420 protein-coding genes, 1 tRNA gene and 8 pseudogenes (2 of these 429 running past the window's edge) are annotated in these 456090 nt (G+C 67.5%); 219 read left to right on the top strand and 210 right to left on the bottom strand.

Going from position 1 to position 456090, the window contains the following annotated elements; all coding sequences use genetic code 11:
* The 3 genes from CFB41_RS25955 to CFB41_RS25975 all read left to right on the top strand — a co-directional run.
* Window positions 1-613, top strand: the end of a protein-coding gene (locus CFB41_RS25955; RefSeq protein WP_089458421.1) for a S8 family peptidase. It extends 1034 nt beyond the left edge of the window; only the last 613 of its 1647 coding nucleotides appear in the window; the start codon falls outside the window, past its left edge; the stop codon is at window positions 611-613.
* Window positions 614-1333: 720 nt separating this feature from the next.
* On the top strand, window positions 1334-4099 hold the full coding sequence (gene mgtA, locus CFB41_RS25970; protein ID WP_089442254.1) for a magnesium-translocating P-type ATPase: 2766 nt from the start codon (window positions 1334-1336) through the stop codon (window positions 4097-4099).
* Window positions 4100-4179: 80 nt separating this feature from the next.
* Complete coding sequence (locus CFB41_RS25975; RefSeq protein WP_089458424.1) at window positions 4180-4923, top strand: transporter; 744 nt, start codon at window positions 4180-4182, stop codon at window positions 4921-4923.
* 58 nt (window positions 4924-4981) lie between these two features.
* Here the strand turns inward: CFB41_RS25975 and CFB41_RS25980 are convergent, their stop codons facing one another.
* From CFB41_RS25980 to CFB41_RS38985, 3 genes are all read right to left on the bottom strand, one after another.
* The gene (locus tag CFB41_RS25980) at window positions 4982-5266 is read right to left on the bottom strand and encodes a transcriptional regulator (RefSeq protein WP_069251804.1); all 285 of its coding nucleotides are present in this window, start codon (window positions 5264-5266) and stop codon (window positions 4982-4984) included.
* Window positions 5267-5345: 79 nt separating this feature from the next.
* A complete protein-coding gene (locus tag CFB41_RS25985; protein ID WP_089458425.1) occupies window positions 5346-6221 on the bottom strand; it encodes a LysR family transcriptional regulator in 876 nt (291 codons plus the stop codon).
* Between the two features lie 77 nt (window positions 6222-6298).
* The gene (locus tag CFB41_RS38985; protein WP_179250166.1) at window positions 6299-6700 is read right to left on the bottom strand and encodes a hypothetical protein; all 402 of its coding nucleotides are present in this window, start codon (window positions 6698-6700) and stop codon (window positions 6299-6301) included.
* Between the two features lie 114 nt (window positions 6701-6814).
* Here CFB41_RS38985 and CFB41_RS25995 point away from each other — a divergent pair, with 114 nt between their 5' ends.
* The 5 genes from CFB41_RS25995 (at window position 6815) to CFB41_RS26015 (ending at window position 10805) form a co-directional block, all read left to right on the top strand.
* A complete protein-coding gene (locus tag CFB41_RS25995; protein ID WP_089458427.1) occupies window positions 6815-7915 on the top strand; it encodes a serine hydrolase in 1101 nt (366 codons plus the stop codon).
* A gap of 45 nt (window positions 7916-7960) precedes the next feature.
* Window positions 7961-8194: a hypothetical protein gene (locus CFB41_RS26000; protein WP_089458428.1), complete on the top strand. Its 234-nt coding sequence runs from the start codon at window positions 7961-7963 to the stop codon at window positions 8192-8194.
* A 73-nt stretch (window positions 8195-8267) separates the two neighbouring features.
* Window positions 8268-8723 carry a MarR family winged helix-turn-helix transcriptional regulator gene (locus CFB41_RS26005; protein ID WP_089442248.1) on the top strand — a complete coding sequence of 152 codons (456 nt, stop codon included), beginning with the start codon at window positions 8268-8270 and terminating at the stop codon, window positions 8721-8723.
* Between the two features lie 67 nt (window positions 8724-8790).
* A complete protein-coding gene (locus tag CFB41_RS26010) occupies window positions 8791-9354 on the top strand; it encodes an isochorismatase family protein (protein ID WP_089458429.1) in 564 nt (187 codons plus the stop codon).
* Window positions 9351-10805 (top strand): DHA2 family efflux MFS transporter permease subunit, encoded by a 1455-nt coding sequence (locus CFB41_RS26015; RefSeq protein ID WP_089458430.1) that lies wholly within the window; start codon window positions 9351-9353, stop codon window positions 10803-10805. The genes CFB41_RS26010 and CFB41_RS26015 overlap by 4 nt, the downstream gene beginning before the upstream one ends.
* A 128-nt stretch (window positions 10806-10933) precedes the next feature.
* On the opposite strand, the gene CFB41_RS26020 is transcribed toward CFB41_RS26015, so the two are convergent.
* Window positions 10934-12652 carry a SulP family inorganic anion transporter gene (locus CFB41_RS26020; RefSeq protein WP_089458431.1) on the bottom strand — a complete coding sequence of 573 codons (1719 nt, stop codon included), beginning with the start codon at window positions 12650-12652 and terminating at the stop codon, window positions 10934-10936.
* Between the two features lie 494 nt (window positions 12653-13146).
* On the opposite strand from CFB41_RS26020, the gene CFB41_RS26025 reads away from it, so the two are divergent.
* Complete coding sequence (locus tag CFB41_RS26025; protein WP_089458432.1) at window positions 13147-14397, top strand: mechanosensitive ion channel family protein; 1251 nt, start codon at window positions 13147-13149, stop codon at window positions 14395-14397.
* Between the two features lie 54 nt (window positions 14398-14451).
* Here CFB41_RS26025 and CFB41_RS26030 read toward each other — a convergent pair whose 3' ends face one another.
* Window positions 14452-15873 (bottom strand): PLP-dependent aminotransferase family protein, encoded by a 1422-nt coding sequence (locus CFB41_RS26030; protein WP_089458433.1) that lies wholly within the window; start codon window positions 15871-15873, stop codon window positions 14452-14454.
* A 155-nt stretch (window positions 15874-16028) separates the two neighbouring features.
* On the opposite strand from CFB41_RS26030, the gene CFB41_RS26040 reads away from it, so the two are divergent.
* Window positions 16029-18353 carry an FdhF/YdeP family oxidoreductase gene (locus tag CFB41_RS26040; protein WP_089458434.1) on the top strand — a complete coding sequence of 775 codons (2325 nt, stop codon included), beginning with the start codon at window positions 16029-16031 and terminating at the stop codon, window positions 18351-18353.
* 12 nt (window positions 18354-18365) lie between these two features.
* On the top strand, window positions 18366-19286 hold the full coding sequence (locus CFB41_RS26045) for a bestrophin family protein (protein ID WP_089458435.1): 921 nt from the start codon (window positions 18366-18368) through the stop codon (window positions 19284-19286).
* A gap of 220 nt (window positions 19287-19506) precedes the next feature.
* On the opposite strand, the gene CFB41_RS26050 is transcribed toward CFB41_RS26045, so the two are convergent.
* Both CFB41_RS26050 and CFB41_RS26055 read right to left on the bottom strand, forming a co-directional pair.
* Window positions 19507-20358 carry a hypothetical protein gene (locus tag CFB41_RS26050; protein ID WP_089458436.1) on the bottom strand — a complete coding sequence of 284 codons (852 nt, stop codon included), beginning with the start codon at window positions 20356-20358 and terminating at the stop codon, window positions 19507-19509.
* Window positions 20359-20670: 312 nt separating this feature from the next.
* Window positions 20671-22701, bottom strand: a complete 2031-nt coding sequence (locus CFB41_RS26055; RefSeq protein ID WP_089458437.1) for an FUSC family protein — start codon at window positions 22699-22701, stop codon at window positions 20671-20673.
* 145 nt (window positions 22702-22846) lie between these two features.
* Here CFB41_RS26055 and CFB41_RS26060 point away from each other — a divergent pair, with 145 nt between their 5' ends.
* From CFB41_RS26060 to CFB41_RS26085, 6 genes are all read left to right on the top strand, one after another.
* Window positions 22847-23749: a LysR family transcriptional regulator gene (locus CFB41_RS26060; RefSeq protein ID WP_089427243.1), complete on the top strand. Its 903-nt coding sequence runs from the start codon at window positions 22847-22849 to the stop codon at window positions 23747-23749.
* A 398-nt stretch (window positions 23750-24147) separates the two neighbouring features.
* Window positions 24148-25707 (top strand): DHA2 family efflux MFS transporter permease subunit, encoded by a 1560-nt coding sequence (locus tag CFB41_RS26065; RefSeq protein ID WP_089458438.1) that lies wholly within the window; start codon window positions 24148-24150, stop codon window positions 25705-25707.
* Window positions 25708-25882: 175 nt separating this feature from the next.
* Window positions 25883-26212, top strand: a complete 330-nt coding sequence (locus CFB41_RS26070; RefSeq protein ID WP_089442213.1) for a hypothetical protein — start codon at window positions 25883-25885, stop codon at window positions 26210-26212.
* A gap of 257 nt (window positions 26213-26469) precedes the next feature.
* Window positions 26470-26811, top strand: coding sequence for a sugar ABC transporter ATPase (locus CFB41_RS26075; RefSeq protein WP_089442212.1), 342 nt, complete (start codon window positions 26470-26472; stop codon window positions 26809-26811).
* 136 nt (window positions 26812-26947) lie between these two features.
* Entirely contained in the window at window positions 26948-28537 is a 1590-nt protein-coding gene (locus tag CFB41_RS26080; RefSeq protein ID WP_089458439.1) for an ABC transporter substrate-binding protein, read from the top strand.
* A gap of 94 nt (window positions 28538-28631) precedes the next feature.
* Window positions 28632-30059 (top strand): hypothetical protein, encoded by a 1428-nt coding sequence (locus CFB41_RS26085; RefSeq protein ID WP_256941195.1) that lies wholly within the window; start codon window positions 28632-28634, stop codon window positions 30057-30059.
* 19 nt (window positions 30060-30078) lie between these two features.
* Here the strand turns inward: CFB41_RS26085 and CFB41_RS26090 are convergent, their stop codons facing one another.
* Together CFB41_RS26090 and CFB41_RS26095 are read right to left on the bottom strand one after the other, a co-directional pair.
* The gene (locus CFB41_RS26090; protein ID WP_089458440.1) at window positions 30079-31386 is read right to left on the bottom strand and encodes an Nramp family divalent metal transporter; all 1308 of its coding nucleotides are present in this window, start codon (window positions 31384-31386) and stop codon (window positions 30079-30081) included.
* Window positions 31387-31470: 84 nt separating this feature from the next.
* Window positions 31471-32727, bottom strand: coding sequence for an oxalate decarboxylase family bicupin (locus tag CFB41_RS26095; protein ID WP_089442208.1), 1257 nt, complete (start codon window positions 32725-32727; stop codon window positions 31471-31473).
* A gap of 453 nt (window positions 32728-33180) precedes the next feature.
* On the opposite strand from CFB41_RS26095, the gene sapR reads away from it, so the two are divergent.
* The 9 genes from sapR to CFB41_RS26140 all read left to right on the top strand — a co-directional run bounded on the left by sapR (window position 33181) and on the right by CFB41_RS26140 (window position 41147).
* Window positions 33181-34062: a sap1 transcriptional regulator SapR gene (gene sapR, locus CFB41_RS26100; protein ID WP_089458441.1), complete on the top strand. Its 882-nt coding sequence runs from the start codon at window positions 33181-33183 to the stop codon at window positions 34060-34062.
* 24 nt (window positions 34063-34086) lie between these two features.
* A complete protein-coding gene (gene ddpX / locus CFB41_RS26105; protein ID WP_089458442.1) occupies window positions 34087-34650 on the top strand; it encodes a D-alanyl-D-alanine dipeptidase in 564 nt (187 codons plus the stop codon).
* 46 nt (window positions 34651-34696) lie between these two features.
* Window positions 34697-36298 (top strand): ABC transporter substrate-binding protein, encoded by a 1602-nt coding sequence (locus tag CFB41_RS26110; protein WP_089458443.1) that lies wholly within the window; start codon window positions 34697-34699, stop codon window positions 36296-36298.
* Between the two features lie 10 nt (window positions 36299-36308).
* Window positions 36309-37379: an ABC transporter permease gene (locus tag CFB41_RS26115; protein ID WP_089458444.1), complete on the top strand. Its 1071-nt coding sequence runs from the start codon at window positions 36309-36311 to the stop codon at window positions 37377-37379.
* A gap of 66 nt (window positions 37380-37445) precedes the next feature.
* Complete coding sequence (gene nikC, locus CFB41_RS26120) at window positions 37446-38360, top strand: nickel transporter permease (RefSeq protein ID WP_089442203.1); 915 nt, start codon at window positions 37446-37448, stop codon at window positions 38358-38360.
* A gap of 1 nt (window position 38361) precedes the next feature.
* Complete coding sequence (locus tag CFB41_RS26125; RefSeq protein ID WP_089458445.1) at window positions 38362-39276, top strand: ABC transporter ATP-binding protein; 915 nt, start codon at window positions 38362-38364, stop codon at window positions 39274-39276.
* A complete protein-coding gene (locus tag CFB41_RS26130; RefSeq protein ID WP_089442201.1) occupies window positions 39273-40049 on the top strand; it encodes an ABC transporter ATP-binding protein in 777 nt (258 codons plus the stop codon). The genes CFB41_RS26125 and CFB41_RS26130 overlap by 4 nt, the downstream gene beginning before the upstream one ends.
* Window positions 40050-40177: 128 nt before the next feature.
* Entirely contained in the window at window positions 40178-40432 is a 255-nt protein-coding gene (locus tag CFB41_RS26135) for a GlsB/YeaQ/YmgE family stress response membrane protein (RefSeq protein ID WP_089442200.1), read from the top strand.
* Between the two features lie 379 nt (window positions 40433-40811).
* Window positions 40812-41147, top strand: coding sequence for a type 1 fimbrial protein (locus CFB41_RS26140; protein ID WP_089458446.1), 336 nt, complete (start codon window positions 40812-40814; stop codon window positions 41145-41147).
* A gap of 67 nt (window positions 41148-41214) precedes the next feature.
* Here the strand turns inward: CFB41_RS26140 and CFB41_RS26145 are convergent, their stop codons facing one another.
* The 3 genes from CFB41_RS26145 to CFB41_RS26155 all read right to left on the bottom strand — a co-directional run bounded on the left by CFB41_RS26145 (window position 41215) and on the right by CFB41_RS26155 (window position 44164).
* Window positions 41215-42087 (bottom strand): LysR substrate-binding domain-containing protein, encoded by an 873-nt coding sequence (locus tag CFB41_RS26145; protein ID WP_089442238.1) that lies wholly within the window; start codon window positions 42085-42087, stop codon window positions 41215-41217.
* 106 nt (window positions 42088-42193) lie between these two features.
* Window positions 42194-43093: a class A beta-lactamase gene (gene bla, locus CFB41_RS26150; protein ID WP_089458447.1), complete on the bottom strand. Its 900-nt coding sequence runs from the start codon at window positions 43091-43093 to the stop codon at window positions 42194-42196.
* A 210-nt stretch (window positions 43094-43303) separates the two neighbouring features.
* Complete coding sequence (locus CFB41_RS26155) at window positions 43304-44164, bottom strand: peptidoglycan DD-metalloendopeptidase family protein (protein ID WP_089458448.1); 861 nt, start codon at window positions 44162-44164, stop codon at window positions 43304-43306.
* Window positions 44165-44675: 511 nt separating this feature from the next.
* On the opposite strand from CFB41_RS26155, the gene CFB41_RS26160 reads away from it, so the two are divergent.
* From CFB41_RS26160 to CFB41_RS26170, 3 genes are all read left to right on the top strand, one after another.
* Window positions 44676-45572, top strand: coding sequence for a LysR substrate-binding domain-containing protein (locus CFB41_RS26160; protein ID WP_089458449.1), 897 nt, complete (start codon window positions 44676-44678; stop codon window positions 45570-45572).
* A 46-nt stretch (window positions 45573-45618) separates the two neighbouring features.
* Entirely contained in the window at window positions 45619-46005 is a 387-nt protein-coding gene (locus CFB41_RS26165; protein ID WP_089458450.1) for an ester cyclase, read from the top strand.
* Window positions 46006-46500: 495 nt separating this feature from the next.
* The gene (locus CFB41_RS26170) at window positions 46501-48675 is read left to right on the top strand and encodes a hypothetical protein (RefSeq protein ID WP_089458451.1); all 2175 of its coding nucleotides are present in this window, start codon (window positions 46501-46503) and stop codon (window positions 48673-48675) included.
* Window positions 48676-48787: 112 nt separating this feature from the next.
* Here CFB41_RS26170 and CFB41_RS26175 read toward each other — a convergent pair whose 3' ends face one another.
* Both CFB41_RS26175 and CFB41_RS26180 read right to left on the bottom strand, forming a co-directional pair.
* Window positions 48788-49528 carry a sulfite exporter TauE/SafE family protein gene (locus tag CFB41_RS26175; RefSeq protein WP_179250168.1) on the bottom strand — a complete coding sequence of 247 codons (741 nt, stop codon included), beginning with the start codon at window positions 49526-49528 and terminating at the stop codon, window positions 48788-48790.
* 202 nt (window positions 49529-49730) lie between these two features.
* Window positions 49731-50747 carry an aldo/keto reductase gene (locus CFB41_RS26180; RefSeq protein ID WP_089458453.1) on the bottom strand — a complete coding sequence of 339 codons (1017 nt, stop codon included), beginning with the start codon at window positions 50745-50747 and terminating at the stop codon, window positions 49731-49733.
* 137 nt (window positions 50748-50884) lie between these two features.
* Here CFB41_RS26180 and CFB41_RS26185 point away from each other — a divergent pair, with 137 nt between their 5' ends.
* Window positions 50885-51796, top strand: coding sequence for a LysR family transcriptional regulator (locus tag CFB41_RS26185; protein WP_089458454.1), 912 nt, complete (start codon window positions 50885-50887; stop codon window positions 51794-51796).
* A 49-nt stretch (window positions 51797-51845) separates the two neighbouring features.
* Here the strand turns inward: CFB41_RS26185 and CFB41_RS26190 are convergent, their stop codons facing one another.
* Window positions 51846-53000 (bottom strand): porin, encoded by a 1155-nt coding sequence (locus tag CFB41_RS26190; RefSeq protein ID WP_089458455.1) that lies wholly within the window; start codon window positions 52998-53000, stop codon window positions 51846-51848.
* Window positions 53001-53382: 382 nt separating this feature from the next.
* On the opposite strand from CFB41_RS26190, the gene CFB41_RS26195 reads away from it, so the two are divergent.
* Window positions 53383-54480, top strand: a complete 1098-nt coding sequence (locus tag CFB41_RS26195) for an OpgC domain-containing protein (RefSeq protein WP_046548090.1) — start codon at window positions 53383-53385, stop codon at window positions 54478-54480.
* A 61-nt stretch (window positions 54481-54541) separates the two neighbouring features.
* Window positions 54542-55474: an esterase family protein gene (locus CFB41_RS26200; protein WP_089458456.1), complete on the top strand. Its 933-nt coding sequence runs from the start codon at window positions 54542-54544 to the stop codon at window positions 55472-55474.
* Between the two features lie 167 nt (window positions 55475-55641).
* Here CFB41_RS26200 and CFB41_RS26205 read toward each other — a convergent pair whose 3' ends face one another.
* Window positions 55642-56856 carry an FAD-dependent monooxygenase gene (locus CFB41_RS26205; RefSeq protein WP_089458457.1) on the bottom strand — a complete coding sequence of 405 codons (1215 nt, stop codon included), beginning with the start codon at window positions 56854-56856 and terminating at the stop codon, window positions 55642-55644.
* Between the two features lie 166 nt (window positions 56857-57022).
* Between CFB41_RS26205 and CFB41_RS26210 the strand changes: the two genes are divergently transcribed.
* The 3 genes from CFB41_RS26210 (at window position 57023) to CFB41_RS26220 (ending at window position 59132) form a co-directional block, all read left to right on the top strand.
* The gene (locus CFB41_RS26210; RefSeq protein WP_089458458.1) at window positions 57023-57967 is read left to right on the top strand and encodes a LysR family transcriptional regulator; all 945 of its coding nucleotides are present in this window, start codon (window positions 57023-57025) and stop codon (window positions 57965-57967) included.
* A 140-nt stretch (window positions 57968-58107) separates the two neighbouring features.
* Window positions 58108-58866, top strand: coding sequence for an SDR family oxidoreductase (locus CFB41_RS26215; RefSeq protein WP_089458459.1), 759 nt, complete (start codon window positions 58108-58110; stop codon window positions 58864-58866).
* Between the two features lie 11 nt (window positions 58867-58877).
* Entirely contained in the window at window positions 58878-59132 is a 255-nt protein-coding gene (locus tag CFB41_RS26220) for a hypothetical protein (RefSeq protein WP_089458460.1), read from the top strand.
* Between the two features lie 14 nt (window positions 59133-59146).
* On the opposite strand, the gene CFB41_RS26225 is transcribed toward CFB41_RS26220, so the two are convergent.
* Window positions 59147-59482, bottom strand: a complete 336-nt coding sequence (locus CFB41_RS26225) for an H-NS family nucleoid-associated regulatory protein (protein WP_089458461.1) — start codon at window positions 59480-59482, stop codon at window positions 59147-59149.
* A 332-nt stretch (window positions 59483-59814) separates the two neighbouring features.
* Between CFB41_RS26225 and CFB41_RS26230 the strand changes: the two genes are divergently transcribed.
* Complete coding sequence (locus CFB41_RS26230; RefSeq protein ID WP_089442184.1) at window positions 59815-60441, top strand: TetR/AcrR family transcriptional regulator; 627 nt, start codon at window positions 59815-59817, stop codon at window positions 60439-60441.
* 327 nt (window positions 60442-60768) lie between these two features.
* Here CFB41_RS26230 and CFB41_RS26235 read toward each other — a convergent pair whose 3' ends face one another.
* Window positions 60769-61863 carry a TrkA family potassium uptake protein gene (locus CFB41_RS26235; RefSeq protein WP_089458462.1) on the bottom strand — a complete coding sequence of 365 codons (1095 nt, stop codon included), beginning with the start codon at window positions 61861-61863 and terminating at the stop codon, window positions 60769-60771.
* 106 nt (window positions 61864-61969) lie between these two features.
* The gene (locus CFB41_RS26240) at window positions 61970-63304 is read right to left on the bottom strand and encodes an FAD-binding oxidoreductase (RefSeq protein WP_089458463.1); all 1335 of its coding nucleotides are present in this window, start codon (window positions 63302-63304) and stop codon (window positions 61970-61972) included.
* 224 nt (window positions 63305-63528) lie between these two features.
* Here CFB41_RS26240 and CFB41_RS26245 point away from each other — a divergent pair, with 224 nt between their 5' ends.
* Both CFB41_RS26245 and CFB41_RS26250 read left to right on the top strand, forming a co-directional pair.
* On the top strand, window positions 63529-64383 hold the full coding sequence (locus tag CFB41_RS26245; protein ID WP_006485970.1) for a helix-turn-helix domain-containing protein: 855 nt from the start codon (window positions 63529-63531) through the stop codon (window positions 64381-64383).
* Window positions 64384-64509: 126 nt separating this feature from the next.
* Complete coding sequence (locus CFB41_RS26250) at window positions 64510-66177, top strand: ATP-dependent helicase (RefSeq protein ID WP_089458464.1); 1668 nt, start codon at window positions 64510-64512, stop codon at window positions 66175-66177.
* Window positions 66178-66232: 55 nt separating this feature from the next.
* Here the strand turns inward: CFB41_RS26250 and CFB41_RS26255 are convergent, their stop codons facing one another.
* On the bottom strand, window positions 66233-67792 hold the full coding sequence (locus CFB41_RS26255; RefSeq protein ID WP_089458465.1) for a methyl-accepting chemotaxis protein: 1560 nt from the start codon (window positions 67790-67792) through the stop codon (window positions 66233-66235).
* 230 nt (window positions 67793-68022) lie between these two features.
* Between CFB41_RS26255 and CFB41_RS26260 the strand changes: the two genes are divergently transcribed.
* Window positions 68023-69537: an MDR family MFS transporter gene (locus CFB41_RS26260; RefSeq protein ID WP_089458466.1), complete on the top strand. Its 1515-nt coding sequence runs from the start codon at window positions 68023-68025 to the stop codon at window positions 69535-69537.
* Between the two features lie 58 nt (window positions 69538-69595).
* Here the strand turns inward: CFB41_RS26260 and CFB41_RS26265 are convergent, their stop codons facing one another.
* Window positions 69596-70594, bottom strand: a complete 999-nt coding sequence (locus tag CFB41_RS26265) for a quinone oxidoreductase (RefSeq protein ID WP_089458467.1) — start codon at window positions 70592-70594, stop codon at window positions 69596-69598.
* Window positions 70595-70725: 131 nt separating this feature from the next.
* Between CFB41_RS26265 and CFB41_RS26270 the strand changes: the two genes are divergently transcribed.
* The 6 genes from CFB41_RS26270 to CFB41_RS26295 all read left to right on the top strand — a co-directional run bounded on the left by CFB41_RS26270 (window position 70726) and on the right by CFB41_RS26295 (window position 75312).
* On the top strand, window positions 70726-71598 hold the full coding sequence (locus tag CFB41_RS26270) for a LysR family transcriptional regulator (protein ID WP_089458468.1): 873 nt from the start codon (window positions 70726-70728) through the stop codon (window positions 71596-71598).
* A 79-nt stretch (window positions 71599-71677) separates the two neighbouring features.
* The gene (locus CFB41_RS26275) at window positions 71678-72238 is read left to right on the top strand and encodes a GNAT family N-acetyltransferase (RefSeq protein WP_089458469.1); all 561 of its coding nucleotides are present in this window, start codon (window positions 71678-71680) and stop codon (window positions 72236-72238) included.
* Between the two features lie 9 nt (window positions 72239-72247).
* On the top strand, window positions 72248-73087 hold the full coding sequence (locus CFB41_RS26280) for a MerR family transcriptional regulator (protein WP_089442177.1): 840 nt from the start codon (window positions 72248-72250) through the stop codon (window positions 73085-73087).
* A gap of 123 nt (window positions 73088-73210) precedes the next feature.
* The gene (locus CFB41_RS26285; RefSeq protein ID WP_089458470.1) at window positions 73211-74194 is read left to right on the top strand and encodes a sulfonate ABC transporter substrate-binding protein; all 984 of its coding nucleotides are present in this window, start codon (window positions 73211-73213) and stop codon (window positions 74192-74194) included.
* A gap of 413 nt (window positions 74195-74607) precedes the next feature.
* Entirely contained in the window at window positions 74608-74811 is a 204-nt protein-coding gene (locus CFB41_RS26290; protein WP_006485974.1) for a cold-shock protein, read from the top strand.
* Window positions 74812-75087: 276 nt separating this feature from the next.
* Window positions 75088-75312 (top strand): hypothetical protein, encoded by a 225-nt coding sequence (locus CFB41_RS26295; protein WP_089427204.1) that lies wholly within the window; start codon window positions 75088-75090, stop codon window positions 75310-75312.
* A gap of 311 nt (window positions 75313-75623) precedes the next feature.
* Here CFB41_RS26295 and CFB41_RS26300 read toward each other — a convergent pair whose 3' ends face one another.
* The gene (locus CFB41_RS26300; RefSeq protein WP_089458471.1) at window positions 75624-77057 is read right to left on the bottom strand and encodes a CoA transferase; all 1434 of its coding nucleotides are present in this window, start codon (window positions 77055-77057) and stop codon (window positions 75624-75626) included.
* A 103-nt stretch (window positions 77058-77160) separates the two neighbouring features.
* Here CFB41_RS26300 and CFB41_RS26305 point away from each other — a divergent pair, with 103 nt between their 5' ends.
* Complete coding sequence (locus CFB41_RS26305; protein ID WP_089458998.1) at window positions 77161-78456, top strand: citrate synthase family protein; 1296 nt, start codon at window positions 77161-77163, stop codon at window positions 78454-78456.
* 227 nt (window positions 78457-78683) lie between these two features.
* Here the strand turns inward: CFB41_RS26305 and speB are convergent, their stop codons facing one another.
* Window positions 78684-79652 carry an agmatinase gene (gene speB, locus CFB41_RS26310; RefSeq protein ID WP_089458472.1) on the bottom strand — a complete coding sequence of 323 codons (969 nt, stop codon included), beginning with the start codon at window positions 79650-79652 and terminating at the stop codon, window positions 78684-78686.
* A gap of 435 nt (window positions 79653-80087) precedes the next feature.
* Here speB and CFB41_RS26320 point away from each other — a divergent pair, with 435 nt between their 5' ends.
* From CFB41_RS26320 to CFB41_RS26340, 5 genes are all read left to right on the top strand, one after another.
* A complete protein-coding gene (locus tag CFB41_RS26320; RefSeq protein WP_089458474.1) occupies window positions 80088-80759 on the top strand; it encodes a lysoplasmalogenase in 672 nt (223 codons plus the stop codon).
* A 246-nt stretch (window positions 80760-81005) separates the two neighbouring features.
* A complete protein-coding gene (locus CFB41_RS26325; protein ID WP_089458475.1) occupies window positions 81006-82595 on the top strand; it encodes an NAD(P)/FAD-dependent oxidoreductase in 1590 nt (529 codons plus the stop codon).
* Between the two features lie 21 nt (window positions 82596-82616).
* Window positions 82617-83549, top strand: coding sequence for an SDR family oxidoreductase (locus CFB41_RS26330; RefSeq protein WP_089458476.1), 933 nt, complete (start codon window positions 82617-82619; stop codon window positions 83547-83549).
* Entirely contained in the window at window positions 83546-84451 is a 906-nt protein-coding gene (locus CFB41_RS26335; RefSeq protein WP_089458477.1) for a metal-dependent hydrolase, read from the top strand. The genes CFB41_RS26330 and CFB41_RS26335 overlap by 4 nt, the downstream gene beginning before the upstream one ends.
* Before the next feature lie 4 nt (window positions 84452-84455).
* Window positions 84456-85379, top strand: a complete 924-nt coding sequence (locus CFB41_RS26340) for an alpha/beta fold hydrolase (protein ID WP_089458478.1) — start codon at window positions 84456-84458, stop codon at window positions 85377-85379.
* Here CFB41_RS26340 and CFB41_RS26345 read toward each other — a convergent pair.
* Window positions 85328-85894: a putative glycolipid-binding domain-containing protein gene (locus CFB41_RS26345; RefSeq protein ID WP_089458479.1), complete on the bottom strand. Its 567-nt coding sequence runs from the start codon at window positions 85892-85894 to the stop codon at window positions 85328-85330. The two genes, CFB41_RS26340 and CFB41_RS26345, sit on opposite strands and share 52 nt — an antisense overlap.
* A gap of 255 nt (window positions 85895-86149) precedes the next feature.
* Between CFB41_RS26345 and CFB41_RS26350 the strand changes: the two genes are divergently transcribed.
* The 4 genes from CFB41_RS26350 to CFB41_RS26365 all read left to right on the top strand — a co-directional run bounded on the left by CFB41_RS26350 (window position 86150) and on the right by CFB41_RS26365 (window position 93069).
* Window positions 86150-87043, top strand: a complete 894-nt coding sequence (locus CFB41_RS26350; RefSeq protein WP_089458480.1) for an urea transporter — start codon at window positions 86150-86152, stop codon at window positions 87041-87043.
* Entirely contained in the window at window positions 87018-87794 is a 777-nt protein-coding gene (locus CFB41_RS26355) for a class II aldolase/adducin family protein (RefSeq protein ID WP_089458481.1), read from the top strand. The genes CFB41_RS26350 and CFB41_RS26355 overlap by 26 nt, the downstream gene beginning before the upstream one ends.
* 52 nt (window positions 87795-87846) lie before the next feature.
* The gene (locus CFB41_RS26360; protein ID WP_089458482.1) at window positions 87847-88035 is read left to right on the top strand and encodes a 4-oxalocrotonate tautomerase; all 189 of its coding nucleotides are present in this window, start codon (window positions 87847-87849) and stop codon (window positions 88033-88035) included.
* A gap of 192 nt (window positions 88036-88227) precedes the next feature.
* A complete protein-coding gene (locus CFB41_RS26365) occupies window positions 88228-93069 on the top strand; it encodes an NAD-glutamate dehydrogenase (RefSeq protein ID WP_089458483.1) in 4842 nt (1613 codons plus the stop codon).
* Window positions 93070-93109: 40 nt separating this feature from the next.
* On the opposite strand, the gene CFB41_RS26370 is transcribed toward CFB41_RS26365, so the two are convergent.
* The 6 genes from CFB41_RS26370 to CFB41_RS26395 all read right to left on the bottom strand — a co-directional run bounded on the left by CFB41_RS26370 (window position 93110) and on the right by CFB41_RS26395 (window position 98007).
* Window positions 93110-93970, bottom strand: coding sequence for a class I SAM-dependent methyltransferase (locus tag CFB41_RS26370; RefSeq protein ID WP_089458484.1), 861 nt, complete (start codon window positions 93968-93970; stop codon window positions 93110-93112).
* Between the two features lie 7 nt (window positions 93971-93977).
* Window positions 93978-94328 (bottom strand): glyoxalase/bleomycin resistance/extradiol dioxygenase family protein, encoded by a 351-nt coding sequence (locus CFB41_RS26375; protein WP_089458485.1) that lies wholly within the window; start codon window positions 94326-94328, stop codon window positions 93978-93980.
* Between the two features lies 1 nt (window position 94329).
* Window positions 94330-94506, bottom strand: a complete 177-nt coding sequence (locus CFB41_RS26380; protein WP_089458486.1) for a ribbon-helix-helix domain-containing protein — start codon at window positions 94504-94506, stop codon at window positions 94330-94332.
* Between the two features lie 90 nt (window positions 94507-94596).
* Complete coding sequence (locus CFB41_RS26385; RefSeq protein ID WP_089458487.1) at window positions 94597-95427, bottom strand: arylamine N-acetyltransferase; 831 nt, start codon at window positions 95425-95427, stop codon at window positions 94597-94599.
* 121 nt (window positions 95428-95548) lie between these two features.
* Window positions 95549-96235 (bottom strand): hypothetical protein, encoded by a 687-nt coding sequence (locus CFB41_RS26390; protein WP_089442160.1) that lies wholly within the window; start codon window positions 96233-96235, stop codon window positions 95549-95551.
* Between the two features lie 287 nt (window positions 96236-96522).
* Window positions 96523-98007: an amidase gene (locus CFB41_RS26395; protein WP_089458488.1), complete on the bottom strand. Its 1485-nt coding sequence runs from the start codon at window positions 98005-98007 to the stop codon at window positions 96523-96525.
* Window positions 98008-98375: 368 nt separating this feature from the next.
* Between CFB41_RS26395 and CFB41_RS26400 the strand changes: the two genes are divergently transcribed.
* Both CFB41_RS26400 and CFB41_RS26405 read left to right on the top strand, forming a co-directional pair.
* The gene (locus tag CFB41_RS26400; RefSeq protein WP_089442158.1) at window positions 98376-98810 is read left to right on the top strand and encodes a universal stress protein; all 435 of its coding nucleotides are present in this window, start codon (window positions 98376-98378) and stop codon (window positions 98808-98810) included.
* Window positions 98811-99438: 628 nt separating this feature from the next.
* On the top strand, window positions 99439-99687 hold the full coding sequence (locus CFB41_RS26405) for an adhesin (RefSeq protein ID WP_089458489.1): 249 nt from the start codon (window positions 99439-99441) through the stop codon (window positions 99685-99687).
* Between the two features lie 57 nt (window positions 99688-99744).
* Here the strand turns inward: CFB41_RS26405 and CFB41_RS26410 are convergent, their stop codons facing one another.
* Entirely contained in the window at window positions 99745-101127 is a 1383-nt protein-coding gene (locus CFB41_RS26410; RefSeq protein ID WP_089458490.1) for a lysozyme inhibitor LprI family protein, read from the bottom strand.
* A gap of 224 nt (window positions 101128-101351) precedes the next feature.
* Between CFB41_RS26410 and CFB41_RS26415 the strand changes: the two genes are divergently transcribed.
* Both CFB41_RS26415 and acnB read left to right on the top strand, forming a co-directional pair.
* Window positions 101352-101825 carry a nuclear transport factor 2 family protein gene (locus tag CFB41_RS26415; RefSeq protein WP_089458491.1) on the top strand — a complete coding sequence of 158 codons (474 nt, stop codon included), beginning with the start codon at window positions 101352-101354 and terminating at the stop codon, window positions 101823-101825.
* A 547-nt stretch (window positions 101826-102372) separates the two neighbouring features.
* The gene (acnB, locus tag CFB41_RS26420; protein ID WP_069251885.1) at window positions 102373-104958 is read left to right on the top strand and encodes a bifunctional aconitate hydratase 2/2-methylisocitrate dehydratase; all 2586 of its coding nucleotides are present in this window, start codon (window positions 102373-102375) and stop codon (window positions 104956-104958) included.
* A 118-nt stretch (window positions 104959-105076) separates the two neighbouring features.
* On the opposite strand, the gene CFB41_RS26425 is transcribed toward acnB, so the two are convergent.
* From CFB41_RS26425 to CFB41_RS26505, 17 genes are all read right to left on the bottom strand, one after another.
* Window positions 105077-105586, bottom strand: a complete 510-nt coding sequence (locus CFB41_RS26425; protein WP_089458492.1) for a DUF4274 domain-containing protein — start codon at window positions 105584-105586, stop codon at window positions 105077-105079.
* A gap of 76 nt (window positions 105587-105662) precedes the next feature.
* A complete protein-coding gene (locus CFB41_RS26430) occupies window positions 105663-106076 on the bottom strand; it encodes a PPC domain-containing DNA-binding protein (protein WP_089458493.1) in 414 nt (137 codons plus the stop codon).
* A 66-nt stretch (window positions 106077-106142) separates the two neighbouring features.
* On the bottom strand, window positions 106143-106694 hold the full coding sequence (locus CFB41_RS26435; RefSeq protein ID WP_089458494.1) for a GNAT family N-acetyltransferase: 552 nt from the start codon (window positions 106692-106694) through the stop codon (window positions 106143-106145).
* A gap of 170 nt (window positions 106695-106864) precedes the next feature.
* The gene (locus CFB41_RS26440) at window positions 106865-108265 is read right to left on the bottom strand and encodes an MFS transporter (protein WP_089442151.1); all 1401 of its coding nucleotides are present in this window, start codon (window positions 108263-108265) and stop codon (window positions 106865-106867) included.
* 30 nt (window positions 108266-108295) lie between these two features.
* Window positions 108296-109540 carry an NAD(P)/FAD-dependent oxidoreductase gene (locus CFB41_RS26445; RefSeq protein WP_089458495.1) on the bottom strand — a complete coding sequence of 415 codons (1245 nt, stop codon included), beginning with the start codon at window positions 109538-109540 and terminating at the stop codon, window positions 108296-108298.
* Window positions 109537-110499 (bottom strand): VOC family protein, encoded by a 963-nt coding sequence (locus CFB41_RS26450; RefSeq protein WP_089458496.1) that lies wholly within the window; start codon window positions 110497-110499, stop codon window positions 109537-109539. Before CFB41_RS26450 ends, CFB41_RS26445 begins: the two co-directional genes overlap by 4 nt.
* A gap of 18 nt (window positions 110500-110517) precedes the next feature.
* Window positions 110518-112008: an aldehyde dehydrogenase gene (locus CFB41_RS26455; RefSeq protein WP_089458497.1), complete on the bottom strand. Its 1491-nt coding sequence runs from the start codon at window positions 112006-112008 to the stop codon at window positions 110518-110520.
* 72 nt (window positions 112009-112080) lie between these two features.
* Window positions 112081-112908 (bottom strand): aspartate dehydrogenase, encoded by an 828-nt coding sequence (locus CFB41_RS26460; protein WP_089458498.1) that lies wholly within the window; start codon window positions 112906-112908, stop codon window positions 112081-112083.
* On the bottom strand, window positions 112901-114568 hold the full coding sequence (locus CFB41_RS26465; RefSeq protein WP_089458499.1) for a thiamine pyrophosphate-binding protein: 1668 nt from the start codon (window positions 114566-114568) through the stop codon (window positions 112901-112903). Before CFB41_RS26465 ends, CFB41_RS26460 begins: the two co-directional genes overlap by 8 nt.
* Entirely contained in the window at window positions 114561-115358 is a 798-nt protein-coding gene (locus CFB41_RS26470; protein ID WP_089458500.1) for an SDR family oxidoreductase, read from the bottom strand. Before CFB41_RS26470 ends, CFB41_RS26465 begins: the two co-directional genes overlap by 8 nt.
* Complete coding sequence (locus CFB41_RS26475) at window positions 115355-116212, bottom strand: IclR family transcriptional regulator (protein WP_089458501.1); 858 nt, start codon at window positions 116210-116212, stop codon at window positions 115355-115357. The genes CFB41_RS26470 and CFB41_RS26475 overlap by 4 nt, the downstream gene beginning before the upstream one ends.
* Window positions 116209-117105, bottom strand: a complete 897-nt coding sequence (locus tag CFB41_RS26480; protein WP_089458502.1) for an alpha/beta fold hydrolase — start codon at window positions 117103-117105, stop codon at window positions 116209-116211. Before CFB41_RS26480 ends, CFB41_RS26475 begins: the two co-directional genes overlap by 4 nt.
* An 18-nt stretch (window positions 117106-117123) precedes the next feature.
* Window positions 117124-117651, bottom strand: a complete 528-nt coding sequence (locus CFB41_RS26485; RefSeq protein ID WP_043177345.1) for a cupin domain-containing protein — start codon at window positions 117649-117651, stop codon at window positions 117124-117126.
* Window positions 117652-117688: 37 nt separating this feature from the next.
* Complete coding sequence (locus tag CFB41_RS26490; protein WP_089458503.1) at window positions 117689-118459, bottom strand: SDR family oxidoreductase; 771 nt, start codon at window positions 118457-118459, stop codon at window positions 117689-117691.
* Window positions 118452-119528: an aromatic ring-hydroxylating dioxygenase subunit alpha gene (locus tag CFB41_RS26495; RefSeq protein WP_089458504.1), complete on the bottom strand. Its 1077-nt coding sequence runs from the start codon at window positions 119526-119528 to the stop codon at window positions 118452-118454. The genes CFB41_RS26490 and CFB41_RS26495 overlap by 8 nt, the downstream gene beginning before the upstream one ends.
* Window positions 119529-119580: 52 nt before the next feature.
* A complete protein-coding gene (locus CFB41_RS26500) occupies window positions 119581-119892 on the bottom strand; it encodes a recombinase-like helix-turn-helix domain-containing protein (protein ID WP_089427169.1) in 312 nt (103 codons plus the stop codon).
* A gap of 1 nt (window position 119893) precedes the next feature.
* Entirely contained in the window at window positions 119894-120211 is a 318-nt protein-coding gene (locus CFB41_RS26505) for a non-heme iron oxygenase ferredoxin subunit (RefSeq protein ID WP_011354710.1), read from the bottom strand.
* A 444-nt stretch (window positions 120212-120655) separates the two neighbouring features.
* On the opposite strand from CFB41_RS26505, the gene CFB41_RS26510 reads away from it, so the two are divergent.
* Window positions 120656-121735: a porin gene (locus CFB41_RS26510; protein ID WP_039344086.1), complete on the top strand. Its 1080-nt coding sequence runs from the start codon at window positions 120656-120658 to the stop codon at window positions 121733-121735.
* A 110-nt stretch (window positions 121736-121845) separates the two neighbouring features.
* Here the strand turns inward: CFB41_RS26510 and CFB41_RS26515 are convergent, their stop codons facing one another.
* From CFB41_RS26515 to CFB41_RS26535, 5 genes are all read right to left on the bottom strand, one after another.
* The gene (locus CFB41_RS26515) at window positions 121846-122739 is read right to left on the bottom strand and encodes an IclR family transcriptional regulator (protein WP_089442139.1); all 894 of its coding nucleotides are present in this window, start codon (window positions 122737-122739) and stop codon (window positions 121846-121848) included.
* A 277-nt stretch (window positions 122740-123016) separates the two neighbouring features.
* Window positions 123017-123553, bottom strand: coding sequence for a type 6 secretion system effector deamidase TecA (gene tecA, locus CFB41_RS26520; protein WP_256941199.1), 537 nt, complete (start codon window positions 123551-123553; stop codon window positions 123017-123019).
* Window positions 123554-123559: 6 nt separating this feature from the next.
* Window positions 123560-123895 carry a type II secretion system protein gene (locus CFB41_RS38990; protein WP_373453164.1) on the bottom strand — a complete coding sequence of 112 codons (336 nt, stop codon included), beginning with the start codon at window positions 123893-123895 and terminating at the stop codon, window positions 123560-123562.
* A gap of 305 nt (window positions 123896-124200) precedes the next feature.
* On the bottom strand, window positions 124201-124407 hold the full coding sequence (locus CFB41_RS26530) for a hypothetical protein (protein WP_089429068.1): 207 nt from the start codon (window positions 124405-124407) through the stop codon (window positions 124201-124203).
* 339 nt (window positions 124408-124746) lie between these two features.
* Complete coding sequence (locus tag CFB41_RS26535) at window positions 124747-125391, bottom strand: alpha-ketoglutarate-dependent dioxygenase AlkB (protein ID WP_089458505.1); 645 nt, start codon at window positions 125389-125391, stop codon at window positions 124747-124749.
* A 62-nt stretch (window positions 125392-125453) separates the two neighbouring features.
* On the opposite strand from CFB41_RS26535, the pseudogene CFB41_RS26540 reads away from it, so the two are divergent.
* Window positions 125454-125638: pseudogene (locus tag CFB41_RS26540) on the top strand (nitroreductase family protein); the annotation flags it as partial.
* A gap of 71 nt (window positions 125639-125709) precedes the next feature.
* On the opposite strand, the gene CFB41_RS26545 reads toward CFB41_RS26540, so the two are convergent.
* On the bottom strand, window positions 125710-126858 hold the full coding sequence (locus CFB41_RS26545) for a metallophosphoesterase (RefSeq protein WP_089458506.1): 1149 nt from the start codon (window positions 126856-126858) through the stop codon (window positions 125710-125712).
* Window positions 126859-127699: 841 nt separating this feature from the next.
* On the opposite strand from CFB41_RS26545, the gene CFB41_RS26550 reads away from it, so the two are divergent.
* The 5 genes from CFB41_RS26550 (at window position 127700) to CFB41_RS26575 (ending at window position 133633) form a co-directional block, all read left to right on the top strand.
* A complete protein-coding gene (locus CFB41_RS26550) occupies window positions 127700-127993 on the top strand; it encodes a hypothetical protein (protein WP_011354664.1) in 294 nt (97 codons plus the stop codon).
* A complete protein-coding gene (gene mdtN / locus CFB41_RS26555; RefSeq protein ID WP_089442106.1) occupies window positions 127990-129039 on the top strand; it encodes a multidrug transporter subunit MdtN in 1050 nt (349 codons plus the stop codon). Before CFB41_RS26550 ends, mdtN begins: the two co-directional genes overlap by 4 nt.
* Window positions 129020-131089, top strand: a complete 2070-nt coding sequence (locus tag CFB41_RS26560) for an FUSC family protein (protein WP_089458507.1) — start codon at window positions 129020-129022, stop codon at window positions 131087-131089. Before mdtN ends, CFB41_RS26560 begins: the two co-directional genes overlap by 20 nt.
* A complete protein-coding gene (locus CFB41_RS26565; protein WP_089458508.1) occupies window positions 131076-132620 on the top strand; it encodes a TolC family protein in 1545 nt (514 codons plus the stop codon). Before CFB41_RS26560 ends, CFB41_RS26565 begins: the two co-directional genes overlap by 14 nt.
* A 305-nt stretch (window positions 132621-132925) precedes the next feature.
* Window positions 132926-133633 carry an MgtC/SapB family protein gene (locus tag CFB41_RS26575; protein ID WP_011354660.1) on the top strand — a complete coding sequence of 236 codons (708 nt, stop codon included), beginning with the start codon at window positions 132926-132928 and terminating at the stop codon, window positions 133631-133633.
* Window positions 133634-133679: 46 nt separating this feature from the next.
* Here the strand turns inward: CFB41_RS26575 and CFB41_RS26580 are convergent, their stop codons facing one another.
* A complete protein-coding gene (locus CFB41_RS26580) occupies window positions 133680-134399 on the bottom strand; it encodes an autoinducer binding domain-containing protein (protein ID WP_089442103.1) in 720 nt (239 codons plus the stop codon).
* A gap of 72 nt (window positions 134400-134471) precedes the next feature.
* Here CFB41_RS26580 and CFB41_RS26585 point away from each other — a divergent pair, with 72 nt between their 5' ends.
* The 3 genes from CFB41_RS26585 to CFB41_RS26595 all read left to right on the top strand — a co-directional run bounded on the left by CFB41_RS26585 (window position 134472) and on the right by CFB41_RS26595 (window position 136554).
* The gene (locus CFB41_RS26585; protein ID WP_089458509.1) at window positions 134472-134915 is read left to right on the top strand and encodes a DUF4902 domain-containing protein; all 444 of its coding nucleotides are present in this window, start codon (window positions 134472-134474) and stop codon (window positions 134913-134915) included.
* 214 nt (window positions 134916-135129) lie between these two features.
* Window positions 135130-135738, top strand: coding sequence for an acyl-homoserine-lactone synthase (locus CFB41_RS26590; protein WP_089442101.1), 609 nt, complete (start codon window positions 135130-135132; stop codon window positions 135736-135738).
* Between the two features lie 51 nt (window positions 135739-135789).
* On the top strand, window positions 135790-136554 hold the full coding sequence (locus CFB41_RS26595; RefSeq protein WP_089458510.1) for a hypothetical protein: 765 nt from the start codon (window positions 135790-135792) through the stop codon (window positions 136552-136554).
* Window positions 136555-136726: 172 nt separating this feature from the next.
* Here the strand turns inward: CFB41_RS26595 and CFB41_RS26600 are convergent, their stop codons facing one another.
* Window positions 136727-137017, bottom strand: coding sequence for a hypothetical protein (locus tag CFB41_RS26600; protein ID WP_089442099.1), 291 nt, complete (start codon window positions 137015-137017; stop codon window positions 136727-136729).
* A 296-nt stretch (window positions 137018-137313) separates the two neighbouring features.
* Between CFB41_RS26600 and CFB41_RS26605 the strand changes: the two genes are divergently transcribed.
* Window positions 137314-137700 (top strand): VOC family protein, encoded by a 387-nt coding sequence (locus tag CFB41_RS26605; protein ID WP_089427154.1) that lies wholly within the window; start codon window positions 137314-137316, stop codon window positions 137698-137700.
* 21 nt (window positions 137701-137721) lie between these two features.
* On the opposite strand, the gene CFB41_RS26610 is transcribed toward CFB41_RS26605, so the two are convergent.
* Both CFB41_RS26610 and ribA read right to left on the bottom strand, forming a co-directional pair.
* Entirely contained in the window at window positions 137722-138288 is a 567-nt protein-coding gene (locus CFB41_RS26610) for a GNAT family N-acetyltransferase (protein WP_089458511.1), read from the bottom strand.
* Window positions 138289-138449: 161 nt separating this feature from the next.
* Window positions 138450-139100 (bottom strand): GTP cyclohydrolase II, encoded by a 651-nt coding sequence (ribA, locus tag CFB41_RS26615; RefSeq protein WP_071332315.1) that lies wholly within the window; start codon window positions 139098-139100, stop codon window positions 138450-138452.
* Between the two features lie 177 nt (window positions 139101-139277).
* Between ribA and CFB41_RS26620 the strand changes: the two genes are divergently transcribed.
* Complete coding sequence (locus CFB41_RS26620; RefSeq protein ID WP_089458512.1) at window positions 139278-139739, top strand: CBS domain-containing protein; 462 nt, start codon at window positions 139278-139280, stop codon at window positions 139737-139739.
* Window positions 139740-139892: 153 nt separating this feature from the next.
* Here CFB41_RS26620 and CFB41_RS26625 read toward each other — a convergent pair whose 3' ends face one another.
* A complete protein-coding gene (locus tag CFB41_RS26625) occupies window positions 139893-140222 on the bottom strand; it encodes a DUF4148 domain-containing protein (protein WP_089442096.1) in 330 nt (109 codons plus the stop codon).
* Window positions 140223-140734: 512 nt separating this feature from the next.
* Here CFB41_RS26625 and CFB41_RS26630 point away from each other — a divergent pair.
* Window positions 140735-141133 (top strand): GreA/GreB family elongation factor, encoded by a 399-nt coding sequence (locus tag CFB41_RS26630; RefSeq protein WP_089458513.1) that lies wholly within the window; start codon window positions 140735-140737, stop codon window positions 141131-141133.
* A 173-nt stretch (window positions 141134-141306) separates the two neighbouring features.
* On the opposite strand, the gene CFB41_RS26635 is transcribed toward CFB41_RS26630, so the two are convergent.
* Window positions 141307-142425, bottom strand: a complete 1119-nt coding sequence (locus CFB41_RS26635; protein ID WP_089442094.1) for a porin — start codon at window positions 142423-142425, stop codon at window positions 141307-141309.
* Window positions 142426-143034: 609 nt separating this feature from the next.
* Here CFB41_RS26635 and CFB41_RS26640 point away from each other — a divergent pair.
* Complete coding sequence (locus CFB41_RS26640) at window positions 143035-143409, top strand: YXWGXW repeat-containing protein (RefSeq protein WP_089442093.1); 375 nt, start codon at window positions 143035-143037, stop codon at window positions 143407-143409.
* A 462-nt stretch (window positions 143410-143871) separates the two neighbouring features.
* Here CFB41_RS26640 and CFB41_RS26645 read toward each other — a convergent pair whose 3' ends face one another.
* Complete coding sequence (locus tag CFB41_RS26645) at window positions 143872-144258, bottom strand: helix-turn-helix domain-containing protein (protein ID WP_089458514.1); 387 nt, start codon at window positions 144256-144258, stop codon at window positions 143872-143874.
* A gap of 329 nt (window positions 144259-144587) precedes the next feature.
* On the opposite strand from CFB41_RS26645, the gene CFB41_RS26650 reads away from it, so the two are divergent.
* The 3 genes from CFB41_RS26650 (at window position 144588) to CFB41_RS26660 (ending at window position 148158) form a co-directional block, all read left to right on the top strand.
* Complete coding sequence (locus CFB41_RS26650; protein ID WP_089458515.1) at window positions 144588-145064, top strand: nuclear transport factor 2 family protein; 477 nt, start codon at window positions 144588-144590, stop codon at window positions 145062-145064.
* Between the two features lie 233 nt (window positions 145065-145297).
* Window positions 145298-146113 carry a helix-turn-helix transcriptional regulator gene (locus CFB41_RS26655; RefSeq protein ID WP_089458516.1) on the top strand — a complete coding sequence of 272 codons (816 nt, stop codon included), beginning with the start codon at window positions 145298-145300 and terminating at the stop codon, window positions 146111-146113.
* Between the two features lie 419 nt (window positions 146114-146532).
* Window positions 146533-148158, top strand: a complete 1626-nt coding sequence (locus tag CFB41_RS26660; RefSeq protein WP_089458517.1) for an amidohydrolase — start codon at window positions 146533-146535, stop codon at window positions 148156-148158.
* A gap of 24 nt (window positions 148159-148182) precedes the next feature.
* Here the strand turns inward: CFB41_RS26660 and CFB41_RS26665 are convergent, their stop codons facing one another.
* The 4 genes from CFB41_RS26665 to CFB41_RS26680 all read right to left on the bottom strand — a co-directional run bounded on the left by CFB41_RS26665 (window position 148183) and on the right by CFB41_RS26680 (window position 152740).
* A complete protein-coding gene (locus CFB41_RS26665) occupies window positions 148183-148794 on the bottom strand; it encodes a cysteine hydrolase family protein (protein ID WP_089458518.1) in 612 nt (203 codons plus the stop codon).
* Between the two features lie 173 nt (window positions 148795-148967).
* Window positions 148968-150218: an MFS transporter gene (locus tag CFB41_RS26670; protein ID WP_089458519.1), complete on the bottom strand. Its 1251-nt coding sequence runs from the start codon at window positions 150216-150218 to the stop codon at window positions 148968-148970.
* Between the two features lie 218 nt (window positions 150219-150436).
* On the bottom strand, window positions 150437-151261 hold the full coding sequence (locus tag CFB41_RS26675; protein ID WP_218828701.1) for a hypothetical protein: 825 nt from the start codon (window positions 151259-151261) through the stop codon (window positions 150437-150439).
* A gap of 162 nt (window positions 151262-151423) precedes the next feature.
* The gene (locus CFB41_RS26680; RefSeq protein WP_089458520.1) at window positions 151424-152740 is read right to left on the bottom strand and encodes an MFS transporter; all 1317 of its coding nucleotides are present in this window, start codon (window positions 152738-152740) and stop codon (window positions 151424-151426) included.
* Between the two features lie 331 nt (window positions 152741-153071).
* On the opposite strand from CFB41_RS26680, the gene CFB41_RS26685 reads away from it, so the two are divergent.
* The 3 genes from CFB41_RS26685 to CFB41_RS26695 all read left to right on the top strand — a co-directional run bounded on the left by CFB41_RS26685 (window position 153072) and on the right by CFB41_RS26695 (window position 155529).
* Window positions 153072-153989 carry a LysR family transcriptional regulator gene (locus CFB41_RS26685; RefSeq protein ID WP_089458521.1) on the top strand — a complete coding sequence of 306 codons (918 nt, stop codon included), beginning with the start codon at window positions 153072-153074 and terminating at the stop codon, window positions 153987-153989.
* A gap of 206 nt (window positions 153990-154195) precedes the next feature.
* A complete protein-coding gene (locus tag CFB41_RS26690) occupies window positions 154196-154732 on the top strand; it encodes a VOC family protein (RefSeq protein WP_089458522.1) in 537 nt (178 codons plus the stop codon).
* A 41-nt stretch (window positions 154733-154773) separates the two neighbouring features.
* Window positions 154774-155529 carry a glucose 1-dehydrogenase gene (locus CFB41_RS26695; RefSeq protein WP_089458523.1) on the top strand — a complete coding sequence of 252 codons (756 nt, stop codon included), beginning with the start codon at window positions 154774-154776 and terminating at the stop codon, window positions 155527-155529.
* Window positions 155530-155706: 177 nt separating this feature from the next.
* On the opposite strand, the gene CFB41_RS26700 is transcribed toward CFB41_RS26695, so the two are convergent.
* Together CFB41_RS26700 and CFB41_RS26705 are read right to left on the bottom strand one after the other, a co-directional pair.
* Window positions 155707-157224 (bottom strand): cytosine permease, encoded by a 1518-nt coding sequence (locus CFB41_RS26700; RefSeq protein WP_089458524.1) that lies wholly within the window; start codon window positions 157222-157224, stop codon window positions 155707-155709.
* 202 nt (window positions 157225-157426) lie between these two features.
* A complete protein-coding gene (locus CFB41_RS26705) occupies window positions 157427-158074 on the bottom strand; it encodes a glutathione S-transferase family protein (protein WP_089458525.1) in 648 nt (215 codons plus the stop codon).
* A gap of 105 nt (window positions 158075-158179) precedes the next feature.
* Here CFB41_RS26705 and CFB41_RS26710 point away from each other — a divergent pair, with 105 nt between their 5' ends.
* Window positions 158180-159298 (top strand): pyruvate dehydrogenase, encoded by a 1119-nt coding sequence (locus CFB41_RS26710; RefSeq protein WP_089458526.1) that lies wholly within the window; start codon window positions 158180-158182, stop codon window positions 159296-159298.
* 2 nt (window positions 159299-159300) lie between these two features.
* Here the strand turns inward: CFB41_RS26710 and CFB41_RS26715 are convergent, their stop codons facing one another.
* Window positions 159301-159756 carry a MarR family winged helix-turn-helix transcriptional regulator gene (locus tag CFB41_RS26715; protein WP_089458527.1) on the bottom strand — a complete coding sequence of 152 codons (456 nt, stop codon included), beginning with the start codon at window positions 159754-159756 and terminating at the stop codon, window positions 159301-159303.
* Window positions 159757-159929: 173 nt separating this feature from the next.
* Here CFB41_RS26715 and aceE point away from each other — a divergent pair, with 173 nt between their 5' ends.
* A complete protein-coding gene (gene aceE, locus CFB41_RS26720) occupies window positions 159930-162614 on the top strand; it encodes a pyruvate dehydrogenase (acetyl-transferring), homodimeric type (RefSeq protein WP_089458528.1) in 2685 nt (894 codons plus the stop codon).
* A 59-nt stretch (window positions 162615-162673) separates the two neighbouring features.
* Here the strand turns inward: aceE and CFB41_RS26725 are convergent, their stop codons facing one another.
* From CFB41_RS26725 to CFB41_RS26735, 3 genes are read right to left on the bottom strand one after another with little or no spacing between them, the layout of a single operon-like run.
* A complete protein-coding gene (locus tag CFB41_RS26725) occupies window positions 162674-164203 on the bottom strand; it encodes an efflux transporter outer membrane subunit (RefSeq protein ID WP_089458529.1) in 1530 nt (509 codons plus the stop codon).
* Window positions 164200-167373 (bottom strand): efflux RND transporter permease subunit, encoded by a 3174-nt coding sequence (locus CFB41_RS26730; protein ID WP_089458530.1) that lies wholly within the window; start codon window positions 167371-167373, stop codon window positions 164200-164202. Before CFB41_RS26730 ends, CFB41_RS26725 begins: the two co-directional genes overlap by 4 nt.
* A 13-nt stretch (window positions 167374-167386) precedes the next feature.
* On the bottom strand, window positions 167387-168601 hold the full coding sequence (locus CFB41_RS26735) for an efflux RND transporter periplasmic adaptor subunit (RefSeq protein WP_089458531.1): 1215 nt from the start codon (window positions 168599-168601) through the stop codon (window positions 167387-167389).
* 80 nt (window positions 168602-168681) lie between these two features.
* Here CFB41_RS26735 and soxR point away from each other — a divergent pair, with 80 nt between their 5' ends.
* Window positions 168682-169161, top strand: coding sequence for a redox-sensitive transcriptional activator SoxR (gene soxR / locus CFB41_RS26740; protein ID WP_089442076.1), 480 nt, complete (start codon window positions 168682-168684; stop codon window positions 169159-169161).
* Window positions 169162-169219: 58 nt separating this feature from the next.
* Here soxR and CFB41_RS26745 read toward each other — a convergent pair whose 3' ends face one another.
* Window positions 169220-169981: an SDR family NAD(P)-dependent oxidoreductase gene (locus CFB41_RS26745; RefSeq protein WP_089458532.1), complete on the bottom strand. Its 762-nt coding sequence runs from the start codon at window positions 169979-169981 to the stop codon at window positions 169220-169222.
* Window positions 169982-170089: 108 nt separating this feature from the next.
* Between CFB41_RS26745 and CFB41_RS26750 the strand changes: the two genes are divergently transcribed.
* Window positions 170090-171001, top strand: a complete 912-nt coding sequence (locus CFB41_RS26750) for a LysR family transcriptional regulator (protein WP_089458533.1) — start codon at window positions 170090-170092, stop codon at window positions 170999-171001.
* Window positions 171002-171023: 22 nt separating this feature from the next.
* Here CFB41_RS26750 and CFB41_RS26755 read toward each other — a convergent pair whose 3' ends face one another.
* Window positions 171024-171677 carry a TetR/AcrR family transcriptional regulator gene (locus CFB41_RS26755; RefSeq protein WP_089442075.1) on the bottom strand — a complete coding sequence of 218 codons (654 nt, stop codon included), beginning with the start codon at window positions 171675-171677 and terminating at the stop codon, window positions 171024-171026.
* 149 nt (window positions 171678-171826) lie between these two features.
* Between CFB41_RS26755 and CFB41_RS26760 the strand changes: the two genes are divergently transcribed.
* Both CFB41_RS26760 and CFB41_RS26765 read left to right on the top strand, forming a co-directional pair.
* Window positions 171827-173119 (top strand): NAD(P)/FAD-dependent oxidoreductase, encoded by a 1293-nt coding sequence (locus CFB41_RS26760; RefSeq protein ID WP_089458534.1) that lies wholly within the window; start codon window positions 171827-171829, stop codon window positions 173117-173119.
* A gap of 44 nt (window positions 173120-173163) precedes the next feature.
* Entirely contained in the window at window positions 173164-173562 is a 399-nt protein-coding gene (locus tag CFB41_RS26765; RefSeq protein ID WP_089442073.1) for a DUF3331 domain-containing protein, read from the top strand.
* A gap of 29 nt (window positions 173563-173591) precedes the next feature.
* Here the strand turns inward: CFB41_RS26765 and CFB41_RS26770 are convergent, their stop codons facing one another.
* Both CFB41_RS26770 and ggt read right to left on the bottom strand, forming a co-directional pair.
* On the bottom strand, window positions 173592-174920 hold the full coding sequence (locus CFB41_RS26770; RefSeq protein WP_089458535.1) for a dicarboxylate/amino acid:cation symporter: 1329 nt from the start codon (window positions 174918-174920) through the stop codon (window positions 173592-173594).
* Between the two features lie 234 nt (window positions 174921-175154).
* Window positions 175155-176906, bottom strand: a complete 1752-nt coding sequence (ggt, locus tag CFB41_RS26775) for a gamma-glutamyltransferase (protein ID WP_089442071.1) — start codon at window positions 176904-176906, stop codon at window positions 175155-175157.
* Window positions 176907-177269: 363 nt separating this feature from the next.
* Between ggt and CFB41_RS26780 the strand changes: the two genes are divergently transcribed.
* Entirely contained in the window at window positions 177270-178148 is an 879-nt protein-coding gene (locus CFB41_RS26780) for a MurR/RpiR family transcriptional regulator (RefSeq protein ID WP_089458536.1), read from the top strand.
* Between the two features lie 27 nt (window positions 178149-178175).
* Here the strand turns inward: CFB41_RS26780 and CFB41_RS26785 are convergent, their stop codons facing one another.
* The 3 genes from CFB41_RS26785 to CFB41_RS26795 form a co-directional block, all read right to left on the bottom strand.
* Entirely contained in the window at window positions 178176-179522 is a 1347-nt protein-coding gene (locus CFB41_RS26785) for an AAA-associated domain-containing protein (RefSeq protein ID WP_089458537.1), read from the bottom strand.
* Between the two features lie 11 nt (window positions 179523-179533).
* Window positions 179534-181288 (bottom strand): ABC transporter permease subunit, encoded by a 1755-nt coding sequence (locus tag CFB41_RS26790; RefSeq protein ID WP_089458538.1) that lies wholly within the window; start codon window positions 181286-181288, stop codon window positions 179534-179536.
* Between the two features lie 81 nt (window positions 181289-181369).
* Complete coding sequence (locus CFB41_RS26795) at window positions 181370-182959, bottom strand: inorganic phosphate transporter (protein ID WP_089458539.1); 1590 nt, start codon at window positions 182957-182959, stop codon at window positions 181370-181372.
* 255 nt (window positions 182960-183214) lie between these two features.
* Here CFB41_RS26795 and CFB41_RS26800 point away from each other — a divergent pair, with 255 nt between their 5' ends.
* From CFB41_RS26800 to CFB41_RS26810, 3 genes are all read left to right on the top strand, one after another.
* Entirely contained in the window at window positions 183215-184159 is a 945-nt protein-coding gene (locus CFB41_RS26800) for a metallophosphoesterase (RefSeq protein WP_089458540.1), read from the top strand.
* A gap of 25 nt (window positions 184160-184184) precedes the next feature.
* Entirely contained in the window at window positions 184185-184517 is a 333-nt protein-coding gene (locus CFB41_RS26805; RefSeq protein WP_089458541.1) for a cupredoxin family copper-binding protein, read from the top strand.
* Window positions 184518-184674: 157 nt separating this feature from the next.
* Entirely contained in the window at window positions 184675-185814 is a 1140-nt protein-coding gene (locus tag CFB41_RS26810; RefSeq protein WP_089458542.1) for a patatin-like phospholipase family protein, read from the top strand.
* Window positions 185815-186094: 280 nt separating this feature from the next.
* Here CFB41_RS26810 and CFB41_RS26815 read toward each other — a convergent pair.
* Window positions 186095-187060: pseudogene (locus CFB41_RS26815) on the bottom strand (D-2-hydroxyacid dehydrogenase family protein); the annotation flags it as partial.
* A gap of 128 nt (window positions 187061-187188) precedes the next feature.
* Window positions 187189-188355, bottom strand: a complete 1167-nt coding sequence (locus CFB41_RS26820) for an alpha/beta fold hydrolase (RefSeq protein WP_089458544.1) — start codon at window positions 188353-188355, stop codon at window positions 187189-187191.
* 249 nt (window positions 188356-188604) lie between these two features.
* On the opposite strand from CFB41_RS26820, the gene CFB41_RS26825 reads away from it, so the two are divergent.
* Together CFB41_RS26825 and CFB41_RS26830 are read left to right on the top strand one after the other, a co-directional pair.
* On the top strand, window positions 188605-188913 hold the full coding sequence (locus CFB41_RS26825) for a helix-turn-helix transcriptional regulator (RefSeq protein WP_089458545.1): 309 nt from the start codon (window positions 188605-188607) through the stop codon (window positions 188911-188913).
* 83 nt (window positions 188914-188996) lie between these two features.
* Window positions 188997-190058 carry an alkene reductase gene (locus CFB41_RS26830; protein WP_089458546.1) on the top strand — a complete coding sequence of 354 codons (1062 nt, stop codon included), beginning with the start codon at window positions 188997-188999 and terminating at the stop codon, window positions 190056-190058.
* An 18-nt stretch (window positions 190059-190076) separates the two neighbouring features.
* Here CFB41_RS26830 and CFB41_RS26835 read toward each other — a convergent pair whose 3' ends face one another.
* A complete protein-coding gene (locus CFB41_RS26835) occupies window positions 190077-190604 on the bottom strand; it encodes a GNAT family N-acetyltransferase (RefSeq protein ID WP_089458547.1) in 528 nt (175 codons plus the stop codon).
* Window positions 190605-190691: 87 nt separating this feature from the next.
* On the opposite strand from CFB41_RS26835, the gene CFB41_RS26840 reads away from it, so the two are divergent.
* Window positions 190692-191303, top strand: coding sequence for a LysE family translocator (locus CFB41_RS26840; RefSeq protein WP_089458548.1), 612 nt, complete (start codon window positions 190692-190694; stop codon window positions 191301-191303).
* A 56-nt stretch (window positions 191304-191359) separates the two neighbouring features.
* A complete protein-coding gene (locus CFB41_RS26845; RefSeq protein ID WP_089458549.1) occupies window positions 191360-192316 on the top strand; it encodes a serine aminopeptidase domain-containing protein in 957 nt (318 codons plus the stop codon).
* Here the strand turns inward: CFB41_RS26845 and CFB41_RS26850 are convergent.
* Entirely contained in the window at window positions 192313-193233 is a 921-nt protein-coding gene (locus CFB41_RS26850) for a phosphatidylinositol-specific phospholipase C (protein ID WP_179250170.1), read from the bottom strand. The two genes, CFB41_RS26845 and CFB41_RS26850, sit on opposite strands and share 4 nt — an antisense overlap.
* Before the next feature lie 6 nt (window positions 193234-193239).
* On the opposite strand from CFB41_RS26850, the gene CFB41_RS26855 reads away from it, so the two are divergent.
* A complete protein-coding gene (locus tag CFB41_RS26855) occupies window positions 193240-194262 on the top strand; it encodes a LacI family DNA-binding transcriptional regulator (RefSeq protein ID WP_089458551.1) in 1023 nt (340 codons plus the stop codon).
* A 32-nt stretch (window positions 194263-194294) separates the two neighbouring features.
* Here CFB41_RS26855 and CFB41_RS26860 read toward each other — a convergent pair whose 3' ends face one another.
* The 11 genes from CFB41_RS26860 to CFB41_RS26910 form a co-directional block, all read right to left on the bottom strand.
* Entirely contained in the window at window positions 194295-195155 is an 861-nt protein-coding gene (locus CFB41_RS26860) for a carbohydrate ABC transporter permease (protein ID WP_089442230.1), read from the bottom strand.
* Window positions 195152-196021 carry a carbohydrate ABC transporter permease gene (locus tag CFB41_RS26865; protein ID WP_089458552.1) on the bottom strand — a complete coding sequence of 290 codons (870 nt, stop codon included), beginning with the start codon at window positions 196019-196021 and terminating at the stop codon, window positions 195152-195154. Before CFB41_RS26865 ends, CFB41_RS26860 begins: the two co-directional genes overlap by 4 nt.
* A 34-nt stretch (window positions 196022-196055) precedes the next feature.
* A complete protein-coding gene (locus tag CFB41_RS26870; protein ID WP_046548265.1) occupies window positions 196056-197294 on the bottom strand; it encodes an ABC transporter substrate-binding protein in 1239 nt (412 codons plus the stop codon).
* Window positions 197295-197583: 289 nt separating this feature from the next.
* The gene (locus tag CFB41_RS26875) at window positions 197584-198792 is read right to left on the bottom strand and encodes a porin (protein ID WP_089458553.1); all 1209 of its coding nucleotides are present in this window, start codon (window positions 198790-198792) and stop codon (window positions 197584-197586) included.
* Between the two features lie 167 nt (window positions 198793-198959).
* Complete coding sequence (locus CFB41_RS26880) at window positions 198960-199898, bottom strand: helix-turn-helix domain-containing protein (protein ID WP_089459000.1); 939 nt, start codon at window positions 199896-199898, stop codon at window positions 198960-198962.
* A gap of 61 nt (window positions 199899-199959) precedes the next feature.
* Window positions 199960-200547: a DUF3156 family protein gene (locus tag CFB41_RS26885; protein ID WP_089458554.1), complete on the bottom strand. Its 588-nt coding sequence runs from the start codon at window positions 200545-200547 to the stop codon at window positions 199960-199962.
* Window positions 200544-202046, bottom strand: a complete 1503-nt coding sequence (locus CFB41_RS26890; RefSeq protein WP_089427102.1) for an APC family permease — start codon at window positions 202044-202046, stop codon at window positions 200544-200546. Before CFB41_RS26890 ends, CFB41_RS26885 begins: the two co-directional genes overlap by 4 nt.
* A 236-nt stretch (window positions 202047-202282) precedes the next feature.
* Window positions 202283-203623, bottom strand: a complete 1341-nt coding sequence (locus CFB41_RS26895) for an aspartate aminotransferase family protein (protein WP_089458555.1) — start codon at window positions 203621-203623, stop codon at window positions 202283-202285.
* A gap of 42 nt (window positions 203624-203665) precedes the next feature.
* On the bottom strand, window positions 203666-205168 hold the full coding sequence (locus tag CFB41_RS26900; protein ID WP_089458556.1) for an aldehyde dehydrogenase family protein: 1503 nt from the start codon (window positions 205166-205168) through the stop codon (window positions 203666-203668).
* Between the two features lie 196 nt (window positions 205169-205364).
* On the bottom strand, window positions 205365-206105 hold the full coding sequence (locus CFB41_RS26905) for a LuxR C-terminal-related transcriptional regulator (RefSeq protein ID WP_089458557.1): 741 nt from the start codon (window positions 206103-206105) through the stop codon (window positions 205365-205367).
* A gap of 163 nt (window positions 206106-206268) precedes the next feature.
* Window positions 206269-207150: a neutral zinc metallopeptidase gene (locus CFB41_RS26910; RefSeq protein WP_089458558.1), complete on the bottom strand. Its 882-nt coding sequence runs from the start codon at window positions 207148-207150 to the stop codon at window positions 206269-206271.
* A 400-nt stretch (window positions 207151-207550) separates the two neighbouring features.
* Between CFB41_RS26910 and CFB41_RS26915 the strand changes: the two genes are divergently transcribed.
* The 5 genes from CFB41_RS26915 (at window position 207551) to CFB41_RS26935 (ending at window position 212511) form a co-directional block, all read left to right on the top strand.
* Entirely contained in the window at window positions 207551-208342 is a 792-nt protein-coding gene (locus CFB41_RS26915) for an SDR family NAD(P)-dependent oxidoreductase (protein WP_089458559.1), read from the top strand.
* A 191-nt stretch (window positions 208343-208533) separates the two neighbouring features.
* Window positions 208534-209568: a LysR family transcriptional regulator gene (locus CFB41_RS26920; RefSeq protein ID WP_089458560.1), complete on the top strand. Its 1035-nt coding sequence runs from the start codon at window positions 208534-208536 to the stop codon at window positions 209566-209568.
* A gap of 102 nt (window positions 209569-209670) precedes the next feature.
* On the top strand, window positions 209671-210357 hold the full coding sequence (locus tag CFB41_RS26925; protein ID WP_089458561.1) for a DUF4286 family protein: 687 nt from the start codon (window positions 209671-209673) through the stop codon (window positions 210355-210357).
* A 91-nt stretch (window positions 210358-210448) separates the two neighbouring features.
* On the top strand, window positions 210449-211756 hold the full coding sequence (locus CFB41_RS26930; RefSeq protein WP_089458562.1) for an MFS transporter: 1308 nt from the start codon (window positions 210449-210451) through the stop codon (window positions 211754-211756).
* A gap of 53 nt (window positions 211757-211809) precedes the next feature.
* Window positions 211810-212511 (top strand): DUF2848 domain-containing protein, encoded by a 702-nt coding sequence (locus CFB41_RS26935; RefSeq protein WP_089458563.1) that lies wholly within the window; start codon window positions 211810-211812, stop codon window positions 212509-212511.
* Window positions 212512-212858: 347 nt separating this feature from the next.
* Here the strand turns inward: CFB41_RS26935 and CFB41_RS26940 are convergent, their stop codons facing one another.
* Window positions 212859-213842 (bottom strand): NAD-dependent epimerase/dehydratase family protein, encoded by a 984-nt coding sequence (locus CFB41_RS26940; protein ID WP_089458564.1) that lies wholly within the window; start codon window positions 213840-213842, stop codon window positions 212859-212861.
* Between the two features lie 98 nt (window positions 213843-213940).
* On the opposite strand from CFB41_RS26940, the gene CFB41_RS26945 reads away from it, so the two are divergent.
* Complete coding sequence (locus CFB41_RS26945; protein ID WP_089458565.1) at window positions 213941-214843, top strand: LysR family transcriptional regulator; 903 nt, start codon at window positions 213941-213943, stop codon at window positions 214841-214843.
* 50 nt (window positions 214844-214893) lie between these two features.
* Here the strand turns inward: CFB41_RS26945 and CFB41_RS26950 are convergent, their stop codons facing one another.
* Both CFB41_RS26950 and CFB41_RS26955 read right to left on the bottom strand, forming a co-directional pair.
* Window positions 214894-215214 (bottom strand): hypothetical protein, encoded by a 321-nt coding sequence (locus CFB41_RS26950; RefSeq protein WP_089458566.1) that lies wholly within the window; start codon window positions 215212-215214, stop codon window positions 214894-214896.
* Between the two features lie 57 nt (window positions 215215-215271).
* The gene (locus CFB41_RS26955) at window positions 215272-216144 is read right to left on the bottom strand and encodes a LysR family transcriptional regulator (RefSeq protein ID WP_089429065.1); all 873 of its coding nucleotides are present in this window, start codon (window positions 216142-216144) and stop codon (window positions 215272-215274) included.
* A gap of 170 nt (window positions 216145-216314) precedes the next feature.
* On the opposite strand from CFB41_RS26955, the gene CFB41_RS26960 reads away from it, so the two are divergent.
* The gene (locus tag CFB41_RS26960) at window positions 216315-217775 is read left to right on the top strand and encodes an MFS transporter (protein WP_089458567.1); all 1461 of its coding nucleotides are present in this window, start codon (window positions 216315-216317) and stop codon (window positions 217773-217775) included.
* Between the two features lie 78 nt (window positions 217776-217853).
* Here CFB41_RS26960 and CFB41_RS26965 read toward each other — a convergent pair whose 3' ends face one another.
* Complete coding sequence (locus CFB41_RS26965) at window positions 217854-218051, bottom strand: oxidoreductase-like domain-containing protein (protein ID WP_089442227.1); 198 nt, start codon at window positions 218049-218051, stop codon at window positions 217854-217856.
* Window positions 218052-218133: 82 nt separating this feature from the next.
* Window positions 218134-218274, bottom strand: coding sequence for a hypothetical protein (locus CFB41_RS38295; protein WP_179250172.1), 141 nt, complete (start codon window positions 218272-218274; stop codon window positions 218134-218136).
* A 203-nt stretch (window positions 218275-218477) separates the two neighbouring features.
* Here CFB41_RS38295 and CFB41_RS26970 point away from each other — a divergent pair, with 203 nt between their 5' ends.
* Window positions 218478-218900: a RidA family protein gene (locus CFB41_RS26970; protein WP_089458568.1), complete on the top strand. Its 423-nt coding sequence runs from the start codon at window positions 218478-218480 to the stop codon at window positions 218898-218900.
* 87 nt (window positions 218901-218987) lie between these two features.
* Here the strand turns inward: CFB41_RS26970 and creD are convergent, their stop codons facing one another.
* The 5 genes from creD to CFB41_RS26995 all read right to left on the bottom strand — a co-directional run bounded on the left by creD (window position 218988) and on the right by CFB41_RS26995 (window position 224492).
* The gene (creD, locus tag CFB41_RS26975) at window positions 218988-220379 is read right to left on the bottom strand and encodes a cell envelope integrity protein CreD (RefSeq protein WP_089458569.1); all 1392 of its coding nucleotides are present in this window, start codon (window positions 220377-220379) and stop codon (window positions 218988-218990) included.
* Between the two features lie 110 nt (window positions 220380-220489).
* On the bottom strand, window positions 220490-221941 hold the full coding sequence (creC, locus tag CFB41_RS26980; RefSeq protein ID WP_089442022.1) for a two-component system sensor histidine kinase CreC: 1452 nt from the start codon (window positions 221939-221941) through the stop codon (window positions 220490-220492).
* Between the two features lie 15 nt (window positions 221942-221956).
* Complete coding sequence (gene creB, locus CFB41_RS26985; protein WP_089458570.1) at window positions 221957-222673, bottom strand: two-component system response regulator CreB; 717 nt, start codon at window positions 222671-222673, stop codon at window positions 221957-221959.
* A 90-nt stretch (window positions 222674-222763) separates the two neighbouring features.
* Window positions 222764-223477 carry an SDR family NAD(P)-dependent oxidoreductase gene (locus tag CFB41_RS26990; RefSeq protein ID WP_071332246.1) on the bottom strand — a complete coding sequence of 238 codons (714 nt, stop codon included), beginning with the start codon at window positions 223475-223477 and terminating at the stop codon, window positions 222764-222766.
* Between the two features lie 106 nt (window positions 223478-223583).
* Window positions 223584-224492, bottom strand: a complete 909-nt coding sequence (locus tag CFB41_RS26995; protein ID WP_089459001.1) for a sterol desaturase family protein — start codon at window positions 224490-224492, stop codon at window positions 223584-223586.
* Between the two features lie 851 nt (window positions 224493-225343).
* Here CFB41_RS26995 and CFB41_RS27000 point away from each other — a divergent pair.
* The 6 genes from CFB41_RS27000 to CFB41_RS27030 all read left to right on the top strand — a co-directional run bounded on the left by CFB41_RS27000 (window position 225344) and on the right by CFB41_RS27030 (window position 230991).
* Window positions 225344-226408 (top strand): hypothetical protein, encoded by a 1065-nt coding sequence (locus CFB41_RS27000; protein ID WP_089458571.1) that lies wholly within the window; start codon window positions 225344-225346, stop codon window positions 226406-226408.
* A 94-nt stretch (window positions 226409-226502) separates the two neighbouring features.
* On the top strand, window positions 226503-226808 hold the full coding sequence (locus CFB41_RS27005; RefSeq protein ID WP_089442017.1) for an EF-hand domain-containing protein: 306 nt from the start codon (window positions 226503-226505) through the stop codon (window positions 226806-226808).
* A gap of 43 nt (window positions 226809-226851) precedes the next feature.
* Complete coding sequence (locus CFB41_RS27010) at window positions 226852-227565, top strand: response regulator (protein ID WP_089458572.1); 714 nt, start codon at window positions 226852-226854, stop codon at window positions 227563-227565.
* On the top strand, window positions 227565-228911 hold the full coding sequence (locus CFB41_RS27015; RefSeq protein ID WP_089458573.1) for an ATP-binding protein: 1347 nt from the start codon (window positions 227565-227567) through the stop codon (window positions 228909-228911). Before CFB41_RS27010 ends, CFB41_RS27015 begins: the two co-directional genes overlap by 1 nt.
* Window positions 228912-229371: 460 nt before the next feature.
* A complete protein-coding gene (locus CFB41_RS27025) occupies window positions 229372-230139 on the top strand; it encodes a DUF4410 domain-containing protein (protein ID WP_089458574.1) in 768 nt (255 codons plus the stop codon).
* A 159-nt stretch (window positions 230140-230298) separates the two neighbouring features.
* Window positions 230299-230991 (top strand): dihydrodipicolinate reductase, encoded by a 693-nt coding sequence (locus tag CFB41_RS27030; protein ID WP_089458575.1) that lies wholly within the window; start codon window positions 230299-230301, stop codon window positions 230989-230991.
* A 493-nt stretch (window positions 230992-231484) separates the two neighbouring features.
* On the opposite strand, the gene CFB41_RS27035 is transcribed toward CFB41_RS27030, so the two are convergent.
* Together CFB41_RS27035 and CFB41_RS27040 are read right to left on the bottom strand one after the other, a co-directional pair.
* Entirely contained in the window at window positions 231485-232294 is an 810-nt protein-coding gene (locus CFB41_RS27035) for an SDR family oxidoreductase (RefSeq protein ID WP_089458576.1), read from the bottom strand.
* Entirely contained in the window at window positions 232291-233124 is an 834-nt protein-coding gene (locus tag CFB41_RS27040) for a molybdenum cofactor biosynthesis F family protein (RefSeq protein WP_089459002.1), read from the bottom strand. Before CFB41_RS27040 ends, CFB41_RS27035 begins: the two co-directional genes overlap by 4 nt.
* Window positions 233125-233294: 170 nt before the next feature.
* On the opposite strand from CFB41_RS27040, the gene CFB41_RS27045 reads away from it, so the two are divergent.
* From CFB41_RS27045 to CFB41_RS27055, 3 genes are all read left to right on the top strand, one after another.
* Window positions 233295-234089, top strand: a complete 795-nt coding sequence (locus tag CFB41_RS27045) for an AraC family transcriptional regulator (protein ID WP_089458577.1) — start codon at window positions 233295-233297, stop codon at window positions 234087-234089.
* 223 nt (window positions 234090-234312) lie between these two features.
* The gene (locus CFB41_RS27050) at window positions 234313-235281 is read left to right on the top strand and encodes a DMT family transporter (protein ID WP_256941206.1); all 969 of its coding nucleotides are present in this window, start codon (window positions 234313-234315) and stop codon (window positions 235279-235281) included.
* 248 nt (window positions 235282-235529) lie between these two features.
* Window positions 235530-236078 carry a permease gene (locus tag CFB41_RS27055; RefSeq protein WP_089442008.1) on the top strand — a complete coding sequence of 183 codons (549 nt, stop codon included), beginning with the start codon at window positions 235530-235532 and terminating at the stop codon, window positions 236076-236078.
* Window positions 236079-236178: 100 nt separating this feature from the next.
* Here CFB41_RS27055 and CFB41_RS27060 read toward each other — a convergent pair whose 3' ends face one another.
* Window positions 236179-236313 (bottom strand): entericidin A/B family lipoprotein, encoded by a 135-nt coding sequence (locus tag CFB41_RS27060; protein ID WP_006485835.1) that lies wholly within the window; start codon window positions 236311-236313, stop codon window positions 236179-236181.
* Window positions 236314-236546: 233 nt separating this feature from the next.
* Here CFB41_RS27060 and CFB41_RS27065 point away from each other — a divergent pair, with 233 nt between their 5' ends.
* The 8 genes from CFB41_RS27065 to CFB41_RS38305 all read left to right on the top strand — a co-directional run bounded on the left by CFB41_RS27065 (window position 236547) and on the right by CFB41_RS38305 (window position 244557).
* Entirely contained in the window at window positions 236547-237842 is a 1296-nt protein-coding gene (locus tag CFB41_RS27065) for an aspartate carbamoyltransferase (RefSeq protein ID WP_089427078.1), read from the top strand.
* A gap of 439 nt (window positions 237843-238281) precedes the next feature.
* A complete protein-coding gene (locus CFB41_RS38300) occupies window positions 238282-238437 on the top strand; it encodes a hypothetical protein (protein WP_179250174.1) in 156 nt (51 codons plus the stop codon).
* Between the two features lie 382 nt (window positions 238438-238819).
* Window positions 238820-241063: a TonB-dependent siderophore receptor gene (locus CFB41_RS27075; protein ID WP_089458580.1), complete on the top strand. Its 2244-nt coding sequence runs from the start codon at window positions 238820-238822 to the stop codon at window positions 241061-241063.
* A gap of 3 nt (window positions 241064-241066) precedes the next feature.
* On the top strand, window positions 241067-241834 hold the full coding sequence (locus tag CFB41_RS27080; protein WP_089458581.1) for a tetratricopeptide repeat protein: 768 nt from the start codon (window positions 241067-241069) through the stop codon (window positions 241832-241834).
* The gene (locus CFB41_RS27085) at window positions 241831-242514 is read left to right on the top strand and encodes a Fe2+-dependent dioxygenase (protein ID WP_089458582.1); all 684 of its coding nucleotides are present in this window, start codon (window positions 241831-241833) and stop codon (window positions 242512-242514) included. Before CFB41_RS27080 ends, CFB41_RS27085 begins: the two co-directional genes overlap by 4 nt.
* Before the next feature lie 330 nt (window positions 242515-242844).
* Window positions 242845-243525, top strand: a complete 681-nt coding sequence (locus CFB41_RS27090; protein ID WP_256941207.1) for a M15 family metallopeptidase — start codon at window positions 242845-242847, stop codon at window positions 243523-243525.
* Between the two features lie 103 nt (window positions 243526-243628).
* Window positions 243629-244213 carry an NTP transferase domain-containing protein gene (locus CFB41_RS27095; protein WP_089458584.1) on the top strand — a complete coding sequence of 195 codons (585 nt, stop codon included), beginning with the start codon at window positions 243629-243631 and terminating at the stop codon, window positions 244211-244213.
* Between the two features lie 203 nt (window positions 244214-244416).
* Window positions 244417-244557 (top strand): hypothetical protein, encoded by a 141-nt coding sequence (locus CFB41_RS38305; protein WP_021158153.1) that lies wholly within the window; start codon window positions 244417-244419, stop codon window positions 244555-244557.
* A gap of 71 nt (window positions 244558-244628) precedes the next feature.
* Here CFB41_RS38305 and CFB41_RS27100 read toward each other — a convergent pair whose 3' ends face one another.
* From CFB41_RS27100 to panE, 8 genes are all read right to left on the bottom strand, one after another.
* Window positions 244629-245387: an SDR family oxidoreductase gene (locus CFB41_RS27100; protein ID WP_089441999.1), complete on the bottom strand. Its 759-nt coding sequence runs from the start codon at window positions 245385-245387 to the stop codon at window positions 244629-244631.
* Complete coding sequence (locus tag CFB41_RS27105) at window positions 245384-246931, bottom strand: FGGY-family carbohydrate kinase (RefSeq protein ID WP_089458585.1); 1548 nt, start codon at window positions 246929-246931, stop codon at window positions 245384-245386. Before CFB41_RS27105 ends, CFB41_RS27100 begins: the two co-directional genes overlap by 4 nt.
* A gap of 29 nt (window positions 246932-246960) precedes the next feature.
* Entirely contained in the window at window positions 246961-248049 is a 1089-nt protein-coding gene (locus tag CFB41_RS27110; RefSeq protein WP_089458586.1) for an alcohol dehydrogenase catalytic domain-containing protein, read from the bottom strand.
* Window positions 248050-248095: 46 nt separating this feature from the next.
* Window positions 248096-249109, bottom strand: coding sequence for an ABC transporter permease (locus CFB41_RS27115; RefSeq protein ID WP_089458587.1), 1014 nt, complete (start codon window positions 249107-249109; stop codon window positions 248096-248098).
* Window positions 249096-250616 (bottom strand): sugar ABC transporter ATP-binding protein, encoded by a 1521-nt coding sequence (locus CFB41_RS27120; protein ID WP_089459003.1) that lies wholly within the window; start codon window positions 250614-250616, stop codon window positions 249096-249098. The genes CFB41_RS27115 and CFB41_RS27120 overlap by 14 nt, the downstream gene beginning before the upstream one ends.
* A 62-nt stretch (window positions 250617-250678) precedes the next feature.
* A complete protein-coding gene (locus CFB41_RS27125; protein WP_089458588.1) occupies window positions 250679-251623 on the bottom strand; it encodes a substrate-binding domain-containing protein in 945 nt (314 codons plus the stop codon).
* 121 nt (window positions 251624-251744) lie between these two features.
* Window positions 251745-252704: an AraC family transcriptional regulator gene (locus CFB41_RS27130; protein ID WP_089458589.1), complete on the bottom strand. Its 960-nt coding sequence runs from the start codon at window positions 252702-252704 to the stop codon at window positions 251745-251747.
* A 238-nt stretch (window positions 252705-252942) separates the two neighbouring features.
* Complete coding sequence (gene panE / locus CFB41_RS27135; protein ID WP_089458590.1) at window positions 252943-253890, bottom strand: 2-dehydropantoate 2-reductase; 948 nt, start codon at window positions 253888-253890, stop codon at window positions 252943-252945.
* Between the two features lie 251 nt (window positions 253891-254141).
* Between panE and CFB41_RS27140 the strand changes: the two genes are divergently transcribed.
* The gene (locus tag CFB41_RS27140) at window positions 254142-255695 is read left to right on the top strand and encodes a methyl-accepting chemotaxis protein (RefSeq protein WP_089458591.1); all 1554 of its coding nucleotides are present in this window, start codon (window positions 254142-254144) and stop codon (window positions 255693-255695) included.
* A gap of 25 nt (window positions 255696-255720) precedes the next feature.
* Here the strand turns inward: CFB41_RS27140 and CFB41_RS27145 are convergent, their stop codons facing one another.
* Window positions 255721-256398: a response regulator transcription factor gene (locus CFB41_RS27145; RefSeq protein WP_089459004.1), complete on the bottom strand. Its 678-nt coding sequence runs from the start codon at window positions 256396-256398 to the stop codon at window positions 255721-255723.
* Between the two features lie 394 nt (window positions 256399-256792).
* On the opposite strand from CFB41_RS27145, the gene CFB41_RS27155 reads away from it, so the two are divergent.
* Window positions 256793-257287: a hypothetical protein gene (locus tag CFB41_RS27155; RefSeq protein ID WP_069252109.1), complete on the top strand. Its 495-nt coding sequence runs from the start codon at window positions 256793-256795 to the stop codon at window positions 257285-257287.
* Window positions 257288-257314: 27 nt separating this feature from the next.
* On the opposite strand, the gene CFB41_RS27160 is transcribed toward CFB41_RS27155, so the two are convergent.
* The 7 genes from CFB41_RS27160 to CFB41_RS27190 form a co-directional block, all read right to left on the bottom strand.
* Window positions 257315-257821, bottom strand: coding sequence for a hypothetical protein (locus CFB41_RS27160; RefSeq protein ID WP_089458592.1), 507 nt, complete (start codon window positions 257819-257821; stop codon window positions 257315-257317).
* Between the two features lie 133 nt (window positions 257822-257954).
* A complete protein-coding gene (locus CFB41_RS27165) occupies window positions 257955-259376 on the bottom strand; it encodes a sigma-54 dependent transcriptional regulator (RefSeq protein WP_089458593.1) in 1422 nt (473 codons plus the stop codon).
* Between the two features lie 111 nt (window positions 259377-259487).
* On the bottom strand, window positions 259488-260072 hold the full coding sequence (locus tag CFB41_RS27170) for a hypothetical protein (RefSeq protein WP_089458594.1): 585 nt from the start codon (window positions 260070-260072) through the stop codon (window positions 259488-259490).
* A gap of 156 nt (window positions 260073-260228) precedes the next feature.
* On the bottom strand, window positions 260229-262022 hold the full coding sequence (locus CFB41_RS27175) for a chemotaxis protein CheA (RefSeq protein WP_089458595.1): 1794 nt from the start codon (window positions 262020-262022) through the stop codon (window positions 260229-260231).
* Window positions 262023-262066: 44 nt separating this feature from the next.
* Window positions 262067-262348, bottom strand: a complete 282-nt coding sequence (locus tag CFB41_RS27180; protein WP_089441983.1) for a hypothetical protein — start codon at window positions 262346-262348, stop codon at window positions 262067-262069.
* Between the two features lie 74 nt (window positions 262349-262422).
* Entirely contained in the window at window positions 262423-263013 is a 591-nt protein-coding gene (locus CFB41_RS27185) for a hypothetical protein (protein ID WP_089441982.1), read from the bottom strand.
* A 112-nt stretch (window positions 263014-263125) separates the two neighbouring features.
* A complete protein-coding gene (locus CFB41_RS27190; protein ID WP_089458596.1) occupies window positions 263126-263449 on the bottom strand; it encodes a hypothetical protein in 324 nt (107 codons plus the stop codon).
* A 1666-nt stretch (window positions 263450-265115) separates the two neighbouring features.
* Here CFB41_RS27190 and CFB41_RS27205 point away from each other — a divergent pair.
* Genes CFB41_RS27205 through CFB41_RS27225 form a run of 5 tightly spaced genes read left to right on the top strand, consistent with a single transcriptional unit; the run spans window position 265116 to window position 271665 of the window.
* Window positions 265116-265553: a hypothetical protein gene (locus CFB41_RS27205; RefSeq protein WP_242808612.1), complete on the top strand. Its 438-nt coding sequence runs from the start codon at window positions 265116-265118 to the stop codon at window positions 265551-265553.
* A complete protein-coding gene (locus CFB41_RS27210) occupies window positions 265546-266553 on the top strand; it encodes a UDP-glucuronic acid decarboxylase family protein (RefSeq protein WP_089441979.1) in 1008 nt (335 codons plus the stop codon). Before CFB41_RS27205 ends, CFB41_RS27210 begins: the two co-directional genes overlap by 8 nt.
* A complete protein-coding gene (gene galE / locus CFB41_RS27215; RefSeq protein ID WP_089458598.1) occupies window positions 266550-267539 on the top strand; it encodes a UDP-glucose 4-epimerase GalE in 990 nt (329 codons plus the stop codon). Before CFB41_RS27210 ends, galE begins: the two co-directional genes overlap by 4 nt.
* A gap of 35 nt (window positions 267540-267574) precedes the next feature.
* Window positions 267575-268978 carry a UDP-glucose/GDP-mannose dehydrogenase family protein gene (locus tag CFB41_RS27220; RefSeq protein ID WP_089458599.1) on the top strand — a complete coding sequence of 468 codons (1404 nt, stop codon included), beginning with the start codon at window positions 267575-267577 and terminating at the stop codon, window positions 268976-268978.
* A gap of 26 nt (window positions 268979-269004) precedes the next feature.
* Window positions 269005-271665 carry a glycosyltransferase gene (locus tag CFB41_RS27225; RefSeq protein ID WP_089458600.1) on the top strand — a complete coding sequence of 887 codons (2661 nt, stop codon included), beginning with the start codon at window positions 269005-269007 and terminating at the stop codon, window positions 271663-271665.
* Between the two features lie 45 nt (window positions 271666-271710).
* Here CFB41_RS27225 and CFB41_RS27230 read toward each other — a convergent pair whose 3' ends face one another.
* On the bottom strand, window positions 271711-272634 hold the full coding sequence (locus tag CFB41_RS27230; RefSeq protein ID WP_089458601.1) for an AraC family transcriptional regulator: 924 nt from the start codon (window positions 272632-272634) through the stop codon (window positions 271711-271713).
* A gap of 467 nt (window positions 272635-273101) precedes the next feature.
* Between CFB41_RS27230 and CFB41_RS27235 the strand changes: the two genes are divergently transcribed.
* From CFB41_RS27235 to CFB41_RS27250, 4 genes and pseudogenes are all read left to right on the top strand, one after another.
* A complete protein-coding gene (locus tag CFB41_RS27235; protein ID WP_006480868.1) occupies window positions 273102-273563 on the top strand; it encodes a (2Fe-2S)-binding protein in 462 nt (153 codons plus the stop codon).
* A 2-nt stretch (window positions 273564-273565) separates the two neighbouring features.
* On the top strand, window positions 273566-275776 hold the full coding sequence (locus CFB41_RS27240; protein ID WP_089458602.1) for a xanthine dehydrogenase family protein molybdopterin-binding subunit: 2211 nt from the start codon (window positions 273566-273568) through the stop codon (window positions 275774-275776).
* A gap of 466 nt (window positions 275777-276242) precedes the next feature.
* Entirely contained in the window at window positions 276243-276641 is a 399-nt protein-coding gene (locus CFB41_RS27245) for a winged helix-turn-helix domain-containing protein (RefSeq protein WP_089458603.1), read from the top strand.
* A 512-nt stretch (window positions 276642-277153) separates the two neighbouring features.
* Window positions 277154-277345 (top strand): annotated as a pseudogene (locus CFB41_RS27250) (lytic transglycosylase); the annotation flags it as partial.
* 19 nt (window positions 277346-277364) lie between these two features.
* Here the strand turns inward: CFB41_RS27250 and asnB are convergent.
* The gene (asnB, locus tag CFB41_RS27255; protein WP_089458604.1) at window positions 277365-279332 is read right to left on the bottom strand and encodes an asparagine synthase (glutamine-hydrolyzing); all 1968 of its coding nucleotides are present in this window, start codon (window positions 279330-279332) and stop codon (window positions 277365-277367) included.
* A gap of 265 nt (window positions 279333-279597) precedes the next feature.
* Window positions 279598-280431 (bottom strand): autoinducer binding domain-containing protein, encoded by an 834-nt coding sequence (locus tag CFB41_RS27260; protein ID WP_089458605.1) that lies wholly within the window; start codon window positions 280429-280431, stop codon window positions 279598-279600.
* A gap of 283 nt (window positions 280432-280714) precedes the next feature.
* On the opposite strand from CFB41_RS27260, the gene CFB41_RS27265 reads away from it, so the two are divergent.
* Window positions 280715-281620: a LuxR family transcriptional regulator gene (locus tag CFB41_RS27265; RefSeq protein ID WP_089458606.1), complete on the top strand. Its 906-nt coding sequence runs from the start codon at window positions 280715-280717 to the stop codon at window positions 281618-281620.
* 127 nt (window positions 281621-281747) lie between these two features.
* On the opposite strand, the gene CFB41_RS27270 is transcribed toward CFB41_RS27265, so the two are convergent.
* On the bottom strand, window positions 281748-283394 hold the full coding sequence (locus CFB41_RS27270) for an NRAMP family divalent metal transporter (protein WP_089458607.1): 1647 nt from the start codon (window positions 283392-283394) through the stop codon (window positions 281748-281750).
* Between the two features lie 119 nt (window positions 283395-283513).
* Window positions 283514-283651, bottom strand: a complete 138-nt coding sequence (locus tag CFB41_RS38310; protein ID WP_179243746.1) for a hypothetical protein — start codon at window positions 283649-283651, stop codon at window positions 283514-283516.
* Window positions 283652-284775: 1124 nt separating this feature from the next.
* Between CFB41_RS38310 and CFB41_RS27275 the strand changes: the two genes are divergently transcribed.
* Complete coding sequence (locus CFB41_RS27275) at window positions 284776-285045, top strand: hypothetical protein (protein WP_089432988.1); 270 nt, start codon at window positions 284776-284778, stop codon at window positions 285043-285045.
* 125 nt (window positions 285046-285170) lie between these two features.
* Window positions 285171-286658: a carbohydrate porin gene (locus CFB41_RS27280; RefSeq protein ID WP_089458608.1), complete on the top strand. Its 1488-nt coding sequence runs from the start codon at window positions 285171-285173 to the stop codon at window positions 286656-286658.
* A gap of 94 nt (window positions 286659-286752) precedes the next feature.
* Here CFB41_RS27280 and treA read toward each other — a convergent pair whose 3' ends face one another.
* A complete protein-coding gene (treA, locus tag CFB41_RS27285) occupies window positions 286753-288531 on the bottom strand; it encodes an alpha,alpha-trehalase TreA (RefSeq protein ID WP_089458609.1) in 1779 nt (592 codons plus the stop codon).
* Between the two features lie 377 nt (window positions 288532-288908).
* Between treA and CFB41_RS27290 the strand changes: the two genes are divergently transcribed.
* Together CFB41_RS27290 and CFB41_RS27295 are read left to right on the top strand one after the other, a co-directional pair.
* Window positions 288909-290297 carry an MFS transporter gene (locus tag CFB41_RS27290; RefSeq protein WP_089441966.1) on the top strand — a complete coding sequence of 463 codons (1389 nt, stop codon included), beginning with the start codon at window positions 288909-288911 and terminating at the stop codon, window positions 290295-290297.
* A gap of 389 nt (window positions 290298-290686) precedes the next feature.
* Window positions 290687-291901 carry a winged helix-turn-helix domain-containing protein gene (locus tag CFB41_RS27295; protein ID WP_089458610.1) on the top strand — a complete coding sequence of 405 codons (1215 nt, stop codon included), beginning with the start codon at window positions 290687-290689 and terminating at the stop codon, window positions 291899-291901.
* 58 nt (window positions 291902-291959) lie between these two features.
* Here the strand turns inward: CFB41_RS27295 and CFB41_RS38765 are convergent, their stop codons facing one another.
* Entirely contained in the window at window positions 291960-292178 is a 219-nt protein-coding gene (locus tag CFB41_RS38765) for a DUF1653 domain-containing protein (protein WP_006480837.1), read from the bottom strand.
* A 57-nt stretch (window positions 292179-292235) separates the two neighbouring features.
* Window positions 292236-292688, bottom strand: a complete 453-nt coding sequence (locus CFB41_RS38770; RefSeq protein WP_089462289.1) for a GNAT family N-acetyltransferase — start codon at window positions 292686-292688, stop codon at window positions 292236-292238.
* Between the two features lie 223 nt (window positions 292689-292911).
* On the opposite strand from CFB41_RS38770, the gene CFB41_RS27305 reads away from it, so the two are divergent.
* Window positions 292912-293172, top strand: coding sequence for a type II toxin-antitoxin system Phd/YefM family antitoxin (locus CFB41_RS27305; protein ID WP_089441963.1), 261 nt, complete (start codon window positions 292912-292914; stop codon window positions 293170-293172).
* Complete coding sequence (locus CFB41_RS27310; protein ID WP_011354451.1) at window positions 293169-293435, top strand: Txe/YoeB family addiction module toxin; 267 nt, start codon at window positions 293169-293171, stop codon at window positions 293433-293435. The genes CFB41_RS27305 and CFB41_RS27310 overlap by 4 nt, the downstream gene beginning before the upstream one ends.
* A 14-nt stretch (window positions 293436-293449) precedes the next feature.
* Here the strand turns inward: CFB41_RS27310 and CFB41_RS27315 are convergent, their stop codons facing one another.
* Window positions 293450-293890 carry a DUF4087 domain-containing protein gene (locus CFB41_RS27315; RefSeq protein WP_179250176.1) on the bottom strand — a complete coding sequence of 147 codons (441 nt, stop codon included), beginning with the start codon at window positions 293888-293890 and terminating at the stop codon, window positions 293450-293452.
* Window positions 293891-294027: 137 nt separating this feature from the next.
* Between CFB41_RS27315 and CFB41_RS27320 the strand changes: the two genes are divergently transcribed.
* Both CFB41_RS27320 and CFB41_RS27325 read left to right on the top strand, forming a co-directional pair.
* A complete protein-coding gene (locus tag CFB41_RS27320) occupies window positions 294028-294651 on the top strand; it encodes an HAD hydrolase-like protein (RefSeq protein WP_089441961.1) in 624 nt (207 codons plus the stop codon).
* Between the two features lie 395 nt (window positions 294652-295046).
* A complete protein-coding gene (locus tag CFB41_RS27325; RefSeq protein ID WP_089458612.1) occupies window positions 295047-295625 on the top strand; it encodes a DUF4142 domain-containing protein in 579 nt (192 codons plus the stop codon).
* A 113-nt stretch (window positions 295626-295738) separates the two neighbouring features.
* On the opposite strand, the gene CFB41_RS27330 is transcribed toward CFB41_RS27325, so the two are convergent.
* Both CFB41_RS27330 and CFB41_RS27335 read right to left on the bottom strand, forming a co-directional pair.
* Window positions 295739-296338, bottom strand: a complete 600-nt coding sequence (locus tag CFB41_RS27330; protein WP_089459005.1) for a GNAT family N-acetyltransferase — start codon at window positions 296336-296338, stop codon at window positions 295739-295741.
* A gap of 54 nt (window positions 296339-296392) precedes the next feature.
* Window positions 296393-297307, bottom strand: a complete 915-nt coding sequence (locus CFB41_RS27335) for a LysR family transcriptional regulator (protein ID WP_089458613.1) — start codon at window positions 297305-297307, stop codon at window positions 296393-296395.
* A gap of 109 nt (window positions 297308-297416) precedes the next feature.
* Between CFB41_RS27335 and lysA the strand changes: the two genes are divergently transcribed.
* Entirely contained in the window at window positions 297417-298655 is a 1239-nt protein-coding gene (gene lysA, locus CFB41_RS27340) for a diaminopimelate decarboxylase (protein WP_089441958.1), read from the top strand.
* 79 nt (window positions 298656-298734) lie between these two features.
* Here lysA and CFB41_RS27345 read toward each other — a convergent pair whose 3' ends face one another.
* Complete coding sequence (locus tag CFB41_RS27345) at window positions 298735-299622, bottom strand: DMT family transporter (RefSeq protein ID WP_089458614.1); 888 nt, start codon at window positions 299620-299622, stop codon at window positions 298735-298737.
* 126 nt (window positions 299623-299748) lie between these two features.
* On the opposite strand from CFB41_RS27345, the gene CFB41_RS27350 reads away from it, so the two are divergent.
* Window positions 299749-301206 carry a PLP-dependent aminotransferase family protein gene (locus CFB41_RS27350; RefSeq protein WP_089458615.1) on the top strand — a complete coding sequence of 486 codons (1458 nt, stop codon included), beginning with the start codon at window positions 299749-299751 and terminating at the stop codon, window positions 301204-301206.
* 13 nt (window positions 301207-301219) lie between these two features.
* Here the strand turns inward: CFB41_RS27350 and CFB41_RS27355 are convergent, their stop codons facing one another.
* Window positions 301220-302128, bottom strand: coding sequence for a LysR family transcriptional regulator (locus tag CFB41_RS27355; protein WP_089459006.1), 909 nt, complete (start codon window positions 302126-302128; stop codon window positions 301220-301222).
* Between the two features lie 154 nt (window positions 302129-302282).
* Here CFB41_RS27355 and CFB41_RS27360 point away from each other — a divergent pair, with 154 nt between their 5' ends.
* A complete protein-coding gene (locus CFB41_RS27360) occupies window positions 302283-303149 on the top strand; it encodes an NmrA family NAD(P)-binding protein (RefSeq protein ID WP_089458616.1) in 867 nt (288 codons plus the stop codon).
* Window positions 303150-303185: 36 nt separating this feature from the next.
* Here CFB41_RS27360 and CFB41_RS27365 read toward each other — a convergent pair whose 3' ends face one another.
* Both CFB41_RS27365 and CFB41_RS27370 read right to left on the bottom strand, forming a co-directional pair.
* Complete coding sequence (locus CFB41_RS27365) at window positions 303186-304619, bottom strand: nicotinate phosphoribosyltransferase (protein WP_089458617.1); 1434 nt, start codon at window positions 304617-304619, stop codon at window positions 303186-303188.
* A 73-nt stretch (window positions 304620-304692) separates the two neighbouring features.
* On the bottom strand, window positions 304693-305733 hold the full coding sequence (locus tag CFB41_RS27370; protein ID WP_089458618.1) for a bifunctional nicotinamide-nucleotide adenylyltransferase/Nudix hydroxylase: 1041 nt from the start codon (window positions 305731-305733) through the stop codon (window positions 304693-304695).
* 191 nt (window positions 305734-305924) lie between these two features.
* Here CFB41_RS27370 and CFB41_RS27375 point away from each other — a divergent pair, with 191 nt between their 5' ends.
* From CFB41_RS27375 to CFB41_RS27385, 3 genes are all read left to right on the top strand, one after another.
* Window positions 305925-306377 (top strand): type II toxin-antitoxin system RatA family toxin, encoded by a 453-nt coding sequence (locus CFB41_RS27375; protein ID WP_027789550.1) that lies wholly within the window; start codon window positions 305925-305927, stop codon window positions 306375-306377.
* 214 nt (window positions 306378-306591) lie between these two features.
* Window positions 306592-307479, top strand: a complete 888-nt coding sequence (locus CFB41_RS27380) for a DUF4261 domain-containing protein (RefSeq protein ID WP_089458619.1) — start codon at window positions 306592-306594, stop codon at window positions 307477-307479.
* A gap of 121 nt (window positions 307480-307600) precedes the next feature.
* Entirely contained in the window at window positions 307601-308389 is a 789-nt protein-coding gene (locus CFB41_RS27385) for a lysozyme inhibitor LprI family protein (protein ID WP_089458620.1), read from the top strand.
* Between the two features lie 141 nt (window positions 308390-308530).
* On the opposite strand, the gene CFB41_RS27390 is transcribed toward CFB41_RS27385, so the two are convergent.
* Genes CFB41_RS27390 through CFB41_RS27410 form a run of 6 tightly spaced genes read right to left on the bottom strand, consistent with a single transcriptional unit; the run spans window position 308531 to window position 312454 of the window.
* The gene (locus CFB41_RS27390) at window positions 308531-308950 is read right to left on the bottom strand and encodes a hypothetical protein (RefSeq protein WP_256941210.1); all 420 of its coding nucleotides are present in this window, start codon (window positions 308948-308950) and stop codon (window positions 308531-308533) included.
* Window positions 308947-309330 (bottom strand): adenosylmethionine decarboxylase, encoded by a 384-nt coding sequence (gene speD / locus CFB41_RS27395; RefSeq protein ID WP_089458622.1) that lies wholly within the window; start codon window positions 309328-309330, stop codon window positions 308947-308949. The genes CFB41_RS27390 and speD overlap by 4 nt, the downstream gene beginning before the upstream one ends.
* Window positions 309327-309476, bottom strand: coding sequence for a hypothetical protein (locus CFB41_RS38315; RefSeq protein ID WP_155291822.1), 150 nt, complete (start codon window positions 309474-309476; stop codon window positions 309327-309329). Before CFB41_RS38315 ends, speD begins: the two co-directional genes overlap by 4 nt.
* The gene (locus tag CFB41_RS27400; RefSeq protein ID WP_089458623.1) at window positions 309473-310990 is read right to left on the bottom strand and encodes a DUF4178 domain-containing protein; all 1518 of its coding nucleotides are present in this window, start codon (window positions 310988-310990) and stop codon (window positions 309473-309475) included. Before CFB41_RS27400 ends, CFB41_RS38315 begins: the two co-directional genes overlap by 4 nt.
* 9 nt (window positions 310991-310999) lie before the next feature.
* Window positions 311000-312040 (bottom strand): SPFH domain-containing protein, encoded by a 1041-nt coding sequence (locus CFB41_RS27405; protein ID WP_089458624.1) that lies wholly within the window; start codon window positions 312038-312040, stop codon window positions 311000-311002.
* Window positions 312041-312067: 27 nt separating this feature from the next.
* A complete protein-coding gene (locus CFB41_RS27410) occupies window positions 312068-312454 on the bottom strand; it encodes a DUF350 domain-containing protein (protein WP_021163477.1) in 387 nt (128 codons plus the stop codon).
* A gap of 121 nt (window positions 312455-312575) precedes the next feature.
* Between CFB41_RS27410 and CFB41_RS27415 the strand changes: the two genes are divergently transcribed.
* The 6 genes from CFB41_RS27415 to CFB41_RS27440 all read left to right on the top strand — a co-directional run bounded on the left by CFB41_RS27415 (window position 312576) and on the right by CFB41_RS27440 (window position 318286).
* Window positions 312576-314090, top strand: coding sequence for a polyamine aminopropyltransferase (locus CFB41_RS27415; protein WP_089458625.1), 1515 nt, complete (start codon window positions 312576-312578; stop codon window positions 314088-314090).
* A complete protein-coding gene (locus CFB41_RS27420; RefSeq protein ID WP_089458626.1) occupies window positions 314090-315709 on the top strand; it encodes an NAD(P)/FAD-dependent oxidoreductase in 1620 nt (539 codons plus the stop codon). Before CFB41_RS27415 ends, CFB41_RS27420 begins: the two co-directional genes overlap by 1 nt.
* A gap of 124 nt (window positions 315710-315833) precedes the next feature.
* Complete coding sequence (locus CFB41_RS27425; RefSeq protein WP_089458627.1) at window positions 315834-316580, top strand: N-acetylmuramoyl-L-alanine amidase; 747 nt, start codon at window positions 315834-315836, stop codon at window positions 316578-316580.
* Window positions 316581-316634: 54 nt separating this feature from the next.
* Entirely contained in the window at window positions 316635-317024 is a 390-nt protein-coding gene (locus tag CFB41_RS27430) for a lysozyme inhibitor LprI family protein (RefSeq protein ID WP_047849625.1), read from the top strand.
* 54 nt (window positions 317025-317078) lie between these two features.
* Entirely contained in the window at window positions 317079-317696 is a 618-nt protein-coding gene (locus CFB41_RS27435) for a hypothetical protein (protein ID WP_256941211.1), read from the top strand.
* A 50-nt stretch (window positions 317697-317746) separates the two neighbouring features.
* The gene (locus CFB41_RS27440; RefSeq protein WP_089458629.1) at window positions 317747-318286 is read left to right on the top strand and encodes an N-acetyltransferase; all 540 of its coding nucleotides are present in this window, start codon (window positions 317747-317749) and stop codon (window positions 318284-318286) included.
* Here CFB41_RS27440 and CFB41_RS27445 read toward each other — a convergent pair.
* Window positions 318281-319201 carry a LysR family transcriptional regulator gene (locus tag CFB41_RS27445; protein ID WP_089459007.1) on the bottom strand — a complete coding sequence of 307 codons (921 nt, stop codon included), beginning with the start codon at window positions 319199-319201 and terminating at the stop codon, window positions 318281-318283. The genes CFB41_RS27440 and CFB41_RS27445 overlap by 6 nt on opposite strands.
* Window positions 319202-319354: 153 nt before the next feature.
* Here CFB41_RS27445 and CFB41_RS27450 point away from each other — a divergent pair, with 153 nt between their 5' ends.
* On the top strand, window positions 319355-320548 hold the full coding sequence (locus CFB41_RS27450; protein ID WP_089458630.1) for an FAD-dependent oxidoreductase: 1194 nt from the start codon (window positions 319355-319357) through the stop codon (window positions 320546-320548).
* A gap of 26 nt (window positions 320549-320574) precedes the next feature.
* Here the strand turns inward: CFB41_RS27450 and CFB41_RS27455 are convergent, their stop codons facing one another.
* The 3 genes from CFB41_RS27455 to CFB41_RS27465 all read right to left on the bottom strand — a co-directional run bounded on the left by CFB41_RS27455 (window position 320575) and on the right by CFB41_RS27465 (window position 323938).
* A complete protein-coding gene (locus CFB41_RS27455) occupies window positions 320575-321921 on the bottom strand; it encodes a glutamine synthetase family protein (protein ID WP_089458631.1) in 1347 nt (448 codons plus the stop codon).
* A gap of 152 nt (window positions 321922-322073) precedes the next feature.
* Complete coding sequence (locus tag CFB41_RS27460; protein WP_089427004.1) at window positions 322074-322631, bottom strand: helix-turn-helix domain-containing protein; 558 nt, start codon at window positions 322629-322631, stop codon at window positions 322074-322076.
* Window positions 322632-322648: 17 nt separating this feature from the next.
* Window positions 322649-323938, bottom strand: coding sequence for an FAD-binding oxidoreductase (locus CFB41_RS27465; protein WP_089458632.1), 1290 nt, complete (start codon window positions 323936-323938; stop codon window positions 322649-322651).
* A 331-nt stretch (window positions 323939-324269) separates the two neighbouring features.
* Here CFB41_RS27465 and codB point away from each other — a divergent pair, with 331 nt between their 5' ends.
* Genes codB through CFB41_RS27480 form a run of 3 tightly spaced genes read left to right on the top strand, consistent with a single transcriptional unit; the run spans window position 324270 to window position 327581 of the window.
* Window positions 324270-325565: a cytosine permease gene (gene codB, locus CFB41_RS27470; RefSeq protein ID WP_373558629.1), complete on the top strand. Its 1296-nt coding sequence runs from the start codon at window positions 324270-324272 to the stop codon at window positions 325563-325565.
* 44 nt (window positions 325566-325609) lie between these two features.
* Window positions 325610-326863 carry a cytosine deaminase gene (codA, locus tag CFB41_RS27475; RefSeq protein WP_089458633.1) on the top strand — a complete coding sequence of 418 codons (1254 nt, stop codon included), beginning with the start codon at window positions 325610-325612 and terminating at the stop codon, window positions 326861-326863.
* Between the two features lie 40 nt (window positions 326864-326903).
* Entirely contained in the window at window positions 326904-327581 is a 678-nt protein-coding gene (locus tag CFB41_RS27480; RefSeq protein WP_089441927.1) for a TetR/AcrR family transcriptional regulator, read from the top strand.
* 72 nt (window positions 327582-327653) lie between these two features.
* On the opposite strand, the gene CFB41_RS27485 is transcribed toward CFB41_RS27480, so the two are convergent.
* Both CFB41_RS27485 and CFB41_RS27490 read right to left on the bottom strand, forming a co-directional pair.
* Window positions 327654-328076 carry a hypothetical protein gene (locus CFB41_RS27485; RefSeq protein WP_089458634.1) on the bottom strand — a complete coding sequence of 141 codons (423 nt, stop codon included), beginning with the start codon at window positions 328074-328076 and terminating at the stop codon, window positions 327654-327656.
* A gap of 166 nt (window positions 328077-328242) precedes the next feature.
* Window positions 328243-329169, bottom strand: coding sequence for a LysR family transcriptional regulator (locus CFB41_RS27490; RefSeq protein WP_089458635.1), 927 nt, complete (start codon window positions 329167-329169; stop codon window positions 328243-328245).
* A gap of 113 nt (window positions 329170-329282) precedes the next feature.
* Here CFB41_RS27490 and CFB41_RS27495 point away from each other — a divergent pair, with 113 nt between their 5' ends.
* From CFB41_RS27495 to CFB41_RS38320, 3 genes and pseudogenes are all read left to right on the top strand, one after another.
* Window positions 329283-329948 carry a DsbA family oxidoreductase gene (locus CFB41_RS27495; RefSeq protein WP_089458636.1) on the top strand — a complete coding sequence of 222 codons (666 nt, stop codon included), beginning with the start codon at window positions 329283-329285 and terminating at the stop codon, window positions 329946-329948.
* A gap of 96 nt (window positions 329949-330044) precedes the next feature.
* Window positions 330045-331217, top strand: a complete 1173-nt coding sequence (locus CFB41_RS27500) for an FAD binding domain-containing protein (RefSeq protein ID WP_089459009.1) — start codon at window positions 330045-330047, stop codon at window positions 331215-331217.
* A 76-nt stretch (window positions 331218-331293) separates the two neighbouring features.
* Window positions 331294-331524, top strand: a pseudogene (locus CFB41_RS38320) (DUF488 family protein); the annotation flags it as partial.
* Between the two features lie 69 nt (window positions 331525-331593).
* Here the strand turns inward: CFB41_RS38320 and CFB41_RS27510 are convergent.
* Window positions 331594-332889: a nitrous oxide reductase family maturation protein NosD gene (locus CFB41_RS27510; RefSeq protein WP_089458637.1), complete on the bottom strand. Its 1296-nt coding sequence runs from the start codon at window positions 332887-332889 to the stop codon at window positions 331594-331596.
* A 623-nt stretch (window positions 332890-333512) separates the two neighbouring features.
* Here CFB41_RS27510 and CFB41_RS27515 point away from each other — a divergent pair.
* Window positions 333513-334250 (top strand): sulfite exporter TauE/SafE family protein, encoded by a 738-nt coding sequence (locus tag CFB41_RS27515; RefSeq protein ID WP_089458638.1) that lies wholly within the window; start codon window positions 333513-333515, stop codon window positions 334248-334250.
* Between the two features lie 100 nt (window positions 334251-334350).
* On the opposite strand, the gene CFB41_RS27520 is transcribed toward CFB41_RS27515, so the two are convergent.
* The 5 genes and pseudogenes from CFB41_RS27520 to CFB41_RS37770 all read right to left on the bottom strand — a co-directional run.
* On the bottom strand, window positions 334351-334929 hold the full coding sequence (locus CFB41_RS27520) for an NnrU family protein (RefSeq protein WP_089458639.1): 579 nt from the start codon (window positions 334927-334929) through the stop codon (window positions 334351-334353).
* Window positions 334930-335241: 312 nt separating this feature from the next.
* Window positions 335242-335781 (bottom strand): TfoX/Sxy family protein, encoded by a 540-nt coding sequence (locus CFB41_RS27525; protein WP_089459010.1) that lies wholly within the window; start codon window positions 335779-335781, stop codon window positions 335242-335244.
* On the bottom strand, window positions 335778-336887 hold the full coding sequence (locus CFB41_RS27530) for a malate/lactate/ureidoglycolate dehydrogenase (RefSeq protein ID WP_089458640.1): 1110 nt from the start codon (window positions 336885-336887) through the stop codon (window positions 335778-335780). The genes CFB41_RS27525 and CFB41_RS27530 overlap by 4 nt, the downstream gene beginning before the upstream one ends.
* 55 nt (window positions 336888-336942) lie before the next feature.
* Window positions 336943-338397 carry a M20 family metallopeptidase gene (locus tag CFB41_RS27535; RefSeq protein ID WP_046548379.1) on the bottom strand — a complete coding sequence of 485 codons (1455 nt, stop codon included), beginning with the start codon at window positions 338395-338397 and terminating at the stop codon, window positions 336943-336945.
* A 116-nt stretch (window positions 338398-338513) separates the two neighbouring features.
* Window positions 338514-338627 (bottom strand): annotated as a pseudogene (locus tag CFB41_RS37770) (2-nitropropane dioxygenase); the annotation flags it as partial.
* Window positions 338628-339056: 429 nt separating this feature from the next.
* Between CFB41_RS37770 and adiC the strand changes: the two are divergent.
* Window positions 339057-340589, top strand: coding sequence for an arginine/agmatine antiporter (adiC, locus tag CFB41_RS27540; protein ID WP_089441921.1), 1533 nt, complete (start codon window positions 339057-339059; stop codon window positions 340587-340589).
* A gap of 3 nt (window positions 340590-340592) precedes the next feature.
* Window positions 340593-342932: an Orn/Lys/Arg decarboxylase N-terminal domain-containing protein gene (locus tag CFB41_RS27545; protein WP_089458641.1), complete on the top strand. Its 2340-nt coding sequence runs from the start codon at window positions 340593-340595 to the stop codon at window positions 342930-342932.
* Window positions 342933-343092: 160 nt separating this feature from the next.
* Here CFB41_RS27545 and ftrA read toward each other — a convergent pair whose 3' ends face one another.
* Window positions 343093-344067: a transcriptional regulator FtrA gene (gene ftrA, locus CFB41_RS27550; protein ID WP_039360717.1), complete on the bottom strand. Its 975-nt coding sequence runs from the start codon at window positions 344065-344067 to the stop codon at window positions 343093-343095.
* Window positions 344068-344177: 110 nt separating this feature from the next.
* Here ftrA and CFB41_RS27555 point away from each other — a divergent pair, with 110 nt between their 5' ends.
* Complete coding sequence (locus CFB41_RS27555) at window positions 344178-344597, top strand: rhodanese-like domain-containing protein (RefSeq protein ID WP_089458642.1); 420 nt, start codon at window positions 344178-344180, stop codon at window positions 344595-344597.
* 101 nt (window positions 344598-344698) lie between these two features.
* Window positions 344699-345025, top strand: a complete 327-nt coding sequence (locus CFB41_RS27560; protein WP_059728940.1) for a superinfection immunity protein — start codon at window positions 344699-344701, stop codon at window positions 345023-345025.
* Between the two features lie 15 nt (window positions 345026-345040).
* Here CFB41_RS27560 and CFB41_RS27565 read toward each other — a convergent pair whose 3' ends face one another.
* Window positions 345041-346216 (bottom strand): cytochrome P450, encoded by a 1176-nt coding sequence (locus CFB41_RS27565; protein WP_089459011.1) that lies wholly within the window; start codon window positions 346214-346216, stop codon window positions 345041-345043.
* A 101-nt stretch (window positions 346217-346317) separates the two neighbouring features.
* Window positions 346318-346584 (bottom strand): YodC family protein, encoded by a 267-nt coding sequence (locus CFB41_RS27570; protein WP_089441916.1) that lies wholly within the window; start codon window positions 346582-346584, stop codon window positions 346318-346320.
* Window positions 346585-346721: 137 nt separating this feature from the next.
* Between CFB41_RS27570 and CFB41_RS38325 the strand changes: the two genes are divergently transcribed.
* Window positions 346722-346871 carry a hypothetical protein gene (locus CFB41_RS38325; protein WP_179250178.1) on the top strand — a complete coding sequence of 50 codons (150 nt, stop codon included), beginning with the start codon at window positions 346722-346724 and terminating at the stop codon, window positions 346869-346871.
* A 50-nt stretch (window positions 346872-346921) separates the two neighbouring features.
* Here CFB41_RS38325 and CFB41_RS27575 read toward each other — a convergent pair whose 3' ends face one another.
* The 5 genes from CFB41_RS27575 to CFB41_RS27595 form a co-directional block, all read right to left on the bottom strand.
* Window positions 346922-347782 carry an isocitrate lyase/phosphoenolpyruvate mutase family protein gene (locus CFB41_RS27575; RefSeq protein ID WP_089458643.1) on the bottom strand — a complete coding sequence of 287 codons (861 nt, stop codon included), beginning with the start codon at window positions 347780-347782 and terminating at the stop codon, window positions 346922-346924.
* 175 nt (window positions 347783-347957) lie between these two features.
* A complete protein-coding gene (locus CFB41_RS27580) occupies window positions 347958-349625 on the bottom strand; it encodes an ankyrin repeat domain-containing protein (RefSeq protein ID WP_089458644.1) in 1668 nt (555 codons plus the stop codon).
* A 193-nt stretch (window positions 349626-349818) separates the two neighbouring features.
* A complete protein-coding gene (locus tag CFB41_RS27585; protein ID WP_089441913.1) occupies window positions 349819-350244 on the bottom strand; it encodes an N-acetyltransferase in 426 nt (141 codons plus the stop codon).
* 55 nt (window positions 350245-350299) lie between these two features.
* Window positions 350300-351160, bottom strand: coding sequence for a MurR/RpiR family transcriptional regulator (locus CFB41_RS27590; RefSeq protein WP_089426983.1), 861 nt, complete (start codon window positions 351158-351160; stop codon window positions 350300-350302).
* Between the two features lie 55 nt (window positions 351161-351215).
* Window positions 351216-351569 (bottom strand): YgiW/YdeI family stress tolerance OB fold protein, encoded by a 354-nt coding sequence (locus CFB41_RS27595; protein WP_089458645.1) that lies wholly within the window; start codon window positions 351567-351569, stop codon window positions 351216-351218.
* Window positions 351570-351801: 232 nt separating this feature from the next.
* On the opposite strand from CFB41_RS27595, the gene CFB41_RS27600 reads away from it, so the two are divergent.
* On the top strand, window positions 351802-352464 hold the full coding sequence (locus CFB41_RS27600) for a response regulator (RefSeq protein WP_089441911.1): 663 nt from the start codon (window positions 351802-351804) through the stop codon (window positions 352462-352464).
* Complete coding sequence (locus CFB41_RS27605; protein WP_089458646.1) at window positions 352461-353837, top strand: ATP-binding protein; 1377 nt, start codon at window positions 352461-352463, stop codon at window positions 353835-353837. Before CFB41_RS27600 ends, CFB41_RS27605 begins: the two co-directional genes overlap by 4 nt.
* Before the next feature lie 310 nt (window positions 353838-354147).
* Here the strand turns inward: CFB41_RS27605 and CFB41_RS27610 are convergent, their stop codons facing one another.
* Window positions 354148-354840 carry an NAD(P)-dependent oxidoreductase gene (locus CFB41_RS27610; protein WP_089458647.1) on the bottom strand — a complete coding sequence of 231 codons (693 nt, stop codon included), beginning with the start codon at window positions 354838-354840 and terminating at the stop codon, window positions 354148-354150.
* Between the two features lie 191 nt (window positions 354841-355031).
* Between CFB41_RS27610 and CFB41_RS27615 the strand changes: the two genes are divergently transcribed.
* The 3 genes from CFB41_RS27615 (at window position 355032) to CFB41_RS27625 (ending at window position 356646) form a co-directional block, all read left to right on the top strand.
* Window positions 355032-355478, top strand: coding sequence for a MarR family winged helix-turn-helix transcriptional regulator (locus CFB41_RS27615; protein WP_089458648.1), 447 nt, complete (start codon window positions 355032-355034; stop codon window positions 355476-355478).
* 26 nt (window positions 355479-355504) lie between these two features.
* On the top strand, window positions 355505-355873 hold the full coding sequence (locus CFB41_RS27620) for an antibiotic biosynthesis monooxygenase (protein ID WP_039366539.1): 369 nt from the start codon (window positions 355505-355507) through the stop codon (window positions 355871-355873).
* A gap of 572 nt (window positions 355874-356445) precedes the next feature.
* Complete coding sequence (locus CFB41_RS27625; RefSeq protein WP_046548390.1) at window positions 356446-356646, top strand: membrane protein; 201 nt, start codon at window positions 356446-356448, stop codon at window positions 356644-356646.
* A 479-nt stretch (window positions 356647-357125) separates the two neighbouring features.
* Here CFB41_RS27625 and blaPEN-bcc read toward each other — a convergent pair whose 3' ends face one another.
* Entirely contained in the window at window positions 357126-358064 is a 939-nt protein-coding gene (blaPEN-bcc, locus tag CFB41_RS27635; protein ID WP_089458650.1) for a PEN family class A beta-lactamase, Bcc-type, read from the bottom strand.
* Between the two features lie 128 nt (window positions 358065-358192).
* On the opposite strand from blaPEN-bcc, the gene penR reads away from it, so the two are divergent.
* Window positions 358193-359083 (top strand): beta-lactamase transcriptional regulator PenR, encoded by an 891-nt coding sequence (penR, locus tag CFB41_RS27640; protein ID WP_089433036.1) that lies wholly within the window; start codon window positions 358193-358195, stop codon window positions 359081-359083.
* A gap of 501 nt (window positions 359084-359584) precedes the next feature.
* Here penR and CFB41_RS27645 read toward each other — a convergent pair.
* The 4 genes from CFB41_RS27645 to CFB41_RS27660 form a co-directional block, all read right to left on the bottom strand.
* Window positions 359585-359836 (bottom strand): hypothetical protein, encoded by a 252-nt coding sequence (locus tag CFB41_RS27645; RefSeq protein ID WP_011354368.1) that lies wholly within the window; start codon window positions 359834-359836, stop codon window positions 359585-359587.
* A gap of 96 nt (window positions 359837-359932) precedes the next feature.
* Complete coding sequence (locus CFB41_RS27650) at window positions 359933-362155, bottom strand: amylo-alpha-1,6-glucosidase (protein ID WP_089458651.1); 2223 nt, start codon at window positions 362153-362155, stop codon at window positions 359933-359935.
* Between the two features lie 138 nt (window positions 362156-362293).
* Complete coding sequence (locus CFB41_RS27655; protein ID WP_089458652.1) at window positions 362294-362953, bottom strand: YdcF family protein; 660 nt, start codon at window positions 362951-362953, stop codon at window positions 362294-362296.
* A gap of 233 nt (window positions 362954-363186) precedes the next feature.
* Window positions 363187-364227 carry a rod shape-determining protein gene (locus CFB41_RS27660; RefSeq protein WP_089441899.1) on the bottom strand — a complete coding sequence of 347 codons (1041 nt, stop codon included), beginning with the start codon at window positions 364225-364227 and terminating at the stop codon, window positions 363187-363189.
* A 269-nt stretch (window positions 364228-364496) separates the two neighbouring features.
* Here CFB41_RS27660 and CFB41_RS27665 point away from each other — a divergent pair, with 269 nt between their 5' ends.
* Window positions 364497-366920, top strand: coding sequence for a patatin-like phospholipase family protein (locus CFB41_RS27665; protein ID WP_089458653.1), 2424 nt, complete (start codon window positions 364497-364499; stop codon window positions 366918-366920).
* A 57-nt stretch (window positions 366921-366977) separates the two neighbouring features.
* Here the strand turns inward: CFB41_RS27665 and CFB41_RS27670 are convergent, their stop codons facing one another.
* From CFB41_RS27670 to CFB41_RS27680, 3 genes are all read right to left on the bottom strand, one after another.
* Window positions 366978-367601 carry an FMN-dependent NADH-azoreductase gene (locus CFB41_RS27670; RefSeq protein ID WP_089458654.1) on the bottom strand — a complete coding sequence of 208 codons (624 nt, stop codon included), beginning with the start codon at window positions 367599-367601 and terminating at the stop codon, window positions 366978-366980.
* 316 nt (window positions 367602-367917) lie between these two features.
* On the bottom strand, window positions 367918-369048 hold the full coding sequence (locus tag CFB41_RS27675; RefSeq protein WP_089458655.1) for an ATP-binding protein: 1131 nt from the start codon (window positions 369046-369048) through the stop codon (window positions 367918-367920).
* Between the two features lie 64 nt (window positions 369049-369112).
* Window positions 369113-369823, bottom strand: a complete 711-nt coding sequence (locus CFB41_RS27680) for a response regulator (RefSeq protein ID WP_039366515.1) — start codon at window positions 369821-369823, stop codon at window positions 369113-369115.
* A gap of 222 nt (window positions 369824-370045) precedes the next feature.
* Here CFB41_RS27680 and CFB41_RS27685 point away from each other — a divergent pair, with 222 nt between their 5' ends.
* Both CFB41_RS27685 and CFB41_RS27690 read left to right on the top strand, forming a co-directional pair.
* Complete coding sequence (locus tag CFB41_RS27685) at window positions 370046-370960, top strand: glutaminase (RefSeq protein WP_089458656.1); 915 nt, start codon at window positions 370046-370048, stop codon at window positions 370958-370960.
* A gap of 141 nt (window positions 370961-371101) precedes the next feature.
* Window positions 371102-371476 (top strand): cytochrome c, encoded by a 375-nt coding sequence (locus CFB41_RS27690; RefSeq protein WP_089458657.1) that lies wholly within the window; start codon window positions 371102-371104, stop codon window positions 371474-371476.
* A gap of 172 nt (window positions 371477-371648) precedes the next feature.
* Here the strand turns inward: CFB41_RS27690 and CFB41_RS27695 are convergent, their stop codons facing one another.
* A complete protein-coding gene (locus CFB41_RS27695; RefSeq protein WP_089458658.1) occupies window positions 371649-372590 on the bottom strand; it encodes a LysR family transcriptional regulator in 942 nt (313 codons plus the stop codon).
* 106 nt (window positions 372591-372696) lie between these two features.
* On the opposite strand from CFB41_RS27695, the gene CFB41_RS27700 reads away from it, so the two are divergent.
* The 6 genes and pseudogenes from CFB41_RS27700 (at window position 372697) to CFB41_RS27720 (ending at window position 376958) form a co-directional block, all read left to right on the top strand.
* Window positions 372697-373431 carry an SDR family NAD(P)-dependent oxidoreductase gene (locus tag CFB41_RS27700; protein ID WP_089459012.1) on the top strand — a complete coding sequence of 245 codons (735 nt, stop codon included), beginning with the start codon at window positions 372697-372699 and terminating at the stop codon, window positions 373429-373431.
* A 13-nt stretch (window positions 373432-373444) separates the two neighbouring features.
* Window positions 373445-374212 (top strand): SDR family NAD(P)-dependent oxidoreductase, encoded by a 768-nt coding sequence (locus CFB41_RS27705; protein ID WP_089458659.1) that lies wholly within the window; start codon window positions 373445-373447, stop codon window positions 374210-374212.
* Between the two features lie 27 nt (window positions 374213-374239).
* Window positions 374240-374836, top strand: coding sequence for an NADPH-dependent F420 reductase (locus tag CFB41_RS27710; protein ID WP_089458660.1), 597 nt, complete (start codon window positions 374240-374242; stop codon window positions 374834-374836).
* A gap of 279 nt (window positions 374837-375115) precedes the next feature.
* Window positions 375116-375751 carry an isochorismatase family cysteine hydrolase gene (locus CFB41_RS27715; RefSeq protein ID WP_089458661.1) on the top strand — a complete coding sequence of 212 codons (636 nt, stop codon included), beginning with the start codon at window positions 375116-375118 and terminating at the stop codon, window positions 375749-375751.
* 33 nt (window positions 375752-375784) lie between these two features.
* Window positions 375785-375913: pseudogene (locus CFB41_RS38995) on the top strand (hypothetical protein); the annotation flags it as partial.
* A gap of 91 nt (window positions 375914-376004) precedes the next feature.
* A complete protein-coding gene (locus CFB41_RS27720; RefSeq protein ID WP_089458662.1) occupies window positions 376005-376958 on the top strand; it encodes a fatty acid desaturase family protein in 954 nt (317 codons plus the stop codon).
* A gap of 21 nt (window positions 376959-376979) precedes the next feature.
* On the opposite strand, the gene CFB41_RS27725 is transcribed toward CFB41_RS27720, so the two are convergent.
* Genes CFB41_RS27725 through CFB41_RS27735 form a run of 3 tightly spaced genes read right to left on the bottom strand, consistent with a single transcriptional unit; the run spans window position 376980 to window position 380657 of the window.
* Complete coding sequence (locus CFB41_RS27725; RefSeq protein WP_256941216.1) at window positions 376980-378107, bottom strand: aromatic ring-hydroxylating dioxygenase subunit alpha; 1128 nt, start codon at window positions 378105-378107, stop codon at window positions 376980-376982.
* Window positions 378108-378120: 13 nt separating this feature from the next.
* Complete coding sequence (locus CFB41_RS27730) at window positions 378121-379719, bottom strand: GH3 auxin-responsive promoter family protein (protein ID WP_089458664.1); 1599 nt, start codon at window positions 379717-379719, stop codon at window positions 378121-378123.
* Window positions 379719-380657: a fatty acid desaturase gene (locus CFB41_RS27735; protein WP_089458665.1), complete on the bottom strand. Its 939-nt coding sequence runs from the start codon at window positions 380655-380657 to the stop codon at window positions 379719-379721. The genes CFB41_RS27730 and CFB41_RS27735 overlap by 1 nt, the downstream gene beginning before the upstream one ends.
* A gap of 140 nt (window positions 380658-380797) precedes the next feature.
* On the opposite strand from CFB41_RS27735, the gene CFB41_RS27740 reads away from it, so the two are divergent.
* Together CFB41_RS27740 and CFB41_RS27745 are read left to right on the top strand one after the other, a co-directional pair.
* Window positions 380798-381640, top strand: coding sequence for a metal-dependent hydrolase (locus tag CFB41_RS27740; RefSeq protein WP_256941217.1), 843 nt, complete (start codon window positions 380798-380800; stop codon window positions 381638-381640).
* Window positions 381637-382536, top strand: a complete 900-nt coding sequence (locus tag CFB41_RS27745; RefSeq protein ID WP_089458667.1) for a hypothetical protein — start codon at window positions 381637-381639, stop codon at window positions 382534-382536. Before CFB41_RS27740 ends, CFB41_RS27745 begins: the two co-directional genes overlap by 4 nt.
* On the opposite strand, the gene CFB41_RS27750 is transcribed toward CFB41_RS27745, so the two are convergent.
* Entirely contained in the window at window positions 382524-383639 is a 1116-nt protein-coding gene (locus CFB41_RS27750) for a hypothetical protein (RefSeq protein ID WP_089458668.1), read from the bottom strand. The two genes, CFB41_RS27745 and CFB41_RS27750, sit on opposite strands and share 13 nt — an antisense overlap.
* 9 nt (window positions 383640-383648) lie before the next feature.
* Window positions 383649-384359 (bottom strand): hypothetical protein, encoded by a 711-nt coding sequence (locus CFB41_RS27755; protein ID WP_089458669.1) that lies wholly within the window; start codon window positions 384357-384359, stop codon window positions 383649-383651.
* 61 nt (window positions 384360-384420) lie between these two features.
* Here CFB41_RS27755 and CFB41_RS27760 point away from each other — a divergent pair, with 61 nt between their 5' ends.
* A complete protein-coding gene (locus CFB41_RS27760) occupies window positions 384421-385881 on the top strand; it encodes a fatty acid desaturase family protein (RefSeq protein WP_089458670.1) in 1461 nt (486 codons plus the stop codon).
* A 48-nt stretch (window positions 385882-385929) separates the two neighbouring features.
* Here the strand turns inward: CFB41_RS27760 and CFB41_RS27765 are convergent, their stop codons facing one another.
* The 3 genes from CFB41_RS27765 to CFB41_RS27775 form a co-directional block, all read right to left on the bottom strand.
* Window positions 385930-386661 (bottom strand): ribonuclease T2, encoded by a 732-nt coding sequence (locus tag CFB41_RS27765; RefSeq protein ID WP_069252254.1) that lies wholly within the window; start codon window positions 386659-386661, stop codon window positions 385930-385932.
* Between the two features lie 210 nt (window positions 386662-386871).
* Window positions 386872-387450, bottom strand: a complete 579-nt coding sequence (locus CFB41_RS27770) for a hypothetical protein (protein WP_089458671.1) — start codon at window positions 387448-387450, stop codon at window positions 386872-386874.
* Between the two features lie 96 nt (window positions 387451-387546).
* Window positions 387547-388950, bottom strand: coding sequence for an HdeD family acid-resistance protein (locus CFB41_RS27775; protein WP_089458672.1), 1404 nt, complete (start codon window positions 388948-388950; stop codon window positions 387547-387549).
* Window positions 388951-389283: 333 nt separating this feature from the next.
* Between CFB41_RS27775 and CFB41_RS27780 the strand changes: the two genes are divergently transcribed.
* The 8 genes and pseudogenes from CFB41_RS27780 (at window position 389284) to CFB41_RS27810 (ending at window position 396717) form a co-directional block, all read left to right on the top strand.
* On the top strand, window positions 389284-389961 hold the full coding sequence (locus CFB41_RS27780; RefSeq protein ID WP_089458673.1) for a hypothetical protein: 678 nt from the start codon (window positions 389284-389286) through the stop codon (window positions 389959-389961).
* 65 nt (window positions 389962-390026) lie between these two features.
* Window positions 390027-390593, top strand: coding sequence for a helix-turn-helix transcriptional regulator (locus CFB41_RS27785; RefSeq protein ID WP_089459013.1), 567 nt, complete (start codon window positions 390027-390029; stop codon window positions 390591-390593).
* Window positions 390594-390710: 117 nt separating this feature from the next.
* Window positions 390711-390920, top strand: a complete 210-nt coding sequence (locus CFB41_RS27790) for a hypothetical protein (RefSeq protein WP_089458674.1) — start codon at window positions 390711-390713, stop codon at window positions 390918-390920.
* 95 nt (window positions 390921-391015) lie between these two features.
* Window positions 391016-391597 (top strand): HD domain-containing protein, encoded by a 582-nt coding sequence (locus tag CFB41_RS27795; protein WP_089458675.1) that lies wholly within the window; start codon window positions 391016-391018, stop codon window positions 391595-391597.
* A 30-nt stretch (window positions 391598-391627) separates the two neighbouring features.
* Window positions 391628-391777, top strand: a pseudogene (locus tag CFB41_RS37780) (SAM-dependent methyltransferase); the annotation flags it as partial.
* A gap of 299 nt (window positions 391778-392076) precedes the next feature.
* Entirely contained in the window at window positions 392077-393258 is a 1182-nt protein-coding gene (gene macA / locus CFB41_RS27800) for a macrolide transporter subunit MacA (protein ID WP_089458676.1), read from the top strand.
* 2 nt (window positions 393259-393260) lie between these two features.
* On the top strand, window positions 393261-395330 hold the full coding sequence (locus tag CFB41_RS27805; RefSeq protein WP_089458677.1) for a MacB family efflux pump subunit: 2070 nt from the start codon (window positions 393261-393263) through the stop codon (window positions 395328-395330).
* Between the two features lie 13 nt (window positions 395331-395343).
* Window positions 395344-396717, top strand: a complete 1374-nt coding sequence (locus CFB41_RS27810; RefSeq protein WP_089458678.1) for an efflux transporter outer membrane subunit — start codon at window positions 395344-395346, stop codon at window positions 396715-396717.
* Between the two features lie 42 nt (window positions 396718-396759).
* Here the strand turns inward: CFB41_RS27810 and CFB41_RS27815 are convergent, their stop codons facing one another.
* Window positions 396760-398298, bottom strand: coding sequence for an MFS transporter (locus CFB41_RS27815; protein WP_089458679.1), 1539 nt, complete (start codon window positions 398296-398298; stop codon window positions 396760-396762).
* Window positions 398299-398475: 177 nt separating this feature from the next.
* Here CFB41_RS27815 and CFB41_RS27820 point away from each other — a divergent pair, with 177 nt between their 5' ends.
* Window positions 398476-399381 carry a LysR family transcriptional regulator gene (locus CFB41_RS27820; RefSeq protein ID WP_089458680.1) on the top strand — a complete coding sequence of 302 codons (906 nt, stop codon included), beginning with the start codon at window positions 398476-398478 and terminating at the stop codon, window positions 399379-399381.
* Window positions 399382-399436: 55 nt separating this feature from the next.
* On the opposite strand, the gene CFB41_RS27825 is transcribed toward CFB41_RS27820, so the two are convergent.
* The 6 genes from CFB41_RS27825 to CFB41_RS27850 form a co-directional block, all read right to left on the bottom strand.
* On the bottom strand, window positions 399437-400576 hold the full coding sequence (locus CFB41_RS27825) for an enoyl-CoA hydratase/isomerase family protein (protein WP_089441878.1): 1140 nt from the start codon (window positions 400574-400576) through the stop codon (window positions 399437-399439).
* Window positions 400573-401364: an enoyl-CoA hydratase gene (locus tag CFB41_RS27830; protein ID WP_089458681.1), complete on the bottom strand. Its 792-nt coding sequence runs from the start codon at window positions 401362-401364 to the stop codon at window positions 400573-400575. The genes CFB41_RS27825 and CFB41_RS27830 overlap by 4 nt, the downstream gene beginning before the upstream one ends.
* On the bottom strand, window positions 401364-402263 hold the full coding sequence (gene mmsB / locus CFB41_RS27835) for a 3-hydroxyisobutyrate dehydrogenase (protein ID WP_069252269.1): 900 nt from the start codon (window positions 402261-402263) through the stop codon (window positions 401364-401366). The genes CFB41_RS27830 and mmsB overlap by 1 nt, the downstream gene beginning before the upstream one ends.
* Window positions 402264-402281: 18 nt before the next feature.
* Window positions 402282-403796 carry a CoA-acylating methylmalonate-semialdehyde dehydrogenase gene (locus CFB41_RS27840; protein WP_089458682.1) on the bottom strand — a complete coding sequence of 505 codons (1515 nt, stop codon included), beginning with the start codon at window positions 403794-403796 and terminating at the stop codon, window positions 402282-402284.
* A 115-nt stretch (window positions 403797-403911) separates the two neighbouring features.
* Window positions 403912-405618 (bottom strand): AMP-binding protein, encoded by a 1707-nt coding sequence (locus CFB41_RS27845; RefSeq protein ID WP_089458683.1) that lies wholly within the window; start codon window positions 405616-405618, stop codon window positions 403912-403914.
* A 159-nt stretch (window positions 405619-405777) separates the two neighbouring features.
* A complete protein-coding gene (locus CFB41_RS27850; protein ID WP_023477775.1) occupies window positions 405778-406911 on the bottom strand; it encodes an acyl-CoA dehydrogenase family protein in 1134 nt (377 codons plus the stop codon).
* Window positions 406912-407048: 137 nt separating this feature from the next.
* Here CFB41_RS27850 and CFB41_RS27855 point away from each other — a divergent pair, with 137 nt between their 5' ends.
* The 5 genes from CFB41_RS27855 to CFB41_RS38775 all read left to right on the top strand — a co-directional run bounded on the left by CFB41_RS27855 (window position 407049) and on the right by CFB41_RS38775 (window position 411655).
* Complete coding sequence (locus CFB41_RS27855; protein ID WP_089458684.1) at window positions 407049-408083, top strand: AraC family transcriptional regulator; 1035 nt, start codon at window positions 407049-407051, stop codon at window positions 408081-408083.
* Window positions 408084-408204: 121 nt separating this feature from the next.
* Window positions 408205-409785: a nodulation protein NfeD gene (locus CFB41_RS27860; protein WP_089458685.1), complete on the top strand. Its 1581-nt coding sequence runs from the start codon at window positions 408205-408207 to the stop codon at window positions 409783-409785.
* Window positions 409782-410555: a slipin family protein gene (locus CFB41_RS27865; protein ID WP_089441872.1), complete on the top strand. Its 774-nt coding sequence runs from the start codon at window positions 409782-409784 to the stop codon at window positions 410553-410555. Before CFB41_RS27860 ends, CFB41_RS27865 begins: the two co-directional genes overlap by 4 nt.
* 217 nt (window positions 410556-410772) lie before the next feature.
* Entirely contained in the window at window positions 410773-411462 is a 690-nt protein-coding gene (locus CFB41_RS27870; protein WP_256941221.1) for an Abi family protein, read from the top strand.
* Complete coding sequence (locus CFB41_RS38775; protein ID WP_256941222.1) at window positions 411452-411655, top strand: hypothetical protein; 204 nt, start codon at window positions 411452-411454, stop codon at window positions 411653-411655. Before CFB41_RS27870 ends, CFB41_RS38775 begins: the two co-directional genes overlap by 11 nt.
* Window positions 411656-412083: 428 nt before the next feature.
* On the opposite strand, the gene CFB41_RS27875 is transcribed toward CFB41_RS38775, so the two are convergent.
* Complete coding sequence (locus CFB41_RS27875; protein WP_089441870.1) at window positions 412084-413361, bottom strand: haloacid dehalogenase-like hydrolase; 1278 nt, start codon at window positions 413359-413361, stop codon at window positions 412084-412086.
* Window positions 413362-413866: 505 nt separating this feature from the next.
* Here CFB41_RS27875 and CFB41_RS27880 point away from each other — a divergent pair.
* The 6 genes from CFB41_RS27880 to CFB41_RS27900 all read left to right on the top strand — a co-directional run bounded on the left by CFB41_RS27880 (window position 413867) and on the right by CFB41_RS27900 (window position 419261).
* Window positions 413867-414766 (top strand): M24 family metallopeptidase, encoded by a 900-nt coding sequence (locus CFB41_RS27880; RefSeq protein WP_089458686.1) that lies wholly within the window; start codon window positions 413867-413869, stop codon window positions 414764-414766.
* A gap of 45 nt (window positions 414767-414811) precedes the next feature.
* Window positions 414812-416599, top strand: a complete 1788-nt coding sequence (locus CFB41_RS27885) for an SDR family oxidoreductase (protein WP_089458687.1) — start codon at window positions 414812-414814, stop codon at window positions 416597-416599.
* A gap of 30 nt (window positions 416600-416629) precedes the next feature.
* Window positions 416630-417535, top strand: a complete 906-nt coding sequence (locus CFB41_RS27890; protein ID WP_046548452.1) for a metal-dependent hydrolase — start codon at window positions 416630-416632, stop codon at window positions 417533-417535.
* Between the two features lie 78 nt (window positions 417536-417613).
* Window positions 417614-417901, top strand: coding sequence for a hypothetical protein (locus CFB41_RS27895; RefSeq protein ID WP_089458688.1), 288 nt, complete (start codon window positions 417614-417616; stop codon window positions 417899-417901).
* 457 nt (window positions 417902-418358) lie between these two features.
* Window positions 418359-418517, top strand: coding sequence for a hypothetical protein (locus tag CFB41_RS38330; protein ID WP_179250180.1), 159 nt, complete (start codon window positions 418359-418361; stop codon window positions 418515-418517).
* Window positions 418518-418631: 114 nt separating this feature from the next.
* Window positions 418632-419261, top strand: a complete 630-nt coding sequence (locus CFB41_RS27900) for a DsbC family protein (RefSeq protein ID WP_144029968.1) — start codon at window positions 418632-418634, stop codon at window positions 419259-419261.
* Window positions 419262-419391: 130 nt separating this feature from the next.
* On the opposite strand, the gene CFB41_RS27905 is transcribed toward CFB41_RS27900, so the two are convergent.
* Window positions 419392-419670 carry a hypothetical protein gene (locus CFB41_RS27905; RefSeq protein WP_011354312.1) on the bottom strand — a complete coding sequence of 93 codons (279 nt, stop codon included), beginning with the start codon at window positions 419668-419670 and terminating at the stop codon, window positions 419392-419394.
* A gap of 238 nt (window positions 419671-419908) precedes the next feature.
* Window positions 419909-420319 carry a hypothetical protein gene (locus CFB41_RS38780; protein ID WP_256941225.1) on the bottom strand — a complete coding sequence of 137 codons (411 nt, stop codon included), beginning with the start codon at window positions 420317-420319 and terminating at the stop codon, window positions 419909-419911.
* A gap of 140 nt (window positions 420320-420459) precedes the next feature.
* Between CFB41_RS38780 and CFB41_RS27920 the strand changes: the two genes are divergently transcribed.
* Window positions 420460-421761: an NCS2 family permease gene (locus CFB41_RS27920; RefSeq protein ID WP_046548457.1), complete on the top strand. Its 1302-nt coding sequence runs from the start codon at window positions 420460-420462 to the stop codon at window positions 421759-421761.
* 98 nt (window positions 421762-421859) lie between these two features.
* Here CFB41_RS27920 and CFB41_RS27925 read toward each other — a convergent pair whose 3' ends face one another.
* The 3 genes from CFB41_RS27925 to CFB41_RS38785 all read right to left on the bottom strand — a co-directional run bounded on the left by CFB41_RS27925 (window position 421860) and on the right by CFB41_RS38785 (window position 424853).
* Window positions 421860-423818, bottom strand: a complete 1959-nt coding sequence (locus tag CFB41_RS27925) for a serine protease (protein WP_089458690.1) — start codon at window positions 423816-423818, stop codon at window positions 421860-421862.
* Window positions 423819-424047: 229 nt separating this feature from the next.
* A complete protein-coding gene (locus CFB41_RS27930) occupies window positions 424048-424338 on the bottom strand; it encodes a DUF1488 domain-containing protein (protein ID WP_039366385.1) in 291 nt (96 codons plus the stop codon).
* Between the two features lie 239 nt (window positions 424339-424577).
* A complete protein-coding gene (locus CFB41_RS38785) occupies window positions 424578-424853 on the bottom strand; it encodes a DUF2964 domain-containing protein (protein WP_256946735.1) in 276 nt (91 codons plus the stop codon).
* A 384-nt stretch (window positions 424854-425237) separates the two neighbouring features.
* Between CFB41_RS38785 and CFB41_RS27940 the strand changes: the two genes are divergently transcribed.
* The 8 genes from CFB41_RS27940 (at window position 425238) to CFB41_RS27980 (ending at window position 430666) form a co-directional block, all read left to right on the top strand.
* On the top strand, window positions 425238-427142 hold the full coding sequence (locus CFB41_RS27940; protein WP_089458691.1) for a sigma-54-dependent Fis family transcriptional regulator: 1905 nt from the start codon (window positions 425238-425240) through the stop codon (window positions 427140-427142).
* 71 nt (window positions 427143-427213) lie between these two features.
* Entirely contained in the window at window positions 427214-427516 is a 303-nt protein-coding gene (locus CFB41_RS27945) for a 2Fe-2S iron-sulfur cluster-binding protein (RefSeq protein ID WP_089426933.1), read from the top strand.
* A gap of 56 nt (window positions 427517-427572) precedes the next feature.
* Window positions 427573-428067 carry an SRPBCC family protein gene (locus CFB41_RS27950; protein WP_089458692.1) on the top strand — a complete coding sequence of 165 codons (495 nt, stop codon included), beginning with the start codon at window positions 427573-427575 and terminating at the stop codon, window positions 428065-428067.
* 92 nt (window positions 428068-428159) lie between these two features.
* Window positions 428160-428537, top strand: coding sequence for a DUF2946 domain-containing protein (locus CFB41_RS27955; protein WP_089458693.1), 378 nt, complete (start codon window positions 428160-428162; stop codon window positions 428535-428537).
* Window positions 428538-428839: 302 nt separating this feature from the next.
* Window positions 428840-429205, top strand: coding sequence for a copper homeostasis periplasmic binding protein CopC (gene copC / locus CFB41_RS27965; RefSeq protein ID WP_089458695.1), 366 nt, complete (start codon window positions 428840-428842; stop codon window positions 429203-429205).
* A gap of 80 nt (window positions 429206-429285) precedes the next feature.
* Window positions 429286-429732 carry a copper chaperone PCu(A)C gene (locus tag CFB41_RS27970; protein ID WP_089458696.1) on the top strand — a complete coding sequence of 149 codons (447 nt, stop codon included), beginning with the start codon at window positions 429286-429288 and terminating at the stop codon, window positions 429730-429732.
* A 31-nt stretch (window positions 429733-429763) separates the two neighbouring features.
* Window positions 429764-429937 (top strand): hypothetical protein, encoded by a 174-nt coding sequence (locus tag CFB41_RS38335; RefSeq protein WP_171026713.1) that lies wholly within the window; start codon window positions 429764-429766, stop codon window positions 429935-429937.
* Between the two features lie 99 nt (window positions 429938-430036).
* Window positions 430037-430666: a LysE family translocator gene (locus CFB41_RS27980; protein ID WP_089458697.1), complete on the top strand. Its 630-nt coding sequence runs from the start codon at window positions 430037-430039 to the stop codon at window positions 430664-430666.
* Window positions 430667-430681: 15 nt separating this feature from the next.
* On the opposite strand, the gene CFB41_RS27985 is transcribed toward CFB41_RS27980, so the two are convergent.
* The gene (locus CFB41_RS27985) at window positions 430682-432007 is read right to left on the bottom strand and encodes a leucine-rich repeat-containing protein kinase family protein (RefSeq protein ID WP_089459015.1); all 1326 of its coding nucleotides are present in this window, start codon (window positions 432005-432007) and stop codon (window positions 430682-430684) included.
* A 141-nt stretch (window positions 432008-432148) separates the two neighbouring features.
* On the opposite strand from CFB41_RS27985, the gene CFB41_RS27990 reads away from it, so the two are divergent.
* Window positions 432149-432233 (top strand) — tRNA-Leu (locus CFB41_RS27990).
* A gap of 150 nt (window positions 432234-432383) precedes the next feature.
* Here CFB41_RS27990 and CFB41_RS38340 read toward each other — a convergent pair.
* Together CFB41_RS38340 and CFB41_RS28000 are read right to left on the bottom strand one after the other, a co-directional pair.
* Window positions 432384-433424 carry a T6SS immunity protein Tli4 family protein gene (locus CFB41_RS38340; protein ID WP_179250182.1) on the bottom strand — a complete coding sequence of 347 codons (1041 nt, stop codon included), beginning with the start codon at window positions 433422-433424 and terminating at the stop codon, window positions 432384-432386.
* Window positions 433425-433530: 106 nt separating this feature from the next.
* On the bottom strand, window positions 433531-434415 hold the full coding sequence (locus tag CFB41_RS28000) for a LysR family transcriptional regulator (RefSeq protein ID WP_179250184.1): 885 nt from the start codon (window positions 434413-434415) through the stop codon (window positions 433531-433533).
* Window positions 434416-434492: 77 nt separating this feature from the next.
* On the opposite strand from CFB41_RS28000, the gene CFB41_RS28005 reads away from it, so the two are divergent.
* A complete protein-coding gene (locus CFB41_RS28005) occupies window positions 434493-435794 on the top strand; it encodes an aspartate aminotransferase family protein (RefSeq protein ID WP_089458699.1) in 1302 nt (433 codons plus the stop codon).
* A 35-nt stretch (window positions 435795-435829) separates the two neighbouring features.
* Here CFB41_RS28005 and CFB41_RS28010 read toward each other — a convergent pair whose 3' ends face one another.
* Entirely contained in the window at window positions 435830-436912 is a 1083-nt protein-coding gene (locus CFB41_RS28010) for a LuxR C-terminal-related transcriptional regulator (protein ID WP_089441853.1), read from the bottom strand.
* Between the two features lie 488 nt (window positions 436913-437400).
* On the opposite strand from CFB41_RS28010, the gene CFB41_RS28015 reads away from it, so the two are divergent.
* Complete coding sequence (locus tag CFB41_RS28015; RefSeq protein WP_089441852.1) at window positions 437401-437673, top strand: hypothetical protein; 273 nt, start codon at window positions 437401-437403, stop codon at window positions 437671-437673.
* Between the two features lie 291 nt (window positions 437674-437964).
* Here the strand turns inward: CFB41_RS28015 and CFB41_RS28020 are convergent, their stop codons facing one another.
* Entirely contained in the window at window positions 437965-438714 is a 750-nt protein-coding gene (locus CFB41_RS28020) for an SDR family oxidoreductase (RefSeq protein WP_089458700.1), read from the bottom strand.
* A gap of 45 nt (window positions 438715-438759) precedes the next feature.
* Between CFB41_RS28020 and CFB41_RS28025 the strand changes: the two genes are divergently transcribed.
* From CFB41_RS28025 to CFB41_RS28035, 3 genes are all read left to right on the top strand, one after another.
* Complete coding sequence (locus tag CFB41_RS28025) at window positions 438760-439737, top strand: AraC family transcriptional regulator (protein ID WP_089458701.1); 978 nt, start codon at window positions 438760-438762, stop codon at window positions 439735-439737.
* 73 nt (window positions 439738-439810) lie between these two features.
* Window positions 439811-440668, top strand: a complete 858-nt coding sequence (locus tag CFB41_RS28030) for an AraC family transcriptional regulator (RefSeq protein ID WP_089458702.1) — start codon at window positions 439811-439813, stop codon at window positions 440666-440668.
* 44 nt (window positions 440669-440712) lie between these two features.
* A complete protein-coding gene (locus CFB41_RS28035) occupies window positions 440713-441120 on the top strand; it encodes a DUF2000 domain-containing protein (RefSeq protein WP_089458703.1) in 408 nt (135 codons plus the stop codon).
* Window positions 441121-441150: 30 nt separating this feature from the next.
* Here CFB41_RS28035 and CFB41_RS28040 read toward each other — a convergent pair whose 3' ends face one another.
* The 3 genes and pseudogenes from CFB41_RS28040 to CFB41_RS38345 form a co-directional block, all read right to left on the bottom strand.
* Entirely contained in the window at window positions 441151-441501 is a 351-nt protein-coding gene (locus CFB41_RS28040; protein WP_089458704.1) for a VOC family protein, read from the bottom strand.
* 66 nt (window positions 441502-441567) lie between these two features.
* Window positions 441568-442491, bottom strand: a complete 924-nt coding sequence (locus CFB41_RS28045; protein ID WP_089458705.1) for a DMT family transporter — start codon at window positions 442489-442491, stop codon at window positions 441568-441570.
* A 13-nt stretch (window positions 442492-442504) separates the two neighbouring features.
* Window positions 442505-442621 (bottom strand): annotated as a pseudogene (locus tag CFB41_RS38345) (2OG-Fe(II) oxygenase); the annotation flags it as partial.
* A 393-nt stretch (window positions 442622-443014) separates the two neighbouring features.
* Here CFB41_RS38345 and CFB41_RS28055 point away from each other — a divergent pair.
* Complete coding sequence (locus CFB41_RS28055; RefSeq protein WP_089433083.1) at window positions 443015-443866, top strand: LysR substrate-binding domain-containing protein; 852 nt, start codon at window positions 443015-443017, stop codon at window positions 443864-443866.
* A gap of 82 nt (window positions 443867-443948) precedes the next feature.
* Here the strand turns inward: CFB41_RS28055 and CFB41_RS28060 are convergent, their stop codons facing one another.
* The 5 genes from CFB41_RS28060 to CFB41_RS28080 form a co-directional block, all read right to left on the bottom strand.
* On the bottom strand, window positions 443949-444650 hold the full coding sequence (locus CFB41_RS28060) for an ABC transporter ATP-binding protein (RefSeq protein ID WP_039366289.1): 702 nt from the start codon (window positions 444648-444650) through the stop codon (window positions 443949-443951).
* On the bottom strand, window positions 444650-445423 hold the full coding sequence (gene livG, locus CFB41_RS28065; RefSeq protein WP_069252315.1) for a high-affinity branched-chain amino acid ABC transporter ATP-binding protein LivG: 774 nt from the start codon (window positions 445421-445423) through the stop codon (window positions 444650-444652). Before livG ends, CFB41_RS28060 begins: the two co-directional genes overlap by 1 nt.
* Entirely contained in the window at window positions 445420-446691 is a 1272-nt protein-coding gene (locus tag CFB41_RS28070) for a high-affinity branched-chain amino acid ABC transporter permease LivM (RefSeq protein WP_089433085.1), read from the bottom strand. The genes livG and CFB41_RS28070 overlap by 4 nt, the downstream gene beginning before the upstream one ends.
* Before the next feature lie 11 nt (window positions 446692-446702).
* Window positions 446703-447629, bottom strand: a complete 927-nt coding sequence (livH, locus tag CFB41_RS28075) for a high-affinity branched-chain amino acid ABC transporter permease LivH (protein WP_041493199.1) — start codon at window positions 447627-447629, stop codon at window positions 446703-446705.
* 182 nt (window positions 447630-447811) lie between these two features.
* On the bottom strand, window positions 447812-448927 hold the full coding sequence (locus CFB41_RS28080; RefSeq protein ID WP_089426904.1) for a branched-chain amino acid ABC transporter substrate-binding protein: 1116 nt from the start codon (window positions 448925-448927) through the stop codon (window positions 447812-447814).
* 813 nt (window positions 448928-449740) lie between these two features.
* On the opposite strand from CFB41_RS28080, the gene CFB41_RS28085 reads away from it, so the two are divergent.
* Window positions 449741-450367, top strand: a complete 627-nt coding sequence (locus CFB41_RS28085; RefSeq protein ID WP_089458707.1) for a hypothetical protein — start codon at window positions 449741-449743, stop codon at window positions 450365-450367.
* A 621-nt stretch (window positions 450368-450988) separates the two neighbouring features.
* Here CFB41_RS28085 and CFB41_RS28090 read toward each other — a convergent pair.
* The 3 genes in view from CFB41_RS28090 to CFB41_RS28100 are tightly spaced (at most 11 nt apart) and all read right to left on the bottom strand, a layout consistent with a single transcriptional unit that may run on beyond the window.
* Window positions 450989-451429: a hypothetical protein gene (locus tag CFB41_RS28090; RefSeq protein ID WP_256941229.1), complete on the bottom strand. Its 441-nt coding sequence runs from the start codon at window positions 451427-451429 to the stop codon at window positions 450989-450991.
* 11 nt (window positions 451430-451440) lie between these two features.
* Complete coding sequence (locus CFB41_RS28095) at window positions 451441-456051, bottom strand: PAAR/RHS domain-containing protein (RefSeq protein WP_256941230.1); 4611 nt, start codon at window positions 456049-456051, stop codon at window positions 451441-451443.
* A 7-nt stretch (window positions 456052-456058) separates the two neighbouring features.
* Window positions 456059-456090: the 3' end of a DcrB-related protein gene (locus CFB41_RS28100; protein WP_089458709.1), read on the bottom strand. It continues 391 nt past the right edge of the window; the window shows 32 of its 423 coding nt (coding positions 392-423); its start codon lies beyond the right edge, outside the window; its stop codon occupies window positions 456059-456061.

Below are 456090 nucleotides of genomic sequence, written 5' to 3' on the forward strand. Positions count from 1 at the left end.
CGGCAAGTGCGGCGGCACGACGAGCGACATCGCCGACGGGATGCGCTGGGCCGCCGGCATCGCGGTGAACGGCGTGCCGAACAACCCGCGCCCCGCGAAGGTCATCAACCTGAGCCTCGGTGGTATCGGCGCGTGCAGCACGACGTTCCAGCAGGCCATCGACGACGTGACCGCGAAGGGCGTGACCGTCGTCGTCGCGGCCGGCAACGACGGCCTGTCGACCGGGCTCGACCAGCCCGCGAACTGCCGCGGCGTGATCAGCGTCGGCGCAACCGACGCGACCGGCCGCCGCGCGTCGTTCAGCAACTTCGGCCCCGATGTCTCGCTGAGCGCACCGGGCGTCAACATCCTGTCGACGTCGAATACCGGCACGACGACCCCGGGCTCGGACACCTACGGCCTCGCGAACGGCACCAGCCTCGCCACGCCGCAAGTGACGGGGGTTGCCGCGCTGATGTTGTCGGTGAACGGCAACCTCACGCCCGCGCAGATCCAGCAGAAGCTGCAGGGCGGCACGCGCACGGCCAAGCTCGCGGCCGGCACGTCGTGCACCGCGATGCCGGCGGGCTCGGGCATCCTCGATGCAGGGGCCGCGGTCGCATCGGCCCACTGATACGCCCCCTTTGCCTCGCTCCGGCCGCGCGCATGCCGATCGTGCATGCGCGCGGCCGTTTCATTGGCGTCGATCCGACGGCGCGCCGCGCACCCATCGCCCCGATTACATTTCTCGAAATAACGACTGACAAAAGGGTTGACGCTTCGCACAGCGACCCATTACCATCGCTCCCGTCTAATTACATGGAGTGTTCTGTGAACACCGATGCGAGTTGTAGTTGGTCCTCGACCAACTTGACTGCTGCCTGAGGAAAACGCGCAGAGCCTCGTCTTCTGCCGCATCCCGGGAAGCAGGATGCGGCGTCCTTCCGGCCTGACTTGACTGGCCAGATCTCCCGCCGAATTTTCATGGTTGTCGAATGCACGCGATGCGCCGTCGCGCGCGTGCGTTCGTGTTGCGCGCAGCGTCAGCCGCGTGCGCCTTCCGTTCGCGTGCCGTCCGGCCGCGCGCCTTCGCGCGTGCGTCGCCGTCGATCGCCCGTGCCGACTATCCGCAACCGACAGGAGTGCTGATGAACTCAGACGACAGTAGTCGATTACCGCTCGCCGGTGCGACGCTGCGCACCGCCCCTCCGGCCGCACCGCACGCGCCGGCGAGCGTTCCCGCCTTCACCGATCCACAGCCGATCGCGCCTGACGCGACGCGGCGGGGAGCGCTCGTGCGTCGATAACGTCACGGTCGCTCCCCGCCCGCCGCCTCGTGCGCAAGGAGCGACTCATGACGACACGACACAACACATCGCACAAGAAACAGCGCGGCTTCATCAAGGCCGGCGGCGCCCAGCAAAACGATCCGCGCATCATGCGCGCCGCGCAGGAAGCGGCCCGTCCACTCGAAGACACGCTGAAGTCACTGAACACCAGCACGCGCGGCCTCACCTACGACCAGGCCGCCGACCGCCTGCAGCACTACGGCCCGAACGAAATCGCGCACGACAAGCCGCCGCACTGGACCCGCCAGTTGCTGCTCTCGTTCCACAACCCGTTCGTCTACGTGCTGCTGGTACTCGCCGCCATCAGCTTCTTCACCGACGTCTACTTCGCCGCGCCCGACGATCGCGACTACGTCGGCATGACGATCCTGCTGACGATGGTCACGATCAGCGCGCTGCTGCGCTTCGTGCAGGAATTCCGTTCGCTGCGCGCGGCCGAGAAGCTCAAGGCGATGGTCCGCACGACGGCCACCGTGCAGCGTGCCATGACCGACACGTCCGAGCCGACACGCCGCGAGGTGCCGATGCGCGAAGTCGTGGCCGGCGACATCGTGCACCTGTCGGCCGGCGACATGATCCCGGCGGACGTGCGCCTGCTCGCGTCGCGCGACCTGTTCATCAGCCAGGCCGTGCTGACCGGCGAGGCGCTGCCCGTCGAGAAGTACGACACGCTCGGCGCGGTCGCCGGCAAATCCGCCAGCACGCGCGCGGCCGACTCCGCGACCGATACGTCGGCATCGCTGCTCGATCTCGAGAACGTCTGCTTCATGGGCACCAACGTCGTCAGCGGCACGGCGACGGCCGTCGTCGTCGCGACCGGCGAGGACACCTACTTCGGCTCGCTCGCGCGCAACGTCGTGAGCCACAAGCGCATCGAGACGAGCTTCGACCGCGGCGTCGCGAGCGTGAGCTGGCTGCTGATCAAGTTCATGTTCGTGATGGTGCCGATCGTGTTCATGATCAACGGGCTGACCAAGGGCGACTGGCTGAGCGCGCTCACGTTCGCCCTCGCGGTGGCCGTGGGCCTCACGCCCGAGATGCTGCCGATGATCGTCAGCGCGAACCTCGCGCGCGGCGCGGTTGCGATGGCGCGCCGCAAGGTCGTCGTCAAGCGGCTGAACTCGGTGCAGAACTTCGGCGCGATGGACGTGCTGTGCACCGACAAGACCGGCACGCTCACGCAGGACAAGATCATCCTCGAACATCACCTCGACCTGTCGGGCTACAAGGACGAGGAAATCCTGCGGCTCGGCTGGCTGAACAGCTTCCACCAGAGCGGCCAGAAGAACCTGATCGACATCGCGGTCGTCGCGCGTGCCGACGAGATCGGCGAGCGCGTGAAGCCGCAGGGCTACAAGAAGATCGACGAACTGCCGTTCGACTTCGTGCGGCGCCGCCTGTCGGTCGTCGTCGAGGACACGCGCGGCACGCACCTGCTGATCTGCAAGGGCGCGGTCGAGGAAATGCTGGCCGTCTCCACGCACGTGCAGGATGAGGACGGCGTGCGCCCGCTCGACTTCGTCGCGCGCAAGCGGCTGCTCGAACAGGCCAGCGCCTACAACGAGGACGGCTTCCGCGTGCTCGTGCTCGCCACGCGTGCGATCCCGCGCGGCGACGAGCGCCAGCAGTACCGCACCGCCGACGAACGCGACCTCGTCGTGCGCGGCTTCCTGACCTTCCTCGATCCGCCGAAGGAATCGGCCGCGCCGGCGCTCGCCGCGCTGCGCGAAAACGGCGTCGCAGTGAAGGTGCTGACGGGCGACAACCCGATCGTCACGATGAAGGTGTGCCGCCAGGTCGGCCTCGAACCCGGCAAGCCGATGCTCGGCACGGAAATCGAAGCGCTCGACGACGCGACGCTCGCGGAAGTCGTCGAACGCACGACCGTGTTCGCGAAGCTCACGCCGCTGCAGAAGGCGCGCATCGTCAAGGCGCTGCAGGCGAACGGCCACACGGTCGGCTTCCTCGGCGACGGCATCAACGATGCGCCCGCGCTGCGCGATGCCGACGTCGGCATCTCGGTCGACAGCGGCGCCGACATCGCGAAGGAAACCGCCGACATCATCCTGCTCGAAAAGAGCCTGATGGTGCTCGAGGAAGGCGTGATCAAGGGCCGCGAGACGTTCGGCAACATCCTGAAGTACCTGAACATGACGGCCAGCTCGAACTTCGGCAACGTGTTCTCGGTGCTCGTCGCCAGCGCGTTCCTGCCGTGGGAGCCGATGCTCGCGACGCAGCTGCTCGTGCTGAACCTGATCTACGACACGTCGCAGATGCTGCTGCCGTGGGACAAGATGGATCCCGAGTTCCTGAAGAAGCCGCGCAAGTGGGAAGCCGGCAACATCAGCCGCTTCATGCTGTGGGTCGGGCCGACGTCGTCGGTGTTCGACATCACGACGTACATCCTGATGTGGACCGTGTTCGGCGCGGGTGCGATGTATCACCTGAACGGCGGCACCGGCGGCCAGATCGTGATGAACTCGGGCTGGTTCATCGAGAGCCTGGTATCGCAGACGCTCGTCGTGCACCTGCTGCGCACGCAGAAGATCCCGTTCCTGCAGAGCACGGCCGCGCTGCCGGTGCTGCTGTCGACGTTCACCGCGATCGCGATCGGCTGCTGGCTGCCGTTCTCGCCGTTCGCCGAATCGCTCGGCTTCATGCACCTGCCGGGCACCTTCTGGCTGTGGCTCGCCGCGACGATGGTCGGCTACATCCTGCTCGCGCAGATCGTCAAGACGATCTACGTGCGCCGCTACAAGCAGTGGTTCTGAGCGTCCCCGCTTGAAGGCGTCGTGCCGGCCCGCGCCATCCGCGCGGGCCGGCAGGCACGCCACGCACGACAGGTGATCCCTTGAAAAGAATGCTTCCGCTCGCAGCCGCGAGCGCCTTCCTCGCGCCGTTCGACGCGTTCGCCACCCACCCGCTCGTCAGCGACGATACGGGCACGCAGGGCAACGCGAACTGGCAGTTCGAGTTCAACGCCGAGGAAACCTCGAAACAGGAAGAAAACGGCCGCCACCAGCTGTGGAACGCGACGCTCACGCGCGGATTCGGCGAGCACGTCGATCTCTACGTGAACGCGCCTTACACGCATCTGCAAACGCGCACCGACCAGAATGGCGCCGGCGTCGGCGATGTCGAGATCGGCATGAAATGGCGGTTCGTCGAGCGCGGCCCGCTGTCGATCGCGCTGAAGCCGAAACTGACCACGCCGACCGGCAACGACCGGCGCGGGCTCGGCACCGGCCGCGTGGGCGCCGGCGCAACGCTGCTCGCGCAGCTCGACGTCGCACGGTTTTCGTTCCTCGCGAATGCGGGCATGACGTACCAGCCGAATCGCCAGGGCGACCTGACGTCGATCTGGGCCGTGTCGGGCGCGGCGATCTACAAGGCGACCGACACGTTGCAGATCGTGGCCGACATCGGCACGTCGCGCCACACGGAAAGCAGCGCAAGCGCGAATCCCGCCTTCGTGATCGCGGGCGCGATCTATTCACCGAAGCCGTGGCTCGATCTCGACCTCGGCTACCGGCGCGGGCTGAACGACCAGACCTACGATCATTCGGTGATGGGCGGCGTGACGGTGCGGTGGTAGCGCATCGACGCCGCGTGTCGAACCGCAAGACGACGGGCCGCTTCCAGCGGCCCGTTTTTCATTGTGCGTCGTTCGCGCCGAACAGTTGCGCGCAGACCGCACGCCCTTCGTCGGTCAGCGCGGCGCTGCCGGTGCCGTCCTCGTTCAACGTCGTCGCGCTCAGGCCCGCGGCGTCGAGCTGCGTCAGCACGCGGCGCAGCGTGCTCATCGGCAGTTGCGCGCGTTTCGCGATCTTCGGCAGCGACCAGGTCTTGCCGGCCGGATCGCTCGCGGCGTCGTTCAGCGTCGCAAGCGTCGCGACGAGTGCGGGATCGAGCGGGGCGTCGTCGGATTCTGAAGTCATGGGCGGCCGTTGTTGAGCGAGACTGGGGCTGGCGATCGGGCGACCGCTGCCGGCTGAGGACACTATACCGCTTCGTCCATCATGCATTCTTGATCGCGGCACGCATGAACGACACGAAGCGTGTGGTGACGGGATCGTCGCGATCCGACAGCCATGCGAGCCCGACACGCCACTTCGCATCCCGGCCGTCGAGCGGCAATACCGTCGCGTCGCGCAGCAGATATTGCGCACGCGACGGAATGAACGCGACGCCCGCGCCGGCCGCGACCGACGCGAGCACCGACTGCACGTCCTCGGCCTGCTGCGTCACGTGCGGCACGAAACGGCGCTCGACGCACCACCGGTCGACCTGCGCGGCCAACCCTTGGCCGCGTGCGCGCTGCAACGCGATGAAGCCGATCTCGTTGAGCGTGCCGAGATCGGTCGGCACGCGCTTCAGGCCGAGATGGGGCGGCACCGCCAGCGCCAGCGCCTCGTCGATCACCTTGAACGACGACAAACCTTCGTCCGACGGCAGACGCAGGAATCCCGCATCGAGCTTGCCCGCACGAAGCCGACGCGTCTGCTCCGCGGACGACAGGTCGCTCAACGTCACGGCAATGCCGGGATTCCGGCTGCGAAACTCCGCGACGAGCTTCGGGACGAGCGTCAGCACCGACAGGCAGATGCCCAGCCGCAAATGGCCGCGCTGCCCGCTCGACAATTCGCGCGCGCGGGTGAGAATCTCGTCCGCATCGCGCACCAGCGCCTGCGCATCGGGCAGGAAGCGCTCGCCGAACGCGGTGAGTTCCGCGCCGTGCCGGCCGCGCTCGAACAGCTTGCCGCCGAGGCTCGCCTCGAGCGCGCCGATCTGCTTGCTCAATGCCGGCTGGCTCATGTGCAGCGCATCGGCCGCGCGGCTGAAATGGCTCAGCTCGGTGACCGTCAGGAAGGTTCGCAGCAGCTTCAATTCCATTCTTAAAAGGAATCGTAACGATCGAAACATTCATTTTACCGATCGAATGCGATGGCGTTCAATACGGACATGCCCTTTCAGGAATCGACCGTCATGTCCGCTGATCTCGTCTGTGAATGCCCGCCCGACGACACGTCGTGCGCACCGGCCGCCCTCGATGAGCGCGCCGCAACGGCCGATCCGCGCGCGCCGAAGCGTCGTGCCGAAAGCGCTGACGGCCGCGGCCGCCGCTTTCGTTTCGGCGATGCGGTGGATGCGATGAGCGCGACGAAAGACGCGCCGCCGCGCCCCGTGACCGGCTCGATCGCGATCAGCTTCGCGGTGGTGTCGCGGCGCAACTGGCCGCGTTGAGCATCGGCGCTATCGATCCACGATCGCGCCGCGTATCGCTTCATCAATAGAGCGACCGCGAGCGCGCACGCCGCTACGCCCTCGTCAAATCGCCAGGCCGCGCTTCCCAAACTCACCGAATCGCGCATCTTTTCCCGCCTTCAATCGTCATCGCCCCGCGATCGACCGTATAATTTTCCGCATCCCGCTGACCGCCCACGCATTTCACGCAGCCTCGCCACGCGTGAAAAGGAGACTTTCGCTTGACCGGCCTCATCGCGCGCCTGCCTCTCGCCCGGACCATCCTGCTCGTCGCCCTGTCGATGCTGATGTTCGCCTTCTCGACGAACGCGTCGTCCGCACAACGTCACGCGCCGCAGCGCGTCGCGCATGGGCAGCCGCATGCGAAAAAGGTCGTCAAGAAAGCCGTCAAGAAAAAGCCCGCGCAGCGTAAGCAGAAGGCCGTCAAGCACCGCCGCCCGCGTGTGAAGCACCAGGCAGTCAAGCGCCAGGCGGCACCGGCCCCGCAGCAGCGCCGCGCCAAGCGCACGACCGCCGTGCGCCCGCGCCCGGCGGCCGCCAGGCCGCGCCTGATGGCAAGCTGCGGCTATAACCCGCGCGCAGTCAACTCGCTCCATTCACGCGCCGCCTACGTGCTCGACGTCGACTCCGGCACGCCGCTGCTGGCCCGCAACGCACGCACGGTGCGGCCGATCGCGTCGATCTCGAAGCTGATGACGGCCGTCGTCGCGCGCGACGCCGCCCGCCCGCTGAACGGCGTGCTGCGCGTCACCGCGCACGACCGCGACACGATCAAGTTCACCGGGTCGCGCCTGCAGGTCGGCTCGGAACTGTCGCGCCGCGAGATGTTCCATATCGCGCTGATGTCGTCGGAAAACCGCGCGGCCGCCGCGCTGAGCCGCGACTATCCGGGCGGACGTGCCGCGTTCGTCAAGGCAATGAACCGCGAAGCGCGCCGCCTCGGCATGCGCCACACGCACTTCCGCGAGCCCACCGGCCTGTCGCCGCACAACGTATCGACGGCGGAGGATCTCGCGAAGCTCGTCGGTGCGGCCGCGCAGGATCCGCTGATCCGCTATTTCTCGACGGATACGTCGACCACCGTGCGCCCGGGCGACGGCGAGCTGCTGTACGTAAATTCCGACCCGCTCGTCCGCTATCGCCGCCTGCCGATCCGGCTGCAGAAGACCGGCTTCATCAACGAGTCGGGGCACGGCGTCGTGATGCGCATGCGTGTGAAGGGCCGCCGCGAAACGGTCGTGCTGCTCGGTGCGCCGACGCGCGCGGGCGTCTCGAGCGATGCCATCAAGATCCACCGCTGGCTGTCCTGCTCGATCCAGTAAGCGCGCACGGGCCGGCCGGCGCGTTCACCCTCACGGAGCGATGCCATGCAGGACGAATACCACTTCAACGCATTTGGCCGGCTACTCGCAGTCGTACGCAAGAACGACCGCTGGATCGTGTTTGCTCTCGGCGCCGAAGGCAAGCGGCGCCCCGCTGACCTGCACATTCCGTCCGCGCTTGCCGCCGACGAACTCGCGCAATACCTCGGCGACCTGCTGCACGAAAGCGCGACCCCGCGATACAGCGAAGTCGTACCGGTCCCGCTCCCCGGCGCGTAACCACCCGCCCGGCTGCACCGCGGTCCGGCGATCAATTCGACAGTTAAACTTGCAAGTTTAACTGTCGTGTCCTATGATCCGCCGCATGAACCCGCCACGCAAATCCGGCGTTTCCGCCGACATCGTCGCCGCCGATCTGACCCTCGCGGTCGGCCAGTTGATCCGCCGGCTCCGCTCCGAAATCGAATCCGGCGGCCTCGGCATGTCCCAGACGAGCGCGCTCGCGCGGCTCCAGCGACACGGGCCGATGACGACCGCCGACCTCGCGCGCGCCGAAGCGATGAAGCCGCAGTCGATGAAGGCGACGCTTGCCAGCCTCGAGGAAGACGGTCTCGTCGAACGCGAACCGCATCCGACCGACGGCCGCCAGATCCTGTTCCGGCTGACCGCGGCCGGGCTCGACGCACGGCTCAAGCGCAACGCCGCGAAACACAAATGGCTCGGCGCCGCGATCGCGCAGCTCGATCCCGAAGACATCGCCACCCTCGCCGCCGCGATCCCGCTGATCCGCCGCATCGGCGAGCAATGAATCCGGCCGGCGCGCCCGGCGGCATTCGCGCGCACGGCTTCCTTCGCCCCTTTCACGGAGTCCCATCATGAGCGCAACCCGTCTCGATACGAACACGGCCCTCGTCGTCATCGACCTGCAGAAAGGCATCGTCGCCCTCCCCACCGCGCACCCGGTCGAACCGGTGATCGCGCACACCCGCACGCTGCTCGACGCATTCCGCAGCCGCGGCCTGCCGGTCGTGCTGGTCAACGTCGCGGGCGGCGCACCGGGTCGCACCGAGCAACCGCCGCGCACGGCACAGCTCCCGGCCGACTGGGCCGAGCTCGTGCCCGAACTGAACCGGCAGCCGGGCGACCACCTCGTGACGAAAAAGACCTGGGGTGCCTTCACCGGCACCGACCTCGACGCGCACCTGAAGGCCGCCGGCGTCACGCAGATCGTGCTGACCGGCGTCGCGACGAGCATCGGCGTCGAATCGACCGCACGGCAGGCGCATGAACTCGGCTACAACGTCACGCTCGCCGTCGATGCGATGACCGACCTCAACGCGGATGCGCATGTGAACAGCATCGAGCGCCTGTTCCCGCGCCTCGGCGAGACGGGCACGACGCAGGACATCGTCGCGCTGCTCGACCGGCGCGGCGCGTGAGCGATCCACGCACTCGGCCGGCGCGGGACCGCGCGGCCGGCCGGCTCGATCCGTCGATCTGGAAGGTCAGCGCAGTCGCGGTGCTGGGCTCGTTGCTGTCGCAACTCGACGCGACGATCGTCAACGTGTCGCTGTCGAGTCTCGCGACCGACCTGCACGCGAATCTCGCGACGATCCAGTGGGTGACGAGCGGCTACCTGCTCGCGCTCACGCTGGTGCTGCCGCTGAACGGCTGGCTCGTCGACCGGATCGGCGCGAAGGCGCTGTACCTGTGGTGCTTCTCGGCGTTCACGCTCACGTCGGCGCTGTGCGGGCTCGCGTGGTCCGCGCCCTCGCTGATCGCCTTCCGCGTGCTGCAAGGCATGAGCGGTGGGCTGCTCGCGCCGATGGCGCAGATGATGATCGCGCGTGTCGCCGGCCAGCAGATGGCGCGCGTGATCGGCTACGCGGCCGTGCCCGTGCTGATCGCGCCGATCCTCGGCCCGGTCGTTGCCGGCGCGATCCTGCAGCACACATCGTGGCGCTGGCTGTTTCTCGTGAACCTGCCCGTCGGCGTGCTGGCGCTTGCGCTGGCCGTGCGGTTCCTGCCCGGCGACCGCGACGACACGCAGCCGCGCGAGCTCGACTGGGTCGGCCTCGCGCTGCTGTCGCCGGGGCTCGTGCTGTTCCTGTACGGGATCGAGCGGATCAACGAAGCGCTCGGCATCGCGGCGATCGTCGCGGCGGCGCTGGTGCTCGCGGCGTTCCTGCGGATCGAAACGCGCAAGGGCGACCGCGCGTTGATCGACCTGGCGCTGTTTCGCCGGAAGGTGTTCGGCGCGGCCGCGTCGACGCAGTTCCTGTCGAACGGCGCGCTGTTCGCGGGCCAGATGCTGATCCCGGTGTTCCTGATCCAGGCGTGCGGCCGCACACCCGGCGAAATGGGCTGGCTGCTCGCGCCGATGGGGCTCGGCATGCTGGTCACCTACCCGTCGATGGGCGCGCTCACGAGCCGGTTCGGCGTGCGCCGGCTGGCCGCCGCAGGCGCCCTGCTCGCGCTGTTCGCGACGCTGCCGTTCGTGTTTCTCGCGCTGACCGGCTACGATCCGTACTTGCTCGTGCCGGCGCTGTTTCTGCGCGGCATGGGCCAGAGCGCGATCGGCGCGCCGTCGATTTCCGCCGCGTATGCGTCGGTCGAGCGCCGCAACCTGCCGATGGCGACGACCTCGCTCAATATCGTGCAGCGTCTCGGCGGCCCGACGTTCACGACGATCTGCTCGCTGTTCCTCGCGTGGCGGCTGCAGGCCGAATCGGGGGCGAGCGGCGGCACGCAGGCGAACGCGTACGCGTGGGCGTTCGCGCTGCTTTGCGTGCTGCACGCGGCGAGCTTCGTCACGACGCTGCGGCTGCCGCTGTGGTCGGCCGGCGCGGGCGGGAAACCTGCCGGCACCGCGCGCGCCGGTTCGCGCTGACTGCGGGTGCGGCGTCACGCCGCGCCGCCCCCCGCGCGGCGTCGCGACGGCAGCCACATCGGCACGATCGACGCTACCCGCGCAACGGCTTCGCGCGCGTGCGGGCGGCGGCCTAGCGCCGGCTCCCGCTACACGATGCCCGGTTCCTGCGGCGCCGGCGTCGTGCCTGCAGCCTCCAGGGCCTGGTGCAGTGTCGGGAAGATGCACGACGCGCCGACGATCTCCGTGATCCGGTGACGATCCATGTCCGCGCGCAGGTAACGGTTGACGCGCCCGAACAGCACACCGATCCCGCGGGCCTGCAGCATCCTGATGAGATCGGTCAGCGTTCGCGCGGCCGAGTAGTCGATATCGGTGATCGCGCCCGCATCGACGACAAACCAGCGCGTCGGCACCGGCGCCGCATCGACGAGCTCGGTCACTTCGGCGGTGAACAGATGATCGTTCGCGAAGAACAGGTCGGAGCCGAACCGGTAGACGATCAGCCCCGGCGCCGTCATCGCGCCTGGCCGCGTGGGCACCGGCTGCCACCGCCCGTTGCCTTCGACCGGTTCGAGCACCATCGTGTGCGGCTGGTAGCTGTGGCGCACGTGCCGCATCAGCGACAGCGCGACGGCCAGCAGGATGCCGTGCTCCACGCCAACCGTCACGACGGCCAGTGCCGTCACCAGCGCGAGCGTGAACTCGCCGGGGCTTTCCTTGCGGATCGCGGCGAGACTGCGCACGTTGATCAGCCCGAGCGCGATCGTGAACACGATGCCGGCCAGCACCGCGTGCGGCAGGTACTGCAGAGTGGTGCTGAAGAACAGCAGGACCACGGCCACCACGGCCGCGAACGCGAGGTGCCCGATCTGGCTGCGCACGCCCGCGCCGTCGGCCATCGCCGTCTGCGTCGGGCTGCCGTTGACGACGAACGCGCCGCCCACCGCCGCCGCCGCATTCGCGGCCGCGAGGCCGAGGATGTCGGCGTTGGTGTCGACCTCCTCGTCGTACTGCTGCGCGAACACGCGTGCGGCGGCCGCACTCTGCGCGATGATCATCACGAAGCAGGAAGCGGCGACCGGCACGAGATCGAGGCACTGCTGCCACGTGACGGACGGCCAGCGCAGCGGCGGCAGCCCGCCGGCGACCGGCCCGAGCACCGCGATGCCGTGCGCGGCGAACCCGAACGCGTAACTTGCGGCGATGCTGCCCACGACCACGATCATCGGCATCGGCACACGCGGCAGGAACCGCTTGCACGCGAGAATCGCGACGACGACGAGCGCCGCGAGCGCGAACGTCGGCCGGTTCGCGTGGACGAGATGCGTGACGACGTAGTCGAGCTGCGCCAGGCTGCGCGACGCCGGGTACGGCACGGCCAGCCCGAGCATGTCGCCGAGCATCGCGATCGACACCTGCACGCCGACGCCGGCGAGAAAGCCGACCAGCACCGTGCGCGACAGGAAATCGGCGAGAAAGCCGAGCTTGAAGAGGCGCGCGAGCAGCAGCATCGCGGCGGTCAGCAGCGCAACCATGCCGGCCAGCGCCACGTACTCGGCGCTGCCGGCTGCCGCCATCGACGACAGCCGGCTCGCGAAGATCGTCGCGGTCGCGGAATCGGCGGCCACCACCAGATGCCGCGACGCGCCGAAGCACGCGAACGCGACGAGCGGCAGGAACACCGTGTAGAGGCCCGTGACGGCCGGCATGCCGGCGATGCGCGCATAGCCCAGCACCTGCGGGATGTCCATCGACGCGAGCGACAGGCCCGCGAACACGTCGCGGATGGCCCCGCCACGGCGGATCGGGAGGATGCCTTTCAGCAGCCGCACGCCTGACGGGCGGCTTTCGTTGGTATCTTGCATGCGTGGAATGCGTGAATACGGGGTGACGGGGTTCGCGAAGTCGTTCGCGCATCGTGCCCCGGGCAGGCGTCACATGGCAAGTGCGCGAAGGTGGCCCATGTCGCTCACCGTCGGCGATGTGCCGCACGCGAAGGCGAGCGTTACGTGCGCCGGCACGGGCGACGCCCGCATGATTGCATGGATCGCCGTTCACGCGCATTGAAGCGCAAAGGCCCGCTGGAGCGGGCCCCAGCCGATCCCCGGCCAGTGCGCGACGCATCCGGCAACATGCGCGTGCGGCGGCTCGCGGTGATGCGCTTTCACCACCTATCCTCACCCGATTACAGAGGAAACCTACGCAATGGTGAGGAGATTCGGGAGCCGCGCACCATGCACCCGCAGTAACGCGCCCGGAACCCGATGGCACAATCACGGTCCCTTTCATGTGCCCTTCACCGGGCGCGCGCCGCGCCGCGGCGCCGATTCAACGCACGAGAAGGCCCCTGTTTGCCCCTATGACCCTGAACGAATCCTGGTTTGCGCCGCTCGTCGGCACCCTCATCCTGCTTGCCGCCGCCGGTGCGATCACCGCCGTCGTCCATTTCCTGTTGTTCCGCGTGGTCGCGCGACTCGCGCGGCTGTCCGCCACGCGCGTCGACGACGCGCTGTTCGAGTTCGGCGCATTCAAATGGCTGAACCGCATCGTCCCGTTCGTCGTGATCAAGTTCGGGCTCGGCGCGGTGCCCGGCATCCCCGAAACGGCCGCGGAGATCGCCGACAAGGTGCTGTTCGCGTTGATCGTGTTCCTCGTGACGATGACCGTCAGCGCGACGCTGTCGGCGCTCGAGCACACGCATCGCACGTACCAGCGCGATCAGCGCGGCCAGCCGCACCTGTCGCTGAAAGGCGCGATGCAGCTCGTCAAGCTCGTGATGTTCATCACGGCCGCGCTGGTCGTGATCGGCGACGCGACCGGCAAGCAGATCGGCCTGCTGCTGTCGGGCATCGGCGCGATGTCCGCGGTGCTGATGCTGATCTTCAAGGACACGCTGCTCGGCCTGGTCGCGGGCGTGCAGCTGTCGTCGAACGACATGCTGCGGATCGGCGACTGGATCACGATGCCGTCGGCCGGCGCGGACGGCACCGTGATCGACATCACGCTGAACACCGTCAAGGTCGCGAACTTCGATCACACGATCATCACCGTACCGACCTGGAAGCTGATCACCGAGAGCTACCAGAACTGGCGCGGGATGACCGAAGCGGGCGGGCGCCGCATCAAGCGCGCGCTGTTCGTCGACGCGACGAGCGTGCGTTTTCTCTCCCCTGACGAGATCGAACGGCTCGAACGCCTGACGCTGCTGAAGGACTATCTCGAGGACAAGGTCGACGCGATCGAGCAATGGAACGGCACGCTCGGCGCGGCCGGCGACTGCCCGGCAAACCGCCGCCAGCTGACGAACCTCGGCACGTTCCGCGCGTATGTCGCGAACTACCTGAAGGGCCATCCGCGCATCCGCCGCGACATGACCTGCATGGCGCGGCAACTGCCGCTCACGGCCGAAGGCATTCCGCTCGAACTGTACTGCTTCACCGACACGACGACGTGGGTCGACTACGAGGCCATCCAGTCCGACCTGTTCGATCACCTGATCGCGGTGCTGCCGGAGTTCGGGCTGCGCGTGTACCAGCACCCGTCGGGCTTCGACATGCGGCAGATGGTCGGCGCCGCGCAAGCCGGGCTGCAGGCGCCGCACGCGGGGTGAGGCATGCGGTGGCGGCCGATCATCGGCCGTCGCCTGCCGCGTGGCCCCCTGCACTCAGCGCGCCGCGCACTCCGATGCGAGCCGCCCGAGCACCTTCAACGCATCCTCGATCTGCCGCGACCACGGATAGCTGTAGTTGAGCCGGATGAAATGCCGGTAATCGGTGCTCGCCGAGAACATGTGTCCGGGGCCGACCGTGATCCCTTGCGCGAGTGCGACCGCATACAACTTCATCGCATCGACCTGCCGCGGCAGCTCGACCCACAGCACGTACCCGCCCTGCGGCTGCGACAGCCGCGTGCCTTCCGGGAAGAAACGCCGCACCATCGCGCTCATCAGGCTCGCCTGCTGCGCGTACTGCTTGCGCATGCGCCGCAGGTGGAAATCGTAGCCGTCGTATTTCAGGTACTCGGCAATCGCGAGCTGCTCGATCGCGGGCGTGGCCAGCGTGTTCAGGAATTTCAGCTTCTCGACCTGATCGCGGTAGCGGCCCGGCATCGCCCAGCCGATCCGGTAGCGCGGCGACAGGCTCTTCGTGAACGACGCACAATGCAGCACGAGCCCGTCGCGGTCGAACGACTTCAGCGCGCTCGGCGTCGCGTCGCCGAAGTGCAGCTCGTGATAGACGTCGCTCTCGATCGCCGGCACGCCATGCTTCGCCAGCAATTCGACGAGCGCACGCTTGCGCGTGTCGGGCATCTGGAATCCGAGCGGATTCTGGAAGTTCGGCATCACCATGCACGCGGCGATGCGTTCGCGTTCGAGGACGCGTTCGAGCGCATCGAGATCGATGCCGTCGACCGGGTGCGTCGCGACTTCCAGCGCGCGCATGCCCATCCGCTCGATCGCGTGCAGCATCGCGTAGAAGGTCGGCGACTCGACGGCGATCGTGTCGCCCGGCTTCGCGACCGCCTGCAGGCACAGGTTGATCGCCTCGGTCGCGCCGATCGTCACCACGATCTCGCCGGGTTCGACCACGATCCCGCGCTCCGCATAGCGCCGCGCGATCTGCCGGATCAGCTCCTGGTTGCCGGGCGGCAGATCGTCGATCACGCCCCAGCGCGTGCGGCGGCGGCCGATCGTCTGCGCATAGCGCGCGAGACGCTGCACCGGAAACTGCGACGCATCGGGATACGGCGAGCCGAGCGGCACCGCGTCGTCGCGCGCGATCGAGCGCAGCGTCGACAGCACGAGCCGGCTTACGTCCACGGCCGACGGCTCGGCGGCCGGCGCCGACATGTGCAGCTCGGCCTCGGCCGGTGCCGATGCGCGCGCACGGACGAAATAGCCCGATTGCGGCCGGCTCTCGATCAAGCCGCGGCTTTCCAGCACGAGGTACGCGCGCAGCACGGTCGTGACGCTGAGCTGCTGCTGCCGGCTCGCCTGCCGCACCGACGGAATCCGCTCGCCGGGCCGGTACACGCCACGCTCGATCTGCGCCTGGAGATCGTCGGCCAGTTGTTCGTAACGCTTCACGCGCCTCCCTTTCAACTTCCCTTCAACGATACAGTTGCGATCCGCACTGTCTGAATGGCCGCAACTGTACTCTTTTTTGGAGTGAACAGGTGTACACACAGCCGGATGGGGGCCGCGCGTACTCTGCACCCATCGACCCCGACACCCGCTGCATCATGAAAAAGAAATCCGCCACCGCGCGCATCGAACCGTACACCCACCCGGCCGCCGGCTGGGGCGCGCTGAAAGCCGTCACGATCAACCTGATCAAGGAAAAGGTCGCCGGCGGCAACTACCGTACGCTGCTGCGCCAGAACCAGCCGGACGGCTTCGACTGCCCGGGCTGCGCGTGGCCCGATCGGCAGCACGCATCGACGTTCGAATTCTGCGAAAACGGCGTGAAGGCCGTGGCCGCGGAAGCGACGAGCAAGCGCGTGACGCCCGAATTCTTCGCCGCGCACACGGTCACCGAGCTGCTCGAACAGTCGGATTTCGAACTCGAGCAGCACGGCCGGCTCACCGACCCGATGGTGTACGACGCGCAGACGGACCGCTACGTGCCGATCGCGTGGGACGACGCCTTCGCGCTGATCGCACGCCACCTGCGGGCACTGCCCGACCCGAACCAGGCCGCGTTCTACACGTCCGGCCGCGCCAGCAACGAAGCGGCGTTCCTGTACCAGCTGCTCGTGCGCCTGTACGGCACCAACAACTTCCCCGACTGCTCGAACATGTGCCACGAGGCGACGAGCCGCGGGCTGCCGGCGTCGGTCGGCGTCGGCAAGGGCACCGTCACGCTCGACGATTTCGAACACGCGGACACGCTGCTGATCTTCGGCCAGAACCCGGCCACCAACCACCCGCGGATGATGGGCGAGCTGCGCGAGTGCGCGAAGCGCGGCGCGACGATCGTGTCGATCAACCCGCTGAAGGAGCGCGGCCTCGAACGCTTCGCCGATCCGCAAAGCCCGATCGAAATGCTGACGATGTCGGGCACGAAGATCGCGTCGACGTTCATCCAGCCGACGATCGGCGGCGATTTCGCGCTGATCAAGGGGATGGCGAAACGCGTGCTCGAACTCGACGACGCCGCGCGCGCCGCCGGAGCGCCGCGCGTGCTCGACACCGCGTTCATCGGCGAGCACACGGCCGGTTTCGACGCATTCGCCGACGACCTGCGCAACGAAAGCTGGTCGGCGCTGACGGCCGAAAGCGGCGTGCCGTACGAACAGATCGACAGCCTCGCGCGGCTCTATGCGCGCAGCGAGCGCGTGATCGCGACGTGGGGCATGGGCATCACGCAACACAAGCATTCGGTCGCGACCGTGCAGATGCTGACGAACCTGATGCTGATGCGCGGCAACATCGGCCGCCCCGGCGCGGGCCTGTGCCCGGTGCGCGGCCACTCGAACGTGCAGGGCAACCGCACGGTCGGCATCGAGGAAAAACCGTCGCAGGCATTCCTCGACCGGCTCGGCCACGTGTTCGACTTCGAACCGCCGCGCCACCATGGCTACGACGTCGTCGAGACGATCGAAGGGATGCTCGAGGGCCACGTGAAGGTGCTGATCGGCCTCGGCGGCAACTTCGCGATGGCGACGCCCGACACGCCGCGCACGTGGGAAGGCATGCGCCGCTGCGACCTCTCCGTGCACATCACGACGAAGCTGAACCGCAGCCACCTGATCCACGGCCGCGACGCGCTGATCCTGCCGACGCTCGGCCGCACCGAGATCGACCTGCAGGACAACGTCGCGCAAGGCGTGACGGTCGAGGATTCGATGAGCATGGTCCACGTGTCGTACGGGATGAACAAGCCGGCGTCGCCGAACCTGATGTCGGAGCCCGCGATCGTCGCGCACATGGGCCATGCGCTGTTCGGCAGCGGCAAGATCGACTGGCTTGCCTACAAGGACGACTACGCGAAGATCCGCGACGCGATCGAGGCGACGCTCGACGGCTTCTACGACTACAACACGCGCATCGCGCGGCCGGGCGGCTTCCATCTGCGCGTGGCGTCGCGCGACCGCGAATGGCTCACGCCGACGGGCAAGGCGAACTTCATCGCGCACGCGCTGCCGGCCGACACGCCGATCCAGCGTGCCCGCGCGCTGCACGGCGAGCGCCTGATGACGCTGATGACGACGCGTTCCCACGACCAGTACAACACGACCGTCTACGGGCTCGACGACCGCTATCGCGGCGTGTTCGGCCAGCGCCGCGTGGTGTTCGCCAACCGCGACGATCTCGCGATGTTGGGCCTTGCGGCCGGCGACTGGGTCGACCTGGAAACCGTATGGCACGACGGCATCGAGCGGCGCGCGGCGGGCTTCCTGCTCGTCGAGTACGACATCCCGCGCGGCTGCATCGGCGCGTACTACCCGGAAACCAACCCGCTCGTGCCGCTCGACAGCGTCGGCGACGTGTGCAACACGCCGACGTCGAAGTCGATTCCGGTGCTGCTGCATCGCGCGGCCGCGCCGGCGTCGATCGCCGCCTGACGGAGCGCCGCGATGATCGTTCGTCCGCGCGAGCACTGGCTGCGGATGCTGCTCGTCTGGAACGGCTCGGTGCTGCCGACCATCCTGCCGCAGCTCGTGCTGACGCTCGCGATCAGCGTCGTCGCGGTCTGGGGCGGCGGCCGCGTGCTCGGCGAGAAGGTGCCGCTGAACCCGACGCCGTTCACGCTGATCGGCCTCACGCTCGCGATCTTCGCGGGGTTTCGCAACAACGCGAGCTACGAACGCTATCGCGAAGGCCGGCAACTGTGGGGCGGCGTGCTGACCGCCTCGCGCACGCTGGTGTCGCAGGCGCTCTGCTACGGTGCGATCGACCGTGACGACGCATCGCGACGCGCGTTCGTGCGGACGGTCGTCGCGTACGTTTATGCGCTCAAGCATCAACTGCGCGGCACCGATCCGGCCGCCGACCTGCGCGGGCTGCTCGACGGCGCCGCTTACGATCGCGTTGCCGCTGCGCGCTTTCGCCCGGTCGTCATCGTGCACGCGCTGCGCGAAGCGTTCGCCGCGCGCGCCGATGCGGGCCATCTCTCCGACACGCGGCTGTGGATGCTCGATGCGCGCCTCGACGATCTCGTCGCGATGGTGAGCGGCTGCGAGCGGATTGCGTCCACGCCGATCCCCTTTTCATACGACGTGCTGCTGCACCGGACCATCTACGCGTACTGCGTGCTGCTGCCGTTCGGTCTCGTCGATTCGATCGGCGCGGCAACGCCGTTCGTCAGTGTGTTCGTCGCCTATACGCTGATCGCGCTCGACGCAATCGCGCATGCGATCGCCGAGCCGTTCGGCGACGGGCCGAATCATCTCGCACTCGATGCGATGACGCGGCAGATCGAGCGCACGCTGCTCGAGCTGAACCGCGAGCCGCTGCCGGCGGAGGTGACGCCGGGCAAGGCCTGGCGGCTCAGTTGATCCGGCCGACTCAACTCGACAGTGGCGCCCGTGACGGCTTCCGCACCGGCTGCCACACGGCGAAGTCCTGCATAGCGCACGCGGATGATGCAGCAGTACCTGCATCAGGCCTGACAAGACTACAGAGAAAAAGCTACGCTAAAGCCCACGCCGCCGAATTGACGGAGGCACCTTTCCCTCTCCATGCCTGCAAGGTGTCGGTGTGCCTTCGGTCACTGGATCAGAGCCGCTCGAGAAATTCGAGGAAGAGCAATACGACGATGAGGGCGCCAAGCCATCTCACCGTTACATTGAGGTTGGCAAGCTTGAGGCCCAGCGTGACCATGGAATCCGCGACGAGTTTCGTCGCACCATTGTCTTTCTGGTCTACGCCCTGCTCGGTGCCGCGCAATGATGTTGTCGCAAAGTCGATCCGAAGGCCGGTGACATAGCCCGTTGCAATAGTCGGCCATTCGATCGTGTCGTCGCTGTCGTTGGGTTTGAGAAAAAGTCGAGACTGCCGTACGAGGGCAGCGGTCGGGCGTTCGGCCACATACAAATGCCGCATGGTCAATCCCAACTCTACCGCGCCAAGCTGGCCATCCGAGCTTGCCTTCGCGAGCACCTGCAGGCAGGCGTCGGGAATATGGCAGGCGAGCCACCATTGATCGGGCTCGTCGACTTCGTCGTCGGCACGATTGAAGCCTAGCCGGGCACTGCCGAGCGCGACGTCGGACAACGAGGTCCCCAGTTCGTCTTCCAACGCACGCAGACCCAGCCGGTCGGCCGTGGTGACGTCGCGCGCCTCAAAAGACACCTGAAGCGTGCGCGTCGAACCTTGCGTGTCGCCCAAGATCGACAACTCCTGCCCCTCGATACTCGCCACGCCGTGCAGCGAGGTGGAAAGTGTCGGCTGCTTGCCCATGTCCAGCGGCTCGACGAGCTGTTGCACGATCTGAAGCTGCTCCAGCTTCAACCACATGGACGTCGCCGCGTAGTACGTCTGTTTCTGGTTGTCGGACCCGACATGTTCAACGATGTGAGCCCGCTGCCCAATGGGACTCACCGCAACCCCTTTTTCCAGAAAATCCATGACGTGCCCCCGCTGCCACCTATTACATCAAACCCCTCGCCGGCGAAAAAAGACGCGAGTGTTATCCGTCTGACCACGTGATTGGATCATCCGTGGTTTCATGGCGCTTCGCATTAGGGGAATACGTGGCATTTTTCTCGCCCCCCGCCTTCGCCAACCGTGTACTGAATTGGCACGATTTTGAGGCTGGCCCAATTTCCGTCCCAGTCCTGGTTGGAAAATTCCGGCTCTTCGGGGCGGGCCGAATCGGCCCGATCGGTGCACTGGCGGGCGAAGCACGCCGGCCACGACAGCCGCACGTCGAACCCTCCGTCAATCCTCGCGGCCTCGCAGGAAGCCATCGTGCGCGGCTGCCGTCTCCGCGATCGTTCTCAGCAGCACCGCACCGCGCAGCAGCGCGCGACCGTCGTCGCTATCAACCTCCGTCACGCGCCGCAGCAGCATACGGGCCGCCGCGTTGCCGGCCCGCGCCAGCCGCGCGAAATCCGCGCGCCCGACCCGCCCCCGCACCAACACGACCGCGCGCCGCGCCGCCGGCTCGCGCGCGGCCAGCTCGGCGAGCGCCAACAGGCTGTCGCCGATCGTCCAGGCCGCGAGCAGATCGCGCAGGTCGCGCTCGATGAGCGTGGGTGACAAACGGCCCGCGAAACCGAGTTCGCGCCCGAGACGGTCGGCCGTGCGGCTCAGCCACGCGCTCGCCCGCCACGCCCGTGGATTGCGTGCGATGCGCACCAGATCGTCGCGCACCGCGCGATGCAGGCGCCGTCGGCTCGTGCCGGGATCGCCGGGAAACACGAGCGCGAACACCAGCGCCCCGAACGCGATGCCGAGCAGCGTGGCGAGCGCCGAATTGAGAAACGCGGCATCGCCGATGCGCGCCGTATTGTCCGGCGACGTGAAATTCCAGAAGAAGATCGAGAAGCCGCTGCCGATGCCGGCCGTGCGCGGATTGCGCATCGCGATGCCCGTGCCGATCATGAACACGCCAAGGATATAGGCGAGCATCTCGAAGCCCGACACCGCCGGCAGCAGCACGAAATTGCAGAGCGCGCCCGCGACCGCCGCGCAGGCCGCCCCTTTCAGGAAGCCGACGGTGGCGCCAACCGAGTTCGGGCGCGTCGAGAACAGCGCGCAGACCACGCCCGTGATCGCGACGAACCCGGCACCCGACGGCCACGCGGTGACGATCCAGAGCGCCGACGCGACCAGCACGGCGACGAACGCGCGAATCCCGTTGTGCCATGCGAGCACCGGATCATGGTGGAACGCATAGCGCACGCGCGACGCCGGCGGATTCGGCCGGTCCATCTGCGCCTTGCCCGCAAAGGCGGCGTCGAACCCGGCCAGCAGCGCCGCCAGCCGGTCGAGCGTGAGCAGGCGCGACGGGTCCGAGCCGGCCGGCTCCGCGGCCTCGGCACGCACCGCGTCGTCCACGCGCGCACGCAACGCGGTCAACTCGGATCCGGCTTCGCCCGACACGGCCACGCCGTCGAGCACCCGCGCGGCATCGGCGACCAGCGGGTCCGGCGTGCCGCCGCTGCGTGCCGCGTGCTCGTGCAACGCCTGCCCGGCGGCTTGCGCGGACAGCACACCCAGCACCGCCGCACGCAGATGCCCGATCGCGTTGCGCATCGGCGGCGCGCCGGCCGCTGCATACTCTGCCGCCGTGTCGAGTTCGAGCGCATCCGCGAACAGCCGGTGCACGGCCGCACCGTTCGGCTCGCGGCGCAGCGCGCCCGCACCGACGGCCACCGCGCGGTCGAGATAGCGCGCGAGCCGGGTGCGGACGTCGGCCAGCGGTGAACCGGGCGCGAACACCGTCTCGAACGCCGCGCCGCACAGGATGCCGACCACCACGTACAGGAAGCGCGCGGTCGCGATATCGAATGCGTGCAGCGGCGCGGAAACGGCGTCCATCGCGATGATCGCCGCCGTATAGCCCGCGAGCACCGCCGCATACGCGCGGAAATTGCGCAGGAAGGTCGCGACGCCCGCGCACAGGCCGATCCACGCGGCGAGCGCCGGCAGGAACAGTTCGGGCGTCTGCGCGAAGGCGCCGGTCAGCACGAGCGCGACGGCCGCGCCGATCGCGGTGCCGAGAATCCGGTACTGGCTCTTCGACAAGCCCATCCCGCGGCTGCCCTGCGCGACGATCCACACCGTCGACGCGGCCCATTTCGGGTCGTCGAGATTCATCCGGAACGCGATGTAGAGCGCGAGGAGCGACGCGGCCGTGTTGCGCAACGCGAAGCCGAGGGCGCCTGGCGGCAGCGTGGGCCGGGCGTCGCGCAGCGCGGTGCGCACGGCCGCGAGCGGCGGCAGAGAGGGCAAGGCGAATTTCATGCGGCGAGCATACCGGGGAGCGCCGCCGCCACTAAGGGCCGCGGACAGGATGCGTTATTGCACCGGGCAGGATAATCGCCGCCGCGCGAAGCAATTCGGCCGGCACAGGTAAGATGCCCGCAGGTCGAACACTGAAGCACCTCGTATGGACTTCGAAAGCATCCGGATATTCCTGCGCGTGGTCGAACGCGGCAACTTCACCGCCGCCGCCACGCACCTCGACATGCCGCTCAGCCGCGTGAGCCGCAAGGTCAAGCAGCTCGAGGACGATCTCGGCGTCCAGCTGCTGTACCGCACCACGCGGCGTGTGTCCGTCACCGAAGCCGGACGCGACTACTACGAGCGCTGCCTGCGCGCCGAGGACATCCTGCTCGACGCCGACCGCCAGGCCCGCGCGCTGCGCACGGCGCCGGAGGGCATGCTGCGCGTGCTGGTGCCCTACTCGATCGGCCTGTTCGAACTGGAGCCGGCGCTCGCGGAGTTTCGGCGGCGCTATCCGCTGGTCCAGCTCGTGCTGATCTACGACAACAACCCGCTCGATCTGGTCGAGCACGGTTTCGACGTGGCGCTGCGCGCGGGCGTGCTGACCGACTCCAGCTACATCGCGCGCTCACTCGGCTGGTCGCAGGCGAAGCTCGCCGCGAGCCCCGCGTATCTCGACCGCGTCGGCCGGCCCGCCACGCCGCAGGATCTCGCGCAGCACGACCTGCTGCTCGTCGGCCGCGACGCGCCCGGCCTGACGCTGCGGCTCACCAATGCGGCCGGCGAAGTGGCCGACGTGCCGGTGCGGCCGGTGCTGATCACCAACGAATCGGTGACGGTGCTGCGCCAGGCCGCGAGCGGCGGCGGCATCGCGCTAGTCTCGACGCACTACACGGCCCGCCGGCTCGAGCGGAACGAGCTCGAAATCGTGCTGCCCGACTGGCACCGGACCGACGACGTCGAGCTGCACGTGCTGTATCCGCGGCGCGCGACGCTCGACAGCAAGGTGCGCGCATTCGTCGAATTCCTCGCGGAAGTGTTCGACGATTGGCGCACCGCGCCGTAACCGGCACGGTGCGCCCAGCGATTATTGCAGCAAGCGAAATCGATTAATGAGCCGGCCCGTGTTGATGGCGGCTCGCCACATCGTTAGCCTGTCGCGATGCAAAACCATTCCACACGCGACGGCAGCCGCCTGACCGCTGCCCGCAGGCGCGTCACGCGCGTCCCGCCCTCCTGACCGGCAGCATTCCGCCTTCAGAAGCCCGCCACGGCTTCATGCATTCGATCGAGCAGCACGTCGCACGCATCGGCCCCCTCTACCGGGCCGCGTCGCGCGCGCCGTGCTTCCTTCCGTTCAGCCGCCGCGCCGTCCGTGCGTCGCTTTCGCGCGCGCGTGCCCGCCGCAACGGGTCGCATCCGTTCCGCACCTTACGCTCCTTACGTCGCTTACGCAGGAAACCCATGTCCTCTCCGTCCACTCCAGCGCCGCTATCCGGCGGCCGCCTCGCGATCGGCACGATCGCGGTATCGCTCGCGATGTTCATGAACGTGCTCGACTCGTCGATCGCGAACGTCGCCATTCCGACGATCTCGGGCGACCTCGGCGTGTCGGTCGACGAAGGCACGTGGGTGATCACGATCTTCGCGGCCGCGAACGCGGTGTCGATTCCGCTGACCGGCTGGCTCACGCAGCGCTTCGGCCAGGTGCGCCTGTTCGTCACGTCGATCCTGCTGTTCGTGTTCGCGTCGTGGCTGTGCGGGATCGCGCCGAACCTGCCGACGCTGCTCGCCGCGCGGATCCTGCAGGGCGCGGTCGCCGGGCCGCTCGCGCCGCTGTCGCAGGCGCTGCTGCTCGGCGCGTGGCCGCGACAGAAATCGTCGAGCGCGCTGGCGCTGTGGTCGATGACGGCGCTCGTCGGGCCGATCGCGGGGCCGTCGCTCGGCGGCTGGATCACGTACGACTACAACTGGTCGTGGATCTTCTACATCAACATCCCGGTCGGCTTCTTCGCGGCCGCCGTCACGTGGATCGTGTTCCGCGACCGCGAGTCGGCCACGAAGCGCATGCCGATCGATACGATCGGCCTGTTGCTGCTCGTGCTGTGGGTCGCCTCGCTGCAGATCATGCTCGACAAGGGCAAGGATCTCGACTGGTTCAACTCGCCCGTCGTGGTCGCGCTCGGCATCGTCGCACTGATCGGCTTCGCATTCTTCCTCGTGTGGGAGCTTCACGAGGCAAACCCGATCGTCGACCTGCGGCTGTTCACGCAGCGCAATTTCGCGGGCGGCACGATCGCGATCTCGGTCGCGTACGGGATGTTCTTCGGCACGCTGGTGCTGCTGCCGCAGTGGATGCAGGGCTATCTCGGCTACCGCGCGGTCGATTCCGGGCTCGCCACCGCGCCGCTCGGCGTGTTCGCGATTCTGCTTACGCCCGTCATGGGACGCCTGCTGCCGCGCACCGATCCGCGCTACATCGCGACGCTCGCGTTCGTCGGCTTCGCGGTCGTGTTCATGATGCGCACGACCTTCTACACCGACGTGTCGCGCTGGGATCTCGTGCTGCCGACGCTGCTGCAGGGCATCCCGATGGCGATGTTCTTCGTCCCGCTGACGTCGATCATCCTGTCCGGGCTGCCGCCGGAGAAGATCCCCGCCGCCGCCGGCCTGTCGAATTTCGGCCGCACGTTCTGCGGCGCGGTGGGCACGTCGCTGATCAGCAACGCATGGAACGACCGCACGATTCTGCATCACGTGCGGCTCACCGAACAGGCGAGCGTCACCAATCCGGTCTTCACGCAGCAGGTCGACGCGACGCGCTCACTGCTGCACCTCGGCCCCGATTCGGCACTCGCGTTCTTCAACGCCTCGGTCGATTCGCAGGCGGCCGTGATGGGGTTGAACGACATCTTCTACGTGTCGGCGATCATCTTCATCGCGATCATTCCGCTGATCTGGATCACGAAACCGAAGCGCTCGGGCGGCGGCGATGCCGATGCGGCGGCGGCCGGCGCGCATTGATCCGCGTGCGCGACAGTCGAGCCCCGTCCTGCACGCGCCGGGGCTCACACCGCCGCGCGCCGACGTAATAAAGACTTGCAATCGATACAGGCGGAAACGTCAACAGCCGGTGCCCGCTCCGCGTTTTTTTGGACAAGCGCCCACGATCCGGAGCGCAACGACAGGAGAAAACACCATGCGAGCCCTTACCCGCCATCTCGCGATTGCCGCGACCCTGATGTCGGTGCTGACCGGTACCGCGTTCGCCGACACGCCGTGGCAACAGGCGCACCCGCGCCGCGAAGAAGTCAACCAGCGCCTCGCCAACCAGAATCGCCGGATCCATCACGAAGTGAAGGAAGGCGAAATGTCGCACGCCGAGGCCGCGCGCCTGCACCGTGACGACCGCAAGATCCGCCGGGAAGAGCGGGACATGGCTGCGCAGGATCACAGCCACATCACGAAGAGCGAAAAGCACGTGCTGAACCAGCAGGAAAATGCGGTCAGCCACCAGATCGGCCAATAAGATCGACAACACCGGCAAGTGCCCATTCGCCATCACCTGAAACGCCCGCTGCCGCGATGCGGTAGCGGGTGCTTGTTGTGTATCGAATCGTTTCAACGCGCCGACGGCTTCAAACGCTGCGGGTATACTCCGTCGTCAGCCGCCTGTCGCATCGTCATCCGTCAAAAACGGCCCGATTCCGGGCGGTTTCGTCGCGAAGCTTCGCGTTTCGCCTACCCCGCGCCCCAGCCTCGATACGAGACCCACGACGACCCATCATGAAACGATTCCTGCTGCTCCTTCCCGCCGCCCTGCTCGCCGCCTGCGGTTCCGCGCCCTCGTCCGACCCGGGCTCCGCCTCCGCCTCCGGGGCAGCGCCGATGATCTACGTGTCGTCGCAACGTCCGGCCTACGCGGTCGCCAACTGCCTCGACAGCCGCCTGTCGGGCACCGAGCAATCGCAGCACAACGGCGTGACCGACATCGCGGTCGGCTCGAACTCCTACTTCGTCACGCTGACGCCATCGGGCAACGGTTCGGTCATCAAGGTCGTACGCGGCTCGGGCAACGAGCCGGCCGAGGAAGCGATGCGCTTCGCGGTCGCGCGCTGCGCGATCTGATTCGCATCCGCCGACGCCGGGCGCCCGCCCGGCTCGCGGCTGCGCGCCACCCTGCCGGCGCGCACGCCGAATATTTTCATCCGGGCAGCCGTCGATGAGAGAATCGCACCCACGATTCCCTTTCAACGGAGCCCGCATGAAGCACCTGCTGTCCCGGCTGTTCGTCAGCGCCGCGCTCGTCGCGCTTGTTCCGGCATGGCCGGCGCAGGCGGCCACGCCGCCCGGCATCTTCGTCGTCGCCACGCAGCTCGGCGAATTCACGACCCTCGACCCGAGCGGGATCTACGAGCTGGTGCCGTCCGAATACGTCGCGAACACCTACGAACGCCTGGTGCGCGTCGACCTGAAGGACCCGACGCGCTTCGACGGGCAGATCGCGCAATCGTGGACGGTCGGCGCCGACGGCGTGACCTACACGTTCAAGCTGCGCCCCGGCCTCACGTTCCACTCCGGCAACCCGGTGACCGCCGACGACGTCGCGTGGTCGCTGCAGCGCACCATCCTGCTCGACAAGGGGCCGGCCGGCGTGCTCGCCGATCTCGGCCTCACGAAGGCGAACGTGATGCAGAAGGTGCGCGTGGTCGATCCGCAGACCGTCGTGCTCGAAACCGACCGCAAGTACGCACCGAGCTTCGTGCTCAACGTGCTGAGCGCGTGCCCGGCCTCGGTCTTCGACAAGAAGCTGCTGCTGTCGCATCAGCAAGGCAACGATTTCGGCGGCGCGTGGCTGCGAACCAACGACGCGGGCTCGGGCCCGTACCAGCTCGTCAAGTGGACGCCCAACGAGACCATCGTGCTGCAGCGCTTCGAGAAATACCGCACGCCGTACCCGATGAAGCGCGTCGTGCTGCGTCACGTGCCGGAAGCCTCCGCGCAACGGCTGCTGCTGGAGAACGGCGACGCCGACGCCGCGCGCAACCTGAGCCCCGACAGCCTCGCCGCGCTGACGAAGGCCGGCAAGATCAAGGTCGCGTCGTGGCCGGTGTCCGCGCTGCTGTACCTGAGCCTGAACACGAAGAACCCGAACCTCGCGAAACCCGAGGTGCAGCAGGCAATGAAATGGCTCGTCGACTACGACGGCATCCAGCGCAACATCGTCAGCACGACCTACAAGGTGCACGAAACCTTCCTGCCCGAAGGCTTCCTCGGTGCGTCGAACGCGCGGCCGTACAAGCAGGACGTCGCGAAGGCGAAGGCGCTGCTCGCCAAGGCCGGCTTGCCGAACGGCTTCGACGTGACGATGGACATGCCGAACGACTACCCGTACCTCGAGATCGCGCAGGCGTTGCAGGCGAACTTCGCGCAGGGCGGCATCCGCGTGAAGCTGATTCCGGGCGATGCGAAGCAGGCGATCGGCAAGTATCGCGCGCGCCAGCACGACATCTTCATCGGTGAATGGTCGCCCGACTACATGGACCCGAACAGCAATGCGCGCGGCTTCGCGTGGAATCCGGACAACTCCGACCAGTCGCCGACGAAGATGCTCGCGTGGCGCAACAGCTGGGACATTCCGCAACTGACGAAGGACACCGAGGCCGCACTCGTCGAGCCGTCGCCCGCGAAGCGCGCGCAGCGTTACGAAGCGCTGCAGAAGGCCGTGCTCGCGAACTCGCCGTTCATCATCATGTTCGAGAAGGTCGTGCAGGTCGCGACGCGCCCCGGCGTGACCGGGCCGGAGATCGGGCCGATCAACGACCTCGTGTCATACCGCACGCTCGCGAAGTAATGGGCGCTGCCCGCGCGGCCGGCCCTGCCGGCGCGCGGGTAATCGGCGCCACCGCCGCGCCGGCGCCTGGGCGTGGGGCGGCCGGCGATCTACAATGGCCGGCACCGCGGCGGCCGGCGGGTCCCGGCGATGGCACCAGGCCGTGTTCCAGTGGCGGTGGGACAACAAGCCGTTTCATATTGCGTATCACGACAGCCGCGGCTGCGGCGCGGTCGTCTGCGAGCGCCACGTCGGCGACTGCGTCGGGCGCGCACATCGGGGAAAGAACATGCATTCGAGCGAGCACGCGGTCTGCGTGGCGATCAACGACAACAACCGCGCGTGGTACGAAATGCTCGTACCGTTCCTGCTGTCGCTGCGGCACACCGGCTACGACGGCCGGATCGCGGTGATCGGCTACGGCCTCTCCGAACGCAAGCGGCAGATCCTCGCGAGCCAGGCGGTCGACGTGATCGAAGCATCGGGCGCGTATGCGCTGCCGGTCGGCCGCTTCATCGAGGCCGCCGAGTATTGCGCCCGCCACCCGCAGATCCGCAAGCTCGCGCTGTACGACGCCGACATCTGGTTCTGCGCGCCGGGGTTCGACCTGTTCTCGCAGATCGGCGACGACCGGATCCACGCATGCCCCGACCCGCTGTTCTGCACGTTCGTCATCACGCCGCTGATCGGCGAGCGGCGCGACCATCACTGGCGTCTCGTCGTCGACGAAGTGTCCGCACGCCACGGCGGCGCATTGCAGGCCGGGCTCGTGGCCGGGACCGCCGATGCCTGGGCACGCTACGCCAGCCACCTGCGCGACTGCATGGCCCGCATCGGCACCGATTTCCAGGAATGCTTCGGAATCGATACGACCTTCCTGCACCTGTGGAGCGCTCAGGGTCAAACGGCGCTGCTCGATCCGGTCCAGAACTTCGTCAGCAAGTACGGCATTCACGAAGCGTTCGATGCGAGCACCGGCACGACGACGCTCCGGTATCACGGCGAGCCGATCCGCGCGCTGCACATGACCGGCGATATCCGCTTCCTCGACCGGTGGCGCTACTACGCGAACCACACCGACGCCGCGCTGCGCGACGGCATGCCGTTCGCGCTGTCGGACGGCACGCCGGTGCAATCCGATACGGTTGCCGCGCGCATCGCGGCGACCGGCTACGTGCAATCGGCCGGGCTGACCGTTGTGTCCGCCGCGATCGAGGAAAGCGCGGGCGCCTACCTGCAGGCGATCGACGAACCCGGCGGCACGATGCTGATCGGCAGCGGAAACCACGAAATCGTGCTCACCGCGACCCGCGACATCGCGCGGTTGAACGTCTACGTCACGCATCCATCCGGCTCGCCGTCGCCGCTGCTGTGCGAAGTGCTGGTCGACGGGCGGGCGCAGCGCAAGGGCACCGAGCTGATGGCGCATTTCTGGTATCAGGTCGTGGCCGGCACCGTCATCACGCTGCGCTCGACGAGCCTCGGCGGCCAGCAATGCAACGTGATCTGGCGGCTTCGCGAGGCGCCCGACATGCAGCAGTAGGCTGCCGGCCCATGGCCGTTCAATTGAAGGCCGCCCACACCAGGTACGCATTCAACCCGACGATCACGACCGTCGCCGCACCGGCGACGATCCGCAGCGGCGGCCGCATCGCGTAGGCACCCATCACGTCCGCACGCGCCGACAGCAACAGCAGCGCGATCATCGGCAGCGGCAGCACGAAACTCAGCACGACCTGGCTCGCGACCATCGCGCGCGTCACGTCGCAGCCGAGCGCGACCACCGCGAACGCCGGCACGACCGTCACAGCGCGCCGCACCCAGACCGGCACGCGGCGATGGATGAAACCCTGCATCACGACCTGCCCGGCCATCGTGCCGACCACCGAACTCGATACGCCCGACGTCAGCAGCGCGACGAGAAACAGCGCGCCGGCCGCCGGCCCGAGCACCGGGATCAGCGTGTGATACGCGTCGCCGATGTCGGTCATGCCCGGCGCGCTCGCGTGAAACGCCGACGACGCCATCATCACCATCGCGAGATTCACGAACCCGGCCAGCCCGAGCGCGACGACGACTTCGCGATTCGAGAAGCGCACGAGCCGCCGCCGCTCCGTGTCGTCGCGCGGCGCGGTGCGATCCTGCGTGAGACCCGAATGCAGATACAGCGTGTGCGGCATGATCGTCGCGCCGATGATCCCGACCGCGATCGTCAACGCCGCGTGATCCGGAATCTGCGGGACGACCAGGTGGAACGCGGCCGCACGCCAGTCCTGCGGCGCGATCAGCAGCTCGCCGAGATAACACGCGCCGATCACGCCGACCAGCGCCGCGATCGCGGCTTCCAGCGGCCGGAAGCCGCGCTTTTCGAGCGCGAGGATCGCGCCGGTCGCGAGCGCCGTCGCGATCATCCCCGCGAACAGCGACAGGTGGCACAACAGCCCGAATGCGAGCGCGCCGCCGAGGAATTCGGCGAGGTCGGTCGCCATCGCGGCGATCTCGGACGCGACCCACATGCCCCACACGACCGGCGCGGGAAAGCGGTCGCGGCACAGCTCCGCGAGATTGCGGCCGGTCACGATGCCGAGCTTCGCGGACATCGCCTGGAACAGCATCGCGATCGCGTTCGCGGCCAGCACGACCCACAGCAGCCGGTAGCCGTACGCGGCGCCGGCCTGGATGTTGGTCGCGAAGTTGCCGGGATCCATGTAGCCGATCGACGCGATCACGGCCGGGCCGACGAACGGCAGCAGCGCGGCGACGCCGGTGCGGCGCCCTTCCAGCGCGGCGCGCGCCGCGCCGTCGGGGTGCCCGGTGGACAGCTCCGGCAGCGCGAAGCCGCCGGCACGTTTGCTCGTGACGGGAATCATGATGAGGTTCCGTTCGAATGAGGAAGGATTCCTGAATTTCTGGCGCCTTGGCCGGCATGCCGCCTGCCGGCCGAGGCGGCGGCGTTACAGCGGCACGACGTCGGGACGGTTGCGCGGAAACTGCGCGATCACGTCCGGCGCGACGTTCAGGTGCGCTTCGACGAGCTGCGGCGGTGTATGCGCGAGCCAGTCGGACAGCGACACTTCCGCATAGCGGTCGGTCTTGAAGATCTCGAGGAACACCAGATCGGTGCTGCCGGTGTTCTGCACGTAGTGCCCCAGGCTCTTCTTCACGTAGCCGACGTCGCCCGCGCGGAAGTCGGCCGTCTGCGCCTTTGGCCCCGTGTCGAACACGGTCATCCGTGCGTCGCCCTGCAGGTAGTACTGCCATTCGTCCGCGTTCGGGTGCCAGTGCAGCTCGCGCATGCCGCCCGGATGCACGGTGACGAGCGCCGCCGCGACCGTGGTCGACACAGTGAAGTTCGTGCTGTCCGCGATCCGCACTTCGCCGCCGCGGGTCTTCCTGACCGGCTTCATGTCGCCGAGCGAGAAGATGAACGGATGCGGCGGCGCACCGGCCGACGACGCGGACGCGCGCTGCGCTTGCGCGAGCGGGCCCGGTTCGTCGCCCTGGAAGATCCACAGGTTGTCGAGCGGAATGTTCCTGAACGCGTCGGCCGGCACGCCGAAGTTGAGCGCGAGCACGTCGGGCGGCGTGTGCGCGATCCAGTCGGTCAGCAGCAGCGTGTTGAATTCGGACGCGCGGCCGTTGTCGAACGCGAGCAGGAATTCGGCGCCATCGGTGCCGAGGCCCTGCAGCGAATGCGGCAGGCCGGGCGGGAAATACCAGAGATCGCCGGTCTTCACGTCCTGCACCGATGGCCTGCCGAGTTCGTCGAGTACCGTGATCCGGCAGCGGCCGTCGAGCATGATGGCCCACTCGGCCTGCTGGTGCCAGTGCATCTCGCGAATGCCGCCGCGTGTGAGGCGCATGTTGACGCCGGAAATGGTTTCGGAAATCGCAAAATCGTCCTGCGTGACTTCACGCGCCCATCCGCCATTTTGAATGCGTTTATGGGCGTTATTGAATGACGCCCAGAATAATGGCATCCCGTTGATATCGGTAGCCGGCGGGTCCTGAAAGGACGGGAATTGATTGGCGATTGCCGGGTTCTGGGGCCCCGGGTCGGTCAGGCTCTGGCGGTTGCGTGCATTCACCGCGCCTTCCGGCGGGCGGTCCGGATTACCGAACGAGGCCGCCTTGGCCGATACGGCGATACCCGCCGCGGCAATGGCGCCGGCCGTTCCAGCCAGCATCTTGCGTCGAGAAAGATTCGTCATGATTTCCTCTTCATGCCTGCGATTGAGCGAATTTCAATTGACGGAACACATGCCGTTTTTCGGATTATCGAAAATCGAACATCCCGTGACGCAAGTTAAATCCATATTCATCTAAAAATTAAATGAATTATTAACCTGAATTAATGAGTTAATCTGATTCGCTTTAACTTTGTAATGATTGAGGATGCGGGACGCAGGCGAACCGGTCGGAGCAAATGAGGGGAGAAATTCAACCGTCGGTGTCGGGTATTTCCGTCAGGCATAAACGCAAATTATTCCTGACAGGCATAAACGCAAAATATGCCTGACAGGAATAATCCACCGCCCCGCTCACGCCCCCTTCCGCCCCTATCGCCTATCCTCAAACCATAGTTTTTATCCGCTGGCGCAGATGATTTTGGCTTTGTTAGATGGATGACATTCGATCACCAGACGACAACGATCTAACAGCCGATGACCTGCGCGTTTGCCCGTACCGTCGAATCCCGCTATGCCGAGCTGACGCCGACCGCCAAGCGCATCGCGAGCTACATGCTCGCGAACCTCGACCGGCTCGGGCTCGAGACGGCCGACCAGATCGCGCAGCAGGCCGGCACCAGCGGCATCTCGGTCGGGCGCTTCCTGCGCAGCGTCGGCTACCGCAACCTCGACGACCTGAAGCGCGAACTGCGCGGCGGCGGCGACCGCCCGTGGATGATCACCGACCGGCTCGACGAATACCGCCGCGTCGCCGGCACGCCACCGGCCGGAGCCGGCGGCAACGACAGTGAAGGCCCGCTCGCGTCGTCGCTCGAGCGCGAGCTCGATGCGATCCGCCACGTGTACCGGCTCGCCGAAGGCCCGGTGTTCGCGCAGGTGGCCGACCGGATCGCGCAGGCGGACGCCGTGTTCATCCTCGGCATCCAGTCGACGCGCGGGATCAGCAACGCGTTCAGCAGCTACCTCGAGTACCTGCGCCCGCGCGTGTTCTATTCGGACGGCCAGTCGGGCTCGTACGTCGATTCGCTGAACTCCGAATTCGAGCGGCCGTACTGCATCGTCACCGATACACGCGCGTATTCGCGCAGCGCGCGCCGCTATTGCCAGGCGGCCGCCGAGCGCGGGCAGCCGTTCGCGCTGGTTACCGATCTCTCGTGCCCGTGGGCGCGCGACTGGCCGGCCGACCTGCTGCAGGTGAAGACCGACGTCGGCCAGTTCTGGGATTCGCTCGCGCCGCTCACCTGCCTGTTCAACCTGCTGATCACGGCCGTGGTCGACCGCCTCGGCCCCGCGATCGACCGGCGCGTCGCGCGCAACCGCGAACTGCAGCGCACGTTCGATCAATTCGAATCCTGAATGCGAGTGCCTTCCGAACCGCCGATGAACGCTCACCGCCTCGTTGAAATCACGTCCGCCACGCATCGCGTCGACATCGATCTCGTCTACGCGACCGACCGCAACCTGACCGGCAGGCCGATCTACCGCCGCGCGCACTGCCTGCTGCTGGCGCCGGCCGAAGCCGCGCTGCGCCGCGCGGTGAACATCGCGGCGCAAGCCGGCTTCACGCTGCGCATCTACGACGCGTACCGGCCGCCGCAGGCGCTGCAGGTGCTGTGGGACTTCCTGCCCGACCCGAACTTCATCGCCGATCTCGGGCGCGGCTCGAATCACAGCCGCGGCACCGCGCTCGACCTGACGCTCGTCGGCGCGGATGGCGCGCCGCTCGACATGGGCACCGGCTTCGACGAGATGGTCGCCGCCTCCGGTCACTTCCACGCGGGGTTGCCCGAAGCGGTGCAACGCAACCGCCTGCTGCTGCTCGGCGTGATGCACGCGGCCGGCTTCGCGCACATCGACAGCGAGTGGTGGCACTACGAATTGCCGGGCTCGCGCGCGCTGCCGCAAATCGACAATGCGGACAGCGGCCCGTGGCACCTGATGTGATGCACGTCCCCCTTCCCGTTCACGTTCGACAACCGATGGAGCGCACATGAAATTGCTGACGTCCCGGCGCGTCGCGGCGCTGGCCGCCGCGTCCGTTCTCGCCGCCGTTCCGCTTTCCGCCGCGCGTGCGGAAACGCCGAAAGACATGTTCGTGATGGCGACGCTGCTCGACGAATTCACGACGCTGGATCCGGGCGAGATCTACGAGCTGGTGCCGGAGGAATACGTCGCGAACACGTACGACCGCCTGGTGCGCGTCGACCTGCGCGACCCGTCGAAATTCAACGGCGACGTCGCCCAGTCATGGACGGTGAGCACCGACGGGCTGACCTACACGTTCAAGCTGCGCCCCGGCCTCAAGTTCCACTCGGGCAATCCGCTGACGGCCGACGACGTCGCGTGGTCGATCCAGCGCGCGGTGCTGCTCGACAAGGGCCCGGCCGCCGTGCTGACCGGCATCGGGCTCACGAAGGCGAACGTCGTCGCCAACGTGAAGAAGCTCGACGACCTGACGGTATCGGTCACGACCGACCAGAAGTACGCTCCGACCTTCGTGCTGAACGTGCTCGGCTCGTGGCCCGCCTCGGTGGTCGACAAGAAGCTGCTGCTGGCGCACCAGCAGGGCAATGACTTCGGCAACGCCTGGCTGAAGACCAACGAAGCCGGCTCCGGCGGCTACAAGCTCGTGAAATGGACGGCCGGCGACAGCGTCGTGCTGCAACGCTTCGAGGGCTACCGTCTGCCGCTCGCGATGAAGCGCATCGTGCTGCGCCACGTGCCCGAAGCAGCCAGCCAGCGCCTGTTGCTGGAAAACGGCGACGTCGACGCGGCGCGCGACCTGAGCCCCGACGATCTGGCGTCGGTCGTGAAATCCGGCAAGGCGAAGGTGTCGGCCTCGCCGCAGGCGACGCTGCTGTATCTCGGCCTGAACACGAAGAACCCGACGCTCGCGAAACCCGACGTGCAGGAAGCACTGAAGTGGCTGGTCGACTATGCGGGCATCCAGGCCAACGTGGTGAAGACGACCTACAAGGTGCACCAGACCTTCCTGCCCGAAGGCTTCCTCGGCACGCTGAACGCGAACCCCTACAAGCTCGACGTCGCGAAGGCGAAGGCGCTGCTCGCGAAGGCCGGCGTGCCGAACGGTTTTTCGGTGACGATGGACGTGCGCAACGACTATCCGTACACCGAAATCGCGCAGGCCGTGCAGGCCAACTTCGCGCAGGCCGGCATCAAGGTGCAGCTGATTCCCGGCGACAACAAGCAGACGCTCGCGAAATACCGCGCGCGCCAGCACGACATCTACATCGGCGAATGGTCGGCCGACTACATCGACCCGCACAGCAACGCGCAGGGTTTTGCATGGAACCCGGACAATTCCGACAAGTCGAGCTATAAAATGCTGGCCTGGCGCAACAGCTGGGACATCCCGCAACTGACGAAGGAAACCGACGCCGCGCTCGCCGAACCGACCGCCGCGAAACGTGCGCAACGGTATCAGGCGATGCAGAAGGAGATGCTCGCGCGCTCGCCGTTCGTGATCATGTTCGAGAAAGTCGCGCAGGTTGCGACGCGGCCCGGCGTGAGCGGGCTCGACGTCGGGCCGATCAACGATCTCGTGTCGTACCGCAACCTGAAGAAGCAATAAGATTCGCCGCATGTCGACTCCCGCCTCCTCCCTCGAAGCACTGCGCACGCTGCCCGCGCGACGCCCGGCCGTGCGCTGGGCGCTGCGCGTGCTGCGCTGGGCGCTCACGCTCGCCGTCACGTTCGCGGGGCTGCTCGCGCTGACGTTCGTGATCGGCCGCAAGGTGCCGATCGACCCCGTGCTCGCGATCCTCGGCGATCGCGCGTCGGCCGACGCGTACGCGGCCGAACGCATCGCGCTCGGCCTCGACAAGCCGCTCGCCACGCAATTCCTGATCTATGCGCGCGACGTGCTGCACGGCAATCTCGGCATGTCGCTGCTGACCGCGAACCCCGTGCTCGACGACATCAGGCGCGTGTTCCCGGCCACGCTCGAACTGGCGACGATCGCGACGCTGATCGGCATCGCGATCGGCGTGCCGCTCGGCGTCGCGGCCGCCGTCAAGCACAACCGGCCGATCGACCACGTCGCGCGCTTCGTCGGGCTGATCGGCAATTCGGTGCCGGTGTTCTGGCTCGGGCTGATGGGGCTGCTGCTGTTCTACGCGCGGCTGCACTGGGTCGGCGGGCCCGGCCGGCTCGATCCCGCGTACGACGGGATGGTCGACACGCGCACGGGCAGCCTGCTGATCGACGCGGCGCTCGCGGGCGAGTGGGACGTGTTCCGCAACGCGGTGTCGCACATCGCGCTGCCGGCCGCGATCCTCGGCTACTACTCGGTCGCGTACCTGAGCCGGATGACGCGCTCGTTCATGCTCGACCAGCTGAGCCAGGAATACATCGTCACCGCACGCGCGAAGGGCTTGTCGGAACGGCGCGTGATCTGGCGGCATGCATTCGGCAACATCATGGTGCCGCTGCTCACCGTGATCGCGCTCACGTACAGCAACCTGCTCGAAGGCTCGGTGCTGACCGAGATCGTGTTCGCGTGGCCCGGGCTCGGCTCGTACCTGACCGGCGCGCTGCTGAACGCCGACATGAACGCGGTGCTCGGCGCGACGCTCGTGATCGGCGCGATGTTCATCACCGTCAACCTGCTGACCGACGCGCTGTACCGCGTGTTCGATCCGCGTGCGCGCTGAGGGCCGACCCGACATGACCGCTTCCACCCTGCTTCTTTCATCGCCCATGCCGAAGGTCGTCCAGTCATGAATGCCGAGCGTCTCACCCTGCGTACGTGGCTGCTCTCCGACGCGCCCGCATCGCGCTCGCAGGCCGCACTCGGCCTCGCGTACCGGCGCTGGCGTCGTTTCGCCGCGAATCCGCTCAACCTGTTCGGGCTCGCGATTCTCGTCGCGCTGATCGTCGTCGCGATCGTCGGCCCGCTGATCATGCCGCACGACCCGCTGCGCCAGGTGCTGTCCGACCGGCTGCTGCCGCCCGGCTCGCCGTCGCACTGGCTCGGCACCGACCAGCTCGGCCGCGACATCCTTTCGCGGCTGATCGCCGGTTCGCGCCTCACGCTCGGCATCGCCATCCTCGTCGTCGTGATCGTCGTGCCGATCGGCCTCCTGATCGGCACGACGGCCGGCTACTGCGGCGGCTTCGTCGACAGCGTGCTGATGCGCATCACCGACATCGCGCTCGCGTTCCCGAAGATCGTGCTCGCGCTCGCGTTCGCCGCCGCGCTCGGGCCGGGCGTGATCAACGCGGTCGTCGCGATCTCGATCACCGCGTGGCCCGCGTATGCGCGGCTCGCGCGCGCCGAGACGATCCGCATCGCGCAGGCCGACTTCATCCACGCCGCGCGCCTGCAGGGTGCGTCGGGCCCGCGCATCCTGCTGCGCTACATCATGCCGCTGTGCATGTCGTCGGTGATCGTGCGCGCGACGCTCGACATGGCCGGCATCATCCTGACCGTCGCGGGCCTCGGCTTCCTCGGCCTCGGCGCGCAGCCGCCGAGCCCCGAATGGGGCTTCATGGTCGCGTCGGGCCGCAACGTGCTGCTCGACGCGTGGTGGGTCGCGACGCTGCCCGGCTGCGCGATCCTGCTCGTGAGCCTTGCGTTCAACCTGCTCGGCGACGGGCTGCGCGACGTCTTCGATCCCCGCCATGGAGCGTGACATGCCCATGAATCCCGCCCCCTCGTCCGCGCCGCTCTGCGAGATCGACGGCCTGAAGATCGGCTTTCGCGGCCATGACGGCACCGTCACCGACGCCGTGCGCGACCTGTCGCTGACGCTCGCGCCCGGCGAACGGCTCGGCATCGTCGGCGAATCGGGCTCGGGCAAGTCGCTGACGGGCCGCGCACTGCTCGGCCTGCTGCCCGACGCCGCGCGCTGGTCGGCCCGCACGATGCGCTTCGCGGGCCACGACCTGCTCGCGATGTCGCCGGGCGAACGCCGGCGGCTGTGCGGCAGCCAGATGGGCATGATCCTGCAGGATCCGAAATATTCGCTGAACCCGGTGATGACGGTCGCGAAGCAGATGGGCGAGGCGTTCCGGCTGCACGAGCCGGGCCTGCGCGGCCGCGCGCTGCGCGAACGGATCGTCGACGCGCTCGCGGCCGTGCAGATCCGCGACCCCGCACGCGTCGCCGATGCGTATCCGCACGAGCTGTCGGGCGGCATGGGCCAGCGCGTGATGATCGCGATGATGGTGTCGACCGGCCCGCGCCTGCTGATCGCCGACGAGCCGACTTCCGCGCTCGACGTCGCCGTGTCGATGCAGGTGCTCGCGGTGCTCGACGCGATGATCGCGCGACACGACACGGGCCTGATGTTCATCAGCCACGACCTGCCGCTCGTGATGTCGTTCTGCGATCGCGTCGCGGTGATGTACGCGGGCCGCGTGGTCGAAACCTGCGCCGCGCGCGACCTGCGCGACGCATCCCATCCCTATACGCGCGGGCTGCTCGCGGCGAACCCGCCGCTCGCAAACCCGCCGGACGAACTGCCCGTGCTGCAGCGCGATCCGGCGTGGCTCGAGCCCACGCCGCACGCCGGCACGCCCGCCGATCGACAGGAGGCCGCACGATGATCGACGTCGATCACGCATCGATCCGTTTCCCGACCCGCACGGGTCACGTCGACGCCGTGCGCGATGCGAGCTTCGCGGTGCGCGACGGCGAGGTGTTCGGGCTCGTCGGCGAATCGGGTTCCGGCAAGTCGACGCTGCTGCGCGCGCTGACGGGCCTCGTGCCGCTCGCGTCCGGCAGCCTGTCGATCGACGGACGGCCGGTGGGCGGCACGCCCGATCGCGCCTTTCGCCGTCACGTGCAGATGGTGTTCCAGGATCCGTACGCGTCACTGCATCCGCGCTTCACGGTCGACCAGACGCTGCGCGAGCCGCTGTCGATCCATGGCATCGGCGACACCGATGCGCGCATCGCCCGCGCGCTGTCCGAGGTCGGCCTCGGCCCCGCGTTCCGGTTCCGCTATCCGCACCAGCTGTCGGGCGGCCAGCGACAGCGCGTCGCGATCGCGCGCGCGCTGATCGTCGAGCCGCGCGTGCTGCTGCTCGACGAGCCGACGTCGGCGCTCGACGTGTCGGTGCAGGCGGAGATCCTGAACCTGCTGCGCCGCCTGCATCGCGAACGCAACCTGACGATGATCCTCGTCAGCCACAACCTCGCGGTGATCGGCTTCCTGTGCCAGCGCGTCGCGGTGATGCAGCATGGCGAGATCGTCGAACAGCTGCGGGTCGAGGACGTACGCGCCGGGCGGGTGGCGCGCGACTACACGCGCACGCTGCTGAACGCGACCGAAGGCTATCGCCGTCTCGACCCGGTGGCGGGCGCGCCGGCGGCCTGACATCTGCGCGCCGCGCCGGCGTGCGATACTCCGCACGCCACGCGCCGCCCTGCCGCGCATGGAACCCTTGTGCGCCGCACGGGTCAACTTCCTTTCGTCAACAGCTCAACCGCAATAGGGAGGCGTTCATGCTGCAATTCATCGAAACCCTGGTCGTCGGGCTCATCGTCGGCCTCCTCGCCCGCGCGCTCAAGCCCGGCGACGACAAGATGGGGATCCTGATGACCATCGTGCTCGGCATCGTCGGCTCGCTGCTCGCCGGCTACGTCGGCCGCGCGGCCGGCTGGTACGCACCGGGCCAGGGCGCGGGCTGGATCGCGTCGATCATCGGCGCGATCGTGCTGCTCGTGGTCGTCGGCGCGGTACGCAAGCGCACGGCCTGAACGGCGCACCTTCGGCTTCAACACAAAACGGCCGCTCGGAAACGAGCGGCCGTTTTCTTTTGGATCGCCGATATTCACCTGCGCATCATTTCCACGATTCGTAAACTCGTTGACTTCGCAACGACCTGTCGGGACGACCCGCATCGGACGTCCGCTTTCCAGTCGAGCGTACAGCACCGGCATTACCCTGATTTGATATCTCGCAAATCAGGCATAGATTGAATTCAGCAATACGAAATCGTTTGTTGTTATCCCAAATTTGCAATTTTCCACTCAAGAGTTTCGATGGTTTTGCCGTTTACGCATACAGCATCGCAGCGTTAGACGGACTGCCACCCGAGCGGCCCCGCTGCGACGCGCTTCCTCTCTGGAGCCTGTCATGAAGCATCGCCCTATCGCCGCCTCGTTCGTCCTGGCTGCTTCGCTTCTGGCCACTTCCTCGTCCTTCGCCGCCGGCGCGTCCGGCACCATCTATTTTTCCGGCATGATCGTCGAGCCACCCTGCTCGTTCGCGGTCGATACGGCCGATGTCGCTCGCGGGCAGGTCCGTCCTGACTGTCCGCGCCCGGCCTCCGGCCAGATCGCGTTCGTCGACGCGGCGAGCCAGCAGGCCATCAAGACCACGACCTTTACCCAGGCCTCGCGCGCAATCGTTTTACCGAACCGTCCGGGCAACAACCACGCGCCGATGATCGCCGTCGTGACGTACCAGTAAAGCCGTCCGCCGGCGCGGGATCCAGCGGATTCCGCGCGCCGGTTCGGCGTAGCTGCGTGATCGCCGGTCAATCGCGATGGCGCGCGATCCAGTCGCTGAACGCGCGGATCTTCTGCTGGTTGCCGAGGTTCTCGGGATAGACGAAGAAATAGCGCGCGCCCGTCTCGAGCACGATGTCGAACGGACGCTCCAGCCGGCGCGCGCTGACGTCGTCGTCGACGAGCGTCACGTCGCCGATCGCGACGCCGAAGCCCTGCATCGCCGCGTTCGTCGCGAGATCGAGCGTGTCGAACGTCGGCCCGCGCGCGGGATCGACGCCGCGCTCGCCGGCGTGATCGAGCCACGCGCGCCAGTCGCGGTGGTCACGCGTCGGATGCAGCAACGTATGGCGCGCGAGATCGCCGACCGCGTCGAGCGGCGACGTCTGCCGCAATTCGGGCGCGCAGACGGGCGTCAGCCGCTCGTCGAACAGCGGCAGCGCGAACACGCCGGCGCCCGGCGACGTGCCGTAGACAACGGCCGCATCGAACGGCTCCGTCGAGAAATCGACGACGTGCTGCCACGCGGTCGTGATCTGCACATGGAGATCGGGATGCTCGCCCTGGAAGCGCATGATGCGCGGCAGCATCCAGCGCATCACGCAGGTCGGCACCTTCAGCGCGAGATCGGTGCGCTGCCGCGTGAGCCGCATCGAAATATCCTCGATCCGCGCGAAGCTCTCGTTGACCACCGGCAGCAACTGCTCGCCCTCCGCCGTCAGCGTGAGGCCCTTCGCATGCCGCTTGAACAACGGGAAACCGTAATGCGCCTCGAGCGTCTGGATCTGCCGGCTTACCGCGCCCTGCGTGATGCACAGCTGCTCGGCCGCGCGCGTGAAGCTGCGGTGGCGGGCCACCGTCGAGAAGATCTGCAGCGCGTGCAGGGGCGGAAGTCGGCGCATGAAGAAGGCAAACGGAAAAACGGCGCGGAAGAACCGCGCGCCGACCCCGGCGCGCACTGTCCGACACGATAAGCCAAACGCCCGCTTTGCGCGAGGCGCGGGACGCTCAGGCCGTCGCGGTGAGCGCGCCCGCCACGATGCGCGCCGCCGACGCGACGACGTCCGCGCGGGCCGCCGCGGCGGCCTGCGGCTGCGTGAACGACACGGCCATCACGATCGGCGCACGCGACGGCGGCCACAGCACGGCGACGTCGGTCGTCGTGCCGTAGCCGCCCGTGCCGGCCTTGTCGGCGATGCGCCAGCCGGGCGGCACGCCTGCCGCGATGCCGGTCGCGCCGCGCGCGCCGCCGACCATCCATTCCGTCAGTCGCGCGCGCTGCGGCTCCTGCAGCGTGTTGCCGAGCAGCAGCCGCTGCAGCGTGTCGACCATCTCGACCGGCGTGGATGTATCGCGTTCGTCGCCGGGCGCGGCGTTGTTCAGTTCGGGTTCCCAGTGATCGAGGCGGAACGACATGTCACCGCTTGTGCGCGCGAACGCCGTGACGGCCTGCGGGCCGCCGAGTACGCCCATCAGCAGGTTGCCGGCACCCTTGTCGCCCGACTGCAGCATCGCCGCGCACAGCTGCTCGATCGTCATGCCCGTGTCGACGTGGCTTTCCGTGATCGGCGAGCCCGCAACGATTTCATAGCGGCGGTACAGGATGCGGCGCGGCAGCAGCGACGCGTCGAGCGAGCCGCGCGCGAGCATCGCGGCCGCCGCGGCGACCGCATACGTGCCGCACAGCGGGAAGCGCTCGCGCGCATGGTGCGCGATGCGCACGCCGTTCGACGTATCGAGCGCGGCGACGCCGAGCCGGCCATTCGAGGCCTTCTCGAGCGTGGTCAATTCAGCCTGGGCGGTGTGGGCGCGCCCCTGGTCGGCGACCGGCGCGGACGTGCACGCGGCAACGAACGGCGCGGCAACGGCGGCAAGCAACAGCGAGCGGCGTGTCGGAGAGTGTTCCATGAATGTCGTGAGTTCTGTCGGAATCGGTGGCACGAAGCAGCTCGGGCACGCGTCGAAGCAGCGTGCCCGTTCACGCCGGCGGCCGGCCCGCGACGGCCTACGCCGCGCATCCCCGAAAGACGACCGCCGGCCCCGCGAAGCGCGGGACTTGCATGAACAGACCCTAGCGTAGCAGCGACCGCCGCGCCGTTCCAGCGAAACGGCCCGGCGTCACCCTTGCGACGAAGGCAGATACGGCATCGGATTGACCGGCTTGCCGTCGCGTCGCACTTCGAACAGCAGCGCGACACGCGAGTTGTCGAGGTCGCCCATCTCGGCGATCTCGTCGCCCTGGCGCACGATGTCGCCCGTCTTCACGAGCAGCTTGCGGTTGTGCGCATACGCGGTCAGGAAATCCGCGTTGTGCTGGACGATGATCAGGCTGCCGTAGTCGTTCAGGCCGGTGCCCGCGTACATCACGCGGCCGTCGGCCGCGGCGCGGACCGGGTCGCCCGGCCGGCCGGCGATCTGGATGCCGCGGTTCTGTCCCGGCCGGAAGCCGTCGACGATCTTGCCGCTCGCCGGCCACTTGAGCGCGACGCCGCCCGCATGCCGCTTCGTTTCCTTGACGACCTGACGGTCGCTCGCATTCGACGCGGTGGTCTGCGCGGCGGCCGGGTTGCTCGCCGCATCGTTGCCCGACGCCGACGATGCGGCCACCTGCGTGCCGGCCGCGCCCGGCGCCGGCAACGGCTGCTGCTTGACGATGCGCAGCACCTGCCCCATGCGCAGCCTGCCGTTCGCGCCCAGCTTGTTCCAGGTGCGCAGGTCGGCCACGCTGCAGCCGTTCGCGGACGCGATGCCCGTCAGCGTGTCGCCGCGCTTCACGACGTACTTCTGCGCGACGAGAATCGGCGCCGGCGGCGGCGTACTGGCCGACGGCGCAGCGGCGGGCTGGCTCGACGGCGAAGGCTGTCCCGCCAGCGTGTCGCTCGGCGGAACGGACTGCGTGCTTGCACAACCGGCCATGACGAGCACGACTGCCAGGCCTGGCAGCCACGCCGCGTTGCGGTGAATCTCGCGCGTTTTCATGGACGATCCGACTCCGGTTTGACAATCTTTCAAGCATCTCAAAAACGGAACGGCCGACGTGTAACCGGATGCAAACAATGATGACAAACGATCACGAACCGGATGCCGGCCGGCATTCGCTACCGGTAATACGGTCCGATTCAGGAAAACTTGATGGTCTTTTGGCAGGAAGGCGGAAGAATTTTCGTCGCGGGAAACTATGACGATTGAATTTCAATAGGCACTAGGCAGCCATCGCCGCGACGTTCAACGCAACCACGCGGCGAATTCGGAACACGCCCACGCGATGCCGATGCACAGGAACAGCACGTGCAACGCGATCTTGAACGACACGCCCCACGACGGATCGATCTGCATGACAGGCTCCCCGGTTGATGTGCGGCCATGATCCGTCAACGATCGCGCCCCGAAAATGCGGAACCGGCGAATCGGGCCTCAAGCTGCGCCTGAGACCCCGGCCGCGGTTCCCTGCTAACTTAACGGCCATTCCAATACGATTGCCCCACCCATCATGCGCTTCGACCTGACCGACCTGCGGCTTTTCCTGAACATCTGCGAGGCCGGCACGATCACGAGCGGCGCCGAGCGGACTCACATCACGCTGCAGGCCGCGAGCGAGCGCATCCGCGGCATGGAGGACGAGCTCGGCGTGCCGCTGCTGCACCGGACCAAGTCGGGCGCGCAGGCCACCGATGCGGGCCGCGCGCTCGAACACCACGCGCGCACCGTGCTGCAGCAGATCGACCACATGCGCGGCGAACTGCAGCAATACGGCCAGGGGCTGCGCGGACATATCCGGCTGCTGTGCAACACGGCGTCGCTGAGCGAATACCTGCCCGACGCGCTGGCCGACTACCTGCCGCATCATCCGAAGCTGTCGATCAGCGTCGAGGAACGCTCGAGCCAGGAGATCGTGCATGCGATCCGCAACAAGACGGCCGAGGTCGGCATCGTCGCCGATTCGGTCGGGCTCGGCGGGCTCGAACAGAAGCCGTTCCGCGAGGACTGGCTGATCGTCGTCGTGCCGGCCGCGCATCCGCTCGCGTCGCAGGAGAAGATTGCATTCGACTCGATCGTCCATGCCGACTTCATCGGCCTCACCGACGGCAGCGCACTGCAGGTGCATCTCGCCGACCAGGCGCGCGTGCTCGGCAAGCGGATCCGCTATCGTGTGCAGTTGAAGAGCTTCGATGCGATCTGCCGCGTGATCGCGAGCGGCGTGGGCATCGGCATCGTGTCGCGCCATGCGGCCGAGCGCGCGATGCAGACGATGGACGTGCGGCTCGTCGAGCTGTCCGATGCGTGGAGCCATCGTCGGCTGAAGCTGTGCGCGCGGTCGTTCGATGCGCTGCCGAAGTACACGCGGGAGTTCGTCGCGTTCCTGTCCGGCGAAACCACGCCGCAGTGACACGCGCCGCATCCGACTCATCTCGTCGATACAAGGAGGCACGGCCATGACCGACACCGATCTCGCAACCCGCTACCGCGCATACATCGACTGCCTGAACCGGCAGGACTGGCCGGCGCTCGGCGAATATGTCGCCGACCACGTGATCCACAACGACCGGCCGCTCGGCCTCGCCGGTTACCGCGCGATGCTGGAACAGGACTTCCGCGACATTCCCGATCTCCGTTTCGACATCCGGCTGCTCGTGTGCGAGCCGCCGCGCATCGCCTGCCGGCTGCGCTTCGCCTGTTCGCCGAGCGGGACGTTCATGGGGCTCGCCGTCGACGGCCGGAAGGTCACGTTCTGCGAGAACGTGTTCTACGAGTTTCACGACGGCAAGATCCGCCAGGTCTGGTCGGTGATCGACAAGACGGCGATCGAGGCACAGCTTTAGGCTCGACGGAACGGCGTGGCAGCCGGTCGCCATCGCGCCCGATGTCCGTCGAATTCATCCCGATCCTTATGGATAACGTTTTCTTTCGAAATTCAGCGAACCCGCATCGGCGCACATTCCTTCTAGCCATCGCTTCCGAATCGGCGTCCTTCGCCGCACCCTGCCTCACCAAGAAGAAATACCGGTAAATCCTGCAACATTTCGTTCTCCCCCTTCACTCCCGCCTTCCCACCATCCGGGTTTTTCCCGCCCCGCCAGACGTGAAAGTTCATTGACATCACGCCGATCGCTGCATAAATTAGGAAAACGTTTTCCATCAACGCAGCGCGACGCTCATCACAGCCCGTGCAGGGAGAACGCTTGCCCGCTCGATAAGTGATTCAGGCCGTCCGTCTTCAGGGATCAGGGTTGCAGGACGGCGGCCGGGTACGGGCATCGAGCGCGGCAACGGCCACACCCGCCCGTGCTTCATCACTATTCAAAACTGGAGACACAATGCATCCGCGCAGCAGATTCGCGCTCGGCGCCGCGCTCAGCGCCCTTTCCGTCCTGTTCGTCAGCGCCTGCGGCGGCAACGACGTGACCGACACACCGCCACCGTCGTCATCTTCGCCGCCCCCGTCCACGACACCGACACTCGCGCCGAACTCGCTGCAGGCGCTCGTCTACGGCGCACCCGACACCAGCGTGCCGGCCGGCGCGAACATTCCGGTCACGATGATGGGCCAGATGCGCGCACTGTTCGACCTGATCCGGAAATCGCCCGACTTCACGCAGGTCGTGATGGATCTCGGCGACGGCACGCCGGTCCACGTGCTCGACACGAACACCGGCGACAAATTCCTGCCGGGCAAGCTCGCGCTCGGCCTGTCGTACATCCTGATCGACATGAAGTCGAAGAACGATCCGCAGTACGCCAGCTACCTCGCGACGTACCAGACGATCACGACCGCGATGATGGCGCAGTCGGGCAGCAACTACACGTACGCGAATACGTCCTGGGGCGAGTACTACTACCTCGTCGCGCTGAACAACCTGAAAGCGCACGGGATGCTCAACGAAGTCTTCAGCGATGCGATGCTCGCGACGCTGCAGCAACGCCTCACCTTCTGCGACATGTTCGGCCCCGATGCGAGCGGCAAGACCAATACGTGCCCCGCCGCCGGCACGCCGATCGACATCGCATCACTCAACACCGCACAGAACTACTATGCGGTGTCCTACGGAATTGCCGGGCTGCGTCAGAAGCTCGGCTGGAGCAGCCCGTCGTTTGCATCGAAGACCGATCCGTCGGTCGCGACGATGGGCGCGCGCGACGCGCTGTTGTACACGCTCACGAACCATATCCGTAACGACTCGTCGGGCGGGTTCTCGGACGAAGCGTCGAACACGCACACGACCTACTACGACCAGGCGCGCTTCGACCGCTACAGCACGCTGCTGATCGGAGAAGTGACCGAGCGCACGTTCGAGATGGGTAACGAGGCGAACCTCACGCCCGAGCTGAAGGGCTACCTGCGCAAGTCGGTCGACCTGATCCTGCCGCAGCTGAACGCGAACGGCCAGGGCTTCAACTACGGCCGCTCGATCGGCCCGTACGGCGATTCGGCGTTCATGGAAGTGCTGACGGCCGCGGCCAATGCCGGCGTGCTGACCGACCAGGAAAAGCAGGTTGCATACAAGTTCATCTACCAGGCCGCGCAGCGTTTCGACACATACTGGTACGACCCGTCGCTGCCGACGCCGTCGGTGAACATGTGGGTCAAGGGCCGCGGCACGGACGCGTATCGCGGCAAGCCGCGCGTGATGGGCGAGAACTTCAGCCTGCTGCACCAGTACCTGTACGTGAACGCGTGGTGGAACAAGCTCGGCTTCGGCGGCAAGGCGCCGATGGCCGATACGGACTACAACGCGTGGCTCGACGCGCTGCCGCACTACACGCTCACCTGGTACAACCAGCCGGGCGACACCGCGCATCCGTACAGCGCGGCGCTCGTCACCGTGCGCGACGGCCGGCGCGTGATCAACCTGAACCTCAGCCAGGCGCCCGACTACAACTCGTACACGCCGTACTACCCGGTGCCGTTCTCCGACAAGCTGATCTACGGCACGACCGATCTCGGCTACGCGCTGCTGGTGCCGCAGGTGTCGTACAACGGGAAGACCTACATTCCCGTCACGTACTACAAGAACCTGAACGTCCAGCAAGGCAACGGGCAGGTGATCGTGTCGTTCGATACCGCGAAGTTCCGGCTCGCGTCGAAGAATGCGGCATACACGACGGATCTCGACCTGCAGGTGCATACGGTGCTGACGTTCGCGCACGGTTCGGTCGCCCGCAGCGATACGCTGAGCACGGGTACGCTCACCGGCAACCTGTCGGTCGAAACGGACTTCACGTCGTTCGCGGATTTCGCGTCGACGCAGGCGAACGGCGACGGCGTGTCGGTCACCTACGCGAACAGCGCCGCGACCGGCTATGCGGCGTCCGGGTTCGACACCTGCGCGCTGTCGGCCTTCGACACGGTGAACGGCACGACGAATCCGCTGTCGACGACGCCGATCGGCCAGTTGCATTCGAACTTCGCCTGCACGACGAAGCCGTTTGCCCTCGGCGCGGGCGCGACCCGCACGTTCGGGTGGACGCTGAAGTACGCCGATCCGGCCTGAGCGAGGTGACCTACGTCCGGTGAACGCGCCTGAAGCCCGCGGTTGTCGAAACCGGCTTCGGGCGCGTCACGGACAGCGGACCGCGGGCATCGCGCTCGTCAGCGAGGCCCGCTTACAGCCACCCCGAAGCCGCCATATACGCGCCGAGCGCGATCAGCCCGACGAAGAAGCAGCGCTTGAACGCCTTCTCGCTCATCACACGCCGAGCATATTGCCCGCCGGCCATGCCCGCCAGCGCCGGCACGAGTGCGAGCGCCGACACGCCGAGATCGACCGTCTCCAGTGTGCCCGTCACACGCAACTGCAGGCCGAGCACGATCGTCGATGCGGTGAACGACAGCCCGAGCGCCTGGATCAGGTCGTCCTTCGACAGCCGCAGCGCCTGCAGGTACGGCACGGCCGGCACGACGAACACGCCGGTCGCGGCCGTCACGACACCCGTCAGGTAGCCGACCACGGCCGACAGCCATGTTTCATGGCGACCCGGCGCGGGCAGCCGCGCGGCGGCCAGCCCCCACAGCCCGTAGAGGATCAGCACCACGCCGAGCGCCGCATGCGTCCAGGTGCTGCCGGCCGCGAGCGCAGGCAGCCCGCCTGTCAGCGTGCCGATCGTCAGGCCGGCGAGCAGCGGCCACAGCCGGCGCAGCAACGGCCCGAACGACGGGCCGAGCCACAACTGCCACACGTTGGTGACGAACGACGGCACGAGCAGCAGGCTCGCGGCGGCCGACGGCGGCATCGCGAGCGTCAGCAGCCCCATCGCGATCGTCGGCAGCCCGAGCCCGATCATCCCCTTGACCGCGCCGGCCAGCAGGAAGACCACCGCGATGATCGTCAGCGTATGAACTTGCATGAAAGGCATTCCGTCCGGTTGAGTACGGCGCCGATGGTGAACCCCGATCGCGCCGCTCGCCATCTGGTTTTGCCTGAGGCTGGCTAGGGCTTGCCGGATGGGGCGGCGGCGCGGTTATGGCGATGGGCCCAGCCCCAGCCCCAGCCCTCAGATTCGAGCCGAATACGGAGCCTGTGCCGAAACCATTGCCGATCCGCGCCGATCAGTCCCCGTGAGAGGCCCCCTGTCCCTGCTCGCTATCGAGGTGCGCCATCTGTGCGGCCGGATAACGCTCGCCGGCAGCCGCCCCGGCGGGAACCGCCGCTTCGATGCGAGCGATGTCATTGACCGTTAGTTGCATTTCAGACGCCTGCAACGCATCCTGAAGCTGCGTGCGCTTGCGCGCGCCGATCAGCGGCACGATATCGCCGCCGCGCGACAGCACCCACGCGATCGCGACCTGCGCCGGATTGCTGCCCTTCTCGTCGGCGACTGCACGCAGCGCGTCGACGAGCGCGAGGTTGTGCGCGAGGTTCTCGCCCTGGAAGCGCGGGCTCGCCGCGCGGAAATCGCGCTCGCCTTCCCGCGCGGTGCTCCAGCGTCCGCCCAGCAGCCCGCGCGACAACACGCCGTAAGCCGTCACGCCGATCCCGAGTGCGCGGCACGCGGGCAGGATCCCGGCCTCGATGCCGCGCGACAACAGCGAATACTCGATCTGCAGGTCGGAGATCGGCGCGACGGCGGCCGCGCGGCGGATCGTGTCGACGCCGGCTTCCGACAGGCCGATGTGGCGCACGTACCCGGCCTTCACGAGATCGGCGATCGCACCGATCGTCTCCTCGATCGGCACGGCCGGATCGACGCGCGCCGGCCGATAGATGTCGATGTAGTCGGTGCCGAGCCGTTTCAGCGAGTACGCGACGAAGTTGCGGATCGCCACCGGCCGCGCGTCGTAGCCGGCAAACCCGCCGGCCGGATCGCGCAGCGCACCGAATTTCACGCTGATCAGCACCTGGTCGCGTGCCCGGCCGCGCAGCGCGTCGCGGATCAGCATCTCGTTGTCGCCCATCCCGTAGAAATCGCCGGTGTCGAGCATCGTGATGCCGTGGTCGAGCGCCGCGTGCAGCGTCGCGATGCTTTCGTCGCGGTCGGCCGGGCCGTAGAAGTCCGACATCCCCATGCAGCCGAGCGCAATTGCCGACACCCGCGGGCCGGTCCGGCCCAGTTCACGCGTTTCCATATCCGTTTCCTCGAGTGATGAATGAACAGGCCGGATTCTGGGCGCATCGCGGCGCGCGATAAACGCGAAACACTCAACCAAACCATTCGACGCTGATTAACAATGGAGCCTGCTCTCCACCCACGCACCCGCCCCGCATGGATCATCTGCAAGCAATGCGCATCTTCGCGCGCGTCGCCCATCTCGGCAGCTTCACGAAAGCGGCCGAACAGCTGCACCTGCCGCGCCCGACGGTCAGCAACGCCGTCCAGTATCTGGAAAAGCACCTGAAGGTCCGCCTGCTGCAGCGCACGACGCGGCGCGTCGCGCTGACGGCCGAAGGCGCGACCTACTACGAGCGCTGCATGCGGCTGCTGGCCGATCTGGACGACGCGGAAACGCTGTTCGAGGACGCCGGCACGACGCCGCGCGGCGCGATCCGCGTCGACCTGCCCGAACGTTTCGCGCTGAACCAGGTGATTCCGGCGCTGCCGGGTTTCCATGCGCGCTACCCCGACCTGCGCGTCGTGATCGGCACGACCGACCGCTTCGTCGATCTCGTCGCCGACGGCATCGACTGCGCGGTACGGGTCGGCGCGATGTCCGATACGTCGCTCGTCGCGCGGCGCATCGGCGAACTGGCGCAGATCAATTGCGCGGCGCCCGCGTATCTCGAGCGGCACGGCACGCCGCGCTCGCCTGACGAGTTGCCGGACCACGTCGCGGTCGGCTATTTCTCGAGCCGCACGGGCCGCGAGCTGGACTGGGAATATGCGGATATGGATTCGGGCCAGCTGCACGCGGTCAAGATGCGCAGCGTCGTATCGGTCAACAGCTCGCAGGCGTATCTCGCATGCTGCCTCGCGGGCCTCGGGCTGATCCAGGCGCCGCGCGAAGGGCTCGGGCCGCTGCTCGCCGACGGCTCGCTGGTGGAGGTACTGCCGGAATGGAATGCCAGGCCGCTGCCCGTGTCGGTGGTGTTTCCGACCGGCCGGCATCTCGCGCCGCGCGTGCGGATCTTCGTCGACTGGCTCGCGGATACGCTCGGGAGCAACCCGCGGGCAGACTGACGGCAGCGGGCGCCGAGGCGCTCGGCCTCGGCACTGCCCGCCCACCCGATCAGAACTTGTGGCGGATCGCGGCGCGCACCGCGAACTGGTTCGACGACGCCGACGGGCCGTCCGTGCCGACCACGTAGCCGCCGTCGGCCGCCGTGCCGGTCTTGTCGCCGCCCACCTTCTGCCAGGCGCCCTGCAGGTACACATCGGTGCGCTTCGACAGGCTGTAGTCGGCCATCAGGCCGACCGTGTGGTATTTCGGCTTGAACGTTCCGGCCGCGGCATCGTACTTGCCGTCCGTGTACACGTACTGCGCGCCGAGATAGAAATCGGGCGTGAGCTGGTACTTGCCGTTGATCTCGAAGTTCTGGAACTTCGTCGCGGTCAGCCCGAGGCCGGCGAACGTCGACGCCGGCAGGTAGACGGTCGACACCGGGTTCTTCACGTCCGTCTTCGTGTAGACGAAGCCGAGCGTAGCCGGGCCGAACGTGTAGTTGACGCCGCCGCCGAAGATCCGCAGGCGATCGGCGACGAAGTTGGCGTCATCCGCCGAGATCGCGCCCGCGCTGCCGATACCCGGGTTGTTCGCCTGCAGGTACGCCGCCGCCACCTGCAGCCCGGCCAGCGAATACTGCGCGCCGAGGCTGTACTGACGGTTGTTCGAGAAGCCGGTGCTGTTGCTGAAGCTGTACGTGCCGCCGAACGTCAGGCCGTTCCAGTCGGCGCTCGCATACTTGACCGTGTTGTTGACGCGGAACGAATTGTCCGTGTTGTCGTTGTCGAACGGGTGCGAGAACAGCGTGCCGCCCCAGTTGCCGTTCGCCGTGAGCGGCGCGAGATAGTCGACGACAGAATCGTACTGACGGCCGAAGGTCAGCGTGCCGAAGCGCGGCGCGCTCAGCCCGACGAACGCCTGGCGGCCGAACATGCGGCCGCCCTGGCCGAGCCGGCCGTTGTTCACGTCAAAGCCGTTTTCCAGCGTGAAGATCGCCTTCAGCCCGCCGCCGAGATCCTCGCTGCCCTTCAGGCCCCAGCGGCTGCCCTGCGCATAGCCGCTCGCCAGCTGGTAATTCGTTTTTCCGACCCCATTGACGTTGACGTTGTTCGTGTAATTGAAGCCTTCATCGATCACACCGTACAGCGTCACACTGTTCTGGGCGAAGACCGGCGCGGCGAAAGCGGCTAGCGCGGCGGTAAAAATGATGTGCTTCTTCATGACGGTTCTCCGGAGCCGGGGGCCGGGCAGGGTCGAGTGCCCGGCGAATGTTTGGTCTGTTTTAGGTGTGGCCCGCAGGGCGGACGACGCGGTGTGCGGCCGCGTGAGGTCAAAATGGTGTCACGTCGCAAACCGTCCGTCCATCGGGGTAGATGAACCCTGCGCAAACCGTTGCGCTCGTCCAACTGCCCCGTTGCGTGGACTGCCTGACCCGGCTTATCGGCAGCAGCACGACGGCCGACCATTCGCGTAAACCCGAGGTGCACCGCATCGGTGGCACAATGCGCATCCGTTCGTCATTTCTTCACGAAGTCATGCTTCCCCCCGATTCATGCGCGGCGCGTGCCGGCCGCGCCCGCGGCCCGCGCCGGGAGGCGGTCCGATGACCGCACCGGCCCGGGCCGGCCGTTACGCCGAGCTCGATTTCTTCCGCGGCCTCGTGCTGCTCGTCATCGTCGTCGACCACATCGGCGGCAGCATCCTGTCGCGCGTGACGCTGCACGCTTACGCGCTGTGCGACGCGGCCGAGGTCTTCGTGTTCCTCGGCGGCTTCGCCACCGCGATCGCGTACAACTCGCTCGCCGAACGGCACGACGAAGCCGCCGCGCGCCAGCGCTTCATCCGGCGCGCGTTCGAGATCTACCGCGCGTTCCTCGTGACGGCCGGCCTGATGCTGCTGATCACGGCCGCGCTGAACGCGTTCGCGATCGACGGCCCGAACATGCCGACCAACGATCTCGACGGCCTGCTCCACAAGCCGCTCGCCGCGCTGCGCGACATCCTGCTGTTCCGCCGCCAGCCGTACCTCGCGTCGGTGCTGCCGATGTACGCGTTCTTCGCGCTGCTCGTGCCGCTCACGCTGCCGCTCGCGCGCACGCAGCCGTGGCTGTTGCTCGCGTTCAGCGGGTCGCTGTGGTACGCCGCACCGCACGTCGCGCGCTTTTTGCCGACCGTGGAAGGCGCGCCGTGGGACTTCAATCCGTTCGCATGGCAATTCCTGTTCGTGCTCGGCGTGATCGCGCGCTGCCAGCCCGTCTACCAGACGCTCGCGCCGAAGCCGCAGGGCTGGCTGCTGACGGCCGCGGCGCTCGCGATCGTCGCGGCCGGCGCGTACTACCGGCTGCGCATCGAGCCGTTCCCGACCGATCCGTCGATCAAGCAGAACCTCGGTGCGCTGCGGCTCGCGAACTTCCTCGCGATCGCGTGGCTCGCAGCCAAGCTGGTCCACCTCGGCTGGATGAAGAAGGTTGCGCACGCGATGCCGTGGATCGGCACGATCGGCCGGCAGGGCCTGCTGTGCTTCGTCGCGGGCACCGCCATTTCGCTCGCGGTCGATTCGGTGCTCTACCAGGCGACCGAAGGCTATCTCGACGTGAAGCTCGGCCTGATTGCCGACGTCGTCGCGATGGGCCTGCTGTATCTTGTCGCCAAGCTCTACGGGCCGCTCGTCGCGCGGCTGCCGTTCCGTTCGCGGCGATGACGCGCCGCGCCGTCATGCGCCGCTGCTACGATAGCCGGCGCCTCTCCTGAAACGATTCGACATGCGCCGACTCGCCCTTGCGTTCGCCCCCGCCCTGATCGCCGGCTCCATCGCCACCGCCCGCGCCACGCCGCCCGCGCCGGTGGCAGCGCCCGCGCCGCCGCCGGCCGTCCAGACCGCGACGACCCCGTCGGCCGCCCAGGAGAGCGCGCTCAATCCGGGCAGCAGCGTCGTGCTGCGCACGTTCCGGTCGGCGTCGCTGAAGCGCGACTGGTCGTACACGGTCTACCTGCCGCCCGGCTACAACCCGGAAGGCGCGCGCTACCCCGTGATGTACCTGCTGCACGGCAACGCCGGCAACGCGAACGACTGGGTCACGCAGGGCCGGCTACAGGCCACCGCCGACACGCTGATCGAGCGCCGCGAGATCCCGCCGGTCGTGATCGTGATGCCGCAGGGCGGCACCGACTGGTACGTCGACCGCAAGGAGAAGATGCAGAGCGCGTTCCTCAACGACCTGCTGCCCGAGGTCGAAGCGCACTTCGCGGTGTCGAACCAGCGCGCGGGCCGCGCGATCGGCGGCGTGTCGATGGGCGGCTTCGGCGCGCTGCGCTTCTCGCTGCTCGAACCCGGCCTGTTCTGCGGCGCGATGCTGCTGAGCCCCGCGATCTATGCGAACGAGCCGCCGCTCAATTCCGCCGCGCGCTACGTCGGCGTGTTCGGCGACCGGCAGTTCGACCCGCGCGTGTGGCACGAGCTCAACTACCCGGCGCTGATGCGCGGCTATTTCGCGCGCAGCTGGCGGATCCCGATGTTCATCGCGGCCGGCGACGACGACCTGACCATCCAGGCCGAATCGAGCGTGCTGTACACGCAGCTGCGCCGTGCGCAGAACCCGGCCGAGTTGCGCATCGTCGACGGCGGGCATACGTGGGATGTATGGCGCGGCCTGCTCGGACAGGGGTTGAAGTACGCGCTCGAATGCGTGAAGTGACGGCGGACGGGCGCTGCCCCGCCCGTTTTCGTCAGGCTGGCCGGTGACCGGCGGGCCGCCGGCCGTCGCCCCCTGTCATGCCAGGCGCATGCAATCCCGGCGAGCCTGTCGCGCCTGAGGGCGCACGCGTGGCGCTGGTCGCCGCGCCCCTGATCCCGACGGCAGGCTCAAAGCCAGGTGCCGCCCTGCCGCTCGCTCGGCTCCTGCGCCAACGCGTCGAAATCGTGAATCCAGTCCAGGTGATGCAGCACGCTGTCGCGCTCGGCCAGACGCGCATTGCGCGCCTGCGCGGCCGGCCCGTCCGGCAGATGCAACACATCGGCCACCGAGATCGACGCGTACTGCACCTTGCGCGTGCGGCCGCGACGCAGCCGCTCATACGCTTCCTGCGCTTCGCGCCAGTTGCCCGGCCCGGCCTGCGCCAGTTGCGCGGCCAGCACCACCGCATCCTCGATCGACTGGTTCGCGCCCTGCCCGTGGTGCGGCACCAGCGCATGCGCGGCGTCGCCGATCAGCGTCACGCGCCCGCGGCTCCAGCGGCCGAGCGGCGGCCGGTGGAACAGCCCCCAGCGCTGGCTGATCGGCACGGCGGTGATCATCTGCACCACCGCCGGATGCCAGTCCCTGAACACGCGCAGCTGCTCGCCCTCTTCCGACGGCATCACCCAGTCGCGCGACGGCCACGGTGACGGATGACGCTCGACCAGCAGGAAATTCTGGTCGCCGTCGTCGCCGATCGGATAGTGCAGCAGGTGCCCGTGCGGCCCAATCCAGTACTGCAGCGTCTCGGGATCGGGCAGCAGGCTCAGCCGCGCAGCCGGCACCACGCCGCGAAACCCCGAACACCCGGAATACAGCGCATCGTCGTAGCCGAGCATCCAGCGCCGCGTGATCGAGCGCGCGCCGTCCGCGCCGATCACGAGATCGGCGTCGACGCGCACACCGTTGTCGAACGACAGCGTGACGCGATCGGGATGCTGCGCGAGATCGGTCAGCCGATGGCCGAGATGGATGGACTCGAGGCCGACCGCCTGCGACAGCACGGCCTGAAGATCCGCGCGATGCACGCCCCAGTACGCGCCGCCGAATTGCCGGCGATAGTCGGGGTCGCCGCGATGATGGCCGATCACCGCGCCGCTGCGGCCGTCGCGATAGACGAGCCCCGGGATGTCCGCGCACACCGCATCGAAGGCCGCCCGCAATCCCGTCCGTTCGTAGAAGCGCGTCGCATTGGCCGACAGCGCGACGGCCGCGCCGACTTCGCGCAACACCTCCGTCTGTTCGTAGAGCTGCGCGTCGATGCCGTGCTCGCGCAGCGCAAGCGCGAGCGTCAGGCCGCCGATCCCGGCGCCGACGATCGCAATCTTCAGGTTCGTCTGCATGATGAAGGTGTCTCCGATGTTCCGATGTGGGGTCTGCGGCATGCGCAGCGGTCATGTCGAATGCATGGGCCGTATCGGTATTCTCGGGAGCGGACTTTCATCCCGCAATAAAATGACCGGAATCTGCTTCATCACTGGATGCAATGAACCCGGCGAGGCCACACCGATGGAACTGAGCGATATCGACCTCAACCTGCTGCTGCTTTTCCAGCGGCTGATGCAGGAACGGCGCGTGTCGAGCGTCGCCGAGCAGATGAACATGAGCCAGCCGGGCGTGAGCAATGCGCTCGCGAAGCTGCGCCGCCGGCTCGGCGATCCGCTGTTCGTGCGCGGGCCCGGTGGCGTGGTGCCGACGCCGTTCGCGCTGCGCCTCGCGGAACCCGTGTCGCACGCGCTCGCGACGCTGCACGCCGCGCTCAATCCCGAGACCGGTTTCGATCCGCAGCGCGCCACGCGCACGCTGACGATCGGCATGACCGATATCGGCGAGGTCGTGTTCCTGCCCGCGCTGCTCGAACACCTGTCGCGAACGGCGCCGGGCCTCGCGCTCAATACCGTGCGCGACACGAGCGTCAACCTCGGCGACGCAATGGCCGACGGCCGCGTCGATCTCGCGATCGGCCTGCTGCCGCAGCTCAAGGGCGGCTTCTATCAGCGCCGGCTGTTCGATCAGCGCTATGTGTGCCTGTTCCGGCGCGGGCATCCGCTCGAGGACGCGCCGCTGACGGTCGACGCATGGCGCAATGCCGAGCACCTGGTCGTGGTGTCGGCCGGCACCGGTCACGGGCAGGTGGACGAATGGCTGAAGCGCCGCCGCGTGGCGCGCCAGGTGCGGCTCACGGTGCCGCACTTCATGAGCGTCGGCTACATCCTGCAGCGCACCGACCTGATCGCGACGGTGCCCGAGCATCTCGCGCAGCAGCTTGCCGCACCGTTCTCGCTCGGCTGGCGCGCGTTGCCCGTCACGCTGCCGGGCGCGCCGATTCACATGCTCTGGCATACGCGGGTCAATCAGGACGAAGGGAACACGTGGCTGCGCGACGTGGTGGTCGATCTGTTCGCGGAGACAGGCACGCGGGCGCGGAAGGCCATACCTGGCCGGAAGAGGTAGCCGAGGTCATCACGTTGTCGAGCGTGCCCGACGATGCCACTTGAACATGTACGCCGCGCATTTCGACTACATTGCCGAAGTGGCGATGATCGCGATCGTCGGCCACCTCGCCCCTCTTTCAACCCGCAGGAAATCAAGCCATGTCTGTCTCGAAGAAATTCGCAGCCGTCACCGGCGCCGGCTCCGGCATCGGTCGCGCGGCGGCCATCGCGCTCGCCCAGGCCGGTTTCACCGTCGCGCTGCTCGGACGCACCGAGGAATCGTTGCGCGACACCCAGGACGCGATCCGCACCGCCGGTGGCGACGCGCACGTGTTTCCTGCGGACGTCACCGACGAAGCGGCGGTCGACCACGCGTTCGCCCGGATCGCGCAGCAGTTCGGCCGGCTCGACGTGCTGTTCAACAATGCCGGCCGCAACGCGCCGCCGGTTTCCCTCGACGAATACGATTTCGCCCTGTGGAACAGCGTCGTCGCGACGAACCTGACCGGCGTCTTCCTGTGCGCGCGAGCCGCGTGGCGCCTGATGAAAGCACAAACGCCGCAGGGCGGCCGAATCATCAACAACGGCTCGATCTCGGCCCATGCGCCGCGCCCCGACACCATCGCGTACACGGCCACCAAGCATGCGGTGACCGGGATCACCAGGTCGCTGGCGCTCGACGGCCGCCGGTACAACATCGCGTGCGGCCAGATCGACATCGGCAACGCAGCGACGTCGCTCACGGAACGGATGACCCAAGGCGTCCCGCAGGCCGACGGCAGCCTCGCACCCGAAGCGCGGATGGACGTCACGCATGTCGCGAACGCGATCGTCCAGATGGCGAACCTGCCGCTCGACACGAACATCCTGAACATGACGATCATGGCGACGGCCATGCCGTTCGTCGGCCGGGGATAAACGAAACGCACGTGACGCCCGACTCCGTCCGGCTCGCATTGCGCGACGCCACCCGCGCCATGATTGCGGACGACGTCACGTGCTGTCGGGCGAACGCGAGTTGCACGTCGAGCACGGCGAGCCGACGCGGTTGCGCGCCGGTGAGCGCGCGCGCTTCTCTTCGCATCGACGCGCATGCGTACGTGGCGCCGTCGCCGGAAGGCGCGACGCTGCGCGTGGTGCTCACGCCGCCCGGTCAGGCATCGGCGAAGCCGCTGTCGCCGTAGCCCGACGCCCGCGGTCAGTTGCACCTGCTTTTCTTGCCGGTGGACGGCGGCTTGACGATGACGAACTGACGACGATCCTTGCCCCTGATCCAGAGCGGCGCATTCCCGCGCCCGCTCCACTCCTTTCCGCTCACCGGATCGCGATAGCGCGCCGGCAGCACTTTCACGACGTACGCCCCCCGGCTGCCGTTGCGGCCGACCAGGTCGCGGTGCTTGATCGCGTAGGTATCCATCAGCGAGTGAACCTCCGCGATCGCATCGACGCGTTCGCGCGCGCGTGCGCGCTCGATTTCCTCGTCCAGTTCGGCCAGCTCGACGACGAGCTGTGCATAGGTCTTGCTCGCGTTCATCTTCTGCTTCCTGCCCCCGCATCCGCATCTGCATGCGAACCGGCATGATTCCCATGACTAACCGACTATTTCACGACGTTCCGTGACGGCCACATTCACTCGATCGGCAAGCCGCTCGCGCCGGCGCAACGAAGCACGCGACACGAGAACAGCGACACGCCGCCACACACCGGCACACCGTGCGCGCCCCCGCGTCGACCCGATCGCCCGCCCGGGGCCCCGCTGCAGACGTTCGGCGACACAATCGCGCCCGGCATTTCAAATATCGAGTGATATCTGGAATGCGATCGTAATGGTATCCATCTCAAATATCAACTGATATCCTGCCGGCCATGAACATGGTTCCCCCTCCCCCGCGGCTGAGCCGCGAAGAAAGCCGCCAGCAGACCCGCGCCCATTTGCTCGCCGCGGCGAAGCGGCTGTTCGTCGACCGCGGGTTCGGCGGCACGTCGCTCAGGGATATCGCGGCCGAGGCCGGCTATACGCAAGGCGCGTTCTATTCGAATTTCGCGAGCAAGGAGGCATTGTTCGTCGAGCTGATGCGGGAGCGCTCGCAGACGCAAGTGGCCGACATCGCCCGGGTGCTGAGCGACCCCGCGGCGTCCGGGGAGGACATCCTGAATGCGCTGGAGGTCTGGTCGCGGACCGTCGATGCCGAGCCCGAGTGGTCGGTGCTGGGTGTCGAATTCAAGCTTCAGGGGCGGCGCAACCCCGCTTTCGCCATGGCGTCGCAGGCGTTGCTGGACGCCCACCGCGATGGCCTCGCCTATTGCATCGAACAGATTTTCGCGCGGCTGAAGAAGGTACCGCCCGAACCGCCGGCCGTCCTGGCCGTTGCGTTCATGGGGCTCTCGCAGGGCCTGTCGCTGCAGCAGTCGATCCTGTCCGAGGTGCCGATCGGGCACATGATCATGGTGTTCCTGCGCAGCCTGCTGGCCACGGCCGAGCCGGTGCGTTGACCGGGGAAGATCGCCCCGTTCGCAGCGACGACGATCCGGCGTAAGGGTGGCTGCGCCGGCAGATCGCGGAGATTGCGCAGGACATCGCGCCGTGGCGCTCGACCGCCCCTGGCGTAGGCCAATCACCCAACCGATGCACGCCATGTGTGCGTGAACGGCAGCGATTTCCGCGCGCCTTCCTGTCGGACGATCAAGTGTGCACGGCCCGTCACATTCGGTTGACGCTGATCGCCTGCATTGCGCCTACACGACGAGGAGCACATCGACACTCGCGCGGCAAGACATCGTCAAGCGTTTGGAAACGCGCCTTCACTTGATACCGAATGCTTAGACATCCGGATCCGGAATCCGCGCAGACTGGATCACGACCAGCGTGTCCCCTTTCTCGATCCGGCACGGCGGGTCTTCATAGAACGAAAAGATCTTCCCGCAGCGATCGAGCCCGACGACGATCGCGCCCGGCACCACGTTCGTCATGCAGCCGACCTCCTGCGGCATCGCCTCGCGCTCCAGCAGCGTCGCGCGGCCGCGCGTCGACAGCATGTCGTTCACGAACGGCACGATGTAGCGGCTATGCACGGCGTCCGCGAGCAGCAGCGCGCCGATCTTCGTCGACGACACGATCACGTCGGCGCCCGCCTGCCGCAGTTGCCGCTGGTACAGGTTCTCCTGGATCCGCACGACGATCTTCGTATCGGGCGCGATGCTGCGCACCGACAACGTGAGCAGGATCGCGGTCGGATCATCGGTCACCGAAATGATCACGGCCTTCGCTTCGCGCACCTGTGCCTGCTGCAGCAGATCCTCGTGCGCGGGATCGCCGAGCAATCCCGCCACGCCGAGCGACGTCGCGGCCTCGATCGCCTGCTGCTGCGAATCGATCACGATGAGCGTCGTCGGATCGACGCCGCTCTCGAGCAGTTCGCGCACGGCGATCGAGCCGGACAGGCCATAACCGCAGACGACGATGTGATCGGACAACTGCTTCTGCAGGCGTTTCATGCGGAATTCCTCGATGACGCGCTGGATCACGAACTGATACGCCGTGCCCAGGAAAATGAACCAGATGACGATGCGGATCGGCACGATGAAGAACGCATCGATCAGGCGCGCCCGCGCGGTGACCGGCACGATATCGCCATAGCCGACCGTCGCGACCGTGACCATCGTGAAGTACACCAGATCGGCGACGGTCATCGGCGTGCTCTTGGTCGAATCGCGCAACCCGTCGCGATCGAGATACAGCACGAGGAACGCGAGCATGCACAGCAGCACGACCGCGCCGACACGGAACAGCAGCGTGCGCCGCGGCGACGTCGCGGGACGCGTGAACAGCGTGCGCGCACGCGGCGCCTGCCACGGATTGCGGGCGCGACGCAGGCGTGAGCGCAACGAGCGGCGCTGGGCGGAGGGCGAAGCCAACGGGGGATCTCCTGAAGGATGCGGGCTCGATTCTACGATGGGTCGGCCGCGGCCGGCCGACGTCATCGCGTCATCGCGTCATCGCGTCATCGCGTCGATGCGTCGGTTACAGCATGCTGCGCGGCCGCACCATCGTGCCGTCGACGAAGCGCTGCGCACGAAACGCCGACAGGTCGAGCGACGGCGCCCCCGTGTCGATCCATTCGGCCAGCAGCCGCCCGACGATCGGCCCCATCGCGAAACCGTGGCCGCAGAACCCCGTCGCGATCGCGAGCCCGGACGGCGTGCCCGGCGCATCGATCACCGGAATGCCGTCGGGCAGCACGTCGATCAGGCCGGCCCAGGCCTCGACGATCTGCGCGTCCTTCAGCGCGGGAAAGATCGCCTTGAGTTTCGCAAGCGCCCGCGGCGCATGCGCACGATTCGGCTGCGGCTGCGGATCGCGCGGCTCGATCGGTCCGGTCGCCCCGTTAATACGTGCCAGCGCATCGCGCCACGCGGCCCCGTTCACGTGCAGCCGGAATTTGTCGCGCTGCGACCAGAACTCCGGCCAGAACAGGCTCAACCCGCGCAGGTGGCCGAGCGTCAGGTCGACGTCGACCTGCATGTCGTCGGCAAGATTGATCGCACCGTTCTTGCGCTGCCGGATACCGAGGCCGTGGCCCCACACCGTCGACGCCGATACCGGCGGCACCACATTGGTGCGCATGCAGGTGCCGCGCACGGCCTGTTGCGGGAGCCGGATGCCGACGCCATCGAGCAGCCGGAAGCTGGTCGCGCCGGCCGCGCAGATCACGCGCCGCGTGCGGATCGTGCCGCGCTCGGTCACGACGCCGACCACCGCGCCGCCAGCCGTCTCGATCGCGGTCACGCCGCAGCCTTCGAAGAAGCGCGCGCCCGCCTCGGCGGCACGCGCGGCGAACGCGGCGGCCACGCGACGCGGCTCGGCCTGCCCGTCGGTCGCGGTGTACAGCCCGCCGAGCGTGCGTGCGTCCGGCGAAAGGCCGCTGACGCGCTCGTCGATCTGCGCGCGCGTCAGCGTACGTGTGTCGAGCCCGTGCTCGCGCGCGACGGCGAGCCACGCGTTGAACGACGCCCAGTCCGTTTCGTTGTCCGCAATATAAAGACAGCCGCCCTGCCGCCATTCGAGATCGAAACCGAGGGTTTCCTCTAACCCCTCCCAGATCTTGATGCCGGCCATCATCAGCGGCACCTCGGCCGCTTCGCGCCCCTGCTGCCGCACGAAGCCCCACGCACGGGTCGACTGCTGTCCGGCGATGCGCGACTTGTCGAGCACGACGGCCTTCAGGCCGCGCAGGCCCAGGTAATACGCGGCTGCGCAGCCCATGATGCCGGCGCCGGCGATCACGACGTCGGCGTCGGGCGGGAATGGCGTGTCGGCGAGGGTCAGGGAATCATGCAGCGGATAGGTTGTCGTCATTGTTTCCTGTCAGGCGTTAATGCATTCGAATGTGGGCAGCGGTGGTAACGTCGTGACACACCTTTCACACAAACGCACCTTTCGCCACGCTGAATAACGACCATTTTGCGGTAAAGTTATCTTTTCCGCGCGTGGCCGGTCGGCTCGCCCCTGGACGTCATGAAGACTGTCCGTCGAGACTGCCGCAAGGCGTCGTTCTGAACGTCACGATCCGTTCCCGTAGCATGACCACTGAAGCAATCACCACGGATTCCCTCGCGGTTGCCGAGCGCGTGCGCGAGCTGATGACCCGCAACGGCATCGGCAAGCGCCAGCAGACCACCGAGCTGTGCCGCATCCTCGACCTGAGTTTCTCGCAAGGCCACCGCAAGCTGCGCGGCAGCAGCCCCTGGACGCTCGCGCAGATCAAGAAAGTCGCCGAAGCGTACGGCGAACCCGCCGCGCAGCTGTTCGGCGCGCAAACGCTCGACCCCGGCATGGTCGGCGCCTATTCGCAGGAGGCCGTCCTTTACGCGGGCGTCGCCGAGATTCCGTGCACCGCCTGGATCGGCGCGCCGCTCGAAGCCGGCGCGCGCCCCGAATTCGTCGCGTACGAACAAAACGGCCGCTGGCGCGTGCTGCGCCACACCGGCGTGCTGTACCAGAACGCGTACGACGTGCACAAGATCGAGATCTATCCGCGCCGCGCGGAGAGCGACAAGCTCGTCGTCGCGGTGATCGACCCCGATCGCGTCAGCGCGACCGAGCTGTGCCGCTATCTCGAACGCCAGGGTTTCGCGACCGCCGCATTCGACGGCCTCGCGCCGTTCGTCGACGCGCTGCAGGGCCAGGCGTTCGACGCGGTCCTGACCGAATGGCTGTTCGACGACAGCACGGCCGCCACCGCGATCAAGGCCGTGCGCACGTCCGACAACCCGGGCGCACCGATCTTCGTGCTGACCGGCGACCTGCTCACCGGCCGCGCGAGCGAGGCCGACATCAGCGAAGTGATCCGCGCGTTCGACGTCGTCTGCTACGAAAAGCCCGCGCGCATGGCGATCCTCAGCGCCGATCTCGCGAAACGGCTCGCCCGCGGGTAACGTCCGCGGGCCGTTCTTCCTCCTGACGGCCAACGTCCGCGCGGCACGGCGGTCGTGAACCGGTGCATAGCTCAGTACAATAGCCGCACCCGTTCACGCCCACGCCGGCTTCCGCCGCCCGACGCCATGGCCCGCCTCATCCCCGACGACTGGAAAAGCCTCGCCGCGACCGGCGCGGCCGAACGCGAGCGCGAAACGCTCGCCGCGCTCGAACACGCGCTGCCCGACAGCTACACCGTATATCACGGCGTGCACTGGACCCGCGCCGACCAGGCGTTCTCGGTGTTCGGCGAGGCCGCGTTCGTCGTCGTGAGCCCGGCCGGCCGCGTGCTGCTGATCGAGCAGAAGGCCGGCTTCCTGCGCGAAACGCCGAAGGGGCTCGTGAAGGTCTATCTGCAGAAGGAACGCAATGTCCCGATCCAGCTCGCACGCACGCAGGAAACGCTGCATCGGCGCCTGACGGCCGCGCTCGGCGCGGGTGTCTACGGCGTCGAGGCGCTCCTGTACTGCCCCGACTACTCGATCCGCGACGCGTCGATCGCCGGCGTCGCGGCCGACCGCATCGTCGATGCGTCGCGCAAGGCGCAGCTCGCGCAGGTGATCCTGCAGATCCTGCCGGAAGACGACGAACCCTTCTCGAACGCGCCGAAACTGCACCACTTCCTCGCGGACGAGCTCGCGCTCACGCCCGACACGAGCGCGCTCGTCGGGCAGGCCGGCACGCTCGTCACGCGGCTGTCGGGCGGGCTCGCCGCGTGGGCGCGCCAGCTCGAATTCGCGCCGTTCCGGCTGCGCGTCACCGGCACGGCCGGCTCGGGCAAGACGCAGCTCGCCGTGCAGGCGATGCGCGATGCGGTCGCCGCCGGCAAGCGCGTGCTCTACGTGTGCTTCAACCGGCCGCTCGCCGACTACATCGCGCGCATCGCGCCGCCCGGCGCGAAGATCGCGAACTACCACCAGCTGTGCGACTGGGTCGCGCGCGACGGCGGCTACACGCCCGACTTCCAGGTACCCGGCGAGTTCGAACGGCTCGAGGCGCGCTTCGCGGCAACGCCGATTCCCGCGCACTGGCGCTTCGACGTGCTGGTCGTCGACGAAGGACAGGATTTCCATGCGCCGTGGGCGGCCGCCCTGGCGCGCTTGCTGGCGCCGGAAGGCGCATGGTGGTGGCTGGAAGATCCGCTGCAGAACCTGTACATGCGCGAGCCCGTCGCGCTGCCGGGCTGGGTCACGCTGAAGGCGCTCACGAACTACCGCAGCCCGCGCGACCTGCTCGAATTCGTGCGCGACATCGTCAGTCGGGTCGAGCCGCTGGCGGCCGAGCTGCGCTCGGGCAGCCCGTTCGACGGTTCGGATCCGTCGGTGTCGTCGTACGGGGAAGAAGGCGCGTCGGCAGACGCACTGGCCGACGCCTGCATCGACGCGACCAAGCGGGCGATCACGCACGCGCTGTCGCTCGGCTTCCGCAAGCAGGACATCGCGGTGCTGTCGTATCGCGGCCGCGAAGGCTCGGTGCTCGCGCCGCTCGACCAGCTCGGCCCGCACCGGCTCAAGAGCTTTACCGGCAAGTACGACCTGTTCGGCAACCCGGAGTATCGCGAAGGCGACGTGCTGCTCGATTCGATCTACCGCTTCAAGGGCCAGTCGGCGCCGTGCGTGATCCTCACCGAGGTCGACTTCGACACGCTCGACGCGCGTGCCGCGCGCAAGCTGTTCGTCGGCGCAACGCGGGCGACGATGAAGCTGCTGATCGTCGCGTCGTCGCGCGCGGCCGCGCAACTCTCGGCCGTGTGATGTAACGGGCGGACGGACGGCGGGCCAGCGCCCGCCCGTCGCCGGCCGCCGTCGATCAGGCGACGCGGAACGCGCCGACCGCGCGGCGCAGCCCGTCGGCCTGCTCTTCCAGCGACGCGGCCGCGGCCGCGGCCTGCTCGACGAGCGCCGCGTTCTGCTGCGACACCTGGTCCATCTGCGACACCGCGCGGTTCACCTGCTCGATCCCGTCGCGCTGCTCGTTCGACGCAGCCGCGATCTCGGTCATGATGCCCGTCACGCGGCCGATCGCCTGCTGGATGTCCTGCATCGTCGCGCCGGCCGTGCCGACGAGCCGCGAGCCGGTCGCGACGCGTTCCACCGATTCGCCGATCAGCGTGCGGATTTCCTTCGCTGCCGACGCCGAGCGTTGCGCAAGCGTGCGCACCTCGCCCGCGACCACCGCGAAACCGCGGCCCTGCTCGCCGGCGCGCGCGGCTTCGACCGCCGCATTCAGCGCGAGGATGTTGGTCTGGAACGCGATGCCCTCGATCGTCCCGATGATGTCGGCGACCTTCTGCGAGCTCTGGTCGATCTCGTTCATCGTGCCGATCACTTCGCCGACCACCGTCGCGCCGCGCGTGGCGATCTCGCTCGCGGTATCCGCGCAGGCCTGCGCCTGCATCGCATTGTCCGCGTTCTGCTTCACGGTCGCGGTGAGCTGTTCCATGCTCGCGGCCGTTTCCTGCAGCGCGGACGCCTGTTCCTCGGTGCGCTGCGACAGGTCGGTGTTGCCGGCCGCGATCTGGTGCGTCGCCGTCGAGATCGCTTCGGAACCCTGGCTGACCTGGCGGACCGTATCCGCGAGGCTGCGCTGCATGCCGGTCACGCCCTTGACCAGTTCGGCCATCTCGTCACGCGACGACCAGCGCACTTCCGACGTCAGGTCGCCTTCCGACAGGCGGCGGAAATGCGACAGCAGCCGGTTCACCGGCTGGGTGATCGCGCAATGCAGGCCGATCGCGCAGCCGAGGCACGCGGCCAGGCCGAACGCGATACCGGCGATCGCGCCCGCGCGCATCCAGCCGTAATAAGTCTGCGCGGTGTCGTACACGTCCTTGCCGCGTGCGACCTGGTACGCGTCGAGCGCATCGGTCGCCTGCGTGAGCGCGACCGACAGCGGCGGCGCAACCGACATCAGCAGCCGGTCGGCCTCGTCGCGACGGCCGTCGCGGACCGCGTCGATCATCGGCTTCAGCGCCTGCCCGATCAGCGCCTGGCGCACGGCGTCGAGGCGGCTCGCGAGCGGGCCTTCGTCGCCGTCGTGCGGCATCGACGCGTAGCCGCGCCAGGCGGTGTCGGCCTTCGCGAGATAGCTCTCGGCCTTCTTGACGAGATCGGGCACTTCCGGCGCTTCCGGATGCAGCATCGCGCGGTCGAGCGTCGTGCGCACGATCGTCAGGTTCAGGCTGGCCGCCGACAGCGCGGTCTTCGCCGCCAGTTGCTGCGTATAAGCCTCGTCGAGCGCGCGGTTCGAGCTCTGCATGCCGGCGAGGCCGATCAGCCCCGATACGACGAGCAGCGCGGCAACGAGGCCGAGCGTGGAGAAAATCCGCGTACGGATCGAGAAACGGGAAAACAGGGCGTTCAGGTTCATGACGGGACGTGAGCGGTGAAAAGTGCCGCGGCAATCGGTCCGCAGCACTCTGTATTACGGTTTGCCTGCAAAAAACTTGAGTCCGTCCCCGCTTTCCCGTGATCCTGGTCAATTTTCCGGGCCGGCAATCTCCTGTTACGGTTGCAACACATCGAGGCTGGGCAGAAATTGACTAGTCAACTATCAGTCGCTATAGTTCGACACAATTCCCTGCCCTGGCAGATATCTCGATGACAACCCACACCCTCCTCACTCCGCCGGCCGCCGAAACGGCCCGCCGCGACGCGCCGACCGGGCTGATCGTCGCCGCGCTGCTGCTCGTCATGCTGCTGTCCGCACTCGACCAGACGATCGTGTCGACCGCGCTGCCGACGATCGTCGGCGAGCTCGGCGGGCTCGACCAGTTGTCGTGGGTCGTCACCGCGTACCTGCTCTCCTCCACCGTCGTGCTGCCGCTGTACGGCAAGCTCGGCGACCTGTACGGCCGCAAGATCGTGCTGCAGGCCGCGATCGTGCTGTTCCTCGCGGGCTCCGCGCTGTGCGGCGTCGCGCAGGACATGACGCAGCTGATCGTGCTGCGTGCGCTGCAGGGGCTGGGGGGCGGCGGCCTGATGGTCGTCACGATGGCCGCGATCGGCGATCTGGTGCCGCCCGATCGCCGCGCGCGCTACCAGGGGATGTTCGGCGGCGTGTACGGCCTCGCGACGATCATCGGCCCGCTGCTCGGCGGCTTCCTGGTCGAGCACCTGTCGTGGCGGTGGATCTTCACGATCAACCTGCCGCTCGGCTTTCTCGCGCTCGCGGTGATCGGCGTCGCGTTCCGGCCGCACACCGCGCACGTGAAGCACCGGATCGACTACATGGGCGCCGGGTTCCTCGCCACCGCCCTCACCTGCGTGATCCTGTTCACGAGCGAAGGCGGCTCGCTGCTGCCGTGGACGTCGCCGCAACTGTGGATGACGCTCGTGCTCGGCGTCGTCGCGATCGGCGGCTTCATCTATGAAGAGCGGCTCGCGGCCGAGCCGATCATGCCGCTCGAGCTGTTCCGCCATCGCACCTTCGTGCTGGTCAGCCTGATCGGCTTCGTCGTCGGCATCGCGCTGTTCGGCTCGGTCACGTTCATCCCGCTCTACCTGCAGGTCGTGAAAGGCTCGACGCCGTCGCAGGCCGGGATGCAGCTGCTGCCGATGATGGGCGGGATGCTCGTGACGTCGATCGTCAGCGGCCGGCTGATCTCACGGCTCGGCTCGTACCGGATGTTCCCGATCCTCGGCACGCTGACCGGCGCCATCGCGATGGCGCTGCTGTCGACGCTGACGCTCGATACGCCGCTGCACACGATGTACGCGTACATGGCGCTGCTCGGGATCGGCCTCGGCATGGTGATGCCCGTGCTCACGCTCGCCGTGCAGAACACGGTCGAATTCCGGCACATGGGCGTCGCGACGTCGGGCGCGACGCTATTCCGCTCGATCGGCGGTTCGCTCGGGGTCGCGGCGTTCGGCGCGCTGTTCTCGCACGGGCTGCAGTCGCGGGTGATGGCGGCGCTGCCGGCCGGCTCGGAGCTGCCGCCCGCGCTCGGCCCGGCCGCCGTCCACCAGTTGCCGGATGCCGTGCGCGACGCGTACCTGCACGCGTTCGCCGGTTCGCTGCATGTCGTGTATCTGGCCGCGGCGACGGTCATCGCGATCGCCTTCGTGCTTGCGTGGTTCGTCGAGGATGCGCCGCTGCGCAAGCACCACTGAGCCTCCCGTGGATCGCGACGCAAGCGCTGAGCCGCCTCGCGATCCCCATCCCCCGCCATCACGGCACCAGCACGACCCCACCCGTCGTCGCACGCGACTCCAGCAACCGGTGCGCATCGGCCGCCTGTTCCAGCGGCAGCCGTGCGCCGATCTCCACATGCATGCCGCCCGCGAGCCGTTCGAGCGTCGCGCGCGCAGCCGCCCGATATCCGTCGACGTCACGCGCGATGAAGCCCAGCACGCTCGGCCGTGCCAGCGCGATCGACCGCGCCGGCCCCAGTTCGTCGAGATCGAACGTCTGCCGCGCACCGATCGCGGCCACTTGCCCGATGCTCGCGACCATCCCGAACGGACGAACCGCGCCGAGCGTGCGCGTCAGCACGTCGCCGCCGATCCCGTCGATCGCGTAATCGACCCCTGTACCGCCGCCGAACGCGCGGGCCGCCGCGACGAAATCCTCCTCCCGGTAATCGACGACCGCGTCGGCACCGTGCGTGCGAACAAGCGCGGCTTTCGAGGCCGACCCGACCGTGCCGATCACCCGCGCGCCGAGCGCACGCGCCCATTGCGTCGCCAGCAGCCCGACGCCGCCGGCCGCCGCATGCACGAGCACCGTGTCGCCGGCGCCGACCTGGCGCACGCGATGCAGCAGCATGTAAACGGTGATCCCCTTCAGCAGCCCGGCCGCGACGGCTTCGTCGCTCAAGCCGTCGGGAATCGGCAGCACACGCCCGGCCGGCATCGTACGCAGGCTCGCATAGCTGCCGGTCGGCATGCCCGCATACGCGACGCGCTGGCCGGGAACGAGATCCGTCACGCCCGGCCCGACCGCATCGATCACGCCGGCCGCTTCGACACCGAGCGCATCCGGCAGCGCCGGCAACGCGTGCGCGCCCGACCTGAAATAGATGTCGACGAAATTCACGCCGATCGCGGTCTGGCGAATCCGTACTTCGCCGGCACCGGGCGGCGCGACGGGCGCATCGACGCGGCGCAGTACGCCGGCGTCGCCGTAACGGTCGATCCCGATCCGGATGGCGGTGGCAGTCTGGGTCATGACGTTCCTCGTAATCGAATGAAGTGACACGATCATCCCATCGTGCATAATCGAACGGAATTCCCGCCAATCGCCCATCTACTGTGCAAAATTCGACCGATCTAGATCCCGGTTCCGCGTCCGCGCTGCCGATGAGCTGGGACGACATCCGTTATTTCCTCGCGGTGATGCGGGGCGGCAGCCTGTCGGCCGCCGCGCGGGCGCTGCAGGTTCAGCACTCGACGGTCGCCCGGCGCATCGACGCGCTGGAATCCGCGCTCGGCATCCGGCTGTTCGACCGGCTACCGCGCGGCTGGCCGCCGACCGACGAAGGGCTGCACCTCGCCGAGCACGCGGCACGCATCGAAACCGACGCACACGCGTTCGCGCGCGCCGCCCAGGGCGCGGCGGCGCTCGACGGCGTGGTGCGCGTATCGGCGTCGCCGGTGTTCGCCAGCCACTTCCTCGCGCCGCGGCTCGCCCGCGCGCAGCGCGCATGGCCGGCGCTGCGGATCGACCTGCTGGGCGAGATGCACGCGGCGAACCTGTACGCGCGCGAAGCCGATCTCGCGGTGCGGCTGTCGCGGCCGACGGAGCCGGGGCTCGCCGCGCGCCGGCTCGGCACGATGCGCTTCGCGCTGTGCGCGTCGCCGGAGTGGGCCGATGCACCGCCCGGCACCTGGCCGTTCGTCGGCTACGACGACGCGCTCGCGCAAACGCCGCAGCATCAGTGGCTCGCCCGCTTCGCGGCCGGTCGCCGTTTCGCGTTCGTCACCAACGACCTGGCCGCGCAGCATCGCGCGTGCGCGGCCGGCGCCGGCGTCGCGCTGCTGCCGCGGTTTCTCGTCGACGATCCGGCCGCGCGTGCGGGCGCGCCGCTCGTCGAGCTGACGGCTGCGCCACGCTGCGACATCGAGCGCGAGATCTGGCTCGTGGTCCACCCGGACGTGCGCCGGTCGCCGCGCGTGCAGCGCGTCGCCGACGCGATCGCCGAAGCCGTTCACGCGGCGGATGGACGGCTGTAGGCGACCGCCGCCGAACAAGGCTTTGCCATGCGCGCCAGCGACCGGCATAGTGGCGCTTTGCATTCACCGGACTGCCGCCATGCCTACCACCCCCGCCTGTGTCGTTCGCGACGCAACCGACGCCGACCTCGATGCGATCCGCGCGATCTATGCGCACCACGTGCACCACAGCGTCGCGTCGTTCGAGGAAACGCCGCCCGATGTCGCCGAACTGCGCGCGCGCCGTGACGCGGTGCTACGCGACGGGCTGCCGTATCTCGTCGCCGAATGCGACGGCCGCGTGGCCGGCTACGCGTACGCGACGCCGTATCGCACCCGCCGTGCGTACCGCTTCACGATCGAGGACTCGATCTACATCGACGAGGCGCAGCGCGGGCGCGGAATCGGCCGCGCACTGCTCGCCGCGCTGATCGAACGCTGCGAGGCCGGCCCGTGGCGGCAGATGATCGCGGTGATCGCCGACGGCGGTACCGGCGGCTCGACGTCGCTGCATCGCGCGTTCGGTTTCGAGCCGGCCGGCGTGCTGAAGGCGGTCGGTTTCAAGCACGGCCGCTGGATCGATACGGCGCTGCTGCAGCGCCCGCTCGGCGACGGCGCGCGCACGCTCCCCGCCTCGCCGGAGCCTCCCACGTCGCGCTAGAATGGCCGCATGTCAAAACAGACTCATTCCACTCCCGACGAGGCGGCGCCGGACGCCCGCAACGAGTACACGGTCGACGAACTTGCACGCGTGTCCGACACGACCGTGCGCAACGTCCGCGCGTACCAGGATCGCGGTTTGCTCGCGCCGCCGGAAAAGCGCGGCCGCGTCGGCATCTACGACGACACGCACGTCGCACGCCTGAAGCTGATCAACCATCTGCTCGCGCGCGGCTACACGCTGTCGAACATCCAGGACCTGATCAAGGCGATCGACGAAGGCCACGACCTGCGCTCGATCCTCGGTCTCGAAAACGCGATCGGCGGCCGCTGGTCGCACGAACTGCCGAAGACCTATTCGCTTGCCGCGCTCGCGCAGATGTTCGGCCCGCAGGCCACCACGCAGCTGTCGCGCGTGACCGAACTCGGCCTGCTCGAACGGCGCGGCCTGTCGTTCGTCGCCAAGAGCCCCGCGCTGCTCGAAGCGGCCGCCGCGATGACGAAGGAAGGCATTCCGCCGCGCGAGCTGCTCGACGTGATCAGCCTCGCACGGCCGCATTTCGACGCGATCGCGCGACTGCTCGTCGATCTCGTCGTGAAGCGGCTCGACCGCTACGACGCGGGCACGCTGCCGCCCGCCACCGACGTGCCCGAACTGGTCGACGCGATCTGGCGCCTGCGCCCGCTCGCGGCCGTGTTCGTCGAAGGCGAGACGAACCGCGCACTGGAGACCGCGGCAAGCGCGTATCTCGGCGGCCGCGTCGCGACGATCCTCGACAAGAAGCTCAGCGACGAGGCCGCGCGGCAGTCCGGCACACCTTCACCGGAACACGGCAGCGACGAAGCATAGGCGCGCCGCCGTCATATTGATATCGACAATGCTTGGTTTGCGGGCGTGATCGCCCATGCGACGATTCTTCCAACTGAGCGGCACCGCCGCTCGCCCGAAGACGTTTTGCATGGAGTCCGTTCGATGATTCGTTTCACCCGCTGGATCGCCCGCACCGCCGCCGTCACCACGCTCGTCGCGCTGTCCGCCGCGTCGGCGTTCGCGCAAGGCAGCGCCGACAAGGTCGTGCGCATCGGCTACCAGAAGGCCGGCCTGCTGTCGGTCATCAAGGCGCAAGGTTCGCTCGAAGCACGGCTCAAGCCGCTCGGCTATGGCGTGCAGTGGTTCGAATTCCCGGCCGGCCCGCAACTGCTCGAAGCGCTGAACGCGAACAGCATCGACTTCGGCTACACGGGCGCGCCGCCGCCCGTGTTCGCCCAGGCGGCTGGCGTGCACTTCGTCTATGTCGGCGCGGAACCGCCGGCGCCGCACAACGAAGCCGTGCTCGTGAAGGCCGATTCGCCGATCCGTTCGGTCGCCGGCCTGCGCGGCAAGAAGATCGCACTGCAGAAGGGCTCCAGCGCGAACTACCTGCTGCTCGAAGCGTTGAAGCAGGCCGGCGTGCGCTACGACGAAATCCGCCCCGTGTATCTTCCGCCCGCCGACGCGCGCGCCGCATTCGAGAGCGGTAACGTCGATGCGTGGGTCGTCTGGGATCCGTACTATGCAGCCGCGCAAAACACGCTGAAGGTGCGTACGCTGTCCGACTACACGGGCCTCACTGCAACCAACAACTTCTACGAAGCCACGCGGGACTTCGCGCAGCAGCATCCCGACGTGGTCGGCGCGATCCTGAAGCAGGCACGCGAAACGGGCCAGTGGGTCAACGCGCATCCGGCCGACACGGCCGCGCTGATCGCACCGAAGGTCGGCCTGCCGCAACCGCTCGTCGAGACGTGGCTCAAGCGTGTCCCGTTCGGCGCGGTGCCGATCGACGAAAAGATCGTCGCGACCCAGCAAGGCGTCGCCGATGCGTTTTATGCGGCGAAGCTGATTCCGCAGAAGCTGAACGTGGCCGACAACGCATGGGTCGACCAAGGCGCGCAGCGTGCGCTCGCGGCGAAGTAGCGGGAACGTCGCGCGCAACTTGTCGATGGCCGCCGGGCATACGGCTCGGCGGCCTTTCTTGTTCTTGTCGAATGTTCGGGAAACGCGGGACGCACTGTCGGCGTTCGCGCCAGCGCGCGAGTCTCGCGTGTGCGTTTATCTTGGACGCCCCTGCAGGCCAAGCCGCGCCGCACGCTCAGCCAGACAGGGCCACATCGCTTCATCCGCAATACGGGCCGCGAAGTGAAACAGTTACAAGTTAATGATTGACGCCACCGCTGCCCAGCGGTTAATGTCCCGGTCGAAGTTCAAGAAGTCCGATTGCTGTTCATCAATTGATCGCTCCTCAGCGGTATTCGTTGTCCTCTCCCTCCTTGACGCTTCCAGCGCTCTATTCAGAGCAAATCTTCATATTTTTTTCTCAAGGAATCTTCATGGATACCGGTATCGTCAAGTGGTTCAACGACAGCAAAGGCTTTGGCTTCATCACGCCCGACAACGGCGGCGACGACCTCTTCGCTCACTTCTCCGAAATTCGCGCCGACGGCTTCAAGACGCTGGCTGAAAACCAGAAAGTGAGCTTCGAAACGAAGCAAGGCCCGAAGGGTCTGCAAGCGGCCAACATCAAGCCGCTGTAAAGTTTGAAGGACCCGGCGCCCCCTATCGGGCGCCGGGTTGCAGCGACATCCTCGCGGAGCCTGGTCTCCCAAAGTTGGCGCGATTGCTCTTGGCTGCATCGGTTCATTGAGCAGCTCGCCGCGCGCCACACGCCTCGTTGCACTTCATTCCCCCTCTGGCTGCCAAGCCCTTTTTCGCTTTACGACTGCGTCAGATTCGGCTCGCAATGGCTTTGAATCGGCATATCCGTGCACATCCGCACGGCACGCGCGCACTCGAACATGATTAAAATTAAAATGCATAACGAACAAATTCATCAATACAACGGCTATGCCGTCCAACCCTCGGCGCATCGTTTGCCCGACGGTAGTTTTTCGTCCAACCTGCTGCTTGAACGCGCCGGCAGCCCTCGCACCGAAGGCCGCTACCAGTTCTATTCGCTCGATTACTTCACGAGCGAGGAGCAGGCGTTGCAGCATTCGGCCCGCTGGGCACGCAACTGGGTCGACACGCGCGGTTAAACACAACGCCCGGCCCTCGATTCAGCGACGCGCAACGCGCCGGCGGTCTTCGCCGGCCGACTGGTTTCACTAGCCTGCCCCCTCTCCGCCGAACGCGTTCCGTCCATCAGGCACATCCTGGTCGGCGGCCAGGGCGCGGCGGGGGCGCATCGGGAAACATGCCGCCGATCACTTCGGCCACGTGTTCCATCACGTTCGCGCTGTCCGATGATGACGACGCGCGCATTGCGCTGAGCAAAATGCATCGCCGTGGCCAGGTCGATTCCCGTCCCGTCGCCACTCACCGACACCAGCCGACTCATCGCATCGCGTCACAGATCGTCGTTCGACGGCAACCATTCGGGCTCGTATGCACCCAGCGCGCGCGCCGGATAAAGCCATCGGAGCGGCGCATCGTCGATCCGCACGGGCGGAAGGAGCCGGGATGCCGGCCCCCATGACGTCGATTCAACGTGTTCCGCATGATCACGCTGATCATCGGCAACCAGTTCGACCACCTCGCTCATCGGCTCCGACCGCAACTTCAACTCGGCCGCCGTGCGCGCCAGCGAAGCGCGCACCTCGGTACCGACACCCTCCTTCATTCGCATCGTCAGCCCGCGTATCGCGGCGGTCGCCATCAGGTAACCCGTCGCATGGTCGATCGCCTGAACGGGCAAGTTCACCGGCTCATCACGGCCCATCACGCGCATAGCCGCCTCGGCGATTCCCGTGCTCATTTGAATGAGGCTGTCGAAGCCGCGCCGGTAACGCCATTCACCACTCCAGCCATAAGCGTCGAGCGACACGTCGATGAGCGCGGGATTCAGTTCGCGCCGATGCGCGGCATCGAGCCCGAGGCGCGCGAGTGCATCGGCCCGGTAACCGTGCACGACGATATCCGCGCTGCCGAGCAACCGCTTGAGCGTATCGAGATCCGCGGCATCCTTCAGGTTCAGCCGCGCACACCGCTTGCCGAGGACGACTTCGGGCACCGTGCCCGGCTCTTCCCAGCCGTACGGATCGATGCGCAGCACGTCGGCGCCCAGGCCCGCAAGAAACCGTGTCGCCACGGGGCCGGCGAGAATGCGCGTCAGGTCGAGCACGCGAATGCCGCGCAACGGCCGGTTTTTCGAAGGCCGCCAGTCGTGCGCGACGGCATCAGTCGCGGCACGGGCATGCAGCAACGGCTCGGTTGCGACTGCGTTGCCCTGCGGATGCCCGGCCCACTCCTGCGCCGAGTACATTGCCGCGGCACAACCGCCGCGCTCGACGATCGCCGCTTCGAGCGCGGCGGCATCCCAGCGATTCACCGCTTGCGCGACCGACTGCGCATCGGCGGCGCAGCCGAGCACCGACAACGCGGCCAGCCGATGATGCGGCGCGTTCGTGTGCAACCGGATCCAGCGATCGCGTGCCCGATAGTTGCCGGCCACCGGATCCCATTGCGGCGGCATCGACCAGCCTTGCGGACGCAGCGACGTGCCGAACCATAGCGACGCCATGCGCCGGTCGACCCGAACCGCCGGCAACGTCCCGGTCGACGCATGCAGCAATTCGGCAACGGACGTTCCTGCCGCACCGATCGCCGCCGTGGCCAGGTCGGTTACGCGAAATGCCGAAACCAGTTCGCCCGACCCGCTGAAGCTGCACGACTCGAGAAAAGCCTGAGACCCACCCGCTGCTAGCCAGAACGCCTCTAGATGAGGCGACACCCGCTCGTCATCGGCTGCGGCCCGGTCCCTCGACATTTGATCGACACCCATGTTCGCCTCGCATGAATTCGGTGAGGCAAAGATCGTCCCGCTCGCATTTGCTGTCAACGTTGATTATCCTGATCAACCTGTCGAACGATTCCCCCTGCGCACGATGTCGAACTACCTGAATTCGACCGCAGCCGCGGCAAGGCTCGGTGTCTCGCGGCAAACCCTCTACGCGTACGTCAGCCGCGGCCTGCTTCGCGCGGAACCGGGCAACAACCACCGTGAAAGCCGCTACCTCGCGGCCGATGTCGAGCGCCTCGCGGATCAACGCGCACGCGGCCGCAAGCCGAAGGAAGTGGCGAAGGCCGCGTTGAACTGGGGGTCGCCCGTGCTCGAATCGAGCATCACGTTGATCGATGGCGGCCGGCTTTTCTATCGCGGCGTGGATGCACTCGATCTCGCTGCCCGCGCGAGTCTCGAGGAAGTCGCGGCGCTGCTGTGGCGATGCGACGAGCAGACCGCTTTCGGCCGTCACGTCCCCACGGCGCCATCAGTACTGCGAACGCTCTTCAGGCACTACGCCGGTCAACGCACCGAGCAAGCACTGCTGCCGCTCTTCACCGTTGCAAGCGAGGACGCGCCCACGGCGATCTGGCATCAGTCGGCCGATCGTCAGGCGCAGGGCTGCGGCGATCTCGTGCGGATTCTGGCGGCGTGCCTGCTGCGCACCCGGATCGATACCGCCCCGATCCACGCGCAATGCGCGCGAGCATGGGGCGTCGGGCCGGCGGGCGCCGAGCTGATCAGGATGGCGCTCGTGCTGTGCGCGGATCACGAACTGAACGCGTCGAGCTTCACGGGGCGGTGCATCGCGTCGACGAACGCGAGCTTGCGCGCCGTCGTGGTCGGCGGCCTGGCCGGCTTGTCGGGCGAGCGGCACGGCGCCACCACCGCGCGTGGCGAAGCACTGTGGGACGAACTGGGCAAAAGGGACGTCGAGCAAAAAATGGGCGCGCGTCTCGCCCGGGGAGACGGCTTGCCGGGCTTCGGACATGCGCTCTATCCCGATGGCGACGTGCGCGCGACGTATCTGTTGTCGCGGATCCTGCCGCGACATCCTCAGTGGAAAAGGATGATCGATACCGGGAGCGCGCTCGTCGGCCAGAAGCCCTCGCTGGATCTCGCGCTGGTGGCGTTACGCAGACATTTGCGGCTTCCCGTCGGCGCGGCATTCGGCCTGTTCGCGCTCGGCCGCTCGATCGGCTGGATCGCGCACGGGCTGGAGCAGCGCGAGCAATCCGATCTCATCCGGCCGCGTGCGGTTTATACGGGGGCCTGGCCAGATGACGCCGGCGCCGGGGCGGATCACGCTCGTTCTCGCGGACGGTCGGGAAAACAGCAAACAACGCAACCGGCAGCGCCGAAAGACGACATGCTTGCGGCTTTTTTCAGGCGCAAATAGGTTTTTGCTTGATGAAATCGCGGCATGTCATCGGGGATACGCTAACGCCTCGCTGGTGAACGGAAGCAGCTACCCGCCAACCTTTCGCGGATGTCGCCGACGGGTCGGCAAGGCCCTTCCACGAGAATCCGCGAGGCCTTCTTTCGCCCGCTACGTGACAGGCAAACTGCACACGGCACCTCGATCCGGCAATGCGCGCACCGCCCCTGCGGCACGCGCATGCCGACTTACTCCAGCGCCCCCGCCACCTTCTTCTGCCGCCACAGACACAGCAAGTCACACGCGACATGCGCGGCCGCAATCGCCGTGATGTCCGCGTGGTCGTACGCGGGCGCGACCTCGACCACATCCGCGCCGATCAGGTTCACCGCGCCGAGCGCACGCACGATCGCGAGCGCCTGCGCCGATGACAACCCGCCCGCGACCGGCGTGCCGGTGCCGGGCGCGAACGCCGGATCGAGACAATCGATATCGAACGTCAGGTATGCCGGCCGCGCGCCGACGATATCGACGATCCGCTCGACCGCCGCACGCGCGCCATGGTCATGCACCCACGCCGCATCGAGCCGCTCGATCCCGAGAAAGTCGTCGTTCCACGTGCGAATCCCGACCTGCACCGACGTCGCCGGATCGATCAGCCCTTCCTTCACGGCCTTGTAGAACATCGTCCCGTGATTGAGGCTGTCCGGATCGTCGTCGGCCCACGTATCGCAGTGCGCGTCGAAATGGATCAGCGACAGCGGCTTGCCGTAGCGCTCCGCATGCGCGACCAGCAGCGGATACGTGATGTAGTGATCGCCGCCGAGCGTCAGCATCTTCGCGCCGGAACCGAGGATCGTGCGCGCATGCTCGACGATCGCGGGCTTGATCGACAGCGGGTTGTGCGCGTCGAACCAGCAGTCGCCGTAGTCGACGGCCGCGAGATCGTCGAACGGGTTGAAGCCCCACGGATACGGATGAAGCTCCGCGAGCTGCACGCTCGCCGCGCGAATCGCCGCCGGGCCGAGCCGCGCGCCGGAGCGGTAGGTCGTCGCGAGGTCGAGCGGCACGCCGGAGATCGCGACGTCGACGCCGTCGAGCGCGCGCGAATAGTTGCGGCGCATGAACGACAGCACGCCCGCGTAGGTGTTTTCGATCGACGAGCCGTACGGCGTCGTGCGACGGATCGCGCCGTCGCCGTGGAGAAGTTCGGTCATGGTCGGACCTGTTTTCGTGGGGAAGGCCAGCCCGCCCCGCTTCGCATCAGCGCTCGGGCCGGGCACGGCCGGGATTCATCGGGCCCGCTCCGGCTTGCGCATCCAGTCGCGCGGCCGGGCGGAAACAACGACAACGACGGCAACAACCACATCGACAACGACAATACCGCGGCGATCATAGCAAGCCGAATTGCAGTCGTTGCCCCGGTTCGACCGGGGCAACGCGCGGAGAAATCCGGCGGCCGCGCCCACGCACCGGAGCCCGGCATCGCCGGATTGCTGCGCCGACGGGCAATCCTCGTGCATCGCGATCCCGGTCGTTTCCTAGAAGGATTCGCCGGTTTTGGCACGCCCTTTCTTCCGGATAATGGCCGACAGCCGCGCCTCGACCGCGCGCCGTCCACCGCAGACAACAACAAACCGGAGACACCCGCCTTGATCGCCACGCTTCCCGCCCCCTACCGCCGGCTCTGGCCGCTCGCCGTCGTCGCCGCGCTGCTATATGGACTGTCGCTCGCCGCCGCGCCCTATCCCGGCCAGGCCGCCGCGAAAGCCGCGATGGGCCTCCTGTTGCTCGCGGCGGGCAGCACCTGCGCCGCACCGCGCGAACGCGCGTGGCTGTGCGCGGCGCTCGTGACGGCCGTGCTCGGCGACGTACTGCTCGCGCTGCCCGACTGGCCGCTGTCGTTCGTCCTCGGCCTCGGCGCGTTCCTGCTCACGCACCTGTGCTACTGCGCGATCTTCATGCGCTGGCGCGCGCGGCCGCACGGCTGGCGCATCGTCGCGCTCGTCGGGCTGTGGATCGCCGCGCCGGCGTTCTACGCGGCGTTCTTCCCGCACCTCGGCGAGCTGATGGCGCCGGTCGCCGTCTACATGCTCGTGCTGTGCGCGATGGCGAGCTTCGCACTCGCCGCCCGCACGCGTGGCCCGCTGGTGGCCATCGGCAGCCTGATTTTCGTCGGCTCCGATACGCTGATCGGCGTCGGCCGCTTCCTCGGCGGTTTTCCGGGAATCGATTACCTGATCTGGGGTCTCTACGCGCTCGCGCAGGTCACGATCGTGGCCGGGGTTTTCCATGAGACAGCCGCTCGGCCGATCCGTCCCTGATACCGTTTCAAACAGGCCGCCGCGCGCCGGCGGTCTCGCCCGCACCCTCTCACGCCCTGTCGACGGCCCGTTCCGCGTATCCCGCATTGCGGAAACCGGCCCGTTCCAAACCCCGCTCAGCCTTTTCCCGTCAGGCTTCCGGCCCTTAGAGCGCCCCTTCTAGCCTCTTGCGATTTCCGGGCTCACCCACTATCGTTACATCAATCAATGTAACATTCAAAAATGAGCCAAATCGGAGACACCCGGATGAATGCTCGCACGTTGCCTTTCGGTCCGCCCGGCCACGACGGCCTGGACGAAACCATCGACATCGCCATCATCGGCACCGGCTTCGCCGGCCTCGGGATGGCGATCCGCCTGCGTCAGACAGGCGTGACCGACTTCGTCGTCCTCGAGAAGGCCGCGTCGGTCGGCGGCACGTGGCGCGACAATCATTACCCCGGGTGTGCCTGCGACGTGCAATCGCACGTCTATTCGTTCTCGTTCGCGCCGAACCCGCGCTGGACGCGCATGTTCGCGCCGCAGCCGGAAATCCGCGCCTATCTGGAAGACTGCGTGCAGCGCTTCGGCGTCGGCCCGCACCTGCGCCTGAACCACGAACTGCAGCGCGCCGAGTACGACGAGGCCGCGCAACGCTGGCGCCTCACTTTCGCGAACGGCAAGCGGCTGTCCGCACGCGTGCTGGTGTCGGGGATGGGCGGCCTGTCGCGCGCCGCGCTGCCGTCGATTCCCGGCGTCGAGACCTTCAAGGGCCGCGCGTTCCACTCGCAGCAGTGGGATCACGACTATCCGCTCGAAGGCAAGCGCGTCGCGGTGATCGGCACCGGTGCGAGCGCGATCCAGTTCGTGCCGCAGATCGCGCCGCGCGTGAAGGCGCTCGCGCTGTTCCAGCGCACGCCGCCGTGGATCATGCCGAAGCCCGATCGCAACCTGACCGGGTTCGAGAAGTGGCTGTTCCGCACGCTGCCGTTCACGCAGAAGGCCGTGCGCAGCGGCATCTACTGGATGCTCGAATCGCGCGTGCTCGGCTTCGCGATCCATCCGTCGCTGATGAAGAACGTGCAGAAGCTCGCGCTGCGCCACATCCGCAAGCAGATTCCCGATCCGGAGCTGCGCAAGACCGTCACGCCGAACTACACGCTCGGCTGCAAGCGCGTGCTGATCTCCAACGACTACTACCCGGCGCTGTCGCGCAAGAACGTCGACGTGGTCACGACCGGCATCGACCACATCGAAGCCGACGCGGTCGTGACGACCGACGGCAAGCGTCATGAAGTCGACTGCCTGATCTACGGCACCGGCTTCCAGGTGGCCGATCCGTATCCGCGCGGCGCGATCATCGGCCGCGGCGGGCTCGACATCGTCGACGCCTGGCGCGACGGCGCGCACGCGTATCTCGGCTCGACGCTGCCCGGCTACCCGAACTTCTTCATGATCGTCGGCCCGAACACGGGCCTCGGCCACAACTCGATGGTGTTCATGATCGAGTCGCAGATCGAATACATCCTCGGTGCACTGCAGGCGATGCGTCGCGAACGGGCGGACGCGATCGAGGTACGCCCGCTCGTCGAGGCACAGTTCAACAGCGACCTGCAAGGCAAGCTCAAGAAGGCGATCTGGTCGACGGGCGGCTGCAAGAGCTGGTACCTCGATCCGCGCACCGGCAAGAACACGACGCTGTGGCCGGGTTTCACGTGGCGTTTCCGGCAGGCGACCGCGCACTTCTCGATCGCCGACTACCACGCGTATCGCGCGCCGCAACACGACACGACCGCGCGGGCCGCCGCCGCGCCCGCCGCTTCCGCTTCGACTTCCCCGTCCGCCGAAGCGGCCTGAGCCAGACAAGGAGCCACCGACATGAGAGATTTCGCCAACAAGGTCGCTGCGATCACGGGCGCCGGCTCGGGCATGGGCCGCGCGCTCGCGATCCAGCTCGCGCAGGCCGGCTGCCACGTATCGCTCGCCGACAAGAACGGCGTGGGCCTCGCCGAAACCGAACGGATCGTCCGCGCGATCGCGCCGAACGTGCGCGTGTCGACGCGCGTGCTGGACGTCGGCGACCGCGACGCGATGTTCGCATGGGCCGACGACACCGCGAAGGAACACGGCAAGGTCAACCTGATCTTCAACAACGCGGGCGTCGCGCTGTCGAGCACGATCGAAGGAATGGAATACAGCGATCTCGAGTGGATCGTGAACATCAACTTCTGGGGCGTCGTGCACGGCACGAAGGCGTTCCTGCCGCACCTGAAGGCGTCGGGCGAAGGCCACGTGATCAACACGTCGAGCATCTTCGGGATCTTCGCGCAGCCGGGCATGAGCGGCTACAACGCGACCAAGTTCGCGGTGCGCGGCTTAACCGAATCGCTGCGCCAGGAACTCGACATGATGAAGTGCGGTGTGTCGGCCACCTGCGTGCATCCGGGCGGCATCCGCACGAACATCGCGCAATCGAGCCGCGTCGCGAAGAACATGGTCGGCTTCATCGTCGAGAGCGAACAGCAAGGCAAGGACAGCTTCGAGAAGTTCTTCATCACGACCGCCGACGAGGCCGCACGCACGATCCTTGCCGGCGTGCGCAAGAACAAGCGCCGCGTCCTGATCGGCCGCGACGCGAAGGGCGCGGACTGGATGGCGCGCATCCTGCCCGCCGCGTACCAGGCGCTCGTCGTGCTCGCGACGCGCCGCGAGGCCGCAAAGGCCCGCCGCGCCGCGCGCGGCACGCCGGCGGCCGCGCCGCTGCACGCCACCTACAACAATGCAGGCAACCAGGGAGGAGAACAATCATGACGACCCCGAACATGATGCCCGTGCGGCGCGACATCCGTTTCGCGCTGCCCCCCGAACGCGCGCGCGACTGGCACGTGCAGGGCGTACCGGTCACGCACTTCATGAACGCGCTGTCGCTGCTGTTCCCGGCCGGCGAACGCTTTTTCATGGATTCGGTGCGCAACTACCGCGACCGGATCGAGGACCCGGAGCTGAAGAAGCAGGTGCTCGGCTTCATCGGCCAGGAAGCGATGCACACGCGCGAGCACATCGAGTACAACGACCTGCTGCAGGCGTCCGGCCTGCCCGCGCACAAGCTCGACAAGCGCCTGTGGACGATCCTCGGCTGGTTCAAGAAGGTGCTGCCGCACTCGATGCAGCTCGCGATCACGATCGCGCTCGAGCACTACACGGCGATCCTCGCGAACCAGTTGCTGTCCGGCCACGAGCACCGCATCGACGGCTCGGTCGAAGGCTACCAGCAGATGTGGATGTGGCACGCGATGGAGGAAACCGAGCACAAGGCGGTGTCCTACGACGTGTGGCGCACCGTGATGAAGCCGGGCCTCGGCAGCTACCTGCTGCGCACCGGCACGATGCTGACGACCACCGTGTTCTTCTGGGCCATCGTGTTCGACTTCCACGTGCGCCTGATGCGCGCGCACCGTCGCGAGCACGGCAAGTTCGGCGGCATGTGGCGCCTCGTGAAGTACCTGTACAGCCCGAAGCACGGCGTGTTCCCGAGCATCGCACGCGAATGGCTCGACTACTTCCGCCCGGGTTTCCATCCGTGGGACCACGACAACCATCAGTACCTGCAGGAGCTCGACACGCTGCTCGAGAACATCGACGCGACCAACGCGCGCTACGCCGCGCAAGCCGCCCCGCGCCGCGTGCCGCTGCACTCGGTGGCGCAGGCATGACGCCATGGCGCGCGCCCACGAGATGCTGACCGTCCAGTCCGGCGACGTGAAACTCGCCGTCTACGTGAGCGGGTCGCGTCGCGCCCCGCCGCTGATCCTCGTACACGGCTACCCGGATTCGGCGGCCGTGTGGGCGCCGATCCGCGCGCGGCTCGCGAAGCGCTACCGCGTGATCGCGTACGACGTGCGCGGCGCCGGGGCGTCCGATGCGCCGCGCCGCCGCGCCGACTACACGCTCGAGCGGCTCGCCGCCGACCTGAGGGCGGTGGCCGACGCAACCTGCGGCGGCCGGCCGTTCCATCTCGTCGGCCACGACTGGGGGTCGATCCAGTGCTGGGAGGCCGTGACCGACCCCGCGTTCCGCGGCCGGATCGCGTCGTACACGTCGATCTCGGGCCCGTGCCTCGATCACGTGTTCCGCGCGAAGATGCGGCTCAAGCAGAGCCTGAAGTCGTGGTACATCGCGTTCTTCCACCTGCCGCTCGTGCCGTCGCTGGTATGGCGGCTCGCCGGCGCCGCGCTGTGGCCGCGCTGGCTGCAGCTCACCGAGCGCGTGCGGGCGGAGCGCGATCCCGTGCAACTGAAGAACGCGCTGAACGGGCTGCAGCTGTACCGCGCGAACTTCATCGCACGGGCCCGCAAGCCGCGCGAGCGGTACGCGCAGGCGCCCGTGCAGATCCTGGTGCCGGTGCGCGACCGCTACGTGACGCCCGAGATGTCGGTCGACCTCGACCGCTGGCTCGGCGACCACGTGCGCGAGGAAATCGACGGCACGCACTGGGTCGTGCTGCGCCACCCCGACCTGATCGCGTCGCGGATCGACCGCTTCGCGTCCGCGCAGGAGCGGCCGGCGCTCGCCCCGGTCGCGGCCCGGGATCAGCGCGCCGCGGGCGCCAGCGCCGGCAGGCGTCTGAACAGCGTCTCGTAATCGACGACGAGCCCGTCGTCGTCGATCTCCATCTCGGCCGTGAAGTCGCGGAAAATCCCTTCGTAGCGATAGCGCCGGCCCGGCTCGAGACACGCATAGGCCTGCTTGACCGGCGTGACCTTCAGGTCCGGCGTCGAGATGTACGCGACGTCGATCGGCCGCCGCTCGCCGCGCGCGAGGCCCAGGCGGCCGATCGGCAGCGAATTCGTGAACGGTGTCGCCGCGATGTCGATGTCGATGCAACCATCGAGTTCCGGCAGTGCGCGGCCCGAGCCGTCGCGCCAGTGGCCCGCGCCGTCGCCGCGCAATTCGAGCGTGCCGCCGCCCATCACCTTGAGCACCGCATAGGTCACGCGCCAGTGCGCATCGCACTCGACGCGATACGCGAGCCCGTACGCCCGGCCGTACCGCTGGCCGACCACCGCGCTTTCGACGACGATCCCGCCGCCGCTCCGGTCGAACGTCAGATGTTCGACTCCGTCGCCTTCGAGCGACGCCCAACGCACTTCGCGCATCTTTCCGTCTCCCGGTAATCCCGATGCGAGGCATCGTCGCACGAATCGCTCGGCGAAAGTGCCGGCCAGCGCACGGATTCGAGTTCCGAACGGGCCACCCGCCGAAAGCGCCCGCGGCGCGGCGTTCGGGCACGAATCGACCGCCGGATTCACCGTTTCGGGGCATCGACCACAAATCCTGACTATCCAGAATTCCCTATTTCGGTGCATCGGATTGTGTCCTATGCTCGCGGCTCGTCCTGTTCCGCCGCCATCATGCCTACCGCCCGCCCCGTTTCGCCGTCGATCGACCTGCGTATCCTGCTGCGCGGCATCGGGCAGATCGTGCTGCAGGCGAATGCGCTCACCGGCGCGCTGCTGCTCGCCGCACTGGCGCTGACCGACCTGCGGCTCGCGAGCGCGGCGCTGGTCGGCTCGGCCGCCGCCAGCATGACGGCGGTGCTGACGGGCGCCGAGCGCCGCGACGTCGAACAGGGGCTGCACGGCTTCAACGGCGCGCTCGCCGCGCTGATCGCCGTGCTGTTCGCGCCCCATCAACTTGCCGCCATCGTGCTGGTGCCGCTGGCCTCGATCGGCGCGGCGCTCGTGCAGCGCGCGATGCGCGTGCCGCTCGCACGCTGGCGGCAGTGCCCGTATTCGAGCCCGTGCCTCGCCGTCACCGCGCTGTGGTTTCCGTTTGTCGCATTGCAGCAGGCAGGCGGCGCGACGGCCGGCCCGGCGCTGACGTTTTCATCCGCGGCCGATGCGCTGCTCTCGGGCGTCGCGCAGGCCACTTTCGCGCAAGGCGCATGGGCCGGCGCGCTGATCGTCGTCGGCCTCGCCGCGGCATCGCGCCGTGCGGCCGCATTCGCGCTCGGCGGCGCGCTGGTATCGACCGTGCTGCTGGTCGCGCTCGGCGCGAGCGGCGCATCGTTCGCCGACGGCCTGCTCGGCTTCAACGGCGCGCTCGCCGCACTCGCGCTGATGCCGCGCGGCCCGCGCGCGGCGCTCGCGGCCGCCGCACTCGCCGCGCTGATCCAGTGGCTCGCGACGCACGCCGGCATTCCCGCGTTCACGGCCCCGTTCGCGCTCGCGTCGTGGGTCATGGTGATCGTCGCGCGCCGCTTCACCTTCGGAGAACCCGATGTCGTCATTCGCACACCGTCCTGATGCCGTGCAACCCGGCGGCCCGATCTCGGACGCCGAACGCCGGATGCGCGTCGACCTCGCCGCCGCGTACCGGCTCGTCGCGCTGAACGGCTGGGACGACCTGATCTACACGCACCTGTCCGCGACCGTGCCCGGCGAGCCCGGCCACTTCCTGATCAACCCGTTCGGCCTCACGTTCGACGAAGTCCGCGCGTCGAATCTCGTGAAGATCGACCTGGCCGGCAACCGGATCGGCGACAGCGAGCATGCGGTCAACGTGACGGGCTTCGCGCTGCACGCGGCCGTGCATGCCGCCCGCGCCGACGCGGTATGCGTGATGCATCTGCACAATACGGCCGGCATCGCCGTGTCGATCCAGCGCGACGGGCTGCTGCCCGCTTCGCAGCACGCGCTGCGGTTTCACGGCGACCTCGCGTACCACGACTACGAGGCGCTCGCGTTCTCGCCGGCCGAAGGCGTGCGGCTGACCGCGAGCCTCGGCGCGAAATCCGCGATGCTGCTGCGCAACCACGGCACGCTGACGGTCGGCCGCACCGTGGCCGAAGCCTATGTGCTGATGGATACGCTGATCAAGGCGTGCGATATCCAGGTGCGCGCGCAGGCCGGCGGCGGGCCGCTCGTGCTGCCCGACCCGGCCGTCGCCGACCGAACCGCCGAACAGCTGCGCGACGGCGGCGCGATCGAGGGCGAACTGGAGTGGCCGGCGCTGCTGCGACGGCTCGACCGGATCGATCCGACGTATCGCGACTGACGCCGCCGGCGCCCAACGCCTCACTCATCCCAACCAATCGGAGCACTCCGTCATGCCGACTTTCAATATCCAGCTCTTCGAAGGCCGCACCGTCGACCAGAAGCGCGCATTCGTCGAAGCCATCACGCGCGTCACGTGCGAGACGCTCGGCTGCGAACCGGGCTCGGTCGACATCATCCTGACCGACGTGAAGAAGGAGAACTGGGCGACGGCCGGCAAGCTGTGGAGCGACAAGCGCTGAGCGTCAACGGCGGTAGCGCTTCGGCGCTGCCGGCCCTGCACTGACACTCACGCTGCAGCGCTCGCAACGGGCGCTGCACGCGGCCTCCTCCAGCCGCCGCTCGTTGTGCGCCCGCACATCGCTTTGTCACGCAATCGGCGCATAATGCCGGACAGACGCAGCAGCCGATGGCCACCCGACGAGGAGACCGCCATGGAAGCGAAGAACGAGGAAGTCGTCGCACACCTGCTCTCGGACGTCGTCGAATTCGCGCGCGGGCGCCTGCCCGAAGCCACCTTCCGGATCGTCGAACCGTTCCTGCGTCATTACTACGATTTCGTCGATGCCGACGATCTGCAAAGCCGCAGCATCGCCGATCTCTACGGCGCCGCGATGGCGCACTGGCAGACCGCCCAGAAATTCGTGCCCGGCAGCGAGCGGCTGCGCGTGTACAACCCGATCCTCGAACAGCACGGCTGGCATTCCGATCACACGGTCATCGAGATCGTCAACGACGACATGCCGTTCCTCGTCGATTCGGTGACGATGGCCGTCAACCGTCTCGGGCTCGCGCTGCATTCGGCGCTGCACCCGGTATTCCGCATCTGGCGCGGCCGCGACGGCGGCATCGAGCGCGTCGATGCAGGCGGCGCGACACCCGGCGACGGCCAGTCGCAGCTCGCGTCGTTCATCCATTTCGAAGTCGACCGCTGCGGCGATGCCGCGCTGCTCAACACGTTGCGCAACGACATCGCGCACGTGCTCGGCGACGTGCGCGCGTCGGTGGAAGACTGGCCGAAGATCGTCGACATCGCGCGCGCGACGATCAAGGAAATGAAGGCGCGCGAATCGACCGCGGAAGACATCGAGGCGCGCGCCTTCCTCGAATGGATGGCCGCCGATCATTTCACGTTCCTCGGCCAGCGCGACTACGCGCTGGTATCGGACGGCACGGGCTTCGGGCTGCGCGGCATCGAAGGCACCGGCTTCGGCATCCTGCGCGAATCGCTGCGCACGTCGGACGCGCCCGACGTCACGCCGCTACCGCCCGCCGCGGCCGACATCATCACCGGCGCTTGGCCGATCTTCCTGACCAAGGCGAATTCGCGCGCAACCGTGCACCGGCCCGGCTATCTCGACTATATCGGCGTGAAACTCGTCGGCCCCGACGGCAAGGTCGCGGGCGAGCGCCGCTTCATCGGGCTCTATACGTCGACGGCCTATTTCGGCTCGTATGCGGATATCCCGATCGTGCGCCGCAAGTGCGCGAACATCGTGCGGCGCGCGGGCTTCCTGCCGAAGGGGCACCTCGGCAAGTCGCTCGTGACGGTGCTCGAAACCTATCCGCGCGACGAGCTGTTCCAGGCCGATGAGGACCAGCTCTACGACATCGCACTCGGCATCCTGCGGCTGCAGGAGCACCAGCGCACGCGCCTGTTCGTGCGTCGCGACCGCTTCGACCGCTTCGTGTCGTGCCTCGTGTTCGTGCCGCGCGACAAGTACAACACCGACCTGCGCCGGCGCATCGCGAAGCTGCTCATCGATGCGTACAACGGCGTGAACGTCGAGTTCACGCCGCTGCTGTCGGAATCGGCGATCGCGCGGATTCATTTCGTCGTGCACGCGGAACCGGGCACGATGCCCGACGTCGACACGCGCGAGCTCGAAACGCGGCTCGTGCAGGCCACGCGCCGCTGGCAGGACGACCTCGCCGACGCACTGCTCGATGCGTTCGGCGAAGAGCAAGGCAACCGCCTGCTGCAGCGCTATGCCGATTCGTTCCCGGCCGGCTATCGCGACGACTATCCGGCGCGCACGGCCGTGCGCGACATCGAGCTGATCGAGCGCGTGAAGGACTCGGGGCAGCTCGCGATGAACCTGTACCGGCCGATCGAAGCCGAGGCGCGCGCGTTCCGCTTCAAGGTCTATCGCGCGGGCGACCCGATCGCGCTGTCGCGCAGCCTGCCGATGCTCGAGCATCTCGGCGTGCGCGTCGACGAGGAACGGCCGTACCGGATCCAGACGCAGGACGCCGCGCATGCGTGGGTACACGACTTCGGCCTCGAACTCGCGGACGATACCGAATTCGACATCGAGCGCGTGAAGGGCCTGTTCGAGGATGCGTTCGACCAGATCTGGAGCGGCCGGATCGAGAACGACGACTTCAACCGCCTCGTGCTGCGCGCCCATCTGAGCGCACGCGAAGTGACGATCCTGCGCGCGTATGCGAAGTACCTGCGGCAAGTCGGCTCGACCTTCAGCGACGCGTATATCGAGCGCGCGCTGACCGGCAACCCGGCGATCGCGCGGCAGCTCGTCGAGCTGTTCCTGCTGCGGTTCGACCCGGCCACCGGCGACACGCGCGACGTGCAGGCCGAGCGGCTACTGAAGGCGATCGAAGGCGCGCTCGACCAGGTGCCGAACCTCGACGAGGACCGCATCCTGCGCCAGTTCCTCGGCGTGATCAACGCGACCGAGCGCACGAACTACTTCCTCGCCGATGCGAACGGCGAACCGAAGCCGTACCTGTCGTTCAAGTTCAATCCGGCGAAAGTGCCGGGCCTGCCCGAACCGAAGCCGATGTTCGAGATCTGGGTGTACTCGCCGCGTGTCGAGGGCGTGCACCTGCGCGGCGGACGCGTCGCGCGCGGCGGCCTGCGCTGGTCGGATCGCCGCGAGGATTTCCGCACCGAAGTGCTCGGGCTGATGAAGGCGCAGATGGTGAAGAACGTCGTGATCGTGCCGGTCGGCTCGAAAGGCGGCTTCGTCGTGAAGAACCCGCCGCCGCCGAGCGATCGCGAAGCGTGGATGCGCGAAGGCATCGCGTGCTACCAGACCTTCCTGCGCGGCCTGCTCGACCTGACCGACAACCTCGTGAGCAACGCGATCGTGCCGCCGCCCGACGTGGTTCGACACGATCCGGATGACCCGTACCTGGTCGTCGCCGCCGACAAGGGCACGGCCACCTTCTCCGACTACGCGAACGCGATCTCGCACGAATACGGCTTCTGGCTCGACGACGCCTTCGCGTCCGGCGGCTCGGTCGGCTACGACCACAAGAAGATGGCGATCACCGCGCGCGGCGCGTGGGAATCGGTGAAGCGGCACTTCCGCGAGATGGGCATCGATACGCAGACGACCGACTTCACGGTGGTCGGCGTCGGCGACATGTCGGGCGACGTGTTCGGCAACGGGATGCTGCTGTCGCCGCATATCCGGCTGGTCGCCGCGTTCGATCACCGGCACGTGTTCCTCGACCCGAACCCCGATCCCGCGACGAGCTTCGCCGAGCGCGCGCGCCTGTTCGCGCTCGAACGCTCGAGCTGGGCCGACTACGATCCGGCCGCGATTTCTGCGGGCGGCGGCGTCTACCCGCGCACCGCGAAGACGATCCCTCTGTCGCCGGCCGTGCAGGCCGCGCTCGGCATCGACGCGCACGCGCTGCCGCCGGCCGAGCTGATCCGCGCGATCCTGCAGGCGCCGGTCGACCTGCTGTACAACGGCGGGATCGGCACCTACGTGAAGGCCGCGCGCGAAACCCACCTGCAGGTCGGCGATCGCGCGAACGACGCGGTGCGCGTGAACGGCGCGGACCTGCGCTGCAAGGTGGTCGGCGAAGGCGGCAATCTCGGCTGCACGCAGTTCGGCCGGATCGAGTTCGCGCAACGCGGCGGCCGCATCAACACCGATGCGATCGACAACTCGGCCGGCGTCGATTGTTCGGATCACGAAGTCAACATCAAGATCCTGCTCGGGCTCGTCGTGTCCGACGGCGAGATGACCGAGAAGCAGCGCAATGCGCTGCTCGCGGAGATGACCGACGAAGTCGGGTTGCTCGTGCTGCGCGACAACTACTACCAGACGCAGGCGCTGTCTATCGCCGGCCGCTACGCGGTCGAGCTGCTCGATGCCGAGGCGCGCCTGATGCGCTGGCTCGAACGCGCGGGCCGCCTGAACCGCGTGATCGAATTCCTGCCGACCGATGACGAAGTCGCCGAACGGCAGGCCGCGAAGCTCGGCCTCACGTCGCCGGAACGCGCGGTGCTGCTCGCGTACAGCAAGATGTGGCTATACGACGCGCTGCTCGAATCCGACGTGCCCGAGGATCCGCTGGTGGCCGCGATGCTCGTCGACTACTTCCCGAAGCCGCTGCAGCAGCGCTTCAGCGAACCGATGCGCCGCCATCCGCTGCGCCGCGAGATCCTCGCGACGCACCTGACCAACGCGCTGGTGAACCGCGTCGGCTGCGCGTTCGTGCACCGGCTGATGGAGGAGACCGACGCGAAGCCCGGCGACATCGTGCGCGCCTGCATCATGGCGCGCGACGTGTTCGACCTCGATGCGGTGTGGCGTGACATCGACGCGCTCGACAACCGCGTCGCCGACGACGTGCAGGCGCGCATGTTCGTCGACGTCGCAAGGTTGCTGGAGCGCGCGGCGCTGTGGTTCCTGCGGCACCTGCAGTCCGGCGCGGTGGCCGATGGTGGCGTCACCGAGCTGATCGCGCGCTGCCGCGACGCGGCGGAGCGGCTCGCGCCGCAACTGCCGTCGCTGCTGCCGGCCGACGATCTCGAAGCATTGTCCGAACGGCAGCGCGTGCTGGTCGAAGCCGGTGTCGACAGCGCGCTTGCGGTGCGCGTCGCGAGCGGCGACATCTCGGCCGCGCTGCTCGACATCGCCGAAGTGGCCGCGACCAGCCACCGCAGCCTCGAACTCGTCGCGGGCGTCTATTTCTCGCTCGGCACGCTGCTCAATTACAGCTGGATCGGCGAGCGCGCGGCGACGCTGCCGACGCCGACGCACTGGGACATGCTGGCGCGCGCGGCCGCGCTCGCGGAAGTCGCGCGTCTCAAGCGCACGCTGGCGACGAGCGCACTCGCGGAATCGCCGGATTCGACCACGCCGGAGACGATCGTCGGCGCGTGGCGCGCGCGCCGCGAAGCCGCGCTCGCGCGCTACGAGCACCTGCTCGCGGACCTGCGCGCATCGGGCGGCGCGAGCCTCGCGGTGCTGCTGGTGGTCGTGCGGGAAATGGCCGTGCTCGAACGCGCGTGAGGGTCGCTGTGGCCCCGGTGGTCGCTATGGTCGCGACAGCTCAGACCGTCGCGACCAGCAGCTCTTCCGCGTTGTTCGGCGGCCGCAGGCCGTCGGTGCGATCGGCGAAGTAACGGCGCGTCAGTTCGGCGGCCGATACGTGCGCGGCTTGCGCGAAACCGGCTTCCCGCGCGAGCGCCTGGATCTGCGCCGGCATGAAGAAGCTGATGAACGGCGTGCCGCTGGCGCGCGCGCCCTTCGCGGCCATTTCCAGCCCGGGGCGCACATCCGGATCCGCCTGCTCCAGCGGCAGCAGGAACGTCATCGCGAGCGTCAAGCCCGGCGCGAGCGACGCGACTTCGCGCAACGCGGCCGCATTCGCTTCGTGCGTCAGGTACATGCTGACGCCGGTCGACACCACGACCGCCGGCTTGCCGGCATCGAAGCCCGCGCCGACCAGCGCGGCACGCCACGACTGCTTCGCCTCGAAATCGACCGGCACGAAACGCAGCCAGTCGGGCACGCCGAAACCGAGCTCGACCAGGCGGCGCTGCTTCCAGGCCTGCGGCGCGGGCGGATCGACTTCGAAGACGGTCACGCGCGACGCCATGTCGGGCCGGCGCTGCACGAAGCTGTCGAGACCCGCGCCGAGGATCACGTACTGGCTCAGCCCGCGCGCGGCCTGTTCGACGACGAGATCCTCGATGAAGCGCGCCCGCGCGACGATCGACGCACGGAACGGCCGCGTGAACTGCGGATCCATGTCGCCGCGCTGCTGCCAGCCGCGTTCCGGTGCGAGCAATTGCAGCCCGACTTCATCGGCGAGCACGTGCGGCGGCGCGTCGAGTTCGACGTGCAGGGCGCGCCACAGCGCGACGCGCGCGGCCGTGCTGTCGGGGGCGCTTTCGCGGGGTTCGGTCATGATCGCCTCACGCGCCCTGCTTGCCCGGCGCCTGCAGGCGCCATACGCGGCCGTCCGGGTCGCGCACGGTCATGTCGCGCGTGCCCCAGTGGGTATCTTCGAACGGCGTGACGACGTCGACGATCGGCTGCGGCTGAACCGCCTGCTCATCCGCCACCTTGAGCACCACCTGCATGGCCGGCGTCTCGCCCGGCGGCACTTCGGCGATGAACAGAAAGGGGCCGTCGCCGCTGCGCAGCTGGCCCGAGTGGTGATCGGTTTCGAACTCCAGCTTGAAGCCCAGCGCCTGGAAGAACTTCGCCGACTTGCCCCAGTTGTGCGTCGTCAGGTACACGGCTTCGATTCGCTCGGATGACATGTCACTCCTCCTTGGTGGACGGCTCCGCACCCGGCGGCGGCGCGGCCAGGTACGCGCGCAATGCGTCGGCCACCAGCGCGGACAGCGACTGCTCCGTTTCGATGGCGCGATGCTTGACCTGCCGGATCAGGCTGAGCGGCAGGTACACGTTGAACTGCTTCACTTCTTCATCGGTCATGGTTACTAGTATGCTAGCAATCTAGCAGAAGTCAACCGTAAGAGCGGCCCGTGGATGCGGGCCGCCGTTGGCTATCGATCGTGATCCGGGTTATGCGGCGGCGGGCGCCGCCAGTCGCGCAAACAGCGCGTCGAGATCGAATCCCGTCGTGTCGATGCCGATCGTGTCGCGCAGGCACGCGCCCCAGGCGGCCGCATCGTCGAACGTGACGGCGCGCCCGACGCCCGCCGCGTCCCGGATCGTCAGCGTGGTGTTGCGCAGCGCCGCACGGCCTTCCGGCAGCACGCGGCAGGCGATCAGGTTATGCAGAAAGATCGATTCGGGATACGTCGACGTGAACCAGTTCGCGGCGTCGTAATCGATCCATTCGACCCGCTTCGGCTGGAAGCGATAGGTGGTCTGCCAGCCGTCGGGCGTCTCGATCTGCATGTCGAACTCACCGTCGACCGGCGCGGCGACGACACGAAACGCGCCATGCGGCGTCAGTTGCCGCTCGTCCGGCACGAAACGCAGCGGCGCGGTGAGCGTCGCGCTGCCGAAGCCGATGTCCGCGAGCCAGGCCGCGCCGTCGAGATCGATGCGCAGCAGCATGTGCGTATGCGCGGTGGCGACTTCCGGCGGCAGCATCCAGCGCACGCGCGCGATCATCGGCGTCACGCGAAAGCCGATCGCCGTGAGCGCGGTGTAGAACAGCTTGTTGAGTTCGAAGCAGTAGCCGCCGCGGCGATGCGCGAGCACCTTGTCGACGATCGACGGCAGATCGAGCGCGACGGGCGCGCCGGTCAGCGGATTGAGGTTTTCGAACGGAATCGCCTGCGGGTGCAGCAGATGCAGCCGGCGCAGCACGTCGAGCGTCGGCTCGACCGGGCCGTCGTAGCCGATGCGGGAGAAATAGCGCGAGAGGTCAAACGAGTCTGTCATGAACCTGCACCGAAAAAAGGGACACGCCACGATAGCATCGTGCGCCATCCCCATGTTGGGCGGGGCCATCTTCGTGTCGCGCGCGATGCCGGCACCGCATCGCGCACGGCCCCGCGCAACGTTACGGCAGCAGCTTCAGCGCCGACGAGGCGACCGACGGCACCGAAATGCCCTGGCGCGTCGCGAACTGCACGGCCTGGCTGAGCGTCGTCGCGAGCGACTGCAACTGGCCCGGCGCGTTTTGCGCGATATACGACGCAGCCTGCATGTTCTGCGGATTCAGGCCCGACTGCAACAGCGACGCCGCGCTCGTCGAACCGAGATTGCCGAGCCCCGACTGCAGTTGCGAATACTGCGTGAGCCCCTGCCCGAGCGACGCGAGGCCGTTGCTGAATGCCTGCTTGTCGATCGGGCCGTGCGTCGCACCGCCGCTCGCGAAGGCCTGGCCGAGCGCCTGCGATACCGATTGCTGCGCGCCGCCCATCTGCGACAGCGCGGCCGGCGTCAGCGTATCGCCGCCGGCGAGCTGGCTCGCGGCCTGCTGCGCCTGCCCGGCCGCGCCGGTCAGCCCCATCGCCGACGCGAGCGACGACTGGCCGGTCAGCACCTGCTGGTTCGCGCCAACATAGGCCTGCAGCAATTGCGCGACGCCGCCCTGCGCGGGCGCCGCCTGCTGCTGCCCGCCGCCGAGCAGCGATGCGCCGAGCGACTGCAGGTCGAGCTGCGCGTGTGCGGCGCCGCTTGCCAGGATGCCGAACGCAATGCCTGCCGAGGCCAGGTGACGGCCCGTCGCGCGAATCTGCTTCATGTGTTGTCCTCGTGCCCGAATGGTTGAGCCCGATATTGTCGAAGCGCGCCGCGCGCGGCCGCAACGACTGAAACACATCGAAACGAAATCACGCCGCGCGGCCACTTGCAATTGCGCGCGTCACGTATGTGCTCGACGGGATTCGTCGGCGATTGCGCGCGATTTCGGGCGGGGGCTGGAATTCGTTCGCGAGCCGCATGAATGGCAGTGGCGGCGGAGGTTGGCAAAGTGAGGCGGCCGGTGGTCGGCCACCCGCTTTCGGCTATCGGCTTTCGGCCGGCGCCGCGCTACGCAGCCATCCACGCCGGCAACCGCCCGCCGACCCGGTCAGCCGCCTGCTCGTAGCCGCGCGCAAGCTGCAACACGGCGAGATCGGCGCGCGGACGCCCGATCAGCTGCATCCCCATCGGCAGCCCCGCGTCGTTGAAGCCGACCGGCACGCTGATCACCGGGCAGCCGGCCAGCGTCCACGGCACGACCGTTTCCATCCAGCGGTGGTACGTATCCATCGCACGGCCCGCGATCTCCTTCGGCCAGCGCTGGTCGACGTCGAACGGGAACACCTGCGCGGTCGGCGCCGCGATGAAGTCGTAGCGGTCGAAGAAGCTCAGCACGGCCTGATACCACGCGGTGCGCTCGACGCTCGCGTCGAACACCGCTGCGCCCTGCATCGCGAGCAGCCCTTCGACCTCGTAGATCGCCTCGGGCTTCAGCAGCGCGCGCCGCGCCGGGTCGCGATAGTGCGCAAGCAGCCCGCCGCCGGACAGCAGGTGCCGGTGCGTGAGCCACAGGCGCCAGATCCGCTCGGGCGCGAACGCCGGCAGCGTGGCATCGACGTCGCAGCCGATCTCGCGCAGCGTCGCCAGCCCCTGTTCGCACAGCGCGAGCACGCCCGCCTCGGTCGCGAGATAACCGTTCCAGTCGCCGACCCACGCGATGCGCTTGCCGCGCAGGTCGGCGTCGAGCGGCTGCGCGAACACGGCCGGATCGTCCGCGAGCGACAGCGGATCGTTGCGGTCGTAGCCGGCCTGGATCGCGAGCAGTTGCGCGACGTCGCCGACGGTACGGCCCATCGGGCCTTCGATGCCGAGCTGCTGCACGAACACGTCGACGCCCGGCCAGCGCGGCACGCGGCCCTGCGACGGGCGGAAGCCGTAGATGTTGCAGAACGCCGCCGGGTTGCGCAGCGAGCCGCCGAAATCGCTGCCGTCCGCCACCGGCAGCATCCGCGACGCAAGCGCCGCCGCCGTGCCGCCGCTGCTGCCGCCCGCGCTCTTCGTCAGGTCGTACGGGTTGCGCGTCGCGCCGTAGACCTCGTTGAACGTATGCGAGCCGAGCCCGAATTCGGGCGTATTGGTCTTGCCGATGAAGATCGCGCCGGCCGCGCGCATCCGCGCCACGCCCACGGAATCCGCCTGCGGCACGTTCTCGCGGAAGATCGGCGAGCCGTAGGTCGTCCGCAGCCCCTTCGTCATCGCCAGATCCTTCGGCGCCTGCGGCATCCCGTGCATCCAGCCGTGGTACTCGCCGCGCGCCAGCGCGGCATCCTTTTCCGCGGCTTCGGCGAGCAGTGCGTCGCGATCGCGCAGCGCGACGATCGCGTTGACCGCGCCGTTCACGCGCTCGACGTGGTCGAGATACGCACGCATCGTCTCGACGCACGACACGGCCTTGCCGCGGATCGCCGACGCGAGCTCGCCCGCCGACAGGCGCACGATCGGGTCGACGGGGATGGAAGCGGGAGCGAGAAGCTGCGGGGCGCCGTGCGGCATGCGGAGTCTCCTGGAATCGGAATGGAATGACGGGCCGCATGGCGGCAGTCGCGCCCGAACCGGCCGGGAGCGGCCGCGCCGCGGCCGATGCACTACTCTACGCGACGACCGATCAGCGACCTCCGATATTTTCCGCCGCGATTCATTGCGGTTCCGACTGAATCGGAGCGGCCGGCGCCCGTTTCGCACGCGCCGCCCCGGCCGATGAAATCGTTTATGCGCATAAACTTAAATTTCTTATATTTCTATTAGGCGCGGCACGAGGCAGCGCGCGTTAACGACATTTTTACGCGATCGTCCGCTCTCTTTAGATTGTTCGGCCCGGCGGCGCGCTACGCTGGAATCATCTCGTTTCCTGGACAACATTCATGCTCAAGCTGCTGGTTCCGGTCGGCCACTCTCCCCGCTCGCTTCAGGCGGTTCGTCACGCGACCTTCCTGTACCGCGAACGGTGTGCGTCGGAAATCGTGCTGATCAACGTCCAGGCGCCGCTCGAATCGACGCGGCTCGAGGCCTACCATCCGCTGTCGCGGCTGCGTTCGATCGAGGAGAAGTTCGCGTCCGACGATCTGGCCATGGCCGAGCGGATCCTGCAGGAAGCCGGCGTCAAGTACAGCGTCGTGATGAAAGTGGGCCCGGTGGCCGATACGATCGCGTCCGTGGCGGCAGAGACGGGCTGCGACGAGATCGTGGTCGTCGCGCCGCGGCACGACCCGTTGCATGCGCTGCTGTCGGTGTTCCGTCGCAGCGTGATGAGCCGGCTGGTGCGGATTTCGAATGTGCCGGTCACGGCCGTGCAATGACGGCGATGACGCGCGACGCTGCGGCAGCGGCCCGTTCGTCGACGGGCCGCGGGTTTGCGACGCGCGGTGCGACACGTGTGCGCGTTGCCGCTCACCCGTGTTGCATCGGCGTTCCCGCAGCGCTTAGTCGATGACCTTGCGCACGAACACGAAATAGGCGGCGGCCGAAGACGCCACGAGCAGGATGGCCCACATCGGGGCGAGGCTGATCAGGACGGAAGAGACGTTAAGCATTTGGATTCCTCACTAATTCGATAGCGATGTTCAACTCGCACCTGCTTGCCGGAACCGATGCATGCCTCCGCGATCGCGTTCCGTCAAATCATGTATTCATGCTATCGCTTTGAACCGCTGCGCGACCGCCCCCTCCCGTCCGTAACCTGACATTCGTCAAACTCCCGTGAATCGCGCGCCTGTCGCGCAAAAAACTGCCGTACCCATGTGTCGCCGTCCGTCCGGCTGCGCCTGCCACGCGCGTTGACGTTGCGCTCTTCTCCCGCAGGTCTGCCTCGAAAAACGGGACAGGATCACCCGGCACGCCCTCATTTCAGCAGACGTTTACCGGGGGAACCCCCAAGTGCTTCGTCGAACGGGTCCGCGTTACGCTTGAGCCACGAGGAGACGAACCATGAGACGAGCCGTACATATCGCTGTTTTCGCGCTGCTGGCGTATCTCATTGGTGATCGCGCGATCCTGCATGCGCAGGGCCACGACACCAGCCCGCTCGCGTGCGAGCAAGGTGCCGCGCAGGTGAAGGTCGACGCGCTCGGCCGCGGCTTCGGCGAAGCAGCCGCCAGCAGCCAGAGCGAAGCCTTCATGTCGGGCTGTCTGGTGACGGGCCGCGGCAACCAGGACGTCGCACTGGCGAACCGCTAAAGGGTGCCCGTTGACGCTCCGGTCACGACGGCTGAACCGGAGCCGCGCACGCCTGCCTCAATTCCCGCTGTTGACGGTCATTTTCTCGATCGAAGTCGCAAAGGATGTCACGGTCCGGATGCCGCTCACGCTGAACGTCTGCTCGCGGCCCGACTCGTCGCCGGGAAGACGCATCGACAACTGCGCGACCAGGCCATCCTTCCGGTAATCGCCGAACCAGTCGATCAACCGGCCGATATAGCATTTATCGCCGACCTGAACCCCCATGTCACCGACGATCTCGTACGCATAGTGGCCGGGCCCGTAGTTCGCGTATTCGCTGCGATCGTCGCCCTGCACCGAAGGCGGGATCGGGCACAGCGGCGTGTCGGAGCCCGCATCGCGCGCGGTGTTGTCGTTCACGTCGTGCAGCGCTTTTTCGAGCGCCGCATGCAGCTTGCCGTCGAGCACCGTCGAACCACGCTGGCCTTCATTGTGTTGCTCGATCGGTACCGACAGGCGGTAACGGTAATGCACCGTCAGTTTCGACACCTCGCCGACGACGGTAAACGGCCGCAGCAGGTAAAACTCGTCCATGCCGTAGTGACTGTCGCGATACAACGCATAGACGCGCCCGCGCAAGCGAATCCATTCTCCGGCCTGATTCGCGCCGCGGCCATTCGTCGTGTACAAGCTGCGGTCGAGTGCCTCGTTCGAATCGCCGGATACCTCGAACTTGCCGCCCTTGCGGCGCAACACATCGACCGACGACCACAAGCCGGTTCCGTTCGCCGCCGATTCGACGACCAGATCGCGCTGCCCGTCGCCGTCGAGATCGATCAGCGTGTACGACGCCCCCGTCGCGGTGTCGTCCGCACCGCTCGGCGACGCCTTCAACGCCCGCCACTCGTCGGCCGTCACGCCACCCGGCCGCGCGGTCGGCCACACCGGGCCCTGCCCGTCGCCGGCGTCGCTCGAAAAGCGCGTCACGCCGTTCGTGATCCGCAACCGGTCGATCACTTGCTCGACCGGCGAACTGGAATCCGTGCGGCGCGCCTGGTCGACGAGCGTGCGCAAGTCGTCGAGCGCCGCCTTGTCTTCGGCGTCCGGGCGATAGGCGAGCACTGTGGCGAGCTGCGATTGCAGGTCGCCGATCCGCGTCAGGTAGCGCTGTTCGAGGCAACCGTGATCGGCGCCGCATTGATCGCGGGCCTTCAGCCAGCCGAGCTGCGCGGTGCGCAACGCGGCACGCTGCCCCTGCGGCAATGCATCGGACAGTCTCCGGTAGAAGGCCGACAGCCGGCCGTCGTCCAGATGCAGGTCGTTCGATGCGCAGATGGCTTTTTCCGTCGGGCTGGATGCCTGTACGCAGTCGAGCCCTGCCGCGAAAGCATGGGGCGCGTGAGCAAGCAGCACGAGCAGGAACGCGCGCCGCAGCGGGATTTCAAGGCGGAATGTCATGAGTGGGTTCCTGGCAGTCGATGCGCGCGCTCGGGTCGAGGCGCGATCGGCCTTCAGCGCCGGATTGTCCGTCAATTGCCCGGCCGGCGGAACAGCCGCAAGGACCGACGCGCGCACCCGCTGCCATGGGCGACAGCCGGTTTGATTTCCGCTACAGTGGCGTGCCCGGCATCCGGCCGCCGCGTCGAGACCCCGCTTCATCGCCAACGACAACACGCCCACAGATGAGCCACCCGCACACCGAATTGATCCAGCGCTTCTATACGGCGTTCCAGCAGCGCGACATCGACGGGATGCTCGCCTGCTATGCCGATGACGTCGTCTTCAGCGATCCCGCATTCGGCGAGTTGCGCGGCGACCTCGCACGCGACATGTGGCGCATGCTGGTGGCGCGTGCACAGGATTTTTCATTGACGTTCGGCGACGTCGCCGCGGATCAACAAACCGGGCGCGCCGAGTGGATCGCCCAGTACCGCTTCACCGCGACCGGCCGGATGGTGGTCAACCGGATCGATGCACGATTCCGGTTCCGCGACGGACGCATCGTCGAGCATCGCGACAGCTTCGACCTGTGGCGCTGGGCGCGTCAGGCGCTGGGGCTGAAAGGCGCCCTGCTCGGCTGGACGCCTTTCGTGCAACGCGCGATCCGCGCGCAGGCGCGCAAGAACCTCGACGCGTATCGCGCCAAGCGGAAATAGCGCACACCGTCATGGCTTCATCGGCCTGTGCTCGATCGACTGGATTCAGGGGCTCGCGGTCTTCCACGCTATTCCATGACAGGCGAGCGGGACGCAACGATGCCCGCGCCGTCTTTTGAAATCAAATTGAAAGTCGCGTGAACTAGCGCGCAGGCACGCGGAGGCGGCCTGTGTGTAACGGTTCTTGCATGCTTGCGCAGAGCCATGCTCCGCCGGCACCCAGGCTCCCGAGGCTTCGTTACCGGTAGCGCACCGCGCCGCCCTCCGCACCTCCCGCACCGCCCCTCCCGCAGCCCTGGCCAGAACCACCCGGAACACCTTGCTCGCATCCGCCCCCCCCAGCCGAGCCTCCGGAACACGCCCCCCAAACACCGCCGCCCCGTGCCACCGACCTTCTCCGCATCTCGTTCGCCAACTCTTATATAAGACATAAGACATTTGACGTTAAAGATCATTGAGATTAGAATCCCGCTCAAAGCAGTGTCTGGAACAGCCCCGGAGTGCCGGCAAGGCCTTCCCCTCAAACGCAATATCAGCAGGTCTCCCCATGCTTGAAAACTTTCGTGCTCACGTGGCCGCCCGCGCCGCGCTCGGTATTCCTCCCCTGCCGCTGACGGCTCAGCAGACCGCCGAACTGGTGGAACTGCTGACCAACCCGCCCGCCGGCGAAGAGCAGACGCTGCTCGACCTGATCACCCATCGCGTGCCTGCCGGCGTCGACGAAGCCGCCCGCGTGAAGGCCGGCTTCCTGGCCGCCGTGGCCAAGGGCGAGACCGCCTGCCCGCTGATCTCGCGCGAACGCGCGACCGAACTGCTCGGCACGATGCTCGGCGGCTACAACATCCAGCCGCTGATCGAGCTGCTGTCCGATGAAGCCGTCGCAGCCGTGGCCGCCGACGCACTGAAGAAAACCCTGCTGATGTTCGACCAGTTCCATGACGTCAAGGAACTCGCCGACAAGGGCAACGCGCACGCGAAGGCCGTGCTGCAGAGCTGGGCCGACGCCGAATGGTTCACGAGCCGTCCGGAAGTGCCGCAAAGCCTGACCATCACCGTGTTCAAGGTGACGGGCGAAACCAACACCGACGACCTGTCGCCGGCCCCGGACGCCACCACCCGCCCGGACATCCCGATGCACGCACTGGCGATGCTGAAGAACGCACGCCCGGGCATCACGCCGGAAGAAGACGGCAAGCGCGGCCCGGTCAAGTTCATCGAATCGCTGAAGGAAAAGGGTCACCTGGTCGCCTACGTGGGCGACGTGGTCGGCACCGGCTCCTCGCGCAAGTCGGCCACCAACTCGGTGCTGTGGTTCACCGGCGAAGACATCCCGTTCGTCCCGAACAAGCGCTTCGGCGGCGTGTGCCTCGGCGGCAAGATCGCCCCGATCTTCTACAACACGATGGAAGACGCCGGCGCGCTGCCGATCGAGCTCGACGTGTCGCAGATGGAAATGGGCGACGTGGTCGAGCTGCGTCCGTACGAAGGCAAGGCGCTGAAGGACGGCAAGGTCATCGCCGAATTCCAGGTCAAGTCCGACGTGCTGTTCGACGAAGTGCGCGCCGGCGGCCGCATTCCGCTGATCATCGGCCGCGGCCTGACCGCGAAGGCGCGTGAAGCGCTCGGCCTCGCGCCGTCGACGCTGTTCCGCCTGCCGCACCAGCCGGCCGACAGCGGCAAGGGCTTCTCGCTCGCGCAGAAGATGGTCGGCCGCGCCTGCGGTTTGCCGGAAGGCCAGGGCGTGCGCCCGGGCACGTACTGCGAACCGAAGATGACCTCGGTCGGCTCGCAGGACACCACGGGCCCGATGACCCGCGACGAACTGAAGGATCTCGCGTGCCTCGGCTTCTCGGCCGACCTCGTGATGCAATCGTTCTGCCACACCGCCGCTTATCCGAAGCCGGTCGACGTGAAGACGCACCAGACGCTGCCGAACTTCATCAGCACGCGCGGCGGTATCGCGCTGCGCCCGGGCGACGGCGTGATCCACTCGTGGCTGAACCGCATGCTGCTGCCCGATACCGTCGGCACCGGCGGCGATTCGCACACGCGCTTCCCGATCGGCATCAGCTTCCCGGCAGGTTCGGGCCTGGTCGCGTTCGCGGCCGCCACCGGCACGATGCCGCTGGACATGCCGGAATCGGTGCTGGTCCGCTTCAAGGGCAAGATGCAGCCGGGCGTCACGCTGCGTGACCTCGTCAACGCGATTCCGCTGTACGCGATCAAGCAAGGCATGCTGACGGTCGCCAAGCAAGGCAAGAAGAACATCTTCTCGGGCCGCATCCTCGAAATCGAAGGCCTGCCGGACCTGAAGGTCGAGCAAGCGTTCGAGCTGTCGGATGCCTCGGCCGAGCGTTCGGCTGCCGGTTGCTCGGTCCGCCTGAACAAGGAACCGATCATCGAGTACCTGAACAGCAACATCACGCTGCTGAAGTGGATGATCGCGCAGGGCTACCAGGATCCGCGCAGCCTGCAGCGCCGTATCCAGGCGATGGAGCAGTGGCTGGCCGACCCGCAACTGCTGTCGCCGGACGCCGACGCCGAGTACGCGGCCGTCATCGAGATCGACCTCGCCGACATCCACGAGCCGATCGTCGCGTGCCCGAACGACCCGGACGACGTGAAGACGCTGTCCGATGTCGCAGGTGCGAAGATCGACGAAGTGTTCATCGGCTCGTGCATGACCAACATCGGTCACTTCCGTGCCGCGTCGAAGCTGCTCGAAGGCAAGCGCGACATCCCGGTCAAGCTGTGGGTCGCGCCGCCGACCAAGATGGACCAGAAGCAACTGACCGAAGAAGGCCACTACGGCGTGTTCGGCACGGCCGGCGCGCGTACCGAAATGCCGGGCTGCTCGCTGTGCATGGGTAACCAGGCTCAGGTGCGCGAAGGCGCGACGGTCATGTCGACGTCGACCCGCAACTTCCCGAACCGTCTCGGCAAGAACACGAACGTGTATCTCGGCTCGGCGGAACTGGCGGCGATCTGCTCGCGTCTGGGCAAGATCCCGACCAAGGAAGAGTACATGGCCGACATGGGCGTGCTGAACGCGAACGGCGACCAGATCTACAAGTACATGAACTTCGACCAGATCGAAGACTTCAAGGAAGTGGCCGACACCGTGCAGATGTAAGCACGCAGTCGGGCTGCGACGGGTGGTCGACGTCGCAGCACGCCGCGCAATGGCGTCGCAGGCTGAATGCCCGCGGCGCCATTTTTTTATGCGGCGCCGGTTGACCGACCCGGCCCGGTCAGTCGTAAAGCGCGAAAATCCGTTCGGCCACCTCGAACGGCAAGCCTTCGTCGTACCCTTCCTCGTCGAGATCGACATACTCGCGGCCGTCGGTCGGCTTCAGCATCAGCGCAGGAACCGGCCGGGCGACCGGGACATCGGGATAGTCGTTCGGGCCCGCGCCGTCGAAGTCGTGTGGATCGAACCAGATGCCGTGATCGGCGTAGTAGCCTTCCGTGTACCGCTGTTCGACTTCGCGCACAAGCCGGAACGTGTCCAGCTGATACGACGCGTCGCCCAGGTCACTTTCATTCGCATACTGCACGAACCACGCGGCACCGAGATTCCAGTAGATCAGCAGCGCGGTGGCGCGATCGACGTGGCGGTTGTCGAGCAGCCAGCGCAACGCGCGGCCGTTGCCGTCGTAATTGGAGCGCGCGGCGAACCGGTGCCATTGCTCGGGCGTTGCGCCCTCGAGCCAGGTGCGCACGATTTCCCACACCTTGTGTTCGATTTCGGAATCATCCATGGATGGCGGCCTCGCGGAAATGTGAATGGTGGACATGCGTCGAATGACCGGCGATTCTAGCGCCGCCGCGCGACATTCACGCGGCATCGCCACCCGGTTCGCGGCGGATCACCAGTTCGTTGAAGCCGGTGTGCGGATCGGGTTCGCGCGCAAAGCGATGCCCGGGCAGCACGGCCAGCAGGATCTCGGCGGTCGTGCGCACCACGCAACCGCTGGCCACATGGCCACCCGTCACGCGGCCGGCCGCATCCGAGATCGACATATGCAGATGCGCGCCGTCCGGCGATACCGAGCCGGCCAGCGTCAGGATTTCGAGGTCGCCGCGCAGTTCGGTCGGCTGGTCCGCGCCGGCGAAACGCAACTGCGCGACGCTCAGGCTGCCGATGCCCTGGATCACGAAGGCCGCGTGCGATGCGTGGCCGCGCAACGCTTGCTCGATCGCGCCGCGCAAATCGTCGCCGGGGGAAAGACGCAGAGGATGAGCTTGCATGGTCGAGGACCTGCCGATGGAAGATGGTGTCGGCCAAGGGTACGTTCGCGCCGTGAATCCGGCAAGTCACCCGCGCCGGTCGCTCGCCAGCAACCCATACAGCGCGCTGTCCGACACTTCGTCGCCGACGATCCAGCGTTCACGCAGCAGCCCTTCCCGTGCGAAGCCCAGCCGTTCGAGCAGCCCCGCGGACGCGACGTTGCGCGGATCGATATCGGCCTCGAGCCGGTTCAGCCGCAGCGCGCCGAACGCGTGGTCGATCATGGCCGATGCCGCCTCGCGCATGTATCCGCCGCGCCAGTACTTCCGCCGCAGGCTGAAGCCGATCTCGGCGCGCCGGCATTGCTCGTTCGCATGGAACAGCGCGCATTCGCCGAGCGCTTCGCCGGTTTCCCGCAATTCGAGCACGCAGGCCAGACTCTCCCCGCTCGCGGACGTCTGCACGTTGCGCGCGACGCGCGCGTCGGCCTGCTCGATATGCGTCATCGGCGAGAACGAGAAATAGCGCATCGCTTCCGCATCCGACCAGATCTCGAAGAACGCATGCGCATCGGCTTCGCGCAGCGGCCGCAGGACGAGGCGGGAGGTATCCAGCGTGACGGGTTCGAACAGGGGCATGGCGACGGTCGGTCTAAAAACGGGATCGTGAATTAGAACATGCACGGCGCAAGTAGGCCATTTCGTGCATCCGCACGCCCCACACCTCCGCTGCAATCGGATCGCCGCCCAACAAAAAGGCCCGGACATCGCCCGGGCCGCTTCACCTCATCCGTTACCGCCGCCGGCGCTTATGCTTCGAGCGCTTCGAGCACCTTGCCCTTCGTCTCGATCCCGACGAAGTGCACGGTCACCGCCGCGATCAGCGGCACGATGCCGATCAGGTAGAACGCCGGCGCGAGGTTGCCGCCGATGATCGCGTGCGGCACCACCATCGGCGCGACGAACGACGCGATCTTCAGCCATGCGCTGCCGAGCCCGCAGCCCGACGCGCGGATGCTCGTCGGATACTGCTCCGGCGTATAGACGTACGCGGTAATGAACCCCGACGCCATCAACCCGAGCGACAGCGAGCAGAAGATCGACACGACGTACACCGACGACGCGTGATAGAAGCCCGCGAACGCCAGCGACAGCGCGCACAGCACGAACGACCACACGATCACCGGCTTGCGGCCGAGCTTGTCGACGAGCAGCGCCGACGCCAGCGACCCGAGCACGCCCATCACCGAGCCGATCACCGCGAGGTTCAGCGCGAGCTGCAACGGCGCGTGATAGAAGTTCTTGTAGATCGTCGGCAGCCACGTCGACAGCCCGTACTGGATGAACCCGCAGGTCGCCCACAACGTCGCCACCGCGAGCGTGCGCTTTCGATACGCGGCGCTGAACAGGTCGCTCATCTTGCGCTTCGGATGCTGGCGCACCATCTCGTCGAACGCCGCTGCCTGCGTGACCGGCGGCAACTCGCCGCGCACCGACGCTTCAAACGCACCGACCGCTCGCCCTGCTTCGGCCAGCCGCCCGCGCGACGCGAGCCAGCGCGGCGATTCCGGTACGAGACGCGTGAGCACCAGCGACAGGATCAGCGGCAGCCCGCCGACGAAGTACATGATTTCCCAGCCGAAGCGCGGCACGAGCCACGCACCGAGCGCCATCGACACGAGCAGGCCGATCGGGAACACGATCTCGTACAGCAGCACGAAACGGCCGCGGCCATGAGCGCGCGTGATCTCGTTGATGTACGTCGCGGCGACCGGCAGCTCGCCGCCCAGCCCCAGGCCCTGCAAAATCCGCAGCAGTACGAAGATCTCGAAGGTCGGCGCGAAGCCGCACGCGATGCTCGTGATGCCGATCACGGCCGAACTCCACGCGATCGCCTTCACGCGGCCATGCTTCTCCGCCAGCGCGGGAAACAGGAAGGCGCCGATCAGCTGGCCGATCGCGCCGGACGCGATCAGCATGCCGATCTGCGTCGGCGACAGCCCCCATTTGTGAATCAACAGCGGCAGCGTCGCCGCGATCGTGATCACGTCGAAGCCGTCGAAGAACGTCGCGGTGCCGATCAGCACGCGCGCGCGGATCTGCATCGCGTTGGCGGGAAGCCGCTCGAGCCGCGCGATGATCGCGCCGGGCGTGGAGGCGGCAGCTTCCATCGTGGCGCGACCGGCCACGACATTGTCAAAAGTGCTCATGCGGGGGGTCTCCTGTGTCTCGTCGCCCGGTCAGGCCAGTGTCTTGCTCGTGTCTGCCAGCGCTTCCGTATCCACTGCCCGGCCCTGGTTCATCCACTTGCGCGCGAGCTTCAGCTCACGTGCGTTGTTGACGGCGATGACACCTCTCACATGTCCTTCGCCTACGAAAAACAGCGTCGCGCGTCGCGCGGCAAGCTCGCCGCGCACGACGAGCTGCGCATCGGCCGGCAGATCACCGAGGATCTGCAGGTTCACGTCGTACTGATCGGACCAGAACCACGGAATCTCCGCGTACGGGGCACGCACGCCGAGCACGGCCTTCGCCGCCGCGATCGCCTGGTTCTGCGCGTTGGCCCACGACTCGAGCCGCACGCGCCGCTTCAGCCAGCCGTTGTGATGGTTCGCGACGTCGCCGCACGCGAAGATCGCCGGGTCGCTCGTCGCGCCGAATTCGTCGACGACGATGCCGTCGTCGATCGCCAGCCCCGCGTCGCTCGCGAGCGACGCGTTCAGCGCGAGGCCGATGCCGGCCACCGCGAAATCGGCGTCGATCGTCGTGCCGTCGGCGAGCGTTGCACGCACCTTCGACGCGTCGTCCGGCTGCGCGTCGAGCGACGCGAGCGCCGCGCCGAGGCGGACGTCGACACCGTTCGCGCGGTGCAGGTCGAGCAGGAAATCCGACACGATCTGCGGCACCGAGCGGCCGCACAGCCGCGGCGCGCCTTCGACGACCACGGCTTCGACGCCAAGCTTGCGCGCGGTCGCCGCGACTTCGAGGCCGATCCAGCCGCCGCCGATCACGAGCACGCGCCGGCTTGCGCGCAGCTTCTCGCCGAGCGCCGCCGCTTCGTCGAGCGTGCGCAGGTAATGCAGGTTCGGGGTCCTCACGAGTGCGTCCGGCAGGCGGCGCGACGTGCCGCCGGTCGCGATCACGAGACGGTCGTATTCGATCTCGCGGCCGCTTTCGGTCGTCACGACGCGGCGCGCACGGTCGATCGATGCGGCGCGCTCCGGCTGCCACGCCTCGACGTTCAGCGCGTCGAATTCGTCCGGACGCACGACGCGCACGGTTTCGATGTCGGCGTCCCCGGCCAGCACGGCCTTCGACAGCGGCGGGCGCTCGTACGGCAGATGCGGTTCGTCAGCGATCATCACGAGGCGGCCCGCAAAGCCTTCCGCGCGCAGTGTCTTCAACACCCAGCCGGCGGCCTGGCCGCCGCCGATCACGACGACCGTGCCGGGCGCGGCATGCACCTGTGCATTCCCTTCGCTCATGATTTTCGCTCCGTCATGAACTTGCCTTCCGGCGCCTTCGCGTTCTTCTGCCGGCGCGTATTGCCGTCGAGACCGCCGTCGACGGCCCATTCGGCGAACACGGTCGGGCCCGGTTCGAACTCGCGCGGCTGCCATTCGGGTGTCAGCACGTCTTCATCCGCGTAGTACTCGATCAGCGCGCCGGCCGGGTTCTGGAAGTACCAGAAGTACGCGGACGACACCGGATGACGGCCCGGGCCGAGTTGCGTTTCCCAGCCGCAGCGGTCGATGTGCATGCCGCCGCCGAACACCTCGTGGATGTCGCGCACGGTGAACGCGACGTGGTTCAGGCCGCGTTTGCCGTTCGGCAGCGCGAGCAGGAACAGGTCGTGGTGGCCGCCGTGCGGTGCGCAACGCATGAACGCGCCGCGCCCCGGGTAACGGTCGGACGTCTCGAAGCCCAGCAGCTCGTGATAGAACTTTTCCTGCGCGTCGAGGCAGTTCGTGAAGAACACCACGTGCCCGACCTCGACCGGCTCCGCGCGCGCATAGATCGGGCTCGGCTGGTCGACGCGCAGCGTCTGGCCCCACACGTTCGACGGCGAGCCCGTGATGTCGAGTGCGCGCTTGCGCGTGACTTCGATGCGGATCGCCATCCCGTTCGGGTCGATGCAGCCGACCGCATCGTCCTGCGCGTAGTAGCCGGGCTGGCCGGCAAGCTTCGTGCGCAGCGCGTCGAGTTCCTGCCGCGTCGCGACGCCCCACGTGACTTCCCGCAGCGTCGGCCCCGCCTCGAACGCGGGCGGCAGCGACGGATCGTCGGCCTTGACGGCCAGCACCGTGCAGCCGTTCAGCGTCTCGAAGCGTGCGCGCGTGTCGTCGTGCGAGACTTCCTTCATCCCCCAGTCGGCGAAAAAGCGTCGGCAGGTCGCGAGGTCGTCGACGCCGTACGTGATCTGCTCGATTCCCAAAATGCTCATTGCGTCATTCCCCTTCGCTCAGTTCGCCCACGGCAGCGGCGCGTCGTTCAAGCCCCAGTAGAGGCTCTTCTGCTGCATGTACTCGCGGATGCCGAGACGCCCCTTCTCGCGCCCCATCCCGCTCTCCTTCCAGCCCGAGAACGGCGTGGAGATCGAGAACAGCTTGTACGTGTTGATCCAGACGGTGCCCGTCTCCAGCGCACGCGCGAGGCGCCACGCACGCTTGTAGTCGCGTGTCCAGATGCCGGCCGCCAGGCCGAACACGCTGTCGTTCGCCTGCGCGATCAGCGACGCTTCGTCGTCGAACGGCATCGCGACGAGCACGGGCCCGAAGATCTCTTCCTGGCAGATGCGCGCGCTGTTCGGCAGCCCTTCGAGAATCGTCGGCTGATAGAAGAAGCCGTTCTCGCGCCCGTCGCCCGACGGCCGCTCGCCGCCGCACAGCAGGCGGCCGCCTTCCTCGAGGCCGAGCGCCACGTAGCGCTCCACCGATTCGCGATGCTTCGCGGTGATCAACGGCCCCATCTGCGTGTCGGGGCGCGTCGGATCGCCCACGCGCAGCTTGCGTGCACCCGCGACCAGGCGCTTCATGAATTCGTCGTACACCGAACGTTGCACGAACAACCGCGAGCCCGCGATGCACGCTTCGCCCGACGAGCTGAAGATGCCGTACAGCACGCCGTTGACCGCGTGGTCGAGATCGGCGTCGTCGCATACGATGGTCGGCGACTTGCCGCCGAGTTCGAGGGACACGGGCATCAGCTTCTCGGCCGCGATGCGCGCAATGCCGCGGCCCACTTCGGTGCCGCCGGTGAACGACACCTTCTTCACCAGCGGATGGCGCACGAGCACGTCGCCGATCACCGAGCCCTTGCCCGGCAGCACGCTCAGCACGCCCTTCGGCACGCCCGCTTCCTCGCAGATGCGCGCCAGCGCGAGCGACACGAGCGGCGTGACTTCGGCCGGCTTCAGCACCACCGCGTTGCCGCCCGCCAGCGCCGGCGCGAGCTTCTGCGCATCGGACGCGATCGGCGAATTCCACGGCGTGATCGCCGCGATCACGCCGATCGGCTCGTACACGCTCATCGTCAGGTAGTCGCCGCGCGACGGCGTCAGCTCCTCGTCGAGCGTTTCGAGGCACGCCGCGAAATAGCGAAACGTGTTCGCGGCGCTCGCCACCAGCACGCGCGTCTCGCCGATCGGCTTGCCGTTGTCGCGGCGCTGCAGGTTCGCGAGCGCCTCGTGGCGCTGCATGATCAGGTCGGCGATGCGGTACAGCACCTGCGCGCGCAGGTGCGGCTTCAGCCCGGCCCAGTCGGCGCGGCGCCATGCGGCGTCCGCCGCCACGACGGCTTCGGCCGCGTCGTCCGCATTCGCGGTCGACACTTCCATGTTCAGCGACTGGTCGGCCGGATAGATGCTCGCGTAAGGCGCGCCACGGCCGCGCCGCCATTCGCCGCCGATCAGGATGTTGCCGTCGGGTACGAGGCTCGTATCGAAAGGAGTCATGTCACAAGTCCCACAAATCTGTCTCTGCACGCCCGCCCTCGCCGTGGCGCGGGCAGGCATTCAATGGCCCGGTCAGATCACGCAGCGGGCCGCGCGGTTGCGCAGCGCGCGGATCGCGCTGTACGCCGTCAGCGCGGACGTCTTCGGGTTGTCGGGCAGCGGCTTGCCGCTCATTTCCAGCGACATCTCGCCGAATGCACCGCGCGCGGTGATGCGGTGCACGTTGCGCTCGACCGCCGGATCGGCGATCAGGCGCACGTGCGTCGCGTCGAGGCCGAGGCCCGCGAGCGCGACGGTGGCCGCGACGTTCGCGTTCTTCGGATACAGGCGCGCGGCGTCGCGCGCGCTGCCTTCGAAGATCACCTTTTCCCCAGTCATCGCACGCAAGTCGCAAAGTTCCTCGGCGGGCGTGCCGAGCCAGCCGAGCGGCGGCTTGCGGCCCACGTACAGCACTTCGTCGAGGCCGCCCTGCTTCGCGGACGCCAGCGCGTCGATCCCGCCGATCGCGCCGGACAGCAGCGTGACCGTCGCGTCGCCCTCGTCGGCCGCCTGTGCGAGCACGTCGAGCAGCGCGAGATCGGACAGCGCGCCGATCGACGCGACCGCACAATCGGTGCCGGCCTTCAGCAGCGGCACGACGTGATCGACGAGTGCGCTGTGGCCCGCGCATTCGAGCGCGAACTCGGGGCGGCGGGCCAGTGCGTCGACCGACGACACAACCTCCACCGCACCGCCCAGCACGCCCTGCACCGCCGCGCGCTGGTGTTCCGGCACGATCACGTGCGCGACGCGCAGCGACGCATCGTGCTCGACCGCGTGGTACACGGCCGCGCCGATCGCACCGAAGCCGATCATCGCGACGTCGACGGGTGCATGGGCCCGCTTTTGCCCGTTAAGCATATTGGCGCTCCGACGGCTCTTCCTTCTTCACCGGCGGGCCCGCGAAGTTCGATGCGAACGCGCCGACCGACAGCATGTCGACCTCGACCATCACCGGGCCTGCCTTCGCCATCCCTTCGCGCACGATCGCTTCCGCCTGGTCGAGCGACGTGATCCGGTAGTGCGTGAGGCCGAAGCTCGCGCAGAACTGCGCGAAGTCGGGCTGGTGCAGCTGCACGAAGCAGCGGCGGCCACCGTAGTGCGCGTCCTGGATGTTGCGGATCACGCCGTAGCACTGGTCGTTCATCAGCACGATCATCACGTTCGCGTTTTCCTGCACGGCCGTGACGAGCTCGCCGACGTTGACCATCAGCCCGCCGTCGCCGACGAGGCACACCGTCTTCGCCGCCGCACCCGCCAGCGCCGCGCCGATGCCCATCTGGATGCCCTGGCCGATGCCGCCGCCGAGCGCATGCACGCCGGAGCGCGGCTCGAAGATCTTCAGCAGGCGGTTGCCCCACGTGCTGTTCGAGATCGTCACGTCGCGCACCCAGTTGTAGTCGCGGCCGACCGCGCCCTGCAGCGTATCGACGAGCTGCTTGTACGGCCCGAGGCCCTTTGACACGTCGGCCACCGCCTGCTCGCGGGCGGCCGCGAGATCGGACGCGAACTGCGGATCGACCGCCAGGCGGCCCTCGAGACGGTCGGCCAGCTCGGCCAGCACGCGCTTCGAATCGCCATGCACGAACAGTTCGTTGCGATAGCCGCGGTTGTCGGCGAGCGCGTCGGCGTCGATGCGGAACAGCGGCTGCGGCAGCGCGAGCTTGTACTTCAGCGTTTCGTTGCCGCGCAGGCGCGAGCCGACGACGACGAGCGCATCGCAGGTCTTGTAGAACGCTTCGACGGACGCATGCACGTTGAACGCGCCGAGCGTCGCCGGGTGATCTTCGGGCAGCACGCCGCGGCCCTGCACGCTCGTCACGACGCCGAAGCCGAGCTTCACGAGGCGCTCGACTTCCTCCCGTGCGTGGCGCGCGCCGCCGCCGAGCCACAGCAGCGGGCGGCGCTTGGCCGCGAGGGCGTCGGCCAGCTTCGCGACGCGTGCGGCGTCGTGCTCGCGCACGGCGACGTGGGCCGGCGCGAGGTCTTCCGGCCATTCGATTTCAGCGGCCTGGATGTCGATCGGAATTTCGACCGACACGGGGCCCGTCGGCGCGGTCTGCGCGATGCGCACGGCTTCGCGGATTGTCGGCAGCACGGTTTCGACGGTACGCACGCGGAACGCGGCCTTCGAGATCGAATGCAGCATCGACAGCTGGTCCGGCGCTTCGTGGATGTACGCGAGATCCTGGTCGAGGTACGGCGTCTCGATCTGCCCGGTGACGTGCAGCAGCGCGGTGCCGGCCGTCAGCGCCTCGACCATCGCGCCGGCCGCGTTGCCCGCCGCCGTGCCCGTGCTGGTAAACGCGACGCCGAGGCCGCCCGACACGCGGGCCAGGCCGTCGGCCATGTTCAACGCGCCGGCTTCGCCGCGTGCACCGACATACCGGATGTTGCCGCGCGAATTGATCGCGTCGAGGATCGGCATGTTGTGGATCGAGATGACACCGAATGCGGTCTTCACGCCGCACTGCTCGAGAAAGGCGGCAATCAGCTCGCCAACCGTGGTTTTTTTAGACATGGCGTGCAAAGCCTCCAGAAACGTCGATATGGCTGCCCGTCGTGTACGACGACAGATGCGTTGCGAGATAAAAGAGTGCCCAGGCGGCCTCGTCAGGCTTGCCGAAGCGGTTCAGCGGAATGTTCTTCGTGCGGGCGATCGCGCCCGTCCAGTCCTCCCAGCTTTCACCGGACTGCGCCTGCGTTTCGTAACGGCGGCGCCACTGGCCCGACTCGACGATGCCGATCAGGATCGAGTTCACGCGGATGCGCTGCGGCGCGAGTTCGGTCGCGAGCGACTTCACGAGGCTCAGCACGCCCGCGCGCGCCGACGACGTCGCGACCATGTGCGGCTCCGGCTGCAGCGCGAGCAGCGAGTTCACGCAGGTGATCGTCGCCGCCTGCGCGTCGCGCAGCAGCGGCAGGAACGCGCGCGTCGGGCGGATGATGCTGAAATACTTCAGTTCGAGTTCTTCGCGCCATGCGTCGTCGGTCGTGTCGGCGAAGGTCGACACGCGGCCCTGGCCGGCGTTGTTGACCAGCATGTCGGCCCGGCCGAAGCGCGCCGATACGGCTTGCGCAAACGCGGCCACATCGGCTTCGTCGAGCACGTTGCAGCGCGCGGCGAGCAGTTGCGCGCCCGGATACTTTTCAACGAGCATCGCTTCGGCGCGAGCGAGGCGCTCGCTGTCGCGGCCGCAAATCGCGACCGACGCGCCCGCCTGCAGGAACCGTTCGGCGGTCGCGAGGCCGATGCCGGACGAACCGCCCGTCACCACCGCCACCTGCCCGGTCAGATCGATCTGAATCATCGGAGTCCTAATGCCTTGAGAAACGTGTGCTCGTCATCCGAGCGGTAATTGAGCCGCCGCGACAGTTCCGCCGCCGCGCGCTGGACCTTGTCAATCAGGCCGTCCGCGATCAGCGCCGCGTCGATCTCCGGCCTCGGCACCGTCACGGTGATGCACGCGACGATCTTCTGCGTCTCGTTGCGCACCGGCGCGGTGACCACCGAGATGCCGCGCTCGAACGACGAATTGCTGACGCCGTAGCCGCGCAGCGCATCCTCGCGGATCACTTCGTACAACGCGTCGACCGTTTCCGGCGTCGCGTTCGTCATCCGGTTCAGCGCGCCTTCCGGATACAGCGCATGCAGCTCCTTCAGCGACAGGTCGCCCATCAGCACGTGGCCGTGCGTCGTCGCATGCGCGGGCAAGCGCGTGCCGACGTTCACGCGGATCGAGCTGAACACCGGCGCCTGGCTCTGCGCCTTCGCGACGAACACGACGTCGCGGCCGTCGCGGATCACGATGTGCGTCGTGAAGCCGGTTGCATCGCGCAGGCTCTCGATCACGGGCAGGCCGAGATCGGTCAGCTCCAGCGAGCTCAGGTATTCGAAGCCGAGCCGCAGCACGGCGATGCCGAGCTTGTAGTTGCGATCCTTGTCCGCGCGCTCGAGGAAGCCGAGCGATTCGAGCGTCTGCAGCAGACGGAACACCGTCGTGCGCGGAATGCCGAGCCGCTTCGACAATTCGGGCGCGCCGAGCACGGGCTCGCGCGGCGAGAATTCGGCGAGAATCCGCAGCCCGCGTTCGAGGCCGGGGACCACGTAGCTGGCTTCGGCCTTGCCGTTTTCGGTATCGGGTTGTTGCAGCGGTTCGGTCATGCCAGTCCCCGCTGTGGGTCGCACTGACGGCAGAACGTGTCGATCAGCGCGGAATAGACGGCCGGTGCTTCCACGTAGCCGGCATGGCCTGCTTGCGGAATCACCTGCAGCCCGACGTGCGCGGCCGCGGCGATCCGCTCGCATGCGGCGGGCGGCGTGATCGCGTCGTTCGCGCCGACGGCCACGGCCGTGCGGCCGCGAAAGCCGGCGAGATCGGTGGCGAGATCGGCGTTCGCAAGCAGATGCGTGGCCTGCGTGTAGCCGGCCGGCACGATGCGCGCCATGTTCCAGCGCACCCAGGCACGCGCATCCTCGTTCGCGAAACCGGACAGCATGTTGCCGCTGCGCTGCTCGGCGAGCCCGGTCGGGCCGAGTTCGGCGAGCATCGCGAGCCGCGCGTCGCGGCGCGATTCGCGTGTTTCAGCCGGTGCGCTGCCGTAGCCGCCCGCGGGCGACACCAGCAGCAGGCCGGCGATCCGCGCGGGCATCACGCGGACGAGACCGCCCGCGATGATCGCGCCGAGCGAATGACCGACCAGCACGCAGCGTTCGATGCCGAGTGCCTCGAGCCACGCGTTCAGCGATGCCGCGTAGTCGGCGGCTGCGGGCGACGCGCCGCGCACCGGCGTCGACACGCCGTAACCGGGCGCATCCCACGCGAGCACGCGCCGCGATGCGCCGAGCGAGTCGAGCTGGCGGACCCACGATGCAGCGCCCGAGCCGATGCCGTGCAGCAGCACGACGGGCAACGCACGGCCCGCATGCTGCGCGCCGGCCTCGCGATAACCGATCGTGCCCGCCGCGCCGGCCGCGCAACGCCGTTCGGGAAACTGCCCGAGCAGCGCGGCGAACGCCGCGGTGCGGTCGCGTTCACGTTTGTCGATGACACTCATTGCTTCACCTGCCCCGTCTCAACGCTTGATCTTCGCGAGCGGCGAATCGGGCGGATACGTCGGCGTGATCGGTTTCGGCGAACCGAGCATCACGCACATCAGCGCGTCTTCCTCGCCGATGTTGATTTCCGTGCGATACACGCCCGGCGGCACCGAGATCAGGTCGCGCTCGCCGAGGATCGCTTCCCACGTCTCGCCGTCACGCTCGCAGATCACCTTCATCTTGCCGCGCAGCACGAAGAAGATTTCCTCGACGTCCATGTGGATGTGGCTCGGGCCGATGTTGCCGGCCGGGATGACCATCGTCGAAAACGTGAAGCCGCCGGCCGGCACCGTGTTGACGTCCTTCGCGACGCCCGTGCCGCCCGTGCCGACGTAGCGCATCTGCGCACGGCGGTACTTCGGGTCGTAGTCGGCCTGGAACTTCAGTGCGTCCCAGTCGTAGCGACGCGTCGCATAGCGCGCCACGCGCCCTTCCATCCAGTCGTTGAAGCTTGCGCCTTCCGGCTGGTCCCACGACTTGCGTTCGAGATCGGCGTCCGCCATCGTCCTCTCCTTCATCAGAGTGAAAACTTCAATTCAATCAATTCATCACGAAGCCGCCGTTCACCGGCAGCAGTTGACCCGTCACGAAGCGCGCACCGTCCGACAGCAGGAACAGCACGGGGCCCGTCACGTCGTCGGGCACCTGCGCGCGCGTGAGCGCGCGGCCCTGCAGGTAGAACGCGTGACGCTCGGCCGGCACGTAGGCGGTCGCCTCGACCTCGGTCAGCCCCGGCGCGATCGCATTGACCGTCACGCCGTGCGCGCCGAACTCGCGTGCCTGCGCATGCGTCATCGCGATCACCGCGCCCTTGCTCGCGACGTACGCGAGCAGCTTCGGCGCGCCCCACAGCGCGGTGTCCGACGCGAGGTTCACGATCGCGCCGCGGCCCGACTGCGCGAGATACGGCAGCGCTGCATTGCTGACGAGCCACACGCCGCGCACGTTCACGTTCATCACGGCGTCCCACGTCGACACGTCGAGCTCGGTCGACAGCTTGCCGCCCGAGTTCGTGATCGCCGCGTTGTTGATCAGCGCGTCGATGCCGCCGAGCGCCGCCGAGCCCTGTGCGACGAACGCGGTGACGCTCGCCGGATCGGCGAGATCGAGTGCGAAGCAATGCGCGACGTGGCCGGCTTCGGCAAGTTGCGCGGCCAGCGCGCGGCCTTCGTCGAGCAGCACGTCGCCGAACGCGACCTGCGCGCCCGCTTCGACGAGCGCCTTCACGAACGCCGCGCCGAGCCCGCGCGCGCCACCCGTGACGAGCACGCGGCGCCCCGCGAGCGACACGACCGGAGCGCGCTCAGCCATTTGCCGGCTCCGCTGCGGCCTGCGCCTGCGCCGCGCGATGCGCGTCGAGCGCCGCAAGATGCTCCTGCGCACGGGTGCGCAGCATCCGGCGCACGCGCGTCATGCCGACGTCGTGCTGGTACAGGTATTCGTGATCGCGCGCATTCGGCGCGAGGCTTTCGAGGACGTAGCGGTCCTGCTCGAGCACGTCCCAGTGCAGGCCCTCGAGGCGGTTGCGGTACATGAAGCGCCACACGTCGCGCTGCCAGCCGCTGACCTTGCGGGTGCGCCAGAAGTAGACCTGGCAGTTGTCGCCGTCGACCGGCGTCGCGAAGCCGATGATCCCGAAGTTGCCGCCCGGGCCGAACTTCTGCTTGTACGGGATCGCGAGGCGCATCCACAGGCAGCCCGTTTCACCGAGCTCGACCCAGTCGAAGTTCACGTCGCGCTGGCCGATCTTCTCGAACATCAGGCCCGTTTCCGTCTTGCGCACGCGCATCTCGGCCTGCTTGTCGCCTTCGGCCATCGAGTGCGAGGTGGCATGCAGGTACGCGCCGTGCATCGGGTCCATCACGTTGTCGATCGCATACTGGTAATTGCACTTCCAGTTCGACACGCACAGGAAGTGGCCGTACGCGTCGTCGACCAGTTCCTCGGGCAGGTTCAGCGGCGCCGGCTCGCCGTGCGCTTCGTCACCGAACCACAGGAAGATCGCGCCCGCCTTCTCCTCGACCGGGTACGACTTCACGCACTTCGTGCCTTCGAGCGGACAGTTCGATACGGCCGGCACGCGGTTGACCGTGCCGCCGCCGTCGACTTCGATGCCGTGATACCAGCAGGCGATGTTGCCGCCGAGGTTCCAGCCGAGCGACAGGCGTGCGCCGCGGTGCGGGCAGCGATCCTCGAGCGCGTGGACCTTGCCGTCGTGATCGCGCCACAGCACGATCTGCTCGGACAGGCGCGTGAGCCCGACCGGTGCATTCGACACCTGCCAGCTCGGCGCGACGGGATACCAGTAGTTCTTGATGCCGCGGTCGAGATAGGCACGGACCGGGTCGTGTTGTGCTGCGTGTTGTTCGGGGGACGTCATCAGTGTGCTCCGGATGCGGTTGTCGTCGGATCGGCGGTCGGCGCTTACGCGGTCATTCCGCGAGCGAGGCCATTTCGGCGCGGAAGCGCTCAGGTGTCCAGACCGTGCCGTCCGGCGCGCGGAAGCCGATGCGGTTCAGGCCCGCGACGACCTCGTCCAGCTCGATCGCGCCGGCTTCGAACACGCGTTCGAGCGCATCGCCGAGGTCGTTTTCGTACTGGGTCGGCGCGGCCTTGCGGTTCTGCCAGACCTGGTTCTCGACCTGGCCGGGGATCTCGATCTGCCCCTTGCCCGCGACGTTGTTCGGCTGCGGCGCCACCCACGGCTTCAGGAAGGGGTTGAAATTCACGGTCGCTTCTTTCATGTCACTCCACCTTGATCTGGATTTCCTCGCCGGCGAGCCGCACCGCGTACTGCTTCAGTGCGCGTCCGCCCGGACCCTTCAGGCATTCGCCCGTCTTGATGTCGAACACGGCCTCGTGCAGCGGGCATTCGACCGTGCCTTCGTCGACGAACCCCTGCGTCAGCAGCGCGTACGCATGCGGGCACACGTTCTCGAGCGCATACACGTCGTCGCCGACGCGGTAGATCCCGATTTCGACGCCGTCGGTCCGCTTGAACTCGATCGGCGTGTCTTCCGACAGCGCGCCGGCGTGCCCGGCGCAAACCCATTGTTCAGACATCTCACACCCTTCCTTCTGATCGACTCTCGGTTTGTTCCGATTTGTTCCATACCCGGAACAGCAGTTTATGGATGGTGATTATAGGAGCGACTTTCCACGAGTAAAACAAAAAGCTGCTCGCCCTAGGGAAAACACTGACCGCCGGGTCGGCAATCGCGTTCACCCACCACATCAAATGAAATTTTTTGTTATGCGACGGGGCTTTACCGGGTTTACGCGAGTTTTGTGCAGCGACGCCGGGCGTCGGCTGGAAACCCATCCGTCCCGAAAAAATTATTTTTGATACGGTGCGAGACGCCCCTATACTCCATTCCATCAGAGGCACACTGTTCCTTATATGGAACATACGAATGCCCACCCGATGGCGAAAACGCGCGACGGCCGGCCGTTCCCGCGCATGCCGCCACGGCACGTATTCATCAGGTTGGAGATTCAGGAGATCAAATGGTCAAGCATGCGGTAGCAGCAGCAGTGATCGGAGTGGGCGCCGTGTCGGGCGCGTGGGCGCAGAGCAGCGTGACGCTGTACGGCAGCATGGATGCGGGCGTCGCATACGTGAACAACGTCGGCGGCCATGCGAAGTGGGCGATGATCCAGGGCAATACGCAGCCCGACCGGTGGGGCCTGAAGGGCAAGGAAGACCTCGGCGACGGCCTGTCGGCGATCTTCCAGCTCGAAAACGGCTTCTATACGAACAACGGCCAGTTCGCGACCGCGAACACGATCTGGAACCGCGCGGCCTTCGTCGGCCTCGGCTCGGAACGCTACGGCACGCTGACGCTCGGCCGCCAGACGCCGCTGTCGTTCGATTATCTCGATCCGCTCAGCACGGCCTACCTCGCGATGAGCTGGTACGCGTTCCACCCCGGCAACATCGACGGGCTCGCCGCGACCGGCAACGTGCCGTACAACAACTCGGTCAAGTACCGCTCACCGACCTTCGCGGGCTTCTCGGCCGCGGCGACGATGGCGCTCGGCAACACGACGAACTTCTCGACCGGCAAGTCGGTCGGCGTCGCGCTGAACTATGCGAACGGGCCGTTCAAGGCGTCGGCCGTGTACTCGAACGAGCACGACCGCTCGATCCTGATCAGCACGACCGGCATCACGTCGTTCCAGGGCCAGAACACCGCGAACGGCTACACCGCGAGCAAGGTCGAGAACATCGGGGCGGGCGCGTCCTACCAGTTCGGCGACTTCCTCGTGCACGGCCTGTATACGCGCACGAAGATGCAGTCGAACGGCTTTTCGGACACGTTCCAGAGCTACGACGCGGGCGTGAACTACCGCAGCAGCGCGTTCAACACGATCGCGGGCGGCGCGGCGACCACGACGCTGGCCGGCCGCCGCTGGACGCAGGTCGAGCTCGGCGACATCTATGCGCTGTCGAAGCGCACGCAGCTTTATGCGAACGTGTTGTACGAGCACGGTTCGGGCGGTGCGAAGGCCGCGTTCTTCACGGCGGGTGTATCGAGCACGGCGAACCAGGTGATCGTGCTCACCGGGATCCACCACTCGTTCTGACGTTCTGAACGAAGTCGGGCGGGTGTCGCCCGAAACGACAAAAGCGGCCCGCGGGCCGCTTTTTTCTTACGCGTTGCATTTGCACGGCCGCCGGCCGCGCATCGGCGCACTCAGAACATCGCGACCTTGTGGCGCGCGTGCGCGAAGGTCGGATCGCTTTCGAGCGGACGATAGTTCAGCCGCTGTGACAGGTCGACCGCCGCGCCGCACACGGCTTCCACGAGCCGCTCCTTCTCGCGGGCCTCGCCGATTTCCGAGCGCGGCACGGTCGCGGTGATCGCCGCGACGATCGAGCCCGAATGATCGCGTACGGGCGCGGTCACGGCCGAAATGCCGCTCTCGAACGCCGCCTCGCTCACCGCGTAGCCGAGCCGCGCGTAGTGGCGCACGCGTTCGTACAGTTCGTCGACGGTGCCCGGCGTGCGCTCGGTGAACTGCTCGAGCCGCTTTTCTGGATACAGCTGGCGCAGTGCGTCGCGCGTCAGGTCGCCCATCAGCACGTGGCCGTGCACGGTCGCATGCGCGGGCAGGCGCGTGCCGACGTGCACCTTTACCGAACCGAACATCGACGCGTTGCTCTGCGCCTTCGCGACGAACACGACGTCGCGCTGGTCTCGAATCAGCAGATGCGTCGACAGGCCGGTCGCATCGCGCAGCCGTTCGAGCACGGGCGTGCCGAGATCGGTCAGTTCGAGCGAATTCAGGTATTCGAAGCCGAGCCGCAGCACGCCGACGCCGAGCCGGAAATAACGGTCGCCGTTCACGCGCTCGAGGAAACCGAGCGCTTCCAGCGTCTGCAGCAGACGGAACGTGGTCGTGCGCGGAATGCCGATGCGCTTCGACAGCTCCGGCGCGCCGAGCACCGGCTCGCGCGCGGAGAATTCGGCGAGGATCCGCAGCCCGCGTTCGAGCCCCGGCACCAGATAGGACGACGCGCCGCCGGACGATTCGTCGTCGCCGGGCGCCGCGGTTTCAGGTGCGTCGCTCATCGTTGTCTTGACCATGTGGACATGGACGGTAGGAAATCAGTCACGAAACAGGTCACGGATCGTCGTGGATATTCAGTCATGCTACCTCAGCGCGCGCGGCGTTCACACCGCGTGCATCGCCGCACCGCAGCATGCGGATCGCGACGCCGTGGAGAGTCAATCACGGTCGAGAGGATAGCAGCGATGGACCACGCCACGCCATGCCGGAGTGGCCGGCAGCGCGGGACGGCAGCCGCGTACGTGGTGCCCGGCCGACGCGTGGCGGCTGGCGTGGCAGGCAAGGCCGGGCGGCCTACAGGCGCGACAGATGTACCCGGATGTTCGCGCGATCGTATGTGAAGCCGCCGGCCGCATCCGGCTCGAGCACGCGCGCCAGGTCGACCGCATACATCCATCCGCTGCCCAGGCGGCCCCCGTTGATCGCCCGGATCCGGCTGCCGCCGACGGCGATCGCCGCATGAAAGACCGTGCCGCCGCGCGAGAAGCCGACCGCGGTTCCCGCCGGAATGCTCGCGCGCCCGTCCCATTCACCGCCAGTCTCGAAGTTGAAACGGGTTCGCCAGTGCTGGCCGATCGTGTCGAGCAGCGCGCCGGGCGCGATCATCGCATCGCTGCGCAGCAGGTACCGGACATAAGCCGCGGCGTCGTAGCAGACGCCGCCGGAAACATACTCGTTGATGTCGGCCATGCCGAACATCAGCGCCTGGGCGTGCTTCTGCCGTTCGGCGAAACCGGACTGGGCGACATGCCCGCCTAGCTGGGAGAGTTGCATGGGTGGCTCCTGGTGAAGAAGCAGGACATCATCGTCCCGCCTACGCAATAACGTCATATGTTATTACGATATCGTGCCACTTCCGGACACGGCCCCGTGCGTCACGGCATGCGGGCCGCCGACGCCGGCACGCGGCGGCCGCATCAGGATTCGGCGCGAGCCGCAGGCGCACGCGCAACGGCTGCAGCATGTCGGGCGGCGGCTCGCCGACGATCGCACCCGAGATCCGACAGCGCGTGCACGTCCGGCGCCGATCGCACGCATCACGGCGCCCAGCGCCACGGCGACGATCGCCAGCGCGATCAGCACCTCGATCAGCGTGAATCCCCGTTCCGGCGCCCGCGCCGTGCGCGATCCGCCGCGCGCATGGCGGTTGTAGTCGGTTCTGTCGTCGCACATGACCTGCGTTCGTGTCGATGGGTCGGCGTGCGGCGTCCGGCATTCCAATCGCGGCGCGAAGCCGCATCGCCGGCGCGACCGACGCCGTGCACGGACGTTAAGCGCGGCGTATGGCACACGCGTGTCGAATGGTACGGACCATTTGGCGCGGCGAACCCGGGCGGACGGGCGCGCAAGCGCGCGGCACGCGCCATCGCGCAGAGCGCGACAGGCGACGGAAAACGGAAAACGATCGGGAAGAGCCACCCGGCGCGGGCGGCAAGCGATGAAGACGATCCTCGGGCGGCGGGATCGACGCGACGGCGTCAGGCCGTCACGGCGGCGTCATACGCGGCGCGGGCAAGCTGGCCGGCGGCGTAGGCCTCGGCCTCGCCGCGAAAGCCGTCCCGGCTGAACGCAACGACTTTCACGCCAACGCCGGTCGCCCGCTTCACCGTCAGCGCCCATTGCCATCCGCCGTCTTGTTCAAAGACGTGCAGCGAGGGTTCGAAGGAAGGGTCGAATACGGTCACGCGTTTTGCTCCTGCCCCCTTGCGCACCGCATCGGCACCGCTTGGGGCATGTCGAAAGGATCGCGCCGGGATGCGACGCGCTTCTGCCATTCGACAGTCTAGTCAAGGTTTGTTGCGACGCACCATCAGAGGTTTCACTCATCTATCGGAACCGGGCGGTCGATCAAATTTCCTGAAACCCCATATGGCACGGGCCTCAGCAGCCTTTCAACGCACGTGGCCCGGCAGTCGTGCGGCAACGTGCCGCACACGCGACCGCTTGCCTGTATCGATCGCCCATGAATCGCAAAACGGGGCGCGCATCGCCCGACGATCCACGCACGTCGGCGATGGGCGGGGTTACCGGCCCGTCCCCGCCGGCATCACGCGCCGAAACGTCAGGTTCACGCGCTCGCCCTGCACGCCCGGCGCCTTCGGCACGCGATGCTGCCATTCGGCCTGAGTGCGCCCGCGCATCACGAGCAGGCTGCCATGCCCGAGGCGATACGCATGGATAACACCGGTCTTGCGATGGCGAAGGTCGAACACGCGCATCGCCCCGAGGCTCACCGATGCGATCACCGGCGCATCGCCCAGCTCGGGCTCGTTGTCCGCATGCCAGCCGAGGCTGTCCTGCCCATTGCGGTAGCGGTTGAGCAGCACGCTGTTGAAGCGCACGCCGCACGTCGTCTCAACCGCGTGTTTCAGGTCGAGCACGGCCGGCGTCCACGGCGCCGGCACGTTGCGGATCCCCGAATATACGTAGACGGCATCCGGCTCGCCCTGCCATGCGGTCCGCCGCGGCAACGGAATGCGCCCGCGCGGCGTACGGATCGTGTCCTGCTGCCACGCGACTTCCCCGATCAACGCGGCCAGCGCGCGATCGGCATCGGACGGCGCCAGCCAGTCCGGGTACCAGTCCACGTCGGGTGCGGGCGTGTCAGCGAAAAAATCGGGTGTCGACATGTCGGGAGAAACGGGAGAAGAATGGAGCGAACGGGGCATGCCTGCATACTAGCCAACGGCGTCGCGCACTGCCATGCGCTGTCATTCGCGGATAAGAGTAGTCGCGCGCACCCGGCCTCGACGCGGGCCTGATGCCCGGCTTCGACGGCGCGAAGGTCGATGCCGCGTTCTTCGCGGCACCGCGATCAAACGCAACTTCCTCGTGAATCTCGGCTATGGCGACTCAGCCGGCCTGTTCCCGCATTGCCCGCGCTTCGATTGCGACGATATCGCCCGCATCGAGTGATGGCCGCGTGCCAGGGCCGGTGCCGCCAATGACGGCCCGGCGCAGGCCTTTTCCAAACAGGGAAACGTGCGCTACCCGCCCCGCGTCAGCCGGATCAGCGTGATCTCGGACGGCACGCCGAAACGGTTCGGCGGCCCCCAGTATCCGGTGCCGCGGCTCGTGTAGAGCCACAGATTGCCGATGCGGCTCAGCCCGCCGATCACCGGCTGCTGCAGCCGCACGAACGGCGGCCAGGGCAGAAACTGACCGCCGTGCGTATGCCCCGACAACTGCAAGGTAAAGCCGGCGCGGTTCGCCGCTTCCGCGCTGCGCGGCTGGTGGGCGAGCAGGATCTTCGTACCGACGTCATGCGGCGCACCCGCCAGCGCCTGCACGGGATCGCTGCGATGAGCGGGATCGAACCCGCCCGCCGTGAAATCGGTGACGCCCGCGAGCACCGCGTGCGCACCGTCATGTTCGATGAGCACGTGCTCGTTGAGCAGCACCGTGAGCCCGATGCGCCGGAACTCGTCGATCCACGCATGCGCGCCCGCGTAATACTCGTGGTTGCCCGTCACCAGGAAGCTGCCGTGCCGCGACCGCATGCGGCCGAGCGGCGCCGTGTGGTCGCGCAGGCGCTTGACCGAGCCGTCGACCACATCGCCCGTCACGACGACGAGGTCGGCATCGAGCGCGTTGACCGCGCGCACGATCCGTTCGACGTAGGGCCGCTTGATCGTCGGCCCGACGTGGATGTCGGACAGCTGCACGATCGTCAGCCCGTCGAGCCCGGCCGGCAACCCCGCGACCGGGATCGACACGCGCTTGACCGCCGCCGTGCGGCGCGCACCGACGAACCCGATCACGGTGACGAACACCGCACCGGCCAGCACGCCGATCGCCGTGTCGGTCGCCGCGCCGGGCCACGCACCGTCGTGCCCGAGATGCCGCCATCCGGACACGCCGAGCAGCACGAATTCGCGGAGGAGCGTCAGCAGGAGCAGCGACGAGAAGAAGCCCATCACGAGCGAGCCGGCCCAGCCGGCCAGCGTCGCGGCCCGGCCTTCGTCGAAGCGGCGCGAGAACATGCCGACCGGGATCAGCACGACGAAGCTCGCCAGCACGAGCGCCGCGATCGTGCGCGCGACCGGCGACGTGAATGCATCGGGAATGATTCGAATCCCGACGTACAGATGGAACAGCACGCCGATTGCAATGAACCGGACAAAGAAACTTCGCATGGAACGTTCACCTTCGTTGCGATACCGATACCGCTTCCGCGTTGCGTGTTGCACGCGGCCGTGAGGCTCCGTGCCGCGCGTCGCGCCATACGTACGATGGTACACAGATCGCGGCCGTGACGACCGGTCGCCGGCCAGGCTTCGACGCCGCTCGGCGCACCGCTCGACCGCGCCTTCATCGGGCCGCCCGACGCGAGCGACGTCGACGCTTTCCCGAAGCCCGTCGTTACCGACATGCACCGCACGCTGCGCTTGCACATCCCGATCAGCCACGTCGAGAACGGCGGCCGGATGATCGATGCGAACGTCCGCGTCTTGCCCGAAGGCACTGCGTGTCGCCGCTCTCGCAGGCGAGCAAAAAAGCAGACAGCTCAGGCCAAACGCCCGCCGCAGATCTGTGGCCCGATCACCACGCGCTGCCGCGCCTCACACGCAATCCGGTCGACCCACTCGTCAACATTGCCCTCCATCCGTCGAATCGCCCCTATTCCCCTGCCTTCGAACGGCAATCGGCCTTTTCCGTCCCGATTCGGCGCTGTCGACACGACAAATCGGCCGCCCTTCGTTCGTCTGACGATTCTTTACAGTCCGTTAGCAACCCTACACGAGTGCGCGCTGGCAGAATCGCGACAGTCCGGTTTCGGTGGCCGAAACGCGATGCCGGACATGTCGACGCGCCCCCCCGACCGGCGCCCTCCACCCCGCGATGTACGGGGCGGGTGGCTGGCGGTCCGCATCGCGCTGATTTATTATCGGCTCCGTATCCCGGAATCGTCGTCGCGGCGGCGATTCGCATTGCGCCGCGCCCGGCATCCACCCCCAACGTCGAGCTCGTCACACCATGAGAAAAACAACGCCGCGCGCGCCCTTGCGCGTCGCCGCCGTCCTGGCGCCAGCCCTGCCGCTCGCGGGCTGTGCATCGCGCGGCGCACCGTCGTACGTCCTGTTCGGCGCGTATTTCCCGCTTTGGCTCGTCAGCGCGATCGTCGGCGTCATCGGCGCGATCGTCGCGCACCGCGTCTTCGTCGCGACCGGCTGGGCAGCCACGGTGCCCTACCAGCTGGCCGTCTGCACCGCGATCGGGCTCGTGGTCGCGGTGATCGTGTGGCTCACCGGCACGGGGCCGTTCGCATGAAGGCCGCAGGTATCGCCCGCCCCTCCGTCAAAGGCCGCGTGATCGCCCTGGCGATCGTCGCGCTCGGCATCGCGGCACTCGTGTACGCGTACCACCGCACGACGGCCTACCCGTCCACCGACGATGCGTCGATCGACGCGGACGTCGTACACGTCGCGTCGCCGGTCGGCGGCCGCATCGTGCAACTCGCGGTACATGAAAACCAGCGCGTCGCGAAAGGCGACCTGCTGTACGTCATCGATCCGGTGCCGTACCGGCTGACGGTGGCGCAGGCGCAGGCCGATCTCGAACTCGCGCGCGCATCGCTCGACACGCGCCGCCGTTCGCTGATCGGCGAGCGCTCGAATGCCGCCGTGGCCGCCGAGCAGGTCAAGCGCGCGACGCAAAACGCCGACCTCGCGACCCGCGACGTGAACCGCCTCGCGCCGCTCGCCGCGCAGGGCTACGTCAGCGCGCAGCAGTTCGACCAGGCGAAGGTCCGCCAGCGCGACGCGGCCGTGTCGCTCGCGCAGGCACAGGAACAGCAGCGCGCGTCCGCGCAGACGATCGGCGACGACGCCGACGCGATCGCGACGCTGCATGCGCGCGAGGCCGCGCTGGCCCGCGCGCAGCATGCGCTCGAAGACACCGTCGTGCGTGCGCCGCACGATGGGCTCGTCACGGGCCTGAGCGTGCTCGCCGGCGAAACCCTTGCGCCGAACCAGTCGATCTTCACGCTGATCGACGCGAGCGAATGGTTCGCCGTCGGCAACTTCCGCGAGACGTCGCTGAGCCGCATCGAGGTCGGCGACTGCGCGACCGTCTATTCGATGATCGACCGCAGCCGCCCGCTGACGGGCAAGGTCGTCGGCGTCGGCGCAGGCATTGCCGACAGCGCCCGCATCAACCTGCCGCGCACGCTGCCGATCGTGCAGAACTCGGTGAACTGGGTGCACGTCGCGCAGCGCTTCCCGGTGCGCGTGAAGCTCGACGAACCCGACGGCAAGCTCGTGCGTGTCGGCGCCAGCGCGATCGTCGAGGTCCGGCATGGCACTGCCTGCCGCTGAGGTTCGCTCGCCGGGCCCGCGCGAAGTCCTGCGACTGCTCGCGCCGTTTCCGGGGCGCACGTCGATTGCCGTGCGGGTTGCGCTGATCTGCGCGCTGACCGCGCTCGTGACGGCCGCCTACGGCACGCCCGAAGCCGCGCTGTCCGCGTACGTCGTGTTCTTCATGATCCGGGCCGACCGCGTGACGAGCGTCGTGCTGGCGGCCGCGCTGCTGGTGATCGTCACGATCGTGATCGGGCTCGTGCTCGGCATCGCGATCTTCAGCATCGACTATTCGATCCTGCGGGTCGCGTGCATGGCCGTGCTGTCGGTCGGCCTCCTCTATCTGACGTCGGCCAGCAAGCTGCGCCCGGTTGGCGCAATCCTCGCGATGATCGTCGGCTTCGGGCTCGACCAGCTCGGCCTCGCGCCGTTCGGCGAAGCTGCCACGCGCGCGCTGCTGTACATCTGGCTGACGATCGCGATTCCGGTCGGGGTCGCGATCGTCGTCAACCTGCTGATCGCGCCGTCGCCGCGCAAGCTCGCGCACGCGCAACTCGCGAAGCGCTTGCGGCTCGCCGCGCAGCGGCTGCGCGGTGACGATGCCGCGCGCGACGCATTCAATGCCAGCCTGCACGAAGGCGACAAGCAGCTGCTCACGTGGCTCAAGCTGTCGAAACTCGAGGGCTCGTCGTCCGCCGCCGACTTCGCGGCGTTGCGGCAGGCCGTGGCTTCCAGCACCGCACTGCTCGTCGGCGTCGCGCTGGCCGATCGCGAACCGGATGCACGGCTGCCCGACGCATTTGCCATCCCGATTGCCGCGACGCTCGACGAGATGGCCGACATCCTCGACCAGGGCGGCTACCCGGTCGACGTGACGCTCGCGCTCCCGCCGACCGACACGCTGCCGCCGCTCGCGCGGGTTGCTGCGACGGATCTCCAGGCTGCGATCACGCATTTCGCGGAACCGGCTGCGACGACCGACGTCGCTTCGTCGGCTTCGTCGGCTTCGTCGGCTTCGTCGGCTTCGGCAACAGCCTCCAGCGCCCCCGAATCCGTCTCGCCCCCCACCCCGCGCGGCGGCTTCTTCCTGCCCGACGCGCGCACCAATCCCGACCATATCCGCTACGCGCTGAAGACGACGGCCGCGGCGATCTTCTGCTACCTGCTGTACTCACAGCTCGACTGGTCGGGCATCCACACCTGCGTCGTCACCTGCTACATCGTGTCGCTCGGCTCGACGGCCGAGACGGTCGAGAAGCTCACGCTGCGGATCTTCGGCTGCATCGTCGGCGCGCTGCTCGGCACGGCGGCACTGGTGTTCGTCGTGCCGTCGCTATCGTCGGTCGGGCACCTGATGGCGCTGGTGTTCGCCGGCGGGTGGCTCGCCGCGTGGGTCGCGTTCGGCTCGCCGCGCATCGCGTATGCCGGCTTCCAGATCGCGTTCGCGTTTTTCCTGTGCGTGATTCAAGGCGCCGGCCCCGGCTTCGACCTGACGATCGCGCGCGATCGCACGATCGGTATCCTGCTCGGCAACGTCGTCGTGTATCTCGTGTTCACGCGCATCTGGCCCGTCAGCATCGGCAAGCAGATCGACGCCGGGCTCGCCGCGCTGATCGACCAGTGGCGGCGCCTCGTGCAGGTCGCGCAGCCGGCCGAACGACGCGCGCTCGCGGCTGAGGCGTTCGCCCGCCACGGCGCGATCACGCAGGAGCTCGGGCTGGTCCACTACGAACCGTCGTGGGTACGGCCGGCCGCGTCGTGGCTCGCCACCCGACGCCGTGCGCTCGCGGAACTGGGCGCGCTCGAAGGGCCGCTGTTCCTGCTCGCCGAACGCAAGCCCGGCGACGCAGCGATCGGCGCGCAGCTCGCCCGCGTGACCGAACCGCGCGACGACGCCACCGCGCCTCATCGAGAACCCTCCGCGCCGCCGGCCACCCCGCCGCGCGCAGCCCCCGCCGACCCCGCGCGCGACGCGCTGCTGAACCTGATCGACACGCGGCTCGCGCACATCGCCGATACCGCCCGTCAAGCCACACCGAAGGAGCCTGCCCCCCATGCGCCTACCTGAACCGCCGGCCGCCTCGATCGCCGCCGCCGCCCTCGCGACCGTCGTCGCGCTGGCCGGCTGCGCGACGTCGTCGATCGATCTGGCGCCGGAGGCGTCCGACCGCCCGTGGCAGCCGCAAACGTCCGCCGCAGGCGACATCGTGCCGGGCCCGCCGCGCGCGTCCGCGCAAGGTTCGCACGACTACACGCTGCCCGCGTCGCCGGCGCTCGCGTCCGTCTCGCCGCCGGCCGCGCTCGATGCCGCGCACGCGTACACGCTGCCCGAACTGATCGATCTCGCCGAATCGGCGAACCCGCTGACCCGTATCGCATGGAACGACGCGCGTAACGCCGCGCTCGCGGTCGGCCTGGCCAAGACGGCCTACCTGCCGAAGCTGTCCGCGACGGCCATGGGCGGGTACCAGGCAAACCACGGGTCGACGTCGTCGTTCCTCGGCGACTCGTCGAGCAACTCCACCGTGCACGGCACCATCTCGGCGCTGTCGCTGCAATGGCTGCTGTTCGATTTCGGCGGCCGCGCGGCGCGCGTCGAAGCGGCCGAACAGGCGTCGATCGCGTCGAATGTCGCGTTTACGGCCGTCCACCAGCAGGTGATCCACGACGTGACCGTCGCGTACTACCGCTACGAAGCCGCACGCTCGCGCGCGCTCAGCGCCCAGCAGGGCCTCGCGAACGCGGACGCGATCCTCGCGGCCTCCCGCGCGCGGCTCAAGCACGGCGTCGGCACGGTCGTCGAACTCGCGCAGGCGACGCAGAACCGCGCGCAGGCCAACCTCGCGCTCGTGCAGGCGAACGGTACGGAGAGCGACGGCTATCTCGCCCTCGTCTCCGCGCTCGGCATCTCGCCGCTGTCGAAGCCGACCGTCGCCGCGCTGCCGAAGCGGCCACTGCCACCCTCGCTCGGCTCGTCGGTCGACGCGATCGTATCGGATGCGATCGCGCGCCGGCCCGACCTGCAGGGCGCGTTCGCGCTCGAAAAGGCCAATCGCGCGAAGATCAAGGCTGCGGAAGCCGCGTTCATGCCGAAGATTTTCCTGTCCGCGTCGACGTCGTACGCGAGCGGCGGCACGTCCATCTCCGCGCTGCCCGCGATCGGCGACCAGGCGCCGACCGTCAACCTGAACGGCAGCCGCTACGGCGGCGGCGTGTTCCTCGGCGTGACGATTCCGCTGTACGACGGCGGCCTGCGCTCGGCGGTGCTGATGCAAGCGCGCAACGACGCGGAAAGCGCCTCCGCGCGCCTCACGCGGACCAAGGAGGAAGCGGTCCGCCAGGTGGTCGCCGCGCAGAACGCGGTACAGACGAGCCTCGCGTCGCACGACGCCGCACAGGCGCTCGTCGACGCCGCGCAGACGAGTTACGACGCGGCGCTGACCGCGTACCGGAACGGCGTCGGTTCGGTCACCGACGCGACGATCGCGCAAAGCCAGTTGCTCGCCGCCCGCAACGCGGAGGTCGACAGCTATGCCGGTGCACTCTCGGCCGCGGCCGCGCTCGCGCTTGCGACGGGAACGATCGGCTCGGCGCAGTAGCGCGGCCGCCGCGAGGCGGTTGACGCATGCGCTCGCCGCCTACTAGAATGCCGCCCATTCTTCCTTCAGGAACCATCGTGGACAGTTGCAGCACTCCGTTGCGTGCGCCGCTTGCCGCCTGAACGCCTGTCCGACGCAGTTCTCCTGCCCGGCTCGCGTTCCGCGAGCCGCACGCCACCCGTTTCACACTGAATGACGCATTCGCGCGGTACAGTACCGCGCGATGACGGCTATCTTCGTGTCGCCTTCGGCCTTGCGCCGCCGCGACGCGAAACGGCACGCGCTCCTTGCACGGCAGGACAACCATGACTTTCGATTTCGCACTCCGTCTTTTCACCGCGTTCGCCTGCGGCGTCGCCATCGGCATCGAACGCCAGATGCGCCAGCGCACGGCCGGCCTGCGCACCATCACGCTCGTCGCGAGCGGCGCGTGCCTGTTCGTCACGCTCGGCGTGCTGACCGGCAACGGTGTCGCGGGCGTCACGCAGATCGCCGCCTACGTCGTGTCGGGCGTCGGCTTCCTCGGCGGCGGCGTGATCATGCGCGACAAGGGCTCGATCCAGGGCATCAACACCGCCGCGACCCTGTGGTGCTCGGCCGCCGTCGGCGTGCTGTCCGGTTCCGGTCATTACGTGCCGGCGCTCGCCGGCACCGGCGTCGTGCTGCTCACCAATACGCTGTTGCGCAGCGTCAGCCAGGCGATCAACGCGACGCCGGTATCGAACGCCGATCTCGTGCGCGAATACCAGATCACCGTGATCTGCCTGGCCTCCGACGAAGTGCACATTCGCACGCTGCTGTCGAACTCGATGTATGCGAAGCCGCTGTCGTTCCAGAGCCTCACGAGCGAGGACGTGCCCGACCAGCCGGACCGGCTGAAGGTGACCGCGACACTGAAGCTGCATCCGAAGGATCAGCAGAAGCTCGAGCAGATCGCGAGCCGGATGAGCATGGAGAAGAGCATTTCCAGCGTGAGCTGGACCGCGAAGGAAGCGGAGCCGATGATGGAGTGAGCGGGCGGGCGGCAGCCGCAGGTCGCGCTGCCGCCTTCACGCCCTGTCAGGGCGTCTCGATCAGCCCGGCCGAGATGGCCTTGACGACCGCCTGGACCTTGTTCGTCGCGCCCAGCTTCTCGAGGATGTTGTTGACGTGGAAGTTGACCGTCCGCTCCGAGATGCTGAGGATCTGGCCGATTTCGCACGCGGTCTTGCCCTCGGCCGTCCAGCACAGCACCTCGCGCTCGCGCGCGGTCAGCGTGACGCCCGCCGCCGGCGCCAGCTTCGGCACCATGAAGCGGCTCATCAGCGAATGCGACAGGTTCGCGAGCCAATTGGTCTGCAACGTCAGCATGTTGATCTCGGCCGGCGTCAGCCGGTCGGCATGGCGGGCGATGCTCAGCAGGCCGAACGCGCCGCGCGGCGCCCAGCTCGACTGCGCGACGCCCACCGACAACCCGCAATCACGTGCGTCCTGCCACAGCGGGCACGGTTCGATCTGGTCGACGTCCGGCCAGACGATCATGTTGGTGCTGAGCGCGCCGTCGCGAACCGTCGAGTCGATCTCGATGTAGTTCTGCGCCTGGTAGTGCGCCATCCAGCCGTCCGGATAGGTATCGAAGATCGCGACCGCGGGCTTCGATACGGGCAGCGGGACGCGAATGCCGTAACAGCAGTATTCGAATCCCAGCCGCTTGGAATAGGCGGCGATCCGCTGGAAGAGCTGCTGCTCGTCTTCCGCGGCGCTGAATTGTTGATAGGCATCCTGCCAGCGCAGTTCCATTCATTCTCCGACAACGTCACGCTGTCATACTTGTCAGGTTCCAGACCCGTTCGAGGCTGATACATTCCGCGCATGACTTCACCTTTGCTGCACTCGGTCCCCGGCCCGTCCCCGGACGGCTACGTACGCCTGTCAGAAAGCGCACTGGCCGTGCTTGCGCTCGACCATGTCGCAAGCGGCCTCGACGCATCGCTGCTCGAGGAATTGCGCGACAGCGCCATCGACGCACGCCTCGCCGGCTACACCGAATGGCATCGCCCGGCCAGTGCCGGCGTCGCTTACGTGACGGTCGGCTGGGACTGGTACCTAGAACGCGCGACGGGCGCGTTCGTGATCGCGGGCGGCGACGTCCGCAGCAACGTGATGGTCACCGACGCCACGGACGCCGACATCGGCATGTTCCGCACGGCCGCCGCGCTCGCCGCTCGGCTCGCGTGCATCGACTGGTCCGCCGCGGTCGCGTCGGCCCTGCTCGGGCACAACGACGCCTATCATGCCGGTCCGACGCTCCAGTGACAACTGGCTGCGCCTCTATTCCTCTGACTATTTCCGCCAGGCTGGCGCTCTTTATAAGCAAAAGCGCCACGGTTTTCAATCCCGTTGATCAAGAAACCGTTACCACGTCCTAAATGACGTCTTTCCGACGTCATCCTGTAAGAGTTACCAGTTACCGCCCCCTCGTGCTGCGCGATGTAATGCACGCATACAAAAGCACAGATCCGAGGACACCATGCGGACCTTCGTTCACGAGGAAGGGCGGTTGCCACACGAACTTGCGGCGGATCTCGGGCGCTATCGGCGCCGTGTGTTCGTCGAGCAGCTCGGCTGGGCACTCCCGTCGGCGAACGAAAGCTTCGAGCGCGACCAGTTCGATCGCGACGATACCGTGTACGTGTTCGCGCGGAACGCCGGCGGCGACATGTGCGGATGTGCGCGCCTGCTGCCGACGACGCGTCCGTATCTGCTGAAGTCGCTGTTCGCCGACCTGATCGCCGAAGACATGCCGTTGCCGCATTCGGCTGCCGTCTGGGAGTTGTCCCGGTTTGCGGCAACCGACGACGAAGGCGGGCCGGGCAATGCCGAATGGGCCGTGCGCCCGATGCTCGCGGCCGTCGTCGAATGCGCGGCGCAGCTTGGCGCGCGGCAGTTGATCGGCGTGACGTTCGCGAGCATGGAGCGGCTGTTCCGCCGGATCGGCATACACGCGCACCGCGCAGGGCGGCCGAAACAGGTAGACGGACGTCTGGTGGTCGCATGTTGGATCGACATCGATCCGCAAACGTTTGCCGCACTAGGAATCGAGCCGGGGCAGGCCGCCCGGCAAGCCATCGCCGCCTGAACCGGAACGCACGTTTCTGTCCGGGCGGTATCGTAACGAAGGAGAATCAACGTGGACCAGTCTCAGGTCTTTCGCGCGATGATGCCCGGGTTGACGAGCGCCAACGGCGCCCGCATCGCGGTTGCCTACCCGTCGTTTCCCCGGCCGCTGCCGCTCGTGCGGCTCGACCGTCGCGGGCTCGTGTTCCGTGCGGCCGGCGCCGCGCCGCTCGTCTGCGGGCTGCCGCGCGCGGCGACGCTGCTGGTCGCGGACGAGCCGCTCTGCTCGCTGCGCCTCGTGATCCGCGACATCGCGCCGGCCGGCGAAGGGCGGCATGACCTGACGATGCAGCCGTCCGGCGCCGCCGGCGACGAATTGCTGTGGCATGCGTTGCGTGATCGCGAGCCGTACCGCCAGATTCAGCAGCCGCTTGCGCCCGTCGACGCGTCCATCGCCACCGACGGCGACCCGCACGCGTCGGCCGGCGAAGCCGGGCCGCGCCCGTCGCGCAGCGCGGCCTTCCGGCTGCCGTGCCACAGCGACGCGCTGTTCTTTGCCGACTGGCTCGAATATCACTTCGACGAACTGCGTGCGCTGTCGCAACAGCATGGGCCGCAACTGCAGCTCAACCAGCTCGAGCGGCAGGTGGCCGACGACGAGGTCGGCGTGCGCTTCGTCTACGACATCGATGGCCATGCGACGCGGCACGCGCTGACCGACTGCGCGCGCGAGGCCTGTGCATGGATCGAGACGGAGATGCGCGACAAGTACGCGCTACCGGTTGCGCAGGAGCGTTTCAGCGCGTTTGCGGCGCACGCGCGGGCAGGCGGCATGTGAGTGCGATGCAACACGAAGTTGTATCGATACAACTAGGGCTTGCCATGCCTCGGGTTTTCCCTTAAATTTACGTCTGTCTCCTCCATGTCTCCAAACATGGATTCAGCCCGCTCAATGTAGCGGGCTTTTTCTTGCCCGCGCGAATTACGGGGACAGACCATCTTCCGCTCGCTCAACCTCCCCGGCGCACACCAGACGGCCACGGCCAGAAGTGGTGCAGCGCAAATATCAGCACCACCACCCCGATCACGACCAGCAGCAGGTACAACCAGCCCTTTTTGGTCGTTGGCAGATCCGCCAGCGCACTCACGTCGCCCGTCAGGGCCGCCAGCGCGACCATGCCGAGTCCGACCAGCACCATCGTTCCCTTGGCCACCCATCCAAAGGCTGTCTCCAACGCCCCCGCCCATCGCGACTGACGATAAGGGCCGGTAACCGGCCGACGGAGATCGGGCTTACTCATTTGCGCCCTCTCGTCCGGGATATGCGCATACGCTCATCGCTCGACAGACTGAGGCGAAAACAGCACGTCGAAGATTGTCCTGACAAGCACCGGATGCAAAGGGGTGCGCGCATTTGATCGGGAGCGGCATGTTTTTTCTTTCACGAGACGAGGGTCGACGGTTCGATTCGTTTGGCCGGAAGGAGCCCATATCGTTCGATACGATGGACCACGCCGAAACGCGCCTCGTTCGTCACACGCAATCCGGATCGGCCGGCTTATCATTGACCGGCCCGCCACTCGCCCCCGAGGCCATCTTGCACGCCCATCTGCGCATTGCCCGCCCGGTCAGCAACCTCGCCCGCACCGAGCGCATGTATCGCGACGCCCTCGAACTCTCCGTTCTTGCGCGCTTTGAAGATCACGACGGGTTTTCCGGCGTGATGCTCGGGCGCGATGGCCTCGACTATCACTTCGAATTCACGCACTGCCCCGACCACCCGATCGCGCCGTCACCGACGCCCGAAGACCTGATCGTGTTCTACCTGCCCGATCGGCCGGAATGGGAAGCTGCATGCGCGCGCGCCACGGAGCATGGCTTCATGCCGGTGACGTCGTTCAATCCGTACTGGGAAATATCCGGCCAGACTTTCGAGGATGCCGACGGCTACCGGATCGTGCTGCAGAACGGCACGTGGCGCTGACAGGCGAACACGCGTGAATCGTTACGCGCCGGCCACGCCGGCGGTGCGGGCGGCATACACGACGTGCCGACGCAGCGCGTGCCCTTCCGGCAACGCAGGATGGTCGAAATCGTGCGCGGGCTGACGCTGCATGCCGAGCCGCTGCATCACGTGCCGTGATCGCAGGTTGGTGTCGGCCGTCCACGCGAAGATCTCGCCGAGCCCGATCCGGTCGAACCCGTCGGCCAATGCGGCGGCGGCCGCTTCGACAACGTAGCCATGCCCCCAGGCGTGACGCGCCTGCCGCCACACGATCTCGACGCACGGTGCCATCGGATGCGTTGCACGCGCTTCGTGCGACAGGCCGCACACCCCGATCAGCATCGCGTCGGCGCGGCGCTCGATGGCCCACGGGCCGAAACCGTGTGCATCGAAATGCGCGTCGAAGCGCGCGATGACGTCGCTCGCCTCGTCAACGGACATCGGGCCGCGCGCGAGCCATGCGGTCACGTCTGGATCCTCATGCATCGCCGATAGCGCACCCGCATCCGTCGGCCGCCAGCGACGCAGCGTCAAACGCTCGGTTTCGATTTTCGACGGTGTGGGCATAGGGGCGATGGATCGTTCTGGCGGCGTAACGCGAGCGCCGTCACACACTCGAAAGCGGAACGGACGGAAGAGAGACGGAGGGTAAATGGAAATCGTCGCCATTGCCGGCGACGATCCAGGGAACAGATGGCGAGAAACGGGCGCCGGCGCGCTCGCTGCGATTACTCGTTTTCTTCGAAGTAGTGCCCAAACTTCGTCTGCTTCGTGCGGATATAACGCTCGTTTTCCTCGCGCACGGGCACCGCAAGCGCCACGCGTTCGCAAACCGGAATACCGTGCTTCGCGAGCGTATCGAACTTCGCCGGGTTGTTGCTCATCAGCCGCACCGACGTCACACCGAGGATCCGGAGAATCGCGGCAGCCGAGTCATATTCGCGGGCGTCGTCGGGCAGGCCGAGGTCGAGGTTTGCCTCGACGGTGTCGCGCCCCTGCTCCTGCAGCGCATACGCGCGGATCTTGTTGCTCAGGCCGATCCCGCGCCCTTCATGGCCGCGCAGATACAGCAGCACGCCGCGGTCTTCCGCCGCGATGTAACGCAACGCGAGATCGAGCTGCTCGCCGCAGTCGCAGCGGTACGAGCCGAATACATCGCCGGTCAGGCACTCGGAATGAAGGCGCGTCAGCACGGACTGCTCGCCGGCCACGTCGCCCATCACGAGCGCGAGATGTTCGGCATCGCTGCCCGATACGCGAAACGCGTATGACTTGAACGTACCGTAGCGCGTAGGCAGCGACGCGGTGGCGACGAGTGTCACGCATTCGTCGGCCTGGTCGTTGCCCGGCGTGGGCGATTGGGGACGCGAAGACATCATGAATTCAATCGAAACGTTCAGGAATGTAGGAGTTGTGTGGATAGTGCGTGACCGGAGTTTACCGCTAATCTGGAATCGTCACGCGACTGCCGCCACCTGCGCGGCTATACTGGGCTCATCGGGTGACAAGCATCACACCCTGCCTGCCCAGCATCGACCTGCACACGGAGAAAGCGAATGAGTACGACTGTCGCGCAACTTCTCAAGGCCAAGCCGGATTCGGGCCGCACCATCTACACCGTCACGAAGAGCGACCTCGTCTACGACGCCATCAAGCTGATGGCCGAAAAAGGCATCGGCGCACTACTGGTCGTGGACGGCGACGACATCGCGGGCATCGTCACCGAGCGTGACTACGCGCGCAAGGTGGTCCTGCAGGACCGCTCGTCGAAAGCCACCCGCGTCGAGGAAATCATGACGGCGAAGGTGCGCTACGTCGAACCGTCGCAATCCACCGACGAGTGCATGGCGCTGATGACCGAGCACCGGATGCGCCACCTGCCCGTCCTCGACGGCGGCAAGCTGGTCGGCCTCATCTCGATCGGCGACCTCGTCAAGAGCGTGATTGCCGATCAGCAGTTCACGATCAGCCAGCTCGAACACTATATCCACGGCACGCCCGCGGTCACGTCCACCTGACCCGCCCAGCAAAAAAGGCCCAAACGCGCGAGCGTCTGGGCGGAAAGCCGCCGGAATGCGGCGACGGAGGTTCTGCTCCTGCGGGCGAATGACGCGCACAACGGATGCGCGTCTCGTCGATTAAGCGGTGCGCTCGGGCAGACCCGGGGACGTTCAGTTGCCGAAATAGACCGAGTTCACGGGATTCGGTGCTTCACGCGTCATGCGGCGGCCGGCTTGGCCTGCACCCGTCGCCACGGCACCGTAGCCGCTCGTATCGGCTTGCGCGAGCGTCGGCTGGTTCGGTTGAATGCGTTGTTCAGCGGCCTGGATGTTGTCCGGATATTGCGAATCGCTCGCGAGCGGCTTGTAGCCGTTCTGTTCGAGTTGCACGAGCTCGGCCTTGACCTGGTCGCGCGTCAGCCCCTGCTCGGACTGTGCAAACGACGCGATCGGGGCGGCAAGGACGGATGCGGCGATAGCTGCGTAGATGACCGACTTCATGATTTACCTCCGGTATATGTTCTCGTTTGGCGTCGCCTCGGCAGGACTGTCTGAAGCGATTGAATCCAGTGTAGTGCTCGCCAATCCAAGGGGAAACCCTTAGTTTGAATATACAGCGTTGCGATTTTGACAAAAATCACTCGCACATCCCGGACGATATCGCGGCGACTTGCTTCACTCGCACAACAATCCCTGACAAAATGCCGACAACCGAATCACATATCCCGAAGGTTGTGTTGTAGAATCGTAAGGTTATATTCGTCTGTCGATCTTCCATCCACCATGTACGCGCTCACGCCCCTTTCGGTTTCGCCGTCCGGCCCGGCCGGCGTGCGCGCGCGCGCCGGTCATCCGGCGCATCCCCTCGCTCGACGCACGGCCCAGGCGCCGCTCGCCCCTGCCCGGCGCCTGATCTGACGGCTCGGTCTCCTCCCGGAGCCAGGTCAGACAGGCTCCGGGCGATCCCCATAGGCACGCCACGCCTGCCCTTGCCGATCATTTGGAGAACTGCCATGAAACAACGCCTTTACCAGTTGACCGAACTCGACGTTGCTCGCCTCGAGAAGCACGCCGAACACAACCCGCGCTTTCAGACGATGCTCGATACGCTTCTTGAGCGCGCCGACATCGTCCAGCCCGACGCCATCAAGGCGAACGTCGTCACGATGAACTCGCAGATCACGCTGCTCGACGAAGCGACCCAGGAACAGGCCACCTGGACGATTGTTTATCCGGACGCCGCCAATCTCGAGCTCGGCCGCCTGAACGTCTTCTCGCCCGTCGGCATGGCATTGCTGGGCACCCAGCGCGGCCAGATGGTCAAGGTGATGCAGCCGAGCGGCACCGAAAAGCAGATGAAGGTGGCCGCGATCGTGTTCCAGCCCGAAGCCAACGGCGAATACACGCGCTGAGCCCCTGCCGTCGGCGCCGCGCCGTAGCGGCGCACAGCGAAAAAGCGAGGCACAGGCCTCGCTTTTTTGCATCCGGACGACATGAATCGCCGACATCGCATTCCGCACACGAAAAAAAGGCGCCCGAAGGCGCCTTTTTCGATGCTGCGTAGCGGGTTACCCCGCCGTCACGCTTAGAAGCGGTGACGCAGACCAACCGTTGCTGCGGTTTGGTTGATCGACGAGCTCGGCAGGTTGTCGCTGAAGTTGCTGCCGTTGTAGATCGATGCGCCGATGCCGTTCTTCGCTGCACGCTGGTACACAGCTTGTGCGTAGACGTCCGTGCGCTTCGACAGAGCGTAGTCAGCTTGCAGGCCGAACTGGTTCCAGTGCGTGCTGCCGTTGTTGATCTTCGCGTTCGTGTACGTGTAAGCAGCACCCAGGCCGAGAGCCGGCGTCAGGTTGTACTTTGCGTTGACTTCGTAGTTGTCGGTGCGCAGCGTGCCGACGCCGACTGCGTTGTTGTCGAGGCGAGCTTGCGTCCATGCAGCGCCGACTTGTGCCGGGCCGAATGCGTAGCCAGCAGCAGCACCGTACGTGCGGACGCGGCCTTGGCTAGCGATGCCACCGATTGCCGACGACGTTGCGCCGTTTGCGTTCGTACCGTCACCCAGGTTCGCTTGCGAGTATGCACCCGCCAGCTTCAGGCCTTGGAACTGGTATGCAACGCCTGCGCTGTACGCACGGTTGTTACCGAAGTTCGTGTTGTTCGAGAACGAGTACGTGCCGCCGAATTGCAGGCCAGCGTAGTTAGCGCTCGTGAACTTGATCGTGTTGTTCTGAGCGACATCACCGTTCGTGCTCAGACGATCCAGGTTCAGCGGGTGCGCGAAGTACGTGCCGCCCCACGAGCCCGTTGCCGTCAGCGGCGCCAGGTAGTCTTGCGTTGCGTCATACTGCTTACCCAGCGTGACCGTGCCGTACTGGCTCGACAGGCCGACGAAAGCTTGGCGGTTGAACATGCCGTTGCTGTTCGCGAACTTGCCGTTACCGATGTTGAAGCCGCTTTCCAACGTGAAGATTGCCTTCAGGCCGCCACCCAGGTCTTCCGAGCCACGCAGGCCGAAACGGCTCTGGTCAATGCCCGAACCCATCGCCCAACGCGACTTGCCAGCTTGGCCGAGTGCCGGCTGGACGTTGCTCGTGTAGGTGATGCCTGCGTCCAGCACGCCGTACAGCGTGACGCTGCTTTGTGCGTGAGCGACGGTAGCAAACGATGCTGCAGCTGCTGCAACGATCAGAGTCTTGTTCATTCGTGGAGCTCCCTTCTAAAAAGAGGCAGGTCTCGCGACCTTGTTCATAAACGGTCTGCAACCGCCCGGGAGCGCCATCGATCCTGCTGGCCGCGCCCGGATAGTTGCCCGTTTGGGAACCGTGAGTTTAGGGGTGTACCCTAGGGGAGCGATCCGCAAATAAAGAAATAAGCTTTTCCAGAACTAGAAATAATGAAAGTGGGGCCGAGTTATAAGTATTTGTTTTGACGTTTGTTTTTGACTTCTTGACGGAGGCTTTTTGGAGCCTTTCATCGCACCATTCTTACATGTCATCGTCTTGACGGTTGCATAGAAACAACAAACGAATTCGGCGCGACCCTCCGGAATCGGCAAATTTTACCCAATTTGATCTCGAATTTCTGGCCTCGGGCACCTAAAACGCATTCGTCGGCCAGTAAACAGGGCTCGACAGTCGTTCAGCGGGTCACATGCACCGGCAACCATCCATATAGAAAGGCCAGCTTCCACCTGCCGACGGTTCACCCCACCTGCCGTGACACACGGTAACAGCGTTAACCGCTCGCGTAACCCGGCCGGCCCACTGGCAGGCTAATGTAAGGCAGCCTCGAATACAGAACAGGACACGCCATGAATCGACGCTCGTTGTTACGCGCCATCGGATTGACCGCCGCCTTCGTCGGCACCGGCGGCTGGCTCCGCGCCGCCTCGGCCCAGCCCGCGCCGCCCGTGTACCGGCCGTCCGGCCCGAATCGCGTGCCCGGCGGCCCGCCCTATCCGGACCGCCCGGGCTTCGCACCGCCGGCCGCCCGGCACGACCGCCGTCCGCCGCCGCCACGGCCGCATGGCTATATATGGACCGACGGCTACTGGCGCTGGCAGCGTGGCCGCTATATATGGATGCCGGGGCGCTGGGTCGCACGGCGCCCCGGGCGTCGGTGGGTGCCCGGCTACTGGCGCCGCCAGGGACGGGTATGGATCTACGTCGACGGTACGTGGCGATAGGCAGCCACCGGGCTGCCCGGCCGGTAGCTCGCCCGGGGCGGGCAGCGCGAGCGAACCCGTGCCGTTCTGCCGCGACATCATCATCACGATGCCCGGCTGGCGCTCCCACGAATCCTGCCCGCCGCCCCAATGCCGACGGGCAAACCGGGGGATGCTTCCGGTCACGCAACCTCGACCTTCGACGTTACTCGCCGGTCTACCGCACACCATCCCGCCTCTACCGAACCCTGCCACGCCCTTCGCCGCCGTCTCGGTCGCCCCGTACCTGCCCTTGTTGAACGGAGCATCGCCAGCGCATTGCCATATACGGGACGAATGGAACGCACCGCCTCGTTCAATCCGACGAAATCATTCGGACGACGAAATCATGCAATGGCGATGCACCGGCAACTACGCCACGCCTCGTCGCATCGCACCGAACACAGCACAACGCCCAGCGACAAGGCGGCGCAAGCGCCCCGCTCAGCGCCCGCCGCCCTCGATTTCCCGCGCACGGCGTCGCGCGACGCAGATCGCGCGATGATGTTCGTCGGCCCACCGGATCATCGCCTGCATCGGCGTCAGGAACGAACGCCCAAGGTCGGTCAGTGCATATTCGACACGCGGCGGCACTTCGGCGTACAGCGTGCGACTGACGAAGCCGTCCTGCTCGAGCCGCTTGAGCGTGCGCGACAGCATCTGGTTCGACACATCGCCGATCGTACGGCCGAGTTCGTTGAAACGCATCGTCCCGCCGGACAACGTTTCGAGCACGAGCAGGCTCCACTGATCACCGATGCGGTCGAGCACATCGCGAATCGGGCATGGCTGATCGAGTTCGACGGATTCATCGGCGGGCGGGAACGGCATGACTGGATTCTCTTTCAAGGGCAACGCATGGTCAGCGCGGTGTGACCTGTTTACACCGCGCTGACTTCTTGTGACGGGTTCGCGGCAACTGTACCATTCGATCGGCCCGACAGCCGCGCGGATTCGCCAGTTCAACGAAGTATGACGAAGGCGCGCGGCTTCTACCGGCCCGTGTCGTCACGATACGGGCCGGGCGGAAAACCCCTCGCGGCGGCAACGCGCGTGTATCCGCAACCATGCACCGTCGCCCGCCAATCGCCGCGGCAGGCTCGACCCGCCGTCGCGCACCGCGCACCCACCCACGCTTCGTCAGACAAGGAACCCGCTACATGTCATCGCTCCGCTCCTCCGTTCGCGCCGTGGCCGCGCTCGTCCTGCTGGCCGCGTCGACGGCCGCGCTGGCCGCCGCCCCAGCCACGCGCGACCTGGTCGCCGAGGAAGCCAACCGCCAGCTCGTGCTGACGTTCTACGACCGCTTCTTCAACAAGCACGAAGCCGTCGAAGCCGCCGTCGTCGTCGCGGACGACTACAAGCAGCACAACCCGCACGTGCCGGACGGCAAGAAGCCGTTCGTGTCGTACTTCGTCGGCGCGTTCCAGAAGAACCCGGCATCGCGCGCGCGCATCGTGCGCAGCGCAACCGACGGCGACCTCGTCTACCTGCACGTGCATGCGACCGAGCGTCCGGGAGACCGCGGTGAAGCGGTCGTCGACATCTTCCGCGTCAACGACGGCAAGATCGTCGAACACTGGGACGTGATCCAGCCGGTACCGGAACAGTCCGCGAACGCGAACACGATGTTCTGACGCGCAGGCCGACACGAGGTGCGCCACGATGCGCACCACCCGTCGACGGACGATCGGCCGCCCGCCGGGCAAGCGCGCGTGCCCCGCGGCGGCGAACTCCCCTACAATCGAGCTTCGCCGCCGCGCCGGCCTCCGTCCCGCATGACCGCACCGCCAGCCGCCGCGCCGCCGGCGCGCCGTCATCCGCGAAGCACGGCCGGCACGGGCGGCCGTTCGCGCAGACGGTGTCAACGATGAGCCCCGCCCAAATTTCCCTCAGCAATGCCGGCGACCTGGTCGCCAGCCTCGGCAGTCCGCAGTTTCCCGCCCGGCTCTGGGCATGGCTGCGCGAAACCGTCGATCCGCAGTCCCATTACAGCGTCGCGACGCGCTACCGCCGCGATGCGCCGTCGCAGTCGGTCGACAGTGTCGACGTGCTGTTCTTCGCGGGCGGCGACGATCCCGACGGCACGCGCCACGCGCTCGATCTCTATACCCAGGGCGACTGGCGCACCGACACACTGCTCCCGCATATCGAGCGCGCCACCGATTCGCAGCTCGTGTTCTCGTGCAACGAGGACATCGATACGGCAACCGAATACGGCCGCCATTTCGCGCTCGGCGATCTCGGCGAAGACTGCACGCTGCTCGGCAGCGAGCGCGACTATGTCTATGCGTTCTCGTTGTTCCGCCGACGCGGCCAGCCGTCCTATACGCTGGCCGAGCTGGCGCTGCTGCGGCAGCTCGGCGATTTCGTGCTGCCGCTCCTGATCCAGCATGCACGGCTCGCCCGCCTGACGCCGCGTTCGGACGACGGCGCGTTGCTGCAGCGGTTCGAACAGCGCCTGTCGGCCAGCAGCGCGGTGCTGTCGCAGCGCGAACGGCTCGTGTGCCGCGCGGTGCTGCAAGGCCAGCCTGTCCCGCAGATCGCCGATACCCTCGCACTCAAGCCCAGCAGCGTGCGCACCTATCTCGGGCGCGCGCTCGCGAAGCTCGGCGTGGCGAACCGGGCCGGACTGTTCGCGTGGTGCGTGACCGAAGAGGAACCGCCGGGGGACCGCGGCCAATAGATGCCCCCCCCGCATCGCTGCACGCGTACTCACCCCCGCGTTCTTTGTCGCGTCTTGTCCTCAAAACGATGACAGACAGCCGCCCGCCCCGCTCCTAGTATCTGACTCACCCGACGACCGGAACGCGTCGGATATCACGGAGACACGGCATGCCGAATACCGGATGGACGCCGGCCCGCACGGCCGCGCGCGCGTCGCCCATCGATTCGCCGATTCAGACCTGGCGGCGCGATCGGCATGAAGCTCCGGCGACAGCCGGCCTTCACCACGACGCATCGCCGCGCCCGCCGCGCAACACCGGCACCTAGCCGCCCCGCATCTCATTCCAACCCGACCGGGTTCACGCGACCGGACGAGCCAGACGGCCCGCCCGCCGGACACGTGCGCCCGTCGAACCTTCCCCCATCCGGAGGAGACACATGCAACACGCCGATACCGTCTATCTGAACGGCCTGCTTTACACGGGCGATGCGCAACGCCGCTTCGCTCGGGCGCTCGCCGCCAAAGACGGCAAGATCGTCGCCGTCGGCCGCGACGACGACATCCGCCCGCTGGCCGGCCCCGCGACGCGCATCGTCGACCTGGCCGGCAGGCTGATGCTGCCGGGCCTCATCGACGGCCACGTGCACCCGCTCGAAGGCCACCAGATCCTCGGTGACTTCGACCTGTCCGGCATCAACGATCCCGACACGATCCTGCAGCGCATTCGCGCATGCGCCGATGCGACGCCGAACGAACCGTGGGTCTATCTCGGCGGCGCCAACCTGGCCGCATTCGGCGCGTATCCGACCCGCGAGCTGCTCGACCGGATCGTGCCCGACCGGCCGCTGCTCGTGGTCGGCTTCGACGTGCACAGCGGCTGCCTCAACACGAAAGGGCTCGAAGCGGCCGGCATTTACGCCGATACGCCGGACCCGGCCGGCGGCGTGTACGAGCGCGACGCGTCCGGCGCGCCGAATGGCGTCGTGCACGAAGCGGCGTTCTACCGCGTGTGCCCGATCATTCCGCAACTGAGCCCGGCCGGCTACCCGAAGTCGCTCGCGAAAGCGCATGCGATGGCGCACGGTTACGGCCTCACCGGCTGGTTCGACGCGCGCGTCGAGGAGGCCGAACTCAAGGCGTATGCCGACGCGCAGCGCGCGGGCACGCTGAAGGTGTACATGAGCGCCGGCCTCTATGCGAACCCGCGCCGCGATCCGCGCGAGCAGATCGAGCGCTTCGCCAGATGGCGTCGCGAATACGAATGCGACAACCTGCGCCTGCATACGGTGAAGATCTTCGTCGACGGCGTGCCCGAATCGAAGACGGCCGCGCTGCTCGAGCCGTACGCCGGCACCGACGATTGCGGCCTCGCGCTGTGGAGCCAGGACGCGCTGAACGAGATCTGCCTGCTCGCCGACACGGCCGGCTTCGACCTGCACTTCCACACGCTCGCCGACCGCGCGGTGCGCATGACGCTCGACGCGCTCGAATACGTCCAGATCCGCAACGGCATGCGCGACCGGCGCGCGCAGCTCGCGCACCTGCAGCTCGTCGATCCGGCCGACATGAGCCGCTTCAACCAGCTCGGCGCGATCGCCAGCGTCCAGACGCTGTGGACGGCCGCGCGCGAGGAGCAGCAGCAGCTCTATCGCGACCTGCTCGGCGCCGAGCGCACCGCGCGCAACTATCCATTCCGCAGCCTGCGCAACGCGGGCGCGATGCTCGCGGCCGGCTCCGACTGGTCGGTCAGTACGATGGACCCGATGCAGATCATCCAGACCGGCGTCACGCACTTGCTGATCGACCAGCCCGACAGCCCGCCGTGGAATCCGCACGAACGCCTCGACCTGCTCACGATGCTCGAGGCCTATACGGTGAACACCGCGTATGCGCTGCGCTTCGACGACTGTACGGGTTCGCTCGAAGCGGGCAAGGACGCGAGCTTCGCGATCCTCGACCGCAATCCGTTCGCACACCCGGTCGAGACGTTCGCGCAAACCCGTGTGATCGAGACGTGCTTCCGCGGCGAAGTCGTATACGCCGCGCCGGGCTGGGCGGACTGAAGCACGCATCCGGCGGCGGTGCCGTCAGGCGACGGCCAGCGCCAGCACCTGCTCGGTCGTCAGCACGTCGCCGAACGTGTCCGACAACGCGGCCAGCGTCGCGCGATGGAGGTCGCGGTGCGATACCGTGCCGCCGTCCGCGAGGTCGAGGTCGCGCGTCGCGCATGCGTCGTCGACGACGATCACCGCGTAGCCGAGCGGCACCGCATCGCGTGCCGCGCCGGCGACGCATGCATGCGTCATCAACCCCGTGACGATCAGCATGTCGACACCGGCCGCCTTCAGGCGCGCGTCGATGTCCGTCGTCGGGAACACGCTCACCGACGTCTTCTTCACGACCGTGTGATGCGCCGCCGGCTGCAGGTGCGCGTGAAAGCGGAAGCCGTCGCTGCCGTCGGCGAAGATCGGGCCGTCGGCCGCATCGACGTGCTGCACGTGAAACACCGGCATGCCCGCGCGGTCGGCGAACGCGATCACGCGCTGCGCGTTGCCCAGCGCGCGCGGCCCGTCCGGAATCGGCAGGCGGCCGCTGAAATATTCATTCTGGAAATCGATCACCAGCAGCGCGGTGCGGGCGGCGGCGATCGATGTCGGCGCGCTCGCGCCCGCCAGGGTACGGATGGTCGGATGTTGCATGGGTCGCTCTCTCGGTTGGCATGTCGAAGGAACGGCGCGCCGGGCCAGCCGGCGCCGCCGGACGCGGCCCGGATGCTCCCGGGACGCGAGGCGCCAGTGTCGGGCCGCGCGGCCTGGCGCGACAGCGGTGCGCGGGACAACGTCCGACAGGATCGGGCCAACGTGCAAACCGCCTACGACAGCGCGGCTGTTCGCGCGCCTGGCTGCGTGCGGCCATACGCGACCATCATCGCGAAGCTGAGCAGGAAGCCCGCACCACCGATCAGTAGCAGGCCGATCTCGCCGAACACCGGCAGCAGGTTCGTGAGCGCGCCCGTCACGACCCACGCGACGGCCATCACCGAGCCCGCGACGCCGAGCGCCCAGCCTTGCCGGCCCTCGCTGACCGCGTCGGAGAACGCCGTATACATCGTCGTGTACGCAACCATGTCGAAGCAGCCGACGACCATCGCGAGCGACCACAGCACCGGCTCGTGCGGGAACAGCGCGGACAGGACCTGGCCGACGCCCGCGACGAGCAGGCCCGTCTTCGCGATGTCGACCACGCGCCACACGCGCAGCAATCGCCGTACGACGAACAGCAGCCCGAACACGAAACAAAGGCCGATCACGCCGCTGAACAGCCCGAGCCGCGCGCTCGTGTAGCCGAATCTCGCCTGCAGCAGCAGCATGATGGTCTGCAGGTAGAGCCCGTAGCCGACCTGCATCAGGAAGAACACCACCGACAGGAACGCGACGTTGCGCTGGCGCACGGCCTCCCCGATGATCCGCAGCGGCAGCAGCGGATCGATGCGCGTGTCGCCGCGCGGTGCGGCCGAATCGCGGTACGACGCCCAGGTCCAGCACGCGCAGGCCAGCGACAGCGCGGCGACCAGCACGAACGGCGTGCCGTAGTCGAACAGCGGCGAAATCGTGCGATCGGACGTCACGCCGCCGAGCACGGGGCCGACGATCACGCCCGCGCTGAACGCGAGCGACATGATGCTCATGTTGTGCGCCTTGTTCTCCGGCGTGCTCAGGTCGGTGATCGCTGCCTGCGCGATGCCCTGGCAGCCCGCCATCAGCCCGGTGAGCCCCCGGCCCGTCAGCAGCAGCGCGACGCTCGCATGCCAGGCACCGGCCGCCATCATCGCGTAGCCGGCCGCGAGGCCGAGCACGCACAGCAGCAGGATCCTGCGGCGGCCGTAGCGATCGGACAGGTCGCCCATCAGCGACGAGCCGAAGAACATGCACAACGGGTAGATCCCGTAGCCGAGACCGAGGTAGAAATTGCGCGCATGCGCGCCGGCGTCGGCCGGCAGGATGCCCGCGTGCGGATCGCTGAAGATCGCGGACATCATCGGATAGACGAGCCCGAAGCCCATCGCGTCGATCGCGATCGCGAGCAGGCAGGGGCCGAGCAGCTTGTAGTCGAGCCGGGACATGGCGACCTTCCGGACAGAGTGGATGATCGCCCAAGCGTAACGATGGGGCGGCGGCCGCGGTAGGCCGCCGCCCGCGATGCTAAGCATCGGCTCGCCCGATACCCGAACCGACGCGGCAACCGATCGATCGCGTCGACGCCCGGCTCCGGGCGCCCGGGGCCGGTCCGATCAGCCCCGCAGGGCGGCCTCGGAGCCGGCCCGGAGACCCGCGTCGTTCTTCACATCGACAGCCGGACGATCCCGTACGGATTGAACTTGAAGTCATCCTCGTCGTGAGCTCCGTCGTCGACCAGCCACGCATCGCGTGCGTGCAACGTCGCATCGATCCCCTGTTGCACCATCTCGTCGGCCACGGCATCCATGACGGCCACGGAGTCGCGATCGGTTCCGCGCGAGCGCGGCACCTGCACGTCCGGCAGGCCGACCAGATGAAAGCCCACGCTGTCAAAGTAACCGTCCGATCCCAGCGGGCGCCGCGCGAACGCCAGCCGGCACACCCGATTCTGCGCAAGCGTGTCGTCGCGATCAGTCGCGACCGCGGCCATCCGGATCAGCTCCCGCCAGCGGTGCAGCCCGTGCGCCACGCCCGCGCTCTCGCCCTTGACCGCCACGGCACCGGCATCGATCAGCCGATCGACCAGGAACAGCGCACCGATCGACGCACGCACGGCGTTGTCCCGCGTCATGCGCGGGCCGAGCACATACAGCACCGACTGATGCGCGCCGACGGCTTCGGCGTCCGCCCGCGTCCATGCATCCGGTTCGACGCGGTCGCGGCAGATCTCGAACGAAGGGCCCATCCGCTCGTCCGGCGCGGCGGCGGAATACGCGTCGTCGACGCCGAACCCCGTCGCGAATTCGGCAATTGCCGCGTGCGTCGCGTCGCGCAGGCGCTGCAGTTCGCGTTCCGCGCCGAGAACGCACAGCACGTGCCGCGGCTGCACCGGCGATTCGCCCGACCAGGCGGCCCGCCGGTCCGTTTGCTGCACGGCGGCCTCTCGCGCCGCCCCGCCGCCGAGCCGTTTCTTCAACCTTGAAAACATCCGCCATCTCCCATGCCGACCTTGCGTGCCGCCATGATAGCGACCTGCGAAGTCACGGGAGCGACGGCGTCGACGCGTTCGACCACGGCATCCGTATCGGGCGGTGCCTGCCTGCGTGCCGGAATCGAACGGCAGCCGCCCGCGGGACAGCCGCATCCGCCGCTACTTGGCGCTCAACGGCTCGCCCCGAAACTGCCGGCGCGCGAGCACGCACGGCGCGCCGTCGTGCATGAACACGCTCGCGAGCAGCCCGAACGACGCCGCGAACAACACGTACCATGCGGGCGCGACGGGCGACCCGCTCGCGTGCGTCAGCCACGTGACGATGAACGGCGCGAAGCCGCCGAACACCATCACCGCGACGTTGTACGCGAGTGCGATGCCCGTGGAGCGCGAACGCGTCGCGAACTGCTCGGCGAGCGTGGTCGGCGCGGGCCCGTAGCAGATGCCGATGATCGTGCAGATCACGAGCTGCATCACGAGCAGTCGCCCGATGCCCGGCGCCGCAGCCAGCCACGTGAACAGCGGATACGTGACCGTCAGCAGCGCCAGCGAACCGGCGATCAGCACGGGACGCCGGCCGATGCGGTCGGACACGAGCGCCGCGAACGGAATCGTCACCGTCAGCAGCGCAACCGCCGCCATCTGCACCTTGAAGACCTGGTCGAGCGGCAGCCCGAAGGTCTTGTGCACGAACGTCGGCATGTTGACGAGCATCACGTAGAACACGGCCGTGCCGGTGATCGTCTGCCCCATCGACACCAGCACGCCGCGCAGGTTGTCACGCAGCACGCCCGACACGCTCGCCGGCGGCTCGATGGTCGACTTGCTCGCCGCGACGAACGCCTCGGTCTCTTCCATATGCCGGCGGATCCACAGGCCGACCGGCCCGATCAGCAGCCCGAGCGCGAACGGCACGCGCCAGCCCCAGCTATGCAGCGCGGCGTCCGACAGCGACTGCGTGGCCCACGCGCCCATCGCGGCGCCCGAGAACACCGCGAGACACTGGCCGATCAGTTGCCACGATCCGTACAGGCCGCGCCGGTTCTCCGGCGCGCTTTCCACGAGAAACGCGGTCGCGCTCGCGTACTCGCCGCCCGTCGCGAAGCCCTGCAGCAACCGCGCGACGACGATCAGGATCGGCGCTGCCGGACCGATCACGGCGTACGACGGCGCGAACGTGATCAGCGCGATCGACAGCGTCATCAGGAAGATGATGAGCTGCATCGCGGCCTTGCGGCCCTTGCGGTCCGCATAGAGCCCGAGCAGGATGCCGCCCACCGGGCGCATGAAGAAGCCGACGCCGAAGGTCGCGAGCGACATCAGCAGCGACGCGTACTGGCTCTCGGCGGGAAAGAACAGCCGCGCGATGATGCCGGAGAAGAAACCGTAAACGATGAAGTCGTACCACTCGAGGGTGTTGCCGACGACAGCGGCCACCACCTGCCGATGCCGCGAGTTCCGACGTGAGTCGCGCATGCTTGTCTCTCCTGCAGTCTCATGGCGCCGCGCCGCATGTGTGCCGTGTTGCTTGGCACGCATGGGCGAACCGGGTGTTCGTATCGCCGGCCGGCAAGGCGCGGGCACGGACCCGCACCATCGGAACCTCGCGGCCTGCCCGTACGACCGGCGTGAAACGATCATAGGGACGCCGAAAACCCGCATCAATTAACGCCCGCGGCGGATGATTAGCCGGAGATTAAATGTTGCCGCGCCGGGCGCCGCCACGCGGAAACCCCGGAAATCCGCGCATTGTTGCAGCCCCTGTTCTGCGGCAGAATCGACGGCCGCCCTTCCCGTCGCCCGGACCATGCGCAACCGCATCAACGAAGAGATCACGTTCCGCAAGCTCGAGGTGCTGCTCGCCTTCATGGAAGCCGGCAGCCTCGCGAAGGCCGCCGAGGCGCTGGGCGTGAGCACGGTCAGCGTGCACCGCGCGTTGCACACGCTCGAGGAAGGGATGCACTGCGCGCTGTTTCGCCACGAGGGGCGGAACCTGATTCCGACCGACGCCGCGCAGGTGCTCGCCGAAGTCGCGGGCGAAGTGCTCAAGACGATGACGGACGGAATCCGCTCGACACGCGAGGCGGCCGGCTACGGCGCCGGCCAGTTGAAGATCGGTTCGCTCTACTCGCTGACGATCCGCACCGTGCCCGAAGTCGTGATCGCGTTGAAGGAGCGCCGCCCCGAGCTGCAGGCCGAGCTCGTGCTCGGCTCGAATGCCGACCTGCTCGACAAGCTCCGGCAAGGCGCGATCGACGCAACGCTGATGGCGCTGCCCGAACCGGACGCCGAGATCGAATCGATCGCGCTGTTCGAGGACGAGATGTTCTTCGCCGCGCCGGTCGACTCGCCGTACGCGCGGCACGATGCCATCGATCTGTGCTCGTGCGGCGACGCGCCGTTCGTGTCGCTCGGCGAAGGCTTCGCGACGCATCATGGCTTCACGGAAGCGTTTCGTTCGGCCGGCGTCGCGCCCAACGTCGTGATGCGGGTGGGCGACATCTTCTCGCTGATCAATCTCGTGTCGGGCGGCGTCGGCTGCTCGCTGCTGCCCGGGCGCGTGCGCGACCTGTTCGCGCACAAGATCGCGCTCGTGCCGCTCGCCGGCCCGACGATCCGCCAGACGATCGGCCTGAGCTTCCTGCACCGGCGCGAACGCGACCCGAACCTGCTTGCGCTGGCAACCGTGTGCCGGCTGACGGTCAAGGGGCCGAACACGCGGTAACGCGCGGATCGCCCAGCCGGAAACGCCCCTTCTCCGTTCCGCTTCGCATTCCGGCATCGTCGCGCCCCGGCGCACCCACTCGCCCGCCACGCCACGACGAAGCGCGCGAGGTCATCCGTTTGGACGGCACACCGCGCGCGCTTTGTTGCGATCATGACCGTCAATCATCGCGCGGCACATCTACGTGTGTCCGCCACGGAGACGCCATGAACGATCCCATGCTCGGCCCCATCGACCAGATCGGCTACGTGGTCGCGGATCTCGACCGCAGCATCGCGCGCTGGCGCGAACGCCATGACGTCGGGCCGTGGACCGTATTCCGCAACGTGCGCCTCGACGGCTTCCATCTCGGCGAACCCGTCACGGTCACGATGGACGTCGGGCTTGCGTATCGCGGCGATCTGCAGATCGAACTGATTCACGTAACGAACGAGGCCCGCTCGCCGTACCGCGATGCGCACGGGCAGCCGCTCGTCGGGTTGCATCACGTCGCGTGGGTCGTCGACGATCTCGATGCCGCGCTCGCGCAGCTCATGGCCCGCGGCCTACGTGTCGTGTTCGACGCGCGCAACCCGGCCACGCGCGTCGCCTATCTCGACGATGCCGACGATCCCGGCGTACGCGTCGAAGTGATCGAAGGCGCCGGCATGCGCGACATGATCGCGCGCGGCATCGCCGAAGCCCGTGCATGGGATGGCGTCGATCCGGTTCGCATCATCGACGCGGCGGGCACCTCCGCGTAAGCGGCCCCCGCGCGTCCCTCTCACTCACAGGAGCACGTAGCATGAAACGACTCGAAGGCAAGGTGGCGCTGATCACGGGCGGTGCCCGCGGCCAGGGCGAAGCGGAAGCGCGCAGGTTCGTCGCCGAAGGCGCGCGCGTGGTGATCGCCGACGTGCTGGACGAAGCCGGCCAGCGCGTCGCGGCACAACTCGGCGACGCCGCACGTTTCCAGAATCTCGACGTGACCCGCGAAGCCGACTGGCAGGCTGCCGTCGATGCGACGCTCGCGCAGTTCGGCCGCCTCGACATCCTCGTGAACAACGCGGCGATCCTGAAGCTCGTGCCGATCGAAGCGTGCTCGCTCGACGACTATCGCAAGGTGATCGACGTGAACCAGGTCGGCTGCTGGCTCGGCATGAAGTCGGCGCTGGGCGCGCTGAAGGCGGCGGGTGGCGGCTCGATCGTCAATGTATCGTCGACGGCCGGGATGGAAGGCGTCGCGGGCGGCAGCGCGTACGTATCGAGCAAGTTCGCGGTGCGCGGGATGACGAAGGCCGCCGCGCTCGAATTCGGCCGCTACGGCATTCGCGTGAACTCGGTACATCCAGGTGGCATCGATACGGTGATGGCGCGCCCGCCCGAGTTCGCGGACTTCGATCCGTCGTCGATCTACAGCGGCCTGCCGATCGCGCGCATCGGCAAGCCCGATGAAGTGGCCAATCTCGTGCTGTTCCTCGCGTCCGACGAATCCGCGTATTGCACCGGGTCGGAATTCATCGTCGACGGCGGAATGCTCGCCGGCAGTTCATTCCACTGAACCGCATCCACGTCGACGCGCGCGCGCCAATCCGGCGGGCGCTTTCGTTTGTGCAGCGCTGCGTGGAGCGTACAGCCGCCCCCTCTGGCAACCACACGCCCGAAAACGACAATGCCGCCGGCGGCTGTCCCGCGCGGCGGCATCGTCATGGGCGGCGCTACGCACCACGCGTCGCGCTTACCCCCTCGACTGGATCGCCGGCGCGCCATTGCCGCGCGCCGCCTGCCGGCCGCCGCCACGCACGAAGCGTCGCCCGTGCGGACCGTACACGCCATCCGGTTCCGGATACAACATCAGCAGCACGAAATACAGCACGCCGCCCACCACCAGCGACACCGGCACGCTCAGATCGAGCCCGCCCGCGAGGTTGCCGAGCGGCCCGACGAACTGCCCCGGCAGGTTCACGAACGACAACCCGACGAACGCGGCCGGCAGCCACGCGCCCATCGCGCGCACGTTCCAGCCGTGCGTGAACCAGTAGTGGCCGCCGCGCAGCCCGCGGTTGAACACCTGCAGGTCGTCCGCGAGATAGTAGCCGCGCCGCGTCACGTAGCCGATCACCATGATCGCCATCCATGGGCAGCTGAACGTATCGATCAGCGTCGAGAACGTCGCGACGCTTTCGACGAGGTTGAACCAGAAGCGCCCGACGAAGATGAACGCGATCGCGATCGTGCCGATCAGCAGCGTCGCACGCACGCGGTTCAGCAGGCGCGGGAACATGCTCGACACGTCGAGGCCGGTGCCGTACAGCGCGGTCGTGCCGGTCGACATCCCGCCGATGATCGCGATCAGGCACATCGGCAGCAGGAACCAGCGCGGCGAGATCGCGAGCAGCCCGCCGACGTAGTCGTTCGACGCGATGAACGCGGGCGCCTTCGTCGCGATGATCGTCGCGGTCGCGAGGCCGAAGAAGAACGGTACGAAGGTCGCGATCTGCGCGGCGAACACGGCGCCCATCACGCGATGCTTCGGTGTGCGCTGCGGGATGTAACGCGCCCAGTCGCCGAGCGTCGACGCGAACGACACCGGGTTGCTGAGCGCCACCAGCACCGCGCCGACGAACGCGGCCCAGAAGCCCGCGCTGCCCTGCTGCACCGTGCCGGCATAGCTCACGTCGAACAGGCCGGCGAACGCGAACAGGCCCGCGACGAACAGCACGCTCGCGGCCCACACGGCGATCTTGTTGACCCACAGCATGAAGCGGAAGCCGTAGATACAGACGATCAGCACGAGCACCGCGAACACCATGTACGCCGCGCCGAGCGTGAAGCCGTTGACCGGTACGCCGACCATGTTGTGCGCGCCGCCGACGAGCGCGTCGCCCGAGCTCCACACCGCGAGCGAGAAGAACGCGATCGACGTGAGCAGCGCGAGGAACGAGCCGACGATCCGGCCGTGGATGCCGAAATGCGCGCCGGACGACACCGGGTCGCTCGTCCCGTTGCGCGGGCCGAACAGGCTCATCGGCGCGAGGATGCAGGTGCCGGCGAGCACGCCGAGCACGATCGCGCAGACCCCCGCCTTGAACGATAGCCCGACCAGCACGGGAAAACTGCCGAGCACCGACGTGGAAAAGGTATTGCAGCCGCCAAACAACAACCTGAACAGATCGATCGGCCGCGCGTAGCGCGATGCATCGGGAATGCGCTCGAAACCGAACGACTCGACCTGCGTAATCCTGCCTTCACTCATTTGTCTCCTACTCCTCTGGTGCGTCTGTACCGCCCGGGACTGCGGCGATACGACACATCGTCATCGATTCGCGGCCACTCTAAACCGGATCGCGCGGCGCAAATATCACGCATTCGAGACGTTTACGACGAAGGGGAACAATGTTTCCCGGCAGGCCGGCGGGCGGCGCCCGCGCCATCCGTCCGGCGCGGGCGATGCGAGGTCAGTGCGCGCCCTCCTCCGCCGGCGCGCGGCAGGCGATCAGGCCCCGCTGAACGGCTTGCCGCGCCTCGATGCCGGCGAGCCAGCGCTCGACGTGCGGGTAGTCGGCCAGATCGAGATCGAGTTCAGGCGCCGCGCGCAGCCACGGAAACGCGGCGACGTCGGCGATCGAGTAGCGCGGCGACGCGAGATACGCCGATTCCGCCAAGCGGCCGTTCACGACGCCATAGAGACGCCGCGCCTCGTTCCGGTAGCGCTCGAGCGCTTGCGCATTGACCGTCTTCGATGCATGCAGGAACCACCAGAGCTGGCCGAGCATCGGCCCGATTCCGCCGATCTGGAAGTGCAGCCACTGCTGGACGGCCGTGCGCTCGGCCAGCGTGTCGGGATGCAGAACGCCCGTTTTCGCGGCGAGATAGCTGAGGATCGCGCCGGATTCGAACACGGTCAGCCCGGCGTCGTGGTCGACGATGGCCGGGATCTTGCCGTTCGGGTTGATCGCGAGGAACGCCGGGCTGCGCTGCTCGCCGGCGGAAAGATTCACGTGCACGCGGTCGTAGGCGAGCCCGGCCTCTTCCAGGTAAATGGCGACCTTGTGCCCGTTCGGCGTGTTGGCCGTATAAAACGTGAGGGGATGCGTCGAGATCATGGTGGTCCTTGTCTTCCGGTTATCGTTGCAACTACAATCGTTGCAATTGCAATCCTATGCCGGAACCGATAGACCCGGCGACATGCCAGTACTCGAAGGAGGGACATGCAGACTGCGCGATCCGGTCCGCCCGTGCGGACACCCGACACCCGCCGCGCCGCGGCGGCCTGCCTCGACAGGCTGATCACGCAGCGGCTCGCGCCACGTGGCCGAGCGGTGTCGCCGCTCGCCGCGATGCGCGCGGCCGCCGATTGCCTCGAACGCGATGCGGCGACCGCGGAACGTGTCTGGATCGTGCGAGCCGATGCGCGGGAGCCGTCCGCGGACGTGGGGGCACATCGCCGCATCAGTGCGTGGCCGCTACGGTTTCTCGATGCGCGCAAGCGGTTCGAGAAGCCGCTGCTGTACCTGCTGCATGCGCGCGCGACCGACCGGTTGCGGCTGGCGTCGGTCGAAACCATCGATCGCGGGATCTTCGTCAACGATGCCGAAACGGTCGCATCGTGCTGGCCGAAAGGCGTGACACCCGACGTCCCGCACTGGCTCGCCGCGAACCCCGCGTGCACGCCGTACGACCCGGCGTCGGGACATGAGGCGATCGCGATCCTGCGCCACGCGCTGCGCACGCTCTATGTCGCCGGCCAGCCGGGATTCTGCTACCTCGCGAGCCACGACGACCTCGTAGCCGATGCGAAACCGCTGTCGGCCACCGCGGCCCGCGATGCGTTCAGCGGCATGGTGCGGGCCGGCCGGCGCACGGCGGCCGGCGCGGCTGCACAGATCCGGCTGTGCGGCGCGGGCAGCACGCTCGCGCAAGTGCTGGAGGCGGCCGACTTGCTGCACGACGAGTGGCGCATCGATGCGACGATCTGGAGCTGCCCGAGCTACACGCAGCTCGCCCGCGACGGTCATGCAGCCGACCGGTGGAACCTGCTGCATCCGCACGACGAACCGCAGGTCGCGCATGTGCGCCGATGCCTCGGCGACAGCCGCACGCCGGTGCTCGCGGTGACAGGCTATGCGCGGCACGTCGCCGCGCAGATCGGCGCGTTCGTCCCGGCCCGCTTCGCGGCGCTCGGCGCGGACCTGGCCGGCCCGGGCCCCGGCACACGCGCGCCGAATGCCCGCTGGATCGTCGCGGTCGCGCTTCGGCTGCTGGCCGACGACGGCCGCGTGCCGGCCGACTGGGCCGCGCAGGCGATGCGCCGCTGTGCGAGCGGCTGACGCTACTTCGCGTCGGCGCCCGCGTCGCGCGCCGCGGCGGTCGCACGGTCGAGCGCGGCGGCCATCGCCGCCTGCTCCTTGCCGCCGAACTGATCGAGGAAAAGCTCCGACACCGTCGACTGGTACACCTTCCACATCTTCTTGCGCAGCGCCCGCCCCTTGTCGGTGATGCTCGCATAGGCGGCGCGGCCGTCGTCCGCCGAACGGGCGCGCGTAACGAGCCCCTCCTGTTCGAGCCGGTCGACGAGCCGCGTGAGGTTGTAGCGCTCGATCGCGAGCACGTCGGCCAGCTCGTGCATGCGGCGCGTGCCGTCGGGCCCGCTTTCGAGCCCCCACAACGCGTCGTACCACGCATAGGCCGGCAGGCCGGCCGCCGCGAGGCGGCGCTCGATCTCGCGAATCATCGTCCGGTGCGCGCGGACGAACGAGAACCACAGATCGGGTTCGGGTGCGCTCATGTCAGGTCGTTCCTCTCGTTGAATTGCAGTTGCAATTAAATTCTACCTCGATAACAATTGCCCTCATACGATTGCAATTGCAACCATCTGCCCGCCGATCGGCGGGCGTTCCATCGCGCGTCGCGGCGCTACGACCGTCGCCCCGCGCAGCCTTATGCTTCTGGAGACATTGCATGACCGCACCGCTCGCGCTACCCGACATCGACCCGCAGGAAACCCGCGAATGGCTCGATGCGCTCGAATCCGTGATCGCGCTCGAAGGCCGCCCGCGCGCGCACTACCTGCTCGACCAGCTTTCCGATCTCGACGCGGCACGCCACGGCGACCTGCACGGCCGCGTGACGACCGCGTACGTGAACACGGTGCCGCGTGAACGGCAGCCGGCCTACCCGGGCGATCTTGCGCTCGAACGGCGCCTGAACGCGATGATCCGCTGGAACGCGATGGTGATGGTGCTGCGCGCCGGACGGCATTCGAACGTCGGCGGGCATATCGCGACCTACCAGTCGGCCGCGGTGCTGTACGACGTCGGCTTCGATCACTTCTTACGCGGCCGCACCGACACTTTCGACGGCGACATGGTCTACATCCAGGGCCATTCGGCGCCGGGCATCTATGGCCGCGCGTACCTGGAAGGCCGCATCACGGACGCGCAACTCGACAACTTCCGCCGCGAGACCGGCCGGGAAGCGGGACGCGACGGGCTGTCGTCGTATCCGCATCCGCGGCTGATGCCGGATTTCTGGCAATTCCCCACCGTGTCGATGGGGCTCGGGCCGCTGACGGCCGCGTATCAGGCGCGCTTCATGCGCTACCTCGAATATCGCGGGCTGAAAGCGCATCAGGGCCGCAAGGTCTGGGCATTCCTCGGCGACGGCGAAATGGATCAGCCGGAATCGCTCGCCGCGATCTCGCTCGCCGGGCGCGAACAGCTCGACAACCTGATCTTCGTCGTCAACTGCAACCTGCAGCGCCTCGACGGCCCCGTGCGCGGCAACGGCAAGGTCATCCAGGAACTCGAAGGCACGTTCCGCGCGGCGGGCTGGAACGTCATCAAGGTGATCTGGGGCGCCGGCTGGGATCGTCTGCTCGAACGCGACACGACGGGCCTGCTGCGCCAGCGCATGATGGAATGCGTCGACGGCGACTACCAGACCTTCAAGTCGCAGAGCGGCGCGTACGTGCGCGAGCATTTCTTCGGCAAGTATCCCGAGTTGCTCGACCTCGTCGCGGACCTGTCCGACGACGACATCTGGAAACTGGCACGCGGCGGCCACGATCCGGAAAAGGTGCATGCGGCCTATGCGCAGGCGATGCGCGCGGACGGACGGCCGACCGTCGTGCTCGCGAAGACGGTCAAGGGCTTCGGGATGGGCGAAGCCGGCGAAGGCCAGAACGTGAACCACCAGTTGAAGAAGATGAGCGCGGATGCGGTACGCGCGTTTCGCGACCGCTTCGCGCTGCCGGTCAGCGATGCGCAGCTCGACGAACTGCCGTACCTGAAGCCGGAGCCGGGCAGCGCCGAGGCTCGCTACTTCGCCGAACGCCGTGCCGCCCTCGGCGGCCACGTGCCGGCCCGCTTCAGCACCGTGGCGCCGCTGCCGGTGCCGCCGCTCGCCGCATTCGACGGGCAGCTCAAGGACAGCGGCGAGCGCGGGCTGTCGACGACGATGGCATTCGTGCGCATCCTCGGCACGCTGCTGAAGGATCCGGCACTCGGCAAGCTCGTCGTGCCGATCGTGCCGGACGAATCGCGCACGTTCGGGATGGAGGGCCTGTTCCGCCAGATCGGCATCCACTCGCATCTCGGCCAGCTCTATACGCCGCAGGACGCCGGCCAGCTCAGCTACTACAAGGAAGCGAAGGACGGGCAGATCCTGCAGGAAGGCATCAACGAATCGGGCGCGATCGCGTCGTGGATCGCGGCCGGCACCGCGTACAGCAACCACGGCCTGCCGACGATCCCGTTCTACATCTTCTATTCGATGTTCGGGCTGCAACGCGTCGGCGATCTCGCGTGGGCGGCCGGCGACGCGCGTACGCGCGGCTTCCTGCTCGGCGCGACGTCGGGCCGCACGACGCTGATGGGCGAAGGGTTGCAGCACGACGACGGGCACAGCCACGTGTTGTCGTCGGTGATCCCGAACTGCGTGTCGTACGACCCGACCTATGCATACGAGCTCGCGGTAATCGTGCGCGACGGGCTGCGGCGGATGTTCGCGGAACAGGAGGATGTCTACTACTACATCACGCTGCTCAACGAGAACTACCCGCATCCGGCGCTGCCGGACGGCGCCGAGGCCGGCATTCTCAAGGGGCTTTACCTGCTGCGCGAAGGCACGTCACACACGGCCGATGCGCCGCATCTGCAGTTGATGGGCAGCGGCGCGATCCTGCGCGAAGTGATCGCCGCGAGCGACCTGCTCGCGCAGGACTTCGGCGTATCGAGCGACGTGTGGAGCGCGACGAGCCTGAACGAGTTGCGCCGCGACGGGCTTGCCGCGGAACGCTGGAACCTGCTGCATCCCGAGCAGGCGCCGCGCGTGCCGTACGTGCAGCAATGTCTCGACGGCCGCACGGGGCCGGTGGTGGTGGCGACCGACTACATGAAGATCGTCGGCGACCAGATCCGCGGGTTCGTCGACGGCCGGCGCTTCGTGTCGCTCGGCACCGACGGTTTCGGCCGCTCGGATACGCGCGACGCGCTGCGCACGTTCTTCGAGGTCGATCGGCACTTCATCGTGATCGCGGCGCTGAAGGCGCTCGCCGACGACGGCGCGATTCCGCGTGCACGCGTCGGCGAAGCCATCCGGCGCTACGGCATCGACATCGACAAGGTCGATCCGGCCAGCGTGTAATCGGGCGGCGTGCGGCAGGCGGGATTGCTCCGGCCTGCCGCGCCGCCGCCCCGTCCGCGCTACTGCGCCGGCTGCCCCGCCTGCGCGAGCGGACCGTGCTGCCGGCCCTGCCCCGTTCCCGACGGCCAGCCGCCCGCCAGCGCCTTGTACAACGCCACCGTCGACGCCGCGCTGCGCATCTGCCCGTCGGCCGCCGCATCCTGCGCCTGCAGCAGCGTGCGTTGCGCGTCGAGCACCTCGTAATAGTCGATCGCACCCGCCGAAAACCGCGCCTGCGCCAGTTGCGCGGCACGCGCGCTGTCGGTCGCGGCCTGCACCAGATGGCCCGTCTCGTCACGCGTGCGGGCGGCCCGCAGCAGCGCGTTCTCCGTTTCCTCCAGCGCCCCGAGCACGGTCTGCCGGTACTGCGCGAGCTGGCCGGCCGCTTCCGCATCGCTCGCGGCGATCCGCGCCCGCACGCGGCCGACGTCGAGGAACGACCAGTCGATGCCGAGCGCGATCAGGTTCGTGTCGCTGCCCGCGCGGAAGAACCCGTAGCTGCTCGTCGCACTGCCGAGCAGCCCCGACAGCGTAAAACGCGGAAACAGGTCGGCCGTCGCGACGCCCACGCGTGCGGTCGCCGCGTGCAGCCGCGCCTCGGCCGCCGCGACGTCGGGCCGCCGCCGCAGCAGGTCGCCCGGCGTGCCGGGATCGATGTCGGCGGCCAGCGCCGGCAGCGGCACCGGCGTGCCCGCCGACGCGGCGGCCTTCGGGAGATCGAAGCGGCCGATCAGCGCGTCCGGCGTCTGCCCGGTCAGCACCGCGAGCCGGTGCTCGTCGACGCCGATCGCCGCTTCGTACACGGCAATCCGCGACGTCGTCGATTCGTACTGCGCGCGCGCCCGCGCCGCATCGAGTTCGGAGCCTCTCCCCGCGCCGACACGCGCATTGATCAGCGCGAGCGTCTGCTTCTGGTTGTCGGCGTTCTCGCGCGCGATCCGCAGCCGCTCCTGCGAGCCGCGCAGATCGACGTACGTGCTCGCCACTTCGCCGGCGATCGCGACGCGCACCGCGCGCACGTCCGCCGCGCTGGCGGCCGTTTCCGCACGCTGCGACTCGATCGAACGACGCACGCGGCCGAACAGGTCGAGCTCCCACGCCGCATTGATCCCGACGCTGGACGTCGGCGTATCGCGCTGGCTGCGCGGCGCGCCGAACGCCTGGTCCTTGCTCATCAGCCGATGGCCGATCTGCCCGCTCGCGGTGATCGTCGGGTAGCGATCGAACGTCGCCTGCGACAGCAGCGCATTCGATGCGTCGTAGCGCGACACGGCGACCTGCAGATCCTGGTTCGCCGCGAGCGCCGTGTCGATCAGCTGCGTCAGCACCGGATCGCCGAAGCCGCGCCAGAACGCGGCATCGGCATCGGCCGACGCGTCGGGCGGCATATCCGGCGTCTCCGGCGTCGTACCGGCCGACTCCGCCGGATGCGCATCGCGCGCGAACCGCGCGGCCGTGGCCGTGTCGGGCCGCTTGAAATCGGGGCCGACCGCGCACGCGGCAAGCGTCACCGACATCGCGAGCGCGGAAAGACGGAAAGCGGCGCTCATCGGTTTTCTCCTTCGAGGGTGCCGTGGTGTTCGCTCCACACGGCCGGCGTGCCGCCCGCGAGCTTGCGGATCGCCACATAGAACACGGGCGTCAGGAACAGCCCGAACAGCGTGACGCCCAGCATCCCCGCGAACACGGTGATGCCGGTGGCCGCGCGCACTTCGCTGCCCGCGCCGCCGCCGATCAGCAGCGGCACCGAGCCCGCGATGAACGCGACCGACGTCATCACGATCGGGCGCAGCCGCAGCTTGCACGCTTCGAGCGCGGCGTCGATCACGCCCTTGCCCTGGATTTCGAGTTCGCGCGCGAACTCGACGATCAGGATCGCGTTCTTGCACGCCAGCCCCATCAGCACGACGAGACCGACCTGCACGAACACGTTGTTGTCGCCGCCCGACAGCCACACGCCGAACAGCGCGGCGCAGATGCACACGGGCACGATCAGGATCACCGCAAGCGGCAGCGTCCAGCTCTCGTACAGCGACGCGAGCACGAGGAACACGAGCATCACCGCGAGCGGGAACACGACGATCGCCGCGTTGCTCTGCGTGACCTGCTGGTAGCTGAGGTCGGTCCATTCGAGCGTGATGCCCGGCGGCAGCACGTCCTTCGCGATCTGCTGCAGCTTCTCGATCGCCTGCGACGACGACATCACCTTCGGATCGGCATCGCCGATCAGGTTCGCGGCCGGATAGCCGTTGTAGCGCACCACCGGGTCGGGCCCGTACGCCGGCGCCACCGTCACCATCGAGCCGATCGGCACCATCTCGCCCTTCGCGTTGCGCGTGCGCAGGTTCGCGATGTCAGCGGCCGTCTGCCGGTGGCCGGCATCGGCTTGCGCCATCACGCGGTACACGCGGCCGAACAGGTTGAAGTCGTTCACGTACATCGAGCCGAGATAGACCTGCAGCGTGCTGAACAGGTCGGTCAGCGCGACGCCCTGCGCCTTCGCCTTCAACCGGTCGACCTTCACCTCGAGCTGCGGGATGTTCGCCTGGTACGAGCTGACCGGGTAGCTCATCCCCGGCGTCTTCGCGACCGCGCCCTGGAACGCGGTGAGCGCATTCTGCAAGGCGCCGTAGCCGAGGCCGCCGCGATCCTCCAGATACAGCGAATAGCCCGAACCATTGCCGAGGCCCTGGATCGGCGGCGGCATCAGCGCATAGGTGATGCCGCCGCCGATGGCCGAGAAGCGCGCGTTCAGGTCCGCGTTGATCTGCGCGGCGCTGCGGTGGCGCTGGTCGAACGGCTTCAGGATCACATACGAGTTCGTGATGTTTGGCGTGTTCACACCCTGCAGCGCGTTCAGCCCGGCAAACGCCGGCACCATCTCGACACCCTCGGTGCCGAGCGCGATCTTCGTCATCTGCTCGGTCACCTCGCTGGTGCGCGCGAGCGACGCGCCTTCCGGCAGCTTCGCCCCCGCGAACAGGTACAGCTTGTCCTGCACGGGGATGAAGCCTCCCGGCACCGCGTTGAGCAGCAGCGCGGTGGCCGCGAGCAGCGCCGCATAGACCGCGAACACCACGCCGCGCCGCTTCAGCGTGCGGCCGACGAAGCCGTGATAGCGATCGGAACTGCGGTCGAAGAAGCGGTTGAACGGATGGAACAGCCAGCCAAACGCGTGATCGAGCCCGCGCGTGAGCGCATCCTTCGGCGCATCGTGCGGACGCAGCAGCTTCGCGGCGAGCGCGGGCGACAGCGTCAGCGAGTTGATCGCGGAGATCACCGTCGAGATCGCGATCGTCACCGCGAACTGCCGGTAGAACTGGCCCGTGACGCCGGACATGAACGCCATCGGCACGAACACCGCGCACAGCACGAGCGCGATCGCGACGATCGGCCCCGACACCTCGCGCATCGCCTGGTGCGCGGCGTCGCGCGGGCTCAGGCCCTGCGCGATGTTGCGCTCGACGTTCTCGACGACCACGATCGCATCGTCGACGACGATCCCGATCGCGAGCACGAGCCCGAACAGCGTCAGCGTGTTGATCGAATAGCCGAGCAGATAGAGCCACGCGAACGTGCCGACCACCGACACGGGCACCGCGACGAGCGGGATGATCGACGCGCGCCACGTCTGCAGGAACAGGATCACGACGAGCACGACCAGCACGACGGCCTCGATCAGCGTGTGCTGCACCGCGCGGATCGATTCGCGCACGAACACCGTCGGATCCCACACGGGCCGGTACGCGACGCCGGGCGGGAAGCGCTTCGACAGTTCGTCGAACTTCGCATACACGGCCTTCGCGACCTCGAGCGCGTTCGCGCCCGGCGACAGGAAGATGCCGATCACCGCCGACGGCTTGTCGTTGAAATACGAGCGCAGCGTGTAGTCGCCCGCGCCGAGCTCGATGCGCGCGACGTCGGACAGCTTCACGACCTGCCCGTCGTCGCCGGTGCGCAGCACGATGTCGCCGAACTCCTGCACCGTGCGCAGCCGGCCGCGCACGTTGATCGACAGCAGGAAGTCGTTCTTCTTCGGCGACGGCTCCGCGCCGAGCTGCCCGGCCGACACCTGCACGTTCTGTTCGCGCACGGCGGCGATCACGTCGCTCGCGGTCAGCCCGCGCGACGCGAGCCGGTTCGGGTCGAGCCACAGCCGCATCGCATAGTCGCCGGCCCCATACACGCCGACGTCGCCGATCCCGGTGAGTCGCGACAGCTCGTCCTTCACGTGCAGCGTCAGGTAGTTGCGCAGGTACAGCGAATCGCGGCTGTTGTCCGGCGAATAGAGGCTCACGTACATCAGCGGCGTGGGCGACTGCTTCTGCGTGGTCACGCCGTACTGGCGCACCTCGTCGGGCAGCCGCGACAGCGCCTGGCTCACGCGGTTCTGCACGCGCACGGCGGCCGTGTCGGGATCGACGCCCTGCAGGAACGTGACGACCACCTGCAGGCTGCCGTCGGAACCGGCGACCGACTTCATGTACATGATGCCTTCGACGCCGTTGATCGCCTCCTCCAGCGGTTCGGCGACCGATTCGGCGATTTCCTTCGGGTTCGCGCCCGGATACGTCGCTCGCACGACGACGCTCGGCGGCACGACTTCCGGGTATTCGCCGGCGGGCAGCATCGGAATCGAGATCAGGCCGATCGCGAAGATGACGATCGACAGCACGACCGCGAAGATCGGCCGGTCGATGAAGAATCGGGAGAAATCCATTGGCTGTCTCCCGTCACTGCGCGGCCGGCGCGCCGGCATCGGCTACGGCCTGCGTGCCGTTGCCCGCGCCATTGCCGGCACCGGCATCGGCGCGTGCGGGCAGCGTCTTCGGCTTCACCTGCGCGCCCGGATAGTAGATCCGCTGCACGCCGTCGACGACCACGCGGTCACCCGCCTGGATCCCCCTCTCGATGATCCGCTCGCCCTCCACCCCGCGGCCGATCGTCACGTCGCGGCGCAGCGCCTTGTCGCCGGGCCCGATCACGTACACGTACTTGCGGTCCTGGTCGGTGAGCACGGCCTTGTCGTCGACGAGCAGCGCATCCTGGTCGCGGCCGCTGACGAGCTGCACGCGCGCATACAGGCCCGGCGTAAACGTATGGTCCGCATTCGGCAGCCGCACGCGCGCGCGGATCGTGCCGGTTTGCGGATCGAGCCGGTTGTCGAGGAAATCGACGGTGCCCGCATGCGGGAAGCCCGTCTCGTTCGCGAGGCCCACGCGCACCGGATCGGCACCGATCGCGCGATGTTTCGGATCGGCGCGCCGCGCGTTGTAGCGCAGGTAGCTCTGTTCGTCGCAATCGAAATACACGTAGACGGGGTTCTGCGACACGACGGTCGTCAGCAGCGTGTCGTCCGCGCGCGCCAGGTTGCCGACGGTGGCGACCGCGCGGCCGACGCGGCCCGCGATCGGCGCGCGCACTTCGGTGAAGCCGAGATTGAGCTTCGCATCGGCGACGGCCGCGTCGGCCGCCTGCAGGTCCGCACGCGCCTGCTCGGCGGTGGCGCGCGCGTTGTCGAGTTCTTCCTGCGACGTCGCATGCGCATCGATCAGCGTCTGCACGCGCTTGAGCTGCACGTTCGCGAGGCTCGCGGCCGCACGCGCCCGCTGCAGCTGCGCATTGGCGCGATCGAGCGCGATCCGGTACGGGCGCGGGTCGATCTCGAACAGCAGCGCGCCCTGCGCGACCAGGTCGCCCTCCTTGTAGGCGACGCGCTGCAGGTAGCCGCTCACGCGCGGCCGCAGTTCGACCGCGTCGACCGCTTCGACGCGTCCGTTGAATTCGTCCGCGAGGCGGATCGTGCGGGGCGCGATGGTGGCGACGCCGACTTCGGGAAGGGATTGAGCCGACGATGCGCCTTTGCCGTCGTGACAGCCCGACAACGCCAGCAGCAGTGCGCAGGCCGCGCCCAAAGGCGACGTCCTGCGTAGGGAAAAGGAGAGCATGATGCCTCGCGACGGGTTAAACTGCCGCGTAGCATAAAAGTTGAAGTTAACTTCAAGTCAAGCTTTCCCGGAGGGGCGACATGGGTATCCAGGAAACACCGCAATGGCCGCTGATGTCGATCCGCGAAGTGGCCGCGCGCAGCGGCGTGCCGGCGTCGACACTACGGTTCTACGAGACGCGCGGGCTCATCAAGTCGCACCGCAACGGCTCGAGCCATCGCCACTATTCGCGCGCGGTGCTGCGGCTGATCGCGTTCATCGTGTTCGCGCAGAAGATCGGCTATTCGCTCGACGAGATCGCCGAGCAGCTCGTCAGCCTCCCCGAGGACACCGCGCCGAGCAACAAGGACTGGCAGCGGCTGTCGCGCGGCTGGAAGCAGCGCGTCGCGAGCCGGATCGAGGAGTTGCAGCGCCTGTACATCAACCTCGACGAATGCATCGGCTGCGGCTGCCTGTCGCTGAAGCGCTGCAAGCTGACGAACCCGGAGGATCGCGCGGGCCGCAACGGGCCCGGCGCGCGCCGCTGGCTCGGCGACAAGCCGCCCGTGGATATCGAATGACCGGCGGACCGGATGTGGCGCGCGATGCCGCCGCATCCGGCCATCTGGGTCGATTGCGTCACCCGACCCGCCAGCCGCCGTTCACCGCGATCGTCGCACCGGTGACGAACGACGCACGCGGCCCGGCGAGCCACGCAACCGCGTCCGCGATATCGTCCGGATGCCCGGCGCGGCCGGCCGGCGTCTGTTCGCGGATCGTCGCCGCAATGGCCGGCGCGACGCCGCTTTCGCCGAAGAAGCGTGTGTCGGCGATATAGCCGGGCGCGACCGTATTGACCGTGGCGCCGCGCGGCCCGAGTTCGCGCGCGAGCGCGACGGTGAACCCTTCGACGCCGGCCTTCGCCGCCGCGTACGCCAGGCCACCCGGCAGCAAGCTGCCGGCGCGCGCCGCGATCGAACCGATGTTGACGATCCGCGCCCCCTGCTCGGCCAGGTGCGGCAGCACGGCCAGGGTCGTCACGAACAGGCTCTTCAGGTTCGCGTCGAGCACGGCGTCCCACACGCGCTCGGCCTCGCCCGCCTCGGTATCCGCACCGACGCGGCCGGTCAGCCCCGCGTTGTTGACCAGCACATCGATGCAAGACCACTGCCCGATGATCGCGGCCACCGCCGCCTCCGCCTCCCGTCTCACGCTCAGGTCGGCGGCCTGCCCGATCGCCGCGCCGCCAAGCCGCGCGACGGCTGCTTCCAGCCGTGCCGCGTCGCGCCCGACGATGGCGACGCGATACCCGTCTTCCACCAGCCGGCGCGCGATCGCAAAGCCGATCCCGCTCGACCCGCCCGTGACGATTGCCGTTCGCTGCTGTTCGATCCCTGTCATGACCTGCCCTCCCGAATGTCGACCGTTGATGACAAGGCCATTCTGGGCAGCATAGTGTGATAGGTAAAATACGAATTCGATGATCCACTGATACGCAAAAGGTATCGCATGATCGATCTACGCCAGTTCAGGCAATTCATCGCGGTCGCCGAGACGCTCAGTTTCCGGCGTGCGGCCGAGCGGCTGCACATGGCGCAACCGCCGCTCAGCGCGGCGATCCGCAAGCTCGAGGACGAGCTGGGCGTCGTGCTGCTCGAGCGCGACAACCGCGGCACGGCGCTCACACCGGCCGGCGACGCGTTCCTGCTCGAAGCACGGCGTGCGCTCGAACAGGCCGAGCGCGCGGTGGCCGTAGCCCGCCGCGCGGGCGCCGGCCTCGGCGGCACGCTACGGTTGCGTTTCGTCGACAGCACGGTCAACGCGCTGCTGCCGCTGATCCTCCGCGCGTTCCAGGAACGCCATCCGGACGTCGATTTCCAGCTCGAGGAAGGCACGACCGCCGAGCAGGTACTCGCGCTGCGCCAGGACCGCACGGACGTCGGCCTCGTCGTGCTGCCGGTGGCCGATGCGGGCGACGTGCGCGTCGAGCCGCTGCTGCGCGACCGGATGGTCGCCGCGCTGCCCGACGGTCACCGGCTCGCACACCGCCGGCGCATTGCGCTTGCCGAACTGGCGGACGAACCGTGGGTCATGTTTGCCGCGCACCACGGGCCCGGCATGCACGCGCTGATCGTGACCGCATGCGCGCAGGCCGGCTTCGCGCCGCGCATCGTCCAGCAGCCGCGCCAGATGCAGACGACGGCCGGGCTCGTCGCGGGCGGCATCGGCGTCGCGCTGATGCCGCGCCTGTTCGTGCCGATGCAGCCGCAAGGCATTACGTTCTGCGAACTGAAGGATGCAGGCAGCCCGCTCGCGTACGAGCTGGCGATCGCGTACCGGACGCCCTCGCCGCTCGTCGATGCGTTGCGCGAGACCGCGCGAAGCGCGGTGCGCGAACTGGGGCTGGCGCTGGCGACGTGACCGCGCGCGTCACGCGCGGCGCTCAGCCGCCGACGACGTTGAACGCAATGTCCACCACGGCCTGCCGGAACGCGTCCTGCCGCGTGGGCAGCGACGTGTACTCCAGCATCATGTGACTGTATGACACAGTGGTGCCGATCGCGCTCGCGATCATGAAGAACAGCACCGTCGGCTCGACCGGGCGAATCACGCCGGCCTCTACCGCCTCCGACAGCAGCGGGAACATCACGTCGTAATACGGGCGCACGAGCCGCTCCTGCAACCGGTCGAGCCGCCCGCCCTCCTCGGTCGCCGCCGTCGAGAAAAACATGCCCAGGTCGGGCTCGTCGAACTCGTGCTCGACGCACAGCTCGATCGCGCGCCGTACACGCTCGCGATGTGGCAGCGACGACGTGCGCAGCGCGCGCATTGCGTCGAACATCGGCTCGGCCAGCTCGGCGATCTGCTCGACGACCGCCAGCCACAACGTTTCCTTCGTCCCGAAATGGTGCGCGATCAGCGCCGCGTCGACGCCCAGCTCGCGCGCGACTTCGCGCACGCTCGTGGCGTCGTAGCCGCGCTTCGCGAACGTGCGGCGCGCGGCCCGCAATATCACGTCCGGCCCCACGGACGCCCCGGCCAGCGGCCGCCCTCGCATACGCCGCTTGGCCGGCGCGCGCTCAGTGACTTCAGCCACGTCTTCCTGCTCTCCTTGAATGACTCGAATACCCCTGTTCCGGCCCCGCTCGAGCGACGCCGAACACCGGGTGACCTGCCCCGCTCCGTTGACACGCGAAGCCGGGAAGCGCTAGGATCATACCTTATTCATCACGTGATGATTTATCCATGACAACCCCTACACGCATCGTCATCGTCGGTGGCGGGATCGCCGGCCTGCAGCTCGCCACCCGCCTGGGCGAGCGCCTCGGCCGGTCCGGGCGCGCCCAGGTGACCGTCGTCGACCGCAGCCCGACCCACATCTGGAAGCCGATGCTGCACACGATCGCGGCCGGGACGCGCGACGTGCAGCAGCAGCAGGTGATCTTCCTCGCCCATGCACGTGATCACGGTTACACGTACCAGCCCGGCGAACTGACGGGGCTCGATCGCGCGCGCCGCCGCGTGCAGCTCGGCGAGATCCGCTCGCAGGACGGCGAACTCGTGCTCGACGCGCGCGAACTCGAATACGACGTGCTGATCTTCGCGCTCGGCAGCCAGGCCAACGATTTCGGCGTGCCGGGCGTGCGCGAGCACTGCTACTTCATCGACAGCCAGAAGCAGGCCGAGACCTTCAACGAAGCGTTGCGGATGCGCGTATTTCGCAGCATCGCGCGCGACGAACCGTTCCGCGTCGCGATCGTCGGCGCGGGCGCGACCGGCGTGGAACTCGCGGCGGAGCTGAGCCGCTTGCTGGAAGTGGCGCAGGCGTACGGTGACGCGACGGTGCGCGAGCGGCTGCAGCTCACGCTGCTCGAGAGCGGCCCGCGCATCCTCGCCGCGTTTCCGCCGCGGATTTCCGCGTCGGCGCAGCGGCGGCTCGAACAGATCGGCTTTCATGTGCTGACGTCCACCCGCGTCACGTCGGCCGACGCAAACGGCTTTCACTACGGCGACGGTTCGTTCGCGGAAGCGGACCTGATGGTGTGGGCAGCCGGCGTGAAGGCGCCCGATTTCATGCAGGCGCTCGACGGGCTCGACACGAATCGCGCGAACCAGGTCGTCGTCGGGCCGACGCTGCAGGCCACCGGCGACGAGCACGTGTTCGCGATCGGCGACTGCGCGAGCCTGCTGCCCGACGGCCACGAACGGCCGCTGCCGCCCACCGCGCAAGTCGCGACGCAGCAGGCCGAGCATCTCGCGAAGCACCTGCCCGCGTGGCTCGACGGCCAGCCGATTCCACCGTTCGCGTTCCACGATTTCGGTGCGCTCGTGTCGATCAGCGACTACGACGCGTTCGGCACGCTCGGGCAGTTCGGGTTCTTTCGCGGCGGCTTCATCCAGGGGCGTTTCGCGCAGTTCAGCCACCTGATGCTCTACCGGCGGCACCAGCAGGCGCTGCACGGCTTCTCCAAGGCGACCCTGCTGTGGATCGCCGAACGGATCAACGGCTGCGTGCAGCCGCGCATCCGCCTGTCGTGATACCGCACGTGGCGGTGTCGCATAACGTTTCGAGGAAAACCGACATGAACAACCGTTTAGCGCCCTGGCTCATGACCGTTGCCGCGATCAGCAGCTTCGACATGCCGTCCGTCTCGTGGGGCGCGCCGCGGCGGCGCAGCGTCACGCGCGACCGGCTGCCGTCGTGGGACATGACGAGCAAGCCGTCCATCAGCGTGCTCGAGCGGCCCACGGCCGACACCGTGATGATTTCATGGCGCGACGCCTGCACCGGGCACTACGGTTATCAGAAGTGGCGGCTGTTCACCACGCGCAAGCGCGGCGTGTGCGCGCTGTCGGGGCAGCCGATCGAGATCGGCGACAGCGTCTATGCGCCGCAATTGCTCGGCTCGACGCCGGGCAACGCCGCCGCGATGGTGCTGGCCGCGTGCATCGACGCGGCCCGCCCCGCCGAGGCGGCCTGACAGCCCGGGAGTCGACCCGGGGCTCCGCTTCAGCCAGAGGTGACGCGATCCGTATCGCGAACCGCCTCGTTCATGCGTGCTTCGGCTTCCGCATCCAGCCGTGCCGCATTCGCTTCGGCTTCTGCTTCCGGCATCAGCTCGCCTTCCCATTTCGCGACCACCGCGCTGGCGATCGAGTTGCCCACCGCGTTCGTGGCCGAACGGCCCATGTCGAGGAACGTATCGACGCCCAGAATCAGCAGCAGCCCGGCTTCCGGGATGTTGAACTGGTGCAGCGTCGCGGCGATCACGACGAGCGACGCGCGCGGCACGCCGGCCATGCCCTTCGACGTCAGCATCAGGATCAGCAGCATCGTGACCTGCGTGCCGAGCGACAGGTGAATGCCGTACGCCTGCGCGATGAACAGCGACGCGAACGTGCAGTACATCATCGAGCCGTCGAGGTTGAACGAATAGCCCATCGGCATCACGAAGCTCGAGATCTTGCGACGCACGCCGAAACGGTCGAGCGCATCGAGGATCTTCGGATACGCGGCTTCCGAGCTCGCGGTCGCGAACGACAGCATGAACGCTTCCTTGATCAGCACCAGCAGCTTGAACACGCGGCGGCCGAGGAACAGCAGCCCGGCCGCGACGAGCGTGCCCCACAGCAGGAACAGGCTCAGGTAGAAGTCGCCCATGAACACCGCGAACTTCAGCAGGATCGACAGCCCGTTGATCGCGACGGTCGACGCCATCGCCGCCAGCACCGCGAGCGGCGCAAGTTTCATCACGTAGCCGGTGATCTTCAGCATCACGTGCGCGAGCTGGTCGATCGCCGCGACGAGGATCTTGCCGCGTTCGCCGAGCGACGCGAGCGCCACGCCGAAGAACATCGAGAACACGACGATCTGCAGGATCTCGTTGTTCGCCATCGCCTCGGCGATCGATTTCGGCACCATGTGGCCGACGAAATCCTTCAGCGTGAACTTGGACGTCGCCAGATGCGCGGACGCGCCGATATCCGGCAGCGGCAGCCCGAGGTTTTCGCCCGGGCGCAGCAGGTTCGCCATCAGCAGGCCGAGCAGCAGCGAGATCAGCGACGCGGTGATGAACCAGCCGAGCGCCTTCACGAACACGCGGCCCACCGACGACGCGTCGCCCATGTGCGCGATGCCGACGACCAGCGTCGAGAACACCAGCGGGCCGATCACCATCTTGATCAGCCGCAGGAACACGTCGGACACCAGCGAGATGTAGCCGGCGATTTCCGCCGCCGACTGTTTGTCCGGCAGCTGCGTGTAGATCATGTAGCCGATCAGGATGCCGGCCGCCATCGCGAGCAGGATCCAGCCTGCCGCGGACATTCGTTTGTTCATATCGGAATTGGATGCACGGGAAGAAGTTGACGGATGAAAGGCGCGCACGCCCGTGCCGTGCAGGGTGCGCGCGTGGCGAACCGGTCGTGCCCGGTGTATCGGGCACGGTCGCCGGCGCCGGTCGGCTCGCGGATCTCCACGAACCGACGTGCTGCCGCCGCAACGGCATTCGCGCGAGGGCGAGCGCCGTTGCGGCGGCAGCGATTCAGCATGATGCGATCAGGTCGGCTCGGGTCAGTAACCGATTGCCGAGCCGGCCGGACGGCGCGGGTCGTTGTAGCCGTAGATGAAGCCGACCCGCACGTTCCCGGACACCGACGAATCGTTCCCGGAACTCTGGCGGCTCGCCGCTTCGGTGCCCGGCAGGCCGACCATGATCAGCTCGGCGGCGCCCCACGGCGTCTGTTCGACCATCTTGTAGCCCATGTTGCGCAGGATCGCGAGCGTGTCGGGCGACAGGCCGTAGGTTTCGTAATAGACCTCGTCGGGCAGCCACTGGTGGTGGATGCGCGGCGCGGTGACCGCGTCCTGCGGCGTCATCCCGTAGTCGATCACGTTCAGCACCGTCTGCAGCGTGATCGTGATGATGCGCGAGCCGCCCGGCGAGCCGACCACCATGAACACCTTGCCGTCCTTCTTCACGATGGTCGGCGCCATCGAAGACAGCGGACGCTTGCCCGGCGCGATCGAGTTGCGCGTGCCCTGCACGAGGCCGAACAGGTTCTGCGCGCCGACCTTCACGGTGAAGTCGTCCATCTCGTCGTTCAGGAAGAAGCCCGTGCCCGGCGCGATGACTACCGCGCCGAAGCGGCCGTTGACCGTGTAGGTCGTCGACACCGCGTTGCCGTCGTGGTCGACGATCGAATAGTGGGTCGTCTCCGGCTTCTCGTGCACGCCGACGCCCGGCTGCACGTCGACCGACGGCGTCGCCGTATCCGAATGGATACTCTTGCGGATCTGCGCCGCGTAGTCCTTGCTCGTCAGCTTCGCGACCGGGTTGTCGATGAAGTTCGGGTCGCCGAGCAGCGTGTTGCGATCTTCGTATGCGTGGCGCATCGCTTCGGTCATGTAGTGCACCGCCGCGGCCGAATGGTAGCCGAGCTTGCGCATGTCATACCCTTCGAGGATGTTCAGCGTCTCGCACATCGTCACGCCGCCCGAGCTCGGCGGCGGGGCCGACACGAGCTCGTAGCCGCGATACGTGCACGTCAGCGGCGCCATGTCCTGCGCACGGTACGACGCGAAATCCGCCGCCGTGATCAGGCCGCCGCCCTTCCTGGCCGCCGCCTCGACGATCTTCGGAATCTCGCCGTGATAGAACGCGTCGGGGCCCTGCTCCGCAATACGCTCGAGCGTGCGCGCCAGGTCCTTCTGCACCAGGCGATCGCCCGGCTGCAGCGGCGTGCCGTCCGGACGCAGGAAGATGCGGGCCGCTTCCGGATCCTTCTTGAAGCGGTCGATCGTCGTGTCGAGGATGTCCGTATCGGCACGCGTCAGCACGAAGCCGTCGCGCGCGAGCCGGATCGCCGGCTCCATCACCTGCTTGCGCGTGAGCTTGCCGTACTTGCGCTGCGCGAGATCGAGGCCCGCAACCGTGCCGGGCACGCCCACTGCGCGATAGCCGTACAGGCTGTCGTCAGGAATGACGTTGCCCTTCGCATCGAGATACATGTTCGCGGAAGCCGCGGCCGGCGCGGTTTCGCGGAAATTGATGAAGCGGTCGCGGCCGTCGGCCAGGTGGACGGTCATGAAACCGCCGCCGCCGATGTTGCCGCAGCACGGGTTGGTCACGGCCTGCGCGTAGCCGACCGCCACCGCGGCGTCCACCGCGTTACCGCCTTCCTTCAGGATGTCGACGCCGATTTGCGACGCGAAGTGCTGCGACGAAACGACCATGCCGTTCTTCGCTTCGACCGCGGGGTCCGATGCGGCGAACGCGCACACGCTCATGGCCGACAACAGGGTGAGTACTACGAGCCGCCTCATGACGGGATCCTCCAGACAAATAAAACCGTGGCATGCCGGAACGCGACGCCGCATCGGGGTATGTCGACGCGCCAATCGAGTGTGTAATAAACAATACATTCCAGCGAGGCCGCGATCATAGCACTCACTTTTTTGCACCAAAACCTAGGGTTATTACTAGACCAAGAACGAATATGAGCCGAATGGATCGTTTCTCAATGTTTGTTTTATTACAATGGTGAATGAGCCGGTCCACCGCGCGATGCGTCCCTCTAATTTCGGAGCGTGCACGGCCCGCCTGATGTCGATCGGCTAACATGCGTGGAGTCGCCGGCAGACACCCGTCTGCCGTTTGTCATTCAGATACGAGAGTTGGAGTGCCCGATGGGGACGAGCATCAGGGCGTTGCTGTTATCCCAGATGGATAGCTTCACGCCGTCGGAACAGAAGGTCGCGCAGGCGTTGCTGGACCGCTACCCGAGTCTCGGGCTCGGGCCGATTGCGAGCTTCGCCAAACAGGCGGAAGTGAGCGATCCGACCGTGTTTCGCTTCGTCGTCCGGATCGGCTTTCCGAATTACTCGTCGTTCCAGCAGGCGCTGTACGGCGAGATCGATACGGCGATGAACTCGCCGCTCGCGCGGATGGATGCGTTCCACTCGTCCGGGGGCATGCGTGACAGCCATTCGGCGATTTTCCAGCGGCTGTCCGCGTCGCTGGCGGCCACGATCGAAGGGCTCGATGCGGCGGCGTTCGACGCCGCGGTGGCGCTGCTGGCCAATCCGGATGCGCGTGTCTTCTGCGGCGGCGGGCGTTACACGGCGCCGCTCGCATCGCTGTTTTCGTTCACCCTCGCCTACGCGCGGCCCCATGTTCAGTATGTCGAGCCGAACGTGAACCTCGCGTCGGTCGCGCTGGCGGACATGGGCCCCGGCGACGTGCTCGTCATTTTCGATTTCCGTCGTTATCAGCGGGACAGCATCCGGTTCGCGCAGGCCGCGCATCGGCTCGGCACGCGTGTGCTGCTGGTCACGGACGAATGGCATTCGCCGATCGGCGAATTTGCCGAGATCGTGCTGCGGATCCGGGGGCAGCCGTTTGCGATGCTGCAGACCAATGTGCCCGCGCTCGCACTCGCCGAAGCGCTCGTGATCGGTGTGACGAATCAATTGCCGGAGCTGGCAAGGCAGCGGATGGAGAAGATCGAACATCTCAACACCGGCGGCATCGGGCAGGACACCAACCAGCGCGATTTGCCCGAATGACGATGGCTCGCCATTCGGGCGACGGCTTCAGCTCTCGACATCCTCGAGACTGAACACCTCCGTCTTGTCGTTGTACGAGAACACTTCCCCGTAACGGCCCCAGTCGATCACCGCATCGAGCGTTTCCTCGGCCGCTTCGTCCGACAGGAAATCCTCCAGCTCCTGCTCGAAGCGCACGCGCGGCGCCCGATGTCCCGGGCGCTCGTTCAATACCTTCCGAATACGCGCAGCAAGCGGCACGTGCTTCAGCAGGTGATCTGCAAACATCAGCTTGCGCTCCTGCGTGCCGAATTCCGCGAACACGCGCGCGGGCGGCGTCAGGAACACGTCCCCTTCCCGCACGTCCGCGAAGCCGAGGTACTGCAGCACTTCGGCGATCGGAAACAGCTCGTCGACTTCCAGATGCAGCGTGCGCGCGATTTCCGGCATGTCCGCGCGGCCGTGGTACGGCGCCATCGCGAGCGTCTCGATCAGACCGGACATCAGGTTGGTCGACACGCGCGGCAGCCAGCTGCCGAGCTCAAGGCCCTTCTTCGTCGCCTCGTTGGTCGCACGCGCGGTCATCTTCGCGTAGATGTCGTCGACGAGCTTGCGGAAATCGGTGTCGAGACGGTTGCGCGGATGCTTGAACGGCACCTTGATCTCGGCGATCACCCGGCCCGGGTTCGACGACAGCACGAGGATCCGGTCGCACATGAACACCGCTTCCTCGATGTTGTGCGTGACGATCAGCACCGACTTGATCGGCATGCGGCCTTGCGTCCATAGATCGAGCAGGTCGGTACGCAGCGTCTCGGCCGTCAGCACGTCGAGCGCGGAGAACGGCTCGTCCATCAGCAGAATCGTCGGATCGACGACGAGCGCGCGCGCAAAGCCCACGCGCTGGCGCATGCCGCCCGACAGCTCGCGCGGGTATGCGTTCTCGAAGCCGTCGAGACCGATCAGGTCGATCGCGGCCAGCGCACGCTCGCGTCGCTCGCGCGCGCCGACGCCGAGCGCCTCGAGGCCGGCTTCCACGTTCTGCAGCACGGTGAGCCACGGGAACAGCGCGAAGGTCTGGAACACCATCGCGACGCCTTCGGCCGGCCCGCGCAGCGGCTGGCCGAGATAGGTCACCTCGCCGCCGGTCGGCTCGATCAGGCCGGCGATGATGCGCAGCAGCGTCGACTTGCCCGAGCCGGAACGGCCGAGCAGCCCGACGATCTCGCCTTCGCGCAGCGACAGGTTCGCATCGTCGAGCACGAGCAATTCGCCCTGCGACTTGTTGAAGCCGCGGTTCACGTGCTCGACGCGCAGGATTTCGTCACCGAGGCGCGGCGGCTGCAGCGGCTGGGACGTCTTGGCGGGGGCGTTGATAACGGTCGAATTTTGCATCGCGCTTACTCTCAATCGAGACGGAGCCGGGATTCCGCATAGGCGTACATCGGACGCCACAGCAGACGGTTGAACAAGGTAACGAACAGGGACATCACGGCGATGCCCAGGATGATCTTCGGGAAATCGCCGGCGGCGGTGGTCTGCGCGATGTACGCGCCGAGGCCGTGCGCGACGACCTTCGTGTCGCCCCACTGCACGAACTCGGACACGATGCTCGCGTTCCACGCGCCGCCCGATGCGGTGATGGCGCCGGTCACGTAGTACGGGAAGATGCCGGGCAGGATCGCCTGCCGCCACCACTGCCAACCGCGGATGCGGAAATTCTTCGTCGCTTCCTTGTAGTCGTTCGGATAGGACATCGCGCCGGCGATCACGTTGAAGAGGATGTACCACTGCGTGCCGAGCACGATCAGCGGCGACAGCCAGATGTCCGCGTTCAGGTGGAAGTGGACGATCACGATCACGAACACCGGGAACAGCAGGTTCGCCGGGAATGCCGCGAGGAACTGCGCGAGCGGCTGGATCTTCTCGGCCAGCGCGGGACGCAGCCCGATCAGCACGCCGAGCGGCACCCAGATCACCGACGCGATCGCGATCAGCACCAGCACGCGCAGCAGCGTGATGAGACCGAGCACGACCACGTGCCCGACTTCGCTCATCGTCACGCCGGTCGCGACGAACGTGACGACGCGCCACACGACGTACGCCGTCAGCAGGATCACGAACGCGCCCCACACGATGTCGCCGATGCGCGACGCGCCGCGCGACGATGCGCCGCGCGTACGCGCGCTTTTCAGCGCCGGAAAGCGCAGCGGAATCCGCGCGGCCTGCGACAGCAGCCAGCCGGCCGGCACGAGCAGCTGATGGATCAGGTGCGTACGGCGCATCATGTCGAGCAGCCAGGATTGCGGCGCATCGCCCGACGCGGTGTTTTCCATCCGGAACTTGTCGGCCCACGCGACCAGCGGGCGGAACAGGAACTGGTCGTAGGCGAGGATCACGACCGACATCGCGACGATCACCCAGCCCACCGCGCCGAGATTCTTGTCCGAGATCGCCTGCGCGAGATAGGCGCCGATGCCCGGCAGCGTGATGGTCTGGTTGCCGACGGTGATCGCCTCCGATGCGACGACGAAGAACCAGCCGCCCGACATCGACATCATCATGTTCCAGATCAGCCCCGGCATCGAGAACGGCACCTCGAGCTTCCAGAAGCGTTGCCACTGCGTCAGGTGAAAGCCGCGCGACACTTCGCTCAGGTCGCGCGGCACCGTGCGCAGCGACTGGTAGAAGCTGAACGTCATGTTCCACGCCTGGCTCGTGAAGATCGCGAAGATCGCAGCCAGCTCCGCACCGAGCACGCGGCCCGGAAACAGCGCGAGGAAGAACGTGACGGTAAACGAGATGTAGCCGAGCACCGGCACCGACTGCAGGATGTCGAGGATCGGGATCAGCACCATGCCCGCGCGGCGGCTCTTCGCGGCGAGCGTGCCGTAGACGAGCGTGAACACGAGCGATGCGACCATCGCGGCAAGCATCCGCAGCGTGGTGCGCAACGCGTATTCGGGCAGGTTCGACGGGTCGAGCGAGATCTTCTGCGTCTGCAGCACGCCGATCGGCGCCATCGTCTGGTGGAAGCCGACGATCGCCATCGCGAGTATGCCGATGATCAGCGGAAACGCGACCACGTCCCAGCGGTTGGGCAGCACGCGCCACGCGGACGCGTTGGCGGTGCGATTCGGATCGAAGAAACTGATATCCATCGGTAGCGTCTTGTGTTGAATTGAAAATCGATGGGACCGGCCGCGCACCGCGCGGCCGGACGTCGCGCCCCCCGGCGCGGGTCAGAACAATCCGTGCAGCAGCCAGTAAAGGGCGGCAGACAGCGCGATCGAAGCGGGCAGCGTCAGCACCCACGCGAGCACGAGGTTGCGCACCGTATCCCAGCGCAGGCCCGCGCCGCTGGCCGTCATCGTGCCGGCCACGCCCGACGCGAGCACGTGCGTCGTCGATACCGGCAGCCCGTACGCGTCGGCCATCCCGATCGTCAGCATCGCGACGGCCTCGGCCGATGCGCCCTGCCCGTAGGTGAGATGCGACTTGCCGATCTTCTCGCCGACCGTCACGACGATCCGCTTCCACCCGACCATCGTGCCGAGGCCGAGCGCGATCGCGACCGCGACCTTCACCCACGTCGGGATGAATTTCGTCGCGCGGTCCATCTGCTTCTTGAACGCTTCGAGTGCGCTCGCGTCCTCGACCGAGAACGCCGGCGCCTTCGCCTTCTCCATCAACCGGATCGCCTCGGACGCGACGTACATGTTGTTGCGCACGTTGTCGACGAGGTTCTGCGGCACGCTCGAGATGCCGCCGGCCTGCGCGACCTGGTCGGCAATGGTGTCGGTGAGCTTGCCCAGTGCGGGAATCGTCGCCGGCGTCAGCTTGTGCGTGCGCACGTAGGCCTCGACATCGGCGCGCGGGTCGGCCGTCCGGGCAGCCGGGTCCGCATATTTGACGAGCGTCGTCGACGCGTGGCGCGCCACCGCGACGAACGTGCTCGTCTGATCGGGCGTCACGGCCTTGTTCAGCGCATACGCGGTCGGCATCACGCCGATCAGGATCAGCATGATCAGCCCCATGCCCTTCTGCCCGTCGTTCGAGCCGTGCGCGAACGATACGCCCGTGCAGGTGAGAATCAGCAGCAGGCGGATCCAGAACGGCGGCGGCTTGTTGCCCTTCGGCTCCTGGTACAGCGCCGGCACGCGCACGAGCGCCTTCAGGAGCAGCAGCACGAGCGCGGACAGCACGAAGCCGATCAGCGGCGAGAACAGCAAAGCCTTGCCGACGCCGAGCGCCTGGTTCCAGTCGACGCCGCTCGTGCCCGACGGGCCGCTGACGATCTGGTTCATCAGGCCCACGCCGATGATCGAACCCACGAGCGTATGCGAACTCGACGACGGCAATCCGAAATACCAGGTCGCGAGGTTCCACGTGACGGCCGCGATCAGCAGCGAGAACACCATCGCGAAGCCCGAGCCGCTGCCCACCTGCAGGATCAGCTCGACCGGCAGCAACTGCAGGATCCCAAATGCGACGGCGCCGCTCGACACGAGCACGCCGAACAGGTTCCAGAGGCCGGACCACACGACGGCCAGGTGCGGGTCGAGCGAGTGCGTGTAGATGACGGTCGCGACCGCGTTCGCCGTGTCGTGGAAGCCGTTGACGAATTCGAAGCCGAGCGCGATCAGCAGCGCGACGATCAGCAGCAGGAACGGGAGAGCCGAGCTTTCCTTGACGGGACTGAGGTCCGCGCTCAGGTGGATACCGACGTAGACGATGCCGCAGGCAATGATCAGAAAAAACAGCGCGAGGCTGATGGTGCGCGTGCGACTGCTGACCGCACCGCTGGTTTCCGTTGCCGCGAGATTCGGCATGAAGGGGCTCCGGAGAGGTGACTCGGAGTGGCAGGCTATCGATCGGTCGTGACGCAAATGTGACGTGTCACTTACAGGACATTGACAAGCCATCTGGCAGGAATCGCGTCGCGCCGCGCAAGCCGCAAACACGGGCGGTCGACCTTGTAACCGGCGGGAATAAATTCGCCGCTGCGCCGGTATGGCACGCGAAGGCGCCGGCTTATTCCAGGACGATCCGGCCGTCCGGTTTCGTCACACGAATGCGAGGCTCACATGTCTTCATCGACCCCCACCAACCCGTCGCGCCGCAAGGCGCTGCAATGCATGGCCTTCGGCGGCCTCGGCACGCTGTTTACGCTGTCGGGCGGCGTCCTGACGCCGTTCGACCTCGCGCTCGCGCAGACCGGCGACGCGCTCCCGGCCAACGCGGGCCGCCCGCTGTTCGTGCAGATCAGCGACACGCACATCGGCTTCAACAAGGACGCGAATCCCGACGTATCGGCCACGCTGAAGCAGACGATCGACCTCGTCAACGGCATGCCGGCGATGCCCGCGCTGGCGATCCATACCGGCGACATCACGCACCTGTCCAAGCCCGAGGAGTTCGACCACGCGTCGCAACTGCTCGCCGCGCTGCGCGTGCCGGAACTGCATACGGTGCCCGGCGAGCACGACGTCACCGACGGTTCGGGCGCCGAGTATTTCGGCCGGTTCGGCAAGGCGTCGGACAACCGCGGCTATTACAGCTTCGACCACGCGGGCGTGCACTTCATCGGCCTCGTCAACGTGATGCACTTCAAGCCGAACGGGCTCGGCAGCTTCGGCGACGACCAGCTCGCGTGGCTCGCGCAGGATCTCAAGGGCCGCTCGTCGAGCACGCCGATCGTCGTGTTCTCGCACATGCCGATGTGGACCATCTACGAGCCGTGGGGCTGGGGCACCGGCGACGCGCCGCAGACGATGGAACTACTGCGCCGCTTCGGCTCGGTCACCGTATTGAACGGGCACATCCACCAGATCGTGTCGAAGGTCGAGGGCAACGTGACGTTCCACACCGCGCGCTCCACCGCGTTCCCGCAACCGACGGCCGGCAACGGCCCGGGCCCCGTGCCGCTCACCGTGCCGCGCGACCGGCTGCCGTCGATGCTCGGCGTGACGACCGTCGAATTCGCGGGCCATCCGGTCGCGTCGTCGCTGCGCGATGCAACGCTGGCCTGACGCACCGAACCCCAGGGAGACCGACATGACCCGCTTCAAGCCATCCCGCCTCATCGCGGCGCTGCTGCTGTGCGCCACCGCCCCGCTCACCGCGTTCGCACAGGGCCCCGACGGCACCCTCGTGACGATCCGCAATTTCATGTTTTCGCCGATGTCGACGACGATCAAGGCCGGCACGACGATCACGTGGAAGAACCTCGACGCGGAACCGCACACCGTCGTCAACGACGCGGGCATCTTTCATTCGAAGGCGCTCGACCAGGACGAGACGTACGCGTTCCGCTTCGACAAGCCGGGCGTCTACAAGGTGTTCTGCGGAATTCACCCGTACATGAAGGAGACCATCACGGTCGAATGACGCGGCGCGTCACGACACGCGCTTGAGGGTCGGAAACGACCGACGTCGAAGCAAACGCGGCCGCCCGTTGCACTGCGGGCGGCCCTGCGCCGCCGATCGCCTAAACTGAATCGATCCGTTCGGACCCGACCCACCCTCATACGCAGCGAGGCCAGCCATGACCGCAAGCCAGCCGGCACGCATGGATCTCCCCGGGCAAGTGGTGCTCGTGCTCCAGGGCGGCGGCGCACTGGGCGCATTCCAGCTCGGTGTCTTTCAGGCGATGGACGAAGCCGGAATCCGCCCCGACTGGGTGGTCGGGACATCGATCGGCGCGATCAACGCGGCGCTGATCGCCGGGAACCCGCCGGCGCAGCGTTACGACAAGCTGTCGGCATTCTGGCGCCGCGTGACCGAACGGACCCGTTTCGACACTGCGCCGCTGCTGCCCGGCTGGAACCGGACGCTGGCCGAGCTGATGATCATCGGCGGCGGCATCGCGGGATTCTTCCAGCCCAATCCGGCCTCGTGGCTCGGGCCGATGGTTCGCCTCGGCGTCGATCGCGCGTCGTATTACCGGATCGCGCCGCTGCGCGACACCCTGGCGTCGCTGATCGATCCCGAGCTGCTGAACGCGGGCCATCCGCGCCTGACCGTCAGCGCGGTCAATGCATGCTCGGGCACGATGCGCTATTTCGATTCACGCGATACGCGACTGTCGCTCGAGCACATCATGAGCTCCGGCGCGCTGCCGCCCGCGTTCCCGGCGATCAGGATCGACGGCGAGCCGTACTGGGATGGTGGCGTGTATTCGAACACGCCGGTCGAGGTCGTGCTCGACGACAATCCGCGCCGCAGCTCGATCATCTTCTCGGTCCAGATGTGGAACCCGGCCGGCCCCGAGCCCCAGAGCATCTGGCAGGTGTCGGAGCGGCAGAAGGACATCCAGTACGCGAGCCGCACCGACAGCCACATCGCGCGGCAGCAGCAAATTCACCGGCTGCGCCACGTGATCCGCGAACTGGCGCGGCACGTGCCGGAAGCCGAACACGCGTCGCCGGCCGTGCGCCGGCTCGCCGCGTGGGGATGCGAAACCACGATGCATCTGATCAAGCTCGCGGCACCGCGACTCGCCGACGACAATCAGTTCAAGGACATCGATTTCACGCCGGCCGGCATCGAGGCCCGCCGGCAGGCCGGCTACGAGGCCGCGCAACGGGCCATCGCGGCGCGTCCGTGGGAGACACCGACGGACCCGACGGAAGGCCTGACGGTATTCGACGCCAGCGGGCCGCCGATCACGGAAGATCCGGCATGACACGCGGCACCGCTATCGCGCGCCGACGGCACCGGCACGATCACATGCGCCCGGCGGCCTGAAGGCAGGCCCGGCCGGCCGCATTCACCTCGACCATCGCCACGCCGTCCCGCGCGGGGTGCCGGACCACGTAGCCGCGCGTGCAGGCTTCCTCCCACACCGGCAGGCGCGGGCACGACGTGCGCCACACATCGATCACTTCGTCATAGGGCCGCCCGGCGGGCCCGATCCATTCGAGCAGGTCGAGGATCAGCGACTCGATCGACGCCGATTCGCGCTCGAGCACGGCCGGATTGACCACGTGGATCGGCTGCCCGGCCGCATACGACACGATCTGGTCGAATACATCCGCGAACTGCGTCTCGTATTCGTCCTCCGTCACGTAGCCGATGTGCGGCGTGCATACGACATTCGGCAAACGCAGCAGCGGATGCCGCGGGTCGTGCAACGGCTCCGTCTCGTAGACGTCCACCGCCGCCATCCCGGGTCGGCCGGCCTGCAACGCCGCTTCGAGCGCGCCCGGTGCGACGAGGCCCGCGCGGCTCGTGTTCACCAGCAGCGCGCCCGGTTTCATCCGGCCCAGATCCGCGGCCGCCACGATGCCGCGCGTGGCCGGCACGAGTCGCAAATGCAGCGAAAGCACATCGCAGGTTTCGAAGAAGGCGGGCTTGTCCGGCGCCGTGCTCCACCCGTCGTCGCGCGCACGCTGCAGCGACGTTTCGCGCGCCCAGACCAGCACGTTCATCCCGAACGCGGCGCCGTACCGCGCAACCTCCGCACCAATCCGGCCATAGCCGTAAATCCCCAGCGTGCGCCCGCGCAGCGTCCGCCCGACGCCGATCTGCCAGTCACCGGCCTGCAGCGCGCGCATCTGCTGCGGAATCTGGCGCATCGCGGCGAGCACGAGACCCCACGTGAGCTCCGCGGCCGCAAAGGAGGGCGTGCCCGCATGCTGGTTCGACGACACGATCACGCCGTGTGCGGTACATGCGTCGATGTCGATGTGCGGATAGACGCTGCGCTGGCTGATCAGCCGCAGCTTCGGCAGCCGCGCGACCAGCGGCGCGCGAATCTGCGTGCGTTCGCGGATCAGCACCAGCACTTCCGTGTCGCGCAGGCGCTCGGCCAGCGCGTCGACGTCCTGCACGTGATCGTTCCAGATCGTGACCGCGTGCCCGTCGAGCTTACGAAAGCACGGCAGCGTGCGCAGCGTGTCGAAATAATCGTCGAGGATCGTGATGTTCATGGCGAACGCTCCTGGCAACGCCGTCATCCTGAACCGGGAACGCTTCGCAGGGAAATGAATTTATCTTGCCGATTCCTGCATTTTTCTGATCGATCGATGTTCGCCCTGCGCGGACTTCGCACGTACGCTCACTGCCCTGCCGCGCGCATGTCCGGCGCCGTGCCGGCAACGACCGGACACGATTGCGGCAACGCCTGCCCGAACAGCACGGCCAGCCCGCAAGCGGACGTGAACATGCCGAGGCCGTCATGCCCGACGCCCGGCACTTCGACGACCTGCTGCGCGAGATCGTCAGGATGCCGTTTCTTCAGGTAATCGAAATACGCGAGCCCGCGTGCGAGCCGGTACGGGCCTTGCGCCATGGCCGCGCATGAGCGGTCGATGAAGTGGGTGTAAGGGTTCGTGTCGGCCAGGCCGAGCAGGTACACGACGTGACGCGCGACATAGCGTGTTTCGAGATCCCGCACGTCCTGCGACGCAACATAAGGCGGCGCCGACTTCAGCCCGTATTTCCACTCGGTCGCGCTCGGGCAGGTTCCGCCTGCGATCGCCTGGCCGTCCGGCCGCTCGTCGTCGAAATACAGGTAGCTCGACGGGTTCGCGACCACATAGCGCACCGCGATGCCGGCCCGCGCGAGCGCATCGCCTTCGTGCCCGGCCACCGCATAGCGCTGCAGCAACTGCGCGCCGGCGGAGTGGCCGATCACGACGACCGTCGACAACGCGGGATACAGGCTGCGGTCGGCGAAATGCGCGAGCAATGCGTCGAGCGCGGTGAACGAACTGATCGGGGCGGGCTGGCGTGCCGGTTCGCCGCCCTTCCATCCTTCCTGGGTCCAGGCGAGCGTCGGCGCGGGCAGCGAGAACGCACGCGTATCGGCGCGTGTCAGGAATTGCGGCGCGACGACCATCGTGCCCTGGCCCGCCGCACCGGCCTTCTCGACGACCTTGAGCCCCGATGCGAAATAAGCGTCGGCGTTGCGCAGCGTCCCGTGAATCACGATGAACACACGCGTGACGTCGGGTACCGCCTTGTCGACGGGATGGTCGGCATAGACGGGCAACATCGCGCTGCCCTGCGGCGTGTCGACGGTCAAGCGCTGGTCGGCGACTGCCTTCACCGGTGCTTCGAGGCGTTCGCGCTGGGTGGGCGTGGCGGCTTCGGCCGGGCGCGCGGCGCCCAGGACGCCGATGGCTGCCGCAACCGAAATCGCGAACGCCAGGGTTCGGGTGGCCGGCAACACGCGTGAGCGCCGGATACTTGCAAAGGCACAGGCAACGGAAATGAGTGACATGGCGGCGGATCGAGTGGCGGACATGACTTCAACGGCGATGGTCGCAGAATCCGTCGCGCGCTGCCGGACGGTTACGGGAAGCGCGCAGCCGCCCCGCACGCCCTCGAGAGTCGCCCCGATCCATCCCCGTTATTGCGTTTCGCTATCAACCCCATTGCCAGCAATGCTTTCAAACATATCGTCAAGTTCCGATATAAGATTCGCCCATCGACGATACCTGTTTGCCTGACTGAAACGCCCGCCCGATCCATGCCGCCCGAACTCGACATCGAAGCCATCCTGAAAGCGCTCTCGAACCCCGTGCGCCGGGAAATCCTCCTCTGGCTGAAAACGCCGGGCGAGCATTTCCCGAACCAGACGCTGCCGTATGAACACGGCGTCTGCGCGGGCCAGATCGACGCGCGCTGCGGGCTGTCGCAGTCGACCGTCTCCGCGCACCTCGCGACGCTCCAGCGCGCGGGGCTCGTGACGTCGACACGGATCGGCCAGTGGGCGTTCTTTCAACGCAACGAGGCCGTCATCGACGCATTTCACGACGCCCTGCGCCGCGAACTCTAGTCAACACGGCCGAACCCGGCCATGCGGAGCGCTGTCGCCCATGACGCGACGGTTTCCCGCCTTTCGTGAAGAGGTTATTTGCCATGCCCACCCTGTTCGATCCCGTCACCCTCGGCGACCTGACCCTGCCGAACCGCATCGTGATGGCGCCGCTCACCCGCTCCCGTGCCGGCGCGACGCGCGTGCCGAACGCGCTGATGGCTCGCTACTACGCCGAGCGCGCAACCGCCGGCCTGATCATTACCGAGGCAACGTCGGTCACGCCGCAGGGCGTCGGCTACGCGGATACCCCCGGCATCTGGTCCGACGAGCAGGTCGAGGGCTGGAAACAGGTGACGCAGGCCGTGCATGCGGCCGGTGGGCGCATCGTGCTACAACTCTGGCACGTCGGCCGGATCTCCGACCCGGTGTTCCTGAACGGCGACCTGCCGGTCGCGCCGAGCGCGATCGCCGCCGGCGGCCACGTGAGCCTCGTGCGTCCGCAGCGCCCGTACGTGACGCCGCGCGCACTCGAACTCGACGAAATCCCGGGCATCGTCGCCGCGTACCGCAAGGGGGCGGAAAACGCGAAGGCCGCCGGCTTCGACGGCGTCGAAATCCACGGCGCGAACGGCTACCTGCTCGACCAGTTCCTGCAGGACAGCACCAACCACCGCACCGATGCGTATGGCGGCCCGATCGAGAACCGCGCACGCCTGCTGCTCGAAGTGGTCGATGCGGCGATCGACGTGTGGGGCGCCGGCCGCGTCGGCGTGCACCTTGCCCCGCGCGGCGACGCGCACACGATGGGCGATTCCGATCCGGCGGCAACCTTCGGCTATGTCGCGCGCGAACTCGGCCGCCGCAAGATCGCGTTCATCTTCACGCGTGAGTCGTATTCGGGCGACCATCTGAGCCCGCGCCTGAAGGAAGCGTTCGGCGGCCCGCTGATCGCGAACGAGCAGTTCACGCTCGACACCGCGCAGGCCGCGCTCGCAGGCGGCAGCGCCGACGCGATCGCATGGGGCAAGCTGTTCATCGCGAACCCCGACCTGCCGCGCCGCCTCGAACTCGGCGCGCCGCTCAACAAGCCGGTGCCGGAGACGTTCTACGCCGAAGGCGAAACGGGTTATACCGATTACCCGGCGCTGAGCGACGCGGCCTGACGGCCCGGCAGCGCGTGTTCAGCGGCGCACGTCCGCCCGCATGAACACGCGCTGCGTCTCGTCGAGCCCGAGCGCGACGTGATGCGCGCGGATCGCGCGCAGCGTGTCGTCGAGCGCGGCGGCGTCGACGATGCTGAAACCGAGGCGCGCGTAGTACGGCGCATTCCACGGCGCGTCGCGAAACGTCGACAGCACGATCTCCACGATCTCCTCCTGCGCCGCGCGCGCCCTCACCTGTTCGATCAGGCGCGCGCCGATCCGCTGTCCGGCATGCGACGGCGCGACATCCAGCTCTTCCAGATAAAGCCGCTGCGCATCGAGCCGCCGGTAGAACGCAAATCCGACGCACGCCCCCTGCGCATCGACCGCCACATACGCGCGACCGTCGTCGATGCGCTCGAGCACGGCCGTCGCATCGGTCGGCTCGCCTTCGGCGATGCGGGTCATGCCGATTGCGCGGAACCGCTGCGCGGCGGCGACTTCGACCGCGGCCATCGCGGCCGCGTCTTCCCGCGTGGCGGGACGGATCAGGATCGATGCAGTCATCACGGCAATTCAGGCAGGCAGTCTGGAACGGCCGTCACTATAATCGAAACCTCATACGTTTCGAATGCCCCACCCACGAGGTTTGTCATGACGTTGTCCGCGCTCGCCGTCTTCGCCGTCACCCTGCTCGTCACCGCCGGCACGCCCGGCCCGAGTGTCGCCGCGCTGGTCGCGCGCGTGCTGACGAACGGCGTGCGCGACGTGCTGCCGTTCCTCGTGGCCATGTGGGTCGGTGAAGCGCTGTGGCTCACGCTCGCGGTCGCGGGGCTGTCCGCGTTCGCGCGCACGTTCGCGGCCGGGCTGATCGTGCTGAAGCTGCTCGGCGTCGCGTACCTGCTGTTCCTTGCATGGAAGATGTGGACCGCGCCGACCGCGACCGGCGCCGACGACCTGCCGCGCGGCCAGTCGCCGTGGCGCATGTTCGTCGCGGGCATGCTCGTTACGCTCGGCAACCCGAAGATCATGGTGTTCTATCTCGCGCTGCTGCCGACGATCGTCGATCTCTCGCACGTGGGTGTGACCGCATGGGGCGAGCTGGTCGGCACGATGCTCGCGGTCCTGATCCTTGCCGACTGCTTCTGGTCGCTGCTGGCGTCACGCGCACGGGCGTTCCTGACGTCGGCACGCGCGAAGCGGTTCGCCAACCGCACGAGCGCGACCGCGATGGCCGGTGCGGCGGTGGCGATCGCGACGCGCTGAGCGCCACTGTCCGACGCCCGTCGCGCCGCGGCCCCTCCACTGCCCGGGGAATCGACATGAAAACCTGGCTTTCGGCTGCCCTGCTCTGCCTGTCCGCCACGCTCGCGCACGCGGCCGGCATCAAGTTCGTCACCATCCCGGCCGACGCGGCCGGCCCCGAGCTGCGCGCCGTCATCTGGACGCCCTGCGCAACCCCCGCGCAGTCGCTCACGATCGGCCCGTTCGTGCTGAAAGGGCAACGCAACTGCCCGACCGTCGGCGACAAGCTGCCGCTCGTCGTGATTTCGCACGGCCACGCCGGTACCTACTTCGGGCACCACGACCTCGCCGAAACGCTCGCCGACGCAGGCTACGTCGTCGCGGCGATCAACCATCCCGGCGACACGCATACCGACATGAGCCGCGCGGCCGACCTGCGGGAGCTGGTCGAGCGGCCGGATGACATCAAGCGCCTGGTCGACTACATGCTGGCCGACGGGCCCGACGCCACGCATATCGATCCCGCGCGGATCGGCTTCTTCGGCTTTTCGCGCGGCGGCTATACGGGCCTCGTGCTGGCCGGCGCCAATCCGGATTTCGTCCACGCGCACGTGGCCTGCCCGGACCCGACCTGGCTGATCTGCAAGCAGATCCGCGACCGTGACCTGCCGCGCCGGCCACTGACGCACGATCCGCGGATCAAGGCCTACGTGATCGCCGACCCGATGAACGAATTCCCGAGCGCCGATACGCTCAAGGACGTGCACGCGCCGATCCAGCTCTGGGGTTCCGAAGCGGGCGGCGACCGCGTGGAGCCGGAAACGGTCCCCGCGCTGGCCGGCATGCTGCCGCAACGGCCGGAATTCCACGTCGTGCCGAATTCTGCGCATTTCGCGTTTCTCGCGCCGTGCTCCGACCAGCTGGCGCAGGTCTCGCCTGAAGTCTGTACCGATGCGAAGGGATTCGATCGCGCGGCCTTCCACGACACGCTCGACGCGAAGGCGCTCGCGTTCTTCAGCGCGAATCTGCGCTAACAGCGAAACGTCTTGCGCCAGACGCCCTGCACCGGCACATGGTCGTTGCACGCGATCAGCGCGCGCACCAGCGCCCAGTCGTCGTCATCGCAGAAGTCGAGCAGCATCGTGCCATACGGGCCGGGCTGCTCGCGCAGCCGCTCGGCCAGCCGCGCATGAATGCCCCGCACCCTGCCGTCGCCGTGCGCGACCACCGAAGGATTCGCGCCCATCCCGGTCCCGCTGCAGAAGTTGATCGCCCAGCGGCCGCTGTCCGGCGACGGCAGGTCCGTCAGCAGCGCGTCGATCGCCCGCCACTTCCAGCCGATCGACGCGGCCACCGGCACGCGGTATTCGTCCTGGATCACGAACGCGCCGTCGGGGTGGTCGATCGTGAACGTCGCGTTGTCGGGCCACGCGGTCAAATCGATGCCGAGCGGCCGGCTGCTGCGAAAGCGCCGCAGCAGCACGATTGCGCCGCGCACGTCGCCGAGCGCGGGCAGCGTGCCGCCGGCATGCCAGCGCAGCCGCGGATGCCGTTCGCGATGCGCGTCGAACGTCGCATCGAAACTGCGCGTGCACGCGTGCGCCGGCCATTCGTCCTTCACCGACATGACGATGCATTCGCGCGGATGCGCGTCGAGAAAACGCGCACAGGTGGCCAGCACGTCGTCGAACGTCATGCCGAGCGCGATGCCGCCGTGATGGATGTCGAACGCATCGCGCACGTGCCGGCAGCGGATGTCGAGGAGCCGCACGCCATGCGCGAGCTGGGCATCGAGCGGCGCATGCTGGGTGCGCACGAGCCGATCGTCGACGGTATACGCACAGGTGTCATGGCTGCCCGGTAGGGTCAGCGTATGCAGCAGCCGCGCATCGTCGAGCGCCGACATCCAGTCGGCGGGCGGCATGCACGTATCGTGGCTCGAAGGGATCATGAATCGATGAATGACAAGGAAAGAAAGCCGTGGGTCACGGCGTCGGACGTCGCGGCGCGCGCCGGCGTGTCGCGCTCCGCGGTCTCGCGTGCATTCTCGCCGACGGCGAGCATCGCCCCGCAGACGCGTGAGCGCGTGATGGTCGCCGCGCGCGCGCTCGGCTACCAGGTCAACCTGATCGCGCGCGACATGATCACGCAGCGCAGCAGCATGATCGGCGTCGTGACGGCCGGGTTCGAGAATCCGTTTCGCGCCCGGCTGCTGTCGGACCTGATGGCCGCGCTCGGGCAGCGCGCGCTCACGCCGCTCGTGACCAATGCGGAAGATCCGCGTCAGGTCCGGCAATCGCTCGAACAGTTGCTCAGCTACCGGATCGCGGGCCTCGTGATGACGTCCGCGTCGCCGCCGCTGTCGGTGGCGCAGCAGTATCTCGAACACCGGATTCCGGTCGTGATGATCAACCGCGAGGCGAACCTGCCGGGCGCGGACATCGTCGTCAGCGACAACGCGGCGGGCGCCGCCCATGCGGCGCAGCGGCTCGTGCGGGCCGGCGCGCGCCGGCTCGCGTTCGTCGGGCCGCGCGGCGCGAGCTACAGCGCGCAGTCGCGTGCTACCGCGTTCGAACAAGCGATCGGGCGCGGCGATGCATTCGACGCGACACTCGCACACGTGCTCGACACGCCGTCCGACACGCATGCAAGCGGCGTCGACGCCGCGCGGCAACTGTTCGCGAACGGCAAGCGGCCCGACGGCGTGTTCTGCTCGTCCGACCTGCTCGCGCTCGGCGTGATCGACGTCGCGCGCAGCGAATTCGGGTTGCGCGTGCCGGACGACGTTCGCGTGATCGGCTTCGACGACATCCCGGCCGCCGATTACGATGCGTACCGGCTCACGACGCTGCGGCAGGACACGCGCGGCCTCGCGCAAGCGGCGGTCGACCTGCTCGCCGACCGGATGCAGGCGTTCGACGGCCCGTCGCGCACGCGCATCGTGCCGGTCACGCAGGTGGTGCGGGCCAGCTGCGCATAACCAGGGAGAATTGGGCGCGGCGACGCCGCGCGTCACTTCAGCCCGCCCGCGAACCCGCGCAACAGGTAGCGCTGCACATAGCCGGCCACGGCCAGCGTGGGCAGCGACGCCATCAGCCCCGCGCTCATCAGGTCGCCCCAGTCGATGCCGTTCTCCGTCACGTAGCCGGCAATCGCGAGCGGCAGCGTGAAGCGGCTCGGCGTCGACACGAACAGCAGCGCGATCAGGAATTCGTTCCACGCGGCGATGAACACGAAGATCGCGGTTGCGATCAGCCCCGGCGCGCATAGCGGCAGCACGATCTGCACGAGGCGGCGCGCGAGCCCCGCGCCGTCGATGCAGGCGGCTTCCTCGTATTCGATCGGCACGTCGCGCACGAACGCGAGCAGCATCCAGATCGCCATCGGCAGCGCGTAGATCTGGTACGCGAGCATCAGGCCGAGCGTCGAATCGAGCAGGTGCAGCCGCTTCGCGAGCGCGAACAGCGGCACCGCGATCGTGATCGGCGGCATCAGCTTCAACGCGAGCACGAGCACCAGGAACAGCAGGTCGAGCCGCGCCGGAAACCGCAGCCGCACGAGCGCATACGCGGCCGGAAACGCGAGCGCCAACGCGAGCAGCGTCGTGCCGAAGCCGACCAGCAGCGAATTGAACAGCGGTGCGCCGATGCCGTTCGACCAGACCGACGCGAAATGTTCGAAGGTCGGCGCGGCCGGCCAGATCCGCAACGGATGATCGAGCCGTTCGAGTGTCGGCATGAACGCCGCGCCGGCCATCCACAGGCACGGCAGCAGCAACAGCGCGAGCGCGGCGATGCGCAACGCCCACGGCATCGCGCGACCGAAAGCGGCGCCCGTTCGCGCGCCCGTGATGCGAGCGGATTGCGCCGTCATGCGCGCCGCTTGCGAACCGTCTGCCATACGTACCCCGAGACCAGCAGCGCGGACGCCGCGAGCATCAGCACCGACGCGGCGCTCGCCGGCCCGACGTTGAAGAAGCGGAAGCCCGTGTCGTAGATATAGGTCGACAGCGTCTGCGTCGCGTTGCCGGGGCCGCCGCCCGTCAGCGCATAGACCTTGTCGAACAGCTTGAACGTGTCGATCGAACGCAGCAGCAGCGCGAGGCCGATCTGCGGCGCCGCGAGCGGCAGCGTGATGTCGCGCAGGCATTGCCACTCGCTCGCGCCGTCGGTGCGCGCGGCTTCGTACAGCTCCTGAGGGATCGACTGCAGCCCGGCGAGCACGATCAGGAACGCCATCGGCGTCCACTGCCACACGTCGACGAGCGCGAGCGACCACAGCGCGAGATGCGGATCGGACAGCCAGCGTACGCCTTCGATGCCGAACGCCGCGAGCAGCGTGTTCAGGAAGCCGTCGAAGTTGAGCCAGTTGCGCCAGATCGCCGAACACACGAGCGTGGACAGCATCATCGGCAGGATCGCGAGCGGCAGCGCGATGCGCCGCCCCGGAAACGCACGCACGAACAGCAGCGCGAGGCCGAAGCCCAGCGCGACTTCGGCGAGCGACGCGACGATCGTGAAGCGCAGCGTGTTGCCGAAGCCGGCCGTGAACGCGTCGTCGCCGAGCACCGCGCGATAGTTCGCGAGCCCGACGAACGCGCGCCGGCCGGCCGAGTAGTCGACCCGGCAGAACGAATCGATCAGCACCTGCGCGACCGGATACAGCGCGAGCGCGGCGAGCACCAGCAGCGCGGGCCCGAGCAGCGCGACGAACGGCAGGCTGCGGCCGAAGGCTTTCATGCGCTGTGTTCCGGCGAGGGTTCGAGGCGCGTGGTCACTTGCCGGCCGCGGCCGTCGCCTGCGCGATCTTCTGCTGCGCCTGGCGCAACGCGGCGTCGGGGGCGGCCTGCCCGGTCAGCGCGAGCTGCAGCTGGTCGCCGAGAATGCTCTCGACCTGCTGCCAGTCATTCACGCGCGGCCGCGCACGGCCGGCCTCGAGCGCCTTCAGCTGATCCGGATACCAGCGGTACTGGCGCACCAGCGCCGGATCGTTGAACACGCTGCGGCGGGTCGGCGGAATGCCGATGCCGGCGAGGCGCGTCTGCGTGTCGCGGGCGGTCAGGTACGCGAGGAAATCCTGCGCGAGCTTCGCGTGCGGCGCGTCCTTCGGGATGCCCATCTGCCAGATGCCGAGCATCGGCGCCGGGCCGGCGGTCTGCCCGGGCGGCGGCTGCAGCGCGATCTGCCCGACCACGCGCGACTGCTTCGGATCGTCGAGCGCCGGCACCCACGCCGGCCATACCTCGATCGACTGCGCGGCCGTGCCGCGCTGCAGCGCATCGCGCACTTCTGCTGCGCCATATACGTCGACGTCCTTCGGCGCGGACGCCTTCAGCGCGAGGAAGGTCTTCAGCGCGGCCTGCGCCTCACGCGAATCGATCGTCACGTTGCCGGCACGGTCGAACACGTCGCCGCCGTAGGCCCACAGGATCGGCAGGAAGCCCGTCACGACCGGGTTGCCCTTCGTGCCGCGGAACACGACGCCCGACACGCTCTTGTCCGCGCCGCCGACGGTCTGCGCGATCTTCAGCACGTCGTCCCAGTTGCGCGGCGGCTGCAGCTTGTACTTCGCGAGCAGGTCCTTGCGGTACGCGAACATCTCGACGTTGCCGACGATCGGCAGCGCGTACAGCGCCCCGGCCGCGTTGCGGCCGAGCGCGACGGTGGACGGCACGAGATCGGCATCCGCGAGCGACGCGGGCAGCGGCTTGAGCCAGCCGTTGCCGATGAATTCGGGCGCCCACGTGTCGTCCATCATCACGAGGTCGTACGCGCCGGTGCCTTCGCGCATCGACAGCTTGAGCTTCTGGTACAGGTTCGCGTTCGGCAGCTTGAGCAGCTCGATCTCGGTGCCCGGGTGCAGCTTGTTGAAGCCGGCGACGGCGTCGGCCAGCCCCTTGCCGTAGATGTCGTCGCGGCCTGCGATGACGAGATCCGCGGCAACGGCGTGCGTGGCGGCGAAGGACAGCGCAAGGGCGGCGGACAGCGCCCGCAGGCGGCTCAGCAAGGTCATGAGGTCTCTCTCGTTCGGCGTGGTGGCGGGACGGCCGGGTGTTGCACACGTGTGCAACGCGGGGGATGCTTCCGGCCGCCTGTAGCGAACGCCATTGTTCACGCCGATCGTTAAGAATTTATGGCACGCGGCGATCGCCGGTGCGCGGCGCCTGCCGAGCGCTTGCCACGGCGAATCGGGCGGCAACCCGGCCGCCCGCCAACCGCCTGCTGCTCGCCGCCCGTTGCCCGTTGCCCGTTGCTCGTCGCCGGCCGCCCGCGTTCCGCGCGCCGTGTCGCATGCCCTGCGCTTAAAAGTTCACACGAATGCCCGCCATCACCGCCAGTTGCCGGCTCGAGTTGCTGTTCGCGAGCACCGGGATCTGCGCGTAGTTCACCGCGTTGCCGTCCGCGTCGGTGCCGAGCCCCTTGCCGCTCGCGATCTGGCCGATCGCGACCGCATACAGCGCCGTGCGCTTCGACAGGCTGTAGTTCGTGCCGACGTTCACCTGGTGGAACCGCGTCGTGCCGCGCCCGTCGGTATGCGCGGCGTTGAAGATGTAGGCGACGCCGCCCTGCAGCGCGGGTGTGAACATGTACGTGGCGTTCAGCTCGCCGATATCGAACGTGAACGCCTGCGTGCGCGGCTGCGCAGTGGTCGAGAAATAACGGCTGTCGCCGAGGCGCGTATGCGTATAGGTGAGCGCGATCGTCGCGTCGCCGAACGTGACCGAGCCGCCCGCGCCGAACGCGCGCATCGAACCCGCATCCTGCAGCAGGCAATACATCGCCCCTGGGTTGCTGCACGCGAAATCGCCGATATAGCCGTTCGCGCCGCCGAGCGCCGCGTCCAGCGGCTGGTGCAGGTCGAGGTAGCCGACCGAGAATGCGACCGGCGCACGCGTGTACGTCACGGCCACCGCGTAACCGCGCTTCGCGGAGAAATCGCCAGCCTGCCCGCCGAAGCTGAACGTGCCGCCGAACGTGAGGCCGTTGAAATCGGCGCTGGTGAACTTCACCGCGTTGTTGAAGTTGAACGCGGCGTTCAGGTTGTCGACGTCGCCGAGATGCGAGCCGTACGGCGTCGCCCAGTTGTTGCTCGACACGTACGCGCCGAGCATGTCGGTGTACGAGTCGTACTGGCGGCCGAGACCGAGCGTGCCGATCCCGTCCTGGCGCAGCCCGACCCATGCCTGCCGGCTGAAGGCCGTGCCGCCCTGCAGCGCCTGCCCGTTCGCGGACAGGAACTGCTGCTCGAGCGTGAACACCGCATTGAGCCCGCCGCCGAGCGGCTCGGCGCCCTGGAAGCCGAACCGCGACGGCACGAGGTTGCCGCCGCCCATCTGCCATGCGTGGCCGCCGCCCGTGCTGCCGTCGGCGCGCGTGAACTGCTGGTTCGTCGAGTAGATGATGCCGGTATCCACGGTGCCGTACAGCGTCACGCTGCCCGAGGTCTGCGCGTGCGCGTGCATGCAACCCAGCGTCGCCGCCGCCGCGGCCAGTCGTCGTCCGATCTTCATGTCCCGCCCCTCTGTTGTCATCGATTCGCAGTGCAGATCGATGAGGTTATCGATATGGGTGACAGGACTCTATCCAGCGAAAATTCAGGACCTCTATCGCAAATCGGCAAACGGTCGCACGCGTTGCTTGCGACGGTGCTCGGCGGCGCCGGTTCGGCGCGCGTGCGTCATTCGGGGCGCGTCGTCTTCGACGGCAACTCGCCGAATAGATCGCGATACTCGCGCGCGAAATAGCCGAGGTGCGTGAACCCCCAGCTCGCGGCGGCCTCGCCGACGCCGAGCTGCTGCACGGGCGTCGTGCGCAGCATGCGGCGCACCGCGTTCAGCCGGATCGTGCGCAGATAGCCCACCGGCGTAACGTCGGCCACGCGTTGAAAACTCGTTTGCAGCGTGCGGCGGCTGCAGCGCAGCGCGCGACACAGTTCGAGCACGGTGACGGGTTCCTCGGGCCGGTCGCGCAGATGCTTCTCGCAACGGCTCACGATGTCGCTGTAGGTGGCGTGCGTGATGTCGCGACGCTCGACGCCGATGCCCTGCTCGAGCGCATCGAGGAACATGCCGAGCATCGCGTCGCGGAACATCTTGCGGGTAGCCGCGTATTCGAGGTGGCCCGGGTTGCGCTGCGCATCGTCGATCAGCGACGACAGCCGCGCGCCGAGCGCGACGCCCTGCTCGTCGGACAGCCGCGTCACGTGGCGTAGCTTGCGCGCGCCGGACGCGCCGAATTCGGCTTCGCACAGCTCGTCGACCATGTCGGACGCCGCGCTGATCCCGACGAGCCCCATCCCTTCCGGCGTGTGGAATTCGAAATCCTCGCCGGCGCGCAGCGCGAGCAGCGCATAGCCGTCGACGGGCTGGCCCTGAAACGTGCCCGCGAGCGGCACGGACAGCGGCACCGCGAGCGACGTGCGCCCGGCCGGCGCGAGCCCGGTTTGCGCGACGCGCCGGTTGGTCGTTTCGCGGAAGAAGTGAAAATCGTCGTACAGCACCTGCGTGACGGTGCCCTTGAAGCGGCCCGGCGTCATCTGGCGGTACACCTGATGCCAGCCCGCGATCGCGAGCCCGTGATCGTGCACGTCTTCGTGTGAGCGTGACTGGAACAGCATCGGCATCTCCGGTAAAACCCTTAAACGCGGCCGCCGGTTCCCCGGCGCGCAACGCCACAGCTTACCCGTGCAAAATCCTGCGTAGTGCGGTTTCGAACGCAAGACAGGCCGCCAACAGCGCGGCGGCCTGCTCGCCCGTCAGGCGGACGTAGCGGCGAAACGACGGCATCCGGTTCACGACCTCGCTGCCGCCGAACGGCACGATCGCGAGCGTCCAGCGGCCGTCGCGCGCGTCGATCGTGCAGTCGGTCAGGTGCAGCGGCCGCAGCGCGTCGGCCAGCGACGGCTCGGCGACCAGTGCGGCCAGCGTGTCGGCGAATCCGGGGTCGCATCCTGGAGCGGCCAGCCCGTCGATACCCGTGCAGCGCAGCCAGCCGGTCTGCCGCACGCGCGCACTGCCCTGCACGGCCGGGCCGCACGCGGTGGCCGCCACCTTCACGCTGACCGTGTGCATCAGGAACTGGCGGTCGACGCGCTCGTCGATGCTCACGCGCACGCCGTTCGGCAGCCTCGCCGTCGGACTGCCGACGTGATCGGCATCGCGCTCGGCGCCCAAATCCGCCAGCACGCGCGCGGCGATCGCGCCGGGCCGGTGGCCGGGCGGCGGCGCATCGGGCGCCATGCGCAAGCGGGCGAGCACGGCCTTCACGATGCGACGTGCTCGTTGCGCAGTACTTCCTCGACCGGCACCGGCTTGAACGGATGCCGGCGCTGCACGACGAGCGTCCAGAACAGCGCGTACAGCGCGGTGAGCCCGAGCATCGCGCCGAACGGCACGTAGATGTCGCGCGCGTTCATGCCCGGCGGCGTGATGTACCAGATCGCCAGGATGATGCCGACGCTCGACACGATCTGCGGCAGCGGGAACAGCGGCGAACGGTACGGGCGAGGCAGGTCCGGGCGGCGAATCCGCAGCATCACGACCGACGCGGTGACGAGCAGGTACGCGGTGCCCCATGCGCAGGTCGCGGCGAGCACGAGATGCAGGATGCTGTCGAGATTGCCGTTGATCAGCCATGCATGGAAGATCGGCACGATCGCCGCCGCCACGATGCCGACCACCGGCGTCTTGAAGCGCGGATGCAGGTACGCGAAGCAGCGCGGCAGCGCGCCGTCGATCGCCATCCCGTACAGGATGCGCGGCAGCCCGGCCATCAGCGTGTTGATCGTCGCGGCGCCCGCACAGAGGAACGCGATGCCGAACCAGATGCGGCCGAACGGCCCGAGCACCTGCAGCGCGAACGCGGGAATCGCGCCCGGCGTGTCGAGCAAATGCGTGAGGCCGTCGGCGCTCACCGGCACGTTCGCGACCTGGCGGCGGATCGCCGCGCCATACAGGAACATGCAGATCGCGACGCCGACGAGGCCCAGCGCCATCGCACGCGGAATCGTCTTGCCCGGCGCCTTCATTTCCGGCGCGAGCGGCGTGACGAATTCGCAGCCGACGAACATGAACATCGCCATCCCGACCAGCGACAGCACGGCCGGCACCGACGTGCCGACTTCCGAGCCGCCGAACCAGCCGTCGAGATGCACGGCCGGCGCGGCCGCGAGCCCGAGGATCCCGAAGATCATCAGCGACAGCCACATGCCGGCCGTCAGCACGATCTCGAGCTTGCTGAACACCTTGATGCCGATGATGTTGGTGATCGCGAACGTGACGACGAGGCCGACGCCGACGAGCCACGAACTGTTGTGCTTCTCGAACGCGGCATTCAGCGATTCGAAATTGACGAGCGCCATGATGCCGCTCAGGATCGTTTCGGCCGTGCCGGCGAACACGTGCACGAGGAAATACGCGGAGATCGTGCCGGTGATCGCCCAGAAGCGGCCGAGCCCGCACGACAGGTAATCGTAAACCGAGCCGGCCGTCGGCAGCATCGCGGCGGCTTCGGAGAAGGTGGTCGCCTGCGCCTGCATCATCACGAACGCGATGATCATCGCGACCGCGAACGCCCAGCCGCCCATCCCGAAGCCCGACGTCGCGGTGAGAATCACCGGGCTGGCCATGATGAGGCCGACGGCGCTCGCCAGCGCGGTCGGAAAGCCGACCGCACCCGCCTTCAGCGCCGTGCCGCCCCCCGCTTCAGCCGGCGTGCCGGCGGGCGTGTCGCCCGCTGCGCCGGTAACTCCAGACCATCCCGACATCCCTGTCTCCTTCCTGTGTCGACCCCGGCCGCCGCTTCGTCGGCGGCCGGGGTTCCATGGCTATGCGGTCGGCCCGGGCGGCGCTTCAGCGCTTCGATTCCCGGGCCCCTAGTCGATCACACCTCGATCCGATGTCGAAAAAATACGCAGGCAAAATAATCCGGTCATAGCGCAAATTGGCAAACCGGCGGCGGCCACGCTGCCCGCCGCCGGCGCGCCGTCACGCGGTCACACCGTCACGCGAACGGCACGGACTCGAAGCCCGCCGCGAGCGCGTCGACGATCCGGTCGAGCTGCTCGCGCTGGATCACGAGCGGCGGCGACAGGATGATCTTCGTGCCGACCGGGCGCACCAGCACGCCGTTCTCGCGCGCGACTTCCGCGACCGCGTTCGCATAGCCCGAGAGCGGGTCGATCGGCTCGCGCGTATCCTTGTTCGCGACCAGGTCGAGCGCGAGCATCAGCCCCTTGCCGCGCACTTCGCCGACCGCCGCGAAGCGTTCCGCGAACGGCTTCAACGCCTCGAGCAGATACGCGCCCTGCTTCGCTGCGTTGACCGGCAAGTCCTCCTTCACGACGATGTCGAGGCTCGCGATCGCGGCCGCGCACGCGACCGGATGGCCCGCATACGTGTAGCCGTGCATGATCGCGCCGCCGAAATCGGCGTTCGCGGCGAACGCGTCCTCGATCCGTGCGTTCACGACGGTCGCGCCGAGCGGCACGTAGCCCGACGAGATGCCCTTCGCGAGACACATGAGGTCCGGGCGCACGCCCCAGCCGCGGCTGCCGAACATACTGCCGCTGCGGCCGAAGCCCGTCACGACTTCGTCGGCGATCAGCAGGACGCCGTAACGGTCGCACACCTCGCGCACCAGCGGCCAGTAGTTGGCCGGCGGCACGATCACGCCGCCCGCGCCCTGGATCGGCTCCGCGATGAACGCGGCCACCGTGTCGGGGCTCTGGAACTGGATCTCGCGCTCCAGCATCTCCGCGCAAATCCGGCCGAGTGCTTCGGGATCCTGTGTAAACGGGTTGCGGTACAGCCACGGCGTCTCGACGTGGAAGCAGCCCGGCAGGTTCGGCTCGTAGTTGCGGCGGAACACCGTGTTGCCGTTCACCGACGCACCGCCGAAGTGCGTGCCGTGATAGCCCTGCTTCAGCGAGATGAACTTCGTGCGGTCGGCCTGGCCGCGCACCTTCCAGTACTGGCGCGCGATCTTCAGTGCGGTCTCGATCGAATCGGACCCGCCCGAGCTGTACAGCACGCGGCGCATGCCCTCCGGTTCGAGCATGTCGATCACCTTCTTCGACAGCTCCTCCGCGCGCGGATGCGAAATGCCGTCGAACAGCTGGAAGTATTCGAGCTCGTCGAGCTGGCGCACGATCGCGTCCTTCACTTCCTGGCGGTTGTGGCCGACGTTCACGTTCCACAGGCCCGCGACGCCGTCGACGAGCTTGCGGCCCTGTTCGTCGAATACGTAGCAGCCGTCGCCGCGCACGATGCGGATCGGCTTGCGCTGTTTCATCTCGTTCGGGTGCAGCATCGGGTGCCAGAATTTCGCTTCGTTGTAGCTCATTGCAGTCTCCACTGTCGGATCGTTTGAGGTTGATACCGCGCGTCAGTGCGCGATGCAGACGGATTTGGTTTCGGTGAAGCCTTCGATCGCGTACTGGCCGAATTCGCGGCCGATGCCCGATTGCTTGTAGCCGCCGAACGGCATCGACGGGTCGAGCGGAATATGGCAATTCACCCATACGGTGCCGGCCTCGATCTGCGGCACGAGGTTCATCACGCGCTTCAGGTCGTTGCTCCAAAGGCTCGCGGCGAGGCCGTACGGCGACGCGTTCGCGAGGCGCACTGCGTCGGCCGCGTCGTCGAACGGCACGACGACGATCACCGGGCCGAACACTTCGTCGCGCACGATCGCGCTGTCCGGATGCGGATCGGCGATCACGGCCGGCTTCACGTAGTAGCCGGGCAGGTCGTCGGCCGGCGTGCCGCCCGCGAGGAACGTCAGGCCCGCGCGGCGCGCGCCTTCGATGTGCTGGACGACCTTGTCGCGGTGGTGCGCGGACACCAGCGGGTTGATCTGCGCGGTCGTGTCGAGGCCCGCGCCGAGCTTCATCGACTGCGCGACGCCCGCGAGGCCGTCGGCGAGCTGCGCGAACTTGCTGCGATGCACATAGATGCGCGAGGCGGCCGCGCACACCTGCCCCTGGTTGAAGAACGCGCCGGCCGCGACACCGTCGAGCGCCTGCGCGACGTCGATGTCGTCGAGCATCACGATCGGGTTCTTGCCGCCGAGCTCCAGCGAGAAGCGGGTCATGTTCTGCACGGCCGCCGCGCCGACCAGCTTGCCGGTCGCGGTCGAGCCCGTGAACGAGATCTTCGCGATCGACGGGTGGCTCGCGAGCGCAGCACCGCACACGCGGCCGCCGGTGACGACGTTGAACACGCCGGGCGGCACGCCGGCCTCGCGGGCGAGCTCGGCCAGGCGCAGCGCGGTGAGCGGCGTTTCCGGCGACGGCTTCAGCACGATCGTGCAGCCGGCCGCGAGCGCGGGAATCAGCTTCCACACCGCAATCATCAACGGGAAATTCCACGGCACGATCGCGGCGACCACGCCGACCGGCTCCTTGCGCGTATAGGCCGTATAGCGCGCGCCGGGCGGGAACGGGATCGACACGTCGAGCGTCTGGCCGGTGATCTTGGTCGCCCAGCCGGCCATGTAGCGCACGTATTCGACGCTCGCGCCGACCTCGATCGCGCGCGACACGTGGATCGACTTGCCTTGGTTCAGCGTTTCGAGCTGCGCGAGCGTTTCGGCGTCGGCTTCGATCAGGTCGGCGAGTTTCAGCAGGATGCGTTCGCGGTCGGCCGGGCGCAGGCCGCTCCACACACGGGTGTCGAATGCGCGCTTCGCGCTGGCGACCGCGCGGTCGACGTCGTGTGCGTCGGCGTCCGCGACGGTCGCAAGCCGCTCGCCCGTCGCGGGGTCGTACACGTCGAGCCGCGCGGCCGCGTGGGCGGGCTGCATTTCACCGTCGATGAAGAGGCCGAAGTCGCGCGCAACGAAGGTGCGCACGGTGTCGCTGACGGCGACGAAATTCGTGGTGCTCATGGGCGTCTCGGGGATTGTCGTGGCTGGACCGCGTGCGCACGGGCACGCGGGCGTCGTTCCACTGTATCGACGAGGGTTCGCGCCCGGTGAGCGCAAATTGGCAGCGCGTGGGCGGTGGGGAGGCGCGGGTTTGAACCGTGCGGGATGGCTGGCAATCGCGAAAGGTTCGAAGTCCAGACCGCAATTATCCGATGAATTACAGAAACAACGCCCCCACCAGTTCCGTGCGGTTCGACACGCCGAGCTTGCGATACATGCGCATCAGGTGCGTCTTGACGGTCGGCTGGCCCAGCGCGAGATCGCGCGCGATCTCCTTGTTCGAGCGGCCGTCGCGCACGAGGCGCGCGATCTGCTCCTCGCGGTAGGTCAGCCGCTCCTCGCAGCCGATCCGGTGAATTCCACGCCGCTCGCGCAGCAGCGGGCTCAGCGCGGCTTCGGCCACGGGCTGCAGCCGCGCGAGCGCATCGATTTCGCCGGGCGCGAACCGCCCGGCCGTGCTGTTGCCGGCCACGCCGCCGCGCGTGTCGCCCGACCCGAAGCGCAGCAGCGAGAACGCGCCGACCGTGCGGCCCGCGTCGCGCAGCCAGATCTCGACGACGTCGGCCACGTCGTGCCGCCGCAGGAAGCGGGTCCAGTACGCGGACGCGTCGCGTCTTTCGTCAGGCAATTGGGAAGCGAGCGTGACGACCGCACGCTCGCCGGCCGCACAGCGCGACGGATGCAGCGGATCGAGCATCCGGTAGCGCGCGACATAGGTGCGATGCATCGATTCCGGCATCCCGAACAGCTCGAAATCGGCCGGTTCGCCGCTTTGGTCGAGCCGGTAGAACACGATCGCGGACGGGCTCGCGAACGCGTCGAACGCGTCCACGCACGCGCGCAGCGCGCGTGGCCAGTCGGCGGCGGCCGGGTCGGCGGGAGCGGATGAGGTCGGCATGGTGGAGTCGGCTGGCGGGCGAACTTATTGAAGATCGAAGTTCGGGCCAGCCTACCGACGCCGAAAAGCGCCGGTGAGCACAAATCGGCAAATCGTCCCGGCCCGGCCGCCATCGCGGGTCAGGCCGGGGCGATGCGGGCGCGCGACGGTACGCGCGCCGCTTTCAGCGTGCGTTCGCGGCGAACGTGTCGCAGGCGCTCAGTTCGCCCGATTGCATCCCGCGCCGCAGCCAGTACACGCGCTGGTCGCTGGTGCCGTGCGTGAAGCTCTCGGGCACGACATAGCCCTGCCCTTGCTGCTGCAGCCGGTCGTCGCCGATCGCGGCCGCCGCCTTCAGCCCCTGCTCGAAATCGCCGGGTTCGATCAGCCGCTGGTTCGCGCGCTGCGCGTTGTTCGCCCACACGCCGGCGAAGCAGTCGGCCTGCAGCTCCATCCGCACCGACAGCGCGTTCGAGTGGGCCTGGCTCGCCCGCCGGCGTGCGGCGTCGACCTTGTCGGAAATGCCGAGCAGGTTCTGCACATGGTGGCCGACCTCGTGCGCGATCACGTAAGCCTGCGCGAAATCGCCGCCCGCGCCGAAACGCTTGCGCAGTTCGTCGTAGAAACCGAGATCGATGTACACCTTGCGGTCGCCCGGGCAGTAGAACGGCCCCATCGCCGTCTGTCCGGTGCCGCATGCGGTCGGCGTCGAGTTCGTGAACATCACGAGCGTCGGCGGCTGGTACTGCGCATGCAGCTGGGTATTGAACACGCCCGTCCACGTGCGCTCGATATTGCCGAGCACCTTGCGCGTGAACACCACGTTCGGTTCGTTCGCCGCCGCGCCCTGCCGCTGCGCGGGCGCGGGCTGCGCCTGCTGCTGGCGGCCCTGCAGCGCCGACGCGCCTTCGAGTATCACGCGCGGGTCGATCCCGAAGAAATACGACGCGGCGAACGCAACCACGATCGTGCCGATGCCGATCGTCGCGCCACGCCCGCCGCCGAACCCGCCGGCACCGCGCCGATCCTCGACGTTCGTGCTTTCCGTTTCGTCGTCCAGCCTCATAGCCGGCCCTCCCTGTTCTTGTCGATGGTCCGGCACGCGAGCGCGCACCGGGCGATAGGTTGTCGTGACACGATCCCCTGCCGATGCAAGAGCCGCGCACGGGGGTGCGTACTCCTGCCGGGATCGTCGGCCTGCCGCTCCGCTCGCACGACGGAATCGGCCGGCCGATGCGCCGCGCGTCGATGCACGGCCCGCCCGCGCTATTCTGCCGGGCTTTCGTGACTTATCGCAAAAATGTGGAGGATAGAGCGATTCGGCGCCGCACATCGTCAGCCTTTGCAAAATGGCCCGCGGCCACGCCAATCGCCCGGACGCCGCCCGCGTTCATCCTTTCGGCTGATACCAGCGCGCGCCGGCGCCACCTAAAGTGACCGGAAACGACACCTTTCCGGAGCACGACATGACCCACCCGCCACCCCGCACGATCGCGATCACCGGCGCGGGCACCGGTATCGGCGCCGCGTGCGCGCGCCGCTTCGCCCGCCGCGGCGACCGCGTCGTGCTGATCGGGCGGCGCCAGGCACCGCTCGACGCGCTGGCCGCCGAAACGGGCGGCCTCGCGCTGGCCGGCGACGCCGCGAGCACCGCCGACTGGGCCCGCTTTCTGCCGCAGGTCGCCGAACGCTTCGGCCGCGTCGACGCGCTCGTCGCATGCGCGGGCGGCCACGGCCTCGGCCGCGCGGACGAAACCGACGACGCGCAATGGCGCGACGCGATGCACGCTAACCTCGACACCGCGTTCGTCAGCGCGCGTGCGTGCCTGCCCGACCTGATCGCGCAGCGCGGCAGCATCGTGCTGGTCGCATCGATCGCCGCGCTCGCGGCCGGGCCCGGCGTGTGCGGCTACACGGTCGGCAAGCACGCGCTGCTCGGGCTCGCGCGGTCGCTCGCACGTGACTACGGGCCGCACGGCGTGCGGGCGAATGCGGTGTGCCCCGGCTGGGTCCGCACGCCGATGGCCGACGCGGAGATGGAACCGCTGATGTCGGCTCACGATGACACGCTCGACGGCGCGTATGCGCGCGTCAGCGCCGACGTGCCGCTGCGGCGCGCCGCAGACCCGGACGAGATCGCGGCCGTATGCGCGTTCCTCGCGTCGCCGGACGCGTCGTTCGTGACCGGCGCAACGCTCGTCGCCGACGGCGGCGCGATGGTCGTCGACGTGCCGACGCTCGCGTTCGACAAGCTTTGATGCGCGCGGGTGCGCCGCTCGCGTGACGTACGCGTCGCGGGCGGCGTTGCGCGCACGTCCTCTCGTCCTCCCGCTCCAGCGCCTGCCCACGCACGCGCGCCGCGCCGCCCGCTTGTTTCCCGTCCCCGAAAATCCGCTACCATCGACCGATCCCGCCGCCCGCCCGGCCCCGCCTCACGGTTCGAACGTCGATGAACATCCGGTTTCTTGAAACCTTCGTCTGGCTCGCGAAGCTGGAAAATTTCCGGCTCACCGCCGAAAAACTGCACACCACACAGGCCGCCGTATCGAGCCGCATCGCGTCGCTCGAGGACGCATTCGACGTGCGCCTGTTCGACCGCAACACGCGCTCGGCCACGCTCACGCCCGCCGGGCGCCGCATGCTCGCGTACGCGGAGCGGATCGTGCGGCTCGACGGCGAAATGCGCCGCGACATCGATGCGGCGAGCGATGCGGGCCTGATCCGGATTGGCGTGATCGAATCGATCGTGCACAGCTGGTTTCCCGCGCTGATGGCGCAACTGCGCGAGCGCTATCCGCGCCTCGACGTCGAGATCACGAGCGACACGACGTTGCACCTGATCCGCCTGCTCAGCACCGACGGCGTCGACCTGATCCTGCAGACCGACCCGGTGCCCGGCCCCGATTTCACGAACCTGCCGCTGTGCGAATTCCCGGTACGCTGGGTGGCCAGCCCGCGCCTCGGGCTCGGCGGCCAGGCGCTCGACGTTGCGCGCCTCGCGGAATTCCCGATCATCAGCTTCTCGCGCCACTCGGGCCCGCACGCAACGATCGAGCGGCTGTTCGCGGCCGTCGAGCGGCCGGCCAGCATCAACTGCATCACGTCGGTCGCCGCGATGATCCGCCTCGTCGCCGACGGCTTCGGCGTGGCCGCGCTGCCGCCCGCGATCATCGGGCGCGAGCTGCACGAAGGCACACTCGAACTGCTCGATGTCGAACCCGAATTCCCCGCGCTGCCGCTCGTCGCGACGTACCGCAGCCAGGGCCTGCCGGTGGCCGCGCGCATCGCGGAGCTGGCCAGCGAAGTCGCGCGTGCAATGTCGGCCGCCGCGCATCACGCGAAGACGGCCGCGCCCGACAGCGCGGACAAAACAGCCGCCCGTCCCGCGACAAAAGCCAAAGCGAAAGCGAAAGCACCGGCAAAAGCGAAGCGCACGACACCATCCGCCCCGCCCGCCGCGAAACGCAGCCCGCGCCGCTCATAAGAAAACCTGTTCACCGCGAATTTGTTTTCTTGTTGGACGGGCGCGGCCCGTCTTCGGGAAACTGAGGTTCCTGACACCCCCCCCGTCACGAGGAACCCCGCGATGACCCGCCTTTCCCTTCCGCACGGCCAGCTTTGCGTCTGGACGGATATCGACCCCGCGCACGAAGCCGATTTCAACGCGTGGTACGACCGCGAGCACATGCAGGAACGTGTCGCGATTCCCGGCTTCACGCATGCACGGCGCTTTCGCGCGACCGATCGCGGCCCGCGCCAGTACCTCGCGCTGTACGTGACGGACGCGCTCGACGTGTTCCAAGGCGACGCGTACCGACGCGCATTCACGCAGCAGACCGCATGGTCGCTCGCGAACTTCGAGCGCATGACGGGCACGCAGCGACGCGTCGGAGAACTGACGATCGAGGCCGGCGACGGCGAAGGCGCGCATCTCGCGCTGTTCGTGCTGCCGCCGGATCGCATCGACGTGCCGCAGCTGCGCGAGCGTTTCGACGACGTGCTGCACGAACCGGGCATCCACGCGGCACGACTGTTTTGCACCGCGCCCGAACTGTCTGCGCCGATCGGCGCCGCTGCGGCCGCGCGCCCGGCCGCCGATGCGCTCGTGCTGATCGAAGGCAGCGATGCGGCCGCGACCCGCCGCGTGGCTGCCACGCTCGCCGGGCACGACGACGTGCGCACCTTCGCGCTGCTGTGGCGCGCCGCCGCGCCGCTGCATGTCGCGCGCGGCGACGTCGAAACCGAACCCGCTGCCGCGGCATGTTCGGCCTGATCGCCCACGCCGGCCGCACAGCAGGCGCGACGCACACCCACGCATCGGTCCGGCATTTCATCCCGTTCCCCATCACGACACGCCCGACACCATGAACACGCTCGCCCAGCCCGCCGCCCACGCGCCCCGCCGCGTCCGCACCAGCCGACTCGCGACCGCGAGCATGATCGGCACGTCGCTCGAGTGGTACGACTTCACGATCTACAACACGCTCGCCGCACTCGTCTTCAACCACCTGTTCTTTCCGTCGGTCGATCCGCTGGCCGGCACGATCCTCGCGTTCTCGACCTATGCGGTCGGCTACGTGTCGCGCCCGCTCGGCGGCTTCGTGTTCGGCAATCTCGGCGACCGCATCGGCCGCCGCGCGGTGCTGATGCTCACGCTCGTGCTGATGGGCGTGACGACCGCGTTGATGGGCGCGCTGCCGACCTACGCGCAGGCCGGCATCCTGAGCCCGATCCTGCTCGTCGCGCTGCGCTTCGTGCAGGGCGTCGCGCTCGGCGGCGAATGGGCAGGCGCAGTGCTGCTGTCGGTCGAGCACGGCGACCAGAAGCGGCGCGGGCTGTCCGCATCGTGGACGCAGATCGGCCCGTCGTTCGGCACGCTGCTCGGCACCGGCTGCATCGCGCTCGTGACGCTGTCGACCACGTCCGGCGATTTCCTGGCGTGGGGCTGGCGCGTACCGTTCGCGGCGAGCGCGCTGCTCGTCGTGTTCGGCTTCTGGCTGCGGCGCGGCGTCGACGAAACGCCGCAGTTCGAGCAGCTCGCCGAATCGCACGCGACCGCCGAGGTGCCCGTCGCGGACGTGCTGAAGTATCACTGGAAGCGCCTGCTGATCGCGGGTGGCTCGCGGATTGGCTCCGACGTGCTGTATGCGCTGATCGTCGTGTTCACGCTCACCTACGTGACGACCGTGCTGCACCTGTCGCGCCCCGTCGCCCTGACGGCCGTGATGATCGGCACGGCGTGCAACGCGCTCGCGGTGCCGTTCTTCGGCGCGCTGTCGGACCGCTTCGGCCGCCGGCCCGTATATCTCGCCGGCGCGCTCGCCGGCATCGTGTGGGCGTTCGTGTTCTTCACGCTGCTCGATTCGGCGCGCCCCGGCGCGATCGTCGCGGCCGTCGCGATCGGCCTGGTGATCCACGCGGTGATGTACGGCCCGCAAGGCGCGTTCGTGACCGAACAGTTCCCGACCCGCGTGCGCTACGCGGGCTCGTCGCTCGCGTACACGCTAGCCGGCATCGTCGGCGGCGGCTTCGCGCCGCTCGTGATCGCCGCGCTGTTCCGGCAGACGGGCACGACGACGGCCGTGTCGCTGTATGTCACCGGCGCGCTCGTCGTCACGTCGATCGCGCTCCTCGTCGCACGCGAAACCGCGCACAAGCCGCTCGCGGATTGAACGTCGCCGCCGGTAAGCCGTTTCATTCCTTCGCACTTCAAACTGATACGCATATGCCAACCCTGTCGTTCAATGTCATTCCCCGGAAAGGGGCGCCGGCCACCGTCGACGTCGAGATCGCGCGCGTCGTGATCGCCGGCTGGGCCGGCCGCGATCCGGTTGCGATCCAGACGCATATCGACGAACTCGCCGCGCTCGGCGTCGCGCCGCCGTCGACCACTCCGTGCTTCTATCGCGTGTCGGCCGCGCTGCTCACGCAGGCGCCTACGATCGGCGTGCTCGGCGCACGCTCGGGCGGCGAGATCGAATGCGTGCTGGTCGACAGCCCGGCCGGCACGCTCGTGACCGTCGGCTCCGATCATACGGATCGTGAGGTCGAAGCCTACGGCGTCGCAGTGTCGAAGCAGGTGTGCGCGAAACCGCTCGGCCGCGACGCGTGGCTTTATGCGGAAGTAGCGGATCACTGGGATGCGATCGAGATGCGTTCGTGGCTGATTTCGCGCGACGGCGAGCGGACGGCGTACCAGCACGGCGTGGTGAGTGGCCTGCTTGCGCCCGAGGTGCTGTGGCAGCGCTTCGACGACCGCCGGACGATGCCCGCGCGCGGCGCGATGTATGGCGGCACGGTTGCCGTGCATGGCCCGATCGCGGCGATGGGCGACGGCGACGCGTTCGAGATGGAGCTGCACGATCCGGTGCTCGGGCGCAGCCTTCGGCACCGCTACGCCGTGGAAGTGTTACCGGTCGTGGCATAACGGGCAACGAGGCGCGGCAGATGGGCACGACACCGTTCTGTCGCCGCGCCGGCTCCCGCGACTACGCCTAAAAGCAGTGATAGTCGGGAAAGTTGAGCTGCGAGTTGCCGCAATACAGCACACCAGCCAGGTTGGTACACCCGCTCAATGCAAGCATCATTGCGCCCGCAACCGACACTTTCCATCCGAAATGCAACATTGCGCCCCCGTTTCCGCCTGATCGACATGAGCCGACATGATGCGCATCGGACGTGCCCGGGTATGTGGAGAATTGTTGTGCCGCAGGTGCTGCGGTTCGCCATCGTGCCCGCCCGTACCGGAGCATGGACCCAGGCACGGGCCGTTGCTCACTTGAGACACCCGAGCCCCGCCAGCGTCGCCTCGACTGCCGTGTCGAGCGGCGTCACCGGCTCACGGCCGAGCACCGCGGTCACCCGCGTGTTGTCGAGCCGGATCGGCTCGCGCCACAGGTAGCGCATCTCGAGCAATTCGCGCAGCGTCGTGACGAACGGCGCCGCCGCCCACACGAACCACCACGGGAACTTGCGCACCGTCGGCCGCAGCCCGTGCCGCTGCGCGACGCGGCGCACGGCCTCCGCCATCTGCGTGCCGTCCGCATCCCAATGCCCGCCGAGATGAAAGCGCGCGAACGGTTCCAGCGTGTCGCGCCGCTCGATCAGCTCGACCATCGCGCGCGCGGCGTCCGGCACATACGACCATTGGTGCCCGATGCCATCCCGTCCCGGCACGCTGATGGACGCAACCGGCTGCCCGGCCTTGACGAACCCCGCCGCAAACCAGCTGTTGCCGGTCAGCTTCGGCCCGAAGAAATCGCCGGCCCGCACGATGATCGTGCGAACGCCCTCCCGGGCCGCGTCCTGCAGCCGGCGCTCCAGCTCGACGCGAATCGCGCCCTTGCGCGTCGACGGATGCTGCGGCGCGTCTTCGACCAGCACCGGAAACGCATCGGCGCCGTAGTTGTAGACGGTGCCCGGCAGCACGACGGTGGCCCGCTCCGCCTTCGCCGCCGCGATCGTGTTGTCGATCATCGGAAGCACCTGCCCGGCCCAGTTCCGGTAGCCCGGCGGATTCACCGCGTGGACGATCACGCTGCAGCCGCGCGCGGCGCGGACGACCGCGTCACGATCCATCGCGTCGCCGCGCATCCACGTGATGCCGTCGCGCTCCACGACTTCGGCGTCGAGCCCGCGCTTCAACCCGCGCACCTGCCAGCCCGCATCACGCAACTGCCGCGCGACTTCCCCGCCAATTCCGCCGCTCGCGCCGAGCACGAGTGCCTTTCGTTGCGTCCCGCCTGCGTGAGTCGTCATTGCCGCTCTCCTTGAATGAACCGTGATGACACGCATTCTGGCGCGGCTTCGGCTATCAAGGAATTGCCCAACCTGATGGATCAGCTATACATTTATGTATGACCATCGATCTGAACTGGGAACGCTACCGCACCTTCCTCGCCGTGCTGACGGAAGGCTCGCTGTCGGGCGCGGCGCGCGCGCTCGGCATCACGCAGCCGACGGCCGGCCGCCACGTCGCGGCGCTGGAGGCCGCGTTCGGCCAGACGCTGTTCACGCGCTCGCCGTCCGGCCTGTTGCCGACCGAGGCGGCGCTCGCGCTGCGCGGCCATGCGGAGGCGCTGCGCAGCGCGGCCGCGGCGTTCGAGCGCGCGGCTGCGAGCCACGGCGCCGGCGTGCGCGGCATCGTGCGGATCTCGGCCAGCGACGTGATCGCCGTCGAAGTGCTACCGCCGATGCTCGCGCAATTGCGGCGCAATCATCCGGGGCTCGTCATCGAACTGGTACCGACCGACCGCCTCCAGGACGTGCTCAAGCGCGAGGCCGACATCGCGGTACGGATGGCGCCGCCCACGCAGGAGGCGCTCGTCGCGCGCCGTATCGGCGCGGTCGATGTCGGGCTGTATGCGCGCGACGATTATCTGGCGCACAACGGGGTGCCCGAGACGACCGACGAACTCGCGCATCACGCGCTGATCGGCTTCGATACGGTCACGCCGTTCATCCGCTCGATGAGCCGCAGCATGCCGCTGTGGAAGCGCGATGCGTTCTCGCTGCGCACCGACAGCAACCTCGCCCAGCTCGCGATGATCCGCGCCGGCTACGGGATCGGCTTCTGCCAGAGCGGGCTCGCGAAACGCGACGCGCGGCTCGTGCGCGTGCTGCCGGACACACTCGCGATGCAGCTGGAAACCTGGGTCGTGATGCACGAGGACCTGCGGTCGAGCCCGCGCTGCCGCGCGGTGTTCGATGCACTGGCCGACGGGCTGCGTGCGTATGTGAGCGGCGAAACCGTCGAATAAACCGTGCGCGGCGACGGCACGAACGCAGGGAACGAAGCGCCCGCGCGGCGCTATTCGTAGATTTTCCCGGCGAACAGGATGTCCGCCATGCGCCGCCACGGATTGTCGGGCACGTCGTAGAAACGCAGCCCTTCCTCCGACACCTCGGCCCAGTCGACCATCGCGTCGAGATACTCGCCGATCGAGCGGTTTTCCCAGCCGAGCGCGGCGCGGGCGTACGGCGACGGCGGCACGTCGGCCTCGAGCTGGCGCTCCGTGTTCCAGTCGTGGCCGAGCACGCGCAGGAAGTGGATCAGCGAGCGTTCGTCGACCACGCGCTCCAGCGCATCCTGCAGCTTCGCGGCCATCTGGCGTTGCAGTTCGTCATTCATTTTTTGTCCCCTGGCGCGCCTCTCACCACGCGCCGCCGCAAATCGTGCGGCCCGGTTTTACATCAGCAATTGCCGCGACAGCACCTCGCGCGCCTGCGTGACGGCTTCGCGTTCGCCGGGCATCGGCGGCGTCAGCGAAAACACCGCGTCGGGCAGCGGCGGCAGCCGGTATTTCGCGCCGAGCCGCATCATGCCGTCGCCGATCGCCGACGCGCACAGGCAGCCCACCCCGAGCCCCGCCGCCAGCATCGACTGCAGCCCCGCCACCCCCGACGCGCTGTGCACGAGCCGGTACGGCATGTGCTGCTCGTCGAGCGAGCGCACCGCGACCTGATGCATCATGCAGTCGTCCGGCAGCAGCACGAGCGGCAGCGGCTCGGGCAACTGCTCGGCGAGCGCGGGCGATGCGACCCACGACAGCGGCTCGCGCCGCAACACCCAGCGCGTATCGGCCGACGCCGGCCGGAACGGCCCGCTCGACAGGTTCATCACCACGCCGAGATCGACCTGCCCGCGCGCATGCGCGGCCTCGATATCGGCGCTCTTCATCGCGCTGACGTGCAGGCTCAGTTGCGGGTAGCACTCCCGCAGCCGCGCGAGCAGCCCCGCGACTTCGTTGGTCCGGTAGTAATCGGTGATCGCGACGCGCAGCTCGCCCTTGATCGCCTGCCCGCGCACTTCGTCGAACGCGGCCTCGTTCAGCGCGACGATGCGCCGCGCGTGCTGCAGCAGCCGCGAGCCGGCCGGCGTCGGCTCGACTCCGCGCTTGCTGCGCACGAACAGCGGCACGCCGGCGCGCGATTCGAGCTTGCGCACCTGCTCGCTGACCGTCGACTGCGACAGGTGCAGCAGCGGCGCGGCGGCCGTCAGGCTGCCGGCGTCCGCGACCGCCGCGAAAGTACGCAACTGATCCAGGTCGAAACCGCGCATCGCCATTCCCCATCCATCGATTAACCCGATGGATGCTACCACTAATTCCCGCTTTTCCGATTTATCGCCACCACCGAGAATGGGGGTCAATCGCCCGCCCACGGCCGAACCGGCGCTTCTGTCGTCGCATCCGGCGTGAATGTGGCACTCATTCTTTCGGACCTGCTTCCATGACGAACGACACCCTTGCCCCCTGCGGGCCGGCCGGCACGGCCGCCGCAGCGACGCCGCGCAGCCACCACGGCTGGGCGCTGGTGGTCCTGCTGGTTGGCGCGATTTTGCCGCCGCTCGACTACTTCATTGTGAATCTCGCGCTGCCGGCCATCCGCGACGGCATCGGCGCACGCCCGGCCGAGTTGCAGCTGGTCGTATCGGCGTACGCGTGCGCGAACGCGGTCGTGCAGATCACCGGCGGCCGGCTCGGCGACCTGTACGGCCGCAAGCGGATGTTCATGATCGGGATGGCCGGCTTCGTCGTCGCGTCGACGCTGTGCGGGCTTGCCGGTAGCGGCGCGGTGCTGGTCGGCGGCCGCGTGCTGCAGGGCCTGTTCGCCGCGATCCTCGCGCCGCAGGTGCTCGCGACGATCCGCAGCGTGTTCAGCCCGCAGGAGCAGGTGCGCGTGATGGGCTTCTACGGTTTCGTGTTCGGTCTCGCGGCCGTGATCGGCCAGCTCGGCGGCGGCGCGTTGATCAGCCTGCATCCGTTCGGGCTCGGCTGGCGCGCGATCTTCCTCGTCAACCTGCCGATCGGCATCCTCGCGCTGATCGGCAGCTGGCGCTTCATCCCGGAGAGCCGGCCGCCGAAAGGCCACCGCATCGACGTGCCGGGCATGGTGCTGCTGTCGCTGTTCCTGCTGATGCTCGTCTACCCGCTCACGCACGGGCGCGAGGCCGGCTGGCCGCTGTGGATGGTCGCGTGCCTCGTCGGCGCGCTGCCGATGCTTGGCGCGCTGCTGGCGGTCGAGGCGCGCCGTCTCGCGGGCGGCCACGATCCGCTGCTCGACGTGCGCCTGTTCCGCAATCCCGTCGTCGCGCTCGGGCTCGTGCTGGCGTTCCTGTTCTATACGCTGAGCGCGTTCTTCCTGAGCTACGGCATCTACCTGCAGGGCTGCCTGAACTGGTCGCCGCTCGCGTCGGGGCTCGCGATCCTGCCGCTCGGGCTCGGCTTCCTGTCGAGCCCGCTGCTGATGCCGCGACTCGTCGGCCGGTTCGGCGGCTATCGCGTGCTCACGCTCGGTTTCGCGATGCTCGCGGCCGGCGTCGCGACGGCCGCCGCGCTGGCGGGTGCCGCCACGCCGGGCATCGGCTTTTACGTGGGGATCGCGGCGATCGGGATCGGCCAGGGCCTCGTGCTGCCGTCGGTCGTGCGGATCGTGCTCGCGGAAGTCGACACGGCGCGCGCCGGTGTCGCCTCCGGCATGGTCACCGCGATGCTGCAGATCGGCGCGGCCGTCGGCGCGGCGACGCTCGGCGGCGTGTTCTTCGCCCGGCTCGGCGCGCATCCGGCCGCACTCGATTACGTGCAGGGCTTCAGGACGTCGATGTTCGCGCTGACGGCCGTGTTGCTCGTGTGCATCGCGCTGTCGGCGATGCTCGGGCCGCTGCATCGGCGGCTGCATGCAGGCACGTAAGCGCGGCGGGAATCGCGTTGCGGCGGCAGGGTCCGACGCGGAAAGCGCTGCCGATGCAGCCGCTTGCCGGCATCCGGCTCACGCGTGAGGCTGGCGTTGCGCCTGGCGCGCCTCCCATTCGGCCAGCTCGACGCGATAGCGCGCGAGGGCTTCGTCGTAGAGATCGAAGACGCACGGTGAACAGCCGCTGTTGCAGCAGTCTTCGAGTTCGGGCTGGATGGGCGGGGTCGGACGAGGATCGTCGACGGACGGATCCGGAGAGACAGTGTTGGGCACGGCGAAAATCGAATGAATGGACGCGTTCAGTATAAGCGGATGCCGCACGGCATGCGTGCCGCGCGGGTCATACCATGCTGCGTCATATCCCCAGTATCGTCACCTGGTCGTGGCGGATCCGGACCTCGCGCGTCCATGCATCGATTTCGGCAATCACTTCCGCAAGCGCGGCGCAACGCGTGTCCAGACGGTCGATGAAATCCTGCCGCGAATCGCGGAACACGAAGCCGAGCCGCTCGAGTGCCGTCGTTCGCTACGTGGCGTCGCTCACGCTTCGCCGGGCGCTGATCCATAATGGCGCGATTGTCGGCGAACCCGGCGACGCCGTCGATGTCTCGCTTCCATCGCGTTCCGGCCGGCGCACGACCCGGACCCACCACGACGCTCGCCGCCGCATCCTCGTCATCGCCCCACAGGAGCCGCACGATGGCCGAAGCAGTGAATCCGCCGGAAGTCTGGGCGCCGTTCGGCGCGTTCTCGATGGCCGTGATCCAGGGCGATGGCCGGATCGTGCATCTGAAGGGGCAAGTGTCGCTCGACCGCGACGGCCGGGTGGTCGGCCACGGCGACATGCGCACGCAGGTGCGTCAGACGCTCGACAACATCCGCACCGTGCTCAACGCGATGGGTGGACAGATGCAGGACGTGATCTCGCTCGTTCACTACGCGACCGACATCGACGCCTTCATGCAGGCAGGCGACATCCGCAAGACCTACTTCGCCGAGCCTTATCCCGTGACGACGACCGTCCAGGTCGAGCGTCTCTACCATCCCGATCTGCTGATCGAGATCACCGCTGTTGCCGAAATTCCGCTGGCACGGTTTCGGCGGCCTGCACCGCGCGCGTGAATCAGCGATGTGGCGATGTGGTACCGCGCCGTATGACGCGCCGGCCGTCACCTTCCCGACCGGCGCGCCTGCCCACACCCCGAGCGCTTACTTCCCCTGCGCACCCGGCTTCGCGGCACCCGCACCCGCCTTGTCGGCCAGCGGCTGCCACGCGGCGCCGAGCGAATACCAGTCGACGCGGCGCGTGAGCGTCATGATGCCGGCGAGGATCGCGAACAGCAGCAGCGAACCGAGCATCAGCGCATTGTCCTCCGACAGCAGCAACCCGTAGAGCGCCGCGTACAGCACCGCGAGCAACACCGCGAACACCGCCCCGCGCTTCACGCTGTGCAGCACGAACGACAGGTAGAAGGCGAGCAACCCGATGCAGGCGCCGCTCGCCGCGAGGTACGCATACGCGAACTTGATGTGTTCGGACAGGCTCAGCAGCAACAGGAAGAACAGCGCGAGCGACAGGCCGACCAGCGTGTACTGGATCGGGTGAATGCGCAGCCGCTTCACGAGCTCGTACATGAAGAAGCTTGCAAACGTGAGCATCACGAACAGCGCGCCGTACTTCGTCGCACGCTCGGCCTGCAGGTAGACGTTCACGGGTTCGATCACCGACACCGACGCCATTTCGATCGCGCCTTCCCCGTCGCCGGAGATGATCTGCTCACGCGCTTTCGTATTGAACGACGTCACACGCCAGTTGCCGGTGAAGCCGCGCGCATCGACCGTGCGGTTGTTCGGCAGGAACGCGCCGTCGAAGCTCGGATGCGGCCACGTCGATTTCAGCGAGAAATCGTTCTGGTCGCCCACCGGCGCGAACGCGACGGAATCCGCACCGCGCAACGGCAGGTCGACGCTGAACGGCACGACCGCCCCCGCGTTTGCGTCCGCCAGCGCCGCGAGATCGACGTTCGCGTGCACGCCCTGGCGCAGGCTGTCCAGCCGCGTGCCCTGCTCGACGTCGAAGCGCGTGCCGCCGATGCGCAGGTCGGGCTGCGCGGTCAGCCCGCGAATGTCGCCGATGCCGATCGACACATAGGCATCGTCGATCTTGAAGCTCACGTGGCCGTCCGCCTGCGGCAGCTTCTTCAGGTCCGGCAACGGCAGCGTGCCGGTCATCCGGCTTGCCAGCTCGTACACCAGCGCCTTGTGGATGCCGCGATAGCGGACGCTGGTCGTCAGCGTGCCGTCGACGTTCAGCGTCTTCGGAAACACGAGCAGGCGCTTCGTCTCGCTGCGCAGGCTCGTCTTCGTCGCGCCGCCGGCCGCCGAATCGTCGCGCACCCGCGTGACTTCCGTGTAGTGCACGACGAGCACGGGGCCCGCCACCGTCTGCGGCCCCGCATAGCTCGACCAGATGCTCTGCAGCGCATCCCGGCGATACGCGGCCCGTTCATGCACGATGCTTTGCACCATCTGCAACGGGATCAGGATCAGCAGCGCGAGAAACGCGGTGATCGCGAATTTGAACAACAGGACTCGATTCATGGCCGACAGGTACCGGAGTAAAAGGGTACGGTCAGCATGAGCCGCCCCGGTGAAGGGCGATTGAAGCCGGTGTGAAGCGAAGGTGTGGCGAACGTGAAGTCGAGGTGTGTTCAGCCCGCCGACGGCAGCGTGAGCGTCGCGCACGCGCCGCCTTCGTCGCGGTTCGCAAGCGCGACCTGGCCGCGGTGCAGCATCGCGACCTCGCGGACGAAACACAGCCCGAGGCCCGTGCTGCGATCCTGGCCGTCGGGGCGCGGCAGCGAATAGAAGCGCTCGAACACGCGCGCCAGTGCGTAGTCGGGCACGCCGGGGCCGTCGTCGGCCACGCGCACGACCGCGACGTGCGCCCTGCCCGCCGGCTGCCGTTCGAGCGCGATGCGGATCGTGCTGCCCTGCGGCGCGAAATCCAGCGCGTTGTCGAGCAGGTTGCCGAGCGCCTGGCGCAGCAGGAACGGATCGCCTTCGACGATCGCCGGATCGGCCGCGTCGTGCGCGTCGATCGCGAGGTTCACGCCGCGCTGCCGCGCGCGCGGCTCGATATCGTCGACGAGCTGTTCGAGCACCGGCCGCAGCGCGACCGGTTCGCGCACCGACAGGCGCTGCTTCTGCTCGACTTCGGCGAGCGCGAGCAGCTTGCGGATCATCTGTTCGAGGCGGCCGGCCTGGCGGCGGATGTTCTCGGTGAAGCGCCGCCGGTTCGCGACCGGCATCTCCTCCTGCAGCAGTTCGGCCGCGCCGCTGATCGCCGCCAGCGGGCTCTTCATCTCGTGCGTGAGCGTGTGGATGTAGGTCTCGACGTACTGCCGGTCCTCCAGCCGCTGATGCATGCTTTCCACCGCGCGCCCGAGCTCGGCCAGTTCGCTCGCGCCCTGCAGCGGCATGTCGGCGCGCTCGCCCGCCGCGATCGCGCGCGCATAGCGCTGCAGGCGCCGCAGCCCGACCACCAGCCACCACGTGCAGGCCACGCCGATCAGGATCGCGCCGCCCATCAGCAATGCGCCGTACAGCATGATCTTGCGCTGGCTGCGCGCGATGAACGGCGCGACCGTCTGGTTCGGCTTCGCGATCGTCAGCACGCCGATGATCGCGTTGCCGTGCCGGATCGGCGCCGCCACGTGCATCACGGTGCTGCTGTCGTCGTTCGGATCGCTACGCGTGCTGCGCGCGCCGTACTCGCCGCGCAGCGTCCGGTACACGTCGTTCCAGCGCGAATAGTCCTGCCCGAGCGCGCGGCCGGACGAGTCGTAGCGCACGATGCCGTGCGCGTCGGTGATGTAGAGGCGGTAGCCGATCGTGTTCTTCTGCACGCCCCATACGTTCGCGCTGATCGGGCGTTCGTGCAGCTTCGACAGTTGCCGCGCGAACGCGCCGTCGGCGATGTGGCCGTTCGCCATGTCGTCGGCGGCCAGCGTCGCGAGCACTTGCGCGGTATCGACGAGCGTGTCCTCCATCGCCTCGCGCACGCCCGGCTTCACCTCCTGCACGAACACGCGCAGCGTGATCAGCGCAGCCAGGCCGACGATCAGGAAAAAACCGAAGAAGATGCGCAGGCCGATATGCATGGGCGGTGCCGGTCGTTACGGTTGCAGCGAATAACCCATCCCGCGATGCGTGCGGATCGGGTCGCGCTCGGGGTCGATCGCGCGCAGCTTCGCGCGCAATGTCTTGATGTGCGTGTCGACCGTGCGGTCGGCCGAATCGAAGGCCTCGTGCCACACGAGGTCCATTAGCTGTTCGCGCGAATAGATGCGCCCCGGATGCCGGACCAGCAGCGCCAGCAGCCCGAACTCGTAGCGCGTGAGGTCCAGTGCGTGGCCGAGCCACGATACGCGGGCGCCGTCGGTGTCGAGTGTGAAACCCGGTGCGGTTGTCTCGGCCTGTGCGGGTGATGTTGCAGGCGCGGATGCCGCTTCGGGCGCGGCCGTCCGGTAGAAGCGCCGCAGGATCACGCGCACCCGCGCCGCCAGCTCGCGCGGCGAAAACGGCTTGACCACGTAATCGTCGGCGCCGATCTCAAGCCCGACGATCCGGTCGATTTCATCGTGCCGCGCGGTGAGGAAGATCACCGGCACGTCGGAGAACGTGCGGAGCCGCCGGCACACCTCGAAGCCGCTGAGATCCGGCAGGCCGACGTCGAGCACCACGAGATCGACGCGCGTGTCGCGCAGGTGGTCGAGCGCCGCCTGGCCGAGCATGCAGTGGACGGTCTGCATGCCGTCGGTGCCGAGGGCATAGATGATCGTGTCCGCGATCGCCACTTCATCTTCGACGATCAGGATAGTGGGCTGATGCATGGTCTCAGGCTGGGCTCGCGCAATCCGGTGCGACATTGTACGCACGGCCGGCCGTGGCGCGAGCCCCTGCCTTGCCCTTGCCCTGCCGCGCTATGCCACGCGGCCGGTCACTGGAATCGACGCGCCGGTGATCGCCTGCGCATCGGCCGACAGCAGGAAGCCGATCGTCGCCGCGATCTGCTCCGGCTTCACCCAGCGCGTGAAATCCGCGTCCGGCATGTCGGCGCGGTTCGGCGGCGTATCGATGATGCTCGGCAGGATCGCGTTCACCGTCACGCCGCGGTCGAGCAGCTCGGCCGCCAGCGCCTCGGTGAGCCGCGCGACGCCGGCCTTCGCGGCCGCGTAGGCGCCCATCCCCGTGCCGGCCTTGAACGCCGCGCCCGCGCCGATATTGACGATGCGCCCGGCCGGGTTCGCCAGCAGGTGCGGCAGCGCGGCCTTCGATGCGTTCAGCGCGGTCTTCACGTTCAGTTCGTACATGCGGTCCCACGTGGCGGCGTCGCCGTCGGCGATCGTCTGCCACACGAACGCGCCTGCGATGTTCAGCAGCGCATCGACCCGGCCGAATTCGCGCTGCACGGTGTCGAGCGCCTGCGCGGCGGCCTGCGGATCGACGAGATCGATGCCGCCGATGCGCAGCGCGTCGGCCGGCACGCCGGGCAGTGCCTGCGCCGCCGGGGCCGCGCCGCGGCCGATCAGCGCGACGCGTGCGCCGCGCGCGCCGAGCCACGCGGCCGTCGCGACGCCCAGATGGCCGAATCCGCCGGTGATCGCGACGGCCTTGCCCTTGAAATCGTGTTCCATCGATGTTTTCTCCTGGATCGAGGGTTGCTTGATGATGCGTGTCGCATGAGCAATGCCGGCCGCGGCATGCATGCGCGGCCGGCAATGTGCCACAGGGTAGCGCCGTTCACGCATCCGTGCGCACCGCGACGAGGCTGCGACGGCGCAGTTCTTCCGTCGTTTCGCCCTGGTTGTCGGGGCGCCAGCCTGGCGGCAGCAGCACGAAGCGGATCGCGGTCCACACGTCGCGGGCGGTTGCGACGTCGCGGGCAAGGCTCGCCCAGTGCTCGAGCTCGACGACGAACGGGTTGCGCGAGCGGGTCGGCGTGACGAGGCCGAAACGGCACGGCTCGTCGGCGCGCTCGGCGACGTAGGTGCCGAACAGCCGGTCGAACACGACCAGCACGCCGCCGTAGTTCGCATCGAGATAGTCGAGGTTCGACGCGTGGTGCACGCGGTGCGCGGACGGCGTGTTGAATACGGTTTCGAGCCAGCCGAGCTTCGGCATCCACGTGTTGTGCAGCCAGAACTGGTACATCAGGTTGAACGACAGGATCGCGAGCACGGCTTCCGGACGCACGCCGAGCCACACGAGCGGCGTGAAGAACATCGCGGCGCCGGCGATCTTGCCGGTCCAGCCAAGACGAAACGCGGACGACAGCGTCAACTGGTTCGGCGAATGATGCACCGCATGGGTCGACCAGAAGAACCGCACGCGGTGCGACGCACGGTGATACCAGTAGTAGCAGAACTCCTGGCCGACGAACACGAGCAGCGCGAGTGCAATGCTGTGGAGCGGGATCGTGAAGAGCCGGTGCGCCCATGCGAGGTCGAACAGCGGTGTGGCGAGTGACAGCGGCACCAGCGCGAGCAGCTTGCGGCCCGCGAGATCGACGAGCGACAGCCACACCTCGTTCCAGTCGAACGGTTCCGGCCCGCGGGCGCGGCGCCAGGTGAGCACGGCCGCCTCGACGAGCGAGACGGCGACGATGAAGAGCGTGACGTAGTACGCGAGCTTTCCTGTGGTGGTGAGCATGATGGACCTTTCCTCCGGTTGAGTCGGACGCGTCATCGGCGGCACGGGCTGCCATCGCGTCGAATGGAACGCACTGTAGTGGGCGCGGAACGGAAAGACCACGCGGGAAATATGTCGCCGTATGTCGTGGGGGAAGGCGCTCGGATGAGGTGCGGCGGGCGGAGGCGCTTGCGGGCTGGAGCGGGGCCGATTTCGGGCTGCGCGTTCGTGTGTCATGCGGGAAATGTGTCACCGCATGTCGCGGTGAAATGCGTCCGGGCGGTAAGCGGCGCTCGCGTGCGCTCATGGGTTGAAAACCGGCCCGCTTGTGCGTGCGCGCTTGCATGTCCGGCGAGCAATGTATCGCCGCCTGTCGCGCCGAAACCGGTCGACGCTGCACGCAACCGGCGGCGACGGATGCGGCTGCGCGACACATGCATGCGACAGGTGCCGATCGGAAGCCGATTCGTCGGACGGCATGCGATTACGGCTTCAGGAAGGAGAAGCCGGTTCCGGTCGCACGTGGCGCACTGCCCGCGTTCGGGTCGCGCGATTCACCGCAATGCATGCATGAATCGGCCGGCAAATATGTCGCCGCATGTCGCCGCGACACATTTGCGCGCTGCGCAAGACAGGTTCGGCCCCCGTGCCGCGCCACCCCGCTCTCACGCAATTGCATCGCCGACAGCCTTGCCCGGCACGGCATGCCCGCGATCGGCGCGGCCGGCACACGCATTCGTCGCACTTCGAATCGGCACGCCACGTGTAACACCGCGACATCTTTTATGACGCGACGAGCGCGTGTCATCGCCCTAAAGTTCGTCCCGTCGCCACGCCACTGCGTGCACCGAAACGAACCGCAAGGACACCCGATGAAAACCCGCCTTCTCGTCATAGCCACTGCCCTCACCCTCGCCTGCGCGCCGGCTTTCGCCGGCTGGTCCGGCCACGGCACCGCGTACACGCCGCGCGGCACCTACAACGGCGCACACGCCGGCTCGTGCGGCGGCGGCAGCTGCTCGCATGCGGGTAGCGTGATCGGCCCCGGCGGCGGTATCGCGACCAACACGGGCACCGTCACGCGCACCGCGCCCGGCCAGTTCTCGAACAACGGCACGGCCGTCGGCCCGAACGGGCGCTCGGTCGAACACAGCGGCGACACGAGCTGCGCGGGCGGCACCTGCTCGCACACCGGTTCGCTGACGGGCTCGGACGGCCGCAGCGCCACGACGTCGGGCAGCGTGACGCGCAACGGCCCGGGCCAGTATTCGTCGAGCGGCACGATCACGGGCGCGAACGGCAACACGGCCAGCCACACGGCATCGACGAATTGCGCGGGCTCGACCTGCTCGCGCTCGGGCACCGTGACGGGCACCGACGGTGGAACCGTCACGCATTCCGGCAGCGCGACGCGCGTGGCGCCGGGTGTCGTGACGACGTCGGGCGGCTCGGCGGTCGTGCACGGCGGCACGGTGTCGACCGGTGGCACGGCCGTGATCCACGGCAGCACGACGGCGGGCGGCACGGTCGTCGTGGCCGGCGGGACGGTGCCGGTGCCCGTCGTGGCGCCCGCGCCTGCTGCCGTGGTCGTGACGGCCCCGCCGCCCGTCGCCACCGTCGCTGCCGCGGCACCGGCGCCCGCACCGGCCGCCGTCGTGGTCACGCCCCCGCCGCCTCCGCCCGCCGTCATCGTCACGCCGCCGCCCCCGCCGAAGGTCGCGCGTGTTGCGGCGCCGAAGGCCGTCGTCGTCACACCCGCGCCGCGCGTCGTCTACGTCGCCCCGCCGCCGCCGAAGGTCCTGTACCTCGCGCCGCCGTTGCCGCGCTCCGTGTACGTCGCGCCGCGCGCCGTGTATGTCGCTCATCCGCCGCGCGCCGTCATCTGGGTGCCCGCCCACTGGGCCGGCCGCGTGTGGGTGCCTGCGCACTGGGCATAACGCGGACCCGCTTCGTTTCGCTTCGTTTCATTTTCCATCCGTTTCATCAACCACCCGGCCGGCGCAGACCGTCGGCCACGCAAGGAGAAACCCCATGAAGTCCATCAAGAAGATGATTGCCGTCGTCGTTTTGTGTATCGTCTCAGCAGCAGCGTCGGCCCAGCAGATGCCGCCCGGCGCGGCGAACGGCGGTGCACGCGTCGAACGTGCGCTGATGCAGTTGCAGACCCGCTTCGCCAGCGCGAACACGACGCACGACGGCAAGCTGACCCGCGAACAGGCGGCCGCGGGCATGCCGATGGTCGCGCAGCATTTCGACGAAATCGACACGCAGCACAACGGCTACGTCACGCTCGAGCAGCTCGCCGGCTTCATGCGCCAGCGCATGGCGGCCCGTTGAGCCCGCACGACGATCCGGCCGCGCACGCACCGGGAGGCAAGCGATGGAACAGTCCTGCAGGATCGTCGTGCTCGACGACGAAGCCGAGCTGCGCAACATGCTGCAGCGCTTCCTGACCAGCCACGGCTTCCAGGTGCGCGCGGTCGCCGACGGCAAGCGGCTCGACCGCCTGCTCCAGCGCGAACCGTACGACCTGCTGGTGCTCGACCTGATGATGGAGCCCGAGGACGGCCTGAGCGTGTGCCGGCGCCTGCGCGCCGAAGGCCAGACGCTGCCGATCCTGATGCTCACCGCGAAAGGCGACGCCGCGGACAAGGTCGTCGGCCTCGAGACGGGCGCCGACGATTACCTGGCGAAGCCGTTTCTCCCCGACGAACTCGTGGCCCGCGTCCGCGCGCTGCTGCGGCGACAGAAGATGGCGGCCGGCGAGCCGACGGTCACGTCGCAGCGGTTGCGTTTCGGCACGTTCACGTTCGACGTCGGCCAGCAGACGCTGATGCGCGACGGCACACCCGTGGAAATCCATTCGGCGCAGATGCTGCTGTTGCACGCGCTCGGCTCGTCGCCGAACCGCGCGGTGAGCCGCGAGAACCTGCTCGCCCGCGCGCGCGGCCGAGACCATGACGCACTCGACCGCAGCGTCGACGTGCAGATCCTGCGGCTGCGGCAGATCGTCGAGGACGACCCCGGCAAGCCGCGCTTCATCAAGACCGTCTGGGGCATCGGCTACATGCTGGTGGCCGGCATCGAGTCGTGATGCGCATCCCGCTGCCGCGCTCGCTGCTCGCGCGCAACATCGCGCTGCTGGTGGCGCTCGTCGCGCTGTCGCTCGTCTGTTCGCTCACCGTGCTGCTGCACTACGTGCAGCGTCCACGCATCGAGCGGGCGTCGATCGTCTTCTCCGACTACGTGCAGTTGCTCGACCGCACGCTCGCTGCCCTGCCGCCGGACGCCGGCCGCACGGTCATCGCGCAGTTCGGCGGCCAGGCCGCATTGCCGCCCGCCGCACCGCCACAAACGCCGAACCTGGCGGCTTTCTTCCGCACCTGGCAGCGCGACGTGTTCATGCAGGCGCTCGAGCGCCACCTGCCGCCCGACCTCCCGGCGCGCTGGCAATCGGGCGACGACGAGCGCCTGTGGATCCGCCTGCACGTGGCCGGCTCGCCCGTGTGGGTGCCGCTGCCGATGGCCGCCGACGCGCAGGCGAGCGGCATCACGACGGCGCTCGTGCTGTCGGTCGGGCTGGCGCTGCTCGCGGCGCTGACCGGCTACCTGATCCAGCTCCACCTGAACCGGCCGCTCGATGCGCTGGCACGGGCGGCGCAGCGCGTCAGCGCGGGCGAGCGCCCGCCGCCGCTGCCCACCGACGGCCCGACCGAAATCGCCGACGTCAGCCGCGCATTCAACCAGATGGCCGACGCGCTGCAACAGGCGGACGCGACCCGCTCGCTGATGCTGGCCGGCGTGTCGCACGACATCCGCACGCCGCTCACCAAGCTGCGCCTGGCGATCGCGATGGCGCTGCCGCGCGGCACGCACGACGCGCTCACCACGTCGACCGAGCATTACCTCGACCAGATCGATACGATCCTGCAGCAATTCATGGACTACGCAGGCAGCGGCGAGCGCGAAACGCCGCAAACCGGCGACCTGAATGCGCTGATCGGCCAGCTCGTCGCGGATTTCGCGGGGCTCGGCCATGAATTCGATTTCGACGAAGGCGAGGTACCCGCGTTCGCGTTCCGTCCGATCAGCCTGATGCGGCTGCTGATGAACCTGATGCAGAACGCGGTCGTCTATGGCCGGACAGGGCTCGGCGTGCGTACGTGGGCCGAGCGCGGCATCGCGTACGCGGTGGTCAGCGATCGCGGCAACGGTATCGGCGCGGCCGAACTCGAACGGCTCAAGGCGCCGTTCAGCCGGGGCGCGAATGCGCGCAGTCATGCGGGCGGCACGGGCCTCGGACTCGCGATCGTCGAGCGGATCGCCCGCCTGCACGGCGGATCGCTGACGTTCCGCGACCGGGATGGCGGCGGGCTGGAGGCGGTCGTTGCGCTGCCGCTTGATTCGTCAGGGGCGGTGCGGCGGTCGATGTCGGTCTGAGGGGTTGTTTGGCTTTTGGCTTTTGGCTTTTGGCTTTTGGCTTTTGGCTTTTGGCTTTTGGCTTTTGGCTTTTGGCTTTTGGCTTTTGGCTTTTGGCTTTTGGCTTTTGGCTTTTGGCTTTTGGCTTTTGGCTTTTGGCTGCTGCCCGCTGCCCGAGGTGTGCAGTGTGCGGCGTGGCCGCCTGACCGTCTGACCATCTGCCATCTGGCCTTTTATCCGACTGTCTACCTGTCCGCGCCAACGCCACACGACCTCGCGTATCCGCGCACCGCAGCACGTGACATGCGCCGACATAATTCCTGCGTGGCGCATCACGCCCGACCTCCGCATACTTGCGCCTGCGTGTTGCGCAACGGCATGAAACCTCTCCCCAGCCAGCGATCACGCCCCGCTTCCGATCGTTCGCGTTCCTGAATGCCGCGACAGTATCGGCACCTTCATCCAGGCCACGGAGATCGACATGTTTTCTTCCCTTCACGCACTTGCCGCCCACGCCAAACGTCTGACCAGTGTCGCGCTGATCGCCGGCACCGTCGCGATGACCGGCTGCGCATCGACCGCGACCACGTCCATGACCGCCGCGCCGGCAACTCGCACGCAGCCGCAGGTTCATGCGGACGTCGTGTATGTATCCACGTTCGACGTGGACACGACCGACGTCAAGGTCGACGGCGGAATGATCAGCAAGATCGCGACCCTCGCGAGCGGATCGTCCGCCGACGTACAGCGCCAGCAGAGCGCGCTTAAAACTCGCGAGCAGCTCGCCGACGCACTCGTGCGTGAACTCCGGTCGCAAGGCATCCCCGCGCTGCGCGGCCCGGTGCCGGACGGACGCGACGCGCTGGTCGTCGAGGGCCGGTTCGAGTCGATCGACGCGGGCAACCGCCGCCGCCGCACGCTGATCGGGCTCGGCGCGGGCAAGAGCGAAGTGAAGGCGTCGGTCACCGTGCTGTTCCAGCCGGCGCATGGCGCGCCGCAGCCGCTCGGCACGTTCTCGTCCAGCGCGAACAGCGGCCACCTGCCCGGCATGGTGGAAACCGCCGGGGTCGGCGCGGCGGCCGGCCGCCTCGCGACGTCGGCAGCGGTTGGCGCCGGCCTGCATGGCGTGTCGGAAGTAAAGCACGATACGGTGGCGTCCGATACGGACCGCCTCGCGCGCTCGATCGCGAAACAACTCGCGACGCAGAACGCGGCAAATGCGTGGCTGCCGACGGTGTCGGCGAGCTGACGCACCGGGCCGCCGCCTGCGCGGCCCGGCGGGCACGCAGGCGAGCGGCCGGGCATAATGCGCGAGGCCGGTCCGGCGCACGCGCCGCGACCGTGCCGAGCCACCCGACGGCCCGCATCACGGCCCGTCCCGAATCCTGAACCTCAATCCGTGAATGTCATGCAAGTACTCGTCGTAGGAACCGGCAAGCTGGCCAGCGAACTGCTCGACGCGCACCGGCTCGACCCGGCCACCTATCGCGTGATCCCCTGGTCGGACAGCGCGCGCGACGACGCGCAGCGCAGCGACGCCCGAACGATCGTCGTGCATGCCGGTTCCGGCCGCGAACTCCCCGCCGTGATCGCGTTCTGCGCGGCCACCGGATCGCCACTCGTCGAACTGTCGACCGGCTCCGAGCTCGAAACCGGCTCGCACGCTTTCCCGGTCGTGCTGTGTCCGAACACGAACATCCTGATGCTCAAGTTCATGAGCATGCTGGAAACCAGCGGCCATCTGTTTCACGACTGCCGAATCACCCTGACGGAGTCGCATCAGGCCGGCAAGACGTCCGTCCCCGGCACGGCCGTCGGGATCGGCCAGTCGCTCGGCGTGCGGCCGGAAGACATCCGCTCCGTGCGCGACCCGGACGTGCAGCGCAGCGAATTCGCGGTCGCCGACGATCAACTCGGCCGCCACGCGATACACCGGATCCGCATCGACGACGGCGCGTGCAGCCTGCAGTTCGAATCGCGTGTGGTGGGCGCGACCCCGTACGCCGACGGTGTATCGCGCATCGTCGACGCTGTTCGACAGCACGATCTCGAGCACCGCCGCTATTTGATCGTCGAGTTCATCCGCAACGGCTGGCTGTAGCCGCGGCGATGCGCGGCGGGCGGCACGCACGCGTGGCGACGCAGACGTTTTTTGCGCAACGCAAGACCAGGTTCTGCGCCGATTTCCGGGGATATCGTCGATCGCCCGATCCGCGGTATCCGGGCCGCCATGAATCTCGCCGACCGCGCCTGACGTCCCGCATTGGCAGCGTTCAACATTGCGCCAACCGGCTTCGTCGCCACGGCTGCCAGGAAAATTCGACGAGCAATCGTCCTGCCGCATTCGCTGGCAAGTTATCGGCCGAGGTTCATTCGCCGGGAGGGGGCGCGAGGCACCGCTAACGCCGGCGCCTGAACCGCTCCCCGCGCGGACCGCTGGGTGGACTGGCCCGACAGGCCACTCGGGGACCATGACGGGAAGCCGGACTGACGCCTGCGCAGATTCGCCCGACGAATCCCGCCAAGCCCGCTGCGCGAATTCGAAGCGTGCCGCCGGAACCGCCCTGTTCCGCCAGTTGTTGCCCGGCCCACCGTCACTCGCCGCCAAGCACCGCCCCGCTCTCGGGCAACGTCGCGCCGCCGTCGACGACGATCGTCTGCCCGGTGATGTAAGCGGCATCCGCCGACGCGAGAAACAGCATCGCGTTCGCGATATCTTCCGGTTCGCCCATCCGCGCGAGCGGAATGTCGCGCGCGATCTGCGCGGCGACCGACGCGTCGCCGAGATTGCCGGCCGCCGGCGTGCGGATCATGCCCGGCTCGACGCCGTTGACCGTCACGTTGCGGCGCGCGAGTTCCAGCGCCGCCGCGCGAATGAAGCCGTTCACGCCGGCCTTCGACGCCGCGTAATGCGCGAGCCCCGGATACACGACACGCGGCCCCGTCACCGACGACGTGACGAGCAGCCGCCCCGCTCCCGCGCGCTCGAATGCCGGTAGCGCAGCCTGCGCGAGCCAGAACAGCGCCGACAGGTTGACCGACAGCGTCCGGTCGAGCGTCGGCTCGTCGATCTGCGTGAACGGCGTCAGCGGAAAATACGCGGCATTGTGGACGACCACATCGAGCCGGCCGCCGTCGCGCTCGACCGCCGCGACCAGTGCGCGCAGTTCATCGCGGCTCGCGGCATCCACCCGATAGGCGCGCGCCTCGCCGCCCGTGCTCGCGAGCGCATCGGCCTGCGCGGCGGCCGCCTCGCCGTTCAGGTCGGCAAGCGCGACGAACGCGTCGGATTCCGCGAACCGGCGGGCGATCGCCGCGCCGATTCCCTGCGCGGCGCCCGTGACGAGCACGACGCGCCCGCTGAAATCCGCCCGCAGACGGCCGCTGCCCGGCACGGCATTCATCGCTGCGCCTCGCCGCCGAGCGGATGCACGGTTTCGTTGAGCACCTGTGCGTGCGCGCCGACGGGGAAGTTCGACAGCGTGCCGAAATCGCCGCCCTGATAGCCGAAGATCTTGCCGTCCGTCTTGCGCTGCGCGAGGTCGATCAGGACGACGCCGAGCGTCGGCACCACCTTTTCTCGCCACACGAACAGATACAGTTCGTCCGCAATCCTGAAGTAATGACAGCGGTCGACATCGGCCAGCCCGCCTTCGACACCCTGCAGGCACTGCCACGCGTAGAAATTCTCGTTCAGATAGATGTGCTCATAGCATTCGGTCGGGCTGTAGCGATACATCGTCCGCTTGCCGATCAGCTCGCGCGTGGGCTTGTGCAACGGCCCCGGCTGCGTATGGCCGCCGAGCGTGCCGTGCCGGAACTCGGCCTCGACGCCCGTCAGCGGCAGCCCGCGCGCAACCCGTGTGAACGCGTCGATGCGCGTGTCGGCTTCGGTCGGCAGCGCGCCGACGACCGACGTCCATACGCCGTTGTCGAGATCGATCACGAGACTGACCGACGTCGCGCGGGCGGCCGAATCGATGTAGTCGACGAAGTACAGCCCGTCGCGCAGCCGCGTCACGCGGCACGGCTCGCGGCCGCCCGTGTCGGTCGCCGCATCGCGCCACTGCAGTGCGCCGGGCTCGAACGTATAGACGCGCCACGCGCCCGATGCGTCGCCGAGCGCAAGCGTCCGCCCGGCGAGCGCGTCGACGGATGCGAGGATGTTCGCTTCCGGCGCGAAGCCGTCCGCGAGCGCGCCAACCTGAATGAATACCGGATCCTGTCGTTCCACCTGCCGTCTCCCGCGCAGCTTCAGGCCCGGCGGGCCGTGTACGCTGCTCATGTGCACATGGTGCGGGCTGCGCGCGCCGCGCGGTATCGGCCAAAAGGATGAAGGGCGCGCGGCGCCGGAACGCGCTAAAGTGCACGACATCCGCGCCGCGCCCGGCGCGAGGAGCGCACATGCACCGCGTCACCCATTACCGACGGACCGACGAAGGCATCGAGGCAATCAGCCTCGAATCCGACCGTGCATTTCCACGCCACGCGCACGACGAATTCGGGGTCGGCGTGATCCTCAGCGGCGCACATCGGTCGTGGAGCGGCCGCGGGCAGGTCGACGCACTGGCCGGCGACGCGATCATGGTCAACCCGGGCGAGATGCACGACGGCTCGCCGATCGAGGCCGGCACGGGCCGGCGCTGGCGAATGCTGTACCTCACACCCGCGCTGGTTGCTGGCGTGGCGGTGGAAGAAGGCCTCGGCGGCATCGAACTGGCGCATCCGGCGGTACGCGACGCGCGGCTCGCGGCCGCCGTCGGCCAGCTGCATGCACGTATCGTCGCGGGAGAATCCCAGCCGCTCGCCCGCGACGAGGCGCTCGTGATGCTCGTCGCCGGGCTGCTCGCCCGGCATGCGAACCGCACGCTGCCGGCGGCGGGCGTCGCACCGGCGATCCGCCTCGCCCGCGAGCGGCTCGACGCGGCGCCGGCCGCGCCCGTTTCGCTCGCCGAGCTGGCCGACCTGAGCGGCGTCAGCCGCTTCCAGCTGCTGCGCGGGTTTGCCCGCGAACTCGGCATCACACCGCACGCGTACCTGATCCAGTCGCGTGCGCGGCTGGCGCGCGCGCTGCTTGCCAGCGGCTTGCCGATCGCCGATGCCGCGGCCGAAGCCGGCTTTGCCGATCAAAGCCATTTGACGCGTGCGTTCGCGCGCCAGTTCGGGATCACGCCGGGGCGGTTCACGCAGGCCGTTTGACGCCGCTGCCATCCTGCAGGGCCCGTTGCCAAACATACTGACCTCGAAGGCTGCGACCACGTCGACTACTGCGACGGCACGCCACGCCGTGCGCTGCTCGCGGTGAGCGTCGCCGCCCCGGTCGTCCGAGCATGCCGAATCGCGCGCTCCGTATTCGACACGCCCGCGCACGCTGCAATTTCGTTCAAGACGTGCACGGCCGCCGTACGCGACGATGCGGCGCATGAAGACACGACTGATCGGCTATCTCTATCTCGCGGCCGCCATGGCGGGCGTCGGCAGCACCGTCATCGCGAGCCGTCTCGCGGCCGGCGGCCTGCCGCCGTTCGCGGCCACCGCGCTGCGCTTCCTGATCGCGACACCGCTGCTGTTCGCGCTGATGCGCGCGCAGCGCATGCGCTGGCCACGCCTCTCCACGCGCGACGCCGTGCTGCTCGTCATCCAGGCGGCGGCGGGCGGTGTCGGTTATACGGTGCTGCTGATCTGCGGCACGAAGCTGTCGTCGCCGCTCGACGCGGGCGTGATGCTCGGCACACTGCCCGCGATGTCGACGCTGATTGCGGCCGTCGTGCTGCGCGAGCGGCAGACGCCGCGCGACTGGGTGGCCGCCGCGCTCGCTACGGCCGGCGTGCTGTTCGTCACGTTCGCGCCCGGCCAGGCCCTGCCGTCGCTCCGCACGCTCGCCGGCGACGCGCTGGTGCTGGCCGCCGTCGCCTGCGAGGCCGTATTCATCCTGCTCAACCGGCGGCTGGCCGCACCGTTGCCGCCGCTGGCGCTGTCCACCGCGATGTCCGGTCTCGGCCTCGTGCTCGCCCTTGTGCCCGCCGCGTTCGAATGGCACGCGGTGGCGACCGGCTGGACTGTCGGCGCGGTGTCGGCGATCGCCTATTACGCGCTGGTGCCGACCGTGCTCGGCTACCTGTGCTGGTATGCGGGCTCGGCGCGCACGAGCGGAACCGAGGCCGCGCTGTTCACGGCGGTCGCGCCGGTCTCGGCGGTGCTGTTCGCGGTCGCGCTATTCGGCGAAACGCTCAGCGGAACGCGTATCGCGGGTATCGCGCTCGTCGTCGCCGGCATGGTCGTCGGCGCGACGCGGCGACGCGAACCGCCAGCCGAAGTACGCGATACGCACCCGGAAAATCCCGGTCGGCCGTCCCGCCCCGCGCCCGCCGCGCAAACAGCCACCGACTGACTCGCGCTCCTCGCGTCGTTGCGTCGTTGCGTCGTTGCGTCGTTGCGCCGTTGCGCCGTTGCGCCGTTGCGGAAACGGCGGCGGCTCCGCCCCGCCGTGTAACCGGCCGATCCCCGCGTTTCCCCCGTGCGGCCGGCAACTGTAGGAATGTGTCCGCGCACCGCAAAACCGTTGCGCCCCACCCCGCAAGATGCAATATTCGCGTGGCCGAGACCTTTGACAACCATCGAACAACAATCCGCCACGCAATGAACAGGAAGGAAGCCAGAACAAGAATCGCGGTGCTGCTGTCCGCGGGAACGAGGAAGGCCGACGCATTGGCCGAACTGTCCGGACAAGGACTCAAGGATCGCGTGCTTGCGCACCTGATCGCGTCGCACCCCGATCCCGAACGCTGCCGCCGGAACAAGCTGCACGTCCGGATCCTGGTCGCGCTCGGCATCGCCCAGCTCGCAATCAGCCTCATGCTCGCGTACTACTTCTTCGCCACCGGCGCCGGCAACGGCCTCGTGCTGGTGTTCCTGGCGCTGACCGTGCCGCTGTCGCTGCTGTTCATCTGGGGCTTTGCAACCCATCGTGTCGGCGCGTACCACGCGTTCATCCTGCTGTCGCTGCTGCAGGTGCCGAAGACCATCGCCGCGCTCGGACGCGATCCGTCGACCGCGCTGCCGAGCCTCGCGATCACGGTCCTGCTAGTGGGCTATGTCTGGTTCGTCCGCAACCGCCTGTTCCCCGACTACGGCTGGTTCACGCCGCGCAAGGTCGAAGGCCGTTACGCGTTCGTCGAGCACGCCTGACGTCATCGGCATCGAGTGCCGGCCGCAAGAAAAAAAGGCGCCGGGCCGCCCCGCAATCGCGGGACGGCCCGGCGCCTTCTGCATTCCGGAACCGCTCGGCTTACTTGGCCTTTTCAGCCGAATCGCTGATCGCCTGGCCGCCCTTCGAAATGTCCTGCCCCACACCGGCGACCGTGTTGCAACCGGCAAGCGCGGCGGTCACCACCAGCAGCATTGCAGCAATCGTACGCGTCATTCTCATTCTCCTTGGAATCAACAAGCCCGACGGGCGAAACGTGTGCGGCGTCGCGCCCGGCAAGATACCGGGCACGGGGCCTGACCTGATTATACGGAGACGGCCGCCGCGCGCCAGTCCGAACCCGCCGCCTGTCACATGGGCCACACAGCCGGTTCGCGCAGATTTTCCTTGACTTCAACGCGCCACGAACTAATATACGCACCGCGTATATTTTTCGTCAGGAGCCGCCGATGACCGTTCCCCAGCAAGCCTTCCTCCGCGACGCCATGCGCCGCCTCAACATGACGCGCGAAGCGTTCGCCAGCCGCATCGGTGTGAGCCGGCGCGCGCTGGATACCTGGCTGCTGCCCGACGATTCGCAGGAATCGCGCGGGATGCCCGAGATCGTCGAACGCTTCGTGTCGGAAATCGTCGAGCGCTCGGTACCGGAAGGCGGCAACTATACGCAAAGCGTAGATAACCAGGGGCTCGCCAAGCAGTTCTTTTTCGAGGGCAAGCCGCAACTGCTGTCGGTCGACCAGTTCTCGCGGGAATCGGTCGAGGCGCTGTTTCGCGTGGCCGACGTGATGCAGCCGATCGCGCGCCGCCACAAGATTTCGCGCGTGCTGGAAGGCGCGGTGCTCGGCAACCTGTTCTTCGAGGCCAGCACGCGTACGCGCGTGTCGTTCGGCGCCGCCTTCTGCCGGCTCGGCGGTTCGGTGTGCGACACGACGGGCTTCACGTTCTCGTCGATGGCCAAGGGCGAATCGATCTACGACACGAGCCGCGTGATGGCCGGCTATGTCGACGCGCTCGTGATCCGCCATCCGGAGAAAGGCTCGGTGGCCGAATTCGCGCGCGCGACCAACCTGCCCGTGATCAACGGCGGCGACGGCCCCGGCGAGCACCCGAGCCAGGCGCTGCTCGATCTCTATACGATCCAGCGCGAGTTCTCGCGGCTCGGCAAGATCGTCGACGGCGCGCACATCGCGCTGGTCGGCGACCTCAAGTACGGCCGCACCGTGCACTCGCTCGTCAAGCTGCTCGCGCTGTACCGCGGGCTCAAGTTCACGCTCGTGTCGCCGCCGACGCTCGAGATGCCGGCCTACATCGTCGACCAGATCGCGACGAACGGCCATGTGATCGAGCAGACGACCGATCTCGCAGCCGGGCTGCGCGGCGCTGACGTCGTCTATGCGACGCGGATCCAGAAGGAGCGCTTCACCGACGAGTCGTTCGAAGGCTACACGCCGGATTTCCAGATCAACCAGGCGCTCGTCGATTCGGTGTGCAAGCCGGACACGCTGATCATGCATCCGCTGCCGCGCGACAGCCGGCCCGGCGCGAACGACCTGTCGGTCGACCTGAACCGCGACCCGCGCCTCGCGATCTTCCGCCAGACCGACAACGGCATTCCGGTGCGGATGGCGATCTTCGCGGTGCTGCTCGGTGTGGAGAACCTCGTCCAGCATTCGATGCGCGACGCGACGTGGCGCCCGCCGGCGTATCTCGGGCCGGAGGATGCGGTGTTTCACGGCGTGGATTGACGTCGGGGTGACGGCGAGATTCGGACGCCGCCACTCATCCCATCAACAGGACGACCCTTGATTCGCCGAGCATCGGCGGATCGGTTGTCCGCCCGGATCTACCTCGATGCTCGTGTCAGTAATCGACTGCAGGTACATCCCATATGGCCCGGTCTGTGCCACGACGTTCAACATGCCACGGGGGGCGTCTGGCGAAAGCCCCCAACGCCCCCCACAGATCTTCACATGCTCTCGAAGAAACGGGGCATCAAACGCAACACCGAACCTGCAGTTCTTCCAGCCATCGGTACGCGTGTACTCAACTCGGTAAGTCTGGGTTGCCGTAGCAGTCAACCGCGGCAGGGCCTGAAGCGCGCTCCAGATCAACCAAAATCCGATTCCAGCCCCAGCGGCGAGATTTCCCAACGCGTGAACCAATGGATTCTCCAGTGGCTTCCGCATGCTCCTGAACATCCACAAGCTGCCGAGTGCGGCGGCAATTGCACCAATTGTCGCGCACTGGATCACCGGTACGCCTGGTCCGGCAAACGAATCCTGCGACAGCACGGAGAACATAAAGGCCATCAAAATGACCGCAGAAATGGCGCCTAGTTGAAACACAAGGAATCGATTGTCAGGATTCAGAACGCCCCCCTTGGCGTGCGTTGAAGATCTGCCAATGTGCCATGGTTGCGGCACACCTTGTCTCATAAGGCACCCAGCGACTGCAAAACAATCCCGGCTTTCTCATCAACGCCCCCACCACTTCCCCAGGCACGAACCGAGGTCCATCACCGTCTCGGACCACACGATCCCGTGCTCACAACCACCCGCCACATTCGCTAACAATTTCCCAACAAACGCTAACAAGAACGCTTCTCATTCAACAGAAAATTACATAGAATGCCGCCTGAAAACAAATCGTAATAATTCCCGGCGGCATGCACACTTCCGTAGCGCACCGCCCCCGGGGCCACACCGCGAGGTCGAAGCGCACCATGAAGTCACGTCCCGACGAGCTGAAGCTCGGCAAATTCACCACCCTGTGCAGCGTGCTCGCCGCAAGCCCGGCCTTCGCGGCGGACGGCACGCCGCCGCCCGCCCCGGCCGGCACCGAAGGCCATCTCGCGCCGATCGAGGTCCAGGGCAAGGCCGAGCACAGCTACAAGGCCGACTTCTCCGCTTCGGCGAAATTCACCGCGCCGCTCGTCGACACGCCGAAGTCCGTCACCGTGATCCCGCAGGAACTGATCCAGAACAGCGGCGCGTCGACGCTGACCGAAGCGCTGCGCACCGTGCCCGGCATCACGTTCGGCGCCGGCGAAGGCGGCAACCCGCTCGGCGATCGCCCGTTCATCCGCGGCTACGACACGCAGGGCAGCATGTTCGTCGACGGCATGCGCGACACCGGTGCGACGACGCGCGAGATCTTCAACACCGAGCGCATCGAGATCACCAAGGGTTCCGACGGCGCGTACGGCGGCCGCGGCGGCGCGGGCGGCAGCATCAACCTGATCACGAAGGCCCCGCACCTCGGCACCACCGCCGCCGCGAGCGCGGGCCTCGGCACCGACCGCTATCGCCGCTTCACGGCCGACGGCAACTGGCAGTTCGCCGACCACGCCGCGTTCCGCCTGAACCTGATGAGCCACAACAACGACGTCGCCGGCCGCGACGCGGTGAACAACGAGCGCTGGGGCGTCGCCCCGTCGATCGCGTTCGGCCTCGGCACGTCGACGCGCGTCGTCGCGAGCTACTACCACCTGCAGACGGACGACCTGCCCGACGGCGGCATCCCGTACTACTACGGCTTCAACCTCCCGAAAGGCGTCGCCACCGACGGCCCGGCGCCCGTCGACCGCCACAACTTCTACGGCCTGACCAACCGCGATTTCCGCAAGACGACGTCGGACATCAGCACGCTGAAGATCGAGCACGACCTCACGTCGTCGCTGACGATCCGCAACACCACGCGCTATACGGAATCGACGCAGGACTACATCTGGACGCAGCCCGACGACAGCCAGGGCAACGTGGTCAACGGCAAGGTCTGGCGGCGCGCGAACAACCGCAACAGCGCAATCAACAGCATCGCGAACCAGACCGAACTGTTCGGCGAATTCCGCACCGGCCCGTTCAAGCACAGCTTCACGACCGGTATCGAGCTGTCGCGCGAATGGGGCAAGCGCGACACGTACAACGTCGCCGCCGCGAACGGCAAGATCTGCCAGAACGGTGTCGGTGCCGCGTCCGGCTACAACTGCACGAGCCTGTGGTCGCCGAACCCGAACGACCCGTGGGCCGGCTCGATCACGCGCAACAACGACTACGCGTATGCGCGCACCGTGACGAAGTCGATCTACGGCTTCGACACGATCGAGATCACGCCGCGCTGGCAGGTCAACGGCGGCGTGCGCATCGACGACTACTCGACCCGCTTCACCGACACCAAGGCCAACGGCGGCAAGACCACCACGCGTGACGACACGCTCGTGAACTGGCAGGCCGGCCTCGTGTTCAAGCCCGCGCAGAACGGCAGCATCTATGCGTCGTACGCGACGTCGTCGACGCCGGCCGGCATGCTGCTCGGTGAAGGCAGCGAAACGCAGTCGCTCACGCCGGGCCGCGGCGGCGTCGGCTCGAACGCCGATCAGCTGTCGCCGGAAAAAAACCGCAGCATCGAGCTCGGCACGAAGTGGAACGTGCTGAACGACAAGCTCGCGCTGACGGCCGCGCTGTTCCAGATCGATACGACGAATGCGCGCGTGACGCTGCCGAACAACCAATATGCGATGGTGGGCAACAAGCGCGTGCAGGGTCTCGAACTCGGCGTCGCGGGCCAGATCACGAAGCAGTGGCAGTTGTTCGGCGGCTATACGTACATGAAGAGCGAACTGCGCGACAACGGCAAGGACACCGCGAACAACGGCAACCGGTTCCCGAACACGCCGAAGCACAGCTTCACGATGTGGTCGAACTACGACGTGACGCCGAAGTTCACCGTCGGCGGCGGCGCGTTCTACATGTCGCAGGTGTTCGGCGATCCCGCGAACCAGCACGCGGTGCCGTCGTACTGGCGCTTCGATGCGATGGCGCAGTACCGCATCAACAAGAAGCTCGACCTGCAGCTGAACGTGAACAACCTGTTCAACCGCACCTACTTCGACCAGGCGTATCCGGCGCACTACGCGTCGATCGCACCGGGCCGCTCGGCGTTCGTCACGCTGAACGCGCGCTACTGATCGATGGAGGCCGTGTCGCTGAAGGCGCTCGCGTCGGTTTCGCCGCGCGAGTTCGCCGACATCCTGGCCGGGCCGGCCGAGCGCGCCGCCGCGTGGGTCGCGGCGGCGGCCGACAACGGCATCGTCGATGCACAGGCCGTCTACGGGCAATACCTGCTCGACGGGCACGGCGTCGCGCGCGATCCGGCGGCCGCGTTCAACTGGTTCCGGCACGCGGCGCGCGCCGGCCACACGATGGCGATGAACATGCTCGGCCGCTGCTACGAGTTCGGCTGGGGCACGGCCGCGTGCGCGCCGGTTGCCGTGTACTGGTACCGGCTCGCCGCGCAGGCAGGGCTCGACTGGGGCATGTACAACTACGCGACGGCGCTCGCGCTCGGTAACGGCGTCGACGAGAACCGCGCCGAGGCGCTCGACTGGTTTCAGCGCGCGGCCGCACTCGGCCATGCGAAATCGATCAACCTGATCGGCGGCTTTTACGAGGACGGCTGGGTCGTGCCGGTCGACCGCGACGCCGCGTTCGACCACTATCGACGCGCCGCCGTGGCCGGCGACTTCCGCGGCCAGTTCAACCTTGCGCGGCTGCTCGCCGAGCGCGGGCGCATCGACGAAGCGCTCGCGTGGCTTGCACGCGTGCCGGCCACCGCTACCCCCGCGTTCGTCGCGAAGATGCGCGCGTATCTCGCGTCGTCGCCGATCGACGCGTTTCGTGCGGCGGCGCTGCAGTTGCCACCCCAGCCGCAGCCACATTGTATGGACACCGCATCATGATGCTTCACATCCCCGGCGTACTGACGAAAGCACAGGTCGCGCAATGTCGCGAACTGCTCGATGCGGCCGAATGGGTCGACGGCAATGCGACGTCCGGCACGCAGTCGGCGCTCGCGAAACGCAACCGGCAATTGCCGGAAGGCGCGCCGGCCGCACGCGCGGTGGGCGACGCGATCCAGGACGCGCTCGCACGTCATCCGCTGTTCTTCTCGGCGGCGCTGCCGCTCAAGGTGTTTCCGCCGCTGTTCAATCGCTACGAAGGCGGCGAGACGTTCGGCACGCACGTCGACAACGCGATCCGGCTGCTGCGCGGCACGGATTTCCGCGTGCGCAGCGACCTGTCGGCGACGCTGTTTCTCGAAGAACCCGATGCGTACGACGGCGGCGAGCTGTGTGTCGAGGATACGTACGGCACCCATCGCGCGAAGCTGCCGGCGGGCGACCTCGTGCTGTATCCGGCGTCGAGCCTGCATCACGTCACGCCCGTGACGCGCGGCGCGCGCGTCGCGTCGTTCTTCTGGATTCAGAGCATGGTGCGCGACGACGGCGACCGCACGCTGCTGTTCCAGCTCGATACGCAAATTCAGGCGCTTTCCGCGGAAAAAGGCGCGAAGGATCCGATGGTCATCTCGTTGACGGGGATTTATCACAACCTGTTGAGGAAGTGGGCGGATGCATAACCAACGATATGCAAGGCAGCCGCTGGACGTATTGCGCGGCTCGGTCGTGCGCTACGACGGTCCCGTCGATCCAATCGAGGAAAGCGGTTGGGAGGCGCCGTCACACGACACGCGAAACGACGGCGTCCACGCGGGCACGACCATCGATACGCGAGGATAAGAGGCTCACGCCCCCGCAGCGGAAACCGCGACACATCCTCCGCCGGAGTCTGGCATATTGGCGATTCGTCTGACCAAATCAACCACGAGCACCCGGCCTCGCGCAACCGCGCTTCCTGCTGCCAGCCGGACGTGGCCCGCAACCGTCATTGCGCCACTTCGTCCACTATCGTGATTTCGCTCTCCGATCCCGTTGTCCGGTCCATTACCCTGCTGGAGTCGCACGAAGGGTTTGTCGATCTCGCAGGTTTCCATGCACGCATTGCCGTCGATCTCGGCCGCCGCGACATCGAAAGCAGAAGCCCGCATTTCCTGAAAGTGCGTCGTGGCGTGGCCGAACGGCTGATCGCCGCCGCGCAAGCGCTCCCCGCCGGCCTGCGCCTATACGTCAAGGAAGGCTATCGCCCGCTGGCCCTGCAGCGCGACTACTTCTCCGCACACCTCGCGCATCTGCGCCGCACGTTGAATCCGCTTCCGGACGAAGACGCGTTGATCGCCCTGACGAGCCACCACGTCGCGCCGCCGGAAGTCGCCGCGCACCCAACGGGTGCAGCCATCGACCTCACACTGATCTCGGCAGAAGGCATCGAGCTCGACATGGGCTGCATCATGAACGCCACCGACCAGGAATCCTCCGGCGCGTGCTACACGCACAACCCGTTCATCAGCCGCGCAGCCGCCCGCAACCGTCAGGTGCTGATCACCGCGCTGTCGGGCGCCGGCCTGACCAATTACCCGTCGGAATGGTGGCATTGGTCGTTCGGCGACCGCTATTGGGCCGTGATGCACGATCAATCGCACGCCATCTACGGCGCCATCGAGGAAAACATGCTCGACGAAGCCTCACGCTGACATTCTTTCCGACGAAACGCGCCCGGCTCGGTAACATCCTCACTTGTCGATCCCTGCCCGCTCCCGCACAATCGCAGCACCTGCATCACTCTCCCCCGCGCCGATGTCCTATGCGTCACTCGCCACCGGCGTCCTCCTCGCGGGCGGCCTCGGTCAGCGCTTCGACCCGAGCGGCCTGCACAGCAAGCTGCTCGCGCTGCTTCCCGACGGCACGCCGGTGGCGGTCGCGGCCGCCCGCCATCTCGCGGCGGCCACGGCCGACGTGATCGCCGTCGTGCGTCCCGGTGCCGAAAAACTCGCGATGCTGCTGAACGAAGCCGGCTGCCACGTCGTCTATGCGCCCGACGCCGTGCGCGGCATGGGCGCGAGCCTCGCGGCCGGCGTGCGCGCGACGCCCGACGCGAACGGCTGGCTCGTCGCGCTCGGCGACATGCCGTGGATCGCGGCGTCCACCTACGAAACCGTCACGCGCGCGCTCGACGCCGACGACGCGTCGATCGTCGCACCCGCGCACCACGGCGTGCGCGGCCATCCGGTCGGGTTCGCCGCGCACCATTTCGATGCGCTCGCCGCGCTCGACGGCGACACGGGCGCCCGCGCGCTGTTCGCCAGCGCGGCGGTCAGGCTGCTCGACGTCGACGATCCCGGCATCGTGCGCGACGTCGATACACCGGCGGATTTGCGCTGACCGGGATCGCACCACGCGCGCGGTGCAAAGCAGCGCCAGCGCCGCGCCCAGCGGGCTCCTGCTGAAACCCGTCCATCCGCGGCTTGCACCGACGACACACCACCCGCCGCCACAATCCCGCTGCAAACGCGCACCCGATTGGCTATAACGGAGACGAGGCGCCCCTGCCGCGCCACCGCCGTCACGCACTGCGCGAGTTCACCATGACCGATCACACGACCCCGACGCCCGAGCCACCGGCCGACCCGAACCGCGACCCGGAGGACGATCCGCTGTCGTCGCCGCCCGGCCATCACGACAACCCGCAGCAACCCGACGGACCGCCGAGCAAGGATCCGGTCTAGCCGCAAGGCGACCGTTCCACCCATTCGCCGCGCGGTTCCCGTCGTCATGCGCCATCGCCGCATGACGTTGCCTAGCGCGCCGTATACCCGCCGTCGATCGGCAGCGACACACCGCTGACCATCGACGCCGCATCGCTGAGCAGGAACAGGATCGGTTCGACGACCTCGCCCGGCTCCGCGAATCGCCCGAGCGGAATCGCGGCCAGCATCGGCGCCCGCTTTTCCGGTTCGCTCCACGCGAACTGCGCCATCGGCGTGAGCGTGACGGTCGGGTTCACGCTGTTCACACGAATGCCGTGCGGCCCGAGTTCGATGCACAGCACGCGCGTGATCGCGTCCATCGCCGCCTTCGACGCGCAGTAACTCAGATGCGCGGGCAACCCGACGAGCGCGGCCTGGCTCGATACGTTGACGATGCTGCCCCGCGCCTGCGCGACGCCACGCGCGTCGCGCGCGATCATCTTCCGTGCGACGGCCCGGGCAACGAGCGCCGCGCCGCGCGCATTGACGGCCATCACGCGATCGAAGTGCGCGGCGCTCACGTCGAGCGCCGACTCGAGCGATGCAATCCCCGCGCAATTCACGAGGCCGTCGAATGCCTCATGCGCGGCGAGCGCCGTATCGATCGCATGCTCGTCGCCACCGACGTCGAGCCGCATCGTCTCGCACGCGGCCTCCCCGGCCAGCGCATCGAGCGCGGCCAGGTCGCGCCCGGCCGCGACGACCTGCGCGCCCGCCCGCGCCAGCGCGACCGCGCATGCGCGCCCGATCCCGCTCGATGCCCCCGTGACGAGCACCCGCGAACCGCCGAAATCGAATCGTGTCTTCATGATGGCGTGTGCAACCCGTGCATGATCGGTTTGAGCGCCGGATACAGCGCCGTATAAAGCGCAAAGCGCGCCGCGTACGCTTTCGCGCGTTCGGCATCCGGCCGTGCGCGCTCGACGAGCGTGACCCAGCCGCCTTGCGCGTCGTCGTGTGATACGAGCCCTGCCCCGACGCCCGCGAGCAAGGCGGCCCCCATCGCGGCTTCGACATCCTGCTCGATCGTCCACACCGGAAAGCCCGTCACGTCCGCGATGATCTGCATCCACAGCGCCGAATGCGCGGCACCGCCCACGACGATCAGCCTGCCATCCAGCGCCACCGCGCCGCGTCGGCCGGCCTCGATGTTGTGCCGCAACGCAAACGCGACACCTTCGAGCACCGCGCGATACAGGTGCGCCCGTGTATGCGCGAGACTCAGCCCGACGAACGCGCCGCTCGCCTTCGCGTCCCATACGGGGCTGCGCTCGCCCATCAGGTACGGCAGGAACAGCACGCCGTCGGCGCCCGGCGGCACGCGTTCGGCCGCTTCCTCGAGCAGCACGTGCGGATCGCCGTGCGGCAGCAGGCGTGCCGCTTCGATTTCCGCGTGGCAGAACTGGTCGCGAAACCAGGCGACCGACGCGCCGGCCGTGATCGCGCCGCCGAACACGTACAGGTCGCGCTGCCCGTTGAACACGTGCGGCATGCTGACGAGCCCGTGACGCGCATCGACGTGCGGGCTCACGTAACCCCAGCACATGCTGGTGCCGATCATCGCGACATGCTGCCCCGTGCGCGTCGCGCCGGCCGCGAAGGTCGCGACGGCCGCATCGACGCCGCCGGCGACGACCGGCGTGCCGGCCGGCAGCCCGAGCGGCTCCGTCCATTGCGACAACAGCCCGCCGACGATGTCCGTCGATTCGACGAGCCGCTCGGGCATCATCGTCGCCGGAATGCCGAGCATGTCGAGCGCGTCGTCGGACCACTCGCGGCGCGCAACGTCGTACACGCCGCCGATATTGCCGGCCGAACTGTGATCGACCGCGACCTCGCCGGTCAGCAGGTAGATCACGTACGCGTTCGGCGGCAGGAAATAGCGCACGTTCGCCCACACGTCCGGCCGCTGGTCGCGCAGCCACAGCATCTTCGTGAAGCCGTAGTAGCTGTCGACGCCGTTGCCCGTGATCACGCGCAGACGCTCGACGTTCACGTTCGCGTCGACCCAGTCGACTTCCGCGGTCGCGCGCCGGTCCATCCAGATCAGGCACGGATGGAGCGGCCGCATGTCGATGTCGACCGGAATGCCCGAGCCGCCGTACAGGCTGCCCACGCACACCGCGCGGATCGCATCGGCCGGCACGCCCTGCGCGCGCGCATCGCTCACGCAGCCGGCGATGCACGCGAGCACCGCGTCGAACCACACCTGCGGCCATTGCTCGGCCCACAGCGGGCGCGGCGTATCGGGCTGGTAGCCGGCCGAGCGCCGCGCGACGATCGTGCCGTGCCGGTCGACGAGCAGCGCCTTGGTGCTCTGCGTGCCGATGTCGACGCCTATGACGTATTCCATGATGTCTCCGGTGAGGCGCACGCCGGCCGTCAGCGGGCCGGCTTCAGCAGCACCTTGATCGATTCGGGCGATTTCGCGACGCGGATCGCGTCGTCCCAGTCCTCGAGCGCGAAATCGTGCGTGACGATGCCTTTCGACGTGACGAGCCCGCGCGCGAGCAGGTCGATCGCGATCGGGTAGCAGTATGGCCCCAGGTGCGCGCCGCGTACGTCGAGCTCCTTGCGATCGCCGATGATCGACCAGTCGACGGTCGCATCCTCGCCGAACACGCTGAATTCGACGAAGCGGCCGAGCTTGCGGATCAGGTCGAGCCCCTGGCTCACGCCAACCGGCGCGCCGGTCGTCTCGATGTAGACGTCGCAACCGTAGCCGTCGGTGAGCGACCGGACGATCTCGCGCGCGTCGTCGCGCGTCGGGTTGATCGTCACGTCCGCACCATACTCGCGCGCGAGTTCGAGCCGCTCGTCGATCAGGTCGATCACGACGAGCTTCTTCGGCGTCTTCAGGTGCGCGACCTGCGTCATCATCAGCCCGAGCGGGCCCGCACCGGCGATCACGACCACGTCGTCGAGCTGGACATCGCCGCGGTTCACCGTATGGATCGCGCACGACAGCGGCTCGATGATCGCGGCATCCTCGAGCGACACGCCGAGCGGGATCTTGTGGACGATCGCGGTCGGCGGAATGCGCATGTATTCGGCCATCCCGCCGTCGGCCACTTCGCGCTGGAAACCGAAGATGTTGTGCACTTCGCACATCCAGTACTGGCCCGACTTGCAATAGCGGCACTTGCCGCACGGCACGATCTGCTCGGCGATCACGCGGTCGCCCACCGCCACGCCGAAATGCCCGGCCGCGCCGTCGCCGAGCGCTTCGACATGGCCGAAGAATTCGTGGCCGGGAATCACGGGCGCCTTTACCCACGGGCTCGGGCCGCCCCAGAACATCTTCGCGCCCGTGTAACACTTGCAGTCGCTCGCGCAGATCCCGCATGCGGCGATGCGGATCACGAGCTCGTTCGCGCCGGGGTGCGGCTTCGCGACCTGTTCGACGCGATAGTCCTCGGGGCCGTGGCAGACGACCGCGGTCATCCGCGGGGGGGCTTCGGGTGTCGTCATGGATAGTCTCTTTCGTGGATGATCTGGATGACTGATGAATTGACCATTACCGCGACCGTTCGCGGCTGATGTAGATCGCGAGCAGGATGATTCCGCCCTTGATCACGTTCTGCACATACGGGTTCACGCCGATCATGTTCAGCCCGTTGTTGAGCACGCCGAGCAGCAGCGCACCGACCAGCGTGCCGAGGATCGCACCGCGCCCGCCGGAGATCGACGTGCCGCCCATCACGACGGCCGCGATCGCGTCGAGTTCGAAGCCCACGCCCGCGTTCGGCTGACCGCTCATCAGGCGCCCGGTCAGCACGATCGCGGCGAGCGCCGACGTGAGCCCGGCCAGCGTGTAGACGATCAGCTTCACGCGCGCGACCCGCACGCCGGTGAGCCGCGTCGCCTGCTCGTTGCCGCCGATCGCATACACGTAGCGGCCGAACGGCATCCGGTCGAGCAGCAGCCACGCGATCGCATAGACCACCAGCATGATCAGCACGGGTGCCTGGATGCCGAACACCTTGCCGCTGCCGAAGAACGCGACCCAGTCGGGCAAGCCGTCGATCGGATAGCCGCCCGTGTAGATCAATGCGAGGCCGCGCGCGATGCCCATCGTCGCGAGCGTGACGATGATCGGCGGCATCCCCGCGAACGCGACGAACACGCCGTTCAGGAAGCCGAAACCAAAGCCGACCGCGATGCCGATCGCGAGCGCGGCAACCGCGTTCACGCCCGCGACCATCAGCCCGGCCGCCAGCGTGCCCGACAGCGCCATCACCGAACCGACCGACAGGTCGATCCCGCCGGTCAGGATCACACAGGTCATGCCGACCGCGATGATCGCGTTGATCGACACCTGGCGCAGCACGTTTTCCAGGTTCGCGGCGGACAGGAAGCTCGGGCTCGCGATCATCATCGCGATGCACACGACGATCAGGCCGACGAGCGGATAGAACAGCGTCGAGCGCCGCAGCTGCGCCCACCTCGCGCGTGGCGGCGGGGCGTCGCCGTTTCCGGCGGTGGCCGTGAGCGTCGTGGAAGGCGTGGAAGAAGAATCAGGCAGGTTCATGGGTCGCTCCTCGCGTGCCGGCCGTGGCATAGGTCATGACCGTGTCGGGATCGATCTCGTCGCCGTCGAGCGTCGCCTCGATGCGGCCCTGCCGGAACACGGCGACGCGATCGCACATGCCGACGATTTCCGGCAGCTCGGACGAGATCATGATGATGGCGTAGCCGCGCGCGGTAAGTTCGCGCATCAGCCCGTATATTTCGGCTTTCGCGCCGACGTCGATGCCGCGCGTCGGCTCGTCGAAGATCAGCACCGACGTGTGATGGTTCAGCCAGCGCGCGATCACGACCTTCTGCTGGTTGCCGCCGGACAGCGTCGCGACCTCGGTGTGGATCGACGGCGCCTTCACGCCGACGCGCCGCATCACGTCGAGCGTCGTGCGCGCCTCGCCGCGCCGGTCGATCAGCCAGCGCATCGACCGGTACTTGCCGAGGTTGTTCAGCGAGATGTTGTCGCGGATCGAGAACGACGTGACGAGCCCTTCCGTCTTGCGGCTCTCCGGCAGGATGCCGATGCCCGCGCGCAGCGCGTCGGCCGGATCGGCGAGCTTCGCCGCCGCGCCGCGCACGCGCACGTCCTTGCGGTGCGCACGCGTCGCGCCGATCACCGCGAGCGCAGTTTCCGTGCGGCCCGAGCCGACCAGCCCGGCGAAGCCGAGGATCTCGCCGGCATGCAGCGTGAAGCGGTTCACCGGGCCGCCGCGCTCGATCTGCAGTTCGTTGACCTCCAGCACCCGCGGCGCATCGGCCGCGCGCGCCGGCTTCGGCGGAAAGCTGCTTTCGATCCGGCGGCCGACCATCATCCGTACCAGTTGCTCGACGTCCGTGCGCGCGACGTCGGTCGTCGCCACGTACTGGCCGTCGCGCAGCACCGTGATGCGGTCGCACACCGCGAAGATCTCGTCGAGGTGATGCGAGATGAAGATCATCGCGACGCCCTGCCGCTTCAGCTCGCGCATGATCGCGAACAGGTGCTCGGCCTCGGCCGGCGTGAGCGTGGCGGTCGGTTCGTCGAGGATCAGGATGCGCGCGTCGAGCGACAGCGCCTTGCCGATCTCGACGAACTGTTGCTGCGCGACCGACAGCGCACGGATCGGCGCATCGAGATCGATCGCGACGCCGAGCCGCGCGAAGATCGCGGCCGCCGCGTGCCGCATCCGCTTGCGGTCGCGCGCGCCCCACCGGTTGCGCAGCTCGCGGCCGAGGAACAGGTTGTCGACGGCGTCGAGGTGCGGAATCAGGCTGAATTCCTGGAACACGATGCCGACGCCCGCCGCGACCGCATCGTGATAGTCCGCGAAATGGCGGGCGGTGCCGTCGATCTCGATCGTGCCGGCATCCGGCTGATGAATGCCGCACAGGATCTTCATCAGCGTCGACTTGCCCGCGCCGTTCTCGCCGAGCAGCGCGTGGATCTCGCCGCGCGCGATCTCCAGATCGATGTCGGACAGCGCCTGCACGCCCGGAAAGCTTTTCGTGATGTGGCTGAGCCTGAGTATCGTGTCCATTGGCGCCTCCGTGCGAAGGGCGCCGGCCGTGCCGCCGTCCTTCGCGTCGCATCGCACGTCGTTCACCAGCTGAAACCCTTCGCGTTGCCGCGATCGACCACCTTCACGTCGACGGGAATCGCCTTCGGCACCGTCGCGCCCCACTTGCGCGCGATCGCGATGCCGAGCGCGATGCGCACCTGGTCGGCCGGGAACTGCGCGGTCGTCTCGATGAACTTCGAATTCGGCTTCTGGATCGCGGCGATCGCCTCGGGCGCGCCGTCGACGCTCGTCAGCTTGATGTCCTTGCCCGAGCTCTCGATCGCGGCGAGCGAGCCCATCGCGCCGCCGTCGTTCACGCTGAAGATGCCCTTCAGGTTCGGATGCGCGGAGATCATGTTTTCCGTGACCGACAGCGCGGTCGCGCGCTCCTGCTTGCCGTTCTGCGTATCGACGAGCTTCACGTTCGGGTATTTCGCGAGCCCGGCCTTGCAGCCGCGCACGCGTTCGAGAATCGGCACGACCGGGATGCCGTCGAGAATGGCGACCTCGCCGCTGCCGCCGATCGCCTTCGCGAGGTAGTCGCACGACATCACGCCCGCGTCGTAGTTCTTCGAGCCGACGAACGAATCGACCGGGCCGTTCGCGTTCGCATCGACGGCCACCACCACCGCACCGGCCTTCTTCGCCTGCGTGATTGCCGACTGGATGCCGGTCGAATCGGTCGGGTTCACGAGCAGGATGTCGATCTTCTTCTGCAGCATGTCCTCGACGTCGCTCACCTGCTTGCTGACGTCGTGATGCGCGTCGGTGACGACGACCTGCGCGCCGATCGACGCGGCCGCGTCGTTCAGCGCTTTCTGCATCGTCACGAAATACGGGTTGTTCAGCTCCTGGAACGTCATGCCGATGCGCAACGGCGCGGCCTGCACGGCGACGGCGGGCAGCCAGGCCGCGGCGGCGAGCGCGGCAATCACCGCCATGCGGGCGGCGCGGCGGGGGGATGAAGCGGGCGATGCATGCGTCATGACGGTGTCTCCGGTTATGTGTGCGGCTTTTTCGTGGGTGAACGCGCCCCTCGCGACGTGGGCGACGCGATTGCGCTGGGTGAAACGGTGCGGAAAATTCAGGCGGGCCGAGGCCCCGCGATCATCCGGGCTGCGGTGCGAGCGCCGGGATGCCGGGTGTGACGACACGCGGCGGCAGCGGATTGCCGGTGGGCGCCGCGTGCAGCGCGAGTTCGCGGCTGCGCGCGTTCAGGCGCTGCAGCGCGCGGAATTCGGACGGCGCCATTCCCTTCACCGCGCGGAACTGGCGGTTGAAGTTCGACACGTTGTTGAAGCCGGCCTGGAAACAGATATCGGTGATGCTCGCGTCGTCGGCGAGCAGCATCTGGCACGCGGACTCGATCCGCAGACGATTCACGTACTGCACGAACGGCATGCCCGTCTGGCGGTGGAACGCACGCGAGAACGCGCTGATGCTCTGCCCGGTCAGTTGCGCGAGATCGGATTCGCGCAGCTCGGACGCGAGGTTCTTGCCGATGTACGACAGCGCATGGCTGAGCCGCGTAGGCGTGACGTCGGCCTGGTCGTACGCGGGGCTCGCGAGCAGCGTGCGTTCGGCCGCTCCGCACAGCCGTTCGAGGATCGTCATGAACAGTGCGATGCGGCGCATGCCGCGCGCGCCCAGCAGTTCGTCGAACAGCGGCGCGATCGCGGCGCTGGTGGCCGCGTCGAAACCGACGCCGCGCCGCGCATCGTCGAGCAGTGCCTGCGCGTCGCGGCATTCGGGAAACGCGTCCATGCAACGGCGCACGAACGCAGGGTCGAACTGGATCACGAGATTGCGGCGCTCGACGGTTTCGCCTTCGGCCATGTCGCTGACCCAGTTGTGCGGCAGGTTCGGGCCGAGCAGCACGAGATGGCCGGGGCCGAACGAACCGATGTGGTCGCCGACGAAATACTTGCCGCGCGTCGCGACGATCAGGTGCAGTTCGAATTCGGGATGGAAGTGCCAGCGGATCGTGCGGTACGGATAGCCGTGCGACCAGACCTTGAACGACTCGTCGCGTCGCACGTCGACCACTTCCAGATCGGGGTGCATCATGTTGGCGTCTCCATTCCCATGTCTCGCTGGCCGGCCTGTTCGGCTGCTTGCGCGTCACCGCGCATTTCACGCGGCGACGCGACCGGTCGCATGGGAAGCAATGTAGGTCGATCGAGCGCGCGGCTCCACCAACTTTACGCCTGATTTCCGATACTTTTTTGCGCATTCCGGCCATACAGGGCGCCGGACGGCAAATTTGTGCAGCGCGGAACGGCCGCGCGGCCGCCCGCGCCGATGCTCATGCGGCCGCGTGCTCGCGCGCCGTCCGCACTTCGTATGCCTTCAGGTGGTTGTACGCGATCCGCAGCAGCGACAATGCATCGGCCGCCTGCGGGTCGCGACGCGCGAGCAGATCACCGATCACGTGATCGGCTTCGACGCGCGCATGGTTCTCGACGTCGCGCAGCATCGATGCGGTCAGCGGCGACGGCGTCAGCACCATCCGCTGCATCCGCTCGATGGCGGCCGGGTCGGGCCGGTGGCCATTGTGCTCGGCAATCGCGCTGCATTCGCCGAGCATCGTCTCGAGCAGGCGGCGGCCGTCCGGCGCGGCGAGAATGTCGCCCACCGAGCCGCGGAACAGCGACGTGCTCGCGGCGAGCGTCGCGAGGAACACCCATTTTTCCCACATCCGCGCAACCACGTTGTCGCTGAGCGTCGCATCGAACCCCGCGCCGCCGAGCACGTCGGCCACCGCGCGCACGCGCGGCGATTCGCCGCCCGCGAGTTCGCCGAAGGTGACCCCGTGCGTGTCGTTGAGGTGCACGATGCGCTGCTCGCGATCGAGCGTCGCCGCGATCACGCACAGCCCGCCGAGCACCCGAGCGGCGCCGAACCGGTCGCGCAGCACGTCGAGATGACGCATCCCGTTGAGCATCGGCAGGATCAGCGTCTGCGGGCCGACGAACGGCGCGAGCGACTGAATCGCGTCGTCGAGGCTGTACGCCTTGCAACTCAGCAGCACGAGATCGAACGGCGCGACGCCGGCACCCGCATCGCCCGCGCGCACGGTCTGCACGTTCGCGAGCGTCAGGTCGCCGCGCGGGCTGCGGATCAGCAGCCCGTCGCGCGCCAGCGCGGCCGCGCGGCCGTCGCGCACCAGGAACGTCACGTCGCGCCCCGCCGCGGCCAGCCGGCCGCCGAAATACCCGCCGACCGCGCCGGCCCCTACTACCAGAATTCGCATCGTTGCCTCCTTTCGGTTTCATTTGCCGCCGCGCCGCCGAACCGGACGGGCGGCGCGCACGCCATCGCCCCGTGAGTATAGCGACACCCGTTATGCATATGCATAGATACCCTTGTCGGGATGACAGGCATGCGTCCTCGGTACCGGTTCCTAGGGATAACCCGTCTACGGTGACGCCCGTCTGACGCCGTCAAGACACTTACCCCGTCACGCCGTTCCGGGGAGCATCCACGACTGACCGACCACACACCATGCGCAACCTTTCCCTGAATCAGAAACTCGCCTCGATGATCGTCATCCTCTGGCTTGGCCTGCTTGTGATCGCCGGACTCGGCGCATGGCAGACGCGCGCATCGATGATCACGGACCGCCGCGAACAGCTCGCGTCGCTGGTCGCGCAGGCCGCAAGCGTGACCGACCATTTCTACAAGCTGTCGCAGCAGAACGCGCTGCCGGAAGCCGAAGCGAAGCAGAAGGCGATCGAGGCGATCGCCGCGATGCGCCACGGCGCCGACGGCTACATCTCGATCAACGACTCGAAGCCGGTGATCGTGATGCATCCGATCAAGTCCGAGCTCAACGGCAAGGATGTGTCGAATTTCACCGATCCGAACGGCAAGCACCTGTTCGTCGAGATCGTGAAGGCCGGCAACCTGGAAGGCGGCAAGGGCTTCGTCGAGTATCTGTGGCCGAAGCCGGGCGCCGACAAGCCGCAGGACAAAACCAGCGCGGTGCAGCGCTTCGCGCCGTGGGACTGGTATCTCGTGACCGGCATGTACATGAACGACGTCCGCTCGGCCGTGCTCGAAAGCGTCGGCCGCTGGCTCGCGATGACGGCCGTGCTCGGCGGGATCGCGACCGCCGTGATGGTGCTGGTGCTGAAGAGCGTGCGCGCGAACCTCGGCGGCGAGCTGGAAGTCGCGCTCGACGCCGCGCAGCGCATCGCGCAGGGCGACCTGACCGCGCGCGTGACCGTGAAGCAGGACGATCGCGGCAGCCTGCTGCATGCGCTGCACACGATGCAGGGCGGGCTGATCGACATGGTGTCGCGCGTGCGGATGGGCACCGAGAACATCAACGTCGGCGCGAGCGAGATCGCGTCCGGCAACACGGACCTGTCGCAGCGCACCGAGGAACAGGCGGCCGCGCTCGTCCAGACCGCGTCGAGCATGGACCAGATGACCGCTAACGTGAAGCAGAACGCGGACAGCGCCGCGCACGCCGCGTCGCTCGCCGACCAGGCCGCGCAGGTAGCGACGCGCGGCAGCGCGGTGGTCGACGACGTCGTGCGCACGATGAACGAGATCACCGACCGCTCGCACAAGATCGGCGACATCATCGGCGTGATCGACGGGATCGCGTTCCAGACCAACATCCTCGCGCTGAACGCGGCGGTTGAGGCGGCGCGCGCCGGCGAACAGGGCCGCGGCTTCGCGGTGGTCGCGGCCGAGGTGCGCTCGCTCGCGCAACGCTCGGCGACGGCGGCGAAGGAGATCAAGTCGCTGATCGTGTCGTCGAACGAGACCGTCGAACAAGGCGCGGCGCTCGTCACGCATGCGGGCGAGACGATGGCCGAGATCGTGCAGTCGGTGCGGCGCGTGAACGAGATCCTCGACGAGATCAGCCATGCGTCGCGCGAACAGAGCGCCGGGATCGAGCAGGTCAATCGCGCGGTGGGCGAAATGGACCAGGTGACGCAGCAGAACGCGGCGCTCGTCGAACAAGCCGCGGCCGCCGCGCATTCGCTGCGCGATCAGGCCGAAGCGCTGCGGGATGCGGTGACGCGGTTTGCGTTGCCGGTTTGACGGTGGCCGCCCGGCGCACGCGTGCTCACGCGGCGCGGCCGGGCCGTGACGCGGTCAGGCCAGTGCCAAGCCCCAACCCCGCCGCCCGCTGGATCAGCTCGACGTCGTTGCTCACACCGAGCTTCTTCATCGCACTGATCTTCTGCGCGCTGACCGTCTGCTTGCCCTTGCTCAGACGCTGCGCGATCGTCTTGATCGGCACCCCCGACAGATACAGGCGAATGACCTCGATCTCGCGCGCCGACAGCTTCACGGGCGCCTCGCCGCGCTCGCCGAATGCATCGACCGCGCGCCTGACGAGCGGCGACAGGTAACGTCCGCCGCTGTAGCTCGAATGAATGGCCGTGACGATATGGCCGACCTCGTCGAACTTGCTGACGATGCTCACACCGCCGATCGCGAGGATCGACCCGAAGATCAGCGGATTCTCGTTCGCGACCAGCGCGACGATCCCGACGTTCGGACGCGTGCGCCGCAGCCAGTCGAACATCGCGAGGCCGTCCATCTGCTCGTCTGCCCGGATCGCATAGTCGACCAGCACGACATCGCAGTCGACGCCGCCGAGCGACGCGACCAGTTCGGCCACGCTCCGGTACACCGCGACGATCTCGATCGCACAGCCGCTGCCCGCGACCTGCTCGATGCCGGCCAGCGTCAACGGCCAGTCGTACGCGAAAACGACGCGAACATTGAATTTCCTCATGCGCAGTTCCAGGTGATTCATCGGCCGCGCGACACCGGACACGGGGCACGCACGGCCGATTTGGCGTTGAAAGGACATTCAGGCTATTTTTAGCCTGAATGTCGATTCTATGAAGCTGCGCGCAGGCGGGATATCGGACGGCATCGGGATCGGTCGTCCGGGACGTAATACGAGTTTGATATTTGAGCCGGTTCGAACGCCCGACACGAGGCGGCCGGTCGCCGCTGACATCCGCCGAATGGCCAGCGTGGCGGCCGATCCGGGCCAAGCGACCGGCCAGCAGGTAAAATCGACGCCTTTGCATCCCGCGCCGGGCCACCGGCGGCGAGCGACGCGCCGATGCCGGCCGCGCGCCGCCGCCCGTTTGCCGGCTGCCCGTACCCCCGCTTTCCCCATGACCGAATCCGACCTGCAACCCGACGACACCTCCATCCACGAAGACGGCCTCTGGCGCGACAACGGCTGGACGGCCCGCATCATCAAGAACGAAGACGACGACGGCTGGGCCGTCGAGATGATCAAGGACGGCGAGTCCGAGCCCGCGCTCGTCGGGCCGTGGACCATGGGCCGCGACAAGAAGAACCCGAAGCCGATGGACGCGAACGCGTTCCGCACGCTCGTGAAGACCGCGACCGAGGTGCTGATGCGGCACGAGCAGCAGCGGCGCGCGATGCTGCACAAGGAAGTGACGGTTCAGGGCGAGGACGACCAGGATGTGTCGGTGACGCTCGACATCGTGCCGGACGAATTCGAGCCGTACGCGCAGCTCAAGGCATTCGATCCGTATGGCGAGCTGCTGGCCGAAGCGAAGGTGTCGGCCGGGTTCAAGCTCAACAAGGCCAGCGCCGAGCGCTGGGTCGCATCGGGCTTCGAGCGGCCGGCCGCCTGATCGCGCGCCGCGCGCCGGGCCGCGCGCTCAGGCGCCGACGCCCTGCCGTGCGCGCCGCAGCCGGCGCGCCGCCAGCTTGCGCCGCACGAGCTGTTCGAACTGCTGCGTCGCGACCGCCGGGTCGCGCGCGGCCAGCCCGAGCGCGTTGCGCACGAGCTGGATCGGCGTCAGCACGAGGCCCCACGGCACCCCCCACCAGCCGAACGCGGCCGAGGCCAGCAGCGCGACCGCCTGCTTCCTGCGGCCGCAACGCCGGCAGCACACATGGCGTCGCGTCGCCCAGCGCGTGACGAACAGCAGCGACACGACGCGATGCGACGCATGGACATCCACCGGCTGGTCGTCGCGACCGCAGATCGGGCACGGCCCGTAACGCCAGTCGTGCACGTACTCCCAGACTTTCGCGTCGGGCACCCGTTCCGCCTCGACGACGATCGGATGCGCTTGCGCGCACGCCGCACGGCAATAGCGGCGGCCGTCGATCGACCGCCCGCCGGCCAGGAACGTCCTGCCGCAGTGACTGCACTCTGCCACGGTAACCTCGGATGAGCGTGATGCGCCGCGTGCCGGCCGTGCGCAGCATGGCTGCACCGGCGGTCCGGACGGGCCGTTTACTGTCTTAACGGCCGGCATCGCACGGTCTTGAGCGGCGGTGTGCCGCCGCGCGTCAGGCGTGCAGCCCGTGCGCGGTCATCAGCCGGTACAGCGTCGCGCGCGAGATGCCCAGCTCGGCCGCCACGTCCGCATGCTGGTGGCGGTGGCGCATCAGCGTTTCCTCGATCGCGTGCCGCTCGGCCTGCCGGCGCGCTTCCGCGAGCGTCGGCGGCCGCCGCGACGTGTACGGGTGCAGTTCGAGATCCGCGGCCGAGATCAGCGGGCCGTTCGTCATCACGACCGCGAACCGGATCCGGTTGATCAGCTCGCGCACGTTGCCGGGCCATGGATAGTTGTGGATCGCTTCGACCGCGCACGGCGTGAAGCCGCGAATCCGGTGCGAACAGTCGCCGCGATAGCGCCGCAGCACGTAGTCGGCGAGCAGCATGATGTCGCGGCCGCGCACGCGCAGCGGCGGCTCGTCGATGCGCAGCACGCACAGGCGGTAGTACAGGTCGGCACGGAACCGCCCCGCCTGCATCGCGGCCTCGAGATCGACGTGGGTCGCCGACACGATCCGCACGTCCACCGGAATCGACGCGTGCCCGCCGAGCCGCTCGATCGTGCCTTCCTGCAGGAAGCGCAGCAGGCTCGCCTGGCTCTCGAACGGCATGTCGCCGATTTCGTCGAGAAACAGCGTGCCGCCGTGCGCGGCCTCGATCCGGCCGATCTTGCGCTGGTGCGCGCCCGTGAACGCGCCGCGCTCGTGGCCGAACAGTTCGGCTTGCAGCAGCGTCGACGGAATGGCCGCGCAGTTCACGGCGACGAAGGGCGCGTCGGCGCGCGGCGACTGCTGGTGGATCGCCGCCGCCGTCAGCTCCTTGCCGGTGCCGGATTCGCCGGCGACGAAGACGGTGGCGTCCGTGTTCGCGACCTTGCGGATCGTCGCGAACAGCCGTCGCATGGCGTCGCATGCGCCGATCATCGTGCCGCCGGGGGGCGCCGCAGCGGCGTCCGGGCTGCCGTCCGCGAGCTTCAGCATCCCGTATGCATGACCGACCAGATAGCCGATCGTCGTATAGGCGTTCGCATTGCGCACGTAGTCGAAGCAGCAGTGGCGAATCAGGCGCGCGACGGTGAGATCCCGCAGGCGCTCATGGTCGGCGAGTGCGACCCAGCCGACGCGCGGATCGCGCAGCAGCGTTTCGAACGACATGACGTCGAGCGACGCGAAGCTGCCGAAGTCGACGATGCCCGCATGGGGGCGATTCACCCTGACGAGATTCAGTGCGTCCGCAACGGTTTTCGCGCGCCACACGTCCCAGCCGCGTGACGCGAGGCAGTCGACGAGCGCGGCATCGTGCTGCTGCGACAGGTAGACGAGTGGCCGCGGCGGCACGACATGGTTGCGCCGGACGGCAACGAACGGCGCCGGTCCTGCCTCGCGTTCGAGATCCTGCGGGCCCGACACCCTGATCTGGCAGCAATAGTTCACGATGGCCTCGTCGCTTGGATGGGTGGTCGAAACGGCCGTTGCCGGATCGCGCGGGGCGGGACATCGTGGTCCCGCGGCGCAGCGCCGGGCCGTCCTCGGATTGACGTTTCGTTATCGGCAGAACACGACGCGCTGCGTGTAGATCTGCGGCTCGACGACCGGCTTCGCGGCACGGTTGAGGTCGTCACGATAGGCGCGGTAGGTCTTGCCGTTCACCGTCACCTCCGTCGCAGGGGCCGTCTCGATCGAGCCGAGCCCGTTGCGCTGCCACCCGCTCACCCGCTCCGCCGCCGTCACGCTCGACTCGCCGGCGATCTTCTGCGTGATCGCGCTGCCGTCGCTCCATGGCTGCGTCTGCATGTCCTCGGCATGCTGCATCGCGCCGATCGTCTTGCCGGTCGATGTCGGCCCCTTCTGCGCTTCGAACGGTGCGCCACGGCCGTACACCGGCGATTGCCACGACGGGGCGTGGCCTTCCTCCGGCATCATGTAGATCATCTGCGGATCGCCGATCATCATCATCGGCGCGCATGCCGTGTTGTCGGCGCGACCGAGCGTCGACAGCGCCTGCTGAACGCTCACGGCGTTCGCGGCGGTCTGCTCGCCCAGGATCACGAAGACCGCCGGGTTCTGAAATACCGACTGCGCCGCGGCTTGTGCGCTGTACAACAACAGAGCGATCAAAAAGATCCTCATGATTGAGGCCTCCTTGCATCCTCGTCAGGCAAAAAGAGGTGTTGACCTCGGGGATGGGATCAACACCCGTCAAACAGGAAACGACCGTCGGGCATCGAGTCCGAACGTCTCCCGTGCGGCCGGTGTTCCGGTCACACGGGAAACCGACCCGCATGCTTACGACGACGTGCTCGTCGAGATGACGGCCGGAGCCGGCACGACCGGTACAGCCGGGGCGGCCTGCTGGTCGACCGAAGCCGGCGGCAATGCTTGCGCCGGATCGGACAACGCCGGCATGTCGGCGGGCTGCGCAGCCGCTGCTTCCGGCGCCTTCGCGTCGGCGGCCGGCATGTCGGCAGGCGTCGCGGCGACGGCCGGCTGCGCGGCTTCCGGTGCGGGCGCTTCCGCGGCGACCGGCGCCGGCTCGGCGGCCTTCGCATCGGCTGCCGGCGCGGGCATCGCGGCTTCAGCCGCGGGCGCCGCAACGACGGCCGCCGCCGGCGTCGGGTCCGCAGCCGGCGCGGCAGCGGCCTGCGCTGCGTTGTCGGTCGCGGCCGGCATCGGCTCCGGCGCCTTGTCGGCGACGGGCTGCACGGGCTCGGGGGTCTTGTCGGCGACCGCCGGTGCGGGTTCCGGCGCCTTGTCGGCGACTGCCGGTGCGGGTTCCGGTGCCTTGTCGGCAACCGCCGGTGCGGGTTCCGGTGCCTTGTCGGCGACCACCGGTACGGGTTCGGGCGCCTTGTCGGCCACCACCGGTGCGGGTTCGGGCGCCTTGTCGGCGACCACCGGTGCCGGTTCCGGTGCCTTGTCGGCGACCGGTTGCACGGGCTCGGGGGCCTTCGTTTCGGCGACCGGTGTGACAGGCGCTTGCGATGCCTTGTCCGCGACTGCCGGTGCGGCGATCACGGCGGCAGCCGGCACGGCCGCAATCGCAGCAGCCGGGACGATCGACGCCGCAGGTGCGGCAGCCACCGCAGGTGCGGCGGCTACGGCCGGTGCCGCGGCGGCTACAGCGGGGGCGGCTACGGCCGGTGCGGCCGCAACAGCAGGCGCTGCCACTGCCGGTGCGGCGGCTGCGACAGCCGGCGCAGCAACAGCCGGCGCCGCGGCAACCGGCGCCATCGACGGCACGGGCACCGGTACCGGCACCGACACGGGTGCTGCCTGCACAAAATTCGTCGCCACCGGACGGGGCTGAGCCGGTGCCGGCGCGGCAGCGCCGAGCGGCGGCAAGCCCATGCGGTCGCGCACGATCGGATCGCGATACTTCACGTCGTCGGCGACCGTCGCTTCCACGCTCGGCGCCACGTTCGAACGGGCGAGCGGCGCGGTCGTGCCCGGGCACAGGTGCCCGGTCGCTTCCACCGCACGCCGGTTCGCGTCGCTCTGGCAGAGCAGCGCGAGCGCCACGTCGGTCAGGCCCATCGCACGGAATTCACGCGCATCGAGACGTCGCACGCAGGCCTGGTCGACCAGCGTCGTGCCGCCCGTCGCGCCGAAGCCCGGGAACGACACACCGACGCTCACCGAGCCCATGCAGGTATCGGACAGCGTGGTCGTGAGGCCCGGCGCCTGGATCGAGGGGTTCGTCTTGATCGTCTGCGTCCCGGAGTAATTGACGTTTTCCGAGGTCTGGGTGTTGTACGGGTTGGTGCCGGGCGCGCCGGACGACTGCAGCGAACTCACGCTCTGCGGCGTCACGTTCGAACCGCCACTCGTGCCGGACGGCATCGTCACGTTCACGTTCACGCTCGAATTGCCGCTGCCGCGGACCCCGCTGGAGCTGGTGGCATTGCCGCCGCGCGAGCTCGTGGTGTTCGTGTTCATGCTCGAGCCGCCGCCCTGGCTGATGGCCGTCGAGCCGCTCGACGACTGCGAGCTCGAAGTCGAGTCGGCGGTTTGCGCCTGGGCGCCGATCGTGGTCATCGCGAACATCGCAGCGCATGCCACCTTGATCCTGTTGCTGTTCATTTCACTCTCCGGACGAGGTTTGACCTCCCACCCAGGCAACCGTACTAGTTCCCCTGATTCCCTTCAGCTTTGCCTGCTTCCCCGAACTGTTTCCAGCCGTTGCCCAGCTGGGACCATGAGCCTGCCGACATGCCCTGCCACTGCTGGGCGTCGGATCCGCCGATGGCACTGCCCGAAGAAAGCGTTTGTTGTTCTGACGGTTTGGTTGTCTGGTCAGGTTTGTTTGACGTCTGCAAATTCGATTGCACGTCGTCGGCAATACGGTCAGCGCCATACGCCGTCAGAGACGCGAGCATCAGAGCGGCGGCAATCAGTTTCTGCTTCATGCCAACTCCTTACGTGACAACAATGTGGGGAAAAGAGACCAGCGTCGCTGGGAAACTGGTCCCCCCACACCTGACTAATGACTGCTTCCGGTCGCACTTGAACTGCCCTGGCTTCCACCCGATGCGGACGGCGAGCCGGCCGGACCCGTACTCCACACGGTCGACGAGTTGTAGTGATTCGAACCCGCGATCGCGCCCGAACCGCCACTGCCCGTCAGGCCAGCGGCCCCCGCGTTGGCATTGCCCTGGTCGTTTCCGCCCGTTGCCGTGTAGTGGTTCGCGCCGAGTACGATCGTGGCGGTTACCCCTCCCGATAGCGCATTCGCGTTCTCGTTCGTGCTGCTGTTTCCACCGTACGAGCCTGCGGCACCGATACCGCCGCCTGCCGCAAATGCGCCTCCGTTCGTGCCCGAACCACTGGCCGTCGAAGTCGAGTTGTGGAAAGCGGATGCCGTGCCGGCGGAACCAGCGGGTGTGACGGTACTGCCTGCATTCGCGCCCGCCGTCGAAGTCGAATTGCTGGTATAGCTACCGGAACCGACCAGCACCGACCCTGAAACACCGGCCGCAACGGATTGCGTCTGGTTGGTCGTGGACGAACCCGCTGCCAATGCAGCCGACGATAAGACGGTGAGCGCTGTCGCTAATATGACGTTGGCTTTCATAGCAATCCCTTGCTGTGATGAAGTTCAGCGGTGGCGGAGCCGGGCCTGCCCCCCATCGGACGAAACCCGGCATCCGTACCGCCAGCCAATGACGAACGCTGCGCGTCGCGGCTTAGTGGTGATACGTCCAGCCGATTGAACCGGCATTCGCACCGCTGGTGCCACCTGCCTGTGCGCCGCCGAAGCCGAAGCCGCCCACTTGCGAAGTGTTGGTGTGGTCCGTGTACGAGATCGAGCTGCTGCTGCCATGGCCGGCCGTGGCGCCAGCTGCACCGAGCGCTGCACCGGAATCGGTCGCGCCGAAAACGCCGAACCCGACGACCCCGGCCGCCGTCGAACCGCCGCTCGACGAGTTGCTGCTCGACACCGTGCCGCTACCTGCGAACGCTGCACCCGAAACCGCCAGAACTGCTGCTGCAATCAGAAGCTTCTTCATGGTCGACTCCAAAACGGCGTGGACGGAGTGAATCAGGAAGATCGCACGCCTTCAATCTTCCCGACTTGAGCAATCCTCAAAATTAAGGATCACTATCTAATAAATAAAATCTCATTGCCTTTTAAATCACGTTTTTATGTTTTTGCCAGACGAAGCTTAGCTTCGAGATTTTTCGTTATCCAAATTTTTTTGGTAGGTGTTTTCTATTATTTTTATGAACATTGGCCTTGCACCGAAAACTCCCTTGCTTGATATGCCGGAACGATGCGCACATCTTTCCGGCTGGCGATATTCGATACCCCGCCGGACGGCATGTCATGAATCGACATCCCGTTTCCGGAATCGAAAATTCGCGAATACATTAACCACCGCAAATCGCAGCGCCGCTTGAAATACACCTTTTACGCGGGCGACAAGAGCCTGCATTGCAGCCGGGTGGCCTGTGTTCTCCCTGAGCTATCGACGAAGCGTCTTCCGGATAATCCGGCCGACAGGCTGTTCGGTCTAATCCGGCCGGCGCCGGCATGGGCCAGGCGCGATCGGAGCGGCCCTGCATGGCCGGGGACGAATCGGCATCACGCTGTCCGGCACGAACAGCCTGATCCATCCGGGTGAACTGAATGAGAGCGAGTACCGCTGTCGCCCGACTGCCGTGCGGCGCGACAACCGCGACAACCGCGCCAGCAGGCGGCGCGCGCGGCGGGCAAGAAACCGGGACAGCGCAACCCGCGAAGCTGGCACAGCGTCGCGAGCGTCACCCCGGCCTTTCCGACTACCCCAGTGATGCGTAAAGTACGCACCGATCAAGCCACTGCTTATGGTCTTCATCGCCGTTTCCCCGACTGCTTATTGACGAGTTGGCCGCCCCACCGCTTTGTTACATCGTTTCAGCCGCCCGCCGGTGCGTCGAATACCGCAAGCAGCGTGCCACGCGATATTCCACCGCAGCTTGCGCGCGGCACACGGCCGCCATGGCGGCCCACAGCGCCGGGAACGACATTTTTTGTTTCAGGAATGTATCGCAATAACAGTCTGACACCCGCTCCGATCGTTGAGCACCGCGACGCAATCGCCGGATTAGACGGACGAATCCGGCCCGCAGGCCCGCACCGGGCGGCCTGATGAACGAGTGTTTCAAACTTGAGAACGGGGCTGCCGCGCAAGGCCGGCGGCGCGGGCATTTCCGCCGGCAAACCGTGGGGCGCGGCGTGTGCGGCCCCTTCCCGTGCCATCACAAACGAGAATCGATTCGCCCGACACCGGGCACCGAAAGCCCGACACGGCAGCCTCGGGCGCGCCTTCGACATGCGTTTCTCCCGATGACCGAAACGGATTTGATTCATCCGTGAAAATACCGACAGGATCACGCACCGCTCGAGGGCCGAAATAGACCGTAAAAAAGAAAATTTTTGTGGCGGCGTAATCATTCAAATGAATGCAAACTCGGGCCTCGTCATGCCGCACGTCATTTTTTCACCTTCATTCGCTCCGCCTTTCACGCACCGAATCGTCCGATTCGCGTCACATTCGGGAAGCGCCTTGAATCGTTTAGCGATGCATTTCTCACCGATGAAACATTCAAGCTCAACACCTGTTCGACGACGCCATTTCAGAAAAAGCCTGATTCATCATGCGTTGCGTCGTATCGAATCGCATCGACCCGGCAATGGAATCGCCCGCTTTTCTGTCCCCACGATACATGCATGAAACAGAAGCGCGCATATCGCGCGGCAATTGCGCCGCCGCTCCCGTGCGCATCGCGGCGGCATCGTTCATGGCATGCCGATTGCCTTGTTTCCGGCTCTCACCGAGCGGCACGTCGAAGCACAAGATCACGGACGGCGGCCGGCTCGTCAATCAGCGTATCGGGGAAAAGGCGATGAAGATCACCACCGGGCGATCGACGTGCGCGTCGTTCAGGCATCAACGGGGTAGCCAACGAAACCGGAGCGCCTGTCGCGGCGCTTCGTCGACCTCGGCCCATGCGAGCCGGCGCTTGCCGAAGCGCTACCCGTGCGGCGGGATGGAACGCGTGCGCACCGCCGTCGAGCAAATCGACGTGTGGTTCCTCGATCTGCTCGACGAAGGTGAAAGCCATGAATGACCGGGTCGCGCTCGAGACGCGCGCCGGTCAGCGCGTCCTGGTGACGGGCGGCGCCGGCTTTCTCGGCAGCTACGTATGCGAACGCCTGGTCATGGAAGGCGCGTGCGTCACGTGCATCGACAGCCTGCTGACGGGGCGCAAGCTCAACGTCGCCGACCTGAAGGCGTCCGGCCGCTTCGAATTCGTGAAGGGCGACGTCTCGCTCGGCCTGCCGCAACTGCAGGTGGACGAGATCTGGAATCTCGCGTGCGCGGCATCGCCGCCCACCTACCAGATCGATCCCGTCCATACGATGATGACCAACGTGCTCGGCATGAACCACTGCCTCATGCTCGCGCGCAAGACGGGCGCCCGCGTGTTCCAGGCGTCGACCAGCGAGATCTACGGCGACCCGGACGTGCATCCGCAGACGGAAACCTATCGCGGCAACGTGAACACGATCGGCCCGCGCGCGTGCTACGACGAGGGCAAGCGCGCGGCCGAAGCGCTGTGCTACGACTACTACCGCACGCACGGCGTCGACGTGCGCGTCGCGCGCATCTTCAACACCTACGGCCCGCGGATGTCGCCGCGCGACGGCCGCGTCGTGTCGAACTTCATCGTCGGCGCGCTCAACGGCGCGCCGCTCGAGATCTACGGCGACGGCCGGCAGACGCGCTCGTTCTGCTTCGCCAGCGACCTGATCGACGGCTTCTTCTGCCTGATGAACGCCGAGCGCAACGTCGGCACGCCGGTCAACATCGGCAACCCCGGCGAATTCACGATGATCGAGCTCGCGGAGAAAGTGCTCGCGATGACGGGCTCGACATCGGAAATCGTGTTCCGGCCGCTGCCGATCGACGATCCGCACCAGCGCAAGCCCGACATCTCGGTCGCGTCGGCCGAGCTCGGCTGGCGGCCGGCCATCGATCTCGACGAAGGGCTGCGCCGGACCGTCGACTATTTCAGCCGCGAACTGTGGCTCGAGCCGGTGCTGCGCGTGACCGGGGCCCCGGCATGAAAGTGCTCGTGACAGGCGGAGCGGGCTATATCGGCAGCCATACCTGCAAGGCGCTCGCGGCAGCGGGACACGAACCGGTCGCCTACGACAACCTGTCGACCGGCCATCGCGATGCGGTGCGCTGGGGGCCGCTCGTCGCGGCCGACATTCTCGACCGCGACGCGCTGTCGAAGGCGTTCGCCGTGCATCGGCCCGACGTCGTGATCCATTTCGCGGCGCTCGCGTACGTCGGCGATTCGGTGCTCGCGCCCGACCGCTATTACACGGTCAACGTCACCGGCACCTGCACGCTGCTGAGCGCGATGCACGCGGCGGGCATCGGCCGGATCGTGATGTCGTCGTCGTGCGCGACGTACGGCATTCCGGACGGGCTGCCGATCTCGGAGCGCACGCCGCAGCAGCCGATCAATCCGTACGGTTTCACGAAGTACGCGATGGAACGGATGGCCGCCGATTTCGAGCGCGCGTACGGGCTGAAGTGGGTCGCGCTGCGCTACTTCAACGCGGCCGGTGCGGACCCTGACGGCGAGATCGGCGAATGCCACGAACCGGAAACGCACGCGCTGCCGCTCGCGATCCGCGCGGCACTCGGCACCGGCCGTGCATTCCAGGTGATGGGCACCGACTACCCGACCCCCGACGGCTCGGCGATTCGCGACTACGTGCATGTGAGCGACCTCGCCGACGCGCACCTGAAAGCGACCGCCTATCTGTGCGGCGGCGGCCATAGCGTCGCCCTGAATCTCGGCACCGGCAAGGGAACGTCGGTGCTCGAGGCGTTGCGCGCCGTCGAAGCCGTGACGGGCCGCCGCGTGCCGACGGTAACGGCCGCGCGCCGCCCGGGCGACCCGCCCGAACTGTACGCCGACGCCACGAAAGCCGCGCTCGTGCTCGGCTGGCGGCCGCGTTTCACCGCGATCGAACCGATGGTCGAACATGCCGCGGCGTGGTTTCAGAAAGCACTGCAATTCGAATCCGGCAATTGAGCAAGTTTCCTTGAACGCCACGCGGGGGAATCACCATGAAGGTACGGATCGCCATCGTCGGCACGGGCTACGTCGGGCTGGTCAGCGGCGCGTGCTTTGCGGATCTCGGGCATGACGTCGTCTGCATCGACAACAATCGCGGCAAGATCGACGCGCTGAACGAAGGCCGCATGCCGATCTACGAACCGGGCCTCGACGCCGTCGTCGCCCGCAACGTCGAACGCGGCACGCTGCGCTTCAGCAGCGACCTCGCGACGAGCGTGCGCGATCGCGACGCGGTATTCATCGCGGTCGGCACGCCGACGCTGCCGGGCACCGACCAGGCGGACCTGCAATACGTCGAGGCGGCCGCGCGCGAGATCGCGTCGAACCTGACCGGCTTCGCGGTCGTCGTCACGAAGTCGACGGTGCCGGTGGGCACCAACCGGATCGTCAAGCAGATCATCGAACGCTGCGCGCCGGACGGCATCGACGCGGCGATCGCATCGAACCCGGAGTTCCTGCGCGAAGGCTCGGCAATCGACGATTTCATGCACCCTGACCGCGTCGTGTTCGGCGCCGAGCATCCGCGCGCGATCGAGATCATGAAGGCCATCTATGCACCGCTGGAGGCGATGGGCCATCTCGTGCTCGCGACCGAGATCGAAACGGCCGAACTGGTGAAGTACGCGGCGAACGCGTTCCTCGCGGTGAAGATCAGCTACATCAACGAGATCTCGGACCTGTGCGAAGCCGTCGGCGCCGATGTCGAACTGGTCGCGAACGGAATGGGCCTCGACCGCCGCATCGGCGCATCGTTCCTGAAGGCCGGCCCCGGCTGGGGCGGCTCGTGCTTCCCGAAGGACACGCGCGCGCTGAAGGCAACGGCGTCCGAACATGCGGTGCCGCTGCGCATCGTCAGCGCGGCGATCGAATCGAATGCGCTGCGCAAGGAGCAGATCCTGCGCCGCATCGAGAAGGCCTGCGGCGGCTCGATCAAGGACAAGCGCATCGCGGTGCTCGGCCTCACCTTCAAAGGCCAGACCGACGACGTGCGCGAAAGCCCGAGCATCGACGTGATCCAGCTGCTCGTCGGCGCGGGCGCGCATATCCGTGCGTACGACCCGGCGCGTCCGCATGAAGCGTCGCGGCTGCTGCCGCAGGTCTTCATGGAGGGCTCCGCGATCGACGCGGTGCGCAGCGCGGACGCCGTCGTCGTGATGACCGAATGGAAAGCGTTCGAGGCACTCGATCTCGCCGACCTCGCGGATCACATGGCCGATCCCGTGATGCTCGACATGCGCAACCTGTTCAGCGAGCGGCTCGCCGTCGACAGCGGCTTTCGCCGCTATGAGCGCGTGGGCCGCGCGTGCGGCGAACGCACGCCGGCCGACCCGGCATCGGAACAACCGCCCGCCAGCGAGGACACCCGGCTGCCACGCAGCCTGCTTCAAGACTGATGATCTGACCTTGACGGGAGAGCACCATGAAGAAGCTGGTTGCGTCGCTTGCGGGCGGCCTTGCGCCGGATACCGCCGACACCATCGACACCCCCTCCTCCGACGCGGATCGCGCCGCCTCGACGAGCGCGGACGTGCCGCTCGTCGTCCCGTTGATGGACAGCGGCACCCGCATCGTCTTCCACCTCCTCGCGCTGGGCTGGTTCGTCGCGCTGGGCATCTTCTGGCGCTGGTGGTTGCGCGACGAGCACTACGTCGACGCCTTCCGCTTCGGCGTCAACTGCTTCGTGCTGTTCTGGACCACCTTCATTCCCGGCTACTTCATCTTCATCATCCGCTCGGCGGTCGTGCCGAACCCCGCGCTGCCGGTGCCGCGAGACTGGCGCGTCGCGATGGTCGTCACCAAGGCGCCGTCCGAGCCGTTCGACATCGTCCGCACGACGCTGCTCGCGATGCTCGACCAGACCTACCCGCACGATACGTGGCTCGCCGATGAGGATCCGTCGCCCGAGACGCTCGACTGGTGCCGCGCGCACGGCGTATTCGTGTCGACGCGGCGCGGCGTCGCCGCGTACCACCGGACGAGCTGGCCGCGCCGGACCAAGTGCAAGGAAGGCAATCTCGCGTACTTCTACGACAAGGTCGGCTACGACAACTACGATTTCGTGTCGCAGCTCGATGCCGACCATGTGCCGACCCGCACCTATCTCGAGGAGATGCTGCGGCCGTTCGTCGATCCGGCCGTCGGCTACGTGTCGGCGCCGAGCATCTGCGACAGCAACGCGGCCACGAGCTGGAGCGCACGCGGGCGCGTGAACGTCGAGGGGCCGCTGCACGGCACGATGCAGGCCGGCTATGCGGGCGGCCTCGCGCCGCTGTGCATCGGCTCGCACTATGCGGTGCGCTGCCGCGCGCTGCGCGAGATCGGCGGGCTCGGGCCCGAGCTCGCCGAGGATCACTCGACCACGATGATCTTCAATTCGAAGGGCTGGCGCGGCATGCATGCGCTGAACGCGATCGCGAACGGCGAAGGGCCGCGCACGTTCGGCGACCTGGCCACGCAGGAATTCCAGTGGTCCAAGAGTGTGATGATCATCATGCTGCGCTACACGCGCCGCTATTTCATGGGGTTGCCGCTGAAGCTGAAGGCGCAGTTCCTGTTCTGCCAGCTGTGGTATCCGCTGTGCGCGCTCGCGATGGCCGGCGGCGTCGTGATTCCGGTCGTCGCGCTGCTGACCGGCCGCGTGTGGGCGCACGTCGACTACCTCACGTACCTCACCTACGCGCTGCCGCTGGCCGTGCTGCTGCTGTGCGTCGTGACCTGGGCCACGCGTTCGACCCAGTCGTGCCGCCCGCTGAATACGAAACTGCTGTCGTGGGAAGGCCTGTCGTTCGTGTTCGCACGCTGGCCGTGGGTCGTGCTCGGCTGCGTATCGGCGGTGCTCGACTGCGTGCGCGGCAAGGAATTCCCGTTCAAGGTCACGCCGAAAGGCGGCGCGGTCGAACAGGACGCGCCGCTGCGCGTGGTCGCCCCGTATCTGCTGATCTCGCTGTTCTGCAGCCTGCCCGTCGTCACGGTCGAGGATCCGCGCAACGCCGCCGGCTTCTATCTGTTCTCGACGCTGACGAGCATCCTGTATCTGGTGATCGCGGCCGTCGTCGCGGTGAATCATGGCCGCGAGCAAGGGCTCGCGTGGTCGGCTTTCAGGCAGATGTTCTTCAGCCGCCTGCCCGTGCGCAACGCGCTGTTCGTGGTCGCGCTCGCGATGCTGCTGTCGGGCATCGGGCTGCGCGCGCCAAGAGGCTGGCAGGCGATGATGTGGCGCTCGGGGTTGCCGGCCGTGGTCGCGCCCGTGCCGGGCGAACCGGTGAAGCAGCCCGAACTCGGCGCCTACGACCCCGAGAACACGCTCGCGGGCGAGCGGAATCTCGCGTTCGATCATGTGTTCGTGTCGTGGAACGCGCCCGACATCCGTGCGGAAATCGACGATGCGTACCGGCGCGCGCAGGCGCACAACCGCGCGCTGATGCTGACCGTCGAGCCCTGGGCGGCCGGCGACACGCGACAAGGCGCGCTGCTCGACGATATCGCGCACGGGCGCTACGACGCGCGGATCGCGGCCACCTGCTCGGCAATCGCGGCGTTGAAAAGCCCCGTGTTCGTGCGCTGGGGCCACGAGATGGAGGCCGACACCGGGCGCTATCCGTGGGCCATCGGCGATGCATCGGCTTACGTGCAGGCATACCGGCGGGTCGTGACCGCCTGCCGCGCGATGACCGACCAGATCCGCTTCGTGTGGTCGCCGGCCGGCAACCGGAACCTCGACGACTATTTCCCCGGCCGCGGCTATGTGGACGACGTCGGCCTGTCCGTGTTCGACTGCCCGCGCTGCGCGGTCTGGCCGGCCGGCGGCCACGCGTCCGCCGCGAGCATCCTGCGGACCAAGTACGAGCGGGTGGCCGACTACGGGCTGCCGGTGATGGTCACGGAGCTCGGCGTCGACGGGTCGAGTTCGCGCAAGCGCGAGGCACTCGACGAATTCCAGCGGTCGCTGTGGCGCTATCCGCTGCTGAAGGCCGTGGTGTATTTCAACGCGGTCGACACGCCCGGCGCGTGGCCCGCGCATTACGTGCCGGACTGGCGGATCGCGCCGGCCGTCCTGCAGACGACGGTGGTCGCCCGGTGACACGCGCGGCGAGCGACCGCGCGCCGGCTTTCCGGCGATCCGCCGTCAGCCGAGCAGTTCCTTCCTGCGCAGCTGCACGACGTCGCGCATCGGCGGCGCGCCGAACAGCCGGCTGTATTCGCGGCTGAACTGAGACGCGCTTTCGTAGCCGACGACGGCGGCCACCGACCCGACGTCGCCGCCCTGCCGCAACAGCAGCCGCCGCGCCTCGTGCAGCCGCAACTGCTTCTGGTACTGCAGCGGGCTCAGCGTCGTCACGTGCTTGAAATGATGATGCAGCGACGACACGCTCATGTTGACCGCCTGCGCGAGCGACTCGACGCGCATCGGTTCGGCGAAGTGATCGCGAATCCATTCGATCGCGCGGGCGATCCGGTGCGTCTGGCTGCCCGCGATCGCCATGTGCCGCAGCCGCGTGCCCTGCCCGCTCGTCATCAGCCGGTACAGCAGTTCCTTTTCGATCAGGGGCGCGACGACCGCAATGTCGGCCGGCGTATCGAGCAGCCGCATCAGCCGCAGCGCGGCATCGAGCAGCGGCGGCGTCAGCTCGGCGAGCGCGATCCCCTCGCCTTCGGGGCCCGCATCGGGTTCGGGCAGCCGCATCTCGGCCGCGAGTTCGACGATGCGCTGCGGATCGAGCGTCAGCGACAGGCACAAATACGGCGCGTCCGGCGACGCGCTCGTCACGCGCGACAGGATCGGCAAGTCGATGGAGGTAATCAGGCAATTCTGCGCGTCGTACTCGTAAGCCTGACCGGCCACGATCACGCGCTTCGAGCCTTGGGCGGCGATCACGAGCGCGGCCCGCGACACGCCGCAGCCGAGATCGACCGGCCGCGTGTGCCGGTGCAGCATCAACCCCGGCACGGCCGTTGAATGCGAGCCGTCCGCGGGCGCGAAGCGGCTGATCAGCGTCGCCAGCTCGCGCTGCCCGGATTCGCGCGACGTCACGATATCGGTCATGTCCATGACGCTTCCTCGATCAATTTCCTCATGTCGCGGGAGCATAGCGAAACCGCCCACCGCCTGCCGGGGATTTGCAGGATTGTTCAATAAATTTGCAGGATTGGGTAGACGCAAAAACCAGCTGCTCGCGCACACTCAGGGCCTGCTCACGCTCATAGCGGGCTTGCGAACGTGCGTTGCCGGTCGTAGTGCAAGGAGTGAGGAGCGCCGTTTGGCCAAGCCAAACAAGCGACGATCGACGCCGCAATACGGCCGGCAACGCACGTTCCCCTGTTTTGGATAAATTCATTCGTGGGGCTGGCCCCCAGAAGGGCCGATCGCGGCGTCATGCTCCTTGCGAATACGTCGAGTATTCGCTGCGTCGCATTCCTTGCGCTCGGCCCTTCTGGGGGCCAGCGCAAGCCCGCTATGAGCGTGAGCAGACCCTGTGACCGGGCGTATGCCGGGTTTTCCCCACGGAGACAATCACAATGCCTACCTCCTTTGTCCTGAACGGCAAGAACGTCACGCTCGACGCCGATCCGTCGATGCCCGTCCTCTGGGCGATTCGCGAACACGCGGGACTGACCGGCACGAAGTTCGGCTGCGGCATGGCGCAGTGCGGCGCGTGCACCGTGCATCTCGAAGGCCAGGCCGTCCGCTCGTGCGTGCTGCCGCTCGCCGGCATCGCGGGCAAGCACGTCACGACGATCGAAGGCCTGCAGAGCAAGCCCGCGCAGGCCGTGCAGGCCGCCTGGGTCAAGCTGCAGGTGCCGCAGTGCGGCTACTGCCAGTCCGGCCAGATCATGTCCGCCACCGCGCTGCTCGAACAGAACCCGAAGCCGACCGACGCGGACATCGACGCCGCGATGAACGGCAACCTGTGCCGCTGTGCGACCTACGCCCGCATCCGGGCGGCGATCCACGACGCGGCCGCAACGCTGGGAGCCTGACCATGACGATCGAACTCGACAACACCGGTTCGGTGCGTCCGTCGCGCCGCACGTTCCTGAAGGCCGCGGGCGCCGCGGCCGCCGTCAGCCTGACCATCGGCTTCGACTTCAGCGGCTTCGGCCGCCGCGCGCTCGCCGCGCCCGCGCCCGCCGCCGACTTCGCGCCGAATGCGTTCTTGCGCATCACGCCCGACGGCACCGTCACGGTCATCGCGAAGCACGTCGAAATGGGCCAGGGTGCGTATACGGGCATCGCGACGATCGTCGCCGAGGAGCTCGACGCCGACTGGTCGCACGTGCGCGTCGAAAGCGCGCCCGCCGATGCGAAACGCTACGCGAACCTCGCGTTCGGCACGATGCAGGGCACGGGCGGCAGCTCGGCCATGTCGAACTCGTGGCAGCAACTGCGCGAAGCCGGCGGCAAGGCCCGCGCGATGCTGGTATCGGCCGCGGCGGCCCGCTGGAAGGTGCCGCCGAGCGAGCTGACGACCGCCAACGGCGTCGTCACGCATGCGAAGAGCGGCAAGACGGCCGCATACGGCACGCTCGTCGCCGACGCGTCGACGCTGCCGGTGCCGGACAAGGTCACGCTGAAGCAGCCGGCCAATTTCAAGCTGATCGGTCACGCCATTCCGCGCGTCGACGCGTCGGCGAAATCGAACGGCACCGCGCATTTCACGCTCGACACAACCGTCCCCGGCATGCGCGTCGCGCTGCTGCAGCGCCCGCCCCGCTTCGGCGCGAAGGTGAAGTCGTTCGACGCGACGGCGGCCAAGGCCGTGCCGGGCGTCGTGTCGGTCGTGCAGGTGCCGGGCGGGATCGCCGTCGTCGGCACCGGCTTCTGGGCCGCGAAGCAGGGCCGCGACGCGCTGAAGATCGAATGGGACGAAACGAACGCCGAAAAGCGCGGCTCGGACGAGATCATGCGCGAATACCGGCAGCTCGCCGACAAGCCGGGCACGTCGGCGCGCAAGGACGGCGATGCCGACGCGGCGATCACGGGCGCCGCGCGCAAGATCAGCGCGACGTACGAATTCCCGTATCTCGCGCACGCGCCGATGGAGCCGCTCGACGCGGTCGTCAAGCTGACGGCGAACAGCTGCGAGATCTGGGCCGGCGACCAGTTCCAGACCGTCGACCAGGCCAACGCGGCCCGGACGGCCGGCCTGAAGCCCGAGCAGGTGCAGATCCACACGCTGTACGCGGGCGGCAGCTTCGGCCGGCGCGCGAACGCATGGTCGGACTACGTGGTCGAGGCCGTGTCGATCGCCAAGGCGCTCGGCGCGGACGGCAAGCCCGTCAAGCTGCAGTGGACGCGCGAGGACGACATCCAGGGCGGCTTCTACCGGCCGATGTACTTCCACAAGCTCGACGCGGGGCTGACCGCGGACGGCAAGCTGGTCGGCTGGCGCCACCGGATCGTCGGCCAGTCGATCCTAGCCGGCACGCCGTTCGCGGCGTTCATGGTGAAGAACGGGATCGACGCCACCTCGGTCGAGGGCGCGGCGAACCTGCCGTACGCGGTGCCGAACGTGTCGGTCGAGCTCACCACCACCCAGGTCGGCCTGCCCGTGCTGTGGTGGCGCGTGGTCGGCAGCTCGCACACGGCGTACGCGGTCGAGGCGTTCATCGACGAAGCCGCGCACACGGCCGGTAAAGATCCGTACGCGTTCCGCCGCGACCTGCTCGCGAAGGAGCCGCGCATGCGCGCGGTGCTGGACCTGGCCGCGCAGAAGGCCGGCTGGGATCCGGCCAAGCCGCTGCCGAAGGGCCGCGGGCGCGGGATCGCGGTCGCCGAGGCGTTCAAGAGCTATGTCGCGCAGGTGGCCGAGGTGTCGGTCGACGCGGACGGCAAGGTGAAGGTCGAGCGCGTGGTGTGCGCGGTCGATTGCGGGATCGCGATCAATCCCGACATCGTCGCCGCGCAGATGGAAGGCGGCATCGGCTTCGGGCTCGGCGCGGCGATGCACAGCGCGATCACGCTGAAGGACGGCCAGGTCGAGCAGCGCAACTTCGACGGCTACCACGTGCTGCGGATGGCCGAGATGCCGAAGGTCGAAGTGCATATCGTGCCGTCGGCCGAAGCGCCGACCGGGGTCGGCGAGCCGGGCGTCGCGCCGATCGGGCCGGCGGTCGCGAACGCGATCTTCGCGGCGACGGGCAAGCGGCATTACGTGCTGCCGTTCGATTCGGCGGATAGCGCGAAGGCTTGAGGATGGCCTGGAACGCCGGCCGCGGGCGGAGACGTCTCGCGGCCGGCGTTTTTTAATTCAGGAGGCTGGCAATGTAGGGTTCGATGTCGGCAAAAAACACCCGTAACACATTGATTCGTATGAACAATCCATCGACCCATGTAGGGTTCGATGTAGGGTTCGATATCGGGTTCGCCATTCGGCTGCAGCGGCACTCCGCCGGCCCGCCGCCCGCCTCGCCCCGCACGTTACGTCGGACGTAACGCCCGTAACGTCGCCGGCCGATGCTACGTAACAATCCTTCAAAGTTATCCCGCCCCCGTTTCTCTCCGCCCCGCGCCTCCCGTTAAAATTTCTTTTAAATTCAAGGCTGCCGCGCCGCCTGCACGGGCGCCGCCTCCGGTCGATCCCCGACGATCCGCTCCCTGGCCCGAAAGTTGCAGCACAGGACCCGCAAACACTCCTTTATGGACATGCGAGGGCCACCATGGATTGCAAATACCTGTACATCGACAACATAAAAATCAACTTCGTGCGCCGCACGATCGAAATCGACAACAAGATCATTGATGTGACGCCGCGTGAATTCGACGTCGTCGAATTCCTGCTCGACAACATGAACAAGATCGTGCCGCGGCAGGCAATCCAGGAAGCCGTGTGGGGTCGTGAGCTCGGCGTGTCGTCGCGCACGCTCGACACCCATATCTCGCGTATCCGTTCGAAGCTGCAGCTCGATCACGACAAGAACCTGCGGATCATCCCGATCTACGCGGTCGGCTATCGTCTCGTGCTGTTCGGTGCGGCGATGACGCACGTCGAGCGCCACGAAGCCGCGCCGATCCTGCGCGTGGCGCCGCCGGCCGTGATGGCCGCCGACTACGCCTGACGCTTTCCCCGCGCCGCTCGCACACGGCGCGCCGGTCACGCTCCCCCCAACGCGCTGCGGCGATCCGCAGCGCCTCGCGGCCCGCCCGTCGGGCGCGGCCTGCACGCCGCCCGGCCCGCCAGCCAGTCGCGACCCGACCGCCGCCTCCGGGCGGCGGTCGCTTTTGCGCGCCGGCAGCCGGACGTCCTCGCGCATCACGCTTCGTCGCGCCCGCTCCGTCCATCGCCGCCCATGCCACCGTCCATGCCCGTGACGACGGATTCCGGCGTGACACTCGGCCTGCGTCGTCCCTACAATCGACGCAGCAGCCGCGCGCCCTTCGCGCCGCCGGCCCCGGAACGAACGGAATGACCATGAAAATGCGCGCGTCGCGAACCGTTGTCGCCTGCCTGTATGCGCTGGTTGCGCTCATGTGCGCCACGCCGCCACCCGTTGCGCATGCAGCCGACGACGGCGCGCTGCACGTCGCGTCGATGACGTCCGGCAATCCCGATGAAGATAGCGCCGGGCGCGACACGCCGCCCGCACGCCAGCGACGGATGGATGCCGCCGCGACCACCCCGCCCGAGCGCGCACGCCGGCAGGCGTCGTCCGCGGCGTCCGCCGATCCGCCTTCGTGCCATGCGCGGCCCGTGATGACGATGTGCCGCGGCCTGCACTCGAACGCCGCGAAGCAGCGCTGCATGCGCTGCCTCGACGAGTGACGACGCGCGGTGCACCGCCTTATGCGGCGCGCTGCGCCTCCAGCCACGCCTGGAACATCAGCACCGTCCACAACTGGTGCTGCCAGTTCATCCGGCCGGTCACGTGCTGCCGCCACAGGCGCTCGACCGCGGCCGCATCGAAGAAGCCTTCCTCGCGCAACCGCGACGGCCGCAGCAGCGCCTCGGCCCAATCCCGCAGCGCGCCGCGCAACCAGTGGTCGACGGGCGCGCAGAAGCCCTGCTTCGGCCGGTCGATCAGCGCGGACGGCACGTACCGGTCGAGCAGCCGGCGCAGCAGCGCCTTCGATTGCCCTTCCGGCAAACGCACCGCCGCCGGCACGCGCCACGCGAATTCGACGACGTGATGATCGAGGAACGGCATGCGCGTTTCGAGGCTCACGGCCATCGCCGCGCGATCGACTTTCGCGAGGATGTCGGTCGGCAGGTACGTGAGCGTATCGATCGCCATCGCCTGCTCGGCGAAGCTCAGGTGCGCGGGCCACGCGGATGCGGTGTCGAGCGGCGTCGCCGGCTCCTGCCCCGACAGCGCGAGGCGCTCGGGATGATGCACCGACGACATCAGCAGCCGGTACAGCCCGATGCGGCTCTCGGCCGTCATCACGTGGCCGAGCTTGTGCAGGCGATCGCCGATGCGCGCGGCCGATTCGCGTGCCTCCACGCCGCCCCACGCACCCTGCGCGACGGCCGCGAGCTGGTCCGCATGATCCGGCCGCAACGCATGCAGCGCGGCGGCGATCCGGGCGCGCACGGCGCCGGGGACCCGATGCAGCTTGCGCCACAGGCGCGGCGTCAGGAAGTAGCGCGTATAGCCGCCGAACAGCTCGTCGCCGCCGTCGCCGGACAGGCTCACCTTCACGTGCCGGCGCGTCAGCTCGGACACGAGAAAGGTCGGGATCTGCGACGCATCGGAGAACGGCTCGTCGTAGATCGACGGCAGCTTCGGCACGACGCCGAGCGCGTGGTCGGCCGTGACGTAGAGCTCGGTATGACGCGTGCCGAGGTGACGCGCAACCGCCTTCGCATACCCGGCTTCGTCGTAGCCGGCTTCATGGAAGCCGATCGTGAACGTATCGACCGGCGTCGACGATTGCGCCTGCATCAGCGCGACGATCGTCGACGAATCGACGCCGCCCGACAGGAACGCACCAAGCGGCACGTCGGCCTCCATCTGCCGCGCGACGGCCTGGCGCAAGACCGTGTCGAGCTGGCCGACGGCCTCGTCGGCGTTGCCCTCGAACGGCTGCGCGCGACCGTCCTCGATCGCCTGATCGAGCGTCCAGTACGCACGCAGGCGCGGCGTATCGCGCGCATGCTCGAACTGGATATACGTGCCGGGCGGCAACTTGCGGATGCCACGATAGATCGTATGCGGCGCGGGCACGCTCGACTGGCGCAGATACAGGCACAACGCGTCGCGATCGATCGCGCCGTCGAAGCCCGGATAGCCGCGCAGCGCCTTCAGCTCGGACGCGAACACGAGCGCGTCGCCGATCCGGCCATAGTAGAGCGGCTTCTCGCCGATCCGGTCGCGCGCGAGCGTCAGCACCCGCGATTCGCGATTCCACAGCGCGATCGCGAACATGCCGGTCGCGCGCCGCAACGTCGCCTCGACACCCCACGCGACGATCGCCGCGATCAGCACCTCGCTGTCGGAGTGGCCACGCCACGCCGGTGCGCGCCCCGCGCGCTCGAGCTCCGCGCGCAGTTCGCGATGGTTGTAGATTTCGCCATTGAAGACGATGACGTAGCGGCCGCACGCGGATGCCATCGGCTGTCGGCCGTGGACCGACAGGTCGACGATCGCGAGCCGCCGGTGGCCGAGCGCGATGCCGGCTTCCGGATCGACCCAGATCCCCTGTCCGTCCGGCCCGCGATGCGCGAGGCTTGCCGTCATGCGCGCGAGCGTGCCGCGTGCTGTCTCCTCATCGAAGGCGACGCTATTCAGAAAGCCGTCGATTCCGCACATTGATTTGTCTGCCCCTGTTGACCAGTTCCGTCACGCATGGCGCAACCTCGCGGCCCGCCGTCCGGCGTGACGGTCGAGCCATATTACGAAGAAATAAATCAGCAATAATTCACTGGTGAATGCTGCAATCACTCGAAAAAAACGCTGTCAAGCAGCGTGCGTGCATCACGACGGTACGCGCGGCCGACGTGCCCCGCCGGGCCGGCCACGGACGGGCCGGCCCGGCGATCATCGGGTCACGCGGAAAAACGGGGAACGGACCGCGTCAGGACGGCAGCCGGCGCGCCGCCAGATACGCAAGCTGCGCGCGGTTCTGCACGTTGAAGAGTTTTTCGAGCGAGCGGATATGGTGACCGACCTTGTGCAGCGACGTGCGCAGCGCGCTCGCGATCTCCTGGTCGGACAGCCCATGCACGAGACGGTCGAGCACCTGCTGTTGCTCGTCGCCGAGTGCGAAGCCGCGCATCCGTGCGATGCGTGCCTCGAGGAACGGCAACGCGACACGATGCACGGCGAGGCTCACCGACAGCGCACCGCCGATCACGCGATCGTCGATCCAGTCGGTGCCGTGCGTCTCCGACGTCACGTTCACCGCGACACGCAAATCGAGACGCGGCGCCGACAGCCCGAACAGCACGCCGCTGTTCATCGCGTGCGCGCGCAGATGGCCGGCGAGTGCCAGCATCTTGCGGTCGCCGCTGCCCTGCGCGGCCGCCTCGATCTCGTCGAGCCGCCACGCGACCGGAAAGCCGCTTTGCCGCACCTGTGCGAACCGCGGATCGCTCTCGTAGAGCATCCCTTCGATAAATGGCTGCATGAACGTCGCGGGCGCGAGGTCGCGCAGCAGATGCGCGCACAGGATGCGCCGCCCGATCATTTCGAAAGCGCCGTAACCGAGCGTACTGAAACCGATTTGCCGCAAGCGCGCATGGCATTGCGCGAAATCGACCGGAGCAAGGTCGGTTTTACCGGACTCAATTGGAGCGCCGGTAAAAACGTCGTGCCCGATTGCCTGATATTGATTCGAATAAGCCGCAGTCGTTGCGATATCGGCCTGCGAAAACCACTCGACGCGTGGTGCGCCGTCAGCATATGTCATGAGGAGCCCGCCCTTTCCCAATATGTGAACCTGCGCCCCGTCACGATCTGGTCTTTTCTTTTTGGATTGTCTGGTCTTCGTTATCGGCGTGCGAATAGGAATCTTCCGCCGCCATTAGTATTACGGCATATTACGCATACACAGGCATTTTTGTACAATGCCCCCGCGTTTCGTCAGGGATGACGATCGGCGCATATCACACGATGCTCGATCGCACCGCCACGAACGCCGTACACGATACGGCCGCCGCCAGGCGATGCGCGTCGATTCCGAGGGATGGCACATGTCCGATATTGCATTGCATGAAGAAGCGGTCGCCCCAACCTTTCCCCGCCCGACGCACGGGTTGAACGCGTGCCCGGACGTGCTGCGGGAGCGCCCCGTGCAGGTCGTCTGGTGCGACGACGTGAAGCGCGGCGAGCTCACGCAGCCGCACGCGCCGAAGCTCGGCGTCGCCGATACGCTCGCGCACGCGCAGAGCACGGCCGAACGCAGCCGCATCGTCGCGAGCCTGCTGCACCTGACGGGCTTCTCGACGTTCGCATACTTCGCGCTCGAATTCGCGCATGAGCGCGTCGAAAGTCTCTACCTGCACGAAGCCTTCACGCCGGCCACCTATCGCGGCGACTACGTGCGGCACAGCCATCACGACATCGACCCGCGCACGCTCGGCGCGCGCGTGTGCAACATGCCGATCGTGTGGGACCTGCAGCAGTTGCGCCGCGAACACCGCGAGCGCGACGCCGGCCCGCGCGCGACGCCGGCCGCGCTCGACGGCTTCCTGCAAACGATGCAGGACGACGGAATGTGCAGCGGCATCATGTATTCGATGGCCGTGCCCGGCACGCGGCTGCATGCGTTCATGAGCTTCACCGCGCCGCGCCGCACGCGCGAATGGATCACGCCGGCGACGATCGAGCAGGCGCTGTCGATCGGGCTGTCGGTGCACAAGTTCGCGTCGCCGCAGCTGATCTCGACGTCGCGCGAGCGCGCGGTGAACGGGCTCACGCCGTTCGAGCAGGAACTGCTGCTCGGCATCGCCGAAGGCGCCTCCGACAAGGAGATCGGCCGGCGCCTCGACACCAGCGCACACAACGTCGACTATCACCTGCGCAAGCTGCGCAAGCGCTTCGGCGTCGCGAACCGCATCCAGCTCACGTACCTGACGTCGAAGCTCGAGCTGATCTGACGATCGCGCGGCGTGCGCGGCCTGTCGCAAACGGACGCGTAAACGCACATGCCGGCCTCGCGGGCCGGCATGTACGGGTTGCGGCGCGGTGCCGGGTCCGGCGCCGCTTCCTGGAAGACGACCTGCGTTACTTCAGCAGCGTCATCTGCACCACCTTGACGATCACCAGACCGACCGCGATCACGAGATAGCCGCGCAGCACGGCCATCCACACGCGCGTCGTCATCGTCATCTTCTGCGGCTCGAGCGTCTCGAGCGGCGGCATGCGCCACGTATCGCGCTGCGTACGGTCGACGCCCGGTTCGACGACACGCTTGTTGCGGCGGATCAGCACCGTCGCAAGATAGCCGACGATCGCGAGCACGCTGCCGCCCACAAGCACGTCGAGGATCGCTTCGCCGCTGATGTCCGGATACATCACCGATGCGGTCAGGATGATCGACAGCATCACGAGCACCCAGATCACCGCGCCGGTGAACACGTTGAGCTTCGTCGAGTTGATCCACGGGCCGAGCACCTGCTTGTCGTTGCAGAGCAGCAGCAAGAATACGGTGGCGCTCGGCAGCAGCACGCCCGCGAGCGTCTGCACGGCTTCCGTCAGCAGGCCCAGCGGGCTGCCCGGGATCAGCACCAGCGCAGCGGCGGCCGCGACGATGCCGAAGTAGACGAGATAGAAGCCCTTCGCGTCCGACACGTTGCGGTGCAGCGAGTGACGGATCTTGAACACGTCGCCGATCGCGTAGGCGGTCGACAGCGAAACGGCCGCCGCGCCGATGATGCACGCGTCGAGCAGCGCGACGGCGAACAGCGTCGCGCTCGTGCGGCCCGAATACTTCTCGAGGCCCGCGATGATGCCGCCGGCGTCGGTGAAGTTGCCGAATTCCGGATGGCCCGAGAACAGCTGGGCCGAGAACGCGATCATCGCCACTGCGCCAACCAGCACGAAGGCGATGCCGATCCACAGGTCCGCCTTTTCATACTTCATGAAGCGCGGGGTGATGCGCTTGTCGATCACGTAGCTCTGCTGGAAGAACAGCTGCCAGGGGGCGACGGTCGTACCGACGATGCCGATCACGAGCAGCATCACGTCCGACAGCTTCGAATGCGCGGGCCAGTTCGGGATGAAGAAATCGCGCGTGATCTGCCCGACCGGCGGATGGATCGCCACGAGCACCGGCACGAGCAGCAGGCTCAGCAGGCACAGCCCGATCGCGAACCGCTCGAAGCGCCTGAAGTCGCCGGTACTCACCGCGGCCATGGTCAACGCCGCGGCCACGCACACGCCGGCCACCTTCGGCAGCCCGAAGAAATCCAGCACGAACGTGATGCCGATGAACTCGGTGACGATGGTGAGCGCATTGAGCAGGAACAGGTCGATCACGCTGAACGCGCCCCAGAACTTGCCGAAGCGCTCGAAGATCAGGCGGGCGTGGCCGACGCCCGTGACCGCGCCGAGGCGCAGCACCATTTCCTGGTTCACGTACAGCACGGGCACGAGCAGCAGCAGCGTCCACAGTAGCGTCGTGCCGTAGTTCTGGCCGGCCTGCGTATAGGTGCCGAATGCGCCGGCGTCGTTGTCGCCGACCATCACGATGAGGCCCGGGCCGATGATCGCGAGCAGCGTGCGCAGACGCGCCCACCACGTGCCGCGTGCACCGGTGTCGTGGCGTGCGATCGTGCCGAGCGCGCCGCGGATATCGCCCAGGTGGGCTTCGTCGAGCACGGCGCTGCGTTCGGCGGCGATCGGTGGAGAAACGTTGGATGGCGTGGACATGATTTATTCCGTACGGCTAAGGGTTATCTGAAGAGCGTGTGACCTTGGAATACGCGCGGGGCGGCCGCGCGATGGCGGCCGTGCGTGCGCATGCCGAGGCGCGCTCGGTACTTCCTGCTTCAGTGGATCAACGATTTCAGCTGGTTCAACAGGCGGGCGAACACCCGCGGACGGGCGTCGAGCGTCAGCATCGCTTCGTAGTGGTTGCGCGATTCGGTGACGTGCGGGAGATTCGACAGCAGAAGGCCGAAGTTCATGATCTGGCTCCGTGCGGCGACGGCAGGCTGCCGGCCGCGTGTGGGGCGCGGGGCCAGTCCGGGGCCTGAACGACGTGTCAGGCTAGTCGGCCGGATTGTCCCTGCGACCCGGGTTCAAAAGGGTCTGTGCGTGCAACGGGCATAAGGGACAACTGTCACTGTCGTTCATGGCGGCTCCTGTGCGGTGTTCCGGAGAACACGGTTGACCGCCGTCAGGCGGGCGGGCCGGCATTCGCGATGCCTGAAAAGGCGTGCGCGAACGCGGCCGCCTGCCGGGCGGCGGTGAAACCGGCGGGCGCATGCGAAAACGCATCACGCTAACCGGCGCGAATCAGGGTGCACGTAGGGGGTTACTGCGGAATACTGCTGCGCGCACCGTTTGCCTGGGAGACAAACGGCGGCTTCGATGAGGCGCGGACGTCGGTCGCTCAGGCGGAAATTTCGTTCGAAGATCGACTACTGCAGGCGTCCAAGGCGGCGGCCCCAAGAGTGAAGATGGCGGATTCTATGGACGGCCCGAAAGTGAAGTCAACCCCTCGAAACCCCATTTCTCGAAATAAATTTCGCGCGTCGCGGCACTGAAAGAATTGCCCTTGAAAACACGTGGCGCAACCTTTCAGGGCATGCGGTGCAGCCGGGAGGCGATGCGTATGAACAACGCGGCGGCGCGTCCGGTCGCGCGCCTTCGTTGCCGATCCGTTGCCGATCCGTTGCCGATCCGTTGCCGATTCGTTGCCGATTCGTTGCCCGCCCCGTGCCGGAACGGGCCGCCGAAGTGCCCGCGCAACGTGCGCCATTTTTTATGCGTTTTTTACTTGCGCTGCAGCAAACGACGCGAATACAATCCGCCGCAATTCATCAAGGGAGTCCCTCCGTGGACACATGCTCTAGTTGCAGTTCGATGCCGGTCCAGGCCGGCCAAGCCATCGCGAGATAGCAGCCAGACGCATGTCTTTCGCCGCTAACTCGCATTCGTCGGGTTAGCGCGCTTCCTCCCGAGCCGGTCATCGCCGGTTCGTCCGTTGCACGCTCCGTTACGTTCCACCCTCCGATCGCGGGCCGCGTCATGCGCCCGCGCTCGACCACGTCGTCCGGCCCGAGCCGGACACGACGGAGGCAGCGTCATGTTTTTTCAATCGTTCGCGGTCAGACTCAAGCGCATCGTGCATGTCGCATGCGACCGCTCATTCGTCTCCGGCCTGTCGCCGCTCGCCCACGCGTTCAGCAACTGGCGCGGCACGGCGCTCGCCCACGTGCCGGCGGCGCCCCGCCCGCTCGACTGCCTGCTGGTCGCCGTGATGGCCGCCGCGGTCGCCCTCGTCGCGCTGCTGTGCTCGGCCGCGCCGCGCCTCGGCTTCGCGCAGGTGGGCCGCATCGGCGGCTGGCTGCCGTAAGCCCCGCCGGCGTGCGGCAGCGCCACGCGCCAGGTGCCGCCGCGCGACCGTCTCGTCTCGCCACGCTTCCCGCAACACGTTTTCGTTTCTTCAGCCTAACTAATCAAACCGCCAACGGAACCCACATGAAGAACTACCTCGAACCCGTCCCGCGCAAGCTCCGCGTCAATGCGCTCGCCACGCTGCTGCTGTCGCTCGCCGCCACGTCCGCGTTCGCGCAAGCGTCGTCACCGGCCGCGGCCGAACCGGCGGCCGGCGTCAGCGACGCCGCCGCGCCCGCACAACAGGCCGCCGATGCTGCCGCGCCCGCCCCCACCGGCTTCTGGGAGCGCTCGAACCTGCTCGGCAACATGGGCGGCCTGCGCGACGTGCTCGGCGATCACGGCATCACGCTGAGCCTGCAGGAAACCAGCGAGTACCTGTACAACACGTCGGGCGGCACGCATCGCGGCGGCGCGTACCAGGGGCTCACGCAATTCGGTTTCAACGTCGACACGGGCAAGGCGGTCGGCCTGCCGGGCGGCACGTTCAACGTGTCGGCGCTGCAGATTCACGGCACCAACCTCACGCAGCGCTATCTGCAGACGCTGCAGACCGCGACCGGCATCGAGGCGAATTCGACCACGCGCCTGTGGGAACTCTGGTACCAGCAGTCGCTGCTCGACGGCAAGGCCGACGTGAAGGTCGGCCAGCAGAGCGTCGACCAGGAATTCATGGTGAGCCAGAACGCGGCGACGTTCATGAACGCCACGTTCGGCTGGCCCGTGCTGCCGTCGACCGACCTGCCGGCCGGCGGCCCTGCATATCCGCTGTCGTCGCTCGGCGTGCGGCTGCGCGTGAAGCCGTCCGATGCGTGGACCGCGATGGTCGGCGTGTTCGACGGCAACCCGGCCGGCCGCAGCGACGGCGATGCGCAGGTGCTGAACGCGCACGGCACCAACTTCAACCTGCGCAGCGGCGCATTCGTGATCGGCGAAGTGCAGTACGCGCTGAACGCGCCGCCCGCCGATCCGAAGGCGCCGCAACCGGCCGGCCTGCCGGGCACGTACAAGCTCGGCTTCTGGTATCAGTCGCAGCATGCGAACGACCCGCGCTACGGCACCGATGGCCTGTCGCTCGCGGATCCCGCCAGCAACGGCATTGCCGCGACCCATCGCGGCAACTACTCGTTCTACGCGGTCGCGGACCAGATGGTATGGCGGCCGTCGGCCGACAGCCCGCGCTCGGTCAACGTGTTCGCGCGCGTGATGGGTGCGCCGGGCGACCGCAATACCGTCGATTTCGCGGCGAACGCGGGCGTGACGCTGAAGGCGCCGTTCAAGGGACGCGACAACGACGTCGCGGGCATCGCGGTCGGCTACGCGAAGATCGGCTCGCATGCGCGCGGCCTCGACGGCGACACCGGCGTCTACACGACGCCCGGCTATCCGGTGCGCCGCGCGGAGACGGTCGTCGAAGCGACGTACCAGTACCAGGTCACGCCGTGGTGGCAGCTGCAGGCCGACCTGCAGCACTTCTTCCGTCCGGGCGGCGGCATCCCGAACCCGAACGCGGCCGGCGCGCGCATCGGCGACGAAACGGTCGTAGGCGTGCGCACGACGATCACGTTCTAACGCGGGCCCGAAGCAAACACGGGCCGGACGGCCGCTTGCGCGACAGTCCGGCCCGTGCGTTCTCTTGCAACCCCAGCGCGGCCCGCGCCGCGCGTCACTCGCCGTACAGCCCGAGCAGTTTCAGCGTGACGCCGTTGGTCCAGCCGAAGCCGTCCTGCAGCGGATATTCACCGCCCCCGCCGCCGCCCGTGCCGGCGCCTTCGACCACGTACTTCTCGACGAGCTTGCCTTCGGTCGCATACACATGCTTCACGTCGGACAGGAAGCGCGTGCCGATGTCCTTCGCAAGCGCCGGTTCGCCATAGCGGCGCAGCCCGTCGATCGCGATCCACTGCAACGGCGCCCAGCCGTTCGGCGCATCCCACTGCTGCCCGGTGTTCTCGGTGGTCGTCGCGAGGCCGCCCGGCTGCAGCAGCGTCTTGCGCACCTCGCGCGCGGTCGCCTTCGCGCGCTCGGGCCACGCCACGCCCGCAAACAACGGATACAACGCAGCGGCCGTCACCGCGTCGCGCGGCTTGCGCTGCTGCCAGTCGTAGTCGCCGTAGTAGCCGCGGCGGTTCCACAGATAGCGGTTGATCGCGGCCGCCCGCCGCGCCGCGCGCGCGGAAAAATCGGTCACGCACGCCACGTCGCGCGTGATCGCGCAGCCCTTCACGATCGTCGTCTCGAGATGGAACATCAGGCTGTTCAGGTCGACCGGCACGATCGACGTCGTGCGGATCGTCGCGAGCGTCTTGCCGTCGCCGAACCAGCGCGAGCTGTAGTCCCAGCCGCTTTCGGCGCCCGCGCGCAGGTCGCGGTAGACCTCGTTTGCCGGACGCCCCGGCACCGACTTCGCGGTCGTCACGTCCTCGAGATACGACTCGTCGCGCGGCGTATCGCTCGCGTCCCAGTAGCGGTTCAGCACCGCGCCGTCGGGCATCGCGACCACATGGCGGGTAGCCTGCCCGCGCGGCGTCGTGGCTTCGCCCTGCATCCAGTACGCATGTTCCTTGCGCAGCTCCGGCAGGTATTTCTGGTAGACCTTGTCGCCTTCGGCCTGCGCGGCGAGCGTGACCATGTACGCGAAGAACGGCGGCTGCGAGCGGCTCGCGTAGTACGTGCGGTTGCCGTTCGGGATGTGCCCGATCGTGTCGATCAGATGGGCGAAGTTGTCGAGCATGTTGTCGACGAGATCCTCGCGCCCGGACACCTGCAGCCCCAGCATCGTGAAATAGGTGTCCCAGTAGTAGCCTTCGCGGAAGCGGCCGCCGGGCACGACATACGGCTTCGGCAGCGGAATCAGCGAGCTGTACGGCGGCACCGTCGTGCTCGTGCGCGTGAGCTGCGGCCACAGCCAGTCGATGTGCTCGCGCAGCGTCTGGTTCGGCGGCGGCGTCACGCCGCCTTCCGGGGGCGGCGTGAAATGCTGCGCGACGAACGCCTTCAGCGAGAAGCCCGGCTGCGATTTCTGTTGCTGATACAACTGCACGATCGTCGCCGGATCGCCATCGGGCGTCGCGTCGACGAAGGTCTTCTGGTCGGGATAGATCTGCGCGGTCTGCACCGCGACGAACAGGTCGCCGTATAGCTGGCTCGGCGGCGGCAGCAGCGTGCCCGACGCGGGGATAGCAATCGCGGCCGTAGCCGACTGGGTAGTTGCCTGCGCGGCGGCCTGGCCCGCGTTGTCGGCCTGGGCGGCGCAGCCGGCAACGGCGAGGTACGCGACGGCCAGCGCGGCAGCCCAGCGAAGACGCGGCGCGGGTGGCGCGGGTGGCGGCGAGAGTCGGGCTGACAAGCGACCTGAGAAGCGGCTTGAGAAGCGGCTTGAGAAGCGGCTTGAGAAGCGGCTTGAGAAGCGCGATGCGATCGATGCGGCACGACGTGACGTCATGACGTGTCCCCTCCTTTCGATGGTGAGTGGGTCGGCACGAGGTCTCGTTCGCGCGCGCGCTCGTCTCGATGGCCCTCGATCGATGCGCGTCGTTTGGTGATGCGAGTGGATCCGACTGTCGCACGAAACGTGCGGATCAAGCAAGTTTCGATTCGTGCAACTCGCGCGGATACAGATAATCGGACATGGCCCGCCACGCACGCGCGTCGAGCGCGGCGCATCGCGCAGCCCCAGCGCGCGCAGCAGCGTCATGTAGTCGTTCTTTCCATGCCGCCGCCAACCAGGATGACTGTTGCAACATGCGGAACAACTGTTGTCGTACGTGACTCAACGGTCACATTGTGGGCATAATGGCGTCTTTACCGCGCGCCCAGCCCATGTCGCCCGTCTTTCTAGCACCGCTCATCGTTGCCTGTGCGTTGTTCATGGAAAGCGTCGACGCGAACATCATCGTCACCGCCCTCCCCGCGATGGCGCGGGACTTCGGGCACAGCCCCGTCACGTTGAACATTGCGATCACCGCCTACGTGGTCGGGCTCGGCGTGTTCATCCCGATCTGCGGCTGGCTGGCCGACCGCTTCAGCGCACGTTCCGTATTCCGCACCGCGATCGGCATCTTCGTCGTCGGCTCGCTGATGTGCGCGGCCTCCAATTCCCTCGGCGTGCTCACGTTCGCGCGCTTCATCCAGGGCGTGGGCGGCGCGATGATGGTGCCCGTCGGCCGCATCATCATCTTCCGCGCCGTGCCGCGCTCGGATCTCGTGCGCGCGATGAACTACCTCGCGATTCCCGCGCTGTTCGGGCCTACGGTCGGGCCGCTCGTCGGCGGCTTCATCACGACCTACCTGCACTGGCGGATGATCTTCTTCATCAACGTGCCGATCGGCATCTACGGGATCTACCTCGCCAGCAAGCACATCGCGAACACGCGCGAGCCCGATCCGGGCCCGCTCGACTGGTTCGGCTTCCTGCTGTCGGCCAGCGGCGCCGCGCTGCTGCTAATGGGCCTCACGCTGATCGACGGCGCGCTCACGTCACGCTCGAACGCGCTCGTCATGTGCGTGGCCGGCACCGTCCTGCTCGCGCTGTACGTACCGTACGCGCGCCGCAAGGAGCGCCCGGTGCTCGACCTCAGCTTCCTCAAGATCCCCACGTATCACGCGAGCGTCGTCGGCGGGTCGCTGTTCCGTATCGGCCTCGGCGCGGTGCCGTTCCTGCTGCCGCTCGCGCTGCAGGAAGGGCTCGGCATGAGCGCGTTCCATTCGGGGCTCATCACGTGCGCGTCCGCGTTCGGCGGCGCGATGAGCCGCTCGACGGCCACCCATACGCTGCGCCGCTTCGGCTTCCGCACGGTGCTGATCTACAACGCGGCCTTCGCGGGGCTCGCGATCGCCGCGTACGGCGTGTTCCATCCCGGCATGGCGACCTGGGCGATCTGGCTGATCGTGCTCGTCGGCGGCATCTTCCCGGCGCTGCAGTTCACGAGCCTGAACTCGATGATCTACGCGGACATCTCGCCGCGCGACGCGGGCCGCGCGACGAGCCTCGGCAGCGTCGTGCAGCAGATGTCGCTCGGCCTCGGCGTGACGGTCGCCGGCCTCGTGCTGCACATTTCGCACTGGCTGCAGGGCCATCAGAAGATGATGTGGTCGGATTTCTGGCCCGCGTTTCTCGTGGTCGGGCTGTGCTCGTTCGCGTCGATTCCAATCACGCGGCGGCTGCCGCCCGGCGCCGGCGACGAAGTCGCGCGCGGCAAGCGGCAATAGCCACCAGGCAGACGGGCGGGAAATCACGAGAGGGACGGAACGGGCAAAAGGAAAGGAAAAACCGCCCGCGAAGCAAACCGGAAAATACAAAAAAATCAGCGGACATCCACACGGGGCCGGTGCACAGCCGCATGGATGTCCGCTCAGGGCTCCGGGTCTCCCGATGGGGGTTGAGAATCCCGGATTCGCTTCCTGCGTGCCATGGACATATGTGCGTCGGAAGCAAAAGCGTTGCGCGTGTTTATCGTTGCGCCATGAACTGCACTATAGGGAAACTTGCGCAACGCATCTGTCAAGCATTGTCAGACACGGTGCATCGGCACGTCGCACGCGTGCGCCGCTTTCGCGCTAAAGTGGTTCCCGACCATCACTCCCGGCCGCCCCTTCCGATGCTTACGCTCTCGACCGCCGCCGCCCGCGCGCTGCATCTCGCCGCGCAAGGCCTGCTGACGCCGCCCCGCCGCAAGGCAACCAAAGCCGACGTGCTCGACACGATCCGCCGGATGGCGCAGCTGCAGATCGACACCATTCACGTCGTCGCCCGCAGCCCGTATCTCGTGCTGTTCAGCCGTCTCGGCGATTTCGCGCCGCAGTGGCTCGACGAACATCTCGCCGAGGCGCGCCTGTTCGAATACTGGTCGCACGAGGCGTGCTTCCTGCCGGTCGAGCAGTTCGGCCTGATGCGCTACAAGATGCTCGATCCGTCGGGAATGGGCTGGAAATACGCGGCCGAGTGGCATGAGCAGAATCGTCCCGAGATCGAGCGGCTGCTCGCGCGGATTCGCGCCGAGGGCCCGGTACGGTCGGCCGATTTTGCCCGCGAGGATGGCGCGAAAGGCAACGGCTGGTGGGATCGCAAGCCCGAGAAGCGCCACCTGGAAGTGCTGTTCACGACGGGCGACCTGATGGTGTCGGAACGCCGCAATTTCCAGCGCGTGTACGACGTGCGCGAGCGCGTGCTGCCCGACTGGGACGATACGCGCGACCTGCCGCCGCGCAGCGCCGTGCTGCCCGCGCTGCTCGACTACACGTGCCGGGCGCTCGGCGTCGTGCGCGCGGACTGGGTGGCCGACTACTATCGGCTGCCGCGCCGCTCCTACCGCGCGGAGCTCGAGCAGCTCGCCGGCGCGGGCGACCTGATCCCGGTGGCGATCGACGACTGGAAGGAGCCGGCCTACGTGCATCGCTCGCTCGAAGCGTTGCTGCCGGCCGCGCAGGCCGACACGCTGCGCTCGACGGTCACGACGCTGCTGTCGCCGTTCGATCCGGTGGTATGGGATCGGCGGCGTGCGTCGACGCTATTCGGTTTCGACTACACGATCGAATGCTATACGCCAGGGCACAAGCGGCGTTACGGCTATTTCTGCCTGCCGGTGCTGCATCGCGGGCGGCTGGTCGGGCGCATCGACGCGAAGGCGCATCGCACGCTCGGCACGTTCGAACTGAAGGCGGTGCATGTCGAGCCGGGCGTACGGTTCGGCACGGGGCTCGCAGCCGATGTCGCGAAGGCGGTGAAGAAGCTCGCGGCGTGGCACGGCACGCCGGACGTCACGGTCGGGCAGCACGCCCCGCCGGAGCTGGTGAAGGCGCTGGCCGGCGCTTAGACGCCCACGCAGCCGGCTGGCGCGGCGGCGGCGCGGACGTCTACGTGCCGGCCGTCAATCAGTCGCGCAGCTTGCGAAAACGCGGCGTGCCGTCTTCGAGGTTCCCGTTGAACATCGCTTCCGGCCGGACCCACAGCCCGCGCGCATGCGGCCACAGGTGTTCGTACACGACCACCGATTCCTCGGTTTCGGAATGGCGGGCAACGCCGATGTAGCGGTACAGGCCGCCCTTGTAATGGCGATGCGTCGCGAGCTGTTCGGCTTCCTGTTCGGTCATGATGGGCTTCTCTTCGGCAAAAACGGAAAGCGCGTATTGTATGCGCTGCGCCGCGCGTCAGCGTTTCGCGTAGATGTCCGGGCGGCGGATCTCCATCACGCGCTCGGGATTCGCGCACGGCTCGAAGCCGACCGGCCGGTACAGCGCGTGCGCATCGGACGTCACGAGCATGATGCGGCGCAGGCCCTGCACCACCTCCTGTGCAAACACGTGGTCGATCAGCGCGCGGCCGTAGCCGTTGCCGCGCTCGGCCGGCAACACGAACACGTCGCACAGGTACGCGAACGTCGCGTGATCGGTCACGAGCCGCGCGAACCCGACGAGCCGGTCGCCCACGTAGGCGCCGAAACACAGCGAACCCTCGATTGCCCGCTCGACCACGTCGCGCGGAATGCCCTGCGACCAGTACGCGTCGCGATGCAGGAAGTCGAAGATCGCGTCGACGTCGAGTTCGCGCTTGTCGGTGGAAAATCTCAGCGTGGCGGGGGTGGCGGGGGTGGCAGCGGGCACGTCGGTCTCCGGTCGGGGTGGCGGAAGGCGAGACGCTGACGATACCGCGCGGCGGGGCGGGCTACAAGCGCAGACACTTGTCGCTTCGGCCAGACGGCGCGCAGGCTCATTCGGCACGCTTCTGGCGTGTAACGAAGCTGGGGCGGGTAGACTTGTACAGCAAACCGTACACCTCTATCGACTGTGCTAAACTTGTACGGTTATATGTACAAGTGAGGCAATCATGCGCACGATTCATTTTTCGGATGCCCGTGGCAATCTGAAGACCGTTATCGACCAGGTCGTCGACGACGCGGACGTGACGCTCATCACGCGCCGCGATGCGCCGAACGCCGTCATCATGTCGCAGGACTACTACGACAGCCTGATGGAGACGGTGCACTTGCTGCGCTCGCCGGCCAACGTCGCCCATCTCGAGCGCTCGATCGCGCAACTACGCAAGGGCAAGGCAAAGGAGCGCAAGCTCGCGGCGGATGACGAATGAGCGTACGCCGCGTGCTCTTTACTTCCGACGCGTGGGACGACTATGTCTACTGGCAGGGGCAGGATCGCAAGACGCTCAAGCGTATCAACCAGCTCATTCGCGAAGCCCAGCGAACGCCGTTCGAAGGCATCGGCAAACCCGAACCGTTAAAGGCCAATCTCTCCGGCTTCTGGTCGCGCCGTATCGACGACACGAACCGTCTGGTCTACGAGGCTGACGACTTGCAGATCAGCATCGTGTCCTGCCGTTACCACTACGAATAGCATCGCCCCGCGGGTCATGGCGCCCGCAACGTGCGATCTGCCTTGCAACGCTTCAACGGCAGCGGCCGCGCTGCGACTATCCGCGTCACCTCGCGCGTGCGCGGGTCGATTTCGAGGTCGAGGCATGCGCAACCGTAGCCATGCCCGCCGGCGTTGGTGACGACCCAGCCCTTCGTCGACATGTCGGGCATCGTGTCGAGGCCCGGCACCGGCTCGTTGCCCATCGTCAACAGTGTCCAGGTGCCGTCCTTGTCGTTCAGCCACCAGTTGGCCGGCGACGGATTCTCAAGCCATCCGCAGCGCCTTTCCGGTGCGGCAGATACCTGCGTCGCGGCTGCCAACGTCAACGCTGCACCCAGCATCCACATTGCAAGACGTGCACGAGTGATTGTCATGTGATCGATCCGGAAACGAATGGGCATCGGGAAACCGTCATTGCGGGTGCCGGACAGCATACCGGGCTTTCTCTCGGATGTCGCTCGTCCGCACCGGCCGTCCGGTCGCATCGGTCGTGCGCGCGGCGACGACGAGATCGGCTTTCAGCAGATTCGGTGACAATGTCGCCTGCCCAACAAGTTCGCCACGCCGCTGCATGCCCTACCGCCTCATCGCATTCGACTTCGACGGCACGCTCGCCGATTCGCTCGACAGCTTTCTCGCGGCGCTGTCGGAAGCGTCGCGCCTGCACGGCTTTCGCGACGCCACGCCCGAGCTGCGCCCGGCGCTGCGCGGCATGTCGGCGCGCGACATCATTCGCGCGCTCGACGTGCCGATGTGGAAAGTGCCGCGCGTGACGATCGACATGCGCCGCCTGATGCAGCCGCGTGTCGCGCAAGTGGCGCTGTTCCCCGGCGTCGGCGAAACGTTCGACGCGCTCGCCGCGCGCGGCATCCGCATCGCGATCGCCACGTCGAATACCGAGGCGATCGTGCGTGACCGGCTCGGCCCGCACGCCAGCAGCCGTGTCGAGCACTTCGCATGCGGCATTCCGCTGTTCGGCAAGGCGCGCCGCCTGCGCGCGCTCGTTCATGAGGCCGGCGTGCGTAGCGACGAAGTGCTGTACGTCGGCGATGAAATCCGCGACGCCGACGCGGCACGACGCGCGCGCATCGCATTCCAGGGCGTCGCGTGGGGCTACACCGCACCGGACGCGTTGCAGGCGCATTGCGCGACACCGTTGCTGCCGCGACTCGACGCATTGCTCGATCGCGTGTGATGCATGCGCGCGCTTTGCGCGTCCGGTTCTCCCCATCGCTCGATGAATCACGTCATCGCACGACTCAGCCGCACGACGATGAAACGCGGATGACACCCCCGTGCATCCCGCACGCGTCATGCGCGCAAAAATTGCCGCCGACGCACACGCAACAGGTACGCCCTACCTGTCGGCGTGCTGGCTCATCGATTCGTCTTACCAACCGTTACACAAACCACAGCGCGGTTGCACCTGCTACCGGATCGCTCTCCTAGAATCAGTCGGGCCGGGAAACGCTTCGACCGGCGCCGCGGCAGAGCGGCGGTCGAATCCGGCCCGGGCGCGCCCGGTCTCTCGCACAGCGACGGATCCCGTGATCCGTTTTTCAACCAGAGCCCCGATCGAAAGGAGGTCCCATGAACCGCTTTCCCCAACTCTCGCGCCTTGCTTTGTCTGCCGCTGGCCTGCTTCTCGTCGCCGTGACGGCGACCGCGCAAACCGCACAACCGGCACCGGCTTCACCCAACGCACCGGCCGCCGCCGCGACGCGGATCCACGAAGCCGACCAGGCCTTCATCACCGACGGCACGAAGACCGTGTCGACGCAGCACGACGCGGCACGCATCGCCGATTCGCGCACGTCGGACAGCCAGGTCAAGGCGTTCGCGCAACGCGTGTCGACCGACGATGAAAAGATCATCCAGGCGATGCGCGCGGCCAGCCCGCGCGGCGTCGACGTGCCGGCCAACGATCCCGACACGGCCGTGCTGGGCAGCATCAAGAACCTGCGCGGCGCCGAGTTCGACAAGGCGTATATCGAGCAGGTCGCGCTCGCCGGCCAGCAGAAGGCCATCTCGGCATTCCAGGCCGAAATCGCGTCGGGCCGCGACACCAAGCTGAAGGAAGTCGCACGCCAGTCGCTGCCGATCCTGCAGAAGCACTACGCGGACGCGCAGAAGCTCGCGGAACGCCACCACCTCGCATCGGCGCAGTAACGCGCCGATGCGCCGCGCATCACGCGCGGCGCACTGCTTCCCCTGTCGTCGCGTCGCCGCTCATCTTCCGGCGGCGCGACGCACGCCAAACGTCACGCTTCACGCTTCCCTCGTTACGTCGCGAGCTTCGCCAGCAGCCGCGCACGCACTTCCGGCCATTCGTCGTCGATGATGCTGAAGCGCACCGAATTGCGCTTGCGGCCATCCGGCATGATCCGTTCGTGCCGCACGATCCCTTCCTGCTTCGCACCGAGCCGCAGGATCGCCGCGCGCGATTTCTCGTTCAGCTCGTCGGTCGTGAACTGCACGCGCACGCAGTGCAGCACGTCGAACGCATAGCCCAGCAGCAACCATTTCGCCTCGGTGTTCGCGCGCGTGCGCTGCGCCGATTCGCTCAGCCACGTATGGCCGATCTCGAGCTTGCGGTTCTTGCGATCGATCTTCCAGAAACGCGTGCTGCCGATCACGCGGCCCGATGCGCGATCGACGATCGCGAACGGCATGACGGTGCCGGCCGAACGCCCTTGCAATGCGGTGTCGATATACGCGTCGATCGTCTCCGGGCCCGGCACGACCGTGACCTTCAGGTTCCACAGCTGGCCGTCGGCAGCCGCGTCCAGCAGCGCCTGCCGGTCGGATGAATCGAGCGGCCTCAGCTCGACGTGTTTGCCGGTGAGGATCGGTGGTTGGAGGGAAGCAGAAGCGTCGGTCATGAAGGATTCCGGAAAGTGGTGGCGATGGCGGCGAAACACGATCATACGGCCGCTTCAGCCGAGGAGCGTGGCCAACCGGCGGCGAATCGCCTTCGCCTCGCCGCGCAACGCATTGGTAAACGCATCGACGAGCAGGCTCTTCGGCCGGTGCTCGGGCACGATCACGCTGACCCGGTACGGAAACGATCGCGTGAGCGGCCGCACGTGCAGGTCGCGCCCGACGAAATCGAGCGCGGTCAGCGGATTGACGATCGCCGCACCGAGCCCCTGCCGCACGAACGCACACACCGACACGGCCGACGGTGTTTCGACGACCGAGCGCGGCGCCACGCCGAGCTGCGCGAACGCTTCGTCGATCAGGATGCGGTACGGATCGTTCAGCGACAGGCTCACGAACGGGCGATCCGCGAGATCCGGCAGATCGATCGCGTCCTGCGCGAGCAGCGGATGGCCGTCGGGCAGCACGCACACTTCGTCGACTTCGAGCAGCGGCGTGAGCACGGTGCCGGCCGGCGCGACGTCGCGCTCGGTCAACCCGAGGTCGTAACGCTGCGCGGTCAGCCATTCTTCGAGCACCGGCGATTCCTGCGTCGCCACCGACACGCTGACGCCAGCGTGCTGCTCGCTGAAACGCCGGCACGCACCGGGCAGGATCGCGTGCGAGAACGCCGGCAACGCGATCACCGACAGTTGACCGTCACGAAACTCGCGCAGGCGCGCGGCGGTTGCCGCGACACGTTCAAGCCCCACATACGCGAGCCGCACGTCGTCGAACAGCGTGAGCGCGGCCATCGTCGGCCGCAGCCGGCCATGCGCACGCTCGAACAGCGCGAAGCCGACGACCTGCTCCATGCGCGCAAGCTCGCGGCTGATCGTCGGTTGCGACGTATAGAGCATCTCGGCCGCGCGCGTCGTGCTGCCGGTGACCATCAGAGCGCGAAAGACCTCGATATGGCGGTGCGTGAGCATGATCTGCTATATCAAATATGAATCGAATGTCGATAAACAGGCATTTTACTGGATAGACGATCAGGTGCATCATGGCCGTTATCCATTCATTCGCCCCGATTCATCTGCCATGTCCCTCGATTCCCGCCAGCTCGCGACGCTCGCGCAGCAATACGGCACCCCGCTGTGGGTGTACGACGCCGACGTCATCCGCGACCGCATCGCCCAACTGCGCCAGTTCGACGTGATCCGCTACGCGCAGAAGGCGAACTCGAACGTCCATATCCTGAAGCTGATGCGCGAGGAAGGCGCGTGCGTCGATGCCGTGTCGCTCGGCGAGATCGAGCGCAGCCTCGCGGCCGGCTTCAGCCCGGCAGGCGAGCCGGAAGGCGTCGTGTTCACGGCCGACCTGATCGACCGCCCGACGCTCGCGGCCGTGCTGAAGCACGGCGTGACGGTGAATGCCGGTTCGCTCGACATGCTCGCGCGCATCGGCGAGCATGCGCCCGGCCACCGCGTGTGGCTGCGCGTCAACCCCGGTTTCGGCCACGGCCACAGCAACAAGACCAACACCGGCGGCCCGCAGAGCAAGCACGGCATCTGGATCGACGACGTGCCGCGCGCGATCGAGATCGTGCGCCAGTACGGGCTGAAGCTCGTCGGCATCCACATGCACATCGGCTCGGGCGTCGACTACGGCCACCTGTCGCAGGTATGCGATGCGATGGTCGATCTCGTCACGTCGCTCGGCCATGACATCGACGCGATCTCGGCCGGCGGCGGCCTGTCGATCCCGTATCGCGACGGCGAGCCGCGCGTCGACGTCGATCACTATTTCAGCCAGTGGGACGCCGCGCGCAAGCGGATCGAGCGTCACCTCGGCCACCCGGTGCGCATCGAGATCGAGCCGGGCCGCTTCCTCGTCGCCGAAGCCGGCACGCTCGTCACCGAAGTGCAGGCCGTCAACCGCCGGCCGAAGCACGATTTCGTGCTGATCGACGCGGGCTTCAACGACCTGATGCGCCCGTCGATGTACGGCAGCTACCACGCGGTATCGGTGCACACGCACGATGGCGCGCTGCCCGCCGGACGGCCGCTCGTCGATCTCGCGATCGCCGGGCCGCTGTGCGAATCGGGCGACGTGTTCACGCAGGACGCGGGCGGCGTGGTCACGCACCGCAAGCTGGCACAGCCGCAGATCGGCGACCTGCTGTTCCTGCACGATGCAGGCGCATACGGCGCGTCGATGTCGTCGAACTACAACAGCCGGCCGCTCGCGCCGGAAGTGCTCGTCGATCGCGGCGCACCGCGGCTGATCCGCCGCCGGCAGACGATCGGCGAATTGCTCGCGCTCGAAACGTTCGAGTAACGCCTGCGCACCAGATGATCGAGTGTGAGCGGGCGCACCTTCGACAGGTCGCGCCCGTGCATCCGATCAGCCCCACACGTCAGCCCACGCGCCGCACCGGCGCCATTTTCGAGAAGTATTTCGCGCCCGCCACGCAGCCGACCACGACGACCGTCACCGCGACCATCGACGACGGCACTGCCTCGTGCAGGAGCCCGGCCGCCAGCAGCAGGCCGAAGAACGGCTGCAGCAGCTGCAACTGACCGACGCCCGCGATCCCGCCGAGCGCGAGCCCGCGATACCAGAACACGAAGCCGATCAGCATGCTGAACAGCGACACGTACGCGAGCCCCCACAACGCGGCGGCATCGACGCCGTCGAACGACGCAGGCCAGGTAAGCCACGTGAGCGGCAGCATCAGCGGCAGCGACAGCACGAGCGCCCACGAGATCACCTGCCAGCCGCCGAGCTCGCGCGACAGGCGTGCGCCTTCCGCGTAGCCGAGCCCGCATGCGACGATCGCGGCCAGCATCAGCGCATCGCCGACTACCGACGCCTGGCCGCCGTTGCGCAGCGCAAACGCGGCCACCGCGCCGCTGCCGATGATCGAGAAGATCCAGAACGGCAGCCGCGGCCGTTCACCGCCGCGCCACACGCCGAACAGTGCGGTCGCGAGCGGCAGCAACCCGACGAACACGATCGCGTGCGCCGATGTGACGTGCTTCAGCGCAAGTGCCGTCAGCAACGGAAAGCCGATCACGACCCCGAGCGCGACGATCGCGAGCGACACGGCCTCGGCACGCGTCGGCCGCCGCTGCTTCAGCCCGGCGAGCAGCAGCAGGCCGAGCGCGCCGGCGATCGTCGCGCGCGCAAAGGTGAGGAACAGCGGGTCGAGCCCCTGCACCGCGATACGCGTCGCGGGCAGCGAGCCACTGAAGATGATCACGCCCAGCAGGCCGCTGAGCCATCCGTCGGTCGTCTTTTGCACGGGAAATCCTGAACGGGGAAAGTGGATGACCGATGATCCGCCGCCCGCGAAAAGCGCGTAAGCTACAGCCCAATACAATTCGGACAAACTGTACTGGACAACCGGCCGTACAGTTGATTCTTCGCCATGAGCCAGGCCGCCCCGCTTCCCGTTCCCCCCACCCCGTCGCGCACGCGCGTGGAAACCGTGATGGATACGTTGCGCGCACGCATCGCGAGCCGCGCGCTGGTGCCCGGCGCGCGCGTGCCGTCGATCCGGATGATGGCGGACGCGCTGGGCGTGTCGAAGTCGACCGTCGTCGATGCGTACGAGCGGCTCGCGAGCGAAGGCGTGCTGGTCGCGCGGCGCGGCTCGGGTTTCTATGTGTCGGGGCATGCACCGCCGCTCGCGCTCGCCGATCTCGGCCCGCAGCTCGATCGCGGACTCGATCCGCTCTGGCTGTCGCGCCAGTCGCTCGAAGCGGCACCGACGTCCGTGAAGCCCGGTTGCGGATGGCTGCCGCCGTCGTGGCTGCCGGACGAGAGCCTGCGCCGCGCGCTGCGCGCCGCGTCGCGCGACGAAGCCGACGCGCTGACCGACTACGCGACGCCGCTCGGCCTGCCCGCGATGCGCCAGCAGCTCGCGTGGCGGCTCGCGCAGCACGGCGTCCAGGCCGCCCCCACGCAGATCATGCTGACCGACGGCGGCTCGCACGCGCTCGATCTCGTCTGCCGGTTGCTGCTGGAGCCGGGCGACACGGTCGTGCTCGACGATCCGTGCTACTTCAACTTCCAGGCGCTGCTGCGCGCGCACCGTGCGCGGATCGTCAGCGTCCCGTACACGCCGAACGGCCCCGATCTCGCGCGCTTCGAGCAGGTGCTCGCCGAGCATCGGCCGCGCCTGTACATCACCAACTCCGCGCTGCACAACCCGACCGGCGCAACGCTCTCGGCGCCCGTCGCGCACCGGCTGCTGACGCTCGCGGCCGAACATGGCCTGCTGATCGTCGAGGACGACATCTTCGCGGATTTCGAGAGCACGCCCGCACCGCGCCTCGCGGCCTTCGACGGGCTGTCGCGCGTGGTGTCGATCGGCAGCTTCTCGAAGACGCTGTCGGCCGCGATCCGCTGCGGTTACGTCGCCGCGCGCCCGGAATGGATCGAGGCGCTCGTCGACCTGAAGCTCGCGACGTCGTTCGGCCATGCGCAGATCGGCGCGAACGTCGTCCACCGGCTGCTCGTCGACGGCACGTACCGGCGCCACGTCGACAGCCTGCGCGCGCGCCTCGCGGACGCGATGAGCGAAACGCTCCGGCGCGTCACGCGCGCCGGGCTCAGGATCTGGACGGAGCCGCGCGGCGGCCTGTTCGTGTGGGCGGCGTTGCCCGACGGGCTCGACGCCGCGCGCGTCGCGCGCCATGCGCTGGATCACGACGTGGTGCTCGCGCCCGGCAACGTGTTCAGCGCGTCGCACAATGCAACGTCGTACCTGCGCTTCAACGTGTCGCGCTGCAAGGGGCCGGCGGTGTTCGATGCGCTGGCGCGGGCGATGGACGCGGTGCGGGCGGCGGACACGACCGGACGCATGCTCGCCCGCGAATCGTGACGGCGGGCGCGCGCTAGCTGCCGGCCGCCACGATTTCCGCGACGAAATCGACGAACGCCCGCACCTTCGCGGGCGGCAAGTGGCGCGACGGGTAGTACGCGAACAGCGGGAACGCCTCGCCGCGCCAAGCCGCAAGCAGCTCGACGAGCCGACCCTGTTCGATCAGCCCCGCCACCCCGCTCGCCTTGAAGCGTGCAATGCCGACGCCGGCCAGACATGCGCCGAGCATCGTGCCGGCGTCGTTGACGAGCAGCCTGCCCGTCGTCTTCACGGGCACGCGCTTGCGGCCGAGCTGATAGACCCATTCGAGCGGCTGGCCGGTCAGCGTGTTGCGCATCTGGATGCACGCATGGCCGACGAGGTCGGCTGGCGCTTCCGGGCGTCCGTGTCGTTTCACGTACGCAGGTGCGGCGACCGTCACCGCTCGCGTCTCCAGCAGCTTGCGCGCCACCAGCGACGACGAAGGCGGCTCGCCGAACCGCACCGCGACGTCGAATCCTTCTGCAACCAGATCGCCGAGTTGCTCGCGCGCCGCCAGTTCAAGCGACAGATCGGGATGGCGCGCCAGGAACGCGGGGAGATGCGGCGCCAGCACCCGCCGCGAAAAATACGCGTCGACATTCACACGCAGCCTGCCGCGCACGGCCGCCGCCGAACCGGCGGCCAGCGTGACCGCGTCGCCGATGCCGGCGAGCAGCGGGCCGATGTCCTCGTACAGGCGACGCCCCTCGTCCGTCAGCGTGACCGAGCGCGTCGTGCGATCGAGCAGCCGCACACCGACGCGCGCCTCCAGCCGGCCCACGGCCCGGCTGACACCGGACGGTGACAGGCCGAGCGCGTCGGCCGCGCGCGCGAAGCTGCCGCTTTCGACGATCGCGGCGAGCACGCCCACGTTCGCCAGGATCCGCCCATCGATGCTCATGATTTCACTCATGACAAAAGATCACCAATCAAATGACATGGATTCGATTCCATCAGGAATCGCCGCTCCCTATCATGCAACCCGATGCATCGCGACGGCAAGCCCGGTCGTTCCGGCATGCCGCTTCTCCCCTTCTCGATGAGGATTTCGAATCATGTACGCCATTACCGGCATCACCGGACAAGTCGGCGGCGCGCTCGCCCGGACATTGCTCACCGCAGGCCAGCCCGTACGGGCCGTCGCGCGCGACGCCAATCGCGCCGCGCCGTGGGCCGCGCGCGGCTGCGACGTCGCACTCGCCGACATGACCGACACCGCCGCGCTGACGACGGCCTTCTCGAACACGGCCGACGTATTCGTGCTGCTGCCGCCCTGCTTCGATCCGTCACCCGGATTCCCCGAAACGCGCGCGGTCATCGACGCCGTGGGCGCGGCGTTGCGCGCCGCTCGGCCGCGCAAGGTGGTCTGCCTGTCGACGATCGGCGCGCAGGCGACGCAGGTCAACCTGTTGACGCAGTTGACGATGATCGAGCAGGCGTTCGGCGACCTGCCGATGCCCGTCGCGTTCCTGCGCCCCGCGTGGTTCCTCGAAAACGCCGCATGGGACGTCGCGACCGCCCGCGACGCGGGCGTGATCCACAGCTTTCTGCAGCCGCTCGACCGCCCGGTGCCGATGGTTGCCACCGAAGACGTCGGCCGCACGGCGGCGGCCCTGCTGCAGGACGAATGGTCCCGCACGCGCATCGTCGAACTCGAAGGACCGCGGCGCGTCAGCCCGAACGACCTGGCCGCCGCGTTCGCCCGCGTGCTCGGGCGCCCCGTACAAGCCGAGGCCGTCCCGCGTGACACGTGGGCCGGCCTGTTCGATGCGCAGCGGATGCGCTACCCCGAACCGCGCATGCGCATGCTCGACGGCTTCAATGAAGGCTGGATCGACTTCGCGTCGGCGCCTGCGGACGTCCTGAAGGGACACCTCGACGCAGACGCCGTGCTGCGCACGCTCGTCACGCGCGCCGCCTGAGCGGGCACGAGGCGGCGCGATACACCGCCGCCTGCTTCACACCTCCTCCGCGTGCGCCCTCGCCCGCACTTCGGCAAACGAAGTATCGACGAGCAGGCGCCCCGTATCGAACACCGTTTCCAGCGCGTCCTCCCACTCGCCTTCCAGCATTCGGTCGTCCCACGCGGCGGGCAGCGTCGTCGTCCGATACTCACCGGTGCGGAAACTGCGCAGCAGCGTGAGCCGCCCCTTCTTGGAGCGCTTGCCCTGATCGGTGACCGGATCCTTGCACACGTCGTGCCACACGTCGCCACGCCGGATCGCCGAGCACTTCATCGCGAAGCGCTGCGTATCGCGGTTCACCTGTTGCAGCAGCCCGCCGCCCATGCCGAACACGACGTTGCCGGCCGCATAGCCCGCGTCGTCGAGCGCGGACAGAATCGCTTCGATCGACAGTTCGTCGACGCCATCGCCCTGGATCACGCGTACACGATTCAGCACGCGCCGCCCCTTGCCGTTCACGGTCGAGCCGAACGATGCGTCGAGCGCGCGCACGGTCTGCAGCACGATCGCCACCGGGTCGCCCGAATCGGGCCGCACGACCAGCGTCGCGCCGGAATCGAGCACGGCCTGACGAAGCTCGCCGCCCCACAGATCGAGCGCGGCGAACAGATCATAGGAGTCCGATACGACCGACACGATCGCACCGGGCAGCCCGAAGCGGCGAATCATGTTCCGGTACGCGTCGGCTTCGTGTTCGCGGCCCCACGACGTGATCGTGCTGTGCTCGGCCGCCGGCACCGAATACGCGGCCATCGGCTCCCGATAGAAGCGGTTCGCGGCCAGCACGCCGAGCACCGTATCCGAACCCATGAAGTTGACGAGGTGCGCGGCACCGCCGATCGCGGCCGACTCCGCGCTCGACACGCCGCGCGCGCCGAAGTCGTGCAGCTTGAACGGCAGTTGCCCGAGATCGTCGTCGGTCTTTTCCAGGAAGCGGCGAATCGTCTGCCGCAGGTGCCAGCTGCGCGTCGCGACCGTCACCGGATACCACACGCGCAGCAGCATCGTCTCGAGATACGACGCGAGCCAGAATACCTGCGGGTCGTCGCATTCGACCGTCATCAACACATTGTGCACCGGCACGACCGAGCCCTCGGGCACCGCGCGGATCCTTACCGGCAGGTAGCCGTCGTAGCGTTCGACGATATAGCGCCAGCCTGCCTCGTTGAACGGCTCGCCATGCACCGTGAAGAAATCGCGCGCCTCGTCGATCATCGCGTGCGTGATCGGCTTGCACAGATATTCCTTCAGCAGCATCTGCAGGCCGAAGAACACTGTGCGGTCGTAACGGCCGCCGCGCGATTCGACGTACGAGAACATCGCCGATGCGTCGGGCGGATATTGCAGGAAGTGGGAAGCCTTGTACGAATCCGTGTTGAGGATCGGATTGGCGAGAACCGCGGCAAAGCCGCCGAGATCGTTTTGCATGGCTAGAGCTCCTCTAGGCCGTTGAAGTGCCGCCGCGTCTGTCGCGGCGGACGGAATGCGGGGAATCAGCGGATCACAGCTTCCCCAGGAAGTGATACGCGATGTCGAAGTGATCCTCGAACATCACGCTGCGCATCTGCGCGAATTCGTTGAGCGGCACCCAGCGCGCCTTGTCGGCGTCGTCGCTGCCCTTCACGCGCGGCAGCTCGCCGGTCGGGAAGTTGAACAGGCACGCATGCGTGATCGTGCGGCCGCGCAGCGAGCGCGTCGGGTGATCGAACACCTGGCGATCCTTGATCGAGCCGCGCAGCACGGGCTCCGGCAGCTTCAGGCCGGTCTCCTCGCGCAGCTCGCGGATACAGGCCGCGTCGAGCCGCTCGTCCTGGTTCACGAACCCGCCCGGCAGCGCCCACAGGCCGCGGCCCGGCTCGCTGCGGCGGCGCACGAGCAGGATATGGCCCGAGTGCACGACCACCGCGTCGACCGTCACGAACGTGACGGGATACGGGGCGGCCGCCCACGCCTTGCGATACCCGGCGATGAATTCGGCTTCCGACTTCAGCTGCGCGAATTCCGGCTGCGTGCGGAAACGCTCGAGCCAGCCGAACACGGGTTCCGGCACGGCCCACTGCACGAAGCTGTTGGTGCGTTCGGCGAAATACTGGTCGCGGATCTCGGTGGCGGAAATGTCTTCCGTCGCGTCGACGTCGACGAGCTCCCATTGCGGGAACATCCGCAGGTAATACGAGGTGGCGTCCTTCTCGTGGCCGATCAGCCCGACCTTGCGCTGCGCGATGTCGCCGAGTGCGGACGCGACGGCGTCCTGCACCCAGCGCACCCAGTCGCCGTCGTTGTAGGTCGAATCCTGCAACGGCGCGATGGTGACGCGGTCGCGCTCGGACGCGTCGAGCAGCGAAGCCAGCATCTGGCGGCGCTCGTCGAACGAGAACGGATCCTTGATGGTGCGGGGCTTGTCGGTCGATCCGATCAGCACGCACACGCGCTCGGCCCGGCTCAGTGCCGACTTCAGCACGTTCAGGTGACCACGATGCGGAGGCTGGAAACGACCAATGAAAACGAGCGCGTCGAAGCGCCGGTTCTGTTGCGTACTCATGAGGCTCCCTCAAGAGATTGAAACGCTTCGGGTCTTTCCCGAAGGGTTGAAACGAATCCTAGGGGAAATCCCGAGGTGCGTCAATCCAGCCCATTCGAGCACACGCTCGACTTGACGAAGTCTGACGAAACACCGGTTATTGGCGCGGTACACTCGATTTCATCCCACTCCGCGCCAGGGCGCCCGCCATCATGAGGATCTCAGTCAGCCGCACCGTCGGCGTCGATCGCAGACGCCTCTTCACGTGGTCGCAGGATTATGCGCGGCGGCTCGTGTGGGACAGCTTCCTCACCGACGCCTACCTGCTCGACGGCATGACGGCCGACGTCGGCGTCGATGCGTTCTGCCGCAGCCAGTCGGGCGCGACGATGGTGTCGCGCTACATCTCGTACCGTCCGCCGCAGGTGGCTGCCGTCGAAATGGTCGACGGGCCGAAAGTGCTCGAACGCTTCAGCGGCAGCTGGAACTTCACCGAGCACACACCCGGCACGACCGAAGTGAAATTCACGTACCACTTCCGCGCCCAGCCGGCCTGGCTGCGCTGGCTGCTCGAACCGCTGATCGGCGCGTTCTACCTGGTGCAGACGCGCCGGCGTCTCGATTCGTTCAAGCGCTGGGCCGAAGCCGAAGCGCTGCCGCACTGAGTGGTGACGCGGGCCGCACGGCCCGGCGCGTCCGCGCCACCTCCTCCCGAATGCGTTCGAACACGCCATCGCCGCGCCGTCCCGGCATGCGCCACGCATTTGCCAGATTCGCCGAACCCGGGGAAACTACGGGCGGCCGTCACCCCGACGGCGCGCCCCGGCCGAGAGAACGGGGCACTTCTCCCCGCAACGGCTTCGACACGAACCTACTCCAATGAGCCTGATATCCCGATTCTTTGGCCGCAAGGAAGAACCCGGCAACCCCGTCGCGCTGGTCGCGGCACCCGACGTCGAGAACCCGCTGAGCGTGACGGTCGTCTTCGACGGCCCGCTGCAGGTCGATATCGCCGCGCTGACGGCAGCGCTGCGCGCGTACCACCCGAGCATGAAGCAGGCGCGCGTCGAGACCGAGCCGACACTGGAGCAGGTATTCGGGCTCGCCGGCTGGGGCAACCACGTCGTCCGGCTCGTCGGCTTCGACGCGCCCTATCCGTCCGAGGCACTGGAAACGTGTGTCGCACCGGCCCACTACGGGCAGGACCTGAAACAGCAGGTACGCGCGAGCCGCAGCCACGTGATCCTCTACTACGCCGGACACGAAGCCAATCCGCTCGACCAGTACGTCGCGCTGGCGGCCGTCGCCGGCGCGCTTGCCGAACAGAACGGCCTCGCGGTGCTGAACGAGCACGCGCACACGTCGCTGCCGGCCGGCGTCTTCAACGCGAAGGAACTCGGCGAGGAAAGCCTCGAAGTGCTGCGGGACATCCCGTTGAACCTGTTCTTCTGCGGCTTCGTGAAATACGAAGTCGAAGGCGTCGACGGCGTGTGGATGCGCACCTATGGCGCCGACGTGTTCGGCCTGCCCGATTTTGCCGCGCTCGCGGAAGGTCATCACGAAGGCGAACGCTATTCGGGCATCTTCAACAACGTGATGCACTACCTGCTGGAAAGCGGCGCGCGCATGCACGCGGGCGAAACGATGCAGATCGGCGCGGAAACGTTCATGAAGCTGCGCGAACCGCTCGAGCACGAGTATTACCTGCAGGGGCCGGCGCAGGTGCTGGTGGCCGAGCTGATCTCGGCGGATCAGATCAATCGCTGATTTCACCTCGCCGTATCTTGTTGCACGGCGTACGGGTTCAAGGCTACGTGAACCGCGTGCGCCGCCGCGTCACATGACGGCGGCGTGACAGCCGCCGCTCGAACCCGATGAGGAGCTCTCCGTGTTCGCTATTCGCCTGGGTCTCACGCTGGCCGCCATCGGCCTCTCTTTATCGGCCCATGCCGACAGCATCGACTGCTCGCGCGCGAAGACGCGCACCGACCGCCTGATCTGCAGCGACAAGGCACTCGTATCGGCCGACAGCACATTGGCAAGCGCCTACTACGGCGCGATCGACATCGCAGCCGACCAGCAGGCCGTCGTCCGGTCGCAACGTGCATGGCTCGCGCAACGCGATGCGTGCGCCGATGCAGCCTGCATCGCCACCGCTTACCGCGACCGTACGGCAGCGCTGAAGCAGGTGAAACACGCGGGCTGGAAAACCTATCGAGACCCGGCGCTCGGCATCTCGTTCGAGTACCTCGGGAACCGCCAGATCAAGAAGCCGTGCCCTGAAATCGGCGGCAACCGCTGCGTCGCGATCGTCGGCCGCAACATGACGAACAGCAGCTATTTCATCGCATTCGAGATCGTCGACGGCGCGCTCGAACCCGTTGCGGAAAAGGAAGCCGGATTCGAGCGGCAGGACGACGGCAAATGGATGTCGACGTACGGTCGCGGCGCGCCGCAGGCGGTCGAACGCTTCTCCGGCGTCGGCTGGCGCGGTATGCGCGCGACGATCACGTGCGGCATCAGCGATCCGGAAACCGGCTTCCACGCGGCCGGCGGCGACTGCTACTGGGCCGTGCTGAGCAACGGCAAGCGCGCGGTCGTCGCGAATACGCAGGGTATCGTCGGCACCGACGATGCGACGATGCACAGCGTGTCGTCGTTCCGGTTCGAGCGCTAGCGGGAACGTCGTGACGTGTGATGCGTCATCGCAACGACCCCTCGGCAGCCTGTCGCCGCCATCCGCAAGCGTAACAGCGCACTGCATGGCCCGATCCGCAACGCTCGCTCCTCCAGCCGCGCCGTTCGAACCGCATCCGCGCTAACGCGCGCCGTCCCCGCGCAACGGGAACGTTTCCGCCCCGGCGTCTCGGCGCAACGTGACTTCCGTACCGGTCAGCCATCCTGACGATTTCAGGATCGGGCGTGCGATCGTGTACAGCCGATCCGCGCTCGCACCATAGAAGTACAGATAGCCGTCGTTACCATCGCGATGCAGTTCGGTCTCGCCCAGCTCGCCGGCCCCGGCCTGCTTCACCGCACGATCCAGCCGTTGCTCCAGCGCATGAAGGCGCGCCTTGTCCTTCTCGTCGTAATCGAAGTGCACCATCACGACCGGCCCGGGCGGCTTCGGCGGCACGTCCGCGGCGGTGGCATTGCCGGCGAGCAGCACCCAGCCAAGCCACGCAGCAAATCGAATTCTGTTACGCATATCGATAAAGGAAGTGAATCGCCCGCTCACGTCGACGCACGGCCGCGCGCAACCTGCTGCCGGACTTGCGCCTGCGTGCCGAGCGCAGCGGCGATCGCATCGACCGCATCGGCCGCACGCGCCGCGCCGCACATGAACGCGTCGACGGCCGCGAAGCAGTGCTCGGGCCACGTGTGGATCGTGATGTGCGATTCGGCGAGCAGCACGACGCCCGTCACACCATGCTCACCGCCGAAATGATGGAAATGCGCGCCGATCACGCGCGCGCCCGCCTGGTGCGCCGCTTCGGTGAGAATCGACTCGAGCCGGGCGGCGTCACGCAGCAGCGCCGCGTCGATGCCGGCCAGGTCGGCCAGCACGTGCGAGCCGAACGTCGCGCGCGGTGGCGCGATCCCGTCGCGCGCGGTCATTTGTGCGACCCGTACGACGAGTACCCGCTGCGCGCCGACGAACTGCCCCAGCCACTGCCGCCCGAGCCGCTGCCGCCGATCGATGCGCAGCTGAACAGCGTGACGACGATCAGGCCGTAGATGCCGTAGAGGATGTACCGGATCACGCGTTGCCCCCGTCCGATGCAAAGGTCTTCCACAGCCACTCAGGCAGCCACAGCACCAGCAGGCCGACCAGCACGTAGACGGAACGGCCGCTGAACGAGAACAGCGCGCCCATGTTCAGGATCACGAGCAGCGCGCTGAACACGAGCGGCAGCGGCGCGAAACTATGCGGGCCCTTCCGCCCGAACAGGCCCGTCGACGCGGTGGCGCCGGTTGCCGCCGCAGCCGCGGCCGTCGCGAGCGCCGGCGTGCCGAAGCGTTCGGCAAGCGTGCTGCCCGACAGCGGCCGCGCACGCGACCAGACGATCTCCGCGTCGCTGCGCTCGCGCGTCAGCTTGTCCTTCTGCCAGCCGTAGTCGATGATCGACGTGCGATCGCCGACCCGCACGCGCCAGTTGAACGCACCGACCACGTAGACGACCTCCGACTCGTATTCCTCGCGCAGGCGGTAGGTCTTGTCGCCGTCGGTCACGTCGGCATCGCTGCCGATCGTCGGCCACTGGTCGAGCACCTGCACGCGTTCCCAGCGCCCTTCGCTCTGCACGAGCCACAGGAACCCGCGCGTCGGGTTCAGCAGCAGGTATTCGTCCCACGTCTCCTCGTCGTCCGGCACGCGGCAACGCATCATCCCGATCACCGTGTACTTCACGCCGTCGAACGTGCCGACCGCGCCGAGTTCCAGCGCCCCCTTCACCGCTTCGAGCTTGCGCTGCGCCGCGAACACGGTCTGCTGCTCGGCCGTGCACTGCACGCCCGCATGGCAACTGCCGCACACCACGTAGTCGGCCACGTTCGGCGCATACGACAGCGGCGCGCCGCAGCTCGGGCACGCGAACGGCACCATTTCCGCGCCGCGCTTCTCGCGCGTATCGTGGTCGGTATCGCGCAGCCCGGTGAAGGCGAGCGCATCGAATTCGAGGGCTTCGCCCGTGTAGACGGCCGGACTCCCGCCGTTCGAATCGGCGTCGGAATAGTCGTAGGTCGCGAACGCGTTGCCGGTGCGCAGGTCGACGACGCGCGCCTCCCAGCCGGCATCGACGCGGAACGGGAGTTCGCCGTCGCCGCCCGTGCAGCGCGCGGTGCGCACGTCCGACACGAGAAACGCGCGGCCGCCATGGTCGATCCGCATGCCCGGTTCCAGCGTGCCGAACGCAGGCCACGCGCCGCCGGACGCATCGTCGGGCTCGCGCACCGTGATCGCATACTGGCCCGACGCATCCGACAGCCAGCCGAACGTGCCGTCGTCGAACACGACGTACCACTCGCTCCACGCGCCGGCGTCGTAGGTCATCTGGATGCGCCCGAGCACCGTGAACGTACGCTTGCCGTAGCGACCGGCCGTGCCGATCTGGATCGGCGATGCATCGTCGAGCACCGTCGCCAGTTCGCCGATGCGTTCGACGTCGGTGCCGCGCTTGAGCAGCGTGCTGCGGCAGAACGCGCAGACGGCCATCACCGCCGCCGCCGAGCGAAACTCGACCGGCGCGCCGCACTGGGGGCACGAGGTACTGAACATGCGCGACGCTTACCGGGTGAGCTTCGCGAGGATCTCGGCCTTCGCGCGCGAATATTCGTCTTCCGTCACGAGGCCCTTGTCGAACAGCGCCTTCAACTGTTCGAGCCGCTGCACGTAGTCAGTGCCTTCCGCCGGTGCGGCAGCCACCGGCGCTGCGGCGGGCGCGGGCGGTGCGGCCGGCGCCGGTTGCGCGGCACCTGCCATCTGGCCGGCCATCGCCTGCCCGATCGCCGCACCGGCAGCGAGCCCTGCGCCGATCCCGGCAATGCCGCCCGGATTCTGCGCGGCGAGCGGAATCGCCTGCGCGGTCTGGTATTGCGTGGCGCGTGCAAGATCGCCGGCCATGCCTGCGCCGATCCGCAGGTCGAGCGCCTTCTGCAGTTCGGCCGGCAGCGACACGCTTTCAACCGCGAACGCGTCGAGCGCGAGGCCGTAGCGCGTGAACACCGGCACCAGCGCCTCGGCGACGCGCTGCGACAGCAGCGACTGGTTCGCGGCCATGTCGACGAACGGCACGTCCGCCGAGCCGAACGTCGTGCTCATCGCGGTGACGACCAGGTTGCGCAGTTGCTGTTCGAGATCGTCGACCGCGTACTGCGCGCGCGTGCCGCTGACTTCGCGATGGAACGCGCCCGCATCGACGATCCGGTACGAGTAGATGCCGAACGCGCGCACCTGCACGAAGCCGAATTCGCGATCGCGGATCGTCACCGGCTGCGCGGTGCCCCAGCGCCGGCCGAGCTGCAGCCGCGTGCTGAAGAAATAGACGTCCGACTTGAAAGGCGACTGAAAGAGTTTGTCCCAGTTCTTCAGGTACGTGAGCACCGGGAGCGTGTTCGTTTCCAGCGTGTACAGCCCCGGCTGGAACACATCGGCGACCTTGCCTTCGTTCACGAAGATCGCGACCTGCGTCTCGCGCACGGTCAGCTTGCCGCCGTACTGGATTTCCTGGTCTTCCATCGGATAGCGCCAGGCCAGCACGCCGTCCGTGTCTTCCGTCCATTGCAGGACGTCGATGAACTGCTTGCGGATGAATGAACCCAGACTCATGTCGGTCTCCTCGAAACGCGTGGCGCGTCAGGTCAGGCAGGCGGCATTGATGATGCCGACGACGAGCGACGCGGTGCCCATCAGGCCGCCCATCGCGACGTTGCGATCCTCGATTGCATGATTCATGCCGGGCATCAGGCGTGTGAGCGCCGCATAGGTGATCAGTTGCACGACCATCGCGCCGACGGCCCAGATCACGACTTCGCCGAGCGTGGAATTGTGCGCGATGCTGGACGCGAGCGTCAGGCAGAAGCCGATCAGCGCGCCGCCGAACGACAGCGTCGCGGCGGCGTTGCCGTCGCGGATCAGCGCCAGTTCGTCGAACGGGGTGACCTTCAGGTACACTGCCGCGAACACAAGAAGCAGCACGAACGCCGACAGTAAATGAACCGCATAGAGATAGGCACTATTCATTCTTTCCCTCGGATTTTGTGCTCGGTTCGCCGCCCCGTCGCCGGCCGGCCCATGCAGGGCCGGCGGACAAAATTCCGCGCCAGTATATCCACATTGCCGACCACCGCACAACGGACGCCCCATGCTGCATAGGCGCGCGCTCGTCCTGTCGATTCTCGTGCTCGCATCGTGCGGGCTCGGCTACGAACTGATCAGCAGCGCGCTGTCCAGCTACCTGCTCGGCGATTCGATCCTGCAGTTCTCGTCGGTGATCGGCTGCTACCTGTTTGCGATGGGGATCGGCTCGTGGCTCGCGAAGTTCGTCGAGGACGACGACGTACTCGACCGCTTCGTCGACATCGAGCTGCTCGTCGGCCTGCTCGGCGGCGTGTCGGCCGCGCTGCTGTTCGTGGTGTTCGCGTGGCTCGCCGCACCGTTCCGCGCGGCGCTGTATGCGCTCGTGCTGGCACTCGGCCTGCTGATCGGGATGGAGATCCCGCTCGTGATGCGCGCTTTCCAGCAGCGACGCCAGGCATTCCGCCATACCGTCAGCGAAGTGCTCACCTTCGACTATCTCGGCTCGCTCGCCGTGTCGCTGATCTTCCCGCTGGTACTCGCGCCGCGTCTCGGCCTGCTGCGCACCAGCTTCCTGTTCGGGCTCCTGAATGCGTTCGTCGCGCTGTGGACGACGCACCTGTTCCGTGACGAGATCCGCAACGTACGCGGCAAGCTGATGCGCGCGTCGCTCGTGATCGGGCTGCTGGTCGCCGGCTTCGCGCTGTCGGACCGCATCACGCACTGGGCCGAACACGGCGTGTACGGCGACGAGACGATCTATTCGGAAACGACGCCGTACCAGCGTATCGTGCTCACGCAGTGGCACGACGACATGCGGCTGTACCTGAACGGCAACCTGCAGTTCTCGTCGCGCGACGAGCATCGCTATCACGAGGCGCTGATCCACCCGACGATCGAGGCGCTGCCATGGGCGAAACGCGTGCTCGTGCTCGGCGGCGGTGACGGCCTCGCGGTGCGCGAGCTGCTGAAGCACCGCAATCTCGATCAGATCACGCTCGTCGATCTCGATCCCGCGATGACGAAGCTGTTCTCCACGTCCGCCCCGCTCATCAAGCTGAACCAGGGTTCGCTGAAGGATCCGCGCGTGCACGTGATCAACGACGACGCGGTGCGCTGGCTCGAATCGAATGCCGACGTGTACGACGCGATCGTCGTCGACTTCCCCGACCCGACCAACTTCGGGCTCGGCCGGCTGTATTCGGTGCCCGTGTTCCGGCTGCTTGCGCGCCACCTGTCGGAGAACGGCTACGCGGTGATCCAGTCGACCTCGCCGTATTTCGCGCCGCACGCGTACTGGACCATCATCGCGACGCTGCACGAAGCCGGCCTCAACACGTGGCCGTACCACTGTTACGTGCCGTCGTTCGGCGACTGGGGCTTCGTGATCGCCGGCAAGCGCCGCGACTTCACGGTGCCGACGCACTACTCCGTGCCCATGCGCTGGCTCGACGCGCAGACGGCCGCCGAGATGTTCCACTTCCCGGCCGACATGCCGGCGCTGCCGATGTCGCCGAACGAACTCAACGACCAGCCGCTCGTGCGCCGTTTCGACGACGACTGGAAACACGTGCTGCGCTGATGGACCGCCGCACGTTCCTCGTCGCGTCGGCGGCTGCGTCGCTCGCCGCCTGCGGACGCACCGGCTGGATCGAGACGACGCCGCAGGTCGGCTACCCCGGCATGCGCGAAGGCCACGCGCTGCGCGACCATGCAACGCTGCCGCCGCCGTCCGGCACGATCGAGACCGATGTCGCGATCCTCGGCGCGGGCGCGGCCGGGCTGTCGTGTGCATGGCAGCTCGCGCGCGCGGGGCACCAGCGCTTCACGGTGCTCGCCGGCCCCGAATTCGGCGGCAACGCGGCCGGCGGACGCTTCGGCGATCTCGGTTACCCGAAAGGCGCGCACTACCTGCCGCTGCCGTCGCTCGAATCCACGCACCTGCGCGACATGCTCGCCGATCTCGGCGTAATCGAAGCGTCGCCGTTTTCCGCGCGCCCGGTGTACGACGAGCGCGTGCTCGTCCATGCACCCGACGAACGGCTTTTCATCGCCGGGCAGTGGCAGGACGGCATCGTACCGACGGCCGGCGTCGGCGCCGACGAACTCGCGCAGCAGGCACGCTTCTTCGCGTACACGGACGGGCTGCGCACCGCACGCGGCGCCGATAGCCGCAAGGTGTTCTGCATCCCGATCGCGGAATCGTCGCGCGACCCGCGCTGGCGCGCGCTGGACCGGCGCTCGTTCCGCCAGTGGCTGCTCGACGAGGGCTACACCGCGAAGGCGCTGCACTGGTACCTGAATTACTGCTGCCGCGACGACTATGGCGCAGGCTACGAGCATGTTTCGGCATGGGCCGGCCTGCACTATTTCTCGTCGCGCGGCGGCCACGCGGGCGATGCGAGCGATGGCGCAGTGCTGACCTGGCCCGACGGGCTGCACACGATGGTGACGAAGCTCGCCGATTCGATCACCGCGCGTACCGGCTCGACCGCATGGTCGCGCGACGGCTTCGCGGTGCGTGCGACCGAACGCACGGGCGGCGTCGACGTGCTGTGCGCGCGCATCGGCAACGACGGCGCGCTGTCGACGTTCACGCTGAAGGCGCGGCGCGTCGTCTGCGCGATGCCGCTGTTCGTCGCGACGCGCGTGTTTCCGCAGCTTGCCGCATACGGCTTCGATCCCGCGCGCGACTTGCCGCCGCGTGCGCCGTGGCTCGTGTCCAACTTCCTGATCGACGGCATGCCGGCCGAGGAAGCGGGCGTGCCGCTCGCGTGGGACAACGTCGTCTACGACGGCGCGGGGCTCGGCTACGTCGTGTCGACGCACCAGCTGATCCGCCTGTCGCCGCCGACCCGCTCGGTGTTCTCCGCGTACCAGGCGTTGAGCGCGCAAGCGCCCGACGACACGCGCCGCTGGCTCGCGCAGGCCCGACCCGACGCGTTGCGCGAACAGGCGGCGACCGACCTGCAGGCCGTCTACGGGCGCGAACTGTGGAAACATGCGACGGCGCTCGAGATCACCGTGCGTGGTCACGCGATGGCGACGCCCGACGTCGGCTTCCTGAGCCGGCCGGGGCTGCTCGCGCTGCGCGATGCCGACGGCCCCGTCGTGTTCGCGCATGCCGATCTGTCCGGGCTGTCGCTGTTCGAGGAAGCGTCGTACTGGGGCGTGCTCGCCGCCCGGCGCGTGCTGGCCTGACGGCCGTCATCCGTCATTGCGGCGCCGCCGCCAGCCGCTATAATCGCCCGACATTCCGACTGCATTGAGCAGGCCGACGGTGCCGCGCCGTCCGACGCGCCGTATGCCCTCCTCGACAACAACAATGACGAACCGAACCATCCGACGCCTTCGCCCGTTCGTGCGCACCGCCGCGCGCGTGCTCGCCTGCGCCCCGCTGCTCGGCGCGCCGCTGGCGCTGCATGCGGCCGACTCCGCACTCGCCTCCGGGCGCTACATCGTCGTCGACACCGGCCATACGCCGGCGCGCCCGGGCTCCACCGGTGCGAGCGGCCGCGTCGAATACCTGTACAACCTCGACCTGTCCGCGGCGGTCGCCGAGAAACTCGCCGCGCATGGCGACCGCGTGCTGCGCACGTCGGCCGACGGCCGCGAGATCGCGCTCGAGCAGCGCTCGACGCAGGCGCCCGACGCGAACCTGTTCGTGTCGATCCATCACGACTCGATGCAGCAGCAGTTCATCGACGCGGGCCGGCAGCGCGAATTCCGCGGCTTCTCGGTGTTCGTGTCGGAACGCAATCCGCACTATGCGGAAAGCCTGCGTTGCGCGAAGGCGATCGCCGAGCGGCTGGTGGCAGCCGGCGAGCGGCCGTCGCTGTATCACGCGCAGCCGATCCGCGGCGAGAATCGCCCGCTGATCGATCCGCAGCTCGGCATCCACCGCTTCGACGATCTCGTCGTGCTGCGCACCGCGCCGATTCCGGCGGTGCTCGTCGAAGCCGGCGTGATCGTCAATCCGGACGAGGAAGCGCGGCTTGCACGACGCGAGACGATCCAGAAGCTGTCCACCGCGATCGCCGGCGGCATCGACGCGTGTACCGTGCCGAAATAAACAACGATAACGCCCGTCGGGCTCAACGGTTTTCACCCAGTCAGGAGCCTCACCATGAAAATGAAGAATCTGCTCGCATCCTGTGCGCTGCTCGCGCTCGCCGTTCCGTTCGCCGCACACGCCGCCGGCTGCGCAAAGCCGCACAGCGCGTTCGACCAGGTGTACTGCAGCAGCACGCAGTTCTCACAAACGGACCGTGACCTCAACGACGAGTACGGCCGCCTGCGCAAGCAACTGAGCAGCGACCAGCAGGCGACGCTGAAGGCCGGCCAGCTCGCGTGGCTGAAGCAACGCGACGCCCAGTGCAGCGAGACGCGCAACAACGGCTACCTCGTGGATCTCCAGTGCGCGACCGACATGACGCAGTCGCGCCTGTCGTTCCTGCGCGAGCGTGAGCGCGAATGCTCGAGCACGGGCTGCGTGACGTCGAAGCTCGGCGAGTAAGGGCGTCGCGCGTGCCGCGCCGCGAAACGTTTCGCGACGCGGCGCTTCATGCCCTTGCGAACTTTCCGCTTCGGCACTGTGAATGGAGTGGCGATGCGACATGAATTCTCTGAAGTCCTCAACGATCTGGTCGATTATTTTCTCGTCGGCGATCTCCTGTTGCTGAAGCACTTCAAGGAACAGCACGCGCTACCGGACGACGTCGCATCTGCGTTCACCACGAGCGACAGCGGCGACCGCGCCGTGCTGGAAGGCGTCGTCGTTCCGCTGGCCGGCATCGAGAACCATTCATACACGGTCATCTTCACGCTGGACGACGCGACACCCGAATTGCTGAAAGCAGGAAGCCGCCTGCAGCATCGGCGCGGCGGGTACGTGCTGCGCGTCGAACATCGTTCAGTCATGCTCTACACGTGGCGGATTCTCGAACGCTTCAACGACGCAACGGTCAATGCGCTGCTCGCGCGTTACCGCGAACCGGGCCGGCCCGTGATCGAAATCGACAACGGCTGGTATGAGGTCGATATCCTCGGTGGAGAAGTGTCGCGCGACGGCTGGTTCGAGCCTGCGTTCGAATTCGTGCTGAAGAGAACCGACGTGCCGGGCGATGCGTCGCAGGTGGATATCAACTACCGCTTTGCGATAGAAGGCAGTCTGGATCCGGCGGAATGAATCCGGCGCGCGACGGCGCGGCACACGGCAACCGATCAGGCGGAATACACATGACACCGAACACGATGAACATCGACATCCGCCCTGCCACGCCCGCCGATGCCCCGGCCATCGCCGCCATCCACGTCGCATCCTGGCAGGCCACCTACCCGGGCATCATGCCGGCCCCGTTCCTCGCCGGCCTGTCAGTCGAAAAGCGCACCGCTTCATGGCGCCATGCGCTCGACGCCGGACGGCCGCGTGTCGCACTCGCGTTCACCGAAGGCGAGCCCACCGGCTGGATCGCCTACGGTCCGACGCGCGACACCGACAAGGATCGCACCTGGGGCGAAATCGAAGCGATCTACCTGCATCCCGCGCATTGCGGGCAAGGTGTCGGTGCGGCGCTGGTCGACCATGCATGCCATGCGCTGCATGACACGGGCCACAAGTGGGTGTCGCTCTGGGTGCTGTTCAAGAACCACCGTGCACGGGCGTTCTATGAACGCGAAGGCTTCGTCGCCGAAGACGACATCAAGACGTTCGAGATCGAAGGCGCGCCAATCGAAGAATTGCGCTACTGGCGCGCATTGCCGGAACGATCGTCATGATGGCATCGCACCGTCCGCCGCAAGACGCGCCTGCATCAACTGCAGCAACTCGCGGATCTTCGCGTTGACCGAATTGCGGCTCGAATAGGCGCCCAGCAGTTCGAGCGGCGCCGGCGTCATCTCCAGCGGCACGCGCACCAGCCGCCCGGCGGCCAGCTCGGCCGCGCACCCGCGTTCGACGAGAATCGCGAACCCGATCCCTTTCACCGCCGCCAGCCCCGCCATCTCGCCGCTGTTGACGCGATACCGGCTCGCGACCGGAATCCTGTGAATCCGCCCGTCGCCATCGGCAAACTGCCACGGCTGCCCTTTCAGCGTGCTCAGCGTCGTGATGCACGGCAACTGCCTGAGCTGCTCCGTCCGCGTCGGCATGCCCGTGCGCTCGATCAGCGACGGCGCGGCCACGACGACGCTCGTCAGGCTCACGAGCGGCCTGACGACGAACGCACTGTCGTCCAGCCTGCCGCGATTGACGATGATCGACAGGTCGATATCGTCTCGCAACGTCGAGACGCCCGCGAGACTGGTATCGCAATCGATTTCGACACGCGGATGGCGGCTGGCGAATTCCGCGACGATCGGCCCGAGCATGCGCGGTCCGATTTCGCCGGGCACGCAGAGCTTCAGCACGCCACGCAACTCCGTTTGCTGCGAGGTCAGCTCGAACTCGGCAAGCGTCAGCGCATCGAGCATCGGCTTCCCGCGCTCGTGCAGCAGGCGCCCGGCCTCCGTCATGCGCAGGTGCCGTGTGCTGCGCTCCAGCAGACGCACACCAAGCCTCGACTCCAGTTGCGCCACATGGCGGCTCACGTTCGAGCCGGGTATCGACAGCACACGCGCGGCACCGGCAAAGCTGCCTTCGTCGACCACCGACACGAACACGCGCACCGCGTTCAGATCCAGCTTGCTGCGCATCATTATCCCGTTTCAGGTATCAAAGCTCGCCGATTTTCACGGCTTATCCCGTTCGCGACCGTAATTTACGATGCGGATTCAGTCAAGGCGTGGCCGCCGACGCACGAACCCGCGCCGACGCGAGCACGCGCACGAACCTACGGGAGCATCAACATGGATATCGCCATTCTCGGCGCCGGCGTGGCCGGCATGAGCACCGCGCTCGCGCTTGGCCGGCAGGGGCACCGGATACGGCTCTACGAACGCAGGCCGTCCGAGACGACGATGGGCGCCGGCGTCGTGTTATGGCCGAATGCCGGCTTCGTGCTCGAGCAACTCGGCCTGCTGCCGGACATCGTCGAAGTCAGCGGCCACTTGCGCGCGATGCGGTGCATGGACCGGGACGGCACCCCGTTCAAGCGCGTCGACATCGGCGAACTCGACCGCTACATGGGGTTTCCAACGCGCTCGATACTGCGGCGCGACCTGCAGGCCGTGCTGGCGCGGCACGTCGCCGCGCACGACATCGAAGTCTGCTTCGGCCACTGCGCGACAGCGATCGACACCGGCACCGACGGCCGCACCGTCGTTCATTTCGACAACGGCGTGGCGATCACCCCGGATCTCGCGATCGGCGCGGACGGCCGCATGAACTCCGTCGCGCGACGCTACGTAGTCGGCAACGCCACGCCCGTCTATCAGGGATTCGTCAACTGGATCGGCGTGGCGCAGAGCGATGTACCACTGGTCGACGACGTGTCGATATTCGACTACTGGGGCCAGCGCGAACGATTCGGCATCGTCGCGGTGGACCGGCATCGCATGTACTGGGCAGCGGCCCGGGCCGAGGCCGAAATCGACGATAACGACAGCAACAGCGACGCCGCGGCGCCGGACGATCCCGGCCCGTTGCTGGAACGGCTGTTCGACGGCTGGCCGGCACCCATTGCGGACGTGATGCGCGCAACGCCGCCGGGCTCGATCGCGAAGATCCGCGTGCACGATCTCGACCCCGTCGATGTATGGCATCGCGGCAATGTGCTGTTGATCGGCGATGCCGCGCACGCGCCGCTCCCCACCTCCGGACAGGGCGCATGCCAGGAGCTCGAGGACGCGTGGCATCTTGCCCGCTGCCTCGACGAGCACGGGAAGGGCAACGGCAGCGACCTCGACGCAGCGCTCGCGTCGTTCACGCTGCGACGCAGCCGGAAAACCACGGCGATCACGCTGCGCGCTCGCGAGTTCGCTCGGCGGCTATTCGGCAATGACACACACGAAGCCGCGCAGGAGGTCGATCCGATCGCCGAAATCGAAGCGCTCGCGAACGCGTGGGGGGCGGGCCTGCCGATGATGCCGGCGCGGGACTGACATGACGCGCAAGCGATGGCATTCGATCACAGAAACCACCGATACTCCCGCGCCCCGATCTCATTGCGAAAATCCAGCTCCTCCTGCCGCTTGTTCTCGCAATACACCATCACGAACTCGCTGCCGAGCCCATCGCGGACGACCGCGTGATCCTGCATCTCCGCGACAGCCGACAGCATCTCCTTCGGAAAGTCGATCCCGCTGCCGCGATCCTCGTTGAGCGGCGCGATCGGCTCGCGCTTCGCGCCGAGCCCATGCTCCATCCCGGTGAGAATCGCCGCGAGCACGAGATAAGGATTCGCGTCCGCACTCGCGAGCCGGTGCTCGATCCGCAGGTTGCGTGCATCCGATTCGGGAATCCGGATGCATGCATCGCGATCCTCGAAGCCCCAGCTCGCGCGGCTCGCCGCATTCACCATCGAGCCATAACGCCGGAACGCATTGTGGTTCGGCGCGAACACGGGCATGCAATGCGGCAGCAGCGCGAGGCAGCCGGCCACCGCGTGCCGCAGCGGCCGCTGCCCGTCCACCGCGAGCAGGTTGCGCCCCGCATCGTCGTAGAGGCTCACGTGCACGTGCATCCCGCTGCCCGGCGCATGCAGGTACGGCTTGCCCATGAAGCTCGCGCGATAGCCGTGCTGCAACGCGACGCCGCGCGTGCTGCGGCAGAACATCGCCGACCAGTCGGCCGCGCGCAGCCCGTCGTCGCAATGGCCAAAATTGATTTCGAACTGGCCCGGCCCGAGCTCGGCGGTGATCACGGTCGCGTCGATGCCCTGCACGCACGCGACGTCGACCATTTCGTGCAGCACGTCGGAGAAGCGCGACAGGCGCTCGATATGCATGTTCGGCTGATCGTCGCGATCATCGGACAGGCGGTCGCGCGGATACTTCGGCATCCCCTCCTCGAGCTGCGCGGCGAACAGGTAGAACTCGAGCTCGAACGCGACGACCGGCCGGATGCCGCGCCGCGCGAGCCGCTTCAGCACGCGCGCGAGCACCTCGCGCGGCTCGAACTCGACCGGCGCATCGGTGCCGTCCGTCGTGATCAGCATCTGGCCGAGCGGCTGCTTCTCCCAGGTCACCGGCTTCAGCGTGCCGGGGATCAGCCGGCGCACGGCGTCCGGGTCGCCGTCGTTGAAACAGTAGTCGCCGATCTTGTAGAGCCCGCCCTGCGTGCCGAGCAGGATGCAGTTCTGCGGCAGCTTCAGCAGCGAGCCGGCCGCCACCTTCTCGAGCGCATCGATCGGGTAGCGCTTGCCGTAGAAATGCCCGGGCAGGTCGAGGCAGATCAGGTCGACATAACGGATCTCGGGATGCGCCTGCCGGAATGCGCGGACCTCGGCGACCAGCGCGGGAACGACGTCAGCCATGTCTCATCCTTTCCATGTCTTGTATGGCGGTGCCGCGGGGCGGCGAACCGGATTCATGCAGCACACTCGACAACGAACGCCGCATTTAAATCAGTACTGCAAACATGCTACGTGACGCGATGGCCTGCATCACCGCGCGCCCCGCCAACCACTCAGGTGAATACCCAGATCACGCGCGTTGGCGCATCGGTCAAATTGGCATAACGAAAGCGCTTGTGCGCGGGAAGCTGGAATGCGTCGTTCGGGCCGAGCGTGACGGGCGTATCGTCGCCGTCGACCCAGATCGTCAGTTCTCCTTCGAGCACGAAACCGCCCTGCTCGTCACTGTCGTCGACGGGCCGCTCGCCGCTGCTCGCGCCCGGCGCGAGATGGCTTTCGAGGATCGAGAAGCGCGAGCGCATGTTCGGCGACACGAGGATGTCGGTAATGCCGGCCGCGTAATACACGGTGCGCCGCTCGTCGGGCCGCGTGACCCACGGCACGCTGCGCGGCTTGCTCAGGCTGTAGAAATAGGTGGTCGGCACGCCGAGCGCCTCGCCGATCGCGGTGAGATCCGCCACCGTCGGGCGCGACAGCCCGCGCTCGACCTGCGACAGAAAGCCGACCGAGCGGCCGATCCGTTCCGCGAGATCGTTGAGCGTGACCTTGCGATGCTTGCGCAGGTCGCGGATCAGGATCGCCAGGCTTTCTATCTCTTCCTGTTCATTCATGGTGGGTTCCGGTGCAGTCAGACGGTATCGCGCAGACGGTACCAGGCCTTGCCGATCGCTTCCAGTGGCGCGGCGAGCCGGTCGCCGCCGGGGAAGCGCGGGTTGCGGATGCGCTGATACTGCGCGAGCAGGCGTTCGTCGCCAAGCACCGCATCGGCCACCGCGCGCGCGCCGGCGAGCGTCGGCAGCACGCCATGCCCCGAGAACCCCTGCAGCCAGAAACGCTGCCCGCGGCGGCCGATGTCCGGCGTGCGGCGCATGCTGATGTCGATATGGCCGCCCCACGCGTAATCGAGCGGCACGCCGGCCAGTTGCGGGAACACGCGTTCGAGGTGCGGGCGCGTCGCCGCCGCGATATCGGCCGGAATCCCGCCGAGATACGTGCAGCCGCCGCCGAACAGGAGCCGGTTGTCGGGGCTCAGGCGGAAATAGTCGGGCACGAACTGGTTGTCGATCACGCAGCTGTTCTGCGGCAGCAGCGAACGGGCGACGTCGGGCGCGAGCGGCGCGGTGGCAACCTGGTACGTGCCGACCGGCAGCAGCCGGCGCGCGAGATCGCGATCGAGCCGGTCGACGTATGCGTTGCAGGCCAGCACGAGCACGTCCGCACGCACTTCGCCGCGCGCCGTGCGGGCAACGTGACCGTTGGCCGTCTCGCGGCAGTCGAGTACGCGGCTCTGCTCGAAGATGCGGCCGCCCGCGCGCTCGATCGTCTGCGCGAGGCCGAGCGCGAGTTTCAGCGGGTTCAGGTGGCCGGCCTCGGGATCGTGCAGCGCCGCAAGGTAACGCGTGCCGCCGATCCATTCGGGCATCTCGTCACGGCCGATCACGCGCAGCCGGTCGTAGCCCCAGCGCTCGGCCGCCTCGTCACGCGCCTGCTCGAGCATCGCGACACGCCGCGGCCGCACGGCCGCCCACAGGCTCCCGGGCCGGTAGTCGATGTCGAAGCCGTGCCGCGCAGGCAGTTCGCGCACCTCGGTCGCGGCCCAGCGCATGCTGTCCCAAAGCAGGCGCGCGCCGTCGCGGCCGAGCGAATCCTCGAGCGGCTGCATGTCGCACGACCAGCCGAGCAGCGCCTGCCCGCCGTTGCGGCCCGACGCGGCCCACGCGACGCGGCTCGCTTCGAGCACAACGACCCGCTTGCCGGCGAGCGCCAGGCGCAACGCCGTATGCAGCCCGCTGAAACCCGCGCCGACGACGAGCACGTCGGCGTCGATGCGTTCGTCCAGTGCCGGACGATGCGGGATCGGCGCCGGGTAGGTGCCGGCGTAGTAGCTTGCGACGTGACGGTCGGACTGCACGAACATGCGGACTCCCGTGAAAATTACGCCGAGAAATTTCATGAAAAATTAGCACGGCAATTTCACGGAGGCAAGCGGGCAAAATAAACGGCGCATCGGCCTGATGAATCAACGTTGCGCCGTCAGCTTGGTCAGCTGACGAGTCGCCGCCCGGGCAGCCCTAGCCAGCGCGTGAACCGCCGGGGCCGGGTGCATGTTCCTGCCATCCACCCGGACGAAATTTTTACGGTTGTAAAAATTTTGGACTGAGAGAATGACCCGCTGAAACAGCGCGTCACCCCTCCAAGCACGGCCCCCCTTTCAGACCCGACCCAATCGCTGACGGGAGACAAGAAAGATGCCCACGAACCGGGATGCAAGCCCGATGGACGAATCGGATCACGGAGAATTCTCGCTGAGCGAAGTCCCGCGCGAGAAACGCACCGGATTCCTGTCCATCACGATGGTGTTGTTGAGTTTCACGTTCTTCACGGGAACGATGTTTGCCGGCGGCAAGATCGGTGTCGCCTTCGACGTCGTCAGCATGATCCAGATCGCCGTCATCGGAAACCTGTTGCTCGCCGCCTATGCGGCGTCGCTGGCGCTGATTGCCGCCCGCAGCGGCCTGAATGCGGTACTGATGGGGCGGTTCTGCTTCGGGGAAGTGGGCAGCAAGCTGTCCGACTTCCTGCTCGGCTTCGCCGAACTCGGCTGGTACGCATGGGGAACCGCGACGGTGGCGATCGTCCTGGTCAAGCTGCTGGGTTGGCCGCCCGCCGTGACCACGCCGCTGATGATCCTCTTCGGCTTCGGATTTTCCATCACGGCCATCATCGGCTATCGCGGCATGGATGTGCTGTCGCGCGTGTCAGTGCCGCTGATGTTCGTACTGCTGATGACGTCGATGTGGATCGCCACCCGCGATATCGGCGGGTGGGCCGGCCTCACGCATGTCACGCCGTCCCAGTCGATGCCGTTCTCGGCCGCCGTGACCATGGTCATCGGCACCTTTGCCAGCGGCGCGACGCAGGCCACCAACTGGACCCGCCTCGCACGCAGCGCGCGCAGCGCCGTCTCGGCCAGCATGATCGGATTCTTCGCGGGCAACGGCCTGATGATCATCGCGGGCGCATACTGCGCGATCGTCTATCAGCAAGCCGACATCGTCGAGGTGATGACGCTGCAGGGCCTGTCGATCGCGGCGGTCGTGATGCTGTGCCTCAATCTCTGGACCATCCAGGGGCCGACGATGTACAACGTGGCGGCCGCCGGATGCCATCTGCTGCGCACCGAACGGCGCCGCACGCTCGTACTCGTGGGGGCGGCGATCGGCATCGTGCTCGCGGTCGGCGGGATGTACGCGTGGCTGATTCCGTTCCTGGTGCTGCTCGGCTCGATCATTCCGCCGGTCGGCGGCGTGATCATGGCGGACTACTGGTACCGCCATCGCGGGCAATATCCGTCGCTCGCCGCCGCCCGCCTTCCGCGCTTCAACCTGGTCGGCCTGGCCGCGTATGCCATCGGCGCCGGACTCGCCTATACCTCGCCGTGGATCGCGCCGATCGTCGGCATCGCGGCGTCCGCTGGCGCCTACATCGTGCTGCTGCAGATTGCCCGCGCGTTCGCGCGCGAGCCGTCCGTTCAGGGTGAATGATTCCGCTGCGCACCCTCCCGCTCCCCCGAACCACAGGAATCCTCATGAAAATCATCAACGCCAGATTGCGCGGCCGTAGCGGCCTCTTCACGATCGACATCGATGCGGGCACGATTCGCGGCATCGATCTCCAGCCGTCGCCGCTGACGTCTGAAGGGGACGACGTCATCGATGCGGGCAGCCATCTCGTCATCCCGCCGCTGGTCGAGCCGCATATCCACCTGGATGCGACGCTGACCGCGGGCGAACCCGAGTGGAACATGAGCGGTACGCTGTTCGAAGGTATCGAGCGGTGGGGCCAGCGCAAGGCCACCATTACCCATGAAGATACGAAAGCCCGCGCGCACACCACGATCGGGATGTTGCGCGACAACGGCATCCAGCACGTGCGCACGCACGTGGACGTCACCGATCACACGCTTGCCGCGTTGAAGGCGATGCTCGAGGTCAGGGACGAAGCACGCGATCTCATCGATCTGCAGATCGTCGCCTTCCCGCAGGAAGGCATCGAGTCGTTCGAGAACGGACGTGCGCTGATGGAGCGCGCAATCGAGATGGGGGCCGACGTCGTGGGCGGCATTCCGCATTTCGAGAACACGCGCGACCAGGGCGTGAGCTCCATCAAGTTCCTGATGGAGCTCGCGGAGCGCAAGGACTGCCTGGTCGACGTTCATTGCGACGAAACCGACGATCCGCACTCGCGCTTCCTGGAAGTGCTTGCCGAGGAAGCGCGGGTTCGCGGGATGGGCCCGCGCGTCACCGCCAGCCACACGACCGCGATGGGTTCCTACGACAACGCCTATTGCTCGAAGCTGTTCCGGTTGCTGAAGCGCTCCGACATCCATTTTGTTTCGTGTCCCACCGAAAGCATCCACCTGCAGGGGCGTTTCGACACCTTCCCGAAACGACGCGGCATCACGCGTGTCGCGGAACTCGATCGTGCCGGCATCAACGTGTGCTTCGGACAGGATTCGATCAAGGATCCGTGGTATCCGATCGGCAACGGCAACATCCTGCGCATCCTCGACGTCGGCCTGCACGTGTGCCACATGCTCGGCTACGAAGACCTGCAGCGATGCCTCGATTTCGTGACGGAGCACAGCGCCCGTGCGATGTCCCTGGGCGATCGCTACGGCATCGCTGTCGGGCGGCCGGCCAACCTGCTGATCCTCGACGCGGATTCCGACTATGAAGTGGTTCGCACGCAGGCCAAGGTGCGCGTGTCGCTCCGTGCCGGGAAGGTCATCATGCAGCGCACGCCTGAACGCATCACCTATCCTGAAGCAGGCACGCGTTGAGCGGGCGACGCCGCCGGTCCGACATGCGGGAGGAAACATCGTGAGGCACCCGTCCGAGCCCACTGCGGGAACGCCCGGCCGGCCTCACGGCCGGCGCGAAGCGCTGCGCGACACGCTCGAGGCGACCATTCTCGCGGCGGCCGAGGAATCGTTTGCCGTTGACGGATTCGAGGGGAGTTCCGTTGCGACGATCGCAGCGGCCGCCGGCCTGTCGAAGCAGAACCTGATGTACTACTTCCCCACGAAGCTGGCGCTCTACCAACGCGTGCTGGACGACGTATTGCGGGACTGGCTCGGCAGGATGCGGGAGTTTGCGGCGCCCGATCGCGAGCCCGCGGAAGCCATGTCGGCGTATATCCGCGCCAAACTCGAATTCTCGAGAAATCGCCCGCATGGATCGCGGGTCTTTGCGCTGGAGATCATTGGCGGAGCCAGGACCTACGGAAAGGAAATCCGCAAGCAACTGATTCCGGTGTTGCGCGACGACATCCGGGTGCTCGAACGCTGGATCGGGGAAGGCAAGGTCAGGCAGGTCGATGCCGAGCACCTGTTCTTCCTGATCTGGGCAGCCACGCAGGCGTATGCGGATTTTGCTCCCCAGATGCTGCTGGTGCTCGGCAAGCGTGCGCTGGGAAGTGACGATTTCGACGCGGCCTACCGCACGATCTCGGATCTGGTGCTCAACGCGTTGATCACCGGCGACCGAAAGACGGATTGACCGCTTGACCACCTCCGTCGCCATTCATGCACGGCACCCCGGCGCCGGCGACGCACGCCGGGGAACCACCGGTCAGTCGCGCTTGTGGCGCTTCCTGTTGCCGTGGTGATGATCGTTGGAACGCGAGTTGTTGCGCGACACGTGGCCGCCCAGCGCCGCACCCGCGCCGCCGCCCAAGCCGGCGCCGACGAGCCCGCCGGCCGTGCCGCCCATCGCGTTGCCCGCAGCGGCGCCTGCGCCGCCGCCCAGTGCGCCGCCGACGATCGCGCCCGTGCGTTCGCGTTTGTTCGACGTCACCGCACCGCCCGCGCCACCGCCCAATGCACCGCCGATCACGGTGCCCGTGCTGCCGCCAACCGCGTTGCCGACCGCCGCGCCGGCAACGCCACCCAGCGCGCCGCCCAGTGCGTTGTTCGTGTCGCCTGCCACGGCCGGCAGCGACGCCACCGCCGCCGCACCGACCACCACGGCCATCCCTGCCAGTTTCTTCAGCATCTGTCTGCCCTCTCCGCCTTGCGAAATATCGATGGGCGAATCTAACACCTTTCCGAAAGGCCCATCGTAATGAAGCGTTAAATCGGGCATTGTCGTGGCCGGATCGTGCGTTTCAGCGGATTCAAGTGGCAGGCCGCCGGTTCGTGGAACCGCACGAGATCGCGACCTAGCTCGACGCATCCGAGAACGCGCCGGAGTGCGTGATGCGATATCGAAGAAATTCAAGCAACGCATGCACTTTGCGTGAGTGGCGGCGATTCGGAAGATAGGCGGCATAAACGCAGACGGTCTGGTCGAGCGGGTTGACCGAGTAGTCTTCGAAAAGACGCGTGAGCCGCCCCGCCATCACATCCTCTTCGACGAGCCATTGGGGAAGCAGTGCGATGCCAAATCCGCTGATCACGGCCTCGCGCAGCACGTCCGAGTTGTTCACCGAAAGTCTGCCGTTGATCTCGACATGCTCGGTGCTGCCTGCGCGAGTGAACGACCAACGCTGCGCAGCGGCCTGGTACGCAAAACGCAAGCATTGATGGTTTCGCAGATCGTCCGGAGAAGCGGGCATTCCGTTGCTTTCCAGATAGTCACGACTCGCGACGACATAGCGATGATGTTCCGCTAGGCGATTGACGATCAGATTCGGCTGGTTTGCAGGTGTGCCGATGCGCACCGCAACGTCAATTCGCTCGGTCGCCAGATCCAGGTACGAATCCGAAAGCACCAGATCCAGGGATACGCGGGGATGCTGCTGCAGGAAGCCGGCCAGGTGCGGCCCCAGGCACAGGCGCCCGAAGGTCACGGGCATCGAAACACGCAGCGGTCCAACCGCGTCGACACCCGTGTCGGACACACTCCCATCGGCTTCGTCGAGGTCCGACAGCACGCGCGTGATCTGCTCCAGATACGCGGAACCGGCATCCGTCAACGTCACGTGACGCGTCGTGCGAGTCAGCAACGCGCTGCCAAGAGACTTCTCCAACGCGTCCATCAGGCGCGTCACCGACGAAGTGGCCACCCCCATGCGGCGCGCCGCCTTCGAAAAGCCGCCCGTTTCCGCGACGTCGATGAATGCCCGCAACGCAAGAAGCTTGTCCACGCCATGTCCTTTATCTTTGCGCACACCGCAATGCTGGTTTGCGATTGGTTCATATTCTTTTACCCTGACGCAAAGCCTAAAGTGCTTGAACCGTCAACGCAAGGAGCCTCCAAATGAATCCGCTCGACATCCAGGTCACGTACGACTTCATCTGCCCGTGGTGCTGGATCGGCCACGCACATCTCAAGGCAGCGCTCCGGGAGGCCAACCTGGCCGTCGCACCGACCGTCAGGTACCTTCCGTATGAACTCAATCCGACCATGCCCAAGGACGGAATCGATCGAAAAGCCTATCGCAGCGCCAAATTCGGCAGCTGGGCACGTTCGCTGGCAATGGATGCCGACGTCACGCTGGCGGGCAAACGCGCAGGTGTCGAATTCAACTACGACCGCGTCGCGGTCACGCCCAATACGCGGCTTGCCCATCGCCTGATGTTCCTCGCTCAGTCCAAGGGAGATGCGGCCAGGACCGAAGCACTGTTCGAGGCGGTTTTCTCTGCCTACTTTTCCGACGGACAGGACATCGGCATGGCCGAGGTTTTGGTCAGCCTCGCGGAAAGGACGGATTTCGACGCGGACGAAGTGCGCAGTTTCCTGGCGACGAACGACGGCGAGCGCGAAGTCGTTGCCGACGAACTGCGGGCCGGGGCGGCCGGCATCCGGTCGGTGCCGGCAATCCGTGTGGGCGGCGTTCCGGTTAGCGGTGCACAACCGGTTTCGGTACTCGCTGAAGTGCTTCGGCATGCCATCGGCGACAAAACCGCCAACGCCGCCGTCTAAATCGACACCTGCCGGTGAACGCAAGCGCGCACGCTCGATTCGCTGAATCGGGCATGCGCGCCAAGCACCACACACGCTACTCGTTTGGAGAGATTCATGGTCGCCACCGCAAAAGCCAGGCCGCGCGCACTGATCATCGGCGGCTCGCTCGGCGGGCTCTTTACTGCAACGACGCTGCAAGCCGCGGGGTGGGACGTCGACATCTTCGAGCGCTCCCCGAGTGAACTGGACAGCCGAGGCGGCGGAATCGTGTTGCAGGGCGACGTCCTGTCAGCGTTTCATTTCGCCGGAATTCAGACCGGCGCCGCGCTCGGCGTGCGGTCGGGCGACCGCATCTACCTGGACCGTACCGGTCGCGTCATTCAGCGCAGCTTCATGCCGCAGACCCAGACGTCCTGGAACATGCTCTACGGCACGATGAAGGCGCACCTGCCCGCGCAGGTCTTTCATCCGGGCGAGCGCTTCGTCCGCTTTGAACAGAACGGCGACCGGATCACCGCCTACTTTGCCAGCGGCCGCATCGAAACCGGCGATCTGCTCGTCGGCGCGGACGGCGCACGCTCCACGGTCCGAGAACAAGTTTCTGCTGGCCTGGCACCCACCTACGCCGGATATGTCGCGTGGCGCGGGCTCGTTCCTGAAGCGGCACTCCCGGCAAGCGCCGCGGATGTTCTCAAGGGAACCTTTGCCTTCCAGCAAGGCCCCGGCCACCTGATGCTCGAATATCTCGTCCCGGGCGAAGACTTGTCGACGCAGGAAGGTCAGCGGCGCTGGAACTGGGTGTGGTACCGGAAGGTTGCCCACGGCGACGAACTCTCATCGTTATTGACCGACCGCTCCGGGATACGCCACTCGTTTTCGCTGCCTCCGGGCGCATTGAAAGACGAAGATCTCGCCAGCCTGACGCAGGCGTCGACGGCGCTTCTCGCGCCAACTTTCCAGACGTTGGTCGAAGCCACCCACGAACCGTTCGTCCAGGCCATCCTGGATCTGCAGGTGAAGCAGATGGTGTATGGCAGAGCGATCCTGCTGGGCGATGCAGCCTTCGTTCCGCGCCCTCATACCGCGGGCAGTACCGCCAAGGCAGCCGCCAACGCATTGACGTTGGCCAAGGCGCTGCAATCCGCGAATTCCGACATCGATGCAGCCCTGTCGCGTTGGCAGGCTGAACAATTGAGTCAGGGCATCGACATGACCGAATGGGGAATGGACATCGGCGACCGGATCATGGGCATCCCGCGCAGCCATGTCGTCCTGACGAGCGCTTGAGCAACAACCGCCGCACGTACTGGCGCAAACCCGTGTGGCGGCGCCGTCGGGCACACGTCGCGAAGCGAAAGCGGCTATCGTCACGGAACATGCGCCGCGCCGCGCGATCATGTGCTCGGAAGCGGTGTGGTGGCGCTGCCACCGGCGGATCGTGTCCGACTACCTGATCGCGCGCGGCGAAACGGTGCTGCACATCATGGCCCCCCACCGCGTGGAACCCGCGCACCTGACGGCCGGCGCGGTGATCCGGCCTGACGGCACGATCGTCTATCCGGACGCCGGGGACGACGCCACGGCGTCGGGGGCAACCGCGCCCCCGAACGCATCGCGCGGCGCCCCGTTCGATGGCACGGCGGGCAGCGCATCGCGAACCTCGTCAGTTTCGCGCCGATGCGGGCGCGCCATTCGGCTGCATCAGGCTCGTGCGCACCACCGGCATCCCCGACGTCACCGCGCCGCCGGCCGGAATCGTCCCGGACGGGGACGCGCCGACCGGCGTCGCCAGCGCCACGCCACCCAGTGAATTGCCGTACGCGACGATATCGGCGGCCGGGCACTTGTTCGTCAGCAGCGACACCGGCATGCCGGCGATCGATGCGAGCGTCGTGTCGGCCACCGCGAAATGGCAGACGTTCCCCACCGCCCGGAAGCCGTCGTAGCCCGAGCCCGATACGCGGTTGCCCTTCACGACGACGTACGACACCGTCCCCGACCAGGTATCGAGTTCGATCGCGGCCTGGTGGGTAGGCGGCAGGCCGTTGTTCGCATTCGTGCCGTCCTGGATCGCGCCGACGACGTTGTTCTCGATCACGACGTCCGACACGCCGTAGGTCTTCCAGCTATCCTCCTGCGCGACCAGGATGCCGGCCGCCTTCTGCACGCCGCTGACGGTGTTGTTCGATATCGTCACGGTCCGCCCGCCGACCACGGAGATGCCCCGCCCCCAGTAGTTGCCCGATACCGTATTCCCGTCGATCAACACGTTGGCGCTGAGGCGGCCGTCACCCTGGTAGCTGACGACGGCGATCAGGTCGTCCCCGGTGTTCTTCACCGTATTGCCGCGCACCAGCACGTTGGTCGAGCCGTACGTGGTGTGGATGCCGTCGGCCAGCGTCGCCTCCACGGTGTTGCCCACGATCGCCACGCTGCTGCCGCCGAACACGAAGATCCCGGCGCTGGCGCCACCCTGGATCGTCACGCCGAGCACCTGGACGCCGGTGCCCGTCACCTCGACCTTCGTCGAGGCGGGCGTCGTCAGCCGCGTCGTACCCGTGCCGACCAGCGTGACGCCGACGAGCGTCGAACCGCTGCCGCTCATCACGATGGTCTGATCAACCGGGTTGGTCGCAACCAGCGTCGCGCCATAGCCCGAGATCACGACGTTCGCCTTGGACACCGTCAGCGACCGGCCGACGGTGTAGCGTCCCGGCGCGAGCACGAGGCGCTGGCCCGGCTGCAATGCATCGATCGCGGCCTGCAGCGCATCGGCCTGGTCGCCGCCGTTCGCCGTCGGCTGGACGGTCACGGTCGAAAGCGCCGGTGCGCTGCGTGACGGATGCGCATGACGAGCACCGCCCGGCGTATAGGCGGCCACCGGCGATGCGGCAAAACAGGCGGTGCAGATCAGACAGACGGCCGTACTCGGACCGACCCCTCGAAACGACTTTTTCATGGTTGTTCTCTCACGCCCGTTCGCCCGCGACGACCGGCCAACGGCTGACGGTCGCGACGCGTTCGAGCAACGGCGATCGTACGGCGTGTGGCACACGCGGCGCACCATCCCGACTACGACATTCATTTGCTCCGCCGATGCGGCGGAGCAACGGCAACGAAGCACCGTCGCGTGGCCGCGATCGACACCCGGTCGCCTGTTCGCCCGCCGGCGCGCATGCGTGTCCCCCGAGAAAAGGCGGCCCGATTCCGACGCGCCGGCACTGCGTGGCCGGAATCGAACCCGTCAACAGGAACTGCGTTCCCGAGCGCACCGGGCGCCGGCTGACCCCCAACCCTGCCGGTTCTTTCCCGCCGCTCATCAACCAGTCTATTTCACGCGCGTCGTTCGGCAATCCGACATTGGCCGCGCGACGTCGTAAGACCGCCCGTCCGCCCGCCCGGGCCATCCTCGACCTTGGTCGCGGGCGGTGCGGCATCGTCGCCTGCACCGGCCGGGAAAGCTCGCGACGACACTGCGATCGCAGCAGTTCACGTCGTCAGCGGTCCTGCATTACCATCATGCGTTCGCCGCGCCTGCCCGCCTCCGGCAGCCGAGCCCCGCCACCTTCCGCTCCCGCTCCGATGCTCGCTCTCGTCATCCTCGCCGGCCTCTGGGCCGGACTGCAGAACACCCTGGCCGGCGGCGGCTCGTTCGTCACGCTGCCCGCGCTGATCGTGTCGGGCATGTCGCCGCTCGCGGCGAACATCACGTCGACGGTCGCGCTGTTTCCCGCGCAGGTCACGACCGGCTGGGCGAGCCGCAAGATGGTGCGCGGCGTGGGCAGGCTGTCGTTTCGCGCGATGTTCTTCATCAGCGTGGTCGGCGGCGCACTCGGCGGATTGCTGTTGCTGAAAACGCCGTCGTCGATCTTCTCGCGCCTCGTGCCGTGGCTCGTGCTGTTCGCGACGATCGTGTTCGCGTGGGGCAGCTTTTTCCGCAAGCCGAGCGAAGGCTCGGCCCACCTCGGCACCGTCCCCGCCGCGCTCTCGCAGTTCATGATCGCGATCTACGGCGGCTACTTCGGCGGCGGGCTCGGCTTCCTGATGATGGCCGTGCTGACGATGGCCGGCCTGTCGCCGCGCCACGCGATGTCGACGAAGAACGCGCTCGCGGGCGTGATGAACGCATCGGCCGTCGTGCTGTTCCTGACGTCGCCGCACCTGCATTGGGGCAACGCGCTCGCGCTCGGCGGCGGCGCGATCGTCGGCGGGCTGCTCGGCACGTGGGCGCTGCATCGCGTGAACGAACGCGTGCTGCGGATCGGGATCGTCTGTATCGGCGCGGCGTTGACAGTCGGGTTGTTCGTCAAGCCGATCTGACGCGCGCCCATGCCTGCCGCCGTCGCGGCAATTGATGAGCAAACCGCAAGACGTCTTTTCGCAGTCGCTCGACGTCTCAGTTGCTCAACCTCTCGGCCGCTCAGCCGAACGGCCGCACGCCGATCAACCAGCCGTGCAGGAACCGCGCGAAGAGCGCCCACACGACGAGCCCGGCCACGATCGCCACGACGTCGCCGGACAGCCTGCCCGCCGGATAGCGCACGCCATCGCGGCGATCCCGCGCGCGCCACACGACGAAATCGACCAGCGCCCACACGAAGAACGCGCCGAACAGCACGACTGCGTGCAGCGTGCCGTTCGCGAGCAGGTGCGCGATGGCCCACACCGCCACGCCGGCCACCATCGGATGGCCGACGAGCGTCTTGATGCGGTTGCCGGGCACGTAGGAGGCGGCGATCAGCACGAACGCGATCGCGGTCAGCATGCCGGTGAGGTGGCGCACGCCGACGGGCGACACCCACAGCAGCGTCGCGCCCTGGCGCGCGATGCCGTACCCCCAGATGATCAGCACGAAGCCGACGATCGACGCGATCGCGTAGGGGCCCTTCCAGCGCTTCTCGCCGATCCGCTCGATCGTCGCTGACCGCCAGCCGTCCGCGACGATCCGGATCGAGTGCACACCGAGGAAGATCGCTAAACCGAGAATCAGGACGAGCATCGGCTGTCTCCGTCTGGAATGATGAGTGGGGGAAGCGTCCCGCGCGGCGTACGATGCGCCGTTCGCGGGGCCGGCGGCGAGGCTGGCGAGGGTCGCGCCGGGCACGGGTGCAACCCGCGCCGATCATAAACGCCGAGGCCGCCGTTGTGAAGCATGGGGGATGTGCGGTGCGGCACGCGCTTGACGCATTCGTGACTGTGTCCCTCCTCGGCCGCCCTTGTGCCAGCCGGCGCATGTCGCGTGACTCACCGGGCGACGGCCGGGCCGACAAACGAGGAAAAGTCGCGCGGCTTTCGCTTCGCGCGACGAGCACTAGGTTTGCTTGCGCTTCGCCGGGGATTTCGCTGCCGGTTTCGACGCCGGTTTGGTGGTTCGCTTCGTTGCCGGCTTGGCTTCCTGTGCAGAAGCAGGCTTTGGCGACGCTTTCGATGCGGGTTTGGCGGTTCGCTTCGACGCGGGCTTCGCTTCCAGCGCCGGCTTCGCTTTCGGCACCGCCCTGGCCTTGCGCTTCGGCGGCCCTGCCAGCAACGCCGCGCGATACGCGCTGCGACACCAGTCGAACAGCGCGCCGGCATCCTCGAGCACGTCGGCCGGCGTTTCGTAATAACCGTCGAGCGAAACCGTGCGCGTGGGCCGCTCGTACGAGAACGGCCCCATCCCCGCCGCGACGAACGCCGGACGGTTCACGTCATCCACCCGCAGGAACAGCGACCCGCGCGACATGAAGCCGAACATCACGCCGTCGAGCCGCATCGCCGCACCGCTGAAGAAGCGCACGACCGTGACGTTGCCAAGCGGCGCGAGCTGATACGCGATCTCCTCGCCGTGCGCCTTTTCCGATTGCCAGCTCATGCGGATGCCCTGCAGCGCCGCGTCCACGCGTCGAGCTCGGCTTCGTCGAAGCCAACCGCCGCCGCGCTCTCGCGAATCTGCCGCCACGTCGCGCGGTCGACCGGAATGCCGCCGGCACCGCGCGCCGCTCGGCTCGCTTCCTCCGGCTCGCCGGGCACCTGCTCCGGCGCATCGCCCGCCTGCGGCGACGCCTTCGCCCATGCGACGAACGCATCGGCTTCGCGCTGCGCGTCGGCCGCATCGAACGCGTTCGGATCGATCAGCACCGACAGCATCCCGTTGACGATCGCGCTCGTCTTCTGCAGCGTGTCACCGTAGGTCGTATGCCCGCCGACGAGCGCGCCGCCGAAAATCTCGCACATCGCCGCCAGCGCGTACCCCTTGTGCAGCCCGAACGGCAGCAGCGCACCAAACGGCTGCTCATGCATCACGGCCGGATCGTCGGTCGGCTGGCCGCGAGAATCGATCAGCGACCCGGCCGGCACGCGCTTGCCCTGGTTGTACGCGACGCGCGTCTTGCCGTACGCGATCGCGCTCGTCGCGAAATCGAGCAGCAGCGGCGGCTGGCCCGCACGCGGATACGCGGCGCAGAACGGGTTCGTGCCGAAGCGCGGATCGGTGCCGTGCAGCGGCGCGACCAGCAGGTCGCCCGGCACGTTGACGAAATGGAACGACACGAGCCCCGCGCGCGCGCACTGCTCGGCCCAGTGCCCGATGCGGCCGAGATGATGCACGTCGCGCAGCCCGATCGCGCAGATGCCCATGCGTCGGGCGCGCTCGATCCCTTCGACCATCGCCTCGAACGCGATCACCTGACCGAAGCCGCGACCGCCGTCGATCGTGAGCACCGCGCCGCCGTCGCGCGCGATCGACGCGTGCCCGTTCAACTGCAACTGCCCTTCCCGCCACGACGCGACGTAGTTCGGGATCATCCCGATCCCGTGCGAATCGTGGCCCGCGAGATTCGCGCCGACCAGGTGATCGGCGACGAGCCTGGCCTCGCGCTCGCTGCTGCCGGCCCGCTCCCAGAGTGCCGCGACGAATGCATGCAGCGGTTCGGCGCGCATGCGCAGCGGTTCGGTATCGGGCGTCGGCAGTGCGGTCATCGGCAAGGTTCCGTGCGGTTGGGTCGGACAGTGGTCACTACTGCGCGCGAAGCAATCAGCGCGCGGTCGCGATCACGTCCGCGACCGCCGCCGTCAGCTTCTTCGCATACGGCACGTGCAGGAATTCGTTCGGGCCATGCGCGTTCGACTTCGGCCCGAGCACCCCGCACACCATGAACTGCGCGGACGGGAACCCTTCCTGCAGCACGTTCATCAGCGGGATCGTGCCGCCCAGGCCCATGTACGCGCAATCGGCGCCGAAGTGGCGGCGCGACGCGGCATCGAGCGACGACGCGAGCCACGGCGCGAGATCCGGTGCGCTCCAGCCCGTCGCGGCGCCCGCGTCCGGCTTGAACGTCACCTTCGCGTTGTACGGCGGATCGAGTTCGAGCAATTCCTTCAGTTGCTGCACGGCCTGCGCGGCGTCGACGAGCGGCGGCAGGCGCAGCGACAGCTTGAACGCGGTGCGCGGACGCAGCACGTTGCCCGCATCGGCGAGCGCCGGCAGGCCGGCCGCGCCGGTGACCGACAGCGACGGACGCCACGTCGAATTCAGCAGCGCCTCGCGCGGATCGGTCGTGGTCGGCAGCACCGGCTTGCCGTCCGCGCCGCAGGCCCACGGCAGCCCCTTCCACACGGCGTCGCCGAGGATCGACGCGGCTGCTTCGGCTTCGCGCACACGGCTGTCCGGAATCTCGCAATGGAACACGCCCGGCAGCAGGTTGCCGTTCTTCGCGTCTTCGAGGCGCTCGAACAGCTGGCGCATCACGCGGAAGCTCGACGGCGCGATGCCGCCGAACACGCCCGAATGCACGCCTTCCTCGAGCACCTCGACCTGCAGGTCGCCGGACACGAGCCCGCGCAACGACGTCGTAAGCCACATCTGGTCGTAGTTGCCGGCGCCCGAATCGAGACACACGACGAGCGACACCTGGCCGAGCCGGTCGCGCAGCGCGTCGACGTACGGCAGCAGGTCGTAGCTGCCCGATTCCTCGCAGGTCTCGATCAGGCCGACGCAGCGCGGCCGCTCGATGCCCTGCTCGTCGAGCGCGCCAAGTGCCGCGAGGCTCGCGTAGATCGCATAGCCGTCGTCCGCGCCGCCGCGGCCGTACAGCTTGCCGTTCTCGTACTTCGGCGTCCACGGGCCGAGGTCCGCGCGCCAGCCGTCGAATTCGGGCTGCTTGTCGAGATGGCCGTACAGCAGGATCGTGTCGGTGCTGCCCGAACGCGTGGCGGGCGATTCGAAGAAGATCACCGGCGTGCGGCCGGGCAGGCGCACGATCTCGAGCTTCAGGCCCTTCACGGGCTGGCGCTCGGCCCACTGCGCGGCGTCGGTGACGACCCGCTCGAGATAGCCGCGCTTCGCCCAGTCGGGGTCGAATGCGGGGCTCTTCGCGGGGATCGCGATGTAGTCGGTCAGGGCGTGGAGGATTTCATCGTTCCACTTGCGCTCGATGAAGGTAACGAGCTTGTCATGGTCGAGGACGGGGGTAGTGTCGACGGAGGTCATGGTGGGGGTGCCTGGATCGGGCTGACGAAAACCCAGATGATACGCCGATGCTCCCGTGCCGGCGCCCCCTGCCCGGTCGCTCAGACCGCCTGCGGGAAGGCGTCGCGCAGCCCCGTCGCACATACCAACGAGCCGAGCCCACCGGCTTCGCACACCGCGATCGCGAGCGGGCTCAGCGAACCGACCATCGGCGCCTGGATCAACGGCAAACGGGAAGGCAGCGTCGTCATCGGAATCGTCCTCGGGGAAGAAGGTGGTCGCGCGCGCCGGCGGCGCGCATTTAATGCGCCCGATATTAACCGACAAACCCGAACCCCGATTGCGGCGCCATTTACGTCACGAATCGATTTACCCGATTCGGGAAAAACGATTATTCACGGCAACTTCAGCAGCGCGATCCCTCCATCCATGGCCGAGACCAAAAAAACGTCCACTGCCTTTCTGCACGGCCCACCCACACCCATATTCAAACACCGATTCACCGGTTTCAATGATATCCGTCAATATCCAAGTTATTAAATACCGGCGTTTACCCTTATTCAAAACCACCCAGGCGATAACATGAACACGTTAATTAAATCGACGATCCGCACCGGAATCGTCGACCGGCGCCACCCCGCGCCACCTCAACCGCAACTCGTCTCGTCAAGGAGCGTCGCATGTCCGATGCCAGCTCGTCCTCCTCCCGCGCCGCCGCCTCCTCGGCCGCGGCTTCCGCGCCGAAAATCGGCGTCATTCCCGCCACGCTGATGGTCGCGGGCAACATGATGGGCTCCGGCGTCTTCATGCTGCCCGCGAACCTCGCCGCCACCGGCGGCATCGCGATCTTCGGCTGGCTGATCACCGTCGTCGGCGCCGTGTCGCTCGCGCTCGTGTTCGCGAAGCTCGCGGCGATCGACCCGGCCGCCGGCGGCCCGTACGCGTATGCCCGCAAGTCGTTCGGCCCGTACATGGGCTACCAGACCAACCTGATCTACTGGCTCGCGAACGTGCTCGGCAACGTCGGCCTCGCGGTCGCCGGCCTCGGCTACCTCACGCACTTCTTCCCGGTCCTGAAGGACCCGCTCGTGTTCGCGCTCGCGCAGATCTTCGTGATCTGGCTGTTCACGTACGCGAACATCCTCGGGCCGAACGTCGTCGGCCGCGTGCAGTCGGTCACGACGATCTTCGCGCTCGTGCCGATCCTCGGGATGGCCGTGTTCGGCTGGTTCTGGTTCAGCAAGGACGTGTACTTCGCCGGCTGGAACGTGTCGGGCACCAACAGCTTCAGCGCGATCGGCGCGACGCTGAACTTCACGCTGTGGGCGTTCATCGGCGTCGAGAGTGCGTCGGTATCGGCCGGCGTCGTCGAGAACCCGTCGCGCAACGTGCCGATCGCAACCGTCGGCGGCGTCGTGCTCGCGGCCGTCTGCTACGTGCTCAGCTCGACCGTGATCATGGGGATGATCCCGAACAAGGCGCTGCTCGCCTCGAGCGCGCCGTTCGCGGATGCCGCGCGCCTCGCGCTCGGCGACACGGCCGCGAACGCGGTCGCGATCTGCGCGGCGCTCGGCTGCCTCGGCTCGCTCGCGGGCTGGACGCTGCTGGTCGGCCAGACCGCGAAGGCGGCCGCCGACGACGGCCTGTTCGCCGGCGTATTCGCCCGCGTGAACTCGAAGAACGTGCCGTCGGCCGGCCTCGCGATCGTCGCGCTGATCATGTCGGTGCAGGTGCTCGCGACGATGTCGCCGAGCGCGAGCGAACAGTTCGGCAAGATCGCGTCGATCGCCGTGATCATGACGCTCTTGCCGTACATCTACTCGTGCATCGCGATCAAGGTGCTCGGCTACGGCAAGATGCCGTCGCACCAGTTCACGTTCTACACGATCGTCGGCCTGATCGGCGCCGTCTACGCGCTGTGGGCGATGGTCGGCTCCGATGGCCAGCAGACGCGCTGGTCGCTGATCTTCGTCGTCGCGACGATCGTCTTCTACGAGTTGTCGATCAACCGCCAGCGCGAGATCGAGGAAACCCACATCCATCCGGGCGGCCGCTCGCCGCGCTGGGTGCGCTATCTCGCACTCGGCGTGACCATCGCCGCGCTCGCCGCCACCTTCTGGATCTCCGTGGGCCGTCACCAGGCCGACACCCTTCATGCGCGCTCGCCGGCCGTTGCCGCGAGCGTCCAGGCAACCCAGCAAACGGGGGATTAAACAATGACTGCTTCCTTGACCCAACCGGCCTTCCGCCGCCTCGGCATGAAGGCGCTGCTCGTGCAGCACGACATCGATGAACGCACGGCCACCGGGCGCGCCGCGACGGCGCTTGCCGAGGAGCTGCGCGCGCGGCTCGTCGACGTCGTGATCGCGACGTCCGCCGACGATGCGTGCGCGGTGGTCGCCGCCGATCCGGCGATCCAGTGCCTGCTGCTCAACTGGGAACTCGGCAACGACGCCGACCATGCGCCCGCGCGGGCCGTGCTCGACGCGATGCGCGCCCGCAACGCGACCGTGCCCGTGTTCCTGCTCGCGAGCCGCGCGAGCGCATCCGCGATTCCGGTCGACGCGATGCGCAAGGCCGACGACTTCATCTGGATGCTGGAGGACACCACCGCGTTCATCGGCGGCCGCATCGTCGCCGCGATCGAGCGCTACCGCGAAACCGTGCTGCCGCCGATGTTCCGCGCGCTCGCGCAGTTCTCGCACGTGTACGAATACTCGTGGCACACGCCCGGCCATACGGGAGGCACCGCGTTCCTCAAATCGCCGGTCGGCCGTGCGTACTTCGAATTCTTCGGCGAATCGCTGTTCCGCTCCGACCTGTCGATCTCGGTCGGCGAACTCGGCTCGCTGCTCGATCACTCGGGCCCGATCGGCGAAAGCGAACGCTATGCGGCGCGCGTGTTCGGCGCGCATCGCACGTATCACGTGACGAACGGCTCGTCGATGTCGAACCGCGTGATCCTGATGGCGAGCGTCACGCGCAACCAGGTCGCGCTGTGCGACCGCAACTGCCACAAGTCGGCCGAGCACGCGATGACGATGTCGGGCGCGATTCCAACCTACCTGATTCCGTCGCGCAACCACTACGGGATCATCGGGCCGATCATGCCCGAGCGGCTGACGGCCGCCGCCGTGCGCCTCGCGATCGACGCGAACCCGCTCGTGCGGGGCCGCGACGGCATCGACCCGACGCCCGTGCATGCGCTGATCACGAACTCGACGTACGACGGCCTCTGCTACAACGTCGCGCGCGTCGAGGCCCTGCTCGGCCAGAGCGTCGACCGATTGCACTTCGACGAGGCATGGTACGGCTACGCGCGCTTCAACCCGATCTACCGCGACCGTCACGCGATGCACGGCGATCCGTCGCAACACGACGCGAGCAAGCCGACCGTGTTCGCGACGCAATCGACGCACAAGCTGCTCGCCGCGCTGTCGCAGGCATCGTTCATTCATGTTCGCGACGGCCGCAACCCGATCGAGCATGCGCGCTTCAACGAGGCGTACATGATGCATGCGTCGACGTCGCCGAACTACGCGATCATCGCGTCGAACGACGTGAGCGCCGCGATGATGGACGGCCCCGGCGGCGAGGCGCTGACCACCGACGCGATTCGCGAGGCCGTCGCGTTCCGCCAGATGCTGGCGCGCCTGCATACGGAATGCGCGGAGAACAACGACTGGTTCTTCAACGGCTGGCAGCCCGATAGCGTCGTCGATCGCAAGACGGGCCGGCGCGTGCGCTTCCACGAAGCGGACGAGACGTTGCTCGCCACCGATCCGTCGTGCTGGGTGCTGCATCCGGGCGACACGTGGCACGGCTTCGGCGATATCGAGGACGACTACTGCATGCTCGACCCGATCAAGGTGTCGATCGTCACGCCGGGTGTCGCGGCGCACGGCGGGCTGATGCCGGTCGGCATTCCGGCGTCGGTCGTCACCGCGTATCTCGACCGGCACGGGATCGTCGTCGAGAAGACGACCGACTTCACGATCCTGTTCCTGTTCTCGCTCGGCGTGACGAAGGGCAAGTGGGGCACGCTCGTCAACACGCTGCTCGACTTCAAGCGCGACTACGACGCGAACGCGCCGCTCGAACAGGCGCTGCCCGAACTCGTTGCGCGTTATCCGGAACGCTACGGCAAGCTCGGCCTGCGCGACCTGTGCGACCTGATGTTCAGCGCGATGAGCGACCTGAAGACGACCGAGATGATGTCGCGCGGCTTCTCGACGCTGCCGACGCCCGACTACAGCCCGGCCGAGGCGTTCGAGCATCTGGTGCACAACGACATCGAGATGCTGGAGCTCGCGGAGATGGAAGGCCGCACGGTCGCGACTGGTGTCGTGCCCTATCCGCCCGGCATTCCGCTGCTGATGCCCGGCGAGAACGCGGGGCCGGCCGACGGCCCGCTGCTCGGCTACCTGAAGGCGCTCGAGCAATACGACCTGCGCTTCCCCGGCTTCACGCACGACACGCACGGTGTCGAGGTCGAGGATGGCGTGTATCGCATCGCGTGTATCAAGCAGAAGGCGCGCGATACCCGCACGCGCTGAGTACGCAATGCAACGCGACGCCGTGCCGCCGCCCGGCGGCGCGCGTCGCCACTTGCAGCCGGGGTCGGCTTTTCAGGCGGCCGGCCTCTCGCGGTGACGCGCGACCTTGCGCCACGGCGGTTCCATCGGACGAAAACGTCGACAGGAATCGGTACCGCGCTCAGGCGTCTCGTGCGCTTTCGCCGCGACTCATCCCGCGCCGGTACGCGGCCGGGCTCGTCGCCGCGACGCGCCGGAAATGCCGGCGCAGCGATTCCTCGGAACCGAACCCCGCGCGCGCCGCGACCTGCGCGAGCGACAGCGCCGGATGCGCTTCGAGCATGTCCTTCGCGACGTTCACGCGTTCGCGGATCAGCCACGCGAGCGGCGACATCCCCGTTGCATCCGCGAACTGACGCTGCAGCGTGCGCGTGCTCATCGCGGCCTGCGCGGCGAGCGACGCAAGCGTATGCGGCTCGGCCGCATGCGCGCGCATCCAGTCGATCAGCTTCGCGAGCCGGTCGGTGCCGCCCGGCGCGACCGGGCGCGGCACGAACTGCGCCTGCCCGCCGTCGCGGTGCGGCGGCAGCACGAGACGCTGCGCGACCCGGTTCGCGATCGCGCCGCCATGATCGCGGCGCACGAGATGCAGCAGCATGTCGAGCCCCGCCGCCGATCCGGCCGAGGTGATCACCTGCCCTTCGTCGACGTACAGCGCATCGGGATTCACGCGCAGCGCCGGATAACGTGCCTGCAGTTTCTCCGCATAACGCCAGTGGGTCGTCACCGTGAGGCCGTCGAGCACGCCGGCCGCGGCCAGCACGAACACGCCCGAACAGATCGAGCAAAGCCGCGCGCCGCGGCGATGCGCGGCCCGCAGTTTCTTCAGCAGCGGCTCCGGCGGCCGTTCGTCCGGATCGCGCCAGCCGGGAATCACGATGGTGTCGGCGCGATCGAGCGTCGCGAGCCGATAGGGCGCGGCGACCGTGATGCCGCCCGCCGCGCGCACGGGCCCCGGCTCGCTCGCGCAGACCGCGAAGCGATACCAGTCGACCCCGAGCTCGGGGCGTTCGAGGGCGAACAGTTCGACCACGCAGCCGAATTCGAACGTGCAGAGGCGATCGTAGGCGAGCGCGACGACGAGATGATTGTGCATGGCGCGATGTTACCGGAACTTGTCAATCGCGCCACTGCCGCGAAACGCGCCGAACCGCGATACTGCCCCTCATTCCACCGCGTTCCACGCACTCTTCAGGAGAACCTGCCATGTCCTACGTCACCGACGTCCCCGCCGCCGACAGCCCCGCCGCCCTCGCGCATTTCGAGGCATCGCTGCGCTTCGAGACCGATTGCTGGGACGTGCACGACGCGCTCGCGTCGGGCACGCCCGATTTCGTGCTGCTCGACGTGCGCGGCCCCGATCAGTTCGCCGCCGGCCACGTGCCTGGCGCGCGCAACCTGCCGCGCCGCAAGATCATCGAGAGCAAGCTCGCCGGCTATCCGGCCGGCACGCTGTTCGTCGTCTACTGCGCGGGCCCGCACTGCAACGGCGCCGCGCGCGCGGCGATCGAGCTCGCGCGCCTCGGCCGGCCGGTCAAGCTGATGATCGGCGGCGTGACGGGCTGGCTCGACGAAGGTTTCGCGTTGAGCAACGAAGTGCAGCCGGCGGAAGCCAAAGCCGGCTGATCGTCATTAAAAACGCAACAATCAATTGCTTGGCCACGGCCTGCACGCAAACGGAAAAAGCGCGATACTCGGTTCCATTGCAGTTCGGATGGAGCAGCAACATGCAGAACGCAGTCCTGATTCAAGTGGCCGGTTCGGTGGCCGCGATCGCGATCTATTTTCTGCCGGCGGTCGTGGCCGACCGGCGGGGCCGGCACGACAAGCTGACGGTCGCGATGTTCAACGCGCTGTTCGGGTGGACCGGCATCGGCTGGCTGATGACGCTGTACTGGGCCTGCCAGCCGAACCCGCGCACCGATGTCGCGCAGACGATCCTCGCGAAGCGCCGCGGCATCAGCATGCGGACCTTCTCGACCGGTCTCGTCGAACGCGTGCAACGCCGCGTGGCCGCCCAGGAGCAATGGGCGGAGAAGCAAGGCTGCCGTTAAGTCCCTCTTTCCCCTTCAGCTTACCGCGTCGAACTTCGGCATCCTGACGTTGGTCGACGCGCGGTAGTCCCACGCGAGGCCATCGTGTAGCGGTACGCCGCCCGCACGCAGCCACGCCCCGAACGCCCCCGCCGTCACCGCCCGCGCGATCCGCTCGCCCGGGCACCCATGCGGCCCCGTGCCGAAGCCGAAATTCGGCCCGGCCGCGCGGCCAGGGGTGAACCGTTGCGGATCGTGATGCACGGCCGGGTCGCGGTTCGCAGCGGCGAGCACGACGAGAATCGCGTCGCCCGCCTCGACGGTCACGCCTTCGATCGTCGTGCGCGCTGCGACGAAGCGGCGCGTGTTCTGCACCGGTGAATCGAAGCGCCCGACTTCGGCAACGAATGCGTCGAGCGCGGCATCGTCCGGCGTGACGTGCGCGGCGCTCGCCCCCGCTTCCCCGTTCCACGCCACCAGCGTATTGCCGAGCCATGCGGCCGTCGCCTCGCAGGTCTGCGACAGTAGCCCGACGAGATTCGCGACCAGCGCGCCGCTCGCGTGCCAGCCCGATGCGCGGGCCGCCTGCTGCACGGCGGCGACGAGCGTGCCGTCGTGCGCCTGCGTCTGCGCGACGCGCGCCGTCATCCGGTCGAGCAGCGCTCGCGCAGCATCGCTCGCGCGGGCCAGTGCCGCGGCATCCGACAACGGCGACAGCGCGGCGACGAAATCCACGACCTGCGCCGCGATACCGTCGAGCTGCGTCTCGTCGAAGCCGAGCAGATCGGCAACCGCGCAAACGGGCACCGTCATGCACCACGCGTTCAGCGCACCGGCATCGCCCGGCGCCGGCAAGCGCCGTGCGGCAATCCGCGCGGCACGGTCGCGCAGCGCCGCCGGGTCGATCGGCGCGCACGCCGTGCGCAGCGCCTGCTTCGGCACGTCGTGCCGCAACGCGCCATCGTTCATGCGCACCAGCTCGCCGAACAGCGCGCCGGCCGTCGTGCCGCGCAATGCGGGCGGTATGGGGGCGTCCAGCGGGCGAACCCGGCAGGCCGGATGGCCGAGCACGGCCGTGACGGCGGCCGCGCGGCTCGCGACCCACAGGCCGAGCGTGGCGTCGAACGCGAGCGGCGGCCCGTCGACGAGCGCCGCATAGTAGGGATAGGGATCGCGGTGCGTGACCGCTGCGATGGGATCGGTCGGGTTCATGCAGACAGTATCGAGGCCGTGCACGGCCGCATGTTTCGGGCTGACGTGAAATGTCGCGGCACGGGTAGCCGGCGTGGCGGCATCGCGACGACAGCGGATCGTCAGGCAGCCGACCGGTAGCGATGCGACTGCATCCGCATGCGGACGCGCCCGGCCGAAATCGCGCGCGGTTCGGCCACCATCGTGTCGTGAGGGAACATTTCCTGGCGGAATTCGCCGTTTTCGTCGAACCACTGGCAGATCAGCCAGTCGCCGTCGTCGAATACGACCGGCCCGGCATAGGTGACGGTCATGCGCGGCCCGCCCGTCTTCAGCGTCACGACATCGCCGACGCGAAACCTGACGCGTTGATTTTCTCGGTTCGTCATCGCTCTCTCAGCATTTTTATATATCGATATTCTCGGCGGACCACCCACTGTCCTTTCGAACGTGCCGCAGATTATCAATCAAATAATCAGCCGGCAACTCCCGCGTTCGAAAACATACTGACCAAGGAAATGCAACAATGCGCGGCATCGACGCGCATGGCGAGCGCCCGATCGCCCGGTCCGGCGCGGTTTGTGCGCCGGCGCCAGCCGAACGGGCGGGAATGCGGAGAATAGACGATGTATTTTGCATCGTCACCGACGTTTATTTCAGACGCGAAATCGGTTGATTATTGTCAAGCAGCCTTCAATTGGAAACGATCCCACGATTTATCTACGCTCATTTCCCGAACAAAACCGGCGAATTATCGGGTGACGCAAACCAGCGGTTGATATCGCGCCCGGGTACGGCCGCTTGCGTAAACGTAAACGTGCCGTCCTGCACCATCTCCTTCGCCGCGCGCAGAAAGGCGCCGAGCGCGGCCCGCGCCAGCGCGCCGCCGACGCTCACGCGCTTCACGCCGAGCGCCGCCAGCGCGTCGAGGCTCAGCAAGCCGCCCTGCAGCCCCATCACGACGTTCACGGGCGCACCGACCGCCCGCGTCACCGCCGCGATGTCGTCCGCCTCGGTGATGCCCGGCGCGTACAGCACGTCGGCGCCCGCGTCGCGATAGGCGACGAGCCGCGCGATCGTGTCGGCGAGGTCGGGGCGGCCATGCAGGTAGTTTTCGCAGCGCGCGGTCAGCGTGAACGGAAACGGCAGCGCGCGTGCCGCGTCGACGGCCGCCGCGATACGCTCGATCGCCGCCTCGCGTGCGTAGATCGGCGCGTCGGCGCGGCCCGTCGCGTCCTCGATCGAGCCGCCCACCGCGCCGGCCTCGGCCGCGAGCCGGATCGTTTCGGCCACCGTGTCGGGCGCGTCGCCGAAGCCGTTCTCCAGATCGGCGCTGACGGGCAAGCCGCCCGCGGAGACGATCTCGGCGATGTGATCGAGCATCGCGTCGCGGTCGATCGCGTTGTCGGGCTGCCCTTTCGAAAACGCGTAGCCGGCACTCGTGGTCGCGAGCGCCTCGAAGCCGGCCATCGCGAGCAGGCGCGCGGTGCCCGCGTCCCACGGGTTCGGGATGATGAACGCGCCTGAGCGCGCATGCAGGGCGCGGAAGGCTTCGGCTTGGCGGGCTTGCAGGTCGGAACGGGTCATCGCGGACTCCGGAAGGAAGTTGACGACCGAGCTTACGCCGGTCGTGCACGCGACGTTTCAGCGTTCGCCGAAATGTCGTCGCGCGACCGGGAAAACCCGGCGCGCCGGCCGTACGCCCGCAGCCGGCCACGCGCGGGCCGGCGCCGCCACCTGCCCGTCGCCGGCCCACCGTCGTTCAAGTCGTTGCGGGCGGCCCGCCGTCGATGCCGAGCAACACGTCGGTGACGGCCTCGGAGAAGCGCATCGCGCGGCCGTCGATCAGCACGTCGTCCGGATTCGACGGATCCCGCGTGGCGTGCGGCACGCCGTGCGCGAGCAGCACCCGCGCGCAGGCCTCCCAGTCGGCCGCGCCGACCTGCTCCGGTTCGTTGACGGATGCCCACGACAACGTGCCGAGCGCGTCGCTCCCGAACCCGTGGAGGTCGCGCCAGTTCGCGCCGTGCGCGAGCAGGAACGCCAGCAAGTCCGCGTCGCCGCGGAACACCGCGTGATTCAGCGCGCTCGCGTCCCAGTCGCCGCCGCGCGCGGCGATCGGCCAGCCCAGTTCGACCATCACCTTCACCGCGTCGCCCGATCCCCACGCGGCGGCGTCCGGCAGCAACCGCAGCCGTTCAGCGGGTAGCGCGCCGGGCAGTTCGGGATACCGCGCCTGGATGCGCCGCGCATCGTCGGCGTCGGCACGCGCGCAGGCCGCCACGAACGCGTCCGCCGCGTCGAGCGCCTCCTCCGCGCCGGCCGCACGCAACAAGGCCGCGACGTCGGACAGCCCGGTCTGCATCGCCAGCCGGTACGCACTGATACCTGCGGGCGTTTGCGCGCGGGGATCGGCGCCGGCCGCCAGCAGCGCGGCAACGTGGCGCGCCGAGCAGCGCACGCCGATCGCCCGCAACAACGGTGCGCCCCAGGTCTGCGCGAGCCCCGGGCCCGGCGGCTCGTTCGGGTCGCCGCCATGCGCGAGCAGCAATTCGAGTGCATCCGCATCGCGCATGTCGAACGCGCGCCGCAACGCATTCGTCCCGCTCACCCGCGCGCCGTGTTCGAGCAGCACGCGCGTGCAGGCCGGATTCTCCACCGAGTGATACAGCGATTCGCCGTCGTTCGGGTCGGCGCCGGCCTCCAGCAGCATCGCGGTGAGCACCGGATCGCGATTGACGCCCGCCGCGCCGTACAGCGCCGACAGCGGCCCCGCGTCGTCGGGCTCGGCGAGCGACGCAGGCGGAAAGCGGTTGCCGATCCGCTGGTTCGGATCGGCGCCGGCATCGAGCAGAAGACGCGCGCAGGCGCGCAGCCTGGCGGCGAACCCGGGAAGCTGCCCGAGCCGCGAATGCGTGACGGCGACCAGCGGCGGCAGCTTCAACGCGCCGCCGGCGCGCGCGATCCAGCCGGGATCGGCGGCCAGCGCCGCCTTCACGGCGTCGAGGTCGCCGGCCGCGCAGGCAATGGTCGGATCGTCCGCGACGAGCTCGTGATGGTCGAGCAACAATTGCGCGGCGACGCGCGGCCGGGGCGCGTCGAAGCCGCCGGTCACGTCGCCGCCGTACGCCAGGTCGAGCCAGCGGCGGACGAGCTGCGCGCGCTGTTGCCCCGCCAGCGCGTGCATGTCGACGAACGCGCCGAGATCGGCCCATGACGCAAAACCGTACTCGCGCGCAATGCAGGATTGCGCGTCATGCAGCCGCAGCCCGAGCGCGAGCGCTTCGTCGTGCGTGCGGTTCGCGGCGGCGGGAAGAAACCGGACAAAGCGCGCGACGGCATCGGCGTCGCCTTGCCGGTACAGGCGCAACAATGCCTTGACCTGCTTTTTCAGATGATCGGGATTGGCCTTGGGAGGCAGCTTTTTCATGCGAATCCTCGTGCAGTGAATGGCCGAAGGTCCGCAATACCGCCAGCACAAAGGACAGGGGGAAAGCTGAATTCGCTGCGACAGGTGGGTTCAACCCTTTCCGCGGACCCGGAAGCGACCTGCATCGCTGCCCGGTATCCTAGGCGACGGCCGGCGGCGACGTCAACCGCGCCGCGCCACGCGGCGGCGGCACTCAACCCGCGAGCTTCTTCGTCAGGAAAATGCGCGCGTGTCCGACCGGATAATCCGGCAGCTCGCCGAAGCGGACATAGCCGCGTTTCTCGTAGAACGGCCGTGCCTGGAAGTCGAACGTGTCGAGCCACGCGCTGTGGCAGCCGCGCGCGACGGCCTCCGCCTCGGCCAGATCCATGATGCGCGTGCCCGCGCCCTGGCCGCGCGCGGCCTCGGGCACCACGAGCAGGTCGACATGCAGCCAGCCATACGCCGTGCTGCCCCACAAGCCACCCACCACCGCGCCGTCGCCATCGGTCACGACCACGGCCAGCGGACGCGCGTCGATCGGGCCCGCCTGGCTTTCGTTGAACCGGATGAGCGGCGCGACGATCTGCTTGCGCACGTTCGCGTCGCCCGTATCCGTCACCTCGTATGTGAACGTCATCGGTTGAATCCGCTTGAATCCTGAATGAGGAAGGGGCGACGCCGCACGCACCGCGTCAGACGACGTACGCGCCCTTCGCGTGCAGTTCCGCTTCCGTGCGCTCGAGCGCGGCGATTGCATCGCTGCCTTCGAGCGCCAGCAACTGCGCGACCAACGCTTCGGCCATCGCATGCGCGGCCACCAGCGACGGGAAGAACGACGGGCTGTCGTGCGTGAAGATCAGTTGCGCATCCGCGTGCAGGGCGATCGGCGACACCGCGCTGTCGGTGATCGCGACGATCCGGCTGCCCTGTGCCTTCGCGGCCTGCGCGACGCGCGTCGCTTCCTGCGAATACGGCGCGAAGCTGACGACGACGGTCACGCTCTGCTTCGCGATCGTGCGCAGCTCCATCTCGAGCGAACCGGCGACGCCATTGAGCAGCGACACGGTCGGACGGAACAGCCGGTAGCCGTACACGAAGCCGAACGCGACCGGATAACACGAACGAAACCCCGCGACGTGCACGTGCGACGCCTTGCGGATCAGCTTCGCGGCATCGGCGAGCGCGTGCTCGTTCTGCGCGGCGGTGGCCGACAGATTGTGTTGTTGCGCGGCGAGCAGGTCGTGCGCGAGCGACGCCTGCGCATCGGGCCGCACGAGCGAGCGCGCCCGCTGCGTGAGCGGCTCGGGGCGCGTGCGCACGCGTGCCACGCACAGGTCGCGCAGCTCGTTCCAGCCGGGGAAACCGAATTGCTGCGCGAGCCGCACGAGCGAGGCGGGCTGCACCTGCGCGCGCTGGGCGACCTTGCGCATCGACGAGGTGGCGACTTCGTCGGGATGATCGAGCAGGAAGGCAGCGCCCGCCTGGAATTGCGGGCTCAGCTCGGAAAATTGCGCCCGGATCCGGGACGCGAGTTCGTCGAAATTGGCGGCCATCTTGGTGGGAACGGGAACCGGTCGTCCATGGTATCACCGGCCCCGCGCGCACCGGTCAGCGCAGCACTTCGACGTGATCGGCGTCGACCTTCACTCTGCCCGACCATTTGCGCTCGAATTCGCCGGTCACCTTCACTTCGTTCTTGTCGCTGACGGGCTGGCCGGCCGCCCACAGCTTGTGGTCGATCTCGACGCGGATCGTGCCGGTCGCATCGGCGAATTCGTAATCCTCGCCGCCGACGTGCTTGACGATGCGGCCCTGCAGCTGCACGTGCTGGTCGTCCTTGCCGTTCGCAAGCAGTTCCTTCACGGTGGTCGTGGTCAGCGTGGACGGCCCCGTGTATTGCGCGTAGACGGCGGCAGGCAGCGTGGCGAGCGCAACCGTCAGGATTCTGGCCAGGTGTTTCATGATCGTGGTCCTCTTCTTCGATGTGACGCCGCGCCCCGTTGAACGCGACGGCGCCAGATTACGGACCGTAAGATTAAGCAAACCTGAAGGTCGCCCGGAAGCGACGCGGTGCCGCATCGGACGCATGGGAGCGCCCGCCGTGCGCCGCCCACGTTTAAGCTGCGCCTAAGACACGGGCGCTTATCATGGGAACCCCGGGTGCCACGGCGCCCCGTTGAAGAGACACGAATTCATGCGCGTATTGCTCGTCGAGGATGATCCGCTGATCGGCAGCGGGCTCGAACAAGGCCTCAAACAGGAAGGCTTCGCGGTCGACTGGGTGAAGGACGGCGACGCCGCGTCGCTCGCGCTGCGCGCGACCGGCTACGGCCTGCTGCTGCTCGATCTCGGGTTGCCGAACCGCGACGGCCTGTCGGTGCTCGCCGCGCTGCGCCGCCGCGACGAAACCCTCCCCGCGATCATCATCACCGCGCGCGACGGCGTGCCCGACCGCATCGCGGGCCTCGACAGCGGCGCCGACGACTATCTCGTCAAGCCGTTCGAGCTCGACGAGCTGCTCGCCCGCATCCGCGCCGTGAGCCGCCGCCACGCGGGCCGCGCGCAGACGACGCTCGTGATCGGCCCGCTGCGGCTCGACCCCGTCAAGCACCTCGTCTGGCTCAACGACGACGAAGTGCCGCTGTCGCCGAAGGAGTTCGTGCTGCTGCACGAGCTGATGCGCGACCCGGGCGCGGTGATCTCCCGCGAGCAGTTCGAGGAACGGCTGTACAGCTGGGGCGAGGAAATCGAGAGCAACGCCGTGCAGGTGCATATCCACAACCTGCGCAAGAAGCTCGGCCACGACATGATCCGCACGGTGCGCGGCGTCGGCTACCGGATCGGTGACGGCGCATGACGCGCATCCAACGGGCGATCTCGCGCTGGCGCAACACGTCGCTGCGGCGGCGCCTGCTGACGTGGCTGATGCCGGCCGCCTGCGTGATCGGCCTCGTCGCGAGCGCGGGCACCTACTGGGGCGCGCTGCGCGAACTCGACGACCTGCTCGACGACCAGATGCGCAGCATGTCGAAGCAGATCGTCGTCGGCCCGAACGGCGAGCTGTCGTTCAGCAACCACGCCAACGGCAAGCACGGCTTCGAAGCGAGCGACCCCGACGCGGTGCTGCTGCAGGTCTGGCGCAACGGCGCGCTCGTGTATTCGACCGACCGCGATTCGAAACTGCCGCCGCCCGAGCAGAAAGGCATCGCGAGCGTCGACGTCGACGGCCAGCCGTGGCGCACCTATGTGACCGAGCGCGGCGGCACGACGATCCGGCTCGCGCAGGCACGCCATGCCCGATGGGAAGCGATCGCGGGCATCGCCGTGCACCTGCTGTGGCCGGTGTTCTCGATGCTGCCGCTGCTCGCGATCGGCCTGTGGTTCGGTATCGGCGCGGGGTTGCGGCCGCTGCGCACGATCGCATCCGGCCTGAAACGCAGGAATGCGAACAATCTGGAGCCGGTCGACGTCGGCTCGATGCCGAACGAAGTCCGACCGCTCGCCGAAGCGATCAACGATCTGCTCGCGCGCCTCGACCGCTCGTTCACGCTGCAGCGTCACTTCATCGCCGATGCCGCGCACGAGTTGCGCACGCCAATCATGGGGCTGTCGATCCAGTCGCAGCTGCTGCGGCGCGCGGCGACCGCCGAGGAACGCGAGCACATCCTCGCGCAGATCCAGGCGGGCACGACGCGCCTCGGCCACCTTGCCGAGCAGTTGCTGACGCTCGCGCGCCTCGAGCCCGACGCGCAGGCGGCCGCCTCCGCGTCGGCCCCCGTCGATCTCGCCGCGCTGTGCCGGTCGGTCGTATCGGATCGCACCCGCGTCGCCGACGCGCACCGGATCGATCTCGGCGCGATCGTGTCGACGCCGGTGATGACGTCGGGCAATGCGGACACGTTGCGCGTGCTGCTGAACAACCTCGTCGACAACGCGATCCGCTATGCGGGCGACGGTGCGCGCGTCGATGTATCCGCGCGGATCGACGGCACGACGCCCGTGCTCGAAGTCGCCGACGACGGCCCCGGGATCCCGGAAGCCGAGCGCAACGACGTGTGGGAGCGCTTCTATCGCGGCGAGGGCGCGCAGGCCGCCACGTCGTCGGGCAGCGGGCTCGGGCTGTCGATCGTCAAGCGGATCGCCGAACAGCATCGCGCGACGGTCGCGCTCGGCACGACGCACGGCGGGCGCGGGCTGACCGTGACGGTGCGCTTTCCCGCACCGGCGTAGCGCACGCATCGCACGGCTTGTCCACAGATTCTGTTGGCAAGCTTGTGGACAACCTGCGGCCTGCAACACCAAGTCGTTGATGGGAAAAGACTTGTCGGTCGTGCACCGGCAATGCGCGTTGCCGCGCCAGGCGGATGCATTTCCCGGCCCGGCGCGCGCCGGATGCGCACACGTTCGAGGCAGTCCGACGGGCACACGGGCCCTGCACGACCCGCCCGACGGGTGGCCCGCCATCGTCGCCGCGGCGCGCTGCAACGGTCACGCCATGCCATGCCTAACGACCCGGCGGCACGCGCGGCTCCGACATCGCCTATTCGACCGTCGCGCGGGCCGCCAACGCAGAGCGCGTACGGCGCCCGCAGATCGCCGGCGCGCGGCGGATCAGCGTATCGTCGGTCAGCGCCGCGACCATGAACAGCGCAAAGTCGATCCGGCGCGTGCGGTTGCTCGCGAGGATCGCGTCGCCGACGTGCTCGCTCCACACCGGCAACCCGTCGCTCTCCCCTTCCTCCAGATTGCTGCCTCGAACCACGGTCCAGCGCGCGTCGCTTGCGAACACGCGCCGGCAGGCCTCCACCTGATCGTCGATCTCGCCGACCCGGAACAGCCGCAGCAGCCAGCCGCCGATCGCCACCGCCGCGCGGATCGACATCGGATAGACATCCTTGCCATCCCGCGTGATGTGCCAGCCGCACGAGAACACGAGCCGCGCGTGCGCCGGTGCGAAATCCAGCACGGCTTGCGCGGTTCCGGATGCGTAGCGCTGCATGCCCCACGGCACGAGCACGGTCAGCACGCCGTCGCAGCCGGCCACGGCCTGCTCGATCACCCGGCGATCGTCGGTCGCGCCGGGCACGATCGTGATGCGATCCCCGAAACTGGCGAGCTTCGCCACGCTTGCCGCACGACACACGGCGACAACTTCGTAGCCGCGCTCCAGCGCATGCCGAACCATGTAGCGCCCGAGCTTGCCCGACGCGCCGACGATGCAGACTTTCTTCATGTTCTTCCGTCACCTCAAAAATCCGGGCAGGACGGTGCCCGGTCGTCCCCGGACCGGCATTGTGCACGCGCCGCCGGCGGGGCGGCAATGCCGGCGGCGGGCGCCCCCGGCAGGCATACGGCGAATATTGACAACTAGTTGTCAATTTGGCAGAATGGTCATCGTTCGATACTCGACGACCCGCTTCGACCATGACGAAATCCGCGAAATTGACCGCCGTCGCGCTGTCTGTATTCCGGCTGAACGGCCTGCTGATCGAATGGGGCAATACCTTTTCCGAGCCGCACGGCCTGACCAGCGCGCGCTGGCAGGTGCTGGGCGCCATTGCGATGGCGGCGGAGGCCCCGAGCATCCCGCAGATCGCCGACGCGATGGGCATCACGCGGCAGGCGGTGCTCAAGCAGATCAACGTGCTGACCGGCGACGGGCTGGTCGACGCGCTGCCCAATCCGGCGCACAAGCGCTCCCCGTTGTATGCGCTGACGCCCCGCGGCGAGGCGGCGTACCAGGCCGTGATCGGGCAGTGGCAACAGCATGTCCGCGAGATCGCGGGCAACTTCAGTTCGGCCGACCTGGACGCGGCCATTCGTGTGTTGTCGGCGATGTCCAGCGCTCACGGTGCCGATGCGCCGGCGTGATCGCCCCCTTACCCACGGGAGTTTCCATGCTGCAATTCAAGCCGATGGATCCGGCGTTTCCGATCCAGCAACAGATTGGCGTCGACGCGGAGCCGGTCGTCCTTGTCAACGTGTTCACCCTGGCCCCCGAGGACGAAACGGCGTTTCTCGCGGTATGGCAGGACGATGCGGAATTCATGAAGCGACAGCCGGGATTCATCTCGACCCAGCTCCATCGCGCGCTCGGCGATAGCCCGACCTACCTGAACTACGCGATCTGGGAATCGACGGCGGCGTTTCGCGCGGCGTTCAAGCATCCCGAGTTCGCCTCGAAACTCTCCACCTATCCGTCGTCCGCCGTGGCCAGTCCGCACCTGTTCCGGAAAGTCGGCGTGGCCGGTATCTGCACGGCGTGAGCGCACGCGCGCGTCGGGGCAGCCTGTGGCATCCTCCCGTGCCTGGCACCCCGATGGCACGCCCCGACTTCTCCACAGAAAATGTTGGCAAGCTTGTGGATATCCTGCGCACCGCAACGCTAAGCCCTTGATCCGACGGACTTTGGCACGCGTGATGCAGACGAGGCCCCGGTGATGGCCAGCGCATACACCGCTTCGCCGCACTTCGCGTCACGACGCCACGACGATGCACGCCGCAGTCGGTTCACACGCCCCCGCCATGCGCGGCGCCACTTACCCACAGATTTTGTTGGCAAGCTTGTGGATATCCTGCGCACGCCTGCGCTAACCCGTTGATCGGGCTACGGTTCATGCGTGGCGTCACGGTTGCGGCACCCTACGGCCCGAGCCTGCGCGCAAGCGCAAGATCCCGCGCAACAGCAGCGCCTCACCGTCGCCTTGACGCCCGCGCCTGCCCCGCGTCAAGATCACGCGAGCCGCACGCAGACGCGCATCGCCCGCGTCGCGCGACGGCACAACGGGCCGGCCGCTCCGCCGGCGCCGCACCACGACACCTCACTCCGAGGAAGACCATGGAACACTTCACCGCGTGGCAGCTGGTCGTCTCACTCGTGCTGGTCGCCGTCGTCATCTATCCGTACGTCCGCATCGTGCGGCGCACCGGGCATTCGGGCTGGTGGATCCTGACGATGTTCGTCCCGGTCCTTAACTTCATCATGTTGTGGGTGTTCGCGTTCGCGCGCTGGCCCACCGTCGACGATCGGCAGCCCTGATCGTCGCGGCCGCGGCTGCCAGGCTTGTCCACAGATTGTGTTGGCAAGCATGTGGATAGCCTGCGCATACCGCAATCAAGCACTTGATCCGTAAGACTTTGTCCGCGCCGCCTCAAATGCGGCACGCGGCCGGGAAAGTGCTGCCCACACGCCCATTCGCCACATGACCGAGCGCCTTCCGCGCGAGCGACCCGGCTTGTCCACAGATTGTGTTGGCAAGCGTGTGGATAGCCTGCGCATACCAGGGCCAAGCGCTTGATCCGAAAGACTTTGTCCACGCCGCCTCAAATGCGGCACGGCGGCCCGCGCCACGCCGGATGCGGCCGCGCGCGGGCTTGTCCACACTTTTTGTTGGCAAGCATGTGGATATCCTGAGCATGCGTGACCTAAGTCGTTGATCGCACAACGTTTGATCGCGCAGGTCACGGCTGCGGCACGGCATGCACGCGGATCGCGTCACGCACGTCGTGCCGCCCTCTTCAACCGAATGCCCGGACCACGATGCGTGCGGCCGACGCGATCACGTCGTCCTTCGCGCGCGCATCGGCACGCGCCTGCGTGTAGTACACGGCCAGCGCGATCGGCGCACCCGACGGCGTCCACACGACACCCGCGTCGTTGGTCGTCCCGTAGTCGCCGGTACCCGTCTTGTCGCCGACCGTCCACCCCGCCGGTACGCCCGCACGGATCCGCTTGTCGCCGACCTTGTTGCCGCGCATCCACGCGACGAGCTGCGCACGCTGAGCGGCCGGCAACGCGTCGCCGACCATCAGCACACGCATGCTCGCGGCCATCGCGGCCGGCGTCGTCGTGTCGCGCAGGTCGCCCGGCAGCGCGGTATTCAGTTCGGTCTCCCATCGATCGAGCCGGAACGTGTCGTCGCCGATCGTGCGCGCGTAGGCCGTCACCGCCGACGGGCCGCCGAGCAGCTTCATCAGCAGGTTCGCGGCCGAGTTGTCGCTGTACTGGATCGCAGCCTCGCACAGCGCGGCGACGGTCATGCCGTCGTCGACATGCTTCCCCGACACCGGCGAATAGTTGACGAGGTCGGCCTTCGTGTACGTCACGCGCTGTTGCAGCAACGCCGGCCGATCGACGCTCTGCGCCAGCACCGCCGCACTCAGCATCGCCTTGAACGTGCTGCAGAACGGGAAGCGCTCGTCCGCACGATGTTCCGCGCGCCGGCCGGTCGCGATGTCGATCGCGCATACGCCGAGGCGGCCGCCCGCGCTGCGTTCGAGCTCGACCAGCGTCTGCCCGGCGGCAGCGGGCGTCACGGCCGCCGCCGCAGCCGCCGCCGCGGCCGTTGCGTCGTCCGACGCCGTGGCCTGCCGCGACGCGCATGCGGCAACGGTCAACGCAAGCGGCGCCGTCGCCGCGGCCAGCAACAGGGTTCGACGTTTCGATGAGTAGGTCATGTCGGTTGTCTCGTGGTGGAATGTGAGCGAAAGGGGGTTGAACGCGCCCGGCCGGCGAGTCAGCACTATCGGGACTTTACGGTTGCCTGACAAGCAACGATAATTGAGCGCTGACAAAAGAAATTCTTATGACCAAGCTCCGCCCTCATCTTCCGCTCAATGCGCTGCGCGCGTTCGAATCGTCGGCGCGCCATCTGAACTTCACGCGCGCCGGCCTCGAGCTGAGCGTGACCCAGGCCGCGGTCAGCCAGCAGGTGCGCTCGCTGGAGGAGCGGCTCGGCTGCACGCTGTTCACGCGGCTGCCGCGCGGCCTCGGGCTCACCGACGAGGGGCGCGCGCTGCTGCCGGTGCTCAGCGACGCGTTCAGCCGCATCGAGACCGTGCTCAAGCAGTTCGACGGCGGGCGCTTCCACGAGGTGCTGACGCTCGGCGTCGTCGGCACCTTTGCCCTAGGCTGGCTAATGCCGCGCTTGAAGCAGTTCGGCGATACGCATCCGTTCGTCGAGCTGCGGATGCGGACCAACAACAACGTCGTCGACCTGGCCGCCGAGGGCCTCGACTTCGCGATCCGCTTCGGGGAAGGCAACTGGCCGGCCACGCGCAACGAGCGCCTGCTCGACGCGCCGCTCACCGCGCTGTGCGCGCCGGACATCGCGCGGCGCCTCGCGCAGCCGGCCGATCTCGCGAACGAAACGCTGCTGCGCTCGTATCGCACCGACGAATGGCATGGCTGGTTCGACGCCGCGCAGCTTGCGCCATGGGCGGTCAACGGGCCCGTGTTCGATTCGTCGCGGCTGATGGTCGAGGCCGCGATGCAAGGCGCGGGCGTCGCGCTCGCGCCGGCGTGCATGTTCGCGCGCGAACTGCAGCTCGGCCTGCTCGTACGGCCGCTCGACATCGACGTGCGCGCCGGCGGTTACTGGCTCACTTCGCTGAAGTCGAAACCGCTCACGCCGGCAATGACGCTCTTTCGCGACTGGATCGTGGCCGAGGCCGCCGCGACGGCGCAGGCCGAATGACACGGCCCGGCTTGTCCACAGAAAGTGTTGGCAAGGATGTGGATATCCTGGGTACCTGGAACCTAAGCCCTTGATCGCGCACGAATTAGCGCGCCGACGCAGACATCGGGCAGTCGCTGTTCACGGGCTTCGCGAGCGGGCCCTGAGTGGCCCGATCCTCAACTGTCGCGACGCAATCGATTGCAAGTTATCCACAGAATATGTTGGCAAGCCTGTGGATATCCCTCACATGCGGCGCGTAACATCCTGATACAAAAGGGGATTCGATATACGGACCTTGCGAGGTCAACCCAGTGGCAGCGCCGGCGCTTTCGCACGGCCCGCGCGGCACCCGGCGCGGGGGCCGCACGGTTCTCCACAGATTGTGTTGGCAAGCTTGTGGATATCCTGCGCACCAGCCACCTAACTCATTGAGCGCACGGGGTTTTGTGCTTCATCTAAAGAATCGGGCAGCCCCGGCGCAGCCGTGCGGCAGGCGCCGGGGCCGGAGCCATCCGGGCATCAATGCCGGTCGAGCCCGCCGCGTAATTCGCTCGCCTTGTCGCGCAGCGCCTCGTAACCCGAGCGCGCATGCTCGGGCAGGTCGGGATCGCCGATCAGCGCGCCGAGCGTTTCGATCAGGCTGAACAGGATGCCCTTCGCCGCGCCGACCGCGATGCTCTGCGATTCGATCGACTTGTGCAGGTGGTCGACCGCCGCTTCCAGATTCTCGAGCTTGTGCTCGCTGTCGTCGGGCCGGTTGTCGGTCGTCATCGTCTACCTCCGCCATCGTTCAAGGGTCATGTCACGATTCTATGCCGCTGCGCGCGAACGTGGCGCGACATCGCGCAACGTTCGCGCAGCGCCGCGCTACAGCACCGCGACCACCTTCACGCGGCCCGGCTGCTCCGCCGCCGCGACGACCTGGCCGTCGACACGGCGGAACGTGAGCGACACGGTTTCGTCACCGACGCGCAACGCGTCGATCCGCAGCCAGTCGACGCCTTCCGGCAGCGTCGGGCGCTCGACGCGCACCTCATGGCGCGATGCGTCGATGCTCACGCCGAGGCAGGCCTGCAGCATCATGAACGGCGCACCGGCCGCCCACGCCTGCGGCAGGCAGGCCACCGGATACGCGGTCGGCGGCTCGCCGCGCCGGCGCGGGAACCCGCAGAACAGTTCGGGCAGGCGCATCTCGAAGCTCACCGCCGCCTCGAACAGTGCGCGCAGCAGGTTCACCGCGGCGGTCTTGTCGCCATAGCGCGCCAGCCCGCGCGCGATCAGCGCATTGTCGTGCGGCCACACCGAGCCGTTGTGATACGCCATCGGGTTGAAGCGCGGCTGGCCGGCCGCGAGCGTGCGGATGCCCCACCCTGTCTGGAACAGCGCCGAGCCGAGCACGCCGGCGACCGCCGCGCCGCGTTCGGCGTCGGGCAGCCCGAACGCGAGCAGGTGGCCCGCGTTCGACGCGAACACGCGGCACAGGTCGCCATGACCGTCGAGCGCGATGCCGTAGAAATCGCCTTCCGGCATCCAGAACAGCGCGTCGACCTGCTCACGCAGCGTCTTCGCGCGCAACGCGTAGCGTGTGGCATCGGCCGCGTGGCCGCGCCGATGCGAGCACATCGACATCGCATCGAGCGCCGCGCACGCATACGCCTGCACTTCGACCAGCGCGATCGGCCCGTCCGGGAAGCGGCCGTCCGCGTGGAACACCGAATCGTGGCTGTCCTTCCAGCCCTGGTTCGCGAGGCCGCGCTCCGACGTGCGCTGGTAATCGAGCAGTCCGTAAGGATTGCGGTCGCACTTGTCGATCACCCATTGCGCGGCACGCTCGAGCGCGGGCCACAGCTCGTCGATCAGCGCATCGTCGCCGGTGCGTTCGACGTAGGCACCCGCGAGCACGATGAACAGCGGCGTCGTATCGACCCCGCCGTAGTACAACGCGAACGGCACCTCGCCGGTCGCGGCCATCTCGCTGCGGCGGAACTCGTGCATGATCTTGCCGGGCTCCGCGTCGCGGAATGCGGAAGTCTCGCGCGCCTGGTGCTCGGCCAGGAAGCGCAGCACACCGCGCGCGAGCGACGGCTGCAGCCACAGCATCTGCAGCGACGTGATCACCGCGTCGCGGCCGAACGGCGTCGAGAACCACGGAATGCCCGCATACGGGTACGGCCCCGTGTCGAGCTGCGTCGTGAGCAGCCCGAGATCCGCGAGCGAGCGGTCGAGCCACGCGTCGAACAGCGGATTGCCGGTGTTCACGCGCGCCATCGATTCGCGCCGCGCGCGCATCTCGCGGTGCACGCCGACGAGCGCGGTGCGCAGCGCGACGCGGCCGCATCCCGGCCCTTCCGCATGCGCGGGGCCGAGCGTCGCGTCGACGGTCAGGTAGATCGACACGCAGGCCTGCGCGGCGATCGTCAGCGTGTAGTCGGCACGATCGACCGACAGCGCATCGGGCGCCGGCGAGAAATGCACGGTCACGTTGCGCTCGACGCCGTCGAGGCCGTCATAGCGCAGCCGCACCGCGCCCGCGTCGACGCGCGGCGCCACCACGGTGCCGCGCTTCGGGCGCTGCGTGCCGCGCACCTCGAACATGTCCTTGAAATCGGCCGCGAACGACAGTGACAACGGCACCTCGGCTTCGCTCGCGCCGTAGTTCGTCAGCGTCAGCGCTTCGTAAAGCACGTCGCCCGCGAGCACGCGCATCCGCTCGATGTGGATCACGCCCTCGGGCGTTTCGTGGCCGCCGAGCGGCGGCAGCGGACGGTTCGTCAGGTGTGCGGTGAACGACGCGTTGTCGGCGCTCGTCGCGCCCGACAGCAGCGACGGCGCGCGACCGCCGAAGGTCAGGCGCCACTTCGACAGCACGCGCATGTCGTCGACGAACAGGCCGTCGTCATGACCGCCGATGTCGCCGAGCGCGTCGCTGACCACGAATGCGTCGCCGGATTTCAGGACGTACTGGTTGTTGCGCGCCAGTGCCTGCGGATCGGCTTCGGGCGCGATGAAGGCGGGGCCCGACGGCGGGGTCTGGGCAACAGGCGCGACTTGCGGCGCCTGGGTCGTCGTGGCTTCAGCGTGATTCGGCATCGATGCTCCTGTGTCGGGTCGCAACGCGCGGCGCGTCGCGTGTTTCGCACAGGATAGGACAGAACGGGGGACGCGCGCAGCGAGGAAAGCGACGCGATGCGATGCGGCGTGGTCGTCGCGGAAAGCCCCCGCCCCGCGTTACGAAAACAGGCTCATCAGATAAACCATCGGCCGGAACGAAACCGGCCGCGCATCGGGGTTCACCCACAGCCGCACCGCATACACCGCGTAGGCCGGCACTTCGCGCCAGCTCGAATAGACGTCGCGCAACTGGAAACGGCGCGGATACGCGGCGGAGATGTCCGCTGGCGCGATGCCGACGCGCTCGAACGCGAGGCGCGCCCGCGCGAGGTGGTAATACTGGCTGACGATCACCACGCGCGACACGCGATGCGCGTGCAGATAGGCGAGCGTGTGCTGCGCGGTCGCGAGTGTGTTGTCGCCCTGGTCGTCGAGCGCGATCCGGTCGGCCGGCACGCCGCGCGCGACGAGATAGTCGCGCATCGCGGTCGCCTCGTTCAGCCCCGGGCCGTCGATCGCGCCGCTGACGAGGAACGCCGGGCACTGCCCCGTGCGGTAGCAGCGCACGCCCACGTCGAGCCGGGCGGCGAGCACGGGCTTCGGCGCGCCGGCCTCGTCGAGCGCGTTGCCGAAGATCACGGCGACGTCGGCCGGCGCGCTCGGCATCCGCATCCCGTACACGACGAGCGCAACGGCCGCGACGATCCAGAGGCAGGCGACGACGGCCAGCAGGCGGCCCAGGCGAGCAAACACGCCCCGTTTGGTGTGGTTTTTCAAGGTTTCGGTCTCTCAGGTCGTCGGGCGTAGCGGCTTGCCCCGCCCCGGACGGGCGCGTCACGCTAGCACGGTGCGCGTTCGGATGTCCACGCAACGGACCGATGCCGGACGGCGGACGGCCTTCCTGAAAGTCGACTGGAGATACCTACCCGGCGAAGCGGGTACGCAATACGGAGATCGAATGAACGCCCATGCACGCGCCGCTCAGCGACGCCCGGCCGGCGCGATGCGGATCAGTCGACCTGGCACATCGTGAGCCGCCCCATCGCCTCGCCCGCGCCGCGCACCGCGCAGGTGGCCGGCTCGTCGGCGATCCGGGCGACGAGCCCCGTCTCGTCGTACAGCAGGCGTTCGATATCCGCGAGCAGCGCGCCGCCGCCCGTCAGCACCACGCCGCGATTCGCGATGTCGGTCACGAGCTCGGCCGGCGCGTTCTCCAGCACCGACTTCACCGCGCCGATCACCTGCTTGAGCGGCGCGGCCAGCGCATCCGCCACGTCGTGGTTGGACAGTTCGATCGAGCGCGGCAGCCCGTCGCCGACACCCCGCCCGACCGCGCGCGTCGACCGGCGCGGCACCGCGCTGGTGGCCGAGCCGATCGTCTGCTTCACGTGTTCGGCCGTCTGTTCGCCGAGCAGCACGCCATACAGGTTTCGCACATGGTTGACGATCGCCTCGTCGAACTGGTTGCCGCCCACGCGAATCGCCTCGCGGTAGACGATGCCGCCGAGCGCGATCACCGCGACTTCGGTCGTCCCGCCGCCGATGTCGACGACCATCGAGCCGACCGGCTCGGTCACCGGCAGGCCCGCGCCGAGCCCGGCCGCGAGCGATTCCTCGATCAGTTCGACCTCCGATACACCCGCGGCGAAGGCGGCCTCGCGGAGCGCGCGGCGCTCGACGGCCGTCGCATCGGACGGCACGCACAACGTGACTTCGACGCGGCGGCCGAAGCGCGAACGCGTGCGCGACATGTCGATGAAGCTGCGGATCATCTGCTCGGCCGCGTGCGCGTCGGCGATCACGCCGTGCCGCATCGGCCGCACGGCTTCGAGGTGCCCCGGTTCGCGGCCGAGCAGCGCCTTCGCGAGCTCGCCGACGGCCTCGAGCGTCGGCCGGGCGTCGGTCGCACCGGCACCCGCCTTGCGGAAGCAGACGACCGACGGCTGGTTCAGCACCACGCCGCGTTCGTGCGTATAAATCCGCGTACTCGCCGTTCCAGGGTCGATCGCAACGGGTTGCGCAAACAACTTTCCGAACAGCGGTGTCGACATATCAAACCTTTGTAATCGAACGGACCAGGGCAGCCGCGCCATATTTCGCGGCGCGTCCATGCCGCCCCATCACGAACTTAGCGGCAATTCGTTCCGATACTTTAGGCAATTCTGATGATTTTTTCGCGACTGAATTGTCAAAAATGCCGTTCCGGACGCCTCCGGCTACGCATCAGCCTCTCGCATTGCGCCTGTAAAACACGGTAATCTCTCGGTCTTGCCTGCTCCCGGCAGGCCTCAGACGCCCGATCACGCCAGGTATTTCCTCCATGACAGCGACCGTTTCCTTCCGCTGGGCGCGGGTGCGCCCGCTTTGCACGACGCTCGTCGCCTTCTGGTGCTGCACGGTCGCCGCGCAACCGCTGCCGGCCGTCGACTCCGCCTCCGCGGCCGCGGTCACCGCCGCCCCGATCCCCGCCCCGGTCGCTGCCGCCAGCGCGCCGGCTGCGACGCCCACCTCATCCGGGCACACCTGCGAAGCCGACGGCGGCCCGGCCGGCCGCCCGTCGATCGGCCTCGTGCTGTCCGGCGGCGGCGCACGCGGCTACGCGCATCTCGGGATCCTGAAGGTACTGGAAGACAACCGCATCCCGATCGACTGCATCGCCGGCACCAGCATGGGCGCAGTGGTCGGCGGCCTGTACGCGAGCGGCATGGCCGCCGGCGAGATGCAGAAGCGGCTGTCGGAGGTCAACCTCGCGGACATCGCGTTCGACGTGACGGAGCGCGCGGACCTGCCGCAAACCAGCCGGGAGGACGAGCGCCTGTACATCAACGGGCTGACGCTCGGCTTCGGCAAGAAAGGCGTGAAAGTGCCGGTCGGCCTCGTGCAGGGCAACCGGCTGCAGGCGCTGCTCGCGAGCTGGACGGCCGCCGTGCCGACCAACCAGCCGTTCGACCGCCTGCCGATCCCGTACCGCGCGGTCGCGACCGACCTGCAGACGGGCCAGATGGTGGTGCTCGACCACGGCTCGCTGCCGCTCGCGATCCGCGCGAGCATGGCGATGCCGGGCCTGTTCGCGCCGGCCGAGATCAACGGGCGCGCGCTCGTGGACGGCGGGCTCGTCAGCAACCTGCCCGTCGACACCGCGCGGCAGATGGGCGCGAACGTCGTGATCGCGGTCGACATCGGCTCGCAACTGCGTCCGCTCGACGCGCTCGCGTCGCCGGCCGACGTGATGCAGCAGATGGTCGGCATCCTGATCCGCCAGAACGTGACCGCGCAGCGCAAGCAGCTCGACGCGCAGGACGTGCTGCTCACGCCGGACCTCGGCTCGCTCGCGTTCACCGATTTCCAGAACGCGAAGCAGGCGATCGCCGCAGGCGCTGCCGCCGCGACCGCGGCGCTGCCTAAGCTGAAGCGCTTCGCGCTCACGCCGGAACAGTACGCAGCCTACAAGTCCGCGCACGCGCAGCCGCTGCCGCCGCCGATCCGCATCACGCGCATCGACATCAAGACCTCCGGCGGCGTGCCGAAGCAGGTCGTCAGCAACGCGCTGCACGTGAAACCCGGCGACACCTACGATCCGGACACCGTCAGCCAGGATCTGCTCGGGCTCACGACGGGCGGCAACTTCGAGAGCGTCACGCAGCAGATCGTGAGCCACGGCAACGAAAACGTGCTCGAGATCGACGCGCGCGAGAAATACTGGGGGCCGAACTTCCTGCTGTTCGGGCTCGGCATGTCGAGCAGTTCGACCGACGAGGGCGGCTTCCGCCTGCACGTCGGCTACCGGCGGCCGTGGCTCACCGAATCCGGGCTCGAATTCCGCGCGGACACGACGATCGGCAGCGACCTGCAATCGGCGCGCATCGAGTTCCGCCAGCCGCTGTCGATGGCCTACGGCGTCTATCTGTCGCCGTACGCGGAATACCAGCGCCGCTACGCGAACCTGTACGACGACACCGGCGACGTGAAGATCACGCAGTACCTGATGCAGACCGCACGCGCCGGGCTCGATTTCGGGCTGCCGATCGGGCGGCTCGGCGATTTCCGGATCGGCCTCGGTTACGTGACCGGGCACGGCTCGCCGACCTACAACGTGCCGTTCGACGACGGCAACGGCCAGACGCTGCTGTGGCCCAGCTTTACGTCGCAGGCGCTGACCGCGCGCGCGCGGCTCGTGATCGACCAGCTCGACGATCCGCTGTTCCCGCGCAAGGGCTATTTCACCGAGCTGCGCGTCGAACGCTCGCTGGTGTCGCGCAACGGGGGCTCGGCGTCGGACTTCGACGACAGCATCAACACCGCGCCCTACACCGAGATCTACGGCAAGGCGATGGTCGCGCAGCAGTTCGGCCGGCACAGCGTCAGCGCGACGATCGAAGGCGGCAAGAGCATCGGCGGCACCAACCTGATCAACGCCTTCAATTTCACGCTCGGCGGCTTCCAGCATCTGTCCGCGTATGCGGCCGACCAATTGAACGGCAACGAGCTCGCGTATGCGCAGGTGACCTACATGAACCAGTTGATGACGTTCAACGCGTCGCCGGTCAAGGCGCTGTCGGTAGGCGCCAGCGCGGAAGTCGGCAACGTCTGGTCGAGCGGCCAGAAGGTCGGCGGCGGTGCGCTCAAGCAGAGCTATACGTTCTTCACGAGCCTGTCGACCGCGTTCGGGCCCGTGTACATCGGCGTCGCGCTCGCGCCCGGCGGCCGCCGCAACTTCTACCTGCAGCTCGGCCGGACGTACTGAGCGTGCGCGGCTGCCGCTTCGGCGGCAGCCGCGTCTGCCTCGCGCCGCGCGGCCCGGTCAGAACTCCGCCGCCATCGCGACCGCGCGGGCTTGCGCCCGTTCGATGCTGTCGCTGGCCCGCGCGCCCCACGTATGTTCGACGGTCAGGCTCCTGACCTCGCTCACGCCGATGAACCTCAACCAGAATTCGATGTAGTCGGCCTGATGCCGGAACCCGGGATTGTCGGCGCCCGCGCCGGGCTCCCGGCTTTGCCCGCGAACATGGATCACCAGCGCGCGCGGAATTTCCAGCAACGGCGCGTACGCGTTCCCGTCGAACGTAAACAGCATGTTCCGCTGGCTGACGAGATCGATCAGCTGCTTGAGCTTGTACGGATAGCCGAAATTCCACATCGGCACGCCGACGACGATCCGGTCCGCCGCCTGAAAACGCTTCACGAGCGACTGGATGCGCCGCCAGATCGACTGCTCCGCGTCATCCATCGGTGCGTTCGCGACGCCCTTGTACTTGGCGCCGATCGCCTCGCTGTCGAAGTCCGGCAAGTCCTCCTCCCAGACATTCAGCGTATCGACGTCGAGCGTGGCGCCCGTCTCGCGGTACGCCTCGACAAAGGCAGTGGCGACCGCGATCGAAGCCGACCTGGCGCCGCGGGGAGAAGACACGATATTCAAAAGCCGCATGATGTGTGACCCGGACAGGAATGCATGAACAAGGAGGCGGCCATCGTGGCAGCCCCGGCTTCACTGCTGCGTCGCGGGCGGCCCGCCTGCGCTTTCAGGGATCGGCCCGCCGATATAGTTGCAATTGCAATCGTAATGCAAAGCGCGTACGCGTGGCAAACGAATCGCCACGCGATGGCGGTGCGCGGAGGCGTCGAGACGGGGTAGGTACAGCGGGAACGGCCGGCGACGCGCTCGAGTCCGGCGCGTGCGGCTGTGTGCTGTCGTGCTGTCGTGCTGTTGTCGTTGTCGGGCTCGGCGCCCGCGATGTGTATCGCTAGACCGGCCAGCTGATCTCGAAGCGCGCGCCGCCGAGCTCGACGGGATCGACGACCGCGATCCGGCCGTTGTGCGCGTGGAGCACCTGTCGCGTGATCGACAGGCCGAGGCCGTAGCCGCCGGTGCGGCGGTCGAGGCGCACGAATGCGTCGAAGATTCGCTCGCGCTCGCTCTCCGGCACGCCGGGGCCGTCGTCCTCGACGAAGATCCCGATGTTGCCGTGCACGAGCGAGATCCCGACGACGATCCGCGAATTCGCGTACTTGCTCGCGTTGCGCAACAGGTTGCGCATCGCATACGACATCAGCCGCCGGTCCATCTTCACGCGCAGGTCCGATGCGATCGCGATGCGCGACTCGATCGCGCGCTCCGGATACAGCAGCTGCGCATCGCTGACCTGATGCTCGAACCACGCGACGGGGGCCGTCATCTCGAGGTTCGACTGCAGCGAGCTGTATTCGAGCCGCGCATACGTGAGACTCATGTCGATCAGTTCCTCGAGCTCGGTCACGTCCTGCGCGATGCTCTCGAGCGCGCCCTGGTATTCGGCCGCGGAACCCGGTTCGCGCAGCATTTCGAGCGCGAACCGCACGCGCGCGAGCGGCGTGCGCAGCTCGTGCGAGATGCCGTTCGTCAGGTCGCGCTGCGCGGCGATCAGCCGCTCCATGCGCATCGCGAGTGCATTCAGCGTCCGCGCGAGCGGGCCGATGATCACGCTGTGCGATTCGCGCGCACGCGTGTTGAAGCGCCCGCCAGTGAAGTCGATCGCGCGCTCGCGCACCATCACGAGATCCGACCACACGGGCCGCATCCATCGGTATGCCGCGAGCGCCGGTGCGGCGAACACGAAGACGAGCACGATCCAGATGTCGCCGGGCAGCGAGTCGAACGCATGCCACACGACCTGCGGTGACAATTCGACGCAGAGTGCGAGCGCCGGCACGAGCGCGGTCAGCAGCACGAGGCCGAGCAGATGCAGGTACGTGCGCACGTAAAGGCGCGACCAGCTCGGAATGCGGTCGGCGCGCGTGTCGGTCCATGCGCGGCGGAAATGCAGCCAGCGCCACTTGACGTAGCGCAGCGTCGGCAGCGGCGGTGCATCGGGGTGCGAACGGGTTCGTCGGATCATCTCGGCTCCCGGCCGGCGGATGGAATGCCCGCGCGGAATGTGGCGGCGTCGTGCGAACGCCGCGTCATTCCCACGCGTGCTTGCTGAATTGATAGCCCTTGCTGCGAATCGTCTTGATCCGCTGCGGGTTGCTCGCGTCGTCGCGCAGCTTGCGGCGCAGCTTCGAAATGCGCCCGTCGATCGTGCGGTCGAGGCCGTCGAATTCGACGCCGCGCAACTGCAGCATCAGGTCGTCGCGGCTGACGACTTCGCCCGCATGGCAGACGAGCGCCCACAACAGGTCGAATTCGGCCGAGGTCAGGTCGGGCGTGCTGCCGTCGGGCAGCACGACGGAGCGGTCGGTGCGGTCGATCGAGAACTTGCCGAACGCGTAACGCTCGGGCTGCGGCGCGGTGCTCTCGGTCACGCGCGCGGGCGCGCGGCGTAGCTGGGCCTTGATCCGCGCGAGCAGGATGCGCGGCTCGACCGGCTTGTGCACGTAGTCGTCCGCGCCGAACTCGAGGCCGAGCAGTTCGTCGAACGGCTCGTCGCGCGCCGTCACCATGATGATCACGCCGTCGTACTGCTTGCGTGCCTCGCGGCAGATTTCGAAACCGTCCTTGCCCGGCAGGTTCACGTCGAGAATCACGAGATCGGGACGAATGGACAGGATCGCCGGCACCGCGGCGTCACCATGCAGCACAGTGTCGACTTCATAGTCGTTCTTGCGCAGGTAGCCGGCGATCAGCGTGGACAGGCGGGTGTCGTCTTCGACGAGCAGGATGCGAAAAGACATGGGCAGCGGTCGGGTCATCGGGGAAGCCGCGGCGGCGGCGCCGGCCCGTGCCGGACGCCGGCCATTGGCCGAAACGTACCGCATGATACTGCGCCGGCCGATCGCCTGTTCAGAGGTCTTGAAAATAAGGGCGCGATATCGTCCGAGCTTGACGAATCGGCGCCGGGACGGTTCCATACGGGCTCGCCTGAATCCGGGCCGCTCACCTACCCGCCTGACTCGATGAATTACCAGACGATCCTCGAACGCATCCACACCGAACTCGCCCCCTGGATTGGCCAGGGCCGCGTTGCCGACTACATTCCCGAACTCGCGAAAGTGCCTGCCGACAAGTTCGGGATGGCCGTCGTGACGCTGGACGGAAACGTTTGCACGGTCGGCGATGCGTACGAACGCTTCTCGATCCAGAGCATCTCGAAGCTGTTCGCGTGCACGCTCGCGTTCCAGCTGCTGGGCGACGAACTGTGGGAACGGGTCGGCCGCGAGCCGTCCGGCAACGCGTTCAATTCGCTGGTCCAGCTCGAAAGCGAGCGCGGCAAGCCGCGCAATCCGTTCATCAACGCCGGTGCGCTGGTCGTCACCGACGTGCTGTGCCGCCGCTTCGTGAAGGCCGAGACGGCGCTCGTCGAATTCGTGCGGCGGCTGATCGGCGCGAACGACGTCGACTACGATTCGCGCGTCGCGCAATCGGAGCTGCAGCACGCGGAGCGCAACCGCGCGATGGCACACTTCATGGCGAGCTTCGGCAACATGCAGATGCCGCCCGACACCGTGATCGATGCGTATTGCCGCCAGTGCGCGATCACGATGAACTGCGTCGAGCTCGCGCGCGCGGCGCTGTTCCTGGCTAACGGCGGCGTCGCACCGGTCACCGGCGAGCGGATCGTCGATTCGAGTTCCGCGAAGCGGCTGTCGGCGCTGATGCTGACCTGCGGCACCTACGATGCTGCGGGGGATTTCGTGTATCGCGTCGGGCTGCCTGCGAAGAGTGGCGTCGGCGGCGGGATCGTCGCGGTGCTGCCGGGCGAAATGGCCGTGTGCGTGTGGGCGCCGGGGCTCGATGCGAACGGGAACTCGCTGGCGGGCACGCTGGCGCTGGAGTGGTTGACGACTTATTCGGGAAGGTCGATTTTTTGAGGGGGCGGGGCTGGGCGCGCCGATATTCACCTGGCGCCACGCCGCCAGGTGAATATCGGCGCGCTCGATGGAGAACTCGCCATTCGGCCGCAATCGCCCCCACAGAGACAGGCAGCGGTTCACACAACAAAACCACGAAAAATGAAAATATTCCTCGTCGCTTCGCTCGGAATAGCATTGCTTGCTCAAACATCACCCGCCTTCGCGGATAGTGATAACGGGAAAAAGATCTTCCTGGCGAGATGTGCGATGTGCCACGGAGCCGATGCCAAAGCTACGGGGCCGCTGGCCAAGAAAAGCAACCCGCCCACGCCCGACCTCACGACGCCCGCCTTCAAAAAGCGGCTCAACGATTATCCGGGCGTCATTGTCTCGTCGATCATCCTTCGCCCCAATGGGGACCTGATTCCGAAAACGCTGCGAGAGAATGGCGTAAAACTCCCGCCCCACTCCTGGACAGTCCAGGATTTCCGCGATTTGAATCAATACATGAGCGGATTGATTTTGAAGAATTGAATGTTTCGACGCGGGTTTATATCGCCGGCGTACCAGCACGCTGGCGCAGGAGTGGTTGACGACTGATTCGGGAAGGTCGATTTTCTGAGGCGGCGCAGTCGAGCGTGCCTCTTCAAAGGCCGATTCGGCCGGCGCTCACGCACGGTTCGCACGACACCTCCCGGCAAACCCGTCAGCGACCGCGCTTCATGCGGGCCTCGGCCTTCCCGTCCCTAGAGACGGGATGACGATTGCCCAGGAGTTCGACCAGCCGTGTCTCGCATTCGGACACTGCGTACCCGCGCCGCTGGGAGATCATGAACGTGAGCGAGCGCATGTGCCACGCGCGCCGCCGGAGTTCGACCAGCGCCCCCTTCGCGAGGTCTTCCTCGACCAGATGGCGCGGCATGTGCCCCCAGCACAAGCCGCCCCTGAGCAGATCGTGCTTCGCGCCGAGATCGTTCACCCACCACTGGCGTTCGCTGGCGACCCCTTGCTGGCTCTTTCCCGCATCGGCCTGATTGTCCGTCACGACGAGCTGGATGTGCCGGCCAAACTCCTCCCGCGGGATCGGCCCCGCGAGTGCGGCCAGCGGATGCGATGGCGCACACACGGTCACCATTTGCGCTTCGCACAAGTGCTGCCGTTCGATGGTGCCTTGGCTCAACTCGGGCACGTCCATGATCGTGACCGCCAATGCGCACGTGCCGTCGAGAACCAGACGCTCGCCGCCCTGCATGGTCGTCATGCGCAGATTGATTGCAACGGTTGGAAAGTCCGCCTGCAGGATGCGCAGGCATTCAATCAGGTGCGCACGCGGAAAATAGGTATCCACGGCAATCGAGACCTGTGGCACCCCGGCTTCGGCAATGGCAACCGCGCGCATCTTCATTTCCTCGGTGCGTGCGATCACCCCCCGCGCATCCGGCAGAAGACTGCGGCCTGCCGCCGTGAGCGTCGCTTTGCGCGTGTTGCGCTCGAACAGCACCACGTCGAAGGCACTCTCGAGCGCGCCGATCGCGTGACTGATTGCCGACTGTGCACGCCTCAGCTGCCGTGCAGCCCCGGAGAAGCTTCCCTGATCGCATACCGCGACAAAAGCCCGAAGTTGATTGATGGTGACGTTGTCCAGCATATCTATCTAGAAAGTAGATGGCATCTATAGATATTCAGTCAATTGGATTCATGAATCAAGCGGTCCAGAATCGTGTTCGTCACTTTCGTTTTCGAGGATGCAGGGCATGAACAGACTGAATGGAAAGACCGCGGTGATCACCGGCGGCGCTACCGGAATCGGCCGCGCCGCCGCAAGACGCTTCATCGACGAAGGCGCCTTCGTCTATATCTTCGGCCGCCGGCAGGAAGTGCTCGACGACGCCGTGGCCGACCTCGGGCCCCATGCCCGCGCGGTGAAGGGCTCGGTTTCCGATCTGGCCGACCTCGAGCGGCTCTACGCTGCGGTGAAGGCCGAGCGCGAAACCCTCGACATCGTGTTCGCCAATGCCGGTGCAGGAAGCCCGCTTCCGCTCGGCAAGATCACCGCCGAACACATCGATGAAATCTTCGACACCAATGTGAAGGGTTCGATTTTCACGGTCCAGGCGGCGCTGCCGCTGATGGGCCGGGGCGGTTCGATCATCCTGACCGGATCGAGCGCCGGCACCACAGGCGCCGCGGGATTCACCGCATACAGCGCGAGCAAGGCAGCGGTGCGCAACCTCGCCCGGACCTGGGCGGAGGACCTGAAGGGCACCGGCATCCGGGTCAACGTGCTGTCGCCCGGGGCGACGGCGACCGAACTGGCCAAGGCGGCGCTGGGCGAAGAAGGCCAGAAGGCCTATGGGGCGATGACGCCGCTCCAGCGTATGGCCGATCCGGCGGAGATCGGGGCGGTGGCCGCCTTTCTTGCGTCGTCGGACAGCAGCTTCATGACCGCCAGCGAGGTCGCCGTTGACGGTGGCCTGGCACAACTCTGAGGAGAAAGATCAAATGACGCAATCGTTGAAGGGCAAAACGGCGCTCGTGACCGGCGCATCACGGGGCATCGGCCGCGCCATCGCCGAACGTCTTGCCAAGGACGGTGCGACCGTCGCACTCACGTACAACGCCAGTCAATCCGGCGCGGACGCGGCGATCGCAGCCATCGAGAAAGCGGGAGGCACTGCATTCGCGATCCACGCGGATCTCGTCGATCCGGCGGCCGTCCCGGCTTTGTTCGAGAGACTCGACGACGAACTCACCCGGCGGAACGGAACCAAGGCCCTCGACATTCTGGTCAACAACGCCGGCAATTCCGGCTGGGTCGGCTTCAAGGACGCGACGCCCGAGCGTTGGGACATCCTGATGGCGGTCTACGCCCGCGCGCCCTTCTTCATCATTCAGGCCGCTCTGGACCGTCTCGCCGATGGTGCGCGCATCATCAACATTTCTTCCGCCGCCGCCACGAAGCCCGTGACGGCGGCGCCCGTCTACTCGATGGCGAAAGCGGCCATCAATACCCTGACCCATACGCTCGCCATCGAGCTGGGGCCGCGTGGCATCACCGCAAACTCTGTCGCGCCGGGCTTCACGCGAACGGATGCAAACGCCGCCGTTCGGGAGAATCCCGAACTCGTCAAGGCGGCCGAGGCCCAGATCGCGTTGGGCCGCTTCGGCGAGCCTTCGGAAATCGCCGCCGTCGTGGCGTTCCTGGCCTCCGATGACGGCTATTGGGTGACCGGCCAAACGATCGAAGCGAGCGGTGGTTACAAGCTCTGACAGCGCACGGAAACGAAGGAGAAACCTATGCGTTACGCAATCATCGGCTTCGGCAAGATCGGCCACGCACTAGCCAGGGCGTTCGCCCGCAACGGCATCGAAGTGGCCGTTGCAACCACGCGCGCCCCGGAAAGCTTTGCGGCCGATGCGGCCGCGATCGGCCCCACGATCATTCCCCAAACCCTGGCGGAAGCCGTCAAGGCGGACACCCTCTTTCTGGCTGTCCGTTTCGAGTCGCACCCGGAGGTCGCGAAAGCACTGCCCGACTGGAAGGGGAAGACGGTTATCGACGTGATGAACACGCAGGCCCCGCTCGAGGAACTGGGCGGTCTGCCCTCCTCTGTTTTCGTCGCGAACGCGTTCAACGGCGCCAGGCTGGTGAAAGGCTTCAATCATCTGGTTGCCGCCGTCCTCGGCCAGGACCCGGCCATCCATGGTGGCAGGAGAGTCGTGTTCCTGGCGAGCGACGACGACGCCGCAGCAGCGGAGATCGGCGCGCTTGCCGAAAAACTCGGTTTCGCGCCAATCAAACTGGGCGGGCTTTCGGAAGGTGGGCTCCTTGTACATGCGCGCGGAAATCACTGGGGACAACTTATCTTCAAGGACTTGATCACATTCGACTGACGACCGACCGCTTTCCTGATATTTCCCTGAGTCGAATGGCCGAATGCCGAGCACGACCGGCACCGAGCATCGGAGCGGCCATCGACTTGCAGATGCCGCCGGCGGCGACCTCCGGATGGGTTGAGACGCCACGGAAAGCCCGCAGATTCATTGGGATGGGGCGGCGGCCCCACAGCGCGGCAACACGCGCCTACGAAAATCGCATCGGCAACCGCGCCGATTTTCCGGTACAAATCGGGGACGCTGACATTCCCCGCGGGCTATCGGAGACTCTCGCTCATGACTCGGCAACACGCACCGGATATCGCAACGACCACCCGCACGAACCCCGGCGACAGCCCGTCCGCGCCGATTCCCGCCCTCGTGCCGTCGAGCACCGCGCTGCTCGTCATGCATTACCAGACCGACATCCTCGGCCTCTTTCCGTCCGTCGCGCCCGAATTGCTCGCCAATACGCGCCGACTCTGCGATGCGGCGCGGGCCGGCGGCATCGGCGTCTGGTTCGCGAACCTCCGGTTCAGCCCCGGTTATCCGGAAGTCAGCCCGCGCAACAAGAACGGCCAGGGCATCAAGCAGCTCGGCCTGTTCATCAACGACGGCCCGTGCCCGGAACTCGGCCGGCAAGACGACGAGCCGCTGATCGTCGCGCACCGCGCCAGCGTGTTCTTCGGCACCGATCTGCAGGCGCGGCTGGTCGAGCAACGTGTCGATTCGCTGATCATGGTCGGCATCGCGTCGACGGGCGTGATGCTGTCGTCGATCGCTCACGCGAGCGATGCGGATTTTCGCCTGTACACGGTCAAGGACTGCTGCTACGACCCGGACCAGGTGGTCCATGAGCACCTGTTCTCCACCGCCTTCGAATCGCGCACGACGGTGCTGTCGCTCGCGGACGCGTTGCGGCTGCTCGGGTAAACAAGCGGTCACGCGGGCGATGCGAAAGACCGGCAGGGACTGCGCGCGGTGCTCGCACGGCCCGACGGTGTCGTCGCGAGGGCCAGTGACGATGCATCGAACGCCGACGAAGCCGCGCACGCGGCGATGCGATGGTTCGGCAAGCCATGCGCCGCACGTTGACGATGACCGCTCGTCGTCTGAAGAATCAGGTGTATATTCCCGACCGATACACCTGCATGCGCGCCATCGACGGCGCACCCGACCTCATCGAATGCCCACGCCCTCCGCCCTGCCGACACCTGCCGAACTGAACCGCACGCTGCCGTTCGCAGCCGGCGCGCGGCCGTGGCGACTCGTCCGCTATGCGTGCATCGACTGGCTCGGCATCCTGCTGTGCTGGGCCGCGATCCGGTTCGTGCCAAATCCATTCGTCTATGTCGTGGCCGTGCTGTTGATCGCGGGCCGGCTGCAGGCATTCGGCGTGATCCTGCACGATGCCTGCCACCTCCCGATGCGGCGCATGACGCTGCCGCTCGCGCTCGTCGAAGCGCTCGCCGGCTGGACGATCGGTTCGTCGATCGCCGCGATGCGCTATCACCACCTGCGCCACCACCGTGCGGTCGGCACCGCCGAGGATCCGTACCTGCACCGCCTGGCCGCGCGCGGCGGCTGGGTGCAGCGCGTGATGATGCTGCGCGGCGCGCTGCTGCCGGTCTGGTGGCCGCTGCGCGCGCTGATGGCGCCGCTCGCGCTCGCGTGGCCGGCGTTCCGGCCGTGGTATGCACGCGGCTTCATGCAGGACCGCTCGCGCCAGGATTTGCGCCGTCACCCTGAAGTCATCGCCTGCGCGCGCGCCGACCTGCCGCATTGCGCGGTCTATCTGCTCGCGATCGCGGCCGTCGTGCACTGGGATCTGCCGTTCTTCACGTACTACGGACTGCCATGGATCGTCGGCGGCATCATGAATGCGAACCGCGTGCTGCTCGAACATCAGCACGTCGAGATCGACGAACGCGCACCGGAATCGATCTGGCACATGACACGCACGATGACATTCGGCTGGATCGGCAAGCTCGTACTGTATCCGCGCAACATCGGCTATCACCAGGTGCATCACGCGTATCCGGCGCTCGCGCTCGAGCATCTGCCGGCCGTGCATCGCTACCTGACGGACGGCACCGCGTTCGCGCCGTCCGCCTCCGGCCAGGCCGGCTCCACGCGCTAGACGTCCTGCGCCGCGCGGCGCCTACAGCTCGAACCGCATCACCTTTTCACCGCACTGCCCGGCCGGCAGCGGCTCGTCGCGCTTCACGGCATCGAGCAGCCGGTCGATCGCGACGTGCACGATGTCGGCCCGCACGTTGTGCGGGCGGAAGCCCGGCGCGTTGTCGAGGCCCTGCCGGTGCGCACGCATGATCCGCACGTCCTGCTGGATCACGAGATGCGTGTACAGGTTCAGCAGCGGCCGCAGCGCGCGCAGCATCCAGCGCGGCAGCCGGAACCGATACGCAATGTATGTATAGACGCGCGAGCGGCGTGCATCGATCGGCGTGATCTGGCTGACGATCAGGAAACCGGAACGTTCGCCCCACAGGTAGTCGCAGCGCGTCACGTTCGGCGCAATGAAGCGGTCGACGTGCGCGAGCGGCACGCGATCGGGGTTCGTGAGCCAGTCGAGACAGAAGCCGATCTTGTCATCGCCGTCGTGATAGGTGACGGCCACGCTGTCCTGTGTCGTCGCGACCGTCGCTTCCATCGCCTGGCCGCGGCTGCTGCGAAAGATCCCATCGTGCACGAAAACCGTATGCGGCACGTCCATGAAGTTCTGCGCGAGCATCGCGATGTCGCCGTCGAACGTGTTCACCATGAAGTACGACTGCCACGGCTCGACATCGCGGAACGGCATCCGGAAGATCGCGCGCGCCGACGGATCGCCCGTGCCGAGGTACACCCACACGAGCCCGTCGAGCAGTTGCACGGGCAACGTGCGCTGCCGGAACGGATAGCGGCCGGGCATGCCCGTCGGTTGCGTGCCGTCGATGCTCGGCACATGGACGACCTGCCCTTCGCCGTCGTAGCGCCAGCCGTGGTACGGGCACACGAGCGTGTCGCGGTCGACCTTGCCGGCCGACAGGCGCGTGCCGCGATGCACGCACTGGTCGATCAGCGCGGCGATCCGGCCATCGCGCTGCCGGAACAGCACGATGCCCGTATCGAGGATCCGCACGCCGAGCGGCTTGTCGCGCGGGAGTTCGCGTTCGGTGCACGCGACGAACCATTGCTCGTGCAGGCCATCGGCTGGCGGCGCATGCTCGTGTGCCCCCGCCGCATCGCGCGACGGGCAGTCGTGCCCGCATCCGCGTGGTTCGATCATGTCGTTCATCGCGTCAGTCATTCGTCATCGCCAGCAGCGCGTCGGCCACCGGCAACCGCGTCACGAGTGCGCATGGCTTCACGTCGCCCGCACGGATGCCGGCCCGTTCGGACGCCTGCTGCTGCAGGTCGCCGAGCCGCGCCGGCGACCGGCCCAGTACGCGCACGCGCAGCGGGCCGAGCTGGCCGAGGCGGCGTGCGTGCGCGTAGTGAAACGCCTGCACCAGTTCGGCTTCAACGGCTGCGCACATTGCGTCGGCTGCATCGGTGCCGATGTCGCCGGCAACGCACAGCACGTAGTGCGGCAGCCCTTCTTTCGCCACGCACGGTACGATGCATGCGCCGACTTCGCTGTGCTGTCCACGCGCGCGGTTCAGCGCGTCGGCCGCAAGCTGTTCGTCGAGCTTCTCGCCGACGAGATCGACGCTCGCCGCCGCGCGCCCGACGAACGCAATGCGCGGTGTGCGCGCAGTCATGCCGACCACGCGCACGCGATCGCCGAGCGCATAGCGATACAGCCCGCCGCCCGTAGTCAGCAGCACCTGCACGTCGTCGCCGGGGCGCAGCCCTTCAACGTCGCACACGCTGCCGTCGTCGCACACGAATTCAAGGTAGTGACTGCCGATCGCAAGCGGGCAACCGTCGCCCGTGCCGAACGGAATGCTCGCGACACCTTCCGTCGCGAACACCCCCTTCGGCAGCCATTGCGCCTGCGGAAACCGCACGCGCAACGCATTGGCGTAATGCTTGCTCGGGCCATCCAGCCAGCAGCTCACGGCGGCCAGGCGCGGCCACAGCGCACGGCAATCGGCCGCCTCGATCGCACCGCGCAGCGCCGCGCGGCGGTCGGCCGACAGCGATGCGTCGACCCAGGCGAGATCGCGCGCGCCGTCGACATCGTCGCGATCGAACAGCGGGCGCAGCACGCTCGTCAGGAACGTCGGGCTCCATACGCTGATGAACGCGAGCCCTTCGTCCGCGACGAGCGCACGCAGCGTCTCGCGTCGCCACGTCGACGCGTCACCGGTCAGCGGCGGCACGAGCAGCGTCGACGCGAGCGCGGCCGCGCTGCTGTCGCCGAGGTAGTCGAGATCGCTCGCCGCGCCGACCGGAATCCCGTTGGGCGCGACGCCGGGCGCCTGCAGCGGCGGCGACATCGACCAGTACGCGCGCCCTTCGCCGAGCGCCGGACAGGCGCGATACATGTCGGCCAGCCATACGATCATCGCGGCCTGCAGTTCGCGCAGGAACGCGGGCGTATAGGGAATCAGTTTCTGGCGCGCGGTGCTGCCGCTCGTGCATTCGAGGAACACCGGGCGCTCGGCGGTCAGCACCGGTTCCCGTTCTTGCGACACGCGATCGAGCCACGGCAGAAAATCGGCGGCCGCATGCACGGGCACGCGTTCACGGAACTGCGCGGGGCTGTCGATCCGGTCGAAGCCGAACCGGCGTCCGAATGCCGTATCGCGGTTCGCAGCGAGCAGCGCCATCAGCCGCCGCGCCTGCGTGTCGCCCGGTGCGTCGAGGCCGGCTTGCCAGCGATCGACGTCCGGCTGCGCGGCGCGTGCGAACGTGTGCCATGCGTCGGCCGGGCTGCGGGCGAAGATATCCATCAGAAATAGGTCTTGTCGAGTTGCGCGAGATCGTCGGGCAGCCGGCGCGGCGGCGCGAAGATCGTGAGCCAGCCGTACCACAACGGCCGTGTCTCGCGCAGGTCCGACACCGCGTGCATGTCCTGCCAGCGCAATGCGGGGCGCCGATGATGCGTGAGGTTGTAGTTGAAGTTCAGCAACAGCCAGCGCACGGGTGTCGGCGCGCGCATGTTGTACGTGCCTTCGACGACGTCGAGCGGCGTGCGCATGTGGTACACCCATTGCAGCGACGACCACGAGAACGCGAATGCGACATACGCAACCAGCACCGCCGACGCCGACCAGTCGAGCAGCCAGCCGGCCAGCAGCCAGGCGCCGACTGCGGCAAGCGTTTCGTAGCGGATGCGGCGAAAGTCGGCCGTGGTGAATTCCTTGAAAGCGGCCGCGTAGGTGTTGTCGTCGCCGCGCGCGGCGAGCCGCTGCATCGTGCGGCCGGGCACAATTGCGAGCACGAAACTGCCGACGAAACTGCCGAGCCAGATACCGCCGAGGATCGCCGCGTAGTATTCGATGCGCTTGCGCAGCAGCGATTCGTCCGCCGTTGCGAAATCCGCGCGCTCGGCACGCGTGCGGTTGCGCACGTGATGGCCGAGATGGTTGACGTGAATGAGCGTCGCGGCCGCGCCGAACATCGTGGACGCCCACCACATCATCATATAATTCGCGATCGGCCGGCGATGCCCGAACCCGTGGAAGGTTTCGTGCATCATCGAGAACACGCCCTGCATCACGAGGCAGAACGGCACGAGCACGAGCCATTTGATCGCGCCAACGCCGGTATGTGAGAGCCACGTGAGCGTGCCGGCCCATACCACGCTCTGCAGCGCGAGCACGAGCAGGTTCGCCCGGTCGTAACGTCGGGTCTGCGCGGCGGCGGCTTGCGCGCTCGGTCGGTTCATGGCTCGGAATGGCGGTTGTTTGCACGGGAGGATACAACAGATGCGTCAGCCGCCGGTAACGGCCCGCGCCCCGTCCCTGGCGGGGCGGCACTAGCATGCGGCCGTTTCGCCGCCCGAGAGGCGACAGCCCCGCGTCGCGCATGCCGACCCGCGACGTGCGCTTCGCGATCGACGAACGCATTCCGCGCTTCTGGTATCGCGGCACGTGCCATGTCACGCGCTTCTTCGACGCGTTTTCCGTGATGTTCCCGCTCGGCGAGCGCTTCTTCATCGAAAGCGTGCGGCCGTTTCGCGACCAGGTGGGCGGCGATGCCGCGCTCGCGGCCGACGTCGATGCGTTCGTGCGGCAGGAAGCGTCGCATATCCGCGTGCACCGGCTCTACAACGCGCGCCTCGCGTCGCAGCGGGTACCGGTCGACGCGCTCGAAGCACTGCTCGAAAAACGCCAGCGCAATGCCGCGCGGCAGGTAGCGCCCGTCACGCGGCTCGCGCTGACGGCGTGCCTCGAGCACTACACGACGATCCTCGCGTACCGCCTGCTGAGCGACCCGGCGATCCTCGACGGCGCCGACCCGACGATGGCGGCCGTGTGGCGCTGGCATGCGATCGAGGAAACCGAACACAAGACGGTCGCATTCGACGTATTCGCGGCGGCCATGCCGAACGCGGTGCGGCGCTATGTCGTGCGCTGTGCAGCCATGCTCGGGATCTCGGTCTACTTCGTGATCGACCTGATCTACTTTGTACATCGCCTCGTCGCCGTCGACGGGCGGACCTGGAACCTGCGCGGCTGGCTGCAACTGCTGCGCTGGCTGTTCGTCGCGCCGGGCATCTTCACGCGCGTGATGCCGATGTGGCTGTTCTGGTTCTCGCCGCGCTTCCATCCCGATCGCCTCGACAGCGACGCGGCGCTGCGCGCTGCACGCGCCGCACTCGAACCGTACCTGGCCGCCGCCGAACCCGAGCCGGAGTCGCACGCATGACACGCGCGCCGTGGACGCCCGACGGGTTCGACGACTGGCGCCGTCACTATCCGGCGACGCCGTTCACGCGTGCCGTGCCGGACCTCGACCGGACCGACGCGTTCATCGAAGGCTGGACACGGCGCACCGCCCGCCTGCCGCTGGCGACGACGGTCGTGCTCGTCGCCGGGCTGTATTCGGAATGGCTGCCCGGCTGCAATCGCGGCGCGCGGCAGACGCTCGGCGCGGCCGGCTATCGCGTGCTGACAGTGCCGGTGCGCTCCGCGCGCGGCGTGTTCGATCAAGGCGCGCATATCGGTGCATACCTGCGCAAGCACCTGCCGGCCGGCGGCGAATTCGTCGCGCTCGCGCACAGCAAGGGCGGCATCGACACGCTCGCCGCGCTCGTCGGCGACCCGGCGCTGGCGGCGCGTTGTGCCGGCCTCGCGCTGATGCAGCCGCCGTGCGGGCCGTCCGCGATCGTCGATACGATCTTCCGCCACGGCATGCCGCCGCGGGCAGCCGCGCCGTGGCCCGACCGCATCGCACGCCGCATGCTGCGTACGCGCTGGGCCGATGCCGGCACGCGCGACATCAGCAGCCAACGCGATCCGCGCGTGGGCGAGATGCTTGCCGCGCTGCCGCGCGACCTGCATCTCGTGCACGGCGTGAGCTGGTCCGTCGAGGCATCCACGCGCTTCGATTCGCATCACGGGCGGCTGAACGGGCATCGTCCCGGCTGCGCACACGACGGACAGTTCTATCTCGAACACCAGGTGATGGCCGGTATCCCGCAGATCTGCCTGCCACGGCTCGACCACGGCCAGCCCGTGCTCGGCGGGCTCGGCTTTGACGCCGGCCGCTTCTGGCTCGCGTTCGCCGACCTGCTGCACGTCACGCGCGCTCAGACGAGGTAGATCTCGAAGCCCGGCACGCGGCCGGCCAGCAGGCCATCGATCGGCGCGACCGGCTCGCCGGTCGACAGCGTATAGAGATCCATCGGCGTACGCGCCGCGTGGTAGCGCGCGAGCGCTGCCCCGAGCGGATCACCGTCGTACAGGCACAACTGCATCAGCGCATGACTGTTGCGCACCCGCAGCCACGCGGCATCGAGCAGCGCCGCGAACACGGACGGATCGCGGTCGCGCACCTGCAGATGCGTCAGATAGACGTCGCGCAACGGCTCGCCGGGCGCCGCGATACGCGGGCGGCGCAATGCGGGCGCGAGCGCATTGAATGCGATACGGACCGCCTGCAGCGGCAACGGCAGCCGTTCGAGCACGATCCGTTTGATATCGCCGGCATCCCACGGAGCGACACAGCCGAGCAGGTTCTCGTGCGCGTCGAGCGCCAGCAGGAACGCGCCGATGCCGAACGACGGCCACGTAGAGAGCCGGCGCGCGAATTCGTCCGCGGAAAACACGCTGCCGAACGGCTGGCGGCGCGATTCGGCATCGAGAAACGCGCGCAGTGCGTCCGCGTGATGCGGCTGCGCGTCGACGATCCGCACGCCGGGCACGCTGCGCGGCGCCGACGACAGCCCGCGCTGCGCGTAAATCGACACGTTCTCGTAGCCGTGCCAATGCGAGAAGCGCAGCCGGTTCTCGCGCCGCGAATGCGCCAGCGACTGCACCGCGAGCCGGTTGTCGCGGATCATGCAGCAATACGCATGCTGCACACCGGCTTCGGCGCGCAGCGTCGCGAAGCGAGCGCGCACCGAGTCGGCCCACTCGCGCGACAGGCGCCGGTCAGGCATCAACCGAAGATCGCCGAGATAGGCGACCGGCTGCGCGCGTTCGCCGAGATAGCCGTCGCGCACGACGAGGCTCGCAAGCCCCTTCAGTGACGCACGCTCATCTTCCGCGAGCCAGACCTCATGATGCGGCGCGTGGCAGCGATGCAGCGCGAAGTAGTCAGGCGCACGATCGAAGCGCAGCGGCAAGCTGCCCTGCATCGCATGACGAGACTGGAAATCGAGAATGCGCGCGTTGTCGGCCGATTGCGCGAGACGGATCCGCATGCGCGTGGCTCACACCCCGTCGAACAGCCGGCGCGCAAGCGGCCGCAGGTTCGACGCCGACAGCTCGCACAGGCACACGAGTTCGTCGCCCTGTGCGTAGCCGGGATTGCGTGCGAGGAAGTAGTCGACGTCGGCCAGCCGCCGGTGTGCGGCCGGCACCTCCGCGAGTGCGGGCGCGAGCCGACCCTGCGGCGTGTCGAACGACAGCAGGCCGGTGGCGGAGTCGTACGCGTGCCCGTATCGGCTCGCGGCGAGGTAATCCATCAGGTCCTGCGTGGCCGGGGCGGTCAGGTTGTCGGCACGCGGCGCGTAGTCGCGCGCGAAAGCGCGCAGGTAGCGATAGGTGCGATGCCCCTTGCAGATCAGAAACCAGTACAGCGGCACGGCGGGTGCCTGCCGCCACACGTCGCCCGCGTGGCGGATCCACGCGAACGCGAGATGCTGCGTGCCCCAGTGCGCGGGATCGATAATCGTATCGCCGGAAAAGATCACGCGGATCGATGCGTCGCGCCAGCGCGTCTCGTACTGCTTGAGCGTCGAGAAACCCTGGATCGCGCCGCCGCCGTCGCGCAGCACGATGCAGTGCGTCTTGTCGCCGAGGTCGCGGTCGAACTGCGCACGAACCGTGTCGCAATAGGACGCCGCATACAACGAGAACATCCGGTCGATGTCGTCCGGGCCCAGGGCCGCTCGTTCGACGGCGGTGGCACGCAACTCCATCGGCTACTCCTGCAAGACTGAACAGCTTGCTATGATAGCCCGTTACCCGCCCGCTCCCGCCATGTCCAACGCCGTTTCCCACCAGGATGCGAACGACACGCCGATCGCCCGGCCATGGCCGTTGCTCGTCGCCTATCTGGTCGTGACGGGCGCCTTCTACTCCTTCGTCACGCACCTGCCGCTCGGGCCGGTCACGTTCATTCCGGCGAGCACACTCGATCGCGCGGTGCCGCTGCTGCCCGGCACCGTGCCGCTTTACCTGAGCTACCTGTTCTTGATGCCCGCGCTCGTGTGGCTCGAGCGTGGCCGTGCATGGCTGCTGCCGGCGTTCTTCGCCGGCACGCTCGCGGCCGGCATTTGCCTCGTGTGCCATCTGCTGTATCCGACCGCCGTTGCATGGCCACCCGCTCATGACGGCTGGATCGCGTGGCTGCAGCGGATCGACACGCCGCTTGCCGCATCGCCGAGCGGGCACGTCGCGCTGCCGGTCGCGATCGCCATCGTGCTGCTGGCGCTCCGGCGGCGGTCGGCCGTGCTGTTCGCTGCGTGGAGCGCGCTGCTGATGGTGACGGTCCTGACCACCGGCCAGCATCGTGCCGCCGACGTCGCATGGGGCGGCGCGATCGGCATCGCGGCCGGCGCGCTCACGCTCGGGCTGCTGCGCGCCAAAGCCGACCTGCGCACGATGGCGGCCGCGCTGCTCGAATGGGCGTGCATCGTCGTGGCGATCCGGGTGGCCACCGCGCTCGGCGCGTGGTACCTGTATGCGCTTGCCGTACTCGTCGTCGCAACGCGGCAGCATGCGCTGTTCATCCTGTATCACGACGCGACCCACTATCACCTGACGCGCCGCCGCGGTTTCAACGACTTCCTGATCAACGTCGCGATCGGCGTGCCGGGGCTCGTGCCCGTCGAGTTCTACCGGCCGCTGCATCTCGCGCATCACCGACATCTCGGCACCGCGCAGGATCCGGAGCGGCAGTTCCTCTATCACGACCAGCCGTGGCGGTTCCGGCCGCTCGACGCATGGCCGCTCGCGCGGCAGTTCCTCGGTGACCTGTTCGTGCTGAACATGGTGCGCAACATGGCGGCATTCCGGCGCGCGGGCGGACAGAACACGCGGCTCGGCCTGCCGTTCCAGGCAGCCGCGGCGGTGTGGGTGGCGATCGTCGCGCTGCTCGCTTGGACCTGTTCCGCGCAGACGATCCTGCTGATCGCGGCGCTGTGGTTCGTGCCGCTGCTCACGCTGTCGGTGCTGCTACAGAAGATCCGCAGCATGGCCGAGCACAGCGGCGGCCCGCATGTGACGCCCGGCTGGGCCGACTGGACGTATTCGTGGCGCACGGGCTGGATCGGCCGCGTGCTCGTGTGGCCGTATCACATCAACCTTCATCTGCAGCATCACCGAAATCCGGCGGTGCCGTGGCATGCGCTGCCCGATGCGATCGACGAACTCGAGCCGCAGCTCGACGCGCCGGAACTGGCCCGGCTGCTGTGGTCGGGCCTCCCGCCGAAGCCGTAACGGGCGACGGCGCGCACGTTATCGCGCGCACCGCCCCTTCTTTCCCCGTTACTTCGCGATATACACACCCGACGTCGGGCACGTGCCCTGCGTATTGCCATCCGTCACGAGCGATGCAGCGCTCGGGAACTGCGTGGTCGCATTGGTCTTCACCGCGATCCACGCTTCGGTGAAGTAGCTGACGCCATTCGTCTTCGTGCACTTCAGCGACACAGCGCTGCGCGTGTTGCTGCCGAACGCACCTTCGAACGCCGACAGCAACTGGTTGCGCGTGACCGTCTTGCCCGCGTTCGCCTGCAGGAACGCGTTGAACGACGTGTTGCCGAGCCGGCTGATCATGCCGGACGCCTGGTTCCAGTACGCGTCGGGCGATGCCGAATTCGAGCAGGTGCCGTGCTTGAACCACTCGTGCTTGTCGAGGCACGACGCGACGCCCGGCATGTACGTCGACAGCGTGTTGCGGGTCGCGCTGCTGATCGGGTACGCGTCCATGCTGCACCACTGGTGCGCGTTGTCGAGGTCGATGTCGTTCTGCGGCACGCCGCAGTAGAACGGCTGGTTGCCGTCGTAGTTGTTCGGCCACAGACCATGCAGCGACAGGCTCGTCGCCGCGTACGTGCCGGCGAGGTTCGTGCATTCGGGCGTGTCGTGCGACGCGCAGAAGCCGGGTTCCCACGACGCGGCGAGCAACAGGTAGTCGTAGCTGGTCTGCGCGGTGGCGTGCAGTGAAACGGAAGCGACGGCGAGTGCGGCAGCGGCGCGGGCGAGCGTCTTGAGCATGGCGTTTCCTCGGAAAAGGCTTGCGGTCGCGGGATGCGCCGCAAGGTTGTCGAATGTCTGCCCGCGATTGTTGCCGACGCAACATGGCACGAATGTGAAGTTGGACGAAAGATTTCCGGCGGCACGCGCGCAGGTGCGGGTACGCGCCGGCGCGTCGCGCGCCGCTTCACATGTCTGAAGCGCGCCGCCGACGCGGCGGCACGCCGCCCCTCACGACCCGGCGCCCAGCTGCGTACACGCGCGCGTGATCGATTCGGGGCCTTCGAGCGCGAGGATCTGCCACACGCCGATGCTGACACGCTGGCGCGCCGCCGTCGACGCATCGGCCAGCAACGCCTCGACGCGCGGTGCGGCGTCCGGCGCCTGCTGCTTCAGCGCCGCGTGATGCCGCGCGCGCGACGCCGGTTCGGATTCGTAGACGTCGCACAGACGCACCATGCCGGCGAGACCGGCGAGGTCATCGTCCTTGTCGATCGCGCGCGGCTCGACCGGCGCGAGCCCCTTGCGCTCCGCCGCCGGCAGCTTGTTGCGCGCGCCTTCGTCGATCGACGTGGCGGATGCCGGCGGCAGGCCGCCGATCGCCGCAACGATCCGGCTGCCCGCGGCGATCATGTCGCCCTGGCACTCGATCTTCTCGGCGGCCGCGACGTTCGAGCAGAACGACACCGACGTGCGGTACACGTCGTCGCTCATGCGCGGCACTTCGTCCGCGCTCGCTTGTGCGAAGCCGGCGCTCGTCAGCGCCAGCGCGGCGGGAATCAGGATGCGGAATGCTCTCGTCTTGTTCATTGTTGTTTGCGTAGGGGAGTTCTCGTGGCGGGCAACATCGCGCGGCCGCGCGGTGGCGGCCGCAGTGACGCCGGGCCCGCGTCCGGCGGCACGCGATCACTTCATCGACGCTGCCTCCGATCCGCCGGGCGACAGCGCCGCGTGGTCCTGCTCGCGCCACGTGCGGCGCGACGTCATGATCGCCTTCACGGCCGAGCGCGCGACCTTCCACCACGCGAACGGCCGCGGGTCGGCGAGCATGCTGAGCGCGCGCGCATAGTCGAGCGTGAGCCCGGGCGTCCACGCCATCGTCACCGCGCGCTTGCGGATCTGCGCGGCGACCCACAGCTCGGGCGTGAGCAGCAGTCGCACGAACGCGCCCCACCCGGCCCGCGTGCTCTTCAGCCGCCACACCGCGCCGTCGAGCGCGGCTTCGAGCGCGTTCGACACCGTGCTCGAGCAATTGCGGTGCGTGAGGTTGTACGTCAAGTTCTGCCGGTACGACGTCCAGAAGGCATCCAGCTTCGACGGATCGTAGTTGCGGATCCGCACGCGCACGGTCGACGGGCACCACGCCTTCGACTCGGTCGCGTAGTCGGGCTGGAACAGGCCCGGCACGTCGTTCTCGCGGGTCGCGCGCAGGATGCGCGTGAATTCGTCCGGAGAACGATCGATTTCGACGCCCGGATACAGGCTGATATAGATGCCCTCGGGCGACTCCAGCGCCGCGTGCCCGGTCGAGATCACGCCGTTGACGTCCACCGCCGCGATATAGCGGTCGATCACCGGATAGCGCTGCGCTTCGGCCTTCGACGTGCCGGTCGGCGTCCACACGTGCACGGTGAGTGCATGCTCGCCGTCGGCCGGCGGGCCGTCCCATTCGGATTGCGCGAAATACGGCCGGTCGCGCGCATCGTCGAGATCCGGTGCGAGCGCCGGTGCCGGCGACGTCGCGAACGCCGGATTGCGCGTCAGCCGCCGCACGCGTGCGGCAAGGCTCAGCATGTGCATCCCGCCGAACATCAGCAGCAGGCCGAGGCAATACGGCACGGTGCCCACGTAGTGCGTCGGGTACGGCTGGTAGAAGAAGATGGCCAGCAGAATCTCGACGACGCCCCAGGCGAATGCGACGTTCCAGCGGCGATAGCGCACCATCCACGCTGCAGTGCACTGCAGCAGCCCGTCGACGAGGAACAGCGTGCCGAAGATCATCGACAGCAGGAAATGGCCATGGTGATGCCCCGCGAACACGAGCCCGGCGGCAACCACCACCACGATCCCCTTCACGTAGCGCAGGATGCGCTGCCCGCCGACGCCGCTGCCGGCCACCGCGAGCGTCGCGAGCCCCTCGATCAGGAACAGCCACGCAAAGATCTGGATCGGGAAGTGCAACGCGCCATCGAGCGCATCCACGAAGATCACGACGCCCGCGACGACCCACACCCAGCCGAGCACGGTCAGCCCGCGCCAGCGCGTGCGCAAGTATTCGATGCCCAGCAGCAGCAAGACCAGTCGTACCATCGCGCCCTCTCGTCATTTTTTTGGGATACGCGCGGGTCACGCGTGTCCTGTCGTTTCGACCGCGCATCGTGCAGAGTGCGGCCGAAAGGCGGTAATTCGTACCGGCGCGTCATGCCTCGACATGACCTTGGATGGCCGGTATACCTCCGCACTGGCCGAATAATAAGATATGCAGGAGACGGTTGAAAGCGGCGGCGAAAACGTCGTCGGCACGGACAGGGGCCACCGACCGCTGCCAAGGCAGATTTCCCGTTCGACAACGCGCGGTGGATACGCGAGAATCCCGCTACGAGGGCATCAAAAGAACCGAACCGCACAAGACGGGACAAGACCATGACCGTATCGATCGCACGCCGGTTCTGGCACGCCGCCGCATTGGTCGCGGGCTGCATCGCGCTGCCGGGCTGCCACGAACCACAAGTACAAACGGAACAGCCGCCGTCCGAGGATCAGTTTTTCAAGTCGGGGCTGGTACGGGAACAGCCGTATGATGAAGCGGTATCCGGCTTCATGGTCACGAAAGACCATGCGAAGCTGATCGTGCTGGGCCGCCCCGTCCACTTCGTCCTCGATCTGCCCGACACACTCCGATCCGCCATGTCGGCCGACTACCGGACATCACTGCGTTGGTCGTTCACCGGATTCCGCGCAGTAGGCGGCCATGTCAAAGGCCATTACCGCGTCGTGCTGCCGGTTGGCGCTTCAGCAGTCGATCGGGTGACGGCAGCCGCGCACGGGTTCATCGCCGCGCGCGACGGTTCCGCGCTCGAAGGCAACATCGCCGGAATGCGTTACGCCGCCCAAGGCTTCGAGATATCGCCCAAGGTGGCTGCGCAACTGCTCGACCGGCCCTACACGATTCATGCCCGGCAGGTGACGCAGGCCATGGCAATCATGAATCTCGCGATCGAACCCACGCCGATCACGGCCGCCGCCGACGGCGATCTTGTCCTCGGCGGCGCAGCGCTGGTTCCGGTCGAACTCGTCACGATTCAAGCGCCAGGGGAATGACGATTCCATCCATCGCTGCCGAAACGCGGCGCGAACGCGACGCACACCCCGAACGGAGCACCACCATGACCGCCTCCCCCCTTCACGCCCCACCGCTCGGCCCGCAACTCAAGCGCTGGCGCGCGCTGCATCGCGTCAAGCAAAACCACGCGGCCGAGCTGTTCGGCGTCGCGCAATCGACGATCTCCCGCTGGGAAGCCGGCCGCCAGCAGATGTCGCCCGACGAGCGCGCGACCGCCGAGCGGTTGCTCGCCGCGCGCCTCGATTCGGCCGGCGATCACGCGCTCGCGCGGCTCGTCTCGGGCAGCGCGGGCCGCATGCATCTCGTGTGTGACCTCACGCACCGCCTGCTCGCTTCTTCTCCGGCGCGCGCGGCCGAATTCTCGCAGCCGCTGTCGATGCTGCTCGGCACGTCGCTGTGGCGCTACGCGACGCCGGAGATCGCCCGCATGGAAACCGCGCTCGACTCGCTCGGCTGGCACGACCACGCCGGGCCACCGAGCGTCGAATTCGACACCGGTGCGAATGCGTCGCGCGTCGTGCCGATCCGCGGCAGCATGTGCCGGTGGACGCGGATGACACTGTCGGACGGCTCGGCCGTGCGGCTCGTGGAGACGCTCCAGGATGCGTGATGGCCGGGGCGCGATGAAGCACCGCATGCCGGCAACGGTGCGGCGACCTTCAACGTGTCCGGCATGCCACGCAACCCATACCAACGTGAATGGCAGCACGCCCAGGGGACATGCCACATGTCGACGCTTGTCATGCGAGAACTCGTGATCGTCGCGTTCATGCTCTATACGGGCGCGGCCGTGCTCGTTGCGCTTCGCTCGGGTGTGGCCAACGCCGGCGGCAGGCGGGTGGCGCGCGGCAGCAACCCCTGGCTGTTCCGCCTGATCGTCGGTGTTCAAACGGGCTTCTTCGCGCTGTTCTGCTGGGCCGGGCTGTTTGCAAAGTAGCGGCGCGGCAAGCGCCCTCGCCACGCATATTTCATGCGTGGACGAAGCACACCCACCCGCATTACGCTAGGCGGCTCATCGCAAGGACGCCGACCATGACCCCCGATACGATCCACGCGCGGCTCGCTTTCCTGCGCGAAGCCGAACGCCTGAAGGATGTGCTGCGCAGCGGCCACACGTCGTCCGGGCGCGCGGAAAGCACGGCCGAACACAGCTGGCGGCTGTGCCTGATGGCGCTCGTGTTCGCTGACGCGCTGCCCGGCATCGACACGCTGAAGCTGCTGAAGCTGTGCGTCGTCCACGATCTCGGCGAGGCACTGCACGGCGACGTTCCCGCGATCGAGCAAGCCGCGCACCCCGACAAAAGCGCGCAAGAACGCGACGACCTGCTGACGCTGACCGCACCGCTCGACCCCGCCCAACGCGACGAAATCGTCGCGCTGTGGGATGAATACGAGGCGGCGGCTACGCCGGAAGCGCGCGCGGCGAAGGCGCTCGACAAGCTCGAGACGATCCTGCAGCACAACCAGGGCAGCAATCCGCCCGATTTCGACTACGCGTTCAATCTCGGCTACGGCCGCCGCTACACCGACGCCGCGCCGCTGTTCCGCGCGATCCGCGACATCGTCGATGCCGACACGCAACGCAGGATCGACGCGGGTGGGCAGCGCGCGTAAGCGGGCGGGATCGGGCGCGCGGCCCGATGCATGACGCGGAACCTCTACGACGACCCGGCCTTCTTCGAAGGCTACCGCCGCCTGAACCGCTCGATTCACGGCCTCGACGGCGCACCCGAATGGCCCGCGCTCGACGAGGAACACGACCGGCCGATGATGTCGCTCGTCGCCGCGCAGCGTTAACGCACGTCAGCGCACGCCGCGACACCCGCACGAACCTTCGCGTACCGTTGTCACGGTCCGCAACAATGACGCCGCACGGCCTCCGTTCCCGTGCGGCGTTCGCACAATTCAGCACAATTTCCACACGATTTGGCGGGATGTCCTCGCTTACCATGAGCGGCTGATTCGACTCGGCACGCCCGCGCGATGCGTACGCGGATGCCGTCGCGGGCACCCTGCCCGACAGGCGACGCCGACCGGATCGTCCCGCCCGGCCGCACGCATCGCCGGCACCGCCTGATCCTCGCCGCACGCTCATGACTCAGAAGACCCATCGCCGCCGGCGCATCGTGCTGGCTACCCTTGCCATCGTGGCGATCGCCGCCGGCGTCACGCTGAAGGCGTGCGCGCCCGACAAGCATCCGCAATACCTGTCCGCGCCCGTCTCGCGCGGCGATCTCGAGAACGCGGTGCTGGCGACCGGCGCGCTGCAGGCATTCCGGCAGGTCGATGTCGGCGCGCAGGTGTCGGGGCAGCTGAAATCGCTGAAGGTCAGGCTCGGCGACAAGGTCACGAAGGGCCAATGGCTCGCCGAGATCGATCCCGTGATCTCGGAAAACGCGCTGCGCCAGGCGCGCGCCAGCGAAGAAAGCCTGCGCGCGCAGCAGCAATCGACCGCCGCGCAACTCACGCAGGCCGAACTTGCATTCAAGCGCCAGCAGGCGATGCTGCCCGACGATGCGACCTCGCGCGAATCGTTCGAGGCCGCACGCGCGACGCTCGACGTGCAGCGAGCGACCCTCGCGTCGCTCGCCGCGCAGATCCGCTCGGCCCGCATCCAGATCGAAACCGCGCAGGCCAACCTCGGTTACACGCGCATCGTCGCGCCGATCGACGGCGAAGTCGTCGCGATCGTCACGCAGGAAGGCCAGACCGTGATCGCGCAGCAGCAGGCGCCGGTGATCCTGAAGCTCGCCGATCTCGACACGATGACCGTGAAGGCGCAGGTATCGGAAGCCGACGTGATCCGCGTGCGTGCCGGCCAGACCGCGTATTTCACGATCCTCGGCGAACCGGACAAGCGTCACTACGGCAAGCTGCGCGCGATCGAGCCGGCGCCGCAGAACTATGCCGAAGCGCAGAGCCCGCTCGGCGGCGGCACGAAGCCGAACTCGGCCGTGTTCTACAACGCGCTGTTCGAAGTGCCGAACCCCGAGCATCGGCTGCGCATCTCGATGACCGCGCAAGTCAATATCGTGCTCGACAATGCACGCAACGCGCTCAACATTCCGGCCGCCGCGCTCGGCGAAAAACGCAAGGACGGCACCTACGCGGTGCGCGTGCTGCGCGCCGACGGCAGCACGGAAACGCGCAACGTCCGCATCGGCATCAACAACAACGTACGCGTCGAAGTCCTGGCCGGCCTGAAGGACGGCGAACGCGTCGTGATCGGCGACGCGGCCGGTGACGACCACGCACCGCTCGCGGACGTGGTGTGACGATGAGCCAGCCCCTGCTGAAACTCTCGGCCGTCACGCGACGCTTTCCGGCCGGCGACAAGGATGTCGTTGTCCTGAACAACGTCAGCCTGTCGATCCACGCGGGCGAGATCGTCGCGATCGTCGGTGCGTCGGGCTCCGGGAAATCGACGCTGATGAACATCCTCGGCTGCCTCGATCATCCGAGCGAAGGCACCTACACGGTCGGCGGCCGCGACACGCACATGCTCGACAGCGACGAGCTCGCGCAACTGCGCCGCGAACATTTCGGCTTCGTGTTCCAGCGCTACCACCTGCTGCCGCACGTCGATGCCGTCGCGAACCTCGAAATGCCCGCGATCTATGCCGGCACGCCGCGCGCCGAGCGGCACGCACGTGCACGCGAACTGCTCGCGCGCCTCGGGCTTGCGGATCGTGCGCACCATCGTCCCGGGCAACTGTCCGGCGGCCAGCAGCAGCGCGTGAGCATCGCGCGTGCGCTGATGAACGGCGGCCAGGTGATCCTCGCCGACGAACCGACCGGCGCGCTCGACACGAAAAGCGGCCAGGACGTGATCCGCATCCTGCACGAGCTGAACGCGCTCGGCCATACGATCGTCATCGTCACGCATGACAAGGCCGTCGCGCGCCATGCGAAGCGCATCATCGAGATCAGCGACGGCGAGATCGTCGCCGATCGGCCGAATCGCCACTATGCGGAAGCCCTCGCGGAAGCGGGCGTGGATGCGGCAGAAGCGGCAGATGCGACAGGAGCGGAAACCGGCGCGCTACCCGCTGATGATCGCCGCGACACGCCCCCGCCGCCCGCACCGGTCGACACCGATGCGCATCCCGATACCGGCACCGGCACGCGCACGCCACGCTTCGCCGCCGGCTCCGGCCGCTTCGCCGAGGCCTGCCGGATGGCGTGGATTGCACTCGTGTCGCACCGGCTGCGCACGCTGCTGACGATGCTCGGCATCATCATCGGCATCACGTCGGTCGTGTCGATCGTCGCGATCGGCGAAGGCGCGAAGCGCTACATGCTCGACGAGATCGGCAGCATCGGCACGAACACGATCAACCTCTATCCGGGCACCGACTGGGGCGACAGCCGCGCGGACGCGATCCAGACGCTCGTGCCGGCCGATGTCGCCGCGCTCGCCGAACAGCCGTACGTCGACAGCGCGACGCCCGAAACGTCGCGCACACTGCTGCTGCGCTACCGCAACGTCGACGTGAACGCGCTCGTGAGCGGCGTCGGCGACCGCTTCTTCCAGGCGCGCGGGATGCGCTTCGCGCTGGGTGTCGCGTTCGACGAGGACGCGGTGCGCCGCCAGGTGCAGGTGGCCGTGATCGACCAGAACACGCGCCGCAAGCTGTTCGGCGCGACGCGCAACCCGATCGGCGAAGTGATCCTGATCGACAACGTGCCGTGCGTCGTGATCGGCGTGACCGCCGACAAGAAGAGCGCGTTCGGCAGCGTGAAGAGCCTGATCGTGTGGGTGCCGTACACCACCGCGAGCGGGCGCCTGTTCGGGCAGCGCTATCTCGACAGCATCACCGTGCGCGTGCGCGACGGGCAGCCGAGCGCCGCCGCCGAGAAAAGCCTCGAAAAGCTGATGACGCAGCGCCATGGCCGCAAGGACTTCTTCACGTACAACATGGACAGCGTGGTGAAGACCGTCGAGAAGACCGGCCAGTCGCTCACCTTGCTGCTGTCGCTGATCGCGGTGATCTCGCTCGTCGTCGGCGGGATCGGCGTGATGAACATCATGCTGGTGTCGGTCACCGAGCGCACGCGCGAAATCGGCATCCGGATGGCGGTCGGCGCGCGCCAGTCCGACATCCTGCAGCAGTTTCTCGTCGAGGCCGTGCTCGTCTGCCTGCTCGGCGGCACGATCGGCATCGCGCTGTCGTTCGGGCTCGGCGCGCTGTTCTCGATGTTCGTCGTGCAGTGGAAGATGGTGTTCTCGGCCGGCGCGATCGTGACCGCGTTCGTCTGCTCGACGCTCACCGGTGTGATTTTCGGTTTCATGCCCGCGCGCAACGCATCGCGGCTCGATCCGATCGATGCGCTCGCGCGCGACTGACGCAAGGCCCGCCATGACGCATTCGCCACCCCTTCACCGCCTCGGCGCATTCGCGTGCGCAACCGCGCTGCTCGCCGGCTGTGCCGGCGCGCGCCACGAACCGCTGCCGGCCGTCGCGATGCCCGCGAACTGGGAGGCACCGGTCGCGGCCAGCGCTCCGGCCACCACGCGCGACTGGTGGCACAGCTTCGGCGATCCGCGACTCGACGCGCTGATCGACGACGCGCTGCGCGCCAACAACGACCTCGCGATCGCGGCGATCCGCGTGTACCGCGCGCAACTGCAAGCCGGGCTCGCGGATACCAACCTGACACCGAACGTGTCGCTCGGCGCGAACGGCGCCGTGTCGCGCACGCTCGATACGCACCAGATGAGCCGGACGAGCGGCGTGACCGGTTCGCTCAGCTATGAAATCGACCTGTGGGGCCGCCTGGCCGCGCTGCGCGACGCCGCGCGCTGGGAAGCCGACGCGACGGCCGCCGATCTCGAAGCCGCGCGGCTGTCGCTGATCGGCACGACCGCGTCGCTGTACTGGCAGATCGGTTATCTGAACCGGCAGATCGCACTCGGCGACGCGAACATCGCGTATGCGGTCCGCACGCTCGCGGTCGTCCGGTCGCGGCACGCGGCCGGCGCCGTGTCGGGGCTCGATCTCGCGCAGGCCGAACAGAGCCTCGCCGCGCAACGCGCCGCGCAGACGCAACTGATCCAGCAGCGCACCGAGAATCGCCACGCACTCGCGATCCTGTTCGACCGGCCGCCGCAGCAACTCGCAGCGGAGCCGTCGGCGCTACCCGTCGCGGCGCCGCCGGAAGTAGCCGCCGGCCTGCCCGCGAGCCTGCTCGGCCGGCGCCCCGACCTGCGCGCGGCGGAATTCCGGCTGCGCGAGTCGCTCGCGCAGGTCGACGCGACACGCACGAGCTTCTATCCGACCTTCACGCTGACCGGCCAGGCCGGCACGTCGAGCACGAGCCTCGAGCGCGTGCTGATGAATCCGGTCGGCACGCTCGGGCTCGGCCTCGCGCTGCCGTTCATCCAGTGGAACACGATGCAGCTGCAGATCAAGGTGTCGAAGTCGCAGTACGAGGAAGCCGTCGTCGGGTTCCGCCAGACGCTCTACACGGCGCTCGCGGAAGTCGAGAACGCGCTGTCGGCGCGCGTGCAGCTCGAGCGCGAGGCCGAACAGCGCGCGCTGTCGCTGGCCCAGGCGCAGCGCGCCGAACAGCTGGCCGCCGCGCGCTTCGCGGCCGGCGCGACCGCCGTGCAGCCGTGGCTCGACCAGCAGCAGCGGCTGCGCGACGCGCAAAGCGCGGACGAGCTGACGCGCCTGAACCGGCTCAACAACCAGATGACACTGTACCGCGCGCTCGGCGGCGGGATGTCCTGACCGGCGCGTGCACAGCGCCGGCCGCGCCGATCATGCGCGGTGTCATTCACACACGGGCGCTCTGCGTCGCGCCGGCGCGAACGCCACCGCACTCGCCGTCGCAAGCACAGCCACACCCGCCGCGCCGTACACCATCACCCAGCCGAACCCGTGCACGAGCGCCGCATGCAACGCCGCGCCGCTCGGGTCGGCCTGCGCGAGCGCCGGTGCGATCTCGTGCAAGCCGTCGGTGCGGCCCGAAGCAATCTCCTGCGCGAGCCGGCGCAGCGCCGCATCGCCGATCGTGCCCGCGACACCGCCCTTCAGGCTCGCGACGATCCCCGCGACCAGCACGAAACCCATCGCCGCAATGTTCAGCGCGAGCGAGATCATGCGCGCGCTCATGTCGATGCCCGACGCCATCCCGGCCCGCGCGCTCGGCACCGCACCCGTCGTCGTGTTGGTCACCGGGGTATTCGTGAGCCCGAGCCCGATGCCGGCGATCACGCAGCCGGGCAGCATCGTGATCCAGCTTGCATGGTCGGCCGCGCTGCCGATCCGCATCAGCGCGAACCCCGCAGCGATCGTGAACAGGCCGCCCGGGATCACGACGCCCGGCCCGTAGCGCAACGCGAGCCGTTCGCCGAACGGCGGCGCGACCAGCGTCGGCAACGTGTACGCGAGCAACGCGAGGCCGGCCGTCACGCTGTCGTAGCCGAGCGCGACCTGGAACCAGATCGGCAGGTAGATCATGAACGGCCAGAAGCTGAAGTTCATCCCCATCGAGCCGAAGATCGCGCCGGTGAACGCACGAATCCGGAACACCGAGAAATCGAACATCGGCCGCGCACTGGCGCGTTCCGCGATGACGAAGCCGGCCAGTGCCAGCACGGTCGCGCCGAGCACGCCGAGGCCGGCCGCGCTGGTCAGCCCGAGCGCCGCGCTTTGCGTGATGTAGAACGCCAGGCCGAGCACCGCGAGCGACAGCGTGACGATGCCTGCGACGTCGAGCCTGCCCGCGTGCGGATCGCGCGACTCCTGCACCGCGCCGCCGATCAGCACGAGCGCGAGGGCCGCGAGCGGCGCATGAACGAGGAACACCCACGGCCAGCTTGCCAGCGCGACGATCGCGCCGCCGACGATCGGCCCGAACCCGAGCCCGATGCCGAACACGATCCCCCAGATCCCGAACGCACGGCCGCGCTCGCGGCCCTCGCGGAACTGATGCGACAGCACCGCAATCTGGCAGATCAGCATCGCGCCGCCGCTGGCGCCCTGCAGCAGCCGCCCCGCGACGAGCACCGGCACGTTCGGCGCGAGCCCGCACAGCAGCGATGTCGCACCGAACAGCACGGTGCCGATCACGTACACGCGCTTGCGGCCGAACCGGTCGGCGAGCGTGCCGGCCGCCATCAGCACGGTCGTACACGCGATCGTGTACGCATTCATGATCCACTGCATGCCGTTGAAATCGCCATGCAGCACGTGTTCGAGCGTCGGCAGGATCACCGGCACGCTCGAAATTTCGAGGCCGAACATCAGCGACGTGAGACAGACGGCCGCGAGCGCGACCGCATTCCTGCGGGAGTCGGATTGCGTCATGCGTATTGCGCCGCGACCCGGCAACGGGCCGCGCGCCTCCAGGTAAGAGGGATGCGCCGCGCGCGGCCGGCGACGCACGCTGGGCGGGAATCGGTACTATAGTGAGAATTCCCATCCCCATTGACGCATGCATTTCTCCAGACTGGGGAATTTCAGGACTCAATCAACGACCCTCCCATGACCGACAGACTCGACGGCGTGACGACCTTCGTCCAGGTAGTGGAATCGGGCAGCTTCGCGCTTGCCGCGGAGCGCCTCGACATGACGCGCTCGGCCGTCGGCAAGGCCGTCGCGCGACTCGAGAAGCGGCTCGGCGCGCGGCTGTTGCAGCGCACGACGCGCAGCCAGAGCCTGACCGACGACGGCCAGGCGTACTACGACCGCTGCGTGCGCGCGCTCGCGGAACTGGAAGCGGCGGAGGCCGACCTCGACTGCGGCCGCAACGAGCCGCGCGGCAAGCTGCGCCTGAGCGTGCCGCTCGCGTTCGGGCATCACTGCGTGACGCCCATCGTGCTCGATCTCGCGCGCACCTATCCGCATTTGCGGATCGACGTGTCGATCACCGACCGTTTCGTCGATCTCGTCGAGGAAGGCATCGACCTCGCGGTGCGGATCGGCACACTCGCGGACAGCACGAGCCTCGCGGTGCGGCGGCTCGGCACGCAATACGGCAGCCTCGGCGCGGCGCCGTCGTATCTCGCCCGCCACGGGATGCCGAAAACGCTCGACGACCTGAAAGACCACCGGACGATCGCGTATTCACGCTCGGGTGTGGTTCAACCGTGGGACTTGCGTGCGCTGGACGGCTCGACGGTGCGGGTCGACATGCCGCACCAGCTCAGTTTCGACGACGTGCAGGCGATCGCGGCGGCCGGCGCATCCGGGTTCGGGATCGCGTGGCTGCCGAGCTGGCTGCTCGATCAGTACGTGAAGCGCGGCGAGATGACGGTCGTGCTCGATCGCTGCTTCGTCTGCGAAGGCGACATCCACGCGATCTGGCCGAAGACGCGCTACCTGCCGCGCAAGACGCGCTGCGTGATCGACGCGCTCGCGCAGGCGGTGCCGCCGATGATCGGACGGTGAGCGGGACAGGATGGGATGAAATGAATCCGACGCGCCGCGGGGGCGCGTCGGAGCATCACGCCGCGCCGAGATCGGCCAGCGGATGCGCGAACAGCTTCCACGGCGACGTCAGGAAATGCCGCACGCGTTCGGCGCGCAGCTCGACGAGCGACGCGGGCGCCCAGCGCGGCTTGCGATCCTTGTCGACGAGATGCGCGCGCACGCCTTCGCAGAAGTCGCCTTCCTCGATCGCACGCGCGACGATGCCGAGCTCCATCCGGAACGATTCGGCCAACGTCATCTGGCGGCCGCGCAGCAGCGCCTCGCGCGTCACGCACAGCATCGTCGGCGAATGGCCGGTGAGCGCATCGAGCGTCGCCTGCAGCCATTGACGGTGCTCGCGCGACAATTCCTCGCGCGCAAGATCCTGTGTCAGCGTCGCGACGATCCGCTCGACGGTCGAGCGCTTGTCGAAATGACGCACGATCCACGGCATCTGGCTGTCGAGCGCCGCATGCGGCACGACGTTGCACGGCGGCTCGAACACCTTGCGCAGCAACGGCAGCGCATCGCCTTCCCACTTGACGCTTTCGATGCGCGTCTCGAACGTGTCGAGCCAGGCGGACGGCACGCACAGATCCGCGAGCTTCGCCGTGAGCGCGTCGGCACCCGACAGCATCGCGCCGGTCAGCCCGACGTACAGCTCGAGTTCGGCCGGCATGCGCGACAGGAAATGCGTCGCGCCGACGTCGGGCACGAGGCCGATGCGCGTCTCCGGCATCGCGATCTTGCTGCGCTCGGTCGCGACACGCAACGCCGCGCCCTGCGCGAGGCCCATGCCGCCGCCCATCGTCACGCCGTCCATCAGCGCGACCACCGGCTTCGGGAACGTATGGATCGCGTAGTCGAGCCGGTATTCGTCGACGAAGAACGGCAGCCAGGTTTCGCGCTGCGCGACCATCCGGTACAGCGCACGCACGTCGCCGCCCGCGCAGAAGCCCTTCTCGCCGGCGCCGCGCAGCACGACCGCGACGATCTGGTCGTCGTTGCGGCAGCGCTCGAGGAGCGCGGCCAGCTCGCCGATCATCGGGTACGACAGCGCATTGAGCGCGGCCGGCCGGTTCAGCGTGATCAGCGCCACGCGGTTCACCACGCGGAACAGCACCTCGGGTGCGTGCTCCGCGAACGCGTCGTGATTCGTCACCGGCGTGCTCATCGTTGCGGCTCTCCGTCGTTGTGCCACTGCGGCGCGCGCTTGCCGAGGAACGCGGCCACGCCTTCGCGCGGATCGTTCGTATCGAACAGGTCGACGAAGCGCTCGCGTTCGACTGCGAGCGCCGCGCTGCGCGGCACGCCGCGGCGCGCGAGGCCGATCAGTTCCTTGCTGTAAGCGACCGCATGCGGGCTCTGCCGTGCGACGTTGCGTGCCAGCGCCAGCGCGGCATCGCGCGATGCGCCCGACTCCACGACGTCCTCGACGAGGCCGATCCTGAGCGCCGTGGCCGCATCGACACGCGCGCCGGTCAGGATGATCTTCTTCGCCCAGCCCTCACCGACGAGCCAGGGCAGCGTCTGCGTGCCGAGGCCGCACGGCAGCAGGCCGACCGACGGTTCGGGCAGTGCCATCTGCGCATGCGTCTCCGCGATCCGCAGGTCGCACGCGAGCGCGCATTCGAGCCCGCCGCCCATCGCATAGCCGTTGATCGCCGCGATCGTCACGACGCGCGCGTCGTGCAGCGCCTCGAACGCCGCGCCGAAACGCGACGCCATTGCGCGCGCAACCGCGCGGTCGCCTTCGGCGAACGTGTTGAGGTCTGCACCCGCGCTGAAGAACTTCGGGCCGTCGCCGGTGATCACCAGCGCGCGCACGCGCGGGTTCGCATTCAGTTCGGCGACGGTAGCCTGGAGTTGCCGCAGCCCGTCGGCGGTAAAGGCGTTCGCGGGCGGACGCTTGAGCGTCGCGCACGCGATCGCGCCGTCGTCGACGTAGTCCAGTTCGATCATCACGCGTCCTTCTTGGTTGCCGGTTGATACAGGCGGATCACCGCCGAGAAATCGAGCTGGCCGTCGCCGCGGCTGCTCATGGTCTGGTACAGCTGCTGCGCGAGCGCGCCGAGATAGACGGGCTGGCGCGCCTGCTTCGCGGCATCGTTCGCGAGGCCGAGATCCTTCAGCATCAGGTCGGTGCCGAAGCCGCCGGAGTAACCACGCGACGACGGCGCGGTTTCGATCACGCCCGGATACGGGTTGTACGTATCCGAGCTCCAGCAGCGGCCCGTCGACGTGTTGACGATGCCGGCCAGCACCTTCGGGTCGATGCCGAGCGCGACGCCGAGCGACATCGCCTCCGACACGGCCGCCATCGAGATGCCGAGCACGAGGTTGTTGCAGACCTTCGCCACCTGCCCCATGCCCGTCGCGCCGCAGTGGACGATGTTCTTGCCCATGCCCGCGAGCACCGGCTTCACGCGCTCGAAATCCGCATCGCTGCCGCCGACCATGAAGGTCAGCGTGCCGGCCGCCGCGCCGCCGGTGCCGCCCGACACCGGCGCATCGACGAACGCGCCGCCGTGCTCGCGCACGAGCGCGCCGAACGCCTGCGCGCTCGCCGGGTCGATCGTGCTCGAATCGATCACGGTCGCGCCCGCGCCGAGGCCGGCGAGCACGCCGTTCTCGCCGGACAGCACCGAGCGCACGTGCGGGGCGGCCGGCAGCATCGTGATGACGAACGTCGCGCCCGAGGCCGCATCGCGCGGCGACGCGGCCACCTGTGCACCGGCATCCTGCAGCGCGCGCAATGCGTCGGCGCTCAGGTCGAACGCATGTACTTCATGGCCTGCTTTCAGCAGGTTCAGCGCCATCGGCGCGCCCATGTGGCCGAGGCCGATAAAACCGATTTTCATGTTGGGTTCCTCCGCCGCTCAATGCAGCCGGATCGTCGTGTTCACCGGGCCGGCCGTCGTGTCGTCGTCGAACCAGCGCGCGGTGACCGTCTTGGTCTGCGTGTAGAACTGCACGACCTGCTTGCCATACGGGCCGAGATCGCCGAGCTTCGAGCCGCGCGACCCCGTGAAGCTGAAGAACGGCACGGGCACCGGGATCGGGATGTTGATGCCGACCTGGCCGATGTCGATCTCGCTCTGGAACTTGCGTGCGGCCGCGCCGCTTTGCGTGAACAGGCCCACGCCATTGCCGAACGGGTTCGCGTTGACGAGCGCGATCGCGTCGTCGAGCGTGTCGGCTTCCATCACGACCAGCACGGGCCCGAAGATTTCATGCGTGTAGACCGACATGTTCGTCTTCACGCCCGAGAAGATCGTCGGGCCGACGAAATTGCCCTGCTCGTAGCCGGGCACCTTCACGTCGCGGCCGTCTAGCTCGAGCTTCGCGCCTTCCTTCACGCCCGCGTCGATCAGCGACAGGATGCGTTCCTTCGCGGCCTTCGACACGACCGGCCCGACGTCCGTGCCGGCTTCCGCGCCCGCATTGACCTTCAGCGCCTTCGCCTTCGCGACGATGTCCGGCAGCCAGTCGCGCGCGTTGCCGACGAGCACCGCGACCGACGTGGCCATGCAGCGCTGGCCTGCCGCGCCGAAGCCGGCGCCGACGAGCGCGTTGATCGCCTGCTCGCGGTTCGCATCGGGCAGCACGACGGCGTGATTCTTCGCGCCCATCATCGACTGCACGCGCTTGCCGTGCGCGCTGCCGAGGTTGTACACGTGCGTGCCGACCGCCGTCGAGCCGACGAACGAGATCGCCTTCACGAGCGGATGCGTGCAGATCGCGTCGACGACTTCCTTGCCGCCGTGCACGACGTTCAGTACCCCTTTCGGTACGCCGGCCTCGATCGCGAGCTCGACGAGCTCCATCGTCGATAGCGGGTCCTGTTCCGACGGCTTCAGCACGAACGTGTTGCCGCACACGATCGCCATCGGGAACATCCACAGCGGAATCATCGCGGGGAAGTTGAACGGCGTGATGCCCGCGCACACGCCGAGCGGCTGGCGCAGCGTGTAGGTATCCACCCCGCCTGCGACGTTCTCCGCGAACTCGCCAAGCTGCAGCGAACCGATCGAGCATGCATGCTCGACCACTTCGAGGCCGCGGAAGATGTCGCCTTCGGCATCGGGAATCGTCTTGCCCTGCTCGGCCGTCAGCGTCTTCGCGATGCGCTGCTGGTTCGTGCGCACGAGATCCTGGAACTTCTGCATGATGCGCATGCGCGCGGCGATCGGCGTGTTCTTCCAGGTCGCGAAGGCGGCATGCGCGGCCTGCACGGCCGCGTCGACTTCCGCGACGGTCGCGAACGGCACGCGCGCGAGCACCTGCTGCGTCGCCGGGTTGACGATGTCGCGCCACTCGTTCGTGGCGGACTCGACGAAAGCGCCGTCGATCAGCAGCTTGACCGTCGGCACGTCTTTCGAATTCGCGTTCATCGATCCTCTCTCCTTCCAGAGGGCCGCGAAGCGCGAGATCGCCGCGCGGCCGGTTCAATTCGGCTGCGGGCGGCGGCCGCGAAGGGCGACGCGCGCGGCCCGCGGTCACGTCACTTCACTTGAGTTCGGCGGCGAAATCCTCTTCCCAGTATTCGCCGGGCATCCGTTCACTGGCATCGTCACCGCGCTCGATCTCGCGGCGACGCAATTCGACGCGGCGGATCTTCCCCGAGATCGTCTTCGGCAGCTCCGCGAACTGCAGGCGGCGAATGCGCTTGTACGGCGCGAGCTTCTCGCGCGAGAAGCGGAAGATATCCAGCGCGAGTTCGGGGCTCTCCTCGTAGCCCTGCCGCAGCGTGATGAAGGTCTTCGGCACCGACAGCCGCACGGGGTCGGGGCTCGGCACGACGGCCGCCTCGGCGATCGCCGGATGCTCGATCAGCACGCTTTCGAGTTCGAACGGGCTGAGCCGGTAGTCGGACGACTTGAACACGTCGTCCGCGCGGCCGATGTACACGTAGTAACCGTCGTCGCGGCGCATCGCGATGTCCGACGTGCGGTAGTGGCCATCGCGCATCGCGTAGGCCGTCGCGTCGGGGTTGTTCGCATAGCCTTTCATCAGCCCGACCGGGCGCGTGACGTCCGCGCCGATCGGCAGCGCGACCTCGCCTTCGGTCACCGGCGTGCCGTCCGGATCGAGCAATTCGATCCGGTAGCCCGGCAGCGGCCGGCCCATCGAGCCCGCGACGACCGGCTGGCCCGGCGAGTTGCCGATCAGGCAGGTCGTTTCGGTTTGGCCATAGCCGTCGCGGATCGCGATGCCCCACGCCTTCTTCACGCGCTCGATGATCTCGGGGTTCAGCGGCTCGCCGGCACCGACGATCTCGCGCAGCTTCACGTCGAACGACGCGAGCGGCTGCTGCACGAGCATGCGCCACACGGTCGGCGGCGCGCACAGCGTCGTCACCTGGTATTTGACGAGCGCATCGAGCACCACCTTCGGCTCGAAACGCGCGTAGTTGAACGCGAACACGCACGCCTGCGCGTTCCACGGCGCGAAGAAGCAGCTCCATGCGTGCTTCGCCCAGCCCGGAGAACTGATGTTCCAGTGGATGTCGCCCGGCTGCAGGCCGACCCAGTACATCGTCGACAGATGGCCGACCGGGTAGGTGCGGTGCGTATGCTCGACGAGCTTCGGCTTCGACGTCGTGCCCGACGTGAAGTACAGCAGCATCGGATCGTTCGCGTGCGTGATGGCGTCCGGCTCGAATTCGGCGCTCGCCGCGTAGCCGTCGTGCATCGCGAGCCAGCCCGCGCGCGGCGCGCCGGCGACGATCTTCTGCGCGAGGCCGAGATCCGGCTGTTCGAACTTGGCGGTTTCGCTCTCGTCGACGATCGCGTATTTCGCGCCGCCGATCTGCACGCGATCGCGTACGTCGTCGGGCGACAGTTGCGTGGTGGCAGGCAGCACGATCGCGCCGAGCTTCATCGCGGCGAGCATCGCGTCCCACAGCTCGACGCGGTTCGGCAGCATCAGCAGGATCCGGTCACCGCGCACGACGCCGATCGAACGCAGCCAGTTCGCGATCCGCGACGAACGTTCGGACATCTGCGCGAACGAATACGGATCGCCCGTGCCGGTCGCCGCGTCGACGATCCACAGCGCGGGCTGGTCGTTGCCGCGCGCCATCGGGTCGAAGTAGTCGAGCGCCCAGTTGAATGCGTCGAGCACCGGCCACTCGAACGCGCGGTACGCGGTGTCGTAGTCGGTGCGGTGGCGCAGCAGAAAGTCGCGTGCGTCCAGGAATGCCTGTACCGTCATCGTGTCCTCCAGTCTCCATGCCTCACGGTCAACCGGGCATGCGCTGCAGCCCATGCCCGGTTGCCTCTGTTGCGGCGCACGGTCACGTCGTTGCGTGCCGCGTTCGCCGCGCTGCCCTCGTGCCCTGCGTGATGTCGTCGCCGGGGCAACCGCCGCGGCTCAAAGCTGCCGCGCGATCACCATCCGCTGCACTTCGCTGGTGCCTTCGTAAATCTGCGTGATGCGTGCGTCGCGATAGTGACGCTCGACTTCGTAATCGACCAGGTAACCGTAGCCGCCGTGGATCTGGATCGCGTCCGAACACACGCGCTCGGCCATCTCCGATGCGAACAGCTTCGCCTGCGACGCTTCCGACAGGCACGGCAGCCCGGCCGTGCGCAGCTTCGCCGCGTGATGCACGAGCAGGCGCGCGGCGTTGATCTGCACGGCCATGTCGGCGAGCTTCTGCTGGATCGCCTGGTGCTCGGCGATCGGCTTGCCGAACTGCACGCGCTCGCCCGCATAGCGGCGTGCCTTGTCGAATGCGGCGCGCGCGATGCCGAGCGCCTGCGCGGCGATGCCGATGCGGCCGCCTTCGAGGTTCGACAGCGCGATCTTCAGCCCTTCGCCGCGATTGCCGAGCAGGTTCTCTTCGGGAATCGCGCAGTTCTCGAACGTGATCGGGCACGTATCCGACGCGCGGATGCCCATCTTCTTTTCGGGCTTGCCGACGATGAAGCCCGGCGTGTCGGTCGGCACCAGGAACGCGGAAATGCCGCGCTTGCCGGCTTCCGGGTCGGTCATGGCAAAAACGATCGCCACGCCCGCGCGCTGGCCGTTGGTCACGAACTGCTTCGCGCCGTTCAGCACCCATTTGCCGTCGCGCAGCTCCGCACGCGTGCGCAGGTTGTTCGCCTCGGACCCGGCGTGCGGCTCGGTCAGGCAGAACGCGCCGATCACGCGGCCGGCCGCCATGTCGGCCAGCCAGCGATCCTTCTGCGCCGGCGTGCCGAAGCCGAGGATCGGCCCGCAGCCGACCGAGTTGTGCACGCTCATCATCGTCGCGCACGCGGCGTCGCCGGCAGCGACCTCTTCCATCGCCAGCGCGTAGGCCACGTAGTCCGTATACGAGCCGCCCAGCTCCTGCGGCACGATCATCCCGAGCAGGCCGAGTTCGCCGAGCTGCGCGACGATCGCGTCGGGCAGGTGCGCATCGTGGTCCCACTGCGCCGCGTTCGGCGCCAGCATTTCGGTGGCGAACGCGCGCGCGGCGTCGCGGATCATCCGCTGGTCTTCGGTGTAAAGCTCGTCCATGGTGCTGCTGTCTCCCGCGGCCGCCGGGCGCGACCGTCCTTGCGTTTCGATGCAACAAGTGTAGGCAAGCAGGCGCGACTGTTCGATGCTCGCGTCGCTCATTTACACTGAGCGTTTTTGCCACACCGGCGGCACGGATGAAGCAGGAAGACAAGGGAACCGTCGCGATCAGCCTCGTCGCTTACAGCGTCGCGCTCGCGACCCGGCGCGGCGTCGCCGCCGAGCCGCTGCTCGCGCAGGCCGGCATCGCGCCCGCGCTGCTCGGGCAGCCGCGCGCACGGGTCTCCGCGCAGCAATACGGCGCGCTGTGGAACGCGATCGCGCGCGCGCTCGACGACGAGTTTTTCGGGCAGGATCGCCACCCGATGCGCAGCGGCAGCTTCATCGCGATGAGCCAGGCGGCGCTGTCCGCGCGCGACGGCCTGCATGCGATGGCGCGCGCGGTGAATTTCATGCACTGCGTGCTCGACGACCTGCACGCGGAGCTCGACGCCAATCCGCAGCGCGTGCGGCTGCGCTTCGTGCACCGCAACAACGGCGCGACGCCCGCGATGTTCACGTACGCGACCTATTTCATCATCGTCTACGGGCTCACCTGCTGGCTGATCGGGCGGCGCATCCCGCTGCTGCACGCGAGCTTCCGCTGCGACACGCCGCCCGCCGACCACGAATATCCGTCGATGTTCTGCGACGACATGCGATTCAACGAACCCGATTCGTATGTCGATTTCGATCCCGAATTCGCGACGCTGCCGGTCGTGCAGAACGCGAAGACGCTGAAGACGTTCCTGCGCAACGCGCCGGCGAGCTTCATCGTCAAGTACCGCAACCCGAACGCGCTCGCGCAGCGCGTGCGGGCGGTGCTGCGCGGGATGCCGCCCGCCGCCTGGCCGGGTGCGGGCGGGATGGCCGCGCGGCTGCACGTGGCCGAGGCCACGCTGCGCCGCAAGCTGCACCAGGAAGGCCACGCGTACCAGTCGATCAAGGACACGCTGCGGCGCGATCTCGCGTTCGAGGCCCTGGCCGACCCCGCGCGCACGATCGCCGACGTCGCGGCGGCCACCGGTTTCGCGGAACCGAGCGCGTTCTACCGCGCCTTCCGCAAATGGAGCGGGCGCAGCCCGGCCGACTATCGCGACGAAGTGCTCGCGCGGGGCGGCAGCGCGAGCTGAAGCCGGCCGGCACGGCCGTCGCTTCGCGCTTTGTGCCGAAACCGCCTAATCTTTAAGCATCGGGCCCAGGCCCTTTCCGCCAGCCGGACGGCACGCGGCCGCGCGCCGCCCGGACGCCGCGATGCACTTTCATCGTCACGGGCCGTCGCCGGCGCCTGCCGCGCCCGGCGGCCACCCTCGTCACCCGCTGTCCGCGCGGGTCGCGCGCGCCGCGCTGTTCGCGGCGCTGCTCGTCGTGTGCGCCGCGGTCGCCGCGCCGCCGCCCGCCGAAGCCCCCGCCGCCCGCCCGGTCGTCGTGATCCCGATCAACGGCGCGATCGGCCCGGCCAGCGCCGATTTCATCGTGCGCTCGCTCGAGCGCGCGGCCCGCCAGCACGCGCCGCTCGCGATTTTGCAGCTCGACACGCCCGGCGGCCTCGACACGTCGATGCGGCAGATCATCAAGGCCATCCTCGGCTCGCCGGTGCCGGTCGCCGCGTTCGTCGCGCCGGGCGGCGCGCGGGCCGCGAGCGCGGGCACCTACATCGTCTATGCGAGCCACTTCGCGGCGATGGCGCCCGGCACCAATCTCGGCGCGGCGTCGCCCGTGCAGTTCGGCATCGGCGGTGCCGCGCCGCCGGGCGGGAATCCTGCGACACCGCGGATGCCGGCCGGCACCTCGGGGGCATCGGGGGCATCGGGGGCGTCGGATGCGGCCGCTTCGCCAGCCGCGCTGCCGACCGATACGCAATCGACCGAGATCCGCAAGGCGATGCAGGACGCCTCCGCGTATATCCGCGGCCTCGCGCAACTGCGCGGGCGCAATGCCGAATGGGCCGAGCGCGCGGTGCGCGAGGCCGTGAGCCTGTCGGCGAGCGAGGCGCGCGCGCAACATGTGGTCGACCTGATCGCACAGGATCCCGTCGATCTCGCCCGCCAGCTCGACGGCCACACCGCGGCGACCACCGCCGGCACGGTGCGGCTCGCGACCGCGCATGCGCCGCTCGTCGTGGTCGAGCCCGACTGGCGCAGCCGCTTCCTGGCGATCATCGCCGACCCGAACGTCGCGCTGATCCTGCTGACGATCGGCATCTACGGCCTGTTCTTCGAGTTCGCGAACCCCGGCTTCGTGCTGCCAGGCGTCGCCGGCACGATCTGCCTGCTGGTCGGGCTGTTCGCGATGCAACTGCTGCCGATCAGCTATGCGGGCCTCGGCCTCGTGCTGCTCGGTCTCGGCTGCCTGGTCGCCGAGGCGTTCCTGCCGACCTTCGGCGTGCTCGGGTTCGGCGGGATCGTGTCGTTCACGATCGGTGCGCTGATGCTGATCGACACCGACGTGCCCGGCTACGGGATTCCGTGGCCCGTGATCGCGAGCCTCGCGCTCGGCGGCGGGCTGCTCGTCGCGGGCGTATCGAGCGTCGCGCTGCGCGCGCGCCGCCGCCCGGTCGTGACGGGCGCCGAGGCGATGGTCGGCAGCATCGGCGAGGTGCTCGACGACGGCCTGCAGGCCGACCAGCCGCACGGTGCGGCCGGCGCTCCGTCGGCCGCCGGCTGGGCGCGCGTGCGCGGCGAGCGCTGGCGCGTGGCCAGCAGCGCGCCGCTTGCCGCGGGCTGCCGCGTGCGCGTCACCGGCCGCCACGGGCTGCTGCTCACCGTCGCCCCGCTCTACGACGTGCCGGGGCAGCAACCCCATCGAGAACAACGCCAGGGAGAACCTTCATGATCGGTTTCACGTTCGGCTTCAGCAGCCTCCTGATCGTCTTCGTCGTGGTACTCATCGCGTCGTCGATCCGCATCTTCCGCGAGTACGAGCGCGGCGTGGTGTTCATGCTGGGCCGGTTCTGGAAGGTGAAGGGGCCGGGGCTCGTGCTGATCATCCCGATCGTCCAGCAGGTCGTGCGGATCGACCTGCGCACCGTCGTGTTCGACGTGCCCGCACAGGACGTGATCACGCGCGACAACGTGTCGGTGAAGGTCAACGCGGTCGTGTATTTCCGCGTGGTCGATCCGGAGAAAGCCGTGATCCAGGTGGCGCGCTTCTTCGAGGCGACGAGCCAGCTCGCGCAGACGACGCTGCGCGCGGTGCTCGGCAAGCACGAACTCGACGCGCTGCTTGCCGAGCGCGAGCAATTGAACGCCGACATCCAGAAGACGCTCGACGCGCAGACCGACGCATGGGGGATCAAGGTGTCGACGGTCGAGATCAAGCACGTGGACCTGAACGAGACGATGATCCGCGCGATCGCGCGGCAGGCCGAGGCCGAGCGCGAGCGGCGCGCGAAGGTGATTCATGCTGAAGGTGAATTGCAGGCGTCGGAGAAGCTGCTGCAGGCCGCGCAACGACTCGCGCTGCAGCCGCAGGCGATGCAGCTGCGCTACCTGCAGACGCTGACGACGATCGCGGCGGACAAGAACTCGACGATCGTGTTTCCGCTGCCGGTCGATCTGCTGGGGGCGTTGCTGGAGCGGTTGGGGGGGAAGCGGGAGGGGTGAGGCGGACATTTGGATATGCCACGCTCCGCCGGTCGAGGGACGACTTGCGTCGACAGCGACCGGCGCAACCTCATCTGCCAAATGGTATGGATGATGGCAGCCCACGCTCCGTTGGCGTATACAACGAGATCCGCATGCATGGCAGTACGGATCAACGATGGGCTAGACTCGGACAAGGAAGACAGTATCGGCAACGCCAACCAGGGCCTATGCCAAGGTGGCCCTCAGTGCCGAGGAAACACTGCATCGACTGTGGCAGCGCGGCCTGCGCATCGACGATCGTCCCGCGAATTTGCGAATGCTTCGGTCGATCGGCCATTTCCGGCTGCTGGTCTACATGCGCCGGTTTCAGAACCCCGCCACCAAACGGTTCTGGCCTCGAACCCGTTTCTCCGACGTCGTTGAACTCTACGCATTCGATCGACGTCTGCGCTCGGTCACGATGGACGCGATCGAGCGCATCGAGGTTGCGTTGCGCGCTGCACTGAGCAATCCCCTCGCCATCGACTACGGCAGCCACTGGTATGTCGAGCGGGACCGTTTCGCCGACCTGCGCCACTACGCGCGCATTCTGGATCAGATCGCCCGGGAATGCGAAACGCGGAAAGGCTCGGCACTGACTCACTACTATCGAACCTATGCCAGTCCAGACCTGCCGCCGATCTGGCTGGTCTGCGAGCGGTTGAGCCTGGGCGCGTTGTCCCGGATCTTCAGCGCGCTCTCGACTCGCGACCGCAAGGTCGCCGGGCGCCACGTGTGGCCGGACATCCCGGATACGGTGCTCACCAGCTGGCTGCAATCGCTCACCGACTTACGCAATGCGTGCGCACACCACGCTCGCCTCTGGGGAATGAAGCTGACGGTATCGCCCCCCGCCAAGCCAGCCGGGCGACGTCTTGTCCGATAATGCCCCGGAAATGACCCGCCCCGAGACGTTCTACGCCCGCGCGACGATGATGAAGGCCCTGCTCGACCCGCTCGGTCATGGCGGCGAATGGCGCGAAGCCTTGCGAGCAACGTTGACGGGGTGTGAGCACGTGGACCCGGCGACACATCTCGGCTTCACGACCGATTGGCATTCGACGCCGGCGTGGCAGTGAGTTCAGGGCGGATGCAACGGATTGCGCCGTTTTCGGCGCGAGGCCTTTTGACATCCCGTCGATACTTCGCTAGCATCGTCGATGAAAACGCTGGGGACGCCTCTCGACGATGCGCAACACTTCAGACGGCAAAAGGACGCGCGAGCGTCCTTTTTTATTTCCAGGCCTGCTTCCTGTTCCGACCCATTTCCGGATTCCACGACGCGCCCACTCGCGGTCGACCGTGCACGCGCGCCGCGCCGATCCCCGCCTCTCGTACGGAAGGCGAACTGCTGTTTCCGCTCCCGGTCGATCTGCTGGGGGCGTTGCTGGAGCGGTTGGGCGCGCCACGCGAGCGCTGAGACGCTCGTTTTCGGCCCGCGCGGCGCGGCAGTCGATTCCGCTGGACGCTGGGCCGCAACAGCCCAGCGTCCAGCGCCCGGCGCGCGTCAAGCCAGGAGCTTGCGCTCGGTCTTGCCGTACTTGATCGACTTCTCGTCCGGGATCATCAGGCCCGTGTGCTCGTCGCGGCCCTGCAGCAGGAAGCGCGCGTCCGACTTGCCGATCTGTTCGGCCGCGAGTTTGCTGTCCGCGCCGATCTCGCCCTTCTTCATCCGGTTGACGATCACGCCGGCCGCGGTGTCCTTGAAGTCGCGCAGCATCCACGCGTCGCCGTCGCTGTCGCCGAACACCAGCAGCGGGCCATAACCCTTCTTCGACGCAAGGACGTTGCGGATGCCCACCGTCTTGCCGGGCCCCCAGTTGAAATGCCAGCCGGCCGGATACGTGCTCGTGTACTTGCCGTCCCGCATGTCGAGACGCAAGCCGATCACGTTCCCGGGCGGCACGCCGTAGCCATAGTTCGGATTGCCGGCGAACACACGCACGACATCGTCGAGCGATGCCGTGCTGACGTACACGTCGATGCCGTTGGCGCGCAGCGTATGCATCACCGCGCGGATTTCCTCGTGAATGCGAATGCCGTGGAAATGCGTGTCGGCCACCACGCCGGCCTTGCCCGGCAGCGTCTTCGGGCTTTCGTAACGGACCTTGCGCAACGCATCGCCGATGCCGTAGTTGTTCGACGCTTCCGCCATCGCCTGCAGCTCGGCGGTCGTCATGTTCTTGTAGAAATAGATGATCCACTTGTAGCCGATCTCGAGCGGATGCGTGTCGCAGATCGCGTCGTACATGAAGTACAGCTTCGCGCGGAAATCCTTGAACTGATCGGTCTCGCGAATCTCGTCGAGGCTCTTGTCGCCGCCGAATCCCTGGTAGTTCGCGTAGAGCCAGCGATAGTCGGATTCGACGTCGGCCGCGAGGTCTTCCATCGTCACCGGCTTGCCGTCCACCGTCGCGTAGTCCTTCATGAAGGCGCCCTTCGGCACGTCCTTCCACATCACGTCGACGAATTCGGCCGGCGTCAGCTTGTACTGCAGATGGTTGATCTGGTACATCAGCAGCGCCTCTTCGCAGTCGTTCATGATGCACGTGTTGTCCCAGTCGAACACCGCGTACGGGCGGCGCTTGTCGTCGTAGTGCGCGCTCGCGACGCCATGCTGGTCGAGCACCGCCTGCAGGCGCGCGGCGTTGAACGGCGACCAGCGGCCCGGGTCCAGCGCATCCGGCACGGCTGCGCTCTTCGCGCCGGCCGTGCCGGCCTTGAGCATCAGCGATGTCGCGGCGGTCGCCGCGGCAAGGGTATTCATGAACTGGCGGCGTTGCATGGTCTCTCTCCCTGGAAATGTCGAATCGGTTTCAGTCGCTATCCCGCGCGGCTCACCGCGCACCGGCCGCTGATCGGCGCGGCGAAGCCGGGACGGCTCCGAACCGGGGGCGAATGATGTGACGAAATTATTTCGGCAATTTGACAGCGTCACGTCGCGACACGACGGGGAGTTGATCCGGCGCGACATGTCGCGCCGTCGCAAGGCGGCCGCGCACGCGGCCATCCGGGCCGGCGCCGGAAGACGGCGCGTGACGATCCCGGTCAGTGTCCCGACCCGGACGGCTGCGCAGGGGGCCGTCCGGCCCAACTTCCGGAAATCTAGAGTTTCCACTCCACTTCGGCCCTTCATTAGGACAAATCCTCACCCTCGGGGGCTGGCGCGCGCCCCGGAACCGTCTATGATCATTACATCGATCAATGACACATTAAATGCTGACTGAATAACCCGCGACGGTGACGCCGGCGGGCGCATTCCGGATCAGCGCCCCCACCGGAGACACATCATGGCCGACCACCACCCGCTGCCGGAAGTCCACCTCGACGAGCTGCCGCAATTCCGTGCAGTTCAGCAGCTGGCATACCGCTGCGTCGAAACCGTCGGCGCGATGCTCTACCCCGGCATCACCGAAAAGGAAGCGGCGCGCCTGCTGACCGAATGGCTGCAGGACAACGGCGTGCACGACTGGCTGCACAAGCCGTTCGCGTGGTTCGGTGACCGCACCGCGTTCGAGGGCTTCTCGGGCCTCAAGCACATGGGCGGCTTCAATCTCGCGTTCTTCCCGAGCAACCGGCAGCTCGAGACCGACATGCCGGTGATCCTCGACGTCGCGCCGGTGCTCGACGGCATCGTGGCCGACGTCGGCTACGCGCACTGTCTCGGCCGCAACCCGATCCTCGAACAGCTGCAGGACGACCTGATCGACCACCGCGACATGATCGTGCGGCTCGTGAAGGCGCGCCGCTCGATGGCCGAGGTCGCACAGGAAGTCGACGCGCTGTGCCGCCGCCAGGGTGTCGAGCCGCGCCACAAGGCCTATCCGTTCAAGGTGCTCGCGCATCGCGTCGCGAAGATCCACAAGCTGTCGAAGCCGCGCTTCGTCGCACGCTTCGGGCTGAACGCGACGCGCAACCTGCTGCTCGACCAGGGCCGCGCGGCGAAACAGCAGGGCTGGTCGCCGCTGTGGTCGATCGACCGCCGCTCCGAGCATGCGCCGGTGCCGGGCCTGTGGGCCGTCGAGCCGCATCTCGGCTTCGCCGGCGTCGGCGCGAAATTCGAAGAGCTGCTCGTCATCACCGAAGACGACGCGTACTGGCTCGATGAAGACCTGCCGCACGTGCGCCGCTGGCAGCGCCGCCAGGCCGAGCGGATGCAGGCCGTCGCGACCGTGCCGGCCGCTGCCTGACCCGAACGCGCCCTTCCTCACGACTCCCTGAACGACGGACTCACGATGCAGCCTCTTTCCGACGAAGCGCCGCTGGCCCTGTTCGAATCGGTTCACAGCGAAACGGCGGTCGCCTCCGGCGACCTGACGCTCGCGGTCAAGACCTGGGGCGACCCGGCCCGCTCACCGGTCGTGCTCGTGCACGGCTACCCCGACGACAGCAGCGTCTGGCAGCACGTCGCGCCGCTGCTCGCGCGCAAGCACTACGTGATCGCGTACGACGTGCGCGGCGCGGGCCTGTCCGGCGTGCCGAAGCGCACGGCCGACTACCACCTCGCGAAGCTGACCGACGACTTCGTCGCCGTCATCGACGCGCTCTGCCCCGGCCGCGCCGTGCATCTGGTCGCGCACGACTGGGGCTCGATCCAGGGTTGGGAATTCGTCACCGATCCGCGCCTCGCCGGCCGCATCGCGTCGTACACGTCGTGCTCGGGGCCGTGCCTCGACCATGTCGGCTTCTGGCTGCGCGAACGCGTGCTGCGCCCGACACCCACGTCGCTCGGCAAGCTCGGCGGGCAGCTCGTGCGGTCGTGGTACGTGTACCTGTTTCACCTGCCGTTCATCCCCGAGCTCGGCTGGCGGCTGTGGCTCGGCCGCGCGTGGCCGCGCCTGCTGCGCCGGCTCGAGAAAACACCCGCCACGCCGCGCCCGACGCAAGCCGACGACGGCGCGCGCGGCGTGCGCCTCTATCGCGCGAACTTCATCCGCTGCCTGTTCGCGCCGCGCGAACGCTACGCGCATGCGCCGGTGCAGACGATCGTGCCGCTCGGCGACAAATACGTGAGCCCGGCGCTGTCCGAGAACCTGTCGCGCTGGGTGCCGCAGTACTACCGTCGTGAAGTCGCGGCCGGCCACTGGCTGCCGCTCGCCGATCCGACGCGCTTCGCGGCGCTCGCCGGGCAACTGATCGACGCGGTCGAATCGGGCAAAGAACCGCCCGCGCTCGCGAACGCGCGCCGCCGCGCCACGAGCGGCCGCTTCAGCGGCAAGGTCGCGGTGGTGACCGGCGCGGGCAGCGGCATCGGCCGCTGCGCGGCGCTCGCATTCGCCCGCGAAGGCGCGACGATCGTCGCGTGCGACATCGATCTCGCGAGCGCCGAACGCACCGCGCTGCTGATCGGGCTCACCGGTGCGCAAGCGCACGCGAAGCGGGTCGACGTCGGGTCCGCCGATGAAATGGAAGCGCTGGCGACGTGGGTCGGCAGCGAACTCGGCGGCGCGGACGTCGTGATCAACAACGCGGGCATCGGCATGGCCGGCGGCATCCTCGACACGAGCACGCGGCACTGGGAGCGCATCCTGCACGTGAACCTGTGGGGCGTGATCCACGGCTCGCGGCTGTTCGCGCAGCAGATGGCCGCGCGCGGCACCGGCGGGCACATCGTCAACACCGCGTCGGCCGCCGCGTTCGGGCCGTCGCGCGACCTGCCCGCTTATGCGACGACGAAGGCCGCCGTGCTGATGCTCAGCGAATGCATGCGCGCGGAACTCGCGGAACAAGGCATCGGCGTGACGGCCGTGTGCCCCGGTTTCGCGGAAACGGGAATCATGGCGTCGACGCAATACGCGGGCGCCAATGCGCAGGACGAAGCGCGGCTGCGCAAGCGCGCGACGAAGCTCTACCAGATGCGCGGCCTGAAACCCGAAACCGTCGCACAGGCGATGGTCGACGGCGTGCTGCGCAACCGCCCCGTCGTCGCGGTCGGCGGCGAGGCGCACGCGATGCGCTTCGTCGGCCGCTTCATGCCGTGGCTCGGCCGGATGATCGCCCGCGTCAGCATGGCATCGCATTGACGGCGCATCGCGCCGCACAGGGAGACATAGATGACCGATACCGCCGACTATCACAAGATCAAGGCCCGGCACGTGAAGTTCGACTTCAGCGACACGCCGATTACCTGGGTGCCGAACGACCCGGGCAGCACGCACATCATCAACACGCTGAACCTGCTGTTCCCGGAAGGCGAGCTGTGGTTCTGCCGCGTGTACAACAAGGCGTTGCCGCTGATCACCGATGCGCGCCTGCGCGACGAGGCCGAAGGTTTCCTGCGGCAGGAGGCCGTGCATTCGCGTTCGCACGGCGGCGTGCTCAAGCACTACTACGACCGGCACGGGATCGACACGAAGCCGTTCACGCAGAAGCTCAATCGCCTCTTCACGCGCGTGCTCGGCGAACAGCCGCTCGGGCTGAAGATCGGCCACACGCGTTTCTGGCTGCGCCAGCAACTCGCGGTGATCGCGTCGCTCGAGCATTTCTTCGGCTATCTCGGCAACTGGGTGCTCAATGCACACGGGCTCGACGAAGGCAAGGCCGACCCGACGATGGTCGACCTGCTGCGCTGGCACGGCGCGGAGGAGGTCGAGCACCGCACGGTCGCGTTCGACATCTACCGGCACCTGGGCGGCACCTATCCGGAGCGCTGCGTGCACATGGCGTTCGTGATCCTGCTGCTGCTCTACTACATCACCACGGGCGCGAAGTTCATGTATCGGCGCGACCCGGCCGCCGGCCGCTACCCGGGTTTCGTGCTCGCGTGGTGGCAAGGCTCGCGGCGCGGGCACCTGCCGTCGTTCTGGAAGGTGATCGGCGCGGCGCTGCGCTATTTCAAGCCGGGCTATACGCCGCACCACGAAGGCTCGACCGAACAGGCGCTCGCCTACCTCGCCCGCTCGCCGGCCGCGCAGGCGGCCGCGCACGGCGGCAACTGGGGCACGACGAAGGGCGCGTGACCGGGCTTCCTGCCGGCTCGTCGGGCGGCGCCCGCCGAAATGCGTACAATCGCGGCTTCATTTCCCGGAGGTGCCGCGATGGCCATGAAGAAAACCGATCTCGAAAAGAACAAGGCGCTCAAGCTGACGCACGCGCTGAAGCAATCAAGCTCCGCGCGTTTCGGCAAGGGCGCCGAAGAAGCGGCCAAGCTCGACCGCCGCGCGCAGCGCAAGCTCGACCAGGAACAGGGCCTCGTGCCGTTCGCCTGCAAGCTCAACGCCGAACTCGTCGAACAGCTCAAGGCCCGCGCGGCCACGCACCCGGAAGGGATGACGGGCCTGTTGTCCGAGTTGCTCGTGAACGGGCTCGCGCAACGCGACGCGTGACCCGCGCCCCCGTCGAACGCTGCCGTTGACGCCGCCGCCGCGCGGCGACGCACGCGCTCGCGTGCCTGTGTTCGCGCTCATTGCCATCGCGATCCATCGCCGGGCACAGGCACGAAACGGTGCGTCATCGATGGCGCTGGCGCGTTGGCGTGCCGATGGGTACCGCAGCCCCTCATACAAGGCCTCGCCGGCAACGGCCGAGGCTTTTTTTCGAGGTTGCGCGCCGTCCGTCCGGTCCAGTGAATCGAACGGAGAACACGACGGGCCGCGCAAGCACGTTGCCCCTCAGCCGCACGCGACGCTCGCGCCGGCGGAAACAAGGGACCGAAAGCACCCGCGTATTGAGATTCTCTTCAGGAAGTTGGTCGCATCGATGCGGCGCGGACACACTACGTATCCCGAACGCCTTGTGTCACCCAAGAAGGCGTTCCCACCCATCGAAACCGGAGATTATCTGATGAACGCATCCCGAGTGATCCTTGCTCTCGCCGCAGCATTCGCCGTCAGCGGCAACGCCGTCGCCTGCGACGATCCTGACCATGACGCGCCCGCTGCCCAGCAACAGACCAGCGACCAGGCGAGCGACCAGGCAAGCGCGGAAGCAGCCGGCCACTGAGCGCCGTGCGCGTGCCCGGGCAAGCCGGCGTGATGCCCGCTCGGCCGGGCATCGCCGACGCGTTCACGGCATGCACTGAACCCGACTCGCACTCGTTTGTCACGTACGTACGCGGTGTGCGGATCTTCCAAATTATTCGCATACCGAATCAATATGACAAAACGAATGCTGCTCCGGTTGACCGTGATTTCGAGCCTGCTCGCGAGCCTCCCCTCGATCCTGAACGCGGCGCCCGCACCGGTAAGTCAAGGCGCGCCCGCGGCGTCTTCCGGCGCGATCACGCTGCCCCCGGGCACCCGCATTGCGACGCGCGACACCGGCGCGGTGCTGGCGTCGATGGCACGCGCCCACGCGATCCAGACGGTCCGCGGTAACGGCACGCGGACGCTCTACGTCTTCTCCGATCCGGATTGTTCCTATTGCAAACGACTGGAGCGCACGCTTGAACGGATCGACAACGTGACCATTCACACCTTCCTCTATCCGCTCGAGGGACTCCATCCGCAGGCCGCCGCGCATGCGCGCGGCATCTGGTGCGCGGATGACCGGAATGCGGCGTGGAAAGCGTGGATGATCGACAACGTGCAACCTGCCGCCGGCACGTGTGCCGCACCGCTCGCGCAGATCCGCGCGCTCGGCCTTGCGTTGGGCCTGCGCGGCACGCCGACGCTGTTCAACGCGAACGGCCGCATGACGTCCGGTGCGGTGTCCGCACCCGCCATCGAAACGTTGCTGAACGACTGAACCTGCTCGAAGAAATGAACGCACCCGCGACGCGCTATCGCATCGCGGGTGCGCTTTCAATGACGCGGCACGCCGGTGCGTGCCGCGACCGATCGCGCGCCGTGCGCAGCGACGGGATGCAGCAGGTGCATCAGGTGCTGGCGGCGAGACGCGGGCCCGTGCTCCGGGGAGTGGACTCGAGGTCGGGACGTTGCGCTGCCTGCGAGGTCACCCACGGATCGATGCCCTGCTTCTGCACCTCTTCCAGGAATGACACACGTGTGCGCCAGTAATCCGCTTGTAATTTCGCGTCGATGACGCGCTGTTCGGCAGCGAACAGTTCCATGCGCGCCGTCACGAGCATCGACGCAGCGGTTTTTTCCGGCGTGGGGGCGTGTCGCATCGCCCAACGGCTGATCCAGTTCAACATGCTGACCTCCGTGATTACGGACGAACCCGCATCGGGCAATCGCAAGCGGCCGTGCCTGCCCGAACACGCAACGGCCTTGACCGCACTTCACCGCCTGGCCTGCACGGACTGCGACTCCCCCGCGTCGGCAATTACCGGCCGGCGTGTGCATGCGCGGTGTATCTATCCTAGAAAGACTTGCCGGTTTACGCGATGGGGTCTTGCAATCTTTTACACAGAAACCACAGTCGCCCCCGCATCACGAAATGACAGTTGCGGGCGGGACGGCTTCGGCGCACGATAGCCCGATATCTGCACCCGCCTGGACTGACGAATGGCCGCTGCACGCCGCTGCCGGGCATCCGTACCGGCCGCGCATGTGCGTTCGCCCGCACGCGCCGCCTGCCCCGCGTTCGTGCAGCATGCGGGCGCGCCGTTTCAGCCGGATGTCATCATCGCGCACCCACGCCGCGTGATCGACCGCGCGTGCCGCCTTGCACGCCGTTGCGCACGCATCGGCCGGCGTCGTTCGCACATCCCGCTCCCGTTTCAGCCATTTCTGCCGGCCCGTTCCGTCCGAACCGGTAAAATGCGCGCCTTCGTCGCGCGGCCGGGCTGCCAGACCGTTCGCGCGCAGGCAGCCGATCGATCTTTCGATCGTGCCCTCCAACTATATCGTCCGAGCTATCCGCGCTATTACAATCCGCCGATAGCCGGGCAATAGTGGCTGGTTACAGTAGGCCGGCCGCGCTGCCTTTACAACAATTCGGCACAACAAGCAACACGACAACCGACCGGAGAAACGCCTTCATGGAATCCATCAAGCGGTATTTCGGCTTCGCTGAAGCCGGCACCGACTTCCGCACCGAAATACTCGCGGGCGTCACCACGTTCCTGACGATGGCCTACATCATCTTCGTCAATCCCGCGATCCTCGGCGACGCCGGCATGCCGAAGGAATCGGTGTTCGTCGCGACCTGCCTCGTCGCGGCGCTGGCGTCGCTCATCATGGGGCTGTACGCGAACTACCCGATCGCATGCGCGCCCGGCATGGGCCTGAACGCGTATTTCGCGTACACGGTCGTCAAGGGGATGGGCTTCACGTGGCAGGCCGCGCTCGGCGCGGTGTTCATCTCCGGCTGCCTGTTCCTGCTCGTCACGCTGTTCCGCGTACGAGAGGCGATCGTCAACGGCATTCCGAAATCGCTGCGGATCTCGATCACCGCGGGTATCGGCCTGTTCCTCGGCATCATCTCGCTGAAGACGTCGGGCGTGATCGTCGGCAACCCGGCCACGCTCGTCACGCTGGGCGACCTGCACAAGCACGACACGATCCTCGCGATCGTCGGCTTCTTCACGATCGTCACGCTCGACCACCTGCGCGTGCGCGGTGCGATCCTGATCGGCATCATCGGCGTCACGGTCCTGTCGTTCTTCTTCGGCGACAACCAGTTCCACGGCGTGTTCTCCGCGCCGCCGTCGATCGACGCGACGCTGTTCAAGCTCGACATCCGCGCCGCGCTGTCGACCGGCATCATCAACGTGATCCTCGTGTTCTTCCTCGTCGAGCTGTTCGACGCGACGGGCACGCTGATGGGCGTCGCAAACCGCGCGGGCCTGCTCGTCGAAGGCAAGATGAACCGCCTGAACAAGGCGCTGCTGGCCGACAGCACGGCGATCGTCGCGGGCTCGGTGCTCGGCACGTCGTCGACCACCGCATATATCGAAAGCGCGTCGGGCGTGCAGGCCGGCGGCCGCACGGGCGTGACGGCCATCACCGTCGCGGTGCTGTTCCTCGCGTGCCTGTTCATCGCGCCGCTCGCCGGCGTCGTGCCGGCGTACGCGACGGCACCGGCCTTGCTGTACGTGTCGTGCCTGATGCTGCGCGAGATGGTCGAGGTGCCGTGGGACGATGCCACGGAAGCCGTGCCGGCCGCGCTGACCGCACTGCTGATGCCGTTCACGTACTCGATCGCGAACGGCGTGGCATTCGGCTTCATCGCGTACGGCGGCCTCAAGCTGCTGACGGGCCAGGCCCGCTCGGTCAAGCCGATCGTGTGGCTCATCGCAGCCGTGTTCCTGTTCCGCTTCTTCTATCTCGGCAGCGAGTGACGGCGGCGCTTCGGCGCGATGCATGATGCACGATGAAAAAACGCCACCTTCGGGTGGCGTTTCTCGTTGTGCCTGCCGTGCGGTTCCGCCCAAGCGGATTACGGTGTCGCGACGCCCTTGAGTTCCTCGTCGTACAGCCGCTGCGCCAGCGTCGGATCGAGCGTCTTGACGCGGCGATACAACTGCACCGCGTCATCGAGCCGCCCGGTGCGGCGATAAGCGACCGCCAGGTTGGCCATCACTTGCACGTCATCGGGATACGCGCGGTTCATTTCCTCGAAGATCCCAACTGCCGCGTCGGGCCGCTTGCCGCGAATCGCCGCGATGCCCATCGCCTCCCGCGCCAACCGGTTCGACGGATCAAGCTTCAAGGCATGCGCAGCCGCGGTCGACGCTTCGTCGGGCTGGCCGATCTGGTTCAGTTCGCCTGCGAGCACCACCCACCCCGCCGCCAGCGAGTCGTCCAGCGCAACCGCACGCCGGAACGATGCGACGGCCTGCGCATGCTGGCCCAGCTGCGCCAGCGTCACGCCGTGCATCCGCCATGCCCGCGCGTCGCCGTCGTTCAGCTTGATGGATCGGTCGAGCGCGCTCAACGCATCGACGTAGTTCGATTGCGTCATGTACAGCGCGCCGAGCCGCAACCAGTATTCGGCACTGTTCGGCGCCGCTTCTACCGCACTGTGCATCGCACTGGAAGCGTTGCCGGACTGGCCTTGCAGCGCATACGCCTGAGTCAGCGCACCCTGGATGAGCGCGGTCGCGGCCGGATCGCCGCCCTTCTGCGCCTTCAGCGCGTGCTGGTAACTGGCGATCGCGTCCGCCAGATGGCCGAGATCGTATTGCGCACGGCCGAGTGCGTACAAAAGCCGCGCATCGTCGGGAAAGGCCTTCAACCCGTCGCGCAACACGCCGATGGTTGCCTGCGCATCCGGCTGCGTCGAGGCCAGCAGACTCCACGCATCGGCCTGGCGCGAACCGGACAGCTCATGTACGCCCCGTTCGAACAACGGTCGCGCATCGGCCTCGTCGCCGCGCCGCAAATACGCGATGCCGAGATTCATCGGCAGCATCGCGTTCGACGGATCGGCGCGCATGCCGGCCTGAAACGCGTCGAGTGCGAGGTCCATCTGCCCCTGCTCGGCATAGGTGTTGCCGAGCGCCTCCCAGCCGAATGCGTACGACGGATCGATTTCGACCGAACGGCGATAGGCGGCCAGGCTGAGCGTACCGCGATCGGGCAGCCGGCTCATGCGATAGGCATTGCCGAGGTTGTACCACGCCCATGCGCTTTGCGGTCGCGCGGCCGTCCATGCACGGTCATGGCGAATCAGCCCATCGACGTCGTTCGCCACCGCGTACGCGCGCGCCTGGCTCATCCATGCCGTCGCTTCGAGCGGCAGGTCGACGGCCGGCATCTTCGCCGCCACGGTCGCCATCCATTCGACCGGCAGCACCATGTAGAGCGACGCGGCATTGTCCGCGTGGGCGCCCACCATGCCGATCAGGTTGCCCTGCTCGTCGTAGACGCCGGCCCCCGGTTCGGGCAGGCGGGGCGGCGCCGGATTCGGCGACGCGAGCACGCCGGAATGCATGCCGCCGTCCGCGGCCCATGCATGGCAGCACACGCGCAGCGCAACGGGATCGCGGCGGCCGAATCGCGCGCCCGCCAGATAGGCGGTCGTGGCCGCTTCCGGGCTTCGCGCCGTCAACGGCACGGCGGCGACGTCGAGCCCCGTCGCTTCGACGATGCAGATGTCCCGATCCTGGTTGCCCGCGACGAGTCGAGCGGGAAGACGACGGCCATCGGCCGATGCGATGTCGAATGCCGGCCGGCCCGCGAGCCGATGACACGGCGTCGCGACGCGACCCGGCGCCACGACGATGCCGCCCGTCGTGACGTCACCCGAGACGATGTCGACCTCACCGGGTGCGCTCCGACCGATCGCGTCGTCATCTGATCGAACGGCCCCGGCGGCCATCGACATGCCGGCTGCGAGCAACCATGCGCCGGCCACCAGACGGCACGCCTTCCCCCATCCCGAACGATGCTCCACGTGCGGTGCCCTCTTTTATTGTGTTGGAATTCGAATGATTTTCTCTGCGATCCTGACGAATCGAGATGCCGGTTCGTGTCCGCACACTAGCAGCCGCCCCGGTGCAGCGGCAACCCGGTACAGCCCGCATACGAAAATGCCGCCCGGCCCCACCGAACGGCATTGCGTGAAAGGCAACGTCTTCGCGTGCGCAGCGTTCAGCGACGCGCGCCGCAAGACGAACGTCGTGTCATCCGCGCCAGTTGGCCTCGTAGAAGCGGACGTAGCCGCTGCGCAGCGTGACGCACTGCGCGCGCGTCTCCGACAGCAGGCGCCGTGCAGCCGCCTCGATACGGTCGCGGTGCTGGTCGAATGCGCCGACCATGTCCTCGAAGCGCGGCGACGCCGCGCCGAAGTGATCTTCCAGCGCCTCGGCGGTGATCTGACATTGGACCCGCTCGCCATTGACCAACGCCGTGAACGCCAGCATCAGGTCGCGCCCCGAATACTCGGGCTTCTCGTTCGTGAAATGGATCTGCATGGGAGCCGCCTCGACCGGTAGAAAACGAATGACCGCGTCCGTCGTCCGCTACCGGCCGGACGAAGTGTACGCGGGCTCGCCGGCGGAGGCACCGCCCGCGGGGATAGGCGCGGACACTGCATGCCGGTTGATTTCCACTTTAGACGGTTTCGCGCAGGAGACAAATATTCCGCGTGCGTCGTTCCGACGCGCATTTCATCAGATCAGCGCGGCATCCGGCACCGTTTCGGAAACCGGCGTCAGTGAGGGTCGTTCGGCCAGACGTTGAGCGCGATGGCAGCCGTCGTGGCACCCACCGCAATCGCGGCCGCCCCGTATCGCACCGCATCGGCCAGATCGAACAGCAGCCCGTGGATCGCCACGGCGATGCCGCCCAGCATGATGAATGTGGCGATGGCCGCCAGCACGACTCTCAGTTCCGTCCGAACCATGATGCGTCTCCCGAACGGATGCATGTCGCGTCGCATGCATGTTGCAATGCGGAACACGGCGCGTGCGTGTTCCATTTCCATCATTGCAGGCGGCCGCTTAAAAGCAAGGGGATTTTGTTCGCGGTCGCGCTTCGTACGCGGCGCTTGTATGATGATGCGTACCCGGATGGTTGCCGTTCGCACGCTGATGGTGCGCCGCACGCGAAAGCGCAAATCTGTAGAGGATTTCGGTGCGCACGCGTGCGCCGGATCGGCCGATTTCGAGGAGCATGGGCCGGAGTGAGTGTTGAAATGCTCACCGGGCTCGACCGCGGAGCATGGGACCAGAGCAAGCGCTAAAGCGCCAACTCGGGTCGACCGCGAAGCATGGGACAGCAGTAAGCGCTAAAGCGCTAACTGCTGTCGACCGCGAAGCATGGGACAGCAGTAAGCGCTAAAGCGCTAACTGCTGTCGACAGGAGACAAGTCATGCCGCAACCCTTCGTGCTGCCCGCCACCGCGGGTCGCACCGACCTGCTCGCGCAGGCGCATGCGCGTTCGACCGCGGTCGGCCTGCGCGCGCACGAACGCCCGGATTTCTCGCCGCTGTCGCGCCTCGCGCTGCGTGAACTGCTCGACACGAATCACGCACTGTTCTCGCACGCGCGCCCGGTGATGGAGAACCTCCACGCGCAGATCGCCGACACGCAAAGCCTCGTGCTGCTGACCGACGCCGACGGCGTGATCCTGCACAGCATCGGCGACGCGGACTTCATCGAGAAAGCCAACCGCGTCGCACTGTGTACGGGCGTGTCGTGGGCGGAAGGCGCGCGCGGCACCAACGCGATCGGCACCGCGCTCGCATCGGGCCAGGCCGTCGCCGTGCATGGGTCCGAACACTTCTTGCGCGCCAACCACATCCTCACCTGCTCGTGCGCGCCGATCTTCGACCCGTTCGGCCGCACGCTCGGCACGCTCGACGTCAGCGGCGACCCGCGCGGCTCGAGCCCGCATACGCTCGCGCTCGTGCGGATGTCCGCGCAACTGATCGAGAACCACCTGTTCGCGAACCAGTGCGCGGAAGCGTTGCGGCTGCGCTTTCATGCGCACGAGGAATGTGTCGATTCGCTGTTCGCCGGGCTCGTCGCCTTCGGCCCCGACGGCGGCCTGATCGCCGCGAACCGCAGCGCACAATTCCAGCTCGGCGCATCGTTCGACGCACTGCAACATCAGGCCAGCGACGCACTGTTCGGCATGCGCTTCGGCCAGCTCGCGCAGCAGGCAGCGCGCGCGCCGGGCGCGATGTTCCGCCTCACGCTGTCGACCGGCGTCCGCGTGCTGGCGCGCTGCGAATTCGCGGAAGCGCACAAGACCACCGTTGCCGTCACGCCGCCCGCGCCCGCCGTACGGTTGCGCACCCCCGACCCCGACACGATCACGTTCGCGACGCTCGACACCGGCGACGCACGCATGGCCGCCGTGCTCGAACGCGTCGCGAAGATCCGCGGGCGCGACCTGCCGCTGCTGATCCTCGGCCAGACCGGCACCGGCAAGGAATGGCTCGCCCGTGCGCTGCACCACGCATCGCCGCGCGCGGACGGCCCGTTCGTCGCGGTCAACTGCGCGGCGCTGCCCGATTCGCTGATCGAGGCCGAGCTGTTCGGTTACGAGGACGGCGCATTCACCGGCGCACGCAAGCGCGGCAGCCCCGGCAAGATCGTGCAGGCCGACGGCGGCACGCTGTTTCTCGACGAAATCGGCGACATGCCGCTCGCGCAGCAAGTCCGGCTGATGCGCGTGCTGCAGGAACGCGCGGTGATGCCGCTCGGCGGTGCGCGCGCGGTGCCGGTCGACGTGCGCGTGGTCTGCGCGACGCACCGCGACCTGCGCGCGATGATCGCGGAAGGCACGTTCCGCGAAGACCTGTTCTACCGGATCAACGGGCTCGCGGTCACGCTGCCGGCGCTTGCCGCACGCACCGACCTGCCCGCGCTCGTCGAGCGGATTCTCGCGCGGCTCGCGCGCAGCGAACCGATGCCGCGCCGCATCGCGGCCGACGTGCTCGACGCGTTCACGCGCCACCGCTGGCCCGGCAACCTGCGCCAGATGACCAACGTGCTGCGTACGGCCGGCATGCTCGCCGAAGACGAAGCGGAAATCACGCTCGCCCATTTGCCCGACGATTTCTGGCTCGATTGCGACGACGCACCGGCAGCGCCCGCCACCGCAGCGCCGGCCGCGTCGGCCGCCACGCGCGAAGGCACGACGCTGCAAAGCCATCAGGCCGCGGTGATCGATGCCGCGCTCGCGCGACATGGCGGCAACGTATCGGCGGCCGCGCGCGAGCTCGGTCTCGCCCGCAATACCGTGTACCGGCACCTGCGCCGGCATTGACGCCGGCCGCCAGCACGTTCGGGTATCCTTGGCGCGTTGCCGCCGAACCGCCGCCCGCCCCTGCCTCCGCCATGACCGACCCGGAACACCTGCCCCTCGTGCGCATCGAGCCGCTCGGCGCGACCTTCGATGCGCCCGATTCGCTGACGCTGCTCGAAGCCGCCGCGTTCGCGCACGTATCGCTGCCGCGTTCGTGCCGCAACGGCACGTGCCGAAGCTGCCTTTGCCGGATCGTCAGCGGCAGCGTACGCTACACGATCGAATGGCCGGGGCTGAGCCGCGAGGAAAAGGCCGACGGCTATACGCTGCCCTGCGTGGCCGTCGCGACGTCGGACCTCGTGCTCGACGTGCCCGACGCGGTCATGCTCGACTAGCCGAGGCGCGCTCGCGCGTGCCGTCCTGCAAAGGTTGATCCTGAGTGGAGAACGTCATGACCCCGCAAACCGATCGCATCGAAAAACAGGCCCAGCTCGACGCATCGCCCGACCGCGTGTGGGAAGCCGTCAGCAATTCCGGCGAATTCGGCCAGTGGTTCGGCGTCACGTTCGACGGCCCGTTCGCGGCCGGCCAGCCGCTGTTCGGCCGCATCACGCCGACCCGCGTCGACGACGACGTCGCCAAGGCGCAAGAGCCCTACGCGGGCACTGTGTTCGAAATCGTCGTCGACCGCGTCGAGCCGAAACAACTGTTCTCGTTTCGCTGGCATCCGTTCGCAATCGACCCGACCTTCGATTACTCGACCGAGCCGATGACGCTCGTCACGTTCACGCTCGCCGCACAGGCCGGCGGTACGCTGCTCACCGTCACCGAAACGGGCTTCGACCAGTTGATCGAAGCGCGCCGCGCGAAGGCGCGCGAGATGAACGACCAGGGCTGGGCCGCGCAGATGACACTGATCACGAAATACCTGGCGAAGCACGCGTAGCGCGCCGCCACGCCGCAGGTCCGTGCCGACATGCGCATCGACGTGCGTGGCATAATCCGCTCCATCGTCGCCTGTACGTCACCGCGCATCGCATGCTGAGTCGTCGCCTCCGGAAGATCGGCAGTCTGATCGGGATGCTCGCCATCCTGATGACGGCGCTCGCGCCGACGATCTCGCAGGCACTGACGACGCAGCAGCGCGTCGATACGCTGCTGGCCGGCTACTGCACGGTCGCGCCGGCCACCGGCGAGCGCGCCGCCGATGTGGCGCAGAAGAGCCTGACGGCCCACCTCCAGGCATGCGGCTATTGCAGCCTGCTTGCTCACACCCCCGCACTGCCCGCGCCCGAACTGACGTTCGCGGCCAACGTGCGCGTCATTCAGCATCGCGAAGCGACCCGCTTCGACAGCCTGCGCCGCGCGCTGCCGCTCACGGCCGCACAACCGCGCGCCCCGCCGTTCTCGTCCTGATTCGTCGTCAATGCCCGTGATGCCCTAAGGCATCGCGTGGCCCGCGCACGCCGCCGGCGTGTGCGACCTGTCACGTTTCGAAGGACGATCATGTGTCACCGTATTGCGCTCGGCGTCGTGCCGTGCGTGCGGTTGGCTGCTTCCGGTTCGTACTGCCGCGCCGACATTCGCTCGAGGGCGAACGTCCGGCCGCGCACGTTCGCGCTGACGCCAGCTGCCCTCGGTGCTGCTGCGAAGGTACGCGTGCATCCGTCCGTCGAATCCGTGTTGTTCCATCCGATTCGCCACTCGCACACTCGACCATGAAAACCTCCTCTTTCGTTCGCGGCGCGCTTGCCGCCCTTGGCTTCGTCGCCATCCAGGCCGCCCACGCACACGCGCTCCCGAAAACTCAGGAACCGGCTGCCAACGCCACGCTTTCGAGCGCACCGCACGCGGTCACGATCGGCTTCAGCGAAGCACTCGAACCCGCATTCAGCTCGATCGCCGTCACCGACAGCCATGGGCAATCGGTCGTCGACGGAAAATCGTCCGTCGATGCACACAACCGGAAACGCATGCAGGTCGCGCTGACCAACCTGACGGCCGGCACGTACACGGTCGCGTGGATCGCGGTGGCCAGCGACGGCCATCGCACGCAAGGCCACTACGCGTTCACGCTGAAATGAGGTCCGCGATGCGCACCGGCGATCCGCGCCGGCCGCGTCACCCCCTTATCCGCTGCCTCTACCCATCAGGAAAACCAATCATGAAGCACTCGACTCCGACCGGCCTGCTGTTCGCACTGCTGGTGCTGCAAGCCCCTGCCACGTTCGCCGCGCCGGCCGTGCAGGCAGAAAACTGCTGGATCCGCGCGATGCCGGCAACCGTGCCGTCGTCCGGCTACTTCACGCTGAAGAACGACGGCGACGCGCCCGTCACGCTGACCGGCCTCGACTCGCCGTCGTACGGGATGGCGATGCTGCATGAAACGCAGACGAGCGGCAGCACCGCGAAGATGGTCCATGTCGACGCCGTGGAAGTGCCCGCGCACGGCACGGTGAGCTTCAAGCCGAAGAGCTATCACGTGATGCTGGAGCAACCGCGCCAGGCCGTCGCGCCCGGCGCGAAGGTGCCGTTCCGGCTGCATTTCGCGGACGGATCGACGGTGTCCGTGACCTGCGACGCCAAGGCGCCGACCTACGCCGGCCAGTAACGTCCGCCGCCCCAGATCGAAGGAGATGCACATGAAACATCGCCTGCCGCTGGCCGACCTGATCGTCCGCTACCGGACGCCGCTGAACGTCGCCGTGATGATCGCCTGCGGGTTATGGGCCGGGTGGATCGCGTGGATGACGCGGCCCGCCGCGATCGATACGCCGCCGTCGATCCCGGCGTACTGCATGCGCGACGCGAGCTGACGCACCGCGACGGCGCGGTTCCGGCGCAAGCCTGCGTCAAATATTGGCGTGGCATCATCGCTCCATCCCGACCGCCGGAACCGCCTCTCGGAGCGCCGCATGTCCATTCAGACCTGGATGCTGTTTGCCGCAGCCTATCTCGCGACGACGCTGTCGCCGGGGCCGAACGTGCTGCTCGTCATCCGCAACACGGTGCGCTACGGCACGCACGGCACGGCCGCGACGATCGCGGGCAACCTCGTCGCGCAAGGGGTGGTCGTGGTACTCGTCGCGCTCGGCGTCGGCGCGGTGCTGGCCGCGATGCCGCCGCTGTTCGTCGCGATGAAGGTGGTCGGCGCCGCGTACCTGATGTTCCTGGGTGTCCGGCAACTGCGCGGCGACCGCAAGGCCGCCGCTACGACCGGGGCAGAAGAGATCGCCGCGCCCGACCGCGGGAAACTGTTCCGCGAAGCACTGTTCGTATCGGGCAGCAATCCGAAGACGATGATCTTCCTGTCGGCATTCATGCCGCAGTTCATCGTGCACGACCGCCCGCTCGCGCTGCAGTTCGTCGTGATGTACGCGACGATCGCATGCACGGTGGTGATCGTTCACAGCGTCTATTCGGCCGGCGTGCGCCGATTCCATCGCGGCTTCGGCATGAGCCGCGCGGTGCGTGCGCTCAAGCGCGCCAGCGGGCTGCTGTTCGTCGGGCTCGGGATCAGGCTGCTGACTGCGCGTCAGGCTTAAGCCGACGCGCGCCCGTCAGCGCGCGTGTGCGGCCAACTCGGTCACGATCTCGCCAAACGACGGCCGCGCTTCGACGTCTTCATTCACGCACGCCGCCGCGAGCGCATCGAGCGCGTTTCGGCCGGCCCATGTGCGCGGCTCGCATCGTTCGAGCAACTCGCCGAGCAGATGGCCGAACGCCCTTACCTCGATCCGTTCGAACGCTGTAGCACGCGTGCGATCGTTCGCATCGTAGAGCGATGCCGCGCCGAAATCCCCGAGCAGCGCGCCGCCTTCGCCATCGTGCAGGATGTTGTGCGCGTACAGGTCGCCATGCATGATGCCGCGCTCGTGCAGATGGCCCGCCACCGACGCGATGCCATGCGCGATCCGCACCGCCTCCACCGGCATGAATTTCGCATCGGCCGCATACACGTCGCGCGTGCAGGTCGCGAAGCTCGGCGGCCCGGCGAGGTTCGTGAGCGCAGGATCGACCAGCTCCATCACGAGGCCGTGCGTGCCGTCGGGATGCCCGCTCACCTTGCCGATCACCGGGATCATGCCCGGATGGCGGCCGGCGTGCAGGCACGCGGCCATTTCGCAATCGGGCAGGCCGTCGCTCGTCACCGCGCCCTTGAACAGCTTGACCGCGACCGCTCGTGGCGGATGCCCGCCCACGCGCCATTGCGCGCGGTAAATGACGCCCGATGCACCCTCACCCAGCTTCTGCTCGCAGGCCAGCGATGCCCAGTCGACGTTCGCGACCTCAGGCCCGGCCGACGCGGCGGCTTCCGGCGCGGCGCCGAACGGGTTGCCTGCGGTGGCGAGCCACGCGAGGCGCGGCAGGCGCAGCAACCAGTCGGGCAGTGCGTCCAGCCGGTTCGCGGACAGCCGCACCAGTTCGAGCGCGCGGCATGCGGCCATCTCCGCCGGCAGCGCGCGCAGCCGGTTGCCCGCGAGCATCAGCTTCTGCAGCCGCGAGCAATCGCCGATATCGGCCGGCAGTTCGTCGATGGCGTTGTCGGTGAGGATCAGCCAGCGCAGCGCGCGCGGCAGCGACCCGCTCGGCACCGTCTGAATCCGGTTCGCCTTGAAGCCGATCATGTCGAGCTGCCCGCACGCGCCAAGCACGTCGGGGAACGCGGTGAAGCGGTTGCCGGACGCGAACAGGATGCGCAGGCGGTGCAGCCGCGGCAGGTCGTCCGGCAGTGCGGCGAGCGCATTGCCGGTCAGGTCGAGCACTTCGAGCGTGTCGGCGAGATCGAAGATCTCGCGCGGGAATTCCGTCAACCCGCATGCGAGCTTGAGTTGCCGTGCGCCGGCGAGCTGGCCGGCCTGCAGTTGTTCGAGGGTGTGTGTCACGCGGGGAAAACGGGTGGCGGTTGCGACGATCGTCGGGTCGATCGCCCGAATTCTACCGGGATCGCCTGCGCGCATTCACCGATCTTGTCACACCCCCTTCACAAACGCGCAACGTCGCGCTAGAATTGCGCCCCTTGCAGTGCCGACGTGGTGAAATTGGTAGACACGCTATCTTGAGGGGGTAGTGGCGAAAGCTGTGCGAGTTCGAGTCTCGCCGTCGGCACCAAATGCGGTTTCTCCGCATGCACCGTCATTCCGGAAACCCGCGACAGCACGACGCTTCGCGGGTTTTTTGTTTTTGGATGGTCGGTCGCGGCAGGTCGTCGCCGGCAAAAGTGCCTGGACAACGTCGGGCCGTCGCATCCATCCCTGTCGATCAGACGGCGCCCGGCCTCAGTCGAAGACTGTTCAGGAACGCCTCCCACACTTGCAGCGCGCCAGCTTCATCCACGGGCGACGTTGCTTCATCCCGCGACAGATCGGGCGTCCTTGCGCCGAGTATCAACTGAATGGCGGTATGGGGTTTCGCCAGCGTGGCCGGATCGCCGGGTGCGAGCAGGTAGAAGCGATACGAAGTGATGTCGCCTTCGTTCAGTTCGAACAGCACTTCTTCGGCGTCCATTCCCGCGACGGTGCGCTTGCCTTTCCGCACGATTCGGTAGCTGCCGTTCGACAGCCGGTTAAGTTGTGACCGCAGTTCGGGCAACGTCTTGGTCAGCGATGATTTCTGATCCACGTCCACAGCATCGCGCATCTGGATCACCAGCAGCGCCGGACGACCCGGCATCAGCGCAAACGACTGAGACACTTCCTCTGTAGAAGTCGACGAACCCGTGGCAATCCCGCCGTCAAAGCAGAATCCCGATTCGGTCGGCACCGACCAGTTATCACGCGCCTTGATCCGACGATAGATGCCGTTGTAGATATCTTCCGCCCGATCAATTGCCGCCGACCCGATACTGCCGGTTGTATGAAATAGCGTTTTATTTTCGTAGATATACCCTTCAGTATCGAAAGGTAATTTGGCAGCCTTTGCAATCCCTTCTTGATAGACAAAAACTCTTGAAGTGCTTGTCGGAGAAAGTGTCTTCTCCAGCCAAGCAGGCCCTGCGCTATCGTTCGGGTTTGCAGGATCAAAGCGGCGTTTAGTGCGATACTCCCTTTCCAACCCGTCAACCTTGGTTTGATAGATAGCACGCGTTACGTTGTATTGCGTCTCCAGTTTCTCGCCTTGAAACTCGTACCGCTCATTCGTGATTTCGCTTGCCGCTGGCCGGTCGAACACGAAGCGGCCGACGCACCACGGACGCAGGTTGGACAACACGGGATTGGCGACCGTCGGCTCCTCGGCGAACGCGATCGAGCAGGCATAGATGCTCGCCGCCAAAAACAGAAATCGTCCCACTCGTGTCAGCATGTTGGTTCCGGTGCGTCGATTGTGATTTGCACGATACTGTAGAGCAACGCACAGACACGGGTGTCGACAACCATCGATTGATGCGTCATCGCGGCGACCGCGCGCATCACAACAGCGGCAGCGTGAGTCGGATATGCTCCGCAAACGCCGCCGTCAAATGCGACGGCCGCTTGCGATCGAACTTCAGCGCAATGCCCACCGCCGGCAACGGCGGCAGGCGCGGATCGCCGGTGACGATCGCCAGATCTGCCGGCACCGCCGTCTGCGTCATCACCGCGAACGCCTGCCCGGAACGCACGAGCGCGATCAGCCCCGCGAGACTGCTGCTCGCATACGCGACGCGGTAATCGCGACCCGCACGATCCAGCACCTCGCAGGCCGCGAGGTGATCGAGCGTGTCGCGATCGGACAGCGCCAGCGGCAACGGATCGAAATGCGCGGGCTCCAGCCCCGGATAGCCGATCCAGACCAGTTGCTCGCGGCGAATGATGTCGCCATTCGTGCCGTCGTCGGGCAATGAAATCATCGCCAGATCGACCGCGCGTTTCTCCAACTGCTCGATGAGCCGCGGCGTCGGCCCGCACACGACCTCGACGATCGCCTGTGGATGCTGGCTCGAAAACTGCCGCAGCAGCGACGGCAGCCAGACTGCCGCGTAATCGTCCGGGCAGCCGAAGCGGATCGTCCCCGACAACCCCGTGCCGCACAGGTCGGCCATCGCCTCGTCGTGCAGTCGCAGGATGCGCTGCGCGTGGACGAGCAGCCGCTCGCCCGGATGGGTCAGCACCACGCCGCGCCCGGTGCGCTGGAACAGCGGCTGGTCGACGGCCTCCTCGAGCCGCTTCATCTGCTGGCTGAGCGCGGACTGGGTCCGGCCGACGCGCGCGGCCGCGCGGCTCAGCGCGCGCACCTCGGCGATCACGACGAACGAGCGCAGCAGGTCGATTTCGAGCGAAAGCGCCAAGGTATTAGCTCCTTTTCTACCTTGCATTAGAACTATTCGTTTCCATCAAACCAGACGCGCGCCTAGACTGCAAGCGCCCCCTGCCCCTTTCCTGGAGACACCCGATGTCCCTGAACGACGACCCGACCTTCTGGCGCAACGCCACGCAGCACCTGGTCCGCTACGGCGGCACGTTCGAGCCGATGATCATCGAGCGCGCGCAAGGCAGCTTCGTGTACGACGCGGACGGTCGCGCGATCCTCGATTTCACGTCGGGCCAGATGAGCGCGGTGCTCGGCCACAGCCATCCGGAGATCGTGTCCGTGATCGGCGAATACGCCGGCAAACTCGACCACCTGTTCAGCGGAATGCTGTCGCGGCCCGTCGTCGACCTTGCGACGCGCCTCGCCGACGTCACGCCCGCCGGGCTCGATCGCGCGCTGTTGCTCAGCACCGGCGCGGAATCGAACGAAGCGGCGATCCGGATGGCGAAGCTCGTCACCGGCAAGTACGAGATCGTCGGCTTCGCGCAGTCGTGGCACGGGATGACCGGCGCGGCCGCGTCGGCCACCTACAGCGCCGGCCGCAAGGGCGTCGGGCCGGCCGCCGTCGGCTCGTTCGCGATTCCGGCGCCGTTCACGTACCGGCCGCGCTTCGAGCGCAACGGCGCCTACGACTACCTGGCCGAACTCGACTACGCGTTCGACCTGATCGATCGTCAGTCGAGCGGCAACCTCGCGGCGTTCATCGCGGAGCCGATCCTCAGCTCGGGCGGGATCATCGAACTGCCGGAAGGCTATATGGCGGCGCTCAAGCGCAAGTGCGAGGAACGCGGGATGCTGCTGATCCTCGACGAGGCGCAAACGGGCGTCGGCCGCACCGGCACGATGTTCGCGTGCCAGCGCGACGGCGTGACGCCCGACATCCTGACGCTGTCGAAGACGCTCGGTGCCGGGCTGCCGCTCGCGGCGATGGTGACGTCCGCGGCAATCGAGGAACGCGCGCACGAACTCGGCTACCTGTTCTACACGACGCACGTGTCGGACCCGCTGCCCGCGGCCGTCGGCCTGCGCGTGCTCGACGTCGTGCAGCGCGACGGGCTCGTCGAGCGGGCGAACGTGATGGGCGACCGGCTCCGGCGTGGCCTGCTCGACCTGATGGAACGCTTCGACTGCATCGGCGACGTGCGCGGGCGCGGGCTGCTGCTCGGCGTCGAGATCGTCAAGGATCGCCGCACGAAGGAACCGGCGGACGGGCTCGGCGCGAAGATCACGCGCGAATGCATGAAGCTCGGGCTCAGCATGAACATCGTGCAGTTGCCGGGCATGGGCGGCGTGTTCCGGATCGCGCCGCCGCTGACCGTCAGCGACGCGGAAATCGATCTCGGGGTGTCGTTGCTCGAGCAGGCGATCCGGCGCACACTGTAACGGCACGCCAGGCACCACGCCGCACGCGTCGAAGCCTAGTCGAGCCGCCCGGCCCGGAACACGCTGCGCAATTCGTCATGATTATGGACGTTGAGCCGGCGATAGATCTTGCGGACATGATCGACGACCGTGCTGTCGCGCAGCGCGAAGTCGCGCGCAATCTCGCTGTGCGAGCGGCCCAGCACGAGCGGCACGCAGAGTTCGCGTTGTCGCTCGGTGAGGCCGAATGCGAAACCGAGCCGTTCGACCATCAGCCTGAGCGGCGGAAAGTGTTCGATATGAATCACGATCGCGGCATCGCGCTGCAACGCGACCGCGTCGGTACATCGATAGGCCTTGAAGCGGAAACGCCCCGCAAGGCTGCGACGCTCGAGCGTCGCGGGTGGCGCCGGGTAGCCGAGCCAGATCCGGTCGAGGTTCGAGCGCAGCGGCGCGAGCCAGTCCGGCAGGCGTTCGTTGCGGTAGAACGCGACCGGCTCGCCGGTCGCGAGCGCCAGCATCCGGATGCTGTCGGCGTTGTGCAGCAGGAGCCGGCCATCGTCGTCGACCACCAGGGTCGCGGACTCGCTGCATTCCGATTCGTGCAGCGTGGGCTGCACGGGCCGCGACAGCGCATGGGCCAGATGCCGCGCCACGGGTTCGATGTCGCGATGGTTCTGGTCCGAGAACGGACGCGCGCCCGGTGCGCGCGACAGCAGCAAGCTGCCCCAGCCGCGCGTGCCGTCCGTCGCGGTCAGCTCGAGACAGTGGCGCATCGACACCGGCCGCCACAGATCCGCATACATGTCGCTCGCCAGCAATGCATCGTCGTAGTGCGCGCTGTTGTCGAAGCCGCGCCCGCGGCGCATCGCATCGGAAAACGTGATGCCCAGCACCTGCTGCCGGGACGTGTTGTGGATGTTCGCGAAATACGTCGGCAAGAGCGAATAGACGACCTCGTTTTCGCTGCACACGTCCGACACGGCGTAGTGTTCGTCGGCATAGAAGAACATGCCCCAGTCGGCGCCGACGATGTGCCGGGCCGCCTCAATCACATGAGGAATGACGAGATGCGGCTCGACGGCAAGCGAACAGAGCCGACGAATATGGCTGGCAAGCGCGACGTGTTTGTCAGACATGAATGCGCTCCTCGAACATGCACCGGATTCGTTCGCGGGTCGCGGCGAGACGCTCGACTGCACACGCTCCGCGATGTCTGTGCAGTGTAGGCATTCCACATGACAACGGCGGCAATTACCCCCTTTCAAGAGGGCGTTAAACCGGCATGCGGGTTCTATCATTCCGCCATTCCGGCTGCATTCGCGCGACGAACCCGCTCCTGCGCGTTCGGCATGGGAGATTTGTCCGGCGCGTGCAATGACGACGGAATGACCCGATTCACGATGCGCGAGTCAAACGCGCACAGGACGACGCGACACGCGCGACAGAACCATCGCGTGAATCTGCGCATGCCGACGCGTCAGTCGCCGTAAAACCTTGATGAATTGCCGGGGGCGGATCGAGTTGCGCGTACGGGCAGCCGCACGCATGCGCCACGTCGACATACGCGGACGATGCAGCATCCGCGTCGGGGTTGTTGCATTGCTTGTTCATGTGAGGTGCCACGATGAAGAGCATGGTCAAGGCGGCGCTCGCCGCCATTTGTGTGTTGAGTGCGTCAGGTCTCGCCCGGGCGCAGGACGATGGCGCCGCGGCGGCGTCGAGCAAGCCGTCCGACTCGGCGATCAGCGCGACGTCGATGGGCAGCATGCCCAGCGGCGGATCGCAGGCAGGCGGGCCGGCCGGGCTCAGCCGCGCACAAGTCAAGGAGGAATACCTGCGGATGCAGAAGTCGGGAGATCTTCAGCGTCTCAACGAGCTGTACCAAGGCGGCCAGTAGCGGCAGAGGTCCGGCTCGGCGTGGCCGCGCGTGTATCGGGTGGGGGTAGCTGGCGCGACCCTGCAGGGCCGGCGGATAGACAGGCAGCGAGCAGAAGCGCGCCCGGCGTGCTTTCATGCCGAGCGCGACAGGCTGAACCGCGCGGATCGCATCCGTCCGTGATGCATGCACGTACGTGCCTGCCGCCGCGCGAGTGGCTGGTTTCAAGCCGGAGGCATCCCGCCTCACGCGAGCGAACGAGCCTGCCTGATCCGTTCATTGGCAAGCCGGTTCGCCCCATGTCGGCAAGCGTCAGCCCGCTTCCGCCGCCCACGCGACGGCATCGGCGCCGGCCGGAATACGCATCGGGCTCGACGGATCGGTCGCCGCGCGCCACACCGCTTCGGCGACGTCCTGCGCGTGCGTAATCGGCGCGGATTCGTCGACGATGCGCGCAAAGACCGCCGCGGCAAATTCCGCATAAGCCTCGTGCTCGAAGCCGTGCATGTGCGCGCGCGCGTTGTCGGCAAAACGCGTGTCGGGCGCACGCCCCGGCAGCACGAGATGCGCACGCACGCCGAACGGCGCGAGTTCGAGCGCCATCGATTCGGTGTACGCATTGACCGCCGCCTTGCTGGCGCGATAGGCGGCAAGCAGCGGCAGTACCTTCAGCGTGACGCTCGACGTGACGTTCACGACGACGCCGGCCCCACGCCGGCGCAACTGCGGCAGCACGGCTTCCGTCACCGCGATCGTGCCGATCGTGTTGGTTTCGAACAGCGCACGCACGGTGTCGATCGGCATCAGTTCGGCCGGTGCCGCCGCGCCGAAACCCGCATTGTTGACGAGCACGTCGATCGGGCCGGCGGCGTCGATCGCCGCGCGGATGCTGTCCGGGTTCGTGACATCGAGCGCCAGCACCCGCAGGTTCGGCGACGGCGGCAGCACGCCCTCGCGCGGCGTACGCATCGTCGCGACGACCTGCCAGTCGCGAGCCAGGAAATAGCGGGCGATCTCGAGGCCGAAGCCGGAGGAACAGCCGGTGATCAATACGGTCTTCATGCGAACTCACTCCTGTGACGTGTTGAGCATGTGTTCGTACGATAGATGGCCGGATCCGTATTCGCTACAATCGAAAATCCGATTTTCATTTGCGAGAGTCCGGCGATGATCGATCCGTTAGCCGAGGTCGTGACGCTGTTGCAACCGAGCACGCGGTATTCCAAGCTCGTTCACGGCGCGAGCCCCTGGCGCATCAACCGCACGGTCGCCGGCGAGCCGTTCTATTGCGTGGTCCTGGATGGCGGGTGCCGGGTCGCGATCGACGGGCATCCGCCGATCGACCTGCTGCCCGGCGATTTCGTGTTGATTCCGGCTGCCCACGGCGTCGCGATATCCAGCTTCGAACTGCCGCCGCCCGGCGTCGAAACCGCCGCGCCGGTCGCGCTCGACAACGGCGAATACCGGATCGGCGACGCGGATCGCCCGGTCGACACGCGCATGATGGCCGGCCATTGCAGCTTCAGTTCGCCCGACGCTGCGCTGCTGGTGTCGCTGCTGCCGCAATACGTGCACGTGCGCGGCGAACCGCGCCTGACCACGCTCGTGCAACTCGTGCGGGACGAATCGCGTGCGCAGCGGCCGGCACGCGAACTCGTGCTGTCGCGTCTCGTGGAAGTGCTGCTGATCGAGGCATTGCGGTTCTCGGCCGGCACGGATGCGTCGCCCGGCCTCGTGCGCGGGCTGGCCGACAACCGGCTGGCCGCCGCGCTCCGCCGGATGCACGAACGCCCCGCGCATCCGTGGACGATCGTGGAGTTGGCGAAGGAAGCCGCACTGTCGCGCTCGACCTTCTTCGAACGCTTCAGCCGCGCCGTCGGGCTCGCGCCGATGGAATACCTGCTCACGTGGCGCATGGCGCTCGCGAAGGATCTGCTCCGCCGCAACGACGGCCGCATCGCCGAGATCGCGGGGCGCGTGGGTTACAGTTCCGCGAGCACCTTCAGCGTCGCGTTCACGCGCCACGTCGGCCGGCCGCCCGCGCAATACGCACGCGACGAGCAGGCGACGGCAAACGAAGCATGATGCGCACCCGCCCCCACTGCCCCGCGACCTGCGTACACTATTCGTCACGAAACGACGACGCGCAACGCATCCGATGACGACACCCGCGAAGCCCATCGACACAACCGGCCACTGGCTCGTCGCACGGCGCGATGCGGAAACCGGCATCGAAAGCCTGCATGCGCATTTCAACGGCCATGCCTACGACGCGCACGATCACGACGACATGCTGGTCGGCTTCACCGAGCAAGGCGTACAGCAATTCCAGTGCCACCGGTCGGTGCATACGAGCGTGCCGGGCCGCGCGATCCTGATCGAGCCGGGCGCGCTGCACGACGGCCATGCGCCCGAAGCCGGCGGCTTCACCTACGGGATGCTGTACCTGCCGCAAGCGTGGGTCGAGCGCGCCGCACGACGGCTGGACCTGCCGGGCCTCGGCGGCGTCGAGGCGTCGTTCGGCCATACGCTCGTCGACGATCGCGGCCTCGTCGACGCGATCCGCCAGGCGTTTCTCGCGATCCACGGCAACGAGGGCAAGCTCGCGCGCGACCAGACGCTCGACCGCCTGCTGATCCGGCTCGGCGGCGAACTGCGCGGGCCGGTCGTGCTGGAAAGCGCCGTCGTGCCGCCCGCGATCGCACGCGTGCGCGATCTGCTGCATGAACACATGGACGGCAACATCGGGCTCGACGAACTCGCGCAGGTCGCCGGGATCGACCGGTTCCGGCTGACGCGGCTGTTCCAGCGGGCGTTCGGCACGTCGCCGCACGCGTACCTGGTGCGCTTGCGGCTGCGTGCCGCGCGTCGGCTGCTGGCGGCCGGCCGCACGCCGGCGCAGGCGGCCGCGGACGTCGGCTTCGCCGACCAGAGCCACCTGGGGCGCTGGTTCCGCCGCGCGTACCGGATCACGCCGGCCGCTTACCGGCAACTCTGCACAAACGTTCCAGACTGATCGCGCGCGGCCGCCGATCATGAGCGTCTCTACAAGGAGCACTCATGTTCGATACCAAGGTAGCGCTGATCGTGCGCGACGATCTCGCGGCGTGGCAAAAACTCAATGTCGTTGCGTTTCTCGCGACGGGCGTCGCGGCCGAAGCCCCCGAAGCGCTCGGCGAGCCGTACGAGGATGCGGCGGGACGCCGCTACGGCCGCATGCTGGGCCAGCCGATGCTGGTGTTCTCGGCCGACCTGAACGGCCTGCAGGCTGCTCACCGGCAGGCGCTGTCGCGCGAGCTCACGATCGTGCCCTACGTGCAGGCGATGTTTTCGACCGGGCACGACGCGGCCAACCGCGAGGTGTTTCGTGCCGGCGATGCGGAGAATCTCGACTTCGTCGGGCTGGCGCTGCATGGGCCGAAGAAGGCGGTCGACAAGGCGGTGAAGGGGTTGGCTTTGCATGCGTGAATACCCGCCAAGCCGCCCCGGCGTGCAGCGTCAGCGATGCGCAAGTACGTTGACCAGCTTGCCGAACGGATCGCGCACATAGAACCGCCGCACGCCCCACGGCTCGTCAGCCGGGCCGTACTCGACCGGAATCCCGGCCGCAAGCACGCGTGCGAGTGCGTCATCGACGTCGTCGACCTCGATCGACAGATCGGGCGTCGGCGTGCCCGATCCGCCCTCCGATGCGAAGCTGATCTGCACGTCCATCTGCTCGGCATTGCCGTAGGTTGCGATCCAGCCGTGGTCCATCAGCAGGTCGAGGCCGAAGATCCGTTGATAGAAGCGCCTTGCGTCGTCGACTGACCGGGTGTCGATATTGGCGACGATCCGTTTGACTTTCATCGGGTTCCTGCGCGGGTCGTGACAGTACCGCGACGCTACACCGGAACCGCGCGCGCAACCAGTGCATCAACGGCCGGCCGCCCCCACGTTCGTCCGCCGCGCCCGTGCGGGCCGTTCCACGTGCTTGCCGGCCAGCCACACGCCGATCGCGACGACCACGATGCCGAGATAGGTCGTCACCTCGATCCGGTCACCGAACATCCACGCGGCCCACATCAGCGTCACGGGCGGTTCGAGATAGACGAGGGTCGCCACGCGCGTCGCAGGCATCCGCTTGAGCAGCGCCCACAGCGACAGGTAGGCGATGAAGGTCGAGAACACGGTCAGCCACACGACGGACACCCACACGTTCGGCTGGGTCGGCACGTGCAGGTCACCGGTGACGATCCCGCATACCGCGAACAGCACGAGGCTCACGCCGCCCTGCACGAACAGCGGCAGGAACAGCCCGTCCTCGTTGCTGCGCGCGGCCGTCAGCGCGCGGCGCCGCTGATAGATCGTCGCGATCGACAGCCCCAGCGCGGACACCAGCGGCAGCAGGTACATCACGAGCCCGACCGACCCGGCCGGCAGCGCATACTGCCCGCCGATCACGATGCCCACGCCGACGAACCCGACGACGAGCCCCACCCACTGGCGCGCCCCGCCGCGCTCGCTGCCTTCGAGCGACGTCATCGCGGCCGTGATGAGCGGCTGCATCGCGGCGACGATCGCGGCAATGCCGGGCGGTAGGCCATGCTGAATCGCGACATACACGCAGGCCAGGTAAAGAAATTGCGACAGGAAGCCGATCACCGCGTGATAGCGCAGCTTCTCCCACGTCAGGCGCCCGAGCTGCCGGTTGAGGACGATCGCGAGGCACAGCGTGACGAGCAGGAACCGCCAGAACAGCAGGTTGAACGCGCCGGCCGTCTCCGCGCCGAGCTTGGCGCCGATGAAGCCGGAACTCCACGACAACACGAAAACGAACTGGAGCAGGAATAGCTGCATGGAGCGACGGTTCTCAGAAGGTTGCCGAGGACAGGCGCGGGTCCGCCAGATCCCCGGGACGAATCGGTTCGAGCCCGAGGCGGTGATACTGCAGTTCGGCGTCGTCCCGGAGCGCGCGCTGCAGCGCCAGCCGCTCGCTCAACTTGCCGATCGCTTCGCACAACGAACCGTTGCCGTCGCCGTCCGCGCACGGCGCGGGGCTCCGCACGCCCAGCTCGTTCAGGTTGCGCATCAGCGAAAACACCTCGCGCCCGGCCGCCTTTCTCCTCGCGTCATCGTCGCTGCGCTTGAGCGTCGAATACTTTTCGTGATTCTCGACCGTCCATACCGACTCGGCCTTCAACCTCCTGTCCCGCACCCATGCATCTACAACGAAATCATTGATCGACATGAATCGTTCCCCGGATACGTGCACCGCGCGACCGGCTGCCTGCCGTTGTCTGCCTGTTGACCGAGAATATGGGATGCTCAATAATTCCGTCAATCGACATTACCTGAATCACTGATTCGGAAAAACCAAATCATGCCGCGCACCCTGGACGTCGACCTGCTGCGAACCTTCCACGCCGTCGCGAAGCTCGGCCGCTTCAAGGATGCGGCCGCTCATGTGAATCGCAGCCCGTCGTCGGTCACCGCGCAGATCCAGAAGCTCGAGGAGATGGTCGCGCAGCGCCTGTTCACGCGGAACAACCAGGCCGTCGAACTCACGCAGTACGGCCACAAGCTGCTCAGCGACACCACCGAGTTTCTGCTGAGCCACGACCGGCTCGTCGAATCGCTGTCGCCGCAGATGCTGACCGGCAAGCTGCGGCTCGGCATTCCCGATTCGTACGCCGCGCATTTCATGGCGGAATTCCTGCCGCGCTTCGCCGCCGACCGGCCGCTGCTCGAACTGACGGTCGAAGCACGCTCCAGCGAAGAGCTGCAATCGCTGTTCGCACGCGGCCAGCTGGACATCACGATCGCCGTGGTGCCGAAAGCGACGCCGCACGGCGAGCTGCTCAGCAAGACCCATCCGGTGTGGGTCGCCGCGCGAACCTTCAAGTTCAATCCCGACGCGCCGCTGCCGATTGCCGTGCAACTGCAGGGCTGCCCGTACCGCGACACCGCGCTGAACGCGCTGAAGAAGGCGAAGATCCCGCACCGGATGCTGCTCGAGAGCGCCAGTTCGCCGGCGGTCGAGGCGTGTATCGCGAACGGCCTCGCGGTCGGCCTCATCGAGCACGATCGCGTGTCCGGCAACCTGACGAGCCACGTCGCCGGGATCGTGCTCCCCGATCTCCCGCCGCACCTGATCACCATCCTGACGGACGACAGCAATCGCGCCGCGCTGCATCTGCGCGACGTGCTGAAAAGCACCTTCAGGATCGGATGAAGACAAGGCCGGGAACCGGCCTTGCATGAGAAAGCAAAACGGGAAGCGCCGCCGGCCCGTTGCAGGCCGGCGGCTTTCGGCATCAACCGCCGAGGTACGCCTGCTTGATGCGATCGTTCGCGAGCAGGTTCGCGCCCGTATCGGCGAGCACCACGCGCCCCGTTTCGAGCACGTAGCCGCGATCGGCCACGCCCAGCGCCTTGTTCGCGTTCTGCTCGACGAGGAACACCGTGACGCCTTCGTCGCGAATCGTGCGGATGATGTCGAAGATCTGCGCGATCACGAGCGGCGCGAGACCGAGCGTCGGCTCATCGAGCAGCAGCAGACGCGGCTTGCTCATCAGCGCGCGGCCGATCGCCAGCATCTGCTGTTCGCCGCCCGACATCGTGCCGGCCCGCTGCGTCGCGCGTTCCTTCAAACGCGGAAACAGCTTGAACACATGCTCGATGCCGTCGTCGATCTCGTGACGGCTCGCGAAGAAGCCGCCCATCTTCAGGTTCTCGAGCACCGTCAGGCTCGGGAACACGCGCCGCCCTTCCGGCGAAATCGCCATCCCCTGCCGCATGATCTGGTGCGTCGACATCGCGGTGATGTCCTTGCCCTCGAACAGCACGCGGCCCGACGACGCGCGCGGCGTGCCGCACACGGTCATCATCAGCGTCGTCTTGCCGGCGCCGTTGCTGCCGATCAGCGTGACGATCTCGCCCTTGTTCACCTCGATCGACACGCCCGCGAGCGCCTCGACCGCGCCGTAGTGCGTATGGACCTGTTCCAGCTTCAGCATCACTCTTCCCCCAGATACGCCTTGATCACGCGCGGGTCGTTGCGGACCGCTTCCGGCGTGCCGATCACGATCGGCCGGCCGTGCTCCATCACGAGGATGCGGTCGGACACGCCCATCACGAGGCTCATGTCGTGTTCGATCAGCAGCACCGATACGCCGAACTCGCGGCGCAGCTTGTCGATCAGGTGCTGCAGCTCGATCTTCTCCTGCGGGTTGAGGCCGGCCGCCGGCTCGTCGAGCATCAGGAGGCGCGGCTCGGTGATCATGCAGCGCGCGATCTCCAGACGCCGCTGGTGCCCGTACGACAGCGTGCCCGCCGGCCGGTTGGCGACCGACGTCAGCCCCATCCGGTCGAGCCACACGGCCGCGCGTTCGAGCGCTTCCTTCTCGGCCCGGCGATACGCGGGCGTCGAGAACAGGCCGGGCAGCAGCCCCGCCTTCACCTTGCGGTGCTGCGCGACGAGCAGGTTCTCGACGACGGTCAGCGACTTGAACAGGCGGATGTTCTGGAATGTCCGCACGAGGCCCTTCAACGCGATCTTGTGGCTCGGCAGCCCGCCAATCGCGTGGCCGTCGAGCACGACGTCGCCGCCGGTCGGCTTGTAGAAGCCGCCGACGCAGTTGAACACCGTGGTCTTGCCCGCGCCGTTCGGCCCGATGATCGCGAACACCTCATCGCGTCGCACGTCGAAATCGATCCCGTCCACCGCGAGCAACCCGCCGAAGCGCATCTGCAGCCCGGCGACCTTCAACAGTTCCGTATTCGCGCTCATTGCGGCAGCTCCACGTGAGGGCGGCTCGCGGGCAGCAGGCCCTGCGGACGCCACATCATCATCAACACCATCACGAGACCGAAGATCAGCATCCGGTACTCGGCGAAGCCGCGCGCGACTTCCGGCAGCACGGTCAGCAGGATCGCCGCGAGAATCACGCCGAGCTGCGAGCCCATCCCGCCGAGCACGACGATCGCGAGGATCAGCGCCGATTCGATGAAGGTGAACGATTCAGGATTCACGAGGCCCTGGCGCGCCGCGAAGAACGCGCCGCCGATACCGGCGAACGCCGCACCCAGCGTGAACGCCGACAGCTTGATGCGCGTCGGGTTCAGGCCCAGCGAACGGCACGCGATCTCGTCGTCGCGCAGCGCTTCCCACGCACGGCCCATCGGCATGCGGATCAGGCGGCTCGTCACGAACAGCGTGAAGCCGACCAGCACGAGCGCGAGCAGGTACAGGAAGATCACCACGTGGTCGCCGCTGTATTCCAGCCCGATCAGTTCATGGAAAGTTTTCGCGCCTTCGACGCTCGCGCTGCGCGCCATCTCGTAGCCGAACACGGTCGGCTTCGGGATGCCCGAGATGCCGTCCGGGCCGCCCGTGAGGCTCGTCAGGTTGTTCGCGAGCAGGCGGATGATTTCGCCGAAGCCGAGCGTGACGATCGCGAGATAGTCGCCGCGCAGCCGCAGCACCGGGAAGCCGAGCAGGAAGCCGAACGTCGCGGCCGCGATCGCGGCGAGCGGCAGGCATTCCCAGAACGACAGCCCGAAGTACTGGTTCAGCATCGCGTACGTATAGCCGCCGACCGCGTAGAACCCGACATAGCCGAGATCCAGCAGTCCCGCGAAACCGACCACGATGTTCAGCCCGAGGCCGAGGATCACGTAGATCAGCGCGAGCGTCGCGACGTCCACCGCGCCGCGCGAACCGAAGAACGGCCACACGAGCCCGACCGCGAGCAGCACCCAGACGATCACGCGCTGCTGCTGCGCGCCCATCGCGGGCAGCGCCGGCAGCTTCACCGACGATTTCGCGCGCACGAGCCACGGCTTGAACAGCTGGAACAGGAACACGCCCGCGACCGCGATCCACACCGGCCGCCAGTGCGGCGTGAGTACCACCTGATAGCCTTCGAGCTTCAGTTGCAGCCCGAGCACCGGAATCGTGAGGATCGCCGTCAGGAACGCGGCGGCCACGGCATTTTTCAGCGCCTGGCCGATCGAGGCGTCGGCGGCCGGGCGGCGAACGGAAATGACTTGACTCATCTGCGTCTCCCTCAAACCTTTTCGATGTCCGACTTGCCGAGCAGGCCGGTCGGGCGGAAGAGCAGGATCAGCACGAGCAGGCCGAACGCAACGACGTCCTTGTACTCGGCCGGCATGTAGCCTGCGGCGAAGGTTTCAGCAAGGCCGAGCAGCACGCCGCCGAGCATCGCGCCCGGGATGCTGCCGATCCCGCCGAGCACCGCGGCGGTGAACGCCTTGATGCCCGCGACGAAGCCGATATACGGGTTCAGCTTGCCGATCGTCAGCCCGATCAGCACGCCGCCGACGGCCGCCAGCATCGCGCCGAGCACGAACGTGAACGAGATCACGCGGTTCGTGTCGATGCCGAGCAGGTTCGCCATCTTCATGTCCTCGGCGCATGCGCGGCACGCACGGCCCATCCGCGAATGCGAGATGAACAACGTGAGCGCGATCATCAGCACGAGCGTCACGCAGACGATCATCAGTCGCGAATACGGGATGGTCACGTCGAAATCGCCGCCGAGATGGATGTCGAACGCGCCGGAGATCAGCACGGGCACGGACACGTCGCGCGCGCCCTGGCCGATCTGCACGTAGTTCTGCAGGAAGATCGACATGCCGATCGCGGAGATCAGCGGCACGAGGCGCGGGCCGCCGCGCAGCGGCCGATACGCGACGCGCTCGACCGCGAAACCGTACAGGCCGGTGACGATCACCGACACGATCAGCGCGGCGCCGAGCACGAGCGGCAGCGGATAGCCGGCGGAAATGCCGATGGCGGTGAGAGTCACGAGGCCCACGTACGCGCCGATCATGTAGATCTCGCCGTGGGCGAAGTTGATCATGCCGATGATGCCGTAGACCATCGAATAGCCGATGGCGATCAGCGCATAGATCGCACCCAGCGTCAGGCCGTTGACCAGCTGCTGGGCGAATTGAGGAAAGAAGTCAGTCATGTGCGGGAAGCTCCCGTTGGCGTCGTGTCGCCTGCCGTCGCCGGATCACGGCGTGGCCGCGCGCAACGCACGGTGTCGTCTCGGGCCGCCGCAGGGCCGCGCAAAGGGCCGATGCGCGGCCAATACGCACCCGCCCCGTCCGGGTCTCGGACAGGGCGGCATGCGCGGGCGGGTACTCCGTCTTACTTGGCGGCGGTCTTCGTCGCGTCCTTGTGCCACGTGTACACGACGAACTTGAACGCCTTCAGGTCGCCCTGGGCGTCATACGCGACCTTGCCGATCGGCGTGTCGAACGTCGTCTTGTGCATGTACGCGGCGACCTTGGTCGGATCGGTCGTCTTCGCTCCGGCGATCGAGTCGGCGATGATCTTCACCGCGGCGTACGACGGCATCTGGAACGGACCGTTCGGGTCGCGCTTCTTGTCCGCGAACGCCTTCACGAGCGCCGCGTTGGCCGGATCGGCCGAGAAGTCGGCCGGCAGCGTGACGAGCATGCCTTCCGAAGCCGGGCCGGCGATCGCCGTCACGTCCTTGTTGCCCACGCCTTCAGGCCCCATGAACGTGGCCTTCACGCCCTGCTCGCGCGCCTGGCGCATCAGCAGGCCCATTTCCGGGTGGTAGCCGCCGAAGTAGACGAAGTCGACGCCTTGCGACTTCAGCTTCGTGATGATCGCCGAGTAGTCCGAATCGCCGGCATTGATGCCTTCGAACAGGACGACCGGGATCTTCGCGGCTTCGAGGTCCTTCTTCACCGACGATGCGATGCCCTGGCCGTACGACTGCTTGTCGTGCAGGACCGCGACCTTCTTCGGCTTCACGTTGTTGATGATGTAGTGCGCGGCGGCCGGGCCTTGCTGGTCGTCACGGCCGATCGTGCGGAAGATGAAGTGGCGCTTCTTGCCTTCGGTCAGCTGCGGCGCGGTGGCCGACGGCGTGACCATCACGATGCCTTCGTTCTCGTAGATGTCGGAGGCCGGGATCGTCGAACCCGAGCACACGTGACCGATCACGTACTTGATCTTCTGGCTGACGATCTTGTTGGCGACGGCGACGGCCTGCTTCGGTTCGCATGCGTCGTCCATCATCACGACTTCAAGCTTGTTGCCGCCCGCACCGCCTGCAGCGTTGACCTGCTCGATCGCGGTCAGCGCGCCGGCCTTCACCATGTCGCCGTATTGGGCGACCGAACCGCTCATCGGACCAGCGATGGCGATCTTCACGGTTTCCGCTTGCGCGGCGGCGGCGCCGGCGGCGAACAGCACGGCGGCGGAAATGGACGTAAGACGGGACAGCGTCATCTGGGAGCTCCTCGATGTTGTTTAGTCATACGGGCAAAGGCGGCATGACTTGCGCAATCGAACAGCACCCGGGGCGAGGACATGGGACACGCCCGAGACACATAGAAGACGGAACTCCGGCGGAATGTTGCGTAGCGGGGCCCGGCTCTTGCAGTCCCCGATGGGGACGTCTGGTTCGGAAAGACATCGTGATGCGTCTTGCATTGCGCAAGCGTTTCGCCTGCCCCGCTTGCCAAATCGCTTGTTCGGAGGGATGGTCCGACAGCCATTGGCAAGGCAGTCGAAATTATATGGGCGTTTTTAAATCGTCTGTCAAAAATGCCGGTCGACCGAGGGAAAACACGGAGGGTTTTGGGGGGAGGTGGTGGCGATGGGGGCGCAACCGGTTGAGGGGTGGGAACGTTTGCCTGGGGTGCAATTGGGTTGCTATTAGGTGGGGCTGATTGGGTGGGCGCCTTGCTGCGCTTGGCTTTTGGCGGTCTCGGATTTCGTGTGATGCGTTTTCGGGTTGATAAGGGCCAGTTCATCGTCAATCAATCGACTGATGATTGATTGGGTCGGCACCAACTTGGGGCGGTGGGTCGAGGCGGTCAATCCTACTGTTTACAAACAAAACTAAACACTTGGAAGCTCGTTGTTATTTTTATGAAATAATACGAATTCGCTTCTGCAATCCAGCCAGCCTTCCTGTGAGTCGTATACCCAGCGCCTCGCAGTCGCTTCAGGGCCGCCTCGACGCCCGTCCGTCGCCCAGCCGCCAGCCAGTGATCTGCCGTTTTTTTCTCATCGCATATCACCTGCTTCGGAACGCTGATGAATCATCTCCCTCGCCTTTTCTCCGCCACCGCCGCGATCGCGTGTGCGCTTTCTGTTTCTGCCGCCGATGCTTCCGGACGCGATTCGCTGACCGATCGGTCGGTGGGTGCCAATGTGTTTCGTTCGGAGCGGCGGGCTGCTGCTCGGGATGACAGGCGTGCGGCGCGAATGGGCCACGGTCGCCTAGAGTACGCCGCGCCGGCGGAGCGCAGTCCGTTCGATACGCCGGATACGCGACCGCTGCGGGTGACGGGCGATGCGCTCGTGGTGCCGACGCCTTCGGTTGAGCACGAGCCCGATTTTGTATTGCCGACGAACCGAGTCGCGCTCGGCGCGGGTGGCAGCGATAGTTTTGGTCGCGCGGTGCCTGGATATGAACAGCGCGCGGAGAACTGGAATGAATACCTGCGCGCTAACGGATCGCGGCCTGCTGGTAGTGGCGGTTCGTATGCGCCGCAGCGTCCGTATGATGCCCCGCGCGGTCCAAATGGCGCACCGAATCCGTTCGATCCTTCGGTGCCGCAACCGGAAACGCGGACGTTCTATGACAACGGTGCGGGGACGAAGTGCACGGCTACCGGCGGTGCGGGGACGTCGCGGTCGTCTTGCAATATTGGGTGGTGAGGGGTGATATCGGGCGGCTGCTATCGCGGCTGCCCAGCCCGGCCATCCGCAGCGCTGCGCTTATAATTGCGCCATGATCAGCCGACCAGGCTCAATATCGATCCTCGCCTTACGGCCGGAATAAAGCACTGGCGATCATCTTTCGACGTCATTCTGCTTGTTACAACGAATCACGACCGGCCGTGAAGGCGTTCCCGTCGTGGTCATCGGCTCGCGCCGCCCGAGGCGCTCGTCTTCTGCAACTCGGTCCAGCACGTCAGTGACATGGCCAAAATAGCGACAAACGTCATGCCAGTCGCCATCGAAATCGAAATCGATGGTCGGGCAGGCACCTAGCTCAGGGCGCCTTCCCCAAGTAAGGTGAATGATCGAGTAACGCCCCGACTCGTCCGTGTGGGCGCAACGAACGTCGTCAGTACCCGTGGCATGCGCCATCACCCTCAGCTTATGTTCATAAAATCGGGGGCAGGGTGAAGCTCGACTTCAAGTTCTACCTGGATTCGCACATGGTCGACATCACACTCCGAGCGGGGACACGCAAACTCGCACCAATCCTCGGGCAACGTAAAGAGGTTCTGTTGTTCCATCATGCCTACCCCTCCCACCACCATCTCCCGAATTCTAAAGAACCCTGTCCCATAAGCCGTTGTCCGCCCTCTCCGGCTCCACGAATACCCAGATGGAATGACATCGGGTGCAACGATAGTACATTGCAGAACCAGCCGAGCCGGGCCCCTCGGAATCAAAAGGAGGGGGGGCAATTTCCGCAAGGACTCCGCTGGCAACCGCGGCGTCGCGGCGTTGGGAATATTGTTGATATTCCTGACGGGATACGAACTGTTTGGGCGAACCAACACTAAGACAGTACCCGCATGCCGGAAGCAGCTGCGCCACCGCTCCATTGCTCTGTGCTTCGCTTCCTCGCTTGAGCTTGAGCAGTTGACCCCGTGGAATTTGCGCGTCGACACGTGTGCGTTCGCTGTCCAACCACGCTCGCAATTGCTGCAAATCAATGTCCTGATCGCGATAACGGCGAAGCATCTGTTGAATATCCTGATCCATGTCATTCACACTCATTTTTCGACCGGAATAATCCAGTCGTCAGACCACGATTTGGTTGTTCCCATGAACTGATTCTGTCCGCCGGATCCGGCCGCTGGATAGAACGATGTCTCGGGTTCCCATCCAACCGACAGCTTTCCTCCGAGCGGTCTTGGAACGGTTGCGGAAGACAGCTCAGATGTCGGAATTTTCAATAATACGTCGGGCGGTCCCCAATGCTGGAAAACCTGACCGCGGTCCATTAGCACACCTTGATTCGTCCCGACATAGTCTGTCGACATGTACGTCCCCGCACCCTTATAGCCACTGATGCTGCCTTGCTTGCGGTAATTTTCGATAGCCCTCCACGTGGTCGCGCGATAGACATAGTCCTGAGACGCAATCTTCTGATCCAAAGCAGCCTGTAGCGCGTCGCCCTGATTTCGATTGCGCATCAATTCACGATACTGCTCCTTCGTCAGTGAACGTTCGCCGGGTCCCGGGCGCACACCACGGCCGCTCAAACCTTTATCGACTGGAGGGTCGTTGGTGCTGCAAGTCGCGAGGCCGAGAGGATCGAATTCGGCGAAAGGATCGGTAACGTACCCTTGCGTCCGCAGTCCACCCTCCAGTCCGATTGGATCGGGACTGAGATACTGTCCCGAATCGGGATCGTAGTACCGGTTCAGGTTGTAGTTGAGCCCCGTCTCGTCGTCCGCCCATTGGCCGGGAAAGCGCAGCGTCGTATCGATCGGTACGATGCGCGCATCGTTCGCCGCCCGCTTTGCCGGCAGCAATTTCCCCCACAAGGAATATGCGGCCCTCCATACCGGCTTACCGTGTTCGTCGAACGCAGCCTTTGGCATGCCAATCTGGTCCGTCAGAATCGGATATAGGCCTTCGTCGGTCTCCTGCGCGAACGGCAAGAAACTGCCCGACTCAATATGCCACGTCACCACCTGCCCCGTCGTGCCGTCCTTCTGCTCGACCCAGCGCTCGGCAACCGTCGGACCATCCCATAAGAATCTCACCGCTTCGCCGCCGCCAACCTGATGCTTCTCGATCCGGCGATTGAAAGCATCGTAACGATACGCCCAGACGCCGCATTCGGGCGTCACGACCTTTACGAGCCGGTTGAGACCATCCCACGTGTATTGCCACGTTCTCGGCCGGAACCCGGGTTGTTCAACCGTCTTCTCGATCGTGCGGCCACGGGCGTCGTATCGATAGCGCGCATAGCCGACCCGTTCCGGCAAGCCGCCTCGACGGTAGTGATGGACATCGACGGGCGCCTGCAGCCCGTGTGCGGCAATGTTCATGGCCGCGTCGTAACGGAAGTGCTCCGTCGGCTGCAGCAGACCTTCCGCGGAAACGATCTGGCCGCGCACATCGCGCCGATACGTAAGCGTATCGGCGTCGGTGTCGATGCGCTCCAGTTGTCCAGCCATGTCGTAGTGATAGACCCGCCGCATCAGTTGCTCGAACGCACGAGCCGGGTCCGCTTGCAAGGCATCGAAGGCCATGGCAGGCCCTGCAATCTGCCGGTGGATACGGCCAAGCGCATCGTACTGTTGCCGTGCGACAAAGTCTCCCGCCTGTCGGCCGATTTCGCGCCCCAGACCATCACGCTGGATCGTCAGCGCCCCGACCCGCATCAGCGCCCCCGACTCATCGTACGCATAGGCCGTCTCGCGCCTCGGGGTCATCCGCAGACAGCGTTGCCCGTCGGCGTCGTAGACGTGCCGCAACAGTTCGCCATGCTGATCTTCACCGATCAGGCGGCCGCTGCTGTCGTACGCAAAGCGCGTCACATGGGAGTGCGCCCCCTGAACCTCCGCCGATGCCAGCCGTCCGCCCGCATCGTAACGATAGGTAAGCTTCACGTCGCCTGCATCGATTTCGGCAAGCCGGTCGTGAGCATCGTATCTATAGCGCCACTGCCCACCGTCGGGCAGTGTCTTCACCAGCAAGCGACCGGCGGCATCCCGCTCGTATTGGGTCGTGCGCCCCCCCCAGTCGATCTCGGCGGCGAGTCGCCCGGCCGCATCGTAGCGGTACGAGTAGGCTTCGCCCAGTGCGTTGATGACCTTCGTCAACCGGGTCGCGTGGTCGTATTCAAAACGCGTTGCATGTCCGGCGGCGTCGATCGACGCCGTGAGCAGATCGAATGGGCCATAGGTACGCTGGATCGTACGTCCCAGTGGATCGATCCATTCGACGGGCAAGCCTTCACCGTTGTATTTCGCATGCGACATCGAGCCGTCCGGACGGATGATCGAGCTCAACAGGCCGCGCGGATTATCAGGGCCCTCGATATAGTGAAAACGCGTCACATGCCCGTCGGGTGACGTTTCCTCCAACACCCGCCCCAGCACGTCGGCCTTGCGCCGGAAGTGCGCTCCTCCGGGCAATTCGATGTCCGTCAGCCGCAATCGGTCGTCGTAGTCCAGGCGCGTCTCGCGATCACCCTGAACCACTCGCAGCAGCTCTCCACCGGGACCGTAGCGATAGGTCGTTCTGGCGCCGTCTGGTTCGGTGCGTGCAATCAGGCGGTACAGATGGTCGTACTCGAGCGTGATCCGATCACCGTTCGGCAAGCGCGCCCCGGTAAGGCGTTGCTCGTCGTCATATTCGAAGCCAATCGTGCGTCCAGAACTTTCGGTTACCGAAATCAGCTGGCCGAAATCGTCATAGTGATAATCCGTCCTGCGCCCCAGCGGATCGATCCGTGCCATCAAACGACCGAGTTCCCATTCCGAGCGCACGCAATGGCCAAGCGGATCGGTTTCGGCCGTTACAAGACCGTCATCGTTATAGTCGTAGATCCATTCGCCATCGACATCACTCACGCGTGTGCGACCGGTTTCGTAAATGAACCGCCCCGTGTGATAGCCCTGCCGTGTACCGGTCTCGACAACACGGCCCGCCGTGTCGTACCGATATCGGACATCGGTTTGATCAGTATCCCGCCATTGAGTCATCCAGCCGTGCGCGTCGTACGCGTAATGGAACTGCCCAAACTGGAAGCTCGCCACATGGGTGAGCATGCCGTTCTGGTAGTCGTAGTCCACGAGTGTTCGGGAATCCCCGTCCGCATCGTGAAGAACGATCCTTTGCAGGCGACGGTCGTACCCGTGATAGGTCACCTCGAGCCGATAGCCATCGCTATGAGCCATGCCGCTCAAACGGCCGGTAGAGTCGTAAGAAAGAACGATCGCGTTACCGTCGAGGTCCTCGATCCGCTCGAGGCGAGAAGAACTGCCGTAGACCAGAGGCGAGAAAATACGCAGTTGCCGCGTATCGCGATCGAAGATACGCGGCTCGAGCCGGCTGCCGACCAGCCGATAACGTGGCTCGCGCAGATTGATGCCGTTGAGCGCCATGTCCGGCGCGTCAAAGCCGATCACAAGACCTGCACCGTCGTGAAATCGCACGAAGCGACCGTCGGCGAACGTCAATTGCTGCGACCAGTTATCCGACCAGCGGTGACCGAGCAATCCATGGTCGTCCGATCGAGTCCGATAGCGTCGTTTGAACTCAAGGGGCAAGATTCCGGGAATGGCAAGATCGGTACGAATCTCCAGCATTTCTCCGGATACCGGATCAACCGGATCCTTGCACTTCGGTCGATTCTCGTCCTTGACGCCGCTCTGTTCGGCGGATCGGGTGGGCTCGGGCCTGAATCTATCGCGCAACCCCTTGCCGGCGAATTTTCCGACACCGCCGCCGACTATCCCCCCGAGCAAACCCGCCAGGAATTCCTGAGTCGCGGACAGCTCCGGGTTCTTCGGGCCGTAGTGTCCGGTCGTCTTGTCGATCCAGATGCTGTTACGCCCCGAATTGACTTTGCCGCTACAGTGCGTTTCGTGGCCGATCCGCACCAGCGGCAGGCCGTTGACGAACACGGTTTTGCTGCCGTCAACGAGTGGCTGCGGCACGCCGGAATGATGCTCGCAACTCACCAGGTCCGTGACGCGCGCCACCTTTTTACCTTCAAAATACACGTTGCCCGAGCCGGTAACGATCTCGCCACAGTTGCTGCCCATGCTTTGGCTGGCCGACGCAAGCGCACCGCCCAGCGTCAGGCCGCCCGCCATGCACGCGCCGACGATCAATGCCCCGGCGAGTCCGCCTGTCGCCACGGTCGCCGCCACCGCCACACCAATCGCGACCCCTACGGCAATGCCGGCGAGGATCCCCATAAATCCTGACGAGTGCGCGATCCGATCGCCGATACACGCGGGATGCGGATCGCCACGGCCGATCGTGAGGCCCAGTGCGTCACCGACCTGCGTGAATTCCTTCGAGAGCCATCCCGTCACGCCGACTTTGTCGAGCGCCCACGCTCCACCGACAGCAATCGCCAGCGGCAGCATCACCGTACCGGCCGCGACCGCCCCCGCACCTAAAGCCGCTCCGCCGGTTGCGCCACCCGCCAACGCCGTACCCGCCGCACTCAACCCGGCTGCCGTCCCCTCAAGCGTGGTCAGGCCCGCGTCGGCACCGAGCATCCCGTAGTTGAGGTTCTCGTAAAACGGCTGCTCGGCCGCTTTGGCGGCGTCACCGTCCTCCAGCTTGGCGATCCGGTCGAGACGCTCCTGTGCGCTGCCGCTCGGCTCGTTGTAATTTGGCGTGTCCGACATTGCGGCCTCAGATCGGATCGCGCAGCTGAAGGCTCTGAA

The sequence above is a fragment of the Burkholderia sp. AU33803 genome (assembly GCF_002223095.1).
In the GTDB taxonomy this organism is placed as follows: Bacteria; Pseudomonadota; Gammaproteobacteria; order Burkholderiales; family Burkholderiaceae; genus Burkholderia.

Coding starts and splice junctions, on each gene's coding strand:
- CFB41_RS26865 (WP_089458552.1), bottom strand. CDS start 196,021: ATGAAAGCCTTCGGCCGCAGCCTGCCGTTCGTCGCGCTGCTCGGGCCC.
- CFB41_RS26225 (WP_089458461.1), bottom strand. CDS start 59,482: ATGAACGCGAGCAAGACCTATGCACAGCTCGTCGTCGAGCTGGCCGAA.
- CFB41_RS26765 (WP_089442073.1), top strand. CDS start 173,164: ATGAACAACCGTTTAGCGCCCTGGCTCATGACCGTTGCCGCGATCAGC.
- CFB41_RS38300 (WP_179250174.1), top strand. CDS start 238,282: ATGCTCCTGAACATCCACAAGCTGCCGAGTGCGGCGGCAATTGCACCA.
- mgtA (WP_089442254.1), top strand. CDS start 1,334: ATGACGACACGACACAACACATCGCACAAGAAACAGCGCGGCTTCATC.
- CFB41_RS27805 (WP_089458677.1), top strand. CDS start 393,261: ATGAGCCAGCCCCTGCTGAAACTCTCGGCCGTCACGCGACGCTTTCCG.
- CFB41_RS26805 (WP_089458541.1), top strand. CDS start 184,185: ATGACCCGCTTCAAGCCATCCCGCCTCATCGCGGCGCTGCTGCTGTGC.
- CFB41_RS26900 (WP_089458556.1), bottom strand. CDS start 205,168: ATGAGCACCACGAATTTCGTCGCCGTCAGCGACACCGTGCGCACCTTC.
- CFB41_RS26585 (WP_089458509.1), top strand. CDS start 134,472: ATGACTTCACCTTTGCTGCACTCGGTCCCCGGCCCGTCCCCGGACGGC.
- CFB41_RS26710 (WP_089458526.1), top strand. CDS start 158,180: ATGCAGACTGCGCGATCCGGTCCGCCCGTGCGGACACCCGACACCCGC.
- CFB41_RS27920 (WP_046548457.1), top strand. CDS start 420,460: ATGGAATCCATCAAGCGGTATTTCGGCTTCGCTGAAGCCGGCACCGAC.
- codB (WP_373558629.1), top strand. CDS start 324,270: ATGCCCACGAACCGGGATGCAAGCCCGATGGACGAATCGGATCACGGA.
- CFB41_RS27730 (WP_089458664.1), bottom strand. CDS start 379,719: ATGGATATCTTCGCCCGCAGCCCGGCCGACGCATGGCACACGTTCGCA.
- CFB41_RS27890 (WP_046548452.1), top strand. CDS start 416,630: ATGACCGATACCGCCGACTATCACAAGATCAAGGCCCGGCACGTGAAG.
- CFB41_RS27820 (WP_089458680.1), top strand. CDS start 398,476: ATGACCGACAGACTCGACGGCGTGACGACCTTCGTCCAGGTAGTGGAA.
- livG (WP_069252315.1), bottom strand. CDS start 445,423: ATGAGCGCGAATACGGAACTGTTGAAGGTCGCCGGGCTGCAGATGCGC.
- CFB41_RS26840 (WP_089458548.1), top strand. CDS start 190,692: ATGACGTTGTCCGCGCTCGCCGTCTTCGCCGTCACCCTGCTCGTCACC.
- CFB41_RS27050 (WP_256941206.1), top strand. CDS start 234,313: ATGAAGACACGACTGATCGGCTATCTCTATCTCGCGGCCGCCATGGCG.
- CFB41_RS27620 (WP_039366539.1), top strand. CDS start 355,505: ATGCTGCAATTCAAGCCGATGGATCCGGCGTTTCCGATCCAGCAACAG.
- CFB41_RS26750 (WP_089458533.1), top strand. CDS start 170,090: ATGATCGATCTACGCCAGTTCAGGCAATTCATCGCGGTCGCCGAGACG.
- CFB41_RS27185 (WP_089441982.1), bottom strand. CDS start 263,013: ATGAAAGCCAACGTCATATTAGCGACAGCGCTCACCGTCTTATCGTCG.
- CFB41_RS26675 (WP_218828701.1), bottom strand. CDS start 151,261: ATGTTTTCAAGGTTGAAGAAACGGCTCGGCGGCGGGGCGGCGCGAGAG.
- CFB41_RS26370 (WP_089458484.1), bottom strand. CDS start 93,970: ATGACCGAACCCCGCGAAAGCGCCCCCGACAGCACGGCCGCGCGCGTC.
- CFB41_RS26290 (WP_006485974.1), top strand. CDS start 74,608: ATGGATACCGGTATCGTCAAGTGGTTCAACGACAGCAAAGGCTTTGGC.
- CFB41_RS27605 (WP_089458646.1), top strand. CDS start 352,461: ATGACGCGCATCCAACGGGCGATCTCGCGCTGGCGCAACACGTCGCTG.
- CFB41_RS26000 (WP_089458428.1), top strand. CDS start 7,961: ATGCAGGACGAATACCACTTCAACGCATTTGGCCGGCTACTCGCAGTC.
- CFB41_RS26460 (WP_089458498.1), bottom strand. CDS start 112,908: ATGCTTAACGGGCAAAAGCGGGCCCATGCACCCGTCGACGTCGCGATG.
- CFB41_RS26175 (WP_179250168.1), bottom strand. CDS start 49,528: ATGCAAGTTCATACGCTGACGATCATCGCGGTGGTCTTCCTGCTGGCC.
- CFB41_RS27715 (WP_089458661.1), top strand. CDS start 375,116: ATGACTCGGCAACACGCACCGGATATCGCAACGACCACCCGCACGAAC.
- CFB41_RS27695 (WP_089458658.1), bottom strand. CDS start 372,590: ATGCTGGACAACGTCACCATCAATCAACTTCGGGCTTTTGTCGCGGTA.
- CFB41_RS26890 (WP_089427102.1), bottom strand. CDS start 202,046: ATGTCGGGATGGTCTGGAGTTACCGGCGCAGCGGGCGACACGCCCGCC.
- CFB41_RS26305 (WP_089458998.1), top strand. CDS start 77,161: ATGTCGAACTACCTGAATTCGACCGCAGCCGCGGCAAGGCTCGGTGTC.
- CFB41_RS27745 (WP_089458667.1), top strand. CDS start 381,637: ATGACACGCGCGCCGTGGACGCCCGACGGGTTCGACGACTGGCGCCGT.
- CFB41_RS26065 (WP_089458438.1), top strand. CDS start 24,148: ATGTCCTCTCCGTCCACTCCAGCGCCGCTATCCGGCGGCCGCCTCGCG.
- CFB41_RS26215 (WP_089458459.1), top strand. CDS start 58,108: ATGTCTGTCTCGAAGAAATTCGCAGCCGTCACCGGCGCCGGCTCCGGC.
- CFB41_RS26130 (WP_089442201.1), top strand. CDS start 39,273: ATGATCGACGTCGATCACGCATCGATCCGTTTCCCGACCCGCACGGGT.
- CFB41_RS27105 (WP_089458585.1), bottom strand. CDS start 246,931: ATGGAATACGTCATAGGCGTCGACATCGGCACGCAGAGCACCAAGGCG.
- CFB41_RS27310 (WP_011354451.1), top strand. CDS start 293,169: ATGAGCGTACGCCGCGTGCTCTTTACTTCCGACGCGTGGGACGACTAT.
- ftrA (WP_039360717.1), bottom strand. CDS start 344,067: ATGCACAATCATCTCGTCGTCGCGCTCGCCTACGATCGCCTCTGCACG.
- CFB41_RS38305 (WP_021158153.1), top strand. CDS start 244,417: ATGACCGATCACACGACCCCGACGCCCGAGCCACCGGCCGACCCGAAC.
- CFB41_RS26665 (WP_089458518.1), bottom strand. CDS start 148,794: ATGCAACATCCGACCATCCGTACCCTGGCGGGCGCGAGCGCGCCGACA.
- CFB41_RS26855 (WP_089458551.1), top strand. CDS start 193,240: ATGAATGACAAGGAAAGAAAGCCGTGGGTCACGGCGTCGGACGTCGCG.
- CFB41_RS28010 (WP_089441853.1), bottom strand. CDS start 436,912: ATGTCTGACAAACACGTCGCGCTTGCCAGCCATATTCGTCGGCTCTGT.
- lysA (WP_089441958.1), top strand. CDS start 297,417: ATGTCCCTCGATTCCCGCCAGCTCGCGACGCTCGCGCAGCAATACGGC.
- CFB41_RS27060 (WP_006485835.1), bottom strand. CDS start 236,313: ATGACGCGTACGATTGCTGCAATGCTGCTGGTGGTGACCGCCGCGCTT.
- codA (WP_089458633.1), top strand. CDS start 325,610: ATGAAAATCATCAACGCCAGATTGCGCGGCCGTAGCGGCCTCTTCACG.
- CFB41_RS27450 (WP_089458630.1), top strand. CDS start 319,355: ATGGATATCGCCATTCTCGGCGCCGGCGTGGCCGGCATGAGCACCGCG.
- CFB41_RS26070 (WP_089442213.1), top strand. CDS start 25,883: ATGCGAGCCCTTACCCGCCATCTCGCGATTGCCGCGACCCTGATGTCG.
- CFB41_RS27350 (WP_089458615.1), top strand. CDS start 299,749: ATGAGCCAGGCCGCCCCGCTTCCCGTTCCCCCCACCCCGTCGCGCACG.
- CFB41_RS27455 (WP_089458631.1), bottom strand. CDS start 321,921: ATGGCTGACGTCGTTCCCGCGCTGGTCGCCGAGGTCCGCGCATTCCGG.
- CFB41_RS27565 (WP_089459011.1), bottom strand. CDS start 346,216: ATGAACCCGACCGATCCCATCGCAGCGGTCACGCACCGCGATCCCTAT.
- CFB41_RS26040 (WP_089458434.1), top strand. CDS start 16,029: ATGAAAAAGAAATCCGCCACCGCGCGCATCGAACCGTACACCCACCCG.
- CFB41_RS27510 (WP_089458637.1), bottom strand. CDS start 332,889: ATGAAAAAGTCGTTTCGAGGGGTCGGTCCGAGTACGGCCGTCTGTCTG.
- CFB41_RS27560 (WP_059728940.1), top strand. CDS start 344,699: ATGCAGAACGCAGTCCTGATTCAAGTGGCCGGTTCGGTGGCCGCGATC.
- CFB41_RS26780 (WP_089458536.1), top strand. CDS start 177,270: ATGGGGACGAGCATCAGGGCGTTGCTGTTATCCCAGATGGATAGCTTC.
- CFB41_RS27405 (WP_089458624.1), bottom strand. CDS start 312,040: ATGAGTCTGGGTTCATTCATCCGCAAGCAGTTCATCGACGTCCTGCAA.
- CFB41_RS27115 (WP_089458587.1), bottom strand. CDS start 249,109: ATGAACCTGCCTGATTCTTCTTCCACGCCTTCCACGACGCTCACGGCC.
- CFB41_RS28095 (WP_256941230.1), bottom strand. CDS start 456,051: ATGTCGGACACGCCAAATTACAACGAGCCGAGCGGCAGCGCACAGGAG.
- CFB41_RS27685 (WP_089458656.1), top strand. CDS start 370,046: ATGAATTACCAGACGATCCTCGAACGCATCCACACCGAACTCGCCCCC.
- ddpX (WP_089458442.1), top strand. CDS start 34,087: ATGAACGCTCACCGCCTCGTTGAAATCACGTCCGCCACGCATCGCGTC.
- CFB41_RS26660 (WP_089458517.1), top strand. CDS start 146,533: ATGCAACACGCCGATACCGTCTATCTGAACGGCCTGCTTTACACGGGC.
- asnB (WP_089458604.1), bottom strand. CDS start 279,332: ATGTGCGGAATCGACGGCTTTCTGAATAGCGTCGCCTTCGATGAGGAG.
- CFB41_RS26275 (WP_089458469.1), top strand. CDS start 71,678: ATGCCTACCACCCCCGCCTGTGTCGTTCGCGACGCAACCGACGCCGAC.
- CFB41_RS27725 (WP_256941216.1), bottom strand. CDS start 378,107: ATGATCGAACCACGCGGATGCGGGCACGACTGCCCGTCGCGCGATGCG.
- CFB41_RS27315 (WP_179250176.1), bottom strand. CDS start 293,890: ATGCTGTCCGGCACCCGCAATGACGGTTTCCCGATGCCCATTCGTTTC.
- penR (WP_089433036.1), top strand. CDS start 358,193: ATGACCAAGCTCCGCCCTCATCTTCCGCTCAATGCGCTGCGCGCGTTC.
- CFB41_RS26145 (WP_089442238.1), bottom strand. CDS start 42,087: ATGCGCCGACTTCCGCCCCTGCACGCGCTGCAGATCTTCTCGACGGTG.
- CFB41_RS27130 (WP_089458589.1), bottom strand. CDS start 252,704: ATGATGCACCCCGATCTGGAAGTGGTCGACGTGCGACGCGACGAGTCG.
- CFB41_RS27535 (WP_046548379.1), bottom strand. CDS start 338,397: ATGACCTCCGTCGACACTACCCCCGTCCTCGACCATGACAAGCTCGTT.
- CFB41_RS27155 (WP_069252109.1), top strand. CDS start 256,793: ATGACCGAATCCGACCTGCAACCCGACGACACCTCCATCCACGAAGAC.
- CFB41_RS27170 (WP_089458594.1), bottom strand. CDS start 260,072: ATGAGGATCTTTTTGATCGCTCTGTTGTTGTACAGCGCACAAGCCGCG.
- CFB41_RS27145 (WP_089459004.1), bottom strand. CDS start 256,398: ATGAGGAAATTCAATGTTCGCGTCGTTTTCGCGTACGACTGGCCGTTG.
- CFB41_RS26685 (WP_089458521.1), top strand. CDS start 153,072: ATGCGCAACCGCATCAACGAAGAGATCACGTTCCGCAAGCTCGAGGTG.
- macA (WP_089458676.1), top strand. CDS start 392,077: ATGACTCAGAAGACCCATCGCCGCCGGCGCATCGTGCTGGCTACCCTT.
- CFB41_RS27240 (WP_089458602.1), top strand. CDS start 273,566: ATGACGATCGAACTCGACAACACCGGTTCGGTGCGTCCGTCGCGCCGC.
- CFB41_RS26300 (WP_089458471.1), bottom strand. CDS start 77,057: ATGGGTGTCGATCAAATGTCGAGGGACCGGGCCGCAGCCGATGACGAG.
- CFB41_RS27035 (WP_089458576.1), bottom strand. CDS start 232,294: ATGAATGCCGTGCCGGGCAGCGGCCGTCTGCGGGCGGATTTCAGCGGG.
- CFB41_RS27610 (WP_089458647.1), bottom strand. CDS start 354,840: ATGAAGAAAGTCTGCATCGTCGGCGCGTCGGGCAAGCTCGGGCGCTAC.
- CFB41_RS28020 (WP_089458700.1), bottom strand. CDS start 438,714: ATGAAGACCGTATTGATCACCGGCTGTTCCTCCGGCTTCGGCCTCGAG.
- CFB41_RS27830 (WP_089458681.1), bottom strand. CDS start 401,364: ATGATCGAACTGGACTACGTCGACGACGGCGCGATCGCGTGCGCGACG.
- CFB41_RS27100 (WP_089441999.1), bottom strand. CDS start 245,387: ATGAAGACACGATTCGATTTCGGCGGTTCGCGGGTGCTCGTCACGGGG.
- CFB41_RS26625 (WP_089442096.1), bottom strand. CDS start 140,222: ATGAAGTCGGTCATCTACGCAGCTATCGCCGCATCCGTCCTTGCCGCC.
- CFB41_RS27775 (WP_089458672.1), bottom strand. CDS start 388,950: ATGGTACGACTGGTCTTGCTGCTGCTGGGCATCGAATACTTGCGCACG.
- CFB41_RS26490 (WP_089458503.1), bottom strand. CDS start 118,459: ATGGCTGAGCGCGCTCCGGTCGTGTCGCTCGCGGGGCGCCGCGTGCTC.
- CFB41_RS28070 (WP_089433085.1), bottom strand. CDS start 446,691: ATGAGTCAAGTCATTTCCGTTCGCCGCCCGGCCGCCGACGCCTCGATC.
- CFB41_RS27295 (WP_089458610.1), top strand. CDS start 290,687: ATGCTTACGCTCTCGACCGCCGCCGCCCGCGCGCTGCATCTCGCCGCG.
- CFB41_RS27265 (WP_089458606.1), top strand. CDS start 280,715: ATGTCCGATATTGCATTGCATGAAGAAGCGGTCGCCCCAACCTTTCCC.
- CFB41_RS26545 (WP_089458506.1), bottom strand. CDS start 126,858: ATGCGAAGTTTCTTTGTCCGGTTCATTGCAATCGGCGTGCTGTTCCAT.
- CFB41_RS26785 (WP_089458537.1), bottom strand. CDS start 179,522: ATGCAAAATTCGACCGTTATCAACGCCCCCGCCAAGACGTCCCAGCCG.
- CFB41_RS27515 (WP_089458638.1), top strand. CDS start 333,513: ATGCTCGCTCTCGTCATCCTCGCCGGCCTCTGGGCCGGACTGCAGAAC.
- CFB41_RS26955 (WP_089429065.1), bottom strand. CDS start 216,144: ATGCGCGGTTTCGACCTGGATCAGTTGCGTACTTTCGCGGCGGTCGCG.
- CFB41_RS27305 (WP_089441963.1), top strand. CDS start 292,912: ATGCGCACGATTCATTTTTCGGATGCCCGTGGCAATCTGAAGACCGTT.
- CFB41_RS27750 (WP_089458668.1), bottom strand. CDS start 383,639: ATGCGGATCCGTCTCGCGCAATCGGCCGACAACGCGCGCATTCTCGAT.
- aceE (WP_089458528.1), top strand. CDS start 159,930: ATGACCGCACCGCTCGCGCTACCCGACATCGACCCGCAGGAAACCCGC.
- CFB41_RS26735 (WP_089458531.1), bottom strand. CDS start 168,601: ATGCTCTCCTTTTCCCTACGCAGGACGTCGCCTTTGGGCGCGGCCTGC.
- CFB41_RS26630 (WP_089458513.1), top strand. CDS start 140,735: ATGAAACAACGCCTTTACCAGTTGACCGAACTCGACGTTGCTCGCCTC.
- adiC (WP_089441921.1), top strand. CDS start 339,057: ATGTCCGATGCCAGCTCGTCCTCCTCCCGCGCCGCCGCCTCCTCGGCC.
- CFB41_RS26440 (WP_089442151.1), bottom strand. CDS start 108,265: ATGAGCACTTTTGACAATGTCGTGGCCGGTCGCGCCACGATGGAAGCT.
- speD (WP_089458622.1), bottom strand. CDS start 309,330: ATGACCGCGCGCGACGGGATCGCGCCACCGCGCGCGACGTTCGGCTCG.
- tecA (WP_256941199.1), bottom strand. CDS start 123,553: ATGACGTTATTGCGTAGGCGGGACGATGATGTCCTGCTTCTTCACCAG.
- CFB41_RS26915 (WP_089458559.1), top strand. CDS start 207,551: ATGACCCACCCGCCACCCCGCACGATCGCGATCACCGGCGCGGGCACC.
- CFB41_RS27650 (WP_089458651.1), bottom strand. CDS start 362,155: ATGCCGAATCACGCTGAAGCCACGACGACCCAGGCGCCGCAAGTCGCG.
- CFB41_RS27765 (WP_069252254.1), bottom strand. CDS start 386,661: ATGCTCAAGACGCTCGCCCGCGCCGCTGCCGCACTCGCCGTCGCTTCC.
- CFB41_RS26055 (WP_089458437.1), bottom strand. CDS start 22,701: ATGAAATTCGCCTTGCCCTCTCTGCCGCCGCTCGCGGCCGTGCGCACC.
- CFB41_RS27970 (WP_089458696.1), top strand. CDS start 429,286: ATGAAGCACTCGACTCCGACCGGCCTGCTGTTCGCACTGCTGGTGCTG.
- CFB41_RS26995 (WP_089459001.1), bottom strand. CDS start 224,492: ATGCTCACCACCACAGGAAAGCTCGCGTACTACGTCACGCTCTTCATC.
- CFB41_RS28055 (WP_089433083.1), top strand. CDS start 443,015: ATGCCGCGCACCCTGGACGTCGACCTGCTGCGAACCTTCCACGCCGTC.
- CFB41_RS26810 (WP_089458542.1), top strand. CDS start 184,675: ATGACCGCAAGCCAGCCGGCACGCATGGATCTCCCCGGGCAAGTGGTG.
- CFB41_RS26365 (WP_089458483.1), top strand. CDS start 88,228: ATGGAAGCGAAGAACGAGGAAGTCGTCGCACACCTGCTCTCGGACGTC.
- creC (WP_089442022.1), bottom strand. CDS start 221,941: ATGCATATCGGCCTGCGCATCTTCTTCGGTTTTTTCCTGATCGTCGGC.
- CFB41_RS26905 (WP_089458557.1), bottom strand. CDS start 206,105: ATGCCGACCTCATCCGCTCCCGCCGACCCGGCCGCCGCCGACTGGCCA.
- CFB41_RS26580 (WP_089442103.1), bottom strand. CDS start 134,399: ATGGAACTGCGCTGGCAGGATGCCTATCAACAATTCAGCGCCGCGGAA.
- CFB41_RS28045 (WP_089458705.1), bottom strand. CDS start 442,491: ATGCAGCTATTCCTGCTCCAGTTCGTTTTCGTGTTGTCGTGGAGTTCC.
- CFB41_RS27895 (WP_089458688.1), top strand. CDS start 417,614: ATGGCCATGAAGAAAACCGATCTCGAAAAGAACAAGGCGCTCAAGCTG.
- CFB41_RS26110 (WP_089458443.1), top strand. CDS start 34,697: ATGAAATTGCTGACGTCCCGGCGCGTCGCGGCGCTGGCCGCCGCGTCC.
- CFB41_RS27360 (WP_089458616.1), top strand. CDS start 302,283: ATGTACGCCATTACCGGCATCACCGGACAAGTCGGCGGCGCGCTCGCC.
- CFB41_RS26190 (WP_089458455.1), bottom strand. CDS start 53,000: ATGAAGAAGCACATCATTTTTACCGCCGCGCTAGCCGCTTTCGCCGCG.
- CFB41_RS27370 (WP_089458618.1), bottom strand. CDS start 305,733: ATGAGTACGCAACAGAACCGGCGCTTCGACGCGCTCGTTTTCATTGGT.
- CFB41_RS26930 (WP_089458562.1), top strand. CDS start 210,449: ATGAACACGCTCGCCCAGCCCGCCGCCCACGCGCCCCGCCGCGTCCGC.
- CFB41_RS38985 (WP_179250166.1), bottom strand. CDS start 6,700: ATGCGCGATTCGGTGAGTTTGGGAAGCGCGGCCTGGCGATTTGACGAG.
- CFB41_RS26385 (WP_089458487.1), bottom strand. CDS start 95,427: ATGACAGACTCGTTTGACCTCTCGCGCTATTTCTCCCGCATCGGCTAC.
- CFB41_RS27465 (WP_089458632.1), bottom strand. CDS start 323,938: ATGTTCGTGCAGTCCGACCGTCACGTCGCAAGCTACTACGCCGGCACC.
- CFB41_RS26550 (WP_011354664.1), top strand. CDS start 127,700: ATGAGAAAAACAACGCCGCGCGCGCCCTTGCGCGTCGCCGCCGTCCTG.
- CFB41_RS27845 (WP_089458683.1), bottom strand. CDS start 405,618: ATGACGGTACAGGCATTCCTGGACGCACGCGACTTTCTGCTGCGCCAC.
- CFB41_RS27595 (WP_089458645.1), bottom strand. CDS start 351,569: ATGAAACACCTGGCCAGAATCCTGACGGTTGCGCTCGCCACGCTGCCT.
- CFB41_RS26730 (WP_089458530.1), bottom strand. CDS start 167,373: ATGGATTTCTCCCGATTCTTCATCGACCGGCCGATCTTCGCGGTCGTG.
- CFB41_RS26940 (WP_089458564.1), bottom strand. CDS start 213,842: ATGACGACTCACGCAGGCGGGACGCAACGAAAGGCACTCGTGCTCGGC.
- CFB41_RS26380 (WP_089458486.1), bottom strand. CDS start 94,506: ATGACCGATGAAGAAGTGAAGCAGTTCAACGTGTACCTGCCGCTCAGC.
- CFB41_RS38325 (WP_179250178.1), top strand. CDS start 346,722: ATGCGCGGCATCGACGCGCATGGCGAGCGCCCGATCGCCCGGTCCGGC.
- CFB41_RS26725 (WP_089458529.1), bottom strand. CDS start 164,203: ATGAGCGCCGCTTTCCGTCTTTCCGCGCTCGCGATGTCGGTGACGCTT.
- CFB41_RS27065 (WP_089427078.1), top strand. CDS start 236,547: ATGACCGTTCCCCAGCAAGCCTTCCTCCGCGACGCCATGCGCCGCCTC.
- CFB41_RS26795 (WP_089458539.1), bottom strand. CDS start 182,959: ATGCCGAATCTCGCGGCAACGGAAACCAGCGGTGCGGTCAGCAGTCGC.
- CFB41_RS27075 (WP_089458580.1), top strand. CDS start 238,820: ATGAAGTCACGTCCCGACGAGCTGAAGCTCGGCAAATTCACCACCCTG.
- CFB41_RS26800 (WP_089458540.1), top strand. CDS start 183,215: ATGTCTTCATCGACCCCCACCAACCCGTCGCGCCGCAAGGCGCTGCAA.
- galE (WP_089458598.1), top strand. CDS start 266,550: ATGAAAGTGCTCGTGACAGGCGGAGCGGGCTATATCGGCAGCCATACC.
- CFB41_RS27795 (WP_089458675.1), top strand. CDS start 391,016: ATGACCCCCGATACGATCCACGCGCGGCTCGCTTTCCTGCGCGAAGCC.
- CFB41_RS26135 (WP_089442200.1), top strand. CDS start 40,178: ATGCTGCAATTCATCGAAACCCTGGTCGTCGGGCTCATCGTCGGCCTC.
- CFB41_RS26005 (WP_089442248.1), top strand. CDS start 8,268: ATGATCCGCCGCATGAACCCGCCACGCAAATCCGGCGTTTCCGCCGAC.
- CFB41_RS26025 (WP_089458432.1), top strand. CDS start 13,147: ATGACCCTGAACGAATCCTGGTTTGCGCCGCTCGTCGGCACCCTCATC.
- CFB41_RS27260 (WP_089458605.1), bottom strand. CDS start 280,431: ATGACATATGCTGACGGCGCACCACGCGTCGAGTGGTTTTCGCAGGCC.
- CFB41_RS27875 (WP_089441870.1), bottom strand. CDS start 413,361: ATGCAACGCCGCCAGTTCATGAATACCCTTGCCGCGGCGACCGCCGCG.
- CFB41_RS26265 (WP_089458467.1), bottom strand. CDS start 70,594: ATGACCCAGACTGCCACCGCCATCCGGATCGGGATCGACCGTTACGGC.
- CFB41_RS26825 (WP_089458545.1), top strand. CDS start 188,605: ATGCCGCCCGAACTCGACATCGAAGCCATCCTGAAAGCGCTCTCGAAC.
- CFB41_RS26745 (WP_089458532.1), bottom strand. CDS start 169,981: ATGACAGGGATCGAACAGCAGCGAACGGCAATCGTCACGGGCGGGTCG.
- mmsB (WP_069252269.1), bottom strand. CDS start 402,263: ATGAAAATCGGTTTTATCGGCCTCGGCCACATGGGCGCGCCGATGGCG.
- CFB41_RS27485 (WP_089458634.1), bottom strand. CDS start 328,076: ATGCTGAAGAAACTGGCAGGGATGGCCGTGGTGGTCGGTGCGGCGGCG.
- CFB41_RS26495 (WP_089458504.1), bottom strand. CDS start 119,528: ATGACGTCCCCCGAACAACACGCAGCACAACACGACCCGGTCCGTGCC.
- CFB41_RS27095 (WP_089458584.1), top strand. CDS start 243,629: ATGTCCTATGCGTCACTCGCCACCGGCGTCCTCCTCGCGGGCGGCCTC.
- CFB41_RS28025 (WP_089458701.1), top strand. CDS start 438,760: ATGGCCGGATCCGTATTCGCTACAATCGAAAATCCGATTTTCATTTGC.
- CFB41_RS26680 (WP_089458520.1), bottom strand. CDS start 152,740: ATGCGCGACTCACGTCGGAACTCGCGGCATCGGCAGGTGGTGGCCGCT.
- CFB41_RS26075 (WP_089442212.1), top strand. CDS start 26,470: ATGAAACGATTCCTGCTGCTCCTTCCCGCCGCCCTGCTCGCCGCCTGC.
- CFB41_RS26705 (WP_089458525.1), bottom strand. CDS start 158,074: ATGATCTCGACGCATCCCCTCACGTTTTATACGGCCAACACGCCGAAC.
- CFB41_RS27205 (WP_242808612.1), top strand. CDS start 265,116: ATGGAATCGCCCGCTTTTCTGTCCCCACGATACATGCATGAAACAGAA.
- ggt (WP_089442071.1), bottom strand. CDS start 176,906: ATGAGGCGGCTCGTAGTACTCACCCTGTTGTCGGCCATGAGCGTGTGC.
- CFB41_RS26835 (WP_089458547.1), bottom strand. CDS start 190,604: ATGACTGCATCGATCCTGATCCGTCCCGCCACGCGGGAAGACGCGGCC.
- CFB41_RS26790 (WP_089458538.1), bottom strand. CDS start 181,288: ATGGATATCAGTTTCTTCGATCCGAATCGCACCGCCAACGCGTCCGCG.
- CFB41_RS26610 (WP_089458511.1), bottom strand. CDS start 138,288: ATGCCCACACCGTCGAAAATCGAAACCGAGCGTTTGACGCTGCGTCGC.
- CFB41_RS26770 (WP_089458535.1), bottom strand. CDS start 174,920: ATGAACAAACGAATGTCCGCGGCAGGCTGGATCCTGCTCGCGATGGCG.
- CFB41_RS28085 (WP_089458707.1), top strand. CDS start 449,741: ATGAATCATCTCCCTCGCCTTTTCTCCGCCACCGCCGCGATCGCGTGT.
- CFB41_RS27085 (WP_089458582.1), top strand. CDS start 241,831: ATGATGCTTCACATCCCCGGCGTACTGACGAAAGCACAGGTCGCGCAA.
- CFB41_RS27290 (WP_089441966.1), top strand. CDS start 288,909: ATGTCGCCCGTCTTTCTAGCACCGCTCATCGTTGCCTGTGCGTTGTTC.
- CFB41_RS26095 (WP_089442208.1), bottom strand. CDS start 32,727: ATGACGAATCTTTCTCGACGCAAGATGCTGGCTGGAACGGCCGGCGCC.
- CFB41_RS27790 (WP_089458674.1), top strand. CDS start 390,711: ATGTCGACGCTTGTCATGCGAGAACTCGTGATCGTCGCGTTCATGCTC.
- CFB41_RS26690 (WP_089458522.1), top strand. CDS start 154,196: ATGAACGATCCCATGCTCGGCCCCATCGACCAGATCGGCTACGTGGTC.
- CFB41_RS25985 (WP_089458425.1), bottom strand. CDS start 6,221: ATGGAATTGAAGCTGCTGCGAACCTTCCTGACGGTCACCGAGCTGAGC.
- CFB41_RS26410 (WP_089458490.1), bottom strand. CDS start 101,127: ATGACATTCCGCCTTGAAATCCCGCTGCGGCGCGCGTTCCTGCTCGTG.
- CFB41_RS26950 (WP_089458566.1), bottom strand. CDS start 215,214: ATGAATGACGAACTGCAACGCCAGATGGCCGCGAAGCTGCAGGATGCG.
- CFB41_RS27000 (WP_089458571.1), top strand. CDS start 225,344: ATGAAAACCCGCCTTCTCGTCATAGCCACTGCCCTCACCCTCGCCTGC.
- CFB41_RS26195 (WP_046548090.1), top strand. CDS start 53,383: ATGACCGCACCGGCCCGGGCCGGCCGTTACGCCGAGCTCGATTTCTTC.
- CFB41_RS26180 (WP_089458453.1), bottom strand. CDS start 50,747: ATGGAAACGCGTGAACTGGGCCGGACCGGCCCGCGGGTGTCGGCAATT.
- CFB41_RS26875 (WP_089458553.1), bottom strand. CDS start 198,792: ATGAAGATCGGACGACGACTGGCCGCGGCGGCGGCGACGCTGGGTTGC.
- CFB41_RS27785 (WP_089459013.1), top strand. CDS start 390,027: ATGACCGCCTCCCCCCTTCACGCCCCACCGCTCGGCCCGCAACTCAAG.
- CFB41_RS27270 (WP_089458607.1), bottom strand. CDS start 283,394: ATGTCCACGCCATCCAACGTTTCTCCACCGATCGCCGCCGAACGCAGC.
- CFB41_RS27600 (WP_089441911.1), top strand. CDS start 351,802: ATGCGCGTATTGCTCGTCGAGGATGATCCGCTGATCGGCAGCGGGCTC.
- CFB41_RS27955 (WP_089458693.1), top strand. CDS start 428,160: ATGCTGAGTCGTCGCCTCCGGAAGATCGGCAGTCTGATCGGGATGCTC.
- CFB41_RS27720 (WP_089458662.1), top strand. CDS start 376,005: ATGCCCACGCCCTCCGCCCTGCCGACACCTGCCGAACTGAACCGCACG.
- panE (WP_089458590.1), bottom strand. CDS start 253,890: ATGCGAATTCTGGTAGTAGGGGCCGGCGCGGTCGGCGGGTATTTCGGC.
- CFB41_RS26470 (WP_089458500.1), bottom strand. CDS start 115,358: ATGATTCAGATCGATCTGACCGGGCAGGTGGCGGTGGTGACGGGCGGT.
- CFB41_RS28060 (WP_039366289.1), bottom strand. CDS start 444,650: ATGCTGAAGCTGGAACAGGTCCATACGCACTACGGCGCGGTCGAGGCG.
- CFB41_RS38310 (WP_179243746.1), bottom strand. CDS start 283,651: ATGAACTTCGGCCTTCTGCTGTCGAATCTCCCGCACGTCACCGAATCG.
- CFB41_RS26590 (WP_089442101.1), top strand. CDS start 135,130: ATGCGGACCTTCGTTCACGAGGAAGGGCGGTTGCCACACGAACTTGCG.
- CFB41_RS26870 (WP_046548265.1), bottom strand. CDS start 197,294: ATGACCTTGCTGAGCCGCCTGCGGGCGCTGTCCGCCGCCCTTGCGCTG.
- copC (WP_089458695.1), top strand. CDS start 428,840: ATGAAAACCTCCTCTTTCGTTCGCGGCGCGCTTGCCGCCCTTGGCTTC.
- CFB41_RS26500 (WP_089427169.1), bottom strand. CDS start 119,892: ATGAAAGAAGCGACCGTGAATTTCAACCCCTTCCTGAAGCCGTGGGTG.
- CFB41_RS26345 (WP_089458479.1), bottom strand. CDS start 85,894: ATGCGCGAAGTGCGTTGGGCGTCGCTCGAAGGCGACGGAGTCGAACAT.
- CFB41_RS26325 (WP_089458475.1), top strand. CDS start 81,006: ATGAATGCTCGCACGTTGCCTTTCGGTCCGCCCGGCCACGACGGCCTG.
- CFB41_RS27210 (WP_089441979.1), top strand. CDS start 265,546: ATGAATGACCGGGTCGCGCTCGAGACGCGCGCCGGTCAGCGCGTCCTG.
- CFB41_RS26820 (WP_089458544.1), bottom strand. CDS start 188,355: ATGTCACTCATTTCCGTTGCCTGTGCCTTTGCAAGTATCCGGCGCTCA.
- CFB41_RS26920 (WP_089458560.1), top strand. CDS start 208,534: ATGAACATCCGGTTTCTTGAAACCTTCGTCTGGCTCGCGAAGCTGGAA.
- CFB41_RS27755 (WP_089458669.1), bottom strand. CDS start 384,359: ATGGAGTTGCGTGCCACCGCCGTCGAACGAGCGGCCCTGGGCCCGGAC.
- CFB41_RS26010 (WP_089458429.1), top strand. CDS start 8,791: ATGAGCGCAACCCGTCTCGATACGAACACGGCCCTCGTCGTCATCGAC.
- CFB41_RS27940 (WP_089458691.1), top strand. CDS start 425,238: ATGCCGCAACCCTTCGTGCTGCCCGCCACCGCGGGTCGCACCGACCTG.
- CFB41_RS27030 (WP_089458575.1), top strand. CDS start 230,299: ATGCAAGTACTCGTCGTAGGAACCGGCAAGCTGGCCAGCGAACTGCTC.
- CFB41_RS27080 (WP_089458581.1), top strand. CDS start 241,067: ATGGAGGCCGTGTCGCTGAAGGCGCTCGCGTCGGTTTCGCCGCGCGAG.
- CFB41_RS26620 (WP_089458512.1), top strand. CDS start 139,278: ATGAGTACGACTGTCGCGCAACTTCTCAAGGCCAAGCCGGATTCGGGC.
- CFB41_RS27770 (WP_089458671.1), bottom strand. CDS start 387,450: ATGAACAAGACGAGAGCATTCCGCATCCTGATTCCCGCCGCGCTGGCG.
- CFB41_RS28035 (WP_089458703.1), top strand. CDS start 440,713: ATGTTCGATACCAAGGTAGCGCTGATCGTGCGCGACGATCTCGCGGCG.
- CFB41_RS27320 (WP_089441961.1), top strand. CDS start 294,028: ATGCCCTACCGCCTCATCGCATTCGACTTCGACGGCACGCTCGCCGAT.
- CFB41_RS27690 (WP_089458657.1), top strand. CDS start 371,102: ATGAAAATATTCCTCGTCGCTTCGCTCGGAATAGCATTGCTTGCTCAA.
- CFB41_RS27705 (WP_089458659.1), top strand. CDS start 373,445: ATGACGCAATCGTTGAAGGGCAAAACGGCGCTCGTGACCGGCGCATCA.
- CFB41_RS26270 (WP_089458468.1), top strand. CDS start 70,726: ATGAGCTGGGACGACATCCGTTATTTCCTCGCGGTGATGCGGGGCGGC.
- CFB41_RS38330 (WP_179250180.1), top strand. CDS start 418,359: ATGAACGCATCCCGAGTGATCCTTGCTCTCGCCGCAGCATTCGCCGTC.
- CFB41_RS26565 (WP_089458508.1), top strand. CDS start 131,076: ATGCGCCTACCTGAACCGCCGGCCGCCTCGATCGCCGCCGCCGCCCTC.
- CFB41_RS26430 (WP_089458493.1), bottom strand. CDS start 106,076: ATGCAAGCTCATCCTCTGCGTCTTTCCCCCGGCGACGATTTGCGCGGC.
- CFB41_RS27625 (WP_046548390.1), top strand. CDS start 356,446: ATGGAACACTTCACCGCGTGGCAGCTGGTCGTCTCACTCGTGCTGGTC.
- CFB41_RS26390 (WP_089442160.1), bottom strand. CDS start 96,235: ATGAAGCAGATTCGCGCGACGGGCCGTCACCTGGCCTCGGCAGGCATT.
- CFB41_RS26355 (WP_089458481.1), top strand. CDS start 87,018: ATGTCGTCATTCGCACACCGTCCTGATGCCGTGCAACCCGGCGGCCCG.
- CFB41_RS27140 (WP_089458591.1), top strand. CDS start 254,142: ATGCGCAACCTTTCCCTGAATCAGAAACTCGCCTCGATGATCGTCATC.
- CFB41_RS27525 (WP_089459010.1), bottom strand. CDS start 335,781: ATGAGCTGGCAATCGGAAAAGGCGCACGGCGAGGAGATCGCGTATCAG.
- CFB41_RS27950 (WP_089458692.1), top strand. CDS start 427,573: ATGACCCCGCAAACCGATCGCATCGAAAAACAGGCCCAGCTCGACGCA.
- CFB41_RS27575 (WP_089458643.1), bottom strand. CDS start 347,782: ATGACCCGTTCCGACCTGCAAGCCCGCCAAGCCGAAGCCTTCCGCGCC.
- CFB41_RS27025 (WP_089458574.1), top strand. CDS start 229,372: ATGTTTTCTTCCCTTCACGCACTTGCCGCCCACGCCAAACGTCTGACC.
- CFB41_RS26505 (WP_011354710.1), bottom strand. CDS start 120,211: ATGTCTGAACAATGGGTTTGCGCCGGGCACGCCGGCGCGCTGTCGGAA.
- CFB41_RS26165 (WP_089458450.1), top strand. CDS start 45,619: ATGACCGACACCGATCTCGCAACCCGCTACCGCGCATACATCGACTGC.
- CFB41_RS26880 (WP_089459000.1), bottom strand. CDS start 199,898: ATGCTGTTCCAGTCACGCTCACACGAAGACGTGCACGATCACGGGCTC.
- CFB41_RS26200 (WP_089458456.1), top strand. CDS start 54,542: ATGCGCCGACTCGCCCTTGCGTTCGCCCCCGCCCTGATCGCCGGCTCC.
- CFB41_RS26335 (WP_089458477.1), top strand. CDS start 83,546: ATGACGACCCCGAACATGATGCCCGTGCGGCGCGACATCCGTTTCGCG.
- CFB41_RS26655 (WP_089458516.1), top strand. CDS start 145,298: ATGAGCCCCGCCCAAATTTCCCTCAGCAATGCCGGCGACCTGGTCGCC.
- CFB41_RS27410 (WP_021163477.1), bottom strand. CDS start 312,454: ATGAATAGTGCCTATCTCTATGCGGTTCATTTACTGTCGGCGTTCGTG.
- CFB41_RS26395 (WP_089458488.1), bottom strand. CDS start 98,007: ATGCCGCACGGCGCCCCGCAGCTTCTCGCTCCCGCTTCCATCCCCGTC.
- CFB41_RS27585 (WP_089441913.1), bottom strand. CDS start 350,244: ATGACGTTCACATACGAGGTGACGGATACGGGCGACGCGAACGTGCGC.
- CFB41_RS26535 (WP_089458505.1), bottom strand. CDS start 125,391: ATGCCCCGTTCGCTCCATTCTTCTCCCGTTTCTCCCGACATGTCGACA.
- CFB41_RS26945 (WP_089458565.1), top strand. CDS start 213,941: ATGACCATCGATCTGAACTGGGAACGCTACCGCACCTTCCTCGCCGTG.
- CFB41_RS27220 (WP_089458599.1), top strand. CDS start 267,575: ATGAAGGTACGGATCGCCATCGTCGGCACGGGCTACGTCGGGCTGGTC.
- CFB41_RS26850 (WP_179250170.1), bottom strand. CDS start 193,233: ATGATCCCTTCGAGCCACGATACGTGCATGCCGCCCGCCGACTGGATG.
- bla (WP_089458447.1), bottom strand. CDS start 43,093: ATGGAACACTCTCCGACACGCCGCTCGCTGTTGCTTGCCGCCGTTGCC.
- CFB41_RS27530 (WP_089458640.1), bottom strand. CDS start 336,887: ATGACCGCACTGCCGACGCCCGATACCGAACCGCTGCGCATGCGCGCC.
- CFB41_RS26160 (WP_089458449.1), top strand. CDS start 44,676: ATGCGCTTCGACCTGACCGACCTGCGGCTTTTCCTGAACATCTGCGAG.
- CFB41_RS26450 (WP_089458496.1), bottom strand. CDS start 110,499: ATGAGCATTTTGGGAATCGAGCAGATCACGTACGGCGTCGACGACCTC.
- CFB41_RS27740 (WP_256941217.1), top strand. CDS start 380,798: ATGCCGACCCGCGACGTGCGCTTCGCGATCGACGAACGCATTCCGCGC.
- speB (WP_089458472.1), bottom strand. CDS start 79,652: ATGACCGAACTTCTCCACGGCGACGGCGCGATCCGTCGCACGACGCCG.
- CFB41_RS27330 (WP_089459005.1), bottom strand. CDS start 296,338: ATGACCGACGCTTCTGCTTCCCTCCAACCACCGATCCTCACCGGCAAA.
- CFB41_RS28030 (WP_089458702.1), top strand. CDS start 439,811: ATGACGACACCCGCGAAGCCCATCGACACAACCGGCCACTGGCTCGTC.
- treA (WP_089458609.1), bottom strand. CDS start 288,531: ATGACGTCACGTCGTGCCGCATCGATCGCATCGCGCTTCTCAAGCCGC.
- CFB41_RS27555 (WP_089458642.1), top strand. CDS start 344,178: ATGTCCTACGTCACCGACGTCCCCGCCGCCGACAGCCCCGCCGCCCTC.
- CFB41_RS27780 (WP_089458673.1), top strand. CDS start 389,284: ATGACCGTATCGATCGCACGCCGGTTCTGGCACGCCGCCGCATTGGTC.
- CFB41_RS26700 (WP_089458524.1), bottom strand. CDS start 157,224: ATGAGTGAAGGCAGGATTACGCAGGTCGAGTCGTTCGGTTTCGAGCGC.
- CFB41_RS27445 (WP_089459007.1), bottom strand. CDS start 319,201: ATGCGCAGCAAGCTGGATCTGAACGCGGTGCGCGTGTTCGTGTCGGTG.
- CFB41_RS26285 (WP_089458470.1), top strand. CDS start 73,211: ATGATTCGTTTCACCCGCTGGATCGCCCGCACCGCCGCCGTCACCACG.
- CFB41_RS26230 (WP_089442184.1), top strand. CDS start 59,815: ATGAACATGGTTCCCCCTCCCCCGCGGCTGAGCCGCGAAGAAAGCCGC.
- CFB41_RS27850 (WP_023477775.1), bottom strand. CDS start 406,911: ATGGACGAGCTTTACACCGAAGACCAGCGGATGATCCGCGACGCCGCG.
- CFB41_RS26080 (WP_089458439.1), top strand. CDS start 26,948: ATGAAGCACCTGCTGTCCCGGCTGTTCGTCAGCGCCGCGCTCGTCGCG.
- CFB41_RS26280 (WP_089442177.1), top strand. CDS start 72,248: ATGTCAAAACAGACTCATTCCACTCCCGACGAGGCGGCGCCGGACGCC.
- CFB41_RS27825 (WP_089441878.1), bottom strand. CDS start 400,576: ATGAGCACGCCGGTGACGAATCACGACGCGTTCGCGGAGCACGCACCC.
- CFB41_RS26415 (WP_089458491.1), top strand. CDS start 101,352: ATGAGCCACCCGCACACCGAATTGATCCAGCGCTTCTATACGGCGTTC.
- CFB41_RS27545 (WP_089458641.1), top strand. CDS start 340,593: ATGACTGCTTCCTTGACCCAACCGGCCTTCCGCCGCCTCGGCATGAAG.
- CFB41_RS27810 (WP_089458678.1), top strand. CDS start 395,344: ATGACGCATTCGCCACCCCTTCACCGCCTCGGCGCATTCGCGTGCGCA.
- CFB41_RS27325 (WP_089458612.1), top strand. CDS start 295,047: ATGAACCGCTTTCCCCAACTCTCGCGCCTTGCTTTGTCTGCCGCTGGC.
- CFB41_RS27700 (WP_089459012.1), top strand. CDS start 372,697: ATGAACAGACTGAATGGAAAGACCGCGGTGATCACCGGCGGCGCTACC.
- CFB41_RS26445 (WP_089458495.1), bottom strand. CDS start 109,540: ATGAGCGAAGGGAATGCACAGGTGCATGCCGCGCCCGGCACGGTCGTC.
- CFB41_RS26925 (WP_089458561.1), top strand. CDS start 209,671: ATGACCCGCCTTTCCCTTCCGCACGGCCAGCTTTGCGTCTGGACGGAT.
- CFB41_RS27005 (WP_089442017.1), top strand. CDS start 226,503: ATGAAGTCCATCAAGAAGATGATTGCCGTCGTCGTTTTGTGTATCGTC.
- CFB41_RS27855 (WP_089458684.1), top strand. CDS start 407,049: ATGAAGCAGGAAGACAAGGGAACCGTCGCGATCAGCCTCGTCGCTTAC.
- CFB41_RS26970 (WP_089458568.1), top strand. CDS start 218,478: ATGGCCGAAGCAGTGAATCCGCCGGAAGTCTGGGCGCCGTTCGGCGCG.
- CFB41_RS26845 (WP_089458549.1), top strand. CDS start 191,360: ATGAAAACCTGGCTTTCGGCTGCCCTGCTCTGCCTGTCCGCCACGCTC.
- nikC (WP_089442203.1), top strand. CDS start 37,446: ATGAATGCCGAGCGTCTCACCCTGCGTACGTGGCTGCTCTCCGACGCG.
- CFB41_RS27735 (WP_089458665.1), bottom strand. CDS start 380,657: ATGAACCGACCGAGCGCGCAAGCCGCCGCCGCGCAGACCCGACGTTAC.
- CFB41_RS27420 (WP_089458626.1), top strand. CDS start 314,090: ATGGACCGCCGCACGTTCCTCGTCGCGTCGGCGGCTGCGTCGCTCGCC.
- CFB41_RS27355 (WP_089459006.1), bottom strand. CDS start 302,128: ATGAGCATCGATGGGCGGATCCTGGCGAACGTGGGCGTGCTCGCCGCG.
- CFB41_RS27710 (WP_089458660.1), top strand. CDS start 374,240: ATGCGTTACGCAATCATCGGCTTCGGCAAGATCGGCCACGCACTAGCC.
- creB (WP_089458570.1), bottom strand. CDS start 222,673: ATGCATCAGCCCACTATCCTGATCGTCGAAGATGAAGTGGCGATCGCG.
- CFB41_RS27400 (WP_089458623.1), bottom strand. CDS start 310,990: ATGTTCAGTACCTCGTGCCCCCAGTGCGGCGCGCCGGTCGAGTTTCGC.
- CFB41_RS27860 (WP_089458685.1), top strand. CDS start 408,205: ATGCACTTTCATCGTCACGGGCCGTCGCCGGCGCCTGCCGCGCCCGGC.
- CFB41_RS27110 (WP_089458586.1), bottom strand. CDS start 248,049: ATGACGACACCCGAAGCCCCCCCGCGGATGACCGCGGTCGTCTGCCAC.
- CFB41_RS26860 (WP_089442230.1), bottom strand. CDS start 195,155: ATGACGGCGCAATCCGCTCGCATCACGGGCGCGCGAACGGGCGCCGCT.
- CFB41_RS27495 (WP_089458636.1), top strand. CDS start 329,283: ATGAATCCGCTCGACATCCAGGTCACGTACGACTTCATCTGCCCGTGG.
- CFB41_RS27245 (WP_089458603.1), top strand. CDS start 276,243: ATGGATTGCAAATACCTGTACATCGACAACATAAAAATCAACTTCGTG.
- CFB41_RS27675 (WP_089458655.1), bottom strand. CDS start 369,048: ATGATCCGACGAACCCGTTCGCACCCCGATGCACCGCCGCTGCCGACG.
- CFB41_RS27670 (WP_089458654.1), bottom strand. CDS start 367,601: ATGCGGCTTTTGAATATCGTGTCTTCTCCCCGCGGCGCCAGGTCGGCT.
- CFB41_RS27125 (WP_089458588.1), bottom strand. CDS start 251,623: ATGACGCATGCATCGCCCGCTTCATCCCCCCGCCGCGCCGCCCGCATG.
- CFB41_RS26560 (WP_089458507.1), top strand. CDS start 129,020: ATGGCACTGCCTGCCGCTGAGGTTCGCTCGCCGGGCCCGCGCGAAGTC.
- CFB41_RS26205 (WP_089458457.1), bottom strand. CDS start 56,856: ATGCAGACGAACCTGAAGATTGCGATCGTCGGCGCCGGGATCGGCGGC.
- CFB41_RS27520 (WP_089458639.1), bottom strand. CDS start 334,929: ATGCTCGTCCTGATTCTCGGTTTAGCGATCTTCCTCGGTGTGCACTCG.
- blaPEN-bcc (WP_089458650.1), bottom strand. CDS start 358,064: ATGACCTACTCATCGAAACGTCGAACCCTGTTGCTGGCCGCGGCGACG.
- CFB41_RS26245 (WP_006485970.1), top strand. CDS start 63,529: ATGACCACTGAAGCAATCACCACGGATTCCCTCGCGGTTGCCGAGCGC.
- CFB41_RS28040 (WP_089458704.1), bottom strand. CDS start 441,501: ATGAAAGTCAAACGGATCGTCGCCAATATCGACACCCGGTCAGTCGAC.
- CFB41_RS26760 (WP_089458534.1), top strand. CDS start 171,827: ATGACAACCCCTACACGCATCGTCATCGTCGGTGGCGGGATCGCCGGC.
- CFB41_RS26330 (WP_089458476.1), top strand. CDS start 82,617: ATGAGAGATTTCGCCAACAAGGTCGCTGCGATCACGGGCGCCGGCTCG.
- CFB41_RS38990 (WP_373453164.1), bottom strand. CDS start 123,895: ATGTGCGACGACAGAACCGACTACAACCGCCATGCGCGCGGCGGATCG.
- CFB41_RS26400 (WP_089442158.1), top strand. CDS start 98,376: ATGCTCAAGCTGCTGGTTCCGGTCGGCCACTCTCCCCGCTCGCTTCAG.
- CFB41_RS27440 (WP_089458629.1), top strand. CDS start 317,747: ATGACACCGAACACGATGAACATCGACATCCGCCCTGCCACGCCCGCC.
- CFB41_RS26990 (WP_071332246.1), bottom strand. CDS start 223,477: ATGGAACACGATTTCAAGGGCAAGGCCGTCGCGATCACCGGCGGATTC.
- CFB41_RS26360 (WP_089458482.1), top strand. CDS start 87,847: ATGCCGACTTTCAATATCCAGCTCTTCGAAGGCCGCACCGTCGACCAG.
- CFB41_RS27815 (WP_089458679.1), bottom strand. CDS start 398,298: ATGACGCAATCCGACTCCCGCAGGAATGCGGTCGCGCTCGCGGCCGTC.
- CFB41_RS26895 (WP_089458555.1), bottom strand. CDS start 203,623: ATGAGCTACAACGAAGCGAAATTCTGGCACCCGATGCTGCACCCGAAC.
- CFB41_RS27680 (WP_039366515.1), bottom strand. CDS start 369,823: ATGTCTTTTCGCATCCTGCTCGTCGAAGACGACACCCGCCTGTCCACG.
- CFB41_RS26020 (WP_089458431.1), bottom strand. CDS start 12,652: ATGCAAGATACCAACGAAAGCCGCCCGTCAGGCGTGCGGCTGCTGAAA.
- CFB41_RS26485 (WP_043177345.1), bottom strand. CDS start 117,651: ATGGCGGACGCCGATCTCGAACGCAAGTCGTGGGACCAGCCGGAAGGC.
- CFB41_RS27335 (WP_089458613.1), bottom strand. CDS start 297,307: ATGCTCACGCACCGCCATATCGAGGTCTTTCGCGCTCTGATGGTCACC.
- CFB41_RS27980 (WP_089458697.1), top strand. CDS start 430,037: ATGTCCATTCAGACCTGGATGCTGTTTGCCGCAGCCTATCTCGCGACG.
- CFB41_RS38335 (WP_171026713.1), top strand. CDS start 429,764: ATGAAACATCGCCTGCCGCTGGCCGACCTGATCGTCCGCTACCGGACG.
- CFB41_RS26090 (WP_089458440.1), bottom strand. CDS start 31,386: ATGATTCCCGTCACGAGCAAACGTGCCGGCGGCTTCGCGCTGCCGGAG.
- CFB41_RS26640 (WP_089442093.1), top strand. CDS start 143,035: ATGAATCGACGCTCGTTGTTACGCGCCATCGGATTGACCGCCGCCTTC.
- CFB41_RS26340 (WP_089458478.1), top strand. CDS start 84,456: ATGGCGCGCGCCCACGAGATGCTGACCGTCCAGTCCGGCGACGTGAAA.
- CFB41_RS27430 (WP_047849625.1), top strand. CDS start 316,635: ATGAAAATGAAGAATCTGCTCGCATCCTGTGCGCTGCTCGCGCTCGCC.
- CFB41_RS27045 (WP_089458577.1), top strand. CDS start 233,295: ATGCACCGCGTCACCCATTACCGACGGACCGACGAAGGCATCGAGGCA.
- CFB41_RS27280 (WP_089458608.1), top strand. CDS start 285,171: ATGAAGAACTACCTCGAACCCGTCCCGCGCAAGCTCCGCGTCAATGCG.
- CFB41_RS26115 (WP_089458444.1), top strand. CDS start 36,309: ATGTCGACTCCCGCCTCCTCCCTCGAAGCACTGCGCACGCTGCCCGCG.
- CFB41_RS38785 (WP_256946735.1), bottom strand. CDS start 424,853: ATGATGGAAATGGAACACGCACGCGCCGTGTTCCGCATTGCAACATGC.
- CFB41_RS26375 (WP_089458485.1), bottom strand. CDS start 94,328: ATGTCATCCGAGCGAATCGAAGCCGTGTACCTGACGACGCACAACTGG.
- CFB41_RS27010 (WP_089458572.1), top strand. CDS start 226,852: ATGGAACAGTCCTGCAGGATCGTCGTGCTCGACGACGAAGCCGAGCTG.
- CFB41_RS27055 (WP_089442008.1), top strand. CDS start 235,530: ATGAACAGGAAGGAAGCCAGAACAAGAATCGCGGTGCTGCTGTCCGCG.
- CFB41_RS27235 (WP_006480868.1), top strand. CDS start 273,102: ATGCCTACCTCCTTTGTCCTGAACGGCAAGAACGTCACGCTCGACGCC.
- CFB41_RS26515 (WP_089442139.1), bottom strand. CDS start 122,739: ATGGTCAAGACAACGATGAGCGACGCACCTGAAACCGCGGCGCCCGGC.
- CFB41_RS26715 (WP_089458527.1), bottom strand. CDS start 159,756: ATGAGCGCACCCGAACCCGATCTGTGGTTCTCGTTCGTCCGCGCGCAC.
- CFB41_RS28015 (WP_089441852.1), top strand. CDS start 437,401: ATGAAGAGCATGGTCAAGGCGGCGCTCGCCGCCATTTGTGTGTTGAGT.
- soxR (WP_089442076.1), top strand. CDS start 168,682: ATGGGTATCCAGGAAACACCGCAATGGCCGCTGATGTCGATCCGCGAA.
- CFB41_RS26260 (WP_089458466.1), top strand. CDS start 68,023: ATGACAACCCACACCCTCCTCACTCCGCCGGCCGCCGAAACGGCCCGC.
- CFB41_RS26155 (WP_089458448.1), bottom strand. CDS start 44,164: ATGAAAACGCGCGAGATTCACCGCAACGCGGCGTGGCTGCCAGGCCTG.
- CFB41_RS28090 (WP_256941229.1), bottom strand. CDS start 451,429: ATGGATCAGGATATTCAACAGATGCTTCGCCGTTATCGCGATCAGGAC.
- CFB41_RS25980 (WP_069251804.1), bottom strand. CDS start 5,266: ATGACTTCAGAATCCGACGACGCCCCGCTCGATCCCGCACTCGTCGCG.
- CFB41_RS26510 (WP_039344086.1), top strand. CDS start 120,656: ATGGTCAAGCATGCGGTAGCAGCAGCAGTGATCGGAGTGGGCGCCGTG.
- CFB41_RS38765 (WP_006480837.1), bottom strand. CDS start 292,178: ATGACCGAACAGGAAGCCGAACAGCTCGCGACGCATCGCCATTACAAG.
- mdtN (WP_089442106.1), top strand. CDS start 127,990: ATGAAGGCCGCAGGTATCGCCCGCCCCTCCGTCAAAGGCCGCGTGATC.
- CFB41_RS26480 (WP_089458502.1), bottom strand. CDS start 117,105: ATGAGTGTCATCGACAAACGTGAACGCGACCGCACCGCGGCGTTCGCC.
- CFB41_RS26645 (WP_089458514.1), bottom strand. CDS start 144,258: ATGCCGTTCCCGCCCGCCGATGAATCCGTCGAACTCGATCAGCCATGC.
- CFB41_RS27885 (WP_089458687.1), top strand. CDS start 414,812: ATGCAGCCTCTTTCCGACGAAGCGCCGCTGGCCCTGTTCGAATCGGTT.
- CFB41_RS26085 (WP_256941195.1), top strand. CDS start 28,632: ATGGCCGGCACCGCGGCGGCCGGCGGGTCCCGGCGATGGCACCAGGCC.
- CFB41_RS27645 (WP_011354368.1), bottom strand. CDS start 359,836: ATGACGACCGACAACCGGCCCGACGACAGCGAGCACAAGCTCGAGAAT.
- CFB41_RS27615 (WP_089458648.1), top strand. CDS start 355,032: ATGACGAAATCCGCGAAATTGACCGCCGTCGCGCTGTCTGTATTCCGG.
- CFB41_RS27015 (WP_089458573.1), top strand. CDS start 227,565: ATGCGCATCCCGCTGCCGCGCTCGCTGCTCGCGCGCAACATCGCGCTG.
- CFB41_RS26670 (WP_089458519.1), bottom strand. CDS start 150,218: ATGTCCCGGCTCGACTACAAGCTGCTCGGCCCCTGCCTGCTCGCGATC.
- CFB41_RS27175 (WP_089458595.1), bottom strand. CDS start 262,022: ATGAACAGCAACAGGATCAAGGTGGCATGCGCTGCGATGTTCGCGATG.
- CFB41_RS27425 (WP_089458627.1), top strand. CDS start 315,834: ATGACGAACCGAACCATCCGACGCCTTCGCCCGTTCGTGCGCACCGCC.
- CFB41_RS27930 (WP_039366385.1), bottom strand. CDS start 424,338: ATGCAGATCCATTTCACGAACGAGAAGCCCGAGTATTCGGGGCGCGAC.
- CFB41_RS27275 (WP_089432988.1), top strand. CDS start 284,776: ATGTTTTTTCAATCGTTCGCGGTCAGACTCAAGCGCATCGTGCATGTC.
- CFB41_RS27380 (WP_089458619.1), top strand. CDS start 306,592: ATGAGCCTGATATCCCGATTCTTTGGCCGCAAGGAAGAACCCGGCAAC.
- CFB41_RS26650 (WP_089458515.1), top strand. CDS start 144,588: ATGTCATCGCTCCGCTCCTCCGTTCGCGCCGTGGCCGCGCTCGTCCTG.
- CFB41_RS27660 (WP_089441899.1), bottom strand. CDS start 364,227: ATGTCGACACCGCTGTTCGGAAAGTTGTTTGCGCAACCCGTTGCGATC.
- CFB41_RS27760 (WP_089458670.1), top strand. CDS start 384,421: ATGTCCAACGCCGTTTCCCACCAGGATGCGAACGACACGCCGATCGCC.
- CFB41_RS26910 (WP_089458558.1), bottom strand. CDS start 207,150: ATGAGGCTGGACGACGAAACGGAAAGCACGAACGTCGAGGATCGGCGC.
- CFB41_RS27880 (WP_089458686.1), top strand. CDS start 413,867: ATGGCCGACCACCACCCGCTGCCGGAAGTCCACCTCGACGAGCTGCCG.
- CFB41_RS26695 (WP_089458523.1), top strand. CDS start 154,774: ATGAAACGACTCGAAGGCAAGGTGGCGCTGATCACGGGCGGTGCCCGC.
- CFB41_RS27840 (WP_089458682.1), bottom strand. CDS start 403,796: ATGAACGCGAATTCGAAAGACGTGCCGACGGTCAAGCTGCTGATCGAC.
- CFB41_RS28000 (WP_179250184.1), bottom strand. CDS start 434,415: ATGCAAGGTAGAAAAGGAGCTAATACCTTGGCGCTTTCGCTCGAAATC.
- CFB41_RS26295 (WP_089427204.1), top strand. CDS start 75,088: ATGCATAACGAACAAATTCATCAATACAACGGCTATGCCGTCCAACCC.
- CFB41_RS26350 (WP_089458480.1), top strand. CDS start 86,150: ATGCCTACCGCCCGCCCCGTTTCGCCGTCGATCGACCTGCGTATCCTG.
- CFB41_RS27230 (WP_089458601.1), bottom strand. CDS start 272,634: ATGGACATGACCGATATCGTGACGTCGCGCGAATCCGGGCAGCGCGAG.
- CFB41_RS26140 (WP_089458446.1), top strand. CDS start 40,812: ATGAAGCATCGCCCTATCGCCGCCTCGTTCGTCCTGGCTGCTTCGCTT.
- CFB41_RS26210 (WP_089458458.1), top strand. CDS start 57,023: ATGGAACTGAGCGATATCGACCTCAACCTGCTGCTGCTTTTCCAGCGG.
- CFB41_RS27665 (WP_089458653.1), top strand. CDS start 364,497: ATGACAGCGACCGTTTCCTTCCGCTGGGCGCGGGTGCGCCCGCTTTGC.
- CFB41_RS26455 (WP_089458497.1), bottom strand. CDS start 112,008: ATGACTCCTTTCGATACGAGCCTCGTACCCGACGGCAACATCCTGATC.
- CFB41_RS28005 (WP_089458699.1), top strand. CDS start 434,493: ATGTCCCTGAACGACGACCCGACCTTCTGGCGCAACGCCACGCAGCAC.
- CFB41_RS27590 (WP_089426983.1), bottom strand. CDS start 351,160: ATGGCCGCCAATTTCGACGAACTCGCGTCCCGGATCCGGGCGCAATTT.
- CFB41_RS26475 (WP_089458501.1), bottom strand. CDS start 116,212: ATGACCGAACCGCTGCAACAACCCGATACCGAAAACGGCAAGGCCGAA.
- creD (WP_089458569.1), bottom strand. CDS start 220,379: ATGAATCGAGTCCTGTTGTTCAAATTCGCGATCACCGCGTTTCTCGCG.
- CFB41_RS38340 (WP_179250182.1), bottom strand. CDS start 433,424: ATGCTGACACGAGTGGGACGATTTCTGTTTTTGGCGGCGAGCATCTAT.
- CFB41_RS27190 (WP_089458596.1), bottom strand. CDS start 263,449: ATGAAGAAGCTTCTGATTGCAGCAGCAGTTCTGGCGGTTTCGGGTGCA.
- CFB41_RS26060 (WP_089427243.1), top strand. CDS start 22,847: ATGGACTTCGAAAGCATCCGGATATTCCTGCGCGTGGTCGAACGCGGC.
- sapR (WP_089458441.1), top strand. CDS start 33,181: ATGACCTGCGCGTTTGCCCGTACCGTCGAATCCCGCTATGCCGAGCTG.
- CFB41_RS26170 (WP_089458451.1), top strand. CDS start 46,501: ATGCATCCGCGCAGCAGATTCGCGCTCGGCGCCGCGCTCAGCGCCCTT.
- CFB41_RS26050 (WP_089458436.1), bottom strand. CDS start 20,358: ATGGATTTTCTGGAAAAAGGGGTTGCGGTGAGTCCCATTGGGCAGCGG.
- CFB41_RS27500 (WP_089459009.1), top strand. CDS start 330,045: ATGGTCGCCACCGCAAAAGCCAGGCCGCGCGCACTGATCATCGGCGGC.
- CFB41_RS26255 (WP_089458465.1), bottom strand. CDS start 67,792: ATGAACCTGAACGCCCTGTTTTCCCGTTTCTCGATCCGTACGCGGATT.
- CFB41_RS26830 (WP_089458546.1), top strand. CDS start 188,997: ATGCCCACCCTGTTCGATCCCGTCACCCTCGGCGACCTGACCCTGCCG.
- CFB41_RS27570 (WP_089441916.1), bottom strand. CDS start 346,584: ATGACGAACCGAGAAAATCAACGCGTCAGGTTTCGCGTCGGCGATGTC.
- CFB41_RS26435 (WP_089458494.1), bottom strand. CDS start 106,694: ATGCCCCTGTTCGAACCCGTCACGCTGGATACCTCCCGCCTCGTCCTG.
- CFB41_RS26575 (WP_011354660.1), top strand. CDS start 132,926: ATGACTTTCGATTTCGCACTCCGTCTTTTCACCGCGTTCGCCTGCGGC.
- CFB41_RS28080 (WP_089426904.1), bottom strand. CDS start 448,927: ATGACGCTGTCCCGTCTTACGTCCATTTCCGCCGCCGTGCTGTTCGCC.
- CFB41_RS26250 (WP_089458464.1), top strand. CDS start 64,510: ATGGCCCGCCTCATCCCCGACGACTGGAAAAGCCTCGCCGCGACCGGC.
- CFB41_RS27460 (WP_089427004.1), bottom strand. CDS start 322,631: ATGAATGAACAGGAAGAGATAGAAAGCCTGGCGATCCTGATCCGCGAC.
- CFB41_RS26045 (WP_089458435.1), top strand. CDS start 18,366: ATGATCGTTCGTCCGCGCGAGCACTGGCTGCGGATGCTGCTCGTCTGG.
- CFB41_RS26405 (WP_089458489.1), top strand. CDS start 99,439: ATGAGACGAGCCGTACATATCGCTGTTTTCGCGCTGCTGGCGTATCTC.
- livH (WP_041493199.1), bottom strand. CDS start 447,629: ATGACTGACTTCTTTCCTCAATTCGCCCAGCAGCTGGTCAACGGCCTG.
- CFB41_RS26185 (WP_089458454.1), top strand. CDS start 50,885: ATGGATCATCTGCAAGCAATGCGCATCTTCGCGCGCGTCGCCCATCTC.
- CFB41_RS26425 (WP_089458492.1), bottom strand. CDS start 105,586: ATGGATGATTCCGAAATCGAACACAAGGTGTGGGAAATCGTGCGCACC.
- CFB41_RS27180 (WP_089441983.1), bottom strand. CDS start 262,348: ATGAAGCAGAAACTGATTGCCGCCGCTCTGATGCTCGCGTCTCTGACG.
- CFB41_RS27225 (WP_089458600.1), top strand. CDS start 269,005: ATGAAGAAGCTGGTTGCGTCGCTTGCGGGCGGCCTTGCGCCGGATACC.
- CFB41_RS27865 (WP_089441872.1), top strand. CDS start 409,782: ATGATCGGTTTCACGTTCGGCTTCAGCAGCCTCCTGATCGTCTTCGTC.
- CFB41_RS27375 (WP_027789550.1), top strand. CDS start 305,925: ATGAGGATCTCAGTCAGCCGCACCGTCGGCGTCGATCGCAGACGCCTC.
- CFB41_RS26960 (WP_089458567.1), top strand. CDS start 216,315: ATGACGAACGACACCCTTGCCCCCTGCGGGCCGGCCGGCACGGCCGCC.
- CFB41_RS27415 (WP_089458625.1), top strand. CDS start 312,576: ATGCTGCATAGGCGCGCGCTCGTCCTGTCGATTCTCGTGCTCGCATCG.
- CFB41_RS27580 (WP_089458644.1), bottom strand. CDS start 349,625: ATGAAAAAGCTGCCTCCCAAGGCCAATCCCGATCATCTGAAAAAGCAG.
- CFB41_RS26600 (WP_089442099.1), bottom strand. CDS start 137,017: ATGAGTAAGCCCGATCTCCGTCGGCCGGTTACCGGCCCTTATCGTCAG.
- CFB41_RS26465 (WP_089458499.1), bottom strand. CDS start 114,568: ATGTCTAAAAAAACCACGGTTGGCGAGCTGATTGCCGCCTTTCTCGAG.
- CFB41_RS27945 (WP_089426933.1), top strand. CDS start 427,214: ATGACCGACCCGGAACACCTGCCCCTCGTGCGCATCGAGCCGCTCGGC.
- CFB41_RS27365 (WP_089458617.1), bottom strand. CDS start 304,619: ATGCAAAACGATCTCGGCGGCTTTGCCGCGGTTCTCGCCAATCCGATC.
- CFB41_RS27120 (WP_089459003.1), bottom strand. CDS start 250,616: ATGGACACGATACTCAGGCTCAGCCACATCACGAAAAGCTTTCCGGGC.
- ribA (WP_071332315.1), bottom strand. CDS start 139,100: ATGATGTCTTCGCGTCCCCAATCGCCCACGCCGGGCAACGACCAGGCC.
- CFB41_RS26935 (WP_089458563.1), top strand. CDS start 211,810: ATGCCAACCCTGTCGTTCAATGTCATTCCCCGGAAAGGGGCGCCGGCC.
- CFB41_RS27905 (WP_011354312.1), bottom strand. CDS start 419,670: ATGTTGAACTGGATCAGCCGTTGGGCGATGCGACACGCCCCCACGCCG.
- CFB41_RS26240 (WP_089458463.1), bottom strand. CDS start 63,304: ATGACGACAACCTATCCGCTGCATGATTCCCTGACCCTCGCCGACACG.
- acnB (WP_069251885.1), top strand. CDS start 102,373: ATGCTTGAAAACTTTCGTGCTCACGTGGCCGCCCGCGCCGCGCTCGGT.
- CFB41_RS26125 (WP_089458445.1), top strand. CDS start 38,362: ATGCCCATGAATCCCGCCCCCTCGTCCGCGCCGCTCTGCGAGATCGAC.
- CFB41_RS26635 (WP_089442094.1), bottom strand. CDS start 142,425: ATGAACAAGACTCTGATCGTTGCAGCAGCTGCAGCATCGTTTGCTACC.